Origin of the sequence: Micromonospora sp. WMMD964, assembly GCF_029581455.1 — a bacterium.
Lineage (GTDB): Bacteria > Actinomycetota > Actinomycetes > Mycobacteriales > Micromonosporaceae > Micromonospora.
In genome coordinates this window covers 4,224,630-4,683,496 of the sequence record NZ_CP120860.1, presented here as the reverse complement: position 1 = coordinate 4,683,496, position 458,867 = coordinate 4,224,630, and the positions used below count along the sequence as shown (strand labels likewise).

General features: G+C 72.0%; 440 protein-coding genes, 1 tRNA gene, 6 pseudogenes and 2 riboswitches (2 of these 449 cut by a window edge). Of the genes and pseudogenes, 236 read left to right on the top strand and 211 right to left on the bottom strand.

Annotated features, from left to right (window positions below; all coding sequences use genetic code 11):
• From O7616_RS21590 to O7616_RS21560, 7 genes are all read left to right on the top strand, one after another.
• Positions 1-471, top strand: the 3' end of a protein-coding gene (locus O7616_RS21590) for a beta-ketoacyl-[acyl-carrier-protein] synthase family protein (protein WP_282303648.1). 768 nt of this gene lie to the left of the window's left edge; only the last 471 of its 1,239 coding nucleotides appear in the window; its start codon lies beyond the left edge, outside the window; it ends in the stop codon at positions 469-471.
• A 74-nt stretch (positions 472-545) separates the two neighbouring features.
• Complete coding sequence (hppD, locus tag O7616_RS21585; RefSeq protein WP_282303647.1) at positions 546-1,637, top strand: 4-hydroxyphenylpyruvate dioxygenase; 1,092 nt, start codon at positions 546-548, stop codon at positions 1,635-1,637.
• Positions 1,634-2,545, top strand: a complete 912-nt coding sequence (locus O7616_RS21580) for a phytanoyl-CoA dioxygenase family protein (RefSeq protein WP_282303646.1) — start codon at positions 1,634-1,636, stop codon at positions 2,543-2,545. The genes hppD and O7616_RS21580 overlap by 4 nt, the downstream gene beginning before the upstream one ends.
• 1 nt (position 2,546) lies before the next feature.
• Positions 2,547-3,338, top strand: coding sequence for a DUF3050 domain-containing protein (locus O7616_RS21575; RefSeq protein ID WP_282303645.1), 792 nt, complete (start codon positions 2,547-2,549; stop codon positions 3,336-3,338).
• The gene (locus O7616_RS21570; protein WP_282303644.1) at positions 3,335-4,306 is read left to right on the top strand and encodes a thiamine pyrophosphate-dependent dehydrogenase E1 component subunit alpha; all 972 of its coding nucleotides are present in this window, start codon (positions 3,335-3,337) and stop codon (positions 4,304-4,306) included. Before O7616_RS21575 ends, O7616_RS21570 begins: the two co-directional genes overlap by 4 nt.
• A 1-nt stretch (position 4,307) precedes the next feature.
• Entirely contained in the window at positions 4,308-5,276 is a 969-nt protein-coding gene (locus tag O7616_RS21565) for a transketolase C-terminal domain-containing protein (RefSeq protein ID WP_282303643.1), read from the top strand.
• The gene (locus O7616_RS21560) at positions 5,273-6,631 is read left to right on the top strand and encodes a hypothetical protein (RefSeq protein WP_282303642.1); all 1,359 of its coding nucleotides are present in this window, start codon (positions 5,273-5,275) and stop codon (positions 6,629-6,631) included. Before O7616_RS21565 ends, O7616_RS21560 begins: the two co-directional genes overlap by 4 nt.
• 113 nt (positions 6,632-6,744) lie before the next feature.
• Here O7616_RS21560 and O7616_RS21555 read toward each other — a convergent pair whose 3' ends face one another.
• The 7 genes from O7616_RS21555 to O7616_RS21525 form a co-directional block, all read right to left on the bottom strand.
• Positions 6,745-7,419: an SGNH/GDSL hydrolase family protein gene (locus O7616_RS21555; RefSeq protein ID WP_282303641.1), complete on the bottom strand. Its 675-nt coding sequence runs from the start codon at positions 7,417-7,419 to the stop codon at positions 6,745-6,747.
• A gap of 81 nt (positions 7,420-7,500) precedes the next feature.
• Positions 7,501-9,429 (bottom strand): trypsin-like serine protease, encoded by a 1,929-nt coding sequence (locus O7616_RS21550; protein WP_282303640.1) that lies wholly within the window; start codon positions 9,427-9,429, stop codon positions 7,501-7,503.
• 195 nt (positions 9,430-9,624) lie between these two features.
• Entirely contained in the window at positions 9,625-10,563 is a 939-nt protein-coding gene (locus O7616_RS21545; RefSeq protein WP_282303639.1) for a sialidase family protein, read from the bottom strand.
• A 132-nt stretch (positions 10,564-10,695) separates the two neighbouring features.
• On the bottom strand, positions 10,696-11,100 hold the full coding sequence (locus O7616_RS21540) for an MmcQ/YjbR family DNA-binding protein (protein WP_282303638.1): 405 nt from the start codon (positions 11,098-11,100) through the stop codon (positions 10,696-10,698).
• A gap of 17 nt (positions 11,101-11,117) precedes the next feature.
• A complete protein-coding gene (locus O7616_RS21535; RefSeq protein WP_282303637.1) occupies positions 11,118-12,023 on the bottom strand; it encodes an aminoglycoside phosphotransferase family protein in 906 nt (301 codons plus the stop codon).
• A gap of 70 nt (positions 12,024-12,093) precedes the next feature.
• A complete protein-coding gene (locus tag O7616_RS21530) occupies positions 12,094-13,308 on the bottom strand; it encodes an MFS transporter (protein WP_282303636.1) in 1,215 nt (404 codons plus the stop codon).
• Positions 13,305-14,864, bottom strand: a complete 1,560-nt coding sequence (locus tag O7616_RS21525; protein WP_282303635.1) for an AMP-binding protein — start codon at positions 14,862-14,864, stop codon at positions 13,305-13,307. The genes O7616_RS21530 and O7616_RS21525 overlap by 4 nt, the downstream gene beginning before the upstream one ends.
• Before the next feature lie 265 nt (positions 14,865-15,129).
• Between O7616_RS21525 and O7616_RS21520 the strand changes: the two genes are divergently transcribed.
• From O7616_RS21520 to O7616_RS21495, 6 genes are all read left to right on the top strand, one after another.
• Entirely contained in the window at positions 15,130-16,434 is a 1,305-nt protein-coding gene (locus O7616_RS21520) for an SGNH/GDSL hydrolase family protein (protein ID WP_282303634.1), read from the top strand.
• A gap of 66 nt (positions 16,435-16,500) precedes the next feature.
• Positions 16,501-17,712, top strand: a complete 1,212-nt coding sequence (locus O7616_RS21515; protein ID WP_282303633.1) for a cytochrome P450 — start codon at positions 16,501-16,503, stop codon at positions 17,710-17,712.
• Positions 17,713-17,719: 7 nt separating this feature from the next.
• Positions 17,720-18,706, top strand: a complete 987-nt coding sequence (locus O7616_RS21510) for an alpha/beta hydrolase (RefSeq protein WP_282303632.1) — start codon at positions 17,720-17,722, stop codon at positions 18,704-18,706.
• Between the two features lie 34 nt (positions 18,707-18,740).
• Positions 18,741-19,832 carry an alpha-hydroxy acid oxidase gene (locus O7616_RS21505; RefSeq protein ID WP_282307689.1) on the top strand — a complete coding sequence of 364 codons (1,092 nt, stop codon included), beginning with the start codon at positions 18,741-18,743 and terminating at the stop codon, positions 19,830-19,832.
• Positions 19,833-19,835: 3 nt separating this feature from the next.
• Positions 19,836-21,164: a PLP-dependent aminotransferase family protein gene (locus O7616_RS21500; protein WP_282303631.1), complete on the top strand. Its 1,329-nt coding sequence runs from the start codon at positions 19,836-19,838 to the stop codon at positions 21,162-21,164.
• A gap of 67 nt (positions 21,165-21,231) precedes the next feature.
• Complete coding sequence (locus O7616_RS21495) at positions 21,232-21,492, top strand: hypothetical protein (RefSeq protein ID WP_278142296.1); 261 nt, start codon at positions 21,232-21,234, stop codon at positions 21,490-21,492.
• A 117-nt stretch (positions 21,493-21,609) separates the two neighbouring features.
• Here O7616_RS21495 and O7616_RS21490 read toward each other — a convergent pair whose 3' ends face one another.
• From O7616_RS21490 to O7616_RS21470, 5 genes are all read right to left on the bottom strand, one after another.
• Complete coding sequence (locus O7616_RS21490; RefSeq protein WP_282303630.1) at positions 21,610-23,046, bottom strand: glycine hydroxymethyltransferase; 1,437 nt, start codon at positions 23,044-23,046, stop codon at positions 21,610-21,612.
• 19 nt (positions 23,047-23,065) lie between these two features.
• A riboswitch (ZMP/ZTP riboswitch) is annotated at positions 23,066-23,155 on the bottom strand.
• Between the two features lie 109 nt (positions 23,156-23,264).
• Positions 23,265-23,765 carry a hemerythrin domain-containing protein gene (locus tag O7616_RS21485; RefSeq protein ID WP_348773827.1) on the bottom strand — a complete coding sequence of 167 codons (501 nt, stop codon included), beginning with the start codon at positions 23,763-23,765 and terminating at the stop codon, positions 23,265-23,267.
• 80 nt (positions 23,766-23,845) lie between these two features.
• Positions 23,846-24,715 (bottom strand): NAD(P)H-hydrate dehydratase, encoded by an 870-nt coding sequence (locus O7616_RS21480; protein ID WP_282303628.1) that lies wholly within the window; start codon positions 24,713-24,715, stop codon positions 23,846-23,848.
• Positions 24,699-25,430, bottom strand: coding sequence for a histidine phosphatase family protein (locus O7616_RS21475; RefSeq protein WP_282303627.1), 732 nt, complete (start codon positions 25,428-25,430; stop codon positions 24,699-24,701). Before O7616_RS21475 ends, O7616_RS21480 begins: the two co-directional genes overlap by 17 nt.
• Before the next feature lie 43 nt (positions 25,431-25,473).
• The gene (locus O7616_RS21470; protein WP_282303626.1) at positions 25,474-27,036 is read right to left on the bottom strand and encodes a glycosyltransferase family 39 protein; all 1,563 of its coding nucleotides are present in this window, start codon (positions 27,034-27,036) and stop codon (positions 25,474-25,476) included.
• Positions 27,037-27,224: 188 nt separating this feature from the next.
• Here O7616_RS21470 and O7616_RS21465 point away from each other — a divergent pair, with 188 nt between their 5' ends.
• The 4 genes from O7616_RS21465 to O7616_RS21450 all read left to right on the top strand — a co-directional run bounded on the left by O7616_RS21465 (position 27,225) and on the right by O7616_RS21450 (position 31,493).
• Complete coding sequence (locus O7616_RS21465) at positions 27,225-28,115, top strand: glycosyltransferase (protein WP_282259330.1); 891 nt, start codon at positions 27,225-27,227, stop codon at positions 28,113-28,115.
• A gap of 23 nt (positions 28,116-28,138) precedes the next feature.
• Positions 28,139-29,113, top strand: coding sequence for an NAD(P)-dependent oxidoreductase (locus tag O7616_RS21460; RefSeq protein ID WP_282303625.1), 975 nt, complete (start codon positions 28,139-28,141; stop codon positions 29,111-29,113).
• Between the two features lie 22 nt (positions 29,114-29,135).
• Positions 29,136-30,440 (top strand): acyltransferase, encoded by a 1,305-nt coding sequence (locus O7616_RS21455; RefSeq protein ID WP_282303624.1) that lies wholly within the window; start codon positions 29,136-29,138, stop codon positions 30,438-30,440.
• An 81-nt stretch (positions 30,441-30,521) separates the two neighbouring features.
• Positions 30,522-31,493, top strand: coding sequence for a DNA primase small subunit domain-containing protein (locus tag O7616_RS21450; protein ID WP_282303623.1), 972 nt, complete (start codon positions 30,522-30,524; stop codon positions 31,491-31,493).
• Positions 31,494-31,499: 6 nt separating this feature from the next.
• Here the strand turns inward: O7616_RS21450 and O7616_RS21445 are convergent, their stop codons facing one another.
• Complete coding sequence (locus tag O7616_RS21445) at positions 31,500-32,006, bottom strand: Lrp/AsnC family transcriptional regulator (RefSeq protein ID WP_282259334.1); 507 nt, start codon at positions 32,004-32,006, stop codon at positions 31,500-31,502.
• A gap of 106 nt (positions 32,007-32,112) precedes the next feature.
• Here O7616_RS21445 and pdhA point away from each other — a divergent pair, with 106 nt between their 5' ends.
• From pdhA to O7616_RS21425, 4 genes are all read left to right on the top strand, one after another.
• Positions 32,113-33,279, top strand: a complete 1,167-nt coding sequence (pdhA, locus tag O7616_RS21440) for a pyruvate dehydrogenase (acetyl-transferring) E1 component subunit alpha (RefSeq protein ID WP_282303622.1) — start codon at positions 32,113-32,115, stop codon at positions 33,277-33,279.
• The gene (locus O7616_RS21435; RefSeq protein ID WP_282307687.1) at positions 33,276-34,280 is read left to right on the top strand and encodes an alpha-ketoacid dehydrogenase subunit beta; all 1,005 of its coding nucleotides are present in this window, start codon (positions 33,276-33,278) and stop codon (positions 34,278-34,280) included. Before pdhA ends, O7616_RS21435 begins: the two co-directional genes overlap by 4 nt.
• Positions 34,277-35,743 carry a dihydrolipoamide acetyltransferase family protein gene (locus tag O7616_RS21430; protein ID WP_282303621.1) on the top strand — a complete coding sequence of 489 codons (1,467 nt, stop codon included), beginning with the start codon at positions 34,277-34,279 and terminating at the stop codon, positions 35,741-35,743. Before O7616_RS21435 ends, O7616_RS21430 begins: the two co-directional genes overlap by 4 nt.
• A 181-nt stretch (positions 35,744-35,924) precedes the next feature.
• Positions 35,925-37,604, top strand: a complete 1,680-nt coding sequence (locus tag O7616_RS21425; protein ID WP_282259337.1) for a right-handed parallel beta-helix repeat-containing protein — start codon at positions 35,925-35,927, stop codon at positions 37,602-37,604.
• A 94-nt stretch (positions 37,605-37,698) separates the two neighbouring features.
• Here O7616_RS21425 and O7616_RS21420 read toward each other — a convergent pair whose 3' ends face one another.
• Positions 37,699-39,798 (bottom strand): PQQ-dependent sugar dehydrogenase, encoded by a 2,100-nt coding sequence (locus tag O7616_RS21420; RefSeq protein WP_282303620.1) that lies wholly within the window; start codon positions 39,796-39,798, stop codon positions 37,699-37,701.
• Positions 39,799-39,820: 22 nt separating this feature from the next.
• Positions 39,821-40,777 (bottom strand): sugar phosphate isomerase/epimerase, encoded by a 957-nt coding sequence (locus O7616_RS21415; protein WP_282303619.1) that lies wholly within the window; start codon positions 40,775-40,777, stop codon positions 39,821-39,823.
• Between the two features lie 815 nt (positions 40,778-41,592).
• On the opposite strand from O7616_RS21415, the gene O7616_RS21410 reads away from it, so the two are divergent.
• Positions 41,593-42,861: an Ig-like domain-containing protein gene (locus O7616_RS21410; RefSeq protein ID WP_282303618.1), complete on the top strand. Its 1,269-nt coding sequence runs from the start codon at positions 41,593-41,595 to the stop codon at positions 42,859-42,861.
• 79 nt (positions 42,862-42,940) lie between these two features.
• Here O7616_RS21410 and O7616_RS21405 read toward each other — a convergent pair whose 3' ends face one another.
• Positions 42,941-43,957, bottom strand: a complete 1,017-nt coding sequence (locus O7616_RS21405; protein WP_282303617.1) for an SMP-30/gluconolactonase/LRE family protein — start codon at positions 43,955-43,957, stop codon at positions 42,941-42,943.
• Positions 43,958-44,221: 264 nt separating this feature from the next.
• Here O7616_RS21405 and O7616_RS21400 point away from each other — a divergent pair, with 264 nt between their 5' ends.
• A complete protein-coding gene (locus O7616_RS21400) occupies positions 44,222-44,608 on the top strand; it encodes an STAS domain-containing protein (RefSeq protein ID WP_282303616.1) in 387 nt (128 codons plus the stop codon).
• A 59-nt stretch (positions 44,609-44,667) separates the two neighbouring features.
• On the opposite strand, the gene O7616_RS21395 is transcribed toward O7616_RS21400, so the two are convergent.
• Positions 44,668-45,060, bottom strand: coding sequence for an FKBP-type peptidyl-prolyl cis-trans isomerase (locus O7616_RS21395; RefSeq protein WP_088989476.1), 393 nt, complete (start codon positions 45,058-45,060; stop codon positions 44,668-44,670).
• 226 nt (positions 45,061-45,286) lie between these two features.
• Positions 45,287-45,844, bottom strand: a complete 558-nt coding sequence (locus O7616_RS21390) for a hypothetical protein (RefSeq protein WP_282303615.1) — start codon at positions 45,842-45,844, stop codon at positions 45,287-45,289.
• A gap of 234 nt (positions 45,845-46,078) precedes the next feature.
• On the opposite strand from O7616_RS21390, the gene O7616_RS21385 reads away from it, so the two are divergent.
• Positions 46,079-47,026, top strand: a complete 948-nt coding sequence (locus tag O7616_RS21385) for a TerC family protein (RefSeq protein WP_282303614.1) — start codon at positions 46,079-46,081, stop codon at positions 47,024-47,026.
• A gap of 29 nt (positions 47,027-47,055) precedes the next feature.
• Here the strand turns inward: O7616_RS21385 and O7616_RS21380 are convergent, their stop codons facing one another.
• Together O7616_RS21380 and O7616_RS21375 are read right to left on the bottom strand one after the other, a co-directional pair.
• Positions 47,056-47,616 (bottom strand): hypothetical protein, encoded by a 561-nt coding sequence (locus O7616_RS21380; protein ID WP_282303613.1) that lies wholly within the window; start codon positions 47,614-47,616, stop codon positions 47,056-47,058.
• The gene (locus O7616_RS21375) at positions 47,613-48,698 is read right to left on the bottom strand and encodes an Asp23/Gls24 family envelope stress response protein (RefSeq protein WP_282303612.1); all 1,086 of its coding nucleotides are present in this window, start codon (positions 48,696-48,698) and stop codon (positions 47,613-47,615) included. Before O7616_RS21375 ends, O7616_RS21380 begins: the two co-directional genes overlap by 4 nt.
• A gap of 207 nt (positions 48,699-48,905) precedes the next feature.
• Here O7616_RS21375 and O7616_RS21370 point away from each other — a divergent pair, with 207 nt between their 5' ends.
• Together O7616_RS21370 and O7616_RS21365 are read left to right on the top strand one after the other, a co-directional pair.
• Positions 48,906-49,787 (top strand): DUF2726 domain-containing protein, encoded by an 882-nt coding sequence (locus O7616_RS21370; RefSeq protein ID WP_282303611.1) that lies wholly within the window; start codon positions 48,906-48,908, stop codon positions 49,785-49,787.
• A 296-nt stretch (positions 49,788-50,083) separates the two neighbouring features.
• A complete protein-coding gene (locus O7616_RS21365) occupies positions 50,084-51,349 on the top strand; it encodes a hypothetical protein (protein WP_282303610.1) in 1,266 nt (421 codons plus the stop codon).
• Positions 51,350-51,483: 134 nt separating this feature from the next.
• Here O7616_RS21365 and O7616_RS21360 read toward each other — a convergent pair whose 3' ends face one another.
• Positions 51,484-51,831, bottom strand: a complete 348-nt coding sequence (locus O7616_RS21360) for an Lsr2 family protein (RefSeq protein WP_238672224.1) — start codon at positions 51,829-51,831, stop codon at positions 51,484-51,486.
• 144 nt (positions 51,832-51,975) lie between these two features.
• Positions 51,976-52,599: a response regulator transcription factor gene (locus O7616_RS21355; RefSeq protein ID WP_282303609.1), complete on the bottom strand. Its 624-nt coding sequence runs from the start codon at positions 52,597-52,599 to the stop codon at positions 51,976-51,978.
• A gap of 83 nt (positions 52,600-52,682) precedes the next feature.
• Between O7616_RS21355 and O7616_RS21350 the strand changes: the two genes are divergently transcribed.
• The 4 genes from O7616_RS21350 (at position 52,683) to O7616_RS21335 (ending at position 57,351) form a co-directional block, all read left to right on the top strand.
• Positions 52,683-53,414: a HAMP domain-containing sensor histidine kinase gene (locus O7616_RS21350; RefSeq protein WP_282303608.1), complete on the top strand. Its 732-nt coding sequence runs from the start codon at positions 52,683-52,685 to the stop codon at positions 53,412-53,414.
• A gap of 83 nt (positions 53,415-53,497) precedes the next feature.
• A complete protein-coding gene (locus tag O7616_RS21345; protein ID WP_282303607.1) occupies positions 53,498-54,343 on the top strand; it encodes a manganese catalase family protein in 846 nt (281 codons plus the stop codon).
• Between the two features lie 141 nt (positions 54,344-54,484).
• Positions 54,485-56,815, top strand: coding sequence for an endopeptidase La (gene lon, locus O7616_RS21340; RefSeq protein WP_282303606.1), 2,331 nt, complete (start codon positions 54,485-54,487; stop codon positions 56,813-56,815).
• Between the two features lie 134 nt (positions 56,816-56,949).
• A complete protein-coding gene (locus tag O7616_RS21335) occupies positions 56,950-57,351 on the top strand; it encodes a DoxX family protein (protein WP_282303605.1) in 402 nt (133 codons plus the stop codon).
• A gap of 47 nt (positions 57,352-57,398) precedes the next feature.
• Here the strand turns inward: O7616_RS21335 and O7616_RS21330 are convergent, their stop codons facing one another.
• A complete protein-coding gene (locus O7616_RS21330; RefSeq protein WP_282259354.1) occupies positions 57,399-59,132 on the bottom strand; it encodes a DEAD/DEAH box helicase in 1,734 nt (577 codons plus the stop codon).
• A gap of 187 nt (positions 59,133-59,319) precedes the next feature.
• Positions 59,320-60,192 carry a hypothetical protein gene (locus O7616_RS21325; RefSeq protein WP_282303604.1) on the bottom strand — a complete coding sequence of 291 codons (873 nt, stop codon included), beginning with the start codon at positions 60,190-60,192 and terminating at the stop codon, positions 59,320-59,322.
• A gap of 131 nt (positions 60,193-60,323) precedes the next feature.
• Between O7616_RS21325 and O7616_RS21320 the strand changes: the two genes are divergently transcribed.
• The 7 genes from O7616_RS21320 to O7616_RS21290 all read left to right on the top strand — a co-directional run bounded on the left by O7616_RS21320 (position 60,324) and on the right by O7616_RS21290 (position 67,175).
• Positions 60,324-61,478 (top strand): histidine kinase, encoded by a 1,155-nt coding sequence (locus O7616_RS21320; RefSeq protein ID WP_282303603.1) that lies wholly within the window; start codon positions 60,324-60,326, stop codon positions 61,476-61,478.
• Positions 61,475-62,080, top strand: a complete 606-nt coding sequence (locus O7616_RS21315) for a response regulator transcription factor (RefSeq protein ID WP_282303602.1) — start codon at positions 61,475-61,477, stop codon at positions 62,078-62,080. Before O7616_RS21320 ends, O7616_RS21315 begins: the two co-directional genes overlap by 4 nt.
• A 154-nt stretch (positions 62,081-62,234) precedes the next feature.
• Positions 62,235-62,753, top strand: coding sequence for a 2'-5' RNA ligase family protein (locus O7616_RS21310; protein ID WP_282303601.1), 519 nt, complete (start codon positions 62,235-62,237; stop codon positions 62,751-62,753).
• Positions 62,754-62,820: 67 nt separating this feature from the next.
• Positions 62,821-63,549 carry a winged helix-turn-helix domain-containing protein gene (locus O7616_RS21305; protein ID WP_282303600.1) on the top strand — a complete coding sequence of 243 codons (729 nt, stop codon included), beginning with the start codon at positions 62,821-62,823 and terminating at the stop codon, positions 63,547-63,549.
• A gap of 153 nt (positions 63,550-63,702) precedes the next feature.
• Positions 63,703-64,512, top strand: a complete 810-nt coding sequence (locus O7616_RS21300) for an isocitrate lyase/phosphoenolpyruvate mutase family protein (RefSeq protein ID WP_282303599.1) — start codon at positions 63,703-63,705, stop codon at positions 64,510-64,512.
• A gap of 100 nt (positions 64,513-64,612) precedes the next feature.
• On the top strand, positions 64,613-65,581 hold the full coding sequence (locus tag O7616_RS21295) for a DUF5715 family protein (RefSeq protein WP_282303598.1): 969 nt from the start codon (positions 64,613-64,615) through the stop codon (positions 65,579-65,581).
• A 4-nt stretch (positions 65,582-65,585) separates the two neighbouring features.
• On the top strand, positions 65,586-67,175 hold the full coding sequence (locus O7616_RS21290) for an asparagine synthase-related protein (protein ID WP_282303597.1): 1,590 nt from the start codon (positions 65,586-65,588) through the stop codon (positions 67,173-67,175).
• A gap of 33 nt (positions 67,176-67,208) precedes the next feature.
• On the opposite strand, the gene O7616_RS21285 is transcribed toward O7616_RS21290, so the two are convergent.
• Positions 67,209-68,420, bottom strand: a complete 1,212-nt coding sequence (locus O7616_RS21285) for an SLC13 family permease (protein WP_282303596.1) — start codon at positions 68,418-68,420, stop codon at positions 67,209-67,211.
• 170 nt (positions 68,421-68,590) lie between these two features.
• Here O7616_RS21285 and O7616_RS21280 point away from each other — a divergent pair, with 170 nt between their 5' ends.
• Positions 68,591-69,616 carry a linear amide C-N hydrolase gene (locus tag O7616_RS21280; protein WP_282303595.1) on the top strand — a complete coding sequence of 342 codons (1,026 nt, stop codon included), beginning with the start codon at positions 68,591-68,593 and terminating at the stop codon, positions 69,614-69,616.
• Positions 69,617-69,692: 76 nt separating this feature from the next.
• Here O7616_RS21280 and O7616_RS21275 read toward each other — a convergent pair whose 3' ends face one another.
• On the bottom strand, positions 69,693-71,138 hold the full coding sequence (locus O7616_RS21275; RefSeq protein ID WP_282303593.1) for a hypothetical protein: 1,446 nt from the start codon (positions 71,136-71,138) through the stop codon (positions 69,693-69,695).
• 138 nt (positions 71,139-71,276) lie between these two features.
• Here O7616_RS21275 and O7616_RS21270 point away from each other — a divergent pair, with 138 nt between their 5' ends.
• The 4 genes from O7616_RS21270 (at position 71,277) to O7616_RS21255 (ending at position 76,526) form a co-directional block, all read left to right on the top strand.
• On the top strand, positions 71,277-71,981 hold the full coding sequence (locus tag O7616_RS21270; RefSeq protein WP_282303592.1) for a DUF305 domain-containing protein: 705 nt from the start codon (positions 71,277-71,279) through the stop codon (positions 71,979-71,981).
• A 55-nt stretch (positions 71,982-72,036) separates the two neighbouring features.
• Positions 72,037-73,242, top strand: a complete 1,206-nt coding sequence (locus O7616_RS21265; RefSeq protein WP_282303590.1) for a sensor histidine kinase — start codon at positions 72,037-72,039, stop codon at positions 73,240-73,242.
• The gene (locus O7616_RS21260; protein WP_282303589.1) at positions 73,239-73,904 is read left to right on the top strand and encodes a response regulator transcription factor; all 666 of its coding nucleotides are present in this window, start codon (positions 73,239-73,241) and stop codon (positions 73,902-73,904) included. The genes O7616_RS21265 and O7616_RS21260 overlap by 4 nt, the downstream gene beginning before the upstream one ends.
• Before the next feature lie 147 nt (positions 73,905-74,051).
• The gene (locus O7616_RS21255; protein WP_282303588.1) at positions 74,052-76,526 is read left to right on the top strand and encodes an FtsX-like permease family protein; all 2,475 of its coding nucleotides are present in this window, start codon (positions 74,052-74,054) and stop codon (positions 76,524-76,526) included.
• A gap of 77 nt (positions 76,527-76,603) precedes the next feature.
• Here the strand turns inward: O7616_RS21255 and O7616_RS21250 are convergent, their stop codons facing one another.
• Entirely contained in the window at positions 76,604-77,866 is a 1,263-nt protein-coding gene (locus O7616_RS21250; RefSeq protein ID WP_282303587.1) for a nucleotide sugar dehydrogenase, read from the bottom strand.
• Between the two features lie 124 nt (positions 77,867-77,990).
• Positions 77,991-79,364, bottom strand: a complete 1,374-nt coding sequence (locus O7616_RS21245; protein ID WP_282303586.1) for a serine/threonine-protein kinase — start codon at positions 79,362-79,364, stop codon at positions 77,991-77,993.
• Positions 79,365-79,890: 526 nt separating this feature from the next.
• Here O7616_RS21245 and O7616_RS21240 point away from each other — a divergent pair.
• The 10 genes from O7616_RS21240 (at position 79,891) to O7616_RS21195 (ending at position 87,607) form a co-directional block, all read left to right on the top strand.
• Complete coding sequence (locus O7616_RS21240) at positions 79,891-80,511, top strand: RNA polymerase sigma factor (protein WP_282303585.1); 621 nt, start codon at positions 79,891-79,893, stop codon at positions 80,509-80,511.
• 16 nt (positions 80,512-80,527) lie between these two features.
• A complete protein-coding gene (locus O7616_RS21235) occupies positions 80,528-81,292 on the top strand; it encodes a hypothetical protein (RefSeq protein ID WP_282303584.1) in 765 nt (254 codons plus the stop codon).
• 155 nt (positions 81,293-81,447) lie between these two features.
• Entirely contained in the window at positions 81,448-82,683 is a 1,236-nt protein-coding gene (gene egtA / locus O7616_RS21230; RefSeq protein ID WP_282303583.1) for an ergothioneine biosynthesis glutamate--cysteine ligase EgtA, read from the top strand.
• A 56-nt stretch (positions 82,684-82,739) separates the two neighbouring features.
• Positions 82,740-84,059: an ergothioneine biosynthesis protein EgtB gene (gene egtB / locus O7616_RS21225; protein WP_282303582.1), complete on the top strand. Its 1,320-nt coding sequence runs from the start codon at positions 82,740-82,742 to the stop codon at positions 84,057-84,059.
• Positions 84,060-84,087: 28 nt separating this feature from the next.
• Entirely contained in the window at positions 84,088-84,834 is a 747-nt protein-coding gene (gene egtC, locus O7616_RS21220; RefSeq protein WP_282303581.1) for an ergothioneine biosynthesis protein EgtC, read from the top strand.
• Positions 84,835-84,883: 49 nt separating this feature from the next.
• Entirely contained in the window at positions 84,884-85,849 is a 966-nt protein-coding gene (gene egtD, locus O7616_RS21215) for an L-histidine N(alpha)-methyltransferase (RefSeq protein WP_282303580.1), read from the top strand.
• Positions 85,850-86,064: 215 nt separating this feature from the next.
• On the top strand, positions 86,065-86,652 hold the full coding sequence (locus O7616_RS21210) for a TMEM165/GDT1 family protein (protein WP_282307685.1): 588 nt from the start codon (positions 86,065-86,067) through the stop codon (positions 86,650-86,652).
• A 39-nt stretch (positions 86,653-86,691) separates the two neighbouring features.
• Positions 86,692-87,054 carry a DUF1622 domain-containing protein gene (locus O7616_RS21205; protein ID WP_282259388.1) on the top strand — a complete coding sequence of 121 codons (363 nt, stop codon included), beginning with the start codon at positions 86,692-86,694 and terminating at the stop codon, positions 87,052-87,054.
• Positions 87,054-87,413: a hypothetical protein gene (locus O7616_RS21200; RefSeq protein ID WP_282303579.1), complete on the top strand. Its 360-nt coding sequence runs from the start codon at positions 87,054-87,056 to the stop codon at positions 87,411-87,413. Before O7616_RS21205 ends, O7616_RS21200 begins: the two co-directional genes overlap by 1 nt.
• On the top strand, positions 87,410-87,607 hold the full coding sequence (locus O7616_RS21195; protein WP_269678953.1) for a hypothetical protein: 198 nt from the start codon (positions 87,410-87,412) through the stop codon (positions 87,605-87,607). Before O7616_RS21200 ends, O7616_RS21195 begins: the two co-directional genes overlap by 4 nt.
• 23 nt (positions 87,608-87,630) lie before the next feature.
• On the opposite strand, the gene nhaA (O7616_RS21190) is transcribed toward O7616_RS21195, so the two are convergent.
• Positions 87,631-88,983: a Na+/H+ antiporter NhaA gene (gene nhaA / locus O7616_RS21190; protein WP_282303578.1), complete on the bottom strand. Its 1,353-nt coding sequence runs from the start codon at positions 88,981-88,983 to the stop codon at positions 87,631-87,633.
• Between the two features lie 338 nt (positions 88,984-89,321).
• On the opposite strand from nhaA (O7616_RS21190), the gene O7616_RS21185 reads away from it, so the two are divergent.
• Positions 89,322-90,785: a polysaccharide biosynthesis tyrosine autokinase gene (locus tag O7616_RS21185; protein ID WP_282303577.1), complete on the top strand. Its 1,464-nt coding sequence runs from the start codon at positions 89,322-89,324 to the stop codon at positions 90,783-90,785.
• Here O7616_RS21185 and O7616_RS21180 read toward each other — a convergent pair.
• Entirely contained in the window at positions 90,766-91,320 is a 555-nt protein-coding gene (locus O7616_RS21180) for a low molecular weight phosphatase family protein (RefSeq protein ID WP_282303576.1), read from the bottom strand. The two genes, O7616_RS21185 and O7616_RS21180, sit on opposite strands and share 20 nt — an antisense overlap.
• Before the next feature lie 168 nt (positions 91,321-91,488).
• Between O7616_RS21180 and O7616_RS21175 the strand changes: the two genes are divergently transcribed.
• The 4 genes from O7616_RS21175 (at position 91,489) to O7616_RS21160 (ending at position 96,545) form a co-directional block, all read left to right on the top strand.
• A complete protein-coding gene (locus O7616_RS21175) occupies positions 91,489-92,736 on the top strand; it encodes a glycosyltransferase family 4 protein (protein WP_282303575.1) in 1,248 nt (415 codons plus the stop codon).
• A 97-nt stretch (positions 92,737-92,833) separates the two neighbouring features.
• On the top strand, positions 92,834-94,618 hold the full coding sequence (locus tag O7616_RS21170) for a DUF4012 domain-containing protein (protein WP_282303574.1): 1,785 nt from the start codon (positions 92,834-92,836) through the stop codon (positions 94,616-94,618).
• Between the two features lie 13 nt (positions 94,619-94,631).
• Positions 94,632-95,261 carry a hypothetical protein gene (locus O7616_RS21165; protein ID WP_282303573.1) on the top strand — a complete coding sequence of 210 codons (630 nt, stop codon included), beginning with the start codon at positions 94,632-94,634 and terminating at the stop codon, positions 95,259-95,261.
• A gap of 723 nt (positions 95,262-95,984) precedes the next feature.
• A complete protein-coding gene (locus tag O7616_RS21160) occupies positions 95,985-96,545 on the top strand; it encodes a hypothetical protein (RefSeq protein ID WP_282303572.1) in 561 nt (186 codons plus the stop codon).
• 69 nt (positions 96,546-96,614) lie between these two features.
• Here the strand turns inward: O7616_RS21160 and O7616_RS21155 are convergent, their stop codons facing one another.
• Together O7616_RS21155 and O7616_RS21150 are read right to left on the bottom strand one after the other, a co-directional pair.
• On the bottom strand, positions 96,615-98,063 hold the full coding sequence (locus O7616_RS21155) for an MFS transporter (RefSeq protein WP_282303571.1): 1,449 nt from the start codon (positions 98,061-98,063) through the stop codon (positions 96,615-96,617).
• A 55-nt stretch (positions 98,064-98,118) separates the two neighbouring features.
• Positions 98,119-98,355: a hypothetical protein gene (locus O7616_RS21150; protein ID WP_282259414.1), complete on the bottom strand. Its 237-nt coding sequence runs from the start codon at positions 98,353-98,355 to the stop codon at positions 98,119-98,121.
• A 137-nt stretch (positions 98,356-98,492) separates the two neighbouring features.
• Between O7616_RS21150 and O7616_RS21145 the strand changes: the two genes are divergently transcribed.
• The gene (locus tag O7616_RS21145; protein ID WP_282303570.1) at positions 98,493-99,650 is read left to right on the top strand and encodes a geranylgeranyl reductase family protein; all 1,158 of its coding nucleotides are present in this window, start codon (positions 98,493-98,495) and stop codon (positions 99,648-99,650) included.
• An 81-nt stretch (positions 99,651-99,731) separates the two neighbouring features.
• Positions 99,732-99,905, top strand: coding sequence for a hypothetical protein (locus O7616_RS21140; RefSeq protein WP_167524833.1), 174 nt, complete (start codon positions 99,732-99,734; stop codon positions 99,903-99,905).
• A gap of 54 nt (positions 99,906-99,959) precedes the next feature.
• Here O7616_RS21140 and O7616_RS21135 read toward each other — a convergent pair whose 3' ends face one another.
• Complete coding sequence (locus tag O7616_RS21135) at positions 99,960-101,750, bottom strand: 5'-nucleotidase C-terminal domain-containing protein (protein WP_282303569.1); 1,791 nt, start codon at positions 101,748-101,750, stop codon at positions 99,960-99,962.
• Positions 101,751-101,940: 190 nt separating this feature from the next.
• On the opposite strand from O7616_RS21135, the pseudogene O7616_RS21130 reads away from it, so the two are divergent.
• Positions 101,941-102,842: pseudogene (locus O7616_RS21130) on the top strand (SDR family oxidoreductase).
• 130 nt (positions 102,843-102,972) lie between these two features.
• Here the strand turns inward: O7616_RS21130 and O7616_RS21125 are convergent.
• Both O7616_RS21125 and O7616_RS21120 read right to left on the bottom strand, forming a co-directional pair.
• Positions 102,973-103,632 (bottom strand): nucleotidyl transferase AbiEii/AbiGii toxin family protein, encoded by a 660-nt coding sequence (locus O7616_RS21125; protein WP_282303568.1) that lies wholly within the window; start codon positions 103,630-103,632, stop codon positions 102,973-102,975.
• Positions 103,629-103,970 carry a hypothetical protein gene (locus tag O7616_RS21120; RefSeq protein WP_282303567.1) on the bottom strand — a complete coding sequence of 114 codons (342 nt, stop codon included), beginning with the start codon at positions 103,968-103,970 and terminating at the stop codon, positions 103,629-103,631. Before O7616_RS21120 ends, O7616_RS21125 begins: the two co-directional genes overlap by 4 nt.
• A gap of 1,321 nt (positions 103,971-105,291) precedes the next feature.
• Between O7616_RS21120 and O7616_RS21115 the strand changes: the two genes are divergently transcribed.
• The 10 genes from O7616_RS21115 to O7616_RS21070 all read left to right on the top strand — a co-directional run bounded on the left by O7616_RS21115 (position 105,292) and on the right by O7616_RS21070 (position 117,201).
• Entirely contained in the window at positions 105,292-105,852 is a 561-nt protein-coding gene (locus O7616_RS21115; protein ID WP_282303566.1) for a hypothetical protein, read from the top strand.
• Between the two features lie 806 nt (positions 105,853-106,658).
• The gene (fdh, locus tag O7616_RS21110) at positions 106,659-109,931 is read left to right on the top strand and encodes a formate dehydrogenase (RefSeq protein ID WP_282303565.1); all 3,273 of its coding nucleotides are present in this window, start codon (positions 106,659-106,661) and stop codon (positions 109,929-109,931) included.
• Positions 109,921-110,895, top strand: coding sequence for a 4Fe-4S dicluster domain-containing protein (locus O7616_RS21105; RefSeq protein WP_282303564.1), 975 nt, complete (start codon positions 109,921-109,923; stop codon positions 110,893-110,895). The genes fdh and O7616_RS21105 overlap by 11 nt, the downstream gene beginning before the upstream one ends.
• Positions 110,892-112,133 carry an NrfD/PsrC family molybdoenzyme membrane anchor subunit gene (gene nrfD / locus O7616_RS21100; protein ID WP_282303563.1) on the top strand — a complete coding sequence of 414 codons (1,242 nt, stop codon included), beginning with the start codon at positions 110,892-110,894 and terminating at the stop codon, positions 112,131-112,133. Before O7616_RS21105 ends, nrfD begins: the two co-directional genes overlap by 4 nt.
• 38 nt (positions 112,134-112,171) lie before the next feature.
• Positions 112,172-112,267 (top strand) — tRNA-Sec (locus O7616_RS21095).
• A 22-nt stretch (positions 112,268-112,289) separates the two neighbouring features.
• Positions 112,290-113,594: an L-seryl-tRNA(Sec) selenium transferase gene (gene selA, locus O7616_RS21090; RefSeq protein WP_282303562.1), complete on the top strand. Its 1,305-nt coding sequence runs from the start codon at positions 112,290-112,292 to the stop codon at positions 113,592-113,594.
• A gap of 2 nt (positions 113,595-113,596) precedes the next feature.
• On the top strand, positions 113,597-115,351 hold the full coding sequence (gene selB / locus O7616_RS21085; protein WP_282303561.1) for a selenocysteine-specific translation elongation factor: 1,755 nt from the start codon (positions 113,597-113,599) through the stop codon (positions 115,349-115,351).
• 43 nt (positions 115,352-115,394) lie between these two features.
• Entirely contained in the window at positions 115,395-115,592 is a 198-nt protein-coding gene (locus O7616_RS21080; protein ID WP_145781709.1) for a hypothetical protein, read from the top strand.
• A gap of 73 nt (positions 115,593-115,665) precedes the next feature.
• Positions 115,666-116,943 (top strand): hemolysin family protein, encoded by a 1,278-nt coding sequence (locus O7616_RS21075; RefSeq protein ID WP_282303560.1) that lies wholly within the window; start codon positions 115,666-115,668, stop codon positions 116,941-116,943.
• Between the two features lie 72 nt (positions 116,944-117,015).
• Entirely contained in the window at positions 117,016-117,201 is a 186-nt protein-coding gene (locus tag O7616_RS21070; protein WP_036410487.1) for a hypothetical protein, read from the top strand.
• A 4-nt stretch (positions 117,202-117,205) separates the two neighbouring features.
• Here the strand turns inward: O7616_RS21070 and O7616_RS21065 are convergent, their stop codons facing one another.
• On the bottom strand, positions 117,206-117,856 hold the full coding sequence (locus O7616_RS21065; RefSeq protein WP_282303559.1) for a hypothetical protein: 651 nt from the start codon (positions 117,854-117,856) through the stop codon (positions 117,206-117,208).
• 134 nt (positions 117,857-117,990) lie between these two features.
• Here O7616_RS21065 and O7616_RS21060 point away from each other — a divergent pair, with 134 nt between their 5' ends.
• A complete protein-coding gene (locus tag O7616_RS21060; RefSeq protein WP_278146074.1) occupies positions 117,991-118,194 on the top strand; it encodes a hypothetical protein in 204 nt (67 codons plus the stop codon).
• Here O7616_RS21060 and O7616_RS21055 read toward each other — a convergent pair whose 3' ends face one another.
• The 3 genes from O7616_RS21055 to O7616_RS21045 all read right to left on the bottom strand — a co-directional run bounded on the left by O7616_RS21055 (position 118,195) and on the right by O7616_RS21045 (position 119,897).
• The gene (locus O7616_RS21055) at positions 118,195-118,671 is read right to left on the bottom strand and encodes a hypothetical protein (protein ID WP_282259435.1); all 477 of its coding nucleotides are present in this window, start codon (positions 118,669-118,671) and stop codon (positions 118,195-118,197) included.
• Complete coding sequence (locus O7616_RS21050; RefSeq protein ID WP_088989541.1) at positions 118,668-118,880, bottom strand: phosphatidylethanolamine-binding protein; 213 nt, start codon at positions 118,878-118,880, stop codon at positions 118,668-118,670. The genes O7616_RS21055 and O7616_RS21050 overlap by 4 nt, the downstream gene beginning before the upstream one ends.
• A gap of 135 nt (positions 118,881-119,015) precedes the next feature.
• Complete coding sequence (locus tag O7616_RS21045) at positions 119,016-119,897, bottom strand: universal stress protein (RefSeq protein ID WP_282303558.1); 882 nt, start codon at positions 119,895-119,897, stop codon at positions 119,016-119,018.
• Between the two features lie 116 nt (positions 119,898-120,013).
• Here O7616_RS21045 and O7616_RS21040 point away from each other — a divergent pair, with 116 nt between their 5' ends.
• From O7616_RS21040 to O7616_RS20970, 15 genes are all read left to right on the top strand, one after another.
• Complete coding sequence (locus O7616_RS21040) at positions 120,014-120,760, top strand: SAM-dependent methyltransferase (protein WP_282303557.1); 747 nt, start codon at positions 120,014-120,016, stop codon at positions 120,758-120,760.
• Positions 120,761-120,831: 71 nt separating this feature from the next.
• Complete coding sequence (locus O7616_RS21035) at positions 120,832-122,004, top strand: PP2C family protein-serine/threonine phosphatase (RefSeq protein ID WP_282303556.1); 1,173 nt, start codon at positions 120,832-120,834, stop codon at positions 122,002-122,004.
• Between the two features lie 53 nt (positions 122,005-122,057).
• On the top strand, positions 122,058-122,522 hold the full coding sequence (locus tag O7616_RS21030) for a MarR family transcriptional regulator (protein WP_282303555.1): 465 nt from the start codon (positions 122,058-122,060) through the stop codon (positions 122,520-122,522).
• Between the two features lie 292 nt (positions 122,523-122,814).
• Positions 122,815-123,447 carry a CDP-alcohol phosphatidyltransferase family protein gene (locus O7616_RS21025; RefSeq protein WP_282303554.1) on the top strand — a complete coding sequence of 211 codons (633 nt, stop codon included), beginning with the start codon at positions 122,815-122,817 and terminating at the stop codon, positions 123,445-123,447.
• On the top strand, positions 123,444-124,388 hold the full coding sequence (locus O7616_RS21020; protein ID WP_282259441.1) for a DUF881 domain-containing protein: 945 nt from the start codon (positions 123,444-123,446) through the stop codon (positions 124,386-124,388). The genes O7616_RS21025 and O7616_RS21020 overlap by 4 nt, the downstream gene beginning before the upstream one ends.
• Complete coding sequence (locus tag O7616_RS21015) at positions 124,385-124,717, top strand: small basic family protein (RefSeq protein WP_030327710.1); 333 nt, start codon at positions 124,385-124,387, stop codon at positions 124,715-124,717. Before O7616_RS21020 ends, O7616_RS21015 begins: the two co-directional genes overlap by 4 nt.
• A gap of 10 nt (positions 124,718-124,727) precedes the next feature.
• Positions 124,728-125,732 carry a DUF881 domain-containing protein gene (locus O7616_RS21010; protein WP_282303553.1) on the top strand — a complete coding sequence of 335 codons (1,005 nt, stop codon included), beginning with the start codon at positions 124,728-124,730 and terminating at the stop codon, positions 125,730-125,732.
• Positions 125,733-125,792: 60 nt separating this feature from the next.
• Positions 125,793-126,173, top strand: coding sequence for a glycine cleavage system protein GcvH (gcvH, locus tag O7616_RS21005; protein WP_282303552.1), 381 nt, complete (start codon positions 125,793-125,795; stop codon positions 126,171-126,173).
• Positions 126,174-126,388: 215 nt separating this feature from the next.
• Positions 126,389-126,841 (top strand): FHA domain-containing protein, encoded by a 453-nt coding sequence (locus O7616_RS21000; protein ID WP_007071101.1) that lies wholly within the window; start codon positions 126,389-126,391, stop codon positions 126,839-126,841.
• Positions 126,842-126,891: 50 nt separating this feature from the next.
• Positions 126,892-127,590, top strand: a complete 699-nt coding sequence (locus O7616_RS20995) for a MerR family transcriptional regulator (protein WP_282303551.1) — start codon at positions 126,892-126,894, stop codon at positions 127,588-127,590.
• A 185-nt stretch (positions 127,591-127,775) separates the two neighbouring features.
• On the top strand, positions 127,776-128,240 hold the full coding sequence (locus O7616_RS20990) for a bifunctional nuclease family protein (protein WP_088989552.1): 465 nt from the start codon (positions 127,776-127,778) through the stop codon (positions 128,238-128,240).
• 192 nt (positions 128,241-128,432) lie between these two features.
• Positions 128,433-129,029 (top strand): MerR family transcriptional regulator, encoded by a 597-nt coding sequence (locus tag O7616_RS20985; protein WP_282259444.1) that lies wholly within the window; start codon positions 128,433-128,435, stop codon positions 129,027-129,029.
• 260 nt (positions 129,030-129,289) lie between these two features.
• Positions 129,290-129,688, top strand: coding sequence for a group 1 truncated hemoglobin (locus tag O7616_RS20980; RefSeq protein WP_282259445.1), 399 nt, complete (start codon positions 129,290-129,292; stop codon positions 129,686-129,688).
• Between the two features lie 2 nt (positions 129,689-129,690).
• On the top strand, positions 129,691-130,872 hold the full coding sequence (locus O7616_RS20975) for a globin domain-containing protein (RefSeq protein WP_282259447.1): 1,182 nt from the start codon (positions 129,691-129,693) through the stop codon (positions 130,870-130,872).
• Between the two features lie 52 nt (positions 130,873-130,924).
• Positions 130,925-131,623, top strand: a complete 699-nt coding sequence (locus O7616_RS20970) for a cell division protein DivIVA (protein WP_282259449.1) — start codon at positions 130,925-130,927, stop codon at positions 131,621-131,623.
• A gap of 15 nt (positions 131,624-131,638) precedes the next feature.
• Here the strand turns inward: O7616_RS20970 and O7616_RS20965 are convergent, their stop codons facing one another.
• Complete coding sequence (locus O7616_RS20965) at positions 131,639-132,295, bottom strand: NAD(P)H-binding protein (protein WP_282303550.1); 657 nt, start codon at positions 132,293-132,295, stop codon at positions 131,639-131,641.
• 115 nt (positions 132,296-132,410) lie between these two features.
• Here O7616_RS20965 and O7616_RS20960 point away from each other — a divergent pair, with 115 nt between their 5' ends.
• The 3 genes from O7616_RS20960 to gcvP all read left to right on the top strand — a co-directional run bounded on the left by O7616_RS20960 (position 132,411) and on the right by gcvP (position 137,539).
• Positions 132,411-133,478 carry a MerR family transcriptional regulator gene (locus tag O7616_RS20960; protein ID WP_282303549.1) on the top strand — a complete coding sequence of 356 codons (1,068 nt, stop codon included), beginning with the start codon at positions 132,411-132,413 and terminating at the stop codon, positions 133,476-133,478.
• Positions 133,479-133,616: 138 nt separating this feature from the next.
• Positions 133,617-134,462 carry an NAD-dependent protein deacetylase gene (locus O7616_RS20955; protein ID WP_282303548.1) on the top strand — a complete coding sequence of 282 codons (846 nt, stop codon included), beginning with the start codon at positions 133,617-133,619 and terminating at the stop codon, positions 134,460-134,462.
• 81 nt (positions 134,463-134,543) lie between these two features.
• Positions 134,544-134,642: riboswitch (glycine riboswitch) on the top strand.
• Positions 134,643-134,716: 74 nt separating this feature from the next.
• Complete coding sequence (gene gcvP / locus O7616_RS20950; RefSeq protein ID WP_282303547.1) at positions 134,717-137,539, top strand: aminomethyl-transferring glycine dehydrogenase; 2,823 nt, start codon at positions 134,717-134,719, stop codon at positions 137,537-137,539.
• A 110-nt stretch (positions 137,540-137,649) separates the two neighbouring features.
• Here gcvP and O7616_RS20945 read toward each other — a convergent pair whose 3' ends face one another.
• Entirely contained in the window at positions 137,650-137,850 is a 201-nt protein-coding gene (locus O7616_RS20945; RefSeq protein WP_007460326.1) for a DUF5999 family protein, read from the bottom strand.
• Positions 137,851-137,973: 123 nt separating this feature from the next.
• Here O7616_RS20945 and O7616_RS20940 point away from each other — a divergent pair, with 123 nt between their 5' ends.
• A complete protein-coding gene (locus tag O7616_RS20940) occupies positions 137,974-139,308 on the top strand; it encodes a chorismate-binding protein (RefSeq protein WP_282303546.1) in 1,335 nt (444 codons plus the stop codon).
• A gap of 31 nt (positions 139,309-139,339) precedes the next feature.
• Positions 139,340-139,849, top strand: a complete 510-nt coding sequence (gene def / locus O7616_RS20935) for a peptide deformylase (protein ID WP_282303545.1) — start codon at positions 139,340-139,342, stop codon at positions 139,847-139,849.
• A gap of 117 nt (positions 139,850-139,966) precedes the next feature.
• Here the strand turns inward: def and O7616_RS20930 are convergent, their stop codons facing one another.
• Positions 139,967-140,740 carry a TSUP family transporter gene (locus O7616_RS20930; protein ID WP_282259456.1) on the bottom strand — a complete coding sequence of 258 codons (774 nt, stop codon included), beginning with the start codon at positions 140,738-140,740 and terminating at the stop codon, positions 139,967-139,969.
• A 183-nt stretch (positions 140,741-140,923) separates the two neighbouring features.
• Between O7616_RS20930 and O7616_RS20925 the strand changes: the two genes are divergently transcribed.
• The 5 genes from O7616_RS20925 to O7616_RS20905 all read left to right on the top strand — a co-directional run bounded on the left by O7616_RS20925 (position 140,924) and on the right by O7616_RS20905 (position 146,355).
• A complete protein-coding gene (locus O7616_RS20925; RefSeq protein WP_282303544.1) occupies positions 140,924-141,703 on the top strand; it encodes an endonuclease/exonuclease/phosphatase family protein in 780 nt (259 codons plus the stop codon).
• A gap of 105 nt (positions 141,704-141,808) precedes the next feature.
• Complete coding sequence (locus tag O7616_RS20920; protein ID WP_282303543.1) at positions 141,809-142,609, top strand: alpha/beta hydrolase; 801 nt, start codon at positions 141,809-141,811, stop codon at positions 142,607-142,609.
• Positions 142,606-143,400, top strand: coding sequence for an MBL fold metallo-hydrolase (locus O7616_RS20915; protein WP_282303542.1), 795 nt, complete (start codon positions 142,606-142,608; stop codon positions 143,398-143,400). Before O7616_RS20920 ends, O7616_RS20915 begins: the two co-directional genes overlap by 4 nt.
• Positions 143,401-143,514: 114 nt before the next feature.
• Entirely contained in the window at positions 143,515-145,617 is a 2,103-nt protein-coding gene (locus O7616_RS20910; protein WP_282303541.1) for a M14 family zinc carboxypeptidase, read from the top strand.
• 81 nt (positions 145,618-145,698) lie between these two features.
• A complete protein-coding gene (locus tag O7616_RS20905; RefSeq protein WP_282303540.1) occupies positions 145,699-146,355 on the top strand; it encodes a fasciclin domain-containing protein in 657 nt (218 codons plus the stop codon).
• A gap of 7 nt (positions 146,356-146,362) precedes the next feature.
• On the opposite strand, the gene O7616_RS20900 is transcribed toward O7616_RS20905, so the two are convergent.
• Positions 146,363-147,364: a tyrosine-type recombinase/integrase gene (locus O7616_RS20900; protein ID WP_282303539.1), complete on the bottom strand. Its 1,002-nt coding sequence runs from the start codon at positions 147,362-147,364 to the stop codon at positions 146,363-146,365.
• A gap of 185 nt (positions 147,365-147,549) precedes the next feature.
• Here O7616_RS20900 and O7616_RS20895 point away from each other — a divergent pair, with 185 nt between their 5' ends.
• From O7616_RS20895 to O7616_RS20880, 4 genes are all read left to right on the top strand, one after another.
• The gene (locus O7616_RS20895) at positions 147,550-148,311 is read left to right on the top strand and encodes a hypothetical protein (RefSeq protein ID WP_282303538.1); all 762 of its coding nucleotides are present in this window, start codon (positions 147,550-147,552) and stop codon (positions 148,309-148,311) included.
• Between the two features lie 650 nt (positions 148,312-148,961).
• Positions 148,962-149,939: a hypothetical protein gene (locus tag O7616_RS20890; RefSeq protein WP_282303537.1), complete on the top strand. Its 978-nt coding sequence runs from the start codon at positions 148,962-148,964 to the stop codon at positions 149,937-149,939.
• A gap of 197 nt (positions 149,940-150,136) precedes the next feature.
• The gene (locus tag O7616_RS20885; protein WP_282303536.1) at positions 150,137-150,742 is read left to right on the top strand and encodes a response regulator transcription factor; all 606 of its coding nucleotides are present in this window, start codon (positions 150,137-150,139) and stop codon (positions 150,740-150,742) included.
• 122 nt (positions 150,743-150,864) lie between these two features.
• Positions 150,865-151,449: a response regulator transcription factor gene (locus tag O7616_RS20880; RefSeq protein ID WP_282303535.1), complete on the top strand. Its 585-nt coding sequence runs from the start codon at positions 150,865-150,867 to the stop codon at positions 151,447-151,449.
• A 12-nt stretch (positions 151,450-151,461) separates the two neighbouring features.
• Here the strand turns inward: O7616_RS20880 and O7616_RS20875 are convergent, their stop codons facing one another.
• The 5 genes from O7616_RS20875 to O7616_RS20855 all read right to left on the bottom strand — a co-directional run bounded on the left by O7616_RS20875 (position 151,462) and on the right by O7616_RS20855 (position 158,678).
• Entirely contained in the window at positions 151,462-153,216 is a 1,755-nt protein-coding gene (locus tag O7616_RS20875) for an ATP-binding cassette domain-containing protein (RefSeq protein ID WP_282303534.1), read from the bottom strand.
• Entirely contained in the window at positions 153,213-154,940 is a 1,728-nt protein-coding gene (locus tag O7616_RS20870) for an ABC transporter ATP-binding protein (RefSeq protein ID WP_282303533.1), read from the bottom strand. Before O7616_RS20870 ends, O7616_RS20875 begins: the two co-directional genes overlap by 4 nt.
• A gap of 75 nt (positions 154,941-155,015) precedes the next feature.
• On the bottom strand, positions 155,016-155,135 hold the full coding sequence (locus tag O7616_RS20865) for a SapB/AmfS family lanthipeptide (protein ID WP_013734295.1): 120 nt from the start codon (positions 155,133-155,135) through the stop codon (positions 155,016-155,018).
• 6 nt (positions 155,136-155,141) lie between these two features.
• The gene (lanKC, locus tag O7616_RS20860; RefSeq protein ID WP_282303532.1) at positions 155,142-157,730 is read right to left on the bottom strand and encodes a class III lanthionine synthetase LanKC; all 2,589 of its coding nucleotides are present in this window, start codon (positions 157,728-157,730) and stop codon (positions 155,142-155,144) included.
• Between the two features lie 138 nt (positions 157,731-157,868).
• The gene (locus O7616_RS20855; protein ID WP_282303531.1) at positions 157,869-158,678 is read right to left on the bottom strand and encodes an alpha/beta hydrolase; all 810 of its coding nucleotides are present in this window, start codon (positions 158,676-158,678) and stop codon (positions 157,869-157,871) included.
• Positions 158,679-158,832: 154 nt separating this feature from the next.
• Between O7616_RS20855 and zwf the strand changes: the two genes are divergently transcribed.
• The 4 genes from zwf (at position 158,833) to O7616_RS20835 (ending at position 162,749) form a co-directional block, all read left to right on the top strand.
• Entirely contained in the window at positions 158,833-160,212 is a 1,380-nt protein-coding gene (gene zwf / locus O7616_RS20850) for a glucose-6-phosphate dehydrogenase (RefSeq protein WP_282259466.1), read from the top strand.
• 66 nt (positions 160,213-160,278) lie between these two features.
• Positions 160,279-161,112: a hypothetical protein gene (locus O7616_RS20845; RefSeq protein WP_282303530.1), complete on the top strand. Its 834-nt coding sequence runs from the start codon at positions 160,279-160,281 to the stop codon at positions 161,110-161,112.
• A gap of 108 nt (positions 161,113-161,220) precedes the next feature.
• Positions 161,221-162,627 carry an OFA family MFS transporter gene (locus O7616_RS20840; protein WP_282303529.1) on the top strand — a complete coding sequence of 469 codons (1,407 nt, stop codon included), beginning with the start codon at positions 161,221-161,223 and terminating at the stop codon, positions 162,625-162,627.
• A complete protein-coding gene (locus O7616_RS20835) occupies positions 162,624-162,749 on the top strand; it encodes a hypothetical protein (protein ID WP_269678893.1) in 126 nt (41 codons plus the stop codon). Before O7616_RS20840 ends, O7616_RS20835 begins: the two co-directional genes overlap by 4 nt.
• Before the next feature lie 46 nt (positions 162,750-162,795).
• On the opposite strand, the gene O7616_RS20830 is transcribed toward O7616_RS20835, so the two are convergent.
• Positions 162,796-163,524, bottom strand: coding sequence for an SDR family oxidoreductase (locus O7616_RS20830; protein ID WP_282259472.1), 729 nt, complete (start codon positions 163,522-163,524; stop codon positions 162,796-162,798).
• Between the two features lie 193 nt (positions 163,525-163,717).
• Here O7616_RS20830 and O7616_RS20825 point away from each other — a divergent pair, with 193 nt between their 5' ends.
• Together O7616_RS20825 and O7616_RS20820 are read left to right on the top strand one after the other, a co-directional pair.
• Positions 163,718-164,179, top strand: a complete 462-nt coding sequence (locus tag O7616_RS20825) for a peroxiredoxin (protein WP_282303528.1) — start codon at positions 163,718-163,720, stop codon at positions 164,177-164,179.
• Between the two features lie 83 nt (positions 164,180-164,262).
• On the top strand, positions 164,263-164,940 hold the full coding sequence (locus tag O7616_RS20820) for a hypothetical protein (RefSeq protein WP_282303527.1): 678 nt from the start codon (positions 164,263-164,265) through the stop codon (positions 164,938-164,940).
• Positions 164,941-164,946: 6 nt separating this feature from the next.
• On the opposite strand, the gene O7616_RS20815 is transcribed toward O7616_RS20820, so the two are convergent.
• Complete coding sequence (locus O7616_RS20815) at positions 164,947-165,399, bottom strand: MarR family transcriptional regulator (RefSeq protein WP_282303526.1); 453 nt, start codon at positions 165,397-165,399, stop codon at positions 164,947-164,949.
• A 95-nt stretch (positions 165,400-165,494) separates the two neighbouring features.
• Here O7616_RS20815 and O7616_RS20810 point away from each other — a divergent pair, with 95 nt between their 5' ends.
• Positions 165,495-165,926, top strand: a complete 432-nt coding sequence (locus O7616_RS20810) for a hypothetical protein (RefSeq protein ID WP_282303525.1) — start codon at positions 165,495-165,497, stop codon at positions 165,924-165,926.
• A gap of 108 nt (positions 165,927-166,034) precedes the next feature.
• Here O7616_RS20810 and O7616_RS20805 read toward each other — a convergent pair whose 3' ends face one another.
• The 3 genes from O7616_RS20805 to O7616_RS20795 all read right to left on the bottom strand — a co-directional run bounded on the left by O7616_RS20805 (position 166,035) and on the right by O7616_RS20795 (position 169,732).
• Complete coding sequence (locus tag O7616_RS20805; protein ID WP_282303524.1) at positions 166,035-167,207, bottom strand: GNAT family N-acetyltransferase; 1,173 nt, start codon at positions 167,205-167,207, stop codon at positions 166,035-166,037.
• Between the two features lie 99 nt (positions 167,208-167,306).
• Positions 167,307-168,305, bottom strand: a complete 999-nt coding sequence (cydB, locus tag O7616_RS20800; RefSeq protein ID WP_282259479.1) for a cytochrome d ubiquinol oxidase subunit II — start codon at positions 168,303-168,305, stop codon at positions 167,307-167,309.
• A gap of 14 nt (positions 168,306-168,319) precedes the next feature.
• Positions 168,320-169,732 carry a cytochrome ubiquinol oxidase subunit I gene (locus tag O7616_RS20795; protein ID WP_282259480.1) on the bottom strand — a complete coding sequence of 471 codons (1,413 nt, stop codon included), beginning with the start codon at positions 169,730-169,732 and terminating at the stop codon, positions 168,320-168,322.
• A 175-nt stretch (positions 169,733-169,907) separates the two neighbouring features.
• On the opposite strand from O7616_RS20795, the gene O7616_RS20790 reads away from it, so the two are divergent.
• From O7616_RS20790 to O7616_RS20775, 4 genes are all read left to right on the top strand, one after another.
• Positions 169,908-170,681, top strand: coding sequence for a lysophospholipid acyltransferase family protein (locus O7616_RS20790; RefSeq protein ID WP_282303523.1), 774 nt, complete (start codon positions 169,908-169,910; stop codon positions 170,679-170,681).
• 347 nt (positions 170,682-171,028) lie between these two features.
• Positions 171,029-171,796: a glycerophosphodiester phosphodiesterase gene (locus tag O7616_RS20785; protein ID WP_282259484.1), complete on the top strand. Its 768-nt coding sequence runs from the start codon at positions 171,029-171,031 to the stop codon at positions 171,794-171,796.
• Between the two features lie 19 nt (positions 171,797-171,815).
• On the top strand, positions 171,816-173,207 hold the full coding sequence (locus tag O7616_RS20780; protein ID WP_282259485.1) for an MFS transporter: 1,392 nt from the start codon (positions 171,816-171,818) through the stop codon (positions 173,205-173,207).
• Positions 173,208-173,356: 149 nt separating this feature from the next.
• Positions 173,357-173,980: a thymidine kinase gene (locus O7616_RS20775; RefSeq protein WP_282264897.1), complete on the top strand. Its 624-nt coding sequence runs from the start codon at positions 173,357-173,359 to the stop codon at positions 173,978-173,980.
• Here O7616_RS20775 and O7616_RS20770 read toward each other — a convergent pair.
• From O7616_RS20770 to O7616_RS20760, 3 genes are read right to left on the bottom strand one after another with little or no spacing between them, the layout of a single operon-like run.
• The gene (locus O7616_RS20770) at positions 173,947-175,098 is read right to left on the bottom strand and encodes a low temperature requirement protein A (protein ID WP_282303522.1); all 1,152 of its coding nucleotides are present in this window, start codon (positions 175,096-175,098) and stop codon (positions 173,947-173,949) included. The genes O7616_RS20775 and O7616_RS20770 overlap by 34 nt on opposite strands.
• A gap of 59 nt (positions 175,099-175,157) precedes the next feature.
• Complete coding sequence (locus O7616_RS20765) at positions 175,158-176,351, bottom strand: low temperature requirement protein A (protein WP_282303521.1); 1,194 nt, start codon at positions 176,349-176,351, stop codon at positions 175,158-175,160.
• Entirely contained in the window at positions 176,338-176,748 is a 411-nt protein-coding gene (locus O7616_RS20760) for a hypothetical protein (RefSeq protein WP_282307684.1), read from the bottom strand. Before O7616_RS20760 ends, O7616_RS20765 begins: the two co-directional genes overlap by 14 nt.
• Positions 176,749-176,934: 186 nt before the next feature.
• Between O7616_RS20760 and O7616_RS20755 the strand changes: the two genes are divergently transcribed.
• Together O7616_RS20755 and O7616_RS20750 are read left to right on the top strand one after the other, a co-directional pair.
• Positions 176,935-178,638 carry an acyl-CoA dehydrogenase family protein gene (locus O7616_RS20755; RefSeq protein ID WP_282303520.1) on the top strand — a complete coding sequence of 568 codons (1,704 nt, stop codon included), beginning with the start codon at positions 176,935-176,937 and terminating at the stop codon, positions 178,636-178,638.
• A 31-nt stretch (positions 178,639-178,669) separates the two neighbouring features.
• Complete coding sequence (locus O7616_RS20750) at positions 178,670-179,842, top strand: PQQ-binding-like beta-propeller repeat protein (protein WP_282303519.1); 1,173 nt, start codon at positions 178,670-178,672, stop codon at positions 179,840-179,842.
• Positions 179,843-179,983: 141 nt separating this feature from the next.
• Here the strand turns inward: O7616_RS20750 and O7616_RS20745 are convergent, their stop codons facing one another.
• The 6 genes from O7616_RS20745 to O7616_RS20720 all read right to left on the bottom strand — a co-directional run bounded on the left by O7616_RS20745 (position 179,984) and on the right by O7616_RS20720 (position 185,241).
• Entirely contained in the window at positions 179,984-180,982 is a 999-nt protein-coding gene (locus O7616_RS20745; RefSeq protein ID WP_282303518.1) for a tyrosine-type recombinase/integrase, read from the bottom strand.
• Between the two features lie 67 nt (positions 180,983-181,049).
• Entirely contained in the window at positions 181,050-181,475 is a 426-nt protein-coding gene (locus O7616_RS20740) for an Hsp20/alpha crystallin family protein (RefSeq protein ID WP_088991665.1), read from the bottom strand.
• A gap of 247 nt (positions 181,476-181,722) precedes the next feature.
• Entirely contained in the window at positions 181,723-183,414 is a 1,692-nt protein-coding gene (locus O7616_RS20735) for an ABC-F family ATP-binding cassette domain-containing protein (RefSeq protein WP_282303517.1), read from the bottom strand.
• Positions 183,415-183,706: 292 nt separating this feature from the next.
• Complete coding sequence (locus tag O7616_RS20730; RefSeq protein ID WP_282303516.1) at positions 183,707-184,120, bottom strand: DUF6069 family protein; 414 nt, start codon at positions 184,118-184,120, stop codon at positions 183,707-183,709.
• A 76-nt stretch (positions 184,121-184,196) separates the two neighbouring features.
• On the bottom strand, positions 184,197-184,673 hold the full coding sequence (locus tag O7616_RS20725) for a MarR family winged helix-turn-helix transcriptional regulator (RefSeq protein ID WP_282303515.1): 477 nt from the start codon (positions 184,671-184,673) through the stop codon (positions 184,197-184,199).
• Positions 184,674-184,725: 52 nt separating this feature from the next.
• A complete protein-coding gene (locus O7616_RS20720; RefSeq protein WP_282303514.1) occupies positions 184,726-185,241 on the bottom strand; it encodes a DUF2087 domain-containing protein in 516 nt (171 codons plus the stop codon).
• Here O7616_RS20720 and O7616_RS20715 point away from each other — a divergent pair.
• Entirely contained in the window at positions 185,230-185,481 is a 252-nt protein-coding gene (locus O7616_RS20715) for a hypothetical protein (protein WP_282303513.1), read from the top strand. The genes O7616_RS20720 and O7616_RS20715 overlap by 12 nt on opposite strands.
• 5 nt (positions 185,482-185,486) lie before the next feature.
• Here the strand turns inward: O7616_RS20715 and O7616_RS20710 are convergent, their stop codons facing one another.
• Together O7616_RS20710 and O7616_RS20705 are read right to left on the bottom strand one after the other, a co-directional pair.
• On the bottom strand, positions 185,487-185,678 hold the full coding sequence (locus tag O7616_RS20710; protein ID WP_282303512.1) for a DUF397 domain-containing protein: 192 nt from the start codon (positions 185,676-185,678) through the stop codon (positions 185,487-185,489).
• On the bottom strand, positions 185,669-186,439 hold the full coding sequence (locus O7616_RS20705) for a DUF5753 domain-containing protein (protein ID WP_282303511.1): 771 nt from the start codon (positions 186,437-186,439) through the stop codon (positions 185,669-185,671). Before O7616_RS20705 ends, O7616_RS20710 begins: the two co-directional genes overlap by 10 nt.
• 204 nt (positions 186,440-186,643) lie before the next feature.
• On the opposite strand from O7616_RS20705, the gene O7616_RS20700 reads away from it, so the two are divergent.
• On the top strand, positions 186,644-187,006 hold the full coding sequence (locus O7616_RS20700; RefSeq protein ID WP_282303510.1) for a hypothetical protein: 363 nt from the start codon (positions 186,644-186,646) through the stop codon (positions 187,004-187,006).
• Entirely contained in the window at positions 187,003-187,464 is a 462-nt protein-coding gene (locus O7616_RS20695; RefSeq protein WP_282303509.1) for a GNAT family N-acetyltransferase, read from the top strand. The genes O7616_RS20700 and O7616_RS20695 overlap by 4 nt, the downstream gene beginning before the upstream one ends.
• Positions 187,465-187,491: 27 nt before the next feature.
• On the opposite strand, the gene O7616_RS20690 is transcribed toward O7616_RS20695, so the two are convergent.
• The 3 genes from O7616_RS20690 to O7616_RS20680 are packed head-to-tail and all read right to left on the bottom strand — an operon-like array spanning position 187,492 to position 189,638.
• Positions 187,492-188,079, bottom strand: coding sequence for a GNAT family N-acetyltransferase (locus tag O7616_RS20690; protein ID WP_282303508.1), 588 nt, complete (start codon positions 188,077-188,079; stop codon positions 187,492-187,494).
• Between the two features lie 24 nt (positions 188,080-188,103).
• Positions 188,104-188,610, bottom strand: a complete 507-nt coding sequence (locus tag O7616_RS20685) for a DUF664 domain-containing protein (RefSeq protein WP_282303507.1) — start codon at positions 188,608-188,610, stop codon at positions 188,104-188,106.
• Positions 188,607-189,638 carry an aldo/keto reductase gene (locus tag O7616_RS20680; protein ID WP_282303506.1) on the bottom strand — a complete coding sequence of 344 codons (1,032 nt, stop codon included), beginning with the start codon at positions 189,636-189,638 and terminating at the stop codon, positions 188,607-188,609. The genes O7616_RS20685 and O7616_RS20680 overlap by 4 nt, the downstream gene beginning before the upstream one ends.
• 123 nt (positions 189,639-189,761) lie before the next feature.
• On the opposite strand from O7616_RS20680, the gene O7616_RS20675 reads away from it, so the two are divergent.
• Positions 189,762-191,315 carry a glycosyltransferase family 39 protein gene (locus O7616_RS20675; protein WP_282303505.1) on the top strand — a complete coding sequence of 518 codons (1,554 nt, stop codon included), beginning with the start codon at positions 189,762-189,764 and terminating at the stop codon, positions 191,313-191,315.
• 6 nt (positions 191,316-191,321) lie between these two features.
• On the opposite strand, the gene O7616_RS20670 is transcribed toward O7616_RS20675, so the two are convergent.
• Positions 191,322-191,804, bottom strand: coding sequence for an Rrf2 family transcriptional regulator (locus tag O7616_RS20670; RefSeq protein ID WP_282259504.1), 483 nt, complete (start codon positions 191,802-191,804; stop codon positions 191,322-191,324).
• A gap of 130 nt (positions 191,805-191,934) precedes the next feature.
• On the opposite strand from O7616_RS20670, the gene O7616_RS20665 reads away from it, so the two are divergent.
• Positions 191,935-192,675, top strand: a complete 741-nt coding sequence (locus O7616_RS20665; RefSeq protein ID WP_282303504.1) for an NAD(P)H-binding protein — start codon at positions 191,935-191,937, stop codon at positions 192,673-192,675.
• A 69-nt stretch (positions 192,676-192,744) separates the two neighbouring features.
• Here the strand turns inward: O7616_RS20665 and O7616_RS20660 are convergent, their stop codons facing one another.
• Positions 192,745-193,104: a hypothetical protein gene (locus tag O7616_RS20660; RefSeq protein WP_282303503.1), complete on the bottom strand. Its 360-nt coding sequence runs from the start codon at positions 193,102-193,104 to the stop codon at positions 192,745-192,747.
• Between the two features lie 56 nt (positions 193,105-193,160).
• Between O7616_RS20660 and O7616_RS20655 the strand changes: the two genes are divergently transcribed.
• The 3 genes from O7616_RS20655 to hemC are packed head-to-tail and all read left to right on the top strand — an operon-like array spanning position 193,161 to position 195,845.
• Positions 193,161-193,988, top strand: coding sequence for an alpha/beta hydrolase (locus tag O7616_RS20655; protein ID WP_282303502.1), 828 nt, complete (start codon positions 193,161-193,163; stop codon positions 193,986-193,988).
• On the top strand, positions 193,961-194,848 hold the full coding sequence (locus tag O7616_RS20650; protein ID WP_282303501.1) for an RNA polymerase subunit sigma-70: 888 nt from the start codon (positions 193,961-193,963) through the stop codon (positions 194,846-194,848). Before O7616_RS20655 ends, O7616_RS20650 begins: the two co-directional genes overlap by 28 nt.
• 55 nt (positions 194,849-194,903) lie before the next feature.
• The gene (hemC, locus tag O7616_RS20645) at positions 194,904-195,845 is read left to right on the top strand and encodes a hydroxymethylbilane synthase (RefSeq protein WP_282303500.1); all 942 of its coding nucleotides are present in this window, start codon (positions 194,904-194,906) and stop codon (positions 195,843-195,845) included.
• 61 nt (positions 195,846-195,906) lie between these two features.
• Here the strand turns inward: hemC and rox are convergent, their stop codons facing one another.
• Together rox and O7616_RS20635 are read right to left on the bottom strand one after the other, a co-directional pair.
• Positions 195,907-197,376, bottom strand: coding sequence for a rifampin monooxygenase (gene rox, locus O7616_RS20640; RefSeq protein WP_282303499.1), 1,470 nt, complete (start codon positions 197,374-197,376; stop codon positions 195,907-195,909).
• Positions 197,377-197,848: 472 nt separating this feature from the next.
• Positions 197,849-198,628 carry an SDR family NAD(P)-dependent oxidoreductase gene (locus O7616_RS20635; protein WP_282303498.1) on the bottom strand — a complete coding sequence of 260 codons (780 nt, stop codon included), beginning with the start codon at positions 198,626-198,628 and terminating at the stop codon, positions 197,849-197,851.
• 197 nt (positions 198,629-198,825) lie between these two features.
• Here O7616_RS20635 and O7616_RS20630 point away from each other — a divergent pair, with 197 nt between their 5' ends.
• Positions 198,826-199,665, top strand: coding sequence for a helix-turn-helix transcriptional regulator (locus O7616_RS20630; protein ID WP_282303497.1), 840 nt, complete (start codon positions 198,826-198,828; stop codon positions 199,663-199,665).
• Positions 199,666-199,742: 77 nt separating this feature from the next.
• On the top strand, positions 199,743-200,717 hold the full coding sequence (gene pip, locus O7616_RS20625) for a prolyl aminopeptidase (RefSeq protein ID WP_282303496.1): 975 nt from the start codon (positions 199,743-199,745) through the stop codon (positions 200,715-200,717).
• Between the two features lie 83 nt (positions 200,718-200,800).
• Here pip and O7616_RS20620 read toward each other — a convergent pair whose 3' ends face one another.
• Positions 200,801-202,750, bottom strand: coding sequence for a prolyl oligopeptidase family serine peptidase (locus O7616_RS20620; protein ID WP_282303495.1), 1,950 nt, complete (start codon positions 202,748-202,750; stop codon positions 200,801-200,803).
• A 109-nt stretch (positions 202,751-202,859) separates the two neighbouring features.
• Between O7616_RS20620 and O7616_RS20615 the strand changes: the two genes are divergently transcribed.
• The 3 genes from O7616_RS20615 to O7616_RS20605 are packed head-to-tail and all read left to right on the top strand — an operon-like array spanning position 202,860 to position 204,934.
• Positions 202,860-203,444 carry an RNA polymerase sigma factor gene (locus tag O7616_RS20615; RefSeq protein WP_282303493.1) on the top strand — a complete coding sequence of 195 codons (585 nt, stop codon included), beginning with the start codon at positions 202,860-202,862 and terminating at the stop codon, positions 203,442-203,444.
• A complete protein-coding gene (locus O7616_RS20610; protein ID WP_282303492.1) occupies positions 203,441-204,373 on the top strand; it encodes a CU044_5270 family protein in 933 nt (310 codons plus the stop codon). The genes O7616_RS20615 and O7616_RS20610 overlap by 4 nt, the downstream gene beginning before the upstream one ends.
• 54 nt (positions 204,374-204,427) lie before the next feature.
• Positions 204,428-204,934 (top strand): hypothetical protein, encoded by a 507-nt coding sequence (locus O7616_RS20605; protein WP_282303491.1) that lies wholly within the window; start codon positions 204,428-204,430, stop codon positions 204,932-204,934.
• A gap of 22 nt (positions 204,935-204,956) precedes the next feature.
• Here O7616_RS20605 and O7616_RS20600 read toward each other — a convergent pair whose 3' ends face one another.
• Positions 204,957-205,895 (bottom strand): DMT family transporter, encoded by a 939-nt coding sequence (locus tag O7616_RS20600; RefSeq protein WP_282303490.1) that lies wholly within the window; start codon positions 205,893-205,895, stop codon positions 204,957-204,959.
• 72 nt (positions 205,896-205,967) lie between these two features.
• Between O7616_RS20600 and O7616_RS20595 the strand changes: the two genes are divergently transcribed.
• Both O7616_RS20595 and O7616_RS20590 read left to right on the top strand, forming a co-directional pair.
• Complete coding sequence (locus O7616_RS20595; RefSeq protein WP_282303489.1) at positions 205,968-206,885, top strand: LysR family transcriptional regulator; 918 nt, start codon at positions 205,968-205,970, stop codon at positions 206,883-206,885.
• Positions 206,886-207,015: 130 nt separating this feature from the next.
• On the top strand, positions 207,016-207,591 hold the full coding sequence (locus O7616_RS20590; RefSeq protein WP_282303488.1) for a maleylpyruvate isomerase N-terminal domain-containing protein: 576 nt from the start codon (positions 207,016-207,018) through the stop codon (positions 207,589-207,591).
• A 16-nt stretch (positions 207,592-207,607) separates the two neighbouring features.
• On the opposite strand, the gene O7616_RS20585 is transcribed toward O7616_RS20590, so the two are convergent.
• The gene (locus O7616_RS20585) at positions 207,608-208,165 is read right to left on the bottom strand and encodes a GNAT family N-acetyltransferase (RefSeq protein ID WP_282303487.1); all 558 of its coding nucleotides are present in this window, start codon (positions 208,163-208,165) and stop codon (positions 207,608-207,610) included.
• Between the two features lie 31 nt (positions 208,166-208,196).
• Positions 208,197-208,685, bottom strand: a complete 489-nt coding sequence (locus tag O7616_RS20580; protein WP_282303485.1) for a DUF1992 domain-containing protein — start codon at positions 208,683-208,685, stop codon at positions 208,197-208,199.
• Positions 208,686-208,883: 198 nt separating this feature from the next.
• Between O7616_RS20580 and O7616_RS20575 the strand changes: the two genes are divergently transcribed.
• Positions 208,884-209,534 carry a LysE family translocator gene (locus O7616_RS20575; protein WP_282259541.1) on the top strand — a complete coding sequence of 217 codons (651 nt, stop codon included), beginning with the start codon at positions 208,884-208,886 and terminating at the stop codon, positions 209,532-209,534.
• Between the two features lie 8 nt (positions 209,535-209,542).
• On the opposite strand, the gene O7616_RS20570 is transcribed toward O7616_RS20575, so the two are convergent.
• From O7616_RS20570 to O7616_RS20560, 3 genes are read right to left on the bottom strand one after another with little or no spacing between them, the layout of a single operon-like run.
• Positions 209,543-210,367 carry an SDR family NAD(P)-dependent oxidoreductase gene (locus O7616_RS20570; RefSeq protein WP_282303484.1) on the bottom strand — a complete coding sequence of 275 codons (825 nt, stop codon included), beginning with the start codon at positions 210,365-210,367 and terminating at the stop codon, positions 209,543-209,545.
• A complete protein-coding gene (locus tag O7616_RS20565; protein ID WP_282303483.1) occupies positions 210,364-211,680 on the bottom strand; it encodes an NAD(P)-binding domain-containing protein in 1,317 nt (438 codons plus the stop codon). The genes O7616_RS20570 and O7616_RS20565 overlap by 4 nt, the downstream gene beginning before the upstream one ends.
• A 56-nt stretch (positions 211,681-211,736) precedes the next feature.
• Complete coding sequence (locus O7616_RS20560; protein WP_282303482.1) at positions 211,737-212,384, bottom strand: TetR/AcrR family transcriptional regulator; 648 nt, start codon at positions 212,382-212,384, stop codon at positions 211,737-211,739.
• Between the two features lie 57 nt (positions 212,385-212,441).
• On the opposite strand from O7616_RS20560, the gene O7616_RS20555 reads away from it, so the two are divergent.
• From O7616_RS20555 to O7616_RS20545, 3 genes are all read left to right on the top strand, one after another.
• Positions 212,442-213,791 (top strand): MFS transporter, encoded by a 1,350-nt coding sequence (locus tag O7616_RS20555; RefSeq protein WP_282303481.1) that lies wholly within the window; start codon positions 212,442-212,444, stop codon positions 213,789-213,791.
• Between the two features lie 26 nt (positions 213,792-213,817).
• A complete protein-coding gene (locus O7616_RS20550; protein WP_282303480.1) occupies positions 213,818-214,963 on the top strand; it encodes a hypothetical protein in 1,146 nt (381 codons plus the stop codon).
• 228 nt (positions 214,964-215,191) lie between these two features.
• A complete protein-coding gene (locus O7616_RS20545) occupies positions 215,192-215,533 on the top strand; it encodes an RNA polymerase-binding protein RbpA (protein ID WP_030327608.1) in 342 nt (113 codons plus the stop codon).
• A gap of 62 nt (positions 215,534-215,595) precedes the next feature.
• Here O7616_RS20545 and O7616_RS20540 read toward each other — a convergent pair whose 3' ends face one another.
• The 9 genes from O7616_RS20540 to O7616_RS20500 form a co-directional block, all read right to left on the bottom strand.
• Positions 215,596-216,114, bottom strand: coding sequence for an FxsA family protein (locus O7616_RS20540; RefSeq protein ID WP_282259550.1), 519 nt, complete (start codon positions 216,112-216,114; stop codon positions 215,596-215,598).
• Between the two features lie 68 nt (positions 216,115-216,182).
• Positions 216,183-216,992 (bottom strand): polyprenol monophosphomannose synthase, encoded by an 810-nt coding sequence (locus O7616_RS20535; protein WP_282303479.1) that lies wholly within the window; start codon positions 216,990-216,992, stop codon positions 216,183-216,185.
• Positions 216,993-217,026: 34 nt separating this feature from the next.
• Positions 217,027-218,739 carry an apolipoprotein N-acyltransferase gene (lnt, locus tag O7616_RS20530; protein WP_282307683.1) on the bottom strand — a complete coding sequence of 571 codons (1,713 nt, stop codon included), beginning with the start codon at positions 218,737-218,739 and terminating at the stop codon, positions 217,027-217,029.
• 578 nt (positions 218,740-219,317) lie between these two features.
• Positions 219,318-220,655 (bottom strand): glutamate mutase L, encoded by a 1,338-nt coding sequence (locus tag O7616_RS20525; protein WP_282303478.1) that lies wholly within the window; start codon positions 220,653-220,655, stop codon positions 219,318-219,320.
• Positions 220,656-220,709: 54 nt separating this feature from the next.
• Positions 220,710-221,102, bottom strand: a complete 393-nt coding sequence (locus tag O7616_RS20520) for a hotdog domain-containing protein (RefSeq protein WP_282259556.1) — start codon at positions 221,100-221,102, stop codon at positions 220,710-220,712.
• Complete coding sequence (locus O7616_RS20515) at positions 221,099-221,848, bottom strand: OAM dimerization domain-containing protein (RefSeq protein ID WP_282264900.1); 750 nt, start codon at positions 221,846-221,848, stop codon at positions 221,099-221,101. The genes O7616_RS20520 and O7616_RS20515 overlap by 4 nt, the downstream gene beginning before the upstream one ends.
• A 53-nt stretch (positions 221,849-221,901) precedes the next feature.
• On the bottom strand, positions 221,902-223,458 hold the full coding sequence (locus O7616_RS20510; protein ID WP_282303477.1) for a lysine 5,6-aminomutase subunit alpha: 1,557 nt from the start codon (positions 223,456-223,458) through the stop codon (positions 221,902-221,904).
• Positions 223,459-223,506: 48 nt separating this feature from the next.
• Entirely contained in the window at positions 223,507-225,072 is a 1,566-nt protein-coding gene (locus O7616_RS20505; RefSeq protein WP_282303476.1) for an amidohydrolase family protein, read from the bottom strand.
• Positions 225,073-225,076: 4 nt separating this feature from the next.
• Positions 225,077-226,126 carry a zinc-binding alcohol dehydrogenase gene (locus O7616_RS20500; RefSeq protein ID WP_282307682.1) on the bottom strand — a complete coding sequence of 350 codons (1,050 nt, stop codon included), beginning with the start codon at positions 226,124-226,126 and terminating at the stop codon, positions 225,077-225,079.
• Positions 226,127-226,278: 152 nt separating this feature from the next.
• Here O7616_RS20500 and O7616_RS20495 point away from each other — a divergent pair, with 152 nt between their 5' ends.
• The gene (locus O7616_RS20495; protein WP_282303475.1) at positions 226,279-227,670 is read left to right on the top strand and encodes a lysine 2,3-aminomutase; all 1,392 of its coding nucleotides are present in this window, start codon (positions 226,279-226,281) and stop codon (positions 227,668-227,670) included.
• 477 nt (positions 227,671-228,147) lie between these two features.
• Here O7616_RS20495 and O7616_RS20490 read toward each other — a convergent pair whose 3' ends face one another.
• The 3 genes from O7616_RS20490 to O7616_RS20480 form a co-directional block, all read right to left on the bottom strand.
• Positions 228,148-228,846: a polysaccharide deacetylase family protein gene (locus O7616_RS20490; RefSeq protein ID WP_282303474.1), complete on the bottom strand. Its 699-nt coding sequence runs from the start codon at positions 228,844-228,846 to the stop codon at positions 228,148-228,150.
• 371 nt (positions 228,847-229,217) lie between these two features.
• The gene (locus O7616_RS20485) at positions 229,218-229,559 is read right to left on the bottom strand and encodes a YnfA family protein (protein WP_282303473.1); all 342 of its coding nucleotides are present in this window, start codon (positions 229,557-229,559) and stop codon (positions 229,218-229,220) included.
• 73 nt (positions 229,560-229,632) lie between these two features.
• On the bottom strand, positions 229,633-229,827 hold the full coding sequence (locus O7616_RS20480) for a CsbD family protein (protein ID WP_282303472.1): 195 nt from the start codon (positions 229,825-229,827) through the stop codon (positions 229,633-229,635).
• Between the two features lie 158 nt (positions 229,828-229,985).
• On the opposite strand from O7616_RS20480, the gene O7616_RS20475 reads away from it, so the two are divergent.
• A complete protein-coding gene (locus O7616_RS20475; protein ID WP_282303471.1) occupies positions 229,986-230,597 on the top strand; it encodes a histidine phosphatase family protein in 612 nt (203 codons plus the stop codon).
• Here O7616_RS20475 and O7616_RS20470 read toward each other — a convergent pair.
• The 3 genes from O7616_RS20470 to O7616_RS20460 all read right to left on the bottom strand — a co-directional run bounded on the left by O7616_RS20470 (position 230,527) and on the right by O7616_RS20460 (position 233,372).
• Positions 230,527-231,033, bottom strand: coding sequence for an Lrp/AsnC family transcriptional regulator (locus tag O7616_RS20470; protein WP_282303470.1), 507 nt, complete (start codon positions 231,031-231,033; stop codon positions 230,527-230,529). The two genes, O7616_RS20475 and O7616_RS20470, sit on opposite strands and share 71 nt — an antisense overlap.
• Before the next feature lie 84 nt (positions 231,034-231,117).
• Positions 231,118-232,260 (bottom strand): acyl-CoA dehydrogenase family protein, encoded by a 1,143-nt coding sequence (locus O7616_RS20465; protein ID WP_282303469.1) that lies wholly within the window; start codon positions 232,258-232,260, stop codon positions 231,118-231,120.
• On the bottom strand, positions 232,257-233,372 hold the full coding sequence (locus O7616_RS20460; protein ID WP_282303468.1) for a Xaa-Pro peptidase family protein: 1,116 nt from the start codon (positions 233,370-233,372) through the stop codon (positions 232,257-232,259). The genes O7616_RS20465 and O7616_RS20460 overlap by 4 nt, the downstream gene beginning before the upstream one ends.
• A 206-nt stretch (positions 233,373-233,578) precedes the next feature.
• Between O7616_RS20460 and O7616_RS20455 the strand changes: the two genes are divergently transcribed.
• The gene (locus tag O7616_RS20455; protein ID WP_282303467.1) at positions 233,579-234,946 is read left to right on the top strand and encodes a glycosyl hydrolase family 18 protein; all 1,368 of its coding nucleotides are present in this window, start codon (positions 233,579-233,581) and stop codon (positions 234,944-234,946) included.
• A 32-nt stretch (positions 234,947-234,978) separates the two neighbouring features.
• On the opposite strand, the gene O7616_RS20450 is transcribed toward O7616_RS20455, so the two are convergent.
• Positions 234,979-235,866, bottom strand: a complete 888-nt coding sequence (locus O7616_RS20450) for a winged helix-turn-helix transcriptional regulator (protein WP_282303466.1) — start codon at positions 235,864-235,866, stop codon at positions 234,979-234,981.
• Between the two features lie 274 nt (positions 235,867-236,140).
• Between O7616_RS20450 and O7616_RS20445 the strand changes: the two genes are divergently transcribed.
• Positions 236,141-236,368, top strand: a complete 228-nt coding sequence (locus O7616_RS20445) for a hypothetical protein (RefSeq protein WP_282259575.1) — start codon at positions 236,141-236,143, stop codon at positions 236,366-236,368.
• Between the two features lie 59 nt (positions 236,369-236,427).
• Positions 236,428-237,354: a 5'-3' exonuclease gene (locus O7616_RS20440; RefSeq protein WP_282259576.1), complete on the top strand. Its 927-nt coding sequence runs from the start codon at positions 236,428-236,430 to the stop codon at positions 237,352-237,354.
• A 10-nt stretch (positions 237,355-237,364) separates the two neighbouring features.
• Here the strand turns inward: O7616_RS20440 and O7616_RS20435 are convergent, their stop codons facing one another.
• The gene (locus O7616_RS20435; protein WP_282303465.1) at positions 237,365-237,667 is read right to left on the bottom strand and encodes a GNAT family N-acetyltransferase; all 303 of its coding nucleotides are present in this window, start codon (positions 237,665-237,667) and stop codon (positions 237,365-237,367) included.
• A 128-nt stretch (positions 237,668-237,795) separates the two neighbouring features.
• Here O7616_RS20435 and O7616_RS20430 point away from each other — a divergent pair, with 128 nt between their 5' ends.
• From O7616_RS20430 to O7616_RS20420, 3 genes are all read left to right on the top strand, one after another.
• A complete protein-coding gene (locus O7616_RS20430) occupies positions 237,796-238,491 on the top strand; it encodes a DUF1223 domain-containing protein (protein WP_282303464.1) in 696 nt (231 codons plus the stop codon).
• Positions 238,492-238,531: 40 nt separating this feature from the next.
• Positions 238,532-238,906, top strand: coding sequence for a hypothetical protein (locus O7616_RS20425; protein ID WP_282303463.1), 375 nt, complete (start codon positions 238,532-238,534; stop codon positions 238,904-238,906).
• A gap of 155 nt (positions 238,907-239,061) precedes the next feature.
• Positions 239,062-241,947: a glycosyl hydrolase gene (locus O7616_RS20420; RefSeq protein ID WP_282303462.1), complete on the top strand. Its 2,886-nt coding sequence runs from the start codon at positions 239,062-239,064 to the stop codon at positions 241,945-241,947.
• Positions 241,948-242,002: 55 nt separating this feature from the next.
• Here O7616_RS20420 and O7616_RS20415 read toward each other — a convergent pair whose 3' ends face one another.
• Both O7616_RS20415 and O7616_RS20410 read right to left on the bottom strand, forming a co-directional pair.
• Positions 242,003-243,307, bottom strand: a complete 1,305-nt coding sequence (locus tag O7616_RS20415) for an endo-1,4-beta-xylanase (protein ID WP_282307681.1) — start codon at positions 243,305-243,307, stop codon at positions 242,003-242,005.
• A gap of 469 nt (positions 243,308-243,776) precedes the next feature.
• Positions 243,777-245,534, bottom strand: coding sequence for a family 43 glycosylhydrolase (locus O7616_RS20410; RefSeq protein ID WP_282307680.1), 1,758 nt, complete (start codon positions 245,532-245,534; stop codon positions 243,777-243,779).
• 716 nt (positions 245,535-246,250) lie between these two features.
• Here O7616_RS20410 and O7616_RS20405 point away from each other — a divergent pair.
• The 3 genes from O7616_RS20405 to O7616_RS20395 all read left to right on the top strand — a co-directional run bounded on the left by O7616_RS20405 (position 246,251) and on the right by O7616_RS20395 (position 250,659).
• Positions 246,251-248,584, top strand: coding sequence for a beta-L-arabinofuranosidase domain-containing protein (locus tag O7616_RS20405; protein ID WP_282303461.1), 2,334 nt, complete (start codon positions 246,251-246,253; stop codon positions 248,582-248,584).
• A gap of 163 nt (positions 248,585-248,747) precedes the next feature.
• Positions 248,748-249,686, top strand: a complete 939-nt coding sequence (locus O7616_RS20400; RefSeq protein WP_282303460.1) for a superoxide dismutase — start codon at positions 248,748-248,750, stop codon at positions 249,684-249,686.
• A gap of 130 nt (positions 249,687-249,816) precedes the next feature.
• Positions 249,817-250,659, top strand: coding sequence for an endonuclease/exonuclease/phosphatase family protein (locus O7616_RS20395; protein ID WP_282303459.1), 843 nt, complete (start codon positions 249,817-249,819; stop codon positions 250,657-250,659).
• Between the two features lie 9 nt (positions 250,660-250,668).
• Here the strand turns inward: O7616_RS20395 and O7616_RS20390 are convergent, their stop codons facing one another.
• Entirely contained in the window at positions 250,669-251,550 is an 882-nt protein-coding gene (locus tag O7616_RS20390; RefSeq protein WP_282259588.1) for an MHYT domain-containing protein, read from the bottom strand.
• A gap of 163 nt (positions 251,551-251,713) precedes the next feature.
• Positions 251,714-254,503 (bottom strand): DEAD/DEAH box helicase, encoded by a 2,790-nt coding sequence (locus tag O7616_RS20385; RefSeq protein WP_282259590.1) that lies wholly within the window; start codon positions 254,501-254,503, stop codon positions 251,714-251,716.
• A gap of 86 nt (positions 254,504-254,589) precedes the next feature.
• Between O7616_RS20385 and O7616_RS20380 the strand changes: the two genes are divergently transcribed.
• Positions 254,590-255,348 carry an HAD-IA family hydrolase gene (locus O7616_RS20380; protein ID WP_282303458.1) on the top strand — a complete coding sequence of 253 codons (759 nt, stop codon included), beginning with the start codon at positions 254,590-254,592 and terminating at the stop codon, positions 255,346-255,348.
• A gap of 17 nt (positions 255,349-255,365) precedes the next feature.
• Here O7616_RS20380 and O7616_RS20375 read toward each other — a convergent pair whose 3' ends face one another.
• On the bottom strand, positions 255,366-255,764 hold the full coding sequence (locus O7616_RS20375; protein ID WP_282303457.1) for a PIN domain-containing protein: 399 nt from the start codon (positions 255,762-255,764) through the stop codon (positions 255,366-255,368).
• Positions 255,761-256,069 carry a hypothetical protein gene (locus O7616_RS20370; protein WP_282303456.1) on the bottom strand — a complete coding sequence of 103 codons (309 nt, stop codon included), beginning with the start codon at positions 256,067-256,069 and terminating at the stop codon, positions 255,761-255,763. The genes O7616_RS20375 and O7616_RS20370 overlap by 4 nt, the downstream gene beginning before the upstream one ends.
• A gap of 147 nt (positions 256,070-256,216) precedes the next feature.
• On the opposite strand from O7616_RS20370, the gene O7616_RS20365 reads away from it, so the two are divergent.
• Positions 256,217-257,134 carry an EamA family transporter gene (locus O7616_RS20365; RefSeq protein WP_282303455.1) on the top strand — a complete coding sequence of 306 codons (918 nt, stop codon included), beginning with the start codon at positions 256,217-256,219 and terminating at the stop codon, positions 257,132-257,134.
• Here O7616_RS20365 and O7616_RS20360 read toward each other — a convergent pair.
• From O7616_RS20360 to O7616_RS20335, 6 genes are all read right to left on the bottom strand, one after another.
• Entirely contained in the window at positions 257,097-258,041 is a 945-nt protein-coding gene (locus tag O7616_RS20360) for a diacylglycerol kinase (protein WP_282303454.1), read from the bottom strand. The two genes, O7616_RS20365 and O7616_RS20360, sit on opposite strands and share 38 nt — an antisense overlap.
• A 146-nt stretch (positions 258,042-258,187) precedes the next feature.
• A complete protein-coding gene (tatC, locus tag O7616_RS20355) occupies positions 258,188-259,141 on the bottom strand; it encodes a twin-arginine translocase subunit TatC (protein WP_282259598.1) in 954 nt (317 codons plus the stop codon).
• 18 nt (positions 259,142-259,159) lie between these two features.
• Entirely contained in the window at positions 259,160-259,474 is a 315-nt protein-coding gene (gene tatA / locus O7616_RS20350) for a Sec-independent protein translocase subunit TatA (RefSeq protein ID WP_088989654.1), read from the bottom strand.
• 160 nt (positions 259,475-259,634) lie between these two features.
• On the bottom strand, positions 259,635-259,880 hold the full coding sequence (locus O7616_RS20345; protein ID WP_282303453.1) for a hypothetical protein: 246 nt from the start codon (positions 259,878-259,880) through the stop codon (positions 259,635-259,637).
• Between the two features lie 10 nt (positions 259,881-259,890).
• The gene (locus tag O7616_RS20340) at positions 259,891-260,946 is read right to left on the bottom strand and encodes a YafY family protein (protein WP_282303452.1); all 1,056 of its coding nucleotides are present in this window, start codon (positions 260,944-260,946) and stop codon (positions 259,891-259,893) included.
• Positions 260,943-261,941 (bottom strand): WYL domain-containing protein, encoded by a 999-nt coding sequence (locus O7616_RS20335; RefSeq protein ID WP_282303451.1) that lies wholly within the window; start codon positions 261,939-261,941, stop codon positions 260,943-260,945. Before O7616_RS20335 ends, O7616_RS20340 begins: the two co-directional genes overlap by 4 nt.
• Before the next feature lie 117 nt (positions 261,942-262,058).
• Here O7616_RS20335 and O7616_RS20330 point away from each other — a divergent pair, with 117 nt between their 5' ends.
• Both O7616_RS20330 and O7616_RS20325 read left to right on the top strand, forming a co-directional pair.
• The gene (locus tag O7616_RS20330) at positions 262,059-263,066 is read left to right on the top strand and encodes a cation diffusion facilitator family transporter (RefSeq protein WP_282259607.1); all 1,008 of its coding nucleotides are present in this window, start codon (positions 262,059-262,061) and stop codon (positions 263,064-263,066) included.
• Positions 263,067-263,126: 60 nt separating this feature from the next.
• Positions 263,127-264,212, top strand: a complete 1,086-nt coding sequence (locus O7616_RS20325; RefSeq protein WP_282303450.1) for a DUF3866 family protein — start codon at positions 263,127-263,129, stop codon at positions 264,210-264,212.
• Between the two features lie 153 nt (positions 264,213-264,365).
• On the opposite strand, the gene O7616_RS20320 is transcribed toward O7616_RS20325, so the two are convergent.
• The 4 genes from O7616_RS20320 to rfbA all read right to left on the bottom strand — a co-directional run bounded on the left by O7616_RS20320 (position 264,366) and on the right by rfbA (position 267,583).
• A complete protein-coding gene (locus O7616_RS20320; protein WP_282303449.1) occupies positions 264,366-264,569 on the bottom strand; it encodes a hypothetical protein in 204 nt (67 codons plus the stop codon).
• 67 nt (positions 264,570-264,636) lie between these two features.
• Positions 264,637-265,995 (bottom strand): Pup--protein ligase, encoded by a 1,359-nt coding sequence (gene pafA / locus O7616_RS20315; protein ID WP_282259613.1) that lies wholly within the window; start codon positions 265,993-265,995, stop codon positions 264,637-264,639.
• Positions 265,996-266,063: 68 nt separating this feature from the next.
• Positions 266,064-266,687 (bottom strand): dTDP-4-dehydrorhamnose 3,5-epimerase, encoded by a 624-nt coding sequence (gene rfbC, locus O7616_RS20310; protein WP_282303448.1) that lies wholly within the window; start codon positions 266,685-266,687, stop codon positions 266,064-266,066.
• Positions 266,684-267,583 carry a glucose-1-phosphate thymidylyltransferase RfbA gene (gene rfbA, locus O7616_RS20305; protein WP_282303447.1) on the bottom strand — a complete coding sequence of 300 codons (900 nt, stop codon included), beginning with the start codon at positions 267,581-267,583 and terminating at the stop codon, positions 266,684-266,686. Before rfbA ends, rfbC begins: the two co-directional genes overlap by 4 nt.
• 89 nt (positions 267,584-267,672) lie before the next feature.
• On the opposite strand from rfbA, the gene rfbB reads away from it, so the two are divergent.
• From rfbB to O7616_RS20275, 6 genes are read left to right on the top strand one after another with little or no spacing between them, the layout of a single operon-like run.
• The gene (gene rfbB, locus O7616_RS20300) at positions 267,673-268,674 is read left to right on the top strand and encodes a dTDP-glucose 4,6-dehydratase (RefSeq protein ID WP_282303446.1); all 1,002 of its coding nucleotides are present in this window, start codon (positions 267,673-267,675) and stop codon (positions 268,672-268,674) included.
• The gene (gene rfbD / locus O7616_RS20295) at positions 268,671-269,573 is read left to right on the top strand and encodes a dTDP-4-dehydrorhamnose reductase (protein ID WP_282303445.1); all 903 of its coding nucleotides are present in this window, start codon (positions 268,671-268,673) and stop codon (positions 269,571-269,573) included. Before rfbB ends, rfbD begins: the two co-directional genes overlap by 4 nt.
• The gene (locus O7616_RS20290) at positions 269,570-269,941 is read left to right on the top strand and encodes a DUF2304 domain-containing protein (protein WP_088989662.1); all 372 of its coding nucleotides are present in this window, start codon (positions 269,570-269,572) and stop codon (positions 269,939-269,941) included. Before rfbD ends, O7616_RS20290 begins: the two co-directional genes overlap by 4 nt.
• On the top strand, positions 269,934-270,635 hold the full coding sequence (locus O7616_RS20285) for a glycosyltransferase family 2 protein (protein WP_282259625.1): 702 nt from the start codon (positions 269,934-269,936) through the stop codon (positions 270,633-270,635). Before O7616_RS20290 ends, O7616_RS20285 begins: the two co-directional genes overlap by 8 nt.
• Positions 270,632-271,939, top strand: a complete 1,308-nt coding sequence (locus O7616_RS20280) for a polysaccharide biosynthesis protein (protein ID WP_282303444.1) — start codon at positions 270,632-270,634, stop codon at positions 271,937-271,939. The genes O7616_RS20285 and O7616_RS20280 overlap by 4 nt, the downstream gene beginning before the upstream one ends.
• A gap of 2 nt (positions 271,940-271,941) precedes the next feature.
• A complete protein-coding gene (locus O7616_RS20275) occupies positions 271,942-272,967 on the top strand; it encodes a glycosyltransferase family 2 protein (protein WP_282303443.1) in 1,026 nt (341 codons plus the stop codon).
• Positions 272,968-273,185: 218 nt separating this feature from the next.
• On the opposite strand, the pseudogene prcA reads toward O7616_RS20275, so the two are convergent.
• The 7 genes and pseudogenes from prcA to arc all read right to left on the bottom strand — a co-directional run.
• A pseudogene (gene prcA, locus O7616_RS20270) lies at positions 273,186-273,878 on the bottom strand (proteasome subunit alpha); the annotation flags it as partial.
• A 61-nt stretch (positions 273,879-273,939) separates the two neighbouring features.
• Positions 273,940-274,779 (bottom strand): proteasome subunit beta, encoded by an 840-nt coding sequence (gene prcB, locus O7616_RS20265; protein ID WP_282303441.1) that lies wholly within the window; start codon positions 274,777-274,779, stop codon positions 273,940-273,942.
• Positions 274,698-275,369, bottom strand: a complete 672-nt coding sequence (locus tag O7616_RS20260) for an endonuclease VII domain-containing protein (RefSeq protein WP_282303439.1) — start codon at positions 275,367-275,369, stop codon at positions 274,698-274,700. The genes prcB and O7616_RS20260 overlap by 82 nt, the downstream gene beginning before the upstream one ends.
• A 6-nt stretch (positions 275,370-275,375) precedes the next feature.
• Entirely contained in the window at positions 275,376-275,591 is a 216-nt protein-coding gene (locus tag O7616_RS20255) for a ubiquitin-like protein Pup (RefSeq protein ID WP_030332902.1), read from the bottom strand.
• A 104-nt stretch (positions 275,592-275,695) separates the two neighbouring features.
• Complete coding sequence (gene dop, locus O7616_RS20250; protein WP_348773826.1) at positions 275,696-277,213, bottom strand: depupylase/deamidase Dop; 1,518 nt, start codon at positions 277,211-277,213, stop codon at positions 275,696-275,698.
• 110 nt (positions 277,214-277,323) lie between these two features.
• Entirely contained in the window at positions 277,324-279,324 is a 2,001-nt protein-coding gene (locus O7616_RS20245; RefSeq protein WP_282303438.1) for a hypothetical protein, read from the bottom strand.
• Between the two features lie 151 nt (positions 279,325-279,475).
• Entirely contained in the window at positions 279,476-281,260 is a 1,785-nt protein-coding gene (gene arc / locus O7616_RS20240) for a proteasome ATPase (RefSeq protein ID WP_282259641.1), read from the bottom strand.
• 178 nt (positions 281,261-281,438) lie between these two features.
• Between arc and O7616_RS20235 the strand changes: the two genes are divergently transcribed.
• A complete protein-coding gene (locus tag O7616_RS20235) occupies positions 281,439-281,729 on the top strand; it encodes a ferredoxin (RefSeq protein ID WP_282303437.1) in 291 nt (96 codons plus the stop codon).
• Positions 281,730-281,784: 55 nt separating this feature from the next.
• Here the strand turns inward: O7616_RS20235 and O7616_RS20230 are convergent, their stop codons facing one another.
• From O7616_RS20230 to O7616_RS20220, 3 genes are read right to left on the bottom strand one after another with little or no spacing between them, the layout of a single operon-like run.
• A complete protein-coding gene (locus O7616_RS20230) occupies positions 281,785-282,357 on the bottom strand; it encodes a hypothetical protein (protein WP_282303436.1) in 573 nt (190 codons plus the stop codon).
• Between the two features lie 46 nt (positions 282,358-282,403).
• The gene (locus O7616_RS20225) at positions 282,404-283,396 is read right to left on the bottom strand and encodes a tRNA (adenine-N1)-methyltransferase (protein ID WP_282303435.1); all 993 of its coding nucleotides are present in this window, start codon (positions 283,394-283,396) and stop codon (positions 282,404-282,406) included.
• On the bottom strand, positions 283,393-284,547 hold the full coding sequence (locus O7616_RS20220; RefSeq protein WP_282303434.1) for a site-2 protease family protein: 1,155 nt from the start codon (positions 284,545-284,547) through the stop codon (positions 283,393-283,395). The genes O7616_RS20225 and O7616_RS20220 overlap by 4 nt, the downstream gene beginning before the upstream one ends.
• 77 nt (positions 284,548-284,624) lie before the next feature.
• Between O7616_RS20220 and O7616_RS20215 the strand changes: the two genes are divergently transcribed.
• The 4 genes from O7616_RS20215 (at position 284,625) to O7616_RS20200 (ending at position 290,119) form a co-directional block, all read left to right on the top strand.
• Entirely contained in the window at positions 284,625-285,539 is a 915-nt protein-coding gene (locus O7616_RS20215; RefSeq protein WP_282303433.1) for a PD-(D/E)XK nuclease family protein, read from the top strand.
• A 240-nt stretch (positions 285,540-285,779) separates the two neighbouring features.
• Entirely contained in the window at positions 285,780-286,466 is a 687-nt protein-coding gene (locus tag O7616_RS20210) for a response regulator transcription factor (protein WP_282303432.1), read from the top strand.
• A 330-nt stretch (positions 286,467-286,796) separates the two neighbouring features.
• Positions 286,797-287,564, top strand: coding sequence for an ABC transporter ATP-binding protein (locus O7616_RS20205; RefSeq protein WP_282259655.1), 768 nt, complete (start codon positions 286,797-286,799; stop codon positions 287,562-287,564).
• Positions 287,564-290,119 (top strand): ABC transporter permease, encoded by a 2,556-nt coding sequence (locus O7616_RS20200; protein WP_282303431.1) that lies wholly within the window; start codon positions 287,564-287,566, stop codon positions 290,117-290,119. Before O7616_RS20205 ends, O7616_RS20200 begins: the two co-directional genes overlap by 1 nt.
• Positions 290,120-290,171: 52 nt before the next feature.
• On the opposite strand, the gene O7616_RS20195 is transcribed toward O7616_RS20200, so the two are convergent.
• From O7616_RS20195 to O7616_RS20185, 3 genes and pseudogenes are all read right to left on the bottom strand, one after another.
• Positions 290,172-290,822: an HAD family phosphatase gene (locus tag O7616_RS20195; protein ID WP_282264905.1), complete on the bottom strand. Its 651-nt coding sequence runs from the start codon at positions 290,820-290,822 to the stop codon at positions 290,172-290,174.
• Between the two features lie 120 nt (positions 290,823-290,942).
• Positions 290,943-291,716 (bottom strand): annotated as a pseudogene (locus O7616_RS20190) (neutral zinc metallopeptidase); the annotation flags it as partial.
• An 84-nt stretch (positions 291,717-291,800) separates the two neighbouring features.
• Positions 291,801-292,004 (bottom strand): hypothetical protein, encoded by a 204-nt coding sequence (locus O7616_RS20185; protein WP_282303430.1) that lies wholly within the window; start codon positions 292,002-292,004, stop codon positions 291,801-291,803.
• 197 nt (positions 292,005-292,201) lie between these two features.
• Here O7616_RS20185 and O7616_RS20180 point away from each other — a divergent pair, with 197 nt between their 5' ends.
• Positions 292,202-292,603 carry a YciI family protein gene (locus O7616_RS20180; protein ID WP_282303429.1) on the top strand — a complete coding sequence of 134 codons (402 nt, stop codon included), beginning with the start codon at positions 292,202-292,204 and terminating at the stop codon, positions 292,601-292,603.
• 3 nt (positions 292,604-292,606) lie between these two features.
• Positions 292,607-293,860, top strand: a complete 1,254-nt coding sequence (locus tag O7616_RS20175) for a sigma-70 family RNA polymerase sigma factor (RefSeq protein WP_282303428.1) — start codon at positions 292,607-292,609, stop codon at positions 293,858-293,860.
• A 28-nt stretch (positions 293,861-293,888) separates the two neighbouring features.
• Here the strand turns inward: O7616_RS20175 and O7616_RS20170 are convergent, their stop codons facing one another.
• A complete protein-coding gene (locus O7616_RS20170) occupies positions 293,889-294,989 on the bottom strand; it encodes an ionic transporter y4hA (RefSeq protein ID WP_282303427.1) in 1,101 nt (366 codons plus the stop codon).
• A gap of 89 nt (positions 294,990-295,078) precedes the next feature.
• On the opposite strand from O7616_RS20170, the gene O7616_RS20165 reads away from it, so the two are divergent.
• Positions 295,079-295,441, top strand: coding sequence for a metalloregulator ArsR/SmtB family transcription factor (locus O7616_RS20165; RefSeq protein ID WP_282303426.1), 363 nt, complete (start codon positions 295,079-295,081; stop codon positions 295,439-295,441).
• Positions 295,438-295,944 (top strand): SRPBCC family protein, encoded by a 507-nt coding sequence (locus O7616_RS20160; protein WP_282303425.1) that lies wholly within the window; start codon positions 295,438-295,440, stop codon positions 295,942-295,944. The genes O7616_RS20165 and O7616_RS20160 overlap by 4 nt, the downstream gene beginning before the upstream one ends.
• On the opposite strand, the gene mug is transcribed toward O7616_RS20160, so the two are convergent.
• Complete coding sequence (gene mug / locus O7616_RS20155; RefSeq protein ID WP_282303424.1) at positions 295,941-296,504, bottom strand: G/U mismatch-specific DNA glycosylase; 564 nt, start codon at positions 296,502-296,504, stop codon at positions 295,941-295,943. The two genes, O7616_RS20160 and mug, sit on opposite strands and share 4 nt — an antisense overlap.
• 73 nt (positions 296,505-296,577) lie before the next feature.
• Here mug and O7616_RS20150 point away from each other — a divergent pair, with 73 nt between their 5' ends.
• The 5 genes and pseudogenes from O7616_RS20150 to O7616_RS20125 all read left to right on the top strand — a co-directional run bounded on the left by O7616_RS20150 (position 296,578) and on the right by O7616_RS20125 (position 303,276).
• Positions 296,578-297,321 carry a methyltransferase domain-containing protein gene (locus O7616_RS20150; protein WP_282303423.1) on the top strand — a complete coding sequence of 248 codons (744 nt, stop codon included), beginning with the start codon at positions 296,578-296,580 and terminating at the stop codon, positions 297,319-297,321.
• Between the two features lie 37 nt (positions 297,322-297,358).
• Entirely contained in the window at positions 297,359-298,165 is an 807-nt protein-coding gene (locus O7616_RS20145) for a CPBP family intramembrane glutamic endopeptidase (protein WP_282303422.1), read from the top strand.
• A 14-nt stretch (positions 298,166-298,179) separates the two neighbouring features.
• Positions 298,180-298,443 (top strand): hypothetical protein, encoded by a 264-nt coding sequence (locus tag O7616_RS20140; protein ID WP_282303421.1) that lies wholly within the window; start codon positions 298,180-298,182, stop codon positions 298,441-298,443.
• Between the two features lie 763 nt (positions 298,444-299,206).
• Positions 299,207-299,932 (top strand): annotated as a pseudogene (locus tag O7616_RS20135) (ThuA domain-containing protein); the annotation flags it as partial.
• Positions 299,933-300,444: 512 nt separating this feature from the next.
• Positions 300,445-303,276: a PQQ-dependent sugar dehydrogenase gene (locus O7616_RS20125; RefSeq protein ID WP_282303420.1), complete on the top strand. Its 2,832-nt coding sequence runs from the start codon at positions 300,445-300,447 to the stop codon at positions 303,274-303,276.
• 61 nt (positions 303,277-303,337) lie between these two features.
• Here O7616_RS20125 and O7616_RS20120 read toward each other — a convergent pair whose 3' ends face one another.
• From O7616_RS20120 to O7616_RS20110, 3 genes are all read right to left on the bottom strand, one after another.
• Positions 303,338-304,282, bottom strand: a complete 945-nt coding sequence (locus O7616_RS20120; RefSeq protein ID WP_282303419.1) for an acyltransferase domain-containing protein — start codon at positions 304,280-304,282, stop codon at positions 303,338-303,340.
• A gap of 64 nt (positions 304,283-304,346) precedes the next feature.
• Positions 304,347-304,931: a hypothetical protein gene (locus O7616_RS20115; RefSeq protein WP_282303418.1), complete on the bottom strand. Its 585-nt coding sequence runs from the start codon at positions 304,929-304,931 to the stop codon at positions 304,347-304,349.
• A gap of 82 nt (positions 304,932-305,013) precedes the next feature.
• Positions 305,014-305,442 carry a VOC family protein gene (locus O7616_RS20110; RefSeq protein ID WP_282303417.1) on the bottom strand — a complete coding sequence of 143 codons (429 nt, stop codon included), beginning with the start codon at positions 305,440-305,442 and terminating at the stop codon, positions 305,014-305,016.
• Positions 305,443-305,606: 164 nt separating this feature from the next.
• Between O7616_RS20110 and O7616_RS20105 the strand changes: the two genes are divergently transcribed.
• Positions 305,607-306,542, top strand: coding sequence for an NAD(P)H-binding protein (locus O7616_RS20105; protein WP_282303416.1), 936 nt, complete (start codon positions 305,607-305,609; stop codon positions 306,540-306,542).
• On the opposite strand, the gene O7616_RS20100 is transcribed toward O7616_RS20105, so the two are convergent.
• Both O7616_RS20100 and metH read right to left on the bottom strand, forming a co-directional pair.
• Entirely contained in the window at positions 306,508-306,948 is a 441-nt protein-coding gene (locus O7616_RS20100; RefSeq protein WP_282303415.1) for a GNAT family N-acetyltransferase, read from the bottom strand. The genes O7616_RS20105 and O7616_RS20100 overlap by 35 nt on opposite strands.
• 95 nt (positions 306,949-307,043) lie before the next feature.
• Positions 307,044-310,559, bottom strand: coding sequence for a methionine synthase (metH, locus tag O7616_RS20095; RefSeq protein ID WP_282303414.1), 3,516 nt, complete (start codon positions 310,557-310,559; stop codon positions 307,044-307,046).
• A gap of 262 nt (positions 310,560-310,821) precedes the next feature.
• Between metH and O7616_RS20090 the strand changes: the two genes are divergently transcribed.
• The 3 genes from O7616_RS20090 to O7616_RS20080 all read left to right on the top strand — a co-directional run bounded on the left by O7616_RS20090 (position 310,822) and on the right by O7616_RS20080 (position 313,060).
• Positions 310,822-311,691, top strand: coding sequence for a PAC2 family protein (locus O7616_RS20090; protein WP_282259701.1), 870 nt, complete (start codon positions 310,822-310,824; stop codon positions 311,689-311,691).
• Between the two features lie 123 nt (positions 311,692-311,814).
• Positions 311,815-312,606 (top strand): GntR family transcriptional regulator, encoded by a 792-nt coding sequence (locus O7616_RS20085; protein WP_282303413.1) that lies wholly within the window; start codon positions 311,815-311,817, stop codon positions 312,604-312,606.
• A 118-nt stretch (positions 312,607-312,724) separates the two neighbouring features.
• Positions 312,725-313,060 (top strand): hypothetical protein, encoded by a 336-nt coding sequence (locus O7616_RS20080; RefSeq protein ID WP_282303412.1) that lies wholly within the window; start codon positions 312,725-312,727, stop codon positions 313,058-313,060.
• A 254-nt stretch (positions 313,061-313,314) separates the two neighbouring features.
• On the opposite strand, the gene mshC is transcribed toward O7616_RS20080, so the two are convergent.
• The 6 genes from mshC to O7616_RS20050 all read right to left on the bottom strand — a co-directional run bounded on the left by mshC (position 313,315) and on the right by O7616_RS20050 (position 319,062).
• Complete coding sequence (gene mshC, locus O7616_RS20075) at positions 313,315-314,553, bottom strand: cysteine--1-D-myo-inosityl 2-amino-2-deoxy-alpha-D-glucopyranoside ligase (protein ID WP_282303410.1); 1,239 nt, start codon at positions 314,551-314,553, stop codon at positions 313,315-313,317.
• 66 nt (positions 314,554-314,619) lie between these two features.
• Positions 314,620-315,438 (bottom strand): SCO1664 family protein, encoded by an 819-nt coding sequence (locus O7616_RS20070; RefSeq protein ID WP_282303409.1) that lies wholly within the window; start codon positions 315,436-315,438, stop codon positions 314,620-314,622.
• A complete protein-coding gene (locus tag O7616_RS20065; RefSeq protein ID WP_282259709.1) occupies positions 315,435-316,019 on the bottom strand; it encodes a DUF3090 domain-containing protein in 585 nt (194 codons plus the stop codon). Before O7616_RS20065 ends, O7616_RS20070 begins: the two co-directional genes overlap by 4 nt.
• 184 nt (positions 316,020-316,203) lie before the next feature.
• Complete coding sequence (locus O7616_RS20060) at positions 316,204-316,917, bottom strand: histidine phosphatase family protein (protein ID WP_282303408.1); 714 nt, start codon at positions 316,915-316,917, stop codon at positions 316,204-316,206.
• Between the two features lie 259 nt (positions 316,918-317,176).
• Positions 317,177-318,013 (bottom strand): undecaprenyl-diphosphate phosphatase, encoded by an 837-nt coding sequence (locus O7616_RS20055; RefSeq protein ID WP_282303407.1) that lies wholly within the window; start codon positions 318,011-318,013, stop codon positions 317,177-317,179.
• Positions 318,010-319,062 carry an LLM class F420-dependent oxidoreductase gene (locus O7616_RS20050; RefSeq protein WP_145782115.1) on the bottom strand — a complete coding sequence of 351 codons (1,053 nt, stop codon included), beginning with the start codon at positions 319,060-319,062 and terminating at the stop codon, positions 318,010-318,012. Before O7616_RS20050 ends, O7616_RS20055 begins: the two co-directional genes overlap by 4 nt.
• A gap of 186 nt (positions 319,063-319,248) precedes the next feature.
• On the opposite strand from O7616_RS20050, the gene O7616_RS20045 reads away from it, so the two are divergent.
• The gene (locus O7616_RS20045) at positions 319,249-320,220 is read left to right on the top strand and encodes an aldo/keto reductase (protein ID WP_282303406.1); all 972 of its coding nucleotides are present in this window, start codon (positions 319,249-319,251) and stop codon (positions 320,218-320,220) included.
• 25 nt (positions 320,221-320,245) lie between these two features.
• Here the strand turns inward: O7616_RS20045 and O7616_RS20040 are convergent, their stop codons facing one another.
• From O7616_RS20040 to O7616_RS20030, 3 genes are read right to left on the bottom strand one after another with little or no spacing between them, the layout of a single operon-like run.
• Positions 320,246-321,151, bottom strand: a complete 906-nt coding sequence (locus O7616_RS20040) for a hypothetical protein (RefSeq protein WP_282303405.1) — start codon at positions 321,149-321,151, stop codon at positions 320,246-320,248.
• A gap of 13 nt (positions 321,152-321,164) precedes the next feature.
• Positions 321,165-322,226, bottom strand: coding sequence for a WXG100 family type VII secretion target (locus O7616_RS20035; RefSeq protein WP_282303404.1), 1,062 nt, complete (start codon positions 322,224-322,226; stop codon positions 321,165-321,167).
• Positions 322,223-322,555 carry a hypothetical protein gene (locus O7616_RS20030; protein ID WP_282303403.1) on the bottom strand — a complete coding sequence of 111 codons (333 nt, stop codon included), beginning with the start codon at positions 322,553-322,555 and terminating at the stop codon, positions 322,223-322,225. Before O7616_RS20030 ends, O7616_RS20035 begins: the two co-directional genes overlap by 4 nt.
• A gap of 93 nt (positions 322,556-322,648) precedes the next feature.
• On the opposite strand from O7616_RS20030, the gene O7616_RS20025 reads away from it, so the two are divergent.
• From O7616_RS20025 to O7616_RS20015, 3 genes are all read left to right on the top strand, one after another.
• On the top strand, positions 322,649-323,068 hold the full coding sequence (locus O7616_RS20025; RefSeq protein ID WP_282303402.1) for a YbaB/EbfC family nucleoid-associated protein: 420 nt from the start codon (positions 322,649-322,651) through the stop codon (positions 323,066-323,068).
• Entirely contained in the window at positions 323,065-323,859 is a 795-nt protein-coding gene (locus O7616_RS20020) for an SseB family protein (protein ID WP_282303401.1), read from the top strand. The genes O7616_RS20025 and O7616_RS20020 overlap by 4 nt, the downstream gene beginning before the upstream one ends.
• A 182-nt stretch (positions 323,860-324,041) precedes the next feature.
• On the top strand, positions 324,042-324,233 hold the full coding sequence (locus O7616_RS20015; protein ID WP_088989720.1) for a DUF5703 family protein: 192 nt from the start codon (positions 324,042-324,044) through the stop codon (positions 324,231-324,233).
• Between the two features lie 141 nt (positions 324,234-324,374).
• On the opposite strand, the gene O7616_RS20010 is transcribed toward O7616_RS20015, so the two are convergent.
• Together O7616_RS20010 and O7616_RS20005 are read right to left on the bottom strand one after the other, a co-directional pair.
• Positions 324,375-325,037 (bottom strand): hypothetical protein, encoded by a 663-nt coding sequence (locus tag O7616_RS20010; protein ID WP_141909300.1) that lies wholly within the window; start codon positions 325,035-325,037, stop codon positions 324,375-324,377.
• A gap of 58 nt (positions 325,038-325,095) precedes the next feature.
• Positions 325,096-326,424 (bottom strand): M20/M25/M40 family metallo-hydrolase, encoded by a 1,329-nt coding sequence (locus O7616_RS20005; protein ID WP_282303400.1) that lies wholly within the window; start codon positions 326,422-326,424, stop codon positions 325,096-325,098.
• Positions 326,425-326,607: 183 nt separating this feature from the next.
• On the opposite strand from O7616_RS20005, the gene O7616_RS20000 reads away from it, so the two are divergent.
• The 3 genes from O7616_RS20000 to O7616_RS19990 all read left to right on the top strand — a co-directional run bounded on the left by O7616_RS20000 (position 326,608) and on the right by O7616_RS19990 (position 328,575).
• A complete protein-coding gene (locus tag O7616_RS20000) occupies positions 326,608-327,216 on the top strand; it encodes a hemerythrin domain-containing protein (RefSeq protein ID WP_282303399.1) in 609 nt (202 codons plus the stop codon).
• An 86-nt stretch (positions 327,217-327,302) separates the two neighbouring features.
• A complete protein-coding gene (locus O7616_RS19995; RefSeq protein WP_282303398.1) occupies positions 327,303-328,283 on the top strand; it encodes a LysR family transcriptional regulator in 981 nt (326 codons plus the stop codon).
• A 46-nt stretch (positions 328,284-328,329) separates the two neighbouring features.
• On the top strand, positions 328,330-328,575 hold the full coding sequence (locus O7616_RS19990) for a hypothetical protein (RefSeq protein WP_282259728.1): 246 nt from the start codon (positions 328,330-328,332) through the stop codon (positions 328,573-328,575).
• Between the two features lie 58 nt (positions 328,576-328,633).
• Here O7616_RS19990 and O7616_RS19985 read toward each other — a convergent pair whose 3' ends face one another.
• Genes O7616_RS19985 through O7616_RS19975 form a run of 3 tightly spaced genes read right to left on the bottom strand, consistent with a single transcriptional unit; the run spans position 328,634 to position 331,745 of the window.
• Positions 328,634-328,984, bottom strand: coding sequence for a DUF3140 domain-containing protein (locus tag O7616_RS19985; protein ID WP_282259729.1), 351 nt, complete (start codon positions 328,982-328,984; stop codon positions 328,634-328,636).
• The gene (locus tag O7616_RS19980) at positions 328,984-329,190 is read right to left on the bottom strand and encodes a hypothetical protein (protein WP_282259730.1); all 207 of its coding nucleotides are present in this window, start codon (positions 329,188-329,190) and stop codon (positions 328,984-328,986) included. The genes O7616_RS19985 and O7616_RS19980 overlap by 1 nt, the downstream gene beginning before the upstream one ends.
• Positions 329,187-331,745 carry an ATP-dependent Clp protease ATP-binding subunit gene (locus O7616_RS19975; RefSeq protein WP_282259732.1) on the bottom strand — a complete coding sequence of 853 codons (2,559 nt, stop codon included), beginning with the start codon at positions 331,743-331,745 and terminating at the stop codon, positions 329,187-329,189. Before O7616_RS19975 ends, O7616_RS19980 begins: the two co-directional genes overlap by 4 nt.
• 129 nt (positions 331,746-331,874) lie before the next feature.
• On the opposite strand from O7616_RS19975, the gene O7616_RS19970 reads away from it, so the two are divergent.
• The 5 genes from O7616_RS19970 (at position 331,875) to O7616_RS19950 (ending at position 337,105) form a co-directional block, all read left to right on the top strand.
• Positions 331,875-332,267 carry a hypothetical protein gene (locus O7616_RS19970; protein ID WP_282259734.1) on the top strand — a complete coding sequence of 131 codons (393 nt, stop codon included), beginning with the start codon at positions 331,875-331,877 and terminating at the stop codon, positions 332,265-332,267.
• A gap of 152 nt (positions 332,268-332,419) precedes the next feature.
• Positions 332,420-332,680: a hypothetical protein gene (locus O7616_RS19965; RefSeq protein WP_282259736.1), complete on the top strand. Its 261-nt coding sequence runs from the start codon at positions 332,420-332,422 to the stop codon at positions 332,678-332,680.
• Between the two features lie 6 nt (positions 332,681-332,686).
• Positions 332,687-333,778: a hypothetical protein gene (locus tag O7616_RS19960; protein ID WP_282303397.1), complete on the top strand. Its 1,092-nt coding sequence runs from the start codon at positions 332,687-332,689 to the stop codon at positions 333,776-333,778.
• On the top strand, positions 333,771-336,446 hold the full coding sequence (locus O7616_RS19955) for an FtsK/SpoIIIE domain-containing protein (protein ID WP_282303396.1): 2,676 nt from the start codon (positions 333,771-333,773) through the stop codon (positions 336,444-336,446). Before O7616_RS19960 ends, O7616_RS19955 begins: the two co-directional genes overlap by 8 nt.
• Positions 336,443-337,105, top strand: a complete 663-nt coding sequence (locus tag O7616_RS19950) for a hypothetical protein (RefSeq protein WP_282303395.1) — start codon at positions 336,443-336,445, stop codon at positions 337,103-337,105. The genes O7616_RS19955 and O7616_RS19950 overlap by 4 nt, the downstream gene beginning before the upstream one ends.
• A 273-nt stretch (positions 337,106-337,378) precedes the next feature.
• Here O7616_RS19950 and O7616_RS19945 read toward each other — a convergent pair whose 3' ends face one another.
• Together O7616_RS19945 and O7616_RS19940 are read right to left on the bottom strand one after the other, a co-directional pair.
• On the bottom strand, positions 337,379-338,653 hold the full coding sequence (locus tag O7616_RS19945; protein ID WP_282303394.1) for a cupin domain-containing protein: 1,275 nt from the start codon (positions 338,651-338,653) through the stop codon (positions 337,379-337,381).
• Between the two features lie 11 nt (positions 338,654-338,664).
• On the bottom strand, positions 338,665-338,970 hold the full coding sequence (locus O7616_RS19940; RefSeq protein WP_282303393.1) for a hypothetical protein: 306 nt from the start codon (positions 338,968-338,970) through the stop codon (positions 338,665-338,667).
• Positions 338,971-339,127: 157 nt separating this feature from the next.
• Here O7616_RS19940 and O7616_RS19935 point away from each other — a divergent pair, with 157 nt between their 5' ends.
• Positions 339,128-339,907 (top strand): DUF72 domain-containing protein, encoded by a 780-nt coding sequence (locus tag O7616_RS19935; RefSeq protein ID WP_282303392.1) that lies wholly within the window; start codon positions 339,128-339,130, stop codon positions 339,905-339,907.
• A 44-nt stretch (positions 339,908-339,951) separates the two neighbouring features.
• Here O7616_RS19935 and O7616_RS19930 read toward each other — a convergent pair whose 3' ends face one another.
• From O7616_RS19930 to O7616_RS19885, 10 genes are all read right to left on the bottom strand, one after another.
• Entirely contained in the window at positions 339,952-340,380 is a 429-nt protein-coding gene (locus O7616_RS19930; protein WP_282259745.1) for a DUF2267 domain-containing protein, read from the bottom strand.
• Entirely contained in the window at positions 340,373-340,558 is a 186-nt protein-coding gene (locus tag O7616_RS19925; RefSeq protein ID WP_282303391.1) for a hypothetical protein, read from the bottom strand. Before O7616_RS19925 ends, O7616_RS19930 begins: the two co-directional genes overlap by 8 nt.
• Before the next feature lie 112 nt (positions 340,559-340,670).
• Positions 340,671-341,543, bottom strand: a complete 873-nt coding sequence (locus O7616_RS19920) for a DUF72 domain-containing protein (RefSeq protein ID WP_282303390.1) — start codon at positions 341,541-341,543, stop codon at positions 340,671-340,673.
• 48 nt (positions 341,544-341,591) lie between these two features.
• Positions 341,592-341,990 carry a TraR/DksA C4-type zinc finger protein gene (locus O7616_RS19915; protein WP_282259748.1) on the bottom strand — a complete coding sequence of 133 codons (399 nt, stop codon included), beginning with the start codon at positions 341,988-341,990 and terminating at the stop codon, positions 341,592-341,594.
• A 161-nt stretch (positions 341,991-342,151) separates the two neighbouring features.
• Complete coding sequence (locus tag O7616_RS19910) at positions 342,152-342,802, bottom strand: uridine kinase (protein WP_282303389.1); 651 nt, start codon at positions 342,800-342,802, stop codon at positions 342,152-342,154.
• Between the two features lie 93 nt (positions 342,803-342,895).
• Positions 342,896-343,504 carry a winged helix-turn-helix domain-containing protein gene (locus O7616_RS19905; protein ID WP_282259750.1) on the bottom strand — a complete coding sequence of 203 codons (609 nt, stop codon included), beginning with the start codon at positions 343,502-343,504 and terminating at the stop codon, positions 342,896-342,898.
• Between the two features lie 246 nt (positions 343,505-343,750).
• Complete coding sequence (locus O7616_RS19900; protein WP_282303388.1) at positions 343,751-344,302, bottom strand: winged helix family transcriptional regulator; 552 nt, start codon at positions 344,300-344,302, stop codon at positions 343,751-343,753.
• A 51-nt stretch (positions 344,303-344,353) separates the two neighbouring features.
• A complete protein-coding gene (locus O7616_RS19895; protein WP_282303387.1) occupies positions 344,354-344,839 on the bottom strand; it encodes a rhodanese-like domain-containing protein in 486 nt (161 codons plus the stop codon).
• Positions 344,840-344,885: 46 nt separating this feature from the next.
• Positions 344,886-345,341: a cysteine dioxygenase family protein gene (locus O7616_RS19890; RefSeq protein WP_282303386.1), complete on the bottom strand. Its 456-nt coding sequence runs from the start codon at positions 345,339-345,341 to the stop codon at positions 344,886-344,888.
• Between the two features lie 111 nt (positions 345,342-345,452).
• Positions 345,453-345,830 (bottom strand): signal peptidase I, encoded by a 378-nt coding sequence (locus tag O7616_RS19885; RefSeq protein ID WP_282303385.1) that lies wholly within the window; start codon positions 345,828-345,830, stop codon positions 345,453-345,455.
• A 60-nt stretch (positions 345,831-345,890) separates the two neighbouring features.
• Here O7616_RS19885 and O7616_RS19880 point away from each other — a divergent pair, with 60 nt between their 5' ends.
• Together O7616_RS19880 and O7616_RS19875 are read left to right on the top strand one after the other, a co-directional pair.
• Complete coding sequence (locus O7616_RS19880; RefSeq protein WP_282259755.1) at positions 345,891-346,283, top strand: ankyrin repeat domain-containing protein; 393 nt, start codon at positions 345,891-345,893, stop codon at positions 346,281-346,283.
• A gap of 32 nt (positions 346,284-346,315) precedes the next feature.
• Positions 346,316-347,263, top strand: coding sequence for a DUF3500 domain-containing protein (locus tag O7616_RS19875; RefSeq protein ID WP_282303384.1), 948 nt, complete (start codon positions 346,316-346,318; stop codon positions 347,261-347,263).
• 238 nt (positions 347,264-347,501) lie between these two features.
• Here O7616_RS19875 and O7616_RS19870 read toward each other — a convergent pair whose 3' ends face one another.
• The 9 genes and pseudogenes from O7616_RS19870 to O7616_RS19830 all read right to left on the bottom strand — a co-directional run bounded on the left by O7616_RS19870 (position 347,502) and on the right by O7616_RS19830 (position 356,839).
• On the bottom strand, positions 347,502-347,711 hold the full coding sequence (locus O7616_RS19870; RefSeq protein WP_282307810.1) for a hypothetical protein: 210 nt from the start codon (positions 347,709-347,711) through the stop codon (positions 347,502-347,504).
• A gap of 184 nt (positions 347,712-347,895) precedes the next feature.
• Positions 347,896-348,120 (bottom strand): annotated as a pseudogene (locus O7616_RS19865) (methyltransferase domain-containing protein); the annotation flags it as partial.
• Positions 348,121-348,417: 297 nt separating this feature from the next.
• Positions 348,418-348,612: a helix-hairpin-helix domain-containing protein gene (locus tag O7616_RS19860; RefSeq protein WP_282259759.1), complete on the bottom strand. Its 195-nt coding sequence runs from the start codon at positions 348,610-348,612 to the stop codon at positions 348,418-348,420.
• Positions 348,613-348,861: 249 nt separating this feature from the next.
• Positions 348,862-349,359 (bottom strand): DUF2231 domain-containing protein, encoded by a 498-nt coding sequence (locus tag O7616_RS19855; RefSeq protein ID WP_282303383.1) that lies wholly within the window; start codon positions 349,357-349,359, stop codon positions 348,862-348,864.
• Positions 349,360-349,591: 232 nt separating this feature from the next.
• Positions 349,592-350,332 (bottom strand): GAF and ANTAR domain-containing protein, encoded by a 741-nt coding sequence (locus O7616_RS19850; RefSeq protein ID WP_282303382.1) that lies wholly within the window; start codon positions 350,330-350,332, stop codon positions 349,592-349,594.
• 180 nt (positions 350,333-350,512) lie between these two features.
• On the bottom strand, positions 350,513-352,804 hold the full coding sequence (secA2, locus tag O7616_RS19845; protein WP_282303381.1) for an accessory Sec system translocase SecA2: 2,292 nt from the start codon (positions 352,802-352,804) through the stop codon (positions 350,513-350,515).
• 72 nt (positions 352,805-352,876) lie between these two features.
• Positions 352,877-354,652 carry an ABC transporter ATP-binding protein gene (locus tag O7616_RS19840; protein WP_282303380.1) on the bottom strand — a complete coding sequence of 592 codons (1,776 nt, stop codon included), beginning with the start codon at positions 354,650-354,652 and terminating at the stop codon, positions 352,877-352,879.
• A gap of 95 nt (positions 354,653-354,747) precedes the next feature.
• Positions 354,748-355,836 (bottom strand): zinc-binding dehydrogenase, encoded by a 1,089-nt coding sequence (locus O7616_RS19835; RefSeq protein ID WP_282303379.1) that lies wholly within the window; start codon positions 355,834-355,836, stop codon positions 354,748-354,750.
• A complete protein-coding gene (locus O7616_RS19830) occupies positions 355,829-356,839 on the bottom strand; it encodes a Gfo/Idh/MocA family oxidoreductase (protein WP_282303378.1) in 1,011 nt (336 codons plus the stop codon). Before O7616_RS19830 ends, O7616_RS19835 begins: the two co-directional genes overlap by 8 nt.
• A gap of 226 nt (positions 356,840-357,065) precedes the next feature.
• Here O7616_RS19830 and O7616_RS19825 point away from each other — a divergent pair, with 226 nt between their 5' ends.
• The 5 genes from O7616_RS19825 to ctaD all read left to right on the top strand — a co-directional run bounded on the left by O7616_RS19825 (position 357,066) and on the right by ctaD (position 362,834).
• Positions 357,066-358,049: a glucosyl-3-phosphoglycerate synthase gene (locus tag O7616_RS19825; RefSeq protein WP_282264908.1), complete on the top strand. Its 984-nt coding sequence runs from the start codon at positions 357,066-357,068 to the stop codon at positions 358,047-358,049.
• A gap of 139 nt (positions 358,050-358,188) precedes the next feature.
• Positions 358,189-359,346, top strand: a complete 1,158-nt coding sequence (locus O7616_RS19820) for a glycosyltransferase (RefSeq protein WP_282303377.1) — start codon at positions 358,189-358,191, stop codon at positions 359,344-359,346.
• A gap of 78 nt (positions 359,347-359,424) precedes the next feature.
• Complete coding sequence (locus O7616_RS19815; RefSeq protein ID WP_348773825.1) at positions 359,425-359,883, top strand: DUF4383 domain-containing protein; 459 nt, start codon at positions 359,425-359,427, stop codon at positions 359,881-359,883.
• A 111-nt stretch (positions 359,884-359,994) separates the two neighbouring features.
• Entirely contained in the window at positions 359,995-360,717 is a 723-nt protein-coding gene (locus tag O7616_RS19810; RefSeq protein ID WP_282303376.1) for an ATP-binding protein, read from the top strand.
• A 125-nt stretch (positions 360,718-360,842) separates the two neighbouring features.
• Entirely contained in the window at positions 360,843-362,834 is a 1,992-nt protein-coding gene (ctaD, locus tag O7616_RS19805; RefSeq protein ID WP_282259769.1) for a cytochrome c oxidase subunit I, read from the top strand.
• Positions 362,835-362,968: 134 nt separating this feature from the next.
• On the opposite strand, the gene O7616_RS19800 is transcribed toward ctaD, so the two are convergent.
• Together O7616_RS19800 and O7616_RS19795 are read right to left on the bottom strand one after the other, a co-directional pair.
• A complete protein-coding gene (locus O7616_RS19800; RefSeq protein ID WP_282259771.1) occupies positions 362,969-364,111 on the bottom strand; it encodes a SigB/SigF/SigG family RNA polymerase sigma factor in 1,143 nt (380 codons plus the stop codon).
• Positions 364,112-364,334: 223 nt separating this feature from the next.
• Positions 364,335-365,777 (bottom strand): hypothetical protein, encoded by a 1,443-nt coding sequence (locus O7616_RS19795; RefSeq protein ID WP_282303375.1) that lies wholly within the window; start codon positions 365,775-365,777, stop codon positions 364,335-364,337.
• A 145-nt stretch (positions 365,778-365,922) separates the two neighbouring features.
• Between O7616_RS19795 and O7616_RS19790 the strand changes: the two genes are divergently transcribed.
• Positions 365,923-366,153 (top strand): CDGSH iron-sulfur domain-containing protein, encoded by a 231-nt coding sequence (locus tag O7616_RS19790; RefSeq protein WP_282303374.1) that lies wholly within the window; start codon positions 365,923-365,925, stop codon positions 366,151-366,153.
• 415 nt (positions 366,154-366,568) lie between these two features.
• On the opposite strand, the gene O7616_RS19785 is transcribed toward O7616_RS19790, so the two are convergent.
• Genes O7616_RS19785 through O7616_RS19775 form a run of 3 tightly spaced genes read right to left on the bottom strand, consistent with a single transcriptional unit; the run spans position 366,569 to position 370,600 of the window.
• Positions 366,569-367,678: an iron-containing redox enzyme family protein gene (locus tag O7616_RS19785; RefSeq protein WP_282303373.1), complete on the bottom strand. Its 1,110-nt coding sequence runs from the start codon at positions 367,676-367,678 to the stop codon at positions 366,569-366,571.
• Between the two features lie 50 nt (positions 367,679-367,728).
• Positions 367,729-369,483 carry a thiamine pyrophosphate-binding protein gene (locus O7616_RS19780; protein ID WP_282303372.1) on the bottom strand — a complete coding sequence of 585 codons (1,755 nt, stop codon included), beginning with the start codon at positions 369,481-369,483 and terminating at the stop codon, positions 367,729-367,731.
• Positions 369,476-370,600, bottom strand: coding sequence for a Vms1/Ankzf1 family peptidyl-tRNA hydrolase (locus O7616_RS19775; RefSeq protein WP_282303371.1), 1,125 nt, complete (start codon positions 370,598-370,600; stop codon positions 369,476-369,478). Before O7616_RS19775 ends, O7616_RS19780 begins: the two co-directional genes overlap by 8 nt.
• 142 nt (positions 370,601-370,742) lie before the next feature.
• On the opposite strand from O7616_RS19775, the gene O7616_RS19770 reads away from it, so the two are divergent.
• Positions 370,743-371,291, top strand: a complete 549-nt coding sequence (locus O7616_RS19770; RefSeq protein WP_282307677.1) for a hypothetical protein — start codon at positions 370,743-370,745, stop codon at positions 371,289-371,291.
• A 39-nt stretch (positions 371,292-371,330) separates the two neighbouring features.
• Here the strand turns inward: O7616_RS19770 and O7616_RS19765 are convergent, their stop codons facing one another.
• Positions 371,331-371,669 carry a DUF3817 domain-containing protein gene (locus O7616_RS19765; RefSeq protein ID WP_282307676.1) on the bottom strand — a complete coding sequence of 113 codons (339 nt, stop codon included), beginning with the start codon at positions 371,667-371,669 and terminating at the stop codon, positions 371,331-371,333.
• 132 nt (positions 371,670-371,801) lie between these two features.
• Here O7616_RS19765 and O7616_RS19760 point away from each other — a divergent pair, with 132 nt between their 5' ends.
• Positions 371,802-373,280 carry a glutamate--cysteine ligase gene (locus O7616_RS19760; RefSeq protein ID WP_282303370.1) on the top strand — a complete coding sequence of 493 codons (1,479 nt, stop codon included), beginning with the start codon at positions 371,802-371,804 and terminating at the stop codon, positions 373,278-373,280.
• Positions 373,281-373,364: 84 nt separating this feature from the next.
• Positions 373,365-374,447 (top strand): LD-carboxypeptidase, encoded by a 1,083-nt coding sequence (locus O7616_RS19755; RefSeq protein WP_282303369.1) that lies wholly within the window; start codon positions 373,365-373,367, stop codon positions 374,445-374,447.
• Between the two features lie 72 nt (positions 374,448-374,519).
• On the opposite strand, the gene O7616_RS19750 is transcribed toward O7616_RS19755, so the two are convergent.
• The 4 genes from O7616_RS19750 to O7616_RS19735 form a co-directional block, all read right to left on the bottom strand.
• Positions 374,520-374,906, bottom strand: a complete 387-nt coding sequence (locus O7616_RS19750) for a DUF2267 domain-containing protein (protein ID WP_282259782.1) — start codon at positions 374,904-374,906, stop codon at positions 374,520-374,522.
• 109 nt (positions 374,907-375,015) lie between these two features.
• A complete protein-coding gene (locus O7616_RS19745) occupies positions 375,016-375,600 on the bottom strand; it encodes a GNAT family protein (RefSeq protein WP_282303368.1) in 585 nt (194 codons plus the stop codon).
• 457 nt (positions 375,601-376,057) lie between these two features.
• Complete coding sequence (locus O7616_RS19740; RefSeq protein WP_282303367.1) at positions 376,058-377,230, bottom strand: zinc-dependent alcohol dehydrogenase; 1,173 nt, start codon at positions 377,228-377,230, stop codon at positions 376,058-376,060.
• Between the two features lie 54 nt (positions 377,231-377,284).
• The gene (locus O7616_RS19735; protein ID WP_282303366.1) at positions 377,285-378,235 is read right to left on the bottom strand and encodes an SRPBCC family protein; all 951 of its coding nucleotides are present in this window, start codon (positions 378,233-378,235) and stop codon (positions 377,285-377,287) included.
• Positions 378,236-378,505: 270 nt separating this feature from the next.
• Here O7616_RS19735 and O7616_RS19730 point away from each other — a divergent pair, with 270 nt between their 5' ends.
• From O7616_RS19730 to O7616_RS19670, 13 genes are all read left to right on the top strand, one after another.
• Positions 378,506-379,522 (top strand): carboxypeptidase regulatory-like domain-containing protein, encoded by a 1,017-nt coding sequence (locus tag O7616_RS19730; protein WP_282303365.1) that lies wholly within the window; start codon positions 378,506-378,508, stop codon positions 379,520-379,522.
• A gap of 123 nt (positions 379,523-379,645) precedes the next feature.
• Positions 379,646-380,965, top strand: a complete 1,320-nt coding sequence (gene nhaA, locus O7616_RS19725; RefSeq protein ID WP_282303364.1) for a Na+/H+ antiporter NhaA — start codon at positions 379,646-379,648, stop codon at positions 380,963-380,965.
• A 114-nt stretch (positions 380,966-381,079) separates the two neighbouring features.
• Complete coding sequence (locus O7616_RS19720) at positions 381,080-381,970, top strand: ABC transporter ATP-binding protein (RefSeq protein WP_282303362.1); 891 nt, start codon at positions 381,080-381,082, stop codon at positions 381,968-381,970.
• Complete coding sequence (locus O7616_RS19715) at positions 381,967-383,604, top strand: hypothetical protein (RefSeq protein WP_282303361.1); 1,638 nt, start codon at positions 381,967-381,969, stop codon at positions 383,602-383,604. Before O7616_RS19720 ends, O7616_RS19715 begins: the two co-directional genes overlap by 4 nt.
• 86 nt (positions 383,605-383,690) lie before the next feature.
• A complete protein-coding gene (locus tag O7616_RS19710) occupies positions 383,691-384,218 on the top strand; it encodes a sigma-70 family RNA polymerase sigma factor (protein WP_282303360.1) in 528 nt (175 codons plus the stop codon).
• On the top strand, positions 384,205-385,416 hold the full coding sequence (locus O7616_RS19705; RefSeq protein ID WP_282303359.1) for a hypothetical protein: 1,212 nt from the start codon (positions 384,205-384,207) through the stop codon (positions 385,414-385,416). The genes O7616_RS19710 and O7616_RS19705 overlap by 14 nt, the downstream gene beginning before the upstream one ends.
• A 69-nt stretch (positions 385,417-385,485) precedes the next feature.
• Positions 385,486-385,884 carry an SCP2 sterol-binding domain-containing protein gene (locus O7616_RS19700; RefSeq protein ID WP_282303358.1) on the top strand — a complete coding sequence of 133 codons (399 nt, stop codon included), beginning with the start codon at positions 385,486-385,488 and terminating at the stop codon, positions 385,882-385,884.
• A 12-nt stretch (positions 385,885-385,896) separates the two neighbouring features.
• Positions 385,897-387,939, top strand: a complete 2,043-nt coding sequence (locus O7616_RS19695; protein ID WP_282307675.1) for a glycogen debranching N-terminal domain-containing protein — start codon at positions 385,897-385,899, stop codon at positions 387,937-387,939.
• Positions 387,940-388,177: 238 nt separating this feature from the next.
• On the top strand, positions 388,178-388,840 hold the full coding sequence (locus O7616_RS19690) for a hydrolase (protein ID WP_282303357.1): 663 nt from the start codon (positions 388,178-388,180) through the stop codon (positions 388,838-388,840).
• 133 nt (positions 388,841-388,973) lie between these two features.
• Positions 388,974-389,660 carry a YoaK family protein gene (locus O7616_RS19685; protein WP_282303356.1) on the top strand — a complete coding sequence of 229 codons (687 nt, stop codon included), beginning with the start codon at positions 388,974-388,976 and terminating at the stop codon, positions 389,658-389,660.
• 85 nt (positions 389,661-389,745) lie between these two features.
• The gene (locus O7616_RS19680) at positions 389,746-391,635 is read left to right on the top strand and encodes an amidohydrolase (RefSeq protein ID WP_282303355.1); all 1,890 of its coding nucleotides are present in this window, start codon (positions 389,746-389,748) and stop codon (positions 391,633-391,635) included.
• A 50-nt stretch (positions 391,636-391,685) separates the two neighbouring features.
• A complete protein-coding gene (locus tag O7616_RS19675; RefSeq protein ID WP_282303354.1) occupies positions 391,686-392,186 on the top strand; it encodes a DoxX family protein in 501 nt (166 codons plus the stop codon).
• Positions 392,187-392,221: 35 nt separating this feature from the next.
• A complete protein-coding gene (locus O7616_RS19670; protein WP_282303353.1) occupies positions 392,222-392,686 on the top strand; it encodes a hypothetical protein in 465 nt (154 codons plus the stop codon).
• 77 nt (positions 392,687-392,763) lie between these two features.
• Here the strand turns inward: O7616_RS19670 and O7616_RS19665 are convergent, their stop codons facing one another.
• Together O7616_RS19665 and O7616_RS19660 are read right to left on the bottom strand one after the other, a co-directional pair.
• Entirely contained in the window at positions 392,764-393,759 is a 996-nt protein-coding gene (locus O7616_RS19665; protein WP_282303352.1) for a HEAT repeat domain-containing protein, read from the bottom strand.
• A gap of 4 nt (positions 393,760-393,763) precedes the next feature.
• The gene (locus tag O7616_RS19660) at positions 393,764-394,402 is read right to left on the bottom strand and encodes a HEAT repeat domain-containing protein (protein ID WP_282307674.1); all 639 of its coding nucleotides are present in this window, start codon (positions 394,400-394,402) and stop codon (positions 393,764-393,766) included.
• A 211-nt stretch (positions 394,403-394,613) separates the two neighbouring features.
• Here O7616_RS19660 and O7616_RS19655 point away from each other — a divergent pair, with 211 nt between their 5' ends.
• The 6 genes from O7616_RS19655 (at position 394,614) to O7616_RS19630 (ending at position 403,050) form a co-directional block, all read left to right on the top strand.
• Complete coding sequence (locus O7616_RS19655) at positions 394,614-395,321, top strand: DUF4396 domain-containing protein (RefSeq protein WP_282303351.1); 708 nt, start codon at positions 394,614-394,616, stop codon at positions 395,319-395,321.
• Between the two features lie 267 nt (positions 395,322-395,588).
• Positions 395,589-396,299 (top strand): carbonic anhydrase, encoded by a 711-nt coding sequence (locus O7616_RS19650; protein ID WP_282303350.1) that lies wholly within the window; start codon positions 395,589-395,591, stop codon positions 396,297-396,299.
• 23 nt (positions 396,300-396,322) lie between these two features.
• Entirely contained in the window at positions 396,323-397,414 is a 1,092-nt protein-coding gene (locus O7616_RS19645) for a winged helix DNA-binding domain-containing protein (protein WP_282303349.1), read from the top strand.
• 175 nt (positions 397,415-397,589) lie between these two features.
• Complete coding sequence (gene rph / locus O7616_RS19640; RefSeq protein ID WP_282307673.1) at positions 397,590-400,199, top strand: rifamycin-inactivating phosphotransferase; 2,610 nt, start codon at positions 397,590-397,592, stop codon at positions 400,197-400,199.
• Positions 400,200-400,727: 528 nt separating this feature from the next.
• A complete protein-coding gene (locus O7616_RS19635) occupies positions 400,728-402,224 on the top strand; it encodes a DUF1996 domain-containing protein (RefSeq protein ID WP_282303348.1) in 1,497 nt (498 codons plus the stop codon).
• 184 nt (positions 402,225-402,408) lie between these two features.
• A complete protein-coding gene (locus O7616_RS19630) occupies positions 402,409-403,050 on the top strand; it encodes a dihydrofolate reductase family protein (protein ID WP_282303347.1) in 642 nt (213 codons plus the stop codon).
• Positions 403,051-403,099: 49 nt separating this feature from the next.
• Here O7616_RS19630 and O7616_RS19625 read toward each other — a convergent pair whose 3' ends face one another.
• Positions 403,100-403,432, bottom strand: coding sequence for a hypothetical protein (locus O7616_RS19625; protein WP_282303346.1), 333 nt, complete (start codon positions 403,430-403,432; stop codon positions 403,100-403,102).
• Positions 403,433-403,733: 301 nt separating this feature from the next.
• Between O7616_RS19625 and O7616_RS19620 the strand changes: the two genes are divergently transcribed.
• On the top strand, positions 403,734-404,615 hold the full coding sequence (locus O7616_RS19620; protein ID WP_282303345.1) for a transposase family protein: 882 nt from the start codon (positions 403,734-403,736) through the stop codon (positions 404,613-404,615).
• A gap of 196 nt (positions 404,616-404,811) precedes the next feature.
• Here the strand turns inward: O7616_RS19620 and O7616_RS19615 are convergent, their stop codons facing one another.
• From O7616_RS19615 to O7616_RS19595, 5 genes and pseudogenes are all read right to left on the bottom strand, one after another.
• Positions 404,812-405,435, bottom strand: a complete 624-nt coding sequence (locus tag O7616_RS19615; protein ID WP_282303344.1) for a DUF6518 family protein — start codon at positions 405,433-405,435, stop codon at positions 404,812-404,814.
• 222 nt (positions 405,436-405,657) lie between these two features.
• Positions 405,658-405,951, bottom strand: a pseudogene (locus O7616_RS19610) (DUF6069 family protein); the annotation flags it as partial.
• A 12-nt stretch (positions 405,952-405,963) separates the two neighbouring features.
• Complete coding sequence (locus O7616_RS19605; protein WP_282303343.1) at positions 405,964-406,092, bottom strand: hypothetical protein; 129 nt, start codon at positions 406,090-406,092, stop codon at positions 405,964-405,966.
• 1 nt (position 406,093) lies between these two features.
• Entirely contained in the window at positions 406,094-407,092 is a 999-nt protein-coding gene (locus O7616_RS19600) for an RNA polymerase subunit sigma-70 (RefSeq protein ID WP_282303342.1), read from the bottom strand.
• A gap of 123 nt (positions 407,093-407,215) precedes the next feature.
• Positions 407,216-408,130, bottom strand: a complete 915-nt coding sequence (locus tag O7616_RS19595) for an SDR family NAD(P)-dependent oxidoreductase (RefSeq protein WP_282303341.1) — start codon at positions 408,128-408,130, stop codon at positions 407,216-407,218.
• 101 nt (positions 408,131-408,231) lie between these two features.
• Here O7616_RS19595 and O7616_RS19590 point away from each other — a divergent pair, with 101 nt between their 5' ends.
• From O7616_RS19590 to O7616_RS19570, 5 genes are all read left to right on the top strand, one after another.
• A complete protein-coding gene (locus O7616_RS19590) occupies positions 408,232-408,897 on the top strand; it encodes a TetR family transcriptional regulator (protein WP_282303339.1) in 666 nt (221 codons plus the stop codon).
• 201 nt (positions 408,898-409,098) lie between these two features.
• Positions 409,099-409,476, top strand: a complete 378-nt coding sequence (locus tag O7616_RS19585) for a DUF2089 domain-containing protein (RefSeq protein ID WP_282303338.1) — start codon at positions 409,099-409,101, stop codon at positions 409,474-409,476.
• Positions 409,476-409,733 carry a hypothetical protein gene (locus O7616_RS19580; RefSeq protein WP_282303337.1) on the top strand — a complete coding sequence of 86 codons (258 nt, stop codon included), beginning with the start codon at positions 409,476-409,478 and terminating at the stop codon, positions 409,731-409,733. Before O7616_RS19585 ends, O7616_RS19580 begins: the two co-directional genes overlap by 1 nt.
• Positions 409,734-409,744: 11 nt before the next feature.
• Positions 409,745-410,167, top strand: a complete 423-nt coding sequence (locus O7616_RS19575; protein WP_282303336.1) for a hypothetical protein — start codon at positions 409,745-409,747, stop codon at positions 410,165-410,167.
• 259 nt (positions 410,168-410,426) lie between these two features.
• A complete protein-coding gene (locus O7616_RS19570) occupies positions 410,427-411,098 on the top strand; it encodes a hypothetical protein (RefSeq protein ID WP_282303335.1) in 672 nt (223 codons plus the stop codon).
• 33 nt (positions 411,099-411,131) lie between these two features.
• Here the strand turns inward: O7616_RS19570 and O7616_RS19565 are convergent, their stop codons facing one another.
• Positions 411,132-411,818, bottom strand: a complete 687-nt coding sequence (locus tag O7616_RS19565; RefSeq protein ID WP_282303334.1) for a Type 1 glutamine amidotransferase-like domain-containing protein — start codon at positions 411,816-411,818, stop codon at positions 411,132-411,134.
• Positions 411,819-411,882: 64 nt separating this feature from the next.
• On the opposite strand from O7616_RS19565, the gene O7616_RS19560 reads away from it, so the two are divergent.
• Positions 411,883-412,956, top strand: a complete 1,074-nt coding sequence (locus O7616_RS19560; RefSeq protein ID WP_282303332.1) for a glycoside hydrolase family 43 protein — start codon at positions 411,883-411,885, stop codon at positions 412,954-412,956.
• A 38-nt stretch (positions 412,957-412,994) separates the two neighbouring features.
• Here O7616_RS19560 and O7616_RS19555 read toward each other — a convergent pair whose 3' ends face one another.
• Together O7616_RS19555 and O7616_RS19550 are read right to left on the bottom strand one after the other, a co-directional pair.
• Positions 412,995-413,327 carry a hypothetical protein gene (locus O7616_RS19555; protein ID WP_282303331.1) on the bottom strand — a complete coding sequence of 111 codons (333 nt, stop codon included), beginning with the start codon at positions 413,325-413,327 and terminating at the stop codon, positions 412,995-412,997.
• A 133-nt stretch (positions 413,328-413,460) separates the two neighbouring features.
• Positions 413,461-414,006, bottom strand: a complete 546-nt coding sequence (locus O7616_RS19550) for a TetR/AcrR family transcriptional regulator (protein WP_282303330.1) — start codon at positions 414,004-414,006, stop codon at positions 413,461-413,463.
• Between the two features lie 169 nt (positions 414,007-414,175).
• Here O7616_RS19550 and O7616_RS19545 point away from each other — a divergent pair, with 169 nt between their 5' ends.
• Positions 414,176-415,015 (top strand): oxidoreductase, encoded by an 840-nt coding sequence (locus O7616_RS19545; protein WP_282303329.1) that lies wholly within the window; start codon positions 414,176-414,178, stop codon positions 415,013-415,015.
• 192 nt (positions 415,016-415,207) lie between these two features.
• A complete protein-coding gene (locus O7616_RS19540) occupies positions 415,208-416,659 on the top strand; it encodes an aldehyde dehydrogenase (protein WP_282303328.1) in 1,452 nt (483 codons plus the stop codon).
• A 108-nt stretch (positions 416,660-416,767) separates the two neighbouring features.
• Here O7616_RS19540 and O7616_RS19535 read toward each other — a convergent pair whose 3' ends face one another.
• Complete coding sequence (locus O7616_RS19535) at positions 416,768-417,109, bottom strand: GlsB/YeaQ/YmgE family stress response membrane protein (protein WP_282303327.1); 342 nt, start codon at positions 417,107-417,109, stop codon at positions 416,768-416,770.
• 183 nt (positions 417,110-417,292) lie between these two features.
• Complete coding sequence (locus O7616_RS19530; RefSeq protein ID WP_282303326.1) at positions 417,293-417,910, bottom strand: TetR/AcrR family transcriptional regulator; 618 nt, start codon at positions 417,908-417,910, stop codon at positions 417,293-417,295.
• Between the two features lie 104 nt (positions 417,911-418,014).
• On the opposite strand from O7616_RS19530, the gene O7616_RS19525 reads away from it, so the two are divergent.
• The gene (locus O7616_RS19525) at positions 418,015-418,794 is read left to right on the top strand and encodes a glucose 1-dehydrogenase (RefSeq protein WP_282303325.1); all 780 of its coding nucleotides are present in this window, start codon (positions 418,015-418,017) and stop codon (positions 418,792-418,794) included.
• 86 nt (positions 418,795-418,880) lie between these two features.
• On the opposite strand, the gene O7616_RS19520 is transcribed toward O7616_RS19525, so the two are convergent.
• The 4 genes from O7616_RS19520 to O7616_RS19505 form a co-directional block, all read right to left on the bottom strand.
• On the bottom strand, positions 418,881-419,411 hold the full coding sequence (locus tag O7616_RS19520) for a VOC family protein (RefSeq protein ID WP_282303324.1): 531 nt from the start codon (positions 419,409-419,411) through the stop codon (positions 418,881-418,883).
• A gap of 106 nt (positions 419,412-419,517) precedes the next feature.
• The gene (locus tag O7616_RS19515) at positions 419,518-420,366 is read right to left on the bottom strand and encodes an alpha/beta hydrolase (RefSeq protein WP_282303323.1); all 849 of its coding nucleotides are present in this window, start codon (positions 420,364-420,366) and stop codon (positions 419,518-419,520) included.
• Positions 420,367-420,592: 226 nt separating this feature from the next.
• Entirely contained in the window at positions 420,593-421,849 is a 1,257-nt protein-coding gene (locus tag O7616_RS19510; protein WP_282303322.1) for a helix-turn-helix domain-containing protein, read from the bottom strand.
• Positions 421,836-421,997, bottom strand: coding sequence for a hypothetical protein (locus O7616_RS19505; RefSeq protein ID WP_282303321.1), 162 nt, complete (start codon positions 421,995-421,997; stop codon positions 421,836-421,838). Before O7616_RS19505 ends, O7616_RS19510 begins: the two co-directional genes overlap by 14 nt.
• 224 nt (positions 421,998-422,221) lie before the next feature.
• On the opposite strand from O7616_RS19505, the gene O7616_RS19500 reads away from it, so the two are divergent.
• The 3 genes from O7616_RS19500 to O7616_RS19490 all read left to right on the top strand — a co-directional run bounded on the left by O7616_RS19500 (position 422,222) and on the right by O7616_RS19490 (position 427,513).
• Complete coding sequence (locus tag O7616_RS19500) at positions 422,222-423,580, top strand: hypothetical protein (protein ID WP_282303320.1); 1,359 nt, start codon at positions 422,222-422,224, stop codon at positions 423,578-423,580.
• A gap of 41 nt (positions 423,581-423,621) precedes the next feature.
• Complete coding sequence (locus O7616_RS19495; protein ID WP_282303319.1) at positions 423,622-424,128, top strand: NUDIX hydrolase; 507 nt, start codon at positions 423,622-423,624, stop codon at positions 424,126-424,128.
• Positions 424,129-424,558: 430 nt separating this feature from the next.
• Positions 424,559-427,513: a COR domain-containing protein gene (locus O7616_RS19490; RefSeq protein WP_282303318.1), complete on the top strand. Its 2,955-nt coding sequence runs from the start codon at positions 424,559-424,561 to the stop codon at positions 427,511-427,513.
• 11 nt (positions 427,514-427,524) lie between these two features.
• Here O7616_RS19490 and treZ read toward each other — a convergent pair whose 3' ends face one another.
• From treZ to glgX, 3 genes are read right to left on the bottom strand one after another with little or no spacing between them, the layout of a single operon-like run.
• Positions 427,525-429,249, bottom strand: a complete 1,725-nt coding sequence (gene treZ / locus O7616_RS19485) for a malto-oligosyltrehalose trehalohydrolase (protein WP_282303317.1) — start codon at positions 429,247-429,249, stop codon at positions 427,525-427,527.
• On the bottom strand, positions 429,246-431,552 hold the full coding sequence (treY, locus tag O7616_RS19480) for a malto-oligosyltrehalose synthase (protein ID WP_282303316.1): 2,307 nt from the start codon (positions 431,550-431,552) through the stop codon (positions 429,246-429,248). Before treY ends, treZ begins: the two co-directional genes overlap by 4 nt.
• A 1-nt stretch (position 431,553) precedes the next feature.
• Positions 431,554-433,671 (bottom strand): glycogen debranching protein GlgX, encoded by a 2,118-nt coding sequence (gene glgX, locus O7616_RS19475; RefSeq protein WP_282303315.1) that lies wholly within the window; start codon positions 433,669-433,671, stop codon positions 431,554-431,556.
• Positions 433,672-433,986: 315 nt separating this feature from the next.
• On the opposite strand from glgX, the gene O7616_RS19470 reads away from it, so the two are divergent.
• A complete protein-coding gene (locus O7616_RS19470) occupies positions 433,987-435,432 on the top strand; it encodes a glycosyltransferase family 4 protein (protein WP_282303314.1) in 1,446 nt (481 codons plus the stop codon).
• A 191-nt stretch (positions 435,433-435,623) separates the two neighbouring features.
• Entirely contained in the window at positions 435,624-436,268 is a 645-nt protein-coding gene (locus O7616_RS19465; protein ID WP_282303313.1) for a maleylpyruvate isomerase N-terminal domain-containing protein, read from the top strand.
• A 207-nt stretch (positions 436,269-436,475) separates the two neighbouring features.
• Here the strand turns inward: O7616_RS19465 and O7616_RS19460 are convergent, their stop codons facing one another.
• The 9 genes from O7616_RS19460 to O7616_RS19420 form a co-directional block, all read right to left on the bottom strand.
• The gene (locus O7616_RS19460; RefSeq protein WP_282303312.1) at positions 436,476-437,759 is read right to left on the bottom strand and encodes a citrate synthase; all 1,284 of its coding nucleotides are present in this window, start codon (positions 437,757-437,759) and stop codon (positions 436,476-436,478) included.
• A gap of 218 nt (positions 437,760-437,977) precedes the next feature.
• Positions 437,978-440,074 carry a sulfatase-like hydrolase/transferase gene (locus O7616_RS19455; protein ID WP_348773824.1) on the bottom strand — a complete coding sequence of 699 codons (2,097 nt, stop codon included), beginning with the start codon at positions 440,072-440,074 and terminating at the stop codon, positions 437,978-437,980.
• The gene (locus tag O7616_RS19450; RefSeq protein WP_282307672.1) at positions 440,067-441,497 is read right to left on the bottom strand and encodes a methyltransferase domain-containing protein; all 1,431 of its coding nucleotides are present in this window, start codon (positions 441,495-441,497) and stop codon (positions 440,067-440,069) included. Before O7616_RS19450 ends, O7616_RS19455 begins: the two co-directional genes overlap by 8 nt.
• Positions 441,498-441,514: 17 nt before the next feature.
• The gene (locus O7616_RS19445) at positions 441,515-441,664 is read right to left on the bottom strand and encodes a hypothetical protein (protein ID WP_165947858.1); all 150 of its coding nucleotides are present in this window, start codon (positions 441,662-441,664) and stop codon (positions 441,515-441,517) included.
• Between the two features lie 380 nt (positions 441,665-442,044).
• Positions 442,045-443,319, bottom strand: a complete 1,275-nt coding sequence (locus O7616_RS19440; RefSeq protein WP_282307671.1) for a glycosyltransferase — start codon at positions 443,317-443,319, stop codon at positions 442,045-442,047.
• Between the two features lie 5 nt (positions 443,320-443,324).
• Positions 443,325-445,598, bottom strand: a complete 2,274-nt coding sequence (locus tag O7616_RS19435; protein ID WP_282303311.1) for a glycosyltransferase family 39 protein — start codon at positions 445,596-445,598, stop codon at positions 443,325-443,327.
• Between the two features lie 44 nt (positions 445,599-445,642).
• Entirely contained in the window at positions 445,643-447,148 is a 1,506-nt protein-coding gene (locus O7616_RS19430; protein WP_282303310.1) for a HAMP domain-containing sensor histidine kinase, read from the bottom strand.
• Positions 447,126-447,872, bottom strand: coding sequence for a response regulator transcription factor (locus O7616_RS19425; RefSeq protein WP_282259862.1), 747 nt, complete (start codon positions 447,870-447,872; stop codon positions 447,126-447,128). The genes O7616_RS19430 and O7616_RS19425 overlap by 23 nt, the downstream gene beginning before the upstream one ends.
• Positions 447,873-447,985: 113 nt before the next feature.
• Positions 447,986-448,216, bottom strand: a complete 231-nt coding sequence (locus O7616_RS19420; protein WP_282259863.1) for a hypothetical protein — start codon at positions 448,214-448,216, stop codon at positions 447,986-447,988.
• 212 nt (positions 448,217-448,428) lie between these two features.
• Between O7616_RS19420 and O7616_RS19415 the strand changes: the two genes are divergently transcribed.
• The 3 genes from O7616_RS19415 (at position 448,429) to O7616_RS19405 (ending at position 451,105) form a co-directional block, all read left to right on the top strand.
• Entirely contained in the window at positions 448,429-449,361 is a 933-nt protein-coding gene (locus O7616_RS19415) for a serine/threonine-protein kinase (RefSeq protein ID WP_282303309.1), read from the top strand.
• Positions 449,362-449,428: 67 nt separating this feature from the next.
• Positions 449,429-449,854, top strand: a complete 426-nt coding sequence (locus tag O7616_RS19410; RefSeq protein WP_282259865.1) for an OsmC family protein — start codon at positions 449,429-449,431, stop codon at positions 449,852-449,854.
• 399 nt (positions 449,855-450,253) lie between these two features.
• Positions 450,254-451,105, top strand: a complete 852-nt coding sequence (locus O7616_RS19405; protein WP_282303308.1) for a hypothetical protein — start codon at positions 450,254-450,256, stop codon at positions 451,103-451,105.
• Between the two features lie 30 nt (positions 451,106-451,135).
• On the opposite strand, the gene O7616_RS19400 is transcribed toward O7616_RS19405, so the two are convergent.
• From O7616_RS19400 to O7616_RS19380, 5 genes are all read right to left on the bottom strand, one after another.
• On the bottom strand, positions 451,136-451,657 hold the full coding sequence (locus tag O7616_RS19400) for an ATPase (RefSeq protein ID WP_282303307.1): 522 nt from the start codon (positions 451,655-451,657) through the stop codon (positions 451,136-451,138).
• Positions 451,658-451,771: 114 nt separating this feature from the next.
• Entirely contained in the window at positions 451,772-452,218 is a 447-nt protein-coding gene (locus O7616_RS19395) for a response regulator (RefSeq protein WP_145782537.1), read from the bottom strand.
• Between the two features lie 68 nt (positions 452,219-452,286).
• Positions 452,287-452,634 (bottom strand): STAS domain-containing protein, encoded by a 348-nt coding sequence (locus O7616_RS19390; protein ID WP_282303306.1) that lies wholly within the window; start codon positions 452,632-452,634, stop codon positions 452,287-452,289.
• A gap of 120 nt (positions 452,635-452,754) precedes the next feature.
• On the bottom strand, positions 452,755-453,792 hold the full coding sequence (locus O7616_RS19385) for a cobalamin-dependent protein (protein WP_282303305.1): 1,038 nt from the start codon (positions 453,790-453,792) through the stop codon (positions 452,755-452,757).
• Positions 453,789-455,546 carry a PP2C family protein-serine/threonine phosphatase gene (locus O7616_RS19380; protein ID WP_282303304.1) on the bottom strand — a complete coding sequence of 586 codons (1,758 nt, stop codon included), beginning with the start codon at positions 455,544-455,546 and terminating at the stop codon, positions 453,789-453,791. Before O7616_RS19380 ends, O7616_RS19385 begins: the two co-directional genes overlap by 4 nt.
• A 174-nt stretch (positions 455,547-455,720) precedes the next feature.
• On the opposite strand from O7616_RS19380, the gene O7616_RS19375 reads away from it, so the two are divergent.
• Positions 455,721-456,050, top strand: coding sequence for an STAS domain-containing protein (locus tag O7616_RS19375; protein ID WP_282303303.1), 330 nt, complete (start codon positions 455,721-455,723; stop codon positions 456,048-456,050).
• Between the two features lie 70 nt (positions 456,051-456,120).
• On the opposite strand, the gene O7616_RS19370 is transcribed toward O7616_RS19375, so the two are convergent.
• On the bottom strand, positions 456,121-456,435 hold the full coding sequence (locus O7616_RS19370; protein WP_282259877.1) for a hypothetical protein: 315 nt from the start codon (positions 456,433-456,435) through the stop codon (positions 456,121-456,123).
• A gap of 201 nt (positions 456,436-456,636) precedes the next feature.
• Here O7616_RS19370 and O7616_RS19365 point away from each other — a divergent pair, with 201 nt between their 5' ends.
• The 3 genes from O7616_RS19365 to O7616_RS19355 all read left to right on the top strand — a co-directional run.
• A complete protein-coding gene (locus tag O7616_RS19365) occupies positions 456,637-457,614 on the top strand; it encodes a DUF2267 domain-containing protein (protein ID WP_282303302.1) in 978 nt (325 codons plus the stop codon).
• Between the two features lie 115 nt (positions 457,615-457,729).
• Positions 457,730-458,521 (top strand): fused MFS/spermidine synthase, encoded by a 792-nt coding sequence (locus tag O7616_RS19360; RefSeq protein WP_282303301.1) that lies wholly within the window; start codon positions 457,730-457,732, stop codon positions 458,519-458,521.
• Positions 458,522-458,579: 58 nt separating this feature from the next.
• Positions 458,580-458,867 carry the beginning of an AI-2E family transporter gene (locus O7616_RS19355; RefSeq protein WP_282303300.1) on the top strand. The gene runs 792 nt beyond the window's last position, so 288 of the gene's 1,080 nt are visible here — the first part of the coding sequence; the start codon lies at positions 458,580-458,582; the stop codon falls past the right edge of the window.

Sequence of the window (458,867 nt, the reverse complement as noted above, 5' to 3'; positions counted from 1 at the left end):
GGCTTCGGGGCGACCACCGACGCGTACCACCCGACCGCGCCCCGCCCGGACGGTGCCGGCGCGGCCGCCTGCATCCGCCGCGCGTTGCGCAGCTCCGGTGTGCCCGCGGCGGCGGTCGGCTACGTCAACGCCCACGGCACGGCCACGAAGCGCGGCGACATCGCGGAGACGACAGCCCTCGCGGACGTCTTCGGCGTCGGCGGCGTGCCGGTCAGCTCCACCAAGGCGCTCACCGGTCACCTGCTCGGCGCCTCCGGGGTGCTGGAGGCGGCGGCCACCGCGTTGGCGCTGGGTCGAGGGCTGCTGCCGCCGACGTACCACCTCGACGACCCGGACCCGGCCTGCCCGGCGGACCACATCCGTGGCACCCCGCGTAAGGCCGACCCGGAGTACGCGGTGACGAACTCGTTCGGGTTCGGCGGCCAGAACGTGAGCCTGCTGCTCGCCCGGGTCGCCGAGCCGAGGGGGTGATCGACGCGGCATCCCGGGCGGGCGCGCCCGGACGGCAGTACGGGGGGAATTGTGTGGGAGGGGTTTCAGGGGACATGGACATCCGTGGTATCGACCACATCGAACTCTACGTGGGGGACGCCCGGCAGGCGGCCTTCTACTTCAGCACCGCCGTCGGCTTCGAGATCTGTGGCCAGGGCGGCCCGGAGACCGGACTGGACGGGCAGCGCTCACTGCTGCTCTGCCACGGCGACATCCGGTTGCTGCTCACCTCCGGGCTGAGCGCCGAGCATCCGGCGGCGCGGTACGTGCAGCGCCACGGTGACGGCATCGCGGTCGTCGCGGTCGAGGTCGACGACGTGGCGTCCGCGTACGCCGAGCTGGTGGGTCGCGGCGCGACCGGGGTGACGCCACCGACCACCCTTGCCGGCGCGGACGCCGAGGTGGTGGTCGCCGAGGTGGACGGCTTCGCCGACGTGCGGCACCGGTTGGTGCAGCGTCGCGGGGACCGGGGCGACTTCCTGCCCGGCGCCATCACGCCGACGGCGTCCCCGGCGCAGGAGCATCCGCCGGTGCTCGCCGAGATCGACCACCTGGCGGTGTGCGTGCCACCGGGTCAGCTCGACGACACGGTCCGGCACTTCGAGGCGCTGTTCGACTTCGCGCAGATCTTCGAGGAGCACATCGAGGTCGACGGGCAGGGGATGAACTCGAAGGTGGTGCAGAGCCGCACCGGTCGGGTGACCGTGGTGCTGCTGGAACCGGACCGGGCCCGGCGGCCGGGGCAGATCGACGCGTTCCTCGACCAGCACGCCGGTGGGGGAGTGCAGCACCTGGGTCTGCGCACCGACGACATCCTCACCGCCGTCGAGGCGCTGGGTCGGCGCGGGGTGCGCTTCGCGGGCACCCCGGGCAGCTACTACGACACCCTGGAGGCCCGGGTCGGTCGGGTGGACGCGCCTCTGGACCGGCTGCGTGAGCTGGGCGTCCTCGTCGACTCCGACCACGACGGCCAACTGTTGCAGATCTTCGCCGAGTCGATGCACGTGCGCCGCACGCTGTTCCTGGAGTTGATCGAGCGGCGCGGCGCGCGGGGCTTCGGCAGCGGCAACATCAAGGCGCTCTACGAGGCCAAGGAACGGGAACTGGCCGCCGTGGCGGCCACACCGCAGGAGGTGGGCGCATGACCGTGCTGACCGCCGAGGAGCGGGCGCTGCTGCCGTCCGACGAGGACGTGCGCCACTACGCCGAGCACGGCTGGTACCTGTCGAAGAAGGTGTTCACCGACGACGAGGTGGACGCGCTCGCCGCCGCCGCGCAGCGCTACTACGACGGGGAGCGGGACCGGCGGCTGCCGGTACGCCCACCGAAGCTGGCCTACTGGGACCCGTCGAAGGGGCCGGTGCAGCGGCACAACGACTACGTCCACCACGAACACGACGGGCTCGGCGCGATCCTGCGCAAGCCGCTGATCGGCGCGGTCGCCGCCCGCCTCGCCGAGGCCGACGAGATCCGCGTCTTCCAGTCCACGCTGATCTACAAGCCGCCCATCGACGGTGAGCCGAGCAACATCGTGCCCTGGCACTTCGACAAGCACTACTGGGCGTCCTCGTCGTCGGAGAAGATGCTCACCGCGTTCATCCCGTTCCACGACTGCGGGGAGGAGATGGGCACCATCACCATGGTCGACGGCTCGCACCTGTGGAAGGAGATCGGTGCCGACGACACGGTGGTGCGGCACTTCGCCGACCGGGACCGCAGCCAGCTGGAGGAGATGCTGGCGGAGAACGCCGCGTACAACGGCGCGGAGATCCGCAAGATCCCGATGGTGATCCCCAAGGGGCACGTGAGCTTCCACCACTGCCGCACCTACCACGGCAGCGGCCCCAACGTCAGCGGTCGCCCCCGACAGGCGATCTCGCTGCACCTGCAGGACGGCGACAACGCCTGGCGGGAGTATCCGCTCTCCGACGGCACGCTCGCCGCGTACAACCACGACGTGCTGGTCCGCCGCACCCACGAGGGGCGACCGGACTACGCCGACCCCGACTACTGCCCGATCATCTGGCGCCACCGCGCCCAACAGGGAGGCTGACATGTCACGCTACGACTGGGGGAAGACGCACCCGGGCATCGAACGGTTGGAGCGGGCGGTGACCGACCGGCGGGACGCCGTGGTCAAGCACCCCCTCTACGCCAATCTGGACAATCACGAGGCGCTGGTCACCTTCATGGAGCACCACGTCTTCGCGGTGTGGGACTTCATGTCCCTGCTGAAGTCGTTGCAGCGGCAGTTGACCTGCGTCACCGTGCCGTGGATCCCGACCGGGCCGACCGGCAGCCGCCGCCTGATCAACGACATCGTCATGGTCGAGGAGAGCGACGAGCTGGGCGGTGGCTACATCAGCCACTTCGAGCTGTACGTGCGGGGCATGGGCGAGGCCGGCGCGGACACCACCGCCGTCAACGCGCTCGTCGACCTGCTGCGCGCCGGGCGGCCGGTACGCGAGGCGCTCGCCGAGGCCGGGGTGCCGGACGCGTCGGCGAGGTTCGCCGCGACCACCTGGCAGATCATCGAGTCGACCCCGGTGCACTGCCAGGCGGCGGCGTTCGCGTTCGGCCGGGAGGACCTCATCCCGGACATGTTCACCCAGGTCGTCTCGGTCAACGAGGTCAGCAACCGGCTGCACACGTTCGTCGACTACCTGGAACGGCACATCGAGGTCGACGGCGAACAGCACACTCCGATGGCCATGCAGATGCTCGCCGACCTGTGCGGCGACGACGACACCAAGTGGCAGGAGTGCGCCGACACGGTCAACACCGCGCTCGCCGCCCGGGCCCGCCTCTGGGACGACATCCTCGCCGCCGTCAAGGGCCCGGCGTGACCGACGCCGACCCGGTCCGGCTCTACCGCACGGTCCGGCTGATCCGCCGGTTCGAGGAGCGGGCGGTGGAGCTGGTCCACGGCGGGCAGATCGTCGGCGGCATCCACCCGTACCTCGGTCAGGAGGGGATCGCCGCCGGCGTCTGCGCCGCCCTGGGCGCCGACGACGTGCTCGCCGGAACCCATCGTGGCCACGGGCACGTGCTGGCCCGGGGCGCGGACCCGGCCCGGATGCTCGCCGAGCTGTGCGGCCGGGTCACCGGTCTCAACGCCGGGCGGGGCGGGTCGATGCACGCCGCCGACCTGAGCCTCGGTGTGCTCGGCGCCAACGCGATAGTGGGGGCCTCCGGGGCGATCGTCACGGGCGCGGTGTGGGCGCACCGCCGCCGGGGCCGCGACACCGTCGGGGTGAGCTTCTTCGGCGACGGCGCGGTCAACGAGGGGATGCTGCTGGAGGCGTTCAACCTGGCCGCGCTCTGGCGGGTACCGGTGCTGTTCGTCTGCGAGAACAACGGCTACGCCACCACCATGCCGGTCGGCGGCGCGGTGGCCGGCAGCATCACCGGCCGGGCCGCCGCGTTCGGCATCCCGGCCGTCGTGGTCGACGGCCAGGACCCCGAGGGGGTACGCGTCGCCGCGGCCGCCGCCGTCGACCGGATGCGGGTCGGCGGCGGCCCCGAGCTGATCGAGGCCCGTACCTACCGCTTCGACGTCCACCACACCTTCGAACACGCGGTACGCCTCGACTACCGCCCGCCCGACGAGGTGACCCGGGGCCGGTCCCGGGACCCCGTGGACATCCAGGGTTCACGTCTCGCCGACGCCGACCGGGCGGCGGTGGACGCCGAGGTCGAGGCGACACTCGACGCGGCGGTGGACTTCGCCCTGGCCAGCCCGCACCCCGACCCGGCCGACGCGACGGCCCACCTGTACGCCAGCGGCCTGACCGCCCGCACCGGAGGTGGTTGAGGTGCCCCGACTGTCGTACCGGCGGGCGTTGACCCGGGCCCTCGCCGACGAGTTGGCCCGCGACGAGGCGGTCTTCGTGCTCGGCGAGGACGTCCGGGTCGGGGCGTCGATGGTGACCACCGGTCTGGCCAAGCGGTTCGGCGTCGACCGGGTCCGCGACACCCCGCTGTCCGAGCAGGCGTTCACCAGTTTCGCCACCGGGGCGGCGCTGGCCGGGCTGCGGCCGGTGATCGAGTTCCAGATCCCGTCGCTGCTGTTCCTGGTCTTCGAGCAGATCGTCAACCACGCGCACAAGTTCCCGCTGATGACCGGTGGGCAGTGCGCGGTGCCGGTCACCTACCTGGTGCCCGGCTCCGGGTCGCGGACCGGCTGGGCCGGGCAGCACTCCGACCACCCGTACAGCCTCTTCGCGCACGTCGGCGTCGTCACCGTCGTACCGGCCACCCCGGCCGACGCGTACGGGCTGCTGGTCACCGCGATCCGGCACGACGACCCGGTGGTGGTGTTCGCGCCCGCCGGAGCGATGGACGTACGCGACGACGTCGACGGCCTGTCACCGGTGCCGCTGGGCCGGGGGCGGATCCACCGCTTCGGCTGCGACGTCACGGTGGTCGCGATCGGGCACCTGGTGCACGACGCGCTCGCGGTGGCCGACGAGCTGGCCGACCAGGTGTCGGTGGAGGTGTTCGACCCGCGCACCCTGTACCCGTTCGACATCGCCGGTCTCACCGAGTCGGTGGCCCGCACCGGACGCCTCGTCGTGTTCGACGACGGCAACCGGTCCTGCGGAATGGCCGCCGAGATCATCACCTCGGTGCTGGAGCGGATACGGCTGCTCGCCCCGCCGCGCCGGGTCACCCGACCGGACGGCGCGGTCCTGCCGTTCGCGCCCGCCCTGGACCGGGCCGTGCAGCCCGGCCGGGACCAGCTCGCCACCGCCATCCACCTGACCATGAAGGACGCCTCATGATCGACCCGAACTACGCGTGGCCGGCGGCCGACCGAGCCTGGGCCGAGCTGCCCGAACCGGCCCGTCGGGCCATGGTGGCCAGCGGGGCGGCGGCCTGGGAGCAGGTCTTCCACGGCCGGGCCACCTACAACAAGCAGTGGCGGCTGGCCCGACCGCCGGTGCTGGCCGCCGACGCCTGGCGGGAGCTGAACGAGGTCTGCGACCGGCTCGCCCAGCTCATCCTCGACGCCTGCCGCCGTCGGGCGGGCACCGCCGGTGAGCTGCGTCGACTGCTCGGCGTCCCGGCGGGGGAGACCCGCCTGCTGGACGAGTCGGAGCCGCTGACCGAGGCGCTGCTGGCCGCGTACCGCCCGGACGTGATCTTCGCCGAGGGGGTGCCGAAGTTCGTCGAGTACAACATCGACAGCAGCCTCGGCGGCGGGTTCGACGCCGACACGGTCATCCAGCGGTTCGCGCACCTCTACCAGGAGCAGGGCATCCTCGACGGCCTGCCGGCGCGGGCCGCGCCGTCCCTGCTGGACCAGCGGTTCGTGGCGATCCGCGAGGAGCTTCGGCTGCCCGACGGTGCCCGGCTGGCGCTGCTGATGGACTTCGACGCGGACTACCCCGGCCTGGACGACCCGGAGACGTTCATCCGGATCCTCGACCCCCTCGCCGTCCGGGCCCGGGACTTCGGCATCGACCTGGTCATCGCGCCCCTCTCCACCGCCACGGTGGACGCCGACGACCGCCTGGTCGTCGACGGCGCGCCGGTCGACGCGCTGTTCCGGTTGTTCGTGCCCAACCGGGTCACCCCGACCGCCGGCCTCGACGCGGTGGCCCACGCTCTCGCGGCGGGCACCCTGCCGATGTTCGTGTCGGCGGCGGCCTGGCTGCTCGGCAACAAGACCACGTTCGCCTGGCTGTGGGCGGACGTGGACGGGCTGCCCGCCGACGACCAGACACTGATCCGGCGGCACGTGCCGTACACGGTGCCGCTGACCGCCGAGGTGCTCGACCGGGCGCTCGCCGAGCAGGCGAAGCTGGTGGCCAAACCCGCCGACGGTTCGGCCGGGCACGGCGTACTGCTCGGCCCGGAGTCGAGCCCGACGGACTGGGCCGACGGCGTCCGGGCCGCCGTCGAGCAGGGCGGCGCGATCCTTCAGGAGTACCTGCCGACCGACCGGGTGCCGATGGACTTCGTGCAGATCGAGACGGGTGACACGGTGACAACCGACGTCCCGTACTCCCTGGCCCCGTACCTGTTCGGTCGCCGCGCCTCCGGCGGCCTGGCGAGGGTCGGCTACCCCGGCTGCGACGGCGTCCTCAACCTGGCCCACGGAGTCCTGCTGACCGGCGTCCTCCTGACCGACTGAACCGGCCCTCCCTCCCGGTCGATCATGAGGTTGGCGGGGCTCCGGGCTGCTCCTGGCCCCGCCAACCTCATGATCACCGGAGTTGGGCCCGGGGGCCCGTCCGGGCTCCGCCTTCAGCGGCGGTGGGCGGACAGGAGGCGGAGGGTTTCGGCGGTCGCGATGGCGTCGCTGCGGGCGCTGCCGTGGCGGCCGTCGCTGCTGTAGAGGGTCGGATCGGCGGTCAGCGGGTGGTCGGTGAGGTGCACGTGCAGGGTGCCCAGCCGCTCGGCGAGTCGCGCGGTGTGCGCGGAGAGACGGCGCATCCGCTCCCGCAGGCCGGGGCGCACCGCCTCCGGTACCGCCGGGCTGTACGAGACGTCGAACATGCCCACCGTGATCACGTCCGCGCCGGCCCCCCGGAGGGCGACGATCATCGCGGTCAACTCCGCGTCGACGCTGTCGGCGTCGTAGCGGGACCGGAAGGCGTCGTTGCCGCCGCACACGACGAGTGCCAGGTCCGGACCGAACGCCAGTGCCGGAGCCAGCTGGGTGGCGCGGACCTCGTGCGCGCGCAGCCCGCTACGGCCGAGATTGAGGTACGCCAGACCCGGCCGGGCGGCGTCCAGTTCGGCGGCGATCCGGTCGGCCCACTGCACGTCCGGGTAGCCCGGCGTCGGCTCGCACAGACCCTCGACGACACTGTCGCCCAGTGCCACGAACCGCCGCCACTGATGCCCCCGCAACAGTGCCGCGCTCTCGCCCTCCCGCAGGCAGTACGGGTCCGTCGACTCGGTCACCGTCGATGTCATGCCGGCAGGCTAGTCGAGTGATCCGGCGCTGGACAGCGCATCGCCGCTCCCACCCGCAGGGTGGGAGCGGCGATGTGTCGCTCAGGGGGTGCTGCCCGCCGGCTTGTTGAACCAGCCGTGCAGGGTCACCACCACGTGGACGGTGCCGCTGCTGGCGTTCAGAATCCTGATCATGCCGGGCCGGCCGTCATCGGGCCGGCCGATGTCCCGGCCGACCCTGGTCACCACCATCGTGGTGCGGGCATAGTGGCCTGCGGCGAAGTTCGACACCGACGTGTTGCCCACCACCGGACCGCCCGGGTTGGTGTACGCGAACAGTCCGTCCTTCTCGACGGTGAGGAATCCGTTCGCGGTGGGGTGGACCGCCGTCACCGAGATGAGCGCGCCGTCCATCGCGTTCTCCGGAATGCCGAGGGCGGTGTTGAGGTTGAGGAACAGTTCGCCCTTCGCCTTGAGCGGGGCCCCGCCGTCGGCCCGGGTGTCCACCACCTGGGTGGGCTGCGTGACACGCAGATCCGCGCCCTGGGTGGGGGAGGCCGCGACGTAACCCTGCACCCTGATCATCAGATGCACGGCCGGGCCACGGTTCACGAAGGTGACCTGGCCGGCCGCGGAGAGCTTGACCGAGAGCCCCTGCGAGGTGAACCCGGCGGCGTAGTCCATCATGCTGCTCGGGTCGGCCGGGCCACCCGTCGCGTACGCGCTGAGGTAGCCGCCGTGGGCGGCGTTGGCGACGACCACGTCGACCAGCGCGCTGGTCGCTCCGGCCGGGATGACGCCGCCGGTCAGGGTGAAGGTGCGGCTGCCGTTGGTGGGGATGGTGCCGGTGGTGGTGCCGGTGCCGTCCCGGGTGTCGACCATGTGGGTGTGCTTCACCGCGACGAGGCCGCCGCCCCCGCTGTTGGTGAAGTAGCCGTGCACGTCGATGCGGACGTGGGTGCTGCCGCCCTGGTGGTAGACGGAGAGCCTGCCGTCCGGCCCGACCTTGACCACCTGGGTGGTCGAGATCGTCTCGGCGGGCACGGCGTTGAGTGACGATGTGGCCGGCCGGGGCGAACCCTGCGGGAACACCGTCAGGTAGACGGCGGTGGTGGGGTTGATCGCCGTGACGTCTATGAGAACGGCGGTGACCCCGGTGGAGGGGACACCGCCGACCCCGAGCGCCTGGACGTCGGTGGTGACCGCACCGGTACGCGGGCCCGTCGTGCCGCCGATGCCGCTGCGGGTGTCCAGCAGGGCCCCACCGGGATTGAGCGCCACGTAGCTGTTGCGGGTGTTCTGCGCGATCCAGGGCCCGAGGTCGTCGACCCGGACCTCGGTGGCGGTGCGGCGGGTCTCGCTCTCGGCGAGGCAGCCGCCCTGCCAGGAGCGGTCGTGCAGGGCGACCAGTTGGGGCGCGCCCGCGCCGACCCGCACCAGTGGACCGCCACCGTCGCCCTTGCACAGGCTGGTGGCGGCGTCGCCGCCGTCGACGGTGACGGAGGTGCCCGCGACGCCGGTGACGGCGAAGGCGCCGGCGTGCAGCTTGTCGGGCACCCACTCGGTGGCGGTACGGCCGAAGCCGGCGGCCATGAGCTGCTCTCCCGCCGTCGCCGGTGCGCCGAGGGAGATCGGCGTGACACCGGTCGCCGGCCGGTCGAGCTGGGCGAGCACCACGTTGCGGGAGGGGTGTGGCGCCAGCGAGGTGACGGTCATGACGTGGCCGTCGGTGGCGGTCAGGTCCGTCCGTCCGACCGTGACGCTCGTCGGACGCGTCGGCGGCCCCGCGACGACGGGTTGACCCGGCGTGGTGAGGCATTCGGCGGTGGTGATCACCCAGGTGGGGTCGACCAGGGCGGCGGAGCAGGCCCCCAGGTCGCTCTGGATCTTGGCGGTGAACAGGTAGGTGCCCGAGGGCACCGGACTGACGCCGCTCACCGCCTGCGCGGTGGAACTGATCGTCGCGCCCGCGACGACGGCGATGGCGAGTAACGCCGCCCGCCTCGCCCGGCGACTGCGTGTGAGACGCATGCTCCTCTTCCCTGTCAGCTCGGTGCTGGCCGGTGACCCGATAGACCTCCGGGCAGCTTCGATCACGTGGTCGGCCGATGCGGCCGTACGGCACCAAGACCCCCGTGAGGTCGAGGAATTCGCCTGTGGTACGGACGATAGCGGGCGGTGCGGTGCAGCGCGGTCCCGTGAATCAGGGCAATGGGGACTGTCGTTTCAGTCAGTCAACCGGACCTCCGCCAGGTAGACGAAGGTCCGCTCCTCGTGCGAGGAGTAGTAGCTGACCCACAGCAGGTCGTCGTGCCAGACCAGGCCGGGATAGCTGGTGTCGCCGCCGGAGGGCAGAGCGACCAGTTCGGTCAGCTCGCCCCGGTCCGGGTCGACGGAGCAGATCGCGGTGCGGACCCTGCCGTCGTGCAGGCGTACCCCGGCCAGCATCCGCCCGTCCGGCAGCCGCAGCAGCGCCGGCCCGCCCACCCGGACGCCCAGGTCGGTCCAACTCCAGTCCCGGTACGGCGGCAGAGCCCGACCGAGTTGTGCGGTGGCCTCGGCCCCGTCGCGGCGCAGCAGGCAGAAGGCGGTGCCGTCCGGGGTGAAGACGAGCCCCGACTCGTTGGGGTAGCCGCCCTCGTACAGCACCGGCACCCACGGTTCGAGGTCGACGCCGTCGGTGCTGCGGTAGAGCCGGGCGAACCTCGGCTCCCGGGTGGCGTAGCCGACGCCGTACATCGCGCCGTCGTGCCAGGCCGCCCGCCACACCCAGACACCCGGTTCGCCGACCGGGACCGGGTCGCTCCAGGCGTGACCGTCGGCCGAATGCCACGTCACCGTCCGGAACGTCTTGGCGGTGTCCCCGACGGCGGCTGCCGCCAGCAGGTGCATCCGCCCGTCGGGGCAGGGGACGAAGCGCGGGTCACGCAGGTCGACCCCGGCCTGCCGCAGGACGGCCGACGTGCTCCACGACCGTCCGTCGGTCGACGTCAGGATCCGGATCACCCCGTCGTCACTGAGGTGGGTCCGTGCCTCGCGGAAGGCGCAGAACCAGTTCCCGCCGTACCGGACGAGGTCGGTGAACGCGCTGTGCGGCGCGCTGTCGCCGATCCGGTGGACGGCGACGACCTCGGCGGTGATGCGGCGGATGGGTGACGACGTCATGCGCGGCGGCCTCCTGGGCGGGAAGAGCGCCGACGGTAACCGCCCCGACCGACGCCCGCGCGGCCACCAACCGAACACCCGACGAACACCCGACCGCTGCCGCACCGAACACGCCGCACCGGCCCCGACCGGCTAGCCGTCGGTGGGCCCCCGGTCGGCGCGGTGGGCGGCGGCGAGCCGCTTCGGGGCGCGGGCGTACCACGCCTCGGTGACCACCTCGGTCAACTCGGCCAGGCTGATCCGGTCGAGTCGGACCAGCACCGCCGGATAACCGTCGAGGTGCGGAGTGGTGAGGTAGATCGACGGGTCGTCGGCGAGCAGAGCCTCCTTGACGCCGAGGTCGATCACCCGGACGCCGAGGAGCGGGCCCTCGGGAGCGGACGCGCCGAGGGCGTCGAGGTCAGCCCGACGCAGCGGTCGCTCCCAGACGAACATCTTGTCCCGTACCCTCCAGGCCGGCAGCCCGTCGTAGGACGGCCGCTCGGTGGTCTCCGGAAGGGCGAGGGCGATCCGGCGTACGTCATCCCAACTGGGCATGGCCACACCGTACGGGCTCAGTACGACACGGTGAGCAGTTCGCCGAGCACGTGCCGGGCCCCGGCGGCCCGCTCCGGGTCCGGATCGTCCAGCGTGATCAGTGCCTTCCACAGCGCCCAGCCACGCCCACGGGCCCAGGTGGCGTCGTCCACGCCGAGCGCGTCGCGGAAGGCGGCCCGGCTGGCGCCGCCCAGCAGGGTCCAGGCGATCACGGTGTCGCAGGCGGGGTCGCCCACGCCGCAGCAGCCGAAGTCGATGACGGCGGCGAGCCGGCCGTCACGGACCAGCAGGTTGCCGTGCGCGATGTCGCCGTGGAACCAGACCGGCGGCCCAGCCCAGGTGGCATCGAGGGCGGCCTGCCACATGCCGGTGACCCTGTCGGCGGGAAGCCGGTCGCGGTGCGTCTCGATCGCGGCCCGGGTCTCGGCGTCGTAGGTGGACAGCGGGCCGCCCCGCCACGCGCTGTGCGGGCCGGCGGCCGGGCCGCCGGCGGTGTCGACGGCGCGCAGGGCACACAGGAAGGCCGCGAGGTCCGTGGCGAACCGGGTCAGGTCGTCGATCCGGTCGGCGCGTGCGGTCTGCCCGTCGATCCAGCCGTACACCGACCACGGGTACGGGTAGCCGGCGCCGGGTCGACCGTGGGCCAGCGGTGCGGGGATCTCCAGTGGCAGTCGCGCGCCGAGCACCGGCAGGCACCGCTGTTCCTTGGCGACCTGGAGGGCGTACCCCTCGCCGCTGGGCAGTCGCACGGTCATCGTGTCGCCCAGGTGGAAGGTGCGGTTGTCCCAGCCGCCGACCTCGACCGGGCGCACCGGCAGGTGCGCCCATCGGGGGAACTGCTCGGCGATCAGCCGACGCACCAACGCCACGTCGATCCGGTCGGTGCTGATCTCCGCCACGGCGGTGTCAGCCTGTGCGCTCATCCGCCCGAGCCTGCGGGCATCGACCGCGACCCGCAACCGATTTGCGCCACAGCCGTTCCGCCGACGGGCTCTACGGCGTGACGGCGGGGGTGGGGCGCGACGGTGTGGTCGTCCGGGCCAGCAGGGGAGAGGCGGTGACCAGCAGACAGAACGCGGCCATGAGCAGCAGGGCCGGGGTGAGGTCGAGCGCGTCCACCGACCAGCCGCCGAGCAGGGCGCCGACCGGCAACCCGACGAAGGCCAGGGACCCGGCGATGCCGATCACCCGGGTCTGCAACTCCGCCGGCACCCGTTCGTAGAGGGCCACCCCGAGCAGCGGGTTGACCGCCGCGATGCCGATCCCGGACAGGAAGGTCACCACGAGCACCACCGGCAGGTCGTCGCTGATCGCCAGGGCGACCAGCCGGGGCGTGCCGGCGACCAGCGCACCGACCAGGAACGTCAGCCGACGGGGCAGCCTCGGCCCGAGCGCGGTGAACGCCACGTTGCCCAGCAGCGCGCCCGCCGAGAACGCCGCCAGTACCAGGCCCAACCCACTCGGGCCGTGCAGTTCCCGGGCGACCCAGACCGGGATGTAGACGGCCACGCTGGCGTTGGCGACCATGTTCAGCGCCGAGACGACCACCAGCATGCCCAGCAGCGGCCGGTCCCGACCCAGGTAGCCGAAACCGCCGCGCAGCGCGCGCAGGTAGTTCTCCGGCGGGCCGGGCCGCGCCGGGGTGCTCGCGGGACGGACCAGGACGCCGATGAGCAGCGCGCAGACCGCGAAGGTGGCGGCGTCGATGAGGATCGCCTCGGTCACCCCGAACACGGCGATCAGCACGCCGCCCAGCGCGGCGCCGAAGAGGGTCACCACCCGGCTCAGCCCGTCGTACGCCGAGGTCAACCGGATCAGCGGCACCCCGGCGGCCTCGGCGACCGGTCGGAACATCACGTGCTTCACCCGGTCCCCGATGCCGCGCAGCGCGCCGGCCACCGCGACCAGGGCCACCAGCGGCGCGAAGCCCAGCCACGGCGTCAACGCGACGACCACCATGGCCACCGCGCTGCCCGCGTCGCAGAGGATCGACGTGCGGCGCAGGCCGAACCGGTCCGCCCACGGGGTGCCCAACGCGCTGGACAGCAGGTACGGCAGGGTCTCGGCGAACGCGACCAGGCCCATCTTGGTCGGGCTGCCGGTGCTGACCAGCACCAGCCACGGGATCGTCACCACCGAGATGCGGGTGCCCAGGTTGGAGATCAGGTCCGCGCCGACCAGGACGACCAGTTGCCGACGGGGCGTCACGCCCCGACCGCCGCCGCCCGCCGCGCCGCGTACCGCTCGCGGAGCGCCCGTTTGTCCACCTTCACCGACCGGTTCACCGGCAGTCGGTCGACGACCTCGACCCCGGCCGGCGCCCACATCTCGTTGAGTTCGGCGGTCACCAGGTCGATCAGCTCCGCCCCGCCGACCGTCGCGCCCGGTGCCAGCACCACGTACGCGTACGGGACCTCGCCGACCGTCTCGTCCGGTACGCCGATCACCGCGGCGGCCCGCACCTGGGGGTGCCCGGCCAGCACGTCCTCGATCGGACGGCAGAAGATCGCCCAGTTCCGCTTGTGCGTGACGATCATGTCGTGCGCCCGGTCGACCAGGTAGAGGTAGCCGTCGTCGTCCAGGTGACCGATGTCGCGGGTACGGACCCAGCCGTCGACGAGCGTCTGCGCGGTCAACTCCGGCTGGCCGTGGTAGCCGGCGAAGCTCAGCCGGGTGTGCACCCACACCTCACCGTCGCGCCCGGTGGGCAGCACCGTGCCGTCGTCGTCGCGGATCTCGATCCGCACGTCGCCGTACGGTCGGCCGCAGGACCGCAGCCGCTCCGGGTGCTCCGGGTCGTCGGTCAACCCGGGCAGCGCGGTGATCACGACGGCTTCGCTGAGGCCGTACACGATGCGCAGCACCGGACCGAACCGCGCGATGGCCTGGCGCAACCGGGCGGGCGCGGCGGGCCCCGCACCCACGTTGAACATGAACATGGCGGAGAAGTCCGCCCCGACCAGCGCCGGGTGGTCCAGTACCTCGTAGAGCATCGGCGGGGTGACGAAGGTGGAGTTGATCCGCTCCCGCTGCACGGTGTCCACGAAGGCCACCGGGTCCCAGTCGTCGCGCAGGAACAGCACCCCACCGGTGAACAGGTTGAACAGGGTGGTGATCTGCCCGCTGGCCAGCCACATCGGTGAGTGCGACAGGTGCCGCAGCAGCGGGAACCCGGCGGCGCGGAAGTCGGCGGCCAGGGTGAGGATCTGGGCGTAGAAGCTCTCGGTGTGGTGCACCAGTTTGGGGCTGCCGGTGGTGCCGCTGGTCTGCAGGAACGACTCCGGCGCCGCCCCGGGCGCCGGCGGTTCCGCCGCCTCGTCGAGGACGGTGAGGTCCGGGCCGGCGCCGCCCGCGCCCAGGCAGCACACCGGCGTGCCGGGCAGCGCGGCGGCCAGGTCCGGGCCCAGGCCGACCGGGTCGCGGGCGTCGTAGACCAGGGCGTCCGGGCGGGCCAGACGGACGAAGTCGTCGACCTCCCGGCGGGAGGTGACCGGGGCGACCCACATCGTCCGGCAGCCGATCAGGTGCAGCGCGAGTTGGAGCAGCGGACCCTCCACCGCGTTCGCCACGGTCACCAGCACCGCCGCGCCGGGGCGTACACCGTGCCGGGCGAGCGTCGCGGCCATCGACCGCACCAGCGCGGCGGCCTCGGTGTAGGTGAGGCGGCGGCCCCCTCCGACCAGTGCCTCCCGGTCGCCGAAACCGGCGAAGAGGTCCAGCGCCCTGTCCACGTAGGTCGTCGTGTCCCCCGGTGTGTCAGTCATCCGGCAGCCACCTCCCCAGAAAGCGGCGCGCCCGGTGCCGACGCGACGGTGGCGCGCGCTCCGGTGGGCCCGCCACCTGCGAGCCTAGGCCCGGTGACGGCTGGTCCGGACCGTGCCGACGGGCGGTCCGACAGGCCCGGCGGACATTTGATCGCGTCGATCAGGTTGATTGACGCCCGTCAGCGGCGACGGCTAGGTTTCTGGACCATCGTCCAGGCGGGAGCCGTCATTGGACGGCCCTGGGCTGCCACACGATGGAGGTTCCATGTCGACCCCGAAGAGATGGCATGTCGTCGCCGCCGCGGCCGCGGTGCTGGTCACCGGAACACCCGCCGTCGTCGCCAGCGCCGGCCCGTCCGGGACCGCCGCCGGCCGACCCGACCGCCTCGAGTGGGCGGGTAGCTGGGCCACCGCGGTCACCCGCGGCAACTCGGTCGGGCTGACCAACACCGGCCTCAACAACCAGAGTGTCCGGATGGTCGTCCACGTCTCGGTGGGCGGCCCGGCACTGCGGGTGCGGCTGAGCAACCTGTACGGCGAGCAGGCGGTCGCCGTCGGCCGGGCCACCGTCGCCCGACCGAACACCGCCACCGCCGACGACCTGTCCGACATCGATCCGGCGTCGCTGCGCCCGCTGACCTTCAGCGGCGCGGCCTCGGCGAGCATGAACCGGGGCGCCGAGCTGCTCAGTGACCCGTTGGCGTTCCCGGTCGCGGACGACAGCGACCTGGTGGTCACTGTGCACTTCCCGACGCCGACCGGCCCGACCACCTTCCACGGGCAGTCCCAGCAGGCCAACTTCATCGGCGCCGGCGACCTGACCGGGGCCGCCGAGGGCACCGGGTTCACCACCCGCCCCACCTGCTGCTGGTTCTTCCTCTCCGGCATCGACGTGCAGCGCAAGGCGACCCCGGGCGCCCTGGTGGTGCTCAGCGACTCCATCGGCGACGGCAACGGCAGCACCGTCAACGCCAACCGGCGCTGGCCCGACCTGCTGTCCGACCGGCTGCTCGCCGCCCGTCCGGACGCCCGCACCCCCGGTGTGCTCAACCTCAGCCTGGCCGGCAACCGCCTCAACCACGAGGGCACCGAGCCGGGTGACGGCGACTACCCCGGCTACCACCAGCTCGGCCCGAACGCGGCGGCCCGGCTCAACGAGGACGTCTTTCCCCAGACCGGGGTGCGTACCGTCGTCACCCACCTGGGCATCAACGACATCTGGATGTCCAACGACTCACCCGAGGCGATCATCGCCACCCTCCGGCAGATCAACCAGCAGGTCCAGCAGCGGGGGCTGACCAGCCTGGTGGCCACCCTGACGCCGTACGAGGGGCACGGGGCGCCCGGCGTGTGGACCGCGCAGAAGGAGACCACCCGCCAGGCGGTCAACACGTACCTGCGGGGCAGCCGGGAGTTCGACGGGCTGCTCGACTTCGACCGGGTGCTGCGCGACCCGGCCCGGCCCAGCGCACTGCTGCCCGCGTACGACTCGGGGGATCACATCCACCCGAACGACGCCGGCAACCAGGCGCTCGCCGACGCCGTGCCGCTGCGGCTGCTCGGCCTGTGACACCGGCCGGGGGCGGCGGGCGATCCTCGCCGCCCCCGGCATCGACATCCTGGGGAGGAGAGCGTCGTGACGGTGCAGGAGTTGCTCACCGGTCTGTACAGCGAAGAGGGCCGACAGAATCCCTATCCGTGGTATGCCGAGCTGCACCGGCTCGGCCCGGTCAGCGCGGTGCCGCCCCGCGCCGAGCACCGGACGGTGGCGGCGGTGGCGGTCGGCTACGACGTGATCGACGAGGTGCTGCGCGATCCGGAGTGGACCAAACAACCACCGCCGGGCTGGCAGGAACAGGAGATCCTGCGCACCTTCCAGACCTCGATGATGTTCGTGAACCCGCCCGACCACACCCGGATGCGGCACGTGTTCTCCCGCACCTTCACCCCGCGTCGGCTGGGCGCGCTGGAACCGGTGATCGTGCGGGTCGTCGACGATCTGCTGGACCGGCTGGCCGACGCCGGGAACAGCGTGGTCGACTTCGTGGCGGACTTCGCGTACCCGATCCCGGCGCTGGTGATGGCCGAGTTCATCGGCATCCCGGCGGGGGAGTTGGCGTGGTACCGCGAGCGGGTGGACTGGATCGACGAGTTCCTCGACGTCGCCGGGAAGACCCCGCAGCGGTTGGCGGCCGCCAACACCGCGGCCGAGGAGTTGCGGGTCTTCTACCGGGAGCTGCTGGGGCACCGCCGCCGGGCGCCCGGTGACGACCTGCTCAGCGGGCTCGTGGAGGCCCTCGACTCGGGTGAGGTGGAGCTGACCGAGGACGAGCTGATCAGCAACCTGATCGTGCTGTTCAACGCCAGCTTCGTCACCACCGTCTACATGTTCAGCAACGGCCTGCCGCTGCTGTTGGCCCACCCGGAGACGGTCGCCGCGCTGCCCACCGACGAGAAGCTGGCCCAGGGCTGTGTGGACGAGGTGCTGCGGTTGGCGAGCCCGGTGCACTTCCTGGCCCGCGCCGCGCCGACGGACACCGAGCTGGCCGGCGTACCGGTGGCCCGCGACGACAACGTGCTGATCATCATCGGGGCGGCGAACCGGGACCCGGCGCGGTTCCCCGATCCGGACGTCTTCGACCCGACCCGACCCGGCCCGCCGTCGCTGGCCTTCGGGGTGGGGCTGCACTTCTGTCTCGGCGCGGCGGTGTCCCGCCTGGAGGGGCGTCTCGCGCTGCCCCGCCTGTTCGCCCGGTTCCCGAAGCTGACGGTCACCGAGACGCCCACGTACAGCGGCAGCCTGTTCCTACGCGGCATCGACAAGCTGCTCGTCAGCACCGGCGGATAGGAGCGACATGGCAGTGCACCCGGAGGTGGCCGCGTACCGGGCGGCCCGCGCCGCGACCGGCACCCCGCCGCTGTACACGCAGACCCTGACCGAGGCCCGCGCCGCGGACCTGGCCGCGATCCGCGCGGGCACCGGCGCGGTCGAGCAGGTCGCCGAGGTACGCGACGAGCGCATCCCCGGACCGGCCGGTGAGCTGCCGCTGCGGGTGTACCGGCCGACCGGGTCGGGTCCGCTGCCCACACTGCTGTACTTCTTCGGCGGCGGGTGGACGCTCGGCAGCATCGACACCGCCGACGGCATCTGCCGCCGCCTGGCCAACTCCGTGCCCTGTCAGGTGATCACCGTCGGCTACCGGCTCGCGCCGGAGCACCCCTTCCCGGCGGCGGTGCACGACTGCCACGCGGCCACCCGCTGGGTCGCCGAACACGCCGACCGGCTGGGCGTGGACCCGGCCCGGCTGGCGGTGGGCGGCGACAGCGCCGGCGGGAACCTGGCCGCCGCCGTCACCCTGCTCTGCCGCGCCGACGGGCCGACCCTCGCCGCGCAGCTGCTGGTCTACCCGAACACGGACCAGAGCGACGATCCGGCCGACCCGGCCGACGGCGACCCGACGCTGTTCAACAGTCGGTCGGTGGCCTGGTACCGCACGCACTACCTGGCCGACCCGGCGCACGCCCGGGATCCGCTCGCATCGCCGCTGCTCGCCGACGACCTGACCGGCCTGCCCCCGGCGCTGGTGGTCACCGCTGAACTGGACCCGCTCTGCGCGCAGGGGCAGCGGTACGCGCAGCGACTGGACGCCGCCGGAGTGCCCACCCGGGTCGCGCACTACCCGGGGATGATCCACGGCTTCTTCGCCATGCCGGGCCTCTTCACCGACGGCCGTCGGGCGCAGGTGGACGCGGCGGCGTTCCTGCGGGAACGGTTCGGGCTGCCGTCGGCACGCGACGAGGCGGCCGACACTCCGACCGGCACGGCGGTGGGCGGTGGCTGAGCCGTTGCTGACCGACGTGACGGCCGGTGAGCCGCTGCTGACCGAGCTGCCCGCCGTGACGCTCGGCGACTACGCCGAGCGGGCGAGGACGGTGTTGCCGCCCGACGTGTGGGACTACGTCGACGGCGGCAGCGCCGCCGAGGTGACGGTCGCGGCCAACCGGGACGCGCTGGACCGGGTCGCCGTGCTGCCCCGGGTGCTGCGCGGGGTGGACACCGTCGACCTGGGCGCCCGGTTGCTCGGCCGCCCGTACGCCATGCCGGTCGGGGTAGCGCCGATGGCGTACCAGCGGTTGCTGCACCCGGACGGGGAGGTGGGCCTGGCCTCGGCGGCCGGCGCCGCCGGGATCCCGTACCTGGCGAGCACGCTGGGCAGCACACCCATCGAACAGGTCACCGCCGTCGGCGCGGACGTGTGGTTCCAGCTCTACTGGCTGCGCGACCGGGTCCTCGTCGGTGACCTGCTGGCCCGGGTCGTCGCGGCCGGGTGCCGGGCCCTGGTGGTCACCGTGGACGTCCCGGTGCTCGGTCGGCGTCCCCGCGACCTGCGCAACGCGTTCCGGCTGCCGCCCGAGGTGGTGGCCGCGAACCTGCCCGAGGGCCGCGACGCCCTGGCGCACTCCGGCGCTCCGGGGGTGTCCGCGATCGCCGCGCACACCGCCGCCTCCTTCGCCCCGGCACTGCGCTGGGCGGACCTGGCCTGGCTACGGGAGCAGGTCGACCTGCCGCTGGTGGTCAAGGGGGTGCTGGACCCCCGGGACGCGGTCGAGGCGGCCCGGGTCGGCGCGGACGCGGTGGTGGTGTCCAACCACGGTGGCCGCCAACTCGACGGCGCGCCGGCCAGCGTCACCATGCTGCCGGAGGTGGTCGACGCGGTCGGTGACGACTGCCAGGTGCTCCTGGACAGCGGCATCCGCGGCGGCACCGACGTGCTGCGGGCGCTCGCGCTGGGTGCCGCCGGGGTGCTGCTCGGCCGACCGCTGCTCTGGGCGCTGGCCGCCGACGGCGAACGCGGCGCGCGGGACGCGTTGGCGCTGCTCGCCGTCGAGCTGACCGACGCGCTCACCCTGGCCGGCTGCGCCGACCCGGCGGCGGCGGCCGACCTGCGGACACTCGGCGCGGGCTGAGCGGTGACCGCCACCGAACCGGTCGACCTGACCGCCGCCGACCTGCACCCCGCGCTGGGCGACCCGGCGCTGACCTCGATGAACTTCCTCAACGAGGTGTCCGAGCGCTACCCGGCGGCGGTGTCCCTCGCGGCCGGGCGGCCGTACGAGGAGTTCTTCGACGTCGCGGCGGTGCACCGGCACCTGGACACGTTCCACCGGCACCTCACCGACGACCTGGGTCACCCGCCCGAGCAGGCCCGGCGACTGCTGCTGCAGTACGGCCGGACCAAGGGCGTCGTGCACCACCTGGTCGCCCGTAACCTCGCCGTGGACGAGGGGATCACCGTCGACCCGGAGGCCGTCGTGGTGACGGTCGGCTGCCAGGAGGCGATGTTCCTGGTGCTGCGGGCGCTGCGGACCGGCCCGGCGGACGTGCTGCTCGCCGTCGCACCGACCTACGTGGGCCTGACCGGGGCGGCTCGGCTGGTGGACCTGCCGGTGTGGCCGGTCGCCGGTGGACCGAACGGGGTGGACCTGGCCGACCTGTCGACCCAGGCGCGCCGGGCCCGCGCGGCGGGGCTGCGGCCACGCGCCTGTTACGTCATGCCGGACTTCGCCAACCCGTCCGGGGTCAGCATCTCCGCCCCCGACCGGCGGCGTCTGCTCACCCTCGCGGCCGAGGAGGACCTGCTGCTGCTGGAGGACAACCCGTACGGGCTGTTCCACGGCGACGACGGGCCGCGCCCGCCCACCCTGAAGGCGTTGGACACCGAACGGCGGGTCGTCTACCTCGGTTCGTTCGCCAAGACCGTGCTGCCCGGGGCGCGGGTCGGGTACGTGGTCGCCGACCAGCGGGTGGCAGGCCTGGACGGCCGGATCGGCCCGCTCGCGGACCAGCTCGCCATGATCAAGAGCATGGTCACGGTGAACACGTCACCGATCGCCCAGGCGGTGATCGGTGGCCGACTGCTGGAGAACGGGTGCAGCCTGGTGCCGGCGAACACCCGGGAGCGCTGGGCGTACACCCGGAATCTGCGCCACCTGGTGACCGGGCTGCGCCGACGGTTCCCGGCCGGGACGCACGGCCCGGCGGCGGTGCGCTGGACGGTGCCGGCCGGCGGGTTCTTCGTGGTGGTGACGGTGCCGTTCCCGGTCGACGACGCGCTGCTGGACCGCTCGGCGCGCGACTACGGGGTGCTGTGGACGCCGATGGCGCACTTCTACGACGACACCGCCCCGGTGTGCGCACTGCGGCTGTCGGTCAGCGCGGTGACGCCGGCGCAGATCGACATCGGGTTGGACCGCCTCGCGGCGCTGATCACCGACGAGCTGGCCGCCCGGGCGGGTTGACACAGCGCGTTCATCGGATGGCAATGCGCGACGACCCGCGTTTCGGCGTCCTGGGTGGACGGTCATAATAGGCCGCATGGTTGCCTGGGAGTACGCCCTGCTCGTCCGCCGCTATCAGGGACAGGGCCGCAATTTCCATGTCTCGTTCGTCTGGTACGCGCCGGACGGGTCCCGTAAGGACATCACCGCCTTCGGGGACACCGCCATCGCGCACCTCAACCGCGCCGGCCGGGAGGGATGGGAGTTGGTCTCCGCCGCCGAGGACGTCAACAACGTCCAGGGCAGCACCGAAGTCCACCGCTACCACCTGAAACGCCCCATGGCCTGACCCCTACCCCCGTCGATCATGGAGTTGTGGTGGTGGACGACGTACGCCATCCACCCCGATTCGGGCACCACAACTCCATGATCGACGCGATCGGCCGGGGGTCGGCCCGGGGGTCGGTCAGGACAGGTCGATTCCGGGGTAGAGCGGGTGGGGGGCCAGCAGGTCGGTCGCCTGGCGGGAGATCTTGTCGGCCAGGGCCGGGTCGAGGGTGTACTTCGCCTTCGACGGGGTGCCGTCGGCGTTCGCGCCCGCGGTGGTCTGCGTGAGCACGGTGTGGATCAGCTCAGCGGTCTGGTCCATCTCGGCGGTGCCGAGGCCCCGGGTGGTCAGCGCCGGGGTGCCGATCCGGATGCCGGACGTGTACCACGCCCCGTTCGGGTCCTGCGGGACCGAGTTGCGGTTGGTGACGATGCCCGAGTCGAGGAGCGCCTGCTCGGCCTGCCGACCGGTGAGCCCGTAGCCGGACACGTCGATCAGCGCGAGGTGGTTGTCGGTGCCACCGGTGACGAGCTTCGCGCCCCGGCGCAACAGCCCCTCGGCGAGGGCCTGCGCGTTGTCCACGATCCGCTGGGCGTAGTCGGCGAACTCGGGGCGACGGGCCTCCGCGAGGGCGACCGCCTTGGCGGCCATCACGTGCGGCAGCGGCCCGCCGAGCACCATCGGGCAGCCCCGGTCCACCTGGTCGGCCAGCTCCGGCTGGCAGAGCACCATGCCACCGCGCGGGCCGCGCAGCGACTTGTGGGTGGTGGTCGTGACGATGTGCGCGTGCGGCACCGGGTCGAAGTCGCCGGTGAACACCTTGCCCGCCACCAGGCCGGCGAAGTGCGCCATGTCGACCATGAAGGTCGCGCCGACCGAGTCGGCGATCTCGCGCAGGATCCGGAAGTTCACCTTCCGGGGGTACGCCGAGTAGCCGCCGACCAGGATCAGCGGCTTGAACTCGCGAGCCGCCTCGGCCACCCGGTCGTAGTCGATGAGGCCGGTCGCCGGGTCGGTGCCGTAGCTGCGCTGGTCGAACATCTTGCCGGAGATGTTCGGCCGGAAGCCGTGGGTGAGGTGACCGCCCGCGTCCAGCGACATGCCGAGCATCCGCTGGTTGCCCAGCTCGCGGCGCAGCGCGAACCAGTCCGCCTCGGTGAGGTCGTTGACCTGCCGGACCTGTGCCTTCTTCAGCGCGGGCGACTCCACCCGGTCGGCCAGCACCGCCCAGAACGCGACCAGGTTGGCGTCGATGCCGGAGTGCGGCTGCACGTACGCGTGCGCGGCGCCGAACAGCTCCCGGGCGTGTTCGGCGGCGAGCGCCTCGACGGTGTCCACGTTCTGGCAGCCGGCGTAGAAGCGACGGCCGACGGTGCCTTCGGCGTACTTGTCGCTGAACCAGTTGCCCATGGCCAGCAGGGTCGCCGGGGAGGCGTAGTTCTCGCTGGCGATGAGCTTCAGTGACTCCCGCTGGTCGGTCAGCTCGGCGCCGATGGCGTCGGCCACCCGGGGCTCGACCGCCCGGATCACCTCGAGGGCACTTCGGAATGCGGTGGACTCGGCGTTGCGCGACATGCGACCTCCAACAGACGTGCGGGAAGGCCCAGGCGCTCGGCAAACGTCCTCGTGACGGGGCCGCTCCCCGATGGTTCTCCATCCCCACGCGCCAGTAACGGCCCGCCTGCGATCCTACCGGGCCGACCGGAGCCGTCCCGGGCGACCTCCGGACGACACCCACCGAGGTACGACGAGGGCCCGGCACGCCGCCGGGCCCTCGGTGTACGCGACCGCACTCAGGCGGTCATCGCGTCCATCGCCTTCTTGATCGCCTTCGGTTCGGTGGGGGTACGCGGGGCGTCCGCCCGCATCGCGATCATCTTCTCGCCGATCTCCTGGAGTTGCTTCCGCCCGAGCGCGTCGCGGACCTTCGGGAACCACTCCTCCTCTTCCTCCTCGACGTGGTGGGTGACGTTCTCGATGAGGACGGTGGTCTTGGCGTTGAACCGTTCGTCGGTGGCGTCCATCCGGGCCAGCTCGGCGCAGAGCACGTCGGCGACGTGGTGCTCCTCGTACGACTCGAGGATGTCGTCCTCCAGGTCGGGCAGCAGCCGGCGGATCTCCGGGTACATCACCTCGTTCTCCAGGTAGGTGTGCACCGTCAGGGCTTCGAGAATCTCGTTCACGAGCTTCTGCCGCTTGCTCGCCGGCCCCTCCTCCGCATCCTGGAAGGCCTTGAACAGTCGGCGCATCTCCTTGTGGTCCTCTTTGAGCAGGACGATCGCATCGGTCGACACGGGCATGACCTCCCTGGATCTCGGCTGGTGTGATTCCGGTACCCCGCAGGTCAAATGAGGAAACAGTGGATATCGGCTGATCAGACCATGGACAGCGTGCCGGGGATCTCGTCCAGCAGTTCCCGGGCGAGGAAGCCGATCCGGCCGTACCGGGGGATGAGCCGTTGACCGCTCACCGCGTGCGCGAACGAGCCCCAACAGGCGGCCTGCGCCGGGTCGGCACCCCGGGACAGCAACCCCGCCAACAACCCGGCGAGCACGTCCCCGCTGCCGGAGGTGCCCAGCCCGGCGTCACCGCTCTCCTCCCGCCAACCCCGCCCGTCCGGGGCGGCCACGTGCCCGTACAGGGACACGACCGCCTCGTAGCGCGCGGCCAACTCGGCCGCCTCGGCGTCCAGGTCGCCCCCTGGGTCCCGCCCGAGCAGGTGCGTCGCCTCGGTGAGGTTGGGCGTGAGCACCACCGGCCGTCCCGTCCCGACCAGCAGGTCCGGCGTGTGGCTGAGGGCACCGAGGGCGTACGCGTCGAGCACCAGCGACGTCTGCGGGCGGGCCGCGTCCAGGACCAGGGTCAGCAGGCGCCTGGTCTCGTCGATCGCCTTCAGCCCGGGGCCGAGGGCCACCACGTCGGCCTCGGCCACCAGCTCACCGAGTTGACCGTCCCGGTCGGCGGCGACCGCCCCGTCGGCGGTCTCCGGCAACCCGACCACCAGCGCCTCCGGCACCTGGATGCTCAGCGTGGCGGCGGTGGACTCGGCGGCGGCGAGCTGGAGCACCCCGGCGCCGGCGCGCAGCGCGGCCACCCCGGCGAGGAGCACCGCGCCGGGGGTGAAGCGGGAGCCGCCGACGACCAGGACGGTGCCGCGACTCTCCTTGCCCCCGGCCGGCACCGGCAGTGCCCAGTCCCGCAGCAGCCCCGGCGTGATCACCTTCACCTCAGACCGGCTCGGCATGGATCTCGTCCTCCCTGGTCGGCTGCGCGCCCTGCCGGTGCAGGTGGCCGACCTCGTTGAACCCGCCCAGTGTCAGCCGACCCTGGGCGTCGGCGGACCAGTCGGTGATGGAGCAGTTCGCGATCACGTGCTCGCGGGTCAGCGCCATCAGGTCCGCCTCGGTCAGCCCCTCCACCAGGTAGCGCAGCAGGAAGACCAGCGCGTCGTGGCCGAAGAGCAGGACCCGTCGGCCCTCGTGGTCCCGGCGCAGATCGCCGAGCAGCGTCCGCAGTCGCAGCGCCACGTCGGTCCAGGACTCCCCACCCGGTGGCCGGTAGTAGAACTTGCCGAGCCGGGCCCGGCGCTCCGCCTCGTCCGGGTACCGGCGGCGCACCCCGTGCCCGGTCAGGCCGTCGAGGATGCCCAGCTCCCGGTCGCGCAGCCGCTCGTCCCGGCTGACCGGCACCCCGGTGCCGTGCAGCGCCAGCTCGCAGGTCGTGAGCGCCCGCAGGTACGGCGAGACCACCGCCACGTCCGGCCGGCGGTCCGGAGGCAGCTCGGCCAGCCAGCGGCCGGTGGCCCGGGCCTGCTCCTCACCGGTGGGGGAGAGCGGCACGTCGGCGTCGCGGTGACTGAGCCCGATCAGCTCCTCGCCGGACGCCTCGGCCTGGGTGGCCGCCACGTTCGCGGTGCTCTCACCGTGTCTGATGATCCAGAGAGTCGCCAGTTCCGCCATGCCGACCCCCTACCCGGGCGCCGACGGCGGTAACCGTGCCCGCTCAGCCCCGGCGTTGCAGCAGGGCGACGGTCAGCCCGGTCACCTTGGTCACCCGGACCACGTCGTAACGCTCGGTGAGCGCCGCGGCCTGCTTCTTCGGCAACGCCTTCAACGGCTCGTCGGTGCGTACCGGCAGCAGCACCCAGATGCGCGGCTCGTCCCGCAGACACGTCGCCGGGTTGCCGCAGTCGGTGCCGAACAGCTCGTTGCTCTTCGCCGCCGACCGCTGCCGGAAGACGTTGCGCGGCGATACGTCCGCCGGGAGGTAGTAGCGCACCCCGACCTCGTGCATCCACCACCACGGGGCCCCCGCGACGAGCCCGTCGCCGGGCTGGTAGCCCGCCTCGATGACCTCGGCGGCCTCCGTGTAGGACAACGGCTGGAAAGCCCGTGCCTGCGGGTACGTGTACCAGCCGTGCGAGTACTCGGCGCGCATGGCGAGCTGACCGGGCACCGACAGCGCGGCCACCACGGCGAGCGCCACCGCGATCAGCGGGGTACGACGCAGCGCGGCGAGCCCCGCGCCGGCGAGCACCGCCCAGGCCGGCATCAGGAACAGCAGGTACTTGGAGAAGAAGTAGTTGATGTCGCCGGTGGCGGCCACCAGGATCACCGGCACCGGCAGCGCGGCGATCAGCGCCGCGCTCAGCGTCCGGGTCACGGTGTCCCGGCCCAGGTGGGTCAGCAGACCCAGCACGGCCAGCGCGGTCACCGCGACGGCGATCAGGGTCGAACCGTAGACCTGCTCCCAGACGGTCCAGGGCGAGCTGTCCGGGATCCAGCTGATCTGCCGGCCCGCCTGCTTCATCCCGCGCAGGAGCACCGGCGCGGCGATCGCCGCCCCGGCGGCGGTGGCGAGCGCGAACCAGGCCACCGACCACCAGCGGCGCTCCCGCCAGCAGTGGATCAGGACGGCCACCCCGTGCCCGAGCAGCATGGTCAGCGCGACGACGTTGACCAGGCCGGTGCCGGCCACCGCGAGCGCGTACGCCGCCCACCGCAGGAACCCCGGCCGCTCCAGCGCGCGGAGCAGGAACAGAGTCGCCGCGGCGGCGCCGAGGACGACGAACGCGTACGAACGGGTCTCCTGCCCGAATCGGGTGACGGTGGGCAGCAGGGCGAAGACGAACCCGGCGGCGACACCCGTGCGGTGGTCGAACAGCCGCCGCCCGGTCAGCGCCACGCAGGCCGTGGCCAGGACCATCGCCAGCACCGACGGCAGCCGCACCGCGGCCGGCCCGGTGCCGAACAGCGTCGTCCAGCCGTGCATGAAGAGGTAGTAGGCCCCGTGCACGGCGTCGACGTTCGCCAGCATGCCCAGGATCTGCCCGGTGGAGCGGGTCGCCACGTCGATGGTGACCAACTCGTCGTGCCACATCTCCGGACCGCCGAGCCGCCAGCCGACCGCGAGCGCGGCGAACGCCGTCGGCCAGAACCAGACGCTTCGCGCCACCTGGCGGGCGAGCCGCAGCGGCCGGGGGTCGGGCACGGCGGCGGGCGGGGGCGTACCCCCGGCGGTGGGCTGCGCGGGCTGCGCGTCCGTGGCGACGGCGCGGTCTGACATCGGCGTCCGATCCGGGGGGCGGGCGGTACGGGGCGCGACGATGATAGCGCTCGCCCACCCCGGCGGCGGACCGTCGTCGGTGTGGGCGCGGTGTCCGGTTCGGCGGTGCTCGATCGTGGGTCGGAGCCTGATAATGTGGCCGCGCCTGTCGAGCACATCCACCACGCACAGTGAGGTTCCCCGACCTGATGATTGTCGACATCATGCTGCCGTACTACGGAAGCGTGCCTCTCATGCAGGCGGCGGTGCGCAGCGTGATGGCGCAGAGTGACAGTGGTTGGCGCCTCACCGTGGTCGACGACGGCACCGAGCCGGGGGTGCCCGAGTGGTTCGCCGGCATCGACGACGAGCGGGTGCGGTACCAGCGCAACGAGCGCAACCTCGGGGTCACCGGCAACTACCGCAAGTGCGTCGGCCTCGCCGAGCACGAGTACCTGGTGATGATGGGCACCGACGACATCATGCACCCCAACTACGTCGCGACCGTGCGGTCGGTGATCGAGCAGTACCCGGGCGTGTGCATGATCCAGCCGGGCGTCGAGGTCATCGACGCCGAGGGCACGGTCGTCAACACGATGGTCGACGAGGCCAAGCGGCGGCTCTACGCCCCCCGGGTCGACTCCCGCGAGCTGATGGGCGGTGAGGACCTGGCGGCCAGCCTGCTGCGCGGCTGCTGGTTCTACTTCCCGTCGATCTGCTGGCGCACCGACGCGCTCAAGGCCGTCGACTTCCGCGACGAGTTCCAGGTCATCCAGGACCTGGCCCTGGTGATCGATCTGATCCAGCGCGGCGAGCAGATGGCCGTCGACAACACCCTGTGCTTCCAGTACCGGCGGCACGCGGTCAGCAAGTCCGCCGCCGACGCGGTCAACGGCTCCCGGTTCACCGAGGCGCGGGCGTACTTCGTCGACGTCGCCCGGCGGATGGACGAGCACGGCTGGCCCCGGGCGGCGCGGGCGGCCCGGCACTACATGTCGTCGCGGCTGCACGCCATCACCCTGCTGCCGACGGCGGTCCTCTCCGGCAAGATGGCCGGCGTACGCAGCCTGTCCCGGCACGCGTTCGGGCCGGGCCGATGACCGACGACAGCCCGGGAGACGCCATGACGATCGCTCCACGACCCCCGGCGGACGGCGCCCGGCAGCCACTGCGGGTGACCGTGCTGGGTGGCACCGGTTTCCTGGGTGACCCGATCTGCCGCGCGCTGGCCGACCAGGGCCACACCGTGGTCGCCGTCGCGCGCACCCCGAAGACCATCGGCGCGGGGGTGCGGGTCCGCGCACTGGACCTGGCCGCCGCCGACGTCGACGAGATCACCGAGATGCTGCGCGACCTCGACCCGCACGTGGTGATCAACGCGGCGGGCGGGATGTGGGGTCTGAGCGAGGAGCAGATGCTCGCGGTCAACGTCACCCTGGTCGAGCGCCTGATCGAGGCCGCCGGCCGGTTGCCACGGCGGATCCGGGTGGTCCAGCTGGGCAGCGTGCACGAGTACGGGCTGGTCCCGGTCGACACCTCGATGCCCGAGGACCTGCCCCCGGCGCCGGTGATGGCGTACGGCGAGTTCAAGGTGCGCTGCACCACCGCGCTCACCGAGGCGCACCGGCAGGGCCTGGTCGAGAGCGTCACGCTGCGGGTCGGCAACGTCATCGGCGCCGGTCAGCCCGGGCACAGCCTGCTCGGCGTGGTCGCGGGTCGACTGCGCGACGCGCAGCGGGCCGGCGAGCGGGCCCGGTTGGAGTTGGCCCCGCTCGGCTCCCGGCGCGATTTCGTCGGCCTCAGCGACGTCGTCTCCGCCGTGCTGCTGGCCGTGACCCGCCCCGACGCGGGCGGCCGCGTGATCAACATCGGCCGGGGGGTGGCGGCCAGCGCGCGTGATATGGTCCAGCTCCTCATCGACGTCAGCGAGGTGCCGACCGACCTGGTCGAGGCCGAGCACACCGGCCCCGCCGAGACCACCTGGCAGCGGCTCGACGTCGGGCTGGCCGCCGAGCTGCTCGGCTGGTCGCCGAGCGACGATCTGCACACCGAGATGAAGCAGTTGTGGGAGCACGCCGGCGCCGAGGTGCCCGCCTGATGGTCGAGAGGTTCCTGGCCGCATGACTACCCCCGCCCTCCTGCGATCCCGTGGCACGCTGGCCGATCTGCTCTCCGGCCGCAGCAACGGCATCGGGCTGATCCGACTCTGCCTCGCCGTCGGCGTCGTGCTGTCGCACTCCAAGCCGCTCGGCTTCGGGGCAAGCGACCTCGGCTACCACCTCACCGGTCGGCAGACCAACGTCGGCACCATGGCCGTCTACGGCTTCTTCGTCCTGTCCGGCCTGCTGATCACCCGCAGCGCCCGGCGTACCGGTCTGATCCGCTACGCCTGGCACCGGGCCCTGCGCATCTTCCCCGGTCTGTGGGTCTGCCTGCTGATCACCGCGCTGGTGGTCGCCCCCCTCGTCGCACTGCGCGAGCACGGCAGCACGGCCGGCTTCTTCGACGACCCCTGGGAGCCCGGCGGTCCGCTCGCCTACCTGCAGGCCAACTGGTGGACCGGCGTTCGCCAGTACGGCATTCACGATCTGCTCCGGGACACCACCCCGTGGGGCGACAAGAGCAACTCCAGCGTCTTCAACGGCGCCCTGTGGTCGCTCAAGTACGAGATGTTCTGCTATGTCGTGGTGGGTGTGCTCGCCGCGACGGCGGTGCTGCGCAACGCCCGCCGGTTCGTGCTGTTCCTGACCGTCGCGCTCTACCTGAGCATCCTGCAGGACTGGGTGAGTTCCGGGCAGTTCAGCGGCCCGGTGTCGACGGCGAGCTGGTCGTTCACCTCGCCCCTGGTGGGCGGCATGAGCTTCCACTACATCGTCTACCTGGGCTTCCTCTTCGCCTTCGGCGCCACCCTGGATCTCTACCGGGAGCGGGTGCCGGTCAACGACGCGCTGGGCATCGGCTCGGCGGTGGCGCTCGGGCTGTCGCTGCTGTTCGGCGGCTTCTTCGTCATCGGTCTGCCGGCGTTCGCGTACCTGCTGGTCTGGCTGTCGGTGCGGATGCCGCGCCAGTTGCACTGGGTGGGCCGTAAGAACGACTACTCGTACGGCATCTACATCTACGGCTTCGTCTTCCAGCAGGTGATGGCGAGTCTCGGCTGGAGCCGTTGGGGCTACGTGCCGTTCGCCGCGATGTCGGTGGCCGCCGCCTTCGCCGCCGCGTTCGTCTCCTGGAAGCTGGTCGAGCGACCGGCGCTGCGGTTGAAGGACTGGACGCCGGGCTTCGTGGCCCGCCGGTCCACTCCGGCGGTGCCGCCGGAGCAGCAGACCGCCGTCGCCGAGGAGCCACCCGGGACGCCGCCCACCCAGGTCGGCGGCCCGACGCAGGAACTCCCGCAGCAACCCGCCACGCTGGTCCCCGGCCGCTAGCCCGGCCGGGGTAGCCCGCCCGCCACGCTGTCTGCGGGCGGTGGCCCGCCCGGCACGCCCCCGCGTCGTACTCTCGGGGGCGTGGCCACGGCGGCGGAGGAGATCCGGGTGGGGGAGCGGCTGGTCCGCGTCTCCAGCCCCGACAAGCCCTACTTCCCGGAGCGAGGGCTGACCAAGCTGGACGTGGTCCGCTACTTCCTGGCGGTGGGCGACGGCATCCTGCGCGCGCTGCGGGACCGCCCGACGATGCTGGAACGCTGGCCGCGCGGTGTCTTCGAGGGAGCGACGATCGCCACCCGGCAGACCAACCGGGGCGACGCGTTCTACCAGAAACGGCTGCCGGCGGGCGCGCCCGAGTGGGTGCGCACCGCCCACATCACGTTCCCCAGTGGCCGCACCGCCGACGAGATCGCGCCGAGCGAGCTGGCGGTGGTGATCTGGGCCGCCAACCTCGGCACGCTGCGGTTCCACCCGTGGCCGGTCAGCGCCGCCGACGTGGAACGCCCCGACCAGCTCCGCATCGACCTCGACCCGTTGCCCGGCGTCGGCTTCGAGCAGGTCGTGCCGGTGGCTCGGGAGGTCCGTGCCTTCCTCGCCGAGTTGGGGATGACCGGCTATCCGAAGACCACCGGCGGGCGGGGCCTGCACATCTACCTGTCGATCGAGCCGCGGTGGGGCTTCGGTGAGTGCCGCCGCGCGGTGCTCGCGTTGGGCCGGGAGATGCAGCGCCGGTTGCCGGAACTGGTCACCACCACCTGGTGGCGCGACCAGCGGGACCGGCCGGTCTTCGTGGACTACAACCAGATGTCGCGCGACCACACGATGGCCTCGGCGTACTCCATCCGCCCCACGCCCCGGGCGCTGGTGTCGGCCCCGTTGGAGTGGGCCGAGCTGGACGACGCCCGCCCGGAGGACTTCGACGTGCTGTCCGTGCCGGCCCGCTTCGCCGAGCGCGGCGACCCGCACGCCGGCCTGGACGGCGACCGGCACTCGTTGGAGCCGCTGCTGGAGCTGGCCGACCGGGAAGGCCTGGAGGCCCCGCCCGTCCGGTGAGCCGGGTCAGGCCCACGGGCTGCCTGCCCCGTCGAACTCCTCGAACACCAGCCAGGTGCGGGTGGACAGCACCCCGGGAATGCTCTGCACCCGGCCCAGCACCACGTCCCGCAGCGCGGCGTTGTCCGGCGCGCGGACCAGCGCGAGGACGTCGTGGTCGCCGCCGAGCAGCGCGGCGTGCTCGATGTAGCGCACCCGGGCCAGCTCGGCGGACACCTCCCGCCAGGTGTTCTGCTCGATCGTCAAGGCGATGTACGCCGAGGTGCCCAGCCCGGCCGCCTCGGGCGCCACCTGGGCCCGGAACCCGGTGATCACCCCGTCGCGCAGGAGCCGCTCCACCCGCGCGTACGCGTTGGTGCGGGAGATGTGGATCCGCTCGGCGAGGGTCCGCACCGACGTGCGGCCGTCCCGGACCAGCTCGTCGAGGATCCGTCGATCCACCTCGTCCAGACCTCGGGCCGATCGTCCCGATCCCGCCGCCCGGCCCGCTCCGTCGGCGGTCTCCTGGCTCACTGTCGGCCCCTCTGCATGCCAACCGTCCCGCCTTCCGCGTGGATCTTGAGTCAATCATCCGACAGGCGGAAGCATAGGCCCACCACACGTCCCAGGAGGTTCCGCCGTGACGACCACTCCCCAGGCGGTCCGCAGGGCATCCCCGCGCACCCGTCGAGCGGCCACCCCGCCCGACCCGGCGCGTCCGCTGCTGCCGAACACCGAGCCGGTCCGCCTGCTCGACCCGACCGGCACGCCGCTGCCCGCCCGCACCGACTACCCGGAGCCGCCCGTCGAGGTGCTGCGCGAGCTGTACCGCCGGATGGTGCTCGGCCGCCGCTTCGACACCCAGGCCACCGCCCTGACCAAGCAGGGTCGCCTGGCCGTCTACCCGTCCTCGCGGGGCCAGGAGGCGTGCCAGGTCGGCGCGGTCCTCGCGGTCCGTGACACCGACTGGGTCTTCCCCACCTACCGCGAGTCGATGGCTCTGGTTGCCCGGGGCATCGACCCGGTCGAGGTGCTCACCCTGCTGCGCGGTGACTGGCACTGCGGCTACGACCCGACCGAGGTACGCACCGCGCCGCAGTGCACCCCGCTCGCCACCCAGTGTGTGCACGCCGCCGGGCTGGCGCACGGCGAGGCGTACCAGGGGCGCGACACGGTGGCGTTGGCCTTCATCGGTGACGGCGCGACCAGCGAGGGCGACTTCCACGAGGGGATCAACTTCGCCGCCGTGTTCAAGGCGCCGGTCGTCTACTTCGTGCAGAACAACAGGTACGCGATCAGCGTCCCGCTGTCCCGGCAGACCGCCGCGCCGTCGCTGGCGTACAAGGGTGTCGGGTACGGCGTACCGAGCGAGCAGGTCGACGGCAACGACCCGGTCGCGGTGCTCGCCGTGCTCACCCGCGCGGTCGCCCACGCCCGCGCCGGCAACGGTCCGTTCCTGGTCGAGGCGCACACCTACCGGATGGAACCGCACACCAACGCCGACGACGCCAGCCGCTACCGCGACGGCGCCGAGGTCGACGCCTGGCGCGACCGGGACCCGCTCGCCCGCCTGGAGACCTACCTGCGGGCCCGCGGCGTCCTCGACGACGCGGCCGTCGCCGAGGTCGCCGAGCAGGCCGAGGCGTACGCGGCGGACCTGCGGGCGCGGATGAACGAGCAGCCGACCGTCGACCCGCTGAGCCTCTTCGACCACGTGTACGCCGAGCCCACGCCGCAACTGGTCGAACAGCGCGAGCAGGTCCGCGCCGAGCTGGCCGCCGCCCGCGACGAGGAGGGTGACGCCTGATGGCCACCACCATGGCGAAGGCGCTCAACACCGCGCTCGCCGACGCCCTCGCCGCCGACGACCGGGTCGTCGTCTTCGGTGAGGACGTCGGTCAACTCGGCGGCGTCTTCCGGATCACCGACGGCCTGCAGGCCCGCTTCGGCGAGGACCGCTGCTTCGACACCCCGCTCGCCGAGGCCGGCATCGTCGGCTTCGCCGTCGGCCTGGCCATGTCCGGGCTGCGGCCGGTCGTCGAGATGCAGTTCGACGCGTTCGCGTACCCGGCGTTCGAGCAGATCGCCTCGCACGTGGCGAAGCTGCGCAACCGCACCCGGGGCGCGCTGAGCGTGCCGATCGTCATCCGGGTGCCGTACGCCGGTGGCATCGGCGGGGTCGAGCACCACTGCGACTCGTCCGAGGCGTACTACGCGCACACCCCGGGACTGAAGGTGGTCACCCCGGCCACCGTCGAGGACGCGTACTCCCTGCTGCGCGAGGCGATCGACGACCCCGACCCGGTGGTCTTCATGGAGCCCAAGAAGCTCTACTTCGCCAGCGCCGACGCGGAGCTGCCCGCGCGTGCCGAGCCGTTCGGGAGGGCCGTCGTGCGTCGCCCCGGGCGCGACGCCACCCTCGTCGCGTACGGGCCGGCGGTGCCGGTCGCGTTGGAGGCCGCCGAGGCCGCCCGGGAGGAGGGCTGGGACCTGGAGGTGGTCGACGTCCGCACCATCGTGCCGTTCGACGACGCCACCATCGCCGCCTCGGTGCGGCGTACCGGCCGCTGCGTGGTGATCCAGGAGGCGCCCGGCTTCGCGGGGGTCGGCGCGGAGATCGCCGCCCGGGTGCAGGAGCGCTGCTTCCACGCGTTGCACGCCCCGGTGCTGCGGGTGGCCGGGCTGGACATCCCGTACCCGGCGCCGATGCTGGAGCACACCCACCTGCCCGGCGTGGACCGGGTGCTCGACGCGGTGGCCCGCCTGCAGTGGGACGACCAGCCGGACGCGCGTTGGGCGGCGGCATGACCACCGTCGAACGAACCCAGGTCTTCCTCCTGCCCGACCTGGGCGAAGGGCTGAGCGAGGCCGAGATCGTCGAGTGGCGGGTCGCCGTGGGCGACGTGGTCACCGTCGACCAGAGCGTGGTCGAGGTGGAGACGGCCAAGGCGGTCGTGGACGTGCCCTGCCCGTACGCCGGTCGGGTGGTCACCCTGCACGGCGCGGCCGGTGAGGTACGCCCCGTCGGCCAGCCGTTGATCACCATCGCGCCGCTGGACGGCGGCGACGAGCCGGCCGGGCACGCCACCTACCGCGAGGAGGAGCGGGCCGGTTCCGGCAACGTGCTGATCGGGTACGGCACCGGCCACGGCGGCGCCACCCGCCGTAGGCGTCGGCCACGACTGGCCCTCGCCCCCGAGCCGGTCGGCCCGGCGGACCCGTCCCGGTCCGACACTGTCGGGTCCGACGCCGCCGGATCTGACGGCTCCCGGTCCGACACGGCCTGGTCCGACACGGCCTGGTCCGACACGGCCGGGTCCGACGGCGGGCCGACGGCTGGTCGTACCTCCGCCGGAGACGCCGCGTCCGGCGGCCCGGCGCCATCGACGGCCGCCCTGGTCATCTCGCCGATCGTGCGTCGGTTGGCCCGCGAGCGCGGCATCGACCTCGCCACCGTGCGGGGCACCGGGCCCGGGGGCGTGATCCGCCGCGCCGACGTGGAGGCCGCGCTGACCGCACCCGCCGCCCGGCTCGCCGCCGTCCCGGACCCGCACGTCGCCCTCGCACCGACCGGGGAGGGTGACGTGATCGTCCCCCTCACCGGCGTCCGCAAGGCGATCGCCGACAAGCTCTCCCGCAGCCGGCGGGAGATCCCCGAGGTGACCATCTGGGTCGACGTGGACGCCACCGGTCTGCTGGAGACCCGCGCGGCGATCAACGCTGCCACCCCGGACGCGCCGGTGAGCATCCTGGCGCTGCTGGCCCGGATCTGCCTCAGCGGGCTACGCCGGTTCCCGCAGCTCAACGCCCGGGTCGACACCGAGGGGCAGCGGATCGTCCAGTCCGCCGGGGTGCACCTCGGCATCGCCGCGCAGACCGACCGGGGTCTGCTGGTGCCGGTGCTGCGCGACGCCCACCGGCTCACCACCGCCGAGCTGGCCGCCGAGCTGACGGCGACCACCGCCGCCGCACGCGCCGGCAGCCTGCCCCCGGCCCGCCTGACCGGCGGCACCTTCACCCTGAACAACTACGGGGTGTTCGGCGTCGACGGCTCCACCCCGATCATCAACCACCCGGAGGCGGCCCTGCTCGGGGTCGGACGGATCGTGGACAAGCCGTGGGTGGTCGACGGGCGACTCGCCGTCCGCAAGGTGACCCAGCTCAGCCTCACCTTCGACCACCGGGTCTGCGACGGCGGGGTGGCCGGTGGCTTCCTGCGGCACGTCGCCGACTGCGTGGAGCGCCCGGCGCTGCTGATCGCCGCCGTCTGACGCGTACCCCCAAGGTCCCGGCGTCGCCCGTGCGGCGCCGGGACCGACGCACGTCCGGGCCCACGGCGCGGCGATCGGGCCGCTCTCTCCCGACGGTGTCGTCCGGGCCGGGTTTCCCGGCCGCCGCACCGGGAAGTCGGCCCCGCCGGAGCGCACCGACCGCGTCGAAGGGAGCCGGCCCGTGGCGAACGAGCTGATACTCAACTCGGTCCGGGTGCGCCGGCCCGCCGCGGCCGGCGCGCCGCTCTACTGCGACGCGTTGGAGTACGGGCTGACCGGTGACGGCTCGACGAACGACCAGCCGGCGTTGGCCGCCCTCGTGGACCGCCTCGGCGCCGGCTACGCCTCGGACGGGCGGGCCCGGGTCATCTACTGCCCGCCGGGTATCTACTCGATCCGGGACGCGGGCACGGTGTGGCGCAGCGGCGTGTCGCTGATCGGTGCCGGTCCGGCGGCGACCCGGTTCATGCTCAGCAACGAGGGCAACCGGGCCGACCCGACCCCGTTGGCGTTCTGGACCACAGTGCAGCACGGTGCCGACCGGGACCGGCACATCGCCGACTGCACCTTCGCCGACTTCCAGATCGACGGCTCGGGCGTGGCGATGGCCGAGTACAACTACCTGGCCAAGGGCCTCGGCCTGCAATACGTGGTGCGCGGCGTGTTCCGCAACCTCTACATCCACCACACCGCCGCCACCGGGTTGGGGTGCGACTTCCTCCAGGACTCGCTCATCGACGGTGTGGTGGTGGTGGGCTGCGGCCGCCTGGACAACGGCGAGCAGATCGGCGGAGCCGGCATCGGGGTCGGTATCGGCGGGTGGGGCACGATGGAACGCCTGACCATCGCCAACTGCACCGCCCTGGCCAACGGCACCAACGGCATCTTCCTGGAGTTGCAGAAGGACTACTGGGAACCACCGCGCGGCTACCGCATCGTCGGCTGCCACAGTCAGGGCAACCGATTCGGCATCTCCGACTGGGGCGCCGACGGTCTGATCGTCTCCGCCTGCACGATGACCGGCAACCTGGAGACCGGCTTCGACGTGTCGGCGCAGGGCACCGCTGCCGTCGCCGGGCGGGGCGGGCTGCTCACCGACTGCGTCATCGACGCGAACCTGCGCGACGGCGTCAGCATCGGCAACAGCCCCGGCCCGTACACCGTGCGGGGCAACCGGATCAGCGGCAACGGTCGGCACGGCTACCACGCGCAGAACCTCGGACGCGGCTACCAGGGCACGATCCGGGACGTGGTGATCGAGAGCAACGAACTCTGGGGCAACGGGTTGGACGCGGTCCGGATCGACCACCAGATGAGCGACGCGGTGCTGCTCAACAACCGGATCCGCAACAACGGCCGGCAGTACGCGCAGGGCGCCGGCGGTGCCGGCGACGCCGTCCGCTACAGCGAGCGGACACTCGTGGACCGGTCGGCCACCTGGCCGCACGACGGCCACCGGGGCAAGGTCCTGCGGGTCGGGCAGGCCGTCGCCATGGTCGCCGCCAACAGTGGCGACGAACTCATGCTCGCCCCGGTCCGCCCGGACGCGTTCACCGCGTGGAGCGGGGACGTGCCGCCGCCCGGGTGCGGGTACGAGCTGGCCCCCGCGCCGCACCGACGGGCCGGTGTCACGATCGACGCGCCGTTCGACTCGGCCACCATCCGCGGCAACCGGATCTGGGACAACCACGACAACCAGACCCAGACCCACGGGCTCTGGATCACCGAGCGCGGCAGTTGTGTGGACTGCCGGGTCGAGGACAACGACCTCGCCGGCAACGCCGACGAGGGGATGCGGCTGGACACCCCACCGGTGGGTGGACGCTGGCGGGACAACCACGTCGACAGCGACTGGAGCTGAGCGGCGGATTCCCGCGTCCGGCGGGGGTCGGCGCCCGACGACGTGCGGCGGCGGCCGGAGCGTTCCGGCCGCCGCCGCTGTCATCGTCTACCGGTCAGCCGGCCAGGCCGGCCACCGGATCCGGGTCCAGCACGACAGTGGCCGAGGCGGACTGCGGCGGTACGCCCGGCTCGGTCGGCGCGTCGGTGTACTCGGCGACGAACACCGCGGTCAGATTGTCCGCGCCGGCGTGCCCACCGTCCACGAAGGTCGGGATGCTTCCGGTGCAGCCGGTCGACGTGGACAACGGGTGTCCGTGCTCGTCGTGCCCGAGCACGTAGGTGACCGTCACCCGGGAGCAGTCCACCGGCAGGTCGTCGGTGACCTTCACCTCGTACGCGACGGTCTGCCCGAACTGGAAGGGCTGCCCGGCGACCGGGGCGACGAACTCGATGACCGGCGCGGTCGGCCCGACCACCAACGGCAGCGTCGCCGAGGCGGACCGGCCGGTGCGGTCGGTCACCTTCAGGGTCGGGGTGTACGAGCCGTTCTCCGCGAACGTCCAGGACGGGTTCGGGTCGGTGCTGTCCACCGAGCCGTCCGCGTTGAAGTCCCACGCGTAGGTCAGCTTGTCACCGTCCGGGTCGGTGGTGCCGGCGCTGGAGAACGCGACGGTCAGCGGGGCCTGCCCGACGGTCGGGGTGCCGCTGATCTTCGGGATCGGCGTCCGGTTGCCGCGGACGAAGTCGATCCGGGCCAGCTGCGCGTCCGGGTTCTCGGCGAAGTAGCCGTCGCCGTACTCCAGCACGTAGAGCGAACCGTCCGGGCCGAACTCCATGTCCATCGGGTTGTCCACCACGATGGAGGGGACCACCGAACGGATGTCCGCGACGTTCCCGTTGGAGTCGAGGCGGAACTCCTTGATGTAGTCCCGGGTCCACTCGTAGAACAGCGGCACCCCGTCGTAGTAGGCCGGCCACCGGGTACGCGACGTGCTGGTGCCGTCGTAGTCGTACGCCGGGCCGCCCATCGGGCCGATGCCACCGGTGCCCAACTGCGGGAACTCCCCGGAGGCCGCCGAGGGGTACCAGACCTCCGGCTGCTCGACCGGCGGCAGGATCCGCTTGCCCGTGTTGTGGGGCGAGTCGTTGACCGGGCGCTTGCAGTTGAACTTCGCACCCGACTCGCCGGTGGCGAAGTCGTAGTCGCGGTACGCGATGGTCGGCGTCACGCAGTACGGCCAGCCGTAGTTCGCCGGCTTGTCGATGAGCATCCACCGACCGTGCCCGGCCGGACCGCGCTCCGGGTTCGGGGAGGACGCGTCCGGCGAGTAGTCGGCCAGGTACACGTCGTCGGTCCGCTTGTCGACGGCGAACCGGAACGCGTTGCGCAGCCCCATCGCGTAGATCTCCGGGCGGGTCTGCGCCGTCCCCGGCTTGAACAGGTTGCCGGCCGGCACCGTGTAACCCCCACCGGGCTTCACCTTGATGCGCAGCAGCTTGCCGCGCAGGTCGTTGGTGTTGGCCGAGGTGCGCTGGGCGTCGTACGCCGGGTTCCGGTCGGCCCGCTCGTCGATCGGGATGTAGCCGTCCGAGGCGAACGGGTTGGTGTCGTCACCGGTCGACAGGTACAGGTTGCCCTTGCTGTCGAAGTCGATCTGCCCGCCGACGTGGCAGCAGATGCCCCGGTCGGTCGGCACGTCGATGATCTGCTGCTCGCTGGCGAGGTTGAGCTTCATCCCCTCCAGCTTGAACCGCGACAGCCGCAGCGCGCCCTTGAACCGCTGCCAGTCCGCCTCGGTGCCGGTCTCCGGCGCGTCCCCCTCGTTGACGTCCGGGGTCGCCGGGTCGTCCACCGGAGTGTCCATCGGCGGCGAGTAGTAGAGGTACACCCACTTGTTCTGGGCGAAGTTCGGGTCGATCGCGACCCCCTGCAACCCCTCCTCGTCGTGCTCGTACACGGGGATGTCGGCGGCGAGGGTGTTCAGCCCGGTGCGCGGGTCGTGGATGCGGACCTCACCGGTGCGGGAGGTGTGCAGCACCCGCAGGTCGGGCAGGACGGCGAGGCTGATCGGCTCGCCCGGGAAGTCGTTCAGGGTCACTTTCTGGAAGCTGCTGTCCGGCGGTGCGGCCGGTGCGGCGACTGCTGCTGACGGCGGCACGGTCAGGCCGGCCGTCACCAGCAGCAGGGCGGACACGAATGCGGTCCTGTTCATCAGGTCGTCCCCCGAGGTGGTTTCAGTACCGAAGTGAGGCGAGATAGTCGAAGCCGACCCGGGCGGTGTCCAGGGCGTCGGCGGGGGAGCGTGGCGGGGTGCCCGCGTCGTCGCGCTCCACGATGTACTCCTCGATGCCGGCCTCCCGCTCGTGCGCGAAGATCCGCCCGAAGTCGATCAGGCCGTCGCCGAGGTCGGCGAAACCGCCCTCGACGTCGAGGTCCTTGACGTGGACCTGGCGGATCCGGCCACGGTTGGCCCGGATCACGTCGACCGGGTCGTGCGCACCGCGCCAGGTCCAGTAGAGGTCCAACTCGAAGTGGACGAGCCGCGGGTCGGTCTGCGCGGTGAGGATGTCGAACCCGGTCGAGCCGCCGGTCAGCGGCACGAACTCGAGCTGGTGGTTGTGGTAGCCGAAGTCGAGCCCGGCGCGCTCGGCGAGCCGCCCGGCCTTGTTCAGGTCCCGAGCCAGGGCACGGTAGACGGCGGGGTCCCGGATCGGCTGGCCGGCCGCGTCCCGACCGAAGTACGGGTGGACGATCTTCTTGCTGCCCACCACGTTCGCTTCCTCAAGGGCCTGTTCCCAGGTGGCGGCGTCGAACGGCTGCGGAATGCCGGTGTGCCCGGAGGTGGCGCGCAGCCCCGCCTCGTCGAGTGCCGCCCGGAACTCCGCGGCGGTGCGTCCGACGAAACCGGCGTGCTCCACCCGCCGGTAGCCGATCCGGCGCAGCGCGTCCAACGTGCCGGGCAGGTCGGCGGCGAGCTGGTCGCGCAGCGTGTAGAGCTGGATGCTGATCCGGTCCACCGGCACCCGGCGCCGGCCCTGCGCCGATGCGGCGGGCGCGGCGCCGGCCGGCCCGGCGAGCAGACCGGCGGCGCCGACGGCGGCAGCGGAGACGGTCGCGGCGCGCAACACTCCACGCCGGCTGACCCCCTCCGACGCCGGTGTCGGCTCCGGTCGGTTGATCTGTCGATCCATGGTGGTGGTCCCTTCCTGACGGCTGGCACACCGTCGGCGGCGGTCGACCGGTCTGCCGTCGCCCGGGCGCGCCGAACCGGCCGGAGGCGGGCTCCGGCTGGACGATGACGGACGGCGCTCGGGTGCGGCCCGGCCCCGTCAGGAGCGGAACACGGCGACCCGGCAGGGGTGGCGGCAGGCTGATCGACTAATGGGCAACCCTCTATCTAGATCGTGACCCTACCCTTGCCCCCGGACGAAGGCAAAGCTTCGTCGCGTTCGGCAGAAGTTTCGCTCCAACTGACAAAAGCGAGCTGTCGAGGTGCGCCGGCCGGTATGACCTCCTACTTCCGCGCCTCCGGCGTCCGCGCCTCCGGCGTCCGCGCCTCCGGCGTCCGCGCCTCCGGCGTCCGCGCCCCCGGCGTCCGCGCCCCCGGCGCCCGCACCTCCGGCGCCCGAGGCGCCAGCGGGCGCGCGGGTCGCACGTTCGCCGCCTCCTTCGGCCTTGATCCACTCGGTTTCGCCGATGTCGGGGTGTCCCCGGCGCTCGGATACCGCGATTTCGGCGAACCGGAGTGGATCAAGGGGGTACGCCGCCTTCGGCCCGGTTCACCTCAACCGCCGCGAGAGGGCGTCATCCGGACAGCCGGCGATGCTCGTCCCAGAGCGCGGCAAGCGGCACGACAGGGGCCGGTGAGCCCCTATGCCACCAAGGGGAACATTCTCGGAGAATCGTGCCGACAAATGCGCTGACAATTATTTCTGAATGCCGTAATCGCGCATGCCCGGGAAGCGAGAATGTCGGCATAGGGAAGCCGAAAACGGGGGGACTGAACATGACGTGTAGGCGGCGATTGACGCTGTTGGCGGTAACCATCGCGGCCGCACCACTCGTCCTGGGTGGGTGCACCGCCGACCGGGAGTCCGCGACCGGCTCGGCCAAGAAGCACGCCGCCCCGCCGGAGCTCGCGGTCACACCGGGGGACAAGACCCGGGACGTGCCGGTCAGCGCCGAGGTGGGCACCGTGGTCAAGGGAGGGCGGGTCACCGGCGTACGGCTGACCGACGACAAGGGCAAGCAGGTCAACGCCGAGCCGCGCGAGGACGGGTCGGGCTGGGTACCGACCGCTCCGCTGCAACCGAAACGGACCTACACCGCCGAGGTGACTGCCACCGGTGACTCCGGTGCCACCACCACGCGCACCACCACCTTCACCACCATGGCCAAATCGACCAAACCGCAGGTCACCAGCACCCTCTATTTCGTCGGTAATCGGACGTACGGCACGGCGATGCCGGTTACCGTCGCGTTCGACCCGGGAATTCCGAAAGAGGCCAGAGCGGATGTTCAGCGGCGCTTGTTCGTGAAGACGAATCCTCCGCAGCCCGGCACCTGGTCATGGCTTGAGGACGGAACTCAGGTCTATTACCGGGCCCCCGATTTCTGGAAGCCGGGTACGACGATCAGCGTCCGGGCCGGTCTGGAGGGCCTGCCGATCGGCAAGGACAAGGTCGGTGACGCCGAGCGGACCGCGACGTCCAAGATCGGGCGACAGGTGTCGCTGGAGATCGACAACGCGACCAAGCAGATGACGGTCCTGCAGGACGGCAAACAGCTCCGCCGGATCCCGGTCAGCCTGGGCAAGCCGAGCACGCCGAGTTCGAGCGGCAAGATGGTGATCATGGAGAAGCACGAGCGGACCACCTTCGACACCCGCGGTGAGCCCAACGGCGGCTACGTGGTCGACGTCGACGACGCTCAGCGCTACACCTGGGGCGGCGAGTTCATCCACTCCGCCCCCTGGTCGGAGGGGGACCAGGGCAACACGAACGTCTCACACGGCTGCGCCAACGTCTCCGCGACCGCGGCTGACTGGTTGATGGGGGTGACCCAGGTCGGTGACCTCGTCACCGTGAAGGGCACCGAGGTGGAGCTGCAACCGGGCAACGGCTGGACGGCCTGGAACGTGAGCTGGGACGAGTTCGTCCGAGGCAGCGCGTTGCCGGTGCCGCCGGGGCTCAAGCCCGCGCCGCTCGCTCCGGCCCACCCGGGTGCGGTGGCCGGCGGCTCGCCCGCCCCGGCACCCTCGGTCAGCGGCCGCTGATAAACACGGCGGTCGAACGGGCCGGTCCGCTGCGGCGAACCGGCCCGCCGCCGCGCGCGTGCTCCGGCGACCCCGGCGTTCACCCCAGGGGTACGCGGGCCACTCCCGGCCCGATCAGGCTGCCCAGCCAGAGGTGGTCACCGTGCTGGCGTACCCCGGTGATCATCCAGTAGTGCCCGTTCGGGCCGTGCAGCGTCCGGCGGACCCTGCCGTCGCCGTCGACGAGCGCCACCAGCCCGTAGCGGCGGGGCTGCGGCTGCATCGCGTCGGGCAGCAACGCGGCGAGCTGGCGCAGTCGCGGGTGCGGCAGCAGCCGCTCGGCGATCGGCACCCGAGGACTGGGCAACGCTATCCAGTACGTGCCGTCGCCCACGGCGGCGAGATTGTCCGGGTACGCGGGCAGGTCGGCCAGAACCCGCACGCCGCCGCCCAACTCGACGCGGAGCAGACGGTGGGTGCTGGTCTCCACGAGCATCAGGGCCGACTCGTCCGGCGTCAGCGCGATGCCGTTGGGGAAGTACAGCCCGTCGGCCACCACCTCGGTGCGGCGGCTGCCCGGCCGGTGGGCCAGCACCCGGCCGTTGGGGCGGTGCTCCAGCAGGTCCCGCTTCCAGTGTGAGACGGGGAACCGGTCGGAGGAGTCGGTGAAGTAGACGGTGCCGTCGCGGGCCACCGTCGCGTTGTTGGCCAGGTGCACCGGGGGTGCGGTCCCGGTCAGTTCGTGCACCGCGCCGTCCGGGGTGACCCGCAGCAACCCGCGGTACGCGTCGCACACCACCAGCGCCTCACCGGACGGGTCCGCCTCGATGCCGAGCGGCCGGCCGCCGGTCTCGGCCAGCAGCCGGGGTCGGGTGCCGGCCGGCGCGTCGACCGGCCACCACCAGAGCCGACCCTCCTCGTCGCCACTGATCACCCGGCCGGCGTCGTCGACCAGCACGTCCTCCGGGCCGACGGCCCCCTCGGGGAGGGGCAGCAACTCGACGTGGTCGAGCCGACGGTCGGTGGGTGCCCACGCACCGGCCAGCGCCGGGGGAACCGTCGCGGGTTCGCGGACGGGGCGGATCAGCCGAGGCGGCCGCGGCCGGGGGATCAGCATCGGCCTATTCTCCACCGCCCGGTGCCGGCTACCGTCGAGCAGCGCCGGCGCGGCGCGCCGCGCACCTCGGTCGACGGCGGGCTGTCCCGGGTCCGGACCTCGACCCGCCGGAGCTGCTCAGCGCCCGGACGGAGCAGGGGTGGAGGCCCCCCGAGCCTCCACCCCTAGGGGGATGAGCGCCACCTCGGGGTATGACCCTGGGCGTACCCGGAATCACTCCGCCGAGGGGCGAAACTGTCGGAGGTGGCGGCTAGATTTCTTGGCATGGGAGAGGGCAGCGACCGGCTCGACGTGCAGGTCAGCGTGGGGGACCGGGTGGTCGTCATGCGGGTGGCGGGCGAGATCGACATCGCCACGGTGGCGGCGTTCCGGTCGGCGTTGTGGTCCGCGCCGGCTCGTCGGGTGATTCAGCTGGAGTTGTCCGATCTGCGGCTGCTCTCCGCCGCCGGCGTCCGCACGCTGCTCGCCGCGCACCTGCGCGTCCGGGCCTGTGGTGGCGAGCTGGTCCTGGTCGACCCGACCCCGGTGGTGGCGCGGGTGCTGCGCGCCAGCGGTCTACACCGCGTGATGGAGATCCTGGAGCCGGCCAAGGTCGTCACGGCCGCGCGTCGCACCGGCGCGGCGACGGCGGACCTGCAGTTGGCCGCCTGATCCGCCCGGTCCGGCGTGGCGCGGGGTCGCCGGCGTGAGCCGACGACCCCGCGACCCGGTCAGCGCACGCCGAGCAGGTCCACGACGAAGATCAGCGTCTCGCCGGGCTTGATGACACCGGCCGCGCCCCGGTCGCCGTACCCGAGGTGTGGCGGGATGGTCAGACGGCGACGGCCGCCGACGCGCATGCCGACCACGCCCTGGTCCCAGCCGGCGATGACCTGACCGCCGCCGAGCGGGAACTCGAACGCCTGGCCACGGTTCCAGGACGAGTCGAACTCGCCGCCGGTGGAGTGCGACACGCCGACGTAGTGCACGCTGACCAGTTGGCCGGCCTCCGCCTGCGGGCCGTCGCCCACGGTGATGTCCTCGATCACGAGGTCGGCGGGCGGTGCACCCTCGATCGGACCCACCTCGGGCTTGCCGGATCGGGCGCCTGCTGCCTGGTTCATGCGGGGATCTCCTGCCGTGTCGGGTGATGTGTCCGGTCACCGTCGATCCTGCCGGATCGCACCTCACCGATGTGCGGCGGACCCGCTACCTGCTCGATCGCGCCCTTGCGCCCCCGCACACAGCCCTGCGGAGAGTGCACGAGCCGCGCGGCGCGGCGGGGTCCGTCAACGGGTCGGCGGGCGTCACCGGGGGTGGTGACGCCCGCTCAGGGGTGGTGCGTGGTGGTCAGCGCAGCCAGGGCAGCCGCTGGACGACGGGCAGCGTCGCCCACACCCGGCCGAGGCCCCAGGTGTGGCCGGCGTCGACCAGTGCCAGGATCGCCAACACCGCGGCGTAGATCAGGTGGTCGTCCATGAAGGGGTTGTTCTCCGGAGGCAGGACGGCGGTCCACATCAGGACCAGCAGCAGCCCACCGGTCACGGCGGCGATCCGCAGGCCGATGCCGAGCAGCAGGGCGACACCGATCCCGGCCAGGCCGATCATGAACAGCCAGTCCGCCCAGGCGGCACCGGCGATCCCGGTGTACAGGTCCTGGAACGGGCCCGTCACCCCGAAGGTCAGGAAACCCCGGGTGGGGCTGCCCCCGTTGATCCAGGCGTTCTTCGACTCGGTGGCCATCCCGAGGCCGAACATCTTGTCGACGAACGCCCAGAGGAAGATCCAGCCGAGCGCCAGTCGGGTGCCGGCGAGGAGGTACCGGACGGCCCGTCCTCCAGTGGTGGCGGTCGTCGGAGCGGTGGTCTCGACGGTGGCCCGGTCGGTCGTCGCGGTCATGGTCTCCACGTCCCTTCTCAGTCTCGCACCGCACGTCCCGGTGGCATCTCCAGTGGACGCTTCCGGCGCTGCCGGTGGCAGGGCCGACCGACCGCGTCGACCCGGGACCTTGGACCCTCTTGCGTCCGGCCGGGCCGGGTTCGCGGGACCGCCGACGCGGAGTCGGCCGGTCGCCTAGGCTCGGAGAACGGCCGCCCGGCGGGGTGACGGGCGATGCACCGTGGTCGGCGCGGGAGGGCTTCGGTGGCGGAGGCGACGGTCACGATCCCGCTGTGGGCCTGGGCGGCGGTCGGCGCGGTGATCGCCGTGATGCTCGCCGTGGACGTGCTCCTGCACCGCGACAACCACGTCATCGAACTGCGCGAGGCGCTGCTGTGGAGCGCCGTGTGGATCGGCGCGGGCCTGCTGTTCGGGTTGGTCGTCTGGTGGGGCCTCGGCGGCGACCCGGCCATCGCCTACTTCTCCGGCTATCTGCTGGAGAAGGCGCTCTCGGTGGACAACGTGTTCGTCTTCGCCCTGCTCTTCGGCTACTTCCAGGTACCACCCGGCTACCAGCACAAGGTGCTGTTCTGGGGGGTCGTGGGGGCGCTCGTCTTCCGTCTGCTGTTCATCTTCGCCGGTGCCGAACTGCTGGACCGGCTCACCTGGGCCGGGTTCGTGCTGGGCGCGTTCCTGATCTGGACCGGCTGGCGGCTCGCCGTACGCGGGAAGCCGGACGTCGACCCGGAACGCAACGTCGCGGTCCGGCTGTTCCGGAGGCTGGTACCCACCGACGCGCGCTACCACGGCGACCGGTTCACGGCCCGGGTGGCCGACCGGCGCGTCGCGACGCTGCTGCTGGTGGCGCTCGTCGCCATCGAGGCCACCGACGTGGTGTTCGCCATCGACTCGGTGGCGGCGATCCTCGCCATCACCACGAACACCTTCCTGGTCTGGACGGCCACCGCGTTCGCCGTGCTGGGACTGCGCAGCCTCTACTTCTGCCTCGCCGGCCTGCTGCGCCATTTCGGCTACCTGCGGTACGGGCTGGCGTTCCTGCTGGCCTTCGCCGGGTTGAAGCTCATCCTCGCCGAGACGCCGGTGGGCAAACTGCCGGTCTGGTTGACCCTCGCGGTGGTGGTGCTGACCCTGGTGATCGCCATCGGCGCCAGCGTCCTGGCCGCGCGACGTGCCCCGCATCCGCGGCACTGATCATGCCGGTCCGGTCGACGTGGCAGGGGTCAAGGTGGGCCGGGTTCGATCCGGGCGGTCACGTCGAGGTGCGCGGGGGCGCAGCCGGCTGTCGTCGCGAACCGGCGGACCGCGGCGTCCACGTGCTCGCGTACGCCGTCGGTCGGTGTGCCGGCCGCCACCTCCACCCGGATCCACACGTCGGGTCGCTGCGGTACGCCGGTGAGCACCACCCGTGCGTGGCGTACCCCGCAGCCGCCGGTGGTCAGATCCCGCTCCAGCGCGCCGACCAGCACCTCGGTGGCCAGGCGGGTACGGCCGGGGCGGTGGCCGGGGCGGCTCAGCACGCCGCGTAGCGCCCGGCGGGGTCGGCGCAGCTCACCCGCCAGCAGGCGCTGCCCGGCCAGCGCGGCGACCACTCCGGTGACCGCCGCGGCCAGCGTGCTCCACGGCGCGGCCGTCCGCCACGCGTCGAGGGCCGGTCCGAGGAGTGTCGCGTCCGGATCGTCGGCGGGCAGCATCCTGACGCTGACCCACAGCGCGGTCGTTCCGAACGCCACCAGCACCAGCGCGACGATCGTCCACAGCAGGCGGTGTGCGGCGTCGGTCATGCCGGCCGCCGCCGGGTCCGCAGCCGGACCTCGATCCGGCCGGTACGGGGTGAGGCGAGGCGACGCAGCTCCTGGCGTACGGCGAACTCGACCTCCGTACGGGCTGCGGGGTCGCCGGTGGCGTGCACCCGGGGGCGCCAGGTGTCTCCCCGTCGCCGGACGCGCACCCGGGTCCGGCGGACGCCGGGCACGGTCCCGACCGCGCCGGTCAGCCGGCGTTCCACACACCGTCTGCGGAGGTGCCAGCCGTCCCGCTCGTCGATCCGCAGCCGGGACGGTGTCCAGCGGCGCAGTTGGGCGACCAGGATGACCAGGCCCAGCAGGACGGTCGTCCCGGCTCCGACGCGGACCTCCGGGTCGGGCCACCGGGTCGTGGTCAGCGCGTCGTACCAGCCGGTGGGGGCGAGCGACGCCGGGCGGCCCAGCGTGACCAGCAGCGCCTGCACGGCCAGCAGCACACCACCGGTCAGTAGCGCGACGGCCAGCAGGGTCGAGGCGGCACGGTTGACGACGCGCATGCCGGCCTCCGACCAGCGGACCGGCCGACCCGTGGGGGCGTCGTGCGCTCCGGGGACGATCAGGTCGTCCACGGTGATGGTCACGGCGGCCACGGTGAGTCCGGTTCCGGCGGCCACCCGGTCGGCGACGGCGGCCCGGACCGCCTCGGCGACGACCGGCACGCCGTACCCGTAGGTGGTGACCAGGTGCAGGTCGAGTCCCACGGACCGGTCGACCAGCCGGACGGTGGCCGGGTGGATGCCGGTGACGCCGGGCACCTGGCGGGCCGCGTCGACCGCGATCCGTGCGACGTCCGCCGTCACGTCGGTCTGCTGCGGGGTACGCCTGCTGCGGATGCCGTCGCCCGGGCTCCCGGCGTTCGGCGCGGAGCCGGCCGTCAGGGCGGACGGGCCGACGGCCACGGGTCGTGGTGGCAGTCGATGGTGGCGTCCCGTTCGATCGGCGCGGGGGCGTCGGAGGATGGTCGGATCACCGGACCGTCCCGGGCGACGGGCGCGGCGCGGGTCGTCCCGGCGCTGGCGGGCGCCCCGACCGGCGCGGGTGCCGAGCTGCTGTCGCGACATGCTGACCTCCCCGGCCGGTTCGCTACCGGCGACTCCGCTGGATACACCTCAGCGGAGTCTCCGGAACGCCGCTTGAGTGTGACGTGGCTCACAGATGCAACCGGGCCGGTGGCCGACCGGCGCGGTCAGGCGCGCCGCCGAGGCGTACACCATGATCGACCGCCTAGACTCGGCCCGGCTCGACCGACCGGCGGATGGATCAGGCAGATGACGAGCATCGGCAGCGACGACCGCGGTTGGCTGCGGGCGGTATCCGCCGACGGCGGACGCGACACGCTGACCAGCCGCGCCGGCCAGCGGGTCCACGCGAACCGTCGGCTCAGTGACCTGGTTCAGGGGCGGCCGCCCGGTGTCACCGGCAGTCAGTGGAGTTCCGCCAGCCGGGCCGGCTTCGACTTCGTGGTCTGCGCCGCCGACACCGGCCGCGCGGTCGTCGCCGTGGAGATCGGCCCGGTCGCGTCCGCCGGCTCCGCCGAGCAGCGCGTGGAGCGACTGAAGGACGCGGTGAGCGCGGCCGTCGGCCTGCCCGTGCTGCGGATCGGTTCGCCGACCCTGCGGGCGACCGAGCACGGGCGTCGCCTCGTGGAGTACGTGATCGACGCCCGCGCCTACGTCGCGGGCGGTGCCGGAGCGACCCCCTCCGGCGACGAGCCGGTCCCGACGGGCTTCCGGGACATCCTCGGTCGGCTGCCGGACGGTCGTACCGGCGCGGTCAACGACCTCGGCGCGTTGACCCGGGCGGCGGTGGTCGACGCCTACGTGGCCGGGCGGGTGGCCGACCCGATCGTGCGCGGGCTGCACGTGCGTTGGGCGGACGGGTCGGCGCAGGGGTGGAGTTGGGTGCAGGTCCGACCCGACGCCTGCCTCGTCGAGCGGGTCTCGGTGACCGAGCACCGCTTCTCCTGCGGCATCGATCCGGCCCGACTGGCCGAGGACCTCGCCACGGTCGCCGTCGGGGAGCGGCTGCGGGAGAACGCGTTCTCGGACCTGGTGCCGCGCGCCGAGTTGACCGCGCAGATCGTCGCGCTCAGCCGGCGTCGCGATGAACTGGTCGGCGGTTTCGCCTTCGACCACCTCTGCGCCGACTGACGCCCCACCCGTTCCACCTGCTGATTCACCGCCGCGCACCGGCTCCGTGTCGGGTCGCGGCAATTTCCTGTGAACTGGTTGAACCTTCCCGGTCGCCGCCCCGTACTCCTGCGCGAATGAACAGGATCTCCCCACTCGCGTCGTCGGGACCCGGGGGACGGTGTGGAAAGGGCATCGTCGGCCATCGACGCATTACCGGGTAGGTCACGGTGGTCGCCGCCGTGGCGTGCCATCTCACATCCGTCGGTCCGCCGAGGGCAGGAATCCACTACCGGATCGAGAAGGAGAGCAATTCGATGCGCAGGTCCACACGGGCGCGCCGGTCACCCGGCAACGCGCGGAGCAAGCGTCTGCTGGCCGTTGTCGGCACGCTCGCGGTCTTCGGCGGAGTCGTCGCCGTGACCCAGATTTCGTCGGCCCAGGACCGGCGGACCAATAAGCCCCGCCCGGCCGCCGGGCAGTGCGTGGAACCGAGCCCTGGCGCGACCGCGCCGACCGGTGGCGGTTCCACCAGCCGGACCTGGCAGAACGGTCGGTGGGTGCGCAACCACTGGGGTGACGGGCAGCAGTCGGTGCCCGAGTGTGAGGACGGCAAGGACGGCACCGTCGGCACCGGCACGGCCATCGCCTGCCCGGACGTGACGGCCAAGCTGCCGCAGGTGCCGGACCGGGCGCGGGCCGAGGTGGACCGCAACCTCGCCCAGCTGCAGGCGCAGATCGCCGAGGCGGACCGCCGCCTCGCCGCCGAGGGCAACAAGGGTGAGGCGTTCATCCGCAACGCCATCCTGCAGCCGTTGGCCGGCAAGCGGCGCGCGGTGTTGGACCGCATCACGACCGCTATCGACCGGGTCGGTCCTCGACCGCAGGGCCTCGCGGAACTCGCCCAGTGCACGGTGCAGCCGACCAACAACGGTGGCGGCAACAACGGCAGTGGCAGCACCCCGACCCCCACCACCAGCACCGGCGGCAACAACGGTGGCGGCAACAACAACGGTGGCGGCAACGCCCCGGGGGCCGGGCTCGGCGTACTGGCCAACGACTGCGACGAGAGCCGCCTCCAGCCGCACGACGGCTTCCAGAACGGCAACCGCTGCGTGAGCACCGAGTTCGGTGAGGTCGGCGCCGCCGCGAACAACCCGTCGCTGCTCATCACCCAGTTCCCCCAGCAGGTCGGCCAGAACCAGGCCTTCACCCTGCGGGTCAGCACCCGCAACCTGGTCCGCGACCGCTTCCTGGCGGCCGGTCAGGGCGGCTACTACGTGGAGAGCTCGCTGCTCAACGCGCAGGGCCTGGTCCGGGGTCACTTCCACACCGCCTGCCGGATGCTGGACAGCCTGACCACGCCGCCGGAGCCGCAGGAGGTGCCGGCGTTCTTCGTCGCGACCGAGGACGGCCGCGGCGGGGCCCAGCCCGACGAGGTGACCATCCAGGTTCCGGGTCTGCCGGAGTCCGGCACCGCGCAGTGCTCCGTCTGGGCCGGTGACGGCTCGCACCGTCTGCCGATGATGGAGCGCGCCAACCAGACCCCGGCGTTCGACTCGGTGCGCATCACCGTCAACTGACCGGACGTACCGAAGGCGGCCGGCCACCCGGGGGCGACGATCCCCGGGTGGCCGGCCGCCGCGTCGTCAGGGTCACCCGGACAAGCCGACGGGGCCCCGCCGTTTCCGGCGGGGCCCCGTCGTCGACTCGCGCGTCAGCGGCTCTTGTACGCCTCGACGACCTCGACCGGGATCCGGCCCCGTTCGGAAATCTTGTAGCCGTTCTTGACGGCCCATTCCCGGATTGCTCGGTTCTGCTCCCGATCCATTCCCGCGCCGGTGGGTCGCCCCGGACGCCGGACCGAGCGGGCGCTCTCGACCGGGCCGCGCCCGATACGCCGACCCGCATTGATGTAGGGATCCAGTGCCTTACGCAGGACGCCGGCATTCTCGTCCGAGACGTCGATGGTGTACGCGACGCCGTCGAGGCTGAACTCGACCGTCCGATCGGCCTTCCCGCCGTCGAGGTCGTCGGTCAGGACCGTGATTACTTTTCTCGCCATTGCCGATTACTCCCTGTGTGCGGCGGGATGTGTCCAAAGTCTGACCTATCACCCCGGTAATCCGCAACAATTTGCCTCCCATTCATTCGGCGCGTCGCGATTCCGTTACCGAGCAAAACCGTGAATCGGGGCGATGAAGGAGCCTCATTCGCCGAGAAGGCCGGCGTGCCCGGCGATGGCGGCCGCCTCGGCCCGGTTGGAAACCCGCAACTTACGCAGCAGCGCGGCGGTCATTCGTTTCACCGTCCGCTCCGAGACATGCAGTTCGTCGGCGATGTCGACGGTGTTGCGGCCGGACGCGATCGCCCGCAGCAACCGACGTTCCTCGCCGTCCAGGTCGACGGCGGTCATGCGGGTGGGCCGGAGCATGGCGTGCAGCAACTCGGCCGGCAGGACCGCCCACCCGTCGAGGACCGCCCGCAACGGGGACAGCAGCGCCTCCGGTTCGCTGGTCTTCGGCAGGAACCCCTCCGCGCCGGCCCGCAGCGCCTCCAGCGCCGGTGCCGGATCGGCCGAACCGGACATCGCGACCACACGTACCCGGGGGGTGGTCCGGCGGATCGCGGCCACCGCCCGGATGCCCCCGGGCGGTGGCATGTGCAGGTCGACGAGGGCCAGGTCGGGGCGGCACCGACCGACGAGCGCCGCGGCGGCGGCGGCGTCGCCGGTCGAGGCGACCACCTCGGCCCGGCCGTCGGTGCTGACGGGGAGCAGCAGTTCGAGGCCGCGGACGAAGAGGGGGTGATCGTCCACGACGACGATTCGCATGGTGGAGGCTCCCGGCATGTCTGCGCCGTTCCCCAGCGGGTACCGATCATGCGGGTACGCACCGAACGAGGGGAGTCGGGTGGATGCGCGCACGCCAGGGTCTGCGGGACCTGCTGCGAGGGTTGCGCCGGATCGAGCCCGCTTCGGGTGACCTGCGAGCACCGCTCGCCGATTCGGAGTTGCTGTTGCGGGTGTTGTGCCACGAGTTCCGTACGCCGATCAGCACCCTGACCTCGCTCACCCGCGCGCTGGCCGACGAGCACCGCGAGTTGAGCGGCGCCGACCGGCGGGCGATCACCGAGTTGTGCCGCGACCAGGCCGTCCACCTGCAGAGCCTGCTGCGCGACGCGGCCGCCGGCACCGGCGCGCTGGCGCCGGCGCCCCAGCCGGAGCCGACCGCCCCGCTCGCGGACATCCTGCGCGAGGCCGCCGCGCTGGTGCCGGCCGGCCGGCGGCGGGTGCGGGCCACCCGGCTGGCGGGCTCCTGCCCGGTGCCCGCCAGCCGGATCCGTCAGGTGCTCGTCAACCTGGTGGAGAACGCGCTGCGGCACGGGCCGCCGCAGGGCCAGGTCGGGCTGTACGCCACACTGCGGGGCTCCGGCCTGAGCGTGCTGGTGACCGACGAGGGCCGCGTGGACGACGCGCTGCTGGTCGCGTTGCGCCGCCCGGCCCCGGCGGTGGGGATGTCCGGGTTGGGGCTGTGGATCGTCCGGCGGTTGCTCGCGGTGGACGGGGGAGCGCTGCGGGCGCATCGGCTGCGACCGCGCGGGGTGGCGCTGGAGGTGCTGCTTCCGGTGGCTCGTCCGGCGCGCTGACCCCACCGGGACACGGGTTGGCCCGGCCGGGTCAGCGAGCGGGGAACGGCCGCAATGCCAACGTCCCAGACCCAGGGGGTCAGATGTTCAGTCACGTCAAGGACCTGCAGTTCGAGGCCAAACCGGACGGGCCGGACGCCGCGTTCGCCCGCCGCCTGCAGGAGGTGCTCGGCGGCAAGTGGGGCGAGATGACGGTCGCCAACCAGTACCTGTTCCAGGGCTGGAACTGTCGGTTGCCCGGCAAGTACAAGGACCTGCTGCTCGACGTCGGCACCGAGGAGATGGGCCACGTCGAGATGATCGTCACGATGATCACTCGGCTGTTGGACAGCGCGCCGCTGTCGCTGTCGGAGGGCATCGCGGAGGATCCCGGTGGGGCGGCGATCTACGCCGGCTCGAACCCGGCGCACTTCATCCACGGTGGTGGTGGCGCGTTGCCCGCCGACTCCAACGGGGTGCCCTGGAACGGCGCGTTCATCACCGCGAGTGGCAACCTGCTGGCCGACTTCCAGCTCAACGTCACCGCCGAGGCGCAGGGCCGGCTCCAGGTCGCCCGGCTGTTCCAGATGACCGACGACCCGGGCGTCAAGCAGATGCTGCGCTTCCTGCTGGCCCGCGACACGATGCACCAGAACATGTGGCTGGCGGCGATCGAGCAGCTCAAGGAGGACGGGCTGGAGGACATGCCGGTGCCGGAGGCGTTCCCGGACTCCGGTGACCTCACCGACGAGTACGGCTACACGTACCTCGGGTTCTCCTCGGGTGCCGATGCGGCGCAGGGGCGTTGGGCGTCCGGACCGTCGCCGGACGGCAAGGGCGAGTTCCGGTACGACGACAACCCGCGAGCGAACGCCCCGGAGCCGGTGTTGCCGCCCGGGGACCCACGGCTGTACGGCACGAACCCGGGGGCGGCCGGAGCGCTCACCTGAGGTGTCCCGTCGGGTCGCCCGCCGCTGACGGACGGCCCGACGGGTGCGCCGAGCAGTGGCGTGGGTCACAGAGCGGAACAAGGGGAACGCTTTGTTACTTGAGCCAGACACGCTCAACTCAAACGTGATGGCAGGTGTTCGATGGCAACTCTTCCGGTACTTCCCCTGACCGACGCCGTGCTACTGCCCGGGATGGTCATCCCGGTGACCCTCGACCCGTCCACCCAGGCCGCGATCGACGCCGCCCGCGCGACCGGCGACCGAAAGCTCCTGGCCGTTCCGCGCATCGACGGCGAGTACGGCCCGGTCGGCGTGGTCGCCACCATCGAGAAGGTCGGCCGGCTGCCCGAGGGAGAGCCCGCCGCCGTCATCCGTGGCCTGTCCCGGGCCCGGATCGGCTCCGGCGTTCCCGGCCCCGGCGCGGCGCTCTGGGTCGAGGCGACCGAACTCGACGAACCCGCCTACGCCGGTCGGGCCCGCGAACTCGCCCGCGAGTACCGCGCCCTGGTCACGTCCGTCCTGCAACAGCGGGGCGCGTGGCAGGTCATCGACGCGGTGGAGCGGATGACCGACCTCTCCGAGTTGGCCGACTCGGCCGGTTACGCGCCCTGGCTGACCCTGGAGCAGAAGACCGAGCTGCTCGCCGCGCCCGACGTGACCTCGCGGCTGGAGCTGCTGGTCGGCTGGGTGAAGGACTACCTGGCCGAGCAGGAGGTCACCGAGCAGATCAACAGTGACGTCCGCGAGGGGCTGGAGAAGTCCCAGCGCGAGTTCCTGCTGCGTCAGCAGCTCGCCGCGATCCGCAAGGAGCTGGGCGAGGACGAGCCGGACGGCTCGGCCGACTACCGGTCCCGGGTCGAGTCCGCCGAGCTGCCGGAGAAGGTCCGCGAGGCGGCCATGCGCGAGGTCGGCAAGTTGGAGCGGGCCAGCGACGCCTCCCCGGAGGCCGGCTGGATCCGTACCTGGCTGGACACCGTGCTCGAGATGCCGTGGGGCACGCGTACCGAGGACGACACCGACCTGGCCGCGGCCCGGGCGGTGCTCGACGCCGACCACGCCGGCCTGGCCGACGTGAAGGACCGCATCCTGGAATACCTGGCGGTGCGCAACCGGCGGGCCGAGCGCAACCTCGGTGTGGTCGGCGGTCGCGGCTCCGGCGCGGTGCTCGCCCTCGCCGGTCCTCCCGGTGTCGGCAAGACCAGCCTCGGTGAGTCCGTGGCGCGGGCGCTCGGCCGTAACTTCGTCCGGGTGTCGCTCGGCGGCGTCCGGGACGAGGCGGAGATCCGTGGTCACCGGCGCACCTACGTGGGCGCGCTGCCCGGTCGGATCGTCCGCGCGCTGCGCGAGGCCGGCTCGATGAACCCGGTCGTGCTCCTGGACGAGGTGGACAAGCTGGCCGCCGGCTACGCCGGTGACCCCGCCGCCGCCCTGCTGGAGGTGCTCGACCCGGCGCAGAACCACACCTTCCGGGACCACTACCTGGAGGTCGACCTCGACCTGTCCGACGTGCTCTTCCTGGCCACCGCCAACGTGGTGGAGTCCATCCCCGGCCCGCTGCTGGACCGGATGGAGCTGGTCATGTTGGACGGCTACACCGAGGACGAGAAGGTCGCCATCGCCCGGGACCACCTGCTGCCCCGGCAGCGGGAGCGGGCCGGGCTGACCGCCGACGAGGTGGAGATCGCCGACGAGGCGTTGGCGCTGATCGCCGGGGAGTACACCCGGGAGGCCGGTGTCCGGCAGCTCGAACGGGGCCTGGCGAAGATCCTGCGCAAGGTGGCGGTGACGTTGGCGACCGACCCGTCGCCGGTACGCGTCGACACCGACAACCTCACCGGCTACCTCGGGCGACCGAAGTTCACCCCGGAGTCGGCCGAGCGCACCGCGGTACCCGGCGTGGCGACCGGCCTCGCCGTCACCGGCGCCGGTGGTGACGTGCTCTTCATCGAGGCGACGAGCATGGAGGGCGAGCCGGGGCTGACCCTGACCGGCCAGCTCGGCGACGTGATGAAGGAGTCGGCGCACATCGCGCTGTCGTACCTGCGCTCCAACGGGCGACGGCTCGGCATCGACCCGAACGCCCTGGCCGGGCGGCGGATCCACGTCCACTTCCCGGCGGGCGCGGTGCCCAAGGACGGCCCGAGCGCCGGCATCACCATGGTGACGGCCCTGGCGTCGCTGGTCACCGGCCGCCCGGTCCGCCCCGAGTTCGGGATGACCGGTGAGGTGACCCTCTCCGGTCGGGTGCTGCCGATCGGCGGGGTCAAGCAGAAGCTGCTCGCCGCGCACCGGGCCGGCCTCACCGAGGTCATCATCCCGGCGCGTAACGAGCCCGACCTGGACGACCTGCCGACCGAGGTGCGCGAGGCGCTGACCGTGCACACCCTGGCCGACGTGGCCGACGTGCTCGCCCTGGCGCTGCGCCCGGCCGACGTCCCGGCGCTGGACGGACCGGCGCTCTTCGTCTCCTGACCCTCCGACATCGATGACCCCCGCCGTCCCCGTGACGGCGGGGGTCATCGATGTCCGCGCATCGAGCGCTACTGTCGCCTGACGCTCTCCACGACCTCTCCGCCGCGAGGCGGTGCCCCCCGGAGGTGACCCCCGTGAACGTGCCGCTCTGGGCGATCCAGATCCTGCTCGCCGCCGTCTTCGCCGGCGCCGGCCTGGCCAAGCTGACCCGACCCAAGGAGAAGCTGCGCGACCGGATGGGCTGGGTCGACCCGGTCCCGCCGTCGCAGGTGAAGGCACTCGGCTTCGTCGAGGTGCTGGCCGCCGCCGGGCTGGTGCTGCCCCCACTCACCGGCATCGCCACAGTGCTCACCCCACTCGCCGCCGTGGGGCTCGTCATCGTCATGATCGGCGGCATCGTGGTGCACCGGCGCGACATGAAGGAGCACACGGGTGACCGACGCAAGCTGGAGATCCAGGGTGCGATCACCTGCGCGGTGTTGCTGGTCCTCGCCGCCGTGGTGGCGTGGGGACGCTTCGGCCCGTACTCCTTCTGACGGCTACGGCGGCGACCGTCGTATGCCGGCGGTCGCCGGCGACGTGTTCAGCGGTCGTCGCGTCCGCGGTCGCGGCGCACCGTCGCCTTGCGGCCCTTGATCGTGCTCTGGCGCAGCCCGGAGATCACCTCGTCGGCCACCCCCTGCGGCACCTCCACCAGGGAGAACCGGTCGGCGATCTCGATCGAGCCGATGTCCCGGCCACGGATCCCGGTCTCGCCGGTGATGGCGCCGACCAGGTCCTGCGGGCGTACTCCCGCGCGTCGGCCCAGGCCGACGAAGACCTGGACGGTGTTGCCGCCACCGGAACGCGGCCGGCCACCGCCGCGCCGATCGCCGCCCCGGCCGCCGGACTCCGGCCGCCCCTCGCGGGGACCGCGCACCGGGACCTGCGGGATCTCCTCCTCGTCGTCGGAGCCCGGCGAGGTGACCTCGTGGGCCAGCTTCACCGCGGCGAGGGCGACCTCCATCAGGTCGAACTCGTCGGTGAGCGTCTCCACGATCACCCGGTACGGGTCGAGGTCGTCCTCCAGCAGGCTCTCCCGCAACGCCGCCTGGGTCAGCTCCAACCGGCGGGTCCGCATGTCCGCCACGGTGGGGATCTTGTCGATGATGATCCGCTGGCCGGTCACCCGCTCGATCGTCTTGAGCATCCGGTGTTCGCGCGGCTCGGCGAGGGTGATCGCCACGCCCTCGCGGCCGGCCCGACCCACCCGGCCGATGCGGTGCACGTACGACTCCGGGGCGGACGGCACGTCGTAGTTGACGACGTGGGTGAGCTGCTCGACGTCCAGCCCGCGAGCCGCCACGTCGGTGGCCACCAGCAGGTCGGCGGTGCCCGCCCGCAGTCGGCCCATCACCCGGTCGCGCTGCTCCTGGCTCATGCCACCGTGCAACGCCTCGGAGCGGTAGCCCCGGCCGTTCATCGTCTCGGTCAGCCGGTCGACCTCCTCGCGGCTGCGGCAGAACACGATCGCGGCGGTCGGCGACTCCACGTCCAGCACCCGACCCAGCGCGGCCGGTTTGTGCGCCCGGGTCACGATGTACGCGCTCTGCCGTACCCGGGGCGCCTCACCCGCGACCGGCTGCTCCCGACCGATCTCGATCCGGACCGGGTCGCTGAGGTGCTGCCGGGCCATGCCGTCGATGCGCGAGGGCATGGTGGCCGAGAAGAGCACCGTCTGACGCTGCGTCGGGGCGTGTTCCAGGATCGCCTCGATGTCCTCCGCGAAGCCCATGTCGAGCATCTCGTCGGCCTCGTCGAGCACGACCGTGGTCAGCCCACCGAGGCGCAGGGTGCCCCGGGCGATGTGGTCGAGGGCGCGCCCCGGGGTGGCCACCACCACGTCCACGCCGCTGTCGAGTGCCCGCAGCTGCCGTCCGATCGGCTGCCCCCCGTAGATCGGCAGCACCCGGGCGCCCAGGTCCTTGCCGTAGCGGTGGAACGCCTCGGAGACCTGCACCGCCAGCTCACGGGTCGGCACCAGCACCAGTGCGACCGGGTCACCGCCGCGACGGTGGGCCGTCATGAGGTTCAGCAGCGGAAGCGCGAACGCCGCCGTCTTGCCGGTGCCGGTGGCCGCCTGACCCAACAGGTCCCGACCCTTCAGCAGCGGTGGGATCGCCTCCCGCTGGATGGGCGTCGGCTCCTCGTAGCCGAGGGCGGACAGCGCGCCCAACAGCTCGGCGCGCAGGCCGAGCTCGGTGAAGGCGTTCACCTCGTCGGTGCCGGCGGGGGTGGCGTCGGACGGTGCGTCGTGCTGTACAGGTGCGGAACTCATGTGCCAAGCCTTTCATCACGCCGTCCGGGCCGCTGCGCCGACCGCCACAAGAGCGCGGCCAGGGCGCGCCACCGCCGCCACAAGATCCACGCAACATCGGTGAAACTGCTGCCTCCACGACGCCTGAGGCAGCAGTTTCACCGATGTTGTGCGGATCTTGCCCCTCCGCCCCCGGACGGGCGGAGCGTCAGACGGCGCCGGTCAGGATTGCCAGGATCATGATGCCTGCCAGCGTCGTGTCGAGCACCGCGCACCCCTCGGTGTACCAGCGCGGCACCACCCGGCCGGTGCGGTGGTGGGCCAGGTCCCACCCGGCGTGCGCCAGCCAACCGAGCGCCACCAACCACGCCGCCGTCCGCCCTCCGACCCCGAGCGCGATCAGCGTCAGGGCCACCCAGACGACCAAGCCGACCAGTTGGGTGGCGAGCACGCCCGGCCCGTGCAGGGTGCGTCGGACCATGCCGATCAGCAGGTATCCGCCGGGCAGCACCAGCATCGTCCACGGACTGAGCACCGTCGGGTCGACCCACATGTCCACCGTCACCAGCAGCGCCAGCCCGGTCGGCCAGCGGTGGGCGAGCGCCACCACGGCCGGATGTCGACGGATCACCGCCGGCGACTCGTGCCGATGCCGCACCGCCACCAGCACCATCGCCGGCACCATCAGCAGGTGACCGCCGAGCAACAGGGCGTCGGCGTCGAGCAGGCCGGTCCGGTACGGCACGAACAGCAGCAGGAACGGCACGTACATCGCCGCGGCCATCTCGCCGACACCACGCCAGTGGTGCGCCCGGTAGCGCATCCACACCGTCATCCCGACTGTCATGTTCGTGGCCATCACCAGCGCGGCCACCTCCGGCCGACCCAGCGTCCCGGTGAGCCCGAGCGGGGCGCCGGCGGCGTCCCACAGCGGCCCGAGCAGCAGCATCCCGACGACCATCGCCAACGCCATCTCGGCGAGATGCCACCACAGCCGCCGCGTGCCGGTGCCGGGTGGTGCCGGCAGCGGCCCAGGCGGCGGTACGACAGTGCTGTCCGCGTACACCCGTGTGTTCTCCATGCCCTGACCCTGCCGGTGTCCCGGCTCGGTGGGCAGGCGCGTCCGTCACCGGAATCCCGCGCGAGTCGCACGGTCCGACCGTGACAACTCGCATGGGTGGACCGGTCGGCGCGCGGTCCTAGGATCGACGCGTGACGAGCGAGGCGGTGACTCCCCGGGCCGACCGCCGGCTGCTCCGGGCGCGGCAGGCGACGTTGCTGTCGCTGGCCCTCGGGATGTGGGCGACCGTCCTGCTGCCGGCGGTCGGCCTGACCCGGGAGCCGGACGCCGGCCGCGTCGCGCTCGGCGTGGTCGGCATCCTCGCCTTCGCGGCCACCCAGACCGCCGTGTTGTACGCGGCCGTCACCCCCTGGCTCGCGCAGCGGTGGCGACGGCGCGCCCAGCTCGGCCTGGCCGTCGTGGCGGTACTGACAGTGCCGTTGGTGGCCCCGGTCGCGGCCGGGGTCTGGCCGACCTGGGCATGGCTCGGCGCTTCCCTGGTCGGGATGGCCCCGTTGGTGGTCCGCCTGCCCGGAGCGTTGGCGGTCACCGCCGGCGCCCTCCTGGTGTCGGCGGCGGTGGCCTTGTGGACCGGCGGATCGGTCGGGCGTTCCCTGGCCGTGACGGGCGGGGTCGGCGTGGGTGTGGCCGCCGTCAACAGGTTCCAGGTGTGGTTCTGGGACCTGCTGGTGGAGGCCCGGCAGGGCCAGGCCGCCCAGGGCAGGCTGGCCGCCGCCGAGGAGCGACTGCGCTTCGCCCGCGACGTGCACGACCTGCTGGGGCACGGCCTCACCGTGATCGCGCTGAAGGCCGAACTCGCCGCGCGGCTCGCCCCGGTCGACCCGGTTCGGGCCGGTCGGGAGGCCGCCGAGGTGCAGCGCCTCGCCGCGTCCGCGCTCGCCGAGGTCCGCGAGAGCGTGCACGGTTACCGTGTTGTCGACCTCGGTGAGCAGGTGGTCGCCGTGGCGGAGGTGCTCCGCTCCTGCGGGGTGCGCTGCACGGTGCCCCCGGCACCCGTGGACCTGCCGCAGCCGGCCGCCAGCGAGCTGGCGGCGGTGTTGCGTGAGGCGAGCACCAACGTGCTGCGCCACAGCCGCGCCGAATGGTGCCGGATCCACATCGACCGGGAGAAGGACGTGGCCAGGATGACGGTGACCAACGACGGTGCCGACGACGGCGGCCCGGACGAGCACAGCCACGGCCTGCGGGGCCTGGCCGACCGGCTCGCCGCGGCCGGGGGAGAGCTGCGGGTCCGCCGCCAGGACGCGGTGTTCACACTCGAGGCCACCGTGCCGGTGCCGTCGTGATCCGCGTCCTGCTGGCCGACGACGAGGACCTGATCCGGGTCGCGGTCGCCGCGCTGCTCGGCCTCGAACCGGACATCGACGTGGTGGCCCAGGCCGCCGACGGGCCGACGGCGGTCACCGCGACGATCGCGCACCGTCCGGACGTCGCGGTCGTGGACCTGGAGATGCCCGGCCTGGACGGCATCGCCGTCGCCGCCGAGTTGACCCGCGTCCGCCCCGAGTGCGCCGTGGTCGTGTTGACCGGGCACGGCCGCCCGGGGCACCTGCGCCAGGCGTTGACCGCCGGGGCGCGGGGTTTCCTGCCCAAGGGCTCGCCCGGCGGCGCGCTCGCCGACGTCATCCGCCGCGTGCACGGCGGCGGACGGTACGTCGATCCGTCGCTGGCCGCCGACGCGCTCACCCTGCCGGCGTGCCCGCTCACGCCTCGGGAGTTGGAGACGCTGCGGCTGGCCGAGTTCGGCGCACCGGTCGCGGTGATCGCCCGCCGGGTGCACCTGTCCACCGGCACGGTCCGCAACCACCTCTCCGCGGCCGTTCAGAAACTCGGCGCGGCCGACCGGGCCGAGGCGGTCCGTGCCGCCCGGGACAACGGCTGGCTCTGATCCGCTCGACGACCCATCTCGGCGTCCGACATGTAGATCTTGGACAGTTTCCGTTCCGTGAGAACGGAAACTGTCCAAGAATGCTCCAGTGACCGGGGTCGGCGGCGGACCGGTCTGGCGTTCGGCTGGCGACCCGTCCCGTTAGCGTGGGCGCGTGCGTACCGTGGAACTCGTCTGCTCGCCCGGCCTGGAGGTCGCGGTCCGGGCGGTCTGGGGCCGTCTGGCGGCTGCCGGGTTGCCCAGTCTGGCCCGCACCATCCATCCGACCAACCGGCCGCACCTCACCCTCGCCGCGGTGGACGATCTTCCACCCGGCGTAGAGCACCGTCTGGCCGATCTGTTCGACGACGCGCTGCCGGTGCCGGTCACCCTAGAGCGCGTCGTGGTTCTCGACGGCAGCGCTCCGTTGGTCTGGCTCGTCCGACCCACGCCCGCGCTGACCGCGCTGCACGCCGCTGTCTGGGACGTCCTCGCCGACACCGAGGGGCAGCGTCCGTGGCACGCGCCGGGTGCCTGGGTGCCGCACCTGAGCCTGGCGCTCCGGTTCCGCAACGCGGACCTACGGCTGGCCCGGGCCGTCACGGGCGGGCAGCGCCCGGCGGGCTCGTTCGACGGCGCGCGCAGCTACGACGGTACGAACCGGACGGTGTCCCCGCTGACCCGGCTCGACTGAGCGGGAGCGCCCCTCGAACCCGACCCTGCCCGGTCGCCGCTCCGGTGCTCAGGGCGATGATGGCGTCATGAGGGGTGCTGAGGGCCGGGCGATGGCCGAGTTGGCCGACGGCACCCGAGCCGGCATCTGCGTCGCGCTGCTCGACGGTCGGGCGTGGACCGCCGGGGAACTCGCCCGGCGTGCCGGGGTCGCGCCGTCCACGGCCAGCGACCACCTCACCCGGCTGGTGCGGGGCGGGCTGCTCGTGGAGGAACGGCAGGGCCGGCACCGCTACCTGCGGCTGGCCGGGCCGTCGGTGGCCCACCTGATCGAGCAACTGGCCGGCCACGCCCCGGCCCCGCCCGCGCCGACCCGAACGCTACGCGCGGCGACGGCCGGCGCTGCCCTGGCGTACGCCCGGACCTGCTACGACCACCTGGCCGGGCGGCTCGGTGTGTTGATGTACGACGCGCTGGTGGCCGATGGGCGGCTGGACCGGTCCAGCGGGTTGTCGCTGACCGCGCACGGGTGGGCCTGGGCGACCGACCTTGGCGTGCCCGTGCAGGCGCTGTCCACCGGCCGACGCCCGATGGTCCGCGACTGCCTGGACTGGACCGAGCGCCGTCCGCACCTGGCCGGAGCGCTCGGCGCGGCGCTGCGCGGCCGCTTCACCGACCTGGGCTGGATCATCCAGGGGACTGGACGGGCGGTCCGCCTGACACCGACCGGCCGCACCGCCCTGGCCGCGGCCCTCTCCGTCCCCGACCACACCCTCGCCCCCGCTGCGGCCCCGTCACCGGCGAGCGGTCGCGCCTGACCCGCCCGAGGCGGGACCGTTCGGCGGGGAGCGAAGTGTTCCGGTCCTACGGTCGTGCGGTGACTGACGACTGGCCCGACATCACCGCGCGGACCTGCGCCACGAGCCACACCCCACTCTGCGGATTCCGACGACACTGGAGGTGAGCGTCCGATGAGCGAACGTCGTGCCGCGTTCCACGCCCTGCACCGCCGCGGCCGTCCCCTGCTGCTGCCCAACGCCTGGGACCACGCCTCGGCGGCGGCGCTCGCCGCGCGCGGCCATCCGGCGATCGGCACCACCAGCCTCGGCGTCGCCGCGACCGCCGGCCTCCCCGACGGCGCGGCGGCCACCGCGAAGGAGACCCTGGCCCTGGTCCGTCGCCTGGCGCGGGTGCCGGTGCTGCTCAGCGTCGACGTGGAGGCCGGGTTCAGCGACGACCCGGCGGAGGTCGCCGACTACGTGGCGGCGCTCGCCGCGCTCGGCGCGGTCGGGATCAACCTGGAGGACGGGCGTGCCGACGGCGGCCTCGCCGACCCCGAGTGCCTCGCCGGCAAGGTCGCGGCGGTGAAGGCGGCCGTGCCGGACCTGTTCGTCAACGCCCGCATCGACACCTGGTGGCTCGGGGTGGACGACCCGCTGCCGCAGACCCTCGCCCGGGCGCGCGCCTACCGGGCGGCGGGCGCCGACGGGATCTTCGTGCCCGGCATCGTCGACCTGGACATGCTGCGCGGCCTCGTGGAGCGGATCGACGCCCCGGTGAACGCGCTCTACCAACCCGGTGGCCCCGGGCCGGACGGGTTCGCCCGGGTCGGGGTCGCGCGGGTCAGCACCGGCTCGCTGCTGTTCCGCGCGGCGCTGGCCGCCGCGCTCACCGCCGCCGACGGGGTACGCGCCGGCGGGCTCGACGCCCCGGCCGGGCTGCCGTCGTACGCCGAGGTGCAGGGGCTGACCCCGGTGCAACCGGACGGCCCGCTCCCTTAGGGGTGGATAGGAGGATTGTTCGGTCCGCTCCGGTCACGGCGATTACGGTGTATTACAGGGCGAAGTACCCACTGTGGTGACCGGAGAAGGGACCCCCGTCATGCGAGTGCCCAGTCGTAGTCCGGGACAGCAACCCGGTCCGCCCGTGTCACCCACCGCACCCGCGCGCCGCCGACCCTCCGGCGCGGCCCCGCGCCGCCTTCCCACCGCCGACCCCGACCTGGCCGCCTACCGGGCCGCCGTGGCGGAACTGCTGGTCGAGGTGGGCGCCCTGGCCGACGCGACCAGCACCCGGGCCCGGCAGGTGCTCATCGACGAGCGACTGCGGGAGCCGGCGCTCGCCGCGGTCCTCGACGCCACCCCGCAGGGGCTGATCGGCGCCCGCGAGACGCTGCTGCTGGAGATGGCCCGCTACCAGCCGAACGAGCGCACCTCGGCCCGTGACCTGACCGCGCTGGTCCGGATCTACCTGCTCTCGCGCATCGACGTGCTGTGGTGGCAGGACGCTCCGACGTTCGTCACCGACGACCAGGTCAACGGCAGCGCCGAACTGGTCGACCTGGAGTGGCTGCGCCGCCGTGACCTGCTGCGCTTCCGCTACCAGGAGCAGCCCGCCACCATGCTCGGCCGGGCCGCCCGCGGTCTGCGGCGTCGGCTCCGACCCGATGTCACCCCGCGCACGGCGGGGCTGCTGTTCCGCCGGGCCCGCCGAGAGGTGGTGGCGCTGCTCAACGACATCGGACGGGAGTTCGCCGCCGCCGCGCCGCCGGCCACCCCGCCGCTGTGGGTGACCAGCCTGGTCCGCAGCGCCGAACACCAGTACCGCCTGCGCCGTCTGGGCTACGCCGCGATGCTGCCCAGCGGACACTGCCTCGGCTACTCCGTCGACGTCGAGCTGGCCTGGTTCGAGCGTTTCGGCGCCCGGGACACCCTGGCGGAGCTGTTGCTCGACAGGCAGGAGGCCGGAGAGCTGAACGTGATCGACGAGGGGCAGGCGTGGCACCTGTGTCTCGCCCCGACCGCCCGGCGTCGCCTGCGCCGGGCGTACGAGGCCGAGATGGGGGTCTGACCCGGTGTGTGGCATCGCGTTGAGCATCGGCCCCGAGGCCGACCCGGCGACGTTCCGGCGGATGCTCGCCGTCCTGGCCCCACGCGGTGAGGTCACCGAGACCCGGTCCGAGAACGGTCTGCTCGCCGGCACCCGCCGGCTGCGGATCGTCGACCGGGACCGGGCGGTGCAGCCGTGGACCTCCACCGATGAACGCTGGTTGCTCTGCTTCAACGGGGAGATCTTCAACCACCGGGAGTTGCGGGCGCAGCTGACCCGTCTCGGGCAGGTCTTCCGCACCGACAGCGACACCGAGGTGCTGCTCGCCGCGTTCCAGCAGTGGGGCGAGGCGGCGGTGACCAGGCTCCGCGGCGAGTACGCCTTCGCGATCGTCGAGCGGGCCACCGGCCGGGCCTACCTGGCCCGCGACCCGGTCGGGGTCAAGCCGCTGTACTGGTCCCGCCGTCCCGGCTGCCTGCACCTCGCCTCCGAGGTCAAGGCGCTCGTCGGGCACGGCGCCCCGATCGTCGAGGTGCCGCCCGGCCACCACGGCTGGGCGGAGGCGGACGGGCACGTGCGGCTCACCCCGCACGTCGACCTGCTCACCATCGGCGCGGGCCTGCCCGTCATCGACGACCCGGACGAGGCCGCCCTGCTCGTCCGCGCCGCGTTGAGCGACTCGATCCGGATGCGGGTGGAGACCGACCTGACCGTCGGGGTGGTGCTCTCCGGTGGGTTGGACAGCTCGCTGACACTGCGGCAGGTGCGCGACATCCACCCGGACTGCGTGGCCGTGACGGTCGGGGTGGCGGACAGCCCCGACGTGGCGTACGCCCGACGGCTCGCCGCCGACCTCGACGTGCCGCACGTGGTGGTCGAGCTGCGTCCGCGGGACATCCGCCTCGCCGACGTCCGCGAGGCGATCCGGATCTCCGAGCTGACCGAGTACGGCGACATCATCAACGCGGTCGTCTCGGTGCCGATCTTCCGGCGGCTGCGCGACCTGGGCATCAAGGTGGTGCTCACCGGCGACGGCTCCGACGAGCTGTTCGGCGGCTACCCGATGTACCACCAGGTCGGCCCGACCGCGGCGCGACGGCTGTTCCTGCACCGGATCCGCAACCTGTGCCGTACGGAGTTGCAGCGCGTCGACCGGGCCGCCATGGGGCACGGGGTGGAGGCCCGGGTGCCGTTCCTCGACCTCAGCGTGGTGGAACTCGCGATGCGGCTGCCGGTGGATCTGAAGATCCGCCACGGGCGGGAGAAGTGGATCGTCCGGCGGGCGTTCGCGGACGTGCTGCCGGACTACATCCTGCGCCGCCGGAAGAACCCGATGTCCTACTCGTCCGGGTTGCACGAGCGGGTCCGGCTGTACAAGCCGCTCTTCGCCCGACTGCACCGCTCGTTCGGCTACGACCTGCAGGAGCCGGTCCGCCGGGACTTCGACACCGTCCTCAGCCGCTGTGGCAACGACCTGGACCGGGCGATCGCCGACGGGTTGAGCCGACCCGACTACACGGTGTTGGAGCACGCCCGCGACCTGGTCGGTGCGGCCAGGTGGAACGCCGCGCCGATGGTCCGTCGACTGGTCGGCCCGCGCCCGGCCCGCCGCTGAACTCCCCGCCCGACTGTTCCTGGCGGCCGGCGGTCAGCTCACCAGCAGCAGCGCGCCGACCGCGGTGAGCGTGCCGGTGACCGCGAGCAGCGTGCTGGTCAGCACGAACCGGTTCACCGGTATCGCCACCCCGGCGGCCCGGCACCGCTCGAACCAGAGCAGGGTGGCCAGCGAGGCCCAGGGGGCGGCCAGCGGGCCGACGTTGGTGCCGATCAGCAGGGCCAGCAGGCGGGTGTGGTCACCGGTCGGCAGTACCGACTCGCCGGCCAGGTAGGCGGGGAGGTTGTTCACCCCGTTGGCGAGCAGTGCCCCGGTGCCTCCGGCGCGCAGGGCGCCCAGCGCTCCTCCGTCGGCGCCGAGCAGGGTGCCGACCAGGTCGTCCAGACCGTGCCGGCCGAAGGTCTGCACCACCAGGAACAGGCCGGTGACGAAGAACAGCAGGCGCACCGGGACGAGCCCCGGGCGCAGCGTGGCGGGGGAGCGGACGAGGAACCCGACCAGCACCAGCGCGAGCGCGACGGTGGAGGCGAGACCGATCTCCACGCCGGCGAGGATGCCGGCGACGAAGAGCAGACAACCGGCCAGCGCCGTGCGGTGCAGCACCGGATCGGCGGGCACGTGGCGGGCCGGTGGGACGAAGCGCCCACCGCTCGGCCGTTCCCGTCGCCACCAGGCGAACCAGAGCACGGCCATGGTCACCGTGACGGCGGCGAGCTGCGGCAGCGCCATCCGGGCCGCGTACGTCAGGGGGGCCAGCCCGACCCGGTCGGCGGCGAGCAGGTTGGTCAGGTTGGACACCGGCAGCAGCAGGCTCGCGGTGTTGGCCAACCAGACCGTGGTGACGGCGAGCGGGGCGGCGGGGATCCGCAGGTTCCGGGCCAGTGCGAGCAGCACCGGGGTGAGCAGCACGGCGGTGGTGTCGAGGTTGAGCACGAGGGTGGTCAGTGTGGCCAGACCGCCGCAGAGCAGGAACAAGGCGGCCCACCTGCCCCGGGAGGCCCGGGCCAGTCGGCTGGCCAGCACGTCGAAGACACCGGCCACGGCGGTCAACTCGGCGAGCACGATCACGGTGCCGAGGAACAGCAGCAACGGCAGGATCCGGTGCAGGGTCTGGGTGGTGTCGGCGCGGGGGAGCAGCCCGCTCAGCGCGCAGGCCGTGCCGACCACGGCGAGCACGACCGCCACCACGTCCAGCGGGTGGGGCCGCCGGCGCGTGGTCGGCTCGGGCGGGGCTGCGACTGTCACATCTCGTGACGTTCGCACAGGTCCTGACCCCCCGCTCGGCAACCCCGGGTGAGGGTGACCAGTCCCACGACGCCCGCCGTCGAGCGTCCAGCCGGCCCGCGTCCCCCGCCGCGCCGCACCGATCGGGCGGGGTGGGCAACCGTCGATCGCTCCCATCGCGTTCAGTGGATATGCGGAGGACCCTGCCGGCCGTCGCGACGGCCCTGCTGATCGCCGTGACCTCCTGCGCCCCGGCCGAGCCGCCGGGGCCGCCGAGGCCGACCGGACCGTCGGAGCCGCCGCGCGTCGGCCCGCCGCCGGGCACCCCGGCCGCGTCCCGCCAGGACCCGGAGCAGGCCGAGCGGACCATGGCCAGCCTGCGCCGGGTGGACGACCTGCCGCTGTACGAGATGACGTACGTCGGGGCGTACGACCCGACGGTGGGCACCGACGCCGCGCCGCCCAGCCCGTTCGGGTGCTCGTTGTTCGTCGCCGCCGGTGACCCGGACCGGACGCTGTTCGCCCGCAACTTCGACTGGGACGCCAACCCGGCGCTGGTGCTGCGGACCGACCCCCCGGACGGGCATGCGTCCATCTCGCTCGTCGACATCTCCTACCTCGGGGTCGGCGCGGATCCGAGCGGCGACCGCAGGCTGCTCGACGCGCCGCTGCTGCCCTTCGACGGGATGAACGAGCGAGGCCTCGCCGTCGGGTTGGCGGCGGACGATACGGCGACCGCCCGCCCCGACCCGGCCAAGCCCACCGTCGGCTCGGTGCGGATCCTGCGGCTGGTGCTGGACCGGGCTGCGACGGTCGACGAGGCGGTGGCCGTGTTCACCCGGCACAACCTCGACTTCGACGGCGGGCCGCCACTGCACTACCTGGTGGCCGACGCGACCGGAGCGTCGGCGGTGATCGAGTTCGTCGACGGTCGGATGCGGGTGCAACGGGACGCGGGCGGGTGGCAGGCGCTGACGAACGTACCGGTCGTCGGGGTGCCCGAGCAGCGGCGGCGCGCGGACCGGCGGTACGGGCAGCTCGCCGCCGCACTGACCGAGGCCGGCGGAATGCTGGACGTCGACGCGGCGCACCGGCTGCTCGCCACCGTCCGGCAGGGGCACACCCGCTGGTCGGTGACGTACGGCCTGCGTACCGGCGAGGTTCGGGTCGTCACCGCGGGCGGCGGTGAGCGGCGCTACCACCTGGCGACGAGCTGACCTGTCGGGTCTTCCGGACGTGGCCGGGCCCGGCCCCCCGACATCGGGGGACCGGGCCCGGTTGCGTGCTCGGTGCCTACCAGCCCAGGTAGCTGGGCTGGGTCTGCACGTTGAGCTCCTGGTAACGGGTCAGCTTGGCCGTCCAGGTGCGCCAGTCGTTCAGCTCCAGGACGTCCAGGCCCTTCACCATGTCGTTGGAGTAGATGTGGCCGTTGTAGTAGTACGCGGACCAGGTGCCGCCGCCGACGGGCCGGTCGGCCGAGAGCGGGCCGCGCTCCCAGAAGGCGATCTCCTTCGGCTTGGCCGAGTCGGTGAAGTCCCAGACCGAGATGCCGCCCTGGTACCACGCCTGGACCATGATGTCCTTGCCGAGCACCGGGATCAGCGAGCCGTTGTGCGCCACGCAGTTCTCGGTGTCGGCGTTCGCCCGGGGGATCTTGTAGTAGCTGCGGAAGGTCATCGTCCGCGCGTCGCCACGCCCGGAGATGTCGTAGATGGCGTCCGCGCCCCGGTTCGGGCCGATGGCCTCGTTGCAGGTCGCGGCCCCGCCACCACCCAGCTCGTCGGTGAAGATCACCTTGGTGCCGGCGTTGTTGAAGGTGGCCGAGTGCCAGAACGCGAAGTTGACCTCGTCCCGGACCCGGTTGATGACCCGAGGTGCTTCCCGGTTCTTGATGTCGAGCAGGATGCCGTCACCCATGCACGCACCGGCGGCCAGGTCCTTGGCCGGGTAGACGGTGATGTCGTGGCAGCCGGTGGTCGCCGAGCCGGTCCCACTGCCCGGGAAACCGCCGTCCGGGAAGAGGTTCGGGGCGGCGATCACCGCGGCGTCGGTCGGCTTCTTCAGCGGCACCTTGATGATGGAGATCGAGTCGTGCGGCGGCTGGCAGTCCGGGAATTCGGCCCGCGGGCTGTACGACGAGACGTACAGGTAGACGGCCTTGCGGTCCTTGCCCGGCACCAGGGTGTGGGTGTGCGAGCCGCAGGCCGTCTCGACCGACTTGATGTAACGCGGGTTGGCCTTGTCCTTGATGTCGAAGACCTTGATGCCCTCCCACGAGCCCTTCACGTCCGCCCCCTGCGTGGTGCTGTTGCAGGAGTCGTCGCTGCGGGACGAGTCGGTGGAGAGGAACAGCAGGTCACCGTGGACGGAGATGTCGTTCTGCGACCCCGGGCAGAGCACCCGGGCCTTGACCGTCGGGGCGCTGGGCCGCGAGATGTCGTAGATGACGAAGCCGTTGTAGTTGCCGGCGAACGCGTACTTGCCCTGGAAGGCGATGTCGCTGTTGGTGGCGTCCAGCGGGGCGACCTTGGGCACGTTGGCGATCTGGCGCAGGTTGGGGCTGCTCACGATCTCGTCGACGCCGGGGATCGTGTTGGTGAGCGCGGGGGCCGGGGCCGCCTGCGGCACCGCCTGCGCGTTGCTCGGCGGGGCGACGAGGGCGCTGGCGACGAGGAGGCCGGTTGTGGCGGCCGCCACGACGCGCAGTTGTCGTAACCGTGGCTTGTGGAGTCTGATCATCGGCGGGGCCCTTCGCAAGGGGGAGACGATGGTTGACACGTTACCGTCCGGCGAAGATCGTCGATGTGAGCTGGATCACATCAAAGTGGGTTCTTCAATAGATAGCATCGCGGTGACCTCGACCTCAGGGAGTGGCCCATGACCGATCGGCGCGCGCGCACCCTGGCAGTCGTCACACTGGCTCTCGTGCTGCCGCTGGCGGCGTTCTTCGCGATCCGTCTCGGCGACGACACCGGCACGGGCACCGGGCAGCCGGTCTCCGCACCCGCCTCCACCGCGCCGCCGACCGCCAGCCCCGTCCCCACCGACCTGACGGTCATCGCGCCCGGCCGCCCGGGCGAGACGGCGGCCACCCGCCCGGCGCACGAGGTCCGCGACGTCGGCCCCGCACCGCACAACGCACTGGACGTCGTGTTCGTCCAGATGATGATCCCGCACCACGCGCAGGCCCTGGCGATGGCGGAACTCGCCCCCGACCGGGCCGCCGACCCCGACGTCCGTGCCATCGCCGAGCGCATCCGCGCCAGCCAGGGGCCGGAGATGGGCATGATGCGCGGTTGGCTGCAGACCCGCGGCCTCCCGGCGGAGGTGCAGGGGCACGACCACGGCACCATGCGTGGCATGCAGTCGCCCGAGGCGATGCGGCAGCTCGCCGCGACCCGGGGCGCGGACTTCGACCGGCTCTTCGTGCGGATGATGACCGAGCATCACCAGGGCGCCATCGAGTTGGCCACCAACCTGCTCACCGTCGGCTCCGACCTGACGCTCAACGAGTTCGCCAACGCCGTCGCCACCGAGCAGACCGTCGAGATCGACCGCATGCGCGAGATCCTCGACCGCTGAGCCAGGGCGCGAGGCGTGCGGGCCGGGAAGGCCCCGACACGTACCCTGGGTCACCGTGAGACGCACCCTGTTCGGTCGCCCGCTGCGCGGCGTCGCCTTCGACGTGGCCGTCGCCGCCCTGGTGGTGCTCGTCTCCCTCGCCTCGGCGGTGAACCAGCCGGGTCAGTGGGCGGCCACCGCGGTCGGTGTGGGGATGGCGGTGGCGCTGCTGTTCCGCCGTACCCACCCGAGAGCGGTGACCGTGGTGGTCGCGGCGCTCGCCCTGGTCCAGGTGATCGCCGAGTGGGGTCCCCTCGTCTACGACGTCGCCGTCCTGATCGCGCTCTACAGCATGGTGAAGTACGGCGAGCGGCTGCGCGACGGAGTCCTGGCCGGCGCGGTCGCCGCCGTGGGTGTGCTGCTGGCCGCCGCGCAGACACCCGGCGTCATCCAGTGGTGGGTCACCGCGCTGTGGTACGCCCTGGTCACCGGCGCGGTGTGGCTCGTCGCGCTGAACGTGCGGACCCGGCGGCTCTACGTGCTCAGCCTGGAGGAGCGGGCCACCACCCTGGAACGCGAACGGGAGGCCGAGTCCCGCGCGGCGGTCGCCGAGGAACGCACCCGCATCGCCCGGGAACTGCACGACGTGGTCGCCCACAGCATGGCGGTGATGATCGTCCAGGCGGACGGCGCCCGGTTCATGCTCGACCGGGACCCCGCCCAGGCGCGTACCGCCGTGAAGGTGGTCGCGGACACCGGCCGGCAGGCCCTGGAGGAGATGCGTCGGCTGGTCGGCGTCCTGCGCGACGCCGGACCGGGCGGAGCGGACGGGCTCGTCGTGGCCGCCGACCCGGAGCACCGCCGCCTGGCCCTGGCCGAGCTGCCCGACCTGCTGGCCCGGTTCGGTGACGCCGGGTTGCGGATCCGCAGCACCGTCACCGGGACGCCTCCGGCGCTGCCCCCGGGGCTGGAGCTGACCGTCTACCGGGTGGTGCAGGAGGCGCTGACCAACGCGCTCAAGCACGCCGGTGTCGGCGCCGGCGTCGAGGTCGCGCTGACCTACGGCGACGAGGCCGTCGTGGTCCGGGTCCTCGACAACGGTCTGGGTCGCCCCCTGGTCAGCCCGGCGCCGTCGGGCGGTCACGGTCTGCTCGGCATGCGGGAGCGGGTGACGGTGTACGACGGCAGCCTCACCGCCGGTCCCCGACCGAGCGGGGGCTGGCTGGTCGAGGTACGGCTACCGCTACCGTCGGAGCCGGCAACGGAGGTGATCGCGGCATGACGATCCGGGTGGTGATCGTGGACGACCAGGCGCTGGTCCGCGCCGGTTTCCGGATGGTGCTGGACTCCCAGCCCGACCTGGAGGTGGTCGGGGAGGCGATCGACGGCGCCGACGCCCTGCGGGTGCTCGCCCGCACCGAGGCCGACGTCGTCGTGATGGACGTCCGGATGCCGACGATGGACGGGGTCGAGGCCACCCGGCGGCTGTGCGCCGAACGGTCCGCCGCGGCGCCCCGGGTGCTGGTCCTGACCACCTTCGACACCGAGGCCGACGCGTTCGCGGCCCTTCAGGCCGGCGCGAGTGGGTTCCTGCTCAAGAACGTCCCACCGGAGGACCTGCTGGCCGCGATCCGGGTGGTGGCCCAGGGCGACTCCGTGGTCGCCCCGTCGATCACCCGGCGGCTGCTGGACCGGTTCGCCGGGCAGCTCGGCACCGCACCGCGTACCGACCCGCGGCTGGCGCAGCTCACCGAACGGGAACGGGAGGTGCTGCTGCTCGTCGCGCAGGGGCTGTCCAACGGGGAGATCGCCGACCGGGTGCACGTGGCCGAGGCGACGGTGAAGACCCACGTCGGGCGGATCCTGGCGAAGCTCCAGCTCCGCGACCGGGTTCAGGCGGTGGTCCTGGCGTACGAGAGCGGGTTGGTCATACCCGGCGGATGACGCCGCGTACGACCTGGGTCGTAGCGACCGGCGGACGCACCGCGACCCGGGGAGCACACAGGTCGAGCGCGCAGGTGGAGATCGACTGACCGGCCTCGGCCATAGCGTCGGAGGGGTCCGATCCGCCACCCGCACCGGGAGCCCCGCTTGATCCGCCTGACCCTGCGCTCGCTGCGTGCCGAGGCGCTGCGCATGCTGCTCTCCGCGCTGGCCGTCGTGCTCGGTGTCGCGTTCGTCGCCGGCACCATGATCTTCGTCGACGGGATGCGCGCCGGAACGTACGAGCGGGCCGGGACGTTCGACCGCCACACCGACCTGGGTGTCTACTCCGCCGGTCGGGAGGTGCTGCCGCCGACCCTGGTCGACCGGGTACGCGCTGTCGACGGGGTGGCCGCCGCGGCCGGTGAGTTGACCGACACCGCCGGGGTGCTCGGCGTCGACGGTCGACCGGTGCTCGGCTTCACCGTGCTCGCCGCCATCCCCACCGAGGACGCCCTGCGCTCGTACGACGTGGTCGCCGGACGGTTGCCCGACCGCGCCGGAGAGGTGGTGCTCGACGCGCAGACGGTCGCCGCGGAGGGCTTCGCGCTCGGTGCCGCGGTCCGCGTCGGCGGCGCCACCGGCCCGGCCCACCCGTACACCCTGGTCGGCACCGTCGACGTGGCCGGGACCGCCCGCGACGTCGGCGGCCCGTTCGTCGGGATGGTCGGACCGGACGCGCTGGCCCTCACCGGCCGGCGCGGATACGGCCGGGTCCTGGTGGCCGCCCGACCGGGGGTCTCCGTCGCGGCGCTGACCGAGCGGCTGCGCGCGGTGGTCGGCGGCGAGGCCACCGTGAAGAGCCGTGCGCAGATCCTCGACGAGGCCGTCGAGGACGCGGTCCGCAACGTGGAGCAGTTCCGGATGCTGTTGTTGATCTTCGTTGGGGTCGCCGTCGTGGTGGCCGGCTTCGTCATCGCCAACACGTTCGCGATCGTGTTGGCGCAGCGCACCCGCCGGACCGCCCTGCTGCGCCTGATCGGGGCCACCCGTGGTCAGGTGTTCCGGGCGGCCGTACTGGAGTCGGCGGTGCTGGGCCTGGTGGCCTCCGCGTGCGGGGTGCTGCTCGGGGTCGCCCTCGCCGGTGGGATGCGACTGGTGATGTCCCGACTGGACGCGCCGGTCACCGGCGGCCTGACCGTGACCGGCTCGACCGTCGTCACCGGCCTGCTCCTGGGCACCGCGTTGACCGTGTGCGCCGCTCTGCTTCCGGCCTGGCGGGGGACCCGGGTCGCCCCGGTGGCCGCGCTCACCGACGCCGCGGTGCAGCCCGCGCGGGCTGCTGGTCGGGTACGCCTGGCCGTCGGCGCGGTGGTGCTGGCCGTCGGTGTCGCGGCGCTGGCCGGTGCCGCCGACGCCGGTCAACTGCTGCTGGTGGCGGTCGGCGGGGTACTGGCCTTCTTCGGGATCGTGCTGTTCGGGCCGGTGCTCGTCCCGGCCCTGGCCCGGGTGTTCGGCTGGCCGGCTCGTCGCGTGCTCGGGGCGACCGGTGAGCTGGCGGTGGCCAACACGATCCGCAACCCGCGGCGGGTCGCCGCGAGCGCCACCGCCCTGGTGATCGGGATCGGGCTGGTGTCGGCGTTCATGGTCGGCGCCCGCAGCACCAAGGACGGCATCGAACGCAGCGTGGACGCCCAGATCGGCACCGACTTCGTGGTCAGCGGTATCGGTCAGAACCTGCCGGCCGCGCTCGCCGGCGAACTGGCCGCCCGCCCCGAGTTGGGTGTGGTGCACGAGCAGCGCAGCACGGTCGTCGACGACGTCGAGATCCGCGCCGCCCACCCGGCGCTGGTCGGCCGGACCCTGGACGCGGTGCTCGCCGGCGACGCCGCGCGGCTCGGGCCGGGGCAGGTGCTGGTGCACCGGGAGTCGGCGCAGGCACGCGGCTGGCAGGTCGGCTCATCGGTCACCGTGCGGGGCCGCTCGTTCCGGGTGGCCGCCGTGGTCACCGACGACACGTCCGGCGACGGCGCGCCGACCGGGCACGTCATCGACATGGCCGACGAGGACTTCGCCGCGCTCTTTCCCGACCAGCGCGGTTTCCTGGCCGAGGTGGACCCCGCCGCCGGGGTGAGCGCCGACCGGGCCCGGGAGGCGATCGAGACGGTGCTGGGCCGCTACCCGACGGTGAACCTGATGGACCAGGGCGCGTACAAGAAGATGCTGACCGGCACCGTCGACATGCTGCTCGTCTTCGTCACCGCGCTGCTCGGCCTGGCGGTCGTGATCGCCCTGGTCGGCGTGGCGAACACGCTGAGCCTGTCGGTGGTCGAGCGCACCAGGGAGAACGCCGTGCTCCGGGCGGTCGGGCTCACCCGGGGACGCCTGCGGGGCGTACTCGCCGTGGAGGCGGTGCTGATGGCGCTGGTCGGCGCGGTGCTCGGCGTGGCGCTGGGCACCGGCGTCAGCGCCTCCGCGATGGCCCTGCTGGCCCGCCTCGGCGGGGACTTCCACGTGGTGCTGCCGCTCGGTCAGCTCGGTCTGACCCTCGCCGTCGCGGTGGTGGCCGCCCTGCTCGCCTCGGTGCTACCGGCCAGTCGCGCGCTGTCCCGCCCGGTCGTCGAGGCGCTCGCCGACCAGTGACCCGCGACGTCGGCCCGGACGGACATCCGCCGGCCGGTCCCGCCGACTGTCGGCGGGACCGGCCAGCGGTGCCGGGTCTACAGGCGCTCGACCAGTGGGCCGGCGCACCGGTTGCGGGTGTCGAACACGTAGCGGGCGTGCCGGACCACGAGGTCGTAGTCGAAGCTGTCGTGGTCGGTGACCACCACCACCCCGTCGGCGGCGCTCACCTCCCGCTCGGAGAGCCCGACCACGGTGACCCCGGCGGGGATCTGGTGCGGCTCGGCGTAGGGCTCCACGGCGTGGACCTCGGCGCCGAGCGCCTGCAGCCGGCGGGCCACGTCGACCGCCGGGGAGTCCCGCATGTCGCCGGTGTTCTTCTTGTACGCCAGGCCGAGCAGCAACAGCCGGGCGCCGCTGACCGACCGGCCCGTGCGGTTCAACCCCGCCATGACCCGCTGCGCGACGTGTTCGGGCATCTCGTGGTTGACGTCGTTGGCCAGCTCGATGAACCGGAACTGTCGGCCGAGGCGGCGCTTGACCTGCCACGACAGGTAACAGGGGTCGATCGGCAGGCAGTGCCCGCCGACGCCGGGGCCGGGCCGGAACGGCAGGAAGCCGAACGGCTTGGTCTCGGCGGCGTCGATCGCCTGCCAGACGTCGATGTCGAGGTGGTGCGACAGCATCGTCAGCTCGTTGATCAACGCGATGTTGACCTGGCGGAACGTGTTCTCGATCAGCTTGGTCAGCTCGGCGACCCGGGTGGAGTCCACCGCGACGGTGCGTTGCACGATGCGCTGGTAGAACTCGTCCACCCGGGCCAGCGACGCCGAGTCCACCCCGGACACCACCTTCGGGGTGTTCTCCAGCTTCCACGTCGGGTTGCCCGGGTCGATCCGTTCCGGGCTGTAGCCGAGGTGGAAGTCGCCCGGACTGGTCAGCCCGCTGGCCTTCTCCAACAGCGGGCGCAGCAACTCCTCGGTGGTTCCCGGGTACGTGGTCGACTCCAGGACCACTGTGCAACCCGGCCGGACGTACGGGCCGATGCCGATACCCGCCTGCTCGACGAAGCTCAGATCGGGGGTGCCGTCGCGCAGCGGAGTCGGCACGGTGATGACGCAGATGTCGAAGCCCTCGGCATCGGAGTACTCGGTGCTGGGGTTGTACCGCCCGCTGCCCAACGCCCGGCCCAGCCGGTCGGTCGGGATGTCCTCGATGAACGACTCACCGGAGGCGAGACGCTTGACCCGGTCGGCGTCGACGTCGAGGCCGACCACGTCCAGCCCCGCTTCGACAGCACGCAGGGCCAGCGGCAGCCCGACGTATCCCTGACCGATCACGACCAGCTTTTCAACGCTCACCCAGGCTCCTGCGGCAGTTGGTGGAAATGGCCTGCAGAGAGCCTAGAGGCGTCTTGAGCGACGTAAGTCCGTTTTGGGGATATCGGTGCTGGTGGGACCGCGCCGACGAGTGGCGCCCGCCCGGCTACCCGTCGCCCGAGCCCTCCGGAACGGTCGGTGTGCTCTCCGTCGCGGTGGGCGTGGCCGACGTCGGCGTGGTGCTCGGCTCGCCGGTCGGGCCGCCCGTCGGCGCGGTGGTCCCGGTCGGCGTCCCCGTCGGAGTCGGTGAACTGCTCGTCTGGCTGGGTCGCACGCTCGGCGTCGCGGACGTCGAGGCGGACGGGGTGTTGGGGGCATGCGGCCGACCGGGTCGGCCCGGATCAACGGTGACGACCTGCTCGTTCGCCGCCGGTAGCTCCGCCGGGCCGCTCGGCGCCACAGTCGGCGACGTGGTGGGCAGCTTCACCGCCGGATCCTCGCCGGCGTTGCGCGCCGCTCCCAGCGCGGCACCGAGCCCGACCAGCGCGACCAGCACGGCCGCGGCCGCGCCGACCAGTGGACCCCGGCGCCGGTGACGCCGGGACTGCGCCGCGCTCGCCACCGCCGCGCCGACCGGCGCGTCGGTACGGGTGCCCGGGCCGGCGTCGCGCAACGGGATCGGCGTGGCCATCGCCGTCGGAGGCTCGCCGCCGGTGACCGCGGTCCGGGCGGCCTCGGCCATCGCCGCGCCGCTGGTGAAGCGGTCGAGCGGATCCTTCGCCAGGGCCCGTGACACCAGGGCGCGGACCGCCTCCGGGATGTCGTGCGGCAACTCCGGCGGTTCGTCGTCCAGGTGACGCACCGCGACCTGGAGTGGGTTGTCGCCGGTGAACGGCGGACTGCCGGTGAGGCAGCAGTAGGTGACCGCGCCCAACGCGTAGATGTCGGTGGCACCGCTCACCGGCCGACCGGCGGCCTGCTCGGGAGCCATGTAGAGGGCGGTGCCCGGCACCGCGTTGGTGCTGGTGATGCTGGTGATGTCGGTGGAACGGGCCACCCCGAAGTCCACCAGGACGACGGTGCCGTCCTCCTGCACCAGCAGGTTGCTGGGCTTGACGTCCCGGTGCACGATGCCGCCGCGGTGCGCCGCGTTCAACGCGGCGGCGGCCTGGGCCACGATCGACATCGTCTCGGCCACGTCGAGCCGACCGGCCGTCTCGATGCGCTTGGACAACGGCTCGCCGGCGACGAACTCCATCACGAGGTAGTCCGCTCGGCCGCCGTCGTCGGGCAGGTCGTCGGCGCCGCAGTCGAAGACCTGAACGATGCCCGGGTGCCGCAGCGCCGCCATGATCCGCGCCTCGGCCCGGAACCGGGCGATGAAATCCGGGTCGGAGACCAACGCCGGCAGCAGCACCTTGACCGCGACCTGGCGGCCGAGGATCAGGTCGGAGGCACGCCAGACATCGCCCATACCGCCGGTGGCGACACGTTCGTCCAAGCGGTAGCGACCGCTGAGCACGACCTCCGATGACAACACCGCATTACCGTACCTAGAGTGGCGGTGCACGGCGTACCGCGGCCTGTCGTCCGCTCGGGTGACACCCGTCGGTCAACCGTCCCCGACCTGTGTGGACTCCACGTTCCTGTGACACGGCGACGACGTGGTGTGACGAAAGCTGACATCTTTCGGGGTCCGACCGCTCGGCGGTCGCCGAAAACCGCCCTCGACCACGGACCGCTTCCCCGGCTCACCGACCGTTACACCGACGCGCCGTCGAACATGGTTGATAATTGTCACTCTTCCGTGACGTGGTGCCGACTTGTCGCGCCGCCGGTCCCCTCCTAGCGTTAGCCCGGCTCGGGCCCCGGCGACGTCGGCGCGCCGCCGATCACCCTGCCGGTGCCCGGACCATCCGACCCGGACCACCCGGGTCGCGGGCGCGATCAGATCGGCGGGGGGCGGTACGGGTGCGTGAGCTGGTCGGGTGGACCCTCCGTAGCCGGTGCTCGACCCCGGTGGGGCGGAGCGGGTCGGCAGGCTCCAGGCAGTTCACGGGTCGCGGATGAGCGGCGACCTGTCGGAGGCGGTCAGCGCGGCACAGGGTGGGGACGAGGACGCGTTCCGCTTCCTCTACCGCAGCCTCCAGCCGGGGCTCCTGCGTTACCTGACCGCCCTGGTCGGCGCGGACGCCGAGGACGTCGCCTCGGAGGCCTGGCTGCAGATCTCCCGCGACCTGCCCAGCTTCACCGGTGGTGAGTTCCGCGCCTGGGCCGTCACCATCGCCCGTAACCGGGCCATGGACCACCTGCGCCGGCTGCGCCGACGCCCTGCTCTCCCCGTGCCGGTGCAGGCGCTCGTCCATCTCGCCAGCGACGCGGACACCGCCGAGGGCGCCAGCGAGACGATCGGCACCGAGACGGCCCTGGCGTTGATCGCCACCCTGCCTCCCCGTGAGGCCGAAGCCGTGTTGTTGAGGGCCGTGGTGGGGCTCGACGCCGGGTCCGCCGGCCGGGTGCTGGGCCGTCGGGCCGGTGCCGTGCGGACCGCCGCACACCGGGGCCTGCGACGGCTCGCGACCCTGTTGGAGCGCGAGGATTCGGTCGCTGTCGACGCGGTGCCGCCGCCCCGCACGGCTAACGGTCCCGCCCTGCGGGCGTCGCACACCGAGCCGGCGGACGGCTGACGTGAGGGGATCTCCGATGAACCCGTTCCGGCGGGCCGATCACGCCGACACCGAACGGCTGCTCGACTCCGCCCAGCCCAGCGGGGACACGCGGTCGGGTGCGGCCCCTGTCCCGGCGGACAGCGACGTGACGTCACCCGAGGCCCCGGCATCGACCCCGGTCGCCCGGTTGCTCGCTGCGGCCGCCGGCCCGGTCCGGCCGGGCGAACTGGCCGGCGAGGAGGCCGCGCTCGCCGCGTTCCGGGCTGCCCGGGCCGAACAATCGCCGTCGACGGCACAACGGGTGCGCCGCCGACGCCTGACGACCGGCGCGGCGGCGTGGATCGGGGCGGTCGCGGTCACCGCCACGGCGGGCGCCGCCTTCGCCGCGGTCCGCCAGGACTGGATACCGGTACCCGTCGCACCGGAGCCGTCCAGAACGTCGCCGACGCCGGATTCGCCCCGGTCCGGCGAACCCACCCGGTCACCGGGGGAGACTCCGTCGCGCGACAGCGCGTCGCCCCGCCCACCCTCGCCGGGCACGCCGTCGGTGGCTGCGCCCCCGGCCCACAGCCCGCCCGCCGCTCCCGTGCACGGCCAGTGCCGTTCGTGGCTGGACAAGGAGCCCGACCAGCGGGAGAAGGCGCTGCGGACGCCGGCCTTCGAGCGGCTGGTGACCGCCGCCGGTGGTGCCGACCGGGTCGAGGAGTACTGCCGCCGGTTGGGTGCCGAGGCGAAGCCCTCCGCACCGGCGAAGTCCGCCGCGCCGCACCCTCCGTCGGGCCGCCCCTCCCCGAAGTGAGCGGTGAACGACCGGGTGGTTAGTTCCGCCCGGCATGGGAAATTCGTCTGTCGGACAGAGGTTGGTGGCCCCGTGCACGCCCTCCGAGAGTGTCGGTGGGCGGGTCTACCGTGACACGGTGTCGCTTAGCCGGCAGATGGAGAGGGGCCCGACCATTGGTGACGTCGCCCGACCTGGAACGCAGCGCCATCCTGCGGGAGTCCGCCGCCGCAGGCCGTCATCTCGCCCGGATCTGCTTCAAGACCGGTCCACCGACCCACGTCGGCGTCGAACTGGAATGGACCGTGCACGACGCCGCCGATCCCGCCCGCCCGGTCGATCCGGGGCGGTTGAGGGCGGCGCTGGGGCGGCACAGCCCCACCACGTTGGATCCCACCAGCCCGGCCGAGCCGCTGCGAGACGGCGGCGTGGTGACCGTCGAGCCGGGTGGTCAGGTGGAGATCTCCACCCCGCCCCGACCCTCGACGGCCGCATTGCTCAGGGCCACCGAGGCTGACATCGCCCAGGTCACCGACCTGCTGGCCGCCGCCGGGCTGATCCTGGGCCGCAGCGGCATCGATCCACACCGACGGCCCCGCCCGGTGGTGGAGACTCCCCGTTACCGCGCGATGCGCGCTGCCTTCGACCGGCGTGGTCCGGCCGGCCGCGTGATGATGTACAGCACGGCGGGCCTGCAGGTCTGTCTCGACGCCGGTGAGCCGGACCAGGTCGCCGACCGGTGGGTCGCCGCCCACGCCGTCGGTCCGCCGCTGCTCGCGGCGTTCGCCTCCGCCAACCGACACGCCGGGCGTCGCACCGGTTGGGCCTCCGCCCGGATGGCCGCCTGGCTGGCCATCGACCCGGCCCGCACCCGGCCGGTGTGGACCCCCGGCCACGCCGTGCAGGACCCGACGGCCACCTGGATCCGGTACGTGCTCGCCGCGCCACTGCTCTGCCGGCGGCGGCACGGCTCGGACTGGACCGTACCGCCCGGTGTGACCTTCGCCGACTGGCTCGACGGCGCGTTGCCGCAGCCGCCCACCACCGATGACCTCGACTACCACGTCAGCACGCTCTTCCCGCCGGTGCGGCCACGCGGTTACCTGGAGTTGCGTTACCTGGACGCCCAGCCCGAGCGGGATTGGCGGCTCCCGTTGGCGGTGCTGAGTGCCCTCTTCCACGACCCGGCCACGGTTCGGGGGGCGTACGCGATCGCGGCTCCGGTGGGGCACCGCTGGTCGGCCGCCGCGCGGAGCGGTCTGGCCGACCACGCGCTGGCCGCCGCCGCGACGGGGCTTCTCGACCTGGCCCTGACCGTCCTGCCCCGGCTGGACCTGCCGGCCGACACCAACGACGAGATCGAGCGAGGGGTACGACGGCGGCTGGCCGCCGCGAAGGAGGGGGTTCGGTGAGTGCGAGGAGTGAGCCGGGGTTGCGAGCCCCGCAGTCGCGAGCGTCGGGAGGTTCGGTGGGTGTGAGTGGTGAGCGGTTGCGGGACCGGATCGCTGGGGAGTTGGCGCGGGCCCGCTCGCGTACCTCGTTGTTGACCGAGGTGGTCGACGACGGTGAGTTGATGCGTCAGCATTCGCCGTTGATGTCGCCGCTGGTCTGGGACCTTGCCCACGTGGGTAACCAGGAGGAGTTGTGGCTGGTCCGCGATGTCGGCGGGCGTGAGCCGGTGCGGTGTGACATCGACGAGTTGTACGACGCGTTCAAGCAGCCGCGCCGGGACCGCCCGGCCCTGCCTCTGCTGGCGCCCGCCGAGGCGCGCGCCTATCTGGGCACGGTGCGGGACAAGGTGCACGACCTGCTGGACACGGTGGCTTTCAGCGAGCGGCCGTTGGTCGCCGACGGGTTCGCCTTCGGCATGATCGTGCAGCACGAGCAGCAGCACGACGAGACGATGCTCGCCACCCATCAACTGCGCGCGGGGCCGGCGGTGCTGCACGCTCCGCCGCCGCCCGAGCCGTCGGTCCGGGTCGGCGGGGAGGTGCTGGTGCCGGCGGGGGAGTTCACGATGGGCACCGACACCGACCCGTGGGCTCTGGACAACGAACGGCCCGCGCATCGTGTGGACCTGCCGGCGTACGCCATCGACGCGGCCCCGGTGACCAACGGGCAGTACGCGGCCTTCATCGCCGACGGCGGGTACGACGATCAGCGGTGGTGGAGCCCGGCGGGTTGGGCGCATCGGCTCGGGGAGGGGCTGGTGGCGCCGATGCACTGGCGTCGTGACGGCGACGAGTGGTCGTACCGGCGTTTCGGCCGGTGGGATCGGGTGCGCGCGGACGAGCCGGTGGTGCATGTGTGCTTCTACGAGGCGCAGGCGTACGCGGCGTGGGCCGGTAAGCGGTTGCCGACCGAGACGGAGTGGGAGAAGGCGGCCCGGTGGGATCCGGCGACCGGGCGGTCGCGGCGTTTTCCCTGGGGCGACGAGGACCCGACCGAGGCGCACGCCAACCTGGATCAGCGGCATCTGTGGCCGGCGCCGGTGGGCGCGTACCCGGGTGGGGTGTCGCCGTTGGGTGTGCACCAGCTCATCGGTGACGTCTGGGAGTGGACGTCGAGCACGTTCGGCGGGCATCCGGGTTTCACCGCGTTTCCCTATCGCGAATACTCCGAGGTCTTCTTCGGCGACGACTACCGGGTGTTGCGGGGTGGCTCGTTCGGCACCGACCGGTCGGCCTGTCGGGGCACCTTCCGTAACTGGGACTATCCGATCCGCCGGCAGATCTTCAGTGGTTTCCGCTGTGCCCGCGACGCCCGACCGGACGAGTCGTACCGGTGATCGGCGGTCCGGCGGGCGGGGCGCGCTGATGTGCCGTCATCTGGTCTACCTGGGGGTGCCGGTCACCCTGGCGGAGGTGTTGTTCGATCCGCCGCACTCGTTGGTGCGGCAGTCCTGGGCCCCTCGGGACATGCGCGGCGGCGGCACCATCAACGCGGACGGGTTCGGCGTCGGCTGGTACCCGGGCGAGGGTGAGCCGGTGCGGTATCGACGGGCGCAGCCGATCTGGAGTGATCCGACGATCGCCCAGTTGGCGGCGGTGACCCGGACCGGCGCGGTGCTCGCGGCGGTGCGGTCGGCCACGGTCGGGATGGCGGTGCTCGACGGCGCGGCCGCGCCGTTCGCCGAGGGGCGGTGGTTGTTCAGCCACAACGGTGTCGTCCGCGGCTGGCCGGACGCCGTGGTGCCGCTCGCCGCCGGTCTGCCGGTGCGTGACCTGCTCACGTTGGACGCCGCCACCGACTCGGCGTTGCTGTGGGCGCTGGTGCGGCACCGGTTGCGCGCCGGGGACGACCCGGCGGACGCGGTCGGGCGGACGGTGGCCGACGTCGCCGCGGCGGCCCCCGGGTCGCGGCTGAATCTGCTGCTCACCGACGGCCGCCGGGTGGTGGCGAGCGTGGCCGGGCACGCCCTGTCGGTACGCGAGGCGCCGGGTTCGGTGCTGCTGGCCTCGGAGCCGCACGACGACGACCCCGGGTGGCGGGCGGCACCGGAGGGGCACCTGGTCCTGGCCACCGCCGACGAGGTGCGGACACGTCCACTTCCGACCCGCTGAGCAGCACCGGGCGGGCACGCAACTGTTTGTCGAACAGAGAGGCGAGTCGATGACGGCGGAACCGCTGGAGGTCTACCTCGAGGAGCGCGATCTGGAGCGTGGTCTGCGCGACGACGTTCGGGCCGGGCTGAGCGCCGAGCAGAAGTGGTTGCCGCCCAAGTGGTTCTACGACGCCCGGGGCAGCGAGTTGTTCGAGGAGATCACCCGACTTCCCGAGTACTACCCCACCCGGGCGGAGCGGACGGTGCTGGCCGAGCGTGCTCCGGACATCGCGGCGTCGACCGGGGCCAAGACGTTGATCGAGTTGGGCTCCGGGTCGTCGGAGAAGACCCGCCTGTTGTTGGACGCGTTCACCCGCCGGGGTGGGCTGGGCACGTTCGTCCCGCTGGACGTGTCGGTCAGCGCGCTGCGGGGGTCCACGGCCCAGATCGCCGCCGACTATCCGGGCCTGCGGGTGCGGGGCATCGTGGGCGACTTCACCCGGCAGTTGGACCGGTTGCCCACCGGCGGTCGACGGCTGGTGGTGTTCCTCGGCGGCACCATCGGCAACCTGCTGCCCGCCGAGCGGGCCGCCTTCCTGACGGCGATGCGTGCGGCGTTGGAGGTCGGCGACTGGCTGCTGCTCGGCACGGACCTGGTGAAGGACCCGTCGGTGATCGTGCCCGCCTACGACGACGCGGCCGGGGTCACCGCCGAGTTCAACCGCAACGTGCTCCACGTGATCAATCGTGAGTTGGGTGCCGACTTCGACCCGGGGGCGTTCGACCATGTCGCTCTCTGGGATGCGGAGCACGAGTGGATCGAGATGCGGCTGCGGGCGACCCGGCCGATGCGGGTGCGGGTGTTGGGCATGACCGTCGACTTCGCAGCGGGGGAGGACCTGCGTACCGAGGTGTCGGCGAAGTTCCACCGGGAGGGGGTCGCCGCGGAGGTGGGGGCGGCGGGCTTCGCCACGGCGGAGTTCTGGACGGACCCGGGTGGGCTCTTCGGGGTCACGTTGGCGCGGGCCCGGTGAGCCTGTTCACCCGCCTCGGACCGGGCCGCCGATGATCGGCTAGGCTGAGCGGGCGAAGGGGAGTAGCCCCCAATGTCGTGGTCGACATACTGGTGCGTTCCGCATCCGGCCACGCGGCCCCGGTTTCCGGGGCGGGCGAGACCTTCGACTCAGGCTGTTGCAGCCGGGTCGAGGGCGCCCCTGTACCTCCTCCCGGCATGAGCGGGAAGGACGTCATGGAGGGATTTTTCGCCGCGCTGGTCGTCAGCTTCGGCGTCATCTTCGTCGCGGAGCTGGGGGACAAGTCCCAGTTGATGGCGTTGACCTTCGCCACGCGGTTCAAGCCGATTCCGGTGCTGATCGGTATCACGGTCGCCACGGCGGTGGTGCACCTGGCGTCGGTGGCCATCGGCGCGGGCCTCGGGGCGGTGTTGCCGACGGAGTGGATCTCGCTGGTGGCCGGTGTGGCCTTCCTCGGCTTCGGTGCGTGGACCCTGCGCGGGGACAAGCTCACCGAGGAGGAGAAACGCAAGGCGGAGAAGACGAACAAGACCGCGCTGGTCGCGGTGTCGGTGGCGTTCTTCCTGGCCGAGTTGGGTGACAAGACGATGCTCGCCACGATCACGCTGGCCACCAAGTACGGCTGGTTCGGCACCTGGCTCGGCTCCACGATCGGCATGGTGGCGGCGGACGCGTTGGCCATCCTGGTCGGCCGGATGCTGGGTCGTCGGCTGCCGGAGAAGACCATCAAGTACGGTGCTGCGATCCTGTTCGCCGTCTCCGGTCTGTGGCTGATCCTGGAGGCGGTGAACGAGCTGACCTGAGCGGGGCCTAGCTGCCCCGAGGGCGGGTAACGGCCCGGGGTGGAGCCGGCCGAGCTGCTGCGACAGGGCGACCAGGTGTTGGTGGCCGTGGTGGAGGTGGCCGGCGCGCTGGTGATCTTCGTGGGCGCCGTCTGGGCGGCGGTGCGGTTCGTGGTCGAGGGGCTACGACACCGCACCGCCGCCCGTTTCACTCCGATCCGGCTCTCGCTGGGCCGGTTCCTGACCCTCGGCCTGGAGTTCCAGCTGGCGGCGGACGTGCTGCGGACCGCCGTGTCCCCGTCGTTCCAGCAGATCGGTCAACTGGCCGCGATCGCGACGATCCGGACGGCGTTGAACTACTTCCTGGGCCGGGAGATCCGTCAGGAGCAGCGCCAGGTGGCCGAGGGGGAGCGTCGAGGGTGATGGACACCCTGGTCACGGCGGTGACCGCGCTGGCCCTGGTCGTCGGCGTGGTGACCGTGGTCAGCACCGGCGCGCTGCGAACCGGCGTCCGACTGCTGCTGGACCTGCTGACGGCGGCCGGTCTGATTCGGCTGGCCGGCGATCCGGGTTGGAACGGTCTGGCCGGCGCGGTGGCGATCATCGCCCTGCGTCAACTGCTCGGGGCGGCGTCGAGCGCCCCGACGCCGTGGTCGGGGCGACAATCCCCGGCCCCCTGCGCCGAAGACGATTGCCACCTACCGTTGGCGCTAGGACGCGAGACCGGGGAACCGTTGGCGCTAGGACGCGAGACCGGGGAAAACGGGAGGATGACCAGATGAGCCGGCACGACGAACCGAACGAGTACGGCTTCTCCGGCGCCGGCACCGCTCCCGAGCCGCCGCCGGGTGGGAAGCCCGACGAGCAGGATCGTGTCGAGGAGGTGGCGGTGCCGGGCGACGACCTGACCGCCCCGGCGGCCGAGGCGGTGGTCGAGGAGACCGAGGACCTGCCGCCGGCCGACCGTCGACGCTGACCCGGATCGCCGTACGGCGCCGCTCAGCGCTCGGTGGGCCGCTGGTAGACGTCGGGCACGCCGTCGCCGTCGGCGTCGCGTCGTTCCCGCTCCGCCACCCGGCGGTACGCCGCGTTGCGCCGGACGAGCACCGCCGCGGCCAGCCCGGCGGAGATCACCGACCCGAGCAGCACGGCCGCCTTGACCCGTCCGTCGGTGGTGCCGCCGACGCCGAAGGCCAGGTCGCCGATGAGCAGCGACACCGTGAACCCGATGCCGCCGAGCATCGCGATTCCGAGCAGGTCCGACCAGGTGACGTCCTCGTCGAGTTCGGCCCTGGTGAACCGGGCCAGCAGGTAGGTCGAGCCGAGGATGCCGATGCTCTTGCCGAGCACCAGGGCGGTGACGACGGCGATCACCACCGGGTCGGTCAGCAACGCTTCCAGGTCGCTGCCACGAAGGGTGACCCCGGCGGCGAACAGGGCGAAGACCGGCACCGCGAAGCCGGCCGACACGGGACGCCAGCGGTGCTCCAGGCGCGCGGCGAGCCCGCCCTCGGCGTCGGCGTCCGATCGGTCACCGGTCGCTCTGCGGGAACGGGCCAGCACCGGGACCACGAAGCCGAGCAGGACGCCGGCCACCGTGGCGTGCACTCCCGAGGCGTGCATCAGCGCCCAGGCGGTGACCGCGAGGGGGATGAGCGCCCACTGCCAGCGACGTCCGCGCCGCACCAGAATCGCGAAGATCCCGATCACCGCCAGCGCGGCGAACAGGGCGGCGGGCTGCAGGTCGGCGGTGTAGAAGACCGCGATGATGGTGATCGCGAGCAGGTCGTCGACAACGGCGAGGGTGAGCAGGAATGCCCGTAGGCCTTGGGGCAGATGAGTGCTGATCACCGCGAGCACGGCGAGAGCGAAGGCGATGTCGGTGGCGGTGGGAATCGCCCAGCCGCGTAGTCCCTCGCCGCCCGCGCTGAGGACGACCGCCACGTAGACCAGCGCCGGCAGCAGCATCCCGCCGAGCGCGGCCACCACCGGCAGCGCGGCGCGCCGGGGGTCGCGTAGCTCCCCGGCGACGAACTCCCGCTTGAGTTCCAGGCCCACCACGAAGAAGAAGACGGCCAGCAGGCCGTCGGCCGCCCAGGTGGCCATGTCCAGGTCGAGGTGCCAGGGCGCGCCGCCGGGCCAGGGGACCCACCGAGCGAGCCGGGTGTACGCGTCGGACCAGGGGGAGTTGGCCCAGATCAGTGCGATCGCCGCACCGAGGAGCAGCAGCGCGCCACCGACGGTCTCGGTACGCAGCACGTCGGCCAGGTGTCGGGCCTCCGGCCAGGACGACCTGGTGAACAGCCGATTCTTCGGAGGGCGTTGGTCGGGTGGCGGGGTGCGGGAGGTCATCTGCGGGGTCACCTCGGGGCGTCAGGACGGCATGGAATCCACTCGCCGGCCAGGCTTCCCGGCACACCGTCACCGACCCTATCCGGCTTCGCGTTCGACGACGGCCGCCGGGCCGATCGGACGTCACCGGACCTGCTTCCGACTTTTTCCTCGTTGTCGCCGCTGCCGAATGGGCTGTTCTCGGGTTGGTCATCCGGAGCCATGTCGCACTACAGAAAATACATAACTCCGGACATAAGCCGCATGAGCCGCTTTAATGGTTTCACGAGTTTAGAGACGACCTTGGGGGTTTTCGTGAAGTTCTTTGGCGTAACCGGACCGGCACGGAGGCGCGCCTGATGGATCTGCTCCGCCATTTGCGTCACGTGCGTAGGCACTGGTGGGTTGCGCTGGTCACGGTCATGGTGGCCCTCGGCGTCTCGGCATTCCTGACCGTGCGCGCCCAACCCCGGTACGTCGCCTCGGTGACGTTCTTCGTCACCACCCCCAACACCGGCGTCAGCGAGGCCTACCAGGGTGGGCTCTTCCTCCAGCAGCGCGTCAAGTCGTACGCGGACCTGCTCACGAGCGACCGACTGGCGCAGAGCGTGGTGGCCGAGACCCCGGTCGGCCTCACCGCGGACGAGGTGCAGCAACGGGTGAAGACCTCCACCCAGACCGGCACCGTCATGCTCCAGGCGTCGGTCACCGACACCGACCAGACCCGCGCGTTGCGCGTGACGGAGACCCTGGCCGCGAAGTTCGTCGAGCTCGTCCAGAAGGTCGAGACGACGCCCGAGGGCAAGGCGCCGATCAAGATCGAGGTGGTCAGCGGCCCCCGGGTGAGCGCCAACCCCGTATCGCCGCAGCCGGTCCGGAACCTCACCCTCGGCGGCGTGATCGGCCTGCTCCTCGGCATCGGTCTGGCGATCCTGCGTGGCGTCGCCGACGTTCGACTGCGCGACGCGGCCGGTCTGCAACGAGCCACCGGCAGTCCTCTGCTCGGCGAGATCCCGTTCGAGGGCAACGCACGCAGCGCGCCGCTGATCGTGGGCGACGCCGCCACCTCCGCGCGTGCCGAAGCGGTGCGCAAACTGCGTACCAACCTGCGTTTCGTGGACGTCCACGAGCCGGCCCGGGTCATCGCCGTGACCAGCGCGCTGCAGGGTGAGGGGAAGACCACGCTCTCCTGCAACCTGGCCATCGCGCTGGCCGAGGCGGGTTGGCGGGTGCTGCTGGTCGACGCGGACCTGCGTCGCCCGAAGGTCGACGACTACCTGGGCCTGGACGCGGGTGTCGGCCTCACCGACGTGCTGGTCGGCGACGTGCAGGTCGGCGACGTCGTGCAGCGCTGGGGCGACAAGTCGCTGCTGGTGCTGCCCAGCGGTTCCGCCCCGCCGAACCCGAGCGAGCTGCTCGGCTCCAAGGCGATGTCGGACCTGCTGCTGGCACTGCGGGAGTCGGCGGACATCGTGATCATCGACACCGCGCCGCTGCTCGCGGTGACCGACGGCGTGGTCGTGGCCGTGCAGGCCGACGGTGCGCTGCTGGTGACCCAGCAGGGCCGTACCTCGCGAAGCCAGGTCGCCGCCGCGGCACGCTCCCTGCACTCGGTCTCGGTTCGTCTGCTCGGCTGCGTGCTCAACATGGCGAAGGTGGCGAAGGCCGAGGCGTACCAGTACGAGGCCTACCGGGTGGTCGCCTCGACGCCCACGGCGTCGGTGCCGACCGAGCGAGCCGCGACCGGTCGGCATGTCGCGACCACCGGCGGTCTCAACGGCGTCACCGACCACACCCAGGAACTCACCCGGCTGCCCCGATGAGCGCGGCGAGGGGTCGCAGGGACCGTTCGATCTCCTCGGCGCAGCGTCGGAAGTCGGCGGCGGTGCCGCCGATCGGGTCCTGGAGGTCGTCCGCGTCCGGGGCGGCGGGTTGCAGCCGTCCCCGGGCCAGGGCGGCGGCGGCGATCGCCGCCCCCAAGGAGTCGTCGGCCGGCCCGGCGGGCGGTTCGGCCGCCGCGGCCAGCCGGCCGAACTGGCGCACCGTGAACGTCCGGTGCAGCGCCGCCGGTGCCAGGGCGGTGCAGACCGAGCGCTGGCGCCGGGTCGCGGTCAGCACGAGCGTCGCGTCGGCCAGGTACTCGGGCCGCAGCGCCCGGGTGCGGAACGCCGCCGGGTCCGTGTCGCCGTCGGTCACGACCTCCATCGCGTACGGGTGCATGCCCAGCCCGTCGATCGCGTCGGTACCGGCACTGCCCACCGTGACGGGCCGCCCGGCCAACAGTCGGCGGGCCAGGAACTCCGCCATCGGCGACCGGCACAGGTTGGCGTGGCAGACGAACAACACGCGATCGGCCATCGGGGCCCCTCTCGTCGGTGCGGACACGGCTGTCCACACCGCGAGGGCGGTGCGTCGACGCCGGTGGTCGCGCGGGGAGGGGTTGTCGGCATCGTACGCGCGCGAGACGCCCGCCGGTCGTGGTGCCGCGCCGACCGACACCAATCCGCGCCGAACGGGGGCCCACCGGTGAGGATCGGCATCCTGTCGTACCACTTCCCGCCCGAACCGGCGTTCATCCCCGGCAGCCTCGCGGAGGAGTTGGCCGCGCGTGGGCACGAGGTTCGGGTGCTCACCGGATTTCCGGACTACCCGGGCGGGCACGTCTATCCCGGTTGGCGGCAGCGCTGGCACCACGAGACGCACAGCCGGAACCTGACCGTTCGGCGGGTGCCGCGCTATCCGGGGCGGACCACGTCCACCAGGGGGCGAATGGCCAGCTACCTCTCGTTCGCGGGTAGCGCGACGTGGGCCGCCCGACGGTACCTCCGCGACGTGGACGCGCTCTACGTCTTCCAACTGCCGGCGACGACGTTCGCCGCCGCCGGGGTGCTCCGGCTGCTCGGGCAGGTGCCGGCGGTGCTGCACGTGCAGGACGTGTGGACCCGCGACGGCGCCGAAGAGACGGGCGAGGACCGCTGGGCGACGCGGATGGGCGCTGCGATGACCCGGATCTACCGGGCCGCGGCGCGGATCGCGGTGGCCGCGCCGTCGATGCGGGACCTGGTGGTCGCCGCGGGCGCCGACCCGGACCGGGTCCGCGAGGTGCTGAACTGGACCGACGAACGGATCTTCCACCCGGTGACGCCCGGCGCGGCGGCCCGCCAGTTGGTCCGTCGGGACGGCCGGTGCGTGGTGATGCACGCCGGCACCATCGGCGCGCGCCAGGGACTGGAGACCGCGGTCCGGGCGGCGGCGGCCCTGGACCGGACGATGGACCTGGTCCTCGTCGGTTCGGGTGCGGACGAGCGGCGGGTGCGGGGGCTCGCCGCCGAGCTGGGTGCGGACAACGTCCGCTTCGTGCAGCGGCGGTCGCCTGTGGACATGCCCGAGCTGTACGCGGCCGCCGACTACCAACTGGTGATGCTGCGCGACCTTCCGGAGCTGCGCGGCACGGTGCCGGGCAAGCTTCAGGCCGCGCTCTCCTGCGCTGCCCCGGTGGTCGCGTCGACCGGCGGGGACACGGCCGAGCTGGTCGAACGGGCCAGGGCCGGGCTCTCCTGCCCGCCGGAGGACTGGGCGGCGCTGGCCGACCGGTTCTGGTTGGCCGCCACCATCCCGCCGCCCACCCGGGCCGAGATGGGCCGCCGGGGGCGGTCGGCGTACCTCAGGGAGATGTCGCTGCCCGCCGGGGTGGACCGGATCGAGCGGCTGCTGCACGAGGCGGCGGGACGGGCCACCGCACCGGTCACGGAGTTGCGAGGAAACCTCGCCTAAGCGGCAATCATTGCGATAACGGCACGAAATTCTCAGACGCATGCTAAGAACGTCAGGGAATCGACCAACTGTCCGATTCCCCGATTGGGAGTGTGGTGTGACGGAAAGCGAACGGCCGACCCGGCGGCGGAGCCGGTCCCGACGCCGTCGGCGGGCCCGACTGCGACGTGCCCTCCTCAGTGCCCTGGTGGTCGGCTCGCTGCTGCTGGCGGCCGGCGGTTGGGTCGGCTTCCGCGGCTGGCAGGCGCGCGCCCACCTGCTCAACGCCGCCGGCCTGGCCCGGGAGCTGAGCGCCCTGGTGGTCGGCGGGGACACCGACCGTGCTCTGCGGACCCTCGCCGCCCTCCAGGAGCAGTCCCGCGCGGCCCGCGCCGCGACCAGCGACCCGAGCTGGCGGCTCGGCCGGCGTACCCCGATGGTGGGCGACAACCTCGATGCCGTTCGGCAGATCGCCGCGGCCATCGACGACTTGGCCCGGCAGGCGTTCCCGACCCTGCTCCGGATGGACCTGACCAGCCTGGTGCCGACCGGCGGTCGTCTGGACCTGGCCCGACTCGGCGGCGTCTCCGCCGAACTGACCCGGGTCAACGAGTCGGTGCAGGGTACGCGCCGGGACCTCGCCGCGGTGCCGGCCGACAGTCTGGTCGACCAGGTCCGGCAGGCGCTCGTCGACCTGCGCGGCGAGATCGACCGCCTGGCCGGCCTCACCACGGCCGCCGACCAGGGCGCCCGCCTGCTCCCGCCACTGTTCGGCGCGAACGGACCGCGGCGGTACCTGCTGGTCTCGCAGAATTCCGCCGAGCTGCGCGCCACCGGGGGCATGTTCGGCGCGTACGCGATGATCGAGGCGAAGAACGGCGCGGTGAAGATGGGCAAGCAGGGCAGTTCGTCCTCGCTCGGTTTCTTCAACCCGCCCCTGAAGGTGCCCGCCGAGACCCGCGCGATCTGGGCCGACCTCCCCGGCATCTACCCGGCCGACGTGAATCTGTCCCCGCACTTCCCGACCGCCGCGACGCTCTACCGCGAGATGTTCCGTCGCAAGACGGGCACCACTGTCGACGGGGTGCTCGCCGTCGACCCGGTGGTGCTGTCCTACCTGCTCAAGGCGACCGGCCCGGTGCTGGTGCCCGGCGGTGTCCCGCTGGCCAGCGAGAAGGTCGTGCAGACACTGCTCAACGACAGTTATCGGCAGCTCGAGGGCGAGCAGCAGGACGAGTTCTTCGCGGCGTCGGCGGCTGCCGTCTTCGACGCGTTCTTCAAGAAGAATGTCAACCCTAGGGTGTTGTTGTCCGCATTTGACCGTGCTATCACCGAACGACGGATATTGTTCTGGAGTGCCCGACCTGAGGAACAGCGGACGTTCGGCGGTAGCCGGATGGCCGGGACGCTTCCGGAACAGGACACCGTGCCGACGGTCGGCGTGTTCCTCAACGACGGCAGCGGCGCGAAGCTCGGCTACTACCTACGACAGACGGCGAACCTGACGGTCGGCGAATGCCGCCCCGACGGTCGCCGCGAGCTCCGGCTTCGAGTGACCCTGCGCTCGACGGCGCCGAAGTCGGGACTCACCAAGTCCGTCCTCGGTCTCGGGCTGGCTGGTGATCCGTACACCGTCCGCACGTTGGTGTCGATCTTCAGCCCGGCCGGGGGAGCGGTGCTCGAAGCCCGGCTCGACGGGGCGGAGACGGCCGTGGGTAGCGGCACCGAACGTCGCCGTCAGGTGGCGACCGCCGGCGTCGACGTCGCTCCCGGCGTCGAGAAGACGTTGGAGGCGACCGTGCTGACGGCCAAGACCGGCGTCGGACAAGCCGAGCTGTGGCTGACCCCCACCGCCAGCCCCTGGACCACCCAAGTTCATTCCGCACCAAGCTGTGACCAGTAGGAGGGAACCAATCATGCGGCTATCCCGCATCATCATGGCGCTCACGGTCGGCCTGGCCGTGGTGGCCGTGCCGACGGCAGCGGGGGCGGCGCAGCCGCAGCCGGCGCCCAGCGCGACCACTGACCCGCCGCAACCACCGCCGTACCCGCCGACCGTGGCATCACTGACCGTCAACCGGCCGACGATCTTCCTCGGCGAGACGGTGCTGTTGACCGGCACCAACTTCGGCCCGAACGAGATCGTCGACATCGTGGTGACGGTGACCCCGCTGGCCGCTCCGGCCGGTGGTCCGGCTCCGGCCCGCCGCAGCGACGGCAGCACCGTGGCCATGGCCCCGGTGGCCTACCAGGCGAGCGCACCCCTGAACTTCACGGCGACCACCAACGCCCAGGGGCGCTTCACCAAGTACTACAAGCCGTCGGTGACGGGTCTGCTGACCTTCACCGCGACCGGCCGGGAGTCGGGCCGTACCGCCTCCACCGAGCTGCGGGTGCTGCACAAGAAGCAGCCGCTGCCCGTCACGGGTGACAGCCTCGGTACGCCGATGAAGGTCGGCGGGGGCCTGGTCGGCGCCGGAGCGATCATGTTGCTGCTGACCCTGGCCTGGCGTCGCCGCCAGCGCTTCGGTGGTGCCGCGCACTGATCCGACCGCCGGGCATCGCCCGGATCGCACTGAAGCTGACGCCCGTCGGAGTGTTCCGGCGGGCGTCAGCTCTGTGCGGGGCGCGCGCTCCGCACCGACACGCGTCTTGATCGACACGGTTTCGCCGAAGTCGCGGTATCGAGCCCTGGCGGATACCGCGATATCGCCGAAGTCGAGTGGATCACGCCCGGCTGGGCGGTTTGGGGTGACCGGCGGCCCGGCAGGGTGTCGGCGCGACATCAGCCGGGGCATCGTGCCCGGTTTGGGCGGTGCCGGGCGGTGACCGGCGGCACCCGTCGGTCGGAATGACGGCCGGGGCGGGGTCGTTACACACCCCGACGATGGCAGGACCACGGCCGCTGGCTCGACCGGCCGGCCCCGGAATGACCCCGGTCCGCAGATCGTTACACCTGGACCCCGGCTCGACCGGCACCCCGCTTCACCGGGTGTCAGCCGATGGTCCGACGCCGGGAATGACCCGGCCCGCCGGGTCGTTACACCCGGACCCCGGCCCGACCGGCACCCCGCTTCACCGGGTGCCAACGGATGGTCCGCCCCCGGGAATGACCCCCGACCCCGGGTCGTTACACCCGGTCCCGGCGCCGCGAGCCCCCGCTCGTAGGCCGCCGATGATCCCCCAAAGACTTGTGTTGCAGCGCCGGACGAGGTGCTCACATCCGCTGTACCTGGGCGGGTGTCCTTACCCCCGAAGGAGCTTCCCCCATGAACACGTTCATGCGTAAGAGTGTGCTGTCTGTTGCTGGTCTGGCGTTCGCCGGTGGTGTGTTCGCCGGTCCGGTCGCCGCCCACGCCGACCCGGTGGATGCCAAGCCGGTTGCGACTGCCGTGCAGTCGGGTGCGCCGAAGCCGCAGGGTGAGCAGTCGCGCATCGACCTGAACGGCGAGCAGACCGCGAACGTGAAGGCGATCATCGCCGCGACGAAGAAGGCCGGCCTGCCCGAGCGGGCTGCGGTGATCTCGATCGCGACGAGCTTGCAGGAGTCGAAGTTGGAGAACCTGGGCCATCTCGGCGACGCCAACGACCACGACTCGCTGGGCTTGTTCCAGCAGCGCCCGTCCTCGGGTTGGGGTACGCCGGAGCAGATCACCGACCCCGCCTACTCGACGACCGCGTTTTTGAAGGGTCTGAAGCAGGTTGACGGGTGGCAGGACATGCCGCTGACCGACGCCGCGCAGACCGTGCAGGTCTCGGCGTACCCGGACGCGTACGCCCAGTGGGAGCAGCAGGCCACCGACCTGGTCGCCCAGTACTGGAACAGCTGACCCCGCACCCGAACCATCCGACCGCTGGCCGGCACCCCACCCGGGGTGCCGGCCAGCGGCGTACCCGAATCAGCGGTTGCGGACGATGTCGATCAGCGCGCAGATCAGCGCCAGTCCGATGATGCCGCTGGCCAGGATGAGGGACCGCTCGAAGGCGGTGGTCCAGTCGCCACGGGTGTCGGCCAGCGACGAGAAGAACATCGCGCCGACGGCGGCGATGCCGGCGGCGGCACCGATCCGCTGGCCGGTCTGGAGCATGCCCGCGCCGCTGCCGGCCTGGGCCACCGGCACTTCGGAGAGGGTGATCGTCTGGTTGGGGGCGATCACCAGCCCGCTGCCGATGCCGGCGACGAGCAGTGGGCCGGCGGCGACCCAGGGTGCCGGGGCGTCCGGCGCGAGGCGCAGCGCGATCACGGTCGCGGCCAGCCCGACCACGACGGTGAGCAGACCGATGGCGACCAACGGTCGGCCGAGGCGGTTGACGATGCGGCCACCGAGGACGGCGGCGGCCGCCGAGCCCAGCGCGAACGGGGTGATGGCCAGGCCGGCGACGAGCGCGCTGTAGCCGAGACCCATCTGCAGGAACAGCGTGAAGATGAAGAAGATGGCGGTGAAGCCGCCGAAGTAGACCAGCGCCAGCAGTGAGCCCAGTGTGTACGACTGGAGGCGGAACAGCCGAAGGTCGAACAGGGGCTGGTGGTGGTGTTCGTACCGCCGCTCCCACAGCCCGAAGACGACCAGCACCGCCAGGCCGATCGGGATGAGCGCCCACTTCCACGGGGTCTCCCACTGCTGTTCCTGCACGAGTGGGAGCAGGACCAGGACCACGCCGACCCCGAGGAGGAGAACACCGACGGGGTCGAGTTGACGCCAGCCGGGTTGACCGGCGGGGCGGCCGGGCAGCAGACGCCAGCCGAGGATCACCGCGAGGATGCCGACCGGCACGTTGACGAAGAAGACCCACCGCCAGCCGTGTTCCTCGCCGCCGATGGCGATGAGCAGTCCGCCGAGCAACGGCCCGACCGCGGTGCTGATGCCGATGGTGGCGCCGAGCAGCCCGAAGGGCCGGGCCCGTTCCGGGCCGCGGAACAGTTGCTGGATGAGCCCGATGACCTGCGGGTTGACGATGCCGGCGGCGGCGCCCTGAAGGAGCCGGGTGACGACCAGCCAGGTCGGGGAGGTGGCGAGGCCGGCGAGTGCGCTGGTGATCGTGAACAGGGCGATGCCGAAGACGAACGCGCTGCGCCGGCCTCGGGCGTCGCCGAAGCGGCCGGCGGGGACCAGCGCCAGGCCGAAGGTGAGTGCGTACCCGGAGAGGACCCACTGCAGGTCGCTCGGGGAGGCGTGCAGCGCCCGGTCGATGGACGGCACCGCGACGTTGACGATGCTCACGTCGAGCAGCGTCATGAACGCGGCCACCAGCCCGACGCCGACGGCCTGCCAGCGTCGCCGGTTCTCGGCCGCCGTCACCGGCTGCGCCGTGCTCATCGTGCCCCCCGGTGACCGTTGATCGCGCATTCCTGACCGCTACCCGGGTCAGCGGGGGGCGAATCGTTTCGGGAGGTCCCGCCGGTCACGCCATCTGGCGGGCGCAGAACCGGGGGCCGAAGTCGAGGCCCGCCATCGGTGAGTCCTCGCGGTGCAGCAGGCCCTTCTCGGTGAGCAGGTGCAGGGGACTGGTTACCTGCTCCTCGGTGAACCCGGACTCCTCGGCGATCAAATCCGGGTACGGCACCTGCCCGCGTGCCTCCAGGGTGGTGACCGCCTGGTACACCCGTTGCTCGGCCTCCGACAGTTGCACCTGCTGCATGGTTCCTCCTCGGTTCGTCCGCCGTCGCGCGGCGGCTGCCGTGCGCCGGTTACCCCCTCGGTGACCGAAGATGCACACCCGATCGGGCGGTCGGCGGGTCCGGCTGTCCGGGTCGGCCCGTGGCCTAGGCTGCTGTCGTGATCGTCTGGGACCTCGTCGTCGTCGGCGCCGGCCCCGCCGGGCTCTCCGCGGCACACGCCGCTGCCCGCGCCGGTGTCTCCACACTCGTCGTCGAGCGGGCCGTACACCCGCGGTACAAGACCTGCGGTGGTGGTCTGATCGGCACCTCCCTCGCGGCCGTCGAGGATCGGATCGAGGTGCCCGCGCACGACCGGGTGGACAGTGTCACGTTCACCCGCGAGGGTCGCCGGGAGTTCACCCGCCGCAACGACGGTCCGGTCGTGACGATGGTGCGCCGCGAGGAGTTCGACGACCGGCTGCGCGCGGCGGCGGTCGCCGCGGGCGCGCAGATGCGGGAGCGGGTCGCGGTCCGCGCGATCGAGCAGGACTCCGAGGGGGTACGCCTGCGGCTGGCCGACGGTACGTCGATCGCGGCCCGCACGGTGATCGGCGCCGACGGTTCGTCGGGGGTGACCGCCCGGCACGTGGGGGTCCGATACCGGCAGGTGGACCTGGGGCTGGAGTTGGAGATCCCGATACCCGAGGCGGAGCGGGAACGGTGGCGGGGGCGGTTGCTGCTGGACTGGGGCGACATGCCGGGCTCGTACGCCTGGGTCTTCCCGAAGGGTGACCGCCTGACCGTCGGTGTGATCGCCGGTCGGGGAGCGGGGGAGGGGACCCGCGAGTACCTGCGGCGGTTCGTCGACCGGTTGGGGTTGACCGGGCTGCCGGCGGAGCACGACTCCGGTCACCTGACCCGGTGCCGTGCGGAGGATTCGCCGTTGCGCACTGGCCGGGTGCTGGTCGTGGGGGATGCGGCGGGGTTGTTGGAGCCGTGGAGCCGGGAGGGCATCAGCTTCGCGCTGCGGTCCGGTGCGTTGGCCGGTGCGGCGGTCGCCGACGGTGATCTGACCGGGTACGAGCGGGCTGCCGCCGCGCGGTTGGTGCCGGAGATGCGGGCGGGCTTTCGTCTGCTGGACGTGTTCACCCGCCGCCCGGACGTGTTCCACGCCCTGTTGGCGACGCCGCCCGGCTGGCGGATGTTCGTGCAGTTCTGTCAGGGGCGGGCGAGCTTCGACGAGATGCTGCGACGCCGGTCCATCCGGGCCGCCCTCGCGGTGCTGGACCGACTACCCGCGCCACGCCAGCCCACCCCCGTTCTCCCAGGATCCTAGGACGCCCTACGCGGTGTGAGCGGCTGCTGGTTCTGCACAGCCGGCTCGTTGGACAATGGCGGGGTATGCAGGGAGGTGCCGATGGCCGAGCAGCCGTTCACCGATGACGAGTACGCGTTCCTCCGCCACATCCGGTTCGGCGAGCTGCCGCCCGCCGTCCGGCCCGACGAACGGGTCGCCCTGACCGAGACCGACCCCGGGCGGGACCGGCCGGAGAAGGCCGAGGACCCGGTTCGCTGGAACGTGCAGGGCTGACGACAGCAGACGGGCCGCGGGTGTCGCCACCCACGGCCCGTCTGCGCTGTGCGATCAGAAGACCGGCACGCCCTCGCGTACGAGCCGCCAGTTCGGCTGGAAGAAGTCGGCCGGGTCGATCGTCCCCTTGGCCTGCGCCCAGTCGATGAGCAGTTGGCGGATCTCCTGCTGCGCGTTGTAGACCTGCGTCTTCACGATGCCGGGGAAGTTGCCGCCGCCGCTGCGCCGGTAGTTGTTCACCGCCACCACGAACTGCGCGTCGTCGGCCACCGGCGTGTCGGTGCCGGGCAGCACCAGGCGGGTGATCCGCTGCCCGACCGGCTTGGAGATGTCGATGTCGTAGTCGACGCCGGAGAAGACGTCGTAGTTGTAGTCCGGTACCGCCGGGTCGCTGAGCTGCTCCGTGTCGACCGGGGCGCCCGGCGCGAGGGTGCGGAAGTACTTCGCCGAGTACTCCAGGTACGCGCGCACCTCCGCGCCGCTGAGCACGACGGCTTCGAGGGTGTTGTCGTACACGTACAGGCCGGCCACGTCGCGGATCTTGACGTCGCCGGCGGGGAAGACGGCGGTGCGGCTGAACGGCGCCGCGATCGACAGCACCGGCAGGTCGGCGTACGCCGTGCCGACCAGAGCCGCGCCGACCACCTCGGTCTGCACGTGGTTGATGAAGTCCAGGATCGGGGTGTCCTTGTACCGCGACTCGGCCGCCGACAACTCCACAGTGGAGCGGGCGACGACCTGGTTGACGTACGCCACGGTCTTCTGGTGCTGGGCCCGCACGGCCGCGAGCACCTTCGGGTCCTCGACCACCGTGTTGGTGTTCAACATGCTGGCGGCCTTCTTCGTGATCACCCATCGGCCGTGTTCGCGGGTGAGGGTGAAGTCCATCCGGGTGAGCCGCTGGCCCCACTTCGACGGCTCGGAGAGCAGCACCTGGGCGCCGGTCCGCTCGTTGGTGACGAACCGCTCGACCACCTCGTTGTGTGCGTGCCCGAAGAGGATCGCGTCGATCCCCGGCACCTGCTGGGCGATCAACGCCACCGGGTTCTCGTTCGGCAGCTCGGGTCCGTAGCTGGAGGTGCCGCTGTCCCCGCCGTGCGCGGAGATCAGCACCAGGTCCGCGCCGCGCGCCCGCATGATCGGTACCCACTTCGCGGCGGTCGCGACCATGTCGTCGAAGCGCAGCCTGCCCTCGACGTTGCCCTTGTCCCAGATGGCCACACCGGGGTTGGTCAGCCCGAGGATGCCGACGCGCAGGGTGGGCGCGGCGAAACCGAGGGAGACCTTCTTGATGACGTACGGCAGGAAGGCCGGCTTGCCGGTCTTCGCGTTGACGGCGTTCGCGGCGAGCGCCGGGAAGCCGAGCTGGCGGATCCACAGGTCCAGCAGCGGCAGCCCGTAGTTGAACTCGTGGTTGCCCAGCGTCACCGCGTCGTAGTCGATGACGTTCATGGCCCGGGCCATCGGGTGCTTCTCCCCGGTGGCGGTGATCGGCTCCTGCTTGGCGTAGTACGTGGCCAGGGGCGTGCCCTGGATGGTGTCGCCGGCGTCGAGCACCAGCGTCGCCTTGCCGCGCCGCTCCCGACGGATCTGGTTGATCAGGGTCGCCAGCTTCGCGACGCCGATGTCGTTCTGCTTGCTGTCGTCGTACTCGGCGTCGCGGTAGTAGTCCCAGTTGTAGACGTTGCCGTGCGTGTCCGACGTGCCCAGGAGGGTGAGGTCCCAGGTGCGTGACCGGGCCGCGCCGGCCGCCTGCGCGGGCGCGGCGGCGATCAGCGGGGCGGACGCCGCCGCCGCGGCGGCGACGAGCACCTGACGACGCGACGGGCCGGAGGGAGAGGTCATGACGTGCCTTTCCATGGGGGTGGACGCGCTTCGTGGGCGCCTCGCGCACCATAACCACCGGCTGTCACTCCTGCCACGTCAGCCCCGACTGTTGCTGCGGTTTCCGCCGGTCACCGTGGGGTAGGGCGGTCGGGGACGGGATTCGCGGGAGAGCCATCGCCTCCCGCGCGAGGAGACTTCGGAGAAACCGGTGACTGAGGACCAGCACACCCAGCAGGACCCGACCAGCCAGTACGGCGGGCAGTCGGGTCAACCCGCACAGCAGCAGTCGGCACCCGGTTCGACCGCGGACATGAGCCCGAAGCCGGACCACGGGGAGGAGTCGTACCGGGGCAGCGGCAAACTCGACGGCAAGCGGGCGCTGATCACGGGCGGTGACTCGGGGATCGGCCGGGCGGTCGCGATCGCGTTCGCGCGGGAGGGCGCCGATGTGCTGATCTCCTACCTGGGCGAGGAGGAGGACGCCGACGCCCGGGAGACCATTCGCCTGGTCGAGGAGGCCGGTCGGCGGGGCGTCGCGGTGCGCGGTGACATCACCGACGAGTCGCACTGCCAGGAGTTGGTCGATCGGACGGTACGCGACCTGGGCGGCATCGACATCCTGGTCAACAACGCCGCCTACCAGATGTCGCAGGACAAGGGGATCCTCGGGATCAGCACCGAGCAGTTCGACCGGGTGCTCAGACCAACCTGTACGCCATGTTCTGGCTCTGCAAGGCGGCGATCCCCCACCTGCCCGAGGGGGCGGCGATCATCAACACGGCGTCGATCCAGGCATTCGACCCGTCGCCGCAGCTGCTGGACTACGCGACCACCAAGGCGGGGATCGCCAACTTCACCAAGGCGCTCGCCGCCGACCTCGCCGACCAGGGCATCCGGGTCAACGCGGTCGCACCCGGCCCGGTCTGGACGCCCCTGATCCCGGCCACCATGCCGGAGGAGCAGGTGAAGCAGTTCGGCACCGACACCCCGGAGGGGCGTCCCGGGCAGCCGGCGGAGCTCGCTCCGGCGTACGTCTTCTTCGCCTCGCAGGAGTCCAGCTACGTGACCGGCGAGATCCTGGGCGTCACCGGCGGTCGGCCGACGAAGTGATCCCGCGAGCTAGGTGTTCTGTCCATGGACGTTGGCGTCCGGCGGTCGACGTTTGCCGTCCCCGGGTTGGCCGGCGTCCGGCGGTGTCGTCCGCACGTTGGCGTCCGGCGTGCGGAGCGTGCGGTCGGGGTTAGCGCGGCCATGCGGCGAAACGCCGCCGGACCTGGGCGACGGCGGCGGCGTCCAGGCCGTAACGACCGAAACGCTGCTCGGACAGCCGATCCAGATAACGCCCGGCGGCGCGCACGTCCGCCGGATCCAGCGCCGGGTCGACCTGCCGGGCCAGCATCAACAGCTCGGTCACGTCGTAGTGCTCCAACGCCGCCGCGACGTCGATGAAGTCACGGACCTCCCGCCGGTTGACCAGCGCCGCGATCTTGTTGGCCACCAGGTCGCGTACGTCCATCACCGGGCCGAGGTCCATCACCACCGGGCTCTGCTGGCGGTCCAACCGGGCGAGGCTGAGCCGGATCTGCCGGCCGTCGCGGCTCACCACGAAGTCCTTCATGTCCTGCTCGTACCCGTCGAACAGCTCGGCGAGATCACCGTCGGGGTCGGCGTCGCTGACCAGGAAACCGGCCCGCTCCAGCGCCACCCGTACCCCGGTGGACGCCGCCGCGGCGGCGCCCTCCACGTCCGCGAAGAGGTCGACGTCCTCCGTGGGACGGGCGACCAGACCGTGCGCCGCCCAGGCCACCCCGCCCCCCAACACGAACCGGTGCGGCCCGGCGGCGGTGAGCGCCACCCGGGCGACCTCCCGGTAGAACTCGTGCAGATGCGGTTCGGTCACGCCGCGCGCAGGCCGCGGTGGCGGCTCTCCCACGCCTGGCGTACGCCACGAGGCAGGTTGAGCAGTCGCCACACCCGCCGAAGGGTGCGCCCGTTGACGAGGACGCGCAGGTCCTCGACGCGGGTGGTCTCGCGGAGCACGTTCTCGTACATCCACAGAAGCTGGTCAGGGTCGGCGAGGTCGAACGTGCGCTCGGCATTCCACATCAACCGCACCGGCAACTCGACCACCCCGCGAGTGGGACCGGCGAGCTCGGCGAGCGTCCTCGCCACCACGGCAGGACGACCGGGCCGGGCCAGGAAGGCCACGCCGGTCGCGGTGGGGGAGACGGCCTGCATGGTGTCAGCGTAACGCCCACCGCAGCCGGTGTCGTTCAGGACGATCCCTACGCGCCTCCGGGCTGGTCGGCGAAGCCCTTCGTGGAGGCCTGATCGGCGCGGTCACCCGTGGTGCTTTCCGTGGGTCCGCAGCTGTCCGTGTCGCCCGTGCCGTCTGCCCGTGTGCCGTCGTCCGTGCCGTCCGTGTCGCGCGTGCCGTCCGTATCGCCCGTGCCGTGCCGTCTGCCCGTGTGCCGTCGCCCGTGCCGTCCGTGCCGTCCGTGCCGTCCGTGCCGTCCGTGCCGTCCGTGCCGCGCGTGCCGTCCGTATCGCCCGTGCCGTGCCGTCTGCCCGTGTGCCGTCGCCCGTGCCGTCCGTGCCGTCCGTGCCGTCCGTGCCGTCCGTGCCGCGCGTGCCGTCCGTATCGCCCGTGCCGTGCCGTCTGCCCGTGTGCCGTCGCCCGTGCCGTCCGTGCCGTCCGTGCCGTCCGTGCCGTCCGTGCCGCGCGTGCCGTCCGTATCGCCCGTGCCGTGCCGGCTGTCCGTGCCGCGCTGAACGTGCGCCCCTGGGCGTGCGTGGTTTCATGCCCGCGGGTGGTGTCCGCTTTTGGCAGCCCGCCGGGTTTGTCCTCGTCAGCCCGCCGGGTGGTGCTGTCCCCGTCCTCGTCAGGCCGCCGGGAGGTGACCCGTCTATGCCTGACCCGTCTATGCCGGGCCGCCGGATGGCGCCCTTGGTTCTGACGGTGCCCGTTGGCCTGCATCCAGCCGTCACGCGAGTCCGGTTTGTCGGCATCGACCCCACCCGCGCGACTTGATCCACTCGGTTTCGCCGAAGTCGCGGTATCAACCCCGCACGGATACCGCGACTTCGGCGAAGTCGAGTGGATCATGCGTGAGGCGGGGTGTTCTGCCCGGAGGCGTGGGTGCCGTGGGGTCCGGGGCCGGATCGGTCCAGTGCGGTATGTTCCGTTTGGGTGGTATCTGCGTGTGGTCGACGGCACTCGTCGGTCGGAATGACGGCCGGGGCGGGGTCGTTACACACCCTGACGATGGCAGGACCACGGCCGGTCGGCTCGACGGTCCGCCCCCGGGAATGACCCGGCCCGCCGGGTCGTTACACACGGACCCCGGCCTGACCGGCACCCCGCTTCACCGGGTGTCGCCGGATGGGTCGCCTCCGGGAATGGCCCCGCCCCGCGGGTCGTTACAGCCGGTCCCGGCGCCGCGAGCCCCCGCTCGTAGGCCGCCGATGATCCCCCAAAGACTTGTGTTGCAGCGTCGGACGAGGTGCTCACACCCGCGCGATCTCGGCGGGTGTCCTTACCCCCGAAGGAGCTTCCCCCATGAACACGATCATGCGTAAGAGTGTGCTGTCCGTTGCTGGTCTGGCGTTCGCCGGTGGTGTGTTCGCCGGTCCGGTCGCCGCCCACGCCGACCCCGTCGACGCCAAGCCGGTTGCGACTGCCGTGCAGTCGGGTGCGCCGAAGCCGCAGGGTGAGCAGTCGCGCATCACCCTCAACGACGAGCAGACCGCGAACGTGAAGGCGATCATCGCCGCGACGAAGAAGGCCGGCCTGCCCGAGCGGGCTGCGGTGATCTCGATCGCGACGAGCCTGCAGGAGTCGAAGTTGGAGAACCTGGGTCACCTCGGCGACGCCAACGACCACGACTCGCTGGGCTTGTTCCAGCAGCGCCCGTCCTCGGGTTGGGGTACGCCGGAGCAGATCACCGACCCCGCCTACTCGACCACGGCGTTCCTGAAGGGCCTGAAGCAGGTTGACGGGTGGCAGGACATGCCGCTGACCGAGGCCGCGCAGACCGTGCAGGTCTCCGCCTACCCGGACGCGTACGCCCAGTGGGAGCAGCAGGCCACCGACCTGGTCGCCCAGTACTGGAACAGCTGACCCCGCACCATCGCAGGCCACGAACCGCTGGCCGGCACCCCACACCCGGGGTGCCGGCCAGCGGTGTATCCGCCGCGCGGCGACGCCTGCCGCCACTGCGGCTGGCGTTCGCCCGCGAGATCTTGGACAGTTTCCGTTCGCGCGGAACGGAAACTGTCCAAGATCTCGCGATTCGTGGACCGCCTTCGGCCTCCGGGCCGCCTTCGGCCCACGGACCTGGCCCGGCCCACGGACCTGGCCCGGCCCACGGACCTGGCCCGGCCCACGGACCTGGCCCGGCCCACGGACCTGGCCCGGCCTGCGGACCCCGTCGGGCGCACGGACCTCGCCTGCGGATCTGGTTTTGGTCCGGTCCCATGGACTTGGTTCGGTCTACGGGCGTGCTCCCCGGACCGTGTGCCCCGGCCCGCCCCCGCTCCGGCTGACGGACCTGGCCCGGCCCGGTGCCTGGACCGGGCGCCGTCCCCGGGGCCGTCCGCCTGGCGGCTGGCCTGACGGGTTCGGCGGCGGGTCGTGGCGGGGGTGCGATGCCGGGAACAAGGTCGGGGTGGGGTTGGTTGTGGAGGGTGTCGGTGTGACTCAGTGTCCCCGGGCCTCACCTATATCGCCCTCGCGGAATACCGTTCGGCTGGAGCCGCGTCGTGCCACTCGCCGAGAGGCGACCTGCACACCGACACCAGCGCCGCCCCCGGCCCACAAGGCCGGGGGCGGCGCTGTCTGCGCGTGCAGGGCGGGGCACGACTCGCGAACATGTCTCAACTGGCCTATGTTCGTGGGGCCGCTCGCGTGGGAGGGGGTGTCGGGGCATGGGTCTGCGGACCTTCATCGAGGGTTGGCCGGTCTACCGGCAGCTCACCGGTACCGATCCGCTCGGTCGGGGTGCGGCGGCCAAATCCGCTGGATCTCGCGCGTTGACGGCCCGTACCGAGGACGCCGACAGTGTGGCCCGGTCCGTCTGCCCGTACTGCGCCGTGGGTTGTGGGCAGCGGGTGTTCGTCAAGGACGGGCAGGTCAGTCAGATCGAGGGTGACCCGGACAGCCCGATCTCGCGGGGTCGGCTCTGCCCGAAGGGTTCGGCCAGTAAGAGTCTGGTGACCAGCCCACTACGGCAGACGAAGGTCCGCTACCGGCGTCCGTACTCGACGCAGTGGGAGGATCTGGAGCTCGACACCGCGCTCGACATGATCGCCGACCGGATGCTCGCGGCCCGTGAGCAGACCTGGGAGGACGTCGACACGCAGGGTCGGCCGCTCAACCGGACGCTGGGTTTCTCCAGTCTGGGTGGGGCGACGCTGGACAACGAGGAGAACTACCTCATCAAGAAGTTGTTCACCGCGATGGGGGCGCTCCAGATCGAGAACCAGGCCCGTATTTGACACTCCGCCACCGTCCCCGGTCTGGGGGCCAGTTTCGGTCGTGGCGGTGCGACGGATTTCCAGCAGGACATCGCCAACGCTGACGTCATCGTCATCCAGGGTTCGAACATGGCCGAGGCGCACCCGGTGGGTTTCCAGTGGGTGATGGAGGCGAAGCGCCGGGGCGCGAAGGTGTTCCACGTCGACCCACGGTTCACGCGGACCAGTGCGGTGGCCGACTCGTACCTGCCGATCCGGGCGGGCACGGACATCGCGTTGCTCGGCGGGGTGGTGCGCTACATCCTGGACAACGAGTTGGACTTCCGGGAGTACGTGCTCTCGTACACGAATGCCGCCACGATCGTCAGCGAGCAGTTCAGCGACACCGAGGACGGTGACGGCTTCTTCTCCGGCTTCGACCCGGCGACCGGCACGTACGTGCAGGACAGTTGGCAGTACGAGGGGCATGAGGGCTCGTCGGGCAGTGGACACACCGCGAAGGAGCGGGACACCGCCGCTGGTCTGGAGCACGAGTCGCACGGCGCGGAGGTCGGCGGGCAGACCCAGCGGGACGAGACGTTGCAGCACCCGCGCTGCGTCTACCAGATCCTGAAGCGGCACTTCGCCCGCTACACGCCGGAGATGGTGGAGCGGGTCTGCGGGATTTCGCAGGAGCAGTTCCTGGAGTTGGCCCGGGCATGGACGGCGAACTCGGGTCGGGACCGCACCGGCATGCTGATCTATTCGGTGGGGTGGACGCAGCACAGTGTGGGTGTGCAGTACATCCGTACCGGCGCGATCATCCAGCTGTTGCTGGGCAACATGGGCCGCCCGGGTGGCGGGGTGATGGCGCTGCGCGGGCATGCCAGCATCCAGGGTTCCACCGACATCCCGACGTTGTTCAACCTTTTGCCGGGTTATCTGCCGATGCCGCACCACGCCGACCACCCGACCTTCGACGAGTGGGTGGACAGCATCCGGCACCCGGGGCAGAAGGGTTTCTGGGGCAACGCGCGGTCGTTCGCCGCCAGCCTGTTGAAGGCGTACTGGGGTGACGCGGCGACCCCGGAGAACGACTTCTGCTACGGCTACCTGCCCCGGTTGACCGGGGACCACGGCACGTACCAGCAGGTGTTGAACATGATCGACGGGAAGGTCAAGGGCTACTTCCTGCTCGGTCAGAACCCGGCGGTCGGTTCGGCGCACGGCCGCGCGCAGCGGCTCGGGATGGCCAACCTCGACTGGCTGGTCGTCCGGGACCTGTTCATGATCGAGAGCGCCACGTTCTGGCAGAACGGCCCCGAGGTGGCCACCGGGGAACTCGTGCCGGAGGAGTGCCGTACCGAGGTGTTCTTCCTGCCGGCCGCGTCGCACGTGGAGAAGGAAGGCACGTTCACGCAGACGCAGCGGTTGTTGCAGTGGCGGGAGAAGGCCGTCGAGCCGCCGGGCGACGCCCGCTCCGAGCTGTGGTTCTTCTACCACCTCGGTCGCAAGCTGCGGGAGAAGCTGTCCGGCTCGCCGCTGCCACGGGACCGGGCGCTGCTCGACCTCACCTGGGACTACCCGACGCACGGTCCGCACGCGGAGCCGAGCGCCGAGGCGGTGCTGCGCGAGATCAACGGGTACGACGTGGCGACCGGCCGCCCACTGTCCGGTTTCGCGGAGGCCCGCCCGGACGGTTCCACGGCGATCGGCTGCTGGATCTACAGCGGGGTGTACGCGGACGACGTCAACCAGGCGGCTCGGCGTAAGTCCCGGCACGAGCAGGACTGGGTGGCCGCCGAGTGGGGTTGGGCGTGGCCGGCGAACCGGCGCATCCTCTACAACCGCGCGTCGGCCGACCCGGACGGCAACCCGTGGAGTGAGCGCAAACGCTACGTGTGGTGGGACGCCGACAAGGGTGAGTGGACCGGCTACGACGTGCCGGACTTCGAGAAGACCAAACCGCCGTCGTACCGGCCGCCGCCCGGGGCGTCCGGGACGGAGGGCATCGCCGGTGACGACCCGTTCGTCATGCAGGGCGACGGCAAGGGTTGGCTGTACGCGCCGAGCGGTGTCCTCGACGGCCCGCTGCCCACGCACTACGAGCCGGTCGAGTCGCCGGTGCGGAACCCGCTCTACGGGCAGCAGGCCAACCCGACCCGCAAGATGTACGCGCACCCGGTGAACTCGGTGAACCCGAGCCCGCCGCAGGAGCACACCCAGGTGTTCCCGTACGTGTTCACGGTCAGTCGGCTCACCGAGCACCACACCGCCGGTGGGATGAGTCGGACGGTGTCGCCGCTGGCCGAGTTGCAGCCGGAGATGTTCGTCGAGGTGTCGCCGGCCCTGGCCGCCGAGGCCGGTCTGACGCATCTGGGTTGGGCGCACCTGGTCAGCGGTCGTGCGGTGATCGAGGCGAAGGTGCTGGTGACGGATCGGCTCACCCCGTTGCGGGTGGACGGGCGGATCATCCACCAGGTGTGGTTGCCGTACCACTTCGGTTTCGAGGGTCTGGTGACCGGCGACTCGGCCAACGACCTGTTCGGCATCAGCCTGGATCCGAACGTCCTGATCCAGGAGAGCAAGGTCGGCACCTGCGACGTGCGGCCCGGCCGACGGCCGACCGGCTCGGCGTTGCTGGACCTGGTCGCCGACTACCAGCGGCGTGCCGGGATCACCCCGGGTGAGAATGCTCCGGCGGTCACCACCGACAGCGAGGGGGAGCGGCGCGGTGCTTCCTGACCCGAACAGCCTCTACGGTCCGCTGGACCCGGCGCCGGACGCGGGCTATGTGAACGCGCCGCCGCGGATGGGGTTCTTCACCGACACGAGTGTCTGCATCGGGTGCAAGGCGTGTGAGGTGGCGTGCAAGGAGTGGAACGGGGTGCCGGAGAGCGGGTTGGACCTGCTCGGCATGTCGTACGACAACACGGGTGCGTTGACCGCGAACTCGTGGCGGCACGTGGCGTTCGTCGAGCAGCCCCGCCCGGCCGGGCAGCACCCGCCGTCGGCGGACGTGCTCGGCGAGCCGGTGGACGCCGGCCCGCAGCGGTCGGTGGACGCGGGCTCAACACCGCAGTTCCTGGGGATGCCGGGTGCGCAGCCGCCGGGGCGGGGCACCGGTGTCGAGGGTCGGACGGATTTCCGGTGGTTGATGATGTCCGACGTGTGCAAGCACTGCACCCACGCGGCCTGCCTTGATGTCTGCCCGACAGGATCCCTGTTCCGGACCGAGTTCGGCACCGTCGTGGTGCAGGAGGACATCTGCAACGGGTGTGGGTACTGCATCTCGGCGTGTCCGTACGGGGTGATCGATCAGCGTAAGGGTGATGGTCGGGCGTGGAAGTGCACGTTGTGCTACGACCGGCTCGGTGCGGGGATGACTCCGGCGTGCGCGCAGGCGTGTCCGACGGAGTCGATCCAGTACGGGCCGCTTGACGAGCTGCGGGAGCGGGCCGCCGCACGGGTGAGCACCCTGCACGAGCGCGGCGTGCCGGAGGCGCGGTTGTACGGGCACGACCCGGACGACGGCGTCGGCGGTGACGGGGCGTTCTTCCTGCTGTTGGACGAGCCCGAGGTGTACGGGCTGCCCCCGGACCCGGTCGTGACCACCCGCGACCTGCCGAAGATGTGGAAGCGCGCCGGCCTCGCGGCCCTCGCGATGGCGGCGGCCACCGTCGCCGCGTTCGTCGGAGGTTCCTCGTGAGTCCGCAGCGCCCCGAGGTGGGTGACCTGTTCCGCCGCTTCCGCGACCGGCTGGTCGCCGAGGCTTCCGCCCGACCGGGCGTCTCGGCGCGGCCGGAGACCGGGGCCGACGGCGCGCCGACGGGAGCCGACGACCACCGTCCGCACGCGACGACCCCGCAGCACGCGACCACCCCGCCGCAGGAGATCGCCACGCGGCACCGCGCTGCCCGGCCGCAGGAGACCTCCACCGACCAGCCCGGTCGACGGGCGGGCCGCCGACGCGGCGGACGCGGCGGCGAGGAGGTACGGGTTCCGGAGGCCGAGTTCACGTCGTACTACGGTCGTCCGATCCTCAAGGGGCCGGTCTGGAAGTGGGATATCGCCGCGTACCTGTTCACCGGTGGCCTGGCGGCCGGCTCGTCGCTGCTCGCGGCCGGTGGGCAGCTCACCGGGCGGCCGGCGCTGCGTCGCGCCGGTCGGGTCACCGCGCTGGCCGCCGTCAGCGCCAGCGCCGTCTTCCTCGTCAAGGACCTGGGCCGACCGGCCCGGTTCCACCACATGCTGCGGGTGGCCAAGCCGACCTCGCCGATGTCGATGGGCACCTGGATCCTGACCGCGTACGGGCCCGCCGCCGGTGTCGCCGCGGTCGCCGAGGCCGCCGGTGTGTTGCCGCGCCACGGCCTGCTCGGGCTGGCCGCGAAGGCGCTGCCGCCGGTCGGGCACGCGGCTGGGTTGCTCGCCGCGGGTACCGCGCCCGCGCTGGCCACGTACACCGGGGTGTTGCTGGCCGACACGGCGGTGCCGTCGTGGCACGAGGCGTACCCCGAGTTGCCGGTCATCTTCGCGGGCAGCGCGTTGGCCAGCGGCGCCGCCGTGGGTCTGCTCGCCGCGCCGCCGGCCCAGACCGGGCCGGCGGCACGGATGGCGGTGGCCGGAGCGGCCCTGGAGCTGTACGGCGCGCACCGGGTGGAGACGCGTCTCGGTCTACTCAGCGAGCCCTACCGGCTGGGCCGCCCCGGTCGGCTGCTGCGCGCCGGTCGGCTGCTCACCGCGGGAGGCGTCGCCGGTGCGCTGCTCGGTCGGCGTAGTCGGGTGGTCATCGGGTTGTCCGGTGTGGCGTTGCTGGCCGCCTCGGTGGCGACCCGGTTCGGCATCTTCTACGGCGGCGTCGCGTCGGCCCGCGACCCCCGGTACACGGTGGTGCCACAACGCGAGCGGGTGGAAGCCCGTCGGACCGACGGCGGAAGTTCCACCTGACCGGGCGGCCCTGCCCGTGCTGTGATCGAATGTCCGGTGGAGGCGTTCAGGCGGCTGGTGCCCCTCCCGGTCTTCAAAACCGGTGTGGTCCGGGACCCGGGCCAGGCGGGTTCGATTCCCGTCCGTCTCCGCCAAACCAGTGCAGGAGATGACGCGATGGGCGACGGGCCGACGGACCCGCGACGGCGGGTGCCCCGCACCGACACGCTGCTCGCCGATCCTCGGCTGGCCGCCGCCAGCGCGACGCTCGGTCGGGAACGGGTCAAGGCGGTCGTCGCCCGCGCCCAGGAGCGGGCCCGCCGGGGCGAGCTGCACCCCGACGAGGTACGCGACGCGGCGGTCGCCGCGCTGCCCGCGGCCGGGCCCCGGGTGGTGCTCAACGCGACGGGGGTCGTGCTGCACACCAACCTGGGCCGGGCGCCGCTGTCCGCCGCCGCGGTCTCCGCGGTGGTCGCCGCCGCCGGGCACACCGATGTGGAGTTGGACCTGGGCACCGGGCGGCGGGCTCGTCGGGGCCGGGACGCCCTCGACGCACTGGCGGCCGCTGTGCCCGACGCGGGCGCCGTGCACGTGGTCAACAACGGCGCCGCCGCGCTGGTGCTGGCCGCCACCGCGTTGGCCGCCGGCCGGGAGATCGTCGTCAGCCGGGGTGAGCTGGTCGAGATCGGCGACGGTTTCCGCCTGCCCGACCTGTTGGAGAGCACCGGCGCGCGGCTGCGGGAGGTGGGCACCACCAACCGCACCACGCTCGCCGACTACGCCGCGGCGCTCGGCCCGCAGACCGGCTTCGTGCTCAAGGTGCACCCGTCGAACTTCCAGGTCACCGGCTTCACCTCGGCGACCCCGGTGCGACGACTGGCCACTCTGGGCGTGCCGGTGGTCGCCGACATCGGCTCCGGTCTGCTCACCCCCGATCCGTTGCTGCCCGACGAACCGGACGCGACCACCACCCTGCGCGCCGGGGCCGCGCTGGTCACGGCCAGCGGCGACAAGCTGCTCGGCGGCCCGCAGGCGGGCCTGCTGTTCGGTGACGTCGAGCTGGTCGAGAAGCTGCGCCGGCACCCGCTGGCCCGGGCGTTGCGGGTGGACAAGCTCACCCTGGCCGCGCTGGCCGCGACAGTGCACCAACCGGACACGCCGACCCGGGCGGCGCTGCACGCCGACCCGGGCGCGCTGCGCAACCGGGTGGAGCGGCTGCGCGACCGACTCGGCGCGGACGGCCGCAAGGCGGAGGTGGTGCCGACCGTCGCGGTGGTCGGTGGCGGCGGGGCACCGGGCGTGGAGCTGGACTCGTGGGCGCTGAGCCTGCCCGAACGGTACGCGGGGCCGCTGCGCACCGGCGAGCAGCCGGTGCTCGGGCGGGTGGTCCGGGGTCGGCTCCTGCTGGACCTGCGGTGCGTGCCGGTCGAGGCCGACGACGCCGTCCGGGCGGCCGTGCTGCGCGTGACCGGGGACGACTGAGCGTGTTCGTCGTCGCCACCGCCGGGCACGTCGACCATGGCAAGTCGACACTGGTCCGGGCGTTGACCGGGATGGAACCCGACCGGTGGGCCGAGGAACGCCGCCGGGGCATGACGATCGACCTGGGCTTCGCCTGGACGACGCTGCCGTCCGGTGGCACTGTCGCCTTCGTCGACGTGCCGGGGCACGAACGGTTCGTGCCGAACATGCTCGCCGGTGTCGGCCCGGTACCGGCGGCGCTGATCGTGGTGGCCGCCGACGAGGGGTGGATGCCACAGTCCGCCGAGCACCTCGCCGCGCTCGACGCGCTCGGTGTCGCGTACGGCCTGCTGGCGGTGACCCGCGCCGACCTGGCCGACCCGGGGCCGGCCATCGCCCGCGCCCGGGACGAGATCGCGGCGACCAGCCTCGGCACGGTGCCGGCGGTGGCCGTCAGTGGCCTGACCGGCGCGGGCCTGCCGGAGCTGCGTACCGCCCTGGACCGGCTCGCCGACCGGGTGCCCGCCCCGGCGGTGGACGGCCCGGTGCGTCTGTGGGTCGACCGCAGTTTCACCGTGCGGGGCAGCGGCACCGTGGTCACCGGCACCCTCGGCGGCGGACGGTTGCGGGTGGGCGACGAGTTGGAGCTGGCCGGTGCCGACGAACCGGTCCGGGTACGCGGCCTGCACGCCCTGGGGGAGGCCCGACCGGAGGTCACGGCGGTGGCCCGCGTGGCGGTCAACCTGCGCGGTACGCCCCGCGACCGGCTCGGCCGTGGCGACGCGCTGCTCACCCCGGGCCGGTTCCACCGCACCGACCTCGTCGACGTGCGGCTCACCGGCGATCCCGCGACCGACCTACCGGCCACCCTCACCCTGCACGTCGGGTCGGCGGCGGTGCCGGTACGCGTCCGACCGCTCGGCCCGGACACCGTACGGCTGCGGTTGGCCCGTCCGTTGCCGTTGCTGGTGGGCGACCGGGCGTTGTTGCGTGACCCGGGTCGGCACCACGTGACAGGTGGGGTACGGGTGCTGGACGTGGCGCCGCCACCGCTGTCCCGCCGGGGTGCCGCGGCGGCCCGCGCGCAGGTCCTCGCCGAGTTGGACGGCCGCCCCGACCTGGCCGGGGAGCTGCGCCGCCGCCGGTTGGTCCGGGTCGGCGCGTTGATCCGGATGGGGGTGCCGGTGCACGTAGCTCCGGTGGCCGGTGACTGGTTGGCCGACCCGGCGCACTGGCAGCGGCTCGGCGAGCAGCTGGCCGAGGAGGTCGCCCGCTACGCCCGGGAACACCCGTTGGAACCCGGGATGCCGGTGGACGCGCTGCGCCAGCGTCTCGCGCTTCCCGACCGGGTGCTGGTCGAGGCGCTGGTCCGGCCGCCGCTGCGGATCCACGCCGGGCGGGTCGGGGCGGCGGGCGTCGACGCGTTGCCGGAACCGGTGGCCCGGGCCGTGCAGCGGGTCCGCGCCGAGTACGGCGACCGCCCGTTCCGGGCCCCCGAGGCGGACCGCCTCGTCGACCTGGGTCTGGGCCCCCGGGAGATCGGCGCCGCGGTGCGGGCCGGGGCCCTGCTGCGGCTCGCCGACAACGTGGTCCTGCTGCCCGACGCGCTTGACGGCGCGGTCCGGGTCCTGGCCGGGCTGCCGCAGCCGTTCACGCTCTCGGCGGCCCGGCAGGCGTTGGACACCACCCGTCGGGTGGCGGTGCCCCTGCTGGAGTTGCTGGACCGTCGCGGCGCGACCCGGCGACTGCCCGACGACGCCCGGATCGTCGTCACCTGAGCAACCGGCCCCGGGGTCGGCCGTGGTCGCCTACGGTGACGCCATGGACCCTTCCGCGGTCTGGCGGGACCGGCAGCACCAGTGGCGGATCGAGGCGTACCGGGCACCGGACCTGCGCTTCGCCATCTACGCGACCAACGGGCCCACCGAGTCCGTGCCGCTGTGGCTGTTCGGGATGACGGCGTTGGCCCGGTGGCTGATGACCCACTCCATCTCGCTGGATGACCTGGAGGTCGACTGAGCGGGCCGTAAACCGGGCCCGGAGTCGGCCGCGCTGCGGTTGAGTGACCTCAGGCGGCGGACGGGGGTACGCGATGGGCGGTCAGCTCGGGCAGTTGGCGCTGGTGGCCGTCCTCGTGCTGGTCAACGCGGCGCTCTCCGGCAGCGAGATGGCCCTGGTGACGTTGCGCGAGGGGCAGCTGCGGCGGCTGGGTCGGCGCAGCCGCGCCGGTGACCGGTTGGTGCGGCTGTCCCGTGACCCGAACCGCTACCTGGCCACCATCCAGCTCGGCATCACCCTGGCGGGGTTCCTCGCCTCGGCCGCGGCCGCGGTGTCGCTGTCCGAGCCGCTGGTCGGCCTGCTGGGTTTCCTCGGCGGCGCCGCCCGCCCCACCGCCGTGCTGCTCGTGACGGTGCTGTTGACGTTCGTCACGCTGGTGCTCGGCGAGTTGGCCCCGAAACGGCTGGCGATGCAGCGGGCGGAGCGGTGGGCGCTGGTGAGCGCCCGCCCACTGGACCTGCTCGCCCGCGTGTCCCGGCCGGCGGTGTGGCTGCTCAGTCGGGCCACCGACGCGGTCGTCCGGCTCGCCGGGGGTGACCCGCGGGCCAACCGGGAGGAGATGACCGAGGAGGAGTTGCGGGAGATGCTGGCCAGCCAGCGCGGGCTGTCCGCCCAGCAGCGGGAGATCCTGACCGGCGCGTTCGACATCGCCGGTCGTACGCTGCGCGAGATCCTGGTGGCCCGGCGGGAGGTGCTGACGCTGCCGGCCGACCTCGGGGCCGACGAGGGGGTTCGTCGGCTCGCCGCCGCCGGGCGCTCCCGTGCCCCGGTCACCGGGCCCGGCGGGCTGGACGAGGTGCTCGGTGTGGTGCACATCCGTGACCTGGTGCGGGCCGGTGCCGCCCCGGTGGCCGAGCGGGCCCGGTCGCCGCTGCTGTTGCCGGTGACCCTGCCGGTCGCCGACGCGTTGCGTCAGCTGCGGCAGAGACACCAGCAACTGGCCCTGGTGGTCGACGAGCACGGTGGCATCGACGGCATGGTCACCATGGAGGACCTGCTGGCCGAGGTGGTCGGCGAGTTGTACGACGAGACGGACCGCGACGTGCACGGCGTCGTGCGGGAGTCGGACGGGTCCCTGCTGGTGCCCGGGGACTTCCCGCTGCACGACCTGCCCGACCTGGGGGTGCGGCTGAGTTTCCCGCTGTCCCGCGACTACACGACGGTGGCGGGGTTGGTGCTGGCCCGGCTGCGGCACCTGCCCGGTGAGCCGGGGGAGACGGTACGTCTTCCCGGGTTGACCCTGGAGGTCGTGGAGGTCGCCGACCGGGCCGTTCGTCGGGTGCGGTTGCGGGGTTTCGTCAGCGACCGGTGACTGTCACCCGACCAGGGGACACAAGCCGCGAATCAGGGCGAAAGCCGATCGCGCCGAGCTAGCGTGCGACACGTGAAGGACCGAGGATTGCGTACGTTCGTCACGGTGCTGGCCGGCCTCGCGGTGATCTACTTCGGTAGCGCCGGCCGCAGCCCCGAGGAGGGCCGTGGCATCTCCGGCGGCGTGGTCGTCCTCGCACTGCTCGCCGCCCTGCTGGTGTGGCACCTGACCCGCCCCGGAGACAAGACGGTGAAGTGAGCGCTCAACGGGCGGCGACGCGGGTGACCTCGCCCGCCGACTCCTCGCCGAGCGCCACCCGGACCAGCGCCGAGGCGAGACGCCCGAAGTCCGGTTCGTCGACGAGCCCGGCCAACCGGTCCGGGGATCCCGGCAGACCCAACCGCTTCGCCCCGGCCAGGGCCCGACGGTCGGCGTACGGGCGCACGTCCGACCAGACCGCCTGTGCTTCGCGCAGGTAGATGTCCGCGCCGGTCGGGCCGATGCCGGGGAACTCGGTGAGCCGCCGACGCAGCCCGACCGGGTCACCCTCGGCCTCGCGGTGCAGCCGCCGCAGGTCACCGTGCCAGCGGTCCAGGCACAGCCGGGCCCCGGTGCCGAGCATGGTGGCCGTCCGCTCGTCGTAGCGGCGGTAGTGGCCCCGGCCCAGCGCGTCGACGCGCTGCTGCCAACCGGCCGCCTCCATCGCCTGCGGGGTGCGGTAGCCCGCCGCGAACAGCTCCCGCGCGGCGTCCACCGCCACACACGCCCGGATCCGGGTGCTCAGCAGGGTGGTCAGCACCAGCAGCTGGTACAGCGGCCCGGGTCGGTCGGACAGCCGGATCCCGGCCTCCTCCGCGTACGTGCGGCCGCGCCGGTCCAGCAGGACCCGCACCACCGTTCGATCATTGCCCACCCCGACCGGGTACCCGGTTCGGGGCCGGCTAGCCGTCCCGCCGACGCCCGGGGCCGGAATGCCCCCGGGGCGGGCGGGTATGCCGACGGTGGAGGCGGTCGATGCCGCCTGCCGTACCCGGAAGGGAGACACCCGTGACGAACCCGCAGCAGCAGGAGCTCCGCCGCAACGCGCTGGGCGCGACCAGCCAGGACAACAAGGGCCCCGCCCCGGGCGGGCACCCGGCCAACCGTGGCACGTCGCGCGGCGACGCCGGTCGACCGGTGCCCAAGGGCCAGGTGTCGCCGTACGGCCCGGCCGGTGAACCCGTGGCCGAGGACGACAGCGACACCCGTTGATCAGCGACCGCGACCGGACGGCCGCCGCAGCCTGTTCCAGGTGGCGGCGGCCGTCAGTCCGTACGCGAGGTGCGGGATGATGTCGGAGATCCAGTCGGAGCGCCGCCAGGTGCGCGGGTCACTGATCCCCAGCGCGGTGATCGACCCGTCCGTCATCGTCATCACACCGGCGCCGAGCAGACCGGTCGCCACCGGCAGTGGTTGCCGCCGGTCGCCCGCGTAGAGCGCGAACGCGACACCCGCGGCGATACCCAGCCCGTAACCGATCAGGGGCCCGAGGCCGGAGCGGCGGTTGGCCCTCCGGTCCCCGGACCCCAGATCCACGTGGGCGATGCCGGCCAGCTTGTCGACGGTCTCCTGCGGCACGTCGCTCTCCGGACGTCCCCGAAGCGCCATGTCGAGGTAGCTCACCACGTTCAACGCGGTGCTCCCGACGGCGCCCGCGATGGCGCCGTCGGCCACGTCGACCCTTCTCACTTCGGGTCGCCCGGTTCGCGCTCACTCTTCGGGCCGTACGTGCGGTCACCGCGCACCACGCCCCGTTGGCCGCGATCCTCCTGCAGGATCCGGTTCGCGACCTGGTTGGCCTTGCCGTCGGGCACCCGGCGTCCGGAGTCGTCGATGGCGTTGCGCAACCGCGCCCGCTGCTTGTCGTACGCGTTACTGCCCGGCCGTGGTCCTGGCATCTGCTGCCTCCTTCGTCGGCGGTCTGGGCGTACGGCGGCCGTCTACCCGTCTGCCGCCGGGCCAACCCCGTGCCGGCGCGGCCCGCGGACCAGACGGCCGCCGCGCTGGTGCGGCCCGCGAACCACAGGGCCGCCTTAGTGCGGCCCGCGGACCACCGCGACCGGGCACTGCGCGTGGTGCAGCAACGACTGGCTCACCGACCCCAGCAGCAACCCGGACACCTCTCCGCGCCCCTGCCCACCCACCACCACCAGTTGGGCGGAGCGGGACTCGTCGGCGAGCACGCTGCCCGCGCGTCCGCGCACGGCCCGGCAGGTGAGTCGTACCGTCGGGTGGCGCTCGGTCAGGCCGGTCAGCCACCCGGCGAGCATCCGCTCCTGCTCGGCGTGCAGCTTCGCGTCGTCGTACACCAGGGGTTGCATGTCGCCGGGGCCGCTGCTGCCGGGGTGCCGGTAGGCGTGCACCGCGACCAGTGGCACACCCCGGGACACGGCGGTCTCGGCGGCGAAGTCGACGGCGACGCGGGCGGCCTCCGACCCGTCCACCGCGGCCAGCACCGGCTCGTCGGGTCGTTGCGCGCCGCGGGCCACCAGCACCGGGCAGTCGGCGTACGCGGCCACCTGCACCGCGACCGACCCGACCACCAGCGCGGAGAAGCCGCCCAGGCCACGGTCGCCGAGCACGATGAGCGCCGCGGTGGTGGACTCACGCACGAGTACGGCGGCTGCCTCGCCGTCGATGATCTCGCCGCTGATCGACAGCCCGGGTGCTGTCGCCTCGGCCTCGGACACTGCGGCCTTGACCAGTTCCTCGGCCCCGTGGCGGAGCCCACCGCCCGGTGGCGCACCGGGGGCGGGGGCGATCGGCACGTGCAGCAGCGGCCAGATGAAGCCGTGCACGACCCGCAGTGGTCGGTGCCGGCGCGCGGCTTCGGTGGCGGCGAGGCGGACGGCCCGCAGCGCCGGCTCCGAGCCGTCCACGCCGACCACCACCGCCGCGTTGTTCGCCGAGTTCACCGCCCACCTCCCGTCGCGGCCAGTATCGCGGGCCCGGACGCCTCCGCGTCGCGATACCGCCGAGCGCGTCGCTGTCGGTACGCTGGCGACGACCGGCCGGGGAGGGGGCGTCGTCGATGGGTGGACCAGATCAGCCGAGCACCGCGCGGATGATCGACTTTTGGCTCGGTGGGGAGCACCACTTCCCGGTCGACGTGGCCGCCGCGAGCGCGTTCGAGCAGGCGTACGGGCCGTGCGCACCGGTGTTCCGGGAGCTGCGGGCGTTCCTGGGCCGGGCGGTGCGGGCGATGGCCGGGCAGGGCGTGGACGGTTTCCTGGTGTTCGGCGCCGGGGTGCCCACGAGGGGCAACGTGCACGAGGTCGCCACCGACGCGACGGTGCTCTACACCGACGTCGACCCGGTCACCATCCGGCTGGGGCAGAGCATCCTCGCCGGCAGCGACCGGGCCGGCTACGGCTTCGGTGACGCGACCGACATCGGCACGATCGACCCGGCGCAGCTGCACCGCTTCGTGCCGGGCTGGGGGCGACGGCCGGTCGGGGTGGTCTTCCTCGGGCTCGCCGCGTTCCTCGACGACGACACGCTGACCCGCACGCTCGACGAGTTGTATGCCGCCGCGGCGCCGGGCAGTCTGCTCGCCGTGGACTTCGACACCGAGGAGTTGGCGGGTCACCCGCAGGCCCTGGCGATGATGGGGCCGCGGTTCCGGATGCGTCCGCCGGCGGCGTTCGCGCCCCTGCTGGGTCGTTGGGCGCCGACGGAGGACGGGATCGTCCCGGTCACCGACTGGCGACCGGAGGGTCCACCGCCGCGGGTGCCCGACGCGTTCCACGGCGCGCTGGCGACCCGGGGCGGCGACTGACCGCGCGGATTCGGCGTCCGGGGGCGTCCGTATGATGCTTGCCCTGTAGCAAGCTTCTCGAGAGGACGACCATGGTGGACGCGCCGGACGTGGTGTCGCGCGCGCTGCGCGACGCCCCGCCCGACCAACTGGCGGAGGCGGCGGACCGGGTGATCCGGTCGACGATGGGTGCGCTGCGCACCGACGTGTTCGTCGCCGACTACCGGATCAGCGGGCTGTGGCCGCTGCTGGATCCGGACCTGCCGGCGGCGGGTTTCCTGGCCTGTCACACCATGGCGCAGCGCTGTTTCAGCAGCCAGCAGCCGGTGCGCGACGGCGAGGGTCCGTGCCGCCTGTACCTGCCGTTGACGGTGTGGGGGGAGCGGCTGGGTGTGCTGCTGATCGAGCTTCCCGAGGTGCCCGGTCCGGCGGTCACCGGCCGCGCGACGGACGTCGCCGGCGCCCTGGCGGTCGCGATGCGGGCGGCGGACCGGGAGACCGACCGTTACCGGCGGGCACGCCGCCGGGAGCGGCTCACGATGGCCGCCGAGATGCAGTGGGACCTGCTGCCCGGTCGTAGCGTGGCGCATCGGGCGTTCGACCTGGCCGGTCAGCTCGAGCCGGCGTACACAGTGGGTGGTGACCACTTCGACTGGTCCCTGGACGGTGACCGTCTCACCCTGACGGTGCTCAACGGCGAGGGCAGTGGTCTGGCCGCGTCGATGCTGACGTCGGTCACGGTCAACGCGATGCGCAACGCGCGTCGGTCCGGCGGCGGCCTCGTGGAGCAGGCCGAGCTGGCCTCGGACACCGTCTTCTACCAGCACCGGGGCCAGCGGTACGTGGCCACCCTGCTGCTGGAGGTGGACACGCGCACCGGTCAGGTACGGGCGGTCGACGCCGGCTCCCCGCACCTGCTGCGGATGCGGGGGCCCGTGGTGGAGCAGATCAAGCTGGACCAGCAGCTGCCGCTGGGGATGTTCGCCGAGACCCGTTACGAGGTGCAGGAGTTGCACCTCGAACCGGGTGACCGCCTCTTCGTGGTCAGTGACGGGGTGTGGGCCGCCGAGCCGCCGGGGCGGGAGCCGTACGGGCAGCGCGTGATGGCGCGTTCCCTTCGCGCCACACGGTTGCAGCCGGCGGCCGAGGCGGTTGGTACGGTGATGCGCGAGCTGCACGCTTATCACGCGGAGTCTGATCTGCGCGACGACGCTGTCGTGGTCTGTCTGGACTGGCGCGGTCCGCGGGAGCGGGGCAGCGGGTGAGGGCCGCCGTTTCGCCGGGCGGCCAGCAGCGCGACGACGGCAGGGGACATCGGGTGGAGCGACCTGCGGATCTCGCCGCGGCGATCACCGCGGCTGCCGAGGCGTTGATCGCCGTCCTCGACTCGGCCGCGTCGCGCCACCAGTTGCCGCCGACCCAGTTGCGGGTGCTGACGCTGATCAGCAGCCGGCCGGAGACGAACGTCAACGGGTTGGCGGAGTTGCTGGACGTGGTGCCCTCGTCGGCGAGCCGTCTGTGTGACCGCCTGGAGGCGACCGGGCTGTTGCGCCGGGTGGCCGATCCCCGCGACCGGCGCGAGGTGCGGCTGGTGCCGACTCCGGCGGCGTTGACCCTGTTGGAGGAGTTGGCCGCGCGGCGGCAGCGTGCGGTGCAGGCGGTGTTGGACCGGATGCCGACGCGGACGCAGCACGATCTGCTGCTGGCGTTGGTCGGGTTCGCCCGCGCGGCGAAGCAGCCGGCACCCGAGCCGCAGGTCGACCCGGCGGTGCAGACGGCGTGAACACGGCCCGGCTTCCACTAGTGTCCTAGGACGCTCTACGCGTGGTGATCCAGGCCACAGTGCGGCAAAGCCGCACCGGACGGCACGCGGCGGCACCGGGAGCTCGGCGGAAGCCCGATATAGTGACAGCGCACGTACCGGCCCGCGATCTCGAGATCGCGGGCCGTGTCAGGGGAGGGGCCCCGCCCGGGGCCGCAGCAGGGGGAGCCGGCGGTGGCCGGCCCGACAACGCGTACGCCCCTCAGCCACGCCAGACGTCGGCCGGGGCCCCGCGTGCCGTGGAGGAGGATCGGTGTCGCGTCGGCCGGCTCGGGCAGAGCAACCGCCGGACACCGGTGACCAGACCCCCGGCAACCAGGTGCTCACCCTGCCCAACCTGATCAGCTTCGGGCGGCTGCTGGGTGTCCCGCTGTTCCTCTACCTGTTCCTGGTCACCCGGGCCGACGTCGCGGCGATCGTCGTGCTCGCCATCGGCGGCACCACCGACTGGGTCGACGGTTGGATCGCCCGCCGCCTGCACCAGGTGAGCCGCCTCGGTGAGTTGCTCGACCCCCTCGCCGACCGGCTCTACATCCTCGCCACCCTGATCGCCTTCACCGCCCGCGAGATCGTGCCGTGGCAGTTCACCGCGGCCCTACTGGCCCGCGAGCTGCTCCTGCTCGGTTCGCTGGCGGTGCTGCGTCGCTACGGCTACGGGCCGCCGCCGGTGCACTACGTGGGCAAGACCGCCACGTTCCTGCTGCTCGCGGCGTTCCCGGTGCTGCTGTTGGCCACCGAGTGGAGCGCCGGGGCGACGGCGACGGCCGCGATCGGCTGGGGGCTGGCCTGGTGGGGGTTGGTGCTCTACTGGGTGGCCGGCGCGATGTACGTCGTCCAGGCGGCGCGGTTGGTGCGCGCGGCCCGCGGCCCGGGGGCGGCGGCGTGAGCGCGCCGCGGCTCGGGAAGCCCGGCCAGGACCGGGTGTACGCGCCGGACTTCCTCACCGAGCTGTTCCGCAACCCGCTTGATCCGGGGTACGCGGACGCGGCGGCTGCCCGTCGGCAGTCGGCGGCGTCCGGGCCGGTGCGGGGGTGGCGGGGCTGGTCGTCGCGGTCGGTCAGCCTGGTCGTGGTGGTGATGCTCGGTTTCCTGTTCGCTGTCGCGTACCGGCAGACGATGGAGGACGAGCCGGGGCGCAGCCAGGCCCGTTCCGGGCTGGTGACGCAGATCAAGGAGCGGGAGAGTCAGACCGACCGGTTGTCCACGCGGGCGGACCAGCTGCGCGAGGAGGTCAGCCGGCAGCGGGACGCGGCGTTGAGCGGTTCGGCGGCGGCGCGGTTGCGCAACCTGGAGGCGAGCACGGGGCTGGGTCGGGTGCGTGGTGACGGTGTGGTGGTGCGGTTGGCTGACGCGCCGGACAACGCGGACGCGGTGACCGGTGCTGGTGCCGGCCCGCCGCGGGTGCTCTACAGCGATCTGCAGGGGGTGGCCAACGCGTTGTGGAGTGCCGGCGCGGAGGCGATCGCCATCAACGGGCAGCGGTTGACGTCGACGTCGACGATCCGGTCGGCGGGTGAGGCGATGTTGGTGGATTTCCGGCCGGTGACCGGGCCGTACGAGGTGTCGGCGATCGGGCCGGGTTCGATGCGGCGCAAGTTCGAGGACAGTCGCAACGCGGCGCTGATGCGGGAGGTGTCGCAGAAGACCGGGTTGTCGTTCGGGGTGCGGGAGTCGGACGACCTCACCCTGCCGGCGGCTCCGGAGCCGCAGCTACGCTACGCCAAGCCGTCGGTCAGTCCGAGCCCTTCCGCGTCGGGTGTCCGGTCCGGCAGTCCCGGGTCGTCCGGTCCGACGACGACCGTTAGCCCCTCCGGAGGTGGCCGATGATCGCGGTGCTGGCGTTGCTCGCCGGGGTGGTGCTCGGTGTGTGGCTTGATCCCACGGTGCCGGCGGCGTTGCAGCCGTACCTGCCGATCGCGGTGGTGGCCGCGTTGGACGCGGTGTTCGGTGGGGTGCGGGCGAGGTTGGACCGCATCTTCGACGACAAGCAGTTCGTGGTGTCGTTCATCTCGAACGTGCTGGTCGCCGGTCTGATCGTGTATCTGGGTGACCAGTTGGGGGTGGGCGGGCAGTTGTCCACCGGTGTGGTCGTCGTGCTGGGTGTTCGTATCTTCGGCAACGTGGCGGCGATCCGCCGGCACCTGTTCCGGGCGTAGGTTGGTTGCGATGAGTGACGAGCAGACGGACACGGGCACGGGGTGGCCGCAGCCGGCGGGTCCGGCGCGGCCGGGTGGGCCGGCGGGTGAGCCGGATCCGCGGCCGGATGCGCCGGATCCGGACGAGTTGAGTCCGTTGGCGCCGCAGGAGGAGCCTGGCGAGCCGAAGCCGGCGTCGGGTGACGAGGCTGTGGTGGAGCCGGTCGACGACGGCGCGACGGTGGACCTGAGCGCGATGCCGCGGTCGGGGGAGCCGGTGTCGGGTTCGGACGGGTCGGCGGAGCCGGTGGGGGAGTCCGCGCCGGTGGTGGCCGGCCGGTCCCGGTTGACCACGGCCGGGGTGATGATCGTCGCGTTGCTGGTGTTGTTGGGTTTCACGTTGGTCGTGCAGTTGAAGACGACGTCGACGGACCCGACGTTGGGGGCGACGCGGCAGGAGGACCTGGTCCGGATTCTGTCGGATCTGGATGCGCGGGAGAACCGTCTTCAGCAGGACATCCGCGCTCTGGAGGACAGTCAGCGGCAGTTGCGGTCGGGTGAGCAGGGTCGTCAGGCGGCGTTGGACGAGGCGACGCGGCGGGCGGACGAGTTGGGGATCCTGGCAGGGACGTTGCCGGCGGTGGGTCCGGGCCTGACGGTGCAGTTCGATTCGGGTGTCAAGCCGATCACGGCGAACCGGGTGTTGGACGCGGTGCAGGAGTTGCGGGGCGCGGGCGCGGAGGCGATGCAGATCGCGGGTGGTGACCGGGCGACGGTGCGGATCATCGCGTCGACGTACTTCCTCGATGGGGACAACGGGTCGTTGGTGGTGGAGGGGCGTCGGTTGACGGGCCCGTACACGATCACGGTGATCGGTGATCCGGCGACGATGCGTACGGCGTTGAACATTCCTGGTGGGGTGGTGGCGTCGGTCCGGGGTGGCGGCGGTAACGTGACGTTTGGGGAGCGTGAGGTTGCCGAGGTTTCGGCGCTGCACGTGCCGATCAAGTTGGAACACGCCCGTCCGGTCTCCTGACCGGCGCGGCCGCGCCGGACCCGGGTGGTCCGGGGCACCGATGGATGAAGGACGCGTCTGGTGATTCCTGAGGATCTGCGATACACCGCCGAGCATGAGTGGGTGGCGGGTGACGGCACGGGTGTGATCCGGGTCGGCATCACGCACTTCGCGCAGGACGCGTTGGGTGACATCGTGTACGTGCAGTTGCCCGAGGCGGGTGCGGTGGTCGCGGCCGGTGACTCGTTGGGTGAGATCGAGTCGACCAAGAGTGTGTCGGAGATCTACGCGCCGGTCGCGGGTACGGTCGCGGCCCGTAACGAGGCGTTGGGTGACACGCCTGAGCTGATCAACACTGATCCGTATGGTGCGGGTTGGTTGGTGGAGATCACGCCGAATGATCCGACGGCGACGGATGGGTTGCTGACGGCGGCCGCGTATCAGAAGATCACCGAAGGCTGAGTGAGCTTGTTCCGGCGCGTGGGCTGTCTGCGCGCGTCCGGTTGCCCTGCATTTCGGCGCTGGCTAGGCTCGCCCAGTCGACCGAGAACCCAAATAGTTGAGCGTTGCGGAATTGCCTTCCCGGGCACGGGGAGCCAGCCGCCGGGTGTTCACGTGCCCGGCGGCCAGACCCGCCATTACCCGACGCCGACCGAACAGATCCGTGAGGTGGTCCCATGACGCGGCCAGACGACGAGTTCCCCCCGCTCGACGTCACTTCGACGCTCAATCTCGGTTCGCTCGACGAAGTGCTGGAGGGGCCGGACACCGATGTGGTGCCGAGCCGGATGTCCGGTTCGCTGCCGCCAGGTATGGCGCTGCTGGTGGTTCGTCGAGGCCCGAATGCGGGTGCCCGGTTCTTGTTGGACCACGATGTGACGACCAGTGGCCGGCATCCGGACAGTGACATCTTCCTCGATGACGTGACGGTGTCGCGTCGGCACGCGGAGTTCCACCGTGACGGTGGGACGTTCACGGTGCGGGACGTGGGTAGCCTGAATGGCACGTACGTGAATCGTGAGCGTGTCGAGGCGGCCACGTTGAGCAATGGTGACGAGGTTCAGATCGGTAAGTTCCGGGTGGTGTTCATCGCCGGTCCGCGCCCGGAGGAGGAGGCCGGCCGGGGGTGAACGAGCCTGCGGCCTCCACGTCACCCGGTGCGGCCCGGTCTCAGCCGCTGATGAGCATCGGTGAGGTGCTCGGGCAGTTGCGGGTGGATTTCCCGGACACCACGATTTCGAAGTTGCGGTTCCTCGAGGCCGAAGGGCTGGTCGAGCCGCAGCGGACGGCGGCGGGTTACCGGAAGTACAGCTGGGACGATGTGGCGCGGTTGCGGTTCGTGTTGACCGCGCAGCGGGACCGGTATCTGCCGTTGCGGGTGATCCGTGAGCAGTTGGCGCAGTGGGATTCGTCCGGTAAGCAGCCGGAGAGGTCGCGGCCCGCGTTGGTGGCTGTCGGTCCCGATGGCGAGGTGCCGGGTCGTGAGTCGGAGCCGGCCGAGTCGTCGCAGGTGCGGCTCGGCCGGGCGGATCTCGTGGCGCGCAGTGGGATCGACGAGTCGACGTTGGTGGAGTTGGAGCGGCTCGGTGTGTTGGTGTCGGATCCGCCGGGTTGGTATGACGCGGATGCGTTGATCATCGCGTCGGCGGTGGCGGGTTTGGCGTCGTACGGGTTGGAGCCGCGGCACCTGCGGGGTTATCGGACGGCGGCGGACCGTGAGGTTGGTCTGTTCGCACAGTTGGTGGCGCCGTTGGTGCGGCAGAGTGATCCGGCGGCGCGGGCGCGGGCGGCGGAGACGGCGCGGGAGTTGGTGGCGTTGTCGGAGCAGTTGCACGCGGCGTTGGTGCGGGTGGGTCTGCGGTCGACGTTGGGTCGTTGACGGTGTCCGGTGGGTGGTGGCTGAGCGGAAAGATCTCTGCCGGGAAGCGTGCCGTAGGCTTGCCGGGGTAACCCCTTTCCGGCGCGGGCGTGGTGCTGTAGCGCATGGGACGGCCGTGTCGCGGTCCGTGTACCGTGCAGGGAAGGGCGCGGTGCGGCGTAGGTGACAACGACACGGAGGCGGCGGTGCGCGAGCTGAGCGTGGTCGGAGTTCGGGTGGAGCTGCCTAGCAACCAGCCGATCGTCCTGCTCAGGGAGGTCGAGGGGGACCGCTATCTGCCGATCTGGATCGGTGCGGTCGAGGCGACGGCTATCGCTTACGAGCAGCAGGGGGTCAAGCCGGCCCGGCCGTTGACTCACGATCTTCTGCGGGATGTGTTGGCGGCGTTGAAGGCGCCCTTGCAGGCGGTGGAGATCACCGAGCTCAAGGAGAACGTGTTCTACGCGGATCTGTTGATCGGTGACGGGGTGCGGGTGTCGGCGCGGCCGAGCGATTCGATCGCGTTGGCGTTGCGTGTCGGTGCGCCGATTCGTTGTTCGGAGCAGGTCCTCAGCGAGGCGGGGATCGTTATCCCTGACGAGCAGGAGGACGAGGTGGAGAAGTTCCGCGAGTTCCTGGACCAGGTGCGTCCGGAGGATTTCGCGGGCTGAGGTGGGCTTCGCGTCCGGGGTGTCACGGTCGGTGACGCCCCGATGGTGCGGTTGGTGATCTTCTCGGTGGCTGCGCGGCGTGTCGCGTCGGTTCCTCCGTGGTAACCCCTGAAGGTGGCTATAGGGTTGCCGTGTCGAGGGGTGCGCGTCCCGGAAACGACGCGTCGCCGCACTGACGGGGAGGTTGTCCGGATGCACGAGCCGCAGGATTCCGATCCGGGTCGAGAGTGGGATGGGCCGGGTGCCTCGTCGCCGCAGGCGGCGGTCGAGGGTGAGGGTTCGGTTGGCTACCGGGGTGTGACGGCCTGCCACGCGGTGGGCATCAGTTACCGGCAGTTGGATTACTGGGCGCGGACGACGCTTGTGGTGCCGAGCGTTCGTGACGCCTCGGGTTCGGGGACGCAGCGGTTGTATTCGTTCCGGGACCTGGTGGTGTTGAAGGTCGTGAAGCGGTTGTTGGATGCGGGGGTGTCCCTGCAGAACATCCGTAAGGCGATCGAGGCGTTGCGGTCGCGTGGTGTGGAGGATCTGGCGGGGATCACGCTGATCTCTGATGGGACGACCGTGTATGAGTGCCGGTCTCCGGAGGAGGTGGTCGACCTGTTGCAGGGGGGCCAGGGCGTTTTCGGGATCGCGATCGGTGGGGCTTTCAAGGAGATCCAGGGGTCGTTGTCGCATCTGCCGGCGGAGCCGGCGGCGAGTGGCCCGGTGGAGCCGGCGGTGGCGTCCGATTCGGATCCGGTGGGTGACGAGTTGGCGGCCCGGCGGGCGCGTCGGCGGGCTGGCTGAGCGTTCCCATTTCCCGGTCTTTTTCCGGTTGGTTTTCTCGCGACCCTCGGTGACGGTGGCAGGGGTCGGTGGGTGTGTGCGGTCCATTGTGGATACGGTGTGTGTCGTCGTGGTGGCCGATTGTGGATTTACCTGCGGGTAGTGGTGACGGAGCGTGTCAGCGCTCTGTCGGGAATCCGATACGGGGGCGCTGACCGGAGGCGTTTGACACGCTATGGTCCCTGACGGTTCTGGACCCTTCACCCCCCGGAGGAACGACCGTGACGGTTACGGAAGAGACTGCTCCCGCTTCGCACTACGACCGCATTGGTGGTGCCAGTTCGGTCAAGGCGGCGGTCGAGCTGTTCTACGACAAGGTGCTCGTGGACCCGGAGTTGGCTGGTTACTTCGCCGATGTGGACATGGTGGGTCAGCGGCGGCATCTGACGTTGATGTTGACCACGGTGTTGGGTGGTCCCAACGAGTACGCGGGTCGTGGGTTGGCCGAGGCGCACCAGCCGTTGAACATTCCGGTGGAGCACTACGCGAAGGTGGGTGAGCACCTGACGGTGACGCTGACCGAGCTGGGTGTGCCGGCGGACATCCTGGCTGATGTGCAGACGGTGCTGGGGCAGGTGCAGGACCAGGTGGTGGCCCGCGAAAACCGGTCGGGCGCCTGAGCGTGGACGCGGCCCGACTCAAGCAGAGCTGGTCGCTGGTCGCCGCGCACGGTGATCAGGTGCCGCTCTACTTCTACTCCACGTTGTTCCTGGCGCATCCCGAGACGCGGCAGATGTTCCCCACGAACATGGCCGGGCAGCGGGACCGGCTGGTGACCGCGTTGGGTCACATCGTGTCCAACGTGGACCAGGTCGAGCACCTGGTGGGTTTCCTGCAGGATCTCGGCGCCGATCACCGCAAGTTCGCGGTCCGCGCGGAGCACTACCCGGCTGTCGGTGAGGCGCTGGTGGCGACGTTGCAGCATTTCCTCGCCGAGCAGTGGACCGACGAGTTGGCGGCGGACTGGACGGCCGCGTACGGGTTGGTCGCGCAGGTGATGACGGAGGCCGCGCAGGCCGCCGAGGCGGTGAATCCGCCGTGGTGGGTGGCGGAGATCGTGGCGCATGAGCGGCGGGCGTTCGACGTGGCGGTGTTGACGGTGCGCCCGCAGTATCTGTTGCCGTTCACCCCCGGCCAGTCGGTGGGGGTGTCGCACCCGTCGGTGCGGTCGTGGCGGTACTACTCACCGGCGAACGCGCCGCGTGCGGACGGCACGTTGGAGTTGCACGTGCGGGCCGCGCCGGGTGGCGCGGTGTCGTCGCGGTTGGTGTACGGGTCGGCGGTGGGTGATCGGATCCACCTGGCGGCGCCGGTGGGGGACCGGCTGTCGTTGTGGTCGGCGGGTTCGAGTGACCTGCTGCTGTTGGTGTCGGGCACGGGGTGGGCGCCGGTGAAGGCGTTGGTGGAGCAGGTGGCGGCGGAGGGTTCCCGCCGTCGGGTGGACCTGTACGTGGGGGCTCGTTCGCGTAGTGAGCTCTACGACAGTGAGGCGATCGACAAGTTGGCGGCGTCGCACCCGTGGTTGACGGTGACGTACGTGGTGGGTGCCGACGTGCACCGGCCGGGGGAGTTCGTGCAGGCGGTGGATCGGGCGTTGGCCGACGGTGACTGGCGTTCCCGGCACGTGTTCGTGTGTGGGTCGGACGAGATGGTTTCGCACGCGGTGCAGACGTTGGTCCAGGCGGGTTTCCACCCGGGTCAGGTACATCACGAGGGCCTGGGTTCGCAGTGGTACGGCTCGGCCTGGCGGACGGCGGTGCAGGAGACGACCGCCGGTGACACTTCGGGAGGTGGGCTCAGGTGAGCGCGCGGAGTGAGCTTGCGGGTCCCGTAGTCGCGGACGGAGGCGGGAACAGGTGAGCGCGACCCCGATCAGCCGGTATGACGGTGTGCAGATTTCCGGCGGTGTGCAGGTGCGGATGACCGCCGATCGGGTCCGGCGGTGGGAGTTCGGGTCGGCGTCGTTCGCCCGGCGTGGGTACGACAACGCGGACGTGGACCGGTTCCGGATGCAGGTGGCCGACGAGCTGGACCTGTTGGCGACGCAGATCGCGACGTTGCGGGCGGAGAACGAGCGGCTCAACGACCGGGTGGAGCTGCACCGGCACGGGGTGATTCCGAGTACGGGGGCGGCGGCGAAGGTCCCGGCGGCGCGGGAGGTGAACCTGCTGTCCGCGGCGCAGCGTGAGGCGGAGCAGATCATCGCGCAGGCGCACGACTACGCGCGTCGGGTCGCCGAGTACGCCCGGGTGCAGTACGAGAGCTACATGCATGCCGCGGAGGCGGAGGCGAAGCAGGAGGCGGAGCGGGCGGTGGCGGAGTACCGCAGCGCCGCGGGGCCGAGCTTCGACGACACGGTGGCGACCCGGGAGGCGTTGCGGATCTTCGGCGAGATGATGGTGTCGCACATGCAGGCGGCGGCGCGGCATCTCGACGACGGCAGTGAGCATCTGGCGCGCACGATGGACCGGATCGCGGCGGAGACGCCGGGGGCACCGTTCGCCGCCGGTGCGACGGCGGGCCGGTCGGCGTTGCCTCGACACCAGCAGCGCTGACCGCGCGGGGCCCACTCAGGTGGTGGCGGCGCGGACGGCGTCGGCGATCGGGGTGGGCCCGGCGACGACTTCCAGGGTCGTGCCGGTGGTGCGTGGTTCGTCGAGGAGCGCGGCGAGGACGTGGGCGACATCGGCGCGGCTGATCGCGCCGCGTCCGGCGTGCCGGGTGAGGGTGACGGCGGCGGTGGGCGGGTCGTCGGTGAGGCGGCCGGGTCGCAGCACCGTCCAGTCCAGGTCGCGGTCGCGGAGGTCGTCCTCGGCGGCGCGTTTGGCGCGCAGGTACGCCGCCCACACGTCGTCGGTGCCGGCTGCTGGTGGGTCGTCCACGCCCATCGAGGAGACGAGCAGGTAGCGGCGGACACCGGCGCGGGTGGCGGCGTCGGCGAGGAGCGCGGCGGCGGCCCGGTCGACGGTGTCCTTGCGGGCGGCGCCGCTGCCGGGGCCGGCGCCCGCGGCGAAGATCACCGCGTCGGCGTCGGTGAGGTGTTCGGCGAGTGCGGTGACCGTGGTGTGTTCCAGGTCGCAGACGACGGGTGTGGCGCCGGCGGCGCGTACCGTCTCGGTCTGCGCGGGGTTGCGGATCAGCCCGACCGGGGTGTCGCCGCGTTCGGCGAGGCGACGGTGCAGCAGCAGGGCGATCTTGCCGTGGCCTCCGGCGATGACGACACGCATGCGTTCAACCTACCGGCGGTGTGGGAGCCGCCGCAGTGGGCTTGACCTTGACCTTCGGGGAAGGCTCAACCTGGGGTGTGCCGGTCACCGTGGCCGGTGCGAGGAGGTTGTCGACGTGGGGCTCATGACCATCGGGGCGTTCGCGCAGGCGGCGGGTCTGACGCCGAAGGCGTTGCGCCTGTACGACCAGGTGGGGCTTGTGCCGCCGGCCGCTGTCGACGCGGAGTCCGGGTATCGGCTCTACGACCCGGCGCAGGTGCCGTCGGCCCGGTTGGTCGCGCGGCTGCGGGGCATCGGTATGCCGTTGGCGACGATCCGTGTCGTGTGTGGGTTGGATCCGGCGGCGGCGGCCGAGGCGGTCACCGCGTACTGGCGGCGGGTCACCGCTGACACGGCGGCGCGCGCCCGGCTCGCGACCCTCCTCGTGGACCACCTGTCCGAGGGGGGTACCACCATGTCCGATCCGAGTACGGCGGTCGTCGTCCGCTACGCCGCCTGTTGTGACACGGGGTTGGTGCGCGACAGCAACGAGGACGCCGTGTATGCCGGTGACCGGTTGTGGGCCGTCGCCGACGGCATCCGGGGGCCGCGCGGTGCTGCCGCCAGCGCCGCCGCGATCGAGGCGCTCACCCCGTTGGCGCTGGTGGATTCACCGGCCGTGGACCTGGTGGCGATTCTCGCCGCCGCGGTCGCCGACGCCGACCGGAGTGTGCGCGGGTTGGCGACCGGCGACGACCAGCCGGGCACCACGTTGACCGTGATGCTGCGCAGCGGTTCCCAGTTGGCCCTCGCGCACGTCGGTGACACCCGGGCGTATCTGCTGCGCGATGGTGAGTTGTCGCTGCTCACGCAGGATCACACCTGGGTGCGGGCGCAGGTGGATCAGGGGCGGCTCGACAGTGCCGAGGCCGCGGTGCATCCGCAGCGGGCGTTGTTGGTCCGCGCCCTCGGCGCCGGGGCGCAGGTCGAGGTTGACCTGGCGCTGCGGACCGCGCGGCCGGGTGACCGGTACCTGCTGTGCTCGGACGGGTTGTCCGCGGTCGTCGACCGGGAGGCGGTGCGGTCGGCGTTGGCCGCGCCCACCGACCCGGAGCAGACGGTGCGGGCGTTGGTCGAGTCGGCGCGGGCGCAGGGGGCGCCGGACAACATCGCCTGCGTCGTCGCCGACGTCGTCGCCGGGTAGGCGGCGCGGTTGCTTCCCGCCGCCGGGCCCGTGCGGGTTCGGCCGACGTCGTCGCCGGGTTGACGGCGCGGCACGTCCACCGCCGGACCTCTGCGGGGTTCGGCGGTGGGTGGCGGGTTGAGGCAGCATGGAGGGGTGATGGAGAGTCTCGACGCGTTGACCTCGCTGGTGGCCGGGGGTGGGGTGGTGGTGCTCAGCGGTGCGGGCCTGTCCACCGAGTCGGGCATCCCGGACTACCGGGGCCCGAGTGGGGTGGCGCGGCGGCACACGCCGATGACGTACCAGGCGTTCACCCGGGATCCGGTGGCCCGGCGGCGGTACTGGGCGCGTAGCCACCTGGGGTGGCGGTTGATCGCCGGCGCGGCGCCGAACGACGGGCACCGGGCGGTGGCCGGGTTGCAGCGGGCCGGTCTGGTCGACACGGTGATCACCCAGAACGTCGACGGTCTGCACGGTGCGGCGGGCAGCACGTCGGTGATCGAGTTGCATGGCCGCCTGGACGAGGTGACGTGCCTGGACTGCGGCAACCTGACCTCCCGGGAGGAGTTGGACCGCCGGTTGCGCGAGGCGAACCCGGATTTCACGGCCCGGGTCGCCGCGGTCAACCCGGACGGTGATGTGGATCTCCCCGATGAGCAGGTGGCGGCGTTCCGGACGGTGGACTGCGGGATCTGCGGCACCGGCATGTTGAAGCCGGACGTGGTGTTCTTCGGCGAGACGGTGCCGGCGCAGCGGGTGGCGCGGTGCTTCGCGGCCGTGGAGCAGGCCCGGTCGTTGCTGGTGCTGGGGTCGTCGTTGACGGTGATGTCCGGGCGGCGTTTCGTGATTCGGGCGGCGAAACAGGGCATCCCGGTGGCGATCGTCAACCAGGGGCCGACCCGTGGTGACGGGCACGCCCGGGTGTGCGTCGACGCGCCGCTGGGTGCGGTGTTGCCGGAGTTGGCCGCGCGGGTCAGCGGCAGCGCGGCGACCGTCGGGGTGTGACCGGCGGCGGGGTGACCGGCACGGGCCGGGGGTAGGACATCTGGCGGTAACACCGGCGCTGGTAGCGTTGTCGGTGCCGGTAACACCCACGTGGGAGAGACCGCCCGACAGCACGCAGGGCGGCGCCGAAGGGGCAAATCCTCCCCGGAACCTCTCAGGCAAAAGGACCTCGTGGGCAGGCACTGTGGAGCGCCGCTCGTGGGTGTGACAGAGGGGGAGGCCGACACGTCGACCTCGCCCCGGGAGCGCCACCCATGACCGTAGAGCAGTTCGCCACCCGTCACATCGGTCCCGGCCCCGACGACGAGCGTCGGATGTTGGAGGTCGTCGGGCACGACTCGATCGACGAGCTGATGGACGCCGCGATCCCCGAGGTGATCCGCTGGCACGGCACCCTCGACCTGCCGGACCCGGCCACCGAGGCCGAGACGATCGCCGAGCTGCGGGCCCTGGCGGCCCGTAACACCGTCGCCGTCTCCATGATCGGCCTGGGGTACCACGGCACGCACACCCCGGCGGTGATCCGCCGCAACGTCCTCGAGGACCCGGCCTGGTACACGGCGTACACGCCGTACCAGCCGGAGATCAGCCAGGGCCGCCTGGAGGCGCTGCTGAACTTCCAGACGATGGTCACCGACCTGACCGGGTTGGCCACCGCGAACGCCTCCATGCTCGACGAGGGCACCGCGGCGGCGGAGGCGATGACTCTCGCGCGCCGCGCGTCCAAGAGCAAGAGCCCGGTGTACGTGGTCGACGCCGACGCCCTGCCGCAGACCATCGCGGTCATCACCAGCCGGGCGCAGCCGCTGGGCATCGATGTGCGGGTCCTCGACGTCGATGCCGACGAGTTGCCGGCGGAGTTCTTCGGTCTGCACCTGCAGTACCCGGGGGCGTCCGGGGCGGTCCGCGACCACGCGGGCCTGGTCGAGGCCGCGCACGCGGTGGGGGCGCTGGTCACCGTCGCCGCGGACCTGTTGGCGTTGACGCTGCTGCGGGCGCCGGGGCAGATCGGGGCGGACATCGCCGCCGGCACCACCCAGCGTTTCGGCGTACCCATGGGATTCGGTGGGCCGCACGCCGGTTACCTGGCGGTGCGCGCGGGCCTGGAGCGGATGCTGCCCGGGCGTCTGGTCGGGGTGTCGCGCGACGCGGACGGCAACCCGGCGTACCGGTTGGCGTTGCAGACCCGGGAGCAGCACATCCGGCGGGAGAAGGCGACCAGCAACATCTGCACCGCGCAGGTGCTCCTCGCGGTGATGGCCGGCATGTACGCCGTCTACCACGGCCCGGACGGGTTGCGGGACATCGCGTCGCGTACCCATGCGATGGCGGCGCGGCTCGCGGCCGGGCTGCGCGCCGGTGGCGTGGACGTCGCGGACGTCGCGTTCTTCGACACCGTCACCGCGCGGGTGCCGGGACGGGCGGCGGCTGTCGTCGCGGCCGCCGCGCAGCGGGGCGTGAACCTGCGGCTGGTCGACGCCGACCGGGTGGGTGTGTCCTGCGACGAGACGACCACCCTGGCGCACCTGGCCCTGGTGTGGGAGGCGTTCGGTGTGGCCGCGTTCGACGGCGACGTGGACGCCACCCTGCCGGTCGACCTGGCCCGCACCACCGAGTTCCTGACCCACCCGGTGTTCCGCAGCCACCACTCGGAGACGGCGATGCTGCGCTACCTGCGGCGGCTGTCGGACTTCGACTACGCCCTGGACCGGGGCATGATCCCGCTCGGGTCCTGCACGATGAAGCTGAACGCGACCACCGAGATGGAGCCGGTCTCCTGGGCGGAGTTCGCGCACATCCACCCGTTCGCGCCGGACGACCAGACCGTCGGGTACCGGGAGATGATCGGCCAGTTGGAGTCGTGGCTGGCCGAGGTGACCGGCTACGACGCGGTCAGCGTGCAGCCCAACGCGGGTTCGCAGGGTGAGCTGGCCGGGCTGCTGGCGATCCGCTCCTACCACGCGTCGCGGGGCGACACGCACCGCGACGTGTGCCTGATCCCGTCGTCGGCGCACGGCACGAACGCGGCGTCGGCGGTGATGGCCGGCATGCGGGTCGTCGTGGTGGCCTGCGACGACGACGGCAACGTCGACCTGGTCGACCTGGACGCGAAGATCGACAAGCACCGGGACGCGCTCGCCGCGATCATGGTGACGTACCCGTCGACGCACGGCGTGTACGAGACGGGCATCGCGTCGCTGTGCGCGAAGGTCCACGACGCCGGCGGTCAGGTGTACGTCGACGGGGCGAACCTCAACGCCCTGGTCGGCTTCGCGAAGCCGGGTAAGTTCGGGGCGGACGTGTCGCACCTGAACCTGCACAAGACGTTCTGCATCCCGCACGGCGGCGGTGGGCCCGGCGTCGGGCCGGTGGCGGTACGCGCGCACCTGGCGCCGTTCCTGCCCGGTGACCCGTTGGGCGCGCACGCGGACGCGACGCCGGCGATCTCGGCGGCGAAGTACGGGTCGGCGGGGATCCTGCCGATCCCGTGGGCGTACCTGCGGATGATGGGCGCCGAGGGCCTGACCCGGGCGACCGGTGTGGCGGTCCTCGCGGCGAACTACGTGGCGGCGCGTCTGCGGGGGCACTTCCCGGTGCTGTACGCCGGCAACAAGGGCCTGGTGGCGCACGAGTGCATCCTCGACCTGCGGCCGCTGACGAAGGCCACCGGGGTGACGGTGGACGACGTGGCGAAGCGGCTGATCGACTACGGCTTCCACGCGCCGACGATGTCGTTCCCCGTCGCGGGGACGCTGATGGTGGAGCCGACCGAGAGCGAGGACCTGGCCGAGCTGGACCGGTTCTGCGACGCGATGATCGCGATCCGCGCGGAGATCGAGCAGGTCGCCTCGGGGCAGTGGCCGGCGGGGGACAACCCCCTGGCGAACGCGCCGCACACCGCGGCGATGGTCAGCGGTGACGAGTGGCCGCACGCGTACCCGCGGTCGGTGGGCGCGTACCCGGCCGGGGTGGACCGGGCCGGGAAGTACTGGCCGCCGGTGCGGCGCATCGACGGCGCGTACGGCGACCGGAACCTGGTCTGCTCGTGCCCGTCGCCGGAGGCGTTCGAGGACTGAGTTGGGCGACGGGCGTGCCGGGGCGGGCGGTTGCGAGCCGCCCCGGCAGCCGCTGCGACCCGGGGAACGACCGGGCCGATCGCGGCTATTCGGTGACGCTGAGTGGTCGGTCAGGCCACGAGGGCGTGGCGGGCGGGGCCGCGGTGCGGTGCGATGCTGCTGCCGTCGGGGAGCAGCTCGCCAGTGTCCTCGAAGACGATGACACCATTGCAGAGCAGGCTCCAGCCCTGCTCACGGAAGCAGGCGAGGACTCGCGCGGCTTCCCGGTCGGTGGCTTCAGCGGAGGGGCAGGTCGGTTGGTGCTGGCACATCGGGTTCTCCGGACTGTGGGGGCACTGTGTCATGGTTCACATGACCAGTGACGCACAGTACCAAGCGAAAGTGTCCGGCATCGAGCAGGTGTCCGTCTGTCGCGCCGGAAATCCACTGAACGGATGAGGAAGGTCGAACCGTACGGCGTGGAAACGCTCCCACAGGTATCCGTCGCGCGCCGCGACCCGGCCGGCTCCGTCGCGCGCCGCGATCCGGCCGGCTCCGTCGCGCACCGCGACCCGGCCGGCTCCGTCGCGCACCGCGACCCGGCTGTCTCGGCCGCGCACCGCGACCCGGCGGCGTTCGTCGATGTCCCGGCGGGCCCGGCCGCGTGCCGAGGCGCGCTCACCGAACGTGCCCGCCTGCAGTGGCGCCTCGGCGACGGAGGCGACCCCGCGGCTTTGGCCGAGGAGTTCCTCGCCGCGCACGGCCTGCCCCTGCACGACCTGACCCGCCCGGCCACCGCGCACCACCACGGCAGCGGGGTCTGCGGGGCGACGCTCTACCTGTCCGCCGCCGCCGGCGCGCACCTGGCCGGTGCGCCCAGCACGGCACCCGAACCCGCGCCGACGCTGCCCGACCTCGCCGTCGTCGTCTACGAGCACCGCCCGCCGACGGCCAACCCGCTCGGCCCGCCCGCGTCGACGTGGTGGCTCGGCGAGTGGGCCGAGAGCTGGACGCCCCGGCAGCACGCCGACGCGGTCACGCGCGTGCGCGCCGCCATCGGTCGTGGCGACGTCTACCAGACCAATGTCGTCGGGCACGCCGCCGCCCCCTACATCGGTGACCCGCTGCCCGCGCTGCGCCGCCTCGGCGGATTGCCCGGCGCCCGCTACGGCGGTGTGCTCACCGGCGACGGCTGGGCCATCGGCTGCGCCTCCCCGGAGACCCTCATCGAGGTCACCGACGGGTACCTCATCACCCGACCGATCAAGGGCACCCGCCCGGCCACCGCCGCCGGCCGCGCCGAACTCCTCGCCAGCGCGAAGGAACGCGCCGAACACGTCATGATCGTCGACCTGGAACGCAACGACCTCGCCCGCATCGCCCGCACCGGCACCGTCACCGTCGACGACCTGTTCACCGTCCGCCGCTGGTGCGACCTGTGGCAGGCCGAGTCGACGGTACGGGCCGTCGCCGCCGACGGCCTCGGCCTCGCCGACCTGCTGCGCGCCACCTGCCCCGGCGGGTCCGTCACCGGCGCCCCGAAACTCGCCGCCCTGACCCAGATCAACGCCCTCGAACCGGTCGGCCGGGGTGCCAGCATGGGCGCGCTGGGCTGGGTCGCCCGCGGCCGCGTGGACCTCGGCCTGACCATCCGCACCGCCGCCGCCGACGGTCGCCACCTGCACACCTGGGCCGGCGGCGGCATCACCTGGGACAGCGACCCGGCCGCCGAGGTCGCCGAGGCCGCGGCGAAGGTCGCGCCGATCCGCGCCACCCTGGCCGGACGCTGACTCCGCCGCCGACGGCGATAAGCTGCCGGTCATGACCATGCGGCCCATCCGGATCATCGGCGACCCCGTCCTGCGTACCGAATGCGAGCCGGTCACCACCTTCGACGCCGAGCTGCGGTCCCTCGTCACCGACCTGATGGACACCCTGCTCGGCGAGCCCGGCCGCGCCGGTGTCGCCGCACCGCAGATCGGCGTCAGCGCCCAGGTGTTCGTCTACGACGCCGACGGGCACCGCGGGCACCTGATCAACCCCACCCTCGAACTGTCCGACGAACTCCAGGACGACGAGGAGGGCTGCCTGTCCATCCCCGGGCTGTACTTCCCGACCGTGCGGGCCCTGCACGCCACCGCATACGGCGTCGACCAGAACGGCGAACCGTTGACCATCTCCGGCAGCGGCTTCCTCGCCCGCGCCCTGCAACACGAGACCGACCACCTGCGCGGCACCCTCTACGTCGACACGCTGCGCGGTGACATCCGCCGCCGGGCCCTGCGCGAGATCCGCGCCGGTCGCTTCGACTCACCCAGCCGCCGCCGCTGATCCGCCTGCGCTGATCCGACTGGCACGCCTGCCGGGCGGTCCCGTCAGTCGCTGTCGGCGGCGCCGGGCGGCCCCGGCCGGCGCGGCGACGACCGGCGGCAGCGGGTCAGCGCACCGTCACCGGGCCACCCACTGGTCGTGGCCGAGCTTCGCCACCAACGCCAGCACCACCACCAGCAGCACCACCCGCACGAACCCCGACCCCCGGCGCAACGCCATCCGCGCACCCAGCACCGCACCGGCGATGTTGCACACCGCCATCCCCGCGCCCAGCAGCCACCACACGTGCCCGGTCACCCCGAACACCACCAACGCACCCAGGTTCGTGCCCGCGTTGACGACCTTCGCCATCGCCGAACCGTGCACGAAGTCCGCGCCGACGACAGTCGTGAACGCCAACACCAGGAACGTGCCGGTGCCCGGACCGATCATCCCGTCGTACAGGGCGATACCCACCCCGGCCAGCGCGACCACCACACCCACCCGCACCGGAGTCCGCTTCGCCGGCACCGCCACCACGCCCATCCGGGGACGCACCAGCACGAACACCGCCACCGCCACCAGCACCACCAACACCACCGGCCGGTACGCCGACGCCGGCACCGCCCCGGCCAACGCCGCGCCCACACCCGCGCTGAGCACCGCCAACCCGGCCGCCGGCCCCGCCACCCGCCAATCCACCTTCGTCCGCCGGGCGTACGTCGCCGCCGCCGTGGACGTACCGAAGATCGCCGCCAACTTGTTCGTGCCCAACGCGGTGGCCACCGGCAACCCGGGGGCGGCCACCAACAACGCCGGCAACAGCAGCAACCCACCACCGCCGACGACGGCATCGACCCATCCCGCCATCGCGGCGGCGGCCAGCAGAGTACTCAGCGTCACGGCGTCCACGGGTCGCAATTCTCGCCACCCGACGCGCCCGACCGGCCCCCCGAGTGGGAGAACTCACCGCTCAGCGACCCCGCATACGCCGCAACCACACCCCCAACGCACCCACCGCCACGAACACCACCATCGAACACAGCAACACCTTCACCACCCGGCAACCATCCCACGGGCACGTAAGGTGCAGGAGTGCGCCTGGCCACCTTCAACCTGCTGCACGGACGATCCCTCACCGACGGGCTCGTCGACCCCGACCGACTCGCCGCCGCCGTCGGCGCCCTCGACGCCGACGTGCTCGCCCTGCAGGAGGTCGACCGCGACCAACACCGCAGCGGCAACCTCGACCTCACCGCCATCGCCGCCCGCTCCCTCGACGCACCACACCACCGCTTCGCCGCCGCCGTCGTCGGCACCCCCGGCGAACACTTCCGCCCCCTCCGCCACGACGACGACGGACACGGCGAACCCTGCTACGGCATCGGGCTGGTCAGCCGACACCCCGTCCGCAGCTGGCACGTCACCCGACTCAAGCCCGCCCCCGTCCGCTCACCGGTCTACGTACCCGGCCCCCGCGGCGGCCTGATCCTGCTGCACGACGAACCCCGCGTCGTCCTCGCCGCCGTCCTGGACACCCCACACGGCCCGCTCACCGTCGCCGCGACCCACCTGTCCTTCGTGCCCGGCTGGAACGCCCGCCAACTCCGCCAGACGATCCGCGCCCTGCGCGCGTTGCCCGCCCCCCGCGTCCTGCTCGGCGACCTCAACCTGCCCGCCGGCGCGGCCCGACTCGTCTCCGGCTGGCACCCGCTGGGCCGCCGCCCCACCTACCCCGCCGGGCAACCCCGCGTCCAACTCGACCACGTCCTCGCCGACCGGCACGCCCTCCAGCAGCTCCCACCGGTACGCGCCGTCACCGCCCCGCCGTCCACCATCTCCGACCACCGCCCCCTGCTGGTCGACCTCGGCTGACGAACGTCACGGAAAGCCCGGCATCGCGAGTCACGAATGTCTAGGGTGGGCTCACCGACACCACCGTCGTCACGCCGTCGCCACCCCCGACACCACGGAGCTGACATGAGCGGCACGCCGGACACCATCGTCCTCATCCACGGATTCTGGGTCACCCCGCGCAGCTGGGAGGAGTGGGCCACCCACTACCAGGCCAAGGGCTTCCGGGTGCTCACCCCCGCGTACCCCGGGCTGGAAGTCGAGGTCGAAGCGATCAATGCCGATCCCAGCCCTCTGGAGACGCTGACCGCCCCGCAGATCATCGACCACCTGTCCGCGGTGGTCGAAGCGCTGCCCACACCACCCATCCTCATGGGCCACTCCGCCGGCGGGGCGTTCACCCAGGTGCTGCTCGACCGGGGGTACGGCGCCAGCGCCGTCGCCCTCAACTCGGCGCCCACCGAAGGCGTCAAGAACATCCCCTTCTCCCAGTTGCGCTCCACCTTCCCGGTGCTGAAGAACCCCGCCAACCGGCACCGGGCCGTCGGGTTCACCTTCGAACAGTGGAACTACGCGTTCACCAACACCTTCGACGAACCCACCGCCCGCGCCCTGTACCAGCGCTACGCCATCCCCGCCGCCGGCGGCATCCTCTGGGACAGCGTCCTGGCCAACCTGCTACCCGGCCCCCAGGACATCGCCGTCGACTACCACAACGACGACCGCGCGCCGCTGCTGTTCATCTCCGGCTCCGAAGACCACATCATGCCGCCCAGCGTGCAACGCTCCAACGCCGCGCACTACAAGGGCGACACCGTCACCGAGGTCAAGCTCTACCACGGGTACGCCCACCTGCTGACCGCCCAGCAGGGCTGGCAGCAGATCGCCGACGACGCCCTCGACTGGGCCCTGCGGCACGCCCGGTGAGCGCCGCCCCGCCCCTGCGGATCACCCACATCGGCGGCCCCACCACCCTCATCGAGGTCGGCGGGTGGCGACTGCTCACCGACCCCACCTTCGACCCACCCGGCGCGCGCTACACGTTCGGCTGGGGCACCTCGTCGCGCAAGCTCACCGGCCCGGCCGTCCCCGCCGCCGACCTCGGCGAGATCCACGCCGTGCTGCTCAGCCACGACCACCACGGCGACAACCTCGACCACACCGGCCGTACCCTGCTGACCACCGCGGACACCGTCCTCACCACCACGTCCGGGGCCCACCGGCTCGGTAACCACACCCACGGCCTACGCCCCGGGCAGACCACCCGACTCACCCACCCCGAACGGCCGACGATCGAGGTGACCGCCACCCCGTGCCGGCACGGCCCACCACTGAGCCGCCCCCTCGTCGGCGACGTCATCGGCTTCACCCTGCGCTGGAACGGGCAACACCACGGCGCGCTCTGGATCACCGGCGACACCGTCCCGACCCGCCGCGTACGCGCCGCCGCCACCGACATCGGCACCATGCTCCTGCACCTGGGCGGCGTACGGTTCCCCATCACCGGACCACTGCGCTACTCGATGACCGCCCGCCAGGCCGCACGCCTCTGCGCCACGCTGCGACCCCACACCGCGATCCCCGTGCACTACGAAGGCTGGCGACACTTCCAGGAACCGCGCCACGCCATCGAACGGGCCTTCCACGACGCGCCGCCCGCCGTCCGCGACAGCATCCGCTGGCTCACCCCGGGCCGACCCACCACCGTCACCGCCTGACGACGCGGGGGAGCGCACCACCGAGCCGCAAGATTCCCTCAAGATCATTGCATCGACGGACCTCGACGATCATGCTGATCGACACGCGCCCACGATCACCTCGTCGGAGGCCACATGAGACGTCAGCGACCCACCCTCATCGCCGTGTCCACCATCGCCGCCCTCACCCTCACCACCGCACCCACCCCCGCCCACGCCCAACCCACCACCGCGCAGGTCACCGACCTCACCGTCCGCCAAGCCGACGGATACGCCACCCTCGCCTGGCAACCCGTCCCCGACGCCACCGACTACCAGATCGAACGCACACCCGTCGACGCCACCGACACCCCCACCGGCACACCCACGATCGTCGGCGTCTGGCGCCCCAACCGCCAGATCAACCAACAGTCACCCACCTTCGCCGACGCCGGATTCAACCCCGGAGACACCTTCCAATGGCGGGTACGCGCCCGCGTCGGCACCACCGAACAGCCCTACTCCGACCCCGTCGTCGCCACCACCACCGCACCCTGGGGCAACCCCGAAACCCCCGGCCAACACCTGCGCACCCAATGGGAGACCACCCACGCCGCGCAATACACCAGCGACACCGACGAGTACGCCTACACCGCCGCCATCGACGCCCTCAGCGACCGCGTCCGCGTCGTCGAACTCGGCCGCACCGTCCAGAACCGACCCATCAACATGCTGGTCATCGGCCACCCCACCCCACCGGCCACCCCCGCCGCCGTCGCCGCCACCGCACCCGTGGCCATCAACTGCAACGTCCACGGCAACGAACCCGGCGACCGCGAAGCCTGCCTCATCATGGCCCGCCAACTCGCCTTCAGCACCGACCCCCGCATCACCGACCTACTCAGCCACACCACCGTCCTGATCGTCCCCACCATCAACGGCGACGGCCGAGCCAACAACACCCGCGGCAACTCCACCGGCCAGGACCTCAACCGCGACTACTCCCTGATCCGCCAACCCGAGACCGCCGCGTACATCAGAATGGTCCGCGACTACCGACCCGTCGCCGGCTACGACGGCCACGAATACGGCAACTCCCGCGCCGGTGACCTCCCGATGCTCCCACCCCGACACCAGAACGTCGCCCAACCCATCTTCGACCAGTCCCAGGACATGATCGAAGGCCACATGTACGCCGAGGGCGCCGAAGCCGGCTGGTGGGCCTGCCCCTACGGCTGCGAAGGCGGCGGCAACGTCGGCCTCAGCGAGGAAACCATCCTGCGCAACACCCTCGGCCTCAAGAACGTCACCAACTCCCTCCTGGAACTGCGCAGCTCCGGCGGCCAGACCCGCCCCGACGAGGGCAACACCGCCAACAACCGCCGCCGCAAGACCTACTCCGCCCTGTGGACCTTCCACCAGTTCCTCGACTACCACCGCGCCGACCGCGCCGACATCCTCAACTCCCGCGCCGACGCCATCGAGACCCAGGCCGCCAACACCGGCCGCCTCGTCTTCCGCGGATCCCGACCCATCCCCGCCCACCCCGCGCCGCACCCCGGCGACAGCCCGCCGCCGCTCGACGCGCCCCCCGCGAACCTCATCCTCGACAACGCACCCTGCGCCTACAAGCTCACCGAGGAGCAGTACAACGGCGCCCGCACCGACGGACCCGGCGGCGTCGGCACCACCGTCGCCCAACGCATCGCCGCGCACGGCTGGAAGGTCGTCAAGACCACCGACGGCTACTACGTCCCCCTCAACCAACCCGAACGCGGCCTCATCCCACTGCTCCTCGACCCACTCGGCGTCGAGAAGCTGACCGACGGCGAACGCGTCCACCCGACCCTCACCGGCCGCCGCAACGGACCCCTGACCGTCACCGGCTTCACCTGCGCCACCGGCGCCACCATCAACGGCCCGGTCACCGTCCGGCCCGGCGCGGCACTCGTCGCAACCGCGACGACCATCAGCGGCCCCCTCACCGCCACCGGCGCCGCCGGCGTCCTCCTCGCCGACAGCACCGTCAACGGCCCGGTCCGCATCGCCGACACCACCGACGCCGTCTCCGTCATCGACGTCACCATCGCCGGCCCCGCCGACCTCTCCACCAACACCACCGGCACCGACACCCCACTGCTCGCCGGCACCACCATCCGAGGCCCGCTCACCTGCACCGGCAACAACCCCACCCCGAGCAACCTCGGCATCGCCAACACCGTCCACGGCCCCCGCACCAACCAGTGCGCGGCACTGTGACCGTCAACTGAACACGCCGGCGGCGCGGGACCCACCGCCCGCGCCGCCGGCACCACCGACCCCCGACCCGTGGAGGCCACCGTGTCGCAACCCGCCACCCCAGCGCGACACCCCCGACTGCGGGCCCTCGCCCTCCTCGTGCCGACACTGCTGCTCACCGCCTGCACCAGCAGCCCGGACACTCCCCGCGCCGCCACCCAACCACCGGCCGGCACCACACCCCAGGTCACCGGACCCCTCTGCGCCGCCCTACCCACCGGCACCGACCCCGGCAACCCGACCTTCCTCGCCAGCCAACCCGCCGACCAGGCGCTACGCTGGATCCCCACCCTCACCACCTTCGAGGCGGCCCTGCGCACCAGCGGCGTCCTCACCGATCTGCCCGCCGGCACCGGCCTCACCATCCTGGCCCCCACCGACGACGCCTTCGCCGCCACGTTCTCCGAGGACAACTGGGACGACCTCATGACCCACCACACCGACCAGCTCCGCACCCTGCTCAAGGCCCACCTCGTCAGCGGAACCCACCCGATCGCCGACCTCACCACCGCCGGCCGGGCCACCACCCTCGACGGCACCACGATCACCGTCACCCGCACCGGGCCCACCAGCCGCCTCGGCGACCGCGCCGACACCGTCTGCGCCGACTACCAGGCCACCAACGCCCGAATCCACATCATCAACGCCGTCCTCGGGCCACTGCCCGTCACCGCCGGCACCGGCCACCGCGCGCACTGACCACCGCTCACTCCGGCCGCACCGGCAGCAGAGCCGCCAACGCACGGTTGGTCCGGTTGGCCCGGACCGCGTCGCGCTGCTGCCCGACCGTCACCTCGATGTACGTCTGCGACGACGCCAACGACGCATGCCCCAACAACCGCATGATCTCCGCCGCGCTCGCCCCGTCCTCGGCCAGCCGCGTCGCGAAGGTGTGCCGCAACGCGTGCAACCGCGCGCCCCGCGGCACCCGGTCACCGATGCCCGCACGCCGATAACACGACTCGACCAGGTACTGCAGCCCACCACGACGCAACGGCTCACCCCGCCGATCCACCAGCAACGCCGAGTCGGGGCGCACCGACCGCGAACCGAACCGCCGCACCCGACTGTCCAGATAGTCCTCCAGCACCCGGTCCAGATCCGCCTCGATCGGCACCACCCGGGGCCGCCCACCCTTCCCGAGCACCTCGATCCGCCGCTCACCGGGCCGACCACCCAGCGAACCCACCCGCAACGCCAGCAACTCCGACAGGCGCAGCCCGGCGCAGAGCGCCACCGCCAACACCGCGACGTCCCGCTCCGGCCACGGATCGCGCTGCCGACCCTCGTCCCGCGCGGCGGACGCGAGCAGCACCTCGGGTGTGTCCGCGCCCCGCAACGGCTTCGGCTGGGGGAGTAGCGCCCGGGGCCGCCCGACCGCCGGCATCGGGTTGCCGGCCACGACCCCGTCAGCGACCAGGAACGTGAAGAAACTGTTCCAGGTGGACCAGGCCCGATGCACCGACGCGGGCGCCCGGGGAGCCGCGAATCGGGCGAAGGCCGCCCGCATCACCCTGGGGGAGAGGTCGGTGATCGACAAGGCGTCCAGGGGGAGGGGAGTGGCGGCATCCTCGGCGACCAGGGCCGCCACCGCGAGCAGATCCCGACGGTACGCGGCCAGGGTGTGCGGGGAGGGCTTACGGGTGGCCCGGGCGGTCAGGAACTCCTCGATCACCACTGCGAGCGATTCGTCCTTTTTGTCATGCATAAAGGATATTATGCAGCATTTTCGGGTTTCCGGGAAGTGCCCCGCACCAGGCCCGGACAGGGGGAGCAGGCACTGCCTTCGGGGTCCTGCGTTCCGGTGTGACTCGACAGCGGCGCGGCCACATGTCGGCCGCGCGCATCGCGGCAACGCGTCGAGCGGATCGAGGAACACGTACTCTGCGCGGCATGGCAGTACCCGTCACCACCTGCCCACACTGCGGGCGACCCGGCGCGGTCTTCGTTCATCGAGAGGTGGGCGAACCGACGGACCTGGTCTGCCCGGAGGGACACCGGTGCCGGGCTGTCGGTCGACCAGGGTGGGCGCCCTGCGCGTCGTCGGCCGCCCAGCCCGGCCGCTACGGCGCGGACGACACATCGACCTGGACGGAGCCCATGGACGTCGACAAGGACGGACGGAGCTGGCGGATCGGCACCCCTGACGACGTGGCCTGGCTCGCCGGGCAGACCACGCAGGGCTTCTCGGTCACCACCGCGATCCCGCCGGTGTTCGACGCGTACGCCACGTTCCACCCACCGGAAGGTGTCGGGTTCGACGCCCATGAACGCGCCGTGGTGGACGAGTTGCTGGCGTGCACCCCGGATCAGCCCTGGTGGTTGGGCTATCTCGACACCGGCGCCCACGACGTCGTCTTCCCGCACGCCCCGAGAATCTCCCTCTACTGGGACTATCCCTACGTGGTGGTCGAAGCCGGACCCGAGCAGGCCCTGACCTGGAGAACCGGCCACATGCGTGGTGACGGTCCGCTGCCGGATCTGTTCTTCCCGGCGGATCACTCCTGGCTCGTCTCGGCGTTGTGGGACGACACCTGGACCGACTTCGGCGGCAGCGCCGCTGTGGTGGCGCGTCTGCGGTGCAATCCGCTGGTCAACGCCCGCCCCGTCGGCCCGGACGAGGACGCGTGCCCGCCCGGGCTGACCCGTGGATGACGGGGGTCGAGGGGACCGCCGGATTCTTCCACTTTACATAATGTGAATTATCGAATCGCAACCTGATGTCAGGTGGGGCCATGTCGGACGGCGTGGTCGCGGAACACCACGTGGTCGTCCATCCACAGGCGACGGACGGTGATCGGAAGGTCGCGGGATGCATTCCTGCGTTCACATCGCTACGATGAGTCAGCAGTCCGAGGCGAAGGGGTCGTGTCCGCGTGCGATGTCCCGTCAGTGGAACCGCGTCCACGCCCGCGCCGAGGCACATTCTTCCGCTCCCCACCCCCCGAATTCGCCTGAGCGCCCGACGGTGGGCGCTGATCCTGGTCGCCGTCGGGGCCGGTTTCGTCGTCGCCCTCCTTCTGCAGGAGCCGGCCGCCGCGGACGGCCGTCGTGACGCTTCCATCGGCGAGCGTCATCAGCAGACCGGCGTCCTGGTCGACCGCGTCGTCCGTTCCGCGCAGGGCGAGGCTCCCGAGCGTCGCCGTCAGCACGTCGCGACCCTCGGTGACGCTCGCCTCGACGTGCCGTCCCGCATCACCACGGTCGTCTCCCCTGCCCCCGTAGGGAAGCCGATACCGTCGGCGGGGTCGGCGTCCGGAGGTCGCTCGTCCCGGCCGGTGCCGCTCCCCCGGGTCGTCCCCGCCATGACGCGCGACGTCGCCCGGGACGTGCCGCGCGACGTCATGCAGAGCATGACGCACGGCGTCGACGCAGGCGTGCCGCGCGAGGACACCCGGGACATGACGCGCGACGTCGATGCAGACCTGGTGCGCGACGTCGCCCAGGACGTGAAGCGCGGCGCGGCCCAGGACGTGAAGCGCGACGCGGCCCAGGACGTGAAGCGCGGCACGGCCGCGGACCTGCCGCGCGGCACCGCGCGGCAGGGGGCACTCCTGCCGGCTCCCCGGTCGGAGACGGCCGATGGCACCCGTCACCGCCCGGCTGCCGTCCCGGGGCCACCGTTGCTCGGCGCATCGTCGCCCACGGCGGGAATCCCCGGCCACATCGTGGTCGGCGTGGGTTCCGTCCAGCGTTCACTGTCGGCTGTGCTTCCCGTCGTGTCCTCCACGGTGGGGCTGGTCGTCGACCGGTCGTCGCACGTCGTACGCGTGGTGCTCAGGGCGACGCTCGGGCCTGTCGGCGTCGTGCTCGGTCGCGTGGTCGATGTCGGTCTCGGCGACGTGGTCGTTCCTCCGTCGCCGCGACGGCCCGCGCCGGTGCCGGTGCCGCCGGGGTGCGTTCCCGCCGGGGTGTCCGACTCGCCCGGTCGGGCCCTGCCCGGCGTGGTGGCGACGCCGGTGAGTTCGGCGTCGGTCCCGGCACGCGCCGTGGTGCTTCCGGTCGTGGCGTCGGTGTCCGCTCTGGAGGCGGTACGCGGGGCGGTGTCGGCCGGGCGGGTTGTCGGTTGGTCGGGTCGGGTGTCCGCCGGGGCGGGCGCGCCGGTGTGGCCGGTGACGCCGCCCGAGCAGGATGCCGCCGGTGCGAGTGACAGGTCGGGGCCTGGACCGGGGGCGGGATCTGCGGTGGTCCGGCCGTCGCTCACCTGCTCTGAGCAGGTCTTCGACGCAGTGCCTCTGGTGGTGGGGGCTGGTTTCCCGTCGGTGAGTGCGCGGCCTGGGTGACGTGGGCTGGATCGGTCGTGGGGTTGGTCTGCTGCGGCAGGTCGACCGCCGGGCCGGTCGGTGCCCGTGCCCGCCGGTAGGTGACGGCGGCTCGGGCCGATGCCTGTCCGTCCGTCGCGCGTGATCGGCCGCGTGTGCCCTGTGGGTCGTCCGGGGTGGGTGGCCGTCTGACGCGCACCTGAGATCGGAGAGACGTGGTGATCCACGTTGTTGTCGCCGAGGACATGGGTTTGTTGCGCGGGGCGTTGTGCGCCGCGCTGTCGGGTGAGGAGGACATGAAGGTCGTCGCTGACGTGGAGGGTGTCGGCGATGTGGTGAAGGTGGTTCGGCGGTACCGCCCGCAGGTGGTGGTGCTCGCGTTGACGCCGGATCAGCCCGATCCGGTGGAGGCGGTGATCCGGATCGGTGAGGAGGCGCCGGAGGTCGCGGTGTTGGCGATGAGCCCTCGGTGGAGTCCGGCGCTGGTGGAGGCGGCGTTGGCGGCCGGTGCGCGGGGTCTGGTCGGCAAGGACGGTTCGTTGCCGGAGTTGGTGCGGGCGATCCGGACGGTCGCCGCCGGGGAGCGGGCGCTGGATCCGAGTGCGGCGGCGGCGGTGTTGTGGCCCGCCGAGAGTCCGTTGACGCCGCGGGAGACGGACGTGTTGCGGATGGCCGCCGAGGGTCTGCCGTTGAAGGAGATCGCCGTACGGCTGCATCTGGCGCATGGGACGGTGCGTAATCATCTGTCGGCGATTCTGGCCAAGACCGGTGCGCGTAATCGGTTGGAGGCGGTGTGGCGGGCGCGGCGTGACGGTTGGTTGTAGCTGTTGAGGGGGTGGGTCCGGTGGTTCTGCCGGGCCCGCTCCCCCGCCGTGCGGGTGCGTCGGATGCGTGTTTGAATGCTGACGATGGGTGATCGTCGTGGGTGTGCACGGGAAGGTTCGTGATGATCCGTACCCTGCTCGCGTTGGACAGTGCCCTGGTGTTGGGCGCGCTGTCGTTTGTCCTTGCCGCCGAGGATGACATCCGGGTGGTGGCGAAGGTGGACCGTGGTGATGCGGTTCCCGAGGCCGTGCGCGACGAGCGTCCCGACGTGGTGGTGGCTGATCTGGATTTCGTCGAGGGGGTCGATGTCAGCCGTCTCGGTCGGTGCCCGATGTTGGTGTTGGCTCATCCGCGTCGGGCGAGGCGGCTGCGTGGGATGGGCTGCGGGGCGCGGATGGTCGGCATCCTGCGCAGCGACGTGTCTCCGCAACTGGTGGTCGACGGGATTCGTCGGCTGGCGCGGCGGGAGCCGGTGCTCGACGCGGACCTTGTCGTCGCGGCGCTGCACGCCGATGGTCCGTTGACCGGTCGTGAGACGGAGGTGCTGGCGTTGACCGCGGAGGGGGCGCCGGTGGCGGAGGTCGCGGAGTCGTTGGGGTTGAGCTGCGGGACGGTCCGCAATCATCTCGGTCGGATCGTGCGTAAGGTCGGTGCGCGTACGCGGGTGGAGGCGGTGCGGGTGGCGCGTGAGGCGGGCTGGATCTGACCGGTGCGCGGTTCAGCCCGGTGGCGTCGGTGTGGTCACGGGCGCGGTGGTGTGCTGGTGCCAGTGGTCGACGAGCAGCCGGTAGGCCGTGGAGTGTTCCAGCACGTGTTCGTGGGTGCCGGTCAGGGTTTCGGTGCCGTCGAGGACGAGCAGTCGGTGGGCGCGCATCGCGGAGCTGATCCGGTGGGCGATGACGACGAGGGTGCCGGGTCGCTGGGCGAAGGCGTCTTCGACTGTCGCCTCGAGTGTCGGGTCCAGATGGCAGGTGGCTTCGTCGAGGATCACCAGTGGGGCGGGTGCGAGCCAGGCTCGGACCGCTGCGACGAGTTGGCGTTCGCCGCTGGAGAGCTGGGTCGGTGTGATCGGCGCGTCCAGACCGCCGAGGCGGGTCGCGAGGGGGCGTGCGCCGAGCGTGTCGATGGCGGTGTGCAGGGTGTGGTCGTCGGCGTCGGGCCGTAGGTAGCGCAGGTTGTCGGCGAGTCGGCCGGTGAAGATGTACGCCTCCTGCGGCACGAGTACGCGCCTGCGGGCGAGGGTGGCCGGGTCGGTGCCGGTGACCGGGTGGCCGGCCAGGTGGACTGTGCCGGTCTGTGGTGGTAGGAGGCCGGCGATCAGGGCGGCGAGGGTGGATTTGCCGGTGCCGCTGGGGCCGACGACGGCGAGGTGGTCGCCGTGGTGCAGGGTCAGTGTGAGGTCGTCCAGGACGGGTCGGGCGTGTGGGCCGTAGCGGAAGGTCAGGTTGCGGATCTCGACGGCCGGGGCGGGGTCGGCGGTCGGTCGGGGGTGGGGTCTGGTCGGGTGGGGAGTGTCGGGTGGCGGGTAGGTGCGCAGGATGTTCTCCAGGGTCACCAGGTAGCGCAGTCCCCCGCCGCCGATGCCTTGTAGGAGGGTGTGCAGGGCTGGTTGCAGGCCGGTGGAGATGTAGATCAGCGCGCCGAGCACCGCGCCGGCGGTGAGGCCGCGTTCGATCAGCCAGGGTGTGGCGATCAGGAGGACGATCAGTGGGAGCCAGCCGCCGATGCCGAGGCTGAGGCTGCGGACGGCGGCCATCCGGGCGAGGGTGCGTTCGGCGGTGGCCTGGGCGGTGACCTGGTGTTCCACGTCGGTTGTCACGCGGGTCTGGGCGCCGCAGGCCAGTACGTCCCGGTGTGCGGTCAGTGCGGTGGCGGCCGAGTGGCTGAGGTGTTCGCCGGTGCGGACGTAGGCGCGTTGGTGGGTGATCATGGCTGGTAGCGCGGCGAGGAACACGGCCAGGCCGGCGGCGAGCGGTGCGGCGGCGAGCGCGGCCGTGACGGGTGCCAGGGCGAGGAGGCCGAGGAGGGCCGCGCCGGCGGAGAAGAGGAAGCCGCGGGTGACCATGAGGAGGCCGGCGAAGGTGTCGCGGACGATCTCCAGTTGGTGGGTCAGGCGGGCCAGGGCGGCGTTGTCGGGGTGTGCGCCGGTTCGGGTGGCGTCGTGTAGCGCTCCCCGGACCATGCGGGTGGCGAGGTCGTCGCGGAACGGCTCGACGACGGCGCCGAGGCGGCGGTAGGTGCGGCCGGTGGCCGCGGCGCCGATCAGGACGGCGGCGGCGAGGGCGCCGAGCCAGGTCAGGCCGGTGGCGGGGCGTCCGGCGAGGAATCCGTCGTCGACGGCGCGGGCGACCAGGTAGCCGGAGAGCAGGGCGGGTACGGCTTCGACGAGTGACCAGCCGCCGAGTCGGGCGAGGTCCCGTCGGCGGGCCTGTAGGGCTTGCCAGGTCACCTGGCGTACGCCGGGGTGGGTCACGGTGTGCTGCCCGGGGGTGCGAAGACGGCCCGGTAGTCGGGGTCCGCCCAGAGGTGGTGGTGTGGTGCGAGGCCGCGCAGTCTGCCGGTGTGCAGCCAGGCGACCAGGTCGGCGGTGGCTGCGGTCGCGGCGCGGTGGGTGATCAGGAGTCGGGTGCGGTGGTCGGTCTGGGCGGTCGTCGCCTGGGTGATGCGGTGTTCGGTGGCGGTGTCCAGGTTGGACGTGGCGTCGTCCAGGATGAGGAGCCGTTCGGCGGTGAAGGCGCGGGCCAGGCCGAGTCGTTGGGTTTCGCCGCCGGACAGCGGTGTGTGGGCCAGTGGGGTGCGGTAGCCGTCGGGGAGGCGTTCGACGACGTCGGCGACGGCTGCGGCGCGGGTGGCGGTGAGGACGGCCGGTGTGGCCGGGGTCGGGGCGGGTGGTGGTGTCGCCGACTGGGGTGGCAGTGCCAGCCCGACGGCGTCGTGGATGGTCGGGCCGATCAGTACGGGTCGGTCGAAGGCGTAGCCCACGGCGCGGCGCAGCGTCGCCGGGTCGAGTTGGTGCAGGGGTACTCCGTCGAGTCGTACGTCGCCGGAGTCGGGGTCGTGCAGGCGTCCGGCGACCGCGGCGAGGGTGGATTTGCCGGCGCCGGATGTGCCGACGACGGCGACGGTGGCGCCGGCTGGTACGTCGAGGTCGATGCGGTCGAGGATGGGGCGGCCGTCGTCGGTGTGCACGCTGACGGCGTGAAGTCGGAGGGCGCCGCCGCCGGGTGGTAGGGGTCGGGTGCCGGTCGGTGCGGCGGGCTGGGCGAGGATTTCGGCGATGCGGTGGGCGCCGGCGCGGCTGCGGACCAGGTGGTTCAGTGTGGCGAGGACGCCGCCGAGTCCGGCGCCGAGGGCCGCGTAGCGGACGGCGGCGACCAGTTGTCCGGGGGTGAGCCAGCCGGTGCTGAGGGCGTATCCGCCGACGGCGACGATGCTGAGGTGCAGCAGTGGTGCCACGGCGGCGGTGCGGGCGCTGGCCTGGGCGAGCAGGGTCCATCCGCGGTGTCCGTACTCGTTCAGGGTGGGTAGGGCGGCGAGGATGCGTTGTTGTTCGTGGTGGGTGGTGGCGGCGGCGGCGATGGTGCGGGCGCCGTTGAGTGACTCCAGTAGTCGGCCGGCGATGGCGCCCAGTTCCCGTTGGTAGCCGGCGGTGGCGGCGGAGGCGTCGGTGACGAAGGCGCGCATGAGGACGGTGAGGAGGGCGAGGCCGGCGAGGAGGGTGATCCCGAGGGCCGGGTGGATGATGGTGAGGGCGACGACGCTGCCCAGTGGTGGGAGGGTCGCGACCGCCGCCAGGACGAGGGCGTTGCCGGCTTGCCCGGCGTCGGCGGCCTGGCTGGCCAGCCGGCCGACGAGGTCGCCGACCGGGTGGCGGCGGGTGGCGCGGACGTCGAGGGCGAAGAGGTGGCGCAGCAGGGTGCGGCGCAGCCCTGCGGTGGCGCGTGCCGCGCCGAGTCCGGTGGCCAGGTCGCTGAGGGTGTCGACGCCGATGAGGATGAGGACGAGTGCGCAGGCGCAGGCCGTCCACCAGCCGGAGCCGCCGGTGAGGGCGGTGTCGACGGCGTGGCCGAGGGCTGCGGGGAGCAGGAGTTCGGCGGTCGCGCCGAGCAGGGCGACCACCGCGAGTGTGGCGGTCCAGCCGCCGCCGGCCAGGGCGGTGCGTCGGAGTAACCGGTCGCCCGTGGCGAACGCCGACATCGGTCCCCTCCCGGTGGTGCGCGGTCGCCCTGGGTGGGTACGTCTACCCGCCCAGGGCAACCGTGTGCGAGTGGATCAGTTGCAGGTCGTGACGGAGAGCGAGCTGTCGCCGCAGAGCAGCAGGCTCGCCCGGCTACCGCCACCAGTGCGGTCGGCCGGAGCCATCTCCAGGCCCTGGAGGTCCAGAAGCGCCATGTCGTGTCACCTCCCTTCGTTTCGTCGGTGGAGAAGGTGCCCTCGTTGTGGCGAGGGGGTCTGTGCGCCCGGCAGGGGCGTGAGGAACGGCAGGGTCGGTGGCGCGTCGTGCTGGGCGCAGGCCAGCGCGAGCAGCACACCGGCGGTGCCGGTGCCGAGGTCCATGGACAGGCGGAGCAGTTGCTCGCCGGGGAAGGCGGTGCCTCCGGCGTACGGCAGGGCGTGCCAGGTCAGCCGGTCCAGTTGCGCGGCGAGTCGGTGGCGGTCGGTGTCGTCGGCCGAGGCGGCGAGGTAGGTGATGATGCCGGCGCGGCCGGCGAAGAGCCCGGACTGGGCGTAGAACGGTGAGCGTGCCGCTCGGCGGATCCCGGCGCTGGCCTCGGTGAACTGGTCGTCGGCGCGGTGGTGTAGGTACTGGTCGATGACCAGTCCGATGCCGACGCTGCCGTTGGCCAGGTAGGGCATGGTCCGCCAGCCCTCGTTGACCTCGAGTGCGCCGTCGGGGCGCAGGACGCAGCGGCGCAGGTCCTGCCGTAGTGCGGTGGCGGCGTGTTGGAGCAGGGTGTCGTCGCCGGTCAGCTCGTACAGTCGCAGGGCCATCAGCGCCGGGCCGGTGCGGCCGCGCAGCAGCCCGGCGTACGGGTTGCGTCCGCCGCTGATGTCCGGGCCCGGGTCGTCGGCGAGTTGGTCGATGACGCGTTCGGCGGCCTGCCAGGCGGCGTCGCGCAGCGTCGTCTCGCCGGTGCGGGCGGCCAGTTCGGCCAGGTTGAGGGCGATCCCGGACAGTCCGCTGTGGAGGCTGTGGTCGAGCCCGTCGACGGGTTCGCGTAGGCAGATGTCGAGGACGTCGAGGGCGTCCTGTCGGCGGCCGAGGTGTTCCAGGGCGTAGGCGACGCCGTGTAGGCCGTCGTAGAAGCCGCAGCGGGTGCCGGAGGGGGGTGCCGTTGCTCGCCGTACCAGCCATTGTTCGTGTTCGGGCCGGCGGTCGACGCCGCTGGTGTGCAGGGCGTAGAGGACGCCCGCCGCGCCGTGGGCGAGGTTGAGGCCGCCGGTGCGGAACTGTTCGATGTCGCCGGGGTAGAGCCGGTCGTCGCGTTCGGGGGTGGCGCTGGCCACGATCGCTGTGGTCAGTCGGTCCCGTGCGGTCGGCCAGTCACCGAGGTGTGCGTCGAGGTCGGTGCTCTGCGGTGCGTCGCCGGTGATCTCTCGGACGGCCGGGTCGAGGAAGGAGCGGGGTACCGGGAGGTTCGTGGCGATGATGTCGGCGAGGTGTGCCACCTTGGCGGGGGCGAGGCGGACCAGTTGGGTCAGTGGCAGGAACAGCGCCAGGCGCAGGCAGGCCAGGGCGTAGCGGTCGACGGCTGGTCCGGTGCGGTCGCGCGGTGCGGCGAAGCCCTGGTTGCGCAGCCCGGGTCGGCGGTGTCCGGCGATCGGGGCGGCGACCTCGAAGTCGACGAGGGCGACCTGGTCGTCGGGGCGGATCATGATGTTGAACAGGTGCAGGTCGCCGTAGACCAGGCCGCGTTCGTGGATCGCCGTGATGAGGGTGTCGACCTGTTCGTAGACGTGCCGGGCCCAGGTGGTGTACGCCTCCCGGTCGTCGGGTGTCGCGTCGGCGTCGATCAGGGGGTACCGGTCGACGAGTGCCTTGTTCAGCGGTCGGCCCTCGATGTGTTCGAGTGCGAGGAAGTGGTGCTCGCCGAGGGTGAACTCGTCGTGTACGCGCGGGACCTGGGGTAGGTCGGCGAGTTGCCGCAGGGCGGTGGCCTCGCGGGCCAGCCGGGCGACGGCGTCGGTGCCGTCGGCGTCCAGGCCGGCGTGTGGGCGGGCTTCCTTGAGCACCACCTGGGTGTCGGTGCGCAGGTCCCGGCCCACGTACAGTCCGCCGCCGTTGGAGAAGTGGATGACCCGCTCGATGCGGTAGGGCACCTCGTTGGTGTTGGTCTCGTTGCGGGCGGTCAGGTGCGGGCCGAGGAAGTCGGGCAGGGTGATCCAGGACGGCAGGTGGAAGACGGGTTCGCGGCGGTCGGGCACGAGGGTGCCGGTGTCGTCCTCGATCGCCGGCACGACCTGGCCGTCCGGGGAGTGGCAGTAGCGGGCGGCGAAGCCGCCGTAGCGCACGTGCACCGGCCCGGCTCCGTAGCGAAGGTCGCTGAGGATGTACGGTCCGGGCTCTCCGGCCAGTAGTTCGTCGAGTTCCTTGCAGGTCAGTTCCAGTTCGGCGTCGTCGTGTGGGTAGACCGTGACGAACTTGCCGCTGGCGGCCCGGGCGGCGTACTTGGAGTTGCGCAGCAGCAGGGTGCGGGGTCCGCGGAGGAACTTGAAGGACAGGCCACGGGGTACGCAGTAGTCCCAGACGGTGTCGAGGATCCGTTCGGCGTTCCCCAGGGTCGCCGAGATGTGGATCTTCCAGCCCTGCTGGGGCAGCGAGCCGCCGTCCGGGCCGTAGATCAACCAGTCGTCGAGCGGCTCGCGGCGCCAGCCGGGTGGCACCGGCCGGTCGGCGGCCGGGAAGACGGGCTGCGCGACAGCGGTGCCGAGCGAGTCGTAGAACAGTCGATCCGCGGCGCAGTAGCTGTCGTAGCGCTCGTCCACCGTCCCGCCTCCCGTCTCGAAACCGGCCGGCTGTCGTGCCGGCGTTCTGGATCGAGTCTCGTTGACGGGACGGGGCGCGCCACAGTGCAGTTAGTCACGACCTTCGATGCGTGGTGCACAGTGCGCTCGTGACAAAAGTCAGGGTGTGCTCGCCGGGAGGGTGGGTCGGGCGCGGGTTCGCCGCAGCCAGTCCTGGGTGTGCGCGCGCAGCAGGGCCGGTTGTTCGAAGGGCAGATAGTGGCCGGCCTGGTCGATGGTCGTGTAGGTGCCACGGGGGTAGCGGCGCATGGCGTGGAACTGGTCGGCGTACCCGACGACGTCGTCCTGTCGGCCGGTGAGCACGCTGACCGGCCCGGGGAAGGGGGTGTCGACGTCCTCGTCCGGGAGCGCGTACCCGGAGCCGGACCGCAGCGTCCGTTGAAAGGTGTCGTCGCCGGGGCCGCCGGCGGCGAGGGCGGCGAGCACCGTGGTGACCACGGCCGGGGTGCGGTGGCCCAACGCGGCGTCGAGGTGCGCGCGAAGGTCGGTGGGGGCCTCGTCGAGCCAGCCGGCCGGTCCCGGTGCCGGGCGCTCCTCGGGCAGGGTGCGGCCGCTCGGCGCGATGGTGACACCGGGGCAGACGAGGAGCAGGCCGCGGACGAGTTCGGGTCGTCGGCGGGCGATCCCGGCGGCGAGGTACGCCCCGTAGGAGGCGCCGGCCAGGAGGACGGGCGCGTCGACGTGGTCGTCGAGCCACGCGCACACCACGTCCAGCACCGCCTGGGACGTGGCCGGGCAGGTTGCCGGGGTGTCTCCGTGGCCGGGCAGGTCGAGGTACGTCTCGCGCAGGTCGGCACCGGCGAGGGCGGGTGCCAGGGCGGCGGCCGTGGCGACGCGCGTCATGCTGAACATCGGCAGGCAGATGATCTCCGGCCCGGTTCCCGCTGACTGGTCGAAGGTGAGGCGCATGGTCGAATTCTGCACCGGGTGGTGGAGCGCGGGGTTCGCGGTGAGCGCCGTCGCTGTCGCCGACCTCACGTGCGTCGCCCATCAGGGAATGCCGAGGTGGGTCGCGCCGTTCTCCGTTCGGAAGATCAGAATCAGATGATCGAATGGAAGAGCCATGCACATGCGCTCAGACGCGGTGGTGCTGTTCGGCGTCACCGGTGACCTCGTCTCGAAGAAGCTGTTCCCGGCGCTGTACGAGTTGACCCGACGCGACCGCCTGAACGTCCCGGTGATCGGCGTGGCCCGCTCCCCCTGGGATGACCAGCAGCTCGTCACCACGGCCCGCAAGTCGGTGCTGGAGGCCAACGACGAGATCGACGAGGAGACCTTCGACGGGCTCGCGGCCAACCTTTCGATGATCTCCGGCGACTACGCCGACCCGACGACGTACCAGCGCCTGGCCGAGCGTCTGCGCGACGCCGAGCGGCCGCTCTTCTACCTGGCGATCCCTCCGGCGGTGTTCGGGTCCGTCGTCGAGGGCCTCGCGGCGGTCGGGTTGGCCGACCGGGGCCGGGTGATCGTGGAGAAGCCGTTCGGGCGTGACCTGGAGTCGTCGCGTGAGTTGGATCGCACGCTGCGGGCGGCGTTCGACAGCGAGCGGGTGTTCCGCATCGACCACTACCTGGGCAAGGAGGCCGTCGAGGGTCTTTACGCCTTCCGGTTCGCCAACCGGTTGTTCGAACCGTTGTGGAACAACGAGCACATCGACAACGTCCAGGTGACCCTCGCGGAGGGCTTCGGCACGCAGGGGCGGGCCGGGTTCTACGACACTGTCGGCGCCACCCGCGACGTGTTGCAGAACCACATCCTGCAGGTCGTCGCGTTGATCGCGATGGAGGCGCCCGCCAGTGACGACACGACGGCGTTCCGGGAGGCGGAGGCCGCGGTGCTGCGGCAGATCGCGCCGCTGTCGCCGGAGTCCACCGTGCGGGGGCAGTACGCCGGATACCGCGACGAGCCGGGTGTCGCCGCCGACTCCAACACGGAGACGTTCGTGGCGACCCGGTTGACCGTCGACTCACCCCGTTGGGCGGGCGTGCCGTTCTACCTGCGCACCGGCAAGTCGCTGCCGGGTACGGCGACGGAGGTCGTGGTCGAGTTCAAGCAGCCGCAGCGCGCGCTGATCCCGGCGGAGCGGGGCACGGCGACCGCCGCGAACCTGCTGCGGTTCCGCCTCGGGCGTGGCGACGGCATCACGATGTCGATCCAGGCGAAGAGCCCGGGTGCCGAGGTGACGAGCCGCCCGGTGGACCTGTCCGTCGACTTCGGGTCGGCGCTCGGGCGTCGCCAGGAGGCGTACGAGCGGTTGCTCGACGACGCGATGGACGGGCAGCACCTGCGTTTCGCCCGTGCGGAGACGATCGAGCAGGAGTGGCGCATCGTCGCGCCGATCCTGGACCTGGCGGCGCCGGTGCGGTCGTACGACAAGGGCACCTGGGGTCCGGCGGACGCCGAGGCCCTCACCGGCGGGTGGCACGCCCCGGACCTGCGGTAGTGGCGCTGCTCACGGCGTCGGCCTCGCCGGTGCCGGGGCGCGCCGCGCCCTGGCAGGCTGTGCCGCGTGGCGACTGATGAGACGGTAGGCGCGCTCGCCGAGCTGGCCGAGGCCGAGTTCATGTTCCGGTACGAGTCGGGTGCTCCGGCCGACGTGCGGGACGCGCTCGGGATCCGGACCGCCCGGGTGGGCGGCGGGGTGGTGCTGTCGATGCGGCACGACCCGACCGGCTACTGGTCCAAGGCGCTCGGGTTCGGCGTCGCCGAGCCGGTGACCGGCGAGGTGATCGCCCAGGTGTGCGACGTCTTCCGCGCCGAGGGCACGCCCAGCGCGGTCATCCAGATCGCGCCGGACCGGTTGCCGGCGTACTGGGACGAGATCTGCGCGCGGGAGAACATCACGGCGGGCGGTGTGTGGGTCAAGCTCGCCGGTGAGATCGACGCCCTGAGCCCCGGTGGCACCGACCTGCGGGTGGGTCCGGTTCCGGACGGGTCGGTGCACGAGTGGGCGTCGGTCGTGTTGCGGTGTTTCGGGATGCCCGAGGAACACCTGGCGCCGATGCTGACCGCGAGCGTCCGCGACCCCGGCTTCCGTCCGTTCGCCGCGTGGGACGGTGCGGAGATGGTGGCGGCCGCGAACCTGTTCGTGCACGGCGAGGTCGGTTCCCTCAACACCGGTGCCACCCTGCCGTCGCATCGGGGTCGGGGCGCGCAGTCGGGTCTGTTGGCGGCCCGGGTGGCCGCCGCCGCGGCGGCCGGTTGCCGGTGGGTCGCCGCCGAGACGGGTCGGCCCGCGCCGGGGGCGTCGAATCCGTCGCTGGACAACATGCGTCGGCTGGGCATGAGCGTGCTCTACGAGCGGCGCAACTGGGTGTGGCGGGCGCAGCCGGCGGCTGAGTGACCGCTCAGCTCACGGTTTCGACCACCCGGCGCTGTCGAGGTTTGCCGCTGGTACGTGCGGTGGGCACGTTGTGGGGACGTCTCGTCCTCATCGGAGAGGAAGCAGCGCATGCTTTCCGCACTCGATCGTCGGCAAACCGTCGTGCCGCCCGGCTACAGCCGGTGGCTCATCCCCCCGGCGGCGTTGGCCATCCACCTCTGCATCGGCCAGGTCTACGCGACAAGCGTCTACAAGAACTCGCTGATCGCCCACTTCGACACCAGTCAGACCGCGATCGGGGTGATCTTCAGCATCGCGATCGTGATGCTGGGGTTGTCCGCCGCCGTCGCCGGGACCTGGGTGGAGGCGAACGGGCCGCGTAAGGCGATGTTCGTCTCGGCCTGCTTCTGGGCGGCGGGTTTCCTGGTGGGCTCGTTGGGCATCGCCACGAAGCAACTGTGGTTGCTGTATCTGGGCTACGGGCTGCTCGGCGGCATCGGCCTGGGCATCGGCTACATCTCCCCGGTCTCCACTCTGATCAAGTGGTTCCCGGACCGGCCGGGCCTGGCCACCGGTTTGGCGATCATGGGCTTCGGTGGTGGGGCGATGGTCGCCTCTCCCCTGTCCCGGCAACTGTTGTCCTTCTACGACCCCGCCTACGACCCGGCCAACGCCGGGTCGACGGCGTCCGGCAGCGCCCTGGTCTGGTTGTTCGTGACGCTCGGCATCGGCTACTTCGTGATCATGATGTTCGGGGTGGCGAACGTGCGGGTGCCGGCCGAGGATTGGCGTCCGGCCGGGTTCGACCCGGCGAGTGTGGCGGCGAAACCATTGGTCACCACGGCGAACGTGTCGGCGGCGAACGCGGTGAAGACCCGCTCGTTCTGGCTGCTGTGGGTGGTGCTGTTCTGCAACGTGACAGCCGGCATCGGCATCCTGGAGCAGGCCAGCCCGATGATCCAGGACTTCTTCCGGGACAACGGCACGTCGGCGGTGACCGTCGCGGCGGCCGGTGGGTTCGTGGGTCTGCTGTCGCTGTTCAACATGGCGGGCCGGTTCGTGTGGTCGTCCACGTCGGACGTCATCGGCCGCAAACCGATCTACCTGGTGTACCTGGGTGTCGGCATGGTGCTGTACGCGCTGCTGGCCCTCGTCGGACAGACCGCCACGGCGTTGTTCGTGTTGTTGGCCTGCGTGATCCTGTCGTTCTACGGCGGTGGGTTCGCGACCGTGCCGGCGTACCTGCGGGACCTGTTCGGCACGTTCCAGGTCGGCGCGATCCACGGCCGGTTGCTGACCGCGTGGTCGGCGGCGGGGGTCGCCGGCCCGCTGATCGTCAACGGGTTCCTCGACGCGCAGGGCGAGCCGGGCACGTTGACGGCGGCGGCGTACCGGCCGGCGCTGTTCACCATGGTGGGGGTTCTCGCGGTGGGCTTCGTGGCGAACCTGTTGGTGCGCCCGGTGCCGCAGCGCTACCACGAGCCGGCGGGGAATGTGGACGAGCCGAAGACCGAGCAGAGGAGCGGTACGCGATGAGCGACGACAGCCGTAACGGGCAGCAGGCCCGGTTGTGGATCTCCTGGTTGGTGGTGGCGGTCCTGCTCGGGTACGGGGTGGCGCAGACCGTCATCACGGCGGCGAAGCTGTTCACCCACTGACCTGTTCACCCACTGAGCGGTGAGCCGGGGCGCCGCGCGCCCCGGCTCACAGGCCGCCGGAGACGCGCAGCACCGTGCCGGTGGCGTAGGAGGCCTCCGGGCCGAGCAGCCACGCGATGGCGGCGGCGATCTCGTCGGGCTCGCCCGCGCGGCCCAGCGGGATCCGGCCGACGGCGGAGTCGGGGCGGTCGGGCACTCCGGAGTCGGCGTGGATGTCGGTGCGCACGATGCCGGGGGCGACGGCGTTGACCCGGATGCCCTTCGGGGCGAGTTCCTTGGCCAGACCCACGGTGAGGGTGTCGGTGGCGGCCTTCACGGCGGCGTAGTGCACGTACTCCCCCGGGCTGCCCAGGGTGGCGGCGGCCGAGGAGACGTTGACGATCGCGCCTCCGTCGCTCAGCCGGCGGGCGGCCTGCTGCGCGCACAGGACGTAGCCGACGAGGTTGACGTCGACGACTCGGCGCAGGTCCTCGACGCGCAGCTCGGTGAAGGGCCCGATGAGGCTGGTGACGCCGGCGTTGTTGACCAGGCCGGTGAGCGGGCCGAGCCGCGCCGCGGCGTCGAACAGCTCGGCGACCTGGTCGGGGTCGGTGGTGTCGGCGCGTACCGCGATGGCCTGCACTCCGGTCGCGCGCAGGTCGGCCAGGACGGTGGCGGCGGCGGCCTCGTCACGGCGGTAGCACAGGGCGACGTGGTGACCGGCGGCGGCGAGGCGGCGGGCGGTGGCCGCGCCGATGCCGCGACCGCCCCCGGTGATGACGGTGACCGGTGCCACGGCGACTCCAGGGCTGTCGGATCGGGATGCGCCGACGCTACCGTGACCGGCGCGCATCGGTCGTCGAGAGGAGGGTCACAGGCGGCGGGCTTCGGTACGCGGTGGCGGCGGGGTGGCCGGGGAGTCGGGGTCGCTCCGGGGTGATCGCTTACGCTTCCCGCGCGTTCGGTCGATGGGACAACGGAGGTGCGCGGTGGCGGGTGTGGGTGTCGGCGACGTGGTGCAGGATTTCGAGCTGCCGGACGAGACGGGCACGCCGCGGCGGTTGTCGGAGTTCCTGGCGACCGGGCCGGTGGTGGTGTTCTTCTACCCGGGCGCGATGACGCGGGGTTGCACGGCGGAGAGCTGCCACTTCCGGGACCTCGCGGCGGAGTTCACGGCGTTGGGCGCGTCGCGGGTGGGCATCAGCCGGGACCCGGTGGCGAAGCAGGCGGAGTTCTCCAAGCTGCACGGGTTCGACTATCCGCTGTTGTCCGACGAGGACGGCACTGTGGCGCGGCAGTTCGGGGTGAGGCGGCGGATGCCGTTGGGGGCGTTGAGCACGAAGCGGATGACGTTCGTGATCGGCGTCGACCGGCGGGTCATCGAGGTGATCCACAGTGAGGTCAGCATGAACGACCACGCGGATCGCGCACTGCGGGCGTTGGGCGGCTGAGTGGGCGTGGGCCCTGTGCGGCGGGTGTCGCAGTCGGCTGGTATCAAGACAGAAATCAAACAGGTGTACGGAAGAGGGTTGTGATGGATGCCGGCCAGGGTTTGTCCACTGACGAGGTGCAGAGCATCCGGGAGGCGTTGGCGGCCGGGCGTAAACCACGGGTGGTGTTCACCGCCTCGGCGGGGCAGATCGCCGGCCAGGTCGGTCAGGTGGTCGAGCTGACCGACCCGGAGGTGTCCGACGAGTTCGTGGTGGTGCGGTTCGGCCGCGACGAGTTGCCGTTCTCCCCCGCCGACCTGGCGGTGGCGCCCAAGGGCGCCGGTCGTCGGGTGGTGGAGCCGAAACCGGAGCCCGAGCCGGAGCCGGTGGCGGCGCCGGAGTTCGTGTTGGACACGCCGCGGGTGCCCGCGCAGCGACAGGAGGAGCCGAAGGTGGAGCAGACGGAGAAGCCGCCGGCGCGGCGGGCGGTCAAGGCCGTCAAGCCGAAGGGGCCCGCGGGTCTCACCGTCACGTTGGCGTACGCCGACGGTGAGTGGACCGTCGCCGCCCAGCAGGGCAGCAAGGCCCTGGCGAAGCCGTACGTGGTGAAGCCGGCCGAGGCGTTGAAGATGGTGGCCCTGGTCGACGTGCCCGGGGTGCAGGAGGCGGTGGAGCAGATCCTCGGCACCGAGCGGGCCGAGGCGGAGCAGCAGGCCGAGAAGCTGCGCGCCGAGCTGGCCGAGATCGAGGCGCGCCTGGCGGAGCTGCGCGAGGCCCGCTGAGGGTGTTCAGCGCCGGGCGTGGTGCTCCAGCAGCCGGGTGAGCAGGCGGGTCAGCTGGTCGCGTTCGGCGGTGGACAGCGGGGCGAGCAGCTCGTCCTGGACCCGGCCGACGGTGTCGCCCATCCGGTGGGCCTCGTCGGCACCGGCGTCGGTGAGGCTGATGACGTTGCGGCGGCGGTCGGCCGGGTCGGGGGCGCGTACGACGAGCCCTCGACCGGCCAGGTCGTTGACGGCCGCGACGACGTCGCTGCGGTCGATGCCGCAGCGACGGCCCAGGTCGGCCTGGCTGGCGGGGCCGTCCTCGGCCAGCGTGGCGAGCAGCCGGTAGTGGTAGCCGCGTAGGCCGTGCGCGGCGAAGCCCTCGCTGATGAGCCGGGCGGCGTGGGCGGCGGTCTGGTTGAGCAACCACGTCGGGGTGGTGCGGAGCCCGGCGGGTGACTGCGGGGCGGTGGACTGCATGGCAGCAGCCTAACAGGAATCGTTGGCGCGACCCACGATCCATGCTACGTTGGCTTCACCAACGTTGGTTCGGCCAACGTTTAGAAGGAGGCGTCATGTCCACCACTCCCACCCTCAACGGCCAGGTCATCGGCCAGGCCCACTACGCCACCCGGGCCCTGCTGGAGCGGGCCGTCGCCCCGCTCGGGCTCACCTTCGGCCAGGTGCTCGCGCTCAACGTCCTCGCCGACGGGCCCGTCGAACGCGCCCACCTGACGCACCGGATCACCAGCACACTCAAGGTCGACGCGCCGGCCGTGCACGAGGTGATCGCCAGACTCCTCGGCGCGAACCTCGCCGACGACGACACCGACCCGGCGCGGATCCGGCTCACCGACGCCGGTCAGGCGACGCAGGCCCGCGTCGCGGACGTCGTCTCCGGCATCACCGCGCGCCTCTACGCCGACATCCCCGCCGACGACGCGAACGCCGCCGCCCGGGCGCTCACAGTGATCACCCGACGTGCGAACGCCGAACTGGCGGCCTGACCGGGGGCGGTGGCGCGCCGGCGCCGGTCGGCGGACCGGTCCGGGCGCGTGCGCGGGCCCCGGGTGGCGGCGCCGTCACCGGTCGGGCGCGTGCGCGAGCCCGACCGGTCAGAAGTAGTCGAGCACCTGGGCCGGGCCGCCCGCGCCCAACAGGTCCAGGGCGTCCGGCGCGACACCGGCGGCGTGCAGCAGGCCCGCCTGCGCGACCGACCGGGCGCCGGCCGCCCCGGCGTACAGCAACGCGAAACCACGAACGTCCAGCCGCAGATCCGCCTCACCGTCGACGCGGGTCAACTCGGCAGCGCCGTCGGCGACAGCCAACCGCCAGGTGCCGGTGTTCCACTCGGCGAGCGGATCGGTGAGGCGGAAGTCCACGACACCGCGCACGTGGGTGGGCCACCCACGTGCGCTCACCGCCCGGGCGACGTCGACCGGCCGGTGCATCCACAGGTCCCGCTCGTGCTCGCGGGCCGACTCCAACGGCAGGCAGGCACTCACCGCGTCACCGTCGAGCGGACACAGCCGCAGGGTCGGCGCGACGCTGGCCCAACTGGCGAGCACCCCGACGAGTTCCCGGGCGGCCTCGGCGGTGACCGCCAGGGCCTCGTCGACGGTGAGCACCGAGTCGGCACCGTAGCCGCTCCCTCGCTGCCAGGTGGCGTAGCCGACCAGGTCGTCGCCCTTTTCGACGAGGGTGAGTCCGTCACCGGGCAGGCCGCGATCGTCGGCGTCGAACAGCTCACCCCGGCGGGTCAACAGGCCGTTGCGGTGTCGGGTGACCCGCTCGTACAGGGCGGCGACGGCGGGCAGGTCGGCGGGCGTACCGGCCCGGACGGTGAGGTGCGACGCGGGCCGGTGCCGGGGCAGCGTGGCGGTGGCCAGGTCGACCGTCCGCAGCACACCGGCCGCCTCCCACCCGCAAGCCCGGTACGGGGCGGCGACGGTCGGGTACAACGCGCTGACCGCCGCGCCCCGCTCGTGCGCCCCGCGCAGCAACGCGGTGAGCATGGCCCTCGCCACGCCACGGCCCCGGGCCTCGGGTGCGACGGCCACCCCGGCCACGTCGGCGGCCGGCACCGCCCGCCCCGACCACCACTGGTCGTGGTGCAGGTCGACGGCCTTGCCGACGAGCCGCCCGGTGTCGTCGAACGCGCCCCAGCGCGTCATCCCGGGTACCACGATCCTCGTGCTCGCCGCTCGTTCCGAGGTGTTGCCGAACGCGAACCGGCCCAGGTCCCAGGCGGCGTCGAGGTCGTCGGCGGTGAGTTCGCGTACGTGCATCGGCACACCGTAGCGGCGGACGCCGGGCGTGATCGACTCGATTTCGCCGACGTGGCGGTATCCCGGGGGCGCGGATACCGCCACGTCGGCGAGATGCGGTCAGTGTTGGGGGATGTTGGCTACGCCGATGCGCTTGCGGAACACCCAGTAGGTCCAGCCCTGGTAGGCCAGCACCACCGGAGTGAAGATCACCGCCACCCAGGTCATGATCTTCAGGGTGTAGGGGGTGGACGCGGCGTTGGTGGCCGTCAACGTGCCGGCGGTGTCCAGCGTGGACGGCAGCACGTTCGGGAACAGCGCCGCGAACAGCGTCGCCACGGCCAGACCGATCGCCACGGCGGTGCCGGTGAACGCCCAGCCCTCCCGGCGTACCCGGGCGGCGGCCAGACCACCGAGCAGGGCGAGGGCCGCGCCGACGGCGAGCACGACGGCGGCCGTGCTGGAGCGGATGCTCAACGTCCAGCTCAGGAACCCGACCGCGAGCACCGCGGCGACGACACCCAGGCGCACCGCGAGGGCGCCCGCGCGCTCGCGGATGTCGCCGGTGGTCTTCAGCGCGAGGAACACCGCGCCGTGGGTCAGGAACAGCGCGAGGGTGGTCGCGCCACCGAGCAGGGAGTACGGGTTGAGCAGGTCGACGAGGCCACCGACGTACTCGTGGTCGGCGTCCAGTGGCACGCCGCGCAGGATGTTGGCGAAGGCGACGCCCCACAGGATGGCCGGGAGCAGTGAGCCGACGACGATCGCGGTGTCCCAGCGGCGCTTCCAGGACGCCTCGGGGCGCTTGTGCCGGTACTCGAACGCGACGCCCCGGGCGATCAGGGCCAGCAGGATCAGCAGCAGCGGCAGGTAGAAGCCGGAGAACAGGGTGGCGTACCACTCGGGGAACGCGGCGAACATCGCGCCGCCGGCGGTGATGAGCCACACCTCGTTGCCGTCCCACACCGGGCCGATCGTGTTGATCAGGACGCGGCGTTCCCGGTCGTTCCGGCCCAGGACGGGCAGCAGCATGCCGACGCCGAAGTCGAAGCCCTCCAGGATGAAGTACCCGGTGAACAGCACGGCGACGAGGAGAAACCAGATGGTGGTCAGTTCCACGATGGGCTCCGGGATCAGTAGGCGAAGGCGAGCGGGCGCTCGGCGTCGTCGGTGTCGTCGGCGGGGGGTTGTTCGCTGACGTCGGGTACGCCGGCCTTGGCGTAGCGCAGCAGCAGCTTGACCTCGATGACGGCGAGGGTGGCGTAGATCAGCGTGAACGCGGTGAACGAGGTGAGGACCTCGGCCAACGAGACGCTGCGGGACACCCCGTTGCGGGTGAGCATCTCGCCGAAGACGATCCACGGCTGGCGGCCCATCTCGGTGAAGATCCAGCCGAACGAGTTGGCCAGCAGCGGCAGCACCGGCATGGCCAGGCCCGCGCGCAGCAGCCACCTGCTGCTCGGGGTACGGCCCTTGCGCTGGCTCCAGAGCACCAGCAGGGCGATCGCGCCGGCGGCCATCCCGAAGGCGATCATGAAGCGGAAACTCCAGTAGGTGACCGGGATGATCGGGGTGTAGCTGCCCGCGCCGTACTGGGTGGCGTACTGGGCCTGCAGGTCGTTGATGCCGTGCACGGTGCCGTGCGGGTCACCGGTGCCCAGGTACGACAGCAGGTACGGGATCTTGAGGGCGAACACCTCGCGGCTGCCGTCGAGGCTGCCGATGGTGAGCACGGAGAACGAGGCGGGGCTCTCGGTGGAGTAGAGGCCCTCGGCGGCGGCCATCTTCATCGGCTGCACCTCGGTCATGATCTTGCCCTGGATGTCGCCGGTGAACAGCACTGCGGCGGAGGCGACCAGGACCACCCAGGAGCCGAACTTCGTGGCGAAGCGGTACGCGCCGGTGTCGGCGGAGTCGCGGTTGCGGATGACGTGCCACAGGCCGACCGCGACGATCAGCGACCCGGCGACGAGGAACGAGCCGGCCAGGGTGTGCGGGAACGTGATCAGGGCGACCTTGTTGGTCAGCACGGCCGGGAAGTCGGTCAGCTCGGCGCGTCCGCTGTCAGGGTTGATGCGGTAGCCGACCGGGTTCTGCATGAACGAGTTCGCGGCGAGGATGAAGTACGCGGACAGGTTCGTGCCGATGGCCGCGGCCCAGATGCTGGCCAGGTGCGCGCGCTTGGGCAGCCGATCCCAACCGAAGATCCACAGGCCGATGAAGGTGGATTCGAGGAAGAACGCGACGAGCGCCTCGATGGCCAGGGGTGCGCCGAAGATGTCGCCGACGAAGCGCGAGTAGTCGCTCCAGTTCATGCCGAACTGGAACTCCTGCACGATGCCGGTGACCACCCCCATGGCAAAGTTGATCAGGAACAGCTTGCCGTAGAACTTGGTCAGCTTGAGGTAGCGCTCGTTGCCGGTGCGGTGCCACAGCGTCTGCAGGATGGCGACCAGCACGGACAGGCCGATGGTCAGCGGAACGAAGAGAAAGTGGTAGACGGTGGTGACACCGAACTGCCAGCGGGCGACGTCCAACGCGTCCACCTGAAACCCCCAACCAGCCGTACTACGAGACGTAGTAAATACTACTGCTCGTCGTAGAGGAATGGGCAGGGCCGGGCGGCCCGAACCGGTCCGGGACCAATGACCCTGATCACCCCGGGGCATCCGGCCGACCCGCCCGCACGCCCCCACCGCCGCGTGCGACGATGTCGCGCTGATGGACACCACGTACGCCACCTGGCAGCCGCCGCTGATCTGGCGCGGCGCTCTCCTGCTGGCCCGGGGCCTGGTCGGCCTGCTGGCCCGCCTCGAGGTCACCGGCGACGTCCCCGCGCACCTGCGCCGCGGGCCGCTGGTGCTGGCCGCCAACCACATCAGCCCGTTCGACCCGGTGGTGCTGGCCGCCGCCTGCCAGACCCGGCGCATCGCCCCCCGGATCATGGCGACCGCCGGACTGTTCCGCGCCCCGGTGCTCGGCACCGCCATGCGCCACGCCGGGCACATCCGCGTCGACCGGGGCACCAGCGCCGTCCACCAGGCTCTCGACGACGCGGCCACCGCTGTGGCCCGTGGCTCGGTGATCCTCATCTACCCCGAGGGCCGCATCGGCCTGGACCCCGGCATGTGGCCCGAACGCGGCAAGACCGGCGCCGCCCGCCTCGCCCTGGCCTGCGGCGCCCCGGTCGTCCCGGTGGCCCAGTGGGGCTCGCACGAGGTACTCCCCTACCAGGCACCCCGGGGAATGCTGCGCGGCGTCGCCCGCTCACTGTGGCGTCGCCCGGTCATCCGGGTGCACTTCGGCACCCCCGTCGACCTGGGCGAGTCGACCGCCGCCAGCCCCGGCGCGGCACGCCGGGCCACCGACCGGATCATCGACGCGCTCACCGACACCCTGGTCCCGCTGCGACCCGACGAACCCGACCGGCCCCGGCACGTCGACCCCGGCCGCCCGAGCGACCTCAGCCGCGCCCACCGCCGCCGCTCGGCCTGAGTCGCCGCTCGGCCTGAGTCGCCGCTCGGCCTGCGAGATTGGCGCGACGCCGGGCGCGTCCGGGCCGGCGAGGCCCGCAGCGCAGACGTCAGCCCAGACGCCGCACCCCAACCCCACCCCCCGCGTCCTTTGCTCTGCACCCGCCGACGCACCAGCTACCCACGGTGACTGTCGCCTCCGTGGGTGCAGAGCAAAGGACGAAAGGATGGTGGCCGGGGGCAGGCCGCCGCACGCCGGTTCGGGCGGGGACACCCGGGGGCCACCCGTGCCGCAGCCCCCGGCGTCTCGGGTCTGATCTTCGCCGGTAGGTCACCCGGGCTCCACCGGCGGCGGGCATACTGCGTCCCGTGCTGACCCGACCCGGCTACCTCGACGCGCCCGCGCCGCTGGCGTTCGCCCACCGTGGCGGCGCCGCCGACGGCGACGAGAACACCGCCGAGGCGTTCGCTCGGGCCATCGGGCTCGGCTACCGGTACGTGGAGACCGACGTGCACGCCACCGCGGACGGCGTGGCCGTGATCTTCCACGACCCGACGCTGCGCCGGGTCACCGGTGAGCCGGGGCGCATCGCCGAGATGAGCTGGGCCGACCTCGCCTCGGTACGCGTCGGCGGCGCCGCCGTCGTACCCCGACTCGACGAGGTGCTCGGCGCCTGGCCGCAGGTCCGCTTCAACATCGACGTGAAGGCCGACGGCGGCGTCGAACCGACGGTCGCGACAGTGACCCGGGTCGGCGCCGCCGACCGGGTGCTGCTCGCCTCGTTCAGCGACGCCCGCCTGACCCGGATGCGCGCGCTCACCGAGGGGCGGGTCGCCACCAGCCTCGGCATGCGCGGCGTCGCCCGGCTACGCCTCGCCTCCCTGCACGGACGCCCGCTGCGGCTACCCCCGTCGGTGGTCGCCGCACAGGTGCCGCCCCGCTACGGGCGGGTGCCGGTGGTGGACCGCCGTTTCCTCGACTACTGCCACCGGATCGGCCTTCAGGTGCACGTCTGGACGATCGACGAACCCGCCCAGATGCACGACTTACTGGATCGTGGCGTGGATGGCATCATGACCGATCACGTCGGCGTGCTGCGCGACGTCTACCGCAGCCGCGGCCACTGGGCCGCCTGAACCACTCCAAGGACCCCCGATGGCCGAGACCGTGACCCCCGCGGTGGACGACACCCCGCCTCCCGCGAGCACCCGCCGGGAGCGCCGGGGCTGGTACATCTACGACTGGGCCAACTCCGCGTTCCAGACGACGGTCATCACGGTGTTCCTCGGCCCGTTCCTGACCACGGTCGCCGAGGTGGCGGCCGGGTGCGAGTTGGGCGCGGACTCCTGCGACGGTTTCGTGTACCCGCTCGGCATCAAGGTCGCCGCCGGGTCCTACTACCCGTACCTGATCTCGCTGTCGGTGTTCCTCACCGTGTTCGTGCTGCCGGTCATCGGGGCGATCGCGGACCGGTCGGCGCACAAGAAGCGGCTGCTCGGCGGTGCCGCGTTCACCGGTGCCGGCGCCACCATCGCGATGGCCCTCGTCACCGGCGACCGCTACCTGCTCGGCGGGGCGCTCTTCCTGGTCGCCAACATCTCCTTCGGCGCCGCGATCGTGGTCTACAACTCGTTCCTGCCGCAGCTCGGCGGCCCCGACGAACGCGACGGCATCTCCAGCCGGGGCTGGGCGCTGGGCTACCTCGGCGGTGGTCTGCTGCTGGCGCTGAACCTGGTCGCGATCACCCTGCTCGACAAGGGTGACGACCCGCAGCGCACCCTGGACCTGGCCCGCTGGTCGATCGTGTCCGCCGGTGTCTGGTGGGCGCTGTTCACGCTGGTGCCGCTGCGGTGGCTGCGTGAGCGTCCGTCGGCGGCGGCGCTGGCCGGTGGCGGCAACGTGCTGACCGACGGGTTCCGCCAGCTCGGCCGCACCGTCCGCGAGATCAAGGCGTACCCGCTGACGCTGTACTTCCTGCTCGCCTTCCTGGTCTACAACGACGGCATCCAGACCGTCATCACCCTGGCCAGTCAGTACGGCACCGAGGAGCTGCGCCTGGAACAGAGCACCCTGATCATCACGATTCTGCTGGTGCAGTTCCTCGCCTTCGGCGGCGCGTTGAGCCTGGGGGCGCTGGCCCGGCGCGTCGGCGCGTGGAAGACCGTGCTGCTCAGCCTGGTGCTCTGGACCGGTGTGATCATCGCCGCGTTCCGGCTGCCCGCCGAGGCGCCGGTGCCGTTCATGGTCCTCGGCGCGGCCATCGGCCTGGTCCTGGGCGGCAGTCAGGCGCTGAGCCGGTCGCTGTTCAGCCAGCTCATCCCCACGGGGAAGGAGGGCGAGTACTACGGCTTCTACGAGATCAGCGACAAGGGCACCAGCTGGCTCGGCCCACTCGCCTTCGGCCTGGTGTTCCAGCTCACCTCCTCCTACCGGGTGGGCCTGGTCTCACTGCTGATCTTCTTCGTGGTCGGTTTCCTGCTCCTCGCCGCCGTACCGATGCGCCGTGCCATCGTCGCCGCAGGCAACACGCCACCCCGGGTGCTCTGAGCACGCATCCCGCACCCGACAGATCAGGGCCGGTCGATCGGCTAGGCTGCCCGACCGTGACTGACGACGCCACCGCCGCCCCGACCTGCCTCGCCCACCCGTTCCCCGGCCAGCCGCACGCTCCGGCCGGGTGCGCGGCGGCGCGCGGGCTGGACGGGCGGCCGGTGCACGCGGCGGCGTTGAAGTTCTTCTGGGGGCCGATGGACTGCGGCAAGTCCACGATGGCGTTGCAGATGAACTACAACCACGCCCGGCAGGGCCGGCGGGGACTGGTCACCACCCGCATCGACCGGTCGCTGGGCCCGCAGGTCACCACCCGCATCGGACTGGCCCACGAGGCCATCGAGGTCACCGACGACCTGGACCTGCGGGCGCTCGTGCGCGGCCGGTGGGCCGACGGGGTACGCGTGGACTACCTCATCTGCGACGAGGCGTGCTTCTACACCGTGGAGCACGTCGAGCAGATGGCGGAACTGGTCGACAGCTACGACGTCGACGTGTTCGCGTTCGGGCTGGCCACCGACTTCCGGTCCCACCTGTTCCCCGCCACGCAACGCCTGTTCGAGTTGGCCGACGAGGTGGCCCGCATCCAGGTCGAGGTGCTCTGCTGGTGCGGCCGGGAAGGGCTACTCAACGCCCGCGTCGTCGACGGGCGGGTGGTCCGCGAGGGCGCGCAGGTCGTCATCGGCGACACCGTGGACACCGCCGAGGTGCGCTACCAGGTGCTCTGCCGCCGGCACTACCGCAGCGGCGACCTGGGCCCCCGCGACTGAGACACCGGCCGGCCCACCATCCAGTCGACCACGATCACCGCGCCGGTGATCAGCAGCGCGGCCGAGGCAGCCACCGCGAGTGGCACCCGCAGCGCGACGGCCGCCGGTGTCAGCGCGAGCAGCAGCAGCGCCGCCACGGCCCGGCTGGTCACCCCGACGTGGCCGAGCGCCATCTGGTACGCGGCGTGCCCGGCCAGGAACAGTGCCGGACCGCCCAGTAGCACCAGCGCGGTGGCCCAGTCGACCGGTTGACCGGGATGGCTGAGTAGCCGTTCGTCACCGACGGCGGTGACGACGATCCCGCCCACCATCACCGGGTGCAGATAGTTGAACAGCAGCCGGGAGAGCCGGCCGGACCGCTCTCCCGCGGCGGCCAACGTGGCTATACCGGCGTGCGCCCGGTCGAAGTACACCCACCACAGGGCCACCGAACCGGCGAAGGCGAGCAGGAAGGCGGTGATCGTGACCCGGTCGAGTCTCTGCGTGAGTGTCCCCCCGGTGATCAGGATCGACTCGCCCAGGGCGATGAGGATGAAGGCCTGACACCGTTCGGCCAGGTGCCCACCCTCCACCTCCCAGTGCTCCGGCGTGCTACGCCCCAGTCCCGGCACCGGAAAGCCGGTCGCCAGACCGACCGCGTCGACCACGATCACCGCGATCCAGATCACCTCCCGGGCCGGCACGTCCACCAGCCCGCCGACCACCGCCAGCATGCCGGTCCCGGTGATCCAGACCAGGCACTGGACGAAGCTCTCACCGAGCCAACGCTGACCCCGGATCGCCCACACAGCGAAGATCGTTCGCCCGATCTGCACCGCCGCGTACGCCCCGGCGAAGAGCAGACCGTTCGCGCCGAACGCGGTGGGCAGCGCCGCGGCGAGCAGCAGGCTGCCCAACGTCACCACCAACAGCGTGGCCCGCACCGGCACCCGGTCCGGACGCAGCCAGTTGCCCATCCAAACGGTGTAGATCCAGACCAGCCAGACCAGGCCGAGCAGCACGGCGGCCCGCCGGACGCCGCGCCAGGTCAGGTCCTCGCTGAGGTAGTGCGACAGCTGGATGATCGTGAAGACGTAGACCAGGTCGAAGAACAGCTCGGTGGACGTGGTTCGTTCCACGCCGCGACGCGGTCGCAGCAACTGCGGGTGAAGCGGCCCGCCGCCCGGCTCGGAGCGGGTCACTGCACACCCCGCCGCGCCTGGAAACGGTCGGCGACGATCACGGCGACCGTCACCACCAACGCCACCGTGGCGCACCCCGCGACCGGAACCCCGAGCCCCACGCAGACCGGCATCAGCGCCAGCAGCACCACCACCGCCGTGATCCGGCTGGTCGGCAGCATCCGCCACAGCAATGCCTGGTACGCGGCGTGCCCCGCGAGGAACAGCGCCGGGCCGCCCAGGGTGAGCATCACGACGTCCATGGTGGCGGGCGCGCCGGGCTCGCGCAGCAGCCGCTCGTCACCCGCCGAGGTGACGATGACACCGGCGACGATCACGGGATGCAGGAAGTTGAACGCCACCCGGCTCAACGCGCCGGTGCGGTCCCCGGCGTGGGCGATGACCTCCGTCGCGGCCGGGGCTGAGCGGGCGAAGTACACCCACCACAGGGCCACCGACCCGGCGAAGGCGAGCAGGAACGCGCCGGACGTCACCCGGTCGAGGTGGGACGTGAGGGTGGTGCCGGTGACCAGGATCGACTCGCCCAGCGCGATCAGGACGAACGCCGCGCACCGCTCGGCCAGATGCCCGCCCTCCACCATCCACCGCTCGGGGCGGCTACGCCCCCGCCCCGGCCACGGGTAGCCGATCAACAGGCCGACCACGTCGAGCACGACCACCGACGCCCACAACGCCTCCCGGGCGGCCCCGCCGACCAGGCCGCCGACCACCATGAGCACCGACGTCCCGACTATCCACGGCAGCGACTTCTGAAAGCCGTCGACCAGCCATGGGGTGCCCTGCACCGCCCACAACGCGAATATCGTCCGGCCCACCTGCACGGTCACGTAGACCACCGCGAAGAGCAGGCCGGTCCCGGCGAACGACTGCGGGATCGCCGCCGACAGCAGCAGACTGCCCAGCGCCACCCCGATCAACATCGCCCGCACCGGACCCCGGTCCGGGTGCAGCCAGTTGGTCAGCCAGGTGGTGTAGACCCAGACGAACCAGACAAGCGCCAGCAACAGCGCGGTACGTCCGCCACCACGCCAGCCCGGATGTTCGATCAGGTAGTGCGACAGCTGGGTGATCGTGAAGATGAAGACCAGGTCGAACAACAGCTCGGTTGAGGTGGTCGGTTGGACCCCCTTGCGCATGCGCAGCAACCCGGCATGCGCCGGGGTGACGGTCGGCGGTTCAGAAGGGGTCACCGCACACCCGCCAGTCGCCGCCCTCGCGGACCACCGGTAGGCGGCGTTCCTCGCTGAGCCCACCGGAGCGGGTCACCTTCACCGTCACCGTGCCCTGCGGTCGGCCGCTGCGGGTGGTGACCGACACGTCGGTGATCTCGTAGTCGGTGACCATCGGCGGGGTACGCACCCAACTGGTGAAGCCGATCGCGCTCCACCGGCTGCGAGCGTCCTCGCAGAGCCGCTGGTACGCCCGGTCGCTGTCGCCGAGGGTCACCTCGTTGAGGAACCCGTCGGCGGTGTCCCGGATCGGGCCGGCGGCCTGACGGACGGTCTGCAGATTCCAGGCGGCCAGACCGGCCACCCCGACGCAGCACAGCGCCACACCGAACCCGGCGAACGCCAACCCGGCGCGCATCGGGCGGCTGCGCCGGGCCGGTCGGCTCCACGACTGGCCGGCACCCACGACTACCGACCGTAGAGAACGCCGTCGCACCGGGGTACGACAAGCGGAAAATCGGGTCCGGCGACTCACTCTGTTCGCGGCGGCCACGGATCGTCTACCGTCGGCGCACACCCCCCGAGCAGTGCCAGGAGCCGATCGATGAGCCGCTTCGTGCAGCCGGTACCACCCCCCGTCGACCCGTACGCCGATGACAGCCTGCTGCGGTCCTGGCTGGAGCGTCACCTGGGCCCGGCCGGGCACGCGGCCGCGAAGGGCCGTCTCGCCGACCTGGCCGCCGACGTCACCGGGCCGCTGCGGGCGGCGCACGCCGACGCGGAGGCCCACCCGCCGACGCTGGTCCGCTACGACCCGTGGGGCGCACGGGTCGACCGGATCGACACCTCCGCCGGTTGGCAGGCGCAACGGGCCGCCGCCGCCCGGCACGCGGTGGTCGCGCTGCCCTACCTGCCGGAGGCGCGCGGCACCTGGGGCGCCGCCGCCCGCGTGGTGCAACACGCCCTGCTGCACCTGTACGGGCCGGAGTCGGCGACGTTCTCCTGCCCGGTGGCGATGGCCGACGGGGCTGCGGCGCTGCTCAGCCTGCCGGAGGTGGACAACGGGGTCCGGGACGCGTGGCTGCCCCGGCTGATCTCGACCGACCCGGCCGTGGCGATCACCAGCGGGCAGTGGATGACCGAGGCGCAGGGCGGCTCCGACCTGGGCCGTTCCAGCACCATCGGCCGACCCGCGGCGGATGGGTCCTGGCGGCTGACCGGGGAGAAGTGGTTCTGCTCCGCCGCCGACGCGGCGATGGCGGTGGCGTTGGCCCGGCCGGAGGGCGCCGGACGCGGCAGTCGGGTGCTCGCGCCGTTCCTGGTCCCCCGGTACGCGGTCGACTCACCGTTGGCCGACGGCGCTGCCCCGGGAGTACCCGCGCCGGGTGTCACGGTGCACCGCCTCAAGGACAAGCTCGGCACGCGGGCGCTGCCGACCGCCGAGATCGGTCTGCGCGACGCGTACGCGCTGCCGCTGGGTGACCCGGCGACGCCCGGGCTGGTCCGGGCGATGACCCTGGTCGTGGTGACCCGGGTGCACAACGCCGCCGCGGCGGCGGGCGGGATGCGACGAGGTCTCGCCTACGCCCGGGCGTACGCCGACGTGCGGCACGTCGCGGGCGGCGCGTTGGTGTCGTCGCCGCTGCACCGGGCCACCCTGGGCACCCTCGCGGTCGACGCGGCGGGCGCGTTCGCCCTGGCCGGGCACGCGTTCGCCCTGCTCGGGCGGGTCGAGGTCGGCGCGGACCCGGACGCTGCGGCGGAGCTGCGGATCGTGGCGCCGCTGGCGAAACTGGCCACCGGTCGACTGGCGGTCAGCTCGGCCAGTGAGTACGTGGAGAGCTTCGGCGGGGCCGGCTACGTGGAGGACACCGGCGTACCCCGCCTGCTGCGCGACGCCCAGGTGCTGCCGATCTGGGAGGGCACCACGAACGTGCTGGCCCTGGACGTACTGCGGGCGCTGACCCGGGAGGACGCCGGGGCGCCCCTGCTGGCCCGGCTCGCCGCCGCCGTCGACCTGGCCCGACCGTTGTCGCCGGTGCTGGCCGACACGCTGGCCGCCACCGCCGCGCAGCTGGGCGACACCATCACCTCGGTGACCGCCGACCCGGGCTCGCCGACGGTCCTCGCCGGTGCCCGTGGTCTGGCGCTGCGCCTGGCGTACGCGCTGACCGCCGCGTTGCTCGTCGAACACGCCGCCTGGGGCGACGAGCAGGCGGCACTGGCCGCCCGGCTGTGGGCACGCCGGTGGCTGCGACACGAGGAGATCGCCGAGGACGCCCACCACCACCTCGACCTGCTGTGCTGAGCGATCGGCGCGAGCGGACGGGTGGGCGCGCATGACGGTGCTGATCGAGCTGGGCGACGACCGGGGTTCGCCACTCGACGACCGCCCGCCGCCTCCGCAGTCGTCCCGCCGTCGGCGGCTGGCGGTGCTGGTGGCGGCGTGTGCCCTGCTCGGCGGCGCCGCCCCGGCCGCGCGCCTGACACCCCAGGTCGGGCCGGCGGTGCCCGCCCGGGCGACGGTGCTCGGTGCGGGGCCGCTGCTGCTGGTCGCCGACCCGGACCAGAACCCACCGACGCTGAGCGCCTACGACCCGACCGCGCCGGGCGGCCCGCCCCGGTGGCGGGTCACCGTGCCGCCCGCGGCCGGGTGGTCCGCCGAGGTCGCCGGTGACCTGCTCCTGCTCGTCGAACGCGACCAGACGCGCGGGGCGCGGGCGACCTCCGCGCGGTCGATGCGAACCGGCCAGCCGGTGTGGCGGCGACCCGAGCGGGTGTACGCGGCCGGGGACGCCGCGGTTGCGGTGAGCGAGGTGCGCAGCGCCGCCGAACCGGGACGGCGGGTCGAGGGCACGGTGCACGGTGTCGACCCGAGCACCGGCGCAACCCGGTGGTCGGTCCCGCTGCCCTCCACGGCGGTGCTGCGGCCGCTTCCCGGCCTGCCCGGGCGGGTGCTGCTGGTGCAGGACGACGGGCTGACCCGGTTGCTCGACGCCCATGACGGCACCGAACTCGGTCGGGGACGACTTCCGCCGGCCGACTACGGCCCGGACAATCCCCAGGTCGCCGGAGCGCATCTGGTGCTGCGTCATCCGAGTGGCGGCGCGGCGGCGCTGTCCGGGTACGACCTACCGGGGCTGGCACTGCGCTGGCAGGTGCCGGTGCCCCCGGGCGAGCTGACCCTTCGGCCCTGCCAGGGGTTGATCTGCGGGCAGGACGAGCGGGGCCGCTGGGCGATCGACGCGGGCACCGGGGTGCGGCTGTGGACGTGGTCGGCGGGCGCGCGCTGGCGCACCGTGCCCGGCCCTCGGGGTGCCCCGGAACCCCTGCTGGTGCTGGGGATGGCGGCGGACGGCAGACGTTCCCTCGTCGCGACGGTGGGTCGCGATGGTCACTGGGTGTCCGCGGTGCTCCCGGCGGGTGTGACCGACTGCCGGCGGGCCGGCACCGGGCTGCTCTGCCGCGACGGCGCGGCGCGGCAGACATTCTGGCCCCTAGACGACCCCTGACCCGGTGCCGCGTCGGTCGCCGATCGGCATGATCAACACGGGTTCACCGACGTCGGGGTGTCGGAGGCGTTCGGATACCGCGACGTCGCCGAACCCGTGTTGATCACCGGCTTCGGCCGCGCCGAGAGGGAGCGGGCTGGGTCAGGCGCGCCGACGGGAGCGGGCCGCCCAGACCGCGTAGGCCGGGTCGCGGTCGAGGTTGTGCCGGTCCCGGTCGTAGCGGCGGGTGGTGCGCGGGTCGGCGTGGCCCATCGCGTCCTGCACGTCCTCCAACGGCACGCCCTCCGACCGGGCGGTGGTGGCGAACGCGTGTCGCAGTGAGTGCGGGGACAGCTTCGCCCACGATGAGATGCCGGCGGCTCGGGCGAGCCGACGCACCAGCCGGAACACCGAGTGCCGGTCCAACCGGCCGCCGGTGGCGGTGACCAGCAGCGGCCCGGTCAGCTGCGTCACCGGCACACCGGCGGCGGCGGCCCGCTCGGCCAGGTAGGCGTCCAGGGCGTACCCGCTGCTGGGGGTGAGGGCGCGGCGGCGGAGCTTGCCGCCCTTGCCGACGAAGCGCACGCTGCGGTGGCCGCGTTCGGTGCCGAGGTCGGTCAGGTCCAGCGAGATCAGCTCCCCGACCCGCAGGCCCAGGTCGGCGAGGAGCGCGATGGCCGCCCGGTTGCGGGCGGCGGTCACGCCGGTGTCCGCGTCGGCGGCCGCGAGCAGCGCGTCGACTTCTTCGGGGGTGAGCCCGAGGGTGGCGGAGTGGTCCCGGTCGACGCGGGGCCGGTCGGCCCCGGAGACCGGGTTGGCCGGGACCGCGCCCAGTTTGACCAGGAAGTCGTACCAACTGGACAGCGCGGAGAGCCGCCGCGCCACGGTCGCCGGTGTCAGCGGTCGGCCGCTGCGGGCGCCGATGGTGGCCTCCAACGCCCGTGCGTACTCGTTGACGTGCAGGAAGCTGGCCCGTAGCGGGTCCAGGTCGCGGCCGGCGCACCAGGTGAGCCACCCGGTGACGTCCCGGCGGTACGCGTCGCGGGTGTGCTCGGACAGCCGCCGGTTGCGCAGCCACGCCTCGGTGACCTCGACCGGCCCGCTCGGCAGAGCGAGGGTCGTGGACGGGCGGGCGAGCACCGGAGCGTCGGGGAACACCATGTGAAAAAGGCTCTCAGCCTCGGGTGGGATCGGCGTGCAGGCGCGCCGATCCCACCCGAGGTCGTGATCACGCGTTGATCTGGCGTCGTCCTTCGCCGTTGGCGCTGATGGTGACCCGGCGGGGCTTGGCCCGCTCGGCGACGGGGATGCGCAGCGTCAGCACCCCGTGCTCGTAGCCGGCCTCCAGCTTGTCGGTGTCCAGCGTGTCGCCCAGGAACAGTCGCCGGGTGAAGGTGCCCATCGGGCGTTCGGCGGCCACCAGCTCGACACCGTCGCCACTGGGCCGGCGACGCTCGGCCCGGACGGTGAGCACGTTGCGCTCGACGGTGCAGTCGATGGTGTCGGGGTCGACGCCGGGCAGGTCGAACGCCGCGTAGAAATGGTCCCCGTCGCGGTAGGCGTCCAGGGGCATCGTCGCGGGACGGGCTGCCGTACCGAAGAACTGCTCGGCGAGCCGGTCGATCTCGCGGAACGGGTCGGTACGCATCAACATGGTCATGCCTCCTCGGTTCTCCTGGCCGAAGGTGATGAGTTGAGTCGGTGTGACTCAACTTCCACTTCTTATTTAGCGCCTTCCGAGGCGTTCGTCAACTGCTTCTCGAACCAGTGCTCGGCGTAGGGACCCTGCGAGTACGCCGGGATCTCCAGGTAGCCGTGCCGGGCGTACAGGGCGCGGGCTTCGACCAGGTCGGTCGGGCGGTGACGGTCACCTTTTGATCATCACCGCCCGGTCAACGGGATTACTCCGCCTCGCGCCAGGTCGAACGGGTTCGCCCAGGGGGCGCACCGATGCACAACCGCGGCCAGTCGGCCAGGTCGCGCAGCAGTTGCCGGTCGTGCGTGGCGATCACGACGGCGGCGCTCGTGTCGCGGATCGCGGCGGTCAGCTCGTCGGCCAGCGTCGACGACAGGTGGTTCGTCGGCTCGTCCAGCAGGATCAGCGTCGGCCGCCCGGCCAGCGCCAACGCCAGGTCGAGACGGCGCTGCTGTCCCTGCGACATCCGCCCGACGGGGGTACGCGCCGCGACGGAGTCCAGCAGCCCCAACGATCCCAGCGACACGGCATCGGCGTCGGTGAGCACTCTGCGGGCGACGAGGAGCCCCACCCGGCGGGCATACACCTCGTCGGCGGTGAGGTCGGGGGTCTGCCCGGCGGTCTCCTGGGAGACCCGGGCGACCCGGGCGTCCTTCGCCGTCCAGACGTACCCGTCAGTGGGGTCCAGTGCGCCGGCCAGCACCGCGAGCAGTGTGGACTTCCCGGCGCCGTTGGGCCCCGTGACGAGCAGCCGGTCACCGCCGCCGACGGTGAGGTCGACCGGACCGGGGAGTCGACCCGCGACCGCGACGCTCTGCACGCGTACCTGCGGCGCGCCCCGCCGCACCCCGAGGTCCGGCAGCCGCAACGCCGGGGGTGGTTTCGGTACGTCGACGCGGTGTGCCCGCAAGGCGTCCTGCTGCCGGTGCAGCGCCTGCACGACACCCGGTGCACGGGACTGACGCTGGTGCTTGCCGGTCCCCTTGTCCGGTCGCCAGCCCGTGGAGAGCCGGTCGCGGGCCTTCGACACCGCGTCCTGTAGTCGTCGGTGTTCGACCTGCTGCTGCTCGTGGTCCTGCTCCCAGTGCTCCCGCTCGCGACGACGCGCCTCCTGCCAGGCGTCGTAGCCGCCGGCGTACAGCCGGGGTTTTCCGTCCCGGGTCGGGTCCAGGTCGAGGAACCGGTTCGCGACGTCGCGCAACAGCGCCCGGTCGTGGCTGACCACGGCCAGACCGCCGTCGTGTTCGCGGAGCCGAGCGGTCAGGAAGTCCAGGCCGTCGGCGTCCAGGTGGTTCGTCGGCTCGTCGAGCAGCAGTACGTCGTGGCGTGCGCCCAGCAGGCACGCCAACCGCACCCGGTACCGCTGTCCGACCGACAACGTCGCCAGTGGACGGTCGCGGTCCGCGCAGGCGTCGAGCGCCTCCAGTGCCACGTCGACACGGCGTTCGGCGTCCCAGGCGTCGAGTCGGGTGGCGGCGTCGAGCGCTCTGGCGTAGCGGTCCTCGGCGGTCGGGTCGCCCCCGGCCACGGCGATGGCTGCCGCGTCCAGTGCGGCGACGGCGGCCAGCGAAGCGGCAAGCGCCTCGGACGTCAGGGTGCCGACCGTCTCGCCCTCGCTGGCGGACAGTTCCTGGCGGGCCAGACCGATCGTGCCGGCCCGTGCGACGGTGCCGTCGTCCGGCGTGATCAGGCCGGCGAGGACGTGCAGCAAGGTGGTCTTGCCGCGGCCGTTCTCGCCGACGACCGCTACCCGTGACCGGGCGGAGACGGTGACCGAGACGTCGTTCAGGACGCGACGCGACCCGCGGGTCACGGTGATGGTGGTGGCGCGTACGTGGGCGCTGCCGCCCGCCTCGACGGGCAGGGGCATGGTTTCGTGGTTCGGGATGAGGTTCAACGGTGCTCCGCAGCTCGCGATGGAGCCGGGCAGCGGCTGACGGCCGCCCGGCGGGAACCGGGACGGCGAGCGCGAATTCAGCAGAAAGGACGCCGCCGTCAGCGGGCGGAGCGAACCTTCTGCGACCAGATACCTCGTGCCATGACGGCGATGCTATCAGCGCCGACGTGCCGGCCACCCGCATCGTGGCGGCCACCCGCGCCGGATTCGGTGATCAAGAGGTTTGCGTCACCCTGGGCGCGATCGCTGACGCAAACCTCTTGATCGACAAGTGAGGCAGGCTGGCCGCCGGTTATCGGCGGGGTCGGGGCAGCAGGGCGATCAGCGCGACGGCCACGGCGACGTGCGTCGCGCCGAGGGCCAGTTTGGCGCCGCCGGTGGCGTCGACGTTGAGTAGCGGGGCGAAGGACAGCAGCGTCACCACGACGGCCAACGAGATCCACACCGGACGGGCGACGCGTGGGGCGAACCGTTCCAGCAGGGCCAGCGTCGCCCAGCCGAGCAGTGCGGCACCCAGGGCGACCACGGCGACCGCGCCGACCCCGATGACCGTGGCGGGCTGCCCTGGGCTCTCGACCGTGTAGTCGACCCCGGCCAGCGCACCGATCGACCAGATGACCAGGCAGGCCAGGACGGCTACGCCGACGCCGAGGGCGCGGCGGCGTAGCGGTGAGGTGGTGGGACTGGTGGCGACGGCAGCACTCATGACGGCTCCTCGTTCAGGGGAAACGACTGAATGCGACCGTAGCAGATAGTCTCGTTCGGAACTATCTCTCTCGGGATCAACAGCCGGAGCGGCTGCCCGGCGCGTACGGGGAGGTGTTGGCGAGTGGGCCGCCGACCAGCGCCAGGAGAGCCCGCAGGAACACCTCCCGCTCCTGCTCGGGCAGGGCGGCGAGGACGTCGTCCTGGATGCGTCGAACCACCTGCTGCGCCTGCCGCAGCACCTGCTCCCCCGCCGGTGTCACGACGACCAGCCGAGCCCGGCGATCCGTCGGCACCGGACGGCGCTCGGCCAGCCCGGCGCGTTCCAACTGGTCGAGCGTCACGACCATGGTGGTCTTGTCCACGCCGCACCGCTCACCGATCTCCCGCTGGGTCAGGTCACCCGTGCGGGCCTGTGCGAGCACGTAGTGCGCCCGTGGCGAGATGCCCAACTCGGCCAACCCCGCGGCATGCTCGGTCTGCAACGCGTGACTCGCCCAGGAGAGCAGGAACAGCAGGTCTGGTGGGCCGTCGGCGGGCGTGCAGGAGGTCATGCGCCGAGGCTAGCAAGATGCTCCGCGCCCAGACGATTTGTGCGACCGACGATCAGAGTCGCTGGTAGATGCCGTTCTCGCGGGCGAGCAACTGCTCGTCGATCAGGTAGCGGCGCAACGTCGCGTGGTCCGACCCACCGGCGGCGCACCACTGCTTGAGCGCGTCGTCGACGGCCCGCTCCGGATAACGGGTGCCCGGTGCGAACGACTGCTCGGCGATGTGTGCCAGCAGCACCCGCCGCCTGCTTCGCTGAGCCGGCAGGCCCACCAGGACGCCCGCGCGCACGAAGGTCCGCAGCACCGGGTCGCCGCCGGGGTCGGCGTCGTCGGTTGGACGGCTGTCCCGCGCGGCCTCCCGCAGTGACACCTGGTCGGGCGCGAACGCGCCGTCCGCGCCGGTGACGAGACCCGCCTCGGTGAGCCGGCGGACACCGGTGAGCACCACCCGCGCCGGCAGGCCGGTCCGTTCGGCGACGTCGGTCGCGCTGGTCGCGCCCAACACGATCGCCGCGAAGATCCGTCGCCGTCCGTCGTCGGCCAGGGCCCCGGCCAGAGCATGCGCAGTCACGCCGGTCACCCTCGCATCGGTGGTACGCGCACCGCCAGGCAATTATCCGGCGTCACCTCGTACGACTGGTCGGTGTCGTTGGGCGCCATGCCGCTGGGGTACGCGCCGGTGCCCCTGGCCGTCGCCGGGCTGCTGGTCCTCGTCTCGTGCGCGGGCACGTCACTCGTGCCCGGCGTACGCCGACTCACCTGGCCGACGCCCCCGCAACCGCGACCGGCCGATGCCGCCGGTGTCCGCTGACGAGGTCAGGCGGCGTGGCGGGCCAGCGCGACGAAGTGCCGCCACGAGTCGGGGCTGAAGGCCAGCGTCGCGCCGTCGCGATCCTTCGTGTCCCGCACCAGGACCACACCGGGCAGGTTGTCGGCGACCTCGACACAGTTGCCGCCGTTGCCGCCGCTCCTCGTGCTCTTCCGCCACCGCGCGCCGGTCATGTCCATGCTGCTGCCGCTTCTCTGAGGAGTGCCAGGGAGCGCCCTCGGGGCAGTGCCTCTCCGCGAATCCGCTCCCACCGTCGCTCCAGATTAACAAGGTCCGATGGCTGGTCCAGGATCTGCGCCTGGGCCGCGCTGTCGACGTGCGCGACCCGGGAGCCGTCCGGCATGTCCGCGATGGTGAACGGCCCGTCGAGCCCCGGGTAGCTGGGCGAGTCCGCCGGGACGATGTGCAGCTGGACGGTGCCCGCCTCGGCGTGCCCGACCAGGCGCGCGAGTTGCGTGGCCATCAGGGCGCGGTCGTCGCCGACGCGCCGTCGCAGCACCCCCTCGTCCAGCACTGCCACCAGCAGGGGCTGGCCATCTGCCCGGGTGAGGATCGCCTGCCGGTCGATGCGCGCCTCGGTGAACTCGTCGACCGCCTCCGCCGCCAGCATCCCGCCGGCCAGGGTCGCCCGCGCGTACGCCTCGGTCTGCAACAGCCCGGGCACCCACGCCAACTCGAACGACCGCAGTGTCACCGCCTCGCGTTCCAGGTCGACCCACGGCCGGAACCACACCGGCTCCCGGCGGTGGCCCGCGTCCGGCCACAGCGTGTCGACGTCCTTGGCGAGGAGGTCGGCGACGGTCGCCCGGTGCCGACTCTGTGGAATGTGCCCCGGGTTCGCCCACCGGGCGACTGTCTTCGGGTGCACACCGATCCGGTCGGCGAGGCTCTCGGCGGTGTGACCCGCTGCGGCGAGCGCTGCGACAAAGGCGTGGTTCATGCCGTCCTCTCCTGGTGCAAAGCGGCTGCGATGAAGACATAACGCAACGCTGTGTGCTTGTCCAGTGACTACGGGCAAAGTGCGGTTTAGACGGCGCGCCCGGCAGGGATTAGACCCGGCGGGCGCGTTCGTAGCGGGGCCGCTTCCGGTGGGCGAGCACTCCCGGAAGCGGCCCCTTCCAGACGCCGAGCAGAGGGAAGACCGGTGCCGGAGAGCAACGAAGAGTCCGGCCGGTTCCAGGCCGGGGACGTGGTCCTCCTGACCGACGCCGCGAGCGTGCAGTTCCGGAAACCGATCGTCGTGCGGGTCATCCGCGAGATACCCGACCGGTACACGTACGACGGTTGGCTCTGGCTCGACGGGTATCAGCTGAACGCGAAGGGCGAAGCGGTGGCACGGCGTGAACTGTTCGTGATGCGCGCGGGCGTCCAGCGGCACGACGGCGACGGCGCAGGCGGTACGTTCCCGCCATGTCCGAACCAGGGTCCGTCGCTTGGCCGCCCGCCCCGATCAGGACCGAACGGCTCGTCCTCCGGGAACCCGAAGCCCGCGACCGTGCGGCGATGATCGAACTGCTCAGCTCACCGGAGGTGGGCACATACCTCGGCGGCCCGCGACCGCGCGATGAGTGCGAGCGCGCCATGCCGGAGACGCCCGAGAGGCGCGTCGGCCTCTTCGTGATCGAACTCGACGGAACGATGATCGGCACCGTCGAACTCGACCGGCGCGACGCGCAGCATCGGAGTCACGCTCGTCCGGCTGCCGGGGAGCCCGAGCTCGGCTACCTGCTCCTACCCGAGGCGTGGGGACGCGGGTACGCGGCCGAGGCCTGCGCGGCGGTGCTTCGCTGGTTCGCCGGCGCGCTTCCCGGCCAGCCGGTGGTGCTCCGCACCCAGACGGCCAACAAGCGCTCGATGCGCCTCGCCGAGAAGTTGGGGTTCACCGAGGTGCAACGGTACGAGGCGTGGGGCGCCGAACAGTGGCTGGGCGTGTGGTCCCCGGTCACTCCGCCGGCAAGCCGTTGATGACCGCGGCGGACTCATCCCGGGAGATCAGATCGGCCCGTCCGTGCGCAGTCGCGCGTGCACGTGCATGTCGTGCCAGCCGTCAGCGTGACGCACCGACCCTCGGGCCACGCCCTCTTCGGCGAAACCGGCCCGAGTGGCCACCCGGCACGACGCCGCGTTGGCAGTGGAGTGCTCCAGGACCAGCCGGTGCAACCCGGCCCGGGTGAAGCTCCACCGGGTCATCGTGTGCAGCGCGTCGGTGGCGATCCCCCGGCCGCGCGCCGCCGGCACCAACCAGTACGACACGTGCGCCGACGCCTCGGTCAGCAGCACGCCCCGCAACCCCACCTGACCGACGGGCTCGTCGTCGTCGCCGACGATCGCCCAGCTCGCGGCCGTCTCGGCGCGCCAGCGGTCGGCCCACTGCGACGTCCACGCCCGCGCCTCGTCGTCATCGTCGAGACGCAGGACGTGCCACCGCTGGATGTTCGGACAGTCGAAGGCGGCCTGTACGGCCGTGGCGTCCTCGACGCGCCACGGCCGCAGCGCCAGCCCGGGGCGTACCCGAAGACGGGGTTGCTCCTCGGCGGCCAGGCTCCCGGTGGGCAGGGCGGGTGCGACGAGCATCGGCATCCGCCCATTATCGAACCGGCGGCCTCACTCGCCGGTCGGGCCGCCCGCGAGTTCGGCGACCACGTCGAGGTGACCGAGGTGCCGGGCGTACTCCTGGACCAGGTGGAACAGCACCCGCTCCAGCGACGCCGGGTCCGCGCCGTCCCAGCGCGGGCCCGGCGCGCCGATCTCCGCCAGGTCGTGCGCGGTCACGACCGCGCTGGTGTGCGCGCCCTGCGCCCGCAGCTCCGCCACCAGGTCGTCCCGGGTCACGTCCGGGGCGACGTACCAGCGGTCGTCGCGGCGGTCACCCCACGGCTCGGCGACGTCGCGGCCCTGGAAACCCCACTCGATCCAGCGCAACTCGACGTGCCGCAGGTGGGTGAGCAACTCCAGCGGGGTCCACCCCGACGGCAGCCGACTGCTGCGCAGCTCCGACTCGTCCAACGCCGATACCTTGGCCACCATGGACTCCCGGAAGTAGTCCAGGTAGCGCAGGAAGACCTCGGTGCGGCTGTCCGCCGGAGCGGTGGGCTCGGGGAACGACGTCATGACGCGCCCGGCAGCTCACGGCCGCGCTGCCGCACACCCGCGCTGCCGTACGGGTAGTCGCCCACCGGCGGCGCGCTCGCCTCGTCCAGCCGCCGCATCTGCTCCGCGTCGAGGTCCAGGTCGGCGGCGGTCAGGTTGTCGTCGAGCTGCTCGGTGGTACGCGCGCCGAGGATCACCGAGGTGACCGCAGGGCGGGCCGCCAGCCAGGCCAGTGCCACCGCCGACATGGACACGCCGCGTTGCCCGGCGATCTCGCGGACCGCGTCGAGCACCCGCCAGGTGCGCTCGTCGGCGTTGCGTCCCGCGTACGCCTCGACGCCCCGCTCCGGGTTCTCGCCGAGCCGGGTCGCGCCGGTGGGGGCGTTGTCGCGTTGGTACTTGCCGGTCAGCCAGCCGCCGCCCAGCGGTGACCACGGCAGGATGCCGATGCCCTCGTTCTCGCAGACCGGCACCACCTCGAACTCGATCTCCCGGGCCAGCAGGTTGTACTGCGGTTGCACCGTCACGATCGGGGTCAGGTTGAGGTGCTGGGTGAGCAGGGCCGCCTTCTGCAACTGCCAACCGGTGAAGTTGCTGACGCCCGCGTAGCGGATCTTGCCGGCGCTGACCGCGTCGTCGAAGAACCGCAGCGTCTCCGGCAGTGGGGTGAGCGGGTCCCAGGCGTGCGCCTGGTAGAGGTCGACGGCCTCGACACCGAGTCGGCGCAGGCTGGCGTCCAGGGCCCGGGTCAGGTGCACGCGGGACAGGCCCGCGTCGTTGGCGCCCGGTCCCATCGGGAACCGCCCCTTGGTGGCGATGACGAGGCGGTCCCGCACGTCGGGCCGCGCCCGCAGCCAACGTCCGACGATCTCCTCGGAGACACCGCGGGAGTAGACGTCGGCGGTGTCGAGGAAGGTGCCGCCGGCTTCGACGAACCGGTCCAGTTGGGCGAAGCTGCCCGCCTCGTCGGTCTCCGCGCCGAAGGTCATCGTGCCCAGACACAGGGTGGACACCACAGTGCCGGTGGCGCCCAGATTGCGATAGCGCATATCGTCCTTTCGGTCCGAGTGACAAAGCTGATCTTCGCACTCGTCCCGGCCACCCGCACACGGCACAGTGCCGAACCCCGGCACGGGCACCCAGGCATCGACGCCGCCGGTCATCATGAGCGGGTGAGCGAGCCCGCGATCGACATCGACCGACCGCACCGCCCCACCCAGCCGCCGCCGTCGGCGACGCCACCCGAGCCCGGCGCGCCCACTCGCGGTCCGTGGCTGGTGGCCGCCGCCACCACCATGACGCTGCTGCTGCTCGCCGACCGGTACGGCTACCACCGCGACGAGCTGTACTTCCTGGTCGCCGGTCGACACCTCGACTGGGGGTACGTCGACCAGGGCCCGCTGGTCCCGGCGTTGGCCCGGCTGCTCGACACGATCGCGCCGGGCAACCTGGTCGTGCTGCGTACCCCGTCGGCGGTGTTGGCCGGTGCCGCGGTGCTGCTGGTCGCCGCGATCGCCCGCGAGGTGGGCGGCGGTCGGGGCGCGCAGGTCTTCGCCGCGGTGCTCGCCGCGTTGTCCGGCATCGTGCTGGCCAGCGGGCACCTGCTCAGCACCACCACCGTCGACCTGCTGGTGTGGCTGGTGGCGGCGTGGTGTGCGGTGCGGTTGCTGCGCACCGGTGACAGCCGGTGGGCGCTCGGCATCGGGTTGGCGCTCGGTGTCGGCATGCTCAGCAAGGTGCTGCCCGCGCTGCTGGCCGTGGGTCTGGTCGCCGGGGTCCTCATCGCCGGGCCGCGTCGGCTGCTGCGGGACCGGTGGGTGTTCGCCGCCGGCGGGGTCGCCGTCGTGCTGGCCGCACCGAACCTGATCTGGCAGGCGGCGCACGGCTTTCCGCAGCTCGGGGTGGCCGCGTCCATCGCCGACGGGGACAGCTCCTACAGCGGTCGCCTCGACGCGTTCACCCTCCAGTTCGTCATCATCAGCCCGTACGCCGTGCCGATCTGGATCGCCGGGCTCGTGGCCCTGCTGCGGCGACCGGCGTGGCGGGCGTACCGGGCGGTGGGCTGGGCCTGGTTGGTCGTGGTCGGCATCGTGCTGATCGCCGGCGGCAAGGGTTACTACGACGCGCCGCTGCTGCTGGTCCTCACCGCGTGCGGCGCGGTGGTCACGGCCGGGTGGGCGTCGCGGGGGTCGGCCCGGCTGCGGCGAGGGCTGCTCGTGCTGGGTGTGGTGCCGTTCCTGTTGCCCAACATCGTGCTGTTGCTGCCGGTGCTGCCGGCCGACCGGTTGCCCGGTTTCGTGGTCGACGTCAACTACGACGCGGGTGAGACGATCGGTTGGCCGGCGTTCGCCGACTCGGTCGCCGCCGTCCACGGTGGTCTGTCACCCGAGGAGCGGTCCCGTGCGGTCGTCCTGACGGCCAACTACGGTGAGGCGGGCGCGTTGGCCCGTTTCGGTCCGGCCCGTGACCTGCCCCGCGCCTACTCCGGGCACAACAGCATGGTCGACTTCGGTCGGCCACCCGCCGACGCGGACGTGGTGATCGCCGTCGGCTTTGACGGTCCCGGTCGGTTGAACTCCTGGTTCGAGTCGTGCACGCAGGCCGGGCGGGTGGACCAGCGGGTCGAGGTGGAGAACGACGAGAACGGCGGCCCGATCCACGTGTGCCGGGGGCTGCGGCGTCCGTGGGCACAGATCTGGGACACCGAGGTACGCCACACCGGGTGACAGCGGTCAGCCGGTTCCGCTGGTGAGCCAGGTCTGGATGCCGGCCAGTGCCTCGGGGCCGGAGTCGGTGTCGACGTCGCGGGCGAGGTCGGCGATCGTGACGGCGGCGAGCGCCTGCCGCCAAGCGTCCTCGGCTGCCCACATGGCGCGGGCGACCGGGCACGGTGTGGTGCAGGCGTCGGCCGGGGTCGCGAACGGGCCGCGCTGGCGGATCTCGGTGCAGACGAAGGTGGGCCCCGGCCCGTCGACGGCCCGCACCACGTCGAGCAGGGTGATGCTCTCCGGGGCGCGGGTGAGGACGTAACCGCCGGACTTGCCCTGCACGGAGTGGATCAGACCGGCGCGGGCGAGGGACTGGAGCTGCTTGGCGAGGTAGCTGCTGGACACGTCGTGCAGCTCCGCCAGCTTGGCCGCCGGAACGGGCGTGTCGCTGGCCGTGAGGACCACGCAGCAGTGCAGCGCCCACTCGACCCCGCCGGACATCTTCATGGCGTCACCCTAGTCACCCCGCTACTCGGACTCATTGTGTCCGAGTATAGTTCTCGGACAGAAGAGGTCCGAGTTTGGCGGGCTTGGTGCGCCGGACAGCGGACCACACACTCGCAGGAAGGTGCATACCGTGAAGATCGCCGTATTGGGTGGGACCGGCCTCATCGGGTCGCAGGTCGTCAAGATCCTGCAGGACGCCGGCCACGAGGCCGTGCCGCACTCGCTGTCCACCGGGGTGGACCTGCTCACCGGGCAGGGCCTGACCGAGGCGCTCACCGGCGCCGAGGTCGTCGTCAACCTGACCAACTCGCCGACCTTCGACGACGCCTCCCCCGCCTTCTTCCAGACGACCATGGACAACCTCCTGGCCGCCGCCGGCAGCGCGGGCGTCGGGCACGCGGTGGTGCTCTCCATCGTCGGCGTCGACCGGGTGCCCGACCTGGCCTACTACCGGGCCAAGGTCCTCCAGGAGGACATCCTCAAGGCCGGTCCCGTGCCGTACTCGATCGTCCGCGCCACCCAGTTCTTCGAGTTCGTCGAGGCGATCCTCTCCTGGACCGCCGACGACACCACAGTGCGTCTGCCCCGCACCCCGGTGCAGCCGATGGCCGCCGCCGACGTGGCGCAGGCCGTCGCCGACGTCAGCATGGGTGCGCCGTTGCAGGGCATCCGTGACGTCGCCGGCCCGGACGTGTTCGCCCTCGACGAGCTGGGCCGGATCACCCTCGCCGCCCGTGGCGACCAGCGCACCGTCACCACCGACGACAGCGCCGGCATGTTCGCCGCCGTCCCCGGTGACGTCCTCATCGCCGCCGACGGCGCGGTCATCGCGCCCACGGCCTACCGGGAGTGGCTGGGACGCCAGGGCTGACCCGCCGACCGGTACGCACGCCGCCGTGGCCGTCGAGCACCACGGCGACGTGCGGTACGGCCGCTCAGGTCAGGAGGACACCGCCAGTTCACGATCGGGCACCGGGTCGACGGCCGGGCGGCGGGGAAGCAGCAGCGGACTGGCGAGGATCAGCACTCCCGCGACGGCGATGGCCGTGCGAGGGCTGGTAGCGGCGGCGAGCAGACCGCCGAGCGCACTGAGGACGGCGATGGCGGCGCTGCTGCCGATCGACCAGGCCGCGAGCGTACGCACGGTGCGATCTCGGGGAGTCTGCTGAAGCCGGTAGGTGGCGAGCGGCGCCCTGGCGGGACCACGTGACCTACCTCCTGACGACCCACCGGATCCGGCGGGTGTGCCACCGGGCAGCGTGAGCCGCGCGGTACGGATCGGGTAGGTCGGGGCGGACACCAGCCGATCCTAGGGTCGACCGATTCCTTTCGACCACGCTCGCGGTCGGTACCGGCATGGACGCGATACGGAAGATGTACGCCCGCTGGGCAGCCGGAGACATGGGCGAGGACGACCAGTGGGGTGACGTGACGGCCGAGCCACGCGGCCTGGACTACCTGGAGGTGTCAGCGGACGGGGTGCCGGCGATGTGGCTCGTCCCGCACGGCGTCGGCCCGGACCGGGTGATCGTCGCGCTGCACGGCGGCGGCTTCGTCAGCGGTTCCCTCTACACCCATCGCAAGATGTACGGGCACCTCGCGAAGGCGGCCGGCGTACGGGTGCTGCTCGCCACCTACCGGCAGGCGCCGCAGTTCCGGCATCCGGCACAGACCGAGGACGCCGTCACCGCGTATCGGTGGGCGATGACGGGCGGCCGGACGGTCGCGCTGGCCGGTGACTCCTGCGGCGGCGGTCTCGCCGTACAGGTCGCGCTTCGGGTGCCCGGCGCGGCCGCGCTGCTGTTGCTGTCTCCGTGGATCGACATGGACCCGGCGCAGACCGCGACCTCCTACGAGGAGAATGCGGCCACCGATGTGTTCTTCACCCGACCGATGGTGCAGGGTCTCATCCGGCAGTACCTGCCCGAGGGCGCGGACGGCCTGGCCCCCGACGTCAACGCGTTCCACGCCGACCTGTCCACGCTGCCCGACATCTACGTGCAGTGTGGTGGCGACGAGAGTGGTCGGGGTGACAGTGAGCGACTCGCGAAGCTCACCGGCGCCCGGCTGGACGTCTTCGATGGGCAGCCGCACACGTTCCAGATGGCCGCCGGGCGCGCACCGGTCGCCGACGAGGCGATCAGGAGGTTGGCCGCGTGGGTACGCCCGAAGCTGGGGTTCTGACCGAGACGTTCGAGGCGGAGCGCCGGGGCTTGTTCGCCCACGCGTACCGGATGCTGGGCGGCTATCACGAGGCCGAGGACGTCGTGCAGGACACCTACGTGCGGGCGCTGCGCGGCTGGGAGACGTTCGAGCGGCGTTCGTCGGTGCGCACCTGGCTCTACCGGATCGCGACGAACGTCTGCCTGACCGCGATCGAAGGCCGCGGGCGGCGCGCCCTCACCTCCGACGTCAGCCCCGACGACCTCGGGCATCCGTGGGTGGAGCCGTTCCCGACGGATCCGCTGGACCTGGTCACCGCGCGCGAGGGTGTACGGCTCGCGTTCGTGGCCGGGTTGCAGCACCTCGCGCCCCGGCAACGCGCGGTCCTGCTGCTGCGGGAGGTGCTGGCCTTCTCCGCCGCCGAAACCGGTGCGGCACTCGACATGTCGGTCCCGGCGGTGAAGAGCGCACTGCAGCGGGCACGGACACGCCTCGCCGAGGCCGCGCCCACCCGCGACGACGTGCTGGACGCGACCTCTCCCCGGGCCCGGGACCTGCTCGCCCGGTACATGGCTGCCTGGGAGGCATCCGACGCCGCCGCCTTCCGCGAGGTGTTGCGCGCCGACGCGGCCATCGAACCGGTCGGCTCGCCGACCTCCTACGTCGGCCGCGAGGCGTGCCTGGCCTTCGCGACGCCGGCGATGGGAGCCGCAGGAGACTGGAGAATGGTGGCGACCGAGGCGAACGCCCAACCCGCGGTGGTGGCATGGTTCCGAGGTGACCTCTTCGGCGTGGCGGTGCTGACGGTCACCGAGGGAGGGATCGCGGCGATCACCCTCTTCGGAGACCCGCAGGCGGCGGAAGGGTTCACGGCCGCCTGAGTCCGACGTGGGGCTCGGCGTCGACCCATGTGTGCAACGGTCTACTCTCGCCGGTATGTCCGACTCCCGCCTGCTGCGCATCGGCACCCGCAACTCCCCGATGGCGCTGGCCCAGGCCGAACGGGTCCGCGCGATGCTCGCCGACCGGCATCCCGACGTCACCGGGGAGGTGCGGTCGATGTCGACCAGCGGGGACCGGTGGCTCGGCGACCTGGCCGCGCTGGGCGGCAAGGGGGCGTTCACCAAGGAGGTGGACGCCGCCCTGCTCAACGGGGACGTCGACCTGGCCGTGCACTGCGTCAAGGACGTACCCGGGGACCGACCGGCACCGGCGGGCACTGTGCTGGCCGCCTACCTCGCCCGCGACGACGTCCGGGACTGCCTCGTCCACCCGGGCGGCCTGCGCATCGAGCAACTACCCGCCGGCACCCGGGTCGGCACCTCCGCCGTACGGCGGGTCGCGCAACTGGCCCTGCACTGGCCGGACCTGGTCCCGGTGGCCATCCGTGGCAACGCGAACAGCCGGCTGGCCAAACTCGACGCCGGTGAGGCGTACGACGCGCTCCTGCTCGCCGTCTCCGGTCTGCAACGGATCGGCCAGGCCGACCGGATCACCCACCCGATCGACGTCGACTCGATGATCCCGGCGGTCGGCTCCGGCACCCTGGTCCTGCAGTGCCGCGCCGACGACACCCGCACCCGCGACCTGGCCGATAGCCTCAACGACCCGCGTACCTGGCGGGAGACCATGGCCGAGCGGACCATGCTGCACATCCTGCAGGGCACCTGTCACTCGCCCATCGCCGCGCTCGCGCGCACCGAACCCGACGATCGTCTCGGCCTGCGCGCGAGGGTCATCAGTCTCGACGGCAAGACCGTGCTCGACGTACACGAGTGGGCAGCCGACCCGATCACCCTCGGGACGTCCGTCGCCGCGGCCCTGCTGCGCCAAGGAGCCCGTGACCTCCTCGACCTGCCCACCCACGGGTCGGCCTGACCCGAGCCGGACCCGTCCGCCGGCCCGAGCCGCAGGTGCCCGGGCCAGCGGACGCCGCCGATCAGCCGGTGGGGCCGCCGAACCAACGGGCGAGGTGTTCGTCCAGGTCCCGTTGCCCGTCGCCGATCCAGGCGATGTGACCGTCCGGACGCAGCAGGACACCCGGAGCGTCCACGGCGGCGCTGGGGTCGACGAGGTGATCGACCCGGTCCGACCAACCGCCGACGGTCAACCGTCCGGTGCGGTCCAGCAGCAGCCCACGGCCGCGGTGCGTCACCTCGTAGAGGGTTCCCGATGCCACGGCGATGTCGCGCAGGCGGCGACCGAGCAGATCCGGGCCCGGGCCGAAGTCGTACCGGATGTCGAGGCCGGTGATCTTCTCGATCAGGCGGCGGTTCACCACGTCGAGGTCCATCAGCTCGGTGAGCAGGCGGCGCACCGCCCGCGGGCCGGGTTCGGGCGACAGCAACTCCGTCTGGGCGCGGGTGTTGTCCAACACCTCCTCGGCGACCGGCCGACGTTCCTCCTGGTAGGTGTCGAGCAGGGTCTCCGGCGCCCAGCCCCGGACCTGCGCGGCCACCTTCCAGCCGAGGTTGAACGCGTCCTGAACGCCCAGGTTGAGGCCCTGCCCACCGATGGGTGGATGGATGTGCGCCGCATCCCCGGCCAGCAGCACCCGCCCCACCCGGTACCGCTCGGCCAGGCGGGTGGCATCGCCGAACCGCGACAACCAGCGCGGGGAGTGCACGCCGAAGTCCGTCCCGGCGACGGCCCGCAACCGGGTGCGGAAATCCTCCAGGGTGGGCGGCTGCGCACGATCGCTGACATCTCCGGCGGGGACCACGACGCTGTACACCTGCCCGCCGAAGGGCCGCAGCCAGAACGGGCGGTGGGTGTCGCCGACCTGGGCCACCCGCGCCGCGACCTCCTCTGGGGACGCGGTCAGCATGATCTCGCCCATCAGCGTCTCGTGCCGCGAGGGCTCGCCCGGGAAGCCGACGCCGAGCAGCTTGCGCACCGTGCTGCGCCCACCGTCGCAGCCGACGAGGTACCGCGTTCTCAGCTGCTCCCCGTCGGCCAGCTCGACCGTCACGCCGTCCTCGTCCTGGGTAAGACCGGCCACCGCGGTACCGCGCCAGACCTGTGCCCCCAGGGCGATCGCGTGCTCTTCGAGCAGGTGGACGATGACCGGTTGCGGGATGCCCAGCAGGTAGGCGTGCGCGGTGTCCAGGTCCTCGGGCGCCGGTTTGTCGATGGCGGCGAAGAAGCCGCCGGCCGGGCGCTGCCGGCCCCGCGCGCGGACGCGCTCCAGGAGACCGCGCATCGCCATCACCTCAAGGGTGCGTACGTGCAGTCCGACGATGCGGGCGAACGACGTGGGCTCGGTGTCCTTCTCCAGGACGAGAACCCGGACATCGTGCAGGCGTAGCTCGGCGGCCAGCATCGCGCCGGTCGGTCCGCAGCCGGCGATGATCACGTCGAAGAGGGGCTGGTGCGGCGACGCCGCAGTGGTGTGGTGTCGAGAGTGCATGGGTGTTGCCTTTCGGGAGTGGCGAGGCGCTCCCGGCGACACCTACGTCAATCGCCCGACCGTGACGGAAAGGGGGAGCACCCACATCGCTGCAACGTTCATGGGTCTCACCTCCTCGGGCGGGGTCACGTTCCGCAGCAGGCTACAAGCGTCGGCGTCGCTGCGTCCACCGCATTTCCGGGCTCCTGCCGCCGTCCCGGACCGCGCCGGCTGCGCAAGATCCGGGCAGTTTCGGGGATGTTGCCGCCTCCGACGCTCTGGAGGCAGCAACATCCCCGACGTTGTGTGGATCTTGAGTGTGCGTCACGTCGCGCGGCGCGTTACACAATAACTGTCATTATGATGTACGTCCGATGCGCCCCTTTTGTAGTGGTGGATTATTGGATTGTTGTTACCGGTAAACCAGCAATGCTGGCGCGGCGACTCCCGGCGGTGTTTCGAAGGACGCCGCGCCGGCGATTGCGAGTGGCGGTCAGGCTGTCCGGTAGCGCGTGGCCAGCTCGGGGCTCTGCGCGGCGAACGCGGCGAGATCGGCTCGGAAGACCGCGTCAAGGAGACCGGCGTCCTCGACACCCGGGGCGCAGACGGTCTCCCCCAGTTCCAGGCCGCGCAGGCTGGCGGTGACGACGTCGTCGGCCGTCATGCGAGGCACCCTGCTCATGTCCAGCCCTTGACGCTCGTGGAACTCGGTGGCCACCACCCCCGGGCACACGACCTGCACGGTGACCCCGGTGCCCTCCAGCTCCGCGCTCAGGGTCTGCGAGATGGCGACGAGGTAGGCCAGGCTGCCGCCGTAGACGGCGCGGCGGGGCATCTGGGAGTGCGGGGCGGGGCCGCTGAAGGCGATCATGCCGGCCACGTTGACGATGGTGCCTTCACCCCGCTCCTGCATGCCCGCGACCACGGCGCGGGTGAGCATGGTGGGGGCGAGGACCTTGACGTTGACCAGCTCGGCGGCCTTCTCGGCGGGGAGGTCGGCGAGCGGCATGTAGTGGGCGACGCCCGCGTTGTTGACGAGCATGGTCAGCGGCTCGGTGGCGCAGACCTCGGCGACCGCCTCGATCCCCGCCGTGGTGGACAGGTCGACGGCGACCGTCGTGACCGTGACCTCGGGGTGGGCGGCGGCCAACTCCTCCAGGCGGTCCTTGCGTCGGCCCACGATCACCAGGTCATAGCCGTCGGCGGCCAGGCGTTCGGCGAAGGCCCTGCCGATCCCGGAGGTGGCGCCGGTGACGAGCGCGAGCTTGCTCACTGTTCTTCCTTCTTCCTGTGGTCGGCCGCCGCGGTCATCGCTCGGCGCCCGTGCGCTCGATGCGCCGGCACGAGGTGATTGTCGTGCTTTCTCATGCCCCAAGCCTGCGAAACGGCCGGGTGAGCAGCCAGACGTCTGGTCTTCCTGGGAACGCCGGTACCAGGCAGGCCGGAGTCGGGGCGGGCACACTGGCAGTCGTGGCAACGACGGAATTCGGGCAGGCGGTGCGCCGCTGGCGCGAGCGGGTCCCGCCGGAGAGCGCCGGACTTCCCGTCGGCGGTCAGCGGCGTACCCCCGGGCTTCGACGCGAGGAGCTGTCCCAGCTCGCCAGGATCTCCGTCGACTACCTCACCCGACTCGAACAGGGTCGCGCCACCAGCCCGTCGCCACAGGTCGTCGAAGCCCTCGCCAGAGCCCTACGGCTGGCCGCCCCCGAGCGCGTGCACCTCTACCAGCTGGGCGGGCTGCGACCGCCGGGACCGGACAGCGTGCCCGCCCACCTCACGCCCAGCGTGCAGCGCGTGCTGGATCGGCTGACCCACACGCCTGTCGCCGTCTTCGACGCCGCCTGGACGCTCCTGCTGGCCAACCCGCCCTACGCCGCCCTCATGGGTGACCCGTCCGGACGGCGCGGCCGCCAGCGCAACGCGGTGTGGCGCAACTTCCTCGACCCCAGCGACCGGGTACGGCACACCCCGCAGTCACGGCACGCCCTGCAGAGCGCCTTGATCGCCGACCTGCGCACCGCCACCGCCCGCTACCCGGCCGACCAGCGTCTCAACCGGCTGGTCGCCGAACTGCGCCTGCACAGTGACCTGTTCGCCGAGCTGTGGGACACCGGCATCGCCGGTCAGCACGAAGCCGCCCGCAAGACGATCGTCCATCCGCACGTCGGCGCTGTCACCCTCGACTGCGACATCCTGACCGTCGCCGGCAGCGACCTGCGCATCATGGTCTACACCGCCGAACCCGGCACCGAGGACGCCGAGCGTCTCGCGCTGATCACCACCCTCGGCATCCAGACACTCGTCGGATAGGGGTTCACCTGCGGCCGAGGATCGGCGCGATCGTCACCATACGATCGCTTCCCTTCTCATTATCGGAGGTCCGGGCCTTGACCGAGCTGTACCCGCCGATCGAGCCGTACGACACGGGCATGCTCGACGTCGGCGACGGCAACCGCGTCTACTGGGAGGTGTGCGGCAACCCGGCCGGCAAGCCGGCGCTGGTCGTCCACGGCGGTCCCGGTTCCGGATGTGGGGCCGGCTGGCGCCGGTACTTCGATCCAGACCGGTACCGGATCGTCCTGTTCGACCAGCGTGGTTGCGGCCGCAGCACACCGCACGCGAGCGACCCGGCGACCGACATGCGGCACAACACCACCTGGCATGTGATCGCCGACATGGAGCGGCTCCGCGAACGCCTCGACATCGACCGCTGGCTGCTGCACGGCGGTTCCTGGGGCTCCACGCTCATCCTTGCCTACGCGCAGCAACACCCCCGACGGGTGTCCGAGATCGTCATCTCCGCCGTCACCATGACCCGGCGCGCCGACATCGACTGGCTCTACCGGGGCGTCGGCCGGTTCTTCCCCGAACAGTGGGAACGGTTTCTCGACGGCGTCCCGGGCACCACCCGCGACGGGGATGTCGTCGCCGCCTACGCCCGCCTCATGGAACACCCTGACCTCGCCGTGCGGGAGCAGGCCACGATCGATTGGTGCGCCTGGGAAGACGCAGTCCTGTCCGGAGAGACCGGCGGCGTATCCAACCCGTACGGCGACCGCCCCTCCGCGGCACGGCTGGCCTTCGTACGAATCTGCGCGCACTACTTTTCCCACGGTGCGTGGCTGGAGGAAGGCGCACTACTGCGCGACGCCGACCAGTTGGCCGGCATTCCGGGCGCCCTCATCCATGGCCGACTCGACCTGGGTGGACCGCTGCAAACAGCGTGGGACCTGCACCGGGCCTGGCCCGACTCCACCCTGACCGTGATCGAGAGCGCAGGACACCTCGGCAGCACCGAGACGCGGGAGCACGTTCTGCATGCCCTCGACCGGTTCGCCGTCAACGACGCCCCTCGGGTCTAGAACACACGGTGCGCCTGCGGCGGTTGATGCCGTACTCCACCGCATGACACTGCTTAGGTAGCGGCCGTTCTGTAACGCGCGGGTCAGGGCCGGAGCCAGCGGTCGAACCAGGCCCGGGTCCGGCGCAGGACGTCGAGTTGGTGGTTGCGTTCCCGGATCGAGTGGCCCTCTCGCGGGTAGATCACGAACTCGTGTTCGACGTCGAAGTGGCGCAGCGCCCGGTGTAGGTACACGGCCTGCCCGAGGGGGACGTTGGTGTCCTCGGCGCCGTGCAGGATGAGCACCGGAGTGCGGATGTGGCTGGCGAAGGAGACCGGGCTGACCGCGTCGTGTCGGTGTGGGCCGACGCCGGACCAGCCGGTGCTTCCACCGAGCGCCGCTTCGAACTGGCCGTTCTCCCCGGTCGCGGCGAGCATGCCCCAGTCGACGACACCGGCGCCGACCAGCGCGGCGCGAAAACGGTCGGTCTGGCCGACGGCCCACGCGGACATGAAGCCGCCGTGGCTCCACCCGGCGATTCCCAACCGGAGGGGGTCGGCGATGCCCCGGGAGATGAGGAGGTCGATGCCGGTCTGGATGTCGGTCCACTCCTCCCGACCGACCCGGCCGGCGACGCTGGCGGCGAACCGGTGGCCGTGGCCCTGGCCGCCGCGCGGGTTGGGCAGGAACACCGCGTAGCCGGCGGCGGCCAACCATTGCGCGCTGGGGAACCAGAACAACTGGCAACGGTCGGCGTGGCGGTCGTAGGGGCCGCCGTGCACGATCGTGATCAGCGGGAACGGGCCTTCCGAGGCGGTTCGTCCGACCGGGAGTACGAGGAGGCCGTCGAGGGCGAGGCCGTCGGTGGCTTGGTAGGCCAGCGGTTCCTGCGTACCGAGAGTGAGCCCACTCAGCTCTGGGCGGCTGTCGGTGATCTTTCGTAGGGGCCCGGCCGGGGGCCCGACATGGACGTCGACGGGTCGATACCGCCCACTGGTCAACGCGGCGATCATCCCGCCGGTGCCGGTGGTGGTGAGGTCGCTCAGGCGTCCCGGATGCGTCGACAGGATCGTGAGGTCGGTGGGGCCGAGCCGGGCCACCGTCGTGTTCAGACCGTCGGCGAACACCACCAGTGCGGCGGCATCGGTCTGGCACAGCTCGGTGGGGCACATCGAGAGATCAGCGGTGCGGTTGCGCAGGACCCGGCTGCCCAGGGCGAGGTCGAACACGGCGGTACCGGCGTGCAGTGCCGGTGGAGTGAGGGCGAGGTAACCGAGGTGCCACCCGTCCTCAGCCGACCACCAGGCCAGCGAGCGCGCGTCGGCCGCGACCGGTCCAAGGTCCTCCACGGCGCCGCTGATGATGTCGAACAGGTGTAGCCGACCGCTGCGGGGGCCGTGGTCGTTGTCGGCGCTGGCCTGGGTCAGCACGGCGAGCGGGCCGCCGTCGGGCCGTTGTCGCAGTTCCACGACGTGTCGGTCGCCGAACACATCCGGTGTGGTGATGGTGCCCGTGTCGAGGTCGAGCAGCCGCAACCGGGCACGTGACTCCCGCTCGCCGGCGACGATGGCGTCGTCGCGGTCCCGGGCGCGGCGTTCGTCCTCCTCGGTGGGCTCGTCCTCGGCGAGCAGAGCGACGAGGCCGGAGGCGGCGAGGGGCAGGAGGCCGGAGGCGGCGAGGGGCAGATGGCCGGAGGCGGCGAGGGGCAGATGGTCGATGATGCCGGCACGCCAGGTGGTCAACGCGGTCACCGTGCCCTCGGCGACGGCGAACCTGTGCAGCTGAGGAGTGCCTCGGTCGGTGCGGTCGGACAGGAAGAACAACGCCCCCGAATCCGCCGACCAGCGTGGCCGAGACTCCGTCGCGGTGTCGGTGGTCACCCGGCGCGCCACGCCCACGTCGTCGACGTCGGCAAGCCAGACCTGGGTGTCGAGATTGTCACCGGCCCGGCTGACGGGAGCGAGGACGTAGCCGAGCAGACGCCCGTTCCGGGCGAGGACGGGGGCGCGCGGCTCTCGACCGTCGACCACCATGTCGGCGGTCAGACCTGTCATGCCGGTCAGTCTGCCAACATCAGCAGGGCGGGACGCGACCGGGCCGGAACACGTCGTCAGTCGGCTCACGAAAACGGGAACTCAGGGGCGGCTGCGGACAGGTACCGGTGTGACAGCTGAGATGCGGAGCCGAATCCGCGCGGGAGACACCGAGGCGTTCGGGGAACTCTTCGACGAGCACGCCGACGCGGTTCGTCGGCACGCGGTGTGGAGTGGGGGCGATCCGGCGCTCGCCGACGACGTGGTGTCGCTGACCTTCCTGGAGGCGTGGCGGATCCGTGAGTCGCTGCGCCCGGACGGTGGCGCTCTCCGGCCGTGGCTGCTCGGCATCGCCACCAACGTGCTGCGCAACCGGCGGCGGGCGGCGCGGCGGCACCGGGAGGCGCTGCGGCGGTTGCCGGCACGCGACACGGTCCCCGACTTCGCCGACGAGGTGGTCGGTCGGCTGCACGACGCCGACCAGGTGGCCGCCGCGTTGGCGGCGCTGCGGGCACTGCGCCGGGCGGACCGGGAGGTGTTCCTGCTGTGCGTGTGGTCGCAACTGGACTACGCGGCGGCCGCCGAGGCGCTGGGCGTACCCGTCGGGACGGTGCGGTCCCGGTTGTCCCGGGCCCGGACCCGGTTACGGGCGCTGGCCGAGCAGGAGATGGCACGTACCCGAAAGATCCCCGTCGAGCAGGGAGAGTACCGATGAGCGAGCCCACCGCCCCCCACGTGCCGACGCTCTCGGCGACGCGCCGGCAGGCGCTGCGACACCACCTGATGAGCGAGATCGGACGGCCGGTCCGGCGGCCGCGGCGGATGCTGGTGCTCGCGCCGGCGGCGGGCGTGCTGACCGCCGTGGTCGCGGCCGGCGTGGTCGCCCAGCCGTGGGCGTCGGACAGCGCGCCGGTGGTCGTGGCGGTCGCGCCGGGCGAACCCGGCGGCGCGACACTGCTGCTGAACCGGATGGCCGACGCCGCCGTCGACAAGCCGGGGCCGTCGTCCGGCGAGGGCGAGTACGTCTACATCCGCAGCCGGGGTGCCTTCGCTGAGTTCGGCGACGGTCCGGCCCGCCTGCAACCGGTACGCGAACGGGAGCTCTGGATCCCGCGGTACGAGCCGGGCGAGGGCCTGTTGCAGGAGCCGCGTTTCGACGTACCCCTCGCGGAGGTGATCCCCCGGCGGTCGCGACTCGACGACGTGACGCCGAACGCGGTGCTCGTCGATCTGCCCGCCGACCCGGACGCGTTGCTGGCGAAGCTCTACCGGGAGCGGGGGCAACGGGGTGGGGGTAACAGCCGCGACGGCGCGGCGTTCACCGCGATCGGTGACGTCCTGCGCGAGTCGCTGATGCCGCCTGCGACGAGCGCGGCGCTCTACCGGGCGGCGGCGAAGATCCCCGGGGTCGAGGTGGTCCGTGGGGTCACCGACGCGGATGGTCGGCGGGGCATCGCCGTCGGGCACACCGAACTCGACAGACGCGACGAGTGGATCTTCGACGAGCGGACGTACGAGTACCTCGGTGAGCGTAGCTATCTCGTGGCGGACACCCCCGACGGACCGGCCGGCACGGTGCTGGGAACGACGGCGGTGCTGCAACGGGCCGTCGTGTCCACCCTCGGGGAGCGCCCGCGGCGGTAGCCGGTGCACGCGTGACTTGACCCTCGACCGGGTCGAGGCCCGAGCATCGGCGGCATGGACGACCAGCCCACACCCGACCCGACCATGACGCGCATCATCGAGGCGGTGCAGCTCGGCCAGGCCGGTGACCCGACCCGAGCCCGGCACCGCCTCACCGCGTTGTGGGACGAGATCGGCGCCACCGGCGATGCCCTGCACCGCTGCACCCTGGCCCATCACCTCGCCGACCTGCAGGACACCCCCGAGAACGAGTTGGTGTGGGACGAACGCGCCCTCGCCGCCGTCTCCGACCTCACCGACGAACGCGCCCGACAGCACCACCACGCACTTCAGGTACGGAACTTCCTGCCGTCGCTGCACCTGAACCTCGCCGACGTGCACCGGCGACTGCGCGACACCGCCCGGGCCCGGGCACACCTGCACACCGCTCGTAGCCTCGCCGAGCACCTGCCGACCGACCAGTACGGCGACCTGGTCCGGGTCGGCGTCCAGCACGTCGAGCAGGCCCTCGCGGCGGGCTCCACCCGACGCCTCGACTCGCACCCGGCCGCCGCAGGCTGACGACGCCCGGCGGGCGCGGTGTCTACGGCGCTACCGTCGCTGGTTCAGCTGCCGGATCCCGTGGGGGGCGCTGTGCCCGGACCGACCGGCGCTGGAGCACGACGACGGCGGACAGCACCAGGGCGCCGCCGACGAGCTGCACCACTGTCAGGTTCTCGCCGAGGACCACCGTGGCGAGGACGGCGGTGACCACGGGTTCGACAGTGGACAGGATGGCGGCGGTCGACGGGCCGGTGCGCCGCAGCCCCGCGAAGAAGGTCAGCATCGCCGCGACTGTGGACACCACGGCGATGCAGACCACCCAGAACCAGCCTCGCCACCCGAAGTCCACGTGCACGCCGCCGGTGAGCAGGGCGCGGACGGCGAGGGTCCCGGCCGCGCCGGCCAACACCAGCGCGGACAGCACCACGGGTGCCATCCGGTGCACGACGGTGTCGGCGACCAGGATGTAGATCGTGTAGGTCATCGCGGCGCCGAAGGCCAGCAGCGCCCCGAGCGGATGAAAACCCACGCCACCGGCGCCGAGCAAAACCAGCAGCGTTCCGGCCGACGCCGCCACCAGCGCGGCGCCGCGCCTCGGGGAGAGCCGGTCGCGGCCGAGCAGCACCGCCCCCACTGTCACCAGGACCGGGTACGTGTAGAGGATCAGGGCCAGCAGCGAGGCGTCCATCAGTTGCAGGGCGGAGAAGAACAGACCCGCCTGGGCGGCGTAGCCGACGGCACCCAGCCCGACGGCGACGGCCAGCACCTGGCGACCCGTCATCGCCGGCCGCCCGGGAGTGGGCGAAGCGCGGCGGAGACCCGGCCGCACCAGCAGGGCGACCCCGAGCAGGACGGCGGCCAGGGTGAAGCGCACCAGCAGCAACTCCCCGGTTGGGACACCCGCGTCGTAGGCGAGCTTGCCGAAGATCGCCATGGCGCCGAAGCACGCCGCGGACAGGAGACACAGTGCTGCACCCATGCAGCCAGGATCGGAGACCCGACCCGTCAGGTCCAGCGATGATTCCCGCAGGTCAATCATTACGATTTCCGCATGATCGAGCTGGACCTGCGGCGGTTGCGCTTCCTGCGCGAGCTTGAGGAGCGCGGCACCCTGGCGGCGGTGGCGGCGGCTCTGGGTTACAGCCCGTCCACCGTCTCCCAGCAACTCGCCCGGCTGGAGAGGGAGGTCGGCGTCCGGCTGCTCGACAAGGCCGGGCGCGGCGTGCGGCTCACCGATGCCGGGCAGCTCCTCGCCCAGCACGCCCGGGTGCTGCTGTCCGCCGCCGAGGCGGCGCAGGCCGACCTCGCCGCCCTCGGCGGCGACGTCCGCGGCACGGTCCGTGCCGGGGGCCTGCAGTCGGCGGCTCGCCGCCTGCTCATCCCCGCCGTGGCGCGGCTGCGGACCGAACACCCGCAGGTCCGCGTGGAGATCTTCGAACTCGAACTCGAGCAGTCCCTGCCGGGTCTTCGCCTCGGCACCGTCGACCTGGTCATCGGCGACGAGTACGACAGCCATCCCCGCCCCCGACCGGCCGGTCTGCGGTTCACGCTCCTGCTCGAGGAGCCCCTGCGGATCGTGCTCCCCGCCGCGCATCCACTCGCCCGGTCCGGTGGGCCCGTCGCGGTGGCCGACCTGCGTGCCGACATCTGGGCCGCCTCGGCCGAAGGCACCGGCCACCACGCCATGGTGGTCGGCACCTGCCGTGCCCTCGGCGGGTACGAACCCGACCTGCGGCACCGCTCCAACGACGCCGACGTCCAACTCGAACTGGTCCGCGCCGCGACCGCCGTCGCGCTCATGCCGGCCCTGACCCTGCCCCGTGACGACCCGGCGCTCGCCATCCGGGACGTCGCCGAGGTCACCGTGGGCCGCCGGCTGGTCGCCGTCACCCGGGACACGCCTGCCGCCCCCGCGCTCATCGCCCTCCTCAGGGCGGTGACGGAGCAGGTGAGCCGACTCGGCGGGTAGCGGTCAGCGCAGCTCCGCCCGGATCACGGGCGGCACCGATAGCACCCCAGCGTCGGCAGTAGGTGTTTCCAGGGGCGGTCGGTGGGTGATCTCGATTGCCATCGCGGAGCGCACCTGCGAGGGTCGACGGATGTCACCGGTGACCGGCGCCGACCTGCTCCAGGCGGCCGACGAGATGACGCGTGTGCTGCACCCGCACCGCGAGCGCGACTGGTCGGTGCCCGCCGGCACGTTGACCTGGAGCTGCTGGACCACGGCGGCGCACGTGGCGCACGACCTGCTCGCGTACGCCGGCCAGGTCACCGGCCGCCCGGACGACGGCTACCTTCCGTACGACCTGCGGGTCTCCCCCGACGCCAGCCCCGCGCAGACCCTCACCGTGGTCACCGCCTGCGCCGGGTTGCTCGCCGCCGCCGTCGACGCTGCCCCGGCCGACGCGCGGGCCTGGCACTGGGGCCCGTGCGACCCGGCCGGCTTCGCGGCGATGGGGGTGGCCGAGACCCTGCTGCACACCCACGACATCACGGTCGGCCTGGGCGTGCCGTGGCAACTACCGCGGCGGCTGAGCACGCTGGTGCTGGGGCGACTCTTCCCGGACGCGCCGGACGGGCCCGTGCCGGACGTGCTGCTGTGGTTGACCGGCCGTGGTGAGCTGCCCGGCCGGGCCCGGCGCACCTCGTGGGTTTGGCGTGCCGCCGTGGACTGACGGGCCGGACCGCGCGCTACCGCATCCGCCCCGGATGGAGCTGACGGACGGGCACCGGCAACACGTGCCGGTGCCCGTCCAGCGGAAAGGTCGGCGGCCGGGCGGGCAGCGTCTCCTCGTAGGCGAAGCCGCACTTCTGTGCCACCCGGCAGGACGCGACGTTGTCCACCTGGTGCAGCAGGTCCAGATGCGTCAGCCCAGGAAACCTGTCGAACGCCCAGCCGCTGAGCGCGGTGACCGCGCGCGGGGCGACGCCGCGCCCGCGCGCCCACGACGCGGTCCAGTAGCCCACCTCGGGAGCCGGGCGCTGCGGCGTGACGCCCTTGAGCACCACGTTCGCCACCAGCCGTGGACCGTCCGCGTGGTCCTCCAGCACGGCGAAGCTGTACCGGCGACCGTCGGCCCAGTCCCGTCGCGTCCGCGAAAGCCACTGCCGCCCCTCGTCCGGGCTGGTCACCGGCAGCCGCGTCCACCGGCGTAGCACCGGGTCCCGGTACGCCGCCCGCAGCGCGTCCAGGTCGTCGTCCACCCAGGGCCGCAGCGCGAGCTCCGCCGCCCGCAACTCGATCACCATCCGCACAGTGTGCCGGAGGCCGACCAGGCGGTCAGCGGGACCGGCGCCGCCACGGCAGCCGCCACCAGGTACGGCGGGACCGGTGCGGCGGGGCGACGACGGCCCGCTCGGTCGGTGGCGTCGACACGCTCGGCGGGGTGTGTTCGGCGCGCCAGCGGCGGAGCACCTCGTCGACGTTCACCGGGCGCACCACCACCCGGGGGCCGTCGGGGTTGCGCAGCCACGCCACGATCTGCGCGTTCAACTGCCCGACGACGTCGCGGACGGACTGTTCGGTGGGCAGGTCGCGGACCTCGTCGGGGATCTGCTCGATGCGTCGGCGCAGGTGCAGCGGGGTGGGCAGGAGCAGGTCGCTGGGCAGCGCCTCGCGCTCCAGGAAGCTCTTGATCCACCAGGACTCGTCGTACGGCGTACCCCGGCCGGGGATCGGCTTGCCCATGCCGGGCAGGTCGTCGAACTCGCCGCGTTGCACGGCTCCCCGGATCTGCGCCTCCACGGCCGCTTCCCACGCTTCGGTCACCCTGCGGCACCTCCCCTGGTCACGGTAACGCGCCGCCCGAGGGCAACGACGAGCCTCCGCAGGAGGTCAGCGCACCCGGCCCGGTGACCATTCCCGCCGAGGGGCGCAACCGCAGGCCACCGGCCGCGAGGTGGCCCTCGGCCGGGATGTTCGTCCCGATTACGGTCGGTGTGGGGACTACCGGACGGGGGGACGTCGATGGTGGGTTCGGGTGCGCTGCTGGGTATCGCGCTGGTCGCGTTGGGGCTGGTGCTGACCCCCGGTCCGAACATGGTCTACCTGGTGTCCCGCTCGGTGGCGCAGGGCCGACGGGCGGGGCTGGTCTCGCTGCTCGGGGTGGCCGCCGGTTTCGGGGTCTACCTGGCCGCGGCGGTCGCCGGTCTGGCCGCCGTGTTCGTCCTGGTGCCGACGCTGTACGCGGTGGTGAAGCTGGCCGGTGCCGGCTACCTGCTCTGGTTGGCCTGGCGGACGCTGCGCCCCGGCGGGCACTCACCGTTCCGACCCGCGCCGCTGCCACCGGACCCGCCCCGGCGGCTGTTCACCATGGGCCTGGTCACCAACCTGCTGAACCCGAAGATCGCCATCCTCTACGTGTCGCTGCTGCCCCAGTTCGTCGACCCGGCGCGCGGGCACCTGGCCACGCAGAGCCTGCTGCTCGGTCTGACCCAGATCGCTGTCGCGTTGAGCGTGAACGCGTTGATCGTGCTCACCGCCGGTTCCCTCGCGGGATTCTTCGCCCGCCGACCGGTGTGGCTGCGGGTGCAGCGGTGGGTGACCGGGACGGCTCTGGCCGCGCTGGCCGTGCGGATCGCCACCGACCGGTCCCGCGCGGCGATCGCCACGCCCTGACCCGAGGGTCACCGCTCCCGGTGGCGACGGACCATCCCGGCGGCCAGCGGCGCGGAGTCCAGGTCACCGGCGGCGAGCCGGGCGGCGAGGGTACGGCGTACCAGCCGGTCGGCCAGCGCGGGCGCGTGCCGGCCGACGGCCATCTCCAGCCGCCCACGGGCGGTGGTGGCCACGTCCCGGGGTGCCCGACGGGCGGCGGCGGTACGCAGGATCGCCGCGACCACCCCCTGCACCGGCTCGGGGCGGGACACCCCCTGCAACGACAGCCCCGCCTCGGCGGTGCTGTCGTGGATGGGGGAGGCGACCATGCTCGGGTAGACGACGCTGACCCCGACGTGGCTGCCCACCTCGTGCCGCAGCGCGTCGGCGTACGCCACCAGGGCCCGCTTGCTGACCCCGTACGCGGCGGCCAGCGGCAGGGGCAGCACCGCCATCCGACTGGCCACGAAGATGACCCGTCCGTGGGCGGCGAGCAGCGGTGGCAGGGCGGCGGCGGTGGTCCGCCACGCGGCGAGCAGGTTGACCTCCAGTTGCCGGTGGACCACCTCGTCGGGTGGCAACTCGGCCGGGGCGGGGCCACCCACCCCGGCGTTGTTGATCAGCAGGTCGAGCCCGCCGAGCCGGTCGACGGCGGCCCGCACCGCCGGTGCCACGGCGTCCGGGTCGGTCAGGTCGCAGCCGAGCACCGGCATGTCGCCGTCCGCGCGGGCGTGCAGGTCGAGCCCCACCACGCGGGCGCCGGCGGCGGTCAGCGCCGTCCCGAGATGGCGACCGAAGGTGCCGCTCGCCCCGGTCACCAGCACCCGTCTGCCGACCAGGGACCGGCTCGTCACCGCCCCGCCCCAGCTCGGCGCGCGCCGGCCGCCGACTCCCGGGTCAACTCGGCCAGGTAGACGTCGAAGTCCACGCGCATCGCCGGGCGGCGTTGACCCCAGCGGGCGGTCGCGGCCCGCAGCTCGGCCCGGCAGGCGGCGCGCTGCCGATCCGGGTCGGGCAACGCGTACCGGCCGGCGAGGTTCGCGGCGACCAGTTTGGCCTGCGCCTCGACCAGGGGGAACGCGGACCCCGTGGACTGCACCAGCCCGACGAAGGTCAGGCCGGGGGCGTCGGGGTGGAACACGTGCCGGTACAGCGGCAGGCTGTCCGCGCCGTCGCCGAGCAGCGCCGGGTCGAGGAACGGGACGGCCACCCGGTAGCCGGTGCACCAGATGATCAGGTCGACGGTGTCGCTGCGGCCGTCGGTGAACTCGACCCGGTCACCGTCGATGGAGGCGACCCCGGGTCGGGCCTCGACGTCGCCGTGGGTCAGCCGGGACAGCAGCCCGTCGGAGAGGGTCGGGTGGTCCTGCAGGAAGCCGTGGCTCGGCGCGGGCAGCCCGTAGCGGGTGGGGTTGCCGACGGTGGTGCTCAGCATCGTCTGGCTGATGCGTTGCCGCAGCCGCCACGGCAGCCGGCGGGCCAGCGCACCGTTGAGGGTGTCCGAGGGGCGGCCCAGCAGGTACTTCGGCACCACCCAGACGCCCCGGCGCAGCGACAACAACGTGCGGGTGGCGGCGTACGAGGCGTCCACCGCGATGTCCATCGCGGAGTTGCCGCCCCCGACGACGAGGACCCGTCGGCCGGCCAACTGCTCCGGACCCCGGTAGTCGTGGCTGTGCATCTGTTCGGCGGTGCAGGTGCCCGGGTACGGCGGGTCGGGCAGCTTGGGCACCCGGTTGTGTCCGTTGGCGACGACCACCGCGTCGACGCCGACCTCCACCGGCCCGTCCGGCCCGCTCGCGGCCACCGTCCAGGTGCCGTCCGGATCGCGGGTGACCCGCTCGACGGTGTGGCGCAGCCGGATGTGCTCGCCCAACCCGAAACGGTCGGCGTAGTCGGCCAGGTAGCCGGCGACCCGGGTGTGGTCGGGGTAGTCGGGCCAGTCGGTGGGCATCGGATGGTCGGCGAACTGGGTGCGGCCCCGGCTGGTGTTCAGGTGCAACGTCCGGTACGCCGGTGAGTCCGGTGCCCCGTACACCCAGAGGCCGCCGACCTGGTCGGCGGCCTCGAAGCAGACCACCGACGCGTCGACGTCGCGCAACGCCTTCACCGCGGCGAGCCCGGCCGCGCCGGCGCCGATCACCGCCACCTGAGGTGGTACGCCCATCGCCGCCCCCATCTAATCCAACGTCCGATGGATAATCGTCGCCGGGCGGCGACCCGTCAAGGGGTGGGCGACCCGTACAGCCCGTCGAGCAGCCGATGCACGAACGCCCGGAACTCGCGCCGTTCCCGGGCGCCCGGCGCGCCCGCGGCCAACGCCACCACGTGACCGTGGGTGGCCCACACCAGGCTGCGTACGGTGATATGCGGGGTCGGCTCCACCAGCGCGCCGGCCGCCGCCGCGGCGCTGAGCAACTCGGCCACCAACCGGTACAACGGGTCGGCGTAGCGCTGGTCCAACTCGGCGTGCCGCTGTGGCTCCAACCAGCGACGCAGCCACAGCGCGGTGGTCTCCGGGCGGTCCTCCAGGAAGTCCACGAAGACGTCGACCAACCCGTGCAGGGCCCGCCGCGCCGCGTCCGGCCCGCCGTCGATGGCGGCGCGGGCCTGCTCGGCGGCGTCGGTCAGGACCTCCCGCTCGGCGGCGAAGACCCGGGCGAAGCAGGCGTCGTAGAGCGCTGCCTTCGTACCCGTGTGGTGCGCGACGGTGGCGACGTCGACCCCGGCGGCGGCGGCGACCTCCCGCAGCCCGACGGCGTCGAAACCACGCTCGGCGAACAGCGCGGTCGCGGCGGTGAGCACCACCTCGCGGGTCGGTCGGGTCTCGTCGCGTCGCGGGCGACCCGGACGACGTCGGGGCATGGTCATGGCCGCCATTCTGCCCCTAGAATCCAGCAACCGTTGGATTGCGGAGAGGATGCGGCGATGACCGGGCTCGACCGGCGGTCCACGGCCGCCACCGACGCGACGCTTCCCCGTGGCCCCCTGGCGGGCTTCGCGACCGGCTCACTCGGCATGGGTGTCTGGGTGACGGTGCCCGGCCTGCTGCTGCTCTACTTCCTCACCGACGTGCTGGCCGTCGACCCGTGGCTGGCCGGCATCGCGCTGCTGCTGCCGAAGGTCGCCGACGTGCTGCTGCACCCCTGGGTGGGCCACCGCGCCGACGTCGAGCAGACCCGACGCGGCGACCGGCGTCGCCTGCTGCTGCTCGGCTGCGCCCTGCCGCTGGCGTTCGCCGCGCTGTTCGCGGTGCCCGGTGGCTTGACCGGCGCGTCGGCCGCCGTGTGGGTGGCGGTGTTCTTCGTCGTCGGCAACCTGCTCTTCGCCGCCTACCAGGTCCCCTACCTGGCCACCCCGGCCGACCTGCGCATCGGCTACGACGAACGCACCCGGCTGATGGCGTTCCGGATGGTCGTGCTGACCCTGGGCATCCTGGTGTCCGGCCTGCTCGCCCCGCTGCTCACCGGCGGCGACGCGGCGACCCGCGCCGGGTACCAGCGGATGGGCGTGTTCCTCGCCGTCGGGATGCTGCTGGCCATGCTGGTCGGCGTCGCCGGGATCACCCGGCTACGCGGATCGGCGGCGGACCACACCCCGGCGGGGCATGGCGGATGGCGGGCACTGCGCACCGCGCTGCGCGACCGGCAGTTCCGCTGGCTCGTCGCCGCCTACCTGGCCATGTCCACCACCACCCACCTGGTGCTCGCCGGGGTGCCCTACTACGCCGAGTACGAACTGCGGGCAACCGGCCTGACCACGGTGCTGGTGGCCGCGTTCGTCGCACCCGCGCTGCTGGTCACCCCGGCCTGGCTGGTGGTGGCCCGCCGCGTCGGCAAGCAACGGGCGCTGCTCGGCGCGCAGGGCGCGTTCGCCCTCGGGTCGATGGTGCTGGCGGTGGGTCGACCGGCCGGCCTGCCGGTGCTGATCGGCGCGGTGGCGGTGCTCGGGGTGGCGTTCGCCGGCATGCAACTGCTGCCGTTCTCGATGCTGCCCGACGTGATCCGCGCGGCCCCCGGCTCCGGCGCCGGCACGTACACCGGGGTGTGGACGGCCACCGAGGCCACCGGCGCGGCCCTGGGCCCGTACGCCTACGCCCTGTGCCTGGCCGCCGGTGGCTTCGTGGCCTCGACGGCCGGTGAGTCGCCGGTCCAGCCGGACGCGGCGCTCGCCGCGGTCCGCTACGGGTTCGGGTTGCTGCCGGCGGTGGCGATGCTGGCGGCCCTGCTGCTGCAACGCCGCTACACCCTGGACGGCACCGCCCGCACGACGAGCTGAACGGCCGGCACTAGACTTCGCCCTCGATGGACGCCCAGCCCAGCACCACCGAAACCCGCCCGTGCGCCCACTGTGGAGCGCCGGTGCCGCAGCGAGTCGGCGCGGGCCGACCGTTTCGCTACTGCCGGGACAACGACGGCGCCTGCCAGCGCGCGTCACGCAACAGTCGGATGCGCCACCGCAACGCCCCCGGCCTGCCCGGCCAGGTGGCCCGCACCTGGGAGGCCGTGGACCGCCTCGACCAGATCGTCGAGACGTTGACCGAGTCGCTGCACGCCGAGTTGTCCCCGGTGGGCGTACAGCGGCAACTCGCGCAGGCCGCCGCCGAGGTCGCGGCGGCGCAGACCGAACGCGACGAGGCCCGCGACGACGCCGAAGCCGCGGCGGCCGACGCGGCGCGCGCCCGCGAGCAGGCCCGTGCGGCCCGCGCCGACACCGACGACGCCCGGCAGCGCGCCGAGCAGGCGACGCGGCGGGCCACCGCGGCCGACGAACGGGCCCAGCACGCCGAGGCGGCCCGCGACCAGGCACGCCACGACGTCAGCGCCGCCGAGGCGTTGCGCGCCCAGGCGGAACGCGACCGGGACCAGGCCCGCGCCGAGGTGCGCGACCTGCGGGCCGAGCGGGACACCGAGCGGCAACGGGTGACCGACCTGACCGCGCAACGCGACGCGGCGCGCGCCGACGCCGAACGGGCCACCCGGGCCGCCGCCGAGGCGACCGACCGGGCCGGGCGGTGGCAGGCCGAGGTGCAGGACGTGCGGCGTCAGATCGAGCAGGCCCGCGCCGACGCCGCGCGGACCCGCGCCGAGGCGGCCGACACCGCCCGCGCGCGGGAGCAGGCCGAACGGGCCCGCGACCGCGCGGTGGTCGCCGCCCAGCAGGCCGACGACGCCCGGCAGGAGGCCGCCGAACTCGCGGCTCGGCTGCGCGCCGAGCTGGCCGCGACCGTCGCGCACCGGGACACGCTCACCGCCGACCTGGCCGCGGCCCGGCAGGCCACGGCCACCGCCGAGGGCCAGGCCACCGCCCTGACGGTACGACTCGACGCCGCCGAAACCGATCGGGACCTGGCCCAGCGGCGGGTGGCGCAGCTCGGTGACCAGGTCAGTGATCTGGCGTTGGCGTTGGCCCGGCTGGGCCCGACGTCGACGGGCGAGCCGAGTGCCTGAGCGGGCCGGCGCAACCTTCGCGGGGTCCGGGCGGTTAACATCCCCGGTGGCGGCGGACACGCCGCAGTCGCGACCTGCCCGGGATCACCTGGCCGGCTGACCGCCCGGGCCGGTTACCCTTGGTCCCGGTCCGCCCGTGGACGCCTCACGCCCTCGGGCGGGAATGGCTCGACGGGAACACACCGTTACACCCAGAAGACCAGCACCACGAACGAGGGGAAGTCGATCATGGGCGAGCGTATGCTGCGCGGAAGCCGCCTTGGCGCGGTGAGCTACGAATCCGACCGCAACACGGAGCTCGCGCCGCGTCAGACCCGCGAGTACCTCTGCGCCAAGGGCCACCAGTTCGAGGTGCCGTTCGCCGTCGACGCCGAGGTCCCGACGACCTGGGAGTGCAAGTTCGACGGCAGCGTCGCCCGACTCGTCGACGGCAGCGAGCCGGAGCAGAAGAAGGCCAAGCCGCCGCGTACCCACTGGGACATGCTGCTGGAGCGGCGTTCGATCGCCGAACTGGAGGACATCCTCGAGGAGCGCCTGCAGGAGGTCCGGACCCGTCGCGGCCGCGCCTGAGCCGCACGACGTACGACGACGACGCCCCCGGGGTTACCCCGGGGGCGTCGTCGTTCTCGTGCTCAGTGGCGGCCCGGCTCCACGATCTCGCCCTCGATGGCCCGGCCGCCGTCGACCACCACCGGTTGCTCCGGTCGCGGGGTCGGTTGCGGCGCACCCTGGCGCACCCGCACCGTGCGGGGCCCGAACAGGTCACCGGCGACCATCGACGACACCCGCCGCTCGGTGGCGCGTCGCACCCCGGCGCGGGCCAGTCGCCGCACCGGCGGCACCAGCAGCAGCAACCCGGCCAGGCCGCTGACCAGACCGGGCACCGCGAGCAGCAACGCTCCGGCCAACCCGACGAGCCCGTCGGTCACCTGCCCGCCCGGTGGCTGCCCGGCCGCCGCGGCGGACCGGAAACCACGCCAGGCGCGCATGCCCTCGCGGCGCAGCAGCACCAACCCCAGCAGGGACGCCGCGAAGACCAGCAGCACGGCCACCCCGAACCCCAGTGCCCGCCCCACACCGACGAACACCACCAGTTCCAGCACCACCGCCAGCAACAGGGCCAACGGTACGAACCTCAGTCCTCGGCGCATCTCACCTCATCGCCATTCCCGCGAAACCCAGGGGCGTGTCCCGCCCATCCAGCATGACACGACCTCGCTCACGGCCACCGCGCCTGACCGGTGGCCGTGCCGTGCAGGCCACGGCGTACCGCCTGGCGGCGGTCCTGCACACCCCAGGCGGTGATCCGCCACAGCGCCTCGGCCACGATCTTCGGGCTCATCTTGCTGTCCCCGCGTTCCCGCTCGGCGAACGTGATCGGCACCTCCACGATCCGCACCCCGGCCTGATGCGCCAGCCGGGACAGCTCCACCTGGAACGAGTACCCCTGGGAGGTCACCGACTCCAGATCGATGGCGTCCAACGCGCTGATCCGGTACACCCGGTAACCACCGGTGGCGTCCGAGACCGGCATGCCCAACGCCACCCGGGCGTACAGGTTCCCGCCGCGCGACAACAGCAGCCGCCGCAACGGCCAGTTGAGCACGCGGGCGCCGCTGGTCCACCGTGACCCGATCACCACGTCGGCGTCCCGGGCGGCGTCCAGCAGGGCGGGCAGGTCCTCCGGGGCGTGGGAGCCGTCGGCGTCCATCTCCACGACCGCCTGGTAGCCGTGCTCCCGGGCCCACCCGAACCCGGCCAGGTACGCCGCGCCGAGCCCCTCCTTGCCGTGCCGGTGCATCACCTGCACGTGGGCGTCGCCGTCGGCGAGGGCGTCGGCGATCGCACCGGTGCCGTCGGGGCTGTTGTCGTCGGCGATGAGGATCCGCACCGCCGGGGCGGCACGCCGGACCCGGCCCACGATCGCCGCGATGTTGTCGGCCTCGTTGTAGGTGGGGATCACCACCAGCACCCGACCCACACCGGGCACCTCGTCCGGGCGTCGGATCGTATCGGTCGCCTGGATCACGGTTCCTCCGCTCCCGCCGGCGTACCGGCTGTTGCTATCCGGGCATGATCCGCTGCCGCCGGCGCACCGTCGCGGCGCCGACCAGGGCCGCCGCGGCCAACGCGGCGAGCGCCACCTCCGGCCACCAACCGAGCCGGGTGGCGAGGGTACGTCCGTCGTCGAGGCGCAGCTGCCGCACCACGACCTCCCGGGTGTTGAACCCGGTGGCATCGCTTACCCGCCCGTCGGGTGCCACGAACCCGGACACGCCGACCGTGGAGGCCATCAACGCGGGCCGACCGTGCTCGACGGCCCGCAACCGGACCATCGCCAGCTGCTGGCGGGCCTCCGCCACGTCGAAGGTGGCGTTGTTGGTCTGCACGACCAGCAGTTGCGCGCCGCCGGTGACGGTGTCGCGGACCACAGCGTCGTAGGCGACCTCGAAGCAGATCACGTCACCCAGCACGGCCGGGCCGACGCGTACCACGCCGGGGGTGCTTCCGGGCACGAAGTCGTTGCGGATCAGGTCGACCTGCTTGCTGACCATGCGGGCCACGTCGCGCAGCGGCACGTACTCGGCGAACGGCACCGGGTGGCGTTTGGTGTACAGCTGGTCCAGGTCCGCGCCGGTGCCGGGCCGCCACAGGATGCCCGCGTTGCGGACCTGCCCGGCGCCCGGCCCGAGCAGCACCGCGCCGACCAGGATCGGCGCGCGGACGGTGTCGGCGGCCTGGGATATCCGCGCCCCGGCGGTGGGGTTGCGCAGCGGGTCGATGTCGCTGGAGTTCTCCGGCCACACCACCAGGTCGGGTTGGTCCTGTTGGCCGGCGGCGACCCGGGCGGCCAGTTCGAGGGTGGCGTCGACGTGGTTGTTGAGCACCGCCTGGCGTTGGGCGTTGAAGTCCAGGCCCAGGCGCGGCACGTTGCCCTGCACGATCGCCACTGTCACCGTGGCGCCGGACCCGGCGGCGGCGACGGGCACGAGCAGCGCCCCGGCGGTCAGCGCGACGGCCACGGCGGCCGGTACGACAATCGGACGCCACCGCCGCGCCGCCGTAGCGCCATCTGGGCGGTGGTCGCCCGGCGGGGCGGTCTGGGGGTCGGGCGCGGCGTCCAGCGGGCTGTGCGGGGGCGCGGTGGTGCCCTGCGGCGCACGACGACGGGCGACGGCCCATCCGCGCCAGACGGCGGTGACGAGCAGCCCGCCGAGGAGCGCCACCGCGAACGTCACCAGCGGGGCGCCGCCCAGCGCGGCCAGGCGCAGCAGCGGGGAGGTGTCCTGGCTGAACGCCAACCGCCCCCACGGGAACCCACCGAACGGGGTGCGGTCACGCAGCGCCTCCTGCCCGACCCACAGCAGCCCGGTCAGCACCGGCCACGACCAGCGGACCCGGTCGACCAGCGGGGACACCCAGGCGGTGGCCGCGCCGAGCAGCGCCAGGTAGCCGGCCTGCAACAGCGACAGGAGCACCCACGGCAGGTAGCCGGTGTGCAGGTTCGTCCAGGCCAGCAGCGGGGCGAAGAACGCGACCCCGGTGAGGAAACCCAGGCCGGCACCGGCGCGCAACCGCCGCCGGTGTGCGGCGGCGGCCAGCAACGCCACGCCGACCGGGGCCAGCGGCCACACCCCGTACGGGGGGAACGCCACCAGCAGGGCCAGCCCGGCGGCGATCGCCAGGGGCGCGGCGACGGGCAGCGGCAACGGTCGACCGGCGACGACCGGCGCGCCGGTCACCGTGGGCGCGTGGGTTTCGTCCCGCTCCAGCATCGTCACCGCAGCTTCACCTCGATCACGGGGCGAAGGTTACCCGGCTGCCGGTCCTGACGGCCGCATCGGGCAGGCGGCGGTGAGCGGTGGGGCGCGATGATCAGGTGATGAGGAAGAGGTCGAGGAAGGACCGGCCGACCTAATTCTCGTCACCTGGTCACGGAAGGCGGCACGGGACGCGGTGGGGACGAAATCGGGGCGCGGCGTACGCCGCGCCCCGATGCTCCCAGGCCCTTCCCGGCCGGTGTGGCGAGGATGGGGCACGACGACCTTCGGACCGACCGGACGCGGACTGGCTGCCCCCGCCGGGCCGTTGTCTACTGGCCGTGCACCTCACCCTGCCCATACACCGGTAACCGCGGCCGGTTCGCGCCGCCCCGCCGACCCCCGCCCGCTGGACCTGGCCGCCGCGACGATGATGCTGAAACATGTCGCTCGGCCAGCGGACGAAGGGACGAAGCGAACAACAGCCGCTTCCCGTGGTAGGACTCAAAGACGGTACGTGCCGACCCCCGTCGGTTGTCAACCCACACCCGGCCTGTCGTGTGTTGCGACACGGCGTGTCGGGTCGGCGCGTCTCAATGTGTCCGCAGATGGTGACGCAGCAGTGCCCCCGCCGCCGCCCGATGCTCCTGGGCGAGGAGCCCTCCGGCGGCCAACACGTAGTCGGCGTCGACCACCGCGTCGGCGGCACGCGGCAACGCCCACCCACCGGCGTGGTCGGTGAGGACCGCCGCCAACACCTGCCCGGACACCGGCGTCGGCGCGTGCCGCAGCACCCCACCGGAACCCACCAGTAACCGCACGTCACGCAGGTCCCGCCCGGAACGCTCACCGGTCGCGGCGCCCCGCGCGTGTCGCCGCAACGCCACCGTCGCCGCGAGGGTGGCGATCCGGGCGTCCACGGCCCGCTGCGCGTCGTCGACGGCCAGGAACGCCGGGTCGGCGGCCCGACGATCCGCGTCGGCGGCCAGGTCGTCGGCGTCGCCCGCGGTGAGCAGCCGCTCCTCCACGGCGGCGCGCAGCACCCCGGGGGCGCTCCACCGCATGCCCAGGTCCCCCTCGACGGTCCGGGCCCGCCAGAGGGTGCCAGCGACCTCCCGACCGGGCCCGGTGGCCCGCTCGTCGGGGGTGAGCACCGAGTACACGTCGGTGGTGGCCCCACCCACGTCGACCACGGCGAGGTCACCGCCGACGGTGTCGGCGAGGACCTCCACACCGGTGAGGACCGCGTCCGGGGTGGCCGCGCGGACCAGCCGGGCGAACCGGGTGCCCCGCGACAGCCGCTTACCGCCGATGACGTGCCGCAGGAACACCGCGCGGATCGCCGCGCGCGCCGACGCCGGGGCGAGGACCCCGATGCGCGGCAGGACGTTCTCCGCCCCGGTCACCGGCACCCCGGCGGCCTCCAACAGCGCGGTGAGGTCGTCGCGGACGTCGGCGTTGCCCGCGTACACCACGGGTTTGCGCCACCGGGCGCGGGCCAGCCGGGTCGCGTTGTGGGTGACCGTGTCGGCGTCCCCGCCGTCGGTGCCACCGACCAGCAGCACCACGTCGGGTCGGGCCGCGCGCAACGCGGTCAGGTCCGCCGCGCCGAGCCGACCCGCCGCCACGTGCACCACGTGCGCACCGGCGGACAACCCGACCCGCCGGCCCGCCTGCGCGGTGACCAGCGGCTCGTAGCCGATCACGGCCAGCCGCAGCCCACCACCGGCCGACGAGCACACGTACCACGGCACGTCGCGGACCCCCAGCCCGACGGTGGCCGCCGCGACCGCCGCGTCCAGGCCGTGCAACACGTCGGTGCCGACCGTGGTGGGTGCCGACGCCGCACCCACCAGCACACCGGCGGCCAGGTCCACCACCGCCGCCTTGGTGTACGTGGACCCGACGTCCGCGCAGACCGCCAGGGTCACAGATCCTCCTGCTCGCGACTGCGGGGCTCGCAACCCCGGCTCACTCCTCGCGACTCACGCCGACGCGGGAACGACCACGGTGCCGGTCGCGGTGACCGCCACGATCGGCGGGTCCAGGACCTCCGCGGCCGACTCGGAAACCTCCGGGCGACCCCGGCACACCACCACGCAGGCCAACTCCAGGGTGCGGCTGCGCGAGCCCACCCGCGACACCCGCGCGGTCACCTCCACCACGTCACCGGCGTGGATCGGCGCGCTGAACCGCACGTCGGAGTACCCGGCGAACAACCCCTCGTCCCCGTCGGTGCGGATGCACACCTCGGTCGCCACGTCCCCGAACAACCCCAGGGCGTACGCCCCGTCGACCAGATTGCCCGCGTAGTGGGCGTGCGAGTACGGCACATACCGCCGGTGCGTCACCGTCAACCCGAGCCGTGCGTCGGTCATGCCATCGCCTTCCGCTGCGTGATCAGGGCGTGCACCAGGTAACTGGCCACCTCGCCGGGTGTGGTGCCCCGACCGAAGATCCGGTCCACACCCAACTCGTCGGTCATCGTCTCGTCGAACCGGGGACCACCGACGATCAGCAGCGGCCGCTTGCCCGCCGGCATCGCCTCCCGGAACGCCGCCGACATCTCCCGGGTGTTGTGCAGGTGCGCGTCGCGTTGCGTGACGACCTGCGACACCAGCACCGCGTCGGCCTTCTCCACCCGGGCCATCTCCACCAACTCCGGCACACTGACCTGCGCACCCATGTTGGTGACCTTCAACTCCCGGTAGTACTCCAGGCCCTTCTCCCCCGCGATGCCCTTGACGTTGAGGATCGCGTCGATGCCGACGGTGTGCGCGTCGGTGCCGATGCACGCACCGACGACCGACAGCTTGCGCCGCAACCGCTGCTTGATCACCGTGTTGACGTCCTTCGCCGACAACAGGGCGAAGTCACGTTCCACCACCTGCACCGCGTTCAGGTCGACCAGGTGGTTGACCCGCCCGTACACCACGAAGAACGTGAACCCGTCGCCCATCGGCTTGGCGTGCACCACCATCGCCGGGTCGATGCCCATCTTGCTGGCCAACTGCACCGCCGCGCCCTCGGCCCGCTTGTCGTGCGACACCGGCAGGGTGAACGACACCTGCACCATCCCGTCACCGGTGGTGTCCCCGTACGGCCGCACGATCTGCTTGCTCACGCCGCCGCTGCGCGCCGGACCGCTGTGCTGGCCGGTTCGTTCGCCACGCTCGCTCACGCCGCCGCCTCCAGGATGTCGGTGGCCGGGTTGTAGTAGTCGGCCTCGTGCGCGGCGACCCCGTCGAGGCCCTTGCCCCGGTCCGCCGGCCGCTTCATGATCCCGAACGTGCCCTCGGCGATCGCCGTCAGCAACGTCTGCTCCCCGATGCGTTCCAACAGGTCCAGCGCCTCACCGAGCACCTGGTCGGCGCGGCGGCGGATGAACCCGCCCGGCGCCGGCACGAAGTCCTCGTGCAGCCCACCGGCCGCACCGAGCACGTAGCGCACGTTCTGCAGGGCGATGTCCCGGTCGGACAACCACGGCGTCACCACCGCCTCGGTCATCATCCCCACCAGCAGGATGCCCTGACCGGTCAGCGCGCCGGCCAGGTTGAAGAACCCGTCGAGTAGGTTGCCCCGGAACACGTCGCCGGTCATGTGCTTCGTCGGCGGCATCCACTTCAACGGCGCGTCCGGGAACAACTCCCGCGCCAGCAACGCGTGCGCCAACTCCAGGCGGAACGACTCCGGCACCTCCGGGTTGATCTCGAAGGCGTGCCCCAGGCCCAACTGCCAGTCCGCCAACCCCGCCTCGTGGGCGAAGAACTCGTTGAGCAGCTGCGACACCGTCACCGTGTGCGCCTCGTCGACCGCGTCGGCGGTGGTCAGGTAGTTGTCCTCACCGGTGTTGATGATGATCCCGGCGCGGGCGTGCACCTGCCGGGAGAACCGCTGGTCGACGAAGGTGCGCACCGGGTTGATGTCGCGGAACAGGATCCCGTACATCGAGTCGTTGAGCATCATGTCGAGGCGTTCCAACCCGGCCAGGGTCGCCATCTCCGGCATGCACAACCCGGACGCGTAGTTGGTCAACCGCACATAACGGCCCACCTCCTTCGACGACTCGTCCAACGCCGCGCGCATCAACCGGAAGTTCTCCTGCGTGGCGTACGTGCCGGCGAACCCCTCCCGGGTCGCACCCTCGGGCACGTAGTCCAACAGCGACTGCCCGGTGGAACGGATCACCGCGATCACGTCCGCGCCGGCCCGAGCCGCCGCCTGCGCCTGCGGGATGTCCTCGTAGATGTCGCCCGTGGCCACGATCAGGTAGATCCACGGCCGCTGCGCCGGGTCACCGTGCCGCTTGACGAGACGGTCCCGCTCCGCCCGCCGACGGTCGATGCGCCGGATGCCCGCCCCGACCGCCCTGCGCGCCGCGCTGCGGGCCGCCGTCGCCGCCCGCCCGGCCGGTACGCCGAAGCGCACCGACCCGGCCGCGGCCTTCTGCGCCAGCAACGTCACGTCGGTGAGGCCCTCACGCGCCAGGGCGTCGAACACCGGAACCGCCACCCCGTGCCCCAGACCGACGTCCGCGGCGACCGCGTCGACGAGCCGATTCACCCACGGAATACCGTCCGGGTCGGCGCCGGTCACCCCGGCCAGCCGCAGCACCGCCCGCTCCACCGACACCGTCGTGTGGCTGCGCGCCAGGTCCACCACCGGCTGCCCGGCCCGACGCGCCAACTCCCGCGCCCGCGCCACCAGCACCGGATCAAGATCAAGCTTGCTCATCGACCATCCACTCGTTCCTGTGCCTGATGGTTCGCTCGCCGCGCTCGCTCACGACGACCCTTCCTCGTAGATGACCTCACCGCGCAGCACCAGACGCCGGCACACCGGCAACGGCGTCGGGTCGTCCGGACCCCGCAGCTCCGGGTCCTCGGCCAGCAACACCGGCAGACCCCGCTCCACCCCCGCCGGCGTCGACCACACCGCGAACGTCGCCGGCGCACCCAACGCGAGAACCCCCTCGACGTCCAGGTGCACCGCCCGCCACCCACCCCGGGTGTGCGCGGCGAACGCCGAACGCACACCCATGCGCTGCGCCGGGTTGTGGTGCGCCGCCGCCGCCCGCACCGACCCCCACGGGTCCAGCGGCGTCACCGGCGAATCCGAACCGAACGCCAACGCCACACCCACCGAGTGCATCGCACCCATCGGGTTCGACTCCAACGACCGGTCCAACCCCAACCGCGCCTCGTACATCCGGCCCGCGCCACCCCACAACCGGTCGAACGCCGGCTGCATGCTCGCCACGACCCCGTACTCCACGAACCGCGCGATCAACCGCTTGTTCATGATCTCCGCGTGCTCGATCCGGTGCCGGGCCGCGCGCAACCGCTCCAGACCCACCGTCTCGGCCGCCGCCGCGAACCCGTCGAGCACCGTGCCGATCGCCGCGTCCCCGATCGCGTGGAACCCGCCCTGCATGCCGTGCGCCGCACAGTCCACCAGGTGATCACGCACCTGCTCCGCCGTCAGGTACCCGTGCCCACACCCGTCGCCGTCGCCGTACGCCTGCGACACGTGCGCCGTACGCGACCCCAACGCCCCATCGGCGAACAGGTCACCACCCGCGCCCACCGCACCCAACTCCCGGGCCCGCGCCGCACCACCCAACTCACCCCAGTACCCGTACACCTCCGGCACCCCCGCACCGGAGACGCCCAGCAACCCGGTGAAGTCCTCCTCGTCGGAGATGTCCGGGCCACCACACTCGTGCACCGCCGCGATCCCCAGCGACGCCGCGTGCGACAGAGCCACCCGTTGCGCGGCGACCCGCTGCGCCCGACTCACCGACCCCTGCGCCGCCGCCCGCACCACGTGGTGCGCGTCGCGCCGCAACCACCCCGACGCGTCGAACCCGGCCGCCTGCGCCGCCTGCGGACACGCGGCCAGCAGCGCCGACGACACCAACGCCGAATGGATCGACGCCTGCGACAGGTACACCCGACGCCCACCGGCCGCCCGATCCAACGCCGCCGCGTCCGGCAACGACGGATCCGACCAACCCGACTCGTCCCAGCCATGCCCCAACACCACCGCGTCCGCCGGCAGACCCGCCGCGAAACCGGCCACCGCGTCCAACAACTGCGCCGCCGACCGCACCCCGGACAACTCCAGCCCGGACAACGCCAACCCCGTGTCGGTGGCGTGCACATGCGCGTCGACGAACGCCGGCGTCACCAACGCCCCGTCCAGGTCCACCACCCGGTCGGCCGGCGGCGCGTCACCGTCGGTCCCCAACCAGGTGATCCGCCCACCGGACACCAGCAGCGCGGTAGCACTCGGCTCGGCGGGGCAGTACAGCACGCCGCCGCGGTACAACGTCGAGGGGTTCGTCATGACCTCAGTCTGCCGCGATCCGCGCCGCGAACAGCCGACGCACCCCCGGCTCGGCGCGCAGCAGCCCCAACGCCAACTCCGCGTGCCCCGGCACGTACCCGTTGCCCACCAGCATCGTCACGTCCGCAGCCAACCCCTCCGCGCCCAACGCCGCCGCCGAGAAGCTCGTCGCCATCGAGAAGAAGATCACCGTGCCGCCGTCCGCGGTGGCCAACACCGCACCGTGCTCACACCCCGGCACGTCCACGCACACCACCGTCACGTCCGCCGGCGCGCCCAGGGCGGTGGTCACCGCCGTGGACAACCCCACCGGGTCCCGCGCGTCGGCCACCGCCACCACCGACGCCAACCCGGCCGCCGTCAGCGCGTCCCGCTCCGCCGCCACCGGAACCACCCCGACGGTACGCGCGGCGCCCGCCCGCCGCGCCGCCGCGAGCGACAGCGACCCGCTCTTGCCCGCTCCACCGATCACCGCGACCCGCACCGGCGTCGGGTCACCGGCACGCCGACGGTCCTCGACGTGGCGCGACACCACCCGGGCGGTCAGCGCCGGCGCCCCACACACGTCCAGCACGGCCAGGGACAACTGCGGATCCTCGTCCTCGGGCAACACCGCGGCGATGGAACGGGCGAACAGGATCGCCCACCCGTCACAGGGCACCTGCTCGCTACGCCCGTCCCACCGGGCCAGCCCATCGGTGATCACCAGCGGCGTCAGCGTCAACGACACCAGCGTCGCGACCCGCTCGCCCACCGTCAGCCCCAGCGGGGACCGCCGACCGGCCTCCTCGACCGTGCCGATCAACATCCCGCCGGACCCGGTCACCGGGTTCTGCATCTTCCCCCGGGTGGTGATGATCTCCAGCACCTCGGCGCGGACCGCGTCGCCGTCACCGCCGTGCTTCTCCGACAACTGCCGGAAACTCGCCGCGTCCAGGTTCAGCCGCTGCACCCGGATCCGCACCTCGTTGGGCGCGATCTGCGCCGACGCGTCCAGGCGCCAGGCCGCCTGCGGCAGCACCCCCGCCGGTTGCACGACGCGGTGCAGCCCCACCGGTGACGTCACGCCAACCTCCCCTGCCCAGCCGCCCGAAGCCCCGGTCAAGGCTCGCGTAACGGGAAAACTTACGGCAGACTAGTTTCTGTACCGAATATTTTCCAGTAGCCTTCGGGCCCGTCGATCAACAGCAACACCGAGGAGGGGCCGTGACCCAGACCATCCCGCACCCCCGTCACGCCCCGGTCGCCACACCGACCGCCGGGCAGCCCTACGAATACCACCGCCGCCCCCTGGTCGAACCCGACTGGACCCGCTTCCCCGGCTGGCGCCACGTCACCCGCGAGCAGTGGGAATCCGCCCAGTGGCAACGCGTCAACTGCGTCAAGAACATCAAGCAGCTCCGCACCGTCCTCGGTGACCTCGTCGACGAGAGCTTCTACGCCGACCTCGAGGCCGACCAGAAGGCCCTGGCCACCATGTCCATGCTGGTGCCACCACAGATGATCAACACGATGGTGCCGGACGCGCCCCCCACCACCGAGGCGCTGCTCGCCGACCCCATCCGCCGCTACATGATCCCCGTCGCCTCCGACCGACGCACCGACTGGCCCTCACACCCCTACGCCAGCCGCGACAGCCTCCACGAGCACGACATGTGGGTCGCCGAAGGTCTCACCCACCGCTACCCCACCAAGGTCCTCGCCGAACTGCTCTCCACCTGCCCCCAGTACTGCGGGCACTGCACGCGGATGGACCTCGTCGGCAACTCCACCCCCGCCGTCGACAAACTCAAACTCACCCTCAAGCCCGTCGACCGCTACGACGCCCACATCGCCTACCTCAAGGCCCACCCCGGCGTCCGCGACGTCGTCGTCTCCGGCGGAGACGTCGCCAACGTCCCCTGGCGCAACCTCGAGTCGTACCTCATGCGCCTGCTGGAACTGGAGACGGTCCGCGACATCCGCCTCGCCACCAAGGCCCTCATGGGCCTCCCCCAGCACTGGCTCCAACCCGACGTGGTCGAAGGTCTGGAACGCGTCGCCCGCACCGCCGCCCGCCGCGGCGTCAACCTCGCCATCCACACCCACGTCAACCACGCCCAGTCGCTCACCCCACTGGTCGCCAAGGCCGCCCAGACCGCCCTCGACGTCGGCGTCCGCGACGTCCGCAACCAGGGCGTCCTCATGCGCGGCGTCAACGCCACCACCCCCGACCTGCTCGACCTCTGCTTCGCCCTGCAGGGCGAGGCCGGGATCCTGCCGTACTACTTCTACATGTGCGACATGATCCCCAACGCCGAACACTGGCGCGTCCCGGTCTGGCACGCCCAGCAACTCCAGCACGACATCATGGGATACCTCCCCGGCTACGCCACCCCCCGCATCGTCTGCGACGTCCCCTTCGTCGGTAAGCGCTGGGTGCACATGCTCACCGACTACGACCGCGAGCGCGGCATCTCCTACTGGACCAAGAACTACCGCACCTCCATCGAGTCCGCCGACCTGGAGGCGCTCAACAAGCGCTACGCCTACTACGACCCGATCGACACGCTGCCCGCCGACGGCCGGCAGTGGTGGACCGACCACCGCGACGACTGACCTCACCGACGGCGACACCCCCGGACGACCTCCCCGGAGGTGTCGCCGTCCCCGGGGGTGTCGCCGTCTCCCGTCACCGGTACGCGTCGTTCAACCGATCCCCCGGCAGCGCGGCGACATCGCAACCCGGCGACAGCGGGACGTCGGCGAGCATCACCGCCGCCCACTCCCGCACCGGCACGACCCCTCCGCCGGAAGCACTCCCGACCACGTCCGCACGCCCACCCGGACGACGCCCGCGAGAACCGATCCAGGTGCCGTACGCGACCACGTCCCATCCGTCGAGATCTTGGACAGTTTCCGTTCAGACATGACGGAAACTGTCCAAGATCTCCGCGTGGCACGATCCGTGGGCGGCCGGCGAAGCCGTTGCTGAGGGGTTCTGGCGCGCGCCACCGCATCGGTCGTGGACGACGAAGTTCGGCGGGACCTGAACCCGTGGCAGCCCACCCGACACGCCGCCGAACCGACGCGGCCTCACGCCCCGACCAGCACCTCGGACAACGGCGCCGGCGTCAACCCCCGCTCGCGCAACCCGGCCAGGATGTGCGGTAACGCCTCATCCGTCATCGCCGCGTTCGCCTCGGTCACGTGCATAATCACCACCGACCCCGGGCGTACGTGGTCCAACACCGCCCGCACCAACGGCTTCCACGCCTTCGCGAACGGGTCACCGCTGACCACGTCCCCGTCGACGACCGTCACGCCCAACGGGGCCAGGGCGTCCAACGCCGCCGCGTCGTGACAGAGCCCCGGGAACCGGAAGTACCGGGTCTGCCGACCCCCGTACGGTTCGATCACCTCGAACGTCTTCGCCACGTCGGCACGCAACTCGCTCACCGGCTGCGAGGGCAGGTCGTAGCAGTCCCTCGTGAACGCCGCGTGGCCATAGGTGTGGTTGGCCAACTCGAAGCGCGGATTACCGGCGATCCGACGGGTGACGTCCGGATACCGCTGCACCCACTTACCGGTCAGGAAGAACGTGGCCGGCACCTGCTCCCGTTCCAGCAGGTCGAGAATGCGCAGGTTGGCGTACGACTTCACCCGCCCGGCACGCAGGCTGGCCAGCATCGCGTCGGTCATGTCCGCGTCGAACGTCAACGCGACCTTGGCACCGGTGCGCGGCCCATGGTTGACGACCGGCGCCCTGGTCCCGATGGGTGTCGCACCCGGCACCCTGGCGATCGACGGCGACGGGACGCCTGACGACGGGGCGGGCGGAGCGGCACTGGACGAGGCGACAGTCGGAGACGCAGTGACCGGCGGCGCGATGGACTGCGCGGACGGTGTCGACGAGGCGGACGAGCCGACGAAGACCGGCTGGTCCGACGGCGGCACCCGGGACGCTTCACACCCGGCACCACCAAGAACGGCCGCCACAACCAGGACGCCGAGAGACGGACGAATCACGCCGCCGATCATCCCAAACGCGAACCGCCCTCACTGCCCCGCGCCGGCTCTTGTCGATCATGGAGTTGTGGTGGCGACAAAGCGCCTGCGAAGTGCCAAACCAGGCACCACAACTCCATGATCGACAAGGCGTGCGATCAGGCTGGACCGCCGCGTGGGGCGTGCATGATGACCGCGACACCGAGCAGGCAGATCGCCGCCCCGGTCACGTCCCACCGGTCCGGGCGGAAACCGTCCACCACCATCGCCCAGCCCAACGAACCGGCCACGAACACCCCGCCGTACGCGGCCAGGATCCGGCCGAAGTTCGCGTCCGGCTGGAACGTCGCCACGAACCCGTAGCAGCCCAGCGCGACCACTCCGGCCGCGATCCACCACAGGCCACGCTGCTCCCGCCAGCCCTGCCACACCAGCCACGCGCCGCCGATCTCCGCCAGCGCGGCCAGCGCGAACAACACCAGGGAACGAAGCACCGTCACCCGGCGACCCTAGCCGCCGAACACGACGGGTCCCCGGGCGACGGTGCGCCCGGGGACCCGCGAACCGCTCAGGTCACTTCGTGAAGGAGTCCTTCATGTTGCGACCGGCGTCCTTGACGTCCTGACCGGCCTGCTTGGCGCGCGCGTCGCTCTGCTGGCTGGCGCCCTCGCCACGCATCCGCTCGTTGTCAGTCATGTCGCCGACGCGCTCCCGCGCCGCGCCGGCCATCTGCTCGACCTTGTTCTTTGCCTTCTCGGTGAAGCTCATCGCGCCTCCTCGGTCTGGCGACTGTCCCCGCTCGCATCCCCGGTCTTCCGGGTGCCGAAACCGGCGGTGCCGGTCGGCACACCCGCTAAGGCGTCCTAGGAAGATAGGTTGTGGCGAGGGCCGCGAGATCACCGTGCGGTCGGTGGTTAACTGGCCGCATGGGAGAGCTCCTGCTGATCCGGCACGGCGAGACCACCTGGAGCGCCAGCCTGCGGCACACCTCGTACACCGACCTGGAGCTGACCCCCGACGGCGAGCGACAGGCCCGCACCCTGGCCGCGTTCCTGGCCGGCCGGCGGTTCGTCACCGTGCTGGCCAGCCCCCGTTCCCGGGCACTACGCACCGCGCAACTGGCCGGCCTCACCGTCGACGCCGTCGACGAGGACCTCAGCGAGTGGAACTACGGCGAGTACGAGGGCCGCACCACCGTCGACATCCACGCCGACCAGCCGCACTGGAACATCTGGACCGACGGCTGCCCCGGCGGGGAATCCCCCGCGCAGGTCGGCGAACGGGTCGACCGGGTGCTGGAGCGGGTCACCCCACTGCTCGACCGGGGCACCGTCGCGCTGGTCGGTCACGCGCACAGCCTGCGCGTGCTCGGTGCCCGCTGGATCGGCCTGCCCCCGTCCGCGGGTGGCCGGCTACGCCTGGAGACCGCCACGGTCAGCGCGCTCGGTCACGAGCACGGGAGGCAGGTCATCCTGCGGTGGAACCAGCCGGCTCCTCCGGCACCCGGGACCGCGACCGACCCGGCGCCGCAGCGCTGATCTTCGGCGGCCGGTTCTCGTACGGCGTGGACAGCACCACCGTCGTGCGGGTCGTGACGTTCGCCGAGGTGCGGATCTCCTGCAACACCCGCTCCAGGTCGGTCGGGCCGGCCACCCGCACCAGCAGCAGGTAGAAATCCTCCCCCGCCACCGAGTAGCAGGAGTCGATCTCGGGCAGGTGCGCCAACCGCTCCGGCGCGTCGTCGGGCTGCGACGGGTCGAACGGACGGATCGCCACGAACGCGGTCAGCGGCAGGTCCAGCGCCTCGAACGACACCCGGGCGGCATACCCCTTGATCACCCCGCGCTGCTCCAGCCGACGCACCCGCTGGTGCACCGCGGACACCGACAGCCCCACCTTCTCGGCCAGGTCGGTGTACGACAGACGGCCGTCGGCGGTCAGCGCGGCGACGATAGCGCGGTCGATCTCCTCCACGGCGTGCAACCTACCGGTAAAACCGCCCGACGGCGACGCAGTACCCGGCGCGGCCGGCGTGGGCCGCGCCGGCACCCGTCGTCCTCAGCCGCGCGCCAGGGCCCGGGAGATCACCATCCGCTGGATCTGGTTGGTGCCCTCCACGATCTGCAGCACCTTGGCCTCGCGCATGTACCGCTCCACCGGGTGGTCGGCGACGTAACCCGCGCCGCCGAGCACCTGCACCGCGTCGGTGGTCACCCGCATCGCCACGTCGGTGGCGAAGAGCTTCGCCTTGGCCGCCTCGATCGCGTACGGGCGGCCCGCGTCGCGCAGCCGGGCCGCCGCGAGGGTCAACGCCCGGGCCGCGGAGATCTGGGTGGCCGCGTCGGCCAGCATGAACCCGAGGCCCTGGAAGTCGATGATGGAGCGGCCGAACTGCTGCCGCTCCCGGGCGTAGCCGACCGCGTAGTCCAGGGCCGCCTGGGCCAGCCCGACCGCGCACGCCGCGATGCCCAACCGGCCGGAGTCCAACGCGGACATCGCGATGGTGAAGCCCATCCCCTCGCCACCGATCAGCCGATCGGCCGGTACCCGCGCGTCGTCGAACGCGATCTGGGCCACCGGGGACGCGCGCAGACCCATCGTCCGCTCCGCCGCCTGCGGCGTGATGCCGGGGGTGCCGGCGTCGGCGACCAGGCAGGAGATCCCCTTCGGGCCGGGCCCGCCGGTGCGGCAGAAGACGTTGTAGAAGTCGGCGCTGTGCGCGTGGGTGATCCACGCCTTGGTGCCGGAGAGCAGGTACGCGTCGCCGTCGCGCACCGCCCGGGTGCTCAGCGACGCCGCGTCGGAGCCGCCCTGCGGCTCGGAGAGGCAGTACGCGCCCAGCAGCTCGCCGCCGATCATGTCCGGCAGCAGCTTGCGCTGCTCGTCGCTACCGAACGCCGCCACCGGGTAGCAGGACAGGGTGTGCACGCTGACCGCCTCGGCGACCGCGAGCCAACGGCTGGCCAGGATCTCCAGCACCTGCAGGTACACCTCGTACGGCTGGGCCGCACCGCCGTACTCCTCGGGGTAGGGCAGGCCCAGCAGGCCCGCCCGGCCGAGGGTACGCAGCACCTCGCGGGGGAACTCGGCGCGCTCCTCGAAGGCGGCGGCCTTCGGCGCGAGCTCGCGGTCGGCGAGCTCGGTGGCGAGACCCAGCAGGTCGTGGGCCTCGTCGGTGGGCAGGATCCGGTCGACAGTCATAGCGCGATGAGCTCCGTGGGGGTGGTGTTGAGCCGTTGCACGCCGTCCGTGGTGCAGACGACGATGTCCTCGATACGGGCGCCGTGCCGGCCCGCCAGGTAGATGCCCGGTTCGATGGAGAACGCCATCCCGGCTTCGAGGGGCCGGTCGTTGCCGGCCACCAGGTAGGGCTCCTCGTGACCGTCGAGCCCGATGCCGTGGCCGGTGCGGTGCAGGAACGCCTCGCCGTAACCGGCGGCGGCGATCGGCGCGCGGGCTGCGGCGTCGGCCTGCGCGCCGGTGACGCCGGGCCGTACCGCCGCGACGGCGGCGCGCTGGGCGTCGCGCAGCACCGCGTAGTAGTCCAGGAAGTCCTCCGGCGCCGACCCGCCGGCCAGGTAGGTGCGGGTGCAGTCGGAGCGGTAGCCCGACGGCATCGTGCCGCCGATGTCGACGACCACCGGCTCCCCGGCGCCGATCGGCCGGTCCGAGGTGCCGTGGTGCGGGCTGGCTCCGTTCGGCCCGGACGCCACGATGACGAAGTCGACCGTCACGTGCCCGCTCGCCCGGATCGCCGCGGCGATGTCGGTGGCGACCTCGGCCTCGGTGCGGCCGGGGCGCAGCCACTCGCCCATCCGCAGGTGCACCTCGTCGATCGCCGCGCCGGCCTCGGCGAGCGCCGCCACCTCCGCCGCCGACTTGCGGATGCGCAGCTCCCGCAGCACCTCGCCGGCGAGCCGCTGCGCGGCGTCGGGGAGCGCCGCGCGCAACGCGAGGACCTGCTCGGCCCACATCCGGTCGGCCACCCCGACCGCTGCGACCGGGCCGTCGAGGGCGGCGACGACCAGGGGGTACGGGTCGCTGCCGTCGGCGTGGTCGACGATGCGTACCCCGGTGGCCGGCGCGGGGGATGCCTCCGCGGCGGGGCGTTCCAACCTCGGCACGATCAGCGTCGGCTCGCCCTCGGCGGGCAGCACCAGGCAGGTGAGCCGCTCCCCCGCGTGGGCGTCGTACCCGGTCAGGTACCGCAGGTCGGAGCCGGGCGTGAGCAGCAGGGCGTCCAGGCCGGCGGCGGCGGTGGCGCGCTGCGCGGCGGTCAGCCGGTCCGGCGGATACAGCTCGTCGGTTCCCACGCCGTCAGCTTAACGGTCGTTTGGGCCAGTGCGGAATCCGGACAACCGGCACGAAGGAAATCCACCGGCATTGATTGACTCGGACAGTTAACACTCTTTAAGATTTGGCTGCCTCGAGGCCCACCCGTTCCTGCGTCCCCGCACCTCCCCGCCCGCGACAACCCTGCGTGGGCGGCGTCGTCCCCCGCCCACGGGAAGGCCCCCCGATGTCCTCATCACTGCGCCGCGCCCTCGCCGCCGGCCTGCTCGCGCTGGCCACCGCAGCCGCCACCCTCACCGTCACCTCCACCGCCGCGCAGGCCGTGGTGCTGCCGAACAACTTCAAGAGCGTCGGCTACATGCCCTCCTGGGCCGGCAACATCAACACCATCCAGTACAACAAGCTGACCCACATCAACTACGCCTTCATCCTGCCCAACAGCAACGGAAGCCTGCAGGGTGTCGACGGGGCGCGACTCTCCTCACTGGTCTCCCAGGCGCACGCCAACAACGTGAAGGTCTCGATCGCGGTCGGCGGCTGGAACGACGGCAACGACTCCGCCTTCGAAGCTCTCGCCGCCAACTCCACCAGCCGCACCGCCTTCGTCAACAACCTGGTCAACTTCGTCAACCAGTACAACCTCGACGGTGTCGACATGGACTGGGAATACCCCGACCCGGGCGCGTCGGCCAGCAACTACACCGCGCTCATGACGCAGCTCAGCAGCGCGATGCGCAGTCGCGGCAAGCTGCTCACCGCCGCCGTGGTCAGCGAGGGCACCACCGTGCAGGGCGTACAGACGGCCGTCTTCCCCCTGGTCGACTGGCTCAACATCATGGCCTACGACGGCGGCAGCCCGCACGCCAACTACGACTGGTCCATCAACGCCGTCAACGGGTGGAAGGCCCGCGGCCTGCCGGCCAGCAAGGCCGTGCTCGGCATCCCGTTCTACAGCCGCCCGGTCTACTACAACTACTCGTACCTGGTCGGCCTGGACCCGGCGAACGCCAACCGCGACTGCGCCACCATCAACGGCTCGCAGCAGTGCTGGAACGGCATCCCGACCGTCAAGCGCAAGACGCAGTGGGCCCTCGCCAACGCCGGCGGCGTGATGAACTGGGAGCTGAGCCAGGACACCAGCGGCTCCACCTCGCTGCTCAGCGCGATGTACGACACCATCATGGGCGGCACCACGCCCCCGCCGAGCGGTCGTACCGGCCAGATCACCGGCATCGGCGGCAAGTGCGTCGACGTGGCCGCGGCGAGCACCGCCAACGGCGCCGCCATCCAGCTCTACACCTGCAACGGCACCAACGCGCAGACCTGGACCGTGGCCGGCGACAGCACGCTGCGCGCCCTCGGCAAGTGCGCCGACATCACCAGCGGCTCCACCGCCAACGGCGCGAAGGTCCAACTCTGGGACTGCAACGGCAGCGGCGCGCAGGTCTGGCAGGCGCAGTCCAACGGCACGCTGCGCAACCCGCAGTCGAACAAGTGCCTGGACGCCACCGACAACAGCTCCGCCGACGGCACCCGACTGCAGATCTGGGACTGCTTCGCCGGCGCCAACCAGCGCTGGACGCTCCCGGCCTGACGGTTCGCACGGTCCCCGGTCGACGCCCAGCGTCAGCCGGGGACCTTTGCGTGTGCCCGGACCACGGTGAGCATCTCGTCCACCGAGCCCGCCGGGTCGGCGACCGGGAACTGCACGGCCCGCACCACCGCCGTCGGGTCGACCAGCAGCGTCAACCGCTTGAACCGGGTCATCCCGCCCGCGCGGAAGACCGGCAACCGCAACCCGGCGGCCAGCCGGCCGTCCTGGTCGGACAACAGCGGGAACGGCAGTTCGGCGTACGCGGCGAAGTCGGCGAGCTGGTCGGGCCGCTGGGTGCTGATGCCGTACACCCCCGCGTCGGCCGCCTGGAACTCCGGGTGCCGCTTGGCGTACGTGGTCGACTCCAGGGTGCAGCCCCGCGCGCCGGGGATCTCCGCCCAGCCGGGCGGATAGTCCGGGCGGACCGGCGCGTACGCCCCGGGGAAGAAGTAGAGGACGCTCCACGTGCCCGTCGCGGCCACCGCGACCGGTCGACCCTGAGGATCCGGCAGGACGACGTCGGGCAACCGCCGCCCGACCATCTCGTGCGCCCGGCGCGCCTCGGCGGACCCGGCGTCGGCCGAGGCGGTCACCTCACCGTCACCCATCAGATGCCTCGTCCCCCAGTCCTGGAGGGCGATGAGGACCGGCAGCAACCCCTCGCCCCTCGCGGTGAGCAGGTAGTCGTAGCGCGGTGGGTGTCGTGAGTACGGCCGACGCTCCAGGACCCCGTGCTCGACCAGGGAGCCGAGGCGCTCGGTCAACGCCCGCCGGCTGACGCCCAGCTCGCGTTGTAGGGCGTCGAAGCGGGTCGTCCCACCGGCGACGTCGCGCACGATGAGGAACGTCCACCAGTCCCCCAGCACGCCGAGCGCCTGCGCGATGCCGCAGTCCGCGTCGGCAAGATCTTCTCGCCGCACCCACTACCTCCGTTGCTCCCGCTCCGACTATAGTCCGTTCCAGTTTGGAACGCACTGCACGGCGAAACGGGGGCGGACGACATGCGCGTCGGAGATCGGGTCGGTGTGTTCTGGCGCTGGTGGACCGCCGGCACGACCAGCATGGTCGGGTCGGCGGTCGGCTCGGTCGCCCCGGTGACCACACCGACGGCCTTTTGCCGGGCCGGACGGCATCCGGGGCCATAGCCTGGATCCGGGGACGCCCGTGCGGGCGACCCCGACCGGGAGGACCACCGTGGCAGCGAACGACACGAACCGGGCGACGACACGTCGCCGCCGCCAACTCTGGGCCGGAGTCCTGGCGCTCGTCGGGCTGGTCCTGCTGATCCTCGGCCTCACCGTCGCCGACGGTGTCGCCGCCTGGATCGAGGTGCTGGTCGCGGTCCTACTGCTGGTGACCAGTTACGTGGTGCAGCACCTGGCGCGAAGGGAGACCGTCTACCGGCACGACGACCGGGGCTGACCGCGCCGGACGGCCGGGGGTGCCCCGGATCGTCGGAGGGCTGTGCCAGGCTGTCCGGCGTGGCACAACGACCCCCGATCCTGCTGATCGACGCACCCAGCCTCTACTTCCGGGCCTACTTCGGCATCCCGGAGTCCGCCGCCCGCGCCGAGGACGGCACCCCGGTCAACGCGGTGCGAGGCTTCCTCGACATGCTCGCCACCCTGATCCGTGGGCGCGGCGCGGACCGGATGGTCTGCGCACTGGACTACGACTGGCGCCCGGCCTGGCGGGTGGATCTGCTGCCGTCGTACAAGGCGCACCGGGTGGCGCCGCAGGGCGGCGAGGTCGTTCCGGACACGCTGTCTCCGCAGGTGCCGATGATCCTCGAGGTGCTGGAGGCCGTCGGCATCACCGCCGTCGGCGCGACCGGCTACGAGGCGGACGACGTGCTCGGCACGCTCTCGGTGACCCAGCCCGGCCCCGTCGAGGTGGTCTCCGGCGACCGGGATCTTTTCCAGCTCGTCGACGACGCCCGGCCGGTCCGGCTGCTCTACGTCGGGCGTGGTGTCGCCAAGCTCGACGACTGCGACGACGCCGCGGTGCGGGCCCGCTACGGTGTGCCGGCCGACCGGTACGCCGACTTCGCCGCGCTGCGGGGCGACCCCAGCGACGGGCTTCCCGGGGTGCCGGGCGTCGGGGAGAAGACCGCCGCGCGGCTCATCGAGCGCTACGGCAGCATCGCCGGCATCCTGGCCGCTCTCGACGACTCCGACTCGTCCTTCGCGCCGGGTCTGCGCACCAAGCTCGCCTCGGCACGCGACTACCTGGGCGTCGCGCCGACGGTGGTCCGGGTCGCGCTGGACGTGCCACTGCCGGAGCTGCCCACCGCGCTGCCGCCCGCCCCGGTCGACCCGGACCGGCTGCTCGACCTCGCGGGGCGGTGGAACCTGGCGGGCTCCGCCCGCCGCCTGGTCGACGCCCTCGCCGCCCGCGCCGACGCCTGACCGCCGGGCTTTACTTGATCTTGCGGGTCGACCGGACCACGATGCCCTCGTACTCCTGGTGCTTGACCAGCCAGTCGGCGAGGAACGGGCAGATCGGCACGACGGTCCGCCGCCTGGCGCGCGCGTCGTCCATGACCGCACGCGCCAGCGTCGACCCGACACCGGCGCCCTCGAACGCCGGATCGACCTCGGTGTGGGTGTAGGCGATGATCGAGCCGGTCAGCTGATAGGTGACGAACCCGGCGACCGCGCCCGTCTCGTCGCGCGCCTCGAAGCGCTCCCGCTCCGGCGCGTCTGTCACGGTGAGCTGCACCCGACCATCCAACCACCCGACGGACCGCGTCCGCCCCGAGCCCGGCAGGGAGGTGACCTCGCGCGCATTGTCGCGGCCGGAACGGGAAACGCAACGCCCCGGCCGCACGTGGGAGGAGACCCGGCACCATGACGACCCCATCGACGGACGGCGGCTTCGCCGTCGTGGAGATGTTCACCTCGCAGGGGTGCAACAGCTGCCCACCGGCGGAGGAGTTGCTGACCGAGATCGAACGCGACGCCCGGGAACGTGGCCAGGCCGTCTTCGGCCTCGGTTTCCACGTCGACTACTGGGACGACCTGGGCTGGCCCGACCAGTTCGCCGACGCGGCGTACACCGCGCGGCAGGAGGCGTACGCCCGCGCCCTGGGCACCCGGGGTCTGTACACCCCGCAGATGGTCGTCAACGGCACCGTCGAGTTCGTCGGATCCGATCGTCGACAGGCGTCCGGCGCGATCGCGTCCGCGCTGGCCTCACCGGCCGCCACCCACCTCACGGTGTCCGTCGCCGAGCTGGACGGGCCGCGGGTGGTGCTCGACTACCAGGCCGATCGGCCGCCCGCCGACGCGGTGGTCAACGTGGCGATCGTGGAACGCGGCCTGGACAGCGAGATCGCCCGGGGTGAGAACGCCGGGCGGACGCTGCGGCAGGACAACGTCGTCCGCGCCTTCGCGTCGGAGAGCCTGAACGCCGGGCGGGGACGGGTGGAACTGGTCGCACCGGTGCACCTCGATCCGCGCAGTGCCGCCCTCGTCGCCTACGTGCAGGAGGTCGACCACCGGGCCGTCGTCGGCGCGACCCACGTCGAGCTGTCCGACGCGTAGTCTCGGCGCATGCGGTCGGTGGGCGGCGCGAGGGGGCTCGGTGGTTGACGCGGAGGACGTACGCCGGGTGGCGCTGGCCCTGCCGCACACGGTGGAGATCCCCAGCGACGGGTTCGACTTCCGGGTGGCCGACAAGGGCTTCGTCTGGTCCTATCCGGAGCGGACGCCGGGCAGGCCGCGGGTGATCCGGCTGGACATCGCGGTGCTGTACGTCGGGGACGAGGCGGAGAAGCAGGCGCTCCTGCTCGGCGAGCCGGACGTCTTCTTCACCACGCCCGCGTATGACGGGCTGCCCCTGGTGCTGCTGCGCCTGGCGACGATCGACCTGGAGCGTCTGGTCGAGCTGGTGACCGACGCGTGGCGGATGCGCGTGCCGGAGGCGTTACTGAGTGACGTCGAGGGCGTCGGCACATAGCGATATCCGTACGCAACAGGGCTGACACATTGACGAGAATCTCGGTGCTCCACTACCGTGGCCGTGAGAGCGCTCTCTCGCCTGACCTTCCCCCCAATTCAGACGCATCGCGTCGGAGCCGGAAACGGCCACACCCGGCGCGCGATGGAGGCACCATGAAACCTCCCGTCCCCCACCGCCGATGGGCCCTGGCCGCCGTCACCGCCCTCGCTCTGGTCGTCGGCGGCCTCGCGATCCCGGTCACCCGCGCGGCCGAGGCCGCCCCCGTCGGCGCCGGCAGCTACACCACCACCCCGGTCGGCCCGCTCCCCAGCGGGTGCGGCGCGATGTCCAGCAACCCCCGCCAGTTCGCCACCGCCAACGCGCCCGCCGGCCCGATACCCACCAACGACTGGTGGTCGTCGCTGCTGTGGAAGCGCACCGACTGCTCGTTCAGCGAACCCCTGCACGCCCACCCGATCTCGTACGACACCTTCACCGACGGGTTGGGCTTCTCCGCGAACTCCACTCCCGCCATCAGCGGCACCGCGACCGGTGTCGGGGAGTTCCACTACCCGTACGTGCAGGACATCCGGGTCGGCGTCGCCGGGCTCGCCGCACCCCAGGTCAAGGTGGACGGCTGGACGGACTGGACGGTCAGCCCGCACTGGAGCGACGGCGCCCGCACCCTGCGCGCCACCATCGGCCACGGCCTGCCCTTCGCGTACTTCCAGGCCACCGGCGGCAACGCGTCGATCAGCACCGCCGGCACCCCGGACGTCTGGTCGAACAGCGGCGCCACCATCGGCTTCCGGGTCAACGGCCACGACTACGTCGCGTACGCCCCGAGCGGCGCGACCTGGACCGTCGCGTCCGGCCGGATCACCTCCACCCTGGCCGGCCGAGGCTACTTCTCGGTCGCCCTCCTGCCACCGACGTCGAGCACCACCGAGCGCGCCGGCCTGGCCGCCACCTACGGCCAGTACGCGCACGCCCACGTCACCGGCACCCAGGTGTCGTACGCGTACAACCCGGCGACCAGTGGCCTGACCACCACGTACGCGTTCACCACCACCGCCCGGGAGGGCACCGCCACGCAGACCGTGGTCAGCCTCTACCCGCACCAGTGGAAGTCGCTCAGCGGGTCCACCGCGATCACCCCGACCTACCCGTCGGCGCGCGGCCGGATGAAGGTGCTGACCGGCGTCAACCAGTTCCGCACCGCGATGAAGTTCCAGGGCGTCCTGCCCGAACTGCCGGCCGTCGGCGACGGCAGCGGAAGCGACCTGGCGACGCTCACCAGCCAACTGGCCGCCGTCCGCGGCAATCCGATGGACCAGCGCGGCAACGACACCTACTGGACCGGCAAGGGGCTCGGTCGAGCCGCCCGGATCGCCGAGATCGCCGACCAGGTCAACGACACCGCCACGCGCGACAGCGCGTTGAACGCGATCCGCAGCACCCTCACCGACTGGTTCACCGCGTCCAGCGGCAAGACCAGCCGGGTCTTCTACTACGACAACAACTGGGGCACCCTGATCGGCTACCCCGCGTCGTACGGCTCCGACCAGGAACTCAACGACCACCACTTCCACTACGGCTACTTCATCGCCGCCGCGGCGACGCTCGCCAAGTTCGACCCGGCGTGGGCCGCCACCAGCCGCTACGGCGGCATGGTCGACCTGCTGATCCGCGACGCCAACAACTACCGCCGCGACGACACCCGCTTCCCGTACCTGCGGGACTTCGACATCTACGCGGGCCACGACTGGGCGTCCGGGCACGGCTCGTTCGGCTCGGGCAACAACCAGGAGTCCTCGTCCGAGGGGATGAACTTCGCCAACGCCCTGATCCAGTGGGGGCAGACGACCGGTGACACCGCCGTCCGCGACGCCGGCGTCTTCCTCTACACCACCCAGGCGGCGGCCATCCAGGAGTACTGGTTCGACGTCAGCGACCAGAACTTCCCCGCCGCCTTCGGCCACTCCACCGTCGGCATGGTCTGGGGCAGCGGCGGCGCGTACGCCACCTGGTTCAGCGCCGAACCGGAGATGATCCAGGGCATCAACCTGCTGCCGGTCACCGGCGGACACCTGTACCTGGGCAACAACCCGGCGTACGTGCGGACCAACTACGCCGAACTGGTCCGCAACAACGGCGGGCAGCCGACCGTGTGGCAGGACATCCTGTGGCAGTTCCAGGCGCTCGGTGACCCCGACGCCGCCCTGGCGAACCTGCGGGCGAACCCCGGCTACACCCCGGAGGAGGGCGAGAGCCGCGCCCACACCTTCCACTGGATCCGCAACCTCGCGGCGTTGGGCACCGTCGACACGACGGTGACCGGCAACCACCCGTTGTCGGCGGTCTTCTCCCGCAACGGCGCCCGTACCTACGTGGCGTCGAACCCGACCGCCACCCCGATCACCGTGACGTTCTCCAACGGCACCACACTGAGTGTGGGCGCCGGCAAGACGGCCACCACCGGGGCGTACACCTGGAGTGGCGGCAACGCGGCCGGCGGCGTACCCCCGACGACGCCGACGGATCCCCCACCGACGACGACCCCGCCGCCGACGACCACCCCACCGCCGTCCACCGGCGGTCCGACGCGGTACCTGCTGCCCGGAGGCGGGTTGGGCGCCGCCGGTAGCGCGGCCACGACGACCGTCGCGGCGGCCAACGGCAACCACGACGGTACGCCCACCAACGCGCAGGTCTTCACGGCGACCGGCCTCAACCTCGCCTACTCCGGCGGGCAGACCGCGTTCGACCTGTTCGTGGACGCGGGGACGGCGGTCGGCAACGGCGTGCAGGTGCGGGTCTCCTACGACCTCACCGGCAACGGCAGTTGGGACCGGGTGGAGACGTGGCGCTACTTCGCCACCGACCCCGTCGCGGGCTACGAGCACTACACGCAGAACGCGGGCCTGGCGTCGGCCACCGGCACGCTGGGCGCGCTGAGCAACGGCAGGGTCCGGGTGGAGGTCTGGTCGGCGATCGGCAACAACCCCAGCACCCTGGGCCTCGGCAACCAGTCGGTGCTGCGGCTCCCGTACTCCTGACCGAACCGGCCGGTGCGGAGGACCACTGGTGGTCCTCCGCACCGGCCGGCGTCTGTCAGGAGGCGGTGCAGGTGGGCGTCATGCCGGCCCCGCTGCCGGTGCCCTGGAAGCCGAACTCGGCGACCTGGCCCGCGGTGAGTCGGCTGTTGTAGTCCACGCTGGCGAACCGCACCGTGCCGCTGGAGCCGCTGGCCGTCGCGCTCCAGGTGTTGGTGACGCCGGCGCCGCTCGGAAGGGTGACGCTGACGTTCCACCCGTTCGTGCCGGCCGACCCGGCGGTCACCTTCACGCTGGCCACGAACCCGCCGTTCCACGAGTTCAACGACACCGACGCCGAACACCCGCCGGTGGTCGGCGGCGGGGTGGTGGGCGGTGGGTCGGTGGGCGGAGGCGTGGTCGTCGGCGGGGTGGTCGGGATCCCCGGGCCGGCGTTGAGCGCGTTCAGCACGTTCGTGTACGCGGCCTTCTTGTTGCCGTTGCAGTCGAACAGCAGCGCGTTGTCCGAGCCACGCCACGAGTCACAGTCGCGCACACCCCACACCGTGATGCCCGTGCAGCGGGACACGTTCATGCAGGCGCGGGTGACCGCGCCGAAGATGTTGGCCTGGTTGCCACCGGTCATCACGTCCAGCTCGGTGATCTGCACGTCCACACCGAGATCGGCGAACCGCTGCAGGTTGGCCTGGTAGTCGGACGCCAACGAGGTGCCCAGGTGCGACTGGAACCCCACACAGTCGATCGGCACACCACGGGACTTGAAGTCCCGCACCATGTTGTAGATCCCGGTCGACTTCGCGTTGATCCCGTCGGTGTTGTAGTCGTTGTAACACAACTTCGCACCCGGATCCGCCGCGTCCGCCGCCCGGAACGCCGCCTCGATCCAGTCATTACCCGTACGCTGCAGATTCGAGTCACGACGCCCACCCGAACCACCATCGGCGAACGCCTCGTTCACCACATCCCACGAGTGGATCTTCCCCCGGTAGTGCGTCGCCACCTGGGTGACGTGGTTGATCATCGCGCTGCGCAACGCGCTGCCCGACATACCCTGCGCCCACCCCGGCTGCTGCGCGTGCCACAACAACGTGTGACCCCGCACGCTCATCCCGTTGGCCTGCGCATGACTGACCAGACGATCACCACTGGAGTGGTTGAACACCCCCTGCTGCGGCTCGTTGGAGGCCCACTTCATCTCGTTCTCGGCCACGACACTGTTGAACTCACGGTTCAAAATCGTCGTGTACGTACTGTTGGACAACTTGTTGACGGCGACCGCCGCCCCGAAGTAGCGACCCTTCTCGGCCGCCGACGCCCCGAGGGTCGTGCCGGCACTGGCCCCGGTGGTCATCGCCATCGTCATGCCGCTGGCGAGAGCGCCGGCGACCGCGACGGTCACCGCCGCTCGCAGGACTCTTCTGTGATTCATGCGGATTCCTTGTCTGTGGTGGTTCGGCGGTGGGGGCGCAGCGCCCGAAGCCGCGCCCACGACGTCGGAGAGCCGCATCGGCGATGCCCGACGACCGATGACGGCGTACGACGGCGGTGGTGTCCCAGGTCCGGCGAGACATGACAGCGAACCCGGTAGCCGTCACGGCGCCACTGCTGGGAGTCCTGACGCGACGTCCGGCATGCCCTGGGCGGACGTCACGTTCCGAGGTGCGGCCGGCCGACTCGCCCGGTGAGCCACGTGGGTGGCCGCCCTCAACCATCGACTGTGAGCGATAACATGCGGTTCGTCAAGTCGTGACGAGGCGCATCGGGATCGCGCACTGCCGCCGCTGTCACGGGTTGGTGCCGGAGCCGTGCGACCACGACTCCGGCACCGCACGTCACTGGAACGAGGCGTCGTCGACGAGCAGACCGTCGGTGCCCGCCGCCGTCTCGACGTAGAAGGTGGCGTTGGTGAGCGTGCCGCTCCACGACGGAGCCGCCGTGCCGGTGAGCAGCGTCCAGCCGTTCACGTTGACAGCGGTCGCCGGGGTGAGCTGGAGGTAGCTGGTCGTGCCGTTCGCGGTCAGCGCCAGCGTCGCCTTCGCGGACGGCGTGCCGCTCTGCGCGCGTACCCAGACGTTCGTGGTGTAGCTCTTGCCGTTGGTCATCTTCGCTGTCACGTCCTGGCTGGGGCCGTTCCACGCCGAGGTGCGCCCGGTGATCGACAGGGAACCGGTGCCACCCCGGACGACCGACGTGTTCCGGGAGATCGTCCCGCTGCCGTTCACACCCCAGCCGGTCGTGCCGTTCTCCACGTCGCCGTTGGTGAGGACGTTCCCGCCGCCACCGGTGCCGCCGTTGAACTGCCACCAGTTGATGTTGAACAGGTTGCCGCTGCCGCCGGCGAAGCGCAGGTACAGGTCACGGGTGCCGGTCGCGCCGCTGATCGCGCAGGTGGTGCTGGTCCAGGTCTGCCAGCCGCCGGTGCCACCGACGGTGCAGGTGCCCACCGTCGGGCCGGTGGCGCTGTCGAGGCGTACCTCGATCCGGCCGCCGCTGGTCGCCGAGGCGACCCGGGCGGTGAACGAGGTGGCGCCCGCGCCGAACGCGACACCCTTGACCTTGATGTAGTCGCCGTTCTCGATCCAGCCGACGTTCATCCCGCCCTCGCCGGACACCTCGGTCTCGATGCCCGAGCCCCAGGCGATCGTCTCCGCCTCCTGCCGCACGTACGGATTCAGCGTTCCCACCTGCGGTGCGCCGGTGGTGGTCATGTTGATCGTCGGGATGGTGCCGTTGGAGTTGTAGGTGAACTTCTCCACGGCCACCGAGCGGGTGTAACCACTACCGCCCGGCAACGCGCCGTTGTGATAGAAGAAGTACGACCCGCCCTGGAAATCGATCACACCGGCGTGGTTGGTGAAACTCGCGCCCTGCCGCGGCATGATCGTCCCCCGGTAGGTCCACGGCCCGGTCGGACCGGTCGCGGTCGAGTACGCGATGAACTCCGAGCAGCACTCCGCCGCGAACACGTTGTAGTACAACCCGTTGCGCTTGAACACCCACGGGCCCTCCTCGTAGAGGGTCGGTCGGCTGGCGTTGCCGTTGCGGGTGCCGAAGCCCGCCGTGGTGAGCGGGATCCGGGTCGCGCCACCCGAGTACGAGATCATGTCGGCGTTCAACCGCACGTACCACAACCCGGGATTACCCCAGTACAGGTACGCCTGCCCGTCGTCGTCGATGAAGACGGACGGGTCGATCTCGTTGTTGCCGACCAGGGGCCGGCCGATGGCGTCGCGGAACGGGCCGGTCGGGCTGTCGCCCACCGCGACCCCGATGACCATCTGCCCGTTCGAGCGCTGGCGCACCGGCACGTACCAGTAGAACTTGCCGTTGCGGGCGATGACCTGGCCCGCCCAGGCGTTGGCGTCCGCCCAGGAGAACGTGGCCAGGTTCAACGGCGAGCCGTGGTCGGTCCAGTTCACCATGTCGGCCGACGACCACACCCGCCATTCCCTCATGGTGAAGTACGTCGAACCGTCCTCGTCGTGACCGGTGTAGAGATACACCCGGCCGTTGTGCACCAACGGCGCCGGATCGGCGGTGTAGATGTGTTGGACGATCGGATTGTCCGCGCGGGCGGCACCGGCCGGCAGCACTGCCAGGACGCAGACGAGGCCGGTCAGCCAGGCGACGGCGCGCCTGACCCGGGTCGTGGTTCTCTCGCTCACCTTCACTGTTGCTCCCACAGAGAGTGCGCGGTGCACGGGTCTGGATCGACGAGCCACCCTGTCGGGCTGCCGGTCGAGCGGGGTCACCGCGCGCACACCGAGCCGCACGGCCGGCAGCCGTGTTAGCGCTAACAGATCTTGGCCGACTATCCCTCCCCTCGCCTGACCTCGATTTTTGGGTGGTCCGAATGAACGTCGTAACGGCATCGCCACATCGATGTATCGACGTTGACATCCACGATCTACGATGCACCGTACTGAGCGGCGAGGCGAGCGTCAACGGCTTCCGTGACGGTGGGTCACGACGCACCGGCCAACCTCGGCGGCGGCGTCGACTCCCGGCCCGCCCGCGACCCCGCCCGGCCACCGTGGACGGCGCGCCCGCGACCCGACGGACCGCTCCGAGTGGCCCGCCCGACGATCCGGGGGTTGCGGGCATGTTAACGACCAACTATGTTAGCGATCACATTCATGTGCCGCGATGACGTACCGGGACGGGCACCGGACGCCCCCGACGGCAGCACCCTGCGACACGCGAGCGCCTCCTGCGCGTCGACACGCTCAGTGGCGGTTCGAGTGCCGCCGACCGGCAGGACGCCACCTTCCGGATCACCACCACGCAGCACACCCTTGGAGGTTCCATGCCACCCCCGCCGCTCAGCCGCCGCCGCCTGCTGCAGGCCGCCGGAGCCACCGTGGCGCTCTCCGCAGCCGGTGCCGCCGTCACCCCCCGCAGCGCGTCCGCGGCCATCGTGCCACCGGTCCGACCCGACCTCGGCGTCTCGGCGTACCCGTTCGACCTCGGCCAGGTACGGCTCACCTCCAGCCGCTGGATGGACAACCAGACGCGGACGCTCAACTACCTGCGATTCGTCGACGTCGACCGGATGCTCTACAACTTCCGCGCCAACCACCGGCTCTCCACCAACGGTGCCGCCACCAACGGCGGTTGGGACGCGCCGAACTTCCCGTTCCGGACCCACATGCAGGGGCACTTCCTGACCGCGTGGTCGTACGCGTACGCGGTGCTCGGCGACACCACCTGCCGGGACAAGGCGAACTACATGGTGGCCGAGCTGGCCAAGTGCCAGGCCAACAACTCCGCCGCCGGCTTCGGCGCCGGATACCTGTCCGGTTTCCCGGAGTCCGACTTCACCGCGCTCGAAGCCCGCACGTTGTCCAACGGCAACGTGCCCTACTACTGCATCCACAAGACCCTCGCCGGGCTGCTCGACGTCTGGCGGTACACCGGCAACACACAGGCCCGTACGGTGCTGCTGGCGCTCGCCGGCTGGGTCGACGCCCGGACGAGCCGGCTGAGCTCCAGCCAGATGCAGTCGATGCTGGGCACCGAGTTCGGTGGGATGAACGACGTCCTCACCGACATCTACCAGCAGACCGGCGACTCCCGGTGGCTCACCACCGCGCAGCGGTTCGACCACGCCGCCGTCTTCAACCCGCTGGCCAACAACCAGGACCAGCTGTCCGGACTGCACGCCAACACGCAGGTGCCCAAGTGGATCGGCGCGGCCCGGGAGTTCAAGGCCACCGGCACCACCCGCTACCGGGACATCGCCGGCAACGCGTGGAACATGACGGTCAACGCGCACACCTACGTGATCGGCGGCAACAGCCAGGCCGAGCACTTCCGGGCGCCCAACGCGATCGCCGGCTACCTCAGCAACGACACGTGCGAGCAGTGCAACACGTACAACATGCTGAAGCTGACCCGGGAGCTGTGGCTGCTCGACCCGAACCGGACCGACTACTTCGACTTCTACGAGCGGGCCCTGATCAACCACCTGATCGGTGGGCAGAACCCGGCCGACAGCCACGGCCACATCACCTACTTCACCCCGTTGCGGCCGGGCGGTCGGCGGGGCGTGGGACCGGCGTGGGGCGGCGGCACCTGGAGCACCGACTACAACTCGTTCTGGTGCTGCCAGGGCACCGGCCTGGAGATCAACACCAGGTTGATGGAGTCCATCTACTTCTACAACGGGACGACCCTGACCGTTAACCTGTTCACGCCGTCGGTCCTGACCTGGTCGCAGCGGGGCATCACGGTCACCCAGAGCACCACCTACCCGGTCGGTGACACCACCACCCTGACCCTGTCCGGGACGATGAGCGGCTCGTGGAGCATCCGGGTGCGGATCCCGGCCTGGACGACCGGCGCGACGATCGCCGTGAACGGCACGGCGCAGAACGTGCCCACCACGCCGGGCAGCTACGCGACGGTCACCCGTACCTGGGCCGCCGGGGACACCGTCACCGTGCGACTGCCGATGCAGGTGGTCATGCGGGCCGCCAACGACAACAGCTCGGTGGCCGCGGTGACGTACGGGCCGACGGTGCTGGCCGGCAACTACGGCAACACCACGTTGAGCGCCCTGCCGTCGCTCACCGTCTCCTCGATCACGCGGACCAGCACCAGCTCGCTGGCGTTCACCGCCAGCGCCAACGGGTCCACTGTCAACCTGGCACCCTTCCAGGACGCCCACGGCTACAACTACACGGTCTACTGGAACACCAGCGGCGGTGGCAACACCGGCGGCAGCCACCGCCTGGTCAACGTGGGCACCGGGCTCGTCCTCGGCATCCAGAACATGTCCACCGCCGACGGCGGCCTGGCCGTGCAGTGGGGTGACAGCGGCACGGCGGACCACAACTGGGTGATGGTGACCGACGGCAACGCCGTCCGGTTCCGCAACGTCCACAGTGGCAAGGTGCTGGGCGTGGAGAACATGTCCACCGCCGACAACGCCCGGGTCCTGCAGTGGGCGGACAACGGCACCGCCGACCACCGGTGGATCCTGGTGGACAACGGCGACGGCACCTACAAGATCCGCAACGTCCACAGCAACAAGCTGCTCGGCATCCTGAACGGGTCGACCGCCTGGGGTGCGCAGGCCGTCCAGGACTCGGACAACGGCAGCGCGGACAACCGGTGGAGGTTGGTCCGCAACGCCTGACATCCACCCCGCTCGACGTCTCACCGGCGCGGCCGACCCGGTCGGCCGCGCCGGTGACGCCGGGCGGGCGGGCGGCGGCGGTCGTACAGTGGAACAGGTCCTGGCCCCAGTGAACGTGGCGGACATGTCGGCTCGTGCCGCCTTGCCGCCCGGAAGGAGCACAGTGAACCGCCCCCTCCGCACCACGCTCGGCGGCGCGCTCGTCGTGGCCCTGCTGGCCTCCGTCGCCGTCAGCCCCGCGCAGGCGCACCCCGCAGGCCCGCCACCCACCGTCCTCGCCCTGCCCGACGGATTCCAGCCCGAGGGCATCGCCACCGCCGGGAAGTACGCCTACTTCGGCTCCCGCGCGACCGGCGCCATCCAGCGCGTCGACCTGGTCACCGGCCGGGGCACGACGATCAGCGCAGCCACCGGCACCCCGTCGCTGGGCCTCAAGGTCGACAGGCGCGGCCGGCTGTTCGTCGCCGGTGGCACCGCCGGCGACGCCCGCGTGCTCGACACCCGCACCGGTGACGTGCTGGCCAGCTACCAGTTCGCCAGCGCGCCGACGTTCGTCAACGACGTGATCCTGACCCGCGACGCCGCCTACTTCACCGACTCCAACCGACCGGTGCTCTACCGGCTGCCGCTCGGTCGCGGCGGCGCGCTGCCCCCCGCCGGCGGTTTCACCACCATCCCGCTCACCGGGGCGTACGAGCAGGTCGGCACCGGCGTGAACCTCAACGGCATCACCACCACACCGGACGGTCGGGCCCTGATCGTCGTCCAGTCGAACACCGGCACGCTGTACCGGGTCGACCCGCTGACCGGCGTGAGCACCGCCGTGGACGTGCCGGGCCACACCTTCACCAACGGCGACGGTCTGCTGCTGCTCGGCCGCACCCTCTACGTCGTCCAGAACCGCCTCAACCAGATCGCGGTCGTCACGCTGAACCGCGCCGGCACCGCCGGAACGCTCACCGCCGTCATCACCGACCCGAACTTCGACGTGCCGACCACCGTCGCCACGGCGCTGGGCCGGCTCTACCTGCCCAACGGCCGCTTCACCACACCACCGACCCCGACCACCCCGTACACCGTCGTCGCGGTCCGCGCGCGCTGACCGACCCCCGGGGGTACGCGCGGCGCGCGTGCCCCCGGGGCGACCCGCGCCGGGGTCGGCCCTTCGCCCGCCACGAGTACGATCACTGCCACCGCGGCGACGACAGTCGCCTCCCCCACCCGGAGTGCGCGTGGCCGACCGTCAGTCCCGATTCCCGCGCCGAGCGTCGGCCGTCTGCCTCCTGCTCGCCGCCGCCGGGCTCCCGGCCGGCCCGCCGGCCGCCGACACCACGGACACCGCCCGACCCACGGTCCTGCGGATGCTCCAACTCAACCTCTGCAACAGCGGTCGGGCCGGTTGCTACACCGGCCGGTCGATGGCCGTCGCCGCCGAGGTGATCGACACCGAGGCACCCGACCTGGTCACGCTGAACGAGATCTGTCAGGGCGACGTCCCCGCCCTGCGGCGCGTGTTCGCGGCCGTGCACCCCGGGCGGGCCGTGGTGTCCGCGTTCCAACCGGCCGGGGACCGGCCCAGCGGCGCCGACACCCGGTGCCGCAACGGTCAGCCGTACGGCGTCGGGCTGCTGGCCCGCGTGCGGACGCCGGACACCCCGGACGCGGTGTACCGCGGCATCCACCCGACGCAGGACCTCGCCGACCCAGAGGAGCGCGCCTGGCTCTGCGTCGACGTCGACCGCAGGCTGCTCGCCTGCACCACGCACCTGGCCAACACCAGCTACCGGGTGGCGCTCGCGCAGTGCGGGCACCTGCTCGACACGATCCTGCCGACGATCCGCAGGGGCACCGGCGCGGTGCTCGCCGGTGACCTCAACCTCCGTGCCGGCGTCGACCCGGACGTGCGCTCCTGCACCCCGCCCGGCCACCAGCGAGTCGACGACGGCGCGCTCCAACACATCGTGGCGACGGCCGGCGTGACGATCTGTTGTCGCAGGTCGGTGCCCATGCGCGAGGCGACCGACCACCCGGGGCTGCTGGCCACCCTCGTCGTCGAGGACCGGCCACCGACCTGAGGCCCGGCGTCAGCGGGGCGGCGTGTCCCGGCGCGACGGGAACGGGGTGCCCGGCTGACCGAGGGTGGAGTGGGCGCGCAACCCGACCGGGTCCGGGGCGGGCGTCGCGGCTGCCGGCTCCGCGACCCGACGCCCGCTGAGGTACGCCGAGGCGGCCCGGTCGTCGTCCGTCGGAGCGGCCAGCAACGCGTAGAGCAGGCCGACCACCCCGAAGATCACCGCCAGCATGATCGGCACCAACAGGCTGCTCACGCCGGCACCGGTCACCTCGCGGCCCGCACCCTCGTGGCGGTGCACCGACAGGGCGCTCATCCCGGTGAAGTGCATCCCGTTCACGGCGACGCCCATGACCAGCGCGGAGGCGAAGACCGCCATCCCCCGACGGACGGTCATCGCGAGCCACAGCGCGACGGTGGACGCCACGACGGCGATGACCACGGAGAGCGCGACGCGGACGGCGTCATACCCGAGAGTGCCGTTGAGGCGCATCGCCGCCATGCCCGTGTAGTGCATGGCGGCCACGCCGGCCCCGGTGAAGACGCCACCGGCGATCAGTCGGAAGGCGTTCAACCGGCCGGTGCCGACGATGGCCAGACCGATACCGACCGCCACCACCGCGATGATCGTGCTGGCCACGGTCAGCGGCACGTCGTAGCGGATCCGGGTGTTCTCCACCGCGAACCCGAGCATCGCCATGAAGTGCATCGCCCAGATGGCGGTGCCGCCCAACGCCCACGCCGACAGCAGACCCCACCACGCCCGCTGCCCGCTCGTCCGTGCCGTACGGATGCGTCCGGCGCAGACCAGACCGAGGACGGAACCGAGCACGGACAGCGCATAGCTCAACGCCGGCGTGATCCACCCGTACTCAAAGTGATTGATGTCCCCCACTGCTGCCTTCTCCCCCTCGTTACCGGCGCGTCAATAGAGCGCTCGGGCAATGATCAGGGGTGCCGTGATCAGGCGCAATAGCACCTCCGGCCCTATTCGAGGGGGCCGTGGCGGTGGCCGTCCGACGCGTCGACTCGGCAGCGATGGCAACTGAGCGTGATGGTCAGGCCGAGGTGTGATAGGCCAGGACACCCCGGTTGATGGCCGCGATCGCCTGCCGCGCGGTGGACCGCAACTCCGGCGGGGCGCCACCGGAGTCGGCGAGTTGACCGAGCAGGTCGACCACCTGCCGCGCCCACCTGACGAAGTCACCGGCGGGCATCTCACCGTCGATCTCGTGACCGCTGCCGAGCACTTTGGCCAGCGCCTCACCTCGGGCCCACCGGTAGACGGGCCAGGCGAACCCGAGATCCGGCTCCCGGGTCGCGGCCAACCCGCGCGCCGCCTCGTCGGCCTCGATCTCCCCCCACAGCTTCAGCGTCTCGTCCACCGCGTCGGCCACCGGCCCGCGGGGCAGTGACGCCCGCTCGTCGACGTCGCGGCGCGCCTCGAAGACCACCACGGACACCGCCGCCGCCAACTCGGCCGGCGACAGCCCGTTCCACACCCCACGGCGCAGGCACTCGGCGACCAGCAGATCCGCCTCGGTCCAGATCCGGCCGAGCATCCGCCCGGCGTCGGTGACCGCGCCGTCCCGGGCGAGGTAGCCACGCTCGGTCAACAACGCCACGATCCGGTCGAAGGTCCGGGCCAGCGAGCCCGTCCGCCCGGACACCCGCTCGCGCAACTCCTCGGTGTCGCGCTCCAACCGGCGACGCCGCTCCGCCCAACGGGCGTGGTCCTCGCGCTCCGGGCAGGCATGGCAGGGGTGCCGCCGCAACTCGGTGCGGAGCTGGGTCAGCCGGTGGTCCTCGCCGGTCACCTGCCGGGAACGGCCACCACGTCGACCGCCGTGCCGGTCCAGGCCGGTGCCGCTGACCTCGGCGGCGAGATCCCGCCGGGCCGCCGGCGAACGGTGGTTGAAATGCTTGGGCACCCGGATCCGCGCCAGCACCTCGGCGGGGGTGGTGAAGTCGCCGGGGCTGACCCGCCCCGCCCAACGATCCTGGGTGAGCACCAACGGCCGGGGCTCACCGAACCCACCGGTCGCCGGGTCCAACACGACGGCCAGCCCGGCCCGCCGGCCCGACGGCACCCGGATCACGTCGCCGACGCGCAGCCGCTCCAACGAGGCCACGGCGGCGGCCTTGCGCTGGGTCTGCCCCTGCCGGGCGATGGCCTTCTCCCGATCGGTGATCGCCACCCGCAACGCGAAGTACTCGTCGAAGTCGCCGTGGTGGCAGGCGGCCTCCGCGCCGTACGCCTCGATGGTCTCGGTGTTGCGCTGCACCTGCCGCGCCAGACCGACCACCGACCGGTCCGCCTGGAACTGGGCGAACGAGGACTCCAGCAGGGCCCGGGCCGGCTCCGCGCCCACCGAGCCGACCAGGTTCACCGCCATGTTGTACGAGGGTCGGAAGCTGGAGCGCAGCGGGTAGGTGCGGGTGGACGCCAGCCCGGCCACGTGCCGGGGGTCGGTCTCCGGGGACCACACCACCACGGCGTGCCCCTCCACGTCGATGCCCCGGCGGCCGGCACGCCCGGTGAGCTGGGTGTACTCCCCCGGGGTCAGGTCGACGTGCGCCTCGCCGTTGTACTTGACCAGGCGCTCCAGCACGACACAGCGGGCCGGCATGTTGATGCCCAGCGCCAGGGTCTCGGTGGCGAAGACCGCCTTGACCAGGCCACGGACGAACAGCTCCTCGACGACCTCCTTGAACACCGGCAGCATGCCCGCGTGGTGGGCGGCCAGACCACGCTCCAGACCGTCGAGCCACTCCCAGTAGCCCAGCACGGTGAGGTCCTCGCCGGGGATCGCGGTGACCCGCGACTCGACGACCCGGCGGATCTCGGCGCGCTCCTCCGGGGAGGTCAACCGCAACCCGGCGGCCAGACACTGCTGCACCGCCGCGGCGCAACCCGCCCGGCTGAAGATGAACAGGATCGCCGGCAGCAGACCCTCCCGGTCCAGCCGGTCGACGATGTCCGGGCGCAACGGGCCCCGCCAGCGCGGGCCTCGCCGACCGGCGCCCGGCCCCGCGCTGCGGCCCTCGCCCAGCTCCAGTCGCCGCGCGGTCTCCCGGGTGTAGCGCAGCAGCTCCGGGTGCACGTCGTGCTTGCGGGCGGCGTCGGCGTCGTGGAACAGGTCGAACATCCGCTTGCCGACCAGCATGTGCTGCCACAACGGCACCGGCCGGTGCTCGCTGACCACCACCGCGGTCTCACCGCGTACGGTGACCAGCCAGTCGGCGAACTCCTCGGCGTTGGAGACGGTCGCCGACAACGAGACCAGGGTGACCGAGGCGGGCAGGTGGATGATCACCTCTTCCCACACCCCACCACGGAACCGGTCGGCCAGGTAGTGCACCTCGTCCATCACCACGTACGCGAGGCCCTGCAGGGTGCTGGAGCCCGCGTAGAGCATGTTGCGCAGCACCTCGGTGGTCATCACCACCACCGGCGCGTCGCCGTTGATCGCGTTGTCGCCGGTCAGCAGACCGACCTGCTCCGCGCCGTACCGGGCGACCAGGTCGTGGTACTTCTGGTTGGACAACGCCTTGATCGGGGTCGTGTAGAAGCACTTGCGCCGGGTCGCCGCGCCCTCACCCACCGGGTCGCCGGGCCGCCCGCGCAACGCCAGGTGGACCGCGAACTCACCGACGACCGTCTTGCCGGCGCCGGTGGGGGCGCAGACCAGCACACCGCTGCCCCGCTCCAACGACTGGCACGCCTCCCGCTGGAAGTCGTCGAGGTCGAAGCCCAGGTCAAGGGCGAACTCCTCCAGCGCGGGAAACTGTGAGGCCTGCGCGGCCCGACGACGGGCCTCCGCGTACCGCTCGGCGGGACTCGACATGAGACCAAGATTAGTGCGTGCCGGGACAGGACACCCCACAAGGCCGTCCGGAGGTGCCGTCGGGGGCGGTCGGTAGGGTGCACGGCGTGCCGGACCATGCCGAACCGCCCAAGACCAGTCCGCCGGGCAGCGCCGAGCGCCGGGCGTCCCGACGCCCGGTGAAGGCCGTGCTCTTCGACTTCCACGGCACGCTGGCACAGGTGGAAGAGCCCCGACAGTGGGTGCGGGAGGCCGCCGCGGCCTGCGGGGTCACCCTGGACCACGTCCGCGCCACCTCGCTGGCCGACCGGCTGCTGACCGCCGGGCGCGCCGGTGGCCCGCTGCCGGCACGGGTGCCGCCCCGCCTGGCCGAGCTGTGGGCCGACCGGGACCTCTACCAACACGCCCACCGGGGCGCGTACACCGGGCTGGCCGAGACCGTCGACGCGGGCATCGACGGCTTCGCCGACGCGCTCTACGAACGGCTGCTGACCGCCGACGGCTGGCTGCCGTACGCCGACACCGCCCCCACGCTGACCGCGCTACGCGACGCCGGGGTGCCGGTCGCCGTGGTCAGCAACATCGGCTTCGACCTGCGGCCGCACTTCGACACGTGGGGGTTGACCGACCTGGTCGACGCGTTCGTGCTCTCCTACGAGGTGGGGCGCTGCAAGCCCGACCCGGCGATCTTCTGGCGGGCCTGCGGGATGCTCGGCGTCGACCCGGAGCAGACCCTGATGGTCGGCGACACGCCTGCCGACGCGGGAGCGGTGGCCGCCGGCTGCTCGGTGCTGGTGCTCCCGGCCGCCGAGCCGGGCCGGGAGAACGGGCTGGGGGCCGTGCTCGACCTCGCCCTGCCCGCCTGACCCGCGGTTCCCCGCCGTCAGCCGGGAATGTAGATCACCGGTAGCTCGCCGTCGCCGTACCGGTCCTCCCCGGTGAGGATCGAGGCGTCGTGTTCGAGGACGGCCAGCGCCGTGGTGGCCAGATCGGCACGGCCCGTCACCGTGCGCCAGAAGCTGAGTTCGTGCCAGGAGTGCCCCTCGGTCGAGAGCACCTCACAGGCGTCCAGGTCCAACAGCCGGTGCAGGGTCGCTCGTTCCTTCGGGTCGCTGACGATCGCCAGCGTCTCCGCCGCGGTCACGGCGGTGACGCCGAACCTGTTGCGGTCCTGGATGACCTCGTGCAGCGGCTCCCCGACATGCATCGAACCCGCCAGGTACGCCAGCAACGCCGAGCGGTCCAGCACGAGCCGGACCGGGCGGTCGTCCTCGGGGCTCACGCGGCCGGTTGTTCACGCGTCCCGGCGGCGGCGTCCAGCGCGTGCTGCCGGACCCGCTCGCGAAGGGCGCTGCGGCGCTCCGGCGACCAGTCGGCCTCCACGGCCGCCCGGCGGGCGCGCGCCTCGGCCACGCCCTGCTCGGTGATCGCGATGCCCTGGTGGGCCAGCTCTGCGTCCAGGGCGTCCAACCGCATCCGGTCACGGATCGCCTGGGTGACGTAGGCGCTGGCGTTGGACTCCCGCTCCAGGCGCTCGGCCACGTCCGGTGGCACGGAGATCGACAACTTCCGCATCCCGCTGGTCATACCAGGGACCGTACGCCGGTGGCACCACGTTGGCGAAAACCTACGGCGTGTCGGCGACGAACGTCGCTCTCCACGAACCGAACGACAGGGTCGCGTTCGAGCAGGTGGACACCGCCGCGAGGTAGCCGGAGCTGAACGCCTACCGTCGTGCCCGTGACCGAGATCCTGCTGCCCGCGCCACCGCCGACCGACACGCCACCAGCCCGGCGCGGTGGCGTCGTCGCCGTGGGGCTGGTGCTCGGCGGTGCCCTGTCGGTGCAGTTCGGCTCCGCCGTGGCCGCGTTGCTCTTCCCGCGTACCGGTGTGGCCGGTGCAGTCACCCTGCGGCTGACCATCTCGGCGGTGCTGCTGCTCGTGGTGTGCCGGCCCCGACTGCGCGGGCACGACCGGTCGGCCTGGCTCGCGGTGGGCGCGTTCGGCCTCGCGCTGGCCGGCATGAACTCGCTGTTCTACCAGGCCATCGAACGTATCCCGCTGGGCCCGGCGGTGACGCTCGAAGTCCTCGGCCCGCTCGCCCTGTCGGTGTTCAGCGCCCGACGACTGGCGAGCTGGGCCTGGGCGGGCCTGGCCCTGGCCGGGGTGGCGCTGCTCGGGCAGGGTGGCTTCGACCGGCTCGATCCGGTCGGGGTGGCCTTCGCGTTCGGCGCCGGGGCGATGTGGGCCGCGTACATCGTGCTGAGCGCGCGGGTCGGCGGCCGGTTCCCGGGCGCGGACGGGCTGGCCCTGTCGCTGGTCGTCGCCGCGGTGGTCACCCTGCCGCTGGGCATCGTCGACGGCGGCGCGGTGCTGCTCGACCCGCCGGTGCTGGCCCTCGGTGCCGCCCTCGCCGTGCTCGCCTCCGGGCTGCCCTACACCCTGGAGCTGCTGGCGTTGCGGCGGATGCCCACCGCCACCTTCGCGGTGCTCATGAGCCTCGGCCCGGCCGTCGCCACCCTCGCCGGCTGGCTGGTGCTACGCCAGGAGCTGACAGTGCTGGAATGCGCCGCGATCGTGCTGGTGATCGCGGCGAGCATCGGTGCGGTACGGGTCAACGCAGCAGCCGCACGGCCCCCGGGACGGCGCTGATCGTCACCGGCAGACCCAACGAGCGTTCCCCGTCGGCGTACGTGGTGATGCCCTCGGCGACCAACTCCACGGTGCGGGCCCGGAAACTGCGCACCAGCGGATGGCTGACGTGGGTGCCCTGGTAGATGCGCGGTTTGACCCGGATCAACGTCCGCCGGTCGACCCGGCCCGCCACCACCACGTCGAGCAGCCCGTCGGTGGGGTCGGCGTCGGGGCAGATCCGCATCCCGCCGCCGTACGTGGGGCAGTTCCCCACCGCCACCAGCACCGCGTCCAGCTCGTGCGACACCCCGTCCAGGCGCATGGTGTAGCGGCGCGGGCGCAGCCGGGCCAGCTCGACGACGATCGCCAGGTCGTACCGGCGGGGGCCGCGTGGCCAGCGCATCCGGTTGGCCCGCTCGTTGACGATCGCGTCGAACCCGGCGGCGAGGACCGCCCCGTACCAGCGCTCGGTGCCGTCGGCCCCGCGCATCCGGGCCAGGTCGACGATGTGGCTGCGGCCGTCGCGCAACGCCGACGCGATCACGTCCGCCGCGGTGAGCGGATCGGCCGGGAACCCGGTGTCCAGGGCGAAGTCGTTGCCGGTGCCGGCGGGGATCGGCCCGAACGGCACGTCGGTGCCCGCGACCGCCTGCAGCGCCCGGTGGACGGTGCCGTCTCCCCCGATCGCCACCAGCGCGCCCGCTCCGTCCGCCACCGCGGCGCGGCACGCCGCCTCCGCCTCACCCGGATCGGACGCCGGCAGCAACCGGACCGGCCGGCCCGCGGCGGCCAGACCGTCCAGCAGCCGGGGCAGCAGGGCCCGGTAGCGGCCCCGGCCGGCGGTCGGGTTCGTGAGTACGGCCACCGGGCCACCGGGGAGCGGGGCACGGTCGACCGGGCCCGGCAGGTGATCGTCTGCGGTCACGGGCAGCACCGTACCGGTCGGACACCCGCCGTTCACCAGGGGCGGGCGTCGTCACCATCAGTCTCGCCGCCGACGCTCGGCGTGACGCGGCGACGCCGCCCCCGATCGACGGGGGCGGCGTCGGCTGACCGGTCGGCGCGGGGCCGTCAGGTCATGTCGTCGTAGCGACGCTCGATCGGTGCCGGCTTGGCGATCGGCTCGGGTACACCGATCGGCTCCGCCGCGTCGACCCGTTGCCCGGCCACGACCGGGTCCGCGTCGAACTCCAACGGCGACACCTCGTCGTCGTCGATTCCGGCGTAGACCTCCTTGCCCCGCCCACGCCGCTTGTCGTTGATGAACGCGACCCCGACCGCCGCGAAGTAGAGCGCGGACAGGCAGAGCGCCAACGCGGTCATCCCGAACGGGTCCGGGGTGGGGGTGACCACCGCGGAGAACGCGAAGAACACGAAGATCGCCACCCGCCACCAACTGAGCAACCGCTTCGCGCTGGCGAGACCGACGAAGTTGAGCATCAGCACGATCAGCGGGAACTCGAACGCCACCCCGAACAACAGGATCAGGTTGGTGACGAACGAGATGTACCGGGTGACTTCCAGGTTGGTCGCGATGTCATCGCCGGACACGTTGAGCAGGAACTCAAGGCCCTTGGTGGTGACGAAGAAGGCCAGCACCGCGCCGGCCGCGAACAGCGGCGCGGCGAGAGCCGTGAAGATGTACGCGTAGCGCCGCTCGTGCCGGTGCAGCCCCGGAGCGATGAACGCCCACAGCTGGTAGAGCCAGATGGGCGCCGCGATGACCAGACCCACCCACAGGCCGATCTTCAGGTTCAGCAGGAAGACGTCCGCGACACCGAGCTGGACGAACTTGCACTTGCCGGAGACCGGATCCATCGAGGCCGGGAGGTCACAGTACGGCTTCGACAGCAGGATCCGGACCGGCGTCGCCAGCCAGATGCCGACGCCGAAGCCGACCATGATCGCCAGCGACGCGCGGAACAGACGGTTGCGCAGCTCGCGGACGTGCTCGATGAGCGTCATCGAACCGTCGGCGGCCCGCTCGAACGTGCTCGGGCCGCGCTTGCGCAGGGCGAAGGCCACGACAGTGGTGCCCTTCGGTCAGTTGTCGCGGACGCGGTGCACCGGGTCGACGACCGGCTGCTGCGGCGGCGCCTGCTGGTACGGCGGCTGCTGCGGCTGCCCGGCGTACGGCGCCTGCTGCCCGGCGTGCGGCGGCAGCGGCTGGTAGCCGGCCTGCGCGTCGGCCTTCTCGGCGAGGTCGCGGTCGTCGTCCTGCAGGCTCTTGGTCTCGGCCTTGATGATCCGCAGCGACCGACCCAGCGAACGGGCCGCGTCGGGGAGCCGCTTCGCACCGAAGAGCAGGATCAGCACAACCACGAGAACAGCGATGTGCCACGGCTTGAGGGCACCCATGAGAAGCTCCAGTCGGTCTGTGTCCGAGGGGGTGGTACGCAGCCCATCGTACGTGCGGATCGGCTGCCCGCCACCCGCCGGGTGGTGGTGGTCTGGCCCGGAGGGTGAAGTCTTGACCAACCCGGGATGATCCGTCAACAGCCGCCGGATGAGGGCTCGGTCAGCCGCGCTTCGCCTTGATCAGCGCGACCCGCCGGGACGCGGTGTCGAGTTGGCGCTGAACCCCCTCGGCCCGCTGCTGCAACGCCTCGGCGGTGTCCCGCAACGCCTCGGCCTCGGCGGCCCGCCGCTGCAACGCCACGGCGGCGCGGCGTAGCCGGGGCAGCCGGGTCAGCACCGGGCGGACGGCCAGCGCGAGCGCCACGAGCGGGAGCAGCACCACCGCGAGCACGATCCAGATCAGCACGGCGGTCAGCCTACTGGGTGCGGCCGACCACCGCCGGGTCGCCCGACGGCGCGTTGCCCGGCTCGACCTCCGGCTGCCGGGGCGCTGTCGTCGGCGCGGGCACCGCGTACGCGTCCAGGGCGGCGGCCGCGGTCGCCCGGACCTGCTCGGCCAACTCGGCCGGAGCCACGACCGCGACCTCCGGCCCGAGGCCCAGCACGAACCGGCGAGCCCAGTTGAGGTCGGTGACCCGCAGGGAGACGAGCCACTGGTCGCCGTCGCCCGCCTCGACCCGCTCGCACGGATAATATTCGGTGATCCACCGTTCGCTGCGACCGATGCGCAACGTGATCAACGGCAGGTCGGGCGACGGGCGGAACACCCCATCGGTCAAGTCGTGCGGGACGGCCTGCGGCGGCACCGCGGCGGGCTCGGCCAACTCGGTGATCGCGTCGATCCGGTCGGCCCGGAACAGCCGGACCGCCTCGGCCCGCCGACACCACGCCTCCACGTACGCCCGGCCGCCGACCATCAGCACCCGCAGCGGGTCGATGACCCGGTCGGTGGTCTCGTCCCGGGCCGCCGTGTAGTAGGTGATCCGCAGCGCCTTCCCGCCCTCCACGGCGGCCCGCAGCGCCTCGACCCGCCGAGTGTCCCCGGGCAGCCGGACCGCCACCGGCGCGCCCACCAGGTCCCCCGCGTCCTCGATCTTCGCCAGGGCCCGTTCGACGGCTTCCCGGTTGGCGACCCCGGGCGTCTCGACGAGCATCCGCAACGCCACCACCAACGCGAGGGCCTCGTCCGGGGTGAGCCGCAGCGGGCGGTCGATGCCGGCGTCGTAGGTGATGGTCACCCGGTCGCCGTCGAACGCCATGTCGATCAGGTCACCGGGACCGTAGCCGGGCAACCCGCACACCCAGAGCAGCTCCAGATCCTCCCGGAGCTGCCGCTCGGTGACACCCAGGTCGCCGGCCGCCTCGGCGATCTCGATGCCGGGGCGGGCCAGCAGGTAGGGCACCAGGTTGAGCAGCCGGGCCAACCGGTCCGCGGACGCGCGGGAGCCGCCCCGGGCGGCCGGGCGGGTCACCGGACCCCTCCGGTGACGGCCAGGTCGTCGTGGCGGACGGCGATCTCCTTGAGTCGTTGGATGACGGCCTCGCGGACCTCCGGTGGGTCGAGCACCCGCACGTCCGGGCCGTAGCCGACCAGGTGACCGGCCAGCCCGTCCGGGTCCGCGTACGGCAGGACCAGCCGGTCGCCGTCCGGCCCGGTGGTCACCTCCACCGCCCAGCGGCGCAGCCCGGCGGCCCGGCCGGGTGCGGCCAGGACGGTGGCCCGACCGGTGTGCTCCACCGGCCCCGACCACCGGGCCACGTGGCTGATCAGGTCGACGTCGGTCGGCGGCTCGTACGCGCCGGGCGCACCGGTCACCCGGACCGCGCCGACGACCCGGGACAGCCGGAAGCAGCGGGTCGCCTCCCGATCCCGGTCGTGGCCGACCACATACCACCGGCCCCGCCAGCAGACCACGCCCCACGGTTGCAGCCGTCGACGGCTCGGCGCGTCCCGGTCGGGCACCCGGTAGTCGAACCCGACCTCGCGGCGGTCCCGGGCGGCGGCGGTCAGCGGCGCGAACGCCGGGTCGACGGTGACCATCGGCTCCAGGCCGAGGGTGGCCTGCGGGTCCACGTCCACCCCGGCGGCGCGCAGCTTGGCCAGCCCGGACGACGCCGCGGCGGCCAACCCGGCGTGCTGCCACAACCGTGCGGCGATGCCGACGGCGGCGGCCTCGTCCGGCTCCAGGAGGATGTCGGGCAGCGCGTACTCGCGGTGCGCGATCCGGTAACCGGGCTCGGCGTCGAAGGCGCTCGCCGTGCCCGTCTCCAGTGGCACACCCAGTTCGCGCAGCTCGGCCTTGTCCCGTTCGAACTTGCGCTGGAACGCTTCGTGGTCGCGTGCGTCGTCCGGATCATGCTCGTAACCGGGCACGGTCGCGGCGATCTGCGCGGCGGTCAGGAACCGTCGCGTGGACAGGAGGCAGATCACCAGGTTGACCAGGCGTTCGGTGCGGGTCCGCGACACGCGGTAGACGCTAGCAGCCGACGCGCCCACGACGTGCACCCGCGCGGGCGTGCCGCACACTTGTTCGGATCGGTGCACGCCCGGCGCGTCGTCGGTTCCGGTCATAGGGTGAGCCTCATGTCGCAAGCGGAGGCCAGGCCCGAGAGCGAGAGCGTCGGCACCGTGATCGTCGCGGGCGCCGCCAACCTCGCCATCGCGGTCGCCAAGCTGATCGCCGGGGTGATCTCCGGCTCGGCCGCGATGCTCTCCGAGGCCGCGCACTCGTTCGCCGACACGACCACCGAGGTGCTGCTCTTCCAGGCGTTGCGCCGCGGCTCCCGACCGGCGGACCAGCGGCATCCCTTCGGGTACGGCAAGGAGAGCTACGTCTGGGCGTTCTTCGCGGCGATGTTCACCTTCGTCGCGGGCGCCGGTTTCGCCGTCACCCACGGCGTCACCACGATCCTGGTGCACGAGCACAGCGGCGACTACCTCATCTCGTACGTCGTGCTCGCGGTGTCGTTCGTCATCGAGTCGATCTCCCTGGCCCGGGCGGTGCGCCAGGTTCGCCGGGAGTCCCGACGGTGGCGGACCACGCCCCGACGGTTCCTGCGGCTGACCGCCGACACCACCGTCAAGGCGGTCTTCCTGGAGGACAGCGCGGCCCTGATCGGTCTGGTGCTGGCCGGGCTCGGCGTCGGCCTGTCGCACGCCACCGGCGACGAGGTGTGGGACGGCATCGCGTCGATCCTGATCGGGCTGCTGCTGCTGACCGTCGCCGGGATCCTCGCCGCCAACAACCTGTCGCTGCTGGTCGGCCGGGCGGTCCCGGAGCGACTGCGCCGGGAGATCGAGCAGGAGTTGGCGGCGCTGCCCGAGGTGGAGCGCATCGACACCCTGCTGACGATGCAGCTCGGCCCGGACGACATCCTGGTCGCCGCGAAGGTCGACTTCCGCGACGAGGCGACCGGCGCGCAGATCGAGGCCGCCGCCGACGAGGCCGAGCGGCGGCTCACCGGCCGGTACCCGGAGATCCGGTTCGTCTTCCTCGACCCCACCCGCTCGCTGCCGGGGGCCACCGGCACCGCCCGGCACACCCAGGCCGGGCCGGGGCCGAGCACCGACGGCAGCCCCGAGTCGGCCTGACCGACACCACCGCCGCACCCGGGCGCGGGCCGTCGGGCCCGCGCGGCTAGCGTGCCCGTCATGGTGCGATGGCGTACGGGGACGGTGGCGAAGCTGCGACGGCAGTGGACCGGGGCGGTGGAGCTGGACGTCGACCTTGCCGACGGCATGAGCATGCGGGCGCTTGCCTACCCGGAACTGGTCGGTACTCCCGAGCCCGGCGACCGGGTGCTGCTCAACGCCGGTGCGCTGCTGATGGGGTTGGGCACCGGCGGGTACGCCCTGGTGGTGGCCCTGCCGGACCGGCTGCCGCCGGACCCTGGGTCGGTCGGCGACACCCGTGACGCCGGGCACCTGGTGAAGGCCCGCTACACGCCGTTGCAGCCGATCCTGCTCGGCGTGGACGAGGAGGCGTCCCCGCACCGCGACGTGCTGGCCGACGCGGACGACCTGGGCGGTCTGCCGGTGGTCACCGCCGACCTGCACTCGGCGCTACCGGCGATCCTGGCCGGCATCCGCGCCGACGCCCCGCGGGCGCGGGTGGCGTACCTGCTCACCGACGGTGGGGCGCTGCCCGCCTGGTTCTCCCGCACCCTCGCCGGGCTGCGTGAAGAACTGGTCGGCACGATCACCGTCGGGCAGGCATTCGGCGGCGACCTGGAAGCCACCACCCTGCACGGTGGTCTGCTCGCCGCCCGGCACGTGCTGGGCGCCGACGTGGCGATCGTCGCCCAGGGCCCCGGCAACCTGGGTACCGGCACCCGGTGGGGCTTCTCCGGCGTCGCGGTCGGCGAGGCGGTCAACGCGATCGTCACGCTGGGCGGCCGGGCGGTCGGCTCGCTGCGCATCTCCGACGCCGATCCCCGCCCCCGGCACCGGGGCGTGTCACACCACAGCCTGACCGCGTACGGCCGGGTGGCGCTCGCCCCGGCGGAGCTGGTGGTGCCCGACGACCTGGACCCGGCCCTCGCCGCCGAGGTGGACGCGTCGCTGGCGCCGCTGACGGCCCGACACCGGATCGTCCGGGTGCCCACCGCCGGTCTGGACGCCGCGTTGCGGGCCACCACCGTGCCGCTGTCCACCATGGGCCGCGGTCTCGATGCCGACCACGCCTACTTCCTCGCGGCCGCCGCCGCCGGCCGCCACGCGGCAGCCCTGCTCCCCTAACCCGCCCTGCCCCGGCCCAACCCCCGCTCCCGTCGATCATGGAGTTGGGGTGGCCGGAAGGTGGGTTTCCACGGCTTGTGTTCCCACCACAAGTCCATGATCGACGACGAGCGGGGTGGGGGCGCGGGGGGTGGTGGGGTGGGGGGTGGGGGGTTAGGCCAGGAAGATCAGGGCTAGCCAGCCGCCCACGATGAGGGCCAGGGCCAAGGCCAGCACCCAGGTCGGCACGGTGTATTCACCGCGTCGGTTGCGGTCGATCTCGGCGCGGATCTTCTCCCGCCGGCGTTCGACCCAGTTCTGCCGCTCGGCGCCGCGCTCGGAGGGCTCGGAGCGGTCGGAAGGTCCAGAAGTCGTCATGGCGCGCTCAGCCTACCGGTTGCGCCGGCCCCGTCGACGCACACCACCGCCGGGGCCGGCACACCCGTCACATGCTGGCGATCAGCCGCTCCACCCGCTCGTCGTACGCCCGGAACGGGTCCTTGCAGAGCACGGTGCGCTGCGCCTGGTCGTTGAGCTTCAGGTGCACCCAGTCGACGGTGAAGTCGCGTCGCTTCTCCTGGGCGTGCCGGATGAACTCGCCGCGCAACCGGGCCCGCGTGGTCTGCGGCGGGGTCTCCTTCGCCTCGAAGATCTCCGGGTCGGTGGCCACCCGGTCGACCTCACCGCGGCGCTCCAACAGCCCGTAGAGGCCGCGACCGCGACGAACGTCGTGGTAGGCCAGATCCATCTGCGCCACCCGGGGGTGCGACAGCGGCAGGTCGTGCTTGCGCTGGTAGCGCTCGATCAGCCGCAGCTTGCTGACCCAGTCGATCTCGCGGGACACCGGCTCCAGGTCACCGGTCTCCACCGCGTGCAGCACCCGGCCCCACAGCTCGACGACCCGCTTGGCGGCCTGGTCGCCGCCCCGCCGCTCGACGAACTCGGTGGCCTTGGCCAGGTATTCCTGCTGGATCTCCAGGGCACTGACCTCCTTGCCGGAGGCCAGTCGCACCTTGCGCCGGCCGGTGATGTCGTGCGACACCTCCCGGATCGCCCGGATCGGGTTCTCCAGGGACAGGTCGCGCATCACCACCCCGGCCTCGATCATCCGCAGCACGATGTCGGCGGTGCCGACCTTGAGCAGGGTGGTGACCTCGTTCATGTTGGAGTCCCCGACGATCACGTGCAGCCGCCGGTAGCGCTCGGCGTCGGCGTGCGGCTCGTCGCGGGTGTTGATGATGGGACGGCTGCGGGTGGTCGCCGAGGAGACGCCCTCCCAGATGTGCTCGGCGCGTTGCGACAGGCAGTAGACCGCGCCGCGCGGGGTCTGCAGGACCTTGCCGGCCCCGCAGATCAACTGCCGGGTGACCAGGAACGGGATGAGCACGTCGGCGAGCCGACCGAACTCGCCGTGTCGGGAGACCAGATAGTTCTCGTGGCAGCCGTACGAGTTGCCGGCCGAGTCGGTGTTGTTCTTGAACAGGTAGATCTCACCCGCGATGCCCTCGTCGTGCAGTCGCTTCTCCGCGTCGACGAGCAGGCCCTCCAGGATCCGCTCGCCGGCCCGGTCGTGGGCGACCAGATCGGTCACCGAGTCGCACTCCGGTGTCGCGTACTCCGGGTGCGACCCGACGTCCAGGTAGAGCCGGGCCCCGTTACGCAGGAAGACGTTGCTCGACCGCCCCCAGGACACCACGCGCCGGAACAGATAGCGCGCGACCTCGTCCGGGGACAGCCGCCGCTGCCCGCGATAGGTGCAGGTGACGCCGTACTCGGTCTCGAGGCCGAAGATTCGCCGCTCCATGGTGTGACATTAGCCGCCCGGAGGCCCGGTTCGTCACTGTCACACCACAGGTCGTGCTCCAGGCGTGCTCACATACCGGTTGAGTGCGACATTCCGTCCGGCCCGAGGCTCGCCACGAACCGCCGGCAGGCGTCGTACTCCGGCAGCAGACCTCGCTCGCGGGCCTGGGCGAGGGTCGGCGCCGCGTCGTCGCGGGCGGACAACTGCGGGACGTCGGCGGGCCACTCGATGCCCAACTCCTCGTCCAGCGAGTGCACCGCGTGCTCACCGGTCGGGTTGTAGGTGGCCGAGCAGAGGTAGCTCAGCGTCGCGTCGTCGGTCAGCGCGCAGAAACCGTGCCCCAGCCCCTCGCTGAGGTAGACCGCCCGACGGTCGGTGTCGTCCAGCCGGACGCCCTCCCAGCGGCCGAAGGTCGGCGAGCCCACCCGCAGGTCCACGATCACGTCGAGGACCGCGCCGCGTACGCAGGTGACGTACTTGGCCTGCCCGGGTGGGACGTCGGCGAAGTGGATGCCGCGCACCACGCCGCGCGCCGAGACCGACAGGTTCGCCTGGGCCAACCGCAGGGGGTGCCCCACCGCCTCGGCGAGCGCGTCGAAGCGGTACCACTCCATGAACATGCCGCGCGGGTCACCGTGCTGCTGGGGGGTGATCTCCCAGGCGCCCTCGATGCCCAGCTCCCGGATCTTCACCAGGCACCCCCGTGCTGGCCGGCCGGAGCGTCCTGCTCGGCCAGCAGGCCGAGCAGGTAGTCGCCGTAGCCGCTCTTCGTCAACGGCGTGGCGAGCGCGCGCAACTGGTCGTCGTCGATGAGCCCGGACCGCCAGGCGACCTCCTCGACGCAGCCGATCTTCAGGCCCTGCCGCTCCTCGACGACCCTGACGAACTCGGCCGCCTGCATCATCGAGGTGAACGTGCCGGTGTCCAGCCAGGCGGTGCCGCGGTCCAGCACGGTGACCGACAGCTCGCCGGTCTCCCGGTACGCCTCGTTGACGGCCGTGATCTCCAGCTCGCCGCGGGCGCTCGGAGTGAGCTTGCGGGCGATGTCCACCACCCGGTTGTCGTAGAAGTACAGGCCGGGCACCGCGTAGCGGGACTTGGGCCGGGCCGGCTTCTCCTCGATCGAGCGCACCCGCCCGGCGTCGTCGAAGTCGACCACGCCGTACTCCTGCGGGTTGGCCACCTGGTAGGCGAAGACCCGCCCGCCGATCGGGTCGGCGTGCTTGGCGAGCTGCCGACCCAGGCCGACGCCGTGGAAGATGTTGTCGCCCAGGATCAGCGCCACCGACTCGTCGCCGATGAAGTCCGCACCGAGGATGAACGCCTGCGCGATGCCCTCCGGGCGCTCCTGGCTCGTGTACTCCAGCCGCAGCCCCAGGTGGCTGCCGTCGCCGAGCAGCCGGCGGAACTGGTCCTGGTCCTCCGGAGTGGTGATCACCAGGATCTCCCGGACCCCGGACATCATCAGGGTGGAGAGCGGGTAATACACCATCGGCTTGTCGAAGATCGGCATAAGCTGCTTCGAGACCGCCCGGGTGATCGGCCAGAGCCGCGAACCGGTGCCGCCGGCAAGTAGGATTCCACGCACCGGGAGAGCCTAGCCGGACAGGCGCCGAACGCGCCGGGGGGTCATGCCTCGGCCGACGCGCGGAACATTTCGCGTAGACTTCCCGACCCGTGAGGATCCTCGTCACCGGCGGAGCCGGATTCATCGGGTCGGAGTACGTTCGCCTGCTGCTGGGCAAGCCCCTCGGCAGCGCCGAAGGCGTTCCGCCACTCGACCCGGCGGTCGTGACCGTGCTCGACAAGTTGACCTACTCGGGCAACCTGGCCAACCTCGACCCCGTACGAGACGACCCGCGGTTGCGGTTCGTGCAGGGCGACATCTGCGACCCCGTCGTGGTCGACGAGGTCGTCGCGGGCCACGACGTGATCGTGCACTTCGCGGCCGAATCGCACGTCGACCGGTCCATCGCCGGCGCCGCGCCGTTCGTCACCACCAACGTGCTGGGCACCCAGACCCTGCTCGACGCCGCGCTGCGCCACGGCACCGGCCGTTTCGTGCACGTGTCCACCGACGAGGTCTACGGCTCCATCGACGAGGGCTCCTGGACCGAGACCTGGCCCCTGGCGCCGAACTCCCCCTACTCGGCGTCCAAGGCCGGCTCGGACCTGCTCGCCCTGGCCTACCACCGCACCCACGGCATGGACGTCGTCGTCACCCGCTGCTCCAACAACTACGGCCCGTACCAGTTCCCCGAGAAGGTCATCCCGCTGTTCGTCAGCAACCTGCTCGACGGCGGTACCGTCCCCCTCTACGGCGACGGCGGCAACATCCGTGACTGGCTGCACGTGCACGACCACTGCCGCGGCATCGCCCTGGTCCAGCAGAAGGGTCGCGCCGGCGAGGTCTACAACATCGGCGGCGGCACCGAGTTGACCAACAAGGAACTCACCGGCCTGCTCCTGGACGCCTGCGGTGCCGGTTGGGACCGTGTCGTCCCGGTCACCGACCGCAAGGGCCACGACCGCCGCTACTCCCTCGACATCACCAAGATCAACCAGGAACTCGGCTACGCCCCCAGCGTCACCCTCGACCAGGGGCTCGCCGACACCGTCGCGTGGTACCGCGACAACCGCGCCTGGTGGGAGCCGTTGAAGGCCACGCCCACCGCATGACCCGACTGGTCGTCACCGGCCTGCTCGTCACCGGCGCCGGCGGAATGCTCGGCCGGGACCTGGTCACCGTGCTGCACACCCGCTCCGACCTCAAGGTGACCGCAGCCACCCGCGCCGACCTGGACATCACCGATCCCGCCGCCGTCCACGCCGCCGTCCGGGACCACGACGTCGTGATCAACACGGCGGCCTGGACCAACGTCGGCGGCGCCGAGGACGACGAGGCGGCAGCCACCGCCGTCAACGGCGACGGGGTGGCGAACCTCGCGTCGGCGTGCGCGGCCAGCGGCGCCCGGCTGGTCCAGGTCTCCACCGACTACGTCCTCGCCGGCGACGCGCGCACCCCGTACGCCGAGGACGCGCCCACCGCGCCGGTCAACGCCTACGGCCGGAGCAAACTGGTCGGCGAGCAGGCCGTCACCCGACTGCTGCCGGACACCGGGTACGTGGTCCGCACCGCCTGGCTGTACGGCGCGCACGGGCCGAACTTCGTGACCACCCTGCTCCGACTCGCCCAACAGCGGGAGCACATCGACGTGGTGGACGACCAGCACGGCCAGCCCACCTGGTCCTATCGGCTCGCCGAACAGCTCGTCGCCCTGGTCGACGCGGCCCGGGGCGGTCGGGTCGCCCCCGGCGTCTACCACAGCACCTGCACCGGCCAGACCACCTGGTACGGACTGGCCCGTGCCGTGTTCGCACTGACCGGTCTCGACCCGGAGCGGATTCGACGCACCACGGGCGACCGGTATCCTCGTCCTGCTCCCCGACCGGCGTACAGTGTGCTCGCGCACAGCCGCTGGGCGGCCGCGGGCCTGCCGTCGCTCCCGGACTGGCATGCCACCCTCGTCGAGGCGTTCGACTCCCCCGCTCCGCCCGTTCCGTGGAAGGTCGCATGAAACTCACCCTCGTCACCGGCCTGACCGGCCTGATATTGCTGGCCACGATCGTCGAGCTGCTGCGCCGCCGACAGCTCCGCGAGAAGTACGGCATGCTCTGGCTCGGCGTCCTCGTGATCGTCATTCCGCTGTCGCTCTTCCCCCGCCTGTTGGACAACGTCGCCGAACTGCTCGGCGTCGCCTCCGGTGTGAGCCTCGTGCTCTTCCTCGGCATCGTCTTCCTGCTGCTGGTCTGCGTGCACCTCAGCTGGGAGGTCAGCCACCTGGAGGAGGAGACCCGCACCCTGGCAGAAGACTTCGCCCTGCTCCGCGCGGAGATCGACGCGGACCGGGCGGCCCGAGACGAACTGGTGTCGCACGATGGTTAACGGCAAGCGGGTCCTCATCATCATCCCGGCGCTCAACGAGTCCGGTTCGATCGCCGACGTGGTCCAGGAAGTCCGCGGCGAGCTGCCGGGCGTCGACGTGCTCGTCGTCGACGACGGCTCCACCGACCGCACCGCCGCGGTCGCCGCCGCCGCCGGCGCCCGGGTCGCCAAGCTGCCGTACAACCTCGGCGTCGGCGGGGCCATGCGGTGCGGCTACCGCTACGCCCGCGACCACGACTACGACGTCGCGATCCAGGTCGACGCGGACGGCCAGCACGATCCCCGGTACGTGCCGAAGCTCGTCGACCTGCTCGACGAGACGGACCTGGTGATCGGCGCCCGGTTCGCCGGTGAGGGTGACTACACCGTCCGCGGCCCCCGCCGCTGGGCGATGATCATGCTCTCCGGCGTGCTGTCCCGCGTCGCGCGCACCAAGCTCACCGACACGACCTCCGGGTTCCGGGCCGCCAACCGCCGGGTGATCGACATGTTCGCCACCTGGTACCCGGTGGAGTACCTGGGCGACACCGTGGAGACGCTGGTGCACACCGCCCGACGCGGTTACAAGATCCGCCAGGTGCCGGTGGCCATGCGCAAGCGCATGGCGGGCACCCCCAGCCAGTCGCCCGCCAAGGCCATGATCTACCTCGGTCGGGCCTTCGCCGTCCTCACGTTGGCGCTCATCCGCCGGTGATCCGCAGGCTGCTGAGTCTGGTCCCACCGGGCACCGTCGCCGTCGGCGCCGGTCTGGCCCTGCTAGGGTTGGCCTCCTACGTCCACCTGGCCGTCGCCGGGCACAGCCTCACCGAGGCGGACTACTCGTCCCTCTCGGTGCTCTGGTCGATCGTCTTCACCCTGGGCATCGGCCTGTTCATGCCGGTGGAACAGGAAGTCGCCCGACTCGTCGCCGCCCGGCACAGCCAGGGCCTTCCCCCCGGGCCGGTACTGGCCCGGGGGGCGGTCCTGGCCGCCGGCCTGCTCGCCGCCATGGTCGCGCTGATCATCGCCGTCCGGGCGCCGCTCGCCGACCGGCTCTTCGACGGCGACGGCACCATGGTGACCGTCCTGATCGGGTCACTCGCCGGGCTCGCCATCGCGCACACCACCCGCGGCGTCCTGTCCGGCCTGCAACTCTTCCCCTGGTACGGCACCCAACTCGGCATCGACGGCGGCCTGCGGATCGTGCTCGTCGCCGTGCTCGGCCTGACCGGCGTCACCAACCCGGTCTGGTTCGGCGCGGTGCTGGTCGTCGCACCGATCGCCGGTGTCATCCTCACCGCGCCGCCGGTGCTGCGCGCCATCGGCGGCGGCACGCCCCTGGCCTGGGCGCCGATACTGCGTGGCCTCGGCCTGCTCATCGTCTCCAGCCTGCTCGCCCAGGTCGTGGTCAACATCGGCGTGATCAACGTCAAGGTGCTGGACCCGTCCGACGTGGCGACCGCGGGCGCGCTCCTCAGCGCCCTGGTGCTGGTGCGGATCCCGCTGTTCGTCTTCGCGTCGCTGCAGGCGTCACTGCTCCCCGGCCTCGCCACCACCGCCACCACCGGTGACCTGGCCGGCTTCCACAGCCTGCTGCGCCGGGCCCTGGGCATCGTCACCGCGCTCGGCCTCAGCGGCGCCGCGGGTGCGGTGCTGCTCGGCCCGTGGCTGGTGCAGACCCTCTTCGACGCTCCCGACGTCCTCGGCCACGGCGACTTCGCCTGGCTCGCCGTCGCCACCCTCGCCTACCTGTGGGCCATGGTCCTCGGGCAGGCGCTGCTCGCCCTCGACCGGCACCGGGCCCAGGCCCTCGCCTGGGCCGTCGGCGTGGCCGCCCTCGTCGTCGCCACGCTCGCCCCGGTCGCCACCGCGCTGCGGGTGGAACTCGGCTACGCCATCGGATCCGTCGTCGTCGCCGCCACCATGGCCGTCCTGCTGCGCAACCACACCCCCCGCTCGACGTCCACCCACACCCCTGCCCTCGAGGCCGTCACGCCGGGAGTGACCGGAGGAACCTGATCATGGCTCCGCCCCGGATAACCGTGGTGATGCTGGCGTACGGCCCCGAGCCGTACCTGGTCGACGCCGCCCGCGCCGCCCTCGCCAGCACCGACGTGACCGTCGACCTGGTCGTCGTCGACAACGGATGCACCGGCGGCGGCATCGACGCCGTGAAGAACCTCCCCGGGGTACGCGTGTTGTCCCCCGCCCGCAACACCGGCTACGCCGGTGGCTGCGACGTCGGTGCCGCCGAGGCGACCGGCGACTGGCTCGCCTTCGTCAACTCCGACGCGATCGTGGCACCCGACGCCCTCGCCAAGGTCACCACGGTCGCCGCCGAGGAGGACGTGGGTGCCGCGATGGCATCCATCCGCCTGGCCGACCGACCCGAACTGATCAACACCGCCGGCAACCCCCTGCACTTCGCCGGCCTCTCCTGGGCCGGCGGCAACGGCGAACCCGCCACCGCCCACGCCCACCGCCGTTCCGTGCCGTCACTGAGCGGCTGCTGCTTCGTCATCGGCAGGCACCTCTGGCGGGAGCTCGACGGCTTCGCCCCCGAGTACTTCGCCTACCACGAGGACACCGAACTCAGCGTGCGGTTGCGGCAACGCGGCCTGCGCCTGGAGTACGTGCCGGACGCCGTGGTACGCCACCACTACGAGTTCTCCCGCAACGCCCTCAAGCTCTACCTGGTCGAACGCAACCGGCTGGTCACCCTGCTCACCACCTACCAGGCCCGTACCCTCGCGCTGCTCGCCCCCGCACTGCTGCTCACCGAAGCCGCGATGCTCACGAACGCGCTGACCGCCGGCTGGGCCCGACACAAGATCCGCGGCTGGCGCTGGCTGTGGCAACACCGAGGCTGGGTGCGCAGCCGCCGCCGGCGGCTCCAGGCCGAACGCCGGGTGCCCGACGGCGTCATCGCCGAGCTGATGACCGGTCGGCTCCCGCCCACCGACGTCACCACCCCCGGGCTGGGCGTGTTCAACCTCCTGGCCGGGGCCTACTGGACCCTCGCCAAACCGCTGCTCAAGCGCCACTGACCGCCGGACCCACCCGGGCCGGAAACGCGTCACGGCGGGCAGCCGAGGAATCCCCAGCCGCCCGCCGTGACGATCGGTCGCTACGTGCCGTCCGCCGGCTTGTCCTCCAGGTCAGCCGAACCCGCCGACGTCGTCGGCTTGTGCGCCTCCGTCGTCGGCTGCGCCGGCGTGTCGGTTCCACCCGCCTCCCCCGGCTGCTCCGCGGCGGCGACATCGCCGTCCAGCAAAGCGGTCAGCGCGGCACCGGTGATCCGGCGGAACGTACGCCCAACCCGCTGGCGGTCCAACACCGCCACCTCCAGCTGGTTGGCGGCGATCGTCCGGGCCGCCCCGCCCTCACCGCCGGCCGTGCTCAACGCCTGCACCGCCACCCGGGCCGCCTCCGCGAGGGACATGTCCGCCCGGTGCTGCGACTTCAACACCGCGGTGATCGCCTCGGCCTGACCACCCATCGCCATCCGACCCGGCTCGTCGTTGACCGAGCCGTCGTACGTCAACCGGTACAGCTCGTCGGCGTCCGCGGTGGCCCCGACCTCCGCCACGCAGATCTCCACCTCGAACGGCTTCGACTGCTCGGTGAAGATCGCGCCGAGCGTCTGCGCGAACGCGTTGGCCAGGGCCCGACCGGTCACGTCACGCCGGTCGTAGCTGAGCCCGTTCAGGTCGGCCATCCGCACACCGGCCCGACGCAGATTCTCGAACTCGTTGTAGCGGCCGACCGCGGCGAAGCCGATCCGGTCGTAGATTTCGCTGACCTTGTGCAGGGCACTGGAGAGGTTCTCCGCGACGAAGAGCACCCCACCGGAGTAACTGAGGACCACCGCGCTACGACCCCGAGCGATGCCCTTGCGGGCCAGCTCGGAGCGATCGCGCATGATCTGTTCGGGCGAGGCGTAGAACTGCATGGCCACGGCGGCGGTTCTCCTTACGGCGCTGTGCTGACGACTGCTGACTGGTGGGGGTGGACGGGGCTCAACCGCCCGGGTTCTCCATCCGACCGGCGACCACGCCCTCGGCGATCTCCGCCGTCTCGGCGTCGGTCAGCCGCCGCGTGCCCTCCGCGGTAGCGGTCATCACCACCGGATAGATCCGACGGGTCAGGTCCGGGCCACCGGTCGCGGTGTCGTCGTCGGCCGCGTCGTAGAGCGCCTCGACCGCGAGCCGCGTCGCGTCGTCGACCGACAGGCCCGTCCGGAAACGCTTCTTCAGCGCCGACTTCGCGAAGAGCGAGCCGGAGCCGATCGCGTCGTAGCCGGTCTCCTCGTACGGGCCACCGGTCACGTCGAAGCTGAAGATCCGGCCGGCCCGCGTCGGATCCGCGGCGGCCAGGTCGAAGCCCGCGAACAACGGCACCACCGCCAGGCCCTGCATGGCCGCGCCCAGGTTGCCGCGGATCATGGACGCCAACCGGTTGGCCTTGCCGTCCAGCGAGAGCATCGCGCCCTCGATCTTCTCGTAGTGCTCCAGCTCCACCTGGAACAGTCGCATCAGCTCGATCCCGATGCCCGCGGTGCCCGCGATGCCGACCAGCGAGTACGCGTCGGCCGGGTGCACCTTCTCGATGTCGCGCTGGGCGATCAGGTTGCCCATGGTGGCCCGTCGGTCGCCGGCCATCACGACGCCGTCGGCGGCCGAGATGGCCACGATGGTCGTCGCGTGCGGCGCCAGGTCGGCTGCCATGCCCGGCGGCAGCGGCCGCCGGCCGGGCAGCATCTCGGGGGCCACGCGACTCAGGAACGTCGTGAAGGAGGACGTCCCCGCGTTGGTGAACACATCTGGTAGACGCCCGGATGGATCAAAGCCCGCTGCCACGTGGTTCCTCTCAGGTACGTGATCGCCCTGGCCAGCCTCATGGGACTGTCACGGAACTGGCCAAGACCACCGTTGCAGTTGAAGCAGAGTATCCCGCGCACCCATCCGGTGCGATGATCGTGGTCCAGATGTTGCGGGTCGGCGCCGCCACAGATCGCGCACACCCCGCCCTGCTCCGCCAGGAGCTCCTGAAACTCCTTCTCGCCCACGCCGTACCGCCGCTGTAGGTGGTACTCGCGTGTGCCGCCGTAGAGCCGCTGCGCCCTTCCTTTGCCTCGAGCATTGTGGCAAGGCTTGCAGTAGCTATGCCGACCACTCGCCCTGGTCGTGGTGGTGGGGAAATCGTCGAGCGGTTTGATCTGCTCGCAGTCCGGACACCACTTCAGGCCCTCACCTACGGGCGTCGGCGACTTCCTCTGCGGCGCGATGCCTCGTTGGCGCCGGCTCGCCTCCGACCGGACCTTGGCGCACGCTTTGCAGTAGAAGGCCAGACCGTCCACCCGGCGTCGATCGCGGTGGAACTCGGTGCGGGCCAGCACCCTCTTGCACTGCGGGCACACCTTGTCCGAGGAGTCGGTCAAATCGGACATATGCCTCTATTGACCCCCTTTCTGTACATAGCCCCTGACAAATTCCTCTGCGTTCTCTTCGAGGACGGAGTCGATCTCGTCGAGGAGGTCGTCGACGTCCTCGGTGATCTCGGCGTGCCGCTCGGCCACCTCAGGGTTGGCCTCGGTGGTGACGTCCTCGATTTCCTCGCCCTGACGGGACTTGCCGGACTGCGACTGGCCGCCGCTGTCATGAGTGGCCACTGCTGCCTCCTCCACGATCGTCTGCGATGAACTTACCTCGCGCGGGCGACGAAAAGCCCGCCGCGCGCCGCCTTGCGGCACACGACGGGCAAACGAACCGTGGATCAGCCTCCGGTCAGCGTCTCCAGCAGGTCCTTGGCGCTGGCGCAGCGGTCGAACAGCGCCCCGACGTGCGCGCGGGTGCCCCGCTCCGGTTCCATCATCGGCACCCGCACCAGCGACTCCCGACCCACGTCGAAGATCACCGAGTCCCAGCTCGCGGCGACGACCTCGGACGCGTACTGAGCGAGGCAGCGACCACGGAAGTAGGCCCGGGTGTCCTCCGGCGGCTCGGTCATCGCGGTACGCGTCTCGTCGTCGGTGAGCAGCGTCTTCATCGCGCCCCGGGAGACCAGCCGGTGGTAGAGGCCCTTCTCCGGCCGGACGTCGGAATACTGCAGGTCGACGAGCTGGAGCTTGTGCGAGCCCCAGCCGAGCTTCTCCCGCTCCCGGTAACCTTCGAGCAGCCGCAGCTTGGCCACCCAGTCCAACTCGTCGACGCAGAGCATCGGGTCACGCCCGAGCCGGTCCAGGACGCTCTCCCAGCGGTCGAGCACGTCGACGGTCTGCTCGTCGGCGTCGGTGCCGTAGCGGTCGTCGACAAAGGACCGGACCCGCTCCAGGTACGCCCACTGCAGGTCGAGTGCGGTGAGCCGGCGACCGTCGCGCAGTCGCATGAGGTGCGACAGGCCGGGGTCGTGACTGACCGCGCGCAGCTCGCTGACCGGGTCGGCGATGCCGAGGTCACCGCCGAGCGCCTTCTCCTCGATCATGGTGAGGATCAGCGCGGTGGTGCCGACCTTGAGGTAGGTGGAGATCTCGGAGAGGTTGGCGTCGCCGATGATGACGTGCAGCCGGCGGTACTTGTCGGCGTCGGCGTGCGGCTCGTCCCGGGTGTTGATGATGGGCCGCTTGAGCGTCGTCTCCAGGCCCACCTCGACCTCGAAGAAGTCGGCGCGTTGGGAGATCTGGAAGCCGCTCTGCCCGCCGTCCTGGCCGATGCCGACGCGGCCGGCGCCGCAGACGATCTGCCGGGTCACGAAGAACGGCGTCAGGTACGCCACGATGTCGGCGAACGGGGTCTGCCGGCGCATCAGGTAGTTCTCGTGGGCGCCGTAGCTGGCGCCCTTGTTGTCGGTGTTGTTCTTGTAGAGGTGGATCGGCTGGCTGCCGGGGATGGTGGCGGCCCGGCGGGACGCCTCGGCCATCACCCGCTCGCCGGCCTTGTCCCAGCGCACCACGTCCCGTGGGGTGGTGACCTCCGGAGTGGAGTATTCGGGGTGTGCGTGGTCGACGTAGAGCCGTGCGCCGTTGGTGAGTATCACGTTGGCGAGGCCGAGATCCTCGTCCGCCAGGGCTTCGGCCGGGTCGTAGGCCGCCCCGGAGTAGGTGAAGCCGCGGGCGTCGCGCAGCGGCGACTCCTCCTCGTAGTCCCAGCGGGCTCGCCCACCCCGGTTGAGCTCTGGGCGAGCCCCGTACGCGTTGACCACCTGCGACGAGGTGACCATCGGGTTGGCCCCGGCCTGTCCGGGCACGGAGATGCCGTACTCGACTTCGGTGCCCATGATGCGACGTACCGTCATGCGACCACTCGCTTCGCTCGCCCCTGGAGCCGGCGTGACCGCCGCTCACACCATCGAGACTAGTCTGCGCGGTGGCCTATCGCGCGGCCCTGCCGGTCGGCGCGGCGCGGCTACCGGGTCATGGTGGCCTGCAGCGGCACCACGGTCAGGCCCGAGCGCAGCGAGGGATCCGCTCCGAGGATCTCGTCGATGGCCTGCTGAGCGCTCCGGTCGGCCACCAGCAGCCGCAGTGGGCGGGGCACCCGGCGCAGGATCTGCGCGGTCCGGGCCGGCTCCTGGAAGGTGGGGAAATAGATGCCCGACTCGGTCTGACCGCTGGTGCTCTGGATCGCGGACAGGAAGATCGACTCTCGGTAGCTCTGCGTGCCCTTCTGGTCGACGACGAGTGTGACGGTGCCGGGGATCGCCGGGTACGCCTGGGCGGCGACGGCCGTGACGAACGCCGTCCGGCTGACGGCTCTGCGGTCGTGGTGGGCCCAGGAGCCCGCCCAGGTGGTGTCGCTGCCGTTGCGGTGGAAGTATCCGCCGGTCAAGCTCACCATGCCGGTGCCGGCGAGCACGGCGAACGTCACCAGGACGGCGCTGGCGACGGCGGGGAGGGCGGCGGTGATCGGACGGCGCCGCGGCTCGGGGTCGGGGCTCTGCGCGGGCACCGGCACCAGTCGGGCGAGCGCGGCCGTGCCGGCGATGAACACGACGATGAGCAGGTGCGCGGTCTTACCGACGTAGTACGCGGGTTGGGTGCCGTTGACCAGGTTCGCCGCGGCCACGCCGCCGCAGAAGAGCAGGGTGACGGCCAGGACGGCCAGGTAGCGCCGCCACGGGGGTTCGCCGAGGTTGGTGCGGGCGAGGACGGCGGCGACGACGAGCGCCCCGAACCCGAGGACGGTCAGGAAGGTCGCCGCCGGTGGCACACCCCCCGGGGCGGCCAGCGCCTCGCCCTGTCCGGCGACGACGACACCGATGACGGCGGTCAGTGGGGCGAGCACGGCGGTGGGGACCGCGACCACGGCGACGGTGCGGGGGCGGAGGCGCAGCCGACGCCGGTCCGCGATCAGCCAGCAGAGCGCCATGGCCCCGGCCGGTAGCAGGAAGAGGTAGTAGCTGAAGCCGATGCCGATCAGCAGTGCGCCGATGAGGAGTAGTTGTTCGCGGAGCCGGTGCAGGGGTCGGGCGACCAGGGCGACGAGGATCGCGGCGAGGCTGAGCCCGAAGGTCTCGCTGGGGTAGCCGGCGACGAACAGCCGGGGCAGCTCGGTGCCGAGGGCGAGCGCGGTCACGGCGACGATGAGGACCATGCGGCGCGGTGGGTGGAGCGGACCGGCGAGGTGGTGGGCGGCCCAGATCAGCGTCAGCACCAGCATCGCGAAGGTGGCGAGGGACCAGAAGAGGTAGTGGTTCATCAGGGCCGGCCCGCTGGGCGGCTCACCGGGGGTCTGGAAGCCGTCGAGCAGGGCGGTGAGGAGGTGCCAGCCCTGCGGGTAGTGGATCAGGCCGGAGAAGATGTGCTGTCGGGAGACGTCGGGGTCGACGAAGAGGTAGCCGCCGAGGCGGCCGATCGCGTCGAAGAGCGCGGGGTGCCGGGAGTTGTCCTCGCCGATCATGGCGAGGTTGAGGCGTTGACCGAAGCCGTCGGCCCGCAGGTAGGGGGTGGCGAGGTACCCGGCGGCGACTGTTGCGGCGGTGAGCGAGACCAGGTCGGACCATCCGGGGCGGGGCAGTCGGGGGGCGCGGCGGGACAGCACTGCGGCCAGGGCCAGGACGGTGAGCGTCAGGCCGGTGACCGGGACCGGGTGCAGCTCCCAGGGCCAGACGGTGAAGATCAGGCCGGCGGCGCAGGTGAGGCCGGCGAGCAGGGCGAGGGCGAGGACCAGGCGGTCGAGCAGGCTTCGTCCGGAGCGCAGCAGACCGGCCGTGCCGAGCAGGATCAGCGGGGGCAGCAGCCACGGGGTGTCGACGGCGTTCGCGGCGACCGGGACGAGCCAGCAGGCGAGGAACACGGCGAGCAGTACGCCCGCCCGGGGGCGCGGCCGTACGGGTGCGGCGCCCCGGTCCCGGCTGTCGGCGCCTTTCGGCACTCCTGGCGTCTCCAACGTGGCCTGGGCGCGCACCGTCGTCCTCGTTCGGTAGGTCGGTGAAATCGCCGCAGTCTAGCCGGTGTGGATGGAGCCGTTTGCCCAGTTCAGCGAGGTGTCGGTGAACGACGGGTGAACGATGCACGCAGCGGCGGCACCGGACGTGTCCGGTGCCGCCGCCGGGCGGTCAGAGGTATTGACCGGTGTTGCTGGCGGTCTCGATGGACCGGCCGGCCTCGGTGCCCTTGCCGCCGGAGACGAGCGTGCGGATGTAGACGATCCGCTCGCCCTTCTTGCCGGAGATGCGGGCCCAGTCGTCGGGGTTGGTGGTGTTGGGGAGGTCCTCGTTCTCGCGGAACTCGTCGACGCAGGCGTCGAGCAGGTGCTGCAGGCGCAGCCCCTTGCGACCGGAGGTGAGGAACTCCTTGATGGCCATCTTCTTGCTCCGGTCGACGATGTTCTGGATCATCGCGCCGGAGTTGAAGTCCTTGAAGTAGAGGACTTCCTTGTCACCGTTGGCGTAGGTGACCTCGAGGAAGCGGTTCTCCTCGGTTTCGGAGTACATCCGCAGCACCACGGCGTCGATCATGGCCGCGACGGTGGCCTGGGGGTCGGCCCCGTGCTCGGTCAGGTCGTCCGGGTGCAGGGGCAGCCCGGAGAGGATGTACTTCGAGAAGATGTCCTTCGCCGCTTCGGCGTCCGGCCGCTCGATCTTGATCTTCACGTCGAGCCGACCGGGGCGCAGGATCGCCGGGTCGATCATGTCTTCCCGGTTGGAGGCGCCGATGACGATGACGTTCTCCAGCCCCTCCACGCCGTCGATCTCGCTGAGCAGCTGCGGGACGATGGTGTTCTCCACGTCGGAGGAGACACCGGAACCGCGGGTCCGGAAGATCGAGTCCATCTCGTCGAAGAACACGATCACCGGCGTGCCCTCACCGGCCTTCTCCCGTGCCCGCTGGAAGATCAACCGGATGTGCCGCTCGGTCTCGCCGACGTACTTGTTGAGCAGCTCGGGGCCCTTGATGTTGAGGAAGAAGCTGGTGTGCTTCTCCTTGCCCTGCCGCTCGGCGATCTTCTTGGCCAGCGAGTTGGCCACCGCCTTGGCGATGAGCGTCTTGCCACAGCCGGGCGGGCCGTAGAGCAGGATGCCCTTGGGCGGGCGGAGCTGGTGCTCACGGAACAGGTCCGCGTGCAGGAAGGGCAACTCCACCGCGTCGCGGATCTGCTCGATCTGCGACTGGAGGCCACCGATGTCGCTGTAGTCGACGTCGGGCACCTCCTCCAGGACCAGCTCCTCGACCTCGCTCTTCGGGATCCGCTCGTACGCGTACGCCGAGCGGGGCTCGATCATGAGCGAGTCGCCGGCCCGGATCGCCGAGCCGATGAGTGTCTCGGCGAGGTGCACGATGCGTTCCTCGTCGGAGTGGGAGACCACCAGCGCCCGGTCACCCGGCCCGCCACCTGGCCCTTCCAGGATCTCCTTGAGCATCACCACCTCACCGACCCGCTCGTAACCGAACGCGTCGACGATGTTGAGCGCGTCGTTGAGCAGGACCTCCTGGCCACGGCGCAGGTCGCCCACCTCGAGCGAGGGCGAGACCGCGACCCGTAGCTTGCGACCGCCGGTGAAGACGTCCACCGTGCCATCGTCGTGCTTGGCCAGGAAGACGCCGTAGCCACTCGGCGGTTGCGCGAGGCGGTCGATCTCCTCCTTGAGCGTCACGATCTGCGTGCGAGCCTCCTTGAGGGTGCTCACCAGCCGGTCGTTGTTCTCGGTCAGCCGCGCCAACTGTGCCTGGGTGGCCGCCAGCCGCTCTTCGAGCTGCCTGACGTGTCGGGGGCTTTCGGTCAACTTGCGCCGCACCAGGGCGAGTTCCTCCTGAAGGAACGCGACCTGCGTGGAGAGATCGTGGGCTTCCTTCTCCCACCGTGCGGCGCGCGAGTCCGCGTCGTCGCTGCGTGCTGCCACGTCCCACCTCCCCGGGGGGCTTGAACGTTCTGCCCTAACACTAGCCGCTATGAGGCCGATTCGGTCCCACGCAACACCCTCGTCACCGAACCTTGATCGCCAAGGGTGGCCTGACGGGCCGTTACCGGCGTTCGGGTAACGTCGGAGCGTAGGACGGGAGAACATGGGGGGTGCACCGGTGGCCGAGGTCGCGACCGATCAGCTGCAGGTCTGGGTGGACCAGGATCTCTGCACAGGCGATGGGCTCTGCGTGCAGTACGCGCCGGAGGTCTTCGAGTTCGACATCGACGGTCTCGCGTACGTCAAGAGCGCCGACGGCGACCTGCAGATGGCGCCCGGCAGCCGGGTGGACGTGCCCGCTCACCTGCGGCTCGAAGTGATCGACTCCGCGAAGGAGTGCCCGGGCGACTGCATCCACGTGGTGCGCGGTGACGGTGTCGAGGTCGCCGGGCCCGAGGCCGAGGACTGACCGACCGCGCCGGCCGGACCCGCGCGGTCCGGCCGGACCCCGGAAGGGGTACGCCTCAGAGCATCGGACGGCCGACCACCGAGGCGACCAGCCGGGCGAATTCCTCCAACCGGGCGATCTGCCCGGCCCCGCCGTCGTCGAGGGTCTTGCCGAAGCGCAGCGCGTCGTGCCGTGGCGTGGCGGCCATCTCCTCGCTCGGCGGCGCCTCGTCGAGTGAGGTCAGCAGCAGGTAGACGTCGATGCTGTCGACCCGGATCTCGCCGCTGTCGGACCGGTTGAGCCGCCGCCGGCAGCCGACCTCGGTGATGGTGGATACCGGCACCACCCGCAGCGACGACGTCATCGAGCCCGGCGGGCCCTCCTCCGGGGGCACGTCCTCGCCGTGCCACAGGATCAGCCGGCTGCCGTCGCAGACGACGACCTCCTGCCACACGCCGTTGACCTCGTTGACGAAGCGTTCCAGTGTGAAGCCGAGCACCGACGCGCCGCGCAGCACACCACCGAGCGCCTCCAGGGCGACGTCCGGATCGCGCAGGTAGGCCCGCGCCGCCGACTCGAGGTCCTGGTAGGGCGACCAGTCGGGAAAGACGGCGGGAAGGTCACCGCCGCCGTAGCCCGGTCGGCTCATGCCGGCGCCTCCCCCTGCTCGCCGCTGCCGACGCCCAGCTTTCTGGTCACGGCCTGTCCATCTCCCCCGCACCGCCGGGCTGTGCACCGGCCGCCCGGGCGGCGGCTGCCTGCCGGGCCGCCTCCGCGTCGCGCAGGTCCTGACGGCGCTGCGCGTACGCCTCGGTGCCCTTGCTGGGCTTGCGCCGACGCGGCGGCGCGGTCACCCCCGGGGCCAGTTTGCGCGCGGACACCAGGAACGCGGTGTGCGCGATCATCCGGTGGTCCGGACGGACGGCGAGGCCCTCGGCGTGCCAGTCGCGCACCAGGGACTCCCAGGCCCGCGGCTCGGTCCAGCCGCCGCGCTCGCGCAGCGCCTCCACCAACTCGGAGAGCTGCGGTGTGGTGGCGACGTAGCCGATGAACACCCCGCCGGGCACCAGCGCCCGCTCCACCATGTCGAGGGTCTCCCAGGGGGTCAGCATGTCCAGGATGATCCGGTCGAAGCCGGTCTCCTGGCACTGGGCGACGTCACCGACGTGCAGGTGCCACGACGGGTGCGGGCCGTTGAAGAAGGCCTCGACGTTGCGCTTGGCGATCTGGGCGAAGTCGTCGCGCAGCTCGAACGAGTGCAACTCGCCCTCGGTGCCGACGGCGCGCAGCAGGGAGCAGCTCAGCGCGCCGGAGCCGGCGCCGGCCTCGAGGACCTTCGCGCCGGGGAAGATGTCACCCATCGCGACGATCTGCGCCGAGTCCTTCGGATAGATGACCTGGGCGCCGCGCGGCATGGACAGCACGTAGTCCGACAGGAGTGGCCGCAACGCCAGGAACGCGGTGCCACCGCCGGAGGTGGTCACCACGCTGCCGTCGGGGAGCCCGATCAGCGCGTCGTGCGCCAGGATGCCGCGGTGGGTGTGGAACTCCTTGCCCGGCTCCAGCGTCACGGTGTGCATCCGCCCCTTGGGGTCGGTCAACTGGACCCGGTCGCCGGGCCGGAATGGCCCTCGGTGCACGGGTGTCAGCGCCGGCGTGGCGGGGACGGTGGAGGGAGTTGCGGTCACTGTGTCATCTTCCGGTTGGGTTCGAGGAGCTGTGCGAGGTCCGCGATGTGCAGAATGCCGACGACATCTTCGCCTGACGTCACCACGTACTGCGCGCCCGGGTGGGTTTGAACGGTGTCCATCACCCGCTCGCCGTCCCATCCGACGGCCAGGGTGGGGATCGTGCCCAGTGATCGGGCGACGGCGTCCACCGCCAGCCAGGGTCGGCGCTCGACCGGCACCGCCTCGGCGGCGGTCGGGTCGACCAGCGCCACCGGCCGGCCCTCCGAGTCGGTGACCAGCAGGGCCGAGTCGGGTCGCCCGGCGTCGGCGCGTCGGCGCTGGGCCTCGGCCAGCGGGGTGCCGGTGGCCACCGGCCAGACCGGGCGGGCCAACCGGGACAGGTCGATGAGCGGGAACCGGCGGCTGACCCGGGCGGCCCGGATCGACTGCCCGGCGCCGCGCCAGAGGGTGACGGCGACCAGCAGCATCAGCGGCAACGCCAGCGGTGCCAGGAGGTCGGCGACGGTGAGGACCAGCACCAGGATCGTGGTGCCGACGGCGACGACGCGCCCCGCCCAGCCGGCGACCTCGGTGCCGAGGTGCCGGTCGCGGCTCAGCCACCACACCGCGGCGCGCAACGCCCGGCCGCCGTCGAGCGGCAGGCCGGGCAGGCTGTTGAACAGGGCGACGATGACGTTGCTGACCGCGAGCTGGAAGGCGAGCTGGTGGACCACGGTCCCCGGCTCCAGCGCCAGGGTGGCGGCGACGGCGAGCACGCCGAGGACCGCGCTGACCGCCGGACCGGCCAACGACACCAGCAGGTCGACGCGGGGTGACGGGGCGTCCCGGTCCATCTCGGTGTAGCCGCCGAGCAGTTCCAGGGTGATCCCGCGCACACCGATGCCGTAGCGGCGGGCGGTGAGGGCGTGCCCCAGCTCGTGCAGCAGCACCGAGCCGAGCAGCGACACCACGAAACCGAAGCCGATCAGGTAGCCGCTGATCTGCGGCAGGTCCAGCTGCCGGGCGGCGAACTCGGCGTACAGCACGGCGATGACCACCGCGAGCAGGACCATGGAGCCGTTGAGGTGCAGCGGCACCCCGAACACCCGGCCGACGTCGAGGCCGAGGCGGCGGTCGGGTCGGCGCGGTGGCCGGGTTCGTGGCTCCATCGCCACGATGCTACGGACCGTCGCTGCACGGGGCGGGCGGCGGTCGGTGTCACACCGGTGCCCTAACCTTTGCCCACATGACGGCGGAACCGGTCACCACCTCCCAGCCCCCCTCCCCGGCGCAGGCGCCGCCGACGGTGCGGGCCTCGCTGTCGCCGTCGCGGGCGGCGGATTTCAAGACCTGCCCGTTGCTCTACCGGTTCCGCAGCATCGACCGGCTGCCCGAGCGCACCACCATGGAGCAGGCCCGGGGCACGCTGGTGCACGCGGTGCTGGAGCGGCTGTTCGACCTGCCCGCGCAGGGGCGCACCCCGGCTGCGGCCGGCGATCTGGTGGCACCCCAGTGGGATCGACTGGTCACCGAGCAGCCGGAGCTGGCCGAGCTGTTCGAGGGCGAGGAGCCGACCGACCCGGCGGAGTTCCTCCGCTCGGCCGCCGCGCTCTTGGAGGGCTACTTCGCGGTGGAGGACCCGACCCGCCTGGAGCCGGCCGAACGGGAGAGCCTGATCTCGGCGGTGGTCGACGACGAGTTGCTCATCCGGGGCTACCTCGACCGGCTCGACGTCGCCCCGGACGGGGCGCTGCGGGTGGTCGACTACAAGACCGGCGGCGCGCCACGGGAGGCGTTCGAGGCGCGGGCGCTGTTCCAGTTGAAGTTCTACGCACTGGTGCTGTGGCGCACCCGGGGGGTGGTGCCCCGGGTGCTGCGGCTTCTCTACCTGCGCGACGCGGAGGTGTTGGACTACACGCCGGACGCCGACGAGCTGGTCCGCTTCGAGCGCACCGTCGTGGCCCTGTGGCGGGCGATCGAGCAGGCCACCGCCCGGCAGGATTTCCGGCCCCGGCCGAGCCGGCTCTGCGACTGGTGCAGCCACCAGGCCCGGTGTCCCACCTTCGGTGGCACCCCGCCGCCGTTCCCGGTCGCGGCGGCCGGTGCCGACCCGCTGCGCGACTCCCGGTCCGCTCCGGTGGCGCCCGGCGCCGACGAGTGACGGCCCGTCCCGCGGCGCGCTGACCCCGCTGCGCCGATCGGCGGCGCGTCCTCCCGTTGCCGCGGTGGTCCTCGGGGGCGACGCCGCCCACAGTCCAGCGACCCGCACCCGACCGCGACGGTGCTGTTGCCGTCGGGACGACGCGACCGGCCGCGCCCTACCGTGATCCGCGACGCATCGGCCGGTGTACGCGAGGATGACCCGGTGCGGCACCACGACGCCGGCGGGACAGGAGACGTGATGACCGATCGGGTGGCTCCGGGGCGGCCGGTGCGCATCCTGCTCGCCGACGACCAGCCGCTGCTGCGTACCGGGTTCCGGATGGTGCTGGGCGCCGAGGGCGACCTGGACGTGGTGGCCGAGGCCGGGGACGGCGTGGAGGCGGTGGAGCTGTCCCGGCGGCTGCTGCCCGACGTGGTCCTGATGGACATCCGGATGCCTCGGATGGACGGGGTGGCCGCGACCCGGGCGATCGTCGACGCCCGCCTGCCGGTGCGGGTGCTGGTGTTGACCACCTTCGACCTGGACGAGTACGTGGTGGGGGCGTTGCGCGCGGGCGCCAGTGGGTTCCTGGCGAAGGATGTGCCCGCCGAGGAGTTGATCTCGGCGATCCGCACGATCGCCGGTGGGGACGCGGTGGTGGCGCCCCGGATCCTGCGACGGCTGCTGGACCGGTTCGCCGAGCTGCTGCCGGACCCGACGGCGACCCCGGCGGCGGCCCTGGACGCCCTCACCGACCGGGAACGTGAGGTGCTGGTGCAGGTGGCCAGAGGGCTGTCCAACGCCGAGATCGCCGCGGTGTTGTCGGTCAGCGAGACCACCATCAAGACCCACGTCGGGCACGTGCTGACCAAGCTGCGACTGCGCGACCGGGTGCAGGCCGTGGTGCTGGCGTACGAGTCGGGTCTGGTCCGCCCCCGGGCGTAGGGCCGTCGGCCCGGGTACCTCACCCGGCGTACTCGAAGATCCCTCCGTGGGGGGACGGCCGGCGTTGTCACGGTCACCTACCGTGACCGGAGAAGGTCTGGCGGGGTTGACCCTCCTGTGACGTGAGGGGGCAGGGTCGGAAACACGCAGGACCGACCATCGGGTCAGGGGCAACCCTGACCCGACATAAGGGTGCACCCGCAGCGGGAAATCCGCACCGGGTCAACCCGTGGGCGGACGGAGCGGGCGTGAGCAGCGCCGATGATGGAACAGTCGCGCCGGACCATCGGGGGGCGGCGGGAATTCGGACAGACGGAAGAGGTAGATGACGTGACCGCGACGGTTGGCCAGCAGGCGCAGGCCGCGGCCCGGGCGAACGACGTGTGGAAGGTGTATGGCAGCGGCGAGGCGCAGGTCATCGCGCTGCGGGGGGTCAGCGCGGAGTTCGAACGCGGCCAGTTCACCGCGATCATGGGGCCGTCGGGTTCCGGCAAGTCGACGCTGATGCACTGCCTGGCGGGCCTGGACGCGGTCACGCGGGGCACGGTGTCGATCGGCGAGACGACGGTGACCGGGCTGGGCGACGCGGGGCTGACGAAGCTGCGCCGCGACAAGGTGGGTTTCATCTTCCAGCAGTTCAACCTGCTGCCCACCCTGACGGCCAAGGAGAACATCCTGCTGCCGCTGTCGATCGCCGGGCGCAAGCCGGACCCGGCCTGGTACGACACGGTGATCGAGACGGTCGGCCTGCGGGACCGGTTGGACCACCGGCCGGCGCAGCTCTCCGGCGGCCAGCAGCAGCGGGTGGCGTGCGCGCGGGCGCTGGTCTCCCGCCCCGAGGTGATCTTCGCGGACGAGCCGACCGGCAACCTGGACTCGCGCTCCGGCGCGGAGGTGCTCAACTTCCTGCGCAACTCGGTCCGTGAGCACGGTCAGACGATCGTGATGGTCACCCACGACCCGACCGCCGCCGCGTACGCCGACCGGGTGGTCTTCCTCGCCGACGGTGAGATCGTCTCGGAGCTGATCGAGCCGACCGCCGAGACGGTGCTGGACACCATGAAGAAGCTGGACGCTCCGGCCGAGGTGGGCAACTGATGTTCCGCGCGACGCTGAAGAGTCTGCTGGCCCGCAAGGTCCGGCTGATCCTGTCCGGGTTGGCGGTGGTGCTCGGGGTGATGTTCGTCTCCGGCGCCTTCGTCCTCACCGACACGTTGGGCCGCTCCTTCGACTCGGTCTTCGCCGACGGCTTCTCCGAGATCGACGTGAACGTCGCGGCGAAGCCGAAGGTCGAGCTGAGCGAGTTGGAGGGCGAGCAGACCGCCGCTCCGCTGGCCGCCTCCGTGGTGGACCGGGTCAAGCAGGTTCCGGGGGTCGCCTCGGCGACGGGCGTCGTCAACGCCGACGGCGCCCGGGTGATCGGCAGCAACGGCAAGGTGGTCACCTCGTTCGGCCCGCCGCAGTTGGGCGAGAACTGGACCGGGGAGAGCGACCTGCTGCGACTGCGGGAGGGACGCGCGCCGCAGGCCGAGGACGAGATCGTCGTCAACAAGGGCCTGGCCACCGCGGCGAAGCTGCAGGTCGGCCAGAAGGTCGGCGTGCTCACCGCGTTCGAGTCGAAGAAGCGGGACTTCACCCTGGTCGGCGTGTTCGGTTACAGCGGTGACCGGGACTCGATCGGCGGGGTCAACGAGGTCTTCTTCACCACGCCGGTGGCGCAGCGGCTGATGCTGGGCGAGCCGGACGTGTTCAGCAGCATCACCGTGACCGCCGCCGACGGGGTCTCCGACGAGAGGCTGCGCGACGACGTGGCCCGCACCCTCGGCGCGGACTTCGAGGTGAAGACGGGCGAGCAGGTCGCCGCGGACGCCTCGGCCAGCCTGAAGGAGGGTCTGTCGTTCTTCAACAAGATCCTGCTCGGTTTCGCCGCGGTGGCCCTGCTGGTGGGCACCTTCCTGATTCTCAACACCTTCTCGATCATCGTGGCCCAGCGCACCCGCGAGTTGGCGCTGATGCGCGCCATCGGGGCCAGCGGCCGGCAGATCATCTCCTCGGTGGTGCTGGAGGCCATCGCGGTCGGGTTGATCGCCTCGGTGCTCGGCCTGGCCGCCGGCATCGGCGTGGGCGCGCTGCTGGCGTACCTGTTCGGCAATCTGGCCGGTGGGCTCACCCTCGCCGGGATCGGCGTGCCGGCGGCGGCGGTGATCGGGTCGTTCGCCGTCGGTCTGGTCATCACCGTGGTGGCGGCGTTGTTGCCGGCGCTGCGGGCGTCGCGGATCCCGCCGATCGCGGCGATGCAGGACGTGGCCACCCCGGACCGGCCGTTGACGAAGGTCACCGTGGCCGGGTCGGTGGTCACGGCCGTCGGCGCGGTGCTGCTGTTCCTCGGGCTCAGCGGCAACGCCGGTGGTCAGACCCTGCCCACCATCCTCGGTGGGGTGCTGTTCGCGTTCATCGGCGTGGCGCTGCTGACCCCGCTGATCAGCAAGCCGGTGGTGAGCCTGCTCGGCGCGATCTTCTCCTGGTCGCTGCCGGGCAAGCTGGGCCGGCTCAACTCGGGGCGCAACCCGCGCCGGACCGCGATCACCGCGGCGGCGCTGATGGTCGGCATCGCGCTGGTCACCGGGGTCACGGTGATCCTCGACTCGGCCAAGGGCAGCATCAGCGCCCTGGCTCAGGACAACGTCAAGGCCGAGCTGGTGATCGCCGGGGCGCAGGGCGGGCCGCGCCCGCCGAGCTTCGACCCGGCGGTACTGGACCAGGCCAAGACCCTGCCCGGCGTGCGGATGGTCGACGGCGAGTACGGCGACATGGCCCAGATCGACGGCGAGCGCACCTGGGTCGGGGCGAGCAGCGACATCGCGTCGCTGCGGCAGATCTTCAGTGCCAAGCCCGTCGCCGGTGACATCGACCGACTCGGGCCGACCCAGATGCTGGCCGGTTCGGACACCGCCGACTCGCGTGGCTGGTCGGTGGGCTCGACGGTGACCGTGCAGTTGACCCGGGGCGAGACGAGGACGTACACGATCAGCGGCATCTACGAGTCCGGGCAGCTGTTGAACCCGGTGATGCTGCCGGTGACGGCGGCGAAGGACTTCGCGATCCCACAGCCCTTCCAGGGGTTCATCCAGTTGGCCCCGGGTGCGCAGGTGAACGACGTGCTGCCGCAGGTGGAGACGCTGCTCGCGGACAGCCCCGAGGTGTCGGTGGCCGACCGGGACGCGTTCATCAAGCAGCAGACCGGTCAGCTCGACGGGCTACTCACGATGATCCAGATCCTGTTGGCGCTGGCCATCGTCATCGCCGTGCTGGGCATCATCAACACCCTGGCGCTGTCGATCCTGGAGCGGACCCGAGAGTTGGGGCTGCTGCGCGCCATCGGCCTCCGGCGGTCCCAGACCATGGCCATGATCACCGTGGAGGCGGTGGTGATCTCGGTGTTCGGCGCGTTGCTGGGCGTGGCGGTCGGCACCGGCCTCGGGGCCTCGGTGGTCGAGGCGCTCAAGGACGAGGGCATCACCGATCTGATCCTGCCCTGGGGGCAGATGGGTGTCTTCCTCGGCCTCGCCGCGATCATCGGTGTGGTCGCCGCGGTGCTCCCGGCCATCCGGGCGGCCCGGATCAACGTCCTGGGCGCCATCGCCCACGACTGACGCTCCGCCGCCGAACGGGGGTCCCGCACCGCGGGGCCCCCGTTCGCGTCCGTCAGGCTGCGGCCCGGTCGGCCAGCAACGCCGCGAGCAGGTCCAGGTCCACGTCGGTCAGGCTTCCCACCTGGTGTACGCCGACAGTGCCGGCGAGTGCCACCTCCGCCGGTACGGCCAGCACCGCCGCGCCCGAGGCGAGCGCGCTGGCCACCCCGGTCGGTGAGTCCTCGATCGCCACACACCGCTCGATCGGCACACCCAGTCGCCGGGCGGCGGTCAGGTACGGCTCGGGGTGCGGCTTCGCCGCGACCACCTCGTCACCGGCGACCACCGTGTCGAAGTTGTCCCGGCCCAGGGTGTCCAGGGCGATCTCGACGAGCGCCCGGGGGCTGGAGGTGACCAGCGCGGTGGGGATCCCCGCCGCGCGGACCCCGCGCAGCAACTCGAACGCGCCCGGCCGCCACGGCAGCCCGGTGCGGAACAGCTCCAGGATCCGGGCGTTGATCCACGCCGCGCTGATCTCCGGGTCCCGTTCGGGCTGCCCCAGGTCGTCGTGCAGGATCCGCATCGACTCGGCCATCGCGGTGCCGATGATCGCGTGGCGGGCCTCGACGGAGAGGTCACCCCCGTACTCCCGGGCGAGTTCCTGCAACGCGACGTCCCACAGCTTCTCGCTGTCGACCAACGTGCCGTCCATGTCGAAGAGCACGGCGGCGGGGTGATGGCTGTTCAGCGGATCCTCCAGGGTCGTGGCCGACACCGGCGATCCTGCCAGGGCCGGCCACCGCCCACGGCCACGATGGCCACCGACGTGATCCGGGCAACCCGCTCAGCCCAGGTCGCAGGCCTCCAGCGACCGCTCGTAGCCGCGGAAGAACGATTCGGTGCGCTGCTCGGCGGTGCCGTGCGAACCCTCGGCGAACCACGGCTGGTCGGGGTCGTCGCCGACCGCCGCCAACCCTTCCCGGAACTCGTCCAGGTCACCGTCGGCCAGGGTCAGGGCACCGGATCGCACCGAGTCACCGAGGTACGCCCCGGCCATGCAGTCGGCCTGCAACTCCTGCTGGATGGTGAAGCTGTAGTTGATGCCGAGGCGCACCTGGATGGCGTGCGCGTACTCGTGCCCGAGCAGGTAGAACACGAACGCGTCACCGACCTGGCGGAACGCCGCCACCGACCAACGGACGTCGTACGCGATGAAGTCGCCCCGCGAGCAGTAGACCGCGTTGTTGCGGGGCAGCGGTTCGCCGCCGCAGGACACCTCCCCCTCCCGCTGGTAGGGGGTGATCCGCCGGACCGGTTGGAAGCGCTGCCCGGACGCCTTGAACTGGGCCGCCCAGTAGCGCTCGGCGATGGCCTGCGCGTCGGCGACGTCCTGCTCGAACTCGGCGACGCTCGTGGTGCTGTCGGCCCGGGTGGTGCCCGGCCCGGGTGACGCCTGCGACTGCTGCGGTGCCGGACGCTCCCCCTCCGGCTCGGCCAACCCGCCGCCCGCGCAGGCCAGCGACACCAGGGCGGCGGCCAGCAGGGCCGCCACGGTGCCTCGGGCGCCGCGTCCTGACCGTGCCCCCACTGTGCCTCCCAGACATCGGTGCTCTCGTTGAGCAGTACCCCGACGACACGACCGTCACGCCCGTCACCGGTTTCACGTGCGCGCCGCCCGAACGGTTCACCCGCCGACCGGGCCTCAGCCGCTGGACTCCCGGCCGCGCTGCCACGTGTCGCCCTGGTCGCCGTGCCGCTCGGCCTCGTACCGCTGCTGCCGGGCGCGGGCGTCCCGCCCGGCCGCACGGTCGTCGCCAACCGCCGACCGCCCCCGCCGCACAACGACCCCGATCGCCAGACCCGCCACCGCGACGAAGACCCCCACCACCACCCACACCGTCGTCATGCCGCCAACCTAACGCCCACCCACCACCCCATCCATTCCGCTGATCATGAAGTTGTTGTCATGCGGCTCGGCGTGTCGCGGCACTAACTTCATGATCGACCGATCTGGTGTGGTGGGTGTGTCCGGGGTGGGGGTGCTGCTTCGACGTTTCCTTCGGGGGCGTCGGAGGGCGCCCACAGGACAGGAGGAGGCGCACCATGAAGTACATGATTCTGCTGTACGGGTCGCAGCAGGACTACGACGTGCTGTCCGGGCGGGCGACCGACCGGCCCGCCATGTCGGCCGAGCAGATCGCGGCGATGCACAAGCACATGGAGACCTTCCACCAGGCGCTGGCCGAGTCCGGGGAGCTGGTCGACGCCCAGGGCCTGAGCGAGCCGGTGCACGCCCGCCGGGTGCAGGTCCGCGAGGGCGCGCCAGTGGTCACCGACGGCCCGTACCCGGAGACGCAGGAGGTCCTGGCCGGTTACACGATCGTGGAGTGCGCGAGCTTCGACCGGGCCACGGAGATCGCCGCCAGCCTGGTCGACCCGGACGCCCCGGGTGGTTACGTGGACGTGCGGCCGGTGCTGGACGGCATCGAGGACCTGGGCGGCTGACAGGTGCCGGAGACACGCATCGAGGGCCTGCTGCGCGACCTGGCGCCGCAGGTCCTCGGCGCGCTGGTACGCCGTTACGGGCACTTCGACACCGCCGAGGACGCGGTGCAGGAGGCGCTGATCGCCGCGGCCGACGGTTGGCCGCGCAATGGCGTACCGGAGAACCCGCGCGGTTGGCTGATCACCGTCGCGTCCCGGCGGCTGACCGACCTGCTGCGCCGGGAGCAGGCCCGGATGCGCCGCGAGGACACCGTGGCGCGGTGGGTGCTCCCGGAGCAGTGGCGCGCCCCGGCGGCTGATCGGCCGCCGGCGGACGAGGACGACACGCTCATCCTGCTCTTCCTGTGCTGCCACCCGGCGCTGTCGCCGGCGTCGCAGATCGCGCTCACGTTGCGTGCGGTGGGCGGGTTGACCACCGCCGAGGTGGCGCGCGCGTTCCTGGTGCCGGAGGCGACGATGACCCGGCGGATCAGCCGGGGCAAGCAACGGATCCGCGACAGCGGGCTGCGGTTCGCCCTACCCACCGAGGCCGAACGCGCCGACCGGCTCGCCGCCGTGCTGCACGTGCTCTACCTGGTCTTCACCGAGGGGTACGCGCGCACCACCGGCCCGGGGTTGCTGCGCGCCGACCTGACCGCCGAGGCGATCCGGCTGACCCGCCTGGTGCACCGGCTGCTTCCGGAGGATCCCGAGGTCACCGGCCTGCTGGCGTTGATGCTGCTCACCGAAGCCCGCGCTCCGGCGCGGATCGGCCCGCACGGTGAGTTGGTGCCGATGGCCGAGCAGGACCGTTCCCGGTGGCGGGCCGACCAGATCGCCGAGGGGACCGAGCTGATCACCAGGGCGCTGCCGCGCGGGGCGGTCGGGGCGTACCAGGTGCAGGCCGCCATCGCCGCCGTGCACGACGAGGCAGCCAGTGCGCAGGACACCGACTGGGCGCAGATCACCGCCCTGTACGAGGTGCTGCTGGGCATCTCGGACAACCCGGTGGTGGCGCTCAACCACGCGGTGGCGGTGGCGATGAGCCGCGGGCCGGCGCAGGGTTTGGCGTTGCTCGCCGACCTGGCCGACGACGCGCGGTTGGCCGACGACCCTCGACTGCCGGCCGCTCGTGCCCACCTGTGGGAGATGGTCGGTGAGCGGGTCGCGGCGCGGGAGGCGTACCGGATGGCGGCTGCCCGGTCGACGAACCTGGCCCAGCAGCGTTACCTGAACGCCCGCGCGGAGCGTCTCGGCGACCCGCCGCCCACCGCCTGACCCGGCGGGCGGCGGGCGGCGGCGCACGTTACGGGCTGGCGGCAAGGAAGACGAAGGCGGCCAACAACACCAGGTGCACACCGCCCTGCAGCACGTTGGCCCGGCCGGGCACGACGGTCAGTACGGCGGTAACCGCGGTCAGCGCGAGCAGGACGAGCTGGGTGCCACCGAGGCCGAGCAGCAGCGGGCCCTCCAGCCAGATCGAGGCGATCGCGATGACGGGGATGGTCAGACCGATGCTGGCCATCGCCGAGCCGAGGGCCAGGTTCAGGCTGATCTGCACGCGGTCGCGGCGGGCGGCGCGGGCGGCGGCCAGGGTTTCCGGCAGCAGCACCAGCAGGGCGATGATCACACCGACGAACGCGTGCGGCAGGTTCGCCGCCGCGACGCCGGCCTCGATGGTCGGTGAGACGGTCTTGGCGTCGCCGACCACGGCGACCAGTGCCACCAGCAGCAGCACGAGGCTGACCAGCGCCGCGCGGTTGGTGGGCGGCTTGGCGTGCTCCTCGGCGTCGATGACCTGACCCCGGCTGTCGACCGGGAGGAAGTAGTCGCGGTGCCGGCCGGTCTGCACGAGCACGAACAACCCGTACAGCGCCAGCGACGCGACGGCGGCGAAGGTGAGCTGGGCGGGGCTGAACTCCGGGCCCGGACGGGCCGTGGTGAACGTCGGGAGGACGAGGCTCAGGGCGGCCAGGGTGATCACGGTCGCGAGGGCCCCGCCGGTGCCCTCGGGGTTGAACACCGCGACCCGGCGACGCAGGGCGCCGAGCAGCAGGGACAGGCCGAGTATCCCGTTACAGGTGATCATGACGGCGGCGAAGACGGTGTCCCGGGCGAGTGACTGGGTCTTCTCCGGCCCGCTGATCATCAGCGTGACGATGAGGGCGACCTCGATCACGGTGACCGCGACGGCGAGCACCAGTGACCCGTACGGCTCCCCCACCCGGTGGGCGACCACCTCCGCGTGGTGCACGGCCGCGAGCACCGCGCCGCCGAGCAGCAGCGCGACCACCACGATGACCGGCCCCGGCAGGTTCCGCCCCCACGTGGCGATCAACACGAGAACGGCGAGCACGGGTACGACGAAGGTCCAGTCGGTCATCCGGGAGCGAAGGAAGGCGGCCATGCCGTTCAGAGTGCCAGGTCAAGTGATCATGTGCCCACCATCGACGCACCGGTATCCCAAACCCGTAACTCATGGGTTACGCTTCATCGGTGAACGAGGTGGCTGTCGCGATCGCGGATCCGGTACGGCGGCACATCCTGACCATGCTGCGCGACGAGCCCCTGTCGGCCGGCGACATCGCCCAGCGGTTCACGATCAGCCGGCCCGCCATCAGCCGCCACCTGCGGGTGCTGCGCGAGAGCGGGCTGGTCCGCGACGAGACGGTCGGCCGACAACGGATCTACCGCCTGGACCCGGCCCCGCTCGCGCCGCTGGTCGGCTGGCTCGCCGGGCTCACCGGCACCGACCGGTGGGAACGGCACCTCGACGCGTTGGAGACCGAGGTCTATCGCACCCGCCGAGAGCGCCGCAGCCGCGGCCCGGCGGCGCACCGAAGGGAGCACACGGCATGACCCGCACACCCGCCGGACGCCTGTTCCGCACCGCCACCGGTCACGACCTCGTCCTCACCTGCACATTCCGCGCCCCGGCGGCGGACGTCTGGGCCAGCCTGACCGAGCCGGAGCGCACCGCCCGCTGGTTCGGCCCCTGGGAGGGCGACGCGGGGCCCGGACGGACCATCCGGGTCCAGATGGCGTACGAGGAGCAGCAGCCCTGGTGCGACGTCCGGATCGACGCCTGCGAACCGCAGCGGCATCTCGCCGTGTCGATGATCGACAGCTACGGCACCTGGCTGTTGGAGCTGACGCTGACCGAGGTCGACGGCAGCACCGAGCTGCGGTTCGTGCAGCACCTCACGAGCGTGGAGGGCATCGCCGAGACGGGCGCCGGCTGGGAGTACTACCTGGACATGCTCGTCGCCTCCCGGGACGACTCCCCCCGCCCCGACTTCGACGACTACTACCCGGCGATGCAGCCCTACTACCAGGACCTCGTCACCGCCGACCGCGCCTAGATCTCCTGGCGCAGCCGGGCGAACTCGGCCGTCAAGGCCGGCAACGGGAAGTGCGCGTTCAGGCCACTCGGGTTCGGCAGCACCCACACCCGGGCGCGACCCAGTCGCTGCGGCTGCGGGCCGAGCCCGGCGCCGGGCCGGACGAAGGCGATCCGGTACGCGGTCACTCCGAGGACGGCCACCCAGCGCGGCCGGTACCGCTCGGCCTTCACGGCCAACCCGCTCACCCCGGCCACCAGCTCCGCCGAGGTCAGCTCGTCGGCGCGGGCGGTGGCCCGGTTGCTCAGGCTGGTGATGCCCAGGCCGTGGCGCAGCAACTCGTCGTGCTCCCACGGCTCCAGTTGCCGGTCGGTGAAGCCGGCACCGTGCAGGGCCGGCCAGAACCGGCTGCCCCTACGGGCAAAGGGCAGCCCCACGGCTGCGGAGTAGAGGCCCGGGTTGAAGCCGCAGAACAGCACCCGCAGGCCGGGCCCGATCACGTCCGGCAGGCCCCGACCGGCGGCCGCCGCCACCTCCTGCGGTGTCGGCCGCCGAAACGGCCCCGCCTGCTGCGCCCCCACCTGCCCGATCCTGCCCTACGACCGGCACCCAAACCGAGATGCGCCGCGGCTCACGTCTTGACACCCTCGACGCATGCAGGCAACCGACCACCTCGCCGACAGCCGCTACGCGCGGATGCGCTGGAACACACCCCTGTCCGAGGAGCACGCCGCGCTGCTGCTGCGGCGACTCGACGTACGTCCCGGCGCTCGGGTGCTCGACCTGGGCTGCGGCTGGGGTGAGCTGCTGCTGCGGGCGGTCACCGCCGGTGGTGTGTCAGGCGCGCTCGCCACCCGGGGCGTCGGCGTCGACACCGATGACGCCGCGCTCGCCCGAGGGCGCAGGTCGGCGGCCGACCGGTCCCTCGACCGGCACGTCGCCTTCGTGACGGGCGAGGCGGCCGCCTGGCAGGAGGCCGCCGACCGGGTCCTGTGCGTCGGGTCGGCGCACGCCTTCGGTGGCACCGGCGGCGCGCTGGACGCGCTCGCGACAGTGGTCCGACCGGGGGGCCGGCTGCTGTTCGGCGACGCCTTCTGGGAACGGCCCCCGACGCCGGACACCGAGGAGATCTTCGGACCCGAGGTCACGGACCTGCCCGGCCTCGTCGAGGTCGCCCGGGAACGCGGCTGGCGGGTGCTGCACCTGAGCACCGCCGACCAGCGTGAGTGGGACGACTTCGAGTCCACCTGGCTGGCCGGGCGGCAGGAGTGGCTGCTGACGTACCCGGAGGATCCCCGCGCGGCCGACATCCGCGCGGAACTCGACGAGAGGTTGCGCCAGTACGTCGGTGGTTACCGGGGGGTCCTCGGCCTCGCCTACCTCGTCCTCGGCCGCTGACGGCCCACCGTTGACGCCGCCGGCTACGCTGCGCGTGGTGAGCGCCGGACCTCGTCTCGCCCTGCCCTGGCGGATCCTCGTCGTGTCCGCCGGCGCCGTGCTGGTGTGGCTGTCCCTGAAGGCCCTGCTCGACCGCGACTACGACCGACCCACCCACGCCGTCGGGGCGATCCTCACCACGGCGCTCGTCGTACCCCTGGTGGTCGTCGCCCGTCGCCTCCTGGACCGACGCCCGTGGGCTGGCCTCGGATTGCCGTCGCTGCGCGAGGGGTGGCGGCGTCTGCTGCTCGGCATGGCCTGCTGGCTGGTCCCCGCCGGGGTGGGGTTCGTGCTCTGCCTCGGCCTCGGTTGGGTCGAGATCAGCGTGCGGACGTCCGTCGGGGACGTGTCGCGCGTGGCGGCGTTGCTGGTGGTTCTCGTCTTCCTCAAGGAGGCGCTGCCGGAGGAGCTGATCTTCCGGGGCTACCTGCAGCGCAACCTCGCCAGCCGGTTGCCGGCGTGGCAGGCGGCCGTCGGGCAGGCCGTGCTGTTCACCGTGTTCGGGTTCCTCGTCGGGGCCGCCCGGTCCGTCGACCGGCTCGCGCTCTTCTTCGTCTTCGCGCTCCTGCTGGGCGCCTTCCGAACCGCGACCGGCGACATCTGGGCGGGCATCGGCTTCCACGTCGCCTTCCAGACCGTCGCGCAACTGTTCGGCGACGTGGGGGCGGTCTTCGACGTGGTCGGCTCCGACGTCCTGGGAGTCGTGGCGATGGGGGCCATCCCGTTCTCGGTCAGCTGGATCGTCGTGCGACACCTCTACCGGCACCACCTGGACTGGCGGGCGGTCGCACCCGAGCCGGCCTGACCGTCACCGCCCTGGTGTACGTCGCCGCCCGCGCCCCGGACGCCGGCGAGGACTACGCGGCCCTCGCGGCACAGTATCCGACGCCCCCGGCGAACGCCGGTCTCGTCCACCACGACGGGTACGGACAGCTCAGCGAAGCGGCGTTCCTCGACGACTTCGCGGGCGGAGTCGTCGAGGTCCGCGCCCGCTCGCTCCACGTGGTGCAGGGGCCGATCGCCGACCTCATCATCATGGCCACCAGAGGCGCGGACAGTCCCGCACCGTCCGGCCAGGGATGACCGGGCCGGGAGGGCATTACCACCGACCGCCGCTATGGAGCTGATGTCGTAAACGATTCGGCCGCCAGCGGGGCCGGCCCTCTCCAGGACCAACCGAGGTACGGCCAGCGCCCCGCCGAGAGACCACTGCCTGGCGTCACCGACACGTGGCCGTGATGCCACAAACGATTCAGCTCCAAAGGCTCCCACCGATACACCTGCGGGCCGCCGGGACACTCGTCGGCGACGGGAACGAACACGTCCACGCACCCGAGGCCACCTCCGACGTCACCGACTCGCCCTGCCGAACGGCCGGCCGCAATACCCACCTCGGGCGGTCGACGCCGACGGGCATGGGCTTGACGGGGCGCAGACATCGGAGGTTTACTGCGTCAGCGATAGAAGTCGATGGGCCTGACCGTCCACTATGGTCGGCAGGCTCGTCGGCGGTGCGATCGCGATCGGTCGACGCCGGTGCGCCAGCCGTCTCCTGGCACTGTCGGTAGCGACGCGATGCTCCCCCCTCGGCGGGCGGGGAGCACCGGCACGGCAACCCGCACGGCGCAGCGTCGCGCACACCCCCTGCGGGACGATTCCACCGGCACCGCACCACCCCGCAGCATCTCAGCCGAGCATCGGCGGCCCGGCTCCGTACCACCGCCATCGCGGCCCCGGCGAGCCCGCACGCCCACGTGACGCGCGCGCCAGGGTCGACGCTCAGCAGAGGAGCACCCCCATGCGTTCCCGTTCCCGCCTGTTGGCACTCGTCACCGGCCTGGCCGTGATGCTGACCAGCTTGGCAATCCTCACCACACCGGCCTCGGCGGCACCGCTGACCAAGGTCCTGGTGTTCAGCAAGACCGCGGGCTTCCGCCACTCGTCCATCCCGAACGGCATCGCCGCGATCCAGCAGCTCGGCTCGGCCAACGGCTTCACCGTGACCGCCACCGAGGACGCCAACCAGTTCACCACCTCCAACCTGGCCCAGTACCAGGCGGTGGTCTTCCTGTCGACGACCGGTGACGTCCTCAACTCCAGCCAGCAGACGGCCTTCGAGTCGTACATCGCCGCCGGCGGCGGATACGTCGGTGTGCACGCCGCCGCCGACACCGAGTACAACTGGCCGTGGTACGGCCAACTGGTCGGCGCGTACTTCGACTCGCACCCGGCGATCCAGAACGCCACAGTGCGCATCGAGGACCAGACCAACCCGTCGACCGCCCACCTCCCGGCGACGTGGGTGCGCTCCGACGAGTGGTACAACTACCGCACCAACCCCCGGTCGAGCGCGCGGGTCCTGGCCAACCTGGACGAGTCGTCCTACAGCGGCGGCAACATGAGCGGTGACCACCCGATCACCTGGTGCAAGGCGTACGGCGGCGGTCGGGCCTGGTACACGGGTCTGGGCCACACCGAGGCGTCGTACACCGACCCGAACTTCACCCGGATGCTGCTCGGCGGCCTCCAGGTCGCCGCGGGTTCGGTGACCGCCGACTGCTCGCCGCGCACGACCACCCCGCCGCCCACCACCCCGCCGCCCACCACCAGCGGCTCCACCCTGAAGGCCCGGGCCAACAACCAGTTCGTCAGCGCGCCGAACTCCACCACCGCGCTGATCGCCAACAAGACCTCCGCGGGCACCAGCGAGCGGTTCGACGTGGTCAACCTCGCCAACGGCAACGTGGCGCTGCGCGCCAAGAGCAACGGGCAGTACGTCGCGGCCGAGAACGCCGGTGCCGCCGCGCTGATCGCCAACCGCGCCACCGCCGGCGCCTGGGAGACGTTCCAGCTCGTGCGCAACTCCGACGGCACGGTGAGCCTGCGGGCCACGGTGAACAGCCGGTACGTCGCCGCCGAGAACGGTGGCTCCTCCCCGCTGATCGCCAACCGGACCTCCATCGGGCAGTGGGAGAAGTTCGACCTCGTCACGAACTGACCGCGCCGCGGCTCACTCGTCACCACCCCCTTCGGCCGTGGTGCGCCCCCGCACGCCCGGCCCCCGATCGTCGAGGAAGGACGATCATGTTCTCGAAATCCCGGCGCTGGTCCCGGGCCCTCGTGGCGGCGCTCACCGCCGCCGCGAGCGTGACCCTGGCCGTGGCCGCACCGTCCACCGCCCAGGCGGCGGTGATTCCCGCCTCCGACTACCAGCAGATCAAACTCGCCACCGGCTCCGCCGAGCTGGGTGAGGCCATGTCCCTGGCCGTCCTGCCCAACCGCTCGGTCCTGCACACCGCCCGCAACGGCGTCCTGCGGGTCACCGACGTGGCCGGCAACACCAAGGTCTCCGGCACCCTGTCGGTCTACACGCACGACGAGGAGGGGTTGCAGGGCGTCGCCGTCGATCCCGGCTTCGCCAGCAACCGGTGGATCTACCTGTACTACTCGCCCTCGTTGAGCACCCCGTCCGGGGACGCCCCGACCACCGGCTCCCAGTCCGACTGGGACCGGTGGAAGGGACACCTGCGGCTGTCGCGGTTCACCCTCAACTCCGACGACACGCTCAACCTGGGCAGCGAGAAGATCGTGCTCCAGGTCGCCAACGACCGTGGTCAGTGCTGCCACGTCGGCGGTGACCTGGACTTCGACGCCGCCGGCAACCTGTACCTGACCACCGGCGACGACACCAACCCGTTCGAGTCGTCCGGCTACGCGCCGCTGGACGAGCGGACCAACCGCAACCCGCAGTTCGACGCCCAGCGCACCTCGGCGAACACCAACGACCTGCGGGGCAAGGTGCTGCGGATCAAGCCGCAGGCCGACGGCACGTACACCATCCCGTCGGGCAACCTGTTCGCTCCCGGCACGGCCAACACCCGTCCGGAGATCTACGCGATGGGTCTGCGCAACCCGTTCCGGATGAGCGTCGACAAGGCCACCGGTGTCGTCTACCTCGGCGACTACGGCCCGGACGCCGGGTCCACGAACTCCAGCCGCGGCCCGCAGGGCCAGGTGGAGTTCAACCGCATCGCTGCGCCGGGCAACTACGGCTGGCCGTACTGCACCGGCACCAACACCAGCACCGAAACATACAATGAATACACCTTCCCGTCCGGGCCGTCGCAGTCGAAGTACAACTGCACGGGCGGGCCGACCAACAACTCGTTCCGCAACACCGGTCTCGGCACGCTGCCCGCGGCGAAGCCGGCCTGGATCAAGTACGCCGGCGACTCCGGGTCACCGTCGGAGTTCGGCAGCGGCTCCGAGTCGCCGATGGGCGGGCCGGTCTACCGGTACGACGCGTCGCTGAACTCCAGCATCAAGTTCCCGCAGTCGCTCAACGGCCAGTTCTTCGCCGGTGAGTACGGCCGCCGCTGGATCAAGGCGATCGCGGTCAACTCCGACGGCTCGCGCGGGGAGATCTCCAACTTCCCGTGGTCCGGCACGCAGGTCATGGACATGGCCTTCGGCCCGGACGGGGCGCTGTACGTGCTGGACTACGGCACCGGGTCGAACAACCAGGCGCTGTTCCGGATCGAGTACATCGGCGGCGGTAACCGCAACCCGATCGCGGTCGCCTCGGCGAACCCCACGTCGGGGGCCAACCCGTTGACGGTCAACTTCTCGTCGGCGGGCAGCTCCGACCCCGAGGGTGGGGCGCTGAGCTACCTGTGGACGTTCGGCGACGGCACGACGTCGACGGCGGCGAACCCCACCAAGACGTACACCACGAACGGCACCTACTCCCCCACGTTGCGGGTCACCGACCCGACCGGCCTGACCGGCACGGCGAGCCTGGTCATCACCGTGGGCAACACGGCCCCGACGGTGACACTCACCACGCCCGCCGACGGGCAGCTGTTCAGCTTCGGTGACACGGTGTCGTACCAGATCAGTGTGAGCGACCCGCAGGACGGCACGATCGACTGTTCCAAGGTGAGCCTGACCTACGCGCTGGGTCACGACAGTCACGCCCACCAGATCACCTCGAAGACCGGGTGCAGCGGCTCGATCACCGTGCCGACCGACGGCGAGCACGACTCGGCGGCGAACATCTACGGGGTCTTCGACGCCGCCTACACCGACAACGGCGGGCTGACCACGCACAGCATCAAGACCCTGCAACCGAAGCACCGCCAGGGTGAGCACTTCGGCGCCCAGTCCGGCGTCCAAGCCACCGACCACACCAACGCCGAGGGTGGCCGCACCGCCGGGTTCATCGAGAACAACGACTGGATCTCGTACCAGCCGTACAACCTGGCCAACGCCAACCGCATCACCGTGCGGGCGTCGTCGGCCGGCGCGGGCGGCACCATCGAGGTCCGGGCCGGGTCGGCGACCGGCACCCTGCTGGGCACCGTGACGGTGCCGGTGACCGGCAACTGGGAGACCTTCACCGAGGTGTCCGGCACGATCAGCAACCCGCCGAGCGCGTCGACCACGCTGTACCTGGTGTTCAAGGGCGGCTCCGGCTACCTGTTCGACGTCGACGCGTTCACCTTCGCCACCGGCACCGGTAGCAGCACCCCGGTGACGACCCTGCGGGCGCAGGTCAACAACCAGTACGTGTCGGCGGTCGGCTCCACCGCGTTGATCGCCAACAAGGCCAGTGTCGGCACGACCGAGCAGTTCGACCGGGTGGACGCCGGCAGCGGTGCCATCGCGCTGCGGTCGCGCGCCAACGGGCTCTACGTCTCGGCCACGAACTCGGGCGCCGGGGCGTTGGTCGCCAACGCCGCGGCGATCGGATCGTGGGAGAGGTTCCAGCTCATCACCAACTCGGATGGGACGGTGAGCCTGCGGGCCACTGTCAACAACCAGATCGTGTGCGCCGAGAACGCCGGGGCCGGATCCCTGATCGCCAACCGTACGTCGGTCGGGGCCTGGGAGAAGTTCATCCTGACCACCGGCTGACCGGCGGTGGGCCCGGCCCGGTCGGTGACGGGCCGGGCCCACCGATCCATCGACTGTCGGCTCAGATCGGGAAGCGGCCGTGCCGCCAGTGCCAGTGTCGACCGGCCCTGAGGTGATCGACGATCGCGCGCTGCAGCGCGGTGCGGCGGGGCAACCGGTCCAGCGGGGTGCTCAGCGTGCGGAACACGAAACGCAGCACCTCGACGTCGGCGTCCGGACCGTCCTTCTCCTCGTAGGGAACCAGCTCGAACATCCGCTGGAACCGGACGATGTTCGAGTCCTCGGGCAGGTATTCCCGCAACTGCGGGTCGAGAAGCCACGAGCCGCAGGAGAACGCGGTGTAGGGCTCGTCGGGGAAGTGGCGCGCGAAGAACACCCGCGCCTCGTCCAGCGACGCCGCGACCGCCTCCGGCGTCAACGGCCCCGTGTCGGGGACGTGCAGGCCGATGGCCGTGTCACCGCGGTGGTGTTGCAACCGGCCCAGCTCGTAGATGCTGCCGCGCACGTGCAGCGTCAGCCAGCTCTGCATGACCGGCCAACCCTCACCGCGCATCCGCCGGTCGATCGTCAGGTTGCGGCCGAGGTCCGCGAGGCTCCGCCACGACACGTCGTCGGGGACGTCATGGTCGCGGTGGTAACCCCGGGCGACGTCGACCAGGGCGAGGTACGCGTACACGTAGAGGTGCCGCCAGGCGGGACCCCGGTCGCGGGGCAGCTCCGGACCGGGCACCAACCAGCCGTGCCCGCCGAGGTCGGCGTGGACCAGGGCGATCGAACGGTCGAGCAGCCAGCGCAGCTCGGGCGTCCACAGCGGCGAGGCGGGATCGGGCCAGCCTGCCATGATCTCGGCGGCGTCGTCCGCCTGCACCCCGAGCCGATCGAGCAGCGCGGGCGCGTCGGCCTTGGCCGGCAGCGGAACCGACTGCCGGTCGCCGGCGAGCTGCTCGACGCGTTCGACCTCCTCGACGGGCACTGCGAGCCGGGCGGCGATGTCGTGCGGATCCACGTCGACGACCCTACCGGCGTTCGCGTCCCCGGTGGGTGCCCGCAGGTCGGCCGGAGCCGCGACGTCAGGAGTCGGCGGGAACCCCGGTGTCGAGTTGCCCGATCATCGGCGCCAGGAGGTCGTTGAGCTCCCGAGCCAGCACCACGACGGCCCGACGGGCCGAGGCGGGGACGTCGTCGTCCGGTCCGTCGGGTGTCGGCGGCAGGTCGTCGAGCGGAAGGGGCGCCTCCACCTGGAGCAGTGCGCGCACATGCGGGCTGCGCGTCTGGTCCTGCTCGGTGGGGGTGGTGAACTGGCCGAACAGCTGCGGCCAATCCCGCCAACCACGGTCGCGTTGCCACTGCTTGGTCCAGGTCAACTCCGCCGGCCAGCGGGAGGCCACGGTGACCGCGCAGACCATGCTGCCGTCCCACGGGCTGCGTGCGCAGGTCGCCGAGATGATCCGTCGGTGCCAGCGGACGAAGCCGGGCGACAGCTCGCTGGCCACCCGCCAGGCCGTGGCGGCGAACGCGACCGGCGCGAAGTCACCCCAGGTATCGGCGAACTCGCCGATCCGACGGAGCACCTCCGCCTCGTACCGGCCCCGCCCGTCGGTGCCGTGCTCGCGGTCGAACTGCTCGTCCAGCCAGAAGGCGCGCGGCTCCGGCATCCTCGTCCCCGTTCCCCGGCGATGGTGTCACCACGTCGAACCTATGCCATCCGCCGGGCGCGAACGGGTGTCCTCGCCGCCACTACCCCACGAGAACGCAGAACGGATGCCCGGCCGGGTCGGCGTACACCCGCAGCGGTTCGACGGGATCCTCGATGCGGTCGAAGCGCAGCCGGCCACCGAGGCGCAGGACGCGCTCGTGCTGGACCAGCAGCTCCGCGACGGACTCCACGGTCAGGTCCAGGTGCAGTTGCTGGGGCACGTCGTTCTTGGGCCAGGTCGACTCCGGCAGGTGATCCACCTGCTGGAACGCGAGCTGGGCGCCGCCGTCGGGGGACCTCAGCACCAGCCAGTCACGACCGCGCTCGTCGTCCTGACCGGCCGCCGGCGGCTCGTCGCCGGGCCGGTAGACGTAGCCGAGCAGGTGACGGTAGAACTCCGCCAACACCCGCACGTCGGTGCCGTCCAGCACCACCGAACCCAGTCGGGGCACGCTCTCCTGACCGCCCATCCTCGATCACCTCCGGGTGCCCATTCTCGCCGCAACCCGCCCCGGTCGCATTCTGTGCCGCGCATCCGCACCGGCGCATTTCGCAGTCAGGCACCCGTCACTGGCGAAGAACAAGCGGTGACCCAGGGTTGACAGGCCCCGGTCTCCAGAGTGGACGATGTGGCGTGCGGATTCTCGTGGTGGGTGGCAGCGGTCTGATCGGCGCTCACGTGGTGCAGGTGCTGCGGGAGCGCGGTCACGCCACGACAGCCGTGGCGCGTACCTCCCAACCAGGTGTCGACCACCTGCTCGACGTGGGTTCCGCCTCGATCGACGACCTGCGGTCGTTGCTCGCCGGTCACGACGGCGTCGTGTACGCCACCCGGACCGACGAGCAGCGGCCGCTGCCCAGACCGATCTACCCGCAGTTCCGTCGCGACAACGTCGACCCGGTGGTACGCGTGTTCACCGCCGCCCGCGCGGAGGGCCTCACCCGAGGGGTGGTGATGGGCTCGTACTACACCTACTTCGACAGGTCGCACCCGCAGTGGCGGCTCCCCGAGCGGCACACGTACATCCGGTGCCGTGTCGAGCAGGCCCGGGAGGGACGCGCCGCGGCCGGTCCGGAGCTGCCGGTCGCCGTCCTCGAACTGCCCTTCGTCTTCGGTCGGGCCGGGGACCGGCTGCCGAACTGGGCCGGTCCGCTGGACCGGTGGGCGCGCTCGCGTACACCTCTGGTCGCACCGACCGGCGGAAGCGCCGCGGCGTCGGCGCGCAGCGTCGCCGAGGTCGCCGCCGACGCCCTGGAACAGGCCGACGGCGCGGACATCCCGGTCGCCGACGAGAACCTCACCTGGCACGACATGCTCGCACGCATCGCCGAGGCGGTCGGCCGACGCCGCCGGGTGGGCCGACTGCCGGCGGGTGCGGCACGGTCCGCCCTGCGTCTCGGTGGCGCGTTGCAGGCGCTGGGCCGCAAGGAGTCGGGGGTCGACCCGACCCACGTCGCCGACCTCCTGCTCGCCGACCTGTTCATCGAGCCGACGACCGGCCGGTCGCTGGACGCCGCGCTCCGCGAGACCTTCCCTAACCCGGGGGCCGCGCCAGGTACGCCGTCTTGACGTCGGGCGCGAACCCGCAGGCGCGGTAGAACGCGTGGGTCGCCGGGGTCTGTGAGCCCGTCATCAGCATCGCCTTGTAGCACCCCGCGTCCCAGGCGGCCTGCAGCGTGCCGGCCATGATCTGCCGACCGAGGCCGGTGCCCCGCCGGGACTCCTCGACGACGACGTTCTCGACGACGGCGTACGGCGACGCCGACCGGCTGAGGTTGGGGATCACGTTGAGGTAAGTCGTGGCGACGACAACCCCGTCCAGGTCGAGCACGAAGAGACTCAGCCCCGGTGTGTCGAGGATCCGTTGGAAGGCCGCCGCATCCGACCCGTCGTCCAGCACCGGGTCCCCCGGGTGCAACTGCCGGTAGAGACGGATGATCTGCGGGAAGTCGTCGGGCCCGGCCGCACGGAACATGCCCGGAGCGTAGCGACGGCCGGGGGCAGACGCTGCCCCCGCTCGCCTCACGCTCCGGCTCAGTGGCAGTGCTGCTGCTGCCGCGCCTACGTCCGTCACTTGGCGTTGAAGTAGCTCGCCTCCGGGTGGTGGACCACGATCGCGTCGGTGGCCTGCTCCGGCATGAGCTGGAACTCCTCGGACAGCTCCACACCGATCCGGTCCGCACCGAGCAGGTCCACGATCTTCGCCCGGTCCTCCAGGTCGGGGCACGCCGGGTAGCCGAACGCGTACCGGCAGCCCCGGTAGTCGTTGCGCAGCAGACCGGCCAGGTCGGTCGGGTCGTCGTGGCCCAGCGGACGCCCGTCGGGCAGGGTCAGCTCAGCGCGCACGCGCCGGTGCCAGTACTCGGCGAGCGCCTCGGTGAGCTGCACCGACAACCCGTGCACCTCCAGGTAGTCGCGGTACTCGTTGCGGGCGAACAGCTTCGCCGCGTACTCGCTGACGGGTTGCCCGACGGTGACCAGTTGCAACGCGACCACATCGAGCTGGTCGCCCTTGGGTTTGAAGAAGTCCGCCAGGCAGAGCCGCCGCTCCTGCCGCTGGCGGGGGAAGGAGAACCGGGCGCGCTCCGCGTGCCCGTTCTCGTCGAGCACCACCAGGTCATTGCCTTCGGAGTACGCCGGGAAGTAGCCGTACACCACGGCTGCCTCAAGGACCTGGTCGGCGATCAGCCGGTCCAGCCAGTACCGCAGACGTGGCCGACCCTCGGTCTCCACCAGCTCGTCGTAGGAGGGCCCGTTGCCGCCCCGGGCGCCGTTGAGCCCCCACTGCCCGCGGAACGTGGCGCGCTCGTCGAGCAGCGCCGCGTAGTCGGCCATCGGCACGCCCTTGATCACCCGGGTGCCGAAGAACGGCGGGGTGGGCACCTCCACGTCCAGGGCCACGTCGGAGCGGACCGAGGAGTCGTGCAGCTCCGGCAGCGACTCGGTGACCATCGTGCGCTGCCGTTCCCGGCGGGCCCGCCGGGCGGCGAGGGCGGCCTCCCGCTCCGGGTCGACCACCGGCGCGCCACCGCGCTTGGCGGTCATCACCTTGTCCATCAGGGACAGGCCCTCGAACGCGTCCCGCGCGTAGTGCACCTGACCGGGGAACATCGACCGCAGGTCGTCCTCGACGTACGCGCGGGTCAACGCCGCCCCGCCGAGCAGGACGGGCCAGCGCTCCGCGACCCCGCGCGTGGCCATCTCGGCCAGATTCTCCTTCATGATGACGGTGCTCTTGACCAGCAGCCCGGACATGCCGATCGCGTCGGCCCGGTGCTGCTCGGCGGCGTCGAGGATGGCGCTGATCGGCTGCTTGATGCCGATGTTCACCACCTCGTAGCCGTTGTTGGACAGGATGATGTCGACCAGGTTCTTGCCGATGTCGTGCACGTCGCCGCGCACCGTGGCGAGCACGATGCGGCCCTTGCCGCCGTCCTCGGTGGTCTCCATGTGCGGCTCCAGGTAGGCCACCGCGGTCTTCATCACCTCGGCGGACTGGAGCACGAACGGCAACTGCATCTGGCCGGAGCCGAACAGCTCGCCGACCACCTTCATGCCGTCCAGCAGGATGTCGTTGATGATCGACAGTGGGGACCGGCCACCGGCCATCGCGTCGTCCAGGTCGGCCTCCAGGCCGTTGCGCTCACCGTCGACGATCCGCCGCTTGAGCCGCTCGTCCAATGGCAGCGCCGCCAACTCCTGCGCCCGGGTGGCCCGGGCGCTGGTCACGTCCACGCCCTCGAACAGCTCCAGGAAACGCTGCACCGGGTCGTACCCCTCGCGACGCCGGTCGTAGACCAGGTCCAGGGCGACCTCGCGCTGCTCCTTGGGAATCTTCGACATCGGCAGGATCTTGCTGGCGTGCACGATCGCCGAGGTCAGGCCGGCCTGCTCGCACTCGTGCAGGAACACCGAGTTGAGCACCTGCCGGGCGGCCGGGTTCAGACCGAAGGAGACGTTCGAGATACCCAGGGTGAAGTTGACGCCCGGATACCGCTGGGCGATCTCCCGGATCGCCTCGATCGTCTCGAGACCGTCGCGGCGGGTCTCCTCCTGGCCGGTCGCGATCGGGAAGGTCAACGCGTCGATCAGGATGTCGGCGCGGTCCATGCCCCACCGGCCGGTCAGGTCGTCGATCAGCCGTGCCGCGACCCGGACCTTCCACTCCTTCGTCCGCGCCTGCCCCTCCTCGTCGATGAGCAGCGCCACCACCGCCGCGCCGTGCTCCCGGACGACCGGCATCACCCGCGCGTACCGGGAGTCGGGGCCGTCGCCGTCCTCGAAGTTCACCGAGTTGACCACGCACCGGCCGCCGAGCATCTCCAGCCCGGCCTCGACCACGGCCGGCTCGGTGGAGTCCAACATGATCGGCAGCGTCGACGCGGTGGCGAACCGGCCCGCCAACTCCCGCATGTCCTGCGTGCCGTCGCGGCCCACGTAGTCCACGCACAGGTCGAGCAGGTGCGAGCCGTCCCGGGCCTGACTGCGGGCGATCTCCACGCAGGCGCGCCAGTCACCGGCGAGCATCGCCTCCCGGAACGCCTTCGACCCGTTGGCGTTGGTCCGCTCCCCGACCATCAACACCGACGCGTCCTGGGCGAACGGCACCGGGTGGTAGACCGAGGAGACACCAGCCTCGTGCCGGGCCTCGCGGGCCGGGGCGACGCTGCCGTGCAGCCGCTCCGACAGCACCCGGATGTGCTCCGGCGTGGTGCCGCAGCACCCGCCGATCAGTCCCACGCCGTACTCGGTGACGAACCGATCCAGGGCCTCGGCCAGCTCCACGGGAGTCAGCGGGAAGTACGCCCCGTCGGCGGTCAGCACCGGCAGGCCGGCGTTCGGCATCACCGACAACGGGACCCGGGAGTGCTGCGACAGGTAGCGCAGGTGCTCGCTCATCTCCGCCGGGCCGGTGGAGCAGTTGAGCCCGATGATGTCCACGCCGAGCGGCTCGATAGCCGCGAGGGCCGCGCCGATCTCGCTGCCCACCAGCATCGTGCCGGTGGTCTCCATCGCCACGTGACAGATGATCGGCACCTGCTGGCCCAGCTCGGTCATCGCCCGCTTCGACCCGACCACAGCCGCCTTGACCTGGAGCAGATCCTGGGAGGTCTCGATGATCAGGGCGTCCGCGCCGCCGATGATCAGACCGGCGGCGTTCTCCTGGTACGCGTCGCGCAGGGTCGCGTAGTCGGCGTGCCCGAGGGTGGGCAGCTTCGTGCCCGGTCCGATCGAACCCAGCACGAATCGGGGCCGCTGCGCGGTGCTCGCCGCGTCGGCGGCCTCGCGGGCGATGCGGGCACCCGCCTCGGACAACTCACGGATGCGGTGCGGGATGTCGTACTCGCCGAGATTAGCCAGGTTGGCGCCGAAGGTGTTGGTCTCCACGCAGTCCGCGCCCGCGGCCAGGTAGGCGTCGTGCACCCCCCGCACCACGTCCGGACGGGTGACGTTGAGGACCTCGACGCACCCCTCGAGGCCGTCGAAGTCGTCGAGGGTGAGGTCCGCAGCATGCAACATCGTGCCCATCGCCCCGTCGGCGATGAGGATCCGGTCGGCCAGCACATCCATCAACGAAGTCCGCACCCGTTCAGGTTAGTGCGGTCCCCACCGCACCCAGCGGACCTCGGCGCGCGATCCCATATTGTGTCAGCGGGATCACGCTGTCTGGTTCGTTCGTGTATGACCGGTCGCCGGTCCGGTGGACCGGCGCGGCCGACGGGCCGCATCCCTGCCCGGCACGTAGGCTGGCGGACGTGAAGGACAACAGGGACGCCACTGTGCCACACGGTACGACGACCGGGCGCGATCCCGGCGCCGACCGCGACGAGCAGGGTGAGGTGACGGCGTGACCGAGTTCGACGGACTGCCGGTGCTGCGGTCCCCGGTGGCCATCGCCGCCTTCGAGGGCTGGAACGACGCCGCCGACGCGTCCACCGCCGCGGTGGAGCACCTGGAGCAGGTCTGGAACGCCCGGCAGATCACCGAGCTGGACCCGGAGGACTTCTACGACTTCCAGGTCAGCCGGCCCACCATCACCATGGCCGACGGCGAGACCCGCCGGGTGGAGTGGCCGACGACCCGGTTCATGGTGGCCAGCCCGGAGGGCACCGACCGCGACGTGGTGCTGATCCGCGGCATCGAGCCGAGCATGCGCTGGCGGACGTTCTGCGAGCAGGTGCTGGAGATCTGCCACAGCCTCGAGGTGGAACGGGTGGTGCTGCTCGGCGCGTTGCTCGCCGACGTCCCCTACACGCGACCGTTGCCGATCAGCGGCAGCGCCTCCGACGCGCAGGCCGCCGAGCGCTACCAGCTCACCCCCACCCGCTACGACGGGCCGACCGGCATCGTCGGGGTGCTGCACGACGCCTGCACCCGCGCCGAGGTGGACGCCGTGTCGTTCTGGGTGCACGTCCCGCACTACGCCAACAACCCGCCCTGCCCGAAGGCCACCCTCGCGCTGCTGCACCGGGTCGAGGAGGTCGTCGACCTGCCGGTGCCGATGGCCGACCTGGCCGAGGAGTCCGCCGAGTGGGAGCAGCGGGTGCGCAGCGCCGCCGAGCAGGACGCCGAGTTGGGCGAATACGTTCGCGAGTTGGAGGAACGGGTCGGCGACGAGGGCATCACCCCGTTGACCGGTGACGAGATCGCCCAGGAGTTCGAGAAGTACCTGCGCCGACGGGGCGGTTCGGCCGGCCCCACCGCCGGCTCCTGGTAGCACGTCCCCGCCGCGGGCCCTCGGACCTTCTGCGGTCCGGGGGCCCGTTTTCGCGTGTCCGGGGTGGCGCCGTCACACCCTCTAGGGCATCCTAGGAACCTAGATGTGATCAAGGAGGCGGGTGTGCAGATCAATCCCGGGGCCGCCGAGTTCCCGCACCGACAGATCGCCGCGCAGCTCAAGGCCCAGGTCCGCCGGGGCGACTGGGGGCCGGGCGAGCGACTGCCGTCCATCCCGGCCATCGCCGAGATGTTCGGCGTCGCCAAGCAGACCGTGCAACGCGCCGTCGACCAGCTGCGGGTCGAGGGCATCCTGATCACCAAACCCGGCTCCGGTACGTACGTCCGGGGCACCCGGCGCCGACTGAACCGCCTCTCCCGGGGCCGGTACGGCGGCTTCCGCGGCTACCACACCGACCTGGCCGCCCGGTACCGCCAGCAGCTCGTCTCGGTCGGCCTCTCCCCCGCGCCCGCCGAGGTCGCCGACGCGTTCGGCGTCTCCGACGGCACCAACCTGCTCTGCCGCCGGCACCTCGTCCGCACCGACGACTCCCCCGTCGAGGTGGGCGCCTCCTGGTTCCTGCCCCGCGACACCGCGGGCACCTCGTTGGAGCGCGCCGAAGCGTTCGGCCGCCCCCTCTACCAGGAGGCCGAGGAGGTCACCGGCCGGCGGTACGTCTCCGCCACCGACACGATCAGCGCCCGCCAGCCCAGCCGGGAGGAGGCCGAGACCCTGCAGATCCGGCCGGACACCCCGGTGCTGCACCTGCTGCACATCGCGTACGACGCGCACCGCAAACCGATCGAGGTCTCCCAGGCCACCTGGCCCGGCCCGATGACCACCCTCACCGAGGAGTACAAGATCCCCGGCCCCACCCCCGACCCGGAACCCGACCCCGGCCTGGTGCTCGGCTGACCGCACCCACCCCCCGCGCTACACCCGTCGGCGCCCCGCCGCCCCGCGCGGCGCCGTTTGGGTGGCGTGGCCGAGGGCCCAGCCTGCGGTGGTGAGGTCGCCGACGGGGTGGGAGTCGGTGCCGCTGGTGGTGCCGGAAGCCTGCTGTCCGGGCGCACGGTCGAGCGCGGCAGCCCTCGTGGACCGTCGGTCGGCACCGACTGGCCTTGATCGTCTCCACATCGCCGAGGTGGGGGTGACGCCGTGCGGGGATGCCGCCACCTCGGCGATGTGGAGTGGATCAAGCACCCGATGGCGGCGTCCCGGCACGCCCATTCCGTCGATCATGAGGTTGACGGGTCCGACGGAGATCGAACCGCCCGCCAACCTCATGATCGACGGGGATGTCGGGGTGATCGACTCGGATTTCTGGAAATCGGGGGGTCTAGGCGTGCTGGATACCGCGACTTCCTGAAACCTGAGTCGATCGTGCGGGCGACGGCACGCGACACGCGACAGCGCACGACACGGGGCACACGACGGCGCGGGGCGAGGGTTGACGAGTAGGGCCTGTTTCATAAGAACTGGCCGGCCTGCGGCGGGGCCCGGACGACGCCCGGCGGCGTTGCGGTTCCGCCCGGATACAACACCGGTATCCGGACGAAACCGCGCCTTGCCGGATCGCCGCCCGGGCTCCGCCTCGGCTCGACCGCCCTTATGAAACAGGCCCTAGAGGCGGATGCCCAGGAGGGCGTCGACCGTCTTCGCGAAGAGGGCCGGGGCTTCGGGGTCGTCGGTCGTGCCGGCCAGGGTCGCCTCGGCCCAGCGGTCCGCCACCGCCAGGGCACCGGGGGTGTCGAGGTCGTCGGCCAGTCGGGCGCGTACCCCGGCGAGCAGCTCGGCACCGGACGGCCCGGCGGGTGCGGCGGCGGCCTGCCGCCAGCGGGCCAGGCGCTCCTGGGCGGCGGTGAGCAGGTCGTCGGTCCAGGTGCGGTCGCCGCGGTAGTGCCCGGAGATCAACGCCAGCCGGATCGCCATCGGGTCGACCTTGTCGGCGCGCAGCCGGGACACGAAGACCAGGTTGCCGCGGGACTTGGACATCTTCTCGCCGTCCAGGCCGATCATCCCGGCGTGCACGTAGTGCTCGGCGAACGGCGCCTGACCGGTGAGTCGCTCGGCGTGCGCGGCGGACGCCTCGTGGTGCGGGAACAGCAGGTCGTTGCCGCCGCCCTGCACGTCGATCCGGTCGCCGAGCAGGTTCAGGGCGATCACCGCGCACTCGATGTGCCACCCCGGGCGGCCCGGGCCCAGCTCCCCGCCCGGCCAGGACGGTTCGCCCTCGCGGGCCCCACGCCACAGCAGCGGGTCCAGGGGGTCGCGCTTGCCGGCCCGGTCGGGGTCGCCACCGCGATCCGGGAAGATCTCCAGCATCTGCTCCCGGGTCAGGTTCGACTCGTAGCCGAACCGGCCGGTGGCGGAGATGTCGAAGTAGACGTCGCCGGTGCCGTCGTCGAGCCGGTACGCGGCACCGTCCTTGAGCAGCACCTCGACCTTGTCCGCGATGTCCGGGATCGACTCGACGGCCCCCACGTAGTGCTCCGGCGGAATGATCCGCAGCGCCTCCATGTCCTCCCGGAACAACGCGGTCTCCCGCATCGCGAGGACCACCCAGTCCTCCCCGTCGCGGGTGGCCCGCTCCAGCAGCGGATCGTCGATGTCGGTGACGTTCTGCACGTAGCGCACCGGACGCCCGGCGTCGCGCCACATCCGCTGTACGAGGTCGAACGTGATCATGGTGGCGGCGTGACCGAGGTGGGTCGCGTCGTACGGGGTGATGCCGCAGACGTACATGCTCGCCGCGTCGGCCGGGTCACTCGGGTGCACGCCCTGCCGCGCCGAGTCGTACAACGCCAACGGCTCGCCCGTGCCCGGCAGCCGTGGCACCTCGTGTCCCGCCCAAGACTCCATGGGATCAGCCTAACCAGCCGGACGGCGACGCCGGAGCGCCCCGCGGGTGATCAAGATGACAGCGCCCTACATGGGTGGCCAGGGCATCGCCGGCCAGTCCTCCGGCGGCTGCGGGAAGCGGCCGACGTCTCGCAACCTGTCGATCCGGGAGGCCAACTCGGCCACCTCGCTGATCGTCAGGTGCTCGGCCAACTCCTCGCCGAGCGCCCCGGTGACCTGCCCGGCGAGCCCGTCGAGCATCTCCAGGGCGTCCGGGGGAAGCTGCTTGCCGGCCCAACCCCAGAGGACCGTCCGCAGCTTCTCCTCCACGTGGAAGCTCACCCCGTGGTCGACGCCGTAGATCCGGTCGTCCGGGCCGACGAGCACGTGACCGCCCTTGCGGTCCGCGTTGTTGATCACCGCGTCGAGGACGGCGAGTCGGGCCAGTCGCGGGTCCTCGGCGTGCGCCAACACGTAGGGCGCGCCGTCGTCGTCCCGCGCCGCGGCGATCGGGAACCACCGGGGTGGCAACTCGTCGGCGGGCAGGAACCCGACCAGCGCCTCGGCGTCCTCCGGCTCGTCGATCCACAGCTGGCAGGAGCCGGGCCCGAACGGCCCGTCGCGGAGCACGGTGGGCGGCACCAGGCCCCACCCCGTCGCCTCGGAGACCAGGTAGGCCGAGACCTCCCGGCCGGCCAGGGTGCCGTCGGGGAAGTCCCAGAGCGGTCGTTCGCCGCGCACCGGCTTGTAGACGCAGCGGGCGGTGACCCCGTCCAGGGTCAGGATGCCGCGCAGCGTCGTGTTCGACGCGTCGACCAGCCGACCTTCGAGGTCGAGCACGCCGTCGCGTAGCAGCCGAAGCGCCGCGTCACCGTCCTGGCGAGGCTGAAGGCCGGACGAGGTCACCGGTGGTAACCGTTGTGCCGCGGGCAGAGGTGCCCGGCGGGGTCCAACGGTTGGCCGCAGAGCGGGCACGGCGGCCGACCCGCGTTGACCACTCGCCGGGCCCGCTCGATGAACTGGCGGGTCGCCTGCGGGGTGAGCCGGACCCGGAGCCGGTCCAGGTCCTCGTCCGGCTCGTCGTCCTCGTCCTCGTCGTCGTCCTCGTCGTCCTCGTCGCCCAGCTCGACCTCGGGCTCCACCTCGCCGACGGCGATCGCCTCGATCACCACGGTCGCGGTGTCCACGTCGAAGGCCAGGCCGAGGGTGCCGACCCGGAACTCCTCGTCGACCGGCGTGTCCAGCGGCTCGTTGTCACCGATCACCGGCCCCGGGTCGGGCAGGTCCACGCCGAAGCGGCGCTGCGCCTCGGTGAGCAGCTCCTCCAGCTTCTCGGCGAGCAGGGACACCTGGACCTTCTCCAGCGCGACGCTGACCAGCCGACCGCCGCCACGGGCCTGCAGGAAGAAGGCGCGCTCCCCCGGCGGGCCGACAGTCCCGGCGACGAACCGCTCCGGCGGTTCGAAGGCGTGCACCTGGTGGGTCATACCCACGACCCTATCCGGCCCGCCACGGCACCGCGCACCCCACCGACCCGAATCGCCGCACCGGCGGCGCGCCCGGCGTACCGGCTGCTACACCCGGGCGTGGCGGCCCGGCCGCCGGTCTGCGCGCGCCTCGACCGCCGACCGGGCGGGAATGGCGCGGCCGGGCGGCCGCCGACCGGTGTCGTCACGAGACCGCACCGGCCCCACCGCCGACCGCGGCGTCCGAATCGGCGGCGCGGGACGCCCGCCTACGCCGCTTACGCGGCGGCGGCACCAGGGCGGAGAGGTCACCGCCGGTGTCGTTGAGCCGGAGCAGGAACGGACGCAGCGGCGTGAACCGGATCGCGGTCACCGACGCCGGGTCGGCGACCACCCGCTGAAAAAGATCAAGGTGTACGCCGAGCGCGTCCGCCACGATGGCCTTGATCACATCACCGTGGCTACACGCCAACCACACCGCCTCCGGACCGTGCTCGGCGTTCACCCGGGCGTCCCACGACCGAACCGCCGCGACCGCCCGGGAGGACATCGCCGCCATCGCCTCCCCGTCGGGGAAGACCGCCGCGCTGGGGCGCTGCTGCACCACCGGCCAGAGCGGCTCCTTGGCGAGTTTCTTCAGCGGCTGCCCCTCCCAGCTGCCGTAGTCACACTCGATCAGGCCGTCCTCGACGACCGGCGTGGCCTGCGGCAGCGCCAACTCCAGGGTCTGTCGGCAGCGGATCAGCGGGCTCGTCACGACGGCGGCCAGCGGCACCGCCCGCAGTCGCTCGCCCACCGCGGCGGCCTGCGCGCGCCCGGTGTCGTCCAGCTCGACCGGTTGCCGGCCGGCCAGGCCGCCGTCGGCGTTCGCCGTGGTCCGGCCGTGTCGCAGAAGCAGAAGGGTCGCCACGCTGACCACCCTAGGGCCTCGCCCGCCGCTCCGACCTCCACGGGCCACGGCCGACGCCGCACGCGAGACCGGGGATGAGCGCCCGTCCCGCCTTGATCGACACCGGTTCGCCGATCCGGGGGTCTACCGCTGCCCGGATACCCCCGCCTCGGCGATGTGGAGTCGATCAAGGGGTCTCCCGCTCCCCGCCCCGGCGATGTGGTGTCGGGCGGTACGTCGACGGCCTCCGGTCCGCCGGAAGGCGGGCCGGAGGCCGTCGACGGGTGGGTCAGGTGGCGCTGATCGTGCCGGTCAGCAGCAGTGCCAGGACCAGGGTGCCCAACGCGACCCGGTACAGCACGAAGACGTACAGGGTGTGGTGGGCGACATAGCGCAGCAGCCAGGCGATGGCCGCGTACCCGATGCCGAAGGCGATGACCGTGGCGACGACCATCTGGGCCACCGACGGCGCGGACGTGCCCGGGGCGGACGGCTCGAAGACGTCACCGAGGCTGAACACGCCGGACATCACCACCGCCGGGATGGCCAGCAGGAACGAGTACCGTGCCGCCGCCTCCCGGGTCAGGTTGAGCAGCAGACCGGCGGTGAGCGTGCCACCGGAGCGGGACACCCCGGGGACCAGCGCCATGGCCTGGGCGAAGCCCATCACGATGCCGTCCTTCATCCGGAAGTTCTCCAGGGTGCGGGTCTGCCGCCCCCAGTACTCCGCGAACGCCAGCACGAACGCGAACACGATCAGCGTGGTCGCCACCACCCACAGGTTGCGCCCGGCCGTCTTGATCTGGTCCTTGAACAGGAAGCCGAACAGACCGATCGGGATGGACCCGACGATCACGTACCAGCCCATCCGGTAGTCGAGGCTGGACCGGACGGATTTGTCACGGATGCCGACCAGCCAGGTCCGGGTGATCCGCCAGATGTCCTTGGCGAAGTAGATCAACACGGCCGCTTCGGTGCCGAGCTGGGTGACCGCGGTGAAGGACGCGCCCGCGTCGCGGTCGAAGAAGATCGCCGAGGTGATCCGCAGATGCCCCGACGAGCTGACCGGAAGGAACTCGGTCAGTCCCTGGACGATGCCCAGGACGATGGCCTCGACCCAGGTCACTCGCCGACTCCCGAAAGATCAAGTGCCTCGGCGACGGTACGCAGGGTCTGCACACCGCTCTCCCGGTCGGCCACGAACAGGGTCACCGACAGCGTGGTGACGCCGGCGGCGGCGTACTCCCGCATCCGCTCGGCGACGCGCTCCTTCGGGCCGAGCAGCGACGTCCGGTCGATGAACTCCATCGGTACGGCGGCGGCGGCGTCGCGCTGTCGCTTGGCCAGGTAGAGGTCCTGCACCTCGCGGGCGGCGTCGCCGTACCCCATCCGGGTGGCGAGCTGGTTGTAGAAGTTCTGCTGGCGGCTGCCCATGCCACCCACGTACAGCGCCGCGTACCAGCGCACCAACTCGGCGCAGGACGCCACGTCGTCACCGATCACCACGGGCACCGACGGCACCACGTCGAACCCGGCCAGCTCCTTGCCGACCTTGGCCCGCCCGGCGCGCACCGAGGCGAGCTGCTCCTCGGCGAACTCCGGGGCGTAGAACACCGCCAGCCAGCCGTCGGCGATCTCGCCGGCCAGCTCCAGGTTCTTCGGGCCGACCGCGGCCAGGTAGATCGGTATGTGCTCGCGGGGTGGGTGGAAGCCCAACCGCAGGGCCTTACCGGGGCCGTCCGGCAACGGCAGCGTGTAGTGCTCGCCGTCGTACGCCACCTCCTTGCGGGCGACGGCCAGCTTCACGATGTCGACGAACTCGCGGGTCCGGGCCAGGGGCTTGGCGAAACGCACCCCGTGCCACCCCTCGGAGACCTGCGGGCCGGAGACGCCCAGGCCGAGGCGGAACCGACCACCGGAGAGCGCGTCGATGGTGGCGGCGGTCATCGCGGTGGCCGCCGGCGTACGGGCGGGGATCTGCATCACCGCGGCACCGACGTCGATCCGTTCGGTCTGGCCGGCCATCCAGGCCAGCATGCTGGGCGAGTCGGAACCGTACGCCTCCGCCGCCCACACCACCGAGTAGCCCAGCCGGTCCGCCTCCTGCGCCAGGGCCAGGTGGTCGGCGGGTGTGCTCCACGCTGTCTGGTATCCAAGACTGAGCCCGAGTCGCACTGGTCCTCCCCCATCCGTGGCACAGGTCGCACCAGGTTACGCAATGCCGATAACGGAGTCGATCACCGGCTCGACCCCTTTGGTCCCCCCTCCATCGGGACAGCCCCGGGCGGCGGAACCGGCAGAACCGGCAGAGATACGGGAGCGAGGATATCCGTGGCGGCAGGTTCGAAATAAGGTTCACCCATGCAACAGCGACCGCTCGGCCGAAGCGGGCTGGCGGTTTCCCGGCTCGCGCTCGGCACCATGACCTGGGGCCGGGACACCGACGCCGACGATGCGGCCGCCCAGCTGAAGAGTTACCTGGACGCGGGCGGCAACCTGATCGACACCGCCGACGTGTACGGCGACGGCGACGCCGAGTCGGTGATCGGCTCGCTGCTGGGCTCCCTGGTGCCCCGCGAGGAGCTGCTGATCGCCACCAAGGCCGGGTTGCGGCCGGGCAGCGGCCGACGCCGCGACGGCTCCCGGGGGCACCTGCTGCGGACGTTGGACGCGTCGCTGCGCCGGCTCGGCACCGACCACGTCGACCTGTTCCAGGTGCACGGGTACGACCCGGACACCCCCCTGGAGGAGACCCTGGCCGCGCTCGACCACGCGGTGGCCAGCGGCAAGGTCCGCTACGTCGGTGTGTCGAACTTCTCCGGCTGGCAGACCGCGCGGGCCGCCGCCTGGCAGACCGCCTGGCCGGGCCGGGCACCGGTGGTCGCCGCCCAGGTGGAGTACTCGCTGCTGGAACGGGGCGTGGAGCGGGAGGTGCTGCCCGCGTGCGACGCGCTCGGCCTCGGCGTGCTGCCCTGGTCCCCGCTGGGTCGGGGGGTGCTGACCGGCAAGTACCGGCACGGCCGTCCGGCCGACTCCCGGGCCGCGTCGCCGCACTTCGAACGATTCGTCGCCACGTACCTGGAGCCGCGCTGCTCCAGCATCGTGGAGGCGGTGGCGACCGCAGCAGGTGGGTTGGGGGTGTCGCCGCTGGAGGTGGCGTTGGCCTGGATCCGGGACCGGCCGGGGGTGACCGCGCCGATCCTCGGCGCCCGGACGGTGGGGCAACTGCTCGGCGCGCTCCAGGTGGAACGCATCACACTTCCCGAGGAGATCACCACCGCGCTGGACGACGTCTCGGCGGTGCCGGTGGGCTACCCCGAGCGCGACAGCTGACCCACTGGTCGACCTACCGGCCGCGTCACGGCGCCGGACGCCGACCGGGGAGGTCGCTGATCGCGGTGAGGAAACGCGACTGGTCGTCGCGCAGCGCGGGCTGGGTGAGCCGGATCCACGAACCGTCGTCGAAGGAGACGGTGGAGGTGAGCTGCACCAACCCGCTCGCGCCCCGTTCGGAGTCGACCCGGGCCACCCGGGCGCGCGGCACGCTCCACAGCACCCGGGGTTGCCGCCGGTCGGGCCGGTCGGCGTCCGGGCGGGGGCCCATCCGCAGCAGGTGCAGGTGGGTGTCGGTGACCGCCAGCGGGGTGCCGGTGTAGCGATCCAGGAACAGCAGCAGACTGCCTGCGATGGTGGCGAGGTCACCGTTGAAGACGTACCGACGCCGGTAGGCGATCTCGGCGAGCTGGTCGGCCAGCGGCCGGTACAGGCTGAGCCGGAACACCGCCCGGAACGCCTCCTGCTCCGCGGTGAGCGGAATCGGCTCCCGCCGGGTCGGCTGCTCGGGCAGGGCCCGCTCCGGCGCGACCGACTCCCCCACCCCGGCGGCGAGGGCACCGGCCTTGCCCGGAAGCAGCAGCACGCCCGCGGCCATCCGCACCGGCGTCAGCACCGCGTCGACCCAGACCACCGGGTTGACGATGTTGAGCAGCCCGAACAGCACCTTCGGGTCGAGCGACTCGGCCAGTTCGGCGCCGACCTCGTCGGCGAGCTGCCGACCGGCCTGGTGGGTCTGCGACAGGCGCACCGGCCCCAGCCCCACGTAGCGGAGGTCCTGCCCGGCCAGCAGCGGCGCCACCAGGGCGCGTTCGGGCTCGTCGCTGGTGCGGAACTCGTCGCGCAGCTCGCGCGCCTTGTCCCGGGCGGCCCGCGCGCCGCCGAGCACCGCGTCGGTGAACCGGCCGAACCGACCCCGCTCCCCTGACATCACCGTCGCCTCCCTAGCGGCCCGCGGGCTGACCCGCGGGCGGTTGCCCGAAGACATTCTGGTCGATCCAGTCCGCGCCACCCTGCACCGCCTGGTCGATCTGGTCGCCGGCCTGTTCGCTGCCGGGGACGGAGAGACCACTGGTCAACGCGACCGTTCCCCAGGTGACGCCGTGGACGACCGAGTTCGGCACGTTCCAGGGCAGGTTGGTCGCCCAGTCCCGGGCGATCACCCGGGCACCGTCGGTGACGCCGTGCGTCCGCAGCGCGGCGGCCCGGTCGAGGACGCCCATGTCGAACGGCGAACCGGACTTGCCCAGCTTGTAGGTGCCCTTGGACGGGTCGAGGACCTTGTGGTGCCACTTGTCGAGCTTGCCGGCGGCGCGGCGCTTGTCGGCGTACTTCCTGCCGGTGCGCAGCGCCTTCTGCATGTCGACCAGCTTGTCGAGGTGCGTCCGCAGCTTGCGCAGGTACAGCAGGACCCGCTGGAGCAACCGGATGACCTTCTGCAGGTGCACCGCCAACGGCCGGATCACCTTCAACATCCGGGTGACCACGATCAGGCCCCGGGTCACCGCCAGCCCGACACCGGCCGCCCAGGACGCTCCCATGGTGACCGGCGCCATCAGCAACGCCGTCACCAGCGTGACGAGGAGCCAGTTCACGAACTCCACGCACAGATCGACGAGCACGTCGTGGACGGTCTGCAGACCGTCGGCGACGCTGCGCAGGTACTCCGCCGTCGCGGCGAACTGGTCGGCGACGTCGAGGAGTTGCTGCTCCACCTCGGCCAACCGCTTCCCGTACGCCGTGCCGGAGGGGGCGCGCCACCCGGCCTGGGCGGACTCGCGGGCCCCCCGGTGGCCCTGCGCCAGGTCGCGCACCTGCGTGGAGAGCGCGTCCCACTCGGCGGCCTTGGCGCGCAGCACGGCGGGTTCACCGTCGACCAGGTCGACGAGCTGGATGAGCGGCCAGGCCAGGGTCCGGCAGACGCTGTCGACCGCGTCCTGCACCCCGGAGAGCGCGTTGTCGAGGCCGTTCCACAGCTCGACGGCGCTGCCGGCCGGCCCGCTCATCCGGGCAGCCCCGACTGGATGGCCTTGAACCCGGCGTCGAGGTCCCGCTCGTTCTGCTCGTATGCCTCGACCGTGTCGCCCAACGCCGTGGCGACCCGACCGAACGCGGCGTGCGCGGCACCGAACAGCTCGCGACCGCCGGTGACCTGCTCGGCGTACTTCGCGCGGAGCATGTCACTGGCGAACGGCAGGTGACCGAAGGCGTCCGACGGCACGTCACCGGCCGAGACGATCTGACTCTCCAGCGCGGCGAGTGAGCCGGCGACCTGCTCGGCGGCTGTCTCCAGTCGACGGACCGCCTGCACGTCCACATCGATGTCCGGTGGCATGCCGTTCCTCCCCCATGAGTCGAGCGCACCGACGATACGATCTCCCGGCCGCCGGGCACCACCCGGTCGCACGATCCACGGGGGAGGGATCTCATGACGGACCCGACGTCCGCGTTCGACGCGCTCGCCGGACGGGTCGCCGACATCGAGCGCCGGTTCGCCGGGCTGGGCGACGACCTGGCCGAGCTGTCCGGCACCGCGACCGACGAGAGTGGCCTGGTCTCGGCGACGGTCGACGCCACCGGGGCGCTGACCGGGCTCACCCTCGCGCCCGCGGCGCTGCGCGCGGGCACCGAGGGCGTGGCGGAGCTGGTGCTCGACGCGTACCGGCGGGCCCGTGCGGTCGCCGCCGAACACGTCGAGGAGCACACCGAGGGGTTGGACGTCGCGCTCGGCGCGGGCCTGGGCGACCTGTTCGGCACGCCGGGCGACTTCTCGGCGCTGGGCCGCCTGGAGGAGACCGTGGCCCGGCTCGGTCGGCTGGGCGAGCGCCTGCCCGGCCCTCCGGCGTGACGTCGCCGACCTGGCCGGAGATCGTCGAGCGGCTACGCGAGACGGTCGTCCGCTGCGACCGGGACACCGACCTGGAACTCTCCGCCGGTTCGCGCGGCATCCGCCTGCTGGTGCGCCGCGAGGTGGTGCGGGTGGTCTGCCCCGGCCACGACGAGGCACGCCTGGCCGCGCTCGGCTGGCACCGCCCGACCGACGACTCGGGCTGGTGGTACGAGGTGCCGCGCACCCCGGAGCAGGTGCAGCGGCTCAGCGTGCTGGTGGCCCGTACCGCCGCCGAGGTGCTGACCGACCGGCCGGGCGCGCTCTCCTGCCGGGTGGTGCCACCGGCCGCGCGCCCCGGCCCGCCGCCGCCATCGCCCGCCGCCGGGCCGGGCACGGCCGGACCGGCTACGGCCGGACCGGCTACGCGCGGACCGGCGGAGCCGGAGGTGGTGGCGGTACTCGGCGCGGCCGTCGACCGGCGTGACCTGCCCGGCTACCTCGCGGTGCTGGCCGGCGCGACGGTGTGCGTACCGCTGGCCGGGGAACCGACACCCGATGCCGACTTCCCGTGGACGGTGGTCGGCGACGCGACCGGCGCGCCGCTGCTGCCGGTCTTCACCTCGCCGAGGGCGCTCGCCGCGTTCACCGGGGACGGGGTGCCGTTCATCGCGCTGCCCTGCGCCGACCTGTTCGAGGACTGGCCGGACCCCTCCTGGGGGCTGGCGGTCGACCCGGGCAGCGCCCAGGCGGTAGCCCTGACCGCGCCGGCCCTGACGACCCTGCTGACGGCGAACGTCCCGGCCGGCTGAGTTCCGGACGCACTCCCTGCCGATCATGGGGTTGTGGTGGGTGACAAAAACCCCCTAACCAGGTCAATCTGGTCACCACAAGTCCATGATCGGCGCGGTGCTGGGTGGGACGGGCTTCTGGGCGGCGTTGGTCACCCCGGAGGGGGTGGCGAATGGCCGCTGGGCTGGGCAGCATGGATGGCATGGACTACGAATACGCGCCGCTGCGGTTGCCGCCGAACGTCGACCGGTTGACCGCCGCGGCGCAGTTGGCGATCCAGGCGGAGTTCTCCGGATGGGAGCTGGCCCGGGTGCGGCTGTACCGCGACGGCACGCGGCAGGTGGTGCTGCGCCGTCGACTGGTCAACCAGCCGCAGCCGGGCCTGTCGTACTGAACGGGCCGTGACGGCCCGGAGCGATATACCTCAGAGTCATATTCATACCTCTGAGGTATATCGCTCACCGGCACCTCGACAGGGCAGGCCGGCCAGACGGGACGACGAGCGCAGCCCCGTGCCGGGTGCGGACGTACTCGTCTAGTGCTGGTGCCCGGCGTGGTCGTGGTCGTCGTCGAGCTCCAGGAACGGGTGCTCGTCGAGCCGACCCACCAGCCGGTCGTCGGCCGCCGGCTGGAACGGGCCCACCGCGTCGTCGTCGTCGAACGACTCCAGGTCGACAGGGGTGCCGACCTCGCTGACCATGACCACCCCGTCGAGCGGTTCCAGCTCCGGGACGTCCAACGCGCCGAGCGAGCCGTCGCCGCTCTGCAGCAGCTCCAGCACCGCCTCGCCGACGCCCTCCACCGGCGCCGGCTCGTCGTCCTCCGGGGTCCCCTCGCGCCGGGCCGCCTCGGCCACGCGCAGCAGCGCGGCGACACTCGGCACCCGGTAATCGCGGCGCTGACGCACCGAGATCACCCGGGGGTGCGGGTCGCTGGCCTCGGCCCCGTCGACGCCACCGAAGCGTTCGTCGGCCTCGTCCGGGTCGATCGAGTCGACATCCCACGGCGTCACCTCACCGAAGGCGTCGAGCAGGCGCTCGTCGTACGCGAAGGAGGCGTTGTTCAACGCCACGTACGCCTGCCAGACGTCGTCGTCGTCGACGCGGCCCTGGGCGGCGCGTACGGCGGCGAGGTGGTGGCGGGCCGCTTCGATCACGCGCTCGAGAGCGGCGTCCAGCTCACCGTGCTGGTCGGTCATGTGGGGCTGTCCCTTCACGATGGGGAGGTTGCGCGCCGACGGCAAGTGCCGGACACGGCTAGCAGGTACGCAGGAACCGGTCGAGCACCCGCACGCCGAACTGTAGTCCGTCGACCGGAACGCGCTCGTCGATGCCGTGGAACAACGCCGAGAAGTTCAGGTCGGCGGGCAGCCGGAGCGGGGCGAACCCGAAGCAGCGGATGCCGAGCTGGGAGAACGCCTTGGCGTCGGTGCCGCCGGAGAGCATGTACGGGACCGGGCGCGCCCCCGGGTCCTCCGCGCGCAGGGCCGCCGACATGGCCTCGACCAGGTCACCGTCGAAGGTGGTCTCCAGGGCCGGCTGCCGCTGGACGTACTCGATCGCGATGTCCGGGCCGACCAGCTCGCGCAACTGCCGCTCCAGCAGCTCGGACTGGCCGGGCAGGCTGCGGCAGTCGATGGTGGCGGTGGCCCGGCCGGGGATGACGTTGTCCTTGTAGCCGGCGCTCAACCGGGTCGGGTTGGCGGTGTTGCGGATGGTCGCGCCGATCAGGTTGGCGATCGGGCCGAGCTTGGCGATGGCCGCCTCCGGGTCGTCCGGGTCCAGCTCGATGCCGAGCAGGTCGGAGACCTCGGTCAGGAAGGCCCGTACGGTGTCGGTGACCACCACCGGGAAGCGGTGCCGGCCGATCCGGGCGACCGCCTCGGCGAGCGCGGTGACCGCGTTGTCGTCGTGCACCATCGAGCCGTGCCCGGGGCGGCCCTTGGCGTGCAGCCGCAGCCAGTCGATGCCCTTCTCGGCGGTCTCGATGAGGTAGAGCCGCTGGCTGTCGTTGACCGAGTAGGAGAAGCCGCCGACCTCGCCGATCGCCTCGGTGCAGCCGTCGAACAGACCCCGGTGCTCGTCCACCAGGAAACGCGCGCCGTAGTCGCTGCCCGCCTCCTCGTCGGCGGTGTACGCGAGCACGATGTCGCGCGGCGGTCGTACGCCGGTGCGCTGCCAGTGCCGCACCACGGCCAGCACCATCGCGTCGAAGTCCTTCATGTCGATCGCGCCGCGACCCCACAGGTAGCCGTCGCGCAGCTCGCCGGAGAGCGGGTGCACCGACCACTCGTCGGCGTCGGCGGGCACCACGTCCAGGTGGCCGTGCACCAGCAGCGCGCCCCGGCTCGGGTCGGTGCCGGGGATGCGGGCCACCACGTTCGCCCGGCCCGGGGCGGACTCGTGCAGGACGGACTCCACACCCACCTCGGCGAGCTTCTCCGCCACGTACTCGGCCGCGCGGCGCTCACCGACGCTGGTGTCGTTGTCCCCGGTGTTGGTGGTGTCGATGCGCAGCAGATCGCGGCAGAGGTCCACGACCTCTGCGGTGGGGTCGGGTCGGGCGGAGGCGGCGTCGCTCGTCATCGCCTCTTCATACCAGCCCGAGGTGGCCGACGGACCGGCGCACCGGCGCGGACGGACCGGCGCGCCGGTGCGCGCACGTCGACACATCGACGGGTCGGTTTCGCCGTGACCGGGTTCGGGTACCGCCGCCCACGACCGAACGTCCCCTGCCGGAGCTTCCGCCCGCCAGTCGAGGAGGGCACCATGTCCGCCGTTCCCCTGCCGCCGCTGCCGCCCACGCCCGCACCCGAGGAGGGCTACCGGCCCGCCGGTCGCAGCATCGCCGACATCGTCGACCGGGAGCATCAGCAACTGCTGTCGCTGGTGGAGCAGTTGACCGGCCCGGACGCCACACCGCAGGAGGCGTTGGCGGTGCTCACCGCCGCGCTGTCGCGGCACCTGTCCGCCGAGGAGCAGTACCTGTTGCCGGCGGTACGCGTCGCGCTGCCGGCCGCCGGTGAGCGGGTGGACGCCGAGATCGCCGCCGACGCCGGCCTGCTGAACGCGCTCAAGGGTTTGACCGACGAGGCGCTGACCGACGTCGCCGGGCGGGTTCGCCAGCACGTCGAGGGGGTGGGCGCGCTCGTCACCGAGCTGCGGGCGGTCGCGACCGAGGAGGAGCTGATCCGCCTGGGCAACCGGTTGGAGATCGCCGAGGAGGCCGCGCCGACCCGTCCGCACCCGAGCACGCCGGCGACCCCTCCGTGGAACCGGATCGTGGAGCCCGCGGTGGGGGTGGTGGACAAGGTGCTCGACGCGGTGACCAGGCGGCCGACCTACCTGGCGGACCTGCCGGAGCCACCTCGCGACTGAGCGCGGCACCCCCTCGTCAGTGCATTCATTATCACCGATCCGCTCAGGCTATTCCGCAGGCTGACGCGTAGTCCTACCGTCACCCTATGAACCTGGAGCTGCGTCACCTGCGGGTGGTCTGCGCGATCGCGGAGACGGGGAGTGTGACGAAGGCGGCCTCGGCGCTCGGCCTGGCCCAGCCGGCCCTCACCGCCCAGCTCCAACGCATCGAGCGGACCCTGGGCGGCCCGTTGTTCGACCGGGACCGGCGTGGTGCCCGGCCCACCGCACTCGGTGAGCTGGTGCTGGCCCGGGCCCGGGTGCTGCTGCCGGCGATGAAGGGGTTGCAGGACGAGGCGGCGCGGTTGGCCGGGGCCGGCAGCGCACCCACCTGCTACCGGTTCGGTGGGGTGAACAGCCCGATCCTGGGCCGGCTGGTGCACCGGTTGGCGGCCGCGCAGCCGCCGGCCCAGATCACCACGTTCGCCTCCTGGTCGGTGGACGAGTTGGCGCAGTTGGTGGCCGGCGGCCGGTTGGACTTCGCGCTCACCGGTGTGTGCGGCGACGCCAGCCCGTCGGCCGGGTTCGGGTTGAGCTGGCAGGAGGTGGCCGTCGACCCGGTGCTGGTGCTGCTGCCGGAGACGCACCCGCTCGCCGCCCAGGACGAGGTGCGCCTGGCGGACCTGCGCCACGAGCAGTGGGTGGCCGCGCCGGGCGACGGCTGCTTCGGCGACTGCTTCGCCGCCGCGTGCGCCCGCGCCGGCTTCACCCCCCGCAAGGTGTACGAGACCGACATCCGCGGCTGCATCGACCTGGTGGACGCCGGTGTGGCGGTGGCGTTGTGCCAGGCGACGTTCCGTCCGGTGGCCGGGTTGGTGACCCGCCGGCTCGCCGGGATCCCGCTGCGCTGGCGGCTCCTGCTCGGCTGGCATCCGGACTCTCCCGCCGCCCAGGCCGCCGAGGTGGTGGTGGAGACGGCCAAGGCGGCGTACGTCGACTCGTTGGCCCCGCATCCGGCGTACCTGGCCTGGCTGCTGAGCAACCCGGGGTTCGGGGTGCGGCAGCCCAGCGGGATCCGGCCGGTCTGAGCGGGAGGTGGGGTGCGAACCGCCGTTGGCCGGGTATCTGGCGGACATGACGGACCTCTACCCGCCCGCCGACGACCGCGAACTGCTGCGCCAGGCGGCCGCCGCGCACACCGCCGCCACCCGCGAGGTGGAGGCGTTCCTGCGCCGCCTGCCGACCGTGCCCGACCCGGCCGACGTCGCCGAGTACGCGAACCTGCTCACCCGGGAGGACCAGACCCGCGGTGACCGGGACGCGGCGGCCGACGCCGCCGGACTGACGATCGGCAGCCTGGAGCCCGACCAGGGCCAGTAGCCGCACACGTCGACGGCGCCGTCCCGGGGCGGGACGGCACCGTCGAGCGGTGTACCGGTCAGCGTTCGACGAGCGGATCGTGTCCCAGGTCGAGCAGCGAGTGCCGCCAGCCGTCGTCGGCGTTGCCGCGGGACGGCTTGGCGTCCATCAGCTCGCGGATCCGTTCCACCGCCTCCCGCATGACCTCGATGTCCTCCGGGGTGAGGTCGACCTTGCGCTTGTTCAGCACCTTGAGGATCTCCCGTCCCGGCTGGGGCAGGTCGAGGTCCGGGTTCGGGCTGAACGACTCCTCACCGGAACCCCGGGTCAGCAGCCAGGTGCGTAGCTGCTCCGACGGGACGTTCACCTCGGCGTGGAAGTCCTCCCAGAGCACTTCCACCTCGGGGTCGAGCCGCGCTTCGCGTACCATCAGGTCTCCTCTCGCCGGCGGTCCCCGGACGTCTCCGGGTCGTCCTCCTGGTCGGTCTTCGGATGCAGGCCCTCGGCGGGCACCCGCGTCCTGCGGGGGTTCGCGGTGGGCGGCGCCAGGATCGGGTCGGGATGCTCGTCCTCGTCCCGGGGTGTCGCGGGCTCGCGCGGGTCCTCGTGCTCGTCCCGTCGTGCCGGCCCGCTCATCGTGGGTGTGTGGTCGTGGCCGGGGTGTACCCGCGCTCCCCGGCGCCCACGTCGAAGGTGAGCGCGCCGTCGCGCACGTCCACAGTGACCTTCTGACCCGGGGATATCGCCGATTCCAGCAGCATCCGGGACAGGTGGTTGTCCACCTCCCGCTGGATCACCCGGCGCAGCGGGCGGGCGCCGAACTCCGGCTGGTAGCCGTGCTCGGCGAGCCAGTCGATGCCGGCGGTGGTGAACTCCACCTGGAGGTCCTGGGCGTGCATGCGGCGGCGGGTCTCCTCCAGCAGCAGCGCGGTGATGTCGCGCAGCTGCTCGGCCTCCAGCCGACGGAAGATGATCACCTCGTCGATGCGGTTGAGGAACTCCGGGCGGAAGTTCTCCTGGAGGCGGCGCATCAGCCGCTCACGCAGCTCGTCGTTCTCCTGCTCGCTGCCCACGTCGCCGGCGCCGAAGCCGACCGCGCGCTGGGCACCGGTGATCAACTCGGAACCGAGGTTGCTCGTCATGATCAGGACGGTGTTCTTGAAGTTCACCGTACGACCCTGGCTGTCGGTCAGACGCCCGTCGTCGAGCACCTGCAGCAGGATGTTGAACACGTCCGGGTGGGCCTTCTCGATCTCGTCGAGCAGCACCACCGCGTACGGGCGGCGGCGGACCGCCTCGGTGAGCTGACCGGCCTCCTCGTAGCCGACGTACCCGGGCGGGGCCCCGACCAGGCGACTGACCGTGTGCCGCTCCTGGAACTCGCTCATGTCCACCCGGACCATCCGGTCCGCCTCGCCGAACAGCGCCTCGGCCAGGGCGCGGGCCAGCTCGGTCTTGCCCACACCCGTCGGGCCGAGGAACAGGAAACTGCCCATCGGCCGGTCCGGGTCGGCCAACCCGGCCCGGGACCGGCGGACGGCCTCGGCGACGGCGGTGACGGCGTCGTCCTGGCCGACGACCTTCTGGTGCAGGTGCCCCTCCAGGCGCAGCAGCCGGTCCCGTTCCTCCTCGGTGAGCTGGCTGACCGGGATGCCGGTGGCCCGGGAGACCACCTCGGCGATCTCCTGCGGACCCACCTCCGGCACCTGCGAGGAGGACATCCCGTCCTCGCCGTTGGCCCGGCGGATCTGCTGTTCCAGCTCGGCGATCCGGTCGCGCAGCGCGGAGGCCCGCTCGTACTGCTCGTCGGTGACGGCCTGTTCCTTGTCCCGGCGTACCTCGTCGAGTTCCTGTTCCAGCTCCCGCACGTCGGAGGCCGGGGTCCGGGTGCGCAGCCGCACCCGCGCGCCGGCCTGGTCGATGAGGTCGATGGCCTTGTCCGGCAGGAACCGGTCGGTGACGTACCGGTCGGACAGTTCGGCGGCGGCGACCAACGCCTCGTCGGTGAAGCGCACCTGGTGGTGCGCCTCGTACCTGTCGCGCAGGCCGCGCAGGATGGCGATGGTGTCGTCGACGCTGGGCTCGGGCACCAGCACCGGCTGGAAGCGCCGGGCCAGGGCGGCGTCCTTCTCGATGCTCTTGCGGTACTCGTCGAGCGTCGTCGCGCCGATCACCCGCAGCTCGCCGCGGGCGAGGGCGGGTTTGAGCATGTTGGACGCGTCCATCCCGCCCTCGCTGCCGGCGCCGCCCGCGCCGACCAGGGTGTGGATCTCGTCCAGGAAGATGATCAGCTCGTCGCGGTGCGCCCGGATCTCGTCGATCACCTTCTTCAACCGCTCCTCGAAGTCGCCCCGGTAGCGGGTGCCGGCGACCAGACCGGCGAGGTCGAGCTGGACCACCCGCTTGCCGAGCAGGGTCTGCGGGACGTCGCCGTCGCAGATCCGTTCGGCCAGCCCCTCGACGATGGCGGTCTTGCCGACCCCGGCCTCACCGATCAGCACCGGGTTGTTCTTGGTACGCCGGGACAGGATCTCCACGGCCTGCTCGATCTCGTCGGCCCGTCCGATCACCGGGTCGATCTGGTCGTTGCGGGCCAGGTCGGTGAGGTCCTGCCCGTACTGGTCCAGGGTCGGGGTGCCACGATCCGGCTTCGGGCCGGTCATCGGCCCGCGCTCGGCGTTGGCGGCCTGCAACGACTCGGGTTGGATCCGACCGGCGGCCAGCATCCGCCCGGCCGGCGACTCCGGGTTGAGCGGCAGCGCCATCAGGATGTGTTCCGGGCCGATGTAGTTGGCCCCCATCGCCCGGGAGAGCTGGTGGGCGTCGAGCAGCGCCCGCTTGGCGGCCGGGGTCAGCGACAGGTTCGGGGGCACCTCCCCGCGCGGCGCGCCGTCGCCCTTGCCGCCGAGGGCGTTGAGCAGGGTGTCCGGGTCCGCGCCGGCCCGGCGGACCAGGTCGCGCAGGGGCTCGCGTTGCAGCGCCGCCCAGAGCAGGTGGTCGGTGTCCAGGTCGCTGCTCTGGCGTTGGGCGGCCCGCCGGGCCGCGTCGGCCAGCATCTCCCGGGCGTCGGCCGTCATCAGTCGGGTGATGTCGACCCGGTGCGGCGGTCGGCGTCCTCCCTCGCCCCGGCCGAAGTACCGGGCCAGGAATTCGTCCCACGGGTCGGAGCCGATGTCACCGGGTCCCATCATGTCTGTCCTCCGCAGTCGGGCGCGGCACGGTCGGCAGGGGCTACCCGACGCGCGCCCCGACAAACGCCGCAGGCGGTGGCGCGGGTGTGGCGTCCGGCCGGGGCGGGCCGATGGTGGCAGGCTGGTGGGATGAACGAGACACCGCTGTTGATCGTGGACGGCGCCAACGTGGTGGGCTCCCGCCCGAACGGGTGGTGGCGGGACCGCGCCGGTGCGGCGGCCCGGTTACGTGACTCGCTCGCCCCGGTGGCGACCGTCGGGTTGCCGGCTCGACTGCCCGCCCCGGTGGAGGTGGTGCTGGTGGTCGAGGGGGCCGCGCGGGACGTGCCCGGCACCGAGGGCGTCCGGGTCGTCTCCGCCGCCGGGTCCGGCGACGACACGGTCGTCGAGCTGGTGGCCGACGCGCCGCAGCGCCGTCGGCTGGTGGTCACCGCCGACCGGGAGTTGCGCGGGCGGGTGACAGCGCTCGGCGCCGAGGTGTACGGCCCGCGCTGGTTACGCGAGACCCCGCCCAACAACTGAGAAGTTCTCGCACTGGGACTCCCACAGAACGGACTCCCGGCACTTCCGGGCGCCTTCCGGACAGGCGGGCAGGAACACCGACAGGGCGGATGTTCTTTCGGAACCGCCGATAGGCTCTAATGGAGATCTCCCCGCCCCCAGGAGGTTCCGCCGTGGCGAGCGTCGCCGAGTTGAAGGCTGCCATCGATGTCGCCCTCCAACAGATCGGGGACGGGCAGACAGCCGTGCAGGCGGCCGGCGAGAAACTGTCCGAGGCGCAGCAGACCCTCGCCGGGGCCCTGGAGGGCAGCGGGCACGAGACGGTCGAGGCGGCCCAGGCCTCGCTGACACAGGCCGGCCAGGAGCTGGAGGAGTGTCTCGCCGCGACACTTGTCGCGGTGGAGCAGGCGCAGCTCTACGTCGCCACCCTGTAGGCGCTCATGTCCATCATCGAGGACGTCGGTGGGCAGGTCCGTGCCGCCACCGAGGAGTTCCCGCTGGCCCTGCTCGGGCAGGCACTGGAGAAGTTCGGCCTGGCCGCGGAGCGACTGCGGTGGGTCCGTCAGGAGTCCGCCAACCCGATGGGGGTGCCCGAGCTGAGCGCCGCCACCGAACACGCCGAGAGCGCCGGTTACGCGCTGCGGGTGGCCCAGGAGCAGTTGTCGGCGTACCTGGCCGCGATCGGTCTCGCCGCGGACGGCGGTCCGGCGCCCCGCCCCGAGCACCGCGCGCCCCGACACGACGCGCCACCGGAGTCCGGGCCCACCACCGTGGCTCCGGAGCCGACCGAGCAGGCTCGGATGCGCCGCTGGTGGTCCGTGCGGGTGACCGAGCTGACCGGTGGACGCGTCGGCGCCGACGACGAACCCGACGAGCGGTTGGACGACTCCCAGGAGTTGCTGCGCCGGGTGGTGGGCGGCGTCCGCTCCGGCGACCGGGACCGGCTCCGCACGGAGCTGCGTCGGGCCCCGGCCGACGTCGGCCTGGGCATGGCGGCGCTCGCGCCACCGCTGCTGCGCGAGCTGGCCGGTGAACTGCTCGGGCACCCGCCCCGCGCCACCGACCTCGGACGGCTGCGCGGGGAGCTGGACGGACGCGTCCGCGACCTGCTGCCCGGGCTGCCGCCGCCGGTGCTGGAGACGTTGCTGACCCGGGTCTGTCGGATGCCGCCGCCGCGTGCCTCCGGGGAGCCGCCGCACGCCGCCGACTCCGCGGTCACCGCCGGTGTGGCCACCGCACTGCTACTCGCCCGCCTCGGCCGGGACCTCCCCTCGGGCGACACGCGACAGCCGTCAAGCCCGGGCCGGGCCGCTGACGGAGGCCAGTCGCCGGGTGCGGGCCGACCGGCCGACGCGCGGCAGCCGGCGGGTTCCGGCCGACCGGCGGCGGGTCGCTCGGCGGGTGGGGGCGCACGCCCCGGCGGTGCCGCCGCGCGGCCGGGCACCGGCGGTGGGCAGCCCTCCGGTGGGCTGCCGCCCCGCTCGGGAAGCCCCTGGCGGGACGCGCCGGTCCGACGGGGCTCCGATGGCTGACCGGCGCGGCCAGTTGGCCGGCCGGGTCCGGGACACCCTCGCCGAGGCGCTGGGCGCCACCCGTACCCGCCTGTCCGCCGCGCAGGCCGAGCTGACCGCCGGGCGGGAACGGTTGACCCGGGTCCAGCGGGCGGCGGCGGCCGTACCGGCGCGGGTGGGCGCCCAGCGGGACCGCCGCGTCGCCGAGATCGACGCCCGCTTCTCCACTCGGATCGCCGAGCTGGCCCGCCGGGCCGCCGACGCCGCCCGGCAGGAGGCCCCGGGCTGCGCGGGGGCCGACTGGGCGGGGTGGGCACCGACGCCCGCCCGGCGGGCGGAGCCACCGGGCGCGCTGCGGGTCGGCACGGTCCAGATCGACGGCGTCGAGCCGGTGCCCGCGCTGGTGCCGCTGCTCGACGCCGGGCACGTCCACCTCTCCGGTGACGACCGCGCCGGTTGCGACGCGGTGGTGTCCGCGTTGCTGCTGCGGGCCGTCGGCCGCGCCGACCCGGGCGCGGTACGACTGATCGGGTACGACCCGGAGCAGCTCGGCGGCGGCCTGGCCGGGTTCTCCCCGATGGGCACGGCGGGGCTGCTCACCTTCGTGGGCCCCGGTGGCCTGGGCCCGCTCCTGGACGACCTGGTGGAGCAGATCCGCCGGATCAACGAGACGGTGCTCGCCGGTGAGTACGCCTCCCTGCGCGAGCTGGCCGCGGCCACCGGCCGGCGACCCGAACCGTGGCGGGTGGCGGTGCTGCTCGGTGGTGACGACCTGAACCGGCACGAGCGTGGGCAACTGGACCGGGTGGTACGCGCGGGTGCCGCCTGCGGGGTGCACCTCGTGGTGCACGGCGTGCCGTTGCCGCAGGACCCGACGGTGACCCGGGTGGTGGCCGAGGTGTCCGGCGCGCGCATCGGCGGGTCGGCCGGGCTGCCGGTACGCCTCGACCCCCCGCCACCGGCGCCGCTGGTCACCGAGACCTGCCGGGAGATCGCCGCCCGGGTGAACGCCGGCCCCCCACCGACGCCGTTCGGGGACCTGCTACCCGCACCGGAGCTGATGTGGCGGGAGAGTTCCGCCGACGGGCTGACCGCGCCGATCGGCGAGGGGTCACTGGGCCGACCGGTCCGCCTCACCCTGGGCGACTACCCGCCGCACGCGCTGATCGGTGGGCCGTCCGGCACCGGCAAGACGAATCTGATCTTCGCGTGGATCGGTGCGTTGGCCGCCCGCTACTCCCCCGCCGAGCTGGAGTTCTATCTGCTGGACTTCAAGGAGGGGGTGTCCTTCGCTCGGTTCGCGCAGGGTCGGCGCGACCCGAGCTGGCTGCCACACATGCGCCTGGTCGGCATCAACGTCAACACCGACCGGGAGTTCGGGTTGGCGCTGCTGCGGTTCCTCACCGAGGAACTGCGCCGACGGGCCGACGCGGCGAAGAAGCACGAGGTGACCAAGCTGGCCGAGCTGCGGGCGGTCGACCCGACCGGGCACTGGCCGCGGATCGTGGCGGTGGTCGACGAGTTCCAGATGCTGCTGGCCGGCCGGGACGTGGTGGCCCGGGAAGCCGCCGACCTGCTGGAGGACCTGGCCCGGCGCGGCCGGTCGCAGGGCATCCACCTGGTGCTCGCCTCGCAGGACGTGCGGGGCATCGAGGCGCTGTGGGGTCGCCCGGCGCTGGTCGCCCAGTTCACCCTGCGCATCGCGCTGCCCAAGGCGCTGCGGATCCTCGCCGAACGCAACGACGCGGCCCAGTCGCTGCCCCGCTGGCACGCGGTGGTCAACGCCGAGTCGGGCATGGTGGAGGGCAACGAGGTCGCCCGGATCCCGTCGGCCAGCGACTGGGAGACGTGGAGCGGGTTGCAGCACCGGCTGTGGCGGATGCGCCCGGCCGACGCGGCCCCCGCCCGGCTCTTCGACGGCGACGCGATCCCCCGGCTGGCGGACGCCCCGGACTTCCGGGCGCTCGCCGCGCCCCCGGACGGCACCGCGCCGCGCAACCCGGTGGCGCTGCTCGGCGAGATCATCGACGTGCAGTCCCGCTCGGCGGCACTGCGGCTGCCCCGCGCGCCGGGGCGCAACCTCGCGGTGCTCGGCACCCGGGTGGACGAGGCGTGCGCGGTGCTCGACGCCGCGGCCCGGTCGCTGGCCCGGCAGCACCCGCCGGGCACCGCCCGGTTCTCCATCGTCTGCCTCGACCCGGACGCCGACCCGATCGCCCGGGCGCTCTACGGCGACCTGGCCGACGACGCCGCCTGGTACGACGAGGAGACCGTCGGCGAGCTGATGGCCGAGACCGCCGACGGGTTGACCGCCCCGGGCAGCCCGCACTACCTGCTGCTGTTCGCGGTCGACGCGGCGGCGGGCGCGCTGGCCGCCCGGGCGGGTCGGCGCACCGGGTTGGAGCACCTGCGCCGGATCCTGCACGACGGGCCGGAACGACGGACGCATGTGCTGGCCTGGTGGCGGGGCGTGGCCCGGATGCGCGCCGACCTGGGTGGGGCCGGTGCCCGCACCGATCAGATCGGCGCGTGGGTGGCCCTGGACACCCACGGCGGCGACCTCGGGTCCTCGCTCTACCCGGGCACCGGCGGCCCGGACTGGTATCCCCGCCCCTGGCGGGGCCTCTTCTTCGACCGCGCGGTCCACCGCACCGGCCAAGTGATCATCCCCTACGGACCGTCGAGATGAACGAGCCGGTGACCAGTGAGACGTACACGGCGCAGCTACGGCGGTTGGCCGAGCTGACCGCCCGGGTGGCCGAGCAGCGCGACGAGGCACACACCTGGTACGAGCGGCAGTGCGCTGCTGCCGACCGGGCCGTCGCCGAGGCCGCCGAGCAGCTCCAGGACGCCGAGGAGGAGCTGGTCGCCGCCCGTGAGCAGCAGGAACGCGTTGACGCCGAGGTGGCGCACCTGTGGCAGCAGGCCCGCACCCGCCTCGGTGCCCGCCGTCTCGGCGGCCCGCCCGCACCGGCTGACGGCATCTCGGCCACCGACCCCGTGCTCCTGCTCGGGCGGGCCCGGGACCTGATCGACCGGGTCGGGCAGCCCGGTGAGCTGCCCGGTTCGGTCAACCCGCTGCTGGCGCTCTGCGGGGTGGCCGGCGGTGTGCTGGCGTACGCGTTGGGGGCCGGCGCGCGGGCGCTCGGCGTCGGGTACGGCGGTGACCTGGCGGTGGGGATGCCGGTGCTGGCGTTGGTGGTGACACTGCTCGGGCCGCTGGTCGGCCTGGTGCCGGCCCGGGTGTTGGCCGATCGTCGACACGCGGTGCTCGGGCCACGGCCGATCACCGTGGTCCTCGGCGCCGGGGTGATCACGACGGTGCTGCTGCTCGTGCTCGGCCGCTGACCCGCCGGGCGCTGCGGCCCCGGCGGCGCGCCGCCCGCACCGGTCACCCTGCCCCGCCGATCGGTGATCGACTCGGCTTCCGGGAAACCGGGCGATCCCCGCGGTGATCGAATCGGCTTCCCGGAAACCGCGCCATCCCGAGCGCCCGGACACCGCGGGTTCACGAAAGCCGAGTCGATCACCCTTCGGGCGTCGACCGGCCGCGCCGACCGGCGGGACCGACCGGCGGGACCGACCGGCGGGACCGACCGGCCGCGTCGGTCGGCGGGACGCTCAGGCCGGGACCAGGACGGCCTCGCGGAGCAGTCGGCGGGCCAGGGTGACCCGGTCGGCGTCGTCGGGCAGACCGGGCAGGTCACCGACCCGGGTGACCGTGCCGGTCAGCAGGGCGCGGGCGGCCGGCTCGCAGCTCACCGGCAGGGTGATCGTGCGGTCGAACAGCCGCAGCGCCACCGTGTCCGACCCGTGCGGCGCCAACTGCCAGCGCAGACCCGGCCGCATGGTGACCCGGGTGTCGGCGTCCAGAGTGGCCAGCGCGTCGGCCTGGGCGAGCGGTCGGATCGGTGCCGGACGGGCGGCCGGCCAGGCGCGCTGCCGCAGCCGGGCGGCGACCGCGGCGGGGTCGGCGCGCAGCAGCCAGTCCCGCAGCGCCTCCACGGTCTCGGTCAGCTCCGGCTCGATGGCGTCCGGGTCGGCGACGTCGGTGCCGAACGGCAGGCTGGCCCGCAGCCGCTGGTCCTCGGCGGCCAACGCCAACAGCTCCTCGACCAGGGCGTAGCGGGTGAGCGCGCGAATGCCCACGGTCAGGTGCAGCGAACTCGCCTCCTGCGCCTGCGCGCTGTGCAACCAGCCCCGGGGCAGGTAGAGGGCGTCGCCGGGGGCGAGCACCACGTCCAGCGCGGCGGGGCCCTGCGCGGTGGCGCCGACCTCGTCGGCACGGCCACCCCACGGCTGCTTCTCCAGCGGGTCGGGCAGCACCGGCGGGTGGATCCGCCAGTGTTTGCGACCGTCGACCTGCAGGACGAGCACGTCGTGGGTGTCGTAGTGGGTGGCGAACCCCTGACTGCCCGCCGGTGTGAGGTAGGCGTTGACCTGAAGCGGCTGGTTGAGCGCGAGGCCCAGGTCGCGGGCGAAGTCGACGAGCGGCGGCCAGATCCGGTGCAGACCCTGCAACACCAGTGTCGCGCCGGAGGCGTACTGCTCCAGGACCCGCTCGTCGAGCACCTGGTCGCCGATCTCGGCCCCCGCGCCGCCGCCACCGGTCCAGCGCGCGGGGGCGACCAACTGGCCGTCCTTGGCGACGCGCAGGAAGGGGGTACGCAGACCGCGCCGGCTCAGCAGCTCGTCGGCGTCGGCGGGGCTGAGCAGGTCGGTGAAGCCGGCCGGGTCGGGCAGCTCGGCGGCGCGGGACAGCAGCGGCGTGTGTCCCCAGTGCGCGGCGGCGAACTTGGCCGGTTCGACGGACACGCAGCGGGCCAGCGCCGCGGCGGCCCCGGCAGACGGATCCGCCGGACGGCCGTGGCCGTCCGGCGGGTCGAAGTGCGTCATGGTGTACGCCGCTACCGGGCGCTGCCGTCGGCGCCACCGTCCTGCTGACCCGGCGTCGCGCCGCCGTCGGCGGGGCCCTCCGCGCCACCGTCGGCACCGCCGTCCTGCTGGCCCGGGGTGGCACCGCCGTCGGCGGGGCCCTCCGCGCTGCCGTCCGCGCCACCGTCGTGCTGACCCGGGGTGGCACCGCCGTCGGCGGGGCCCTCCGCGCTGCCGTCCGCGCCACCGTCGTGCTGACCCGGGGTGGCACCACCGTCGGCCGGGCCCTCCGCGCCGCCGCCGCCCATGGTCTGCATGTCGTCATCGTTGAGTGCCATCGGTACTCCCTCGGGTGTGCCGCCCCGCCATCCGCCGGGGTCCGTCGTACTGCGGGTGGTACCCCACGCGCGATCTTCTCTAACCCTCACCGTAGACGCCGAATCGGGGCGACACGGGCAGTTCGCGGGCGGCGGCGGAGAGTGTCAGGATGAGGCGGTGATCCTGGTGGGCACGTCCGGCTGGCAGTACCGCGACTGGCGGGGCCGCTTCTACCCGCAGCGGCTGCCGCAGCGACTCTGGCTGGAGCACTTCGCGGCCGGCTTCGCCACCGTCGAGGTCAACAACGCGTTCTACCGGCTGCCGGAGCGGGACACCTTCGCCGCGTGGCGGGAGCGGACACCCGCGGACTTCTGCGTGGCGGTGAAGATGAGCCGCTATCTCACCCACATCAAACGGCTACGCGATCCAGCCGAGCCGGTGGCCCGGTTCCTCGGACGGGCGACTGCGCTGGGTGACCGCCTCGGCCCGGTGCTGGTGCAGCTGCCACCGAACCTGCGGGCGGACGTCGACGCGCTCGACGCGACACTTCGACTGTTTCCGGCTGAGGTCCGGGTCGCGGTCGAGCCCCGTCACCCCTCCTGGTGGACCGACGCCACCCGGTCGGTGCTGGAACGGCGTCGGGCGGCGTTGGTGTGGGCGGACCGGCTGGGACGCCCGGTCGCGCCGCGCTGGCGCACCACCGACTTCGGCTACCTGCGGTTGCACGAGGGGCGGGCCCGGCCTTGGCCGCACTACGGTCACGCCGCGCTGCGGTCCTGGGTGGGTCGGCTGGGCGACGCCTTCGGCGCGGACGAGCCCGCGTACGTCTACTTCAACAACGATCCGGGTGGCGCGGCCGTCGCGGATGCCGGCACGTTCGCGGCGCTGGCCCGCCGGGCCGGGCACCAGGTGTCCCGGGTGCCGTCGTCCGCCGCCCCGGCGTCCGCTGACGACTGAGCCCGCCCGACGGCGGGTCGGGCGGGCTCGGCGGTGTCGCGCCGTCACGGCAGAAGCACGGCGAGATCCTTCGGCATGGTCTCCTTGACGTCCTGCCACTCGCCCTGGGTGACGTGTCGGCGCAGCGTGTCCAGCACCACCTGCGTCACCCGCTCCGGGCCGCCCTCCGCGTCGTACGGGAAGCCTTGTCGGACCTCGTAGAGGAAGTCCTCCCGGTTGAGCTTGATCGGCACGTCGGACGGCACCCATCCGTCGAAGTAGATGCCCCGAACCAGCACCGGCAACTGCTGGGCGAACTCGACGCTCTCGTCCACCGGCAACCGGTCGCGCAGCAGGTGCAGCACCGTGCGCAGGGCCGCGTACGACTGGTTGCGCCGGTCCTTCGGCCATCCGTAGGCGTCCTCGATGTCCTTGAGGATGAGGTTCGTCTTGTCCAGCGAGGACTCGAACGCCGAGATCATCGAGTCAGCCATCGGTCGACCCCCGTTCCGAGGTGTCCCACCGTCGGTAGTCGGCGCGCCGTGGCGGCCCCACCGGGCCACGACGGGCCCGCACCGGGCTGCCCTGCGGTGTGCGCCGGGTGTTGTCGGCTGCGCCGACCACGTGCAGGACGGCACCGCGCCGCCGATCCGTCACCACTCGAACCGCCATCCCCGTCACCTCCGTGTCGTCTGCGGCGTCGACCACCCTCCGGGCGGCCGAGCCCACCGCGTCCACACTGCCGGTGCCCGGGGTGAGCCGACCTCACCCCGATCGGGTGAGGTCAGTTCGCGTCGAGGAGCCCGGCGAGGGTCTTGGCGTTGGTCTGCGCGTAGTCGCGGTAGCAGTTGTTCATGAGGACGTGGGTCTGACCGGCCTCGTCGGCCAACTCCCGCAGCTTCGGCGCCCAGTCGGCCAACTCCCGCTTGGAGTAGTGGTAGCCGAACTTCTCGTGGATGTCCTTGCTGGTCCACTTGTCGCTGTGCCCGTGGAAGCGCATGACAGCGAGGTCCGCGGTGGCGGCCAGCACCGGCGGCAGCGACGAGCGGTGGCCCTGCGGCATGTCCACGCAGACGTACGGGAGTCGATGCTCGCGCAGGAAGGCCAGGGTCTCGTCGGCGTTGTCACCGTCGAACCAGGAGGCGTGCCGGAACTCGTAGACCGGTCGCAGCGGCGCGCAACGCTTCGCCACCTCCAGCAGGTACTGCTTGTTGGCCCGCTTGATGGTGAACCACGGCGGGAACTGGAACAGCAACGCGCCCAGCTTGCCCGCCTCGACGAGGGGGTCCAGCGCGGACAGGAAGCGCGTCCAGACCTCCTCGTACGACTGCGCGGGCAGGTCGTCGGGGTAGACGTTCTTCTTGTCGGTCTCCGGGCGGAGGTCCTTGTAGAGGGCGCTGACCCGGGTGGGGTGCCCGGTCAGCAGGCTGAACGCCTTGATGTTGAAGGTGAACCCGGCCGGGGTGCGGTCGGCCCACAGTCGCGCGGTCGCCTCGGCGGGCGGCGAGTAGTAGGTGGCGTCCACTTCGACCAGCGGGAACTGCCGCGCGTAGTAGGCCAGGCGTTTCTCCGGGTTGTCCGCGGTCTGCGGATACCAGCCCGAGTCCAGCAGCGTGCGGTCGGTCCAGGACGCGGTGCCCACGAGGATGTCACCCATGGTTCGAGTCCATCGCGTCGCGGACCGACCGGCAACCGCTGGCGTCGTTCAGGCCGCCCGCCGTTCGCGGGTCTGCTTGCAGGTCACACAGGTGGTGGCCGACGGGAAGATCTCCAGCCGCTCGACCGGGATGGCCGCGGAGCAGCCCTCGCACCAGCCGTAGGTGCCCTCGGCGAGCCGGGCGAGCGCGTGCTCGTACTGGGCGCGGCGGTCCAGGATGGTGCGCAACAGCGACTGCGCGGTGTCCCGCTCGGCCGTCTTGGTGCCGCTGTCGGCCTGGTCGTCGCCGGCGGTGTCGCCGACCTCGACCAGCCGCAGCACCTGGCTCTGGAGCACGGCCTGGTCGTACTCGGCGGTCAGCTCGTCGTAGCGCGCCTGGAGTGAGTTCCGGATCTGGTCGATCTCCTGCTGAGAACGGTTCGTGTCGACCGTGTCGTGGACGAGCATCGCTGCCTGCCTTTCCTAAGCCTGTGGCTCACGGTGAACCGGGTGCCGGCGGCGTCGAGCCCCGGTCACGGTCGCATTCGGTACGCGGGCGATCACCCGCTCTGTGAGCCGGGCGAGTACCCGCCGAATCGGCGGGGCAAACCGACGAATTCTCGCGGTCGTCAGGCGTCGCCGCCGGGCTCCACGAGAGCGGGGTGCCGGGGGTCGTCGACGCGTACCACCACGTCGGCGAAGCTCGCCGGGACGACCTCCTCGGCGTACCTGTCGAACGCCGGCAGGGCCCACGCCAGGGCAGGGTCGGTACGCCGACGCAGCGCCGCCGGGGACACCTCCAGGTGGACGGTGACGTCGAACGGCAGCCCGCCGCCGAGCAGCAGCGGTCCGCTGACCAGGACGACGCCCCCGGGTGGCAGGTCGACGTAGCGGGCCCGGCTGGCCCGGTCGGCGTCGGCGTCCCACAGCGACGGGAGCACCCGGCCGGTGCCACCCGGGCCGGCCGGGTCGAGCACCTCCCGACGCAGTCCGGCCTCGTCCACCCAGCTCTCGTAGAAGGATTCCGGGTTGGTGCGGCCCAGTTCGAAGCGCAGCGACGCGGGACGGAGGAAGTCGCCCGCCCGGACGTGCAGCACCGGACGGCCCTGGGCGCGTAACGGGTCGACGAGCGCGGCGGCCAGTTCGTCCGGAGCGGCGGCGGACGCGCCGTCGATCGCCACCCGCAGCCGCGCGGGCGCGCCGTCGGCGGTCGCGGCGTCGGCCAGCCGGCCGGTCAGCTCGGTGACGAGCCGGTCGGGCGAGATGGGACGGATGCGCACCGGACCATCCTGCCTGGCGTCCGGCGGGCGGCGTCGAACGCCTCGTTCGCGGCCTTGTCCGTGCCGCGTCGGCGGCTGGGTCGCCGAACTGGGTCAGCCGGTGCGGTCGATCGTCACCCGGGCGTCGTCGGCCAGCCGGTAGCCGACGCCGTAGACGGTGGTCACCAACGGCACGTCCACGCCGACCTTGCCGCGCAGTCGACGCACGTGCACGTCGACGGTGCGCACGCCCGCGTGCTCGTAGCCCCAGACGGCGTTGAGCAGTTGCAGTCGGGTGAACACCCGGCGCGGATGGGCGACCAGGTGCAGCAGCAGGTCGAACTCCAGCCGGGTCAGCGGCAACGGCTCGTCGTCGCGCAGCACCGAGCGGGACGAGGCGAGGATGTGCAGGGCGGGGATGGTCGGGCTGATCGCCCGGGTCGGCGCCCGGTTGTTGGCGGGCGCCTGGTCGGGGCGGCGTTCGGTCGGCACCGAACCGACGATCACGCCCTCGCCTCGTTCCAGCATCTCGCGGGCGGCCTCCAGCAGGCGACGTGCCGCCGGGGTCAGCGACTCCTCACAGGCCAGCGGGATGGACAACGTCACGGTGAGCACAGGCGTCGCGGTGTTCGCCGGGCGACGCTGGCCGCCGGGCGGTCGACCGGGCACCGCGGGTTGCGACGTGTGCCATCCGGCGCGCGACGAGGCGGGGCTGACCGACATGGTCCTCCTTGGGCTGGTCCGGGTATCTCCCCACGGCCCGGGACGCCGCTTCATCGATGCTTCCCGGCGCCCGGGCAAGGGTCAAGAGGCGGCTGCGTTGCATGAATGTGACAATTGACGAACACATTGGAGCCGGGTGCTCGCTCTGCGTACGAGCTTGATGATTACAGCAGAGCCGCCGAGATGCCCCGATACGGGGGTCCCCGCCCGGTTCACCGAGGTGGTCGCAGGGCACCCGACCAGGGCTTACCGGGTGTGGTCCACGCTGATCGGCGCCTCGTCGGCCAACCGGTAACCGACCCCGTAGACGGTGGTCACCAGTTCCGAGCCGACCAGCTTCGCGCGTAGCCGACGGACGTGCACGTCAACGGTCCGGGCCACCGCGTGCTCGTACCCCCAGACGCTGGACAGCAGTTGCAGGCGGGTGAAGACCCGGCGCGGCCGCTCGGCCAGGAACAGCAGCAGCTCGTACTCGATGCGGGTCAGCGGGACGACCCGGTCACCCCGGCGGACCACCCGCGAGCCGGCCAGGATGCGGACGTGGGGCGCGGCGGCGCACGGCTCGCCGCCGCCGACGGGGCTCGGGGCCGGCCGCGGCCCGGGCGCGAGATCCTCGACGGTACGCAGCCGACCCTCCCCCGACTCGGCCAGCTCACCGAGGAGCTGGACCAGCCGGGCCAGCCGGGGGCTCAGCGGCCCGGGGACGAGGTCGAGGGTGATGGTGAGGGTCGGGGCGGTGCGCGGGCGGGTCGGACGTGTCCCCGGGTGGCGGCGCGTGGGGATGGCGACGACGGACATGATGCCTCCTCAAGTGGCGGTACGCCCGCCACGCCTGGTGCGGCGTGACGGTCAGCGGCGCGCCCACCCGGTGTTCACGGGGGACGCGAGTGCAGAGGTGTGCAGCGGGGTCGGGCCGAGAGCCGGCAGACCGGCGATCCGCCACGCCGCGAAACCACCGATCACGTCGGTGGCCCGGTGCAGGCCGACGTCCTGCAGGGCGGCGGCGGCCAGGGACGACGTGTAGCCCTCCTGGCAGAGGATCAGCACCGGCACGTCGTAGTCGACGGCCTCCGGCAGTCGGGCCGGGCAGCGCGGGTCGAAGCGCCACTCCAGCACGTTGCGCTCGACGGTGAGCGAGCCGGGCACCACGCCGTGCGCGGCCCGCTGTGCGGCGGGTCGGATGTCGACCAGCAGAGCGCCGGCCCGGTACGCCAGGTGGGCCCGCTCGGGGTCGAGCCGACGGAGCCGGGCACGCGCGGCGGCCAGGATCTCGTCGATGCCGCGGGAGCCGGCGGGCGGCACGGGTGCCGGACAGTGCTCGGCGGTTACCTGCATCATCGGTTCCTTCCAGTGACAGGGGGTTGGTCGGGACTCGCCGCGCTCACCAGGACGTGCCGGCCTGGGCGACCTCGGCGACCCGCAGCCGACCGTCCACGAGGTCGTAGCGGGTCATCCGCAGCAGCGCCGGCCGGTAGACGTGCACGCTGACCGCCGGATCCGGACCCTGGTTGGTCACCCGGTGCACGTGTCGGGGCCCGAAGCGGCGACCGGCGTCGGTGGGCAGCAGCCGTGGGCGTAGCCGACCGGCGCTGACCGTCTCCTCGATGAGGGTGCCACCGACCACCCGGAACGCCCCGGCGGAGCCGCCGTGGTCGTGCAGGTCGGTGCCCTGCCCGGGAAGCCAGCTCAGCGCCCACACCTCGTGCTCGTCGGTGACGGCGAGACGGGCGTACCAGCGTTCGGCGGGATCGAACCGCAGCGCGACCGGCCAGCCGGCCGGGTCGGCCCACCGGGCGGCGACGGTGAGCAGGTCGGACTCCGGACGGTGGTGCGTCATGGCGGTTCCTCGCGGGTCGTTCGGCGGGGTGCCCTCGTACTCTAGACGGTAAAGCCTATAGGTTTAGTAGGTAATTCCACCCACTGGGACACCGGTCGACGTCCCGGTCGGTCAGCGCAGCACCGGCGGGTCCACCCGGTAGCCGGGCAGCGAGGGCCAGCGCACCGTCAACACCACCGAGGCGCGCTCGGCGAACCAGGAGTGGTCCACCCCCCGCGCCCACACCACGTAGTCGCCCGGCACCCCCAGCCGTACCGTGCGGTCGGGCAACTCCACCCGGAAACAACCCTCGACGAGCACGAGCAGAGTGGTACGCCGCTCCCCCGTCGCCCACCGCGACCGGGCCTGCCCGGCCGGATGCACACCCCACTTCACCTCGACGTCGGTGCTGTGCCGGATCTCCCCCGGCGGCACGAAGTGCCCGAGCAGCCAGCCGGCGTCGGCGGCACCGTCGACAGCCGCGTTGCCCACGTACACCGTCTCAGCCATCGGACCCTCCCCCAGCTCGCCGGCCGAGCAACCTACCAGGGCAGGGCTTAGCCTGGACGGGTGACCGACGACCTCGACGCCGAGACACTGGCGTTCGCCCACCGGATGTTCGACCTGGCCCGCGCCGGCTCCACCGAGGAGCTGGCCGCGCAGCTCGACGCCGGCCTGCCGGTCAACCTCACCAACGACAAGGGCGACACGCTGCTGATCCTGGCCGCGTACCACGCCCACCCGGACACCGTGGCCGCCCTGCTCAGCCGCGGCGCCGACCACTCCCGGGCCAACGACCGGGGTCAGACGGCGCTGGCCGCGGCGGTCTTCCGCAGCAGCACGGACGCGGTCCGCGCGCTCCTCGCCGCCGGGGCCGACCCGGCACACGGCAACCCGTCGGCGTTGGAGACCGCGCAGTTCTTCGACCTGCCGGAGATGACGGAGCTGCTGCGCGCCGGCTGACACCGGGCCCGACGTGCCGGTATACAGGGTCGGTGGAAGATCCTCTGCCCGAGCAGATGCGGGCCGCCGGCACCACGCTGCTGGCCGCGCTCGACCCCGCCGCCCGCGACGACGCCGTGCACCCGTTCGACGACGAACCCGCCCGACGCTGGCTGGAGTACCGGCCCCGACCCCGGCCCGGCGTCAGCCTCGCCACGATGGACGTCGCCGGGCGCAAAGCCGCCCACCGGCTGCTGGCCACCGCGCTCAGCCCCTCGGCGTACGCGCAGGCGATGGCGATCATCGCCCTGGAGGAGGTGCTGGACCGGGCCGAGGACTGGCAGCGGGGCCGGCACAGCGCCGACTACTGGGTGGCCGTGTTCGGCGACCCGGCGCGCGACGACCGCTGGGCGTGGCGGTTCGAAGGGCACCACCTGTCGGTGACCATGACGGTGGTCGACGACCAGGTCTCCCCCGCCCCGATCTTCTTCGGCGCCAACCCGGCGGCGGTGCGCTACGCCGGCCGTCCGGTCTCCCGGCCGCTCGGCGTCGAGGAGGACCTCGCCCTGGCGCTGCTCGACGCGCTGGGGCCCGCCGAACGGGCCGCCGCGATCATCGCCGACGACGCCCCGGCGGACATCATCAGCGCCACCCGAGGGCGGGTCGACGCACCACTGGAGCCACTCGGCGTACCGGCGGACCGGTTGGGGCCCACCGGCCGCGCGCTGCTCGACCAGGTGGTCGCGCTCTACCTGGACCGGCTGCCGCCCGAGCTGGCCATCCGGGAGGCGACCCGGCTGGCCGCAGGCCCGCTGCACTTCGCCTGGGCCGGCCCCACCCGCTCCGGGCAGCGGCACTACTACCGGGTGCAGGGCGACGACCTGCTGATCGAGTACGACAACACCAGCCCCGACGGCAACCACGCGCACACCGTGCTGCGCCGCCCCGCCAGCGACTTCGGCGCCGACGTCCTGGCCGGGCACCACCGAACCCACCACTAGGACCGGCGCCCGCCCGGCCCGGCCCCGCGCGGACGGCGTGGCGCCGGGGCGGGGCTCGCCCGGCCCGGCCCCGCGCCGACGTGCCGCCCGACGGCGCTCACGACCCTGCCTGCGCCCGGGGCCGGCGCCGCCCGCGGTGATCGACTTCAGATCGCCGATGTGGCGGCATCCCGCCTGCCCGGACACCCCCGTTTCGCCGAGATGGAGTCGATCATCGCGCCCGCGGGCGCCGAGCCGGTCAGGGGCGGGTGGCCTCGATGAGGAAGCGCTCGGCGTGCGCCACGAAGGGGCCTTCGTCGACGATGCGGCGGTGGAGTTCGCGTAGTCGGTCGCGGTAGCGCTCGACCGTGAACCCGGGCACCGTCCAGATCACCTTGCGCAGGAACCAGACCACCGCGCCGACGTCGAAGAACTCCGCCCGCAGGGTCGCCCGGCGCAGGTCGACCACCCGCAGACCGGCCGCCTCGGCGGCGCCGACCGCCTGCTCGGGGTGCCGCGTGGCCGGAGGCGGGAGCGGGGCGGAGGATCGCCTCGCTCAACTCCCGCATGGTGCCCGGCCCGATCTGCTGGGACAGGAACGTCCCGCCCGCTCGCAGCACCCGCGCCGTCTGCGCCCAGTCGGTGCGTACCGGATGCCGGCTGACCACCAGGTCGAAGGAGGCGTCGCGGAAGGGCAACGGCGCGTCCGGGTCGACGGCCACCACCGTAGCGCCGACCCGTCGCAGGGTCCGTCGGGCGACCTCGACGTTCGGCGGCCATCCTTCGGTGGCCGTCAGCAGCTTCGGGGGCTGGGGCACCTCGGCGAGCACCTCCCCACCGCCGGTGTCCACGTCCAGCGCGCTGGTGGCCCGAGCCATCCGCTCGGCGACCATCCGCGCGTACCCCCATGGTGGACGCTCCTCGGCGGCCCGACCGACCAGCCAGTCGAAGCCCCACCCGTCGACCGGGGCGGCGGCGGCCTCCGCGATCAGTTCCTCGGCGTCCCGCTCGGCATCCATGGCGGCCAGCCTCGCGGTCGGTCACCCCGACCGGCAAGCCATTTGCCGCCGCGCCCGTGAGGCTGTCGTGCCACGACGGCCGCGCCGCACCGCTCGCGCCGCCCGACGACCGGTCCCCGAGGTGCGCGACCGGCTCACCCTGGGCCGCGGCAGGTCTCAGCCGAGGCTGAGCTGGTGTTCTTCGAGGGCGGCCTGGAGGATGCGCAGCGCCTTCGGACCCATGCCGTGCAGTCTGGCCAGGTCGGCCCGGGGGACGTCGACGAGCTGACGCAGTGTGGTGTAGCCGGCGCCGTGCAGGGCACGGGTGGCGGGTGCACCGATCGTGGGGAGCGTGTCCAGAGACGAGGTCATCCGTGATGGTAGACCGGCCAGCCACCCAGGCGGCGTCCCGTTCACGCGCGCCGCCGGACCGACCGGGTCGGTCAGCGGCTGGGCTGGGCGCCTGACCGGAAGCCGCCGGGGTCGGGTCAGCGGCTGGGCTGGGCGCCTGACCGGAAGCCGCCGGGGTCGGGTCAGCGGCTGGACTACGCGCCCGGCCGGAAGCCGCCCGGTCCGGTCAGCGGCTGGACTACGCGCCCGGCCGGAGGCCGCCCGGTCCGGTCAGCGGCTGGGCCAGGGGCGGCGGATTTCGCCGGTGGAGACGGCGAGCGCCTCCAGCCCGCCGGCCTCGGCCCGGCCGGCGTCGAACTGACGCATGAGGCGCGCACCCAGGTGCACACCGACCCCGCCGATCGCCAGTGCGACCAACTCGGTCGCCAGGATCGCGGCTGACGCCCCTCGGTCCGGAGACTGGGACCGGACCAGGCAGGTGAGCAGGAACATGCCGGCCATCACCGCGTTCACCAGGTTGAAGGCGATCGCGGTGCGGCGGGTGTGGTCCCCGGGTACGTCCCACAGGTCGACCATGCCCGCCACCGCGGTCAGCGCCGCGGCGACGAGGGCGGCGACGCCGGTCCAGTAACCCACCTCGCCCAGGAACGCCGGCCCGCCGACGACGTCGGTGAGGTCGAAGACGGTGGCACTGACGAACAACCCGAGCGGGAACGTCACCAGCATCGGTTGGATCGGATGCCCCTGCACTCGCAGACGGCTCTGCATCGGTCCTCCCCCGGGTCGGCGCAGCTCACCTGACCAGAGTGCTACCCGAGCCCGCTCACGGTGAAACGATCCCGCCCGACTCGCCGGTGACCGGACGAACGGACACCTCACCCCCTGATCGACTCGCGTTTCCGGAAACCGGGCCATCCCACCGCCCTGGACACCGCGCCTTCAAGGAACCCGAGTTGATCACTCACCCTCGTCACCGGCCCGCATGGAGGACCCGGCGTGGTCAGGCGTCGCGGGGGCGGGAGACCGTGTGGACCAGGCGCTCGGCCACCTCGCGCAGCGGGATGTCGAGCGAGGTCGCGGCGGTACGCAGCACGTCGAGGGCTTCGGCCGGTGGGCACCCGCGCTGCGTCATGATCACTCCGACGGCCTGGCCCACCACACCGTCGTGCAGGAGCGTGGCGTCGCGTTCGTCGGCGAGGGCGAGTTGCCGGCTACGGTCGCGGACGGCGGCCAGCAGCAGGCCGGCGTGTTCGGCGAGCAGCATCGCGGTCAGCTGGTGTTGCGGGGTGAGCAGGTCCGGCGAGGCGGCGTAGAGGTTGATCGCGCCGATGACCTGGTCGTCGATGTCCACCGGCGCGGAGATCACCCCGCGTACGCCGAGGTCGCGGGCGCGCGCCGTCCAGACCGGCCAGCGGGGCTCGGCGGTCAGGTCGGCGGCGAGGATCATCTCGCGGCGTTGGATGGCGCTCATCGCCGGGGAGTCCGGCCCGTGTCGCAGGTCGTCCAGCCCGGCGAGCCGCTCGTCGGAGGCGGCCACGCCGGCCGGTTCGCCGGCGCGGAGGGCGGTGAAGCCGCACCAGCGCACCCCGGCCACAGCGTCCCGGGTGACCCGGACCAGTGCCAGGAGCGCCTCGTCGAAGTCGGTCAGGGCGATCAGACCTGCGGTCAGTTCCCGTAACAGCGCGGCGGTTTCCAGGACGCCGAGGGTCTGCACCACCGGCTCCCGCGTGTCGAGGTTCACCGGATCGCAGCCTCCGTGCACGTCCGCTTCTGCCCGCCGGGCGTCGTCACCTGTGTCATCGTCTGCTCTCTCCCGACTTGACCGACCAGCCCTACTACCCTCGCAAACCCGGGTCGAAACGACGTAAACGGGGCCCCCTGCCGAGCGTAGGCGCATGGCAGGAGGCCCCGAGGGCCTACATCAGCGGGAGGCGCCGCTGAGCCGCCGCCCGATGGAGGCGATCAGCCGGTCCAGCTCGGAGCCGAACGGGTTGTCGTGCACCAGGTACGTCCAGGTGGCGGTGGGCCGGACGAGGGTGCCGTCGTCGGCCTGCCAGTCCTCATCGAAATCGGTCTCGTTGAAGGTGGCGATGGTGCGGGCCTCGATCTCCGGGACCAGGTCGTTGAAGGCCGGCACGGCGGCCCGGTGGAACTCGTCCAGCGGGTCGAGGCGGCCCAGGGCGCGCAGGTGCACGCCCTCGCGGACCTCCGACAGCTCGGCCAGGTGCTCGGCCCAGAGCCGGTCCAGGTGGTAGAGCGCGATCGAGCGGGCCGCGCGGGCGAGCAGGTCCTCGTCCATCTCGCCGGCCTTCTCGGGCTCCTTCTCGAGCAGCATCACCGCGGCGACGTCGCTGGTCAGCAGCCGCTCGCGCCGAGCGGCGAGGGCCTTGCGCTGCTGTTCGATCACCACGCTGTAGCGCCAGGTGTTGCGGTGGATCTCGTGGTTGACGCCCTCGGCGACCCGCTGGGCGTGCTCCACCGCGTAGTCGACCTGCTCGTCGGTGACCAGGCCGTCGGCGTTCATCCGCGGCGAGGGCGGCACCGCGTCGGCGGCGTGCCGGACGACCAGGTCGTCCTCCAGGCTGACGAAGAAGACCGACCCGCCCGGGTCGCCCTGCCGGCCGGCCCGACCGCGCAGCTGGTCGTCGACCCGACGGCTGTCGTGTCGGCCGCTGCCGATCACGTAGAGCCCGCCCAGCTCGGCGACCCGTTCCCGGTCGGCCTGGTCGCTGCCGCCGAGGCGGATGTCGACACCCCGGCCGGCCATCTGGGTGGACACGGTCACCGCGCCGTACGCGCCGGCCTCGGCGATGATCGCCGCTTCCTCGTCGTCGTTCTTGGCGTTCAGCACGACGCACGGCACACCGGCGGCGTTGAGGCCGGCGGCCAGCCCTTCGGACTCCTTGACGTCCAGGGTGCCGACCAGCACCGGTCGCCCCTTGGCGTGCGCGCGCTGGATCTCGTCGATCAGCGCGTCGTCCTTCTCGGCCCGGGTGGCGTAGATGCGGTCCGGCTCGTCCTCACGGATGCACGGGGTGTTCGGCGGGATCACCGCGACCTCGAGGTTGAAGAACTCCCGCAGCTGGTCGCCGACGTGCACCGCGGTGGCGGTCATGCCGCAGACCTTCGGGTAGAGCGCGATGTACGCCTGCATGGCGATGGTGCCCAGCACCTCGCCCTCGGCGGTGGCGTCCAGGCCCTCCTTGGCCTCGACCGCGGCCTGGAGGCCGTCGGGCCAGCGGCGGCGCTGGGCCACCCGGCCACGCATCTCGTCGACCAGCTCGACCGAGCCGTCCCGGACGATGTAGTCCACGTCACGGTGCAGCAGGGCGTGGGCGTGCAGCGCCACGTGGACCGCGGAGAGCTGCGCGACGTGCTCCTCGTCGTAGAGGTCGATGCCGAGCTTGGCCTCGACGGCGGCCAGGCCGGCGGAGGTGAACGCCACGCTCCGCCCGTCCTCGGCGACCGTGTAGTGCTTGCCCTTGCGCAGGCCGCGGACCAGCGCGGCGGCGGCGTGCACCGGGTCCTGCTCGCCCGGCACCGAGCCGGCCAGGACCATCGGCACCCGCGCCTCGTCGATCATGATGGAGTCGGCCTCGTCGACGATCGCGGTGGTCAGCGGGGGTTGCACCCGGTCCTCCACGTCGGTGACCAACTGGTCGCGCAGGTAGTCGAAGCCCGCCTCGCTGACCGAGACGTAGGTGACGTCGCAGGCGTACGCGTCGCGCCGCTCCTGCGGGGAGGACGCCTCGTTGACCCAGCCGACGGTGAGGCCGAGCAGGGTGTAGACCGGCTCCATCCACTGGGCGTCGCGGCGGGCCAGGTAGTCGTTGATGGTGAGCACGTGCACCGGCCCGTTGCCGAGCCGAACGTGCCCGTACGCGGCGATCGTGGCGGTGAGTGTCTTGCCCTCACCGGTGGCCATCTCGGCGACCTTGCCGGAGAGCAGTGACATCGCGCCGAGCAGCTGCACGTCGTACGGCCGCTGGTCGAGGCCCCGGCGGGCGGCCTCGCGGCCGATCGCGCAGATCTCCTCGTAACCGACCGCGGCACCGGCGGCCTCGGTCAGCTCGGCGTCGTCGAGCGCGGCGAGATCGTCCGCGCGCGCCTCGATCGCCGGCAGCAGCTTCTCCAGCGGAGCGAGATCCACGGTCGAGCCGGGGCGCTGGAGGAACCGCCGGAACTTGCTCTTGAACCGTTGCGACACACCCATGAGCGGCAACGGTACGCGATTCCGGCCGCCGTGCGCGGCCCGGCCGCCGACAAGTTGGCCGGATCAGACGACTCAGCCGACCAGTAGCTGGTGGGCGGCCAGCTCACGGTAGAGGGGGTCGGTCGCGGTCAGCTCGGCGTGGGTGCCGACGGCGACCACCCGACCGCCGTCGAGGACCACGATCTGGTCGGCGTCGACGACGGTGGCGAGCCGGTGCGCCACGATCAACAGCGTCCGGCGTACGGCCACCGCGTCGATGGCCCGGCGCAGCGCGACCTCGTTGCGCGAGTCGAGGTTGCTGGTCGGCTCGTCGAGCAGCAGCACCGGCGGGCCGGCGAGCAGGGCGCGGGCGATGGCCAGCCGCTGCCGCTCACCCCCGGAGAGGAGTACCCCACCCTCCCCCACCTGGACGTCCAGCCCGGCGGCGGTGCGGTGCGTCAGGTGGGTGAGGTTCACCTCGTCGAGAACCTCGTGCAACCGGTCGTCGCTGGCGTCCGGAGTGGTGATCAACAGGTTCTCCCGCAGCGTGCCGGCGAGCACGGGGGCCTCCTGCTCGACGTAGCCGAGCCGGGCCCGCAGCGCGTCGCGGGGCAGGTCCCGCACGTCGGTGCCGTCCAGCCGGACCGCGCCGGCGCTGACCTCGTAGAAGCGCTCGACCAGGGCCAGCAGGGTGGACTTACCGGCGCCGGAGGGGCCGACCAGGGCGGTACGCGTACCGGTGGGCACCGTGAAGCTGACGTCGTGCAGCACCGGCTCACCGCCCGGGTAGCCGAACCCCACCCGGTCGAACTCGATCATCGGGGCGGGTCGGCGCGGGCTGGTCGTCGCGGGGGCGAGCGCCGGGCGGTCCGCCGCGCCCTCGGCGGGTACGGCGAGGATCTCCTCGATCCGGTGCAGGGCGCCCAGACCGGACTGCAACTGGGTGTACGCCCGCAGCACCTGGCCCAGCGGCAGCGCCAGCAGGAACAGGTACATGACGAAGGCGACCAGGTCGCCGACCGAGATCGCCCCGGCGGCGACCCGCGCCCCGCCGATGCCGAGCACCAGGAGGAACGCGCCCTGCACGGTGATCGAGCCGATCGGGCCGACCACCGACTGCACCCGGGCCACCCGCAGCCCGGCCGTGTACGCCTCCCGGGCGCTGCCGGTGACGGTCTGCGTCTCCCGGGCCTCGGCGCGACTGGCCCGGATGGTCCGGGCCGCCGAGATGGCCCGCTCCACCGCGGAGGTCATCTCGCCGATCCGTTCCTGGGCGGCACGGGCCAACGCCCGCACCCGGCGGACGAAGGTGAGCGCGAAACCGAGCCCGAGCGCCACCCCGAGCAGGGTGACGCCGAAGAGCAGTGGGTCGAGCAGCACCATGGCGGTGCCGGCGCCGACCACGGTCACCGCCCCGGTGACCGTCTCGAAGAGCCCGGAGGTGACGACCGCGCGCAGCAGGGTGGTGTCCGAGCCGACCCGGGAGAGCAGGTCGCCGGTACGCCTGCTGTCGTACTCGGCGATGGGCAGCCGCAGCAGGTGGGCGGCGAGCCGTCGCCGGGTGCCGAGCACCAGTCCTTCGGCGGTGCGTTGCAGCAGGTAGTCGCGCAGCCCGCCGATCGCCGCGCTGAGCACGACGAGGACGACCAGCACCGTCACGAGCGCGGAGACGGGGTGGTCGGCGCCGATCCGGTCGAGCACCGACCGGGTGAGCAGCGGCTGCGCCAGCGAGGCCGCCGCGCCGAGCAGCGACAGCACGCCCACCACGACGAGGGTGCCGGTGTGCTCACGCAGGTACGGCAGCAGCGCGGCCAGGCCGACCGGCCGGTCTTGGGCGGTGCCGACCGGCCGGTCCTTCGGGGTGCTCATGCCGGGAACGGTAGTCGGCCGCGTCACCCACCCGGGCGGGGTCCGGGCCGACGTGCGCTCCCGGGGGCCGGTCGCAACCCCGTCCCGGGGTGCGGTCAGGTGGCCAGCACCACCTGGAGTTCCTGGCGTCGACGGTCGGCCAGGTCGGTGAGCAGGGTGGGTGCCTCGTCGAACGGCACCACCGCCGAGACGAGGTGCTTGCGGACCATGTCCCCGTACGCGCGGAGCAGGTCGACGGTCTCGGCGGAGAGCCGTTCGCGGTCCCAGGTGGGGGCGAGCCCGCGCGGCACCCGGCCGATCTGCGCGCAGCGCAGCGACAGCCCGTTGTGGTGGAACTCCTCCCCGAGCCGGACGGCGTCCGCGCCCTCCTGGTAGAAGGCGAGGTCGATGACGGTGCCCTGGGGGCGCAGCAGCCGCAGGGCGAGCTGCAGCGCCCACGCCTGCCCCCGGCACTGGAACACCACGTCGGCGCCCCGGTCACCGGCGGTGTGCGCCCAGCGGGTCTTGAGCACCACCGCCGGGTCGTCCGCGTCGGGGTCGAGGGTTTCCAGGCCGAGCGCCTCGGCGGCGTGGCGGCGGTGCGGGGTGGGGTCGACCACCACCACCGAGGCGGCGCCGTGCCGCCTGGCGAACAGTGCGGTCAGCAGCGCCACCACACCGGCGCCGACCACCGCGACACGACGGCCGCGTACCCCGTCGCCGAGCGCGCGGACGTCGGCGCCGTGCAGGTCGGCCGCCGCGTGCAGAAGGCCGTTGGCGCAGATCGGGCCCATGTGCGCGACGTAGACACCGAGCAGCGGGTCCAGGTCGTCGGGCAGCGGCACGAACCGCTCGGCGACCGGGTCGGCCAGCCAGCCGGTGCGGTGCCCGTAGGTCATGGCACCGACCGTGCCGACCGCGACGGCCGGGGTCTCGCTCTCCACCACCCGGCCGACCTGCATGTAGCCGAGCCGGTTCACCGGGTACGGGGTGCTCGCCGCACCCGGCTGGAACAGGCCCAGGTCGGCGTTCCAGGTGACGTTCAGGTAGGGGTTGGTGCCCTTGACGTAGCTCAGCTCGGTGCCGGCGGAGACGCCACTGAACAGCGTCTCGACCCGGAACGTGCCGGGGCGCACCGGCGCGGCGTCCTGCTCGACCAGCTCGACCCGGCCGGGACCGGTCACCACCACGACCCGGTCACGCATCGACTGTCACCCCCGTGGTCAGCGCCGCCGGGGCGGTCGGGGCGGCCAGCCGGACGGTCGTGCCGGTGCGGGCCGAGTCGGCCACCGCGAGGGCCAGTCGTTGGGTCGCGAGCGCCTCGGCGTACGGGACGCGGACGTCGTCGCCGATGCCGCGTACGGCGTCGACGAAGGCGCGGTCCACCGCCACCCGGGCGGCCTCCGGATCGGCGGGGAGGTGTCGTTCGCCGTCGGCGTCGCGGATCGACAGACCGTCCTCGGTGAGGGCCAGGGCCAGCCCGTCGGCGAGGATCTCCAGGCCGGCGCGGTGCTTCCAGCCCAGCACGCACGCCGCGCTGAGCGTGCCGACCGCCCCGTCGGCGAAGCGCAGCACGGCGGTGGTCACCGAGTCGATGTCGGCGCCGTCGACCGGCGGAGGGGTGCCGTCGCCGTACGCGGTGACCTCGGTGACCTCGCCGGCCAGCACGCGGACCAGGTCCAGCACGTGGGCGGCCTGTTCCACCACCGGGCCGCCGGAGCGGTCCCGCCGCGACCACCAGGCCACCGGGGGCACCTTGTCCAGCCAGGCGCCGCTGACCATCCGGACGGGACGGTCGGCGAGCAGCTCACGGGCCTGGTCGAGCACGCTCAGGTAACGCCAGTGGTGGCCGACGGCGGTGCACAGCCCCCGGCGCGCGACCAGGTCGGCGATCCGCTCGGCGGTGCCGAGGTCGACCGCGACGGGCTTCTCCACGAACATCGGCACGCCGGCCTCGACCAGTGCCTCCTCGGCGGGGCCGTGCGCGAACGGCGGCACGCAGACGTACACCGCGTCGGGGCCGGTGGCCAGCAGCTCGGCGAGGTCGGCGCAGACCCGCGCGCCGTGCCGCCTGGCCAGCGCGGACGCCGCCTCCGGCGCGACGTCGGTGACCCCGACCAGCTCGACGTCGTCGAAGCCGGACAGCACGCGGGCGTGGCGTTGTGCCACTCCCCCGGCTCCGACCAGACCCACCCGGCACTGACGCATCCGACACCCCTTCGAAGACCTTTCATCTGCGATGGGAGCAGTCCCCCGGGGTGTGCGCAATCAAACGTTCATCCCCCGGGAACGCATTGTCGTCACCTCTGTGATCAAGCTGTTGCCGAGAATGCGGTTAGCGCGTGATGAGGAATGGGAACAACCAAATTCGGTTTTTCCACGCACGAATGGAGGGGTGCCCGTGCGGGATGCGACATCGAGCGTTTCACCGGTGGTGGAGGCGTGGGCCACGTACCGGACGACGACGGCGGCGGACTGGCCGGCGCGTCGCCTGATGCGGGCCAAGGGAGAGACCCGGGTCAGCGTGGTGCTGCCGGCGCGCAACGAGGAGGCCACCGTCGGCGCGATCGTGTCGACCATCCGGGAGCACCTGATGGATCGGGTCGCCCTGGTCGACGAACTGATCGTGGTGGATTCACGCTCGACCGACCGTACGGCGCAGGTGGCCCGGGCCGCCGGCGCGGAGGTGGTCAGCCAGGACGCGATGACCCGGGGGTTGCCCCGACTCACCGGCAAGGGTGACGCCCTGTGGGCGGGTCTGGCCGCCGCCGAGGGGGACGTGGTGGCGTTCGTCGACGCCGACCTGCGGGAGTTCCGGCCGCACTTCGTGACCGGGCTGCTCGGCCCGCTGCTGACCGACTCCTCGGTCGACTTCGTGAAGGGGTTCTATCACCGGCCCCTGGTGGGGGCCGCCAGCGTGGAGCAGGACGGCGGGGGTCGGGTGACCGAGTTGATGGCCCGACCGTTGCTGAACCTGTTCTGGCCCGAACTGGCCGGCTTCGTGCAGCCCCTCGCGGGTGAGTACGCGGGCCGCCGGGACGTGCTGGCCCGGGTGCCGTTCGTCTCCGGGTACGGGGTGGAGACGGCCATGATGATCGACCTGCTCGACCTGGTCGGCCTGGACGCGATGGCGCAGGTCGACCTCGGTGAGCGCAAGCACCGGCACCAGGACACGGCGGCGCTGGGCCGGATGTCCGCGCAGATCATGTTGACCGCCTGGTCCCGGTTGCAGCGGCGGGGCTGGGCGATTCCCGGGTTGGCGCCGGAGTCGTTGCTGACCCAGTTCCGTCGCGGCGGCTCGGACACGTTGCCCAACCTGGACCGGGAGATCGTGGTCACCGATGTGTCCATCGAGGAACGCCCGCCGCTGGCGGAGTTGCGCCATCGGGTGCCCCGCCGACGGGTGGCCGCAGCGTGAGCGCGAGGAGTGAGCCGGTCCGGCGAGCCCCGCAGTCGCGAACCGACCGCCCCCCAGTGAGCGCGAGGAGTGAGCCGGTCCTGCGAGCCCCGCAGTCGCGAACCGACCGCCCAGTGACCGCGAGAAGGGGACACGCCGGATGAGCCTGACCGTGTTGATGAACGCCGGGCCGTGGCTGTCCGTGCCACCGCCCGGTTACGGCGGCATCGAGAACGTCATCGCCACGCTCGTGCCGGAGCTGCGCCGGTTGGGCGTGCGGGTGGTGCTGGCCTCGGTGGGCAGCAGCACCCTGCCGGTGGACGAGCGGGTGTCGGTCTTCGCCGACGGGCAGTTCGCGTCGTTGCAGCGGCCGTACAACCAGGTCTGTGGGGTCGCCCAGGCGCACCTGGCCGGGGTGGTCCGCGAGTTGTACTCCCGCGACGACATCGATCTGGTGCACGATCACGTCGAGGCCGTGGGCCTGGCCACGCTCGCCGCGATGGGACCGGCCGGGCCGCCGACCCTGCACACCCTGCACTGGGACCTGGCCAAGCATCCGGCGCTCTACGGCAGCCTGGACGGCGGCGACCGGGTCCGGGTCAACGGGGTCTCCGCGTCGCAGTTGGCCCGGGCCCCGTTGGCGCTGCGGGAGCACTCGGTGGGGCACGTGCACCTGTCCACCCCGCTCGCCGTCGACGCCGACCGCCGGCCGCGGGCGGAGAAGGGCGAGCACGTGCTCATCCTGGGCCGGATCAACCCGGGCAAGGGGCAGGACGTGGGTGCCCGGCTGGCCCACCGGGTCGGGTTCCCGCTGGTGCTGGCCGGTCCGGTGGGCCCGTACCATCGGCCGGCCGATCTGGCCGCCGCCGGCGACGAGGCCCGGCAGAACCCGGATGTGCGGTTCTTCCTCGACGAGGTGGCCCCGCACGTCGACGGTGACCTGGTCCGCTGGGTCGGCACGGTGGCCGGTCAGGAGCGGGACGACCTGCTCGCGAGCGCCCGCGCGTCGCTGTTCCCGCTGCGCTGGGAGGAGCCGGGGGGCACGGCGGTGGTCGAGTCGCTCGCCCTGGGTACGCCGGTGGTGGCGACCAGCCGGGGCTGCCTGCCGGAGCTGATCGAGCACGGCCGCACCGGGCTGCTCGCCGCCGAGGAGGAGGAGTTGGGCGATCTGGTGCTCGCCGCCGACCTGCTCGACCCGGACGAGTGCCGGGGGGTGGCCGCGCAGCGGTTCACCCCGGCGGTGATGGCCCAACGCTACGTGGAGCTGTACGAGCGGGTCCGTCAGCTGTCCCGCGCGCCGAGGCTGCTCCCGGCCTGACCGTCGGCGGGCGTTTGTCGGCGGCGACAGCGGGTAGCCGGCAGCGCTCGTACCCGCCGCGCAGCGAGGAGCCGGGGAATGGTCGGACCGATGGCCCACTCCCGGGCCCGACCCAACCCGGCCGACGGCAAGGCGCCGGTCCGGCGGGCGGCGGCGACGGTGGGCGTGCTGTTCCTGCTGATCGGCGTGCTCGGTTTCGTGCCCGGGATCACCACCGGGATGCACGACCTGCGCTTCGCCGGTCACGGCTCCGGCGCGTACCTGTTCGGTGTCTTCCAGGTGTCGGTGCTGCACAACCTGGTGCACCTGGTGTTCGGGGTGGTGGGTCTGGTGCTGGCCCGGACGGTGACCGGGGCCCGGACGTTCCTGATCGGCGGCGGCGCCGTCTACCTGGTGCTGTGGCTCTACGGTCTGGCTGTCGACCACGACACCGGCGCGAACGTGCTGCCGGTCAACGACGCCGACGACTGGCTGCACCTGGGCCTCGGCGTGGGCATGATCGCGTTGGGCGTCCTGACCGGGCGACCCCGGCGGTGACCTGCCCCGTTGCGGCAGCTGAACCGCCTCGCCGGGCCGTCGGCCCGGTTTGACGCCGGGCCGCCTCGGGTAGTGGGGAGCTCCCGACCCAGCAGCGAATAGAGGGTGGCGATGTCGAGCCGGATCACCTGCGAGGTGCGCACCACGGCACCGGTGGCGGTCGTCCGACTCGCCGGTGCGCTGCACCTGGGCACCATGCGCAGTGTGCACCGGGCGCTCAGCGACGCGCTCGTCGACCAGCCGGAGGCGTTGGTGGTCGACCTGGCCGAGGTGAGCGTCGAGGACCGGCTGGCGCTGTCCGTCTTCGCCGCGACGGCCCGCCGTGCCGAGGAGTGGCCGGCGGTGCCGGTGGTGCTGTGCGCCCCGTCGCCGGTCGCCGCGCGTTGGCTGGCCGAGTCGACCACCTGCCGGGTGGTTCCGGTCACCGCGGACTGCGCGGAGGCCGCCCGGTTGGCGGGTGCCACGTTGCGGATGCGGGCCCGGCTGGAGCCGGTGGCCGAGGCGTGCCGGCGGGCCCGGGAGCTGGTCACCGACGCGTGCGCCAGGTGGAACCTGCCCAACGCGGCGGGACCTGCCGCGTTGGTGCTGAGCGAGCTGGTCGGCAACGTGGTACGCCACGCCGGCACCCCGATGCACGTGACGGTGACCCTGCGCCGGCCGTACCTGCACCTGGCGGTGGTGGACGGCAGTGACGCGCAGGCCCGGCCGGGCGGGACGGACCTGCACGCCGAGGGTGGCCGGGGGCTGATGCTGGTGCGGGAGCTGACCCAGCGTTGGGGCAGCGTGCCCGCGGGGCAGGGCAAGGCCGTCTGGGCGATGCTGCCGGCAACCTGAGTGTTCGGGGCGCTTGCGCCCGGTACCAGCGATCTGACCGAATTTACCGCTCTGGCCTGGTTACATGGTTCGAGGGTCGGGTAGGCACGCCCGTCCTTTCTGCCGTCACGACGGGGTGAGCAGCCATGCCCAAGCGGGTAACCACGGAACCCGGTCGCGATCGGGGCCCGGCGATCCTGGCACCGGCCCGGTTCGGGGGTTTCCCGGGAGCGGTACGCACGCCGATTCCCGGCAACTCGTTGATCAAGTTCCTCGCCACGACCGACCACAAGCAGATCGGCCTGCTGTATCTGCTGACCTCCTTCGGGTTCTTCGTGGTGGCCGGGCTGCAGGCGATGGTGATGCGCGCCGAGCTGGCCCGACCGGGCATGCAGTTCCTCTCCTCCGAGCAGTACAACCAGCTCTTCACCTCGCACGGCGCGGTGATGCTGCTGCTGTTCGCCACACCTGCGGCGTTCGGGTTCGCCAACTTCATCGTGCCGATCCAGATCGGCGCGCCGGACGTGTCGTTCCCCCGCCTGAACGCGCTCGCCTACTGGCTGTACCTGTTCGGCGGGCTCATGGTGATCGGCGGTTTCATCACCCCGGGAGGTTCGGCGGACTTCGGCTGGACCGCGTACAGCCCGCTCAGCGACGTGGACCACAGCCCCGGCGTGGGCGCGAACATGTGGGTGCTCGGCCTGGTCGTCTCCGGGCTCGGCACCATCCTCGGCGCGGTCAACCTGATCACCACGATCCTCACCCTGCGTGCCCCCGGCATGACCATGTTCCGGATGCCGATCTTCACGTGGAACATGCTGTTCACCAGCGTGCTGGTGATCCTCGTCTTCCCGTTGCTGGCCGCCGCGCTGCTGGCGCTGTCGGCCGACCGGCTGCTCAACGCGCACGTCTACGACCCGGCCACCGGCGGCCCGATGCTCTGGCAGCACCTGTTCTGGTTCTTCGGCCACCCCGAGGTGTACATCATCGCGTTGCCGTTCTTCGGCATCATCACCGAGATCATCCCGGTCTTCGCCCGCAAGCCGCTCTTCGGCTACACCGGGATCGTGCTGGCCACCGTGGCGATCACCGTGCTGTCCATGACGGTCTGGGCGCACCACATGTTCGCCACCGGTCAGGTGCTGCTGCCGTTCTTCAGCATCCTCAGCTATCTGATCGCGGTGCCCACCGGAGTGAAGTTCTTCAACTGGATCGGCACCATGTGGAAGGGGCAACTCACCTTCGAGACGCCGATGCTGTTCGCCATCGGCTTCCTGGTCACCTTCCTGCTCGGTGGCCTCACCGGGGTGCTGCTGGCCAGCCCGCCGGCCGACTGGCACACCCACGACAGCTACTTCGTGGTGGCGCACTTCCACTACGTGGTGTTCGGCACCGTGGTGTTCGCCCTCTTCGGCGGCTACTACTTCTGGTGGCCGAAGATGACCGGGCGGCTGCTCGACGAGCGGCTCGGCAAGGCGCACTTCTGGACGATGTTCATCGGCTTCCACGGCACCTTCCTGGTGCACCACTGGCTGGGCAGCGAGGGCATGCCGCGCCGCTACGCCGACTACCTGCCCACCGACGGCTTCACCACGCTGAACACGATCTCCAGCGTCTTCGCCTTCATCCTCGGCCTGTCCACCCTGTTCTTCATCTACAACGCCTGGAAGTCGTGGCGGTACGGGGCGGTGGTGACGGTGGACGACCCGTGGGGCTTCGGCAACTCGTTGGAGTGGGCCACCAGTTGTCCGCCGCCGCTGCGCAACTTCGACCGGATGCCCCGGATCCGGTCCGAGCGCCCCGCGTTCGACCTGAAGTACGGCCCGCTCGTCGCCGACCTGGGCCGGGACCTACCGCAGCGCACCACGAAGCCGCCGCAGGAGTTCGCCGAGGAGCTGAAGTTGGAGCACCACGCACCGGAGTCGCCGGCCGCCGAGGGCGCGCACGGTGCCCGCGAGGCGGCCGAGTACCAGCCCGCGCCACGCTCCGGCGCCCGTCCGGTGGACGTGCCGGAACCCGAGGGGATACGGCGTCCGAGCTTCGAGCAGAGCGACGCGCCCCAGGACGCCGAGGACCCGCCGAAGCCGCACGAACGCTGGCGTCACCCGCACGGCGAGGACAACCCCGAAGAACGCTGATCGACGTACGCCGGAGGGCCGACACCCGGCGGGTGTCGGCCCTCGTCGTTCGTCGCGACCGGCGGCGCTCCGGTCGGGATGAGTGGCTCGGTTCCGGGCGGCTCGGGTTCCGGGCGGACGCCGGGGACCGCCGCTCAGTCCCGGGCGGGCGCCAGGCCGGCGGCGGTGAGCGAACGGCGTACCGCGGGCTGGACCCGGGTCAGACGCAGCGGCACCCCGGTCCGCTCCGCCGCGTCCCGCCCGGCCATCAGGGCGGCGATCCCACCGGCGTCGAACCCGCCCGCGCCGACCAGGTCGACGACCACCTCGCTGGGCTGTCCGGTGACCGCCTCCAGCATGGCCCGGCGCAACTGGTCCGCGCCGTCGCGGTCGATCTCGCCGCCGACCTCGACCACCACCCGGTCACCGTTCTGCTTGACCGAGATCCGGGTCTTGCCCGGGTCGGGTTCGGCGGCCCCGTTCTGCCACGGCGGCGGCGCGTCGGCGAGCATCGCCTGACGCAGCCAGGTGAGCGCTCGCGACAGCAACCGGGAGACGTGCATCTGCGAGATGCCGAACCGGGCGGCGATCTCCGCCTGGGTCTGGTTGCCGTAGAAGCGCATGGCCAGGATGCGCCGCTCCCGCCAGGGCAGCCGGTGCAGCAGACCGCTCACCGTGACCCGGTCGTCGACCGACTCCAGCGCGTTGTCCGATTCGCCGACCAGGTCGCCGAACTCCGCGGAACTCTCCCCACCCACCGGGGCGTTGAGGGAGGCCGGGCTGTAGCCGGCCGCCGACTCCAGCGCGGCGAGGATCTCCTCCTCCGGGGTCTCCAGTCGGGCCGACAGTTCGGCCACCGACGGGGCCCGGGACAGCTCGCTGGTCAGCGCGGCCGTCGCCTGCCCCACCTCGAGGATCAGGTCCCGCAACCGGCGGGGCACGTGTACGCCCCAGGTCCGGTCCCGGAAGTGCCGTTTGATCTCACCGACGATGGTGATCGCGGCGTACGCGGTGAAGGACCCCCGTTCCGGGTCATACCGGTCGACGGCGTTGACCAGCCCCAGCCGGGCGACCTGTTCCAGGTCCTCCAGTGGCTCCCCCCGACCCCGGTACCGGCGGGCCAGCCGCCCGGCGAAGGGCAGCGCGAAGCGCACCAGGTCCTCGCGGGCCTCCCCCCGTCGCTCCGGCGGCAGCCCTTCGATCCGGGCCGCGTACGCCAGTGCCGCCGCGTCGAGGTCCTCCAGACCTCGATCGGTGGGTGGTGGTGTGGTCGTGGTCGTACTCGTCTGTCCGAACATCCGCGCCTCCCTCAGGAAGGTCCCCCGCCCGGATCGGGAAACCGGTCGTGCGCGTGGTCGAGCCACGCACCGGGCCGGAAAAGTGGGTCAGTGACTGGGATGCCAGCGGGCGACAACGCGTCCACGCAGCGCAATCAGGCTGTCGCAGCCAGCGATGTTCCCGCTCCGTAGGTACTCAATCACGGGACCCCGGGTTCGCGAGGATGTTTCGGCGTGCTCCGCCTCAGGAGACCGACAACCCCTGGTGGCCGCCGCTGTCGCGGAGCGCGTCGAGGGCCTCGGCGAGCCTCAGCGGGGGCGGTACGGGCAGGTCGTACGGCTGGGCACGAAGGACCTCCGTGGCCCGGCGGGTGGGCACGGGCGTCACCGGGTAGCCGCGCGCGCTGCTGCGGTCCAACGCCCGACGCCGCCGCCCGAACCCGGCCACGGCCAGCCACTGCGGCAGCCCGGCCAGGGCGGGTGAGCGCATCCCGGGCGGCTCGGGCAACACGTCCACCGAGCTGAACGGCTCGCTGCCGGCCAGCCACCACTCGGCCTCGTCGACGGTGCGCCGGGTGGCGTTCTCGCACCAGTACGGCACCAGCCCCGCCCGTACCACCTGCCACGGGTCGAGCAGACGCCCGCATTCCACCACCAACCGGTCACCGGTCTTGCCCGCGGCGCGCAGCCACCGCCGGTACAGGTCGGCGACGGCCGCGCTCAGTGCCGCCGGGCGGGGCACCAACACCCGGTGCAGCGGGTGCCCGTGACGCGCGGACCAGTCCTGCGCGGCCAGCTCGAAGCCGGAGTCGACACCGTGCTCGGCGCTGCCCGACGGGACGGACACCTCCGGCGGCGCCCACCGGGTCGCGTCGCCGCCGGCCGAGCGCAGGACCTGCCGCAGGGCGTGGCTGTCCGGGTGGAAGTCCACCGGGTCCAGCCCGCTGGCCGGGCAGCCGACCTGGAAACTGTGTCCCGGGCCGCCTTCCAGGACCGGCCAGGTGCGCGCGTCGCGGACCAGCAGCACCGGGGCGCCGGGGAGCAGCCGGTCGGCCAGGAACCGCGTGTACGCGGTCGGCAGCGCCCGCCACGCGGCGGCCACCGCCACGGTCGCCCCGGTCAGCGGGCCACGGCTGGCCGGGCAGTGCACCTGCCGCAGGTGCAGGTCGGGGTTGCCGGCGAGCAACCGGGTGGCGAGTGCCGCACCGTGCTCCAGGGCGTCCGCCGGGCGGTCCACCGCGCCGTCGGACCAGTGCGCGGTCATCTCGAAGCCGGCCGGCAACCACGGCACGCCGAGTGCCACGGCCAGGTGTGCCAGGCCGCCGTGCGGAGAGCCGATCAGCACGCCGGGGTAACGCCGACGGGGGTACTGGTCGACGAACCAGCGAGCGACCCGGGCGGCGTCCACCTCGTCGATCTGGGCGTCGGTGAGCGCGACCCGTCCGGCGGCCCGGGTGACGGCGGCCCGGCGTACCGGTTCCGGGGCGCCGGGGAAACGCGACGTGGGCCCGGTGTGCCCGAGGTCGGCGCAGTCCTCGCCCCGCAGCGCCCGGGCGGTGGCGGCGACCAGCACCCGGGCGGCGCTGCCCGCGGCCACGACCCGGTCGCCGGCGAGACCGGCGCCATCGGCCGTGAGCCCCTTGTGCACCTTGTGCACCGGCCCCACCTTGCCTCGTTCGCTCACCACGCGGCCCGGCTTCCCGTCCCGATGGGGTTCAAACGGGGCATCACCCACCCGGCGGCACATTCCGCTGGTCAGAGGGGTCCGCCGGTCATCAACGGCGTTCGGTCGCTCGGGTTTCGGTGCGGCCAGGGCGGGCACTTCCGGGGCCATGGGCACCGACGACACCAGCGAGCCAGCGGCCGCCACGATCACCCCGTACGAGGACGGACCGCTGCTGGTCCGGGGTGACTTCGCGTTGGTCACGCCGAGCGGCGAGCGGATCGACGCGCGCCGGGGCACCGTGGCGCTGTGCCGGTGCGGCAAGTCGGCGCTCAAACCGTTCTGCGACGGCACCCACAAGGCGGTCAACTTCCGGGCGGGCACCGCCCGCGAGGGCTGACCGCCGACGTCACCCCGTCACGCTCCGGAAGCGCCCCGGCGGGTCCCACCCCCACGCGCGCCGGCTTCGCTCAGTGCCCGCCCTGGTCAGTGAAGGCCCGCCATCCGGACCCAACCCCCACCCACGCCGCCTTTGCTCTGCACCCACCCAGGCACCACGCACGGTCCGTAACCGTCGCCTCCATGGGTGCAGAGCAAAGGACGAAGCAAGCCCCCTGTGCCCGTCGGCGGGCACCCCGCCGGCTCCGGGGCACGGCCCAGCACGACCGGCCCAGCCCGCCCGACCGGCGCAGCCCGCACGACCGGCCCAGCCCGCCCGACCGGCCCAGCCCAGCGCGGGCGGCGCAGCCCCCACGACCAGCCCAGCCGCGCGGCCCAGCGCGACCAGCGCGGCCCGCGCGGCCCAGCGCGACCAGTCAGACGAGCGCGGGCGGGGACGGCGGGGTGACCGCAGCCGGTGAGGCAGCCGGGGTCGACCCGACGAGCGAGACGGTCGGCGGCAGGGCCGGCGGAGCGGGTGGCCGCAGTGAACTGCGGCCGGCGGCCCAGCTGTCCAGCAGGTGCGCGGCGAACGACCGGTCCAGCGCGAGCCCGGCCGCCGCTCCGAACAGCACGTCGGGGGCGAGGGCCGGCTCGACCCGGACCAGGCCACCGCACATGTCGTGGGCGGCGATCTGCTCGTGCACCGCGTCGGCCTCGACGTGCTCGTCGTAGAAGCGGGTGGCCACCTCGTCGAAGCCCAGCCGGCGCAGCCCGTTGCCGTAGCGGCGGTTCGGCAACGAGGAGGTCATCTCGAACGCGGCGAGGTGCCCCAGCAGCGCGCCGCGCAGTCGCCGGTGCAGGCCGAACAGCGACATCAGGTTGTTGGTCGCCAGGGTCACCGCCGGTACGGCGTCCAGGTGGGCGGCGTACCCGACGTCCAGCCCCAGCCGGTCGAGGGTGCACCGGAACAGCTCGGCGTGCATCCGGTCCAGCCGGCCGTTGCCGTACTCGTCGGTCTGGATCTCCACGAGTGCGGCCTTGGCCGGCCCACCGAGGCGGGGTAGCGCCCAGCTGTGCGGGTCCGCCTCGCGCAGGTGGTACACGGACCGGTGCACGACGAACTCGCGGAACTGGGCGAGGTCGGCGCGTCGCTGGAGGTTCGCGGCCAGTGCCGGCCCGTCGTCGGCCGCGACCAGCTCGGCCAGGCCCGCGGCCACCCCGGCGGCGGGCACCACCGGCGTGCCGACCAGCCGGCGCACCGCCGCCTCGAAGACCCGTTCGCAGTGGGCGCGCAGCGCGAGCAGCGTCGGTTGCCACTCCCACGACTCGTCGACCCCGAGCCAACCCCGGTAGTGCAGCTCGTAGCAGAGGAACAGGGTCAGCTGGAGATCCTCGTCGGTGATCGGGTCCGCCGGGTCGACGTCGACGCCGGCCGGCAGGTCGTGCGGCGGCCGCCGCAGAGCCTCGACGACCGCCGCGGAGAGCGGGCCGCGCGGCCGCGGAAGAGTCGCGGGACCGTAGCGGCGGTCAGCGGGCTCGGGCATGGGACCTCCAGTGTCGTCGGGGCCGCTTCTGATGCCCTGGCCCGGGGCGGCTAAACGAAGTCCTGGGCGTTCGCGGTGACCTCCACCTGCTCCCGGACCTTGCGGGCGGGAGCGCCGTCGGCGTACAGGCCCCGCAGGTCGGCGAACGCCGGCTCCGGCGGCGCCAACGACACCGCCGGGTCGACGACCGCCTCCAGTACGCAGGGACGGTCCGCCGCGAGGGCCTCGTCCCAGGCGGCGCCGACCAGCTCCGGACGGTCCACCCGCACCCCGTGCAGGCCGAGCAGTCGGGCCCAGCCGGCGTACGGGACGTCGGGGCGGCGGCGCATCGGGTCGGACGACGGGGCCAGCCCACCGCCCATGCCGTTCTGGTCCCGGTTGTTGAGCACCAGCACCACCAGGCGAGGGTCCCGCCACTGCTGCCAGTGGTGCGCGACGGTGATCAGTTCGGCGAGCCCGTTGAGCTGCATCGCCCCGTCGCCGACCAGCGCGACCACCGGTTGGTCGGGGGCGGCGAGCTTCGCGGCCACCGCGTACGGCAGGGCGCAGCCCATCGAGCCGAGCGTGCCGCACAGTTGGGCGTTCACTCCCGGTGGGAGGGTGAGGTGTCGGGCGTACCAGTAGAGGACCGAGCCGACGTCGACCGCGACGGCGCCGGAGCCCGGCATCCGGGCGGACAGTTCCTGGAGTACGAGTTGCGGGTTGACCGGCTCGGCGGGTGCGGCGACCCGGTCGGCGGCGACGTCACGCCACCGGTCCACCGACGCCTCCACGGTGGCGCGCCACCGCTGCTCGGGTCGACCGCGCAGGCGGGTCAGCAGTGCCCGCAGGGTTTCGGCGGCGTCACCGACCAGCGGAACGTCGGCCGGGTAGCGGGTGCCGATCCGCCGACCGTCGATGTCGACCTGCACCGTGCGGGCCTGTTCCGGCATCGGGAAGTACTCGGTCCACGGGTCGTTCGTGCCGACCAGCAGCAGCGTGTCGCAGCCGCCCATCAGCTCGGCCGCGGCCGGGGTGCCGACCTCGCCGAGGACACCGGTGTGGAACGGCAGCCGCTCGTCGAGCACCGGCTTGCCCAGCAGGGAGGTGGCCACGCCGGCGCCGAGCCGGTCGGCCACCTCGATGATCTCGGCGGCCGCGTCGCGCCCGCCCTGGCCGACGAGGATCGCGACGCGCTGTCCACCGTCGAGCAGTTGGGCGGCGGCGTCGAGGTCCACGTCGTGCGGCAGCACCCGGGCCAGCGGCTCACCCGGGGCCGCCGAGATCACCCCGACGGCGGACGGTTGCAGGTCGGGCACCACGGCCTCCTGCAACTGCCGGGGCAGCACGACACAGGTCGGGCTGCGGGTCGCCGCGGCGGTACGGAACGCCTGGTCCAGCAGCGCCGCCACGTCCTCGGGGCTGCGGCCGTACCGGACGAACTGGTTGCACACGTCCCCGAAGAGCCGGCTCAGCCCGATCTCCTGATGCGCGCCGCCGAGCGGCCCGGAGATGTCCTCCCCGACGATCGCCACCACCGGCTTGCTGTCCAGCTTGGCGTCGTAGAGGCCGTTGAGCAGTTGGACGGCGCTGGGCCCCTGGGTGGCGAGGCAGACGCCGATGCCGCCGGTGAACTTGGCGTGGCCGGTGGCCATGAACGAGGCGGTCTCCTCGTGTCGCGCCGGGATGAACGCCGGTTCCCCGCCGGTGCTCTCCAACGCCTCGACCAGCGGGGCGATCGCCGCCCCCGGGTAGCCGAAGGCGCGGGGCACCCGCCAGGCCAGGAGCCGTTCCACCACCAGGTCCGCGACGCGGCGCTCAGCCATTGCCGCGCCCCGGTGTGCTGGGGTCGACGTAGCGCAGCACCGCGCCGACGCCGTCGGTCAGGTCGGGCGCCTCGTCCGGGCCGAGCACGGTCAGCGCCGCGTCGGTGCCGACGAGCGCGCGGACCAGCGCCGCGTCGGCGCGTACCCGTTGCGGGTCGTCGACCGACATGGCGGCCAGCTGCCCCGGGTCGACGGCGATCTCGGTGGGTTCCGCGCCGATCCACAGCTCACCGGTGGCCGACGGGTCGTCCACGATGATCATCGTGTCCACCTGGTTGCGTTGCAGGGCCGAGACGACCGCGTCGAGTCCCCCGCCGACGTCCTCCTGCACGCCGAACTTGTCCAGCGTGGCGGCGATCCGCTGGTCGGCGACCTCGGCGATGGTCTGCACGGTGAGGTCGTCGAGCAGCGTCTGGTCGGCGCCGCCGGCCCGGGATCCGGCGTCGGTGCGGACCACGAGGTCCTGCCACCGCTCCGGCATCTGGGCGGCGATCATCCCGGTGGCGCGGACGTCACCGGCGACGACGACCACGTCCGCGCCGACCCGGTCGGCCAGGTCCGCGGTCGCGGCGGTGACGTCGCCGGCGTTCTGGTGCCAGGCCTCCATGGCCGCCCGCTGGTACCGGGACTGGGACCAGCCGCCGGGCTTCGTCCGTCGCAGCGGGAACTCGTCCCGACCGGCTACGTGTGCCCGTCGGGGTACGCCGCCGGCGCTGACCGCCATGGCGTCGGCGCCCATCCGGTCGGCGACCACCCGCACCCAGGCGACCTGTTCGCCGCGCTGGGCGAGCAGCGGCATGACGTGCGGCAGTGGTGCGAACGTGGCCAGGTCGCGCAGTGGTGGCGCGGACAGGTACTCGGAGAGCACCACCCGGCCGTGACTGGCGAAGACCGCCAGGCCGTAGTCACCGACCATCGGGTCGTGCCCACGGATCACCCGGTCCAGCGCGGCGACGCTCGCCTCGTCGGCCCCCTGGTCGGTGAGTTGACTCTGCAAGGCGCGCCACCGCAGGTCCAACGCGGGATGGGCGTCCTCCGTGTCGGCGGAGGCGTCCAGGTACACCGAGCACCACGGCCCGGGACGGTCGTAGAGCGGGCGCAGGAAGGACAGCTGCATGCTCGACCCCTTTCCAGCTCGGCCCCCCGCTTACCCCTGTCGCCCGGGATGTCACCTCGCGGCCGTGAGCCCGTGACCAGGTTTCATTCACGTCGTTCAACCCAGGACGTCGATACGATCTGTGAACACAAGCGGACTCTCGGTGGTGGAGATGGACAGCGGACTCGATACCCGACGGATCGTGCACCCGACGGAGCGGATCGTCACGGGGCGGCTGATCCGCCTGTTGGACGGCTACACCCGGGAGGTACGCATCGGGCAGCCGGTGCTGGTGGCGGTGCTCGCGGCGGCGGCCGTCGCCAGCCTTCCCGCCCTGCTGCTGCGCTCGCTGTTCTCGTTCGGCGGTGGTGGCGCCCGCCGACGGTGGAAGCAGTTGAAGCAGGGCCCGGAGTACCTGGTCACCCCGGTGCGCCTGCGAAACACCGCGGGCCAGCTGTGCGAGGTGGAGCTACACGGCCACCTGCCGCAGAGCGCCCTGCACCCGGCGGACCAGGTGCAGCTCACCCTGCGCCCGCAGCGGGACCCGGAGCTGCCGCCCCGGATCGAGCGGATCGTCAACCTCACCACCGGGCAGCTGCTGACTCCGCGTACCGCGACGCTCTGGTCGCACCTCGGGCCGCCGCTGCTGTTGCAGGCGTTCCTGGGCGGGCTGTTGCTGGCCGGTGTCGTGGCCTGCTCCGCGCTGACCTGACCGCGCCCGGCCCGGATCAGGTCGGACGGATCAGCGGGGTCAGCCGACCGGCGCGGGCTCGCGGACGGGCCGGCTGTCGACACCGAGCATGCCCCGGCGGCGGGCCCAACGCTCGAAGACCACTGTGGCGAACGGCGGCACCGCGCTGACGAGGGCCACCGCCGTGGCCAGGAGGCTCCACCGGTGCAGCCGGGCCACGGCCAGCACCAGCAGGACGTACGCGACGAACAGGCCGCCGTGGATCGGCCCGAAGATCTGCACGCCCAGCTCGTTCTCCGGCGGGCCGTACTTGACCAGCATGCCGACCAGCAGGGCCAGCCAGGAGCAGGCCTCGGCGATCGCCGCCGCGACGAACAACCGGGTCACCTTCTCGCGCATCCGCACGCCACCACCTTTCGCGGCGCAATGCTAGCCGGGCGCGCTGACTGGGTAGGAAAGAACCGTCAGCCCTTCCCCCGCCCGTCGATCGCGTGCGAGGTTAGAGGGACCAGCGGTGACAGGGTGGTGACCATGGGCGAGGACGTCGGCGTACGCACCTTCAGTCGCGAGGATCGGGCCCGCTATCGCGACAAGGTCCGTCGCTGTCTGGACGTCTTCGCCGAGATGCTGCGCGAGTCGCGCTTCGACGTCGACCGGCCGATGACCGGCGTGGAGATCGAGCTGAACCTCGTCGACGAGTCGTCGAATCCGGCGATGCGCAATGCCGACGTGCTGGCGGCCATCGCCGACCCGAGCTTCCAGACCGAGCTGGGCCAGTTCAACGTGGAGATCAACGTGCCGCCGCGCCGGTTGACCGGCGCCGGCACCGCCGACTTCGAGGAGTACGTGCGGGCCAGCCTCAACGCCGCCGAGGTGAAGGCCCGGACGATCGGGGCGCACATGGTCATGATCGGCATCCTGCCGACGGTGCGCCCGGAGCACCTGACCGCCGAGACCCTCTCGGCCAACCCGCGGTACAAACTGCTCAACGAGCAGATCTTCGCGGCTCGCGGCGAGGACCTGCCGATCGCCATCAGCGGCGTGGAACGGCTGGCCGTGACCGCCGACACGATCACCCCGGAGGCGGCCTGCACCAGCACCCAGTTCCACCTACAGGTCAGCCCACCCCAGTTCGCCGACTACTGGAACGCCGCCCAGGCGGTCGCCGGCATCCAGGTGGCGGTCGGCGCGAACTCGCCGCTGTTCTTCGGCCGGGAGCTGTGGCGCGAGACCCGCATCCCGCTGTTCCAGCAGGCCACCGACACCCGGTCGGAAGAGATCAAAGCCCAGGGGGTACGCCCCAGAGTCTGGTTCGGGGAACGCTGGATCACCAGCGTGTTCGACCTGTTCGAGGAGAACGTGCGCTACTTCCCGGCGTTGCTGCCGGTCTGTGACCCGGAGGACCCGACGCAGGCCCTGGCCGCCGGTGAGGTGCCCAACCTCAACGAGTTGCGCCTGCACAACGGCACCGTCTACCGGTGGAACCGCCCGGTGTACGACGTGTCGCGCGGCAGACCCCACCTGCGGGTGGAGAACCGGGTGCTACCGGCCGGCCCGACCGTGCTGGACACCGTCGCCAACGGCGCCTTCTACTTCGGGCTGGTCCGGGCCCTCGCCGAGTCGGACCGACCACTGTGGTCGCAGATGTCGTTCAGCGCCGCCGAGGAGAACTTCACCAACTGCGCCCGGCACGGCATCGACGCGCAGGTCTTCTGGCCCGGCCTCGGCTACCTGCCGGTCACCGAGCTGGTGCTGCGCCGGTTGCTGCCGCTGGCGCACCACGGTCTGGACCGGTGGGGGCTCGACCCGGGTGAGCGGGACCGGTTGCTCGGCATCATCGAGCAGCGCTGCCTGACCGGCCGCAACGGCGCGAGCTGGCAGGTGGAGACGTTGCACCGACTGGAGTCCGCCGACCACCTGGACCGGCCGGAGGCGCTGCGCGAGGTGGTCCGCCACTACGTGGACCTGATGCACAGCAACCGCCCGGTGCACGAGTGGCCCATCCCCTGACCCGCTGATCACCGCCCCCCGGGCGATCGATGCTTGTCGTACTCTGGTGCGGCGCGGACATCGACGCCGATGAGGGGGCCGCCCATGAGCGCATCCGGACGTGACCGCATTCCGACCCCGAGGTCCGCGGACCGCGCCCTCTCTCGACGGCACCTGCTGGGCGCCGGGGCGGCGGCTGCCGGCGGCGCGTTGCTGGTCGGCACGGCCACCGCGGCGCAGGCCGCGCCGGGAGGTCCCAAGCGGGTGTCGCGCGCCCCGGCGCTGGTGCCCGGTGACCGGGTTCGAGTCGTCGCGCCCGGCCGGACTCCCGATCCCACGCTGATGGGTCGCGGCATCGAGATCCTGCGGAGCTGGGGTCTGGAGGTCGAGCTGGGCGAGCACGTCTACGCGAAGTACGGCTACCTGGCCGGCACCGACGAGCAGCGCCTGGCCGACCTGAACGCCGCGCTCAACGACCCGGGGGTACGAGCGGTCTTCGCCGCCCGGGGCGGTTACGGCACCCAGCGGATCGTGGACCGGATGGACGTCGCCGGTCTGCGCCGGGATCCTCGGGTGGTCGTCGGGTTCAGCGACATCACCAGCATCCAGGGCAGGCTCTGGCGCGAGGCCGGCCTGGTCACCTTCTACGGCCCGATGGTCAACTGGAACGACGCCCGCACCGGCCCCGAGTCGGCGGAGGCGCTGCGCAGGGCGGTGATGACCACCGCACCCGTCACGATCACCAGGGACCCGGCCGAGACGGCCGCGCCCGTGGTGGTGCCGGGTCGAGCGTCGGGCCCGCTGCTGGGCGGCTGCCTGACGCTGCTCTCCACCTCGTTCGGCGCCGGGGACGTCCCGAGGTTCGACGGCGCGATCCTGTTCTTCGAGGACGTGGACGAGGCGCCGTACAGCATCGACCGGATGCTGACGGAGTTGCGCCGGGTGGGTGCGCTGTCCCGGGTCGCCGGGGTGGCCGTCGGTCAGATCACCAACAGCGTCGGCGGGCCGGGCGAGTGGGACGCCGCGGCGGTGCTGAAAGACCGCCTGTACGACCTGGGTGTGCCGGTCCTGGGCGGGCTGCGGCTGGGGCACGGCAACGGGCAGCTCACCGTGCCGCTCGGCGCGCGGGCCACGATCGACGCCGAGGCGGGGACCCTGACCGTGGAGGCCGGGGTCCGCGCCCGCTGACCCCGTGGCCCGCCTAGCCGAGCGGGCCGCGACGCCCGGGTGCTCAGCCGAGCGGTCGCGACGCCTCGGTGCTCAGCCGCGTGGGGTGGGCACGCCGAAGAGGTCGATGATGCCGCCGGGCAGTTGGGCGAGCAGGTCGTTCCGCTCGTCGTCGTCGAGCGCCTCGGCGACGGTACGCAGCACCGCCTGGGCGTGTTCGCGCACCTGGTCCGCGTTCTGGACCTGTTCGCGGTCACCGACGTGCTTCAGGAAATCGCCGACGTCCCACCGGCGGCCCTGCGGGTTGCGGGTGACGGACCCGTTGAGCGGCTCGGGCAGTTGTGCCGCCAGGTTGTCGGCCTCCTGGCCGGCGAGCCGTTCCCCGAGCACCGACAGGACGGCCTGCACGGACCGGACAGCCTCGTTCTCCCCGAGACCGGCGCGCTGCCGGACCGTGGCGATCATCTGCTCGTACTCCATGACGCGCTCCCTCCCCTCGACCGCCGACCGGCCGGTCTGCGGGCGAACCGGGCGAGTTCCCCGGGGCCCCGGTCACAAACCGGGGGTACCCGCCGACCCGGACATTCCGTCATTCAACGGGTGGGGTCTCGGCGAGCGCTGCGGGCGGCGGGTCGTCTCGCAGCCGGCTGTAGAGGTAGCCGTCGCGCCACTGACCGGCCCGGAACTCGCAGGCCCGGATGATGCCTTCGAGCTGAAAGCCGGCCTTCTCCAGCGACCGCTGCTCGGCCACGTTCTCCGGGTGGGTGCCGGCCTGGATGCGCTGCGCCGGGCTGTGCTGGAAGAGGTACTCGCACAGGAGCGCCTGCGCCCGCCAGCCGATCCCCCGACCCCGCCACGGCGGCAGCAGGACGATGCCGATCTCCCAGTACGACGCCCGCCCGGCGTAACGCCCAGCGGTGTAGCTGACGATGCCGGCGGCAACCTGCTCCTGCTCGATCTCCACGACGAGCCGTCCGTCGTCCTCGCCGAGGTAGCCGTCGACGGCGAACCGCCGTGCCGGCGCGCCGGCGTCGCGGAAGCCGGCCCAGTCCAGCCCGATCAGGCCCGGCTCGGTGCAGAACCGCCGGAACATCCCCAGGTCAGGCTCGCTGACCGGCCGCAGCCGGACGGTGAGATCGGCCGAGAACGGCATCGACGTGCCACCACTCTCCATGGCGACACGCTAGCCGCTGGCAAACACCCCGGCGCGGCAGCCAGGAGCCCGACCAGCGGGGTCAGCGCCCGGCGGGAGACGCGCCCGGGACTATGTGGCACAGCGCGACCTACGGTGGTGGTCGGCCCCTGTGGACCTGAATCGTTTGCGACATCAGCCGACCCGTGGGTCACGACATCACGCATCCGGGCCGTGACGACCGCTCGGCTTCACGGCCGGGCACTCCACGCCGACCGGGGCCGTGACGACCGCTCGGCTTCACGGCCGGGCACTCCACGCCGACCGGGGCCGTGACGACCGCTCGGCTCCACGGCAGAGACACCACGCCGCCCCGGAATGAACAACCGCTCGGCTTCACGGCAGGGCACTCCACGCCGATTCGGGCTGAATCGTTTACGACATCAGCTCCACAGGCAGCGCGCGAAGCACTCCCCCGGCCGGCAGACGGGCCGCCCGGTCAGACCTTGAGCAGCACCTTCGTACAGTCGTCTTGCTTCTTTTGGAAGATCTTGTAGCCCTTCGGGGCGTCGCGCAGCGGCATCCGGTGGCTGACGATGAAGCTCGGGTCGATCTCGCCGCGCTGGATGCGTTCCAGCAGCGGCCGGGTGTAGCGCTGGACGTGGCACTGACCGGTCCGCATGACCAGGGAGCGGTTCATGAACGCGCCCATCGGGAACTTGTCGACGAAACCGCCGTACGCGCCGACGACCGACACCACCCCGCCGGAGCGGCAGGCCAGGATCGCCTGGCGCAGGGCGAACGGCCGTTCCGTCTCGACCCGTGCGGTCTGCTTGGCCCGGTCGTAGGCGTACATCGCGGCGTTGCCGTGGTGTCCTTCCAGGCCGACCGCGTCGATGCACGCGTCGGGGCCCCGGCCTGCGGTCATCTCGTTGAGGGTGTCCAACACGTCGGACTCCTCGTAGTTGATGGTCTCGGCGCCGATGTGCTCCTCGGCCAGCCGCAGCCGGTACGGGTACCGGTCGATGATGATCACCCGCTCGGCGCCGAGCAGCCGGGCGCTGGCGGCGGCGAACAGTCCGACCGGCCCGGCGCCCCAGACGGCGATGACCTGACCGGGTTTGATGTCGCACATCTCGGCGCCCATGTAGCCGGTCGGGAACACGTCGGCGAGCATGACCGCCTGGTCGTCGGCGACCTCGTCGGGCACCTTGAGCGGGCCGACGTCGGCGAACGGCACCCGGGCGTACTCGGCCTGACCGCCGGCGTAGCCGCCGAGCAGGTGGGAGTAACCGAAGATGCCGGCCGGCGAATGCCCCATGATCTTCTCGGCGATGCCGGCGTTCGGGTTGGAGTTCTCGCACACCGAGTAGAGGCCGCGCTGGCAGGACGAGCAGTGCCCGCAGGCGATCGGGAAGGGCACCACCACCCGGTCGCCGACTGTGAGGTTGCGGACCTGTGGGCCGACCTCGACCACCTCGCCCATGAACTCGTGACCGAGGATGTCGCCCTTGCGCATCGCGGGGATGTAGCCGTGGTAGAGGTGCAGGTCGGAGCCGCAGATGGCGGTGGTGGTGATCCGCACGATCGCGTCCCGGGCGTTCATGATGGTCGGATCGGGTACGTCGATCACCTTGACGCTGTCGGTGCCCATCCAGGCGGTGGCCTTCATTCTCGGTCCCTTCCAGAGCGTGCGCGGATCAGCGGCGGGACGCCGCACGGCGGATCAGCGGCGGGACGCCGGCAGCGGCTGGGCGGGGCGTTGTGCGGCCTGCTGGCGTACGGAGATGCCGTTGGGGCTGCTCTCGGAACGGACCACCTCGCCGGTCTCCAGCACCTGCTTGAACCGGCGCAGGTCGTCGCGGACCTGCTGCTCGGGTTCCTCGCCGAAGAGTTTCGCCACCGTCCGGCCGAGTGAGCCGGCCGGCGGCGCGTAGCGCAGTTCGACCCGGACCTCGGTGCCCCGGTCACCGGGCGCCGGCACGAATCGCACGCGGCCCGCGTTGGGCACACCGGTACCCGGCAACGACCGCCAGGTGATCGACTTGTTCGGCTGGTCGTCGATGATCTCGGCGTCCCACTCGACGTGTCGACCGGCCGGGCCGCGGGCGACCCAGTGCGAGCGGCGCAGGTCGTCGGCGCGTACCGATTCGAGGTGTGCCATGAACCGGGGCAGGTTCTCCACGTCGCGCCAGAACCGGTACGCCTCGGCGGGCGACCGGTTGACCGTCACGCCGATCTCCATCCGGATCACCCGGGCGCGGGCCCGTCGGGCGCGCCCGATTCGCACGGCGGAGAGCAGGTCGACGGCGGCGATCCCGGCTACCGCGAGGGTGGTCAGCGCGACGCGGCGACGGCGTTCACCGTCGCGGTCGGCGAGGGCACGCCCGAGCAGGGTCAGGTCCATGACGTCGCCGGCCACCCGGCTCCATGCCCAGCCTGCCGGGTGACGACCGCTGAGCAGGCCGGCGGCGCTGCCCAGCTCGCGCAGGCCGACCGTCGGGAGCACGGCCCGCGCGGCCGGGGAGTCGTCCACCCCGGTCAGTCGCGCGAGTGGGCCGGGCGCGACCAGGGCGCCCACGCCCAGGGCCAGGCTCAGCAGCCCGAGCGCGCTCGGCAGCGCCGCCGGCACCGGCCCGTCCAGCTCCGGCAGGAGCACGGTCTCGACACGGCTCATGTCCGCTCCCTCCGGTGAACGTCACCACCGGTCCACCGCGCGACACGGTGAACGTCAGCACCGGTCCACCGCACCGCACGGTGGACCTGCCCCGTGACGCTATGCGGTACTCGTGACGCGTGTGCCCGATTCGGGCACACAGCGCCTTGTGCGCGGAGCGTGCGGATTGCCGGGCCGCCGACCGTCGGCATAACGACATTGACCGATTTGGATCAGCTACGGCCCGTTAGCGTCGGCTCACCCGTCACACCGCCGGAAGGGACCACGCCCATGAGCCGCGCACTCCTGCGCCACCTGACCGCCACCGTCGCCGTCGCACTGCTCGTCGTGGAGGCCGCCGCGCCGGCTGCCGCGCGTACCCCCGGATCCGGGTCTCCCGCGCCCGGCCAGGTCCGCACGGTGGTGCGCGACGCGGCCACCGGCGCGCCGGTCGCCCGGGCCTGCGCCGCGCTCGTCCCGGTGGACGCCGCAGCCCTCGCCGCGGTCACCATCGGAGAGGACCAACTCGGCCGGTACGGGGGCTGCTCCGACGAGCAGGGTGTCCTGCTGACCGGCGACGTGGCCCCGGGGAAGTACCGGCTCCTGGTGCGCCCCTACGACGCGACGGTCCACGGCTTGCAGTGGGTGGGCCGGCACGGCGGCACCGGTGAGCGCGAACGGGCACAGGTCGTCCACGTCCGGGCCGGGGCGGTGACCAGCGCGCCGACCGTCCGGCTCGACCCGCCGGGAACCGTCGTCGGCGTGGTGACCGATGCCGCGACCGGCGCACCGGTTCCCCGCGCGAGGGTGATGGTGGTGCCCTACGTGCCGGACCCGAAGTACGGCGACCACGGCCCCACCACCGACGAGGACGGCCGTTACACGATCACCGGCCTCGGGCCGTACCACTGGCCGGTGCAGTTCGCCGCGAACGGGTTCGCGACCGTGTGGTCCGGTGGGGTGGGCGCCCGGGCGCAGGCGCGGACGGTACGGGTCCGCGCCCAGCAGACCGCGACCCTCGACCAGGCGCTGCCCGCCGGGACACCGCTGGGCGGGGCGGTACGGGTCGACGAGCTGCTCACCTACGCCCAGGTCCTCGCGTTCGACGCGGCGACCGGTGACCTGGCCGGCGTGGCGGACGTGGGCGACACGTACGCCCTGCGCCTGCTCCCCGGCCAACGGGTCAAGCTGCGCTGCGACTGCTCGTACGCCCAGCCGGTGTGGCACCGCGACGCCGCCGGGTTCGACGCCGCGACCCCGGTGCGGGTCCGGCGGGCGCCGGCCGTCGTGGACTTCGACCTGGGGTGATCCGGCGGGCCGCCGCACCCATCGGGGGATTCGGGCCGATGCCGCTCGTTCGGCTAAAATGATCAGTGGTGTGCCGGGAAGCCTGGTCGGCGGTTCCGTCAGCGACCCCTCCGGAGGCTCCCGATGACCCCGCCACCCACGCCCGGCCAGCCGCAGCTCCTTCCCCGCGGCAGTTGGCCCGAGGTACGCCGGATCGGCGACATCCTCCGCACCGAGACGGTCGGTGGGATTCTGCTCCTGGTCGCCGCGCTGCTCGCCCTGGCCTGGGCGAACTCGCCCTGGTCCGGGGCTTACCAGTCGTTGGGTGACCTGACGATCGGCCCCGAGGCACTGCACCTCGATCTCACCCTGGGCCAGTGGGCCGCCGACGGCCTCCTGGCGATCTTCTTCTTCGTCGCCGGGCTGGAGCTCAAGCGTGAGTTCGTCGCCGGTGACCTGCGGGAGCCCCGACGTGCGGTCCTGCCCGTCGCCGCCGCGGTCGGCGGGATGACGGTGCCGGCGCTGATCTACGTCGGTTTCAACCTGTGGGCGGGCGACGGGGCGTTGGCGGGTTGGGCGATCCCCACCGCCACCGACATCGCGTTCGCACTCGCCGTACTGGGGGTGATCAACACCAACCTGCCGGCGGCGATGCGGACGTTCCTGCTGACTCTCGCGGTGGTGGACGACCTGCTGGCGATCGTGATCATCGCGGTGTTCTACACGAGTTCCCTGCACTTCGGCCCGCTGCTGCTCGCGCTGGTTCCGTTGGCCCTGTTCGGGTTGCTGGTGCAGCGGCGGGTCCGGTCGTGGTGGCTGCTGCTGCCGCTGGCCGCGACGACCTGGGCACTCGTGCACGCCTCGGGCGTGCACGCCACCGTCGCCGGGGTGCTGCTCGCCTTCACGGTGCCGGTGATCCGCCGCACGCCGGGGCCGGGCCGGGGCCTGGCGGAGCATTTCGAGCACCGGATCCGGCCACTGTCCGCCGGGGTGGCGGTGCCGGTGTTCGCGTTCTTCGCCGCCGGAGTGTCGATCGCCGGCGCGAGTGGCCTCGGCGCGACGCTCACCGACTCGGTCACTCTCGGCATCGCGGTCGGTCTGGTGGCGGGCAAGGCGGCCGGCGTTCTCGGCGCCACCTGGCTCGTGCAGCGATTCACGCGGGCCCGGCTCGCGGAAGGGCTCGCCTGGTGGGACGTCGTCGGGCTGTCGCTGCTGGCCGGGATCGGCTTCACCGTGTCCCTGCTGATCGGCGAGCTGGCGTTCGGTGCCGGCACCGAACGGGACGACCATTCCAAGATCGGCGTGCTGCTCGGGTCGCTGGTGTCGGCGCTGCTCGCCACCATCGTGCTGCGCGCTCGTAACCGCCACTACGAGGGCGTGTGCGCGGTGGAGGAGCGCGACAGCGACGCCGACGGCGTACCGGACGTCTACGAGGCGTCGGCGAACCGGCCCGGGCCCGCCTGATCCGGCGTCACGGGACGGACACTTCCCGCCCAGAAGACCGAGGAGTACGCTCGGTTCCGGTGTGCCGGGAAGCCTGGTCGGCGTCGTATCCGTCGTCGACCCAGGGGGTTTCCCATGGCTGTTCCCGCGATCCGCACTGTCGGTCTGACCAAACGCTACGGCCGGGTGTGCGCACTGGACGCACTCGACCTGACGGTGCCGGCCGGCGACGTGTTCGGCTTTCTCGGGCCGAACGGCGCCGGTAAGTCCACCACGATCCGGATGCTGCTCGGATTGGCGCGTCCCACCTCCGGACGGGCCTGGATCTTCGATGCCGATGCGGCCGACGTGGCGACGGCGCACCGCTCGATCGCGTACGTTCCGGCCGATGTCGCGCTCTGGCCGGCCCTGACCGGCGCCGAGGCGTTGGAGTTGTTGGGTCGGCTCGGGCCGGGTGTGGACCGCGCCTACCGAGACGAGCTGGTGGACCGGTTCGCGTTGGACCTGTCCAAGCCGGGTCGGGCGTACTCGACCGGTAACCGGCAGAAGGTCGCCCTGGTGGCGGCGTTCGCCACCCGCGCGCCGCTGCTCGTGCTCGACGAGCCGACCAGCGGTTTGGACCCGCTGATGGAGCAGGAGTTCCAGGCCGCCGTCGCGCAGGCCCGCGAACGGGGGCAGACGGTGTTCCTCAGCTCCCATCAGCTCGCCGAGGTCGAGGCGGTGTGCGACCAGGTGGCGATCCTGCGCGAGGGCCGTCTCGTCGAGGTCGCCGGGGTTGCCGCGCTGCGTCGGCTGCACCGCAGCCAGGTCGAGGTGAGCTTCGCCGACGTGGCTCCGGACCTGAGTGGGGTGGCGGGCGTCGAGACCGTGGAACAGGTCGGTCCCGCCCGGCTGCGGTTCACCCTCACCGGCCCGCCGGCGGCGGCGCTGCGCGCACTGTCCGCCGTGGAGGTGACCGCGCTGCGGATCCACGAGCCGACCCTGGAGGAGATCTTCCTCGACTACTACCAGCAGCCGTCCCGGTGACCGCCGTCGTCACCCGCCCGGGGCGGGTCCCGGCGGTTCCGTCCGCCCGCGTCGTCGGTCCGGCCGTGACCCGACTGGCCCTGCGACAGGTACGCCGGGGTGCGCTGGTCGTCGTCGTGTTGGTCGCCGGGATGTCCGCGATGGTGGCGGCCACCTACGCCAGTACCGTCGGCGACGCGCTGGACGCCGCCGCGCTGGCCGCCCTGGCCGAGAACCCCGCGATCCGCACTCTGTTCGGTCAGCCGGTCGCCCTCGACGACGCGGGTGGGTTCACGGTGTGGCGGACCGGCACCGCCCTGTCCGTCCTCGTCGGGACGTGGGGGCTGCTGGCGGCCACCCGGATCACCCGGGGCGAGGAGGACGCCGGCCGGTGGGACCTCGTGGCGGCCGGTCGGCTCCCGGTCACGGCGATTGTGGCCCGGCACGTAGCCGTCCTGACCGGCGCGGTGCTCATGGCAGGTGTCGCGGCGGGCGCCGCGCTGCTCGCCGTCGGCACGTCACCGCACGGTGCCGTGCTGCACGGCGTCGGCCTGGCCCTGCTCGGGGTGTGTTTCGTCGCCGCCGGCGCGCTGACCGCGCAGCTCTTCGCGACCCGCGCTCCGGCCAGTGGTGCCGCGACGGCACTGCTCGGTGGTGCACTGCTGCTCCGGATGGTCGGCGAGGGGGTCGACGGGCTCGGTTGGCTACGCTGGCTGTCGCCGTTCGGGATGGTCGCGCTGTCGCAGCCGTACGCGGCGAACCGGGTCCTGCCGTTGGTCGTGCTGGCAGCCGTCGACGCGATCCTGCTCGTCGCGGCCGTGTCGGCCGCCCGGCCACGGGACCTCGGCGGCGGCTGGCTGACCACCTCGGCGGGCCGTCCACCCCGCCTGGGCCTACTCGGCTCGGTGAGCGGCTTCGCCGCCCGTCGGCTGGCGCGTCCGTTCGGCGGTTGGGCGGCCGGGGTGGCCGCCTACTACCTGCTCATCGGCGTACTCACGGTGTCGATGACCGACTTCCTGGCGGACAACGCCCGGTTCGCCGATCTTGCCGCGCAGGCCGGTTTCGCCGGGCTGGGCTCGGTCGAGGGGTACGTGGCGGCGATGGTGACGCTGCTCGCGATCCCGGCCGGCGTCTTCGCCGCGGTCCGCTCGGCCACCCTCGTCGCCGACGAGGCCGCCGGTCGGCTCACGTTGCTGCATGCCCAGCCGGTGACCCGCGCCCGCTTCCTCGTGTCCGAACTGGTCGTCACCCTGGGCGGCACGACGGCGCTGCTCGTCGCGGCCGGCCTCGCCATCTGGGCGGGCGCGGCCACCGTCGACGCGCCACTCGGTGTCCTCGCCGCTCTGGCCGGCGCGCTGAACGTGCTGCCGGTCGCCCTGCTGTCCCTCGGCGCGGCGACGTTCGCGGTGGGCTGGTCGCCACGCGCGGTGGCTTTCGTCGGCGCTCTGCCCGCGGCTGGCGGGTTCCTGTTACAGGTCGTCGCCGACAGCACCGGCGCACCGGCCTGGGTCGGCCGACTGTCCCCGTTCGCGCACCTCGCCCCGGTCCCTGACGCGGCACCCGACTGGACCGCCGGCGCCCTCATGGTGGTCATCGCCGGTGCGCTCGCCGTACTGGGACTGGTCGGTTACCAGCGGCGCGACCTCCAGGGGTAGATCCGACGCCGGCCGACATATTCTGGCCGGCCACCGGAACCTTCTTCCCGGCCCGTTGGTGGGAGTGGTGGAGAGGGGAGGTGACGGTGTCCGACGGCGATCTGATCTCCGAGCTGTACGCCGACTGTTTCCGGCGCCTGGTGGTCCAGCTGTACGCGGTGACCGGTGACCTCAGCGAGGCGCAGGAGGCGGTCCAGGAGGCGTTCACCCGGGCGCTGGTGTCACCGCGGCGCTTCGCCGCGCTGGAGAACCCGGAGGCGTGGTTGCGGCGGGTCGCCGTGAACTGGGCCCGCAGCCGGTTCCGCCGCCGTCGGGTGCTCGACGGCCTGCTGCGCCGGATCGGCCCACCGCCGGAGGTCGCCGACCACTCCCCCGAGCACCTCGCCCTGCTCGCCGCGCTGCGGGAGCTGCCGGAGGGGCAGCGACACGCCCTCGCGCTGCATTACCTGGTCGACCTGCCGGTGGACGAGATCGCCGACACGCTGGGCGTGTCCGCCGGGACGGTGAAGTCCCGCCTGTCCCGGGGTCGGACCGCCCTGGCGGCGCTGCTCGCCGACACCGACACCGCCGAAACCGACGACACCGAGACCGGGAGGATCGATGCGTGGTCGTGAGTTCTCCGGGTTCGACGTGGACACCCTCACCGAGGCCGTCTCGCCGCCACCCCTCGATGAGTTGCGGTCCACCGCCCGGTCCCGCCGTCGCCGGTCGGTCGCGATGGGGGCGGCAGCGCTTGTCGCACTGGCCGGGCTGACGACCTTGCCGCTGGTGACGGGGGCGGACCGGCCCGACCCGGTGGCCCCCGCGGAACCATCGTCCGCCCAGGGGGACGTCTTCACGCTGACCGGGCCGGACTCCGGGGTCGACGTCGACGTGTCGGAGGACACCTGTGTCGTGCGCTTCGCGTACACGGGTGACCGCGGCCGAACCTGGTCGGACTGGGACGCGGCCCGGTTCCAGGGTGCCAGGTGCAGGGCCAACGCCGCCACCGGTACGGCGGCCGGTCGCAACGAGGTCACCGTGCTCGGCGAGCGGTCCTACCTGGTGAGCGACTCGGGGACGCTGCACCTCTCGACCGACTACGGCCGGACCTGGCGGGACGCGAATTCCGCTATCGTCGCCGTGCCCGCCTTCCCGGCGACGGCCCGGCCGGTCTTCTGCGGCTTCGGCTGCCGGCCACTGTCGGAGCCGCTGGCGGTGGATCCGTCGAGCGGGACCGTGTACCGGCTCACCGCGAAGGCACCGTCGTGGCGTCCCCTGTTCAGCCTCTACCCGGCCACCGACGGCTCGATCTGGGCGGCGTACCGGATGGGGTCCGGGTCGTCGGGGGCGACGCTGGCCCGTAGCACCGACGGAGGCGCGACCTGGGACGCCTGGGAGGTGGGAGACGACGACGATGTCGCCGCGGTGGTCGGGCTCGACGACCGGAGGGGGTACGCGCTGGTCGATTCGCCGACAGCGAACGGTGGGATGCGGCTGCTACGCACCACCGACGGCGCGAAGACCTGGACGAACGTCGACGTCGACCTGCCCCGGGGGACGTGGGATCTCACGGTGGGCGTAGACGGATCCCTGCTCGCGATCAGCTCGAGCGAGGGCGCCGAGCCCGACCGGCTCGGGCGCCTCCTGGTCAGCCGCGACGACGGCAGGCACTTCACCCTCGCACGGGAGTACGGCCCCAGCGTCGGGGCAGTCAGCGTGGCACCCGGGTACGCCTGGCTCTACGGGCGGGACGGGCCGACGGGCGAGCCCGACCACGTCCTCGTCACCGCTGACGCGACCGCTTGGAGCCGTTTCACGCTCAAACCCTGAGCAGGAGGAGTTAACCGCGGCCCACTTCGGGTAGGCACCCGGGCTTCTGCCAGCGGCCCGGGAGGTGGGATGACGGCGACCAGCGCCTTTTTCGAGCGGTTGACCGTTGCCGGCCAGGATCCGCGTTTCAGCAAGGTCTGTGGAAGCGTGCGTTTCGACATTCGTGACGGCGACCGTCTCGACCAGTGGCTGCTGAACATCGACCACGGCCGGATGCGGGTGACGAGGAGCGGCGCGCCGGCCACCACCGTGATCATGGTTTCGGCGCAGGTCGCGGACGCGATGGCGCGTGGCGAGGTGAACGGGCTGGCGGCGATCACCCGGGGCGAGATCCTGGTCGACGGTGACCTCGGCCTGGCGTTGCGGATCGGGCGGCTGTTCCCGCGCGAGCCGGAGCCGCCGGAGCACAGCGGCCGAGACGGCGGCCCGGACTCCGCCCGCAACGACGGCCCGGACGGCGGCCGGTGACCGATGCAGGACATCCAGGGCACGGTGTCGTGCATCGACGGGAACACCTTCATGGTGTCCGACGCCAGTGGCGATGTGGAGTCGTCCCCCGCCGCCCCGGTCGGGCTGTTCGCCGCCGACACCCGTTTCCTGTCCCGCTGGATGCTCTTCGTCAACGGCGAGTGCATGACCGCGCTGTCGGTGGACGACAGCCAGTACTACGAGGTCACGTTCTTCGTGGTGCCGGGCGCGGCGGTGGACTACGTGCAGGCCGACGTGTCCGCCATCCGGCGCCGGCGGATCGGCCCGGACCTCACCGAGTCGCTGACGATCTTCAACTACGGCGAGCGGGAGTTGGAACTCGACATCCGCCTGGAGGTGGCCGCCGACTTCGCCGACATCTTCGAGATCAAGTTCGACGTCGGTGACAAGGTCGGCACGTACTACACCGAGGTCGGCCCGAACGATCTTCGCCTGGGTTACCGGCGGTCCACGTACCACCGCGAGGTGGTGGTCTCCGCCACCGAACCGGCGGAGTACGACGCGGAGGGTCTCCGGTTCACGGTCCACCTCGGCCCCGGAGAGCAGTGGTCCACCCGGCTTCAGGCGGCGATGCGGGCGTTGCGCCCGGACGGCGTCGACCTGCGCGCCGCCCTGCGGGCGCAGCGCCCGGACGACACCACGCTGCCCGCCAGCGTGCGGGCCTGGGTCGCGGCGGCCCCGACGCTGGACACCGACAGTGTCGCCCTCCAACAGGTGTACGCCCGCAGCCTGGTGGACCTGGCCGCGCTGCGCTTCGCCCCACTGTCGTTGGGTGGCGCGACAGTGCCGGCTGCCGGGTTGCCCTGGTTCATGACCCTGTTCGGCCGTGACAGCCTGCTGACCTGCCTGCAGACCCTGCCCGTGACGCCGTCGTTGGCGCCGCCGACGTTGCGGATCCTGGCGTCGCTGCAGGGCGCGCGGCGCGACGACGTGTTGGAGGAGGACCCCGGCCGGATCCTGCACGAGCTGCGCTACGGCGAGTCCGCCGCGTTCGAGGAGCAGCCGCACTCCCCCTACTACGGCACCGTGGACGCCTCACCGCTGTTCGTGGTGCTGCTCGACGAGTACGAGCGGTGGAGCGGCGACACCGCGCTGGTGCTGGAGTTGGAGCAGGAGGCTCGCGCCGCGCTGGCCTGGATCGACACGTACGCGGACCTGACCTCCACCGGCTACATCTGGTACGAGCGGCGCAACCGCGCCACCGGCCTGGACAACCAGTGCTGGAAGGACTCCTGGGACAGCATCTCCTACGCCGACGGGCGGCTGCCGGGCTTCCCGAGGGCCACCTGCGAAACCCAGGGGTACGCCTACGACGCGAAGATCCGGGGTGCGCGGCTGGCGCGTACCGTCTGGGGCGACCCCGCTTTCGCCGAGCGGCTGGAGCAGGAGGCGGCGGCGCTGTACGACCGCTTCAACCGGGACTTCTGGCTGGAGGACGCCGGTTTCTACGCCCTCGCGCTCGACCACGACGGCACTCCCGTCGACAGCCTGTCCTCCAACATCGGGCATCTCCTCTGGAGCGGCATCGTGCCGCCGGAGCGCGCCCCGCGGATCGTCGAGCACCTGATGGGTCCGGCGCTCTTCTCCGGGTGGGGGGTACGCACCTTCGCCGAGGGGCAGCGCCGGTACAACCCGCTCGGCTACCACAACGGCACCGTGTGGCCGTTCGACAACTCGTTCATCGCCTGGGGTCTGCGTCGGTACGGCTTCACCGGCGAGGCGGGCCGCATCGCGGAGAGCATCCTGTCCGCGGCCACCTACTTCCAGGGTCGGCTGCCCGAGGCGTTCGGCGGATTCGACCGCGCCACCACCCGGTACCCGGTCCGGTACCCGACCGCCGGCAGCCCGCAGGCGTGGTCCAGCGGGGCGTGCATGCTGCTCATCCGCACGATGCTCGGCCTCAACCCGCACGAGGACCACCTGGCCGTGGACCCCGCGCTGCCCTCCACCTTCGGGCGGATCGCGCTGCTGGACGTGCCCGGTCGCTGGGGCAAGGCCGACGCCTTCGCCCGATACCGTCCCGACCAGCACTGAGACGGCTGCGACAGGCCGCAGCGGGCAGCGGCGCAGCTCACACCGAAATTCCTCGCCGCAACATCTTCCTTGGAAATATCTTCTTAGCAAGATTGTTGCTACCCCCGGGACGAAGGATCGCCCCACCGAACCACCGAAGGAGGCCGCAGTGCCGGCATCCAGGAACCGACTGCGGGGACTGCTCGGACGCGCCCGCGGTGTGCACCAGCCCGTACCAGTAGCAAAGAAGGAAACTGCCATGTTCGATGTCACCAACGTCAAGGCCGCTCCGAGCCCTGACCTGCTGACCCCCGACAACTCGGTCATGCTCTTCGTCGATCACCAGCCGCAGATGTTTTTCGGAACCGGCAGTGGCGACCGCACCGCGATCGTCAACGCCACCGTGGGTCTCGCGAAGGCGGCGAAGGCGTTCAACGTCCCGGTGGTCCTGACCACGGTGGCCGCCGAGTCGTTCTCCGGCCCGATCCTGCCGCAACTGGCCGAGGTCTTCCCCGGTCAGGAGGTCATCGACCGCACCACGATGAACGCCTGGGAGGACGGCGCGGTCGTCGAGGCGATCAAGGCCACCGGCCGCAAGAAGATCATCATTTCGGGTCTCTGGACCGAGGTCTGCATCGTGCTTCCGGTGCTGTCCGCGCTGGGTCAGGGCTACGAGGTGTACGTGGTGGCGGACGCCTCCGGCGGCGTCACCCCGCAGGCTCACGAGCACGCCATCCAGCGCATGATCAACGCTGGCGCGGTCCCGGTGACCTGGATCCAGGTGCTGCTGGAGTTGCAGCGCGACTGGGCCCGGTCCGAGACCTACCTGCCGGTCATGGACATCGTCAAGGAGCACGGCGGCGCGTACGGCCTCGGTGTCGTCTACGCCCAGTCCGTCATCGGCGCCCACGCCGCAGGTTGATCCTCGGCCCCGGCAGTCCAGCCCGGCCCGACCGGGCTGGACTGCCGCCAACCGGCGCAGACGCGGGACGCACCACAGCCCGCCTCCCGCAGGAGCGAGTCCAATCGCTTCCTGACATCACCAAGGAACGCACGTGAACCTCAGCCATCCGTCGGCCGCGAGCGGGTCCGCCGGTCGCGAGCCGCTACTGCCGGCCCTGATGACCGCGACAGCCGTGAGCGGTGTCATCGACGCCATCAGCTATCTGGGCCTGGGCCACGTCTTCACCGCGAACATGACGGGCAACGTGGTCATCCTCGGCTTCGCCGCCGCCGGCGCACCCGGCTTCTCGGTGCTCGGTTCGCTGGTGTCGCTGGCCGCCTTCCTGCTCGGCGCCGGCGTCGCCGGACGCCTGGCGACGATCATGGGCAGCGGGACACCCCATCGCCAACTGCGCTGGGTCCTCGGTGTCGAACTGGTCCTGCTGGCCGCGGCGACAGCCGTCGCCTTCGCCACCAGCCACGCGATCGTCGCGCTCATCGCCCTGACGGCGCTGGCCATGGGCCTGCGCAACGGGACGGTACGCAAGCTCGCGGTACCGGACGTGACCACAACCGTGCTGACCCTCACGTTGACCGGTCTGGCATCCGACTCGAAGCCGGCCGGTGGCAGCAATCCGCGTGCGGGCCGCCGGGTGGCCTCTGTGCTGGCCATGCTGGCCGGCGCGTTCGGCGGAGCCCTGCTCGTGCGGCACGTGGGTGTCGGCTGGCCCTTGCTGGCCGCCACGGTCGGCACCGCCGTAGCGGTACTGGCCGTACCCCGCAGCGACACCGCGAGCTGACGGGTCCCGATCGCGCCGCGCCCCCGGGCCGGCATCCCTCTCATTTCGCCTCTCACCAACTCCGTACTCATTGGAGATGATTTCCATGGCTACCATGCCTGTGGCCGGGCTTCCCCCGATCAGCGACACCCACGTCGCCGATCTCGTGGTCCGCAACGCCAAGGTCTACACCGGTGATCCGGCTCGCCCTCAGGCCAGCGCCGTCGCCATCAAGGACGGCAAGGTCACGGTGGTCGGCGACGACGACGACGTCGCCGCTCTGATCGGCGCCCGGACCCGAGTGGTCGACGCGCTGGGCCGCCGGGTCATTCCGGGCCTGAACGACTCCCACCTGCACGTGATCCGCGGTGGTCTGAACTACGTGCTGGAGCTGCGCTGGGACGGCGTTCCCACGCTGCGGCAGGCGCTGGCGATGCTGCGTGAGCAGGCCGGGCGCACCCCGAAGGGGCAGTGGGTACGAGTGGTCGGCGGATGGTCCGCGGACCAGTTCGCCGAGAAGCGGCTGCCCACCCTGGCCGAACTCAACGCGGCGGCACCGGATACCCCGGTGTTCGTGCTGCACCTGTACCAGTCCGCGTTGATGAACCGGGCGGCGCTGCGGGCGGCCGGCTACACCAGGGCCACCCCCGACCCTCGGGGCGGGCAGATCGTGCGCGGCCGCGACGGTGAGCCGACGGGGATGCTGCTGGCCGCGCCGAGCGCGCTGATCCTCTACTCCACGTTGGCCGCCGCGCCGACCCTGCAGGGTGACGACCTCAAGAACTCCACCCGGCACTTCCTGCGCGAGCTGAACCGTTTCGGCCTCACCTCGGCCATCGACGCGGCCGGCGGCTTCCAGAACTTCCCCGACAACTACGGCACCGTCATCGACCTGGCCCGTTCCGGTCAACTGTCGCTGCGCATCGCCTACCACCTCTTCCCGCAGACCCCTGGACAGGAGATCCAGGACCTGCGGCGGTGGATCGACATGGTCCGACCCGGCGACGGCGACGAGTGGCTGCGCCTCAACGGCGCGGGCGAGAACCTGACCTGGTCGGCGGCCGACTTCGAGAACTTCACCGAGCCCCGGCCCGAGCTGGCGGCCGACTACGAGGCGGGCTTCGAGAAGGCCGTACGGATGTTGATGGAGAACGGGTGGGGTTTCCGGCTGCACGCCACCTATGACGAGACGATCCGCCGCGACCTGGCGGTGTTCGAGAAGCTCGCCGCCGAAGGGCTGTTCCCCGCCGGCAACCGCTGGCTGTTCGACCATGCCGAGACCGTCTCCCAGGACAGCCTGGACCGCATCGCCGCCCTCGGCGGCGCCATGTCGATCCAGAACCGGATGTCCTTCCAGGGCGAGGCGTTCGTACGCCGGTACGGCGCCGGCGCCGCCGCCGAGGCCCCGCCGGTCCGCGCCATGCTGGACCGCGGGTTGATCGTCGGCGCCGGCACCGACGCCACCCGGGTCTCCTCCTACAACCCCTGGGTCGCGCTGCACTGGCTGATCGCCGGTCGCACCGTCGGTGACCTGACGATCTACCCGCCGCAGAACCGCGTCAGCCGGGAGACCGCGTTGACCATGTACACCCAGGCCGGCGCCAAGCTCACCGGTGAGCAGGACGTCAAGGGCATCCTCAAGCCCGGGTTCTACGGGGATCTCGCCATCCTCTCCGACGACTTCTTTGCCGTCGACGAGCAGGACATCCCGCACATCGAGTCGCTGTTCACCGTCACCGGCGGCCGCATCGTCTACGCGGCGGCGGAGTACGAGGGTCTGGACGAGGCGTTGCCGACGATCAGCCCGGCCTGGAGCCCGGTCGCCTACTTCGGCGGCTACCAGGCCACCGTGAAGCCCAGCATCTCCGGGGCCCGGCAGGCCGAGTTGCTGGGCCAGGCCGTCGCCGAGTCGGAACAGCATCGGCAGTGGCGTGCGCAGCGCGGCTTCACCCCGGCCGCCGCACCCGAGATCTTCGACACCTGCTTCGTGCTGTAAGCGCGAGCACCGACCCGCCCCACCCGAACGCCACGACCGAGGAGATCGCGATGGACATCGGCTTGCTCATCCTGAGGTTGGTCATCGGACTTCTCTTCGCCGGGCACGGGATCCAGAAGATCAGTCACCGCCTGAGCGGCGACGGGATCGAGGGTGGAGCGGCGGAGTTCCGGGCGGACGGGTTCCGCGGCGGTCGCCTCACGGCGGCCGCCGCGGGCCTCGGGCAGATCGCTGCGGGCCTCCTGCTCGTCGCGGGAGCCCTCACCCCGCTGGCCGCGACGATCGCGGCGGGCGTGATGACCGTCGCGATCACGGTGAAGTGGCGCAACGGCCTCTGGGTCCAGCACAACGGGTACGAGTATCCGCTGGTCCTGCTGATCCTGCCGGCAGTGCTGGCGCTCACCGGTCCCGGCGACTGGTCCGCCGATCGGGCTCTGGGGCTGCTTCCCTGGGCCTGGTGGTGGACGGCCGCAGCGATCGGGCTGGGCGTGGCCAGTGGGCTGATGACCCGCTTGCTGCTCGCACACCCTAGGCTCGGTCGTGCGCCGTGAGGAACATCCGCGCTCACCCGGGAGTTGGATCTGCCATGGAGACTGAGGCGAGCCCGCGGCACGACCTGCTCGACGGGTGGATGCTCGTGGCGGAGGGCTTTCACGCCACCCACCAGGCCATCGTGAGCGAGGTGGCTGATCTCTTCGACCTCGGTCAGGGCCCCACCGAGGTGCTGCTACGCCTGCGCGGCGCGGACAAGCACCGGATGCCGATGACTCGCCTGGCCCACGAGGCGGGTATGTCCAGTGGCGGGCTCACCAAACTCGCCGACCGGCTCTGCGGGGCCGGTCTTGCCCGGCGCGTGGCGTGTGAGCTCGACCGGCGGGTCACCTATCTCGAAATGACCGGTAAGGGCGAGGAGATCGCCGAGTCGATCGCCGAGGTGGCGACCCGGTCGCTGCGCGAGCGGGTGCTCAGCACCATCGGGCCCGAGGCGTTCGGCGCGCTCACCGGGACCATGGGCAAGCTGCGCGACGCCAACGACGCCCCGGGGAAGTAACACCGACCACCGCGTACCGGCGGGCCGTCGAGATCGAGTCGGGCGCCGGCATGCGGCATCGAGCGCTCGTGGGCGTGCTACGCGTCGCGCAGCCCGAGGACGTACGTCGCCGTCATGGCGACGACCCGGTCCTGGTCCCGGCTCAGCTCGGTGAGGGCGCGGGAGGCGGCCCCTCCGGGGATGTCCGCGAGCGCCTGGGTCAACCGCCGACGCGCCGACTGTCGCACCGACTCGTGCGCGAGGCGGTCGACGAGCGTGGTCGTGATCCGGTCCGCCAGCGTACTGTCGCCCGCCAACGCGCTCAGCGCGTCGGCGGCGTCGACGTCGTGGGCCTCCTCCACGACCATGTCGACGAGCGTCGGGACCGCGTCGGCCACGCCCCGCGGACCGAGCGTCAGTGCCGCGTGCCGGCGGACCACGATGTCGTCGTGGGTGAGGGCGTCGCGCAGCAGGTCGGTGGCTGTGTCGTGCGGAATCTCGGCGATGGTCTCGACGGCCCGCCTGCGTACCGTCGCCTCCGGTGACCGGAGCCCTTCCGCCAGCAGGGCCAGCCCGCTGTCGGCGGACTGCGCCAGAGCCCAGCGCAGCGCACCGGCGACGTTCGGGTCGGCCTCGCTGAGCACCGCCTCGACCAGGGCCTCCACGGAGACCTTCTCCACCGACGCCAGGGCCGCGCGTTGACGCCGTCCGGCGCTCTCCGAACCCAACCCGCGCAGCAGGGCGACGGTCTCCAGGACGTCCCCCCAGTCAGCCGGTTCCGTCGCACCGATGCGACGCAGCCGGGTCAGCAACTCCATCTCGCCCGCGATGCGGTCCCGCGTCTGCCGGATGAGGTCGTCGACGAGGGCCGAGGGGGCGAATCCGGGGTCGTCGAGCGCCCGCCGGACGTCGCGCAGCGACAGCCCCAGCGACCGCAGGCTCTCGACCTGGAAGATCAGCCGGATGTCCGCGGCGGTGTACTCGCGATAGCCGGTGCCGGTCCGACCGGTCGGCCGGACCAGCCCGAGCGAGTCGTAGTGCCGGAGCATGCGCGCGCTCACCCCGGACCGCCGGGCCACCTCGCCGATCAGCACCCGGTCACCCGCTCGCCGCCGCCGGGCCGAGCGCCACCACACGCGTGGCCTCGTCGATCGCGTACTCGAAACCGGCGTCCGGGTCCTCCCACAGCCGCTGTGTGGCGGTCGCGTGCGCGCGTACCCGAGGGTCGGGATGGGTCGCCGCGGCCCGCAGCATGTCGATGACCACCTCGCCGAGCGCGATCAGCGCTCGGCTCAGGCTCAACTGCGTCTGCCGGTCGCCGCGCCCCAACTGCGTCGACAGCACCCCGGCCAGCTCGGCCGTCGCACCGTCGGGCACCAGGACGACCGCCGCCCGCCACGCGGCGCGGGCCACCTCGTCGTCGGCGTCGGTGAGCAGCGCCCGCGTGATCGCCGGCCACGCCCGACCGTCACCGATCTTGGACAGCGTGTGCAGCGCCTGGCTGCGTGCCTGCGCATGCTCCGAGCCCAGTTCACCCAGCAGCCTGGGGACCGTCTGCGCCGCCGGGTGGCGGGTCAGGGCCCAGGTGAGCATTTCGCGTACGGAGAAGTCGGGCTCGACCGCGCACCGCGCGACGAGCGGGTCGACGCCTCGCGGGTCCGGGGTCGTGCCGATCGCCAGAGCGGCGCGCAGCCGCACCGACGCGTCGGTGTGTTTCAGCCCCTGGAGAGCCCTCATGGTGTCGGTGTCCTGTTGCGGACCGGTCATCGAACCCACCTCCTCGGACCCCAGTTCAGACCTTGCCACTGTGTCAAGGTCAAGCGATCCTCGCCTGCGTCTTTTCCGCACTGCGGCGGGTACGGCGTGCCAAACTCCGAGGTGTCCTCGGTGGTCCTGCACGTCCGGCTGCGGGGCGGCGGGTCGGCGCCCAGCCGCGGAAGGGGCGAGGATGCAACCAACCTGGCTCGTGGCGCTGTCCTGGGCCGCGCTCGCGGCGGGCTTCGTCAGCTTCGGGGTCGTGGTCGCCGACACCTACCTACGCGGGCACCGTCAGCCGGTCAGGGTCATGGAGATCGTCTGGCTGGTGACCGTCCTCTACATCGGCCCGGCGGCCGTCCGGCTGTACTGGAACTGGGGTCGGCCCGAGGTCTTCGCCCGACGGCGGCACGACGGCCCGGTCCGCAGGCCACGGCGAGGGCTCGTCGTCACGCGGGTGTCCCGCTGCGGCGCGCACTGCGCGCTCGGCTTCGTCATCGCCGAGGTCGCCCTGTACGCGCTCAGGCCCGACCCGGCCCACAGGACGCTGTGGGTCGACTACACCGGCGACTACCTGGCGGCCGTGGCGATCGCCGTCCTCTTCCGGTACGCCGACGCGCCCGGTCGCAGCGTCACGAAGATCTGGCACGCCCTGTCGACGGTCGTCAGGATCGAACTGGTGACGATCACCGCCTTCGAGGTGGCGCTGTTCGCGTGGCTGACGCTCGCGCACCACGCCGTCCTCTCCGAGCCACCGCTGCGGGCCGACAGCCCGGTCTTCTGGTTCACGGGCCAGCTCGGGCTGATCGCCGGCTTCGTCGCGGCGTGGCCGACCGCCTCCTGGCAACTGGGCCGACGAGCGCGGCCGACCGGTCAGCGTGGCGACCGGGTACGCCGGTAGTAGGACCACCCGGCCAGTGGCAACGCGACCGTCCAGGCCAGCAGCAGCGGGAGACCGACCAGCACACCCGTGGGGGTGAAGATGTCCTGCGAACCGCTCTCCGACAGGTCGGCCGCAACGGCGGGACGGGCGGATCCCCACGTCGAGGGAGCCGCCTCCCCGGGCCCGGGGAGCGTCGGTGTGACCTATCGATCACCTCGCGTTCCACCCTTGTGGACGGCGGCCTGATAGGAAGGGAGCGAGTCGCCTCACCTCAGGGAGATGACAGTGGCGCGTTCCCACCTGTCCCGCCGTTCGCTGCTGACCGCCGGTGGCGCCGCCGCCGTCGCGCTCGGCGCAGCCGCCGCCGGCCCGTCCGCAGCCGCTGCGACACCCGCCGACAACCCGGTCGACACTCCGGCCGAGGCGCTGCGTCGGCTGCGGGCCGGCAACCGGCGGTTCACCTCCGGGCACGGCCGGCACCCGCACCAGGGCCTGGCCGACCTGCACCGCCTCGCCGCCGGTCAACACCCGTTCGCCGTCACCGTGGGTTGCGCGGACTCCCGGGTGGCCCCCGAGGTCCTCTTCGACCAGGGGCTCGGTGACCTGTTCGACAACCGGGTGGCCGGCAACATCGTGGACGAGCTGCTGTTGGGCAGCATCGAGTTCGCCGTCGAGGAGTTCGGCAGCCTGCTGATCGTCGTCCTCGGCCACGAACGCTGCGGCGCGATCACCGCCACCATCGACGCCATCCAGAGCGGCGGCACCGCTCCCGGGCACATCGGCACGATCGTGGACGCCCTGCGCCCGATCGTCGAGCCGGTGCTGGGCCAGCCCGGCGACCCGGTGGAGAACGGGGTCCGCGCCAACATCGTCGCCCAGGTGGCGGCCCTCAGCGCCCGCAGCACGATCATCTCCGAGAAGGTGCACCAGGGGGCGTTGCGCGTCGTGGGCGCCCGCTACGACCTGGACGACGGGCGGGTTTCGCTGGTGGCCTGACCGCCACGCTCTAGGGTTCAGGCATGGTCGATCGCCGCCGGGTGCTGCGCTTCCGCGTCCACGCACAGCAACTCGACCGGGGCGCGGGCACGCTCGCCGACACCGCCGTCCTGGACATCGGAGTGCAGAACACCGGGCCGGAGGGCGCCCGATGGGCGCTCGCGGTACGCGGAGTCGACGTGACCGCGTTGTCCGACACGGAGGTGGTCCTGCTGTGGACCGTGCGGGGTGCACCCCACCTCTACCGCCGGGCCGACGTCGGGAAGGTGGCGACCGCTGTCGCGCCCTTCTCCGACGCCGACGCGGGGAAGCGCATCTACGACGCGTCCCGACCGTTGAAAGCCGCCGGCATCGGCAACCTCACGGCCCTGGACGAGGTCGCCGCCCGGATGCGGGCCGTCGTCACCACGCCGACGGTCAAGGGAGACGTGTCCGGCCGCCTGGCCACGATGCTGCCCGAGCCGTATCTGCGCTTCTGCCGGCCGTGCGACGCCACCCACCTCTACGAGATGCCGTTCCGGCTCGCCGCCGTGCGGGCCGGGCTGGAACTGCAACTCGACACCTCACCTCCGATCCTGCGGCGCATCCCCCGGTTCACGACAGCGCCCGCACCGGACGACCGGTTCGACCTCATCCGCGTGTACCTTCGCCTGCTCGGCCCGGCCACCCCGAAACACGTGGCCGACTATCTCGACGCCCCGGTCAAGGACGTCAAGGCGCGCTGGCCCGACGACGTGGTCGAGGTGACGGTCGACGGTGAGGTGCGCTCACTGCTGGCCGCCGACGAGCAGGCGCTGGAGTCGGCCGACGGCACGGGCACCCGCCTCCTCGGCCCGTACGACCTGTTCCTCCAGACGAAGGACCGGGCGACACTGGTGCCGGACGCCGCCCACGCCAAGGAGTTGTGGCCGGTGCTGGGCCGCCCCGGTGCCGTCCTGGTCGACGGCGAACTGGTCGGCACCTGGCGTCCCCGCAAGTCCGGCAGGAGATTGACGGTCGCCGTGCAGCCCTGGCAGCGGCTGTCGGGCGCGACGCGCGACGCCATCACCGCCCAGGCCGAACAGCTCGCCGCGCACCGCGTCACCACGCTCGCCGGCGTCGACTTCGCCGGCTAGCTGCACCGCACCGACAGGGGCGACCAAAAAAACAAAGGCAAGGAGAAAGCTCTCCCTGCCACTTCTAACGTATATCGCACCCGGGGGCTTGCGGCAAGACCCCGGTCCTGGCGCAGAATCTGCGGCCGGACCAGCATCAGGACGCGACGGGGGGCACGACGTGGGTGTGTTGTCGATGGACGAGGGCCGCAGCGACCTCGCACCGCTGGTGGATCTCCGGGAGGTGGACGAGACGCAGATCGCGGTCGTCGGGGGCAAGGCCGCGCACCTGGGCGCCCTGTCGCGCGTCGACGGGGTTCGCGTGCCGGCCGGGTTCTGCGTGACGACGGCCGCCTTCCGGCGGGTCCTGGCGGAGGCACCGTCGGTCGGCGAGCTGCTCGACCAACTCTCGCGCCTGGGCCCGGACGACCGGGAGGCGATCGGCGCGCTCAGCGCGGAGATCCGCCGGAGCATCGAGGAGACCGCGATCCCGGGCGACGTGGCGGCGGCGATCACCGGCGCGCTCACCCGGTTCGGGGACGAGTCGGCCTACGCCGTGCGGTCCAGCGCCACAGCGGAGGACTCCCCCACGGCTTCCTTCGCGGGCCAGCAGGACACGTACCTGAACGTGATGGGGTCGGAGGCGGTTCTGCGGCACGTCAGCCGATGCTGGGCGTCGCTGTTCACCGAGCGGGCCGTCGTCTACCGGCTGCGCAACGGCATCGACCACCGCTCGGTGCAGATGGCTGTCGTCGTACAGCAGATGGTTTTTGCGGACGCGGCCGGAATCCTGTTCACGGCCGACCCGGTGTCGGGCGACCGGAAGGTCGCGACCGTGGACGCCAGCTTCGGCCTCGGCGAGGCCCTGGTGTCCGGCCTGGTCAACCCGGACGTCTTCACGGTGCGCGACGGTGAGGTGGTCACCAGCGCGGTGGCCGCGAAACACCGTGCCGTGGCCGCCCTGCCCGGCGGGGGTACGCGGGAGGTGCCGATCGACCCGCGGCGGCAGGAACAGCCGGCGCTGACCGAGGCGCAGGTCGTGCGGCTCGTGCGGCTCGGGCGGCGGATCGAGGCTCACTTCGGCCGTCCGCAGGACATCGAGTGGTGCCTGGTCGACGACGACTTCCTGATCGTGCAGAGTCGACCGATCACCACGCTGTTCCCCGTCCCCCCGGCCGGTGACCAGGAGAACCACGTCTACCTCTCGGTCGGTCACCAGCAGATGATGACCGACCCCATGAAGCCGCTGGGGTTGTCCATGTGGCGGTTGACGGCCATGGCTCCGATGCTGGAGGCCGGCGGGAGGTTGTTCGTCGACGCCACCCGGTTGCTGGCCGCACCGGGCCGCGCCGGGTTCCTGGAGATGGTCGGGAAGTCCGATCCGCTGATGAGGGACGCGTTGCAGACGCTCCTCGACCGTCCGGACTTCGTTCCGACGGCGCTCCCGGGTGACGGTGGTCCCGCCAGGCTGCCGACCGGCGGTACGTCGATCGAGACCGACCCGGCCATCGTGACCGAGCTGATCGAGCGCAGCGAGGCGTCCGTCGCCGCCCTGCGGCGCGACATCGCGGGGGTGAGCGGTACGGCGCTGTTCGACTTCCTGCTGAAAGCCTTCGAGGAACACAAGCGGATCCTCGGTGAGCCGCTGACCATGCAAGCGATCATGGCGGGTATGAAGGCCACCTGGTGGCTCAACGACCGGCTGTACGAGTGGCTGGGTGAGAAGAACGCCGCAGACACCCTCACCCTGTCCGCCCCCGGCAACATCACGTCGGAGATGGGGCTGGCGTTGCTCGACGTCGCCGACCAGATCCGCCCTCATCCGGAGGTGGTGGCGTTCCTGCGGGGTGTCGAGGACGACGAATTCCTCGACGAACTGCCGAAACTCCCGGGCGGGACCGCCGCGCGTGACGCCATCGAGGCGTACCTCGACCGGTACGGCATGCGCTGCGTCGGGGAGATCGACATCACCAGGCCACGGTGGAGCGAACGCCCCAGCACGCTCGTGCCGGTGATCCTCGACAACGTCCGGCTCTTCGAGCCGGGTGCCGCCAGGAGGCGCTTCGCGCAGGGAGAGCAGCAGGCGCGGGAGAAGGCGCAGGAGGTGCTCGCGCGCCTGCGGGCGCTGCCGGACGGGGAGCAGAAGGCCGACGAGACCGAGCGGATGATCGACCGGGTGCGGACCTTCGTCGGCTATCGGGAGTACCCGAAGTACGGCATCGTCAGCCGCTACCTCGTCTACAAGAAGGCCCTGCTCGACGAGGCCGAGCGGCTCGTGCGCGCCGGTGTGCTCGCCGATAAGGAGGACGTCTTCTACCTGACGTTCCAGGAGTTCCACGAGGTGGTGCGCACACACCGAATGGACGACGAGTTGATCCGGCGGCGCGCCGACGCGTTCCGGTCGTACCAGACGCTCACGCCTCCCCGGGTGATCACCTCGGACGGCGAGGTCCTCACCGGCGCCTACCGACGCGACGACGTGCCGAGCGGCGCCCTGATCGGTGTACCGGTGTCCGCCGGGACTGTCGAAGGACGCGCCCGCGTCATCCTCGACATGGCCCACGCCGATCTCGAAGCGGGCGACATCCTCGTCACGGCCCACACGGACCCCAGCTGGACACCCCTGTTCGTCGGCATCGCCGGCCTGGTGACGGAGGTCGGCGGGTTGATGACGCACGGCGCGGTGATCGCACGGGAGTACGGCCTACCGGCTGTCGTCAGCGTCCTCGACGCCACCCGGCTGATCCGCGACGGGCAGCGGATCCGGGTGCACGGCAGCGACGGGTACGTCGAGATCCTGCCCTGACCGGACGGCACCGCGCGGGCCGTGGCGGGCGTCCGGGCGTACCCCGTGGGGGATGCCCGGACGCCCGCGGACCGCGTCCTGCGCGGCTGGCTGACGTCGGCTCGCCTCGACGGACGCCGACCGCTGCGGCACACCGGACTGCATCCCGGGCCGAGTTTCCTAGCGGCCAGGTCGAACACTTCGGTCGCCTTGCGGATTTCGACGTATCAGGCCGACCAGAACGCCCCACTCGCCGCACATTACCGATAATCCGCCGTCGACTGAATCACATTCCGCAGCGCCGTCGGCCAGCATGACCGCGTCAGTGCCGTAAGGCCAGGTGACGGCAGGGTGGTCCACTCCGGACGCTTAACGAGAACTTAAGGAAGTAAGGCCGAAAAACTGTTATCCGTAGCCGAGAAGGCGGCCACCAGGGAGCGTCCGAAATGGGTCCCTTAATTCTTCGTCCACGAGTTGATGCGAATCCCTCGACCCGCTCATAATTCTTTCCGCCATGAGCTGTGCCGTCGACTCGAAGGACAATTGGTAATGCGGACTCCCCCCGCGCATGTCGCACCGCCGGACCGGGCGCGTAAGCGCCGTCGTATCACCCGCCTCACGCTGGCCGGCGCGGTCGCCGCCGCGTTGACCGCGAGCGGCATCTACATCGCCGGCGCCCAGGCCGAGGAGGTCTCCGTCCCGGGCCGGGTCCAGGCGGAGGGCTTCGCGGCGCAGTCCGGCGCGCAGACCGAGAGCACCGGCGACGCCGACGGCGGCCGCAACGTCGGCTGGCTCGCCGACGGCGACTGGCTGCGGTACGACAGTGTGTCAATCACCGGCGCCGACCTGACCGCCCGGGTGTCCTCGCACAACTCCGCCGGTGGCTCCGTCGAGCTGCGCCTCGGCGCGCAGGACGGCACGCTGTTGGCCGCCTTCCCGATCGCCCCGACCGGCGGCTGGCAGAAGTGGACGACCGTCGCCGCGAAGGCGTCGAGCGTGCCCGCCGGCCCGCAGACCGTCTTCGCCGTGCTGAAAAGCACCTCGACGTCGGACTTCGTCAACCTGAACTGGTTCACGTTCGGCCCCGCGACGGCCGCGTCGGCCACGCCGAGCACGTCGCCGAGTGCCTCGGCCACCCCGAGCGCCACCCCGTCGTCGTCCGCCTCCGCGTCGGTGCCGCCGAGCGCGCCGGCCGGCGGCTGGGTGCCCGTCGACCAGGCGCGGTGGGACAGGGAACTGGCCGCCTTCAACGCGATCACGCCGAAGACGGTGACCCCGGGCACCACCCGGGTCCCCGAATTCCACACCGACTGCGAGGTCGCCAACTCCGCGCCGGACGACCCGATCGTCGTGCCCGGCCTGCCCGGCGCCTCCCACATGCACACGTTCTTCGGTACGAAGATCGACGCCTTCACCACGACCGACAAGCTGCTCTCCGAGACGACCAACTGCAACGCCCCGGGTGACAACAGCGCCTACTGGGTTCCGGAGCTGCGCAAGGACGGCAAGGCCGTGCCGATCAAGAGTTTCCGCGTCTACTACGGCTCGCGGGTCAAGGACCCGTCCACCGTCAAGCCCTTCCCGCCGGGCCTGCGGGTCGTCGAGGGTGACGCGAAGAGGCAGGTGGACACCCCGAAGAACGCCGGTAGCAACCAGTTCTGGTGCGCCGGCAGCGCCGAGATCGGCCGTAGCGCCGACGGCAACTGGCCGGTCTGCGCCCCCGGCGGCAACCTGATCTTCCAGCTCGTGTTCAAGGACTGCTGGGACGGCAAGAACATCGACTCGCCCGACCACAAGTCACACATGGGCGACCCGGTGAACGGGGTCTGCACCGGCAAGTACCCGGTGGCCGTGCCGGATCTGTCCTTCATGGTGAACTACCAGTCGTTGGGCGGTGACGGTCTCAGCCTCTCCTCCGGCAAGCCGTCGTCCATGCACGGTGACTTCATGAACGCCTGGGACCCGGCCCGCCTCGGTGCTCTGGTGAAGTCCTGCCTCAACCAGAACGCCAAGTGCGGCACCGAGGTGAGCTTCGCCGGCGGCTGACCGACCCTGAACAGAGACGGCCCTCGCACTGCGGTGCGGGGGCCGTCAGGCTGTGGGAGGCGGTCCTAGAGTGGTCGGCGAAGGTCAGCGGACGCGCCACCGTCCGGGCGAGTCGATGACGGGCCCACGTTCCGGCACCGGTCTAGTCTCTGGGTCGAGACATCGACCTCCAGAGGAGCAGGGCATGGGCCTCGTCCACATCGAACTGTTCGCGACCCTCGACCTCGTCGCGCAGGCGCCCGGCGGTCCCGAGGAGGACCCGGCGGGGTTCCCGTTCGGCGGCTGGCAGGCACCTCTGCTGGACGAGGTGGCCGGAGCGCAGGTCGCGGCCGCGTACGAGGGCACCGACGCTCTCCTGCTCGGCAGGCGGACGTACGACATCTTCGCCGCGTACTGGCCGCACCAGGTGGGCGGCCAGGACGACGACATCGCCACGCTCTTCAACAGCATCCCGAAGTACGTGGCCTCCCGGGGCACGCCCGACCTCTCGTGGGCCGGGTCCACCCAGCTCGGCCCGGACCTGGCCGGCTCGGTGCGCGAGATCCGCGACCGGCACGAACACGTGAAGGTCGTCGGGAGCGTGAACCTGGTGCAGACGCTCCTGCGCGAGAAGCTCTTCGACCGTCTGGACCTGTGGGTGCACCCGATCGTGCTCGGCGTCGGGAAGAAGGTGTTCGACGGCGGCGAGGTGCCCACCAACCTCACGCTCGTCGAACCGCCGACGGCCGGCACGAAGGGCACCGTCTACCTGAGGTACGCGCTGGCCGACGGCACGCCCGCCACGGGCGACATGGCCGCACCCGATCGCGGTGCCCGGAACGACTGACGTCGCCTGCACCCAACGGGGTCCGCCGTCGCGCCTAGCGGGCACTGCCTCAGCGGGCGGCCTCGTCGGGGACGGACCGCGGGTGCCGCAACGCGCTCAGCAGGGCGGTGACGACGGCAACCACCAGCAGGACCCGCACCACGTTGAACAGCACCGTGTCGCCTGTGGAGTGCGGTGGGAAGAGGTCCTTCACGAGCCAGCCACCGCCCAGCCCGAGGCCCAGGCAGACGTACATGGCGGCCCGCAGACGTGGGAGAGGTTGTGGACGGCCGAAGATCCGGGGCACCTGCGTGCCGCCACGGCTCCGGTGGAGCAGCACGACGGCCATGGTGAGACTGACCGCGAGGCACGCGACCGCCAGCACCACGTCCACGGATTCCATGGGCCACAGGCTATCCGACGGAATCCCACGCAGCAGGTGCGCGTCGGTCGACCGGCTGAGAACCACAACGCCGGCAAGGCGCGGGGCACCGGCGGTCGAGTGCTCGTCTGCTCGTCGTCGAGATCCGCACAACATCAGGGGGGTAGTTCCATCCTGAGTTGGCTGGTCAGGGGGTCTTGACGGTGCGGGGGTGGCGGGGATGGAGCAGGTCAACCGCTGGTGATCTTCGCGGTGATCGTTTGCCGGTGGTGACGGTGTGGCGTGCAGAAGATAGATGAGCCCTCGGCCAGGGTGTTCGGTCGTGACACACAAAAACCCGGTGGCCGAGGGCTCGCCGCTTGTCTACCAGTCGAGCCTTGCGCTGTCCACGAAGACCCTGACCCTGGTCGTCAACGCGATCCGTCAGCACCGCTCACGGGTGCGTTCCCGATGGCGCAAGTTGTCCGATCACCGCGCGGCGATGATCGTGCTGGCGGTATTGCGCCATAACCAACGCCCTCACGACCTGGCCGCCGGCAACGGCATATCCGCCTCCACCGTCCGTCGATGGGTCGCGCAAGTCATCGCTGTCCTGGCCGCTGAGATGCCCCGCCTGTCACGGGTCCTGCGCCGCGCCCGCCACCACAGCGAGGTAGTCCTGCTCGACGGCACCCTCATCCCGGTCCAACGCCCCCACGACCGACACCGCCGCCGCACCCATTACAGCGGTAAACACAAAACCTTCGGCCTACTCGTCCTCGCCATCACCGACCTCAACGGCAACCTGCTCTGGACCTCCGCAGCCCTACCCGCACGCACCGCGGAAATCACCGCCGCCCGCCGCAACCGCATCCCCGCACACCTACGCGCAGCCGACCTCGCCGCCATCTGCGACCTCGGCTTCACCCGCCTCGACGACCAACCCGGCATCAGCCACACACCTCGCCCCCGCGGCGCTCACCCCGGCCACCCCCACGACCAACCCACCATCATCACCGGCCGCCGCGCCGCCCGCGGCAAACCCCTCACCCGCCACCAAACAATCGTCAACACCCTCATCAGCCGCGAACGAGCAACCAACGAACACGCCTTCAACGACCTCAAGAACTGGCGAATCCTCGACCGACTACGCGGCAACCACCACCACGCCACCACCCTGATCCGCGCACTCACCGTCCTCACCCAAACCCACACCACCCGCTAACCACCCACGGCAAACGATCAACCCAAAGATCACCTCACCACCAACCTGGACCTCCCACCCACCACCACCAACCGTCAAGACCCCCTGACCAGCCAACTCAGGATGGAACTACCCCAGGGATGTTGGTGTCTCCCGCCCGCCCGAGGCAGCAACATCCCGGATATTGCGCGGATCTTGGGCGCGAGGCGCGAGGCGGTCAGGAGAGGGCTCCGCCGACCAGCGCGAAGCTCACCAGGATCGCGGCGGCCAGGGGTACGGCCACCGCGACGACGAGTGCCCGCCGACGGTGTGACTCGCCGGTCAGCACGACGATCAGCAGGCCCAGCGCCACGTCGATGGCGACGTTCCACCACGCGAGTGAGGAGTAGTCGGGATCGTTCGCCTTGCCGACGAACCGGGCCGCCTCCTCGAAGAACACGGCTGCGGGCAGCGCCGCGCCGACGACCTGCCGCCAGCCCGAGCCGCGCGCCCACGTCCCCGCGGTGCCGAACACCACCCCGGCGAGCACGCCGAAGAACATCCAGATCAGCGACGACGGCGCCCAGAGCACCGCGAGGTCGTCGCCTTGCAGGATCGCGGCCGCGAGGTAGTAGCTGGGTACCGCGACGACGAGCAGGACGGTGGCGCCGAGCGCGGCGCGAAGCCACCCGGACCGCACCCAGTATCCGAAGAAGAACGCGGCGACCGCCCAGGTGGCGGTGGAGTTGCCGAGTTCGGCGATGGGGAACGGCAGCCACTTGATCCAGCAGAAGTCGAGGACGCCGAGCAGGAAGCCGCCCACCACGGAGGCGAGTGCCACCGTCCGATCACCAGGTCGCATGCTCGCAGAGCATACCGAGTATGCGACAGCGGACCGCCACCCTGGTCGTCCGGGCCGGACCGAGGGGCGGCCCGGCGACCCCAGGCCCCGATCGCTCAACGGCGCGGCAACCGCGGCCCCCGCGTCCCGCCCCGGCGGCAGCCCGAGTCGACCGGCCCGAACGCAGCCCGAGTCGACCGGCCCGAACGCAGCCCGCGTCGACCCACCCGAACGCAGCCTGGGTCAACCGGCCCGAACGCGGAGGCTGCGCGTCAGGGTGGGGATCACGACCGCCGCCGGTACGAGGTGCAGGCCGAGAAGGGCGACGGTGGTGGCGGTGTTCGCCCCGGCGAGCAGGGGCGGGACGAGCGAGATCGCGGTCAGCGACACCGCTGTCCAGAGGAACCGCTCGGCGGGGCGGGCGCTCCACCGCAGCAGGGCGACGGCGATGACGACGCCGACGATCGTGAAGAAGCCGGTCACCACGGCGAACCCGCCCAGCGGGATCTTCTCCCCGCCGTCGGGGACCTCGAAGTCGACGCCGACGGCCTAGGCGAGCGCGGCGGCGGCTGTGGTGACCACGATCGCGGCGAGGGTGACGATGAGGCCGGTGCCGGCGAGCCCGAGGAGCCGGCGGTTGGTCCGAGTGGATGCCGGGGCGGCGTTCGCGCTGGTCATGTCAGTGCTCCGTAGGTTCGGTAGCGGGCGGACGCTGCGCCGGCAGCCGCTCGGGCAGCCCGAGCCTCGGGAACCGGTCGGCATGGAAGGTGACGATCTCGGTGATCGCCCCGCCGGTGATGCGCAGGACGTCGATCGTCAGCGGCAGGTACGCGTTCTCCGGCTCCCGCCAGTGGTAGAAGGCGACGGCGGGCTGCCGGTTGACGGCGGTGGGGACGCCGCGTAGGCCGGTCATGCGGTCGAAGCCGTCCTCGATCCAGTCGTTCACCACCGCGTCGCGCCCGACGTGCAGGCCCGGGGTGGGCGGCATCGAGCAGCGCACGTCGTCGCGCAGCATCGTGGTGAGTCGGCCGATGTCGGTGGCGACGCTGGCTTCGGTGAAGCGGCGTACCAGTTCAAGGGTCTCGGCGTTCTCGTCGCCGCCGGTCCAGTCCTGCCGTTCGGCGGGCAGGTGCTCCCGCATGCCGGCGCGGGCGCGTTGCAGCGCGCTGTTCACCGAGTTGACGGAGTCGCCGAGCAGTTCCGCGACGTCCTTCGCCGGCCAGCCGAGCACGTCGCGCAGGATCAGCGCGGCCCGTGGGCGCGGTGCGAGGTGCTGGACGGCGACCACGTACGCCAGCTCGATCGTCTCCCGGGCGACGGCGACGGCCTCCGGTTCGTCGGCGTCGCCCGCCGGCAGTTCGTCGAGCAGCCGGTCCGGGTAGGGCTGCAACCAGCGCACCTCGCCGCCGGTCGCGGGCTCCGGGCGGCACTTGGCGAGCAGGTCGAGGCAGGCGTTGGTGGCGATCCGGTACAGCCAGGCCCGAAACGTCGAGCGGCCCTCGAAGGTCTCCCGCCGCCGCCAGGCCCGTAGGAACGTCTCCTGCACGGTGTCCTCGGCGTCTTCGAACGACCCGAGCATCCGGTAGCAGTGCACGTGCAGTTCCCGTCGGTGCCGCTGCGCCAGCCCGGTGAACTCCGGCTCGTCGACCTCGGCGAGGTCCCTCACGTCGGTACTCATCACGTCATCCTTCCGCCTCGTCATGTCCTGTCGTAGGTGTGACGGGCGCGGGCCGGAAAACTCATCACCGAAGGGCGCGGGCGGTGCAGGTCGGCCCGGTCGACCTGCCCGCCGTCGACACCGTCACGCCGCGGCGGCTGCCCGGCCCACCGGGAACCGGACGCCGGTGAGCTCCTCGGAGACCGCCCAAAGGCGCTGCTGCACGGTCAGGTCGTAGGACTCAGGGCTGGACGTGACCAACTTCGGGTGGCCGCGCACCTCACCCAGGCCGTCGGGGCCGTAGTACTGCCCGCCGAGGACGGACGGGTCGGTGGCGGCCCGCAGGGTGGGCAGCGCGCCTGCCGTCGCGGGCTGGGCGATCACCGAGGCGAGCAGGGTGACCGGTCGGCGGACGACCGCCGGGGTGTTGCGGCCCAACTCGGTGCTGGAGACGCCGGGGTGTGCGGCCACCGCGACGGTGGTGCCGTGGGCGGTGAGCCGGCGCTGCAACTCGTAGGTGAACATCAGGTTGGCGAGCTTGGACTGACCGTAGGCGGCGACCCGGCTGTAGGAGCGCTGCCACTGCAGGTCGTCGAAGTGGATCGCGGCGCGGATGCGGTGGCCGGCGCTGCTGACGGTGACCACGCGCGAGCCGGGCACCGGCAGCAGCAGGTCGAGCAGCAGGCCGGTGAGCGCGAAGTGGCCCAGGTGGTTGGTGCCGAACTGCATCTCGAAGCCGTCGCGGGTGGTCTGCCTCGGGGTGTACATCACGCCGGCGTTGTTGATCAGCAGGTCGATCCGCGGGTGGGAGGCACGCAGGCCGGCCGCGGCGGCGCGCACCGAGTCCAGCGAGGTCAGATCCAGCTCCTGTACGGAGACGTCACCGCCGATCCGGGCGGCGGCCACCTTGCCCTTCGCGGTGTCGCGTACGGCCAGCACCACCGACGCTCCGCGCTCGGCGAGCGCGCGGGCGGTCTCGAAGCCCAGCCCGGTGTTGGCGCCGGTGATCACGGCCACCCGGCCGTCCTGGCGCGGAACCTGCTGCTCGGTCCACTTCATCTCGCACTCCCTATGTACCGGCGGTAACTTATGCCCGAAACGCTAATGTACCGGCGGTACGTTGTCAAGAGACCGCCGGTACCTAAGCTAGGGTTGGTGTCATGACGTTCCAGCGGGCGCGCAGCGAGGAGCAGCGTGCGGTCCGGCGGCAGGCGATCCTGGAGACGACCTCGGCGATGCTCGACGAGATGCCGGTGGCCGAGGTGACCCTCAACGAGCTGAGCCGGCGGGTCGGCCTGGCCAAGACGGCGGTGCTGCGCTATTTCGAGTCCCGTGAGGCGATACTGCTCGACCTTCTGAACGACCGGACGACGACCTGGCTGACCGGACTGGGGCGGGAGCTGGCCCAGGGTGTCGACCCGAGCCGGTCCGCCCTGGAGCGGGCGGAGCAGATCGCCGACGTGCTCAGCCTGTCGCTCTCCGCCCAGACGGTGCTCTGTGATCTCTTCGGTGCGCAGGGCGGGGTGCTGGAACACAACGTCTCGGTCGAGGTGGCCCGCCGCCACAAACGGGCCGCGATCGCCAACCTCGCGGCGATGGCCGACCTCGTCCGGCGGCACCTGCCCGAGGTCGGCGACCAGGCCGAGCTGTTCTGCCTCCAGGTCCTACTCCTCAGCGGCTCGTTGTCCGCCTACGACACGCCGCCACCCAGCCTGCTCGCCGTCTACGAGTCCGAACCAGCGCTCGCGGTCTTCCACATCGACCTGCGGGCCGCCCTGCGCATCGCGATCGTCACGTCGCTCGTGGGCATCCTGCCGCGCCCCTGAGTCCGACGCGCACGTCCCTGCGGTTAACTCCCGGCCGGCGAGATCGACTCGGGTCCCGTGAACCCGGGGTGTCCGACGAGCCGGGACACCCGGTTCCCGTGAACCCAAGTGGATCATCCCCGGACGGACCACGAGTGCAGTCTCAGCAAAGTTAAGGTCTGACTCTTGGAATATAAAGATTATTAAGATACAACTTTAGTTATGACAGAGCAGGCGATGGACTGGCAGGAACTGACCAGCCTGACGCGGGGCCGGCCGTTCGTCGTCGAGCGGGTGCGCCTGGCGAGCAACGGCGTGGCGATCGAGGGCGAGTTCGAGCTACCGCAACTGGCTCAGCTCAACGTCGAGGACCAGGTCTTCGTGACGGCGTTCGTGCGCTGCCACGGGTCGATCAAGGAGATGGAACGCATCTTCGGGGTGAGCTACCCGACGATCAAGTCACGACTCAACCGGATCACCCAGATGCTCGACTTCGTCGAGACCGATCCGGCGCCGTCGCGGTCCGACATCATCGACCGGTTACGCCGCGGTGAGATCACCGCCCAGCAGGCGTTGGCCGAGCTGGACGGCCGATCGTGATGCCGCAGTTGGTGACCGTCAAGGTCGACCGCCCGGACCACCGGCCCGTCCGCTTCTGGGTTCCGGTGCTCCCCGTGGCGCTCGTACTCCTGCCGGTCGTGGTCCTGGTCGTCCTCGCGGCGATCGTGGCCTGCCTGGTGTTCCGCATCCCTGTGGTGCGGGCGCTCGGTGCCGGTTGGCGCGTCGTCTCCGCGCTGCCCGGCGCCCGCTTCGACATCGAGCAGGGCCGCCTGGCCGTGCTCGTGGCCATCCGATAGGAGAGGTTCGTATGACCGAACAACGCAAGGACATCCTCGACATGCTCGCCGCCGGGAAGGTCACCGCGGAGGAGGCGGAGCAGCTCATCGCCGCCCTCGAACGGGACCAGGCACCGGCGGTGGCAGGTCACGACGCCCGGCCGAAGGCCAAGGTGAAGTACCTGCGGGTGGTGGTGGACGCCACCGACAACGGCGAGCCGTCACGGGTCAACGTGCGGGTGCCACTGCAACTGCTGCGGGCCGGCGTCCGGCTGGCGGCGCTGGTCCCGCCGCAGGCCCTGGTCAAGGCCAACGCCTCACTCAGTGACTCGGGTGTGCCGATCGACCTGACGCAGCTCAAGCCCGAGCAGTTGGAGGCGCTCGTGGAGCACCTCGACGACGTGACGGTGGAGGTGGACTCCCCCGATGCCACAGTGCGGGTCTTCTGCGAGTAGGCGCCGTCCGACGGGACGGCCCCTCGGAAGGGTGCGGGAACACCCTCCCGAGGCTGCGCCCGCCGCAGCAGACACAGGTGAACTGCCGATCTGAAGTCTAGCCACGCACCGGCACACCAGCGGAGGGACCACTCGGACGGGTGGTCCCTCCGCCGCGTCCCCGCCGGGCGGTCGCATGTCGGCAATCCGTCGTTGTCCGGGTGTCGGGCCACTCCGTAGCGTCGCGGCTACGTATCGATGCCCGGCGGGAGGACCCCTCGTGACCGAACTCGTCGCTCCGCAGCTCGTCGTGAACAGCAGGATGATCTACTTCGGTTGGCTTCCGGCCGACGCCGACGCGGTGGCCGCCCTGGTGCCCGACGGGCTCACCCCGGCGCCGAACCGCCAGGTCTTCATGAACCAGTACGTCGTCGACGACGCCGGGCAGACCTCCGGCTTCGGCGCGTACTCCCTGACGTACATCGGACCGGATCTCTTCGGGGTCGACGCCCCCGACGGCGTGACGCCCGGTCGTTGGTGGACCCATTACTTCAACTCAAGCCCGGTCGTCCGGGCCTACGCCACCGCCCGCGGCGTCCCGGCGACCCCGGGCAAGACCACCATCGAGGTACGCGGACAGCGGCTGATCGCCACCACCGAGGCGGACGGCGTACCCGTGATCCGGACGACCGCCCGCGTCGGGCGCACCGGTGACGCCGTCAACCAGGGCCAGTTGCGCTACCTCACCCGGCTGGACGGCAGGCTGCACAGCGGCAACTACCCGTTCGTGGCGGAGCCGGTCGACCCGTTCGCCGTCGAGTCGGTGGACTTCCTCGAACCCGACCACCCCGTGTACGCGCTGCGCCCGGCCGACCCGCTGACCGTCGTCTGGGGTTTCTACTCACCACGCGCCTCGTTCGCCTACCCGGGCGGCGAGTCGGTGCTCGACTGAGTCGGCGTGCCGGGCCGGTGCGGCGCGCCCCGGTCAGGGGTTGATCAGTCTCCAGTCGCCTTCGGAGACGACGTGGACACTGCCATCGGCCACCGTGATGGCGGTGTCGTCGTCGATGGCATACGTCGGGACGGGGATTTCGGACGCCCACTTCTGGATGGTCGGCAGGTCGGTGTCCTCCATCTCCGGATGGTCGAGGTGGGGGTAGAGCGTGAAGTCCACCAGCCCCAGCGCCCGGTCGGCGTCCTTCGCCATGTCGCTGCCGTCCGGGACGAACCCGAGATCGAACTCGGCGTCGCAGTTGTACGGGGTGACCGCGATGCTCCCGGCGCTGACCCCCACGTAGACCGTGTCGCTCAGCGACGGCAGGAGGTCGGCCAGGCCCGACCGGCGCATCCAGTAGGTCAGGTAGAGCACGTCGCCGCCCCAGACGAGGAGGGCGTCGGCCTGCCGGACCGCCGGCACCCAGTTCTCCTCCCGGATGGTCGGCAGCGCGGTGAGCTCCAACAACCCCAGGGACTTCCAACCCAGCTGACACAGCGGGATGTCGGCGCGGCCGTGAACCGCCTTCCACGCCCTCTCGGCCCCACCGGGGAAGGGGTAGACGGCGGTGGGGATGAACAGGGCCGTGGACTCGGCGATCGGCTTGCCCAGCAGGTCGACGAGGGCGGCGGAGATGCTCGGGTTGCTGATGCCCCCCGACGTGAGAAGGAACTTCATGCCGATCCGCCCCCCTGAAGCTAATCTACAGATGTCGATGCCGACCGAGGAAAGGGCCCCGATCGTGAACGTCGGTAACCGAACCCTCCCACGAATCCTCTGTGCCCTGCTGACCGCCGTACTCGCCACCGGCCTGTCCGGGGTCGGCGCCGGACCGGCGATCGCCGGGCAGACCGGCCTGCGGGCTGCCGACCCGAGCGTGATCCGCGTCGGTGCCACCTACCTCTCCGTCCAGTCGCTCAACGGTGGGATCGCCGTACGGCAGGCGTCGTCACCGGACGCGCTGGCCGCCGCACCCGCACGTCAGGTGTGGACGGACACCCACGACCTCGGTGAGGTCTGGGCCCCGGAGATCGTCACCGACGGCGGCCGTTACTACATCTACTTCACGGCCGGGCGCGGCGCCGCCCACCGCATGTACGTGATCCACTCGGCGTCGCCGGCCAGCGGCTACACGGCCGAGCGGCAGCTCGCGCTGCCCGACGGCAAGTGGGCGATCGACGGCAGCCTGTTCACCTTCAACGGGCAGCGGTGGTTCGTCTGGTCGGGCTGGGCCGGCGACACCAACGTCGAACAGAACCTTTACCTCAGCCGCATGAGCGACCCGCTCACCCCGACCGGCAGCCGGTACGTCATCTCCCAACCACGGGAGAGCTGGGAGCGTGTCGTCGGAAACCCGTACATCAACGAGTCCCCCGAGGCGATCAAGGATCCCAACGGGCAGCTCCACATCGTCTACTCCGCCAACGGCAGCTGGAGTGACCAGTACTGCCTGGCCGACCTGCGACTGCGCGCCGGCGGCGACCCGACCTACGTGTGGGACTGGTACAAGTCGAACGGCTGCCTGTTCGGGTCGAACCGGGCCACCATGATGGCCGGCTGGGATCCCACACTGCACGTCAACGGGCCCGGCCACCACAGCTTCGTGCTGCTCAACGGCGACATCGCCACGAGCCCGCCCGCCGGGCCGAGGTTCCCGTTGATGTTCCACGCCGTACCCAAGGGCACCGCATACTCCTGGGCGAACCGGTACTGGTACACCGGCACCTTCTGCTGGTGGGGCAACACCACCTACCGCCGCGCCAACGTGCCCGGCCCGACCACCGACACCGGGTTCAGCCTCAAGTTCTTCGAGTGATCCGCGACGCGTCGATGAAGTCGCCGCCATTGCGAGTGTCAGCTGGGCGGGGGCGGGCACTCCAGGACCGCGATCGAGTTTCCGGCGAACAGCCCCAGGTGCGGGTGCCCGGAGAAGATCTGCACCGCCTCGTCGTGCGAACCCGCCTCGACGATGGTGTAGCCGGTCAGAGAGTCGGTGACGTCCTCGACACCCTGCGCGGTGACCAGCTTCTTCGCGTTCAGCGGAGCACCCGGGTCGATGATGGCCTTCTCGTTGGCCTGCGCCCACGACGCCCAGGCGTTGATGAACTCGGTCTGCTGCGGTTCGGTGAGGTCGGCCTTGCCGGCCTCGTCAGCCGCGCCGTGGAACAGCGCGAGGAATCTGCCCATCCCCGCATCGTATTGGACGGCACTCCCCTCGCCGCCAGCCTGACCGGCGGGGTTGGGAGTGCTCAGTCAGCCGGGAGCGGAGGCTGCCCGGCAGTCGCCAGCCGTGCCAGGCGGGTGGTGATCGCTCCGACCGTCAGGCCGCGCCGAGGCCGTTCATGAAGGTGGCTACGACGAGGTCGGCGGCTTGCGGTGGCGTCAGGGTGGGGAACTGGTGGGCGGCGGCGTCGACGAGTTGGTCGAGGACCGTTCGCGCCCAGGTCATGTCCACGTCACCGCGGAGGTATCCCTCGTCTCGCGATCGGCGGATGAAGGCGTCGACTCGGGCGCTCTGCTCCTGACGGCGGATGCTGGCGGCAGGGTCGTTCTGCATCATGCGGCGAGTGTCGAGAGGCCATTCGCGGCTGACGGGGACGATTCCCTCCACGTAGCGGTGCAGGGCGACGGGCACGGGGGCCTCGGTCAGGCGGGCCTCGTCGAGGACCTTCTCGGCGGAGTCGAGCTTGGCCTCGAAGACGGCACTGAGCAGGGCTTCGCGGTTCGCGAAGCGGCGGTGCACGGTGGTGCGGTCCACTCCGGCGGCAGCGGCGACGGCTGACATGGAGGTGCCGGGGTCCTCGGCCAGAAGTCGAGCTCCGGCGCGGAGGACGGCATCCAGATTACGGGCGGCATCGGCTCTCATGGTGCTGTGATCATACTCGACTGTTTCAGCTACCCGGCAAACCTCTGCGTGTGAGTAGCGGAACAGAATTTTTCCGCCTCAGTCTTGTTGCATTTAGCGACCGTAACTCTACGGTTGCGTTGCCGCCCGCTTCGGGTGGCGAGGAATGACAAGCGAGAGGCTCCGTACGATGACAAGGACTTGGCTGATCACCGGTGGCTCGCAGGGCCTGGGCAAGGCACTGGTGCTCGCAGCGCTGGAGGCCGGCGACCGAGTAGTGGCGACTTCCCGCAAGCCGGAAGCGCTGGCTTCCCTGGTGGCAGAGCACCCCGAGCGTCTCGCGGCCGTCGCGCTCGACGTCACCTCCCCGGCGCAGGCCCGAGAGGTGGTCGCCGCGGCGGTGCAGCGGTTCGGCTCCATCGACGTGGTGGTCAACAACGCGGGCTACGCCACCAGCGGCTCGATCGAGGACTTCCCCGAGGAGGAATTCCGCGCGCAGGTCGAGGCGAACCTGTACGGCGTGGTCAATGTGACGAGGGCGGTCCTACCCGTGATGCACGGGCAGCGATCCGGGCATATCGTGCAGATCTCCTCGATCGGCGGCCGCGCAGGCGGCACCCCCGGTCTGGGTGCCTACCAGACGGCGAAGTTTGCTGTAGAGGGCTTCTCCGAGGTCCTCGCCAACGAAGTGGCCCCCTTGGGCATCAAGGTCACCATCGTCGAGCCGGGTGGTATCCGCACCGGCTGGGCCACCGGGGCCGCCGAACCCTCCGGTCCCATCACGCCTGACTACGAGCAGACGGTTGGCGCGTGGCTGGATCGATTCGCACAGTATGCCGGGAACGAGCCCGGCGACCCGGACCGCATGGCCCGCGCCATCGTCGACACCGTGGACGCCGCGGAGCCTCCGCGCCGACTGCTGCTCGGCAGCGACGCACTAGGGATCGCGATCAGCTCAGAGGAAGGCCGTATAGCGGAAGCCAACTCGTGGGCCGAGGTGAGCCGGTCCACGGATTACCCCACCGCCTGACCGACACTCGCCCCGCAGTTCACGACGGCGCGAGCCGCGGAAGACGCGGCATGGCGCGAACTCAGCGTCTCCACCGACCGCGACGGACTCGGCGATTTCGCCGAGTCCGTCGCGCGGATGGTCCGCCCGGCGGCGCGCCGACATCCACCCCGCCCGCATACCTCCACCCCTTCTCATCTCAAGGAATCAAACATGACTGTGCGCGACAAGCTCTACATCGGTGGTTCCTGGGTGACTCCCAGCGCGCCGGAGTTGATGCTCGACATCCTGTCCCCGCACGACCAGTCGGTGCTCGGCCGCGTGGCGCAGGCCGCACCAGCCGACATCGACAAGGCTGTCGCCGCCGCGCGTGAGGCGTTCGACCACGGTCCGTGGCCGCGCACCTCGCCGAAGGAGCGCCAAGACGTCGTGCGTCGTTACGACGCGCTGCGTACCGCGCGGGCGGACGAGATCGCCGCGGCGATCTCCAGGGAGAACGGCTCGGCAGGCTGGTTCACCAAGATCGGTCAACCCTTCCTGACCCGTCAGACCAACGCCTACCTCCAGGCAGCCGAGGAGTTCGGCTGGGAGGAGATCGTCGCGCCGTCCGACCCTTCGGTGGCCTTCGACACCATCGTCCGGCGCGAGGCGATCGGTGTGGTCGCCGCGGTCATCCCGTGGAACTCCCCGTTCTCCGCCGCCACCGCGAAGCTGATCCCGGCTCTGCTGGCGGGCAACACCGTCGTGCTCAAGGTCTCCCCGGAGAACTCGCTGAGCATGATGCTGCTGGCGGACCTCTGGCACGAGGCCGGGCTGCCCGAAGGCGTCCTCAGTGTGCTCCCGGCGGACCGGGAGACCAGCGAGCACCTCGTCTCGCACGCCGACGTCGACAAGATCTCCTTCACCGGCTCGACCCGCGCCGGCCGGCGGATCGCGGCGATCGCCGGGCAGCAACTCAAGCGAGTCGGTCTGGAACTGGGCGGCAAGTCCGCCGCACTGATCCTGGACGACGCGGACCTGGCCGCCGCGATGCAGGGACTGCGGTTCGGCTCGCTGGGCAACAACGGCGAGGCGTGCATCCTGCAGACCCGCATCCTGGCTCCACGCAGCCGTTACGAGGAGGTTGTCACCGCCGTGAAAGACATGGTCGAGTCGCTGAAGGTCGGCGACCCCGCCGCATCCGACACCTTCATCGGCCCGATGATCCGCCGCGACCAGCAGCAGCGTGTCATCGACTACATCACCATCGGCATCGAGGACGGCGCGCGTCTGGTGACCGGCGGCCCGCAGATCCCCGCCGGCCTGGAGAAGGGCAACTACGTCACCCCGACCGTGTTCGCCGACGTCGACAACGGCATGCGCATCGCGCAGGAGGAGATTTTCGGCCCGGTCCTGGTCGTCATCGCCTACGACGACGATGACGACGCCGTGCGGATCGCCAACGACTCCGAGTACGGCCTGTCCGGCGGAATCTGGTCCGCGGACGTTGCCCGCGCCCTGGCCGTCGCCCGCCGGCTGCGTACGGGCACCGTCACGCTGAACGGCTCGCCGATCAGCTTCGACGGACCCTTCGGTGGCTACAAGGCCAGCGGTCTCGGCCGCGAGTACGGCAAGGTCGGCCTGACCGGCTACGTCGAGCATAAGTCGATCACCCGCAGCCGGTAATCGTAAGATCTTGGGTCTTCGTGCCGCTGTCGCTGGTGGCTTTCGCCGTCAGCGACACGCCGGCCGGCGTAGGGCCCGGCTGACGGTCGACCGAGCGGGGTCGGCTCGTCAGCTCTTGGCCTTGCTGCGACGAGCCCGCCGACGAGGGGTTTCGTCACCACCGGCAAGCCGGGTGAAGGTCAGCATGTTCGCCAGTGCCACGGCGATGATCGCGAGGCCGACCTGGATCGCGAGCACGATCCAGTCCCAGCGCAGCACCCACACCTTCACACCGGCGTCGTCGTCGACATGGAGCGCCCGGGCGACCACGGTGCCCAGCACCGCCGAGCCGACGCCGAGGACGAACGTGGCGAAGACGCCGATCCGTTGCCTCCCCGGCAGGATGAGTCGCCCGAGCAGGCCGACGAGGGCGCCGATGAGCACCGCGCCGAGATAACCGGTCACCAGCATTGCCGTCTCTCCCCTCCAGCAGTGCCGGAATACATGCCCGAATCTCACGTTCCCGGAAACCCCGCCCCGCTCGCGGTTCGGGATCCCATAAGCCGGTGGATTCCACAGTCGACGGAAGGACGCCCAGCGGCCCACCCGACGTCACCGCGGAGATTCTCGACGCCCCGCTGCCTGGTACACCTGCTATCGGTTTGCCTGCCGGCCGTACCGCGCGACCATGGTGCGGACGGCGTCGTCCACCACCGCGATCGCGCGCTCGGGGGTCACCGTCCATCCCGGGACCAGCAGGCTCGGCCAGAACAGGTAGTTGGAGATCATCCCGAGGAACTGCGTCGCGGCCATCTGCGGGTCCGCGATGTCCGCCGTCCCCGCGTCGCGCTCGGCCACGAGGTAGGCCCGAACCGTCTCGAAGTACGGCAGCTTGCCCTCCGCGAAGTGCGCCTTGGCCAACTCCGGGAAGCGGGGCAGCTCGGCGATGACGATGCGGAACAGATCCGCCATCCCCGGTCGGCCCAACAGCGCCGCATAGTGCCGCCCGAGCGCCGTCAGGCCGGCTGCCAGGTCGCCCGGTGACGGCACCTCGGCGTCATCACCACCGGCCCAGGAGTCGATGACGATGGCATCGAACAGGGCCGCCTTCGTCGGGAACTGCTTGAACAGCGTCGCCTTCGACACCCCGGCTTCCTCGGCGATGCGCGCCAGCGACGCCCGGTCGTAGCCCAATTCGAGGAACAGCTGCGTGGCGGCCCGCACGATCAGCGCGCGCTTCTGCTGAGCCACCCGCTGGTGATAGGTCGTCATGCGGCCATCATAGCGAGGTGAGTGGGTTGACTCACCACTCGCGGCGACGTACCGTCGCCATGGTGAGTCGACCGACTCACCATCTGCCCCTCACGGAGGACCGCGTGTCCCGCTTCACCGCTCAAACAGTTCTCGTCACCGGCGGCGCGGGTGGGCAGGGCACCAGCCACGTCCGCGCCTTCCACGCCGAGGGCGCCAACGTCGTCATCGCCGGCATCGACGCCGAGCGCGGTGCCGCCCTCGCCGCCGAACTGGGCGACAGAGCACTTTCGGTACGCCTCGACGTCTCCGACGAGAAGTCGTGGGCCGACGCCGTCGCGGCGACCGAGGAGACGTTCGGCGCGCTCACCATCCTGGTCAACAACGCCGGAGTGCAGAACCCGCCGGCCCTGATCGAGTCCACCGATCAGACCACGTGGGCGCGCATCCTCGACATCAACCTCACCGGCACGTTCCTCGGCATCAAGACCGCCACACCAGCGCTGCGACGAGCGGGCGGCGGGGTGATCGTCAACATCGCCTCCGTCATGGGCACCGGAGGCACCGCCTTCTACGCGCCCTACGTCGCCAGCAAGTGGGCCATCCGCGGGCTCACCCAGACCGCCGCCCTCGAACTGGGCCGCGACAACATCCGTGTCAACACCATCCACCCCGGTGTCGTCGCCACCAAGTTCATCACCGAACCAGCAGCCGGGGCCGACGCGCCGATCGCCGACTTCTACACCCCAGAGCCGTTCGCCGTCCCCCGGCTCGGGCAACCCGCCGACATCACCGCAACGCTGCTGTTCCTCGCCTCGCCCGACGCCGCGTTCATCACCGGCGCCGAGCACGTCGTCGACGGCGGACTGCTCCTCGGACCCGCGCTGAAGAACGAGGCCGCATGACGTCGCTGTCGCACCCACCGCCGGAGATCAGGCGAGCCATCGAGATCACGCCCGCGGCCGGTGACGCGGATCCTTTCGCGCCCCGCTCAGTCCTCGTCCTGCCACCTACGCAGATCCGTCTGGTCGTGATACGGCATCCGGTCCGGCGTGGTGATGAATTCCATCGTCGTGCCCCAGGGCGTGCGGCAGTAGCAGACCTTGTTCCCCGGACCCTGTTCGGTTGTGTAGGGGATGGCGCGAGGCTCCGTGAGGGGGGTGCCCCCGGCCCTTCTCAAGCGCTCGACCGACGCGTCGATGTCGTCGGTGTAGAGGCCGAAGTGCGTGATGCCGAAGTCGCTCGGCCGGACCGGCTCGGCTTGTTGGGGGCCGTGCATCTCGAACAGCTCGAAGTCGGGCCCGGTTCCGATCTTGACCATCGCCTGCGCGCGCACGACCGTTCCCGGGTGAGCACCGACGGCCCGCTCGAATTCGGGCCCCTGCCTCGGCGGATCCTGCGGCCCGAAGGACTGATAGATCACCTGGGCGCCGAAAGCCTCCACGAAGAACTTTTTTGCGGCTTCGATGTCGGGCACCGTGATGCCGATGTGGTTGACGCCGCGAATGACCGGTGCGCTCATGACAGTTCTCCTTTCTTGTCTGATCGATCGACCGGGATGGGTGCGGACGCAACGTGCCCGCAGTATCGCGATCCGCCCGGCCCACGTCGGCACCGGTCGCAGAGCGTCACGTGGCCTTGAGGAAATCGATCAGAGCGGCGGCGACGTCATCCGGCCGTTCCTCCGCGAGATAGTGGCTGGACCGCGCAATCGGGCCGCCCGTCACGTTGGTGGCGAACTCCTTGAGCATCGGCACCATCTGCCCACCGAAGCGCTGGTCCCCGCCGAGGCCCAGCACCGGTATCTCGAGCGGCTTCTTCTTGTACTCGAGCGCGGCCGCATGGTCGGCGGCGAGGGTCCGGTACCACTCCAGGCCGCCGCGGGTGCGGCCCGGAAGCGCCATCGCCTTCGCGTAGATGTCGATGTCCGCCGGATCGAAGGTGCTGTGGTCGTAGAACCGCTCAGCCATGAAGGTCGACACGTAGTCGTACTCACGGCCGTGGATCAGGCGCTCGGGTAGATCCCGGTTCGTGTGGAAGCTGAAGTGCCAGAGTTTCGCCGTCGCCGCCTCCCATCCGGTCCAGCCGGGAAGCGGAACGTCGAGGACGGCCAGGTGGGTGACAGCCTGCCGATAGCTGGCGGCCTGCGGCAGGGCGACCATCCCGCCGATGTCGTGTCCGCACACGGCGTAGCGTTCATGCCCGAGGGCGACCATGACCTCGTGCGCGTCGCCCGCCATCGTCGCCTTGTCATAGCCGTCGAGCGGGCAGTCGGAGAAGCCCGCGCCGCGCATGTCGATGGCCACCACGCTGAAATGCTCCGCCAGCAACGGCATCACACCGTGCCAACCCCACCAGGTTTCCGGCCAGCCGTGCAGCAGAAGGACCGGCGGGCCCGAGCCCCCCGTGACAGCGTTGATCTTGATGCCATTCACCGGCACCAGCTGCTGGGTGAACCCCTTCAAAGCTGCGATCATGATCGCTTTCCCGTCAGATGTCGACGTTCGAAAAAGCTCGCGGCCAACGCTCAGGGCTGGTCGACATCGGTGACGATCGTGATGTCGCGCAAGGCGTCGATATCGCTGCTGTCGCCGCCGCGAATTGTCACGTCGGCCATGATTGAGCAGTTCTCAGGCGTCTCAGACCAAGCTACCGCGACCGGGTAGGTCCCGGGCACGTAACCGGTCAGGTCCCGACCGAGTCTCAGCGGGCGAGGCCGACGAGCGTCGCCAGTCGCGCCACGCCGGCCGGCGCCGGCTGCGTCCGGGCGACATCCGCGATGACGGTACGCGCCGACGCCCGGCACCGAACCTCAGCGGGCGCGACACTGTCCGCGTCCACCAGGGCGCGCGCCGCCGAGCGCAGGTCGCCCAGGTGCAGGTACGCCCGCGCGACGTCGACCAGGTACGCACCCCGAAACTCGGCCGGCAACCGCCGCCACCCCTCACGCCGCACGACGCTTGAATGCCTCCGTAACGCCTCTGCGGCGTCACCCCGTTGTGCGGCAATGAGAACCCGGGCCAGCTCGACGGAAACCGGCCCGAAGCTGGTGCGATGCGTGTCGTCGCACCCCCGAAGGCTGGCGGCGACGCCCGCAGCCCGGCCGGTCAGCTCGTCGGCGCGGCGGTGCTCGCCGCACCCGGCGGCAGCAAGCGCCGCCTGCACCAGCAACGTCCCACCCACCGCCCACTCCCCCGGCGACCCCGCCGCCGCGAACGCACCCCCGCCCCCGCCCCCGCCGCATTGATCATGAGGTTGACGGTCGGTTTGATCTCCATCAGACCCGCCAACGTCATGATCAACGGGGAGGGACCGGGCCGGGAGGAGGCGGTTCGCCGTTGGGAGGGCCGCTCTTAGGGCCAGGGGGTTGCGGTTGTTGGCGCGGAGGGCCTCGGCTACCGAGATGGTTGCGCTTGCCGCCAGGATCGGGTCGTCGCCGGCGGCGGACATCGCGCGGTCAGCGGCCAGCCAGGCCAGGTCGGCCTCGCCGAGCTTGACCAGCAGCGACGAGGTGATTCGGTACGCCTGCACCAGCACCTCTGCGCTCTGCGCGGCCCGAGCGGCGTCGAGCAGACCCGGCACCACCCGCACCAACTGCCCGTAGTGCGCGTGCTGGTAGCTCAACCAGGCATGCCCGACCTGCCGTCTCAGGTCGTCCGTCTGCGGTGGAGCCTCCGGGATGTCGTAGCGGGCGAGCGCGGCCCGGATGTCGTCCACCCCGTCCGGCGTGCCCGCCGGAGTGGTCTGCGGCTGGCCGAGCAGCACCTCCGGCTCGACCCGAAGGACGTGGGCCAGTTCCTGGATGACCGAGTACCGGTCCAGGGTGCGGGCACCCCGCTCGATCTTGTCCACCCAGCTCTTCGACCTGCGCAGCCGGTCGGCCAGCATCTGCTGCGTCATCGACCGCCGCACCCGCCAGCTCGCCACACGGCGGCCGATCGGGATGTCATCGCTGGTCACGCCGCCACCGCCGGTCCGGGACCGCACGGGTCGTGTCGTCCACGGGTACGCGCTCCGCCTCGGCCTGGGCCAGGAGGCGCTGTTTGGCAGCCTCCCGCTCGACAGCTTCGGACTGTTCGTCCTTGCCTACGGGCTCGTCACCTCTCACGCCCACCTCCGTCAATCGGGCACGACGGACTGATCTTCGCCGTCGCCCACGAACTCCTCTGATCAGCGAAGCTGGCTCCTCGATGACGGACCAGATGGCGGACAATGCGTCCCATTGCGCTGCTCAGGACGTGGGTTGCGCGGGGTTGCGCCGGTCCCCATAGGACCGGGCCAACCCATAGGCTCGTCACTAGTAGTAGTTGGGCAGCAACTGGAGGCGGAACCATGGCGCGACCGGTGACGAACGCGGCTTTCGAAGGAGTTCTGCGGGCCGCCGGTTACGGCAACGCCCACGCCGCCTTTGCTCGCCAGCTCAATCACGCCGGCCGCAACGAGGGTGCCTGGCGCTACGACGCTGCCAGCGTCTACTGGTGGCTGCGCGGTCGCCGGCCTGGCGAGCACGTCCAGGCCGCGATGGCCGAAACGCTTGCCCGCAAGCTCGGCCGTTCAGTCGCCGTTACGGAGTTGGGGTTCGGCGTGGCCGGCAGCATCGGAACGTGTGCCTATCCCGGGTCCGTCGATGGAGCGATCGATACCGCCGAGCAGATCTGGACAAGGCTGGCCAAGCACCTCAACCAAGATGCCAGCGCGGCATTCGACAGCGACAAAGTCCTTGAGGCCGCGCTCGGCTGGCGGTATGACCTGCCCGACGAGACGGTAAGCCGGAACGGCCGGCAACAGGTCGCCGCCACCGACGTTCAGTCGCTGTACGCGCTGACGGACCACTTCACCGACCTCGACCGACGTCACGGCAGCGGATCTCCGCACGCCCGCTCCGTCATGACCGACTTCCTCGTATTTCAGGTCTCGCCCATGCTGCGCGGCACCTACACCGAAGCGGTGGGACGCGACCTCATGCGTGCAGCGGCGACACTCTCCGGGCAACTTGCCTTCATGTCGTACGACGCAGGCGAGCACGCCACGGCACAACAGCACGCGACCCTCGGCTTGCGGCTAGCCAAGGCCGCTGATGACCGCCTTCTCGGCGCCCACCTTCTCGCAAATCTTGCCACTCAGGCTGTGTTCTTGGGCCATGCCCGGGAGGCAGCGCGGTTGGTCGAAGCAGCCATCGACGGGGCTGGCCGCGCACCTGCCGGCGTGCTCGCGCGGCTGCACGCCACTGCGGCGACCGCCTATGGACAGGCAGGCGAGCGACGTGCCTGCCAACTCGCGCTGACCAAAGCTGTGCGTGCTCTCGACCGGACGGGTACAGACCCTGGTCCGCGCTGGGTTGGCTACTTTAGCCCCGCCCACCTGGCCGGGGCCGCACTGAGGTGCCTGAGTGACCTGGAGCTGCACTCGGAGGCTCTTAAACACGCCCCTGACGCGGTCAACCTCGCGAGCAAGAACACCCGAACGCGTGCCCTGCACACCGCCCTCATAGCCGTGACTCATGCCCGTGCTGGAGAGACCGACGCTGCCTGCGATTGGGCGTTGAAGCTGCGGCAGCACGCTGCCGGCATCCAGTCGGCGCGAGTTCAACAACGCCTTCGCGAACTCGCTACCACGCTCAGTTCGCATCAGCCATCAACCCAAGTCAACGCGGTCCTGCATGCCCTCACCGCCACGCCAGCATCGTTGTAGGGCAGATAGCACACCTAGACATGTCCGCTACCGTCACCAAGGTGACCTGGACGGAGCCTGCTACTTGGTACGCGAACCTGGCTTCCTTCTACGCCGCTGCCGCTGCCTTCATCACCGACGCGGCGGGCAACGTGCTTCTCGTCAAGCCGGCATACCGCGACCACTGGGCCTTCCCCGGCGGCTACGTGGACGAAGGCGAGTATCCACACGATGCCTGCGCCCGCGAGATACGAGAGGAACTGGGCATCTCGTTGCCGGTGGGTGACCTCCTCGTCGTGGATTGGGCGCCGCCGACCGGAGAGCGGCCGCGTGCGATCATCAGCTTCACGTTCGATTGTGGGTCCATAGCTGACCTTCACGGCTTGAAAGTACCGAGACAAGAGCTCGACGACCTCGCGTTTTTCCCGCACAAAGAGGCCGAGCAACGCCTTCCCGACAACGTCGCGGTACGAGTTCAGGCGGCGATCCGCGCTCGTGATCGACAAGCCCCGGCATACCTTGCTGGCGGCTCGGCCATCATGACGCGCACGCCCGCCTCGACGGACTAGTGGACCTTGCCCCATCCGCAAGCCAGCCATAAGCCTGATGGGCAGGGATATCCCTCCGACGTCTTATCAGCCGGAGGTCCGGTGCTTGGCAGCCGATGATAGCTCCGCCATCCACCGTCCGACGAAGCTCTCTACTCGATCCCGGTCGACAGCATAAGTCGCCGGGGTGTCGCATATCCGACGGGAAGGCCCCGTAACCAAGGGGTCGACTACTGAACTCACAACTCGCTATGGTCTAGCGACCGATGCCGCCAGTCCCCAACCGCTTTGGTGCGCGATCCGCCAGAGCGACGCAAAGGGAGCCCTGAAGGTGAGCAAGAGTCCCTAGGAGCGGGCCATCAAAAAAACACGCGAAGCGGACCGATCCTTCACCGCCGCCGACGTCAATCGGGCCCGACAGGACGGGTTTGTTCGCTTCTCGGGGTGGGGATTGAAGAGTTTACCCGCCGCGATTAGCGAACTAGGGGACCTTGACAGACTTTATCTCATTCATAACGAGCTAGAAACCCTCCCGCCCGGCATCGGGCATTTGATCAATCTTACAGAGCTTGACGTGCGAAGCAATCGGCTCACTTCGCTACCCAAAGAGATCGGCGAACTGCGAAAGCTGGAAGAACTCTACCTAGACGACAATAAACTCGCCACCCTCCCCCCCGAGATCGGTCGGCTGAGTGAGCTACGCGAACTCGACCTAGATGGAAACAGTCTCACCTCACTGCCACCCGAACTATTTCATCTTCGAAATCTCGAGCAACTGGATTTAAGGAATAATCGCCTCAGCCATTTACCTTCGGAGATTGGCCGACTCTCCAACCTTAGGCGCCTCCATCTCAGCAATAACAAGATTCGGGAATTGCCTTCAGAAATCGGCCAACTGACTAAGCTCGACAAGCTTGAGCTAGACGGGAATCAGATCCGAGACATTCCCCGAGAAATGGTCCAATTGCTGGGCAGGTCAATATCGCTATCGATTTCTCGGAATCCGCTTTCCGATCCGCTGCCTGATCTGATAACGCGAGGTTTGGACGCGGTAGCAGCTTACCTGCGAAGCCTGGAGGATGCTGTGCCTCATTACGAGGCCAAGGTCCTAATTGTGGGCGAAGGCGCCGTGGGTAAGACCTCCCTCTTGGCAGCACTTAGGGAGGAGGAGTTCGTCGTGAACCGCGACACTACTCACGGTCTTGAAATCCATCCCCTTGTCCTGCGTCACCCGGATTTAGATCTAGACATGATGGTGCGGGCGTGGGATTTTGGCGGCCAAGAGGTCTATCGGATCACCCACCAGTTCTTCTTCAGCAGACGTGCGTTGTACATATTGGTATGGAATGCTCGAAAGGGTCAGGAGCAGAGCGAAGTCGAGGGTTGGCTGGGCCGGATCCGGCTCCGGGTAGGTCGTGAAGCTCGTGCCATACTCGTGCCCACTCATTGCGACGAGCGAAGCCCCGAGATCGATTTGGAACAACTCAAGCAAGCCTTTCCTAACATGCTCGCAGGGCAAGTAAAGGTAGACAATCAGAGCGGGACCGGAATACCGGAGCTACGTTCAGAAGTTGCGAGGGAAGCCGCCGCACTTCCGCAGATGGGCAGGATGCTCAGCCCGCGCTGGATCCGCGCTCGTGACGACGTTTTGTCTCGCTACCAGAGCCAACCTCAAATTTCGTGGACGGATTTCGTTGCCGCCTGCGAGCGACAGCAACTGAACGACGAGGAAACCATCACCCTCGCAGAGCTCCTACACGACCTCGGCCAAATCATCTATTACGGAGACGATGAGGGCCTAAGGGACATCGTTGTCCTGAACCCGGAGTGGCTCACGAAGGCGATAGCCTATGTCCTTGAGGACGTGGTGACGCGTGAAGCCAACGGCGTTCTCGAACACGCGCGGTTGCGGACCATCTGGCAGGATCGGAAGTTCGGTGACGTATACCCGGCCAGGCATCACCCGTATTTTCTTCGACTGATGGAGAAGTTCGATATCTCGTACCGGCTTGACGACCACGAGAAAAAGAGTCTGATCGCCCAGCTTGTCCCTCACTCGCGACCGGCACTACCGTGGATGTTTAAGACTCCGTCGGCATCTGACATAAGAACCGTTACCTTAATCTGCAAGCTATACGAGCCTGCGCCAGGCCTTATCGCCTGGCTCACTGTCCGCCATCATAACGCGTCGATCGGCAAGCACTGGAGGAATGGAGTTTTTCTTCGCCACCCGACGTCTGCCTATGCTTCTGAAGCGCTTATCGAAATGCAACAGGACGGCCGCCTAATTCTGCAGGTCCGCGCACCGTCTCCCGACCTCTTCTTTAATGTTCTTCGTGATAGCATCGAACATTTACTTAGGCGGAGATGGCCGGGTCTTCTGTACCAATTGTTGGTTCCTTGCCCAACCCCTGCATGTGTAGGTGAGTTCCCACTAAGCGGACTACTCCGCAGACGGGAGAGTGGTCGACTTACACGCGACTGCCTCGAGTGCGACGAAGATCACGACATTCTCGTCTTGCTTACGGGATTTACATCCTCACAGGCAGAGATCCGTTCGCAACTGGAAGTGCTGCATGAAGAACTGCGCGCACTGTCAGGGGGGATAGAAAGACTGGAAGGAGGTGTTCAGCGGGTAGAGGTATTTGCCGCGCAGAGCGCGGATTCACTACGAAGAGTCCTCAAAGTCGTTTCTACTGAGGTCATCGACTGCCCGCGCATGTTCACTCTAGCCCCACCGCCGAGAAATACAGAACCACTAGGACCGTCCGGCATGATCCGGCATCGAAGAATTACCTTCCAGCTTATCTACCTCACGCTCTGGTGTGAACACCCTGGGGAGTGGCATCCTTGGCAACCAGCGACTTACGAACTTAAGCAGGAACGAGAATGGGTTACCAGAGTTGCACCCTACGCCAACTTCGTCCTCAAGACGCTTCGCCTCGTCGTCCCAATCGTGGCGGCGGTGTCCGGTGTAACCCTACCCAAGCAGCAAGCCGAAGATCTATCTAAGAGAATCGAGCTGATGAAAATAATCACGGATAGGTTGCCAGCGGACGTCGAACGCCAGGATCGTTTAGAAGGCATGCCCAGCAACGAGTTAACCAAAGCCGAGGGCCAAGCACTTAGAGGTCTGCGCTCGTTGCTCTTCAAATACGACGAGAACCGCGCCTTTGGCGACCTCCGCCGGGTGCAGGCACCTTCGGGAGAATTACTATGGGTTTGCCCAAAGCACTACCACGAGTATGACCCTGGCTTGCCCAGCCTTCCCGACCCTGATCCCACGGATCGGACATCATCGTACGAGCCAAACACCGGAAGGCAGATACCGTCCCAGGTAAGCCCTTTACCGTCTGATCGAGCGGCCAACGTCACCCTGCGCTCGGCAGTTCCAGGCGTTTCGTAGCTCGTAGCCGCTCACAGCGCCACGATCGCCGCGGTCTCCGCCGGCAGCTGGATCCGGTCCCGCATCACGGTGACCCCCTCCCCCGTAGCCAGGAGCACCCGCCGAGCCACCCCAGGCAGCGAAACCCCCTGCCCCCGCCCAGCGAAGTTCGCCACGACCAGCGTGTCCCCCCGCCGCATCAGCAGGAACTGATCCCCATGCTGCACCGACACCGAGTGCATCCGAGGATCCGACAGGTCCGGAGAAGACCGACGCAAGGCGATCAACCGCTGGTAGAACGCCAACATCGAAGCATGCTCAGGCTTGTCCAGCTCCGCCCAGTCCAACCGCGACCGAGTGAACGTCTCCGGATCCTGAGGGTCGGGCACGTCCCCCTCCGGCCACCCGTGCGACGCGAATTCCCGCCGCCGCCCGGTCCGCACCGCAGAGGCCAACTCCGGCTCCGGGTGCGAGGTGAAGAACTGCCACGGCGTGGAGGCCGCCCACTCCTCCCCCATGAACAGCATCGGAGTGAAGGGCGCGGTCAGCAGCAGCACCGCCCCAACCCGAAGCAGCGCAGGCGACAACGAGGCCGAGATCCGATCCCCGGTGGCCCGGTTCCCGATCTGGTCGTGGTTCTGAAGGTAAGCGACCAGCCGGTGCCCAGGCACCCGCGAGTCGAGAGGCCGCCCATGGTGCCGGTTCCGGAAGCTCGACCACGTCCCCGCGTGGAAGAACCCACCCGTCAGCACGTCCGACAGCGTCTCCAGGGAGCCGAAGTCCCCATAGTAGCCCTGCCGCTCCCCCGTCAGCACCGTGTGCAGCGCGTGGTGGGCGTCGTCGTTCCACTGGGCGTGCAAGCCGAACCCGCCAGCCTCCCGAGGGGTGATGAGCCGCGGGTCGTTGAGGTCCGACTCCGCGATCAGCGACAACGGCCGCCCCAGGTGCGTCGACACCGACTCGACGGAAACCGCAAGCTCTTCAAGCAGAGGAACAGCCCGCGAATCCGGCAGGGCGTGCACGGCGTCCAGGCGTAGCCCGTCGACGTGGTAGTCGCGCAGCCACATCAGCACGCTGTCGATGATGTAGCGGCGTACCTCGTCGGAGTGCGGGCCGTCCAGGTTGATCGAGCGGCCCCAACTGTTGCTCTGCTCGGCCAGGTAGGGGCCGAACCGCGGCGCGTAGGCCCCGGAGGGCCCGAAATGGTTGTAGACAACGTCGAGGATCACCCCCAGACCGCGAGCATGAGCGGCGTCGACGAACCGTTTCAGGCCGTCGGGGCCGCCGTAGGGCTCGTGCGGGGCGTACCAGCAGACACCGTCGTACCCCCAGTTGTGTTCGCCGTTGAAGGCGTTGACCGGGAGCAGTTCGATCAGGTCGACACCGAGGTTCACCAGGTGGTCGAGGCGGTCGATGGCCGCGTCGAAGGTGCCCTCCGGGGTGAAGGTGCCGATGTGCAGCTCGTAGAGGATGCTGCCGGGCAGCTGCCGGCCCGTCCAGGAGGAATCGCTCCACTGGAACGCGGAATGGTCGTAGCGGCGGCTCGGCCCGTGCACACCCGCAGGCTGCCACGGGGAGCGGGGGTCGGGCAGCGGCGTTTCGTCGTCGTTCAGCAGAAAGGAGTAGTCGAGGCCGGCGTCGGGCACGTCGACCCGCCACCAGCCGTCGGCGGCGGCGCTCATCTCGTGGTCGGTGTCGTCGGCCAGGCGCAGTCGCACCCGGGAGGCGTCCGGCGCCCAGACGGAGAATTCGGTCATGAAGCGGCCTCCTCGGCGGCGGTGAGAGGAGCCAGGAGAGCGACGGGATAGTCGGCCAGAAGATTGTCCAGCGGAGTCTCTCCGCCACTGTAGACCCGGCCGGTGAACAGGTCCTTCACTTCGTGAACAGGAAGCGACAGGGCTGTGTCACACCACCCGCCGGCCCTAGCCAGGCCCAGCGGCAGGCGGGTCGCCACGGTGATCGCGCCACCCCGGTCGAACGCCACCACGTGACGGCTCACCCGCCCGTGCGCGGCCACCGGCCGGTAGGTGGTGAACAGTTCCGGGTGCGCCCGCCGCAGGCGCAGGGTCCGCGACACGACGAGCAGCTTCGCCGCTCCGTCGGTGTCGACCGGGGGACGCCAGCCGCCGTCGAGGCGTGCCAGCATCTCTCGGCGTACGTCGAAGTCGACAGGGCGGCGGTTGTCGGGGTCGACGAGGGAGTTGTCCCACAGCTCGGTGCCCTGATAGGTGTCCGGCACCCCGGGCATGGTGAGTTGGATCAGCTTCTGCCCCAGCGAGTTGCACCACCCGGCCGGGGTGATCGCGGCGGCGAGTTCGGTCAGCTCGTCGTGCAGGCTCGGGTCGTCGTACATGCGGTCGACAACGTCGTGCAGCGCCTGCTCGAAGACCGGGTCCGGGTCCGCCCAACTGGTCGAGGCCGCAGCCTCCCGGGCGGCCTTCTCGACGTACGCGTGCAGCCGCTCCCGCTCGATCGGCCACGCGCCGACGGCGGTCTGCCAGAGCAGGTGGGCGAACGCCGGGTCGGGCAGCGGAGCGTACTCCATCCAGCTCTTGACCTGCTCCGTCCACCGGCCCGGCAGCTCGCTGAGCACGGCGAGGCGGGCGCGGACGTCCTCGCTGCGTTTGGTGTCGTGGGTGGACAGGGTGGTCATGCTCGCCGGCCAGCGGACCTGTTGGGCGGTGGCGAAGCGGTGGAACTCCGCCGGTGGCACCCCGAAGCGGGTGGGGCTGTCGCCGACCTCGTTGAGCGCCACGAAGCGGGTCCACCGGTAGAACGCGGTGTCCTCCACGCCCTTGGCCATCACCGCGCCGGTGAGTTGCGGGAACCGCATGCCCAGCTCGTCGTGGGGGTCGCGCAGGCGGCGGGTCACCGCGTCCAGGGCACCGGCCAGGTCGGGGCGGCGGCGACCGGCCTCGGAGCGGGCGGCGGCGAGGTGCCGGGCACCCTCGGGCGGGTAGCCCCGGTAGACGGCGAACGCCGCGGCCAGCTCGGCGAGCGCCGCGCGGGCCTGCTCGGTGGGCACCTCGGGGGCGAGGGCGGCCAACCGGGTCAGCTCGGCGGCGAGCAGCCGGGTGGCGGCGGCCAGTTTGGTGGAGTGGGTCAGGTCCGCCCAGGAGATCTGCCGGCCGTTGAGGTGGGTGTCCAGGACGGTGAAGTCGCCCTCGGCGTCGATGTCGATGAACAGCCCACCGACCATGGCCAGGGCGTCGTAGCCGGTGGTGCCGTCCACCGGCCAGTCCGGCAGCTCCTCGCCGTACTCCAGGATCTTCTCCACCACGAGCCAGGCGTCCGGCGCGGCCTCCCGCAACCGGGCCAGGTAGCCGCCCGGGTCGCGCAGGCCGTCCGGGTGGTCGACGCGGATGCCGTCGACCTCCCCGGCGGCGGCCCAGCGCAGGATCAGCTCGTGGGTGGCGGCGAACACCGCCGGGTCCTCCACCCGCAGACCGGCCAGGGTCGTGATGGCGAAGAACCGGCGGTACGTCAGCTCGGCGTCACCGCGACGCCACGACACCAGCTCGTAGTGCTGCCGGTCGTGCACCGCGCGGGCGTCGCCGTCGCCGGTGCCGTCGGCGATCGGGAACCGGTGCTCGTGGTAGCGCAGCTCACCGTCGACCAGCTTGAGGTCGTCCAGGGCGGCCGGGTCGTCGGCGAGCACCGGCAGCAGCAGCCGGCCCCGGTCCCAGTCGATGTCGAACCAGTCGGCGTACGACGAGTCGCGCCCCCGGCGCAGCACGTCCCACCAGGCCGGGTTGGCCGGTGGGACGGCGACCCCGGCGTGGTTGGGCACGATGTCCACGACCAGCCCGAGCTGCTTGTCGCGCAGGGCGCGCAGCAGCCGCTGCCGGGCGGCCTCCCCGCCCAGCTCCGGGTTGACCTCCCGGTGGTCCACCACGTCGTAGCCGTGCTGGGAGCCGGGCGTCGCGGTCAGCAGCGGGGCGGTGTAGAGGTGGCTGACCCCGAGGTCGGCGAGGTAGTCGAGGATCGCGGCGGTGGCGTCCAGGTCGAAGCCGGGGCGGACCTGGATCCGGTAGGTGGCCTTCGGAGGGGTGGCCGGCATGTCAGATCGTCCTCTCCAACACCACGAGGGAACGGTCCGGCACCCGGATGGTGCCGCCCGCGCTGATCACCGTCGCGTCGTCGGGCTCGGGGTCGGCCGTGCTGATCACCCGTTCCCACTTCTGGCCGTACTCGCTGCCCGGCAGGGTGAAGTCCAACGGCGCGTCGTGGGCGTTGAAGCAGAGCAGGAACGACGCGTCGTGGTGCTTCTGGCCGTACTGGCCGCGCTCCCGGATGCCCTCGCCGTTGACGAACAGGGCCACCGAACGGCCGAAGTCGTTGCCCCAGTCCTCACCGGTCATCTCCCGCCCGTCCGGGGTGTGCCAGGCCAGGTCGGGCAGCGGCTCGTCGGTGCCGCGCCCGCCGACCGGCAGGCCGGTGAAGAACCGGCGGCGGCGGAACACCTGGTGCCGTTTGCGGAAGTCGGTGAGCGTCCGGACGAACTCCAACAGTTGCTCGTCGACGGAGTCCCAGTCGACCCAGGACAACTCGCTGTCCTGGCAGTAGACGTTGTTGTTGCCGCGCTGGGTGCGACCCAGCTCGTCGCCGTGGCCGATCATCGGCACACCCTGCGACAGCATCAGGGTGGCCAGGAAGTTGCGCCGCTGCTTGGCCCGCAGCGCGAGGATCGCCTCGTCGTCGGTGTCGCCCTCGACGCCGCAGTTCCACGACCGGTTGTGGCTCTCGCCGTCCCGGTTGTCCTCGCCGTTGGCCTCGTTGTGCTTGTCGTTGTACGACACCAGGTCGTTGAGGGTGAACCCGTCGTGCACGGTGACGAAGTTGATGCTGTGGAACGGGCGGCGACCGTCGTCCTGGTAGAGGTCGGCCGACCCGGAGATGCGCGACGCGAACTCGGCCAGGGTCGCCGGCTCACCGCGCCAGAAGTCCCGCACCGTGTCCCGGTACTTTCCGTTCCACTCCGTCCACAACGGCGGGAAGTTGCCCACCTGGTAGCCGCCCGGCCCGACGTCCCACGGCTCGGCGATCAGCTTCACCCGGCTGACCACCGGGTCCTGCTGCACCACCTCGAAGAACGTGGACAGCCGGTCCACCTCGTAGAACTCCCGAGCCAGGGTCGCCGCCAGGTCGAACCGGAACCCGTCGACGTGCATCTCGGTCACCCAGTACCGCAACGAATCCATGATCAGTTGCAGGGAGTGCGGGCTGCGGACGTTGAGGCTGTTGCCCGTGCCCGTGTAGTCGACGAAGTAGCGGCGGTCCTCCTCGCTGAGCCGGTAGTAGCTCGGGGCGTCCACGCCCTTGAAGCTCAACGTCGGCCCGAGGTGGTTGCCCTCGGCGGTGTGGTTGTAGACCACGTCGAGGATGACCTCGATGCCCGCCGCGTGCAGCGCCTTGACCATCCCCCGGAACTCCTGCACCTGCTGGCCGAGCCGACCCAGCGCGGAGTAGCCGTGGTGCGGGGCGAAGAACCCGATCGTGTTGTAACCCCAGTAGTTGCGCAGCCCCAGATCGTTGAGCCGGTGGTCGTGCACGAACTGGTGCACCGGCATCAGCTCGATCGCCGTCACCCCGAGCCGGGTCAGGTAGTCGATCATCGGCGGGGAGGCGATGCCCGCGTACGTGCCACGCAGCTCCTCCGGGATGTCCGGGTGCCGCATCGTCAGCCCGCGTACGTGCGCCTCGTAGATCACCGAGTGGTGGTACGGCGTGCGCGGCGGCTTGTCGTTGCCCCAGTCGAAGTACGGGTTCACCACCACCGACTTCGGCATGAACGGCGCCGAGTCGGTCTCGTTCATCCGCTCCGGCTCGTCCATGTCGTAGTCGTAGACGGCCGGGTCCCACTGGATGTCACCGTCGATGGCCTTCGCGTACGGGTCGATCAGCAGCTTGTGCGGGTTGCAGCGCAACCCGTTCGCCGGGTCGTACGGGCCGTGCACCCGGTAGCCGTAACGCTGCCCCGGCTCGATGCCCGGCAGGTACGCGTGCCACACGTACGCGTCGACCTCGCGCAGCTCCACGCGGCGCTCCGCGCCGGTGTCCCACTCGTCGAAGAGGCACAGCTCGATCCGCTCGGCGACCTCGGAGAAGATGGCGAAGTTGGTGCCCATCCCGTCGTAGGTGGCGCCCAGGGGGTACCGCTCGCCCGGCCAGACCTGCATGTCGCTCCTTCAACCCATGGTGATGTGCGCGCCGGCCGAGGCTGCCCGCGCGCACGCAGGTAGTGCCCCCGGCCCGGGCGCGCCAATCCATCCTTTCAGGCAGTGCCCGGAAACCACCCGTCTGATGCGCGTTAAACCCTCGGGTGTCCTCCGTCACGATGGCCGTTTTCGGGATGCGTTCTTGGGCCCGATGGACTTTCCTTGATCGGGGACAAGCGTTCGCGCGCGTGCCCTTGGCCCTCGGCCGCCCCTTTCCGCACTCACTCCGCCGCCACTGACGCCGGCGCGTACCACCATGCATGGACGGAGATTGATGTGACGACCCTGCGGGTCGACGAGCAGCTCGCTGCCACCAAGGACCGGGCCCACCGGCCCACGCTCACCTCCCGGCCCCAGCTCTCCGCGCAGCCCGGTCCGACCGCGCAGCCCGGCACGCCGGTGCCGGCGCAGCCCGGCCCCGGGGTGCCCCCGCAGACCCGCCGCATCCTCATGCTGTCCTGGGAGTACCCGCCGGTGCTCGTCGGCGGCCTGGGCCGGCACGTGCACGCCCTGTCGGTCGCCCTGGCCGCCGCCGGCCACGAGGTCACCGTCGTCACCCGCCACACCGAGGGCGCACCCCTGGAGGAGTACGCCGACGGCGTGCGCATCCTGCGCGCCCCCGAGGACCCGGTCGCCTTCCCCCTCGCCACCGACTCGCTGCTGGCCTGGACCATGGCCTTCAACCACACCCTCACCCGCACCGCCCTGCGCGCCACCCAGGCCGGCTCGTACGACGTCATCCACGCCCACGACTGGCTCGTCGCGCACACCGCGATGACGCTGCGCGACCACCTGGACATCCCGCTGGTCAGCACCATCCACGCCACCGAGGCCGGGCGGCACCAGGGCTGGCTGCCGGAGGAGATGAACCGCACCATCCACGGCGTCGAGCAGTGGCTCAGCGGCGAGTCCAACCGGGTGATCGTCTGCTCCGGCTACATGCGCGACGAGGTGAACGCGCTGTTCGGCGTACCGGCCGGACGCGTCGACGTGGTCGCCAACGGCGTCGAGCCGCACCGCTGGCGGGTGCCGTCGCGTGCGGTCGCCGCCGCCCGGGCGCGGTTCGCCGGAGACGGCCCGCTGGTCACCTTCGCCGGTCGCCTCGTCTACGAGAAGGGCGTCCAGCACCTCATCGCCGCACTCCCCCGACTGCGCGAGCGCCACCCCGGGCTGCGCGCCGTGATCGCCGGCGACGGCCCGTACCGCGCCGAACTGGAGGCCGAGGTGCACCGCCGCGGCCTGGGCGGCATGGTCACCATGCCCGGCTTCCTCGGCGGCAGCGACCTGCCCGCGCTGATGGCCGCGTCCGACTGCTTCGCGGTGCCGAGCATCTACGAGCCGTTCGGCATGGTGGCACTGGAAGGCGCCGCGGCCGGCGCTCCCCTGGCCGTCGCCGCCACCGGCGGCCTCGCCGAGATCGTCGAACCGGGCGTCACCGGGATGACCTTCCGCCCGCACGACCCGGACGGGCTCGCCCACGCCGTCGACACGCTCCTGTCCGACCCGGAGCGTTCCCGGGTGATGGCCCGCCGCGCCCGCCGGATGGTCCACGACCAGTACGGCTGGTCCGCGATCGCCCAACGCACCGCCGCCAGCTACGCCGCCGCCATCCACTCCGACGCCGCGTTCACCGCCGAACGCGCCGAGCGGCGGATGTCCCAGGGTCGTGCATTACCGGCGCTCCCCGACGGCAACCTGCTGGCCGCCGCCGGCCTGCGCTGACCTCGGGCCCGGCCGCCGAGCGCGACGCGCACCCCGAGGCAGCGCTTGATCGACTCCATATCGCCGAGGTGGCGGTTACATCGCGTTGGGATGCCGCCACATCGGCGGAATGGAGACGATCAAGGCCCGTCCGGTTCCGCGCCGCGTCTCGTCGCCCGGCGGGGACCCGTCGAGGCTGCCAGAATGTGCGGATGTCTCACCCTGTCGACGCACTGGATGCCGCGTTCCCGGTCGCCGCTTCGATCGCTCTGGACCTGATCCGCCACCCCGAGGTGTCGGAGCAGTGGTCGCGCCCGAGTGCGCTCCCGCACCTGTCCGTCGGCGGGCTGGCCTGCCACCTGGGACGTCAGGCGATCCGGGCGGCGGAGCTGCTGCCGACGCCGAGTGACCTGCCGGTGTTGGAGTCGGCCGACAGTCACTACGAGCGGGCCGCCTGGGTCAGCGAGGGCACCCCGGACGCCGCCTCGGTCGCCGCGAGCAACGACGAGGAAGACGCGGCCCGAGGCCCCGCCGACCTGCACGCCAGATCCGCCGCCGCAGTGCAGGAGGCGGGCGATCTGCTGGGGCGTGGCGCGGCCCGGGACGTCGTACCCATTCCGTGGCAGGGCTGGGCCCTACGGCGCGGTGACTTCCTGCTCACCCGCCAGGTGGAGATCGTGGTCCACTCCGACGACCTCGCGGTGAGCATCGGCGTACCCACACCGGAGTTCCCGGCGGAGGTCTTCGATCCCGTCCGCGACCTGCTGGTCCGGCTGGCGGTCCGCCGCCGCGGGCAGTCCGCGTTGATCAGCGCGTTGAGCCGCAGCGAGCGGGCGCAGGACATCTCCGCCTTCTGACCCCCGCCGGGGTCGGGAGTCGCGCTTGGTCGACGTCGTATCGCCGACGTGGCGGTAACGCCGCGCCCGGGATACCGCCACATCGGCGACCTGGAGACGATCATGGCCCGCTCGGGCCACGACCGACGAAAGGCGACAGGCCGCCGACCCGAGTGGGTCGGCGGCCTGCGGTGGTGCGACGAACTGTGGTGCTGAGAGCGATGGAGGTCAGCGCTCGTTGAAGGGGACGTAGTCCCGCTCGGCGGCACCGACGTAGACCTGCCGCGGACGGCCGATCTTGGTCTCCGGGTCGTTGATCATCTCGCGCCACTGGGCGATCCAGCCGGGGAGCCGACCGAGCGCGAAGAGGACCGTGAACATCTTGGTCGGGAAGCCCATGGCCTTGTAGATCAGGCCGGTGTAGAAGTCCACGTTCGGGTAGAGCCGCCGGGAGACGAAGAAGTCGTCGGCGAGCGCGATCTCCTCCAGCTCCATGGCGATGTCCAGCAGCGGGTCCGGCTTGGCCATGCGGCCCAGCACGTCCTGCGCGGCCTTCTTGACGATCGCCGCCCGCGGGTCGTAGTTCTTGTAGACCCGGTGGCCGAAGCCCATGAGCTTGACGCCGTCCTCCTTGTCCTTGACCTTGCGGACGAAGGACCGGACGTCGCCGTCGCCGGCGTGGATCTGCTGGAGCATCTCCAGCACCGCCTGGTTGGCGCCGCCGTGCAGCGGGCCGAACAGGGCGTTCACACCGGCGGAGACCGAGGCGAACAGGTTGGCGTTGCTGGAGCCGACCAGGCGGACGGTCGACGTGGAGCAGTTCTGCTCGTGGTCGGCGTGCAGGACGAACAGCATGTCCAGCACCTTCGACATCACCGGGTCGACCTCGTACGGCTCCGCCGGCACGCCGAACGTCATCCGCAGGAGGTTGTCCACGTACCCGAGGGAGTTGTCCGGGTAGAGCAGCGGCTGCCCGATGGACTTCTTGTACGCGTACGAGGCGATGGTGGGGACCTTTGCCATCAGCCGGACCGTGGAGATCTCCACGTGCTCGGAGTCGAACGGGTCCAGGCTGTCCTGGTAGAACGTGGACAGGGCGCTCACCGCGGACGACAGCACCGCCATCGGGTGGGCGTCCCGGGGGAAGCCGTCGAAGAAGCGACGCATCTCCTCGTGCAGCAGTGAGTGCCGCCGAATCCACTCGGTGAACTCGGTCAGCTGCTGCTCGGTGGGCAGCTCACCGTAGATGAGCAGGTACGAGACCTCCAGGAAGGAGGACTTCTCGGCCAGCTGCTCGATCGGGTATCCCCGGTAACGCAGGATCCCCGCGTCGCCGTCGATGTAGGTGATCGCGGATGAGGCAGCCGCGGTGTTGACGAAACCGGGGTCGTACGTGGTCATCCCGGTTTCCTTCAGCAGCTTGCTCACCCCGATACCGGCGGGGCCCTCGACCGCTGGATGTACCGGCATCGACAGCTGCCCACCGGGGTGATCGAGCTTGACTTCCGTCATGTGGTTCCTCGCTTCGCCGGCAGATCTACGTTGAATTGCCTTCGCTTCTACCGTAATTGCGGCTCGGTGGACAACGCCCGCCATGGTTCTGCGGTGAGGCATGCGTCACCCGATTCCCGACCGGGCCGCCGGGAAACCCGGCCTCCCGCTGGTCGGGACGCTACCGCGAGCGGGCCGAGACCGAGCCGGCAACCCGGCCGGGAGCGCCGGCAGCCGGGTCACGACAGGGCGAGGCGTCGCAGCGTCCCGTCCGGCGCGACCTGGAGGACGTCGAGCTGGTTGGTGCCGGCGCGGAACAGGCTGTCGTCGGTCAGCAGTGCGGCGAACCGGCGTCCGCCGGGGTCGGCGGGCACCGCCGGGACGACGGCACCGATCCGGCCGTTGACGGCCACGGCCAGCAGCGTGCCGTCCGGGATCTGGTCCGGGACGTCACCCCAGACGAGCGCCGGGAGGGTCCCGGTGTCCGGGTCCATGGCGGTGAACGCGGCCAGGTCGGCGACCCGGGCGTTGCCGCCGGGCGGGCCGGCGCGCACCTGCGTGCCGACCAGGGGGTGCGGGGTCGGCAGCGGTGGCGGGGTGGGCACGCCGCCGGGGAAGGTGGTCGGTTCGCCTGGGCGGTCGTAGAAGTGTTTCGTGCCGTCGGCGCGCGGGGCCTGCCGGGCGGAGCGGCCGTCGACGTGCCAGGGCAGCCGGATGTCGGCCTCGTCGGCGACGGTCGGCAGCAGGTCGACGTGTTCCCAGTTGCGGTCGTCCACCCGGCCGGTCTGTTGCCGGGGTTCCTTGAGGAACATCGGCACCCAGGCGACCTCCCCGGCGGCGGCCTTGATCGCGTCCATGCCCCGGCCCTGGGCGCCCGGGCGGAAGCTGACGCCGTGGTCGGCGGTCACCACGAGCATCGACTGGTCGTAGAGGCCGCTGGCGCGCAGCGTCCGCAGGGTCTCGCCGATCAGCCGGTCGGTGTAGCCGAGCTGGGCGAGGTGGCGTTGCCGGGCCAGGTCGACCCAGCCGGCGCCGTCGTTGGGCAGGTCCTCGGGGGCGTCGTAGCGGGCCCCGGACGGCAGGTACGCCCACGGTGAGTGCGGCATCAGCAGGTGCAGGAAGTGCAGTGTGGGCCGGGGCGCCGGTTTCAGCCCGGCCAGGAAGCTGGTGAACCGGGCGGGTTGGTTGTCGTCCAGGCTGTCCCAGCGGAACTTCGGGTCGGCCGGTGCCGGTTCGGCGGCGTCCAGGCCGGCCTCGGCGCGGGTCTGCTCCCGGTAGGAGTCCTCCGGGTCGACGGCGCTCTCGGTGGGCCCGGCGACCCGGCCGAGGAGTTTGCCGGTCTCCCGGACCAGCACGCCGAGCCCCTGTTCCGGGGTGACCGGTTGCTCGCACCGGCTGGGCGGGCAGAGGCGGGTGATGCTCTCCTCGGCCTTGATGTCGTAGAGGCCGCCGAAGGCGGTGAAGATGTTGTCCGGGTACTGCGAGTAGTGCGGGGCGACCGGCTTCGCCGGGTAGCGGCCGGTGAGCATGGCGGGCAGCGCGTTGGGGGTCCACCCGCTGACGCCGGTGGCGTTGCGGTACCAGGTGGAGGCGTCGGCCAGTTCCGCGAAGTGCGGGAACCGCGTCGCGTCGATCTTCCCGTCGGTGCCGAGCAGGCTGACCAGCGGCAGTTCGTCGAGGATCAGCATCACCACCGGCGGGTGCACGCCCGAGCCCTGCGCGGTGCCCACCGCGCCGCCGTCGCCGCGCGGCAGGACCACCGCCGAGGTGGGCGACACGAACAGGAACAGCGCCACGAAGGCCACCGGTCCGGCGGCGGCCAGGCGCAGCACCAGACGCGGCGCCCGCCAGCGCCGGTGTGCGACAGCGCCTCCGGCCCCGGCCAGCAGGGCCACCACCAGCAGGGGTACGCCCCGAAGCGGTGTCACGTGTCGGCCCACCTGCACGGCGAGGGCGGCGAGCAGCAGCCCGACGAGCCCGGTGTGGGTGAGGGCGCGTACGGTCCGGCCGGCCACTCGGCTGAGCGCGCCGAGCAGCACCACCCCGGTCGTGGGCAGCACCGCCACCAGGGCGAGCAGCAGCAGGATCTCGGCCGGGTCGGCGCGGTGGAACAGGAAGAAGTCGGGGCTGCGGCCGAGCACGTCCAGCAGTGGTTGGGTGACCACCAGTCCGACCAGCGCGGTCACCTCCAGCGCCCGGCCCAGCTCACCGCGCCGGCCCCGATCCCACCGCCCACCGGTCGACTCGTCCGACCGACCGACGTCCGGGGCCGACGGGTCGCCGGGGCCGGACCGCTCGTCGGGAGGCGGCCCGGTGGCGGCGACCGGTTCAGCCACCGATCACCGTTCGGTAGAGCGTGCGGGTGCCAGAGGGCAGTTCCAGCCGCTCGGTGATGCGTCCCCGGGCGGCGAGCAGTGTCTCGAAGGCGTCGCGGCGGTAGTCCGGGAAGAGGCCGGCGGGTTTGTTGGCCAGCAGTCGGGTGGCCATCGGGTCCTCCGGGTGGACGAACTCGACCACCACCGTGCCACCCGGGGCGGTCAGCCCGGCCAGCCAGTCGACGACCTCCGGCAACGGCACGTTGCGTCCGATCGCCAGGTGGTGCACGACGGCCAGGGCGAGCACCACGTCGGCGGACGCCCGTTCGGCGAAGCCGGCCCGTTCGACGCCCCGCCAGCCGCCCCCCGGGGACGGGTCGGCGAGGTCCAGCACCAGCGGCAGGATCCGGCGTTGCCCCTCGGAGCGCAGCTTGCGGTACAGCTCGTCGACCACTGCCGGGTCCTGCTCGACGGCGACCACGTAGTCGGCGTGCCCGGCCGCCAGTCGGGAGTACCGGCCGTCGTTCGCGCCGAGGTCGAGCACCAGGCGAGGGCGGGTGCCGGAGGCCACCGAGGTGACCACGAACTGCTCCTTGGCCACCCGGTCGCGGGCCGAGTAGCCGCAGGTGACCTGGTAGTCCGACCAGTGGCTCCCGGCCGGACGGTGCTCCAGCTTCCGGACCAGTTTCTCAATGCCGCGTACGGTGGCCAGCAGCAGCTCCCGGGAGAAGCCGGCGGCGCGCAGTTGGTCGCGGACCTCGGTGGTGCTGGCGGCGGCGTTGCGGTGTTGCATCGCGCCGTGCAGGTGCAGGTGGGTCAGCACGCCGGGGCGCAGTCGGCGGGTCCCGCCGAACAGTGGTCGCAGTTCGTCGGCCTCGATGCCGTCGACGCGGGCGCGCAGCCACGGCTGGAAGTCGACGCCCAGGTGGGCGGTGAGCAGCAGCGGGTAGAGCACGGTCTGGCAGAACTGCCGGTAGCCGGCCCACGGTTCGCCGTCCCGGACCGGCTCGAAGGAGCCGATGTCGATGAAGACCGGTTCCGCGCCGCGCCACTGCAGGTTGTACGCCGAGCCGTCCTTGGTGGTGAAGCCCTCGCCGAGCGCGGCGCGCAGGATCTCCAGGTGCAGCAGCGCGGCGTCGCGCAGCATGCCGAACGACCACTCGTACGGGTGGGAGACGAACGGGATGCGCTCGTGGCGCAGCACGGCGGCCCACGGGGCACCGGTCGTGGCGGGCACCAGGGTCGGCGGGGCGTCCTCGGTGGCGCAGACCTTGCGGGCGGCGACGAGCGCCGGGAAGAACGTGCTGCCGGTCAGCGCCCGCCAGTGCGCGGCGGCTTGGGGGTCCAGCCCGCGCAGCACCTCGTCGCCGACGTGGAAGACCCGGTTGGCCGGGTCGCGGAAGGAGGCCGGTTCGGGCCGTACCTCGGTGGGTGAGATCGCCATCGTCGGGGTCGGCCCGCTCACCGCTGGTCGGTGGGCTGCCGGCGGAACCGGTCGACCAGGCGTCGCCAGTAGAGTTTCGCGGCGACCGCGGCGCCGGCCACCCCGCCGACGACCGCCTGCACGATCAGGCTGCCGGATCCCGCGTCCAGGTAGGCCAGATGTTCCACCGATCGCTCCTTGCCCTCGCCGTCTCGACACCGGCGTCCCGAGCATGCAGCGGTGAGGCTTTTGACCCAGAAAGCCGGACTTGTCCCTCACCGTACGCTGATCGCCATCCGCGTCGCGGGCACATTGGCGGACTCCCAGCCTCGCCACAGGAAGTGAAGGAGCACAGCAGGAACACGCCCTCCTCGCCGGGCAGGCCGCCGTCGATCGCGTACCGCCGGATCAGCGCCGGGGCGTGTCGGCAGGATCTGGGCTTCTCCGGGACGACCGTGGTGTCCCAGCTGCGTACCGCCGCCAAACGACCTGCTGCGGGCCACCGGCGTGCCCCGCGACGAGGCACGCCGGCTGGTGGGTGAGGCCGCCGCCGACTGACCGCCGCCGCTCAGCCGCGCCGGTGGTGCATGCCCAGGCGCAGCAGCACGAAGCGCAGCACGGTGGCGGCCAGGTTCGCGGCCACCAGCACGGCCAGTTCCACCGGCCGGGCCGGTACGGCGTGGACCGCGTGCAGGACGGCCAACGAGCCACTGGTCAACGCCAGACCCAGCGCGAAGGCCAGCAGACCCTGCACGTGATGCCGCCCCGCGTGCCGACGCCCGGTGATGCCGAACGTCAGCCGACGGTTCGCGGCCGTGTTCGCCACAGCGGTCACCAGCAGCGCCAGCAGGTTGGCCGGTTGCGCGCCGAGGGCACCCCGGGTCGCCACGAACAGCACCAGGTACGCGAGGGTGCTGGCCACCCCGACCGCCGCGAACCGGGCCAACTGCCGGGGCAGTCCGACAGGCACCTGAGTCGCCGGACCGGTCAGCGGCGCCCGGTCGGGTGACACGGCCAGCGGCGCCCGGCCGGGCGGCACGGTCAGCGGCCCCCGGCCCCACTGGGCACGCAGGGCGGTCAACGGCAGCGCGCCGGTCAGCAACGCCCGACCCAGTCGGCCCACCCCGCGTAGGTCGGCCAGGGCGGTGGCGACGATGTCGACGCGGCTGTCCGGGTCGTCGACCCAGTCCACCGGCACCTCGTGGATGCGCAGACCGGCCCGCTGCGCGAGGACCAGCAACTCGGTGTCGAAGAACCATCCGGTGTCGCGCACCAACGGGAGCAGCTCACCGGCCACGTCGGCGCGGATCGCCTTGAACCCGCACTGTGCGTCGGAGAACCGCGCCGCCAGCGCACCGCGCAGCAACAGGTTGTAGGCCCGGGAGATGACCTCCCGCTTGGCACCGCGGACCACCCGGGAGGTACGCGCCAGGCGGGTGCCGATCGCCAGGTCGGAGTGGCCGGAGATGAGCGGTGCGACGAGCGGCAACAGCGCCGCCAGGTCGGTGGAGAGGTCCACGTCCATGTACGCCAACACCGGCGCGGACGACGCCGACCAGGCCGCCGAGAGCGCCCTTCCCCGCCCCTTGGCCTCCAGGTGCAGCACGTCGACGCCGGGCAGTTCGGCGGCGAGACCGTCAGCTATCGCCGGGGTGTCGTCGACGCTGGCGTTGTCCGCGATGGTGATCTGGAACGGGTACGGGAAGTGCTCGGTCAGGTGGGCGTGCAGCCGTCGTACGCACGGGCCGAGGTCGGTCTCCTCGTTGTAGACCGGGATCACCACGTCCAGCACCGCGCCGGCGGCGGTGGGTCGCGCCTGGACGGCGGCCCGCTGTGCGTTCAGCGCGGTCACGACGCCTCCGTGCCGGTGCTCAGGTCGTAGACGGTGACACCGTCGACGGTCTGCGCCGTGAACGCCTCCGCGACCCAGGCGGCGATCTCCTGGGAGGCCGAACTGCCGCCGTTGGCCCGGAAGCCGCCACCACCGATGAAGTAGTGGATCTTTCCATCGGCCACGTAGCGCTGGAACTGCGCGAGGGTGGGCGACGGGTCGCTGCCGTTGAAGCCGCCGATCGGCATCACCGGATCTCCGGTGGCGAGCTGGTAACCGGAGGCGTTGTTGGAGCCGATGGTGGCGGCCACCCACGTGTAGTCGGCGCTGTCGCGCTCCAGCAACTCGCGCAGCGCGGTGCTGGGCTCCCGGGCGTCGAGCAGGCCGCCCATTCCCCCGCCGGCCGAGCGTCCCTGGCCGCCGGTGGGCCCGCCGTTGCGGCCACCGCCGGGGAAGCCCGGCCCCTGGCCGCCGTTCTGAGCGCCGCCGTTCTGACCCCCGCCGTCTCGACCGCCGCCGGGGAATTGGCCCCCGCCGGGGGCGCCGCCCGGGAACTGACCGCCACCGTTCTGACCCCCGCCCGGGAACTGGCCTCCGCCCGGGAAGCCACCCGGGAACTGACCGCCGCCCGGAAGTTCCATCCCGCCCGGTGGTCGCCCGCCGGGGAAGCCGCCCCGACCGAAACCGCCCGCCACGAACGGACCGGCGCTGGGGATCGACCCGGTGTGCGGGGTCGCCGCGGTCTGCACCGCATACGCGACCGGGCCCGCAAGAGCCGCCGCGAGGCCCAGACCCAGCAACACCGGTACCGACCGGCGGGGAAGCCGGGTCACCAGCAGGAGCAGCGCCGCACCGACCAGACCGGCGACGAGCACGACGCCCCGCAGCCACGGGTACCAGTCAGGGCTGCGCCCGAGCAGCACCCACGCCCACCAGACGGTGACCGCGAGCGTGCCGGCGAGCGTCGCCGAAGCCGCCTGTCGACGCCACCTCTGCCGTCGCGAACCAGCGACACTGTCAGCGGACGCAGGCACCGGATCACCCGCCGGGATGTCGGCGACCGCGGCGACAGCCGGTCGCCGCTCGTGCCACAGCATCGTGACACCGATGCCGACCAACGCACCGATCGCCGGGGCGAGCGCCACCGTGTAGTACGCGTGGAAGATCCCGGACATGAAGCTGAAGATCAGGCCGGTGACCAGCAGCCAGCCGCCCCAGAGCAGCAGCCCGGCCCGGGTCCGGTCGGTACGGGCCGCCCGGCCCGCCACCAGCAGCCCGGCGACCAGGAGGATCGCGGCGGCCGGCAGCAGCCAGGAGACCTGACCGCCGACCTCGCCACCGAACATGCGCAGGATGCCGGTCTGGCCCGAGAACGGACCGCCGCCGCCCGGGCGCCCGCCTCCGCCGCCGACGCTTCCCACCTCGTCGCCGGTGATCCGGCCGAGGCCGTTGTAGCCGAGGGTGAGCTCCAGGATGCTGTTCCCCTGCGACCCGCCGACGTACGGGCGGGCGCCGGCCGGGACCAGCTCGACGAGCGCCACCCACCAGCCGGCGGAGACCACCACCGCCAGGCCGGCCAGCAGCAGTTGCCGGACCCGTCGCCACAGCCCGGTCGGCGCGGCCAGCAGGTAGACACCGGCGAAGACGGGCACCACCAGGAACGCCTGGAGCATCTTGGTGAGGAAGCCGAAGCCGACCAGCACACCGACCAGCACGATCCACCTGGTGCTGGCCGACTCCACCGCCCGGACGGTGGCGTACGCCCCGGCGACCAGCAGCAGGACCAGCAACGCGTCGGGGTTGTTGAACCGGAACATCAGCGTCGCCACCGGGGTGACCGCGAGGACCGCGCCGGCGATCAGACCGGCGGCCGGCCCGTACCAGCGCCTCACCGTCGCGTACAGCACGCCGACCGAGGCGACACCGCAGAGCGCCTGCGGGACGAGCATCGCCCAGCTGTTCAACCCGAAGACCCGTACGGACAGGGCCATCAGCCACAGCGACGCGGGCGTCTTGTCGACGGTGATGGAGTTGGCGGCGTCCGACGAGCCGTAGAGGAACGCCTTCCCGCTGACCGAGCCGGCCTGCACGGCCGCGGCGTAGAAGGAGTTCGCCCACCCGGAGGCGCCCAGGCCCCACAGGTAGAGCACAGCGGTGGCGAGCAGCAGGGCGGCCAGCGCGGGCCGGGCCCAGGCCGGCGAGCGACGCGTCGGCGGCGAGTGCTCGTCGGGGCGTGTGGCCGTCGGCGGCTCGGTTTCGGCGGGTGCCGTCAGGGTCTTCGTTCTGTCCATGCGGTCAGCCTTGGCGGCCAGGCTGGCGGGACGCCGTGTGCTGACTATGCGTCAGCTGTGGGATTGGGCAACCGGACGGTGAACGCTGTCCGACCCGGACGGCTGTCCACTCCGACCGTGCCCCGGTGGGCCTCCACCACGGCCGCCACGATCGCCAGGCCGAGGCCGGTGCTGCCGTGCGCCCGGGACCGGGAGCTGTCGCCGCGCGCGAACCGTTCGAACATCTCCGGTTGCAGCTCCGCCGGTACCCCGGGCCCGTCGTCGGCGACGGTGAGCACGGCGTAGCCCGCGTCGACGGCCAGTGTGGTGGTCACCGTGCTGCCGGGTGGGGTGTGCACCCGCGCGTTGGCCAGCAGGTTCGCGACCACCTGGTGCAGCCGGGCGGCGTCGCCGGGCACCCGGACCGCCACCTCGGGCAGGTCGAGCTGCCAGCGGTGGTCGGGCCCGGCGACGTGCGCGTCGCTGACCGCGTCCACCACCAGGGCGGTCAGGTCGACCGGTTCGACAGCGAGCGGCCGACCGGCGTCGAGGCGGGCCAGCAGCAACAGGTCGTCGACGAGCCGCGTCATCCGGGTGCTCTCCGACTCCACCCGGCGCAACGCGTGCGCGACGTCCGGGGGAACCTCGTCCCGACCCCGCCGGGCCACCTCCGCGTAACCCCGGATCGCCGCCAGCGGAGTCCGCAGCTCGTGGCTCGCGTCGGCGACGAACTGGCGTACCCGCGTCTCGCTGGCCTGCCGGGCGGAGAGCGCGTCGGCGACGTGGCCCAGCATCCGGTTCAACGCCGCGCCGACCTGACCGACCTCGGTGCGCGGGTCGGTGTCGGCGTCCGGCACGCGGACGGCGAGGGCCACCTCCCCACGATCGAGGGGCAGCTCGGTGACCCGGGTGGCGGTGGCGGCCACCCGGTTGAGCGGGCGCAGCGTGGCCCGGACGATCAGCGCGCCGGCCGCACCGGCGACCAGCAACCCGGCGGCGGCCACCGCGGCCTGCGCCGCCACCATCCACCACACGGTCTCCTGCACCCCGGACAGCGGGATCGCGACCACGCGTACCCGGCCGTCCCAGTACTGCCGGGCCACGGCCCGGTAGTCACCGCGCGCCCCGAGGTCCACGGTGCGTGGTTCGGCGTCGACCGGCAGAGCCGCCAGCGCGGCGACCTCACCGACCGGGACGGCCTGTTCGTCGGGGAACCGGTCGTCGGCGGACGGGTCGGCGGTCAGCGTCCGCGCGCTGGTCACCCGCCCGTCGGTGATCACGGCGACCACCGTGCCGGGCGGCGACCCGGGCGGGACGCCCGGCCCGTTGCCCGGGAACGCCGGCCACCCCGGACGGTCACCCCGCATGGTCGTCGCGGGTGCCAGCTGGGCGTCGAGCCGCTCGATCAGGAAATGCCGCAGCGCCACGGTGGTCAGGCCACCGATCGCGACGCTGACCACCGCCAGCAGCGCGAGCAGGGCGAACACCAGTCGGGTACGCAGGGAGCGGCCGGCCAGCCACCGTCGGGCGGCACGCAGCGGTCGGCGGTCACTCGGCGGGTTTGAGAACATAGCCCGCGCCGCGCAGCGTGTGGATCATCGGTGCCCGGCCGGCGTCGATCTTCTTGCGCAGGTACGAGATGTACAGCTCCACCACGTTGGCCTGGCCGCCGAAGTCGTAGTTCCACACCCGGTCGAGGATCTGCGCCTTGCTGAGCACCCGACGCGGATTGCGCATCAGGTAGCGCAGCAGCTCGAACTCGGTGGCGGTGAGGGTGACCAGTTGGCCGGATCGGCGCACCTCGTGGCTGTCCTCGTCGAGGCTGAGGTCGCCGACGGTCAGCACGGCGTCCTCCCGGGCGGCGACCGCGAACCCGGAGCGGCGCAGCAGGGCGCGCAACCGGGCGATCACCTCCTCCAGGCTGAACGGCTTGGTCACGTAGTCGTCCCCGCCGACGGTCAACCCGGCGATGCGCTCCTCCACGGCGTCGCGGGCGGTCAGGAAGAGCACCGGCACGGTGGGCGCGTACTCACGCAGTCGACGCAGCACCTGGAAGCCGTCCAGGTCGGGCAACATCACGTCGAGCACCACCGCGTCCGGCTGGAACTGCCGGGCGGCACTCAACGCCGCCATCCCGTCACCGGCGCTGCGGACCTGCCAACCCTCGTACCGCAGGGCCATCGACAGCAGATCGGTGAGCGTGGGCTCGTCGTCGACCACCAGCACCCGCACGGGTTCCCCGTCGGGGCGGCGTAGCTCGATCCGGCTCGGTGCGGCCTGCCCGTTCATGACCATGCCGCCCATCGTGGCCGCCACGTCTGTGCCCCGCCCCTGTGGAACCTGTGTGCCGGCTGTGCGGCCGGGTCGACGGAACTCCGGCGCCCGCACCGGTCAGCCCCGCGTGCTGGTCACTCGGACACCCCGAACGCGTCGGTGCGCACGAAGCGCATGCTCCAGCCGCCCGTCCCGTCCGGCCGGTCGCGTTCGTAGAGGTGGTCGGGGCCGGGCTGCACCGGACCGGTGCCGTCCGGATGCCGCATGATCCAACGCTGCGGTGGGCCGCCGTCCGACCCGGCCGGCAGCAGCCGGACCAGACCGTCCGCGGGCCCGCCGACGAAGCGTACGGTGACCTCGCTCATCGCGATGCCTCTCGGGTGACCGTGCCGGCACAGTCGGTGACACCGGCTCTGGCTCGCAAGCTACCGCACCGGCCGCCGCGCCGCAGCGAGGTGCCCGCGGCGGCCCGCCCCGCCGGTTCGCCCAGCGCGACCCGCCGGTTTGCCCAGCTCGGCGGTCGGGTACCGCGACCGGAGGATCCGCCGCCGGGCGGGACGAGGACGAGGAGTGGTCGATGCGCGCGCTGGACGGGCGGTACCAGCTCGAGCGGCGCATCGGCGTGGGCGGCATGTCCGAGGTGTGGCGGGCACACGACCAGGTGCTGGACCGGCCGGTCGCGGTGAAGCTCATCCTCCCCGGACCACACGACCAGGACAGCCCGGTGGAACGGATCCGCACGGAGGCCCGCTCGGCGGCCCGCCTCGTGCACCCGAACGTGGCGAGCGTGCACGACTTCGGCACCTCCTCCACCCTGCCCGGCCGCCCGGTGCCGTACATCGTCATGGAGCTGGCCGAGGGTGAGACGCTCGCCGCGCACCTGCGGGCCGGTCCGCTGGACTGGCGGATCTCGGTGCGGGTCTGCGCTGAGGTCGCCGCGGCGCTGGCCGCCGCACACGCCGAGGGCATCGTCCACCGCGACGTCAAACCGTCGAACGTCATGCTCACCCCGGCCGGGGTGAAGGTCCTCGACTTCGGCATCGCCGTCCCCACCGGCACCCCGGACCCACTGCCGGAAGGGATCGTGGTCGGCACCCCGGCCTACCTCGCCCCCGAGCAGCTGGCCGGGGAGCCCGCCACCCCGGCCGCCGACATGTACGCCCTCGGCGTGCTGCTCTACTACAGCCTCACCGCCCGCCTGCCGTACCACGCGGTCACCGCCGGCGAACTGCTCGGCGTACGCCGCCGGCAGCCGCCGGAGCGGCTGCCCGACATCGACGGGCTTCCGCCGGAGGTGGCCGACCTGTGCCACTCCTGCCTCGCCGACGAGCCCGGGCAACGCCCCACCAGTCTGATGGCCGCACTGCTGCTGGCCGAGGCCGTGGACGCCCGGGTGTACGTGCCGATGACGATCCCGACCACCCGCCGACCCACCCCACTCTCGACGTGGACCGAACGGGCCGCGACGGAGGCCACCGAGGCGGTGGCGGTGTTCGACCAACGGCGCTGAGCCGCCGCTCCGGCGTTTCGCCCGGCCGCCACTGGGTAGCCCGCCGGTGAGCGACGGGAGAAACGCGATGCCGGATCAGAGTTCCTGGCTGCGTGAGGCCACAGCGACCGCCGAGGGCGGTCACGTACGCACCGACGACGGCGGGCTCTCCACCGCGTTGGCTTCGCCGCTGGCGGCGCACTGCACGGGGCTGAGGCCGGAGCAGTTGCTGGCCGCGGCCTTCGCCTCCTGCCTGCACCACGCGGCGGTGGAGGCGGCCGGTGAGATCACCGACGAGGCGCACACCGTCCAGGTGCGGGCGGAGGCGAAGCTGGGACGCGACGACGACGGCCGGTATCGGGCCGACGTGCGCGCGCAGATCAGCTCGGCGGGTCTGAGCCGGGAGCAACTGGCCGACCTGGTCGAGTACGCCGACCGGCTCTGGCCCTTCTCCAGCAACGACGCCAGCCGCCACCGGCTGACCGTCACACCGGCGGAGAACGGCCGACACTGACCCGGCGACCACCAGCCAGCACCTCCACAACATCATGATCCACACGACATCGGGGAAGTCGGGGTATCCGAGCGGCTCGGACACCCCCACTTCCGGGAACCCGAGTCGATCAAAGCCGGATGCCGACGGCCCTGGTGTGCCGCCCGGGGTCGGCCGTTCGGGGGATTCGGGCGTGACTGTTCGGGGGACACTCGCGGATGGCGAGGTAGACGGGTCGAGCGGCGGGCCGAGCGACCGCAATCACGCCCCGAATCGGAAATAACCGTCTCGCCTGATCCACGAGGTTGCTCCGATTCGCTGACGGTGTGCGCCATCGAGTCCCCATGATCGGGGCAAATTGTGGCGCATGCCACCGTATCGGCGGGCGATATCGAGCAATTGGGTCTTTAGCCTCGGCAGGTGCATCCCGACGACCCCTCCGACCAGAAGCTGACCGACGCGCGCCCGAGCACCCAATCGGACGACGCCGCATCAACCGAACGGACGATCGGCCGTCACCGCGCCCCCGAACCACCCCGTCGCACCCTGCTGGGCTCGACCCCGGTCCGGGTGGCGTTGGCCACCGGTGTCACCTGCTGCCTGAGCCTCGTCGCGGTGGCCACCGCCCGGGGCAGCAGCGACGACACCTCCCGCGCGGTGGAGCCGCTCGCCGAGGCGATGGCCGACCGTGCGGCGATCGCGGACGAGCGCGCCTCCCGGTCGCTGGACCGCGACATCGCCCCGGCGCGGATCCTGCCCAGCCCGACGGCGAAGCCGACGCCCAGGCCCACCGTCGCCCGCAAGGCGCCGAAGAAGCCGGTCAAACCACGCCGGCCCCGGCCGGTCGCCGGCCTCGACCAGGCGCAGATGGACAACGCGAAGATCATCGTCGACGTCGGCCTGGACATGAAGATGCCGCGCCGCGCGCTGGTGGTGGCACTGGCCACCGCCATGCAGGAGAGCAACCTCTACAACCTGGCCAGCGACGTCCTGCCGGAGTCGGCCAACTATCCGAACCAGGGCAGCGGCTCCGACCACGACTCGGTCGGGTTGTTCCAGCAGCGGCCGAGCAGCGGCTGGGGCACGGTGGCCGAGCTGATGCGCCCGTCGTACGCCGCACGGGCCTTCTACACGGCCCTCAACGAGGTCCCCGGCTGGCAGGACATGAGCGTCACCTACGCCGCCCAGTCCGTGCAGATCTCCGCCTACCCCGACGCGTACGCCCAGCACGAGGAACGGGCGACGATCGTCGCGTCGGCGCTCACCGCCTGAACCGACCACGGGCGTCGCCGCACCGCGCGGTCAGCGGCGGCCGGAGGGTGGTTCCGCGCCCACGTCCAGCCCGCCGACCCCCACCCGGCTCCCCGGTACGCCGGCAGCCGCGGTCGGGGTGTCGGCGGGTACCTGGTCCACAGTCAGCCGGCCGAGGATCTCGTCCACCCGGGCCTCACGCCGCCGGCGCAGGTACAGCGCCGCCTCGAAGTCGCGGCGGGCCTCCACCGCCTCGGCGTACGCCTGCTCCCGCACCTGCCGCGCCTCCTCGCGGGCCGCGTCCAACTCGACGCGGGCCCGGGCCAGGAGGTCGGCGGCCTCGCGTCGCGTCACGTCACCGGCGTACCGTCCGCCGGTGGTGCCGCCCAGGTCGAGCCGTCGGATCAGCCCGCTGAGCCAGGCCGCCTCCTCGCGGATCTCGTCCCACTCCCGGCCCACCCCGGCCGCGCCCTCGGCCCGGGCCGCCAGTCGGGACAACCGGATCCCCAGCTCGTCCAGGCAGGAATCCACCTGCCGCTGGTCGTAACCGGTCTCAACGACGGAGAACCTCATTCTGTCGCCCCCCAGGCAGCTGCTGTTACTTCCCCACCTGGATCCTCGGCCCAGACCGCGACGACCGAGGGGGTTCGGGAAAAATGTTCAGCATGCGTGCGCGGGGGTCGTGCGTCAGACGCGCTTGGGCAGCACGACCACCCGGCCGAAGAACTCGTCGATGCGGCGCACCACGTCGTTGAAGTCGTCCAGGTCGATCGGCTTGGTGACGTACGCGTTGGCCTGCAACGTGTAGCTGCCGACGATGTCGGTGTCGGCGTTGGAGGTGGTCAACACGACGATCGGGATGGTACGCAGATCCTCGTCCTGCTTCACCGCGCCGAGCACCTGCCGACCGTCCATCCGTGGCATGTTGAGGTCGAGCAGGATCACGTCCGGTCGGCGGGCCTGCTGGTGCCGACCCTCGGCGCGGAGGAACTCCATCGCCTCCTCGCCGTCGCTGACCACGTCGATGACCTTGTCGACGTCGGAGTCCGCCAATGCCTCCTCGATCATGAGCACGTCGCCCGGGTCGTCGTCGACCACCAGGATGCGTACCGGCTGGGGGCTGTCTGCGCCCATCACTACCTGCTTCGGGTCGGCGGGTACGGGACCTGACGGTCACCGCGTCGGCGGGGAAATCTAGCCCATCACGGGGCGGTCTGCGACGCGGGGTCGCGCGTTTCCGGTTCGTAGCGCAACACGTCGGCGAGCCCGGTGACCCGCAACACCCGCTCGACCCGCCCGCTGGCACCGGTGAGCCGGAGCCACCCCCCGTCGGCGGCGACCTGGTTGTCCCCCCGGACGAACACGGCCATCCCGGTGGAGTCGCAGAACGTGAGGTCGGTGAGGTCGAGGAGCAGCCGGGTCTCGCCCGCGGCGGTCAACTCCTCGATCGCGGCGGTCAACAGGGGGGCGGTGCTCAGGTCCAGCTCGCCCGCGAGTCGCAAACTGGCGCCCTCGCCGTCGCGCTCGACGTGGCTGACGCTGAACGTCACCGTGCTACCCCCCTCGCTCCACCCCGTGGTGGGACGTTTGCAGTGCGGCAAGTATACGCAGAGCTGACCGGTCGGCCGGAGGGCGTGGTGATCGACCGCAGCGGCCCTGGAGCGGCCTCGTCAGCGGTCGGCGACGGGGAGCGCGGCGCGTCCCAGGGCCAGCACACGCCCCGCTCGGGGGAAGTCACGCAACGCGACGCGGTAGAAGTCGAAGGGCAGGGCGACGGCCTCGGCGGGCACCCCACGGCTCACCAGGATCTCCAGCAGCCACTCGACGAACTCGGTGAACAACGAGCTGTCGTCGACGTAGACCGCCGCGGCCAGGAAGTCCACGATGTGACCCAGGTCGCTCACCGTCGAGTCGAGCTGGGTGGCGCTGTAGGCGCGTGCCGCCGGCACCCGCTCCAGCAGGTCGGCCAGCGCGCCGTCGATCAGCTCACCCCGACGCCGCACCAGGCTGGCGTACTCGTCGTCGGCCAGGTGCGTCAACCGGGGCGGCGGCACCGCGCGCAGCGCCCGCTCGTCGGCGATGAGGTCGGCCGCGGCGGGGGCGTCCGCCGCCCAGGCCACACCGAGCCGCCGCGCCCACCGGCCGTCCGCGCCGAACCCGCGCCCGCCCACCACCACCGGTACGTCGGAGCGGCGGCACGCCTCGATCATCCGGTGGGCGTACGGCAGCCGCATCGGTAGCGCGCACGCCAGGGCGACCGCGTGCGCGTCGTAGCGGTGCAGGTACGACACGAGGTGCGCGGCGGGCACGCTGGCACCCAGGAACGTCACCTGCCAGCCGCGCAACCGCAGCACCTCGGCCACCAGCCGGGGCGGCAGCGCGTGCCACTCGCCGTCCATGCAGGCGACCACCACCCGTCCGCCCGTCGGGCGTGGGTTGACGTGCGCGACGACCGCCGCCACCACCTGTTCGCTGATGTGGGTGGCGGCGTGCTCCTGGGCGACGCTCCACTCGTTGCGCGCCCACCGCTCGCCCACCTCGGCCTGCGCGGGCGCGACCAGGTCCAGCAGCACCCGCTCGGCCGGTACGCCCGCGTCGAGCAGGCCGATCGCCAGGTCGATCGCGCCGTACTCGTCGGCGTCGGCGAGACAGTCCAGGTAGCCGGCGAAGGCCCCGGCCGGGTCGGCGGCCGCCGTGGCGGTGGTCACGCGTCGGACTCCCCCGGCTGGGCGGCGTCGGCCGGCTCGGGCACCGAGTGCAGGTGCCGTGACCCGCGCCCGCCGTTGCCGGTGGCCCGCAGCGCCAGCACCGCGATGTCGTCGTGGTCGCCGTGCGCCAACCAGTCGCAGGTGACCTGCTCCACCCGCTCGGCCAGGGCCGGTGCGGGCATCCGTTGACAGCCGGTCACGGCGGCGACCAGCCGTTCCGTGCCGAACTGCTCGTCGCCACGACGGCCACCGCGCGCCTCGGTCACCCCGTCGCTGTAGAGCAGGCAGGTCTCCCCCGGCGCGAGTCGTACGCTCACCTCGCCGACCCGGGGGTCGGGCACCACCCCGATCAGCATGCCGCTCAGCGGCACCGCCTCCACCTCGCCGGAGGACCGCAGCACCAGCGGTGGCAGGTGCCCGCCGCCGGCCATGGTGAGGGTCAGACCTCCGTCGCGTCGCGGGCGGGCCACGCCGAGCACGATCGTGGCGAAGCGGCCCTGACCGTGTGCCTGGGTGGTCTCCAGCAGCGCATCGTTGAGCAGCCGCAGCAACCGCCCGGGGTGCGACTCCAACCGGTGCAACGCCTGTAGGCACTGACGCAACTGGCCGGTGAAGACGGCCGCCTCGACGCCCTTGCCCGACACGTCGCCGAGGAAGAACACCGAGCCCCCGTCGGCGAGCCGGTGCGAGCCGTAGAAGTCGCCGCCGATGCGTAGCCCCGCCTGCGCGGGCCGGTACGCGGTGCCCCACTGCACGCCCGCCGCCTCGGCCGGCTCGACCGGCAGCAGACTGGCCTGGAGCGTGTCCGCGACCTCCGCCTGGTCCCGGTAGAGCAGGGCGGTGGTCAGGGCCGCGCCGGCGCGGGCCGCGAACGCGCGGATCAGCTCCACGTCGGCCTCGTCGTACCCGCGGGTCGCTCGGCGGGCCACCAGCAGCACACCGACCGGCGCGTCCCGGCCGGGCAGCGGGACGACCCGGGCGGTGCTCTCGGTGCCGGTGAGCGCGGGCAGCCAACCGGCGTCGACAGCCTGCTCGACCAGCCAGTCGACGGCGTGCGGCTCGGCTCCGGTGAGCCCGTCGGCGATGGCGCTCGGCAGGTCGCCGCCGGCCAGCATCCCGCTGTCCACCGTCGGGGACTCGTCGTCGGTACGCGATGACCGCCACCAACGGGCCCGACCGCCACGCGGGGCGAGCACCAGCACGGCCACCTCGGCCACTGTCGGCACGGCGAGGCGGACCACCGCGGCGGCCGCCCGGTCGGGGTGCAGGGGGTTGCCCAGCTTGTCGCCGACCACGGCCAGGAACGTCGAGCGGGCCCGCTCCGCGAGCAGCGCGTCGGTGCCGCTGACGCGGTCGGTGACGTCTTCGACGTACCAGCAGCAGCGGCCTGCGGACAGGGGCACCCGGCGGGCGCTGAGCCGACGCCCGAGGTGGGTGAAGTCGCCGTCGTCCAACCCGGGCACACCGGCCGCGTCGAGCAACTCGCCGGGCGTCACCTCGGGTAGCAGGCGTTCGGCCACCGGGCTGACGTGGCGCACGACGCCGTCGGCGTCGCAGACGATCAGGCCCTCCCGGAAGTGCTCGACGACCTCGGACCAGTCGGGGGCGGACACATCCCCGTCGAGGGCGAGCGGCGGCAGCGCGGCAGCGGACCGGGGCAGGACGTCGGCGGGCCACGCCGGGGGCCGTGTGGTACTCGGCGTGGGAAGCCGTCCGTCGCCCGGGTCTACGTCCCTGACGTCGGAAGCAGTCACCAGCTGAGCCTCACTCCTTGTCGTCCACCCGTGCCCGCGCCGGAACCGGCGCTCAGTGTCGGAACTCTCCAGCCACCCTACGCCGGTCGGCGGCTGGTGGCATCTCAGCGCATTCGGGTGGCGCAGCACCGCGCCCCGCTTTGCGTTTCCACGCTCGGCTGGGAAAATGACGGGATGTCCGACCAGCTGTTGGCGATTGAGACGACCCGCCTCGATGCGGGGCACGTCCGGCTCCGGCTGACCGGCGAACTCGACTACGACACCGCACCCGAGTTGACCGCCGCGGCGGCCGACCTGCACCGCGACGACGAGGTGTTGATCGACCTGACCGGCATCAGCATCTGCGACTCCTCCGGGCTCAGCGCGTTGCTGGTGGTGCAGCGCAGCGCCCGGGTGATCCGGCTGACCGGGGTCAGCCCGCAGTTGCAACGGATGCTCGACCGCACCGGCCTGGCCGAGTTGCTGACCGTCGACCACGACGACGACCTGCGCGCCACCGGCTGATCGACGGCCACCCCGGCGGGCCGGGGTGGCCCCCGACCCTGGGACCTGGGGTCGGGGGCCGGAGGAATGTCTAGGGCGCCGTCATCGGCTGGAGCCGGGGGCGGTCCTCGCGCAGTTCGCCGGTCGGGGGCGGTTCGACGTCCTCGGGCTCCCCCGAATCGGGCGTCTGGTACAGGTAACGGACGAACTGCCCACCCGCCTCGTTGTCGTCCGCGCCGGGCCACTGGCCGATGCAGTCCATACCGACCACCTCCCGACCGGTCCCGTCGGCCTCCTCCAACAGCGCCCACAGGCTCACCGGGTAACACCTGGTGGCCTCGGGCGTGACCTGCCAGCGGGCGTACCAGCCGGGTCGGGCGGGGACGATCTCGACGATCTGCTTCATGACGACCTTCCTTCCGCGTACCTCGGAAGAACTCCGGTCCTGGATCGATCGTGCGGGCCGTGCGGGTGAGCACAGCTCACCCCCGCCGGATGAAGCGTCGGCGACTGTCGGGCCGACCCGGCCGGCCGTCGCCGTTTCCTTCTCGGCGACGGCGGGAAGGCGACCGGCGCAGCCACGATCCCCAGCGGAAGGGGTTCCACGATGCGCAAGCAGATGGAAGGCGACAACCAGAGGCGTCGGGCGCTGGCCCGGCAGGCCCGCGAACAGAGTCGCCAGCCCAGCGAGATCGGCGCCAGTCTGAGCGCCTCCAAGCAGCTCACGAGCCTCGAGTCGGGCAAGCGGGCCGGCCCGCCGCCGGCCGGGCCGCACAAACCGGACAGCACGCGTGGCGGTCCGGCTCCGCCGCAGCTCGGCAGCGCCGACAATCCGCGGCCGCAGCCGTCCCCGCCGAGCGGCGCGACCGGCGTGAGCACCATGGGCTACCACGACCTGGTCGACGAGGTACGACGTCGCGCCGGCGTCGACTTCAAGACCGCCAAGGTGGGCACCGAGGCGACGGTGCTGGTCCTCGCCTTCGCCCTGGAGACCGCCGAGCGGCAGCGGCTGCTCGCGGCGGTGCCGGCGTCGCTGCACGACGTGCTGCCCGTCGACGGCATCGAGCGGCACCAGGAGCTGCCCGGCTTCCTGGCCGAGGTGGGCCGGATCAGCGGCAACACCCCGGAGCAGGCCCGGTACCAGGCCGAGGCGACGATGGCCGCGCTCGCCGAGCAGGACGGCGACCTGGTCGAGTCGCTGCACGTACCCGACGGGTTGCGTGACCTGCTCAACCCGCCGGAGGCCGGCGGCGGCCTGGTCGGCGCGTCCACCACCACACCCACCCTGGACGCCGACGAGATCGACGCGGCGCTGGACGACCTGCCCTACTGGGCCGGAGACAGCCAGGGCCTGCATCGGGTGGTCGCACTGCCGGCGGACAACCTGGACCGGGTGCTCGCCCGCCTCGACCGGCTGCGCCAGGACACCGGTCGCGGCCCGAGCATCGGACGTCCCGGCGACACCGCCGCCGTCCTGACCGTACGCACCAGCCAGGCCGACGGGGTGACCGCACTCGACGTGGACCTCGCCCACCAGGTCGACGACGCGATCGACGAGGTGGGGGCCGGGATGGCGGGCGGCTGACCGGCAACGGAGACCCGGGCGGGTCGGCGGGCGGGGGCACACCCCGTTCCGCCGGCCCGTCGGCGGTGCCGGACCACCGCCGGGCCGGACCACCGGCTCGGCTAGCGTGCCGGTCATGAACCGCGCCGCCGACCGGCTGGAGCTGGTCGCCGACCCGGTCCGCCGCACCGGGCGGACGCTGCTCTCCGCCGGTGTCGAGCAGTCGTACGTGGACGTCGAGGATCCGCTGCACCTGCACTTCGAGTACGTCCGGCGGATCGCCTCGGCGGTGCGGGTGGCCGCACCGGCCGACACCCCGTTGCACGTCCTGCACCTGGGCGGCGGCGCGTTGACGCTGCCCCGCTGGCTGGCGGCCACCCGGCCCGGCTCCCCGCAGCGGGTCGTCGAGCGGGACCCGGCGGTGGTCGAGCTGGTCGCCCGGGAGTTGCCGCCACTGCCGCCCGAGGTACGGGTGGAGGTCGCCGACGCCCGAGACGCGCTCACCGCCACCCCGGCCGGTCGGTACGACCTGGTGATCGCCGACATCTACCGGGCCGCCCAGATGCCCCGGCACGTCCGCACCGTCGAGTTCGCCGCCGAGGTGGCCCGTGTCCTGCGCCCGGAGGGGACGTACCTGGTCAACGTCACGGACCTGCCTCCGCTGGCCGGCACCCGGGCGCAGGTGGCGACGCTGCGGGCGGTCTTCGCCGACGTGTGCGTCGTCGGCGACCGGCGGATGCTGCGCGGCCGGCGGTACGGCAACCTGGTGCTGGCCGCGACGTCACGCCCCGGCGGCCTGCCGGTCGGCCGGCTGGCGGTGGCCGCCCTCCGCGACCCGGTGCCCGGCGGGCTGTTGCACGCCGCCGCGCTCGACACGTTCGTGGCCGGTGCCCGCCCGGTCACCGACGTCCATGGACAGAACACCTAGGGGCTGTTGCGCCCGCGACGCCGGGTTTCCGACGCCCCGCGCGGGGAAGGCGCGTCGGATGAGCAACGCCGACGATCGGGCGATTGCCCGCCGGACCTTGGTCGTGATCGGTCTGGTGCTGGCGACCACGTTCGCGCTGGCCTTCGTGTACGCGACCCGCCGGGTGCTCACCTGGGCCGTGGTCGCCGCGTTCTTCGCCGTCGCGCTGGGCCCCCTGGTCGACCGGCTGCAACACCGGCTCGTCCGACGCCGGTCGCTGGCCACCCTGCTGGTGTTCCTCGCCGCGTTCGTGCTGCTGGCGACCGTGGCCGCCCTCATCCTGGTGCCGTTGTTCGACGAGCTGGGA

Coding starts and splice junctions, on each gene's coding strand:
- hppD (WP_282303647.1), top strand. CDS start 546: ATGGACATCCGTGGTATCGACCACATCGAACTCTACGTGGGGGACGCC.
- O7616_RS21580 (WP_282303646.1), top strand. CDS start 1,634: ATGACCGTGCTGACCGCCGAGGAGCGGGCGCTGCTGCCGTCCGACGAG.
- O7616_RS21575 (WP_282303645.1), top strand. CDS start 2,547: ATGTCACGCTACGACTGGGGGAAGACGCACCCGGGCATCGAACGGTTG.
- O7616_RS21560 (WP_282303642.1), top strand. CDS start 5,273: ATGATCGACCCGAACTACGCGTGGCCGGCGGCCGACCGAGCCTGGGCC.
- O7616_RS21555 (WP_282303641.1), bottom strand. CDS start 7,419: ATGACATCGACGGTGACCGAGTCGACGGACCCGTACTGCCTGCGGGAG.
- O7616_RS21550 (WP_282303640.1), bottom strand. CDS start 9,429: ATGCGTCTCACACGCAGTCGCCGGGCGAGGCGGGCGGCGTTACTCGCC.
- O7616_RS21545 (WP_282303639.1), bottom strand. CDS start 10,563: ATGACGTCGTCACCCATCCGCCGCATCACCGCCGAGGTCGTCGCCGTC.
- O7616_RS21540 (WP_282303638.1), bottom strand. CDS start 11,100: ATGCCCAGTTGGGATGACGTACGCCGGATCGCCCTCGCCCTTCCGGAG.
- O7616_RS21535 (WP_282303637.1), bottom strand. CDS start 12,023: ATGAGCGCACAGGCTGACACCGCCGTGGCGGAGATCAGCACCGACCGG.
- O7616_RS21525 (WP_282303635.1), bottom strand. CDS start 14,864: ATGACTGACACACCGGGGGACACGACGACCTACGTGGACAGGGCGCTG.
- O7616_RS21520 (WP_282303634.1), top strand. CDS start 15,130: ATGTCGACCCCGAAGAGATGGCATGTCGTCGCCGCCGCGGCCGCGGTG.
- O7616_RS21510 (WP_282303632.1), top strand. CDS start 17,720: ATGGCAGTGCACCCGGAGGTGGCCGCGTACCGGGCGGCCCGCGCCGCG.
- O7616_RS21490 (WP_282303630.1), bottom strand. CDS start 23,046: ATGTCGCGCAACGCCGAGTCCACCGCATTCCGAAGTGCCCTCGAGGTG.
- O7616_RS21480 (WP_282303628.1), bottom strand. CDS start 24,715: ATGCCGAGCCGGTCTGAGGTGAAGGTGATCACGCCGGGGCTGCTGCGG.
- O7616_RS21475 (WP_282303627.1), bottom strand. CDS start 25,430: ATGGCGGAACTGGCGACTCTCTGGATCATCAGACACGGTGAGAGCACC.
- O7616_RS21470 (WP_282303626.1), bottom strand. CDS start 27,036: ATGTCAGACCGCGCCGTCGCCACGGACGCGCAGCCCGCGCAGCCCACC.
- O7616_RS21465 (WP_282259330.1), top strand. CDS start 27,225: ATGATTGTCGACATCATGCTGCCGTACTACGGAAGCGTGCCTCTCATG.
- O7616_RS21460 (WP_282303625.1), top strand. CDS start 28,139: ATGACGATCGCTCCACGACCCCCGGCGGACGGCGCCCGGCAGCCACTG.
- O7616_RS21455 (WP_282303624.1), top strand. CDS start 29,136: ATGACTACCCCCGCCCTCCTGCGATCCCGTGGCACGCTGGCCGATCTG.
- O7616_RS21430 (WP_282303621.1), top strand. CDS start 34,277: ATGACCACCGTCGAACGAACCCAGGTCTTCCTCCTGCCCGACCTGGGC.
- O7616_RS21420 (WP_282303620.1), bottom strand. CDS start 39,798: ATGAACAGGACCGCATTCGTGTCCGCCCTGCTGCTGGTGACGGCCGGC.
- O7616_RS21415 (WP_282303619.1), bottom strand. CDS start 40,777: ATGGATCGACAGATCAACCGACCGGAGCCGACACCGGCGTCGGAGGGG.
- O7616_RS21410 (WP_282303618.1), top strand. CDS start 41,593: ATGACGTGTAGGCGGCGATTGACGCTGTTGGCGGTAACCATCGCGGCC.
- O7616_RS21405 (WP_282303617.1), bottom strand. CDS start 43,957: ATGCTGATCCCCCGGCCGCGGCCGCCTCGGCTGATCCGCCCCGTCCGC.
- O7616_RS21400 (WP_282303616.1), top strand. CDS start 44,222: ATGGGAGAGGGCAGCGACCGGCTCGACGTGCAGGTCAGCGTGGGGGAC.
- O7616_RS21395 (WP_088989476.1), bottom strand. CDS start 45,060: ATGAACCAGGCAGCAGGCGCCCGATCCGGCAAGCCCGAGGTGGGTCCG.
- O7616_RS21380 (WP_282303613.1), bottom strand. CDS start 47,616: ATGACCGACGCCGCACACCGCCTGCTGTGGACGATCGTCGCGCTGGTG.
- O7616_RS21375 (WP_282303612.1), bottom strand. CDS start 48,698: ATGTCGCGACAGCAGCTCGGCACCCGCGCCGGTCGGGGCGCCCGCCAG.
- O7616_RS21370 (WP_282303611.1), top strand. CDS start 48,906: ATGACGAGCATCGGCAGCGACGACCGCGGTTGGCTGCGGGCGGTATCC.
- O7616_RS21365 (WP_282303610.1), top strand. CDS start 50,084: ATGCGCAGGTCCACACGGGCGCGCCGGTCACCCGGCAACGCGCGGAGC.
- O7616_RS21360 (WP_238672224.1), bottom strand. CDS start 51,831: ATGGCGAGAAAAGTAATCACGGTCCTGACCGACGACCTCGACGGCGGG.
- O7616_RS21355 (WP_282303609.1), bottom strand. CDS start 52,599: ATGCGAATCGTCGTCGTGGACGATCACCCCCTCTTCGTCCGCGGCCTC.
- O7616_RS21350 (WP_282303608.1), top strand. CDS start 52,683: ATGCGCGCACGCCAGGGTCTGCGGGACCTGCTGCGAGGGTTGCGCCGG.
- O7616_RS21345 (WP_282303607.1), top strand. CDS start 53,498: ATGTTCAGTCACGTCAAGGACCTGCAGTTCGAGGCCAAACCGGACGGG.
- lon (WP_282303606.1), top strand. CDS start 54,485: ATGGCAACTCTTCCGGTACTTCCCCTGACCGACGCCGTGCTACTGCCC.
- O7616_RS21330 (WP_282259354.1), bottom strand. CDS start 59,132: ATGAGTTCCGCACCTGTACAGCACGACGCACCGTCCGACGCCACCCCC.
- O7616_RS21325 (WP_282303604.1), bottom strand. CDS start 60,192: ATGGAGAACACACGGGTGTACGCGGACAGCACTGTCGTACCGCCGCCT.
- O7616_RS21305 (WP_282303600.1), top strand. CDS start 62,821: ATGAGGGGTGCTGAGGGCCGGGCGATGGCCGAGTTGGCCGACGGCACC.
- O7616_RS21300 (WP_282303599.1), top strand. CDS start 63,703: ATGAGCGAACGTCGTGCCGCGTTCCACGCCCTGCACCGCCGCGGCCGT.
- O7616_RS21295 (WP_282303598.1), top strand. CDS start 64,613: ATGCGAGTGCCCAGTCGTAGTCCGGGACAGCAACCCGGTCCGCCCGTG.
- O7616_RS21280 (WP_282303595.1), top strand. CDS start 68,591: ATGCGGAGGACCCTGCCGGCCGTCGCGACGGCCCTGCTGATCGCCGTG.
- O7616_RS21275 (WP_282303593.1), bottom strand. CDS start 71,138: ATGATCAGACTCCACAAGCCACGGTTACGACAACTGCGCGTCGTGGCG.
- O7616_RS21270 (WP_282303592.1), top strand. CDS start 71,277: ATGACCGATCGGCGCGCGCGCACCCTGGCAGTCGTCACACTGGCTCTC.
- O7616_RS21260 (WP_282303589.1), top strand. CDS start 73,239: ATGACGATCCGGGTGGTGATCGTGGACGACCAGGCGCTGGTCCGCGCC.
- O7616_RS21240 (WP_282303585.1), top strand. CDS start 79,891: ATGAGCGGCGACCTGTCGGAGGCGGTCAGCGCGGCACAGGGTGGGGAC.
- O7616_RS21235 (WP_282303584.1), top strand. CDS start 80,528: ATGAACCCGTTCCGGCGGGCCGATCACGCCGACACCGAACGGCTGCTC.
- egtC (WP_282303581.1), top strand. CDS start 84,088: ATGTGCCGTCATCTGGTCTACCTGGGGGTGCCGGTCACCCTGGCGGAG.
- egtD (WP_282303580.1), top strand. CDS start 84,884: ATGACGGCGGAACCGCTGGAGGTCTACCTCGAGGAGCGCGATCTGGAG.
- O7616_RS21210 (WP_282307685.1), top strand. CDS start 86,065: ATGGAGGGATTTTTCGCCGCGCTGGTCGTCAGCTTCGGCGTCATCTTC.
- O7616_RS21200 (WP_282303579.1), top strand. CDS start 87,054: ATGGACACCCTGGTCACGGCGGTGACCGCGCTGGCCCTGGTCGTCGGC.
- O7616_RS21195 (WP_269678953.1), top strand. CDS start 87,410: ATGAGCCGGCACGACGAACCGAACGAGTACGGCTTCTCCGGCGCCGGC.
- nhaA (WP_282303578.1), bottom strand. CDS start 88,983: ATGACCTCCCGCACCCCGCCACCCGACCAACGCCCTCCGAAGAATCGG.
- O7616_RS21185 (WP_282303577.1), top strand. CDS start 89,322: ATGGATCTGCTCCGCCATTTGCGTCACGTGCGTAGGCACTGGTGGGTT.
- O7616_RS21180 (WP_282303576.1), bottom strand. CDS start 91,320: ATGGCCGATCGCGTGTTGTTCGTCTGCCACGCCAACCTGTGCCGGTCG.
- O7616_RS21165 (WP_282303573.1), top strand. CDS start 94,632: ATGCGGCTATCCCGCATCATCATGGCGCTCACGGTCGGCCTGGCCGTG.
- O7616_RS21160 (WP_282303572.1), top strand. CDS start 95,985: ATGAACACGTTCATGCGTAAGAGTGTGCTGTCTGTTGCTGGTCTGGCG.
- O7616_RS21155 (WP_282303571.1), bottom strand. CDS start 98,063: ATGCGCGATCAACGGTCACCGGGGGGCACGATGAGCACGGCGCAGCCG.
- O7616_RS21150 (WP_282259414.1), bottom strand. CDS start 98,355: ATGCAGCAGGTGCAACTGTCGGAGGCCGAGCAACGGGTGTACCAGGCG.
- O7616_RS21140 (WP_167524833.1), top strand. CDS start 99,732: ATGGCCGAGCAGCCGTTCACCGATGACGAGTACGCGTTCCTCCGCCAC.
- O7616_RS21135 (WP_282303569.1), bottom strand. CDS start 101,750: ATGACCTCTCCCTCCGGCCCGTCGCGTCGTCAGGTGCTCGTCGCCGCC.
- O7616_RS21120 (WP_282303567.1), bottom strand. CDS start 103,970: ATGCAGGCCGTCTCCCCCACCGCGACCGGCGTGGCCTTCCTGGCCCGG.
- O7616_RS21115 (WP_282303566.1), top strand. CDS start 105,292: ATGAACACGATCATGCGTAAGAGTGTGCTGTCCGTTGCTGGTCTGGCG.
- selA (WP_282303562.1), top strand. CDS start 112,290: ATGGGCGACGGGCCGACGGACCCGCGACGGCGGGTGCCCCGCACCGAC.
- O7616_RS21080 (WP_145781709.1), top strand. CDS start 115,395: ATGGACCCTTCCGCGGTCTGGCGGGACCGGCAGCACCAGTGGCGGATC.
- O7616_RS21075 (WP_282303560.1), top strand. CDS start 115,666: ATGGGCGGTCAGCTCGGGCAGTTGGCGCTGGTGGCCGTCCTCGTGCTG.
- O7616_RS21050 (WP_088989541.1), bottom strand. CDS start 118,880: ATGCCAGGACCACGGCCGGGCAGTAACGCGTACGACAAGCAGCGGGCG.
- O7616_RS21040 (WP_282303557.1), top strand. CDS start 120,014: ATGGGTGGACCAGATCAGCCGAGCACCGCGCGGATGATCGACTTTTGG.
- O7616_RS21035 (WP_282303556.1), top strand. CDS start 120,832: ATGGTGGACGCGCCGGACGTGGTGTCGCGCGCGCTGCGCGACGCCCCG.
- O7616_RS21015 (WP_030327710.1), top strand. CDS start 124,385: ATGATCGCGGTGCTGGCGTTGCTCGCCGGGGTGGTGCTCGGTGTGTGG.
- O7616_RS21010 (WP_282303553.1), top strand. CDS start 124,728: ATGAGTGACGAGCAGACGGACACGGGCACGGGGTGGCCGCAGCCGGCG.
- O7616_RS21000 (WP_007071101.1), top strand. CDS start 126,389: ATGACGCGGCCAGACGACGAGTTCCCCCCGCTCGACGTCACTTCGACG.
- O7616_RS20995 (WP_282303551.1), top strand. CDS start 126,892: ATGAGCATCGGTGAGGTGCTCGGGCAGTTGCGGGTGGATTTCCCGGAC.
- O7616_RS20985 (WP_282259444.1), top strand. CDS start 128,433: ATGCACGAGCCGCAGGATTCCGATCCGGGTCGAGAGTGGGATGGGCCG.
- O7616_RS20965 (WP_282303550.1), bottom strand. CDS start 132,295: ATGCGTGTCGTCATCGCCGGAGGCCACGGCAAGATCGCCCTGCTGCTG.
- O7616_RS20955 (WP_282303548.1), top strand. CDS start 133,617: ATGGAGAGTCTCGACGCGTTGACCTCGCTGGTGGCCGGGGGTGGGGTG.
- gcvP (WP_282303547.1), top strand. CDS start 134,717: ATGACCGTAGAGCAGTTCGCCACCCGTCACATCGGTCCCGGCCCCGAC.
- O7616_RS20945 (WP_007460326.1), bottom strand. CDS start 137,850: ATGTGCCAGCACCAACCGACCTGCCCCTCCGCTGAAGCCACCGACCGG.
- O7616_RS20940 (WP_282303546.1), top strand. CDS start 137,974: ATGAGGAAGGTCGAACCGTACGGCGTGGAAACGCTCCCACAGGTATCC.
- def (WP_282303545.1), top strand. CDS start 139,340: ATGACCATGCGGCCCATCCGGATCATCGGCGACCCCGTCCTGCGTACC.
- O7616_RS20920 (WP_282303543.1), top strand. CDS start 141,809: ATGAGCGGCACGCCGGACACCATCGTCCTCATCCACGGATTCTGGGTC.
- O7616_RS20910 (WP_282303541.1), top strand. CDS start 143,515: ATGAGACGTCAGCGACCCACCCTCATCGCCGTGTCCACCATCGCCGCC.
- O7616_RS20900 (WP_282303539.1), bottom strand. CDS start 147,364: ATGCATGACAAAAAGGACGAATCGCTCGCAGTGGTGATCGAGGAGTTC.
- O7616_RS20895 (WP_282303538.1), top strand. CDS start 147,550: ATGGCAGTACCCGTCACCACCTGCCCACACTGCGGGCGACCCGGCGCG.
- O7616_RS20890 (WP_282303537.1), top strand. CDS start 148,962: ATGACGCGCGACGTCGCCCGGGACGTGCCGCGCGACGTCATGCAGAGC.
- O7616_RS20880 (WP_282303535.1), top strand. CDS start 150,865: ATGATCCGTACCCTGCTCGCGTTGGACAGTGCCCTGGTGTTGGGCGCG.
- O7616_RS20870 (WP_282303533.1), bottom strand. CDS start 154,940: ATGTCGGCGTTCGCCACGGGCGACCGGTTACTCCGACGCACCGCCCTG.
- O7616_RS20865 (WP_013734295.1), bottom strand. CDS start 155,135: ATGGCGCTTCTGGACCTCCAGGGCCTGGAGATGGCTCCGGCCGACCGC.
- O7616_RS20855 (WP_282303531.1), bottom strand. CDS start 158,678: ATGCGCCTCACCTTCGACCAGTCAGCGGGAACCGGGCCGGAGATCATC.
- zwf (WP_282259466.1), top strand. CDS start 158,833: ATGCACATGCGCTCAGACGCGGTGGTGCTGTTCGGCGTCACCGGTGAC.
- O7616_RS20840 (WP_282303529.1), top strand. CDS start 161,221: ATGCTTTCCGCACTCGATCGTCGGCAAACCGTCGTGCCGCCCGGCTAC.
- O7616_RS20835 (WP_269678893.1), top strand. CDS start 162,624: ATGAGCGACGACAGCCGTAACGGGCAGCAGGCCCGGTTGTGGATCTCC.
- O7616_RS20820 (WP_282303527.1), top strand. CDS start 164,263: ATGGATGCCGGCCAGGGTTTGTCCACTGACGAGGTGCAGAGCATCCGG.
- O7616_RS20815 (WP_282303526.1), bottom strand. CDS start 165,399: ATGCAGTCCACCGCCCCGCAGTCACCCGCCGGGCTCCGCACCACCCCG.
- O7616_RS20810 (WP_282303525.1), top strand. CDS start 165,495: ATGTCCACCACTCCCACCCTCAACGGCCAGGTCATCGGCCAGGCCCAC.
- O7616_RS20805 (WP_282303524.1), bottom strand. CDS start 167,207: ATGCACGTACGCGAACTCACCGCCGACGACCTCGACGCCGCCTGGGAC.
- O7616_RS20790 (WP_282303523.1), top strand. CDS start 169,908: ATGGACACCACGTACGCCACCTGGCAGCCGCCGCTGATCTGGCGCGGC.
- O7616_RS20780 (WP_282259485.1), top strand. CDS start 171,816: ATGGCCGAGACCGTGACCCCCGCGGTGGACGACACCCCGCCTCCCGCG.
- O7616_RS20760 (WP_282307684.1), bottom strand. CDS start 176,748: ATGCGCGCCGGGTTGGCGTTCGCCGGGTTCGGTGTGGCGCTGTGCTGC.
- O7616_RS20755 (WP_282303520.1), top strand. CDS start 176,935: ATGAGCCGCTTCGTGCAGCCGGTACCACCCCCCGTCGACCCGTACGCC.
- O7616_RS20750 (WP_282303519.1), top strand. CDS start 178,670: ATGACGGTGCTGATCGAGCTGGGCGACGACCGGGGTTCGCCACTCGAC.
- O7616_RS20745 (WP_282303518.1), bottom strand. CDS start 180,982: ATGGTGTTCCCCGACGCTCCGGTGCTCGCCCGCCCGTCCACGACCCTC.
- O7616_RS20740 (WP_088991665.1), bottom strand. CDS start 181,475: ATGTTGATGCGTACCGACCCGTTCCGCGAGATCGACCGGCTCGCCGAG.
- O7616_RS20730 (WP_282303516.1), bottom strand. CDS start 184,120: ATGAGTGCTGCCGTCGCCACCAGTCCCACCACCTCACCGCTACGCCGC.
- O7616_RS20725 (WP_282303515.1), bottom strand. CDS start 184,673: ATGACCTCCTGCACGCCCGCCGACGGCCCACCAGACCTGCTGTTCCTG.
- O7616_RS20715 (WP_282303513.1), top strand. CDS start 185,230: ATGCGCAGTCACGCCGGTCACCCTCGCATCGGTGGTACGCGCACCGCC.
- O7616_RS20710 (WP_282303512.1), bottom strand. CDS start 185,678: ATGGACATGACCGGCGCGCGGTGGCGGAAGAGCACGAGGAGCGGCGGC.
- O7616_RS20705 (WP_282303511.1), bottom strand. CDS start 186,439: ATGAACCACGCCTTTGTCGCAGCGCTCGCCGCAGCGGGTCACACCGCC.
- O7616_RS20695 (WP_282303509.1), top strand. CDS start 187,003: ATGATCGAACTGCTCAGCTCACCGGAGGTGGGCACATACCTCGGCGGC.
- O7616_RS20690 (WP_282303508.1), bottom strand. CDS start 188,079: ATGCCGATGCTCGTCGCACCCGCCCTGCCCACCGGGAGCCTGGCCGCC.
- O7616_RS20685 (WP_282303507.1), bottom strand. CDS start 188,610: ATGACGTCGTTCCCCGAGCCCACCGCTCCGGCGGACAGCCGCACCGAG.
- O7616_RS20680 (WP_282303506.1), bottom strand. CDS start 189,638: ATGCGCTATCGCAATCTGGGCGCCACCGGCACTGTGGTGTCCACCCTG.
- O7616_RS20670 (WP_282259504.1), bottom strand. CDS start 191,804: ATGAAGATGTCCGGCGGGGTCGAGTGGGCGCTGCACTGCTGCGTGGTC.
- O7616_RS20655 (WP_282303502.1), top strand. CDS start 193,161: ATGGACGCGATACGGAAGATGTACGCCCGCTGGGCAGCCGGAGACATG.
- hemC (WP_282303500.1), top strand. CDS start 194,904: ATGTCCGACTCCCGCCTGCTGCGCATCGGCACCCGCAACTCCCCGATG.
- rox (WP_282303499.1), bottom strand. CDS start 197,376: ATGCACTCTCGACACCACACCACTGCGGCGTCGCCGCACCAGCCCCTC.
- O7616_RS20620 (WP_282303495.1), bottom strand. CDS start 202,750: ATGACAGGTCTGACCGCCGACATGGTGGTCGACGGTCGAGAGCCGCGC.
- O7616_RS20610 (WP_282303492.1), top strand. CDS start 203,441: ATGAGCGAGCCCACCGCCCCCCACGTGCCGACGCTCTCGGCGACGCGC.
- O7616_RS20605 (WP_282303491.1), top strand. CDS start 204,428: ATGGACGACCAGCCCACACCCGACCCGACCATGACGCGCATCATCGAG.
- O7616_RS20600 (WP_282303490.1), bottom strand. CDS start 205,895: ATGGGTGCAGCACTGTGTCTCCTGTCCGCGGCGTGCTTCGGCGCCATG.
- O7616_RS20595 (WP_282303489.1), top strand. CDS start 205,968: ATGATCGAGCTGGACCTGCGGCGGTTGCGCTTCCTGCGCGAGCTTGAG.
- O7616_RS20590 (WP_282303488.1), top strand. CDS start 207,016: ATGTCACCGGTGACCGGCGCCGACCTGCTCCAGGCGGCCGACGAGATG.
- O7616_RS20585 (WP_282303487.1), bottom strand. CDS start 208,165: ATGGTGATCGAGTTGCGGGCGGCGGAGCTCGCGCTGCGGCCCTGGGTG.
- O7616_RS20575 (WP_282259541.1), top strand. CDS start 208,884: ATGGTGGGTTCGGGTGCGCTGCTGGGTATCGCGCTGGTCGCGTTGGGG.
- O7616_RS20565 (WP_282303483.1), bottom strand. CDS start 211,680: ATGGGCGTACCACCTCAGGTGGCGGTGATCGGCGCCGGCGCGGCCGGG.
- O7616_RS20560 (WP_282303482.1), bottom strand. CDS start 212,384: ATGACCATGCCCCGACGTCGTCCGGGTCGCCCGCGACGCGACGAGACC.
- O7616_RS20555 (WP_282303481.1), top strand. CDS start 212,442: ATGACCGGGCTCGACCGGCGGTCCACGGCCGCCACCGACGCGACGCTT.
- O7616_RS20550 (WP_282303480.1), top strand. CDS start 213,818: ATGGACGCCCAGCCCAGCACCACCGAAACCCGCCCGTGCGCCCACTGT.
- O7616_RS20545 (WP_030327608.1), top strand. CDS start 215,192: ATGGGCGAGCGTATGCTGCGCGGAAGCCGCCTTGGCGCGGTGAGCTAC.
- O7616_RS20540 (WP_282259550.1), bottom strand. CDS start 216,114: ATGCGCCGAGGACTGAGGTTCGTACCGTTGGCCCTGTTGCTGGCGGTG.
- lnt (WP_282307683.1), bottom strand. CDS start 218,739: ATGCTGGAGCGGGACGAAACCCACGCGCCCACGGTGACCGGCGCGCCG.
- O7616_RS20520 (WP_282259556.1), bottom strand. CDS start 221,102: ATGACCGACGCACGGCTCGGGTTGACGGTGACGCACCGGCGGTATGTG.
- O7616_RS20510 (WP_282303477.1), bottom strand. CDS start 223,458: ATGAGCAAGCTTGATCTTGATCCGGTGCTGGTGGCGCGGGCGCGGGAG.
- O7616_RS20505 (WP_282303476.1), bottom strand. CDS start 225,072: ATGACGAACCCCTCGACGTTGTACCGCGGCGGCGTGCTGTACTGCCCC.
- O7616_RS20480 (WP_282303472.1), bottom strand. CDS start 229,827: ATGAGCTTCACCGAGAAGGCAAAGAACAAGGTCGAGCAGATGGCCGGC.
- O7616_RS20475 (WP_282303471.1), top strand. CDS start 229,986: ATGGGAGAGCTCCTGCTGATCCGGCACGGCGAGACCACCTGGAGCGCC.
- O7616_RS20465 (WP_282303469.1), bottom strand. CDS start 232,260: ATGACTGTCGACCGGATCCTGCCCACCGACGAGGCCCACGACCTGCTG.
- O7616_RS20455 (WP_282303467.1), top strand. CDS start 233,579: ATGTCCTCATCACTGCGCCGCGCCCTCGCCGCCGGCCTGCTCGCGCTG.
- O7616_RS20430 (WP_282303464.1), top strand. CDS start 237,796: ATGACGACCCCATCGACGGACGGCGGCTTCGCCGTCGTGGAGATGTTC.
- O7616_RS20420 (WP_282303462.1), top strand. CDS start 239,062: ATGAAACCTCCCGTCCCCCACCGCCGATGGGCCCTGGCCGCCGTCACC.
- O7616_RS20415 (WP_282307681.1), bottom strand. CDS start 243,307: ATGACGATGGCGATGACCACCGGGGCCAGTGCCGGCACGACCCTCGGG.
- O7616_RS20405 (WP_282303461.1), top strand. CDS start 246,251: ATGCCACCCCCGCCGCTCAGCCGCCGCCGCCTGCTGCAGGCCGCCGGA.
- O7616_RS20385 (WP_282259590.1), bottom strand. CDS start 254,503: ATGTCGAGTCCCGCCGAGCGGTACGCGGAGGCCCGTCGTCGGGCCGCG.
- O7616_RS20370 (WP_282303456.1), bottom strand. CDS start 256,069: ATGACCAGCGGGATGCGGAAGTTGTCGATCTCCGTGCCACCGGACGTG.
- tatA (WP_088989654.1), bottom strand. CDS start 259,474: ATGGGTGCCCTCAAGCCGTGGCACATCGCTGTTCTCGTGGTTGTGCTG.
- O7616_RS20330 (WP_282259607.1), top strand. CDS start 262,059: ATGTCGCAAGCGGAGGCCAGGCCCGAGAGCGAGAGCGTCGGCACCGTG.
- O7616_RS20325 (WP_282303450.1), top strand. CDS start 263,127: ATGGTGCGATGGCGTACGGGGACGGTGGCGAAGCTGCGACGGCAGTGG.
- O7616_RS20320 (WP_282303449.1), bottom strand. CDS start 264,569: ATGACGACTTCTGGACCTTCCGACCGCTCCGAGCCCTCCGAGCGCGGC.
- pafA (WP_282259613.1), bottom strand. CDS start 265,995: ATGGAGCGGCGAATCTTCGGCCTCGAGACCGAGTACGGCGTCACCTGC.
- rfbD (WP_282303445.1), top strand. CDS start 268,671: ATGACCCGACTGGTCGTCACCGGCCTGCTCGTCACCGGCGCCGGCGGA.
- O7616_RS20290 (WP_088989662.1), top strand. CDS start 269,570: ATGAAACTCACCCTCGTCACCGGCCTGACCGGCCTGATATTGCTGGCC.
- O7616_RS20285 (WP_282259625.1), top strand. CDS start 269,934: ATGGTTAACGGCAAGCGGGTCCTCATCATCATCCCGGCGCTCAACGAG.
- O7616_RS20275 (WP_282303443.1), top strand. CDS start 271,942: ATGGCTCCGCCCCGGATAACCGTGGTGATGCTGGCGTACGGCCCCGAG.
- O7616_RS20260 (WP_282303439.1), bottom strand. CDS start 275,369: ATGTCCGATTTGACCGACTCCTCGGACAAGGTGTGCCCGCAGTGCAAG.
- dop (WP_348773826.1), bottom strand. CDS start 277,213: ATGACGGTACGTCGCATCATGGGCACCGAAGTCGAGTACGGCATCTCC.
- O7616_RS20230 (WP_282303436.1), bottom strand. CDS start 282,357: ATGAGCCGACCGGGCTACGGCGGCGGTGACCTTCCCGCCGTCTTTCCC.
- O7616_RS20220 (WP_282303434.1), bottom strand. CDS start 284,547: ATGGAGCCACGAACCCGGCCACCGCGCCGACCCGACCGCCGCCTCGGC.
- O7616_RS20215 (WP_282303433.1), top strand. CDS start 284,625: ATGACGGCGGAACCGGTCACCACCTCCCAGCCCCCCTCCCCGGCGCAG.
- O7616_RS20210 (WP_282303432.1), top strand. CDS start 285,780: ATGACCGATCGGGTGGCTCCGGGGCGGCCGGTGCGCATCCTGCTCGCC.
- O7616_RS20200 (WP_282303431.1), top strand. CDS start 287,564: ATGTTCCGCGCGACGCTGAAGAGTCTGCTGGCCCGCAAGGTCCGGCTG.
- O7616_RS20185 (WP_282303430.1), bottom strand. CDS start 292,004: ATGACGACGGTGTGGGTGGTGGTGGGGGTCTTCGTCGCGGTGGCGGGT.
- O7616_RS20180 (WP_282303429.1), top strand. CDS start 292,202: ATGAAGTACATGATTCTGCTGTACGGGTCGCAGCAGGACTACGACGTG.
- O7616_RS20170 (WP_282303427.1), bottom strand. CDS start 294,989: ATGGCCGCCTTCCTTCGCTCCCGGATGACCGACTGGACCTTCGTCGTA.
- O7616_RS20160 (WP_282303425.1), top strand. CDS start 295,438: ATGACCCGCACACCCGCCGGACGCCTGTTCCGCACCGCCACCGGTCAC.
- O7616_RS20150 (WP_282303423.1), top strand. CDS start 296,578: ATGCAGGCAACCGACCACCTCGCCGACAGCCGCTACGCGCGGATGCGC.
- O7616_RS20125 (WP_282303420.1), top strand. CDS start 300,445: ATGTTCTCGAAATCCCGGCGCTGGTCCCGGGCCCTCGTGGCGGCGCTC.
- O7616_RS20115 (WP_282303418.1), bottom strand. CDS start 304,931: ATGCCGGAGCCGCGCGCCTTCTGGCTGGACGAGCAGTTCGACCGCGAG.
- O7616_RS20110 (WP_282303417.1), bottom strand. CDS start 305,442: ATGGGCGGTCAGGAGAGCGTGCCCCGACTGGGTTCGGTGGTGCTGGAC.
- O7616_RS20100 (WP_282303415.1), bottom strand. CDS start 306,948: ATGTTCCGTGCGGCCGGGCCCGACGACTTCCCGCAGATCATCCGTCTC.
- mshC (WP_282303410.1), bottom strand. CDS start 314,553: ATGGAGTCTTGGGCGGGACACGAGGTGCCACGGCTGCCGGGCACGGGC.
- O7616_RS20065 (WP_282259709.1), bottom strand. CDS start 316,019: ATGACCCACCAGGTGCACGCCTTCGAACCGCCGGAGCGGTTCGTCGCC.
- O7616_RS20045 (WP_282303406.1), top strand. CDS start 319,249: ATGCAACAGCGACCGCTCGGCCGAAGCGGGCTGGCGGTTTCCCGGCTC.
- O7616_RS20040 (WP_282303405.1), bottom strand. CDS start 321,151: ATGTCAGGGGAGCGGGGTCGGTTCGGCCGGTTCACCGACGCGGTGCTC.
- O7616_RS20035 (WP_282303404.1), bottom strand. CDS start 322,226: ATGAGCGGGCCGGCCGGCAGCGCCGTCGAGCTGTGGAACGGCCTCGAC.
- O7616_RS20030 (WP_282303403.1), bottom strand. CDS start 322,555: ATGCCACCGGACATCGATGTGGACGTGCAGGCGGTCCGTCGACTGGAG.
- O7616_RS20025 (WP_282303402.1), top strand. CDS start 322,649: ATGACGGACCCGACGTCCGCGTTCGACGCGCTCGCCGGACGGGTCGCC.
- O7616_RS20015 (WP_088989720.1), top strand. CDS start 324,042: ATGGACTACGAATACGCGCCGCTGCGGTTGCCGCCGAACGTCGACCGG.
- O7616_RS20010 (WP_141909300.1), bottom strand. CDS start 325,037: ATGACCGACCAGCACGGTGAGCTGGACGCCGCTCTCGAGCGCGTGATC.
- O7616_RS20005 (WP_282303400.1), bottom strand. CDS start 326,424: ATGACGAGCGACGCCGCCTCCGCCCGACCCGACCCCACCGCAGAGGTC.
- O7616_RS20000 (WP_282303399.1), top strand. CDS start 326,608: ATGTCCGCCGTTCCCCTGCCGCCGCTGCCGCCCACGCCCGCACCCGAG.
- O7616_RS19995 (WP_282303398.1), top strand. CDS start 327,303: ATGAACCTGGAGCTGCGTCACCTGCGGGTGGTCTGCGCGATCGCGGAG.
- O7616_RS19990 (WP_282259728.1), top strand. CDS start 328,330: ATGACGGACCTCTACCCGCCCGCCGACGACCGCGAACTGCTGCGCCAG.
- O7616_RS19985 (WP_282259729.1), bottom strand. CDS start 328,984: ATGGTACGCGAAGCGCGGCTCGACCCCGAGGTGGAAGTGCTCTGGGAG.
- O7616_RS19980 (WP_282259730.1), bottom strand. CDS start 329,190: ATGAGCGGGCCGGCACGACGGGACGAGCACGAGGACCCGCGCGAGCCC.
- O7616_RS19975 (WP_282259732.1), bottom strand. CDS start 331,745: ATGATGGGACCCGGTGACATCGGCTCCGACCCGTGGGACGAATTCCTG.
- O7616_RS19970 (WP_282259734.1), top strand. CDS start 331,875: ATGAACGAGACACCGCTGTTGATCGTGGACGGCGCCAACGTGGTGGGC.
- O7616_RS19960 (WP_282303397.1), top strand. CDS start 332,687: ATGTCCATCATCGAGGACGTCGGTGGGCAGGTCCGTGCCGCCACCGAG.
- O7616_RS19955 (WP_282303396.1), top strand. CDS start 333,771: ATGGCTGACCGGCGCGGCCAGTTGGCCGGCCGGGTCCGGGACACCCTC.
- O7616_RS19950 (WP_282303395.1), top strand. CDS start 336,443: ATGAACGAGCCGGTGACCAGTGAGACGTACACGGCGCAGCTACGGCGG.
- O7616_RS19945 (WP_282303394.1), bottom strand. CDS start 338,653: ATGACGCACTTCGACCCGCCGGACGGCCACGGCCGTCCGGCGGATCCG.
- O7616_RS19940 (WP_282303393.1), bottom strand. CDS start 338,970: ATGGCACTCAACGATGACGACATGCAGACCATGGGCGGCGGCGGCGCG.
- O7616_RS19930 (WP_282259745.1), bottom strand. CDS start 340,380: ATGGCTGACTCGATGATCTCGGCGTTCGAGTCCTCGCTGGACAAGACG.
- O7616_RS19925 (WP_282303391.1), bottom strand. CDS start 340,558: ATGGCGGTTCGAGTGGTGACGGATCGGCGGCGCGGTGCCGTCCTGCAC.
- O7616_RS19920 (WP_282303390.1), bottom strand. CDS start 341,543: ATGGGTGACATCCTCGTGGGCACCGCGTCCTGGACCGACCGCACGCTG.
- O7616_RS19915 (WP_282259748.1), bottom strand. CDS start 341,990: ATGCTCGTCCACGACACGGTCGACACGAACCGTTCTCAGCAGGAGATC.
- O7616_RS19905 (WP_282259750.1), bottom strand. CDS start 343,504: ATGTCGGTCAGCCCCGCCTCGTCGCGCGCCGGATGGCACACGTCGCAA.
- O7616_RS19900 (WP_282303388.1), bottom strand. CDS start 344,302: ATGTCCGTCGTCGCCATCCCCACGCGCCGCCACCCGGGGACACGTCCG.
- O7616_RS19895 (WP_282303387.1), bottom strand. CDS start 344,839: ATGCAGGTAACCGCCGAGCACTGTCCGGCACCCGTGCCGCCCGCCGGC.
- O7616_RS19890 (WP_282303386.1), bottom strand. CDS start 345,341: ATGACGCACCACCGTCCGGAGTCCGACCTGCTCACCGTCGCCGCCCGG.
- O7616_RS19885 (WP_282303385.1), bottom strand. CDS start 345,830: ATGGCTGAGACGGTGTACGTGGGCAACGCGGCTGTCGACGGTGCCGCC.
- O7616_RS19860 (WP_282259759.1), bottom strand. CDS start 348,612: ATGACCTCGTCTCTGGACACGCTCCCCACGATCGGTGCACCCGCCACC.
- O7616_RS19855 (WP_282303383.1), bottom strand. CDS start 349,359: ATGCAGAGCCGTCTGCGAGTGCAGGGGCATCCGATCCAACCGATGCTG.
- secA2 (WP_282303381.1), bottom strand. CDS start 352,804: ATGGGTGTGTCGCAACGGTTCAAGAGCAAGTTCCGGCGGTTCCTCCAG.
- O7616_RS19840 (WP_282303380.1), bottom strand. CDS start 354,652: ATGAGCACCCCGAAGGACCGGCCGGTCGGCACCGCCCAAGACCGGCCG.
- O7616_RS19835 (WP_282303379.1), bottom strand. CDS start 355,836: ATGCGTGACCGGGTCGTGGTGGTGACCGGTCCCGGCCGGGTCGAGCTG.
- O7616_RS19830 (WP_282303378.1), bottom strand. CDS start 356,839: ATGCGTCAGTGCCGGGTGGGTCTGGTCGGAGCCGGGGGAGTGGCACAA.
- O7616_RS19820 (WP_282303377.1), top strand. CDS start 358,189: ATGAGCCTGACCGTGTTGATGAACGCCGGGCCGTGGCTGTCCGTGCCA.
- O7616_RS19815 (WP_348773825.1), top strand. CDS start 359,425: ATGGTCGGACCGATGGCCCACTCCCGGGCCCGACCCAACCCGGCCGAC.
- O7616_RS19810 (WP_282303376.1), top strand. CDS start 359,995: ATGTCGAGCCGGATCACCTGCGAGGTGCGCACCACGGCACCGGTGGCG.
- ctaD (WP_282259769.1), top strand. CDS start 360,843: ATGCCCAAGCGGGTAACCACGGAACCCGGTCGCGATCGGGGCCCGGCG.
- O7616_RS19800 (WP_282259771.1), bottom strand. CDS start 364,111: ATGTTCGGACAGACGAGTACGACCACGACCACACCACCACCCACCGAT.
- O7616_RS19790 (WP_282303374.1), top strand. CDS start 365,923: ATGGGCACCGACGACACCAGCGAGCCAGCGGCCGCCACGATCACCCCG.
- O7616_RS19785 (WP_282303373.1), bottom strand. CDS start 367,678: ATGCCCGAGCCCGCTGACCGCCGCTACGGTCCCGCGACTCTTCCGCGG.
- O7616_RS19780 (WP_282303372.1), bottom strand. CDS start 369,483: ATGGCTGAGCGCCGCGTCGCGGACCTGGTGGTGGAACGGCTCCTGGCC.
- O7616_RS19775 (WP_282303371.1), bottom strand. CDS start 370,600: ATGCAGCTGTCCTTCCTGCGCCCGCTCTACGACCGTCCCGGGCCGTGG.
- O7616_RS19765 (WP_282307676.1), bottom strand. CDS start 371,669: ATGCGCGAGAAGGTGACCCGGTTGTTCGTCGCGGCGGCGATCGCCGAG.
- O7616_RS19760 (WP_282303370.1), top strand. CDS start 371,802: ATGGGCGAGGACGTCGGCGTACGCACCTTCAGTCGCGAGGATCGGGCC.
- O7616_RS19755 (WP_282303369.1), top strand. CDS start 373,365: ATGAGCGCATCCGGACGTGACCGCATTCCGACCCCGAGGTCCGCGGAC.
- O7616_RS19750 (WP_282259782.1), bottom strand. CDS start 374,906: ATGGAGTACGAGCAGATGATCGCCACGGTCCGGCAGCGCGCCGGTCTC.
- O7616_RS19745 (WP_282303368.1), bottom strand. CDS start 375,600: ATGGAGAGTGGTGGCACGTCGATGCCGTTCTCGGCCGATCTCACCGTC.
- O7616_RS19740 (WP_282303367.1), bottom strand. CDS start 377,230: ATGAAGGCCACCGCCTGGATGGGCACCGACAGCGTCAAGGTGATCGAC.
- O7616_RS19735 (WP_282303366.1), bottom strand. CDS start 378,235: ATGAGCCGTGTCGAGACCGTGCTCCTGCCGGAGCTGGACGGGCCGGTG.
- O7616_RS19730 (WP_282303365.1), top strand. CDS start 378,506: ATGAGCCGCGCACTCCTGCGCCACCTGACCGCCACCGTCGCCGTCGCA.
- nhaA (WP_282303364.1), top strand. CDS start 379,646: ATGACCCCGCCACCCACGCCCGGCCAGCCGCAGCTCCTTCCCCGCGGC.
- O7616_RS19720 (WP_282303362.1), top strand. CDS start 381,080: ATGGCTGTTCCCGCGATCCGCACTGTCGGTCTGACCAAACGCTACGGC.
- O7616_RS19705 (WP_282303359.1), top strand. CDS start 384,205: ATGCGTGGTCGTGAGTTCTCCGGGTTCGACGTGGACACCCTCACCGAG.
- O7616_RS19700 (WP_282303358.1), top strand. CDS start 385,486: ATGACGGCGACCAGCGCCTTTTTCGAGCGGTTGACCGTTGCCGGCCAG.
- O7616_RS19690 (WP_282303357.1), top strand. CDS start 388,178: ATGTTCGATGTCACCAACGTCAAGGCCGCTCCGAGCCCTGACCTGCTG.
- O7616_RS19680 (WP_282303355.1), top strand. CDS start 389,746: ATGGCTACCATGCCTGTGGCCGGGCTTCCCCCGATCAGCGACACCCAC.
- O7616_RS19675 (WP_282303354.1), top strand. CDS start 391,686: ATGGACATCGGCTTGCTCATCCTGAGGTTGGTCATCGGACTTCTCTTC.
- O7616_RS19670 (WP_282303353.1), top strand. CDS start 392,222: ATGGAGACTGAGGCGAGCCCGCGGCACGACCTGCTCGACGGGTGGATG.
- O7616_RS19660 (WP_282307674.1), bottom strand. CDS start 394,402: ATGAGGGCTCTCCAGGGGCTGAAACACACCGACGCGTCGGTGCGGCTG.
- O7616_RS19655 (WP_282303351.1), top strand. CDS start 394,614: ATGCAACCAACCTGGCTCGTGGCGCTGTCCTGGGCCGCGCTCGCGGCG.
- O7616_RS19645 (WP_282303349.1), top strand. CDS start 396,323: ATGGTCGATCGCCGCCGGGTGCTGCGCTTCCGCGTCCACGCACAGCAA.
- rph (WP_282307673.1), top strand. CDS start 397,590: ATGGACGAGGGCCGCAGCGACCTCGCACCGCTGGTGGATCTCCGGGAG.
- O7616_RS19635 (WP_282303348.1), top strand. CDS start 400,728: ATGCGGACTCCCCCCGCGCATGTCGCACCGCCGGACCGGGCGCGTAAG.
- O7616_RS19630 (WP_282303347.1), top strand. CDS start 402,409: ATGGGCCTCGTCCACATCGAACTGTTCGCGACCCTCGACCTCGTCGCG.
- O7616_RS19625 (WP_282303346.1), bottom strand. CDS start 403,432: ATGGAATCCGTGGACGTGGTGCTGGCGGTCGCGTGCCTCGCGGTCAGT.
- O7616_RS19615 (WP_282303344.1), bottom strand. CDS start 405,435: ATGCGACCTGGTGATCGGACGGTGGCACTCGCCTCCGTGGTGGGCGGC.
- O7616_RS19605 (WP_282303343.1), bottom strand. CDS start 406,092: ATGACCAGCGCGAACGCCGCCCCGGCATCCACTCGGACCAACCGCCGG.
- O7616_RS19600 (WP_282303342.1), bottom strand. CDS start 407,092: ATGAGTACCGACGTGAGGGACCTCGCCGAGGTCGACGAGCCGGAGTTC.
- O7616_RS19595 (WP_282303341.1), bottom strand. CDS start 408,130: ATGAAGTGGACCGAGCAGCAGGTTCCGCGCCAGGACGGCCGGGTGGCC.
- O7616_RS19590 (WP_282303339.1), top strand. CDS start 408,232: ATGACGTTCCAGCGGGCGCGCAGCGAGGAGCAGCGTGCGGTCCGGCGG.
- O7616_RS19585 (WP_282303338.1), top strand. CDS start 409,099: ATGACAGAGCAGGCGATGGACTGGCAGGAACTGACCAGCCTGACGCGG.
- O7616_RS19580 (WP_282303337.1), top strand. CDS start 409,476: ATGCCGCAGTTGGTGACCGTCAAGGTCGACCGCCCGGACCACCGGCCC.
- O7616_RS19575 (WP_282303336.1), top strand. CDS start 409,745: ATGACCGAACAACGCAAGGACATCCTCGACATGCTCGCCGCCGGGAAG.
- O7616_RS19565 (WP_282303334.1), bottom strand. CDS start 411,818: ATGAAGTTCCTTCTCACGTCGGGGGGCATCAGCAACCCGAGCATCTCC.
- O7616_RS19555 (WP_282303331.1), bottom strand. CDS start 413,327: ATGGGCAGATTCCTCGCGCTGTTCCACGGCGCGGCTGACGAGGCCGGC.
- O7616_RS19550 (WP_282303330.1), bottom strand. CDS start 414,006: ATGAGAGCCGATGCCGCCCGTAATCTGGATGCCGTCCTCCGCGCCGGA.
- O7616_RS19545 (WP_282303329.1), top strand. CDS start 414,176: ATGACAAGGACTTGGCTGATCACCGGTGGCTCGCAGGGCCTGGGCAAG.
- O7616_RS19540 (WP_282303328.1), top strand. CDS start 415,208: ATGACTGTGCGCGACAAGCTCTACATCGGTGGTTCCTGGGTGACTCCC.
- O7616_RS19535 (WP_282303327.1), bottom strand. CDS start 417,109: ATGCTGGTGACCGGTTATCTCGGCGCGGTGCTCATCGGCGCCCTCGTC.
- O7616_RS19530 (WP_282303326.1), bottom strand. CDS start 417,910: ATGACGACCTATCACCAGCGGGTGGCTCAGCAGAAGCGCGCGCTGATC.
- O7616_RS19520 (WP_282303324.1), bottom strand. CDS start 419,411: ATGAGCGCACCGGTCATTCGCGGCGTCAACCACATCGGCATCACGGTG.
- O7616_RS19515 (WP_282303323.1), bottom strand. CDS start 420,366: ATGATCGCAGCTTTGAAGGGGTTCACCCAGCAGCTGGTGCCGGTGAAT.
- O7616_RS19500 (WP_282303320.1), top strand. CDS start 422,222: ATGGCGCGACCGGTGACGAACGCGGCTTTCGAAGGAGTTCTGCGGGCC.
- treZ (WP_282303317.1), bottom strand. CDS start 429,249: ATGACCGAATTCTCCGTCTGGGCGCCGGACGCCTCCCGGGTGCGACTG.
- treY (WP_282303316.1), bottom strand. CDS start 431,552: ATGCCGGCCACCCCTCCGAAGGCCACCTACCGGATCCAGGTCCGCCCC.
- glgX (WP_282303315.1), bottom strand. CDS start 433,671: ATGCAGGTCTGGCCGGGCGAGCGGTACCCCCTGGGCGCCACCTACGAC.
- O7616_RS19465 (WP_282303313.1), top strand. CDS start 435,624: ATGTCTCACCCTGTCGACGCACTGGATGCCGCGTTCCCGGTCGCCGCT.
- O7616_RS19460 (WP_282303312.1), bottom strand. CDS start 437,759: ATGACGGAAGTCAAGCTCGATCACCCCGGTGGGCAGCTGTCGATGCCG.
- O7616_RS19450 (WP_282307672.1), bottom strand. CDS start 441,497: ATGGCGATCTCACCCACCGAGGTACGGCCCGAACCGGCCTCCTTCCGC.
- O7616_RS19435 (WP_282303311.1), bottom strand. CDS start 445,598: ATGGACAGAACGAAGACCCTGACGGCACCCGCCGAAACCGAGCCGCCG.
- O7616_RS19430 (WP_282303310.1), bottom strand. CDS start 447,148: ATGTTCTCAAACCCGCCGAGTGACCGCCGACCGCTGCGTGCCGCCCGA.
- O7616_RS19425 (WP_282259862.1), bottom strand. CDS start 447,872: ATGGTCATGAACGGGCAGGCCGCACCGAGCCGGATCGAGCTACGCCGC.
- O7616_RS19420 (WP_282259863.1), bottom strand. CDS start 448,216: ATGAGCGAGGTCACCGTACGCTTCGTCGGCGGGCCCGCGGACGGTCTG.
- O7616_RS19415 (WP_282303309.1), top strand. CDS start 448,429: ATGCGCGCGCTGGACGGGCGGTACCAGCTCGAGCGGCGCATCGGCGTG.
- O7616_RS19410 (WP_282259865.1), top strand. CDS start 449,429: ATGCCGGATCAGAGTTCCTGGCTGCGTGAGGCCACAGCGACCGCCGAG.
- O7616_RS19400 (WP_282303307.1), bottom strand. CDS start 451,657: ATGAGGTTCTCCGTCGTTGAGACCGGTTACGACCAGCGGCAGGTGGAT.
- O7616_RS19395 (WP_145782537.1), bottom strand. CDS start 452,218: ATGGGCGCAGACAGCCCCCAGCCGGTACGCATCCTGGTGGTCGACGAC.
- O7616_RS19375 (WP_282303303.1), top strand. CDS start 455,721: ATGTCCGACCAGCTGTTGGCGATTGAGACGACCCGCCTCGATGCGGGG.
- O7616_RS19370 (WP_282259877.1), bottom strand. CDS start 456,435: ATGAAGCAGATCGTCGAGATCGTCCCCGCCCGACCCGGCTGGTACGCC.
- O7616_RS19365 (WP_282303302.1), top strand. CDS start 456,637: ATGCGCAAGCAGATGGAAGGCGACAACCAGAGGCGTCGGGCGCTGGCC.
- O7616_RS19360 (WP_282303301.1), top strand. CDS start 457,730: ATGAACCGCGCCGCCGACCGGCTGGAGCTGGTCGCCGACCCGGTCCGC.